General features: G+C 67.8%; 413 protein-coding genes, 4 tRNA genes, 6 pseudogenes and 2 riboswitches (2 of these 425 only partly in view). Of the genes and pseudogenes, 262 read left to right on the top strand and 161 right to left on the bottom strand.

Annotated features, from left to right (window positions below):
- On the top strand, positions 1-1,061 hold the 3' portion of the coding sequence (locus tag MRAB57_RS26520; protein WP_077089982.1) for a glycosyltransferase. Its footprint begins 157 nt before the window's first position; the window shows 1,061 of its 1,218 coding nt (coding positions 158-1,218); its start codon lies off the left edge, out of view; its stop codon occupies positions 1,059-1,061.
- On the opposite strand, the gene MRAB57_RS26515 is transcribed toward MRAB57_RS26520, so the two are convergent.
- On the bottom strand, positions 1,058-1,807 hold the full coding sequence (locus MRAB57_RS26515) for a dienelactone hydrolase family protein (protein ID WP_077089981.1): 750 nt from the start codon (positions 1,805-1,807) through the stop codon (positions 1,058-1,060). The two genes, MRAB57_RS26520 and MRAB57_RS26515, sit on opposite strands and share 4 nt — an antisense overlap.
- Before the next feature lie 48 nt (positions 1,808-1,855).
- Between MRAB57_RS26515 and MRAB57_RS26510 the strand changes: the two genes are divergently transcribed.
- The 9 genes from MRAB57_RS26510 (at position 1,856) to MRAB57_RS26470 (ending at position 11,130) form a co-directional block, all read left to right on the top strand.
- Entirely contained in the window at positions 1,856-2,662 is an 807-nt protein-coding gene (locus MRAB57_RS26510; protein ID WP_173814061.1) for a thymidylate synthase, read from the top strand.
- Positions 2,659-3,144 carry a dihydrofolate reductase gene (locus tag MRAB57_RS26505; protein WP_077089979.1) on the top strand — a complete coding sequence of 162 codons (486 nt, stop codon included), beginning with the start codon at positions 2,659-2,661 and terminating at the stop codon, positions 3,142-3,144. The genes MRAB57_RS26510 and MRAB57_RS26505 overlap by 4 nt, the downstream gene beginning before the upstream one ends.
- A 101-nt stretch (positions 3,145-3,245) precedes the next feature.
- The gene (locus tag MRAB57_RS26500; protein WP_077090891.1) at positions 3,246-3,944 is read left to right on the top strand and encodes a cell division protein DivIVA; all 699 of its coding nucleotides are present in this window, start codon (positions 3,246-3,248) and stop codon (positions 3,942-3,944) included.
- Positions 3,945-3,994: 50 nt separating this feature from the next.
- The gene (locus MRAB57_RS26495; protein ID WP_077089978.1) at positions 3,995-5,221 is read left to right on the top strand and encodes a winged helix-turn-helix domain-containing protein; all 1,227 of its coding nucleotides are present in this window, start codon (positions 3,995-3,997) and stop codon (positions 5,219-5,221) included.
- Positions 5,221-6,621: a type I restriction-modification system subunit M gene (locus tag MRAB57_RS26490; RefSeq protein ID WP_077089977.1), complete on the top strand. Its 1,401-nt coding sequence runs from the start codon at positions 5,221-5,223 to the stop codon at positions 6,619-6,621. The genes MRAB57_RS26495 and MRAB57_RS26490 overlap by 1 nt, the downstream gene beginning before the upstream one ends.
- On the top strand, positions 6,618-7,679 hold the full coding sequence (locus tag MRAB57_RS26485) for a restriction endonuclease subunit S (RefSeq protein ID WP_077089976.1): 1,062 nt from the start codon (positions 6,618-6,620) through the stop codon (positions 7,677-7,679). Before MRAB57_RS26490 ends, MRAB57_RS26485 begins: the two co-directional genes overlap by 4 nt.
- 5 nt (positions 7,680-7,684) lie before the next feature.
- Entirely contained in the window at positions 7,685-8,437 is a 753-nt protein-coding gene (gene thyX / locus MRAB57_RS26480; RefSeq protein ID WP_077090890.1) for an FAD-dependent thymidylate synthase, read from the top strand.
- Between the two features lie 95 nt (positions 8,438-8,532).
- A complete protein-coding gene (gene dapA / locus MRAB57_RS26475) occupies positions 8,533-9,435 on the top strand; it encodes a 4-hydroxy-tetrahydrodipicolinate synthase (protein ID WP_077090889.1) in 903 nt (300 codons plus the stop codon).
- A gap of 18 nt (positions 9,436-9,453) precedes the next feature.
- Positions 9,454-11,130, top strand: a complete 1,677-nt coding sequence (locus MRAB57_RS26470) for a ribonuclease J (RefSeq protein WP_077089975.1) — start codon at positions 9,454-9,456, stop codon at positions 11,128-11,130.
- Here the strand turns inward: MRAB57_RS26470 and MRAB57_RS26465 are convergent.
- The 3 genes from MRAB57_RS26465 to MRAB57_RS26455 are packed head-to-tail and all read right to left on the bottom strand — an operon-like array spanning position 11,127 to position 13,148.
- Entirely contained in the window at positions 11,127-11,999 is an 873-nt protein-coding gene (locus MRAB57_RS26465; protein WP_077089974.1) for an SAM-dependent methyltransferase, read from the bottom strand. The genes MRAB57_RS26470 and MRAB57_RS26465 overlap by 4 nt on opposite strands.
- A gap of 4 nt (positions 12,000-12,003) precedes the next feature.
- Positions 12,004-12,837: a mycofactocin-coupled SDR family oxidoreductase gene (locus MRAB57_RS26460; protein ID WP_077089973.1), complete on the bottom strand. Its 834-nt coding sequence runs from the start codon at positions 12,835-12,837 to the stop codon at positions 12,004-12,006.
- Positions 12,834-13,148, bottom strand: a complete 315-nt coding sequence (locus tag MRAB57_RS26455) for a putative quinol monooxygenase (RefSeq protein ID WP_077089972.1) — start codon at positions 13,146-13,148, stop codon at positions 12,834-12,836. The genes MRAB57_RS26460 and MRAB57_RS26455 overlap by 4 nt, the downstream gene beginning before the upstream one ends.
- 168 nt (positions 13,149-13,316) lie before the next feature.
- Between MRAB57_RS26455 and MRAB57_RS26450 the strand changes: the two genes are divergently transcribed.
- On the top strand, positions 13,317-15,815 hold the full coding sequence (locus MRAB57_RS26450) for an FtsK/SpoIIIE family DNA translocase (RefSeq protein WP_083743537.1): 2,499 nt from the start codon (positions 13,317-13,319) through the stop codon (positions 15,813-15,815).
- Between the two features lie 3 nt (positions 15,816-15,818).
- Here the strand turns inward: MRAB57_RS26450 and MRAB57_RS26445 are convergent, their stop codons facing one another.
- On the bottom strand, positions 15,819-16,346 hold the full coding sequence (locus MRAB57_RS26445; protein ID WP_173813972.1) for an amino-acid N-acetyltransferase: 528 nt from the start codon (positions 16,344-16,346) through the stop codon (positions 15,819-15,821).
- A gap of 56 nt (positions 16,347-16,402) precedes the next feature.
- Here MRAB57_RS26445 and pgsA (MRAB57_RS26440) point away from each other — a divergent pair, with 56 nt between their 5' ends.
- The 4 genes from pgsA (MRAB57_RS26440) to pspM all read left to right on the top strand — a co-directional run bounded on the left by pgsA (MRAB57_RS26440) (position 16,403) and on the right by pspM (position 19,254).
- Positions 16,403-16,993, top strand: coding sequence for a CDP-diacylglycerol--glycerol-3-phosphate 3-phosphatidyltransferase (pgsA, locus tag MRAB57_RS26440; RefSeq protein WP_083743657.1), 591 nt, complete (start codon positions 16,403-16,405; stop codon positions 16,991-16,993).
- Between the two features lie 120 nt (positions 16,994-17,113).
- Positions 17,114-17,452: a transcriptional regulator ClgR gene (clgR, locus tag MRAB57_RS26435; protein ID WP_077089969.1), complete on the top strand. Its 339-nt coding sequence runs from the start codon at positions 17,114-17,116 to the stop codon at positions 17,450-17,452.
- Positions 17,453-17,589: 137 nt separating this feature from the next.
- Entirely contained in the window at positions 17,590-18,414 is an 825-nt protein-coding gene (gene pspA / locus MRAB57_RS26430; RefSeq protein ID WP_077089968.1) for a phage shock protein PspA, read from the top strand.
- Between the two features lie 18 nt (positions 18,415-18,432).
- Complete coding sequence (gene pspM, locus MRAB57_RS26425) at positions 18,433-19,254, top strand: phage shock envelope stress response protein PspM (protein WP_077089967.1); 822 nt, start codon at positions 18,433-18,435, stop codon at positions 19,252-19,254.
- Positions 19,255-19,279: 25 nt separating this feature from the next.
- On the opposite strand, the gene MRAB57_RS26420 is transcribed toward pspM, so the two are convergent.
- Positions 19,280-19,714: a limonene-1,2-epoxide hydrolase family protein gene (locus MRAB57_RS26420; protein WP_077089966.1), complete on the bottom strand. Its 435-nt coding sequence runs from the start codon at positions 19,712-19,714 to the stop codon at positions 19,280-19,282.
- A 52-nt stretch (positions 19,715-19,766) separates the two neighbouring features.
- Here MRAB57_RS26420 and MRAB57_RS26415 point away from each other — a divergent pair, with 52 nt between their 5' ends.
- Together MRAB57_RS26415 and MRAB57_RS26410 are read left to right on the top strand one after the other, a co-directional pair.
- Positions 19,767-20,933 carry a glycosyltransferase gene (locus MRAB57_RS26415; protein WP_077090887.1) on the top strand — a complete coding sequence of 389 codons (1,167 nt, stop codon included), beginning with the start codon at positions 19,767-19,769 and terminating at the stop codon, positions 20,931-20,933.
- 22 nt (positions 20,934-20,955) lie between these two features.
- Positions 20,956-21,150 carry a DUF3046 domain-containing protein gene (locus MRAB57_RS26410; protein WP_077089965.1) on the top strand — a complete coding sequence of 65 codons (195 nt, stop codon included), beginning with the start codon at positions 20,956-20,958 and terminating at the stop codon, positions 21,148-21,150.
- A 16-nt stretch (positions 21,151-21,166) separates the two neighbouring features.
- Here the strand turns inward: MRAB57_RS26410 and MRAB57_RS26405 are convergent, their stop codons facing one another.
- Entirely contained in the window at positions 21,167-21,844 is a 678-nt protein-coding gene (locus MRAB57_RS26405) for a (2Fe-2S)-binding protein (RefSeq protein ID WP_077089964.1), read from the bottom strand.
- Between the two features lie 43 nt (positions 21,845-21,887).
- Positions 21,888-22,012: riboswitch (cobalamin riboswitch) on the bottom strand.
- Positions 22,013-22,176: 164 nt separating this feature from the next.
- Between MRAB57_RS26405 and recA the strand changes: the two genes are divergently transcribed.
- The 4 genes from recA to MRAB57_RS26385 are packed head-to-tail and all read left to right on the top strand — an operon-like array spanning position 22,177 to position 25,874.
- Complete coding sequence (gene recA / locus MRAB57_RS26400) at positions 22,177-23,229, top strand: recombinase RecA (protein WP_077089963.1); 1,053 nt, start codon at positions 22,177-22,179, stop codon at positions 23,227-23,229.
- Positions 23,201-23,716 (top strand): recombination regulator RecX, encoded by a 516-nt coding sequence (recX, locus tag MRAB57_RS26395; protein WP_077089962.1) that lies wholly within the window; start codon positions 23,201-23,203, stop codon positions 23,714-23,716. Before recA ends, recX begins: the two co-directional genes overlap by 29 nt.
- Before the next feature lie 44 nt (positions 23,717-23,760).
- On the top strand, positions 23,761-25,287 hold the full coding sequence (gene miaB / locus MRAB57_RS26390) for a tRNA (N6-isopentenyl adenosine(37)-C2)-methylthiotransferase MiaB (protein ID WP_077089961.1): 1,527 nt from the start codon (positions 23,761-23,763) through the stop codon (positions 25,285-25,287).
- Positions 25,275-25,874 (top strand): Rv2732c family membrane protein, encoded by a 600-nt coding sequence (locus tag MRAB57_RS26385; RefSeq protein ID WP_108638009.1) that lies wholly within the window; start codon positions 25,275-25,277, stop codon positions 25,872-25,874. The genes miaB and MRAB57_RS26385 overlap by 13 nt, the downstream gene beginning before the upstream one ends.
- Before the next feature lie 17 nt (positions 25,875-25,891).
- On the opposite strand, the gene MRAB57_RS26380 is transcribed toward MRAB57_RS26385, so the two are convergent.
- The gene (locus tag MRAB57_RS26380; protein ID WP_077089959.1) at positions 25,892-27,247 is read right to left on the bottom strand and encodes a DUF349 domain-containing protein; all 1,356 of its coding nucleotides are present in this window, start codon (positions 27,245-27,247) and stop codon (positions 25,892-25,894) included.
- A gap of 246 nt (positions 27,248-27,493) precedes the next feature.
- On the opposite strand from MRAB57_RS26380, the gene MRAB57_RS26375 reads away from it, so the two are divergent.
- The 8 genes from MRAB57_RS26375 to MRAB57_RS26335 all read left to right on the top strand — a co-directional run bounded on the left by MRAB57_RS26375 (position 27,494) and on the right by MRAB57_RS26335 (position 37,738).
- Positions 27,494-28,369: a DMT family transporter gene (locus MRAB57_RS26375; RefSeq protein WP_077090886.1), complete on the top strand. Its 876-nt coding sequence runs from the start codon at positions 27,494-27,496 to the stop codon at positions 28,367-28,369.
- A gap of 377 nt (positions 28,370-28,746) precedes the next feature.
- Entirely contained in the window at positions 28,747-29,709 is a 963-nt protein-coding gene (locus MRAB57_RS26370) for a DMT family transporter (protein ID WP_077089958.1), read from the top strand.
- Between the two features lie 30 nt (positions 29,710-29,739).
- Positions 29,740-30,429 (top strand): class III extradiol ring-cleavage dioxygenase family protein, encoded by a 690-nt coding sequence (locus MRAB57_RS26365; protein ID WP_077089957.1) that lies wholly within the window; start codon positions 29,740-29,742, stop codon positions 30,427-30,429.
- Entirely contained in the window at positions 30,426-31,370 is a 945-nt protein-coding gene (gene miaA / locus MRAB57_RS26360) for a tRNA (adenosine(37)-N6)-dimethylallyltransferase MiaA (protein ID WP_077089956.1), read from the top strand. Before MRAB57_RS26365 ends, miaA begins: the two co-directional genes overlap by 4 nt.
- A gap of 4 nt (positions 31,371-31,374) precedes the next feature.
- The gene (dapF, locus tag MRAB57_RS26355; RefSeq protein ID WP_077090885.1) at positions 31,375-32,244 is read left to right on the top strand and encodes a diaminopimelate epimerase; all 870 of its coding nucleotides are present in this window, start codon (positions 31,375-31,377) and stop codon (positions 32,242-32,244) included.
- Between the two features lie 48 nt (positions 32,245-32,292).
- Positions 32,293-33,729: a GTPase HflX gene (gene hflX, locus MRAB57_RS26350; protein WP_077089955.1), complete on the top strand. Its 1,437-nt coding sequence runs from the start codon at positions 32,293-32,295 to the stop codon at positions 33,727-33,729.
- Positions 33,730-33,830: 101 nt separating this feature from the next.
- Entirely contained in the window at positions 33,831-34,991 is a 1,161-nt protein-coding gene (locus MRAB57_RS26345) for an acyl-CoA dehydrogenase family protein (protein ID WP_077089954.1), read from the top strand.
- 536 nt (positions 34,992-35,527) lie between these two features.
- The gene (locus MRAB57_RS26335) at positions 35,528-37,738 is read left to right on the top strand and encodes a sunset domain-containing protein (protein ID WP_425436790.1); all 2,211 of its coding nucleotides are present in this window, start codon (positions 35,528-35,530) and stop codon (positions 37,736-37,738) included.
- A gap of 40 nt (positions 37,739-37,778) precedes the next feature.
- On the opposite strand, the gene lexA is transcribed toward MRAB57_RS26335, so the two are convergent.
- Positions 37,779-38,483 carry a transcriptional repressor LexA gene (lexA, locus tag MRAB57_RS26330; protein ID WP_077089952.1) on the bottom strand — a complete coding sequence of 235 codons (705 nt, stop codon included), beginning with the start codon at positions 38,481-38,483 and terminating at the stop codon, positions 37,779-37,781.
- A gap of 289 nt (positions 38,484-38,772) precedes the next feature.
- On the opposite strand from lexA, the gene MRAB57_RS26325 reads away from it, so the two are divergent.
- The 3 genes from MRAB57_RS26325 (at position 38,773) to MRAB57_RS26315 (ending at position 40,432) form a co-directional block, all read left to right on the top strand.
- Positions 38,773-39,273 (top strand): LysM peptidoglycan-binding domain-containing protein, encoded by a 501-nt coding sequence (locus MRAB57_RS26325; RefSeq protein WP_077089951.1) that lies wholly within the window; start codon positions 38,773-38,775, stop codon positions 39,271-39,273.
- A 157-nt stretch (positions 39,274-39,430) separates the two neighbouring features.
- Positions 39,431-39,895: a transcriptional regulator NrdR gene (gene nrdR, locus MRAB57_RS26320; protein WP_077089950.1), complete on the top strand. Its 465-nt coding sequence runs from the start codon at positions 39,431-39,433 to the stop codon at positions 39,893-39,895.
- A gap of 51 nt (positions 39,896-39,946) precedes the next feature.
- Positions 39,947-40,432 (top strand): peroxynitrite isomerase, encoded by a 486-nt coding sequence (locus MRAB57_RS26315; RefSeq protein WP_077089949.1) that lies wholly within the window; start codon positions 39,947-39,949, stop codon positions 40,430-40,432.
- Between the two features lie 111 nt (positions 40,433-40,543).
- Here MRAB57_RS26315 and MRAB57_RS26310 read toward each other — a convergent pair whose 3' ends face one another.
- On the bottom strand, positions 40,544-41,575 hold the full coding sequence (locus tag MRAB57_RS26310; RefSeq protein WP_077090883.1) for an alpha/beta fold hydrolase: 1,032 nt from the start codon (positions 41,573-41,575) through the stop codon (positions 40,544-40,546).
- Positions 41,576-41,610: 35 nt separating this feature from the next.
- Positions 41,611-42,585 (bottom strand): proteasome assembly chaperone family protein, encoded by a 975-nt coding sequence (locus tag MRAB57_RS26305; RefSeq protein WP_077089948.1) that lies wholly within the window; start codon positions 42,583-42,585, stop codon positions 41,611-41,613.
- A gap of 177 nt (positions 42,586-42,762) precedes the next feature.
- On the opposite strand from MRAB57_RS26305, the gene MRAB57_RS26300 reads away from it, so the two are divergent.
- Positions 42,763-43,581, top strand: coding sequence for a trypsin-like serine peptidase (locus tag MRAB57_RS26300; protein WP_077089947.1), 819 nt, complete (start codon positions 42,763-42,765; stop codon positions 43,579-43,581).
- 7 nt (positions 43,582-43,588) lie between these two features.
- Here the strand turns inward: MRAB57_RS26300 and sthA are convergent, their stop codons facing one another.
- Entirely contained in the window at positions 43,589-44,995 is a 1,407-nt protein-coding gene (gene sthA / locus MRAB57_RS26295) for a Si-specific NAD(P)(+) transhydrogenase (RefSeq protein ID WP_108638140.1), read from the bottom strand.
- A 114-nt stretch (positions 44,996-45,109) separates the two neighbouring features.
- Between sthA and MRAB57_RS26290 the strand changes: the two genes are divergently transcribed.
- Positions 45,110-46,168: a DUF4192 domain-containing protein gene (locus MRAB57_RS26290; protein ID WP_077089946.1), complete on the top strand. Its 1,059-nt coding sequence runs from the start codon at positions 45,110-45,112 to the stop codon at positions 46,166-46,168.
- A 5-nt stretch (positions 46,169-46,173) separates the two neighbouring features.
- On the opposite strand, the gene MRAB57_RS26285 is transcribed toward MRAB57_RS26290, so the two are convergent.
- The 3 genes from MRAB57_RS26285 to MRAB57_RS26275 all read right to left on the bottom strand — a co-directional run bounded on the left by MRAB57_RS26285 (position 46,174) and on the right by MRAB57_RS26275 (position 48,555).
- Positions 46,174-46,869: an iron-dependent transcriptional repressor DtxR gene (locus MRAB57_RS26285; RefSeq protein WP_077089945.1), complete on the bottom strand. Its 696-nt coding sequence runs from the start codon at positions 46,867-46,869 to the stop codon at positions 46,174-46,176.
- Between the two features lie 151 nt (positions 46,870-47,020).
- Positions 47,021-47,980, bottom strand: a complete 960-nt coding sequence (gene sigB / locus MRAB57_RS26280; protein ID WP_077089944.1) for a sigma-70 family RNA polymerase sigma factor SigB — start codon at positions 47,978-47,980, stop codon at positions 47,021-47,023.
- 149 nt (positions 47,981-48,129) lie between these two features.
- On the bottom strand, positions 48,130-48,555 hold the full coding sequence (locus MRAB57_RS26275) for a DUF3099 domain-containing protein (RefSeq protein WP_077089943.1): 426 nt from the start codon (positions 48,553-48,555) through the stop codon (positions 48,130-48,132).
- 58 nt (positions 48,556-48,613) lie between these two features.
- On the opposite strand from MRAB57_RS26275, the gene MRAB57_RS26270 reads away from it, so the two are divergent.
- Positions 48,614-48,853: a DUF3039 domain-containing protein gene (locus MRAB57_RS26270; protein WP_077089942.1), complete on the top strand. Its 240-nt coding sequence runs from the start codon at positions 48,614-48,616 to the stop codon at positions 48,851-48,853.
- Here MRAB57_RS26270 and MRAB57_RS26265 read toward each other — a convergent pair whose 3' ends face one another.
- Both MRAB57_RS26265 and MRAB57_RS26260 read right to left on the bottom strand, forming a co-directional pair.
- Positions 48,854-49,861 carry a YihY/virulence factor BrkB family protein gene (locus tag MRAB57_RS26265; protein ID WP_077089941.1) on the bottom strand — a complete coding sequence of 336 codons (1,008 nt, stop codon included), beginning with the start codon at positions 49,859-49,861 and terminating at the stop codon, positions 48,854-48,856.
- Between the two features lie 66 nt (positions 49,862-49,927).
- Positions 49,928-50,113: a DUF7455 domain-containing protein gene (locus MRAB57_RS26260; protein ID WP_077089940.1), complete on the bottom strand. Its 186-nt coding sequence runs from the start codon at positions 50,111-50,113 to the stop codon at positions 49,928-49,930.
- A gap of 158 nt (positions 50,114-50,271) precedes the next feature.
- Between MRAB57_RS26260 and MRAB57_RS26255 the strand changes: the two genes are divergently transcribed.
- Positions 50,272-50,640 (top strand): DUF952 domain-containing protein, encoded by a 369-nt coding sequence (locus MRAB57_RS26255; RefSeq protein ID WP_077090881.1) that lies wholly within the window; start codon positions 50,272-50,274, stop codon positions 50,638-50,640.
- Here MRAB57_RS26255 and MRAB57_RS26250 read toward each other — a convergent pair.
- The 4 genes from MRAB57_RS26250 to ppgK form a co-directional block, all read right to left on the bottom strand.
- On the bottom strand, positions 50,616-51,002 hold the full coding sequence (locus tag MRAB57_RS26250; RefSeq protein ID WP_077090880.1) for a RidA family protein: 387 nt from the start codon (positions 51,000-51,002) through the stop codon (positions 50,616-50,618). The two genes, MRAB57_RS26255 and MRAB57_RS26250, sit on opposite strands and share 25 nt — an antisense overlap.
- 68 nt (positions 51,003-51,070) lie before the next feature.
- On the bottom strand, positions 51,071-51,931 hold the full coding sequence (locus tag MRAB57_RS26245; protein WP_157900672.1) for a DUF4436 family protein: 861 nt from the start codon (positions 51,929-51,931) through the stop codon (positions 51,071-51,073).
- A gap of 69 nt (positions 51,932-52,000) precedes the next feature.
- Entirely contained in the window at positions 52,001-53,506 is a 1,506-nt protein-coding gene (locus MRAB57_RS26240) for an RNA polymerase sigma factor (protein ID WP_108638007.1), read from the bottom strand.
- A 176-nt stretch (positions 53,507-53,682) separates the two neighbouring features.
- Positions 53,683-54,486, bottom strand: coding sequence for a polyphosphate--glucose phosphotransferase (gene ppgK, locus MRAB57_RS26235; RefSeq protein ID WP_077089938.1), 804 nt, complete (start codon positions 54,484-54,486; stop codon positions 53,683-53,685).
- A 113-nt stretch (positions 54,487-54,599) separates the two neighbouring features.
- Between ppgK and MRAB57_RS26230 the strand changes: the two genes are divergently transcribed.
- A complete protein-coding gene (locus MRAB57_RS26230) occupies positions 54,600-55,478 on the top strand; it encodes an inositol monophosphatase family protein (protein ID WP_077089937.1) in 879 nt (292 codons plus the stop codon).
- A gap of 1 nt (position 55,479) precedes the next feature.
- Here the strand turns inward: MRAB57_RS26230 and cei are convergent, their stop codons facing one another.
- Complete coding sequence (gene cei / locus MRAB57_RS26225; RefSeq protein ID WP_077089936.1) at positions 55,480-56,130, bottom strand: envelope integrity protein Cei; 651 nt, start codon at positions 56,128-56,130, stop codon at positions 55,480-55,482.
- Positions 56,131-56,310: 180 nt separating this feature from the next.
- Between cei and MRAB57_RS26220 the strand changes: the two genes are divergently transcribed.
- Positions 56,311-56,613 carry a DUF4193 domain-containing protein gene (locus tag MRAB57_RS26220; protein ID WP_077089935.1) on the top strand — a complete coding sequence of 101 codons (303 nt, stop codon included), beginning with the start codon at positions 56,311-56,313 and terminating at the stop codon, positions 56,611-56,613.
- Between the two features lie 6 nt (positions 56,614-56,619).
- Here the strand turns inward: MRAB57_RS26220 and MRAB57_RS26215 are convergent, their stop codons facing one another.
- Entirely contained in the window at positions 56,620-57,096 is a 477-nt protein-coding gene (locus MRAB57_RS26215) for a DUF3093 domain-containing protein (protein ID WP_077089934.1), read from the bottom strand.
- 25 nt (positions 57,097-57,121) lie between these two features.
- Between MRAB57_RS26215 and dut the strand changes: the two genes are divergently transcribed.
- Complete coding sequence (gene dut, locus MRAB57_RS26210; protein ID WP_077089933.1) at positions 57,122-57,586, top strand: dUTP diphosphatase; 465 nt, start codon at positions 57,122-57,124, stop codon at positions 57,584-57,586.
- A complete protein-coding gene (locus MRAB57_RS26205) occupies positions 57,586-58,347 on the top strand; it encodes a DUF3710 domain-containing protein (RefSeq protein ID WP_173813971.1) in 762 nt (253 codons plus the stop codon). Before dut ends, MRAB57_RS26205 begins: the two co-directional genes overlap by 1 nt.
- Positions 58,348-58,374: 27 nt before the next feature.
- On the opposite strand, the gene MRAB57_RS26200 is transcribed toward MRAB57_RS26205, so the two are convergent.
- Complete coding sequence (locus MRAB57_RS26200) at positions 58,375-59,073, bottom strand: hypothetical protein (protein WP_077089931.1); 699 nt, start codon at positions 59,071-59,073, stop codon at positions 58,375-58,377.
- Positions 59,074-59,209: 136 nt separating this feature from the next.
- On the opposite strand from MRAB57_RS26200, the gene MRAB57_RS26195 reads away from it, so the two are divergent.
- Complete coding sequence (locus MRAB57_RS26195) at positions 59,210-59,578, top strand: OB-fold nucleic acid binding domain-containing protein (RefSeq protein ID WP_077089930.1); 369 nt, start codon at positions 59,210-59,212, stop codon at positions 59,576-59,578.
- 2 nt (positions 59,579-59,580) lie between these two features.
- Positions 59,581-60,255: a DUF3159 domain-containing protein gene (locus tag MRAB57_RS26190; RefSeq protein WP_077090878.1), complete on the top strand. Its 675-nt coding sequence runs from the start codon at positions 59,581-59,583 to the stop codon at positions 60,253-60,255.
- Here MRAB57_RS26190 and MRAB57_RS26185 read toward each other — a convergent pair.
- Together MRAB57_RS26185 and MRAB57_RS26180 are read right to left on the bottom strand one after the other, a co-directional pair.
- The gene (locus MRAB57_RS26185) at positions 60,252-60,926 is read right to left on the bottom strand and encodes a potassium channel family protein (protein WP_077089929.1); all 675 of its coding nucleotides are present in this window, start codon (positions 60,924-60,926) and stop codon (positions 60,252-60,254) included. The genes MRAB57_RS26190 and MRAB57_RS26185 overlap by 4 nt on opposite strands.
- Before the next feature lie 28 nt (positions 60,927-60,954).
- Complete coding sequence (locus MRAB57_RS26180; RefSeq protein ID WP_108638006.1) at positions 60,955-61,638, bottom strand: potassium channel family protein; 684 nt, start codon at positions 61,636-61,638, stop codon at positions 60,955-60,957.
- Between the two features lie 132 nt (positions 61,639-61,770).
- Between MRAB57_RS26180 and MRAB57_RS26175 the strand changes: the two genes are divergently transcribed.
- The 4 genes from MRAB57_RS26175 to dxs all read left to right on the top strand — a co-directional run bounded on the left by MRAB57_RS26175 (position 61,771) and on the right by dxs (position 68,610).
- A complete protein-coding gene (locus MRAB57_RS26175) occupies positions 61,771-63,765 on the top strand; it encodes an APC family permease (RefSeq protein WP_077089928.1) in 1,995 nt (664 codons plus the stop codon).
- Positions 63,766-63,803: 38 nt separating this feature from the next.
- Positions 63,804-65,039, top strand: coding sequence for a class I SAM-dependent RNA methyltransferase (locus tag MRAB57_RS26170; protein ID WP_108638005.1), 1,236 nt, complete (start codon positions 63,804-63,806; stop codon positions 65,037-65,039).
- A gap of 133 nt (positions 65,040-65,172) precedes the next feature.
- On the top strand, positions 65,173-66,636 hold the full coding sequence (locus MRAB57_RS26165) for a cation:proton antiporter domain-containing protein (protein WP_077089927.1): 1,464 nt from the start codon (positions 65,173-65,175) through the stop codon (positions 66,634-66,636).
- A gap of 60 nt (positions 66,637-66,696) precedes the next feature.
- On the top strand, positions 66,697-68,610 hold the full coding sequence (gene dxs, locus MRAB57_RS26160; protein ID WP_077089926.1) for a 1-deoxy-D-xylulose-5-phosphate synthase: 1,914 nt from the start codon (positions 66,697-66,699) through the stop codon (positions 68,608-68,610).
- Here the strand turns inward: dxs and MRAB57_RS26155 are convergent.
- The 3 genes from MRAB57_RS26155 to MRAB57_RS26145 all read right to left on the bottom strand — a co-directional run bounded on the left by MRAB57_RS26155 (position 68,607) and on the right by MRAB57_RS26145 (position 71,473).
- Positions 68,607-69,881: an HRDC domain-containing protein gene (locus tag MRAB57_RS26155; protein WP_077089925.1), complete on the bottom strand. Its 1,275-nt coding sequence runs from the start codon at positions 69,879-69,881 to the stop codon at positions 68,607-68,609. The genes dxs and MRAB57_RS26155 overlap by 4 nt on opposite strands.
- 1 nt (position 69,882) lies before the next feature.
- Positions 69,883-70,518 (bottom strand): DUF3000 domain-containing protein, encoded by a 636-nt coding sequence (locus MRAB57_RS26150; protein ID WP_077089924.1) that lies wholly within the window; start codon positions 70,516-70,518, stop codon positions 69,883-69,885.
- A 121-nt stretch (positions 70,519-70,639) separates the two neighbouring features.
- Positions 70,640-71,473 (bottom strand): enoyl-CoA hydratase/isomerase family protein, encoded by an 834-nt coding sequence (locus MRAB57_RS26145; RefSeq protein ID WP_077089923.1) that lies wholly within the window; start codon positions 71,471-71,473, stop codon positions 70,640-70,642.
- 70 nt (positions 71,474-71,543) lie between these two features.
- Between MRAB57_RS26145 and hemE the strand changes: the two genes are divergently transcribed.
- From hemE to MRAB57_RS26125, 4 genes are read left to right on the top strand one after another with little or no spacing between them, the layout of a single operon-like run.
- Entirely contained in the window at positions 71,544-72,605 is a 1,062-nt protein-coding gene (gene hemE / locus MRAB57_RS26140; protein ID WP_077089922.1) for a uroporphyrinogen decarboxylase, read from the top strand.
- Positions 72,602-73,987, top strand: a complete 1,386-nt coding sequence (locus tag MRAB57_RS26135; protein ID WP_077089921.1) for a protoporphyrinogen oxidase — start codon at positions 72,602-72,604, stop codon at positions 73,985-73,987. The genes hemE and MRAB57_RS26135 overlap by 4 nt, the downstream gene beginning before the upstream one ends.
- Positions 73,988-73,992: 5 nt before the next feature.
- The gene (hemQ, locus tag MRAB57_RS26130) at positions 73,993-74,688 is read left to right on the top strand and encodes a hydrogen peroxide-dependent heme synthase (RefSeq protein ID WP_077089920.1); all 696 of its coding nucleotides are present in this window, start codon (positions 73,993-73,995) and stop codon (positions 74,686-74,688) included.
- Positions 74,685-75,437, top strand: coding sequence for a class I SAM-dependent methyltransferase (locus MRAB57_RS26125; RefSeq protein WP_077089919.1), 753 nt, complete (start codon positions 74,685-74,687; stop codon positions 75,435-75,437). Before hemQ ends, MRAB57_RS26125 begins: the two co-directional genes overlap by 4 nt.
- A 129-nt stretch (positions 75,438-75,566) precedes the next feature.
- Here MRAB57_RS26125 and MRAB57_RS26120 read toward each other — a convergent pair whose 3' ends face one another.
- Positions 75,567-76,616: an NAD(P)H-dependent amine dehydrogenase family protein gene (locus MRAB57_RS26120; RefSeq protein WP_245836014.1), complete on the bottom strand. Its 1,050-nt coding sequence runs from the start codon at positions 76,614-76,616 to the stop codon at positions 75,567-75,569.
- A complete protein-coding gene (locus MRAB57_RS26115) occupies positions 76,613-77,482 on the bottom strand; it encodes a mycofactocin-coupled SDR family oxidoreductase (protein ID WP_077089918.1) in 870 nt (289 codons plus the stop codon). The genes MRAB57_RS26120 and MRAB57_RS26115 overlap by 4 nt, the downstream gene beginning before the upstream one ends.
- Before the next feature lie 82 nt (positions 77,483-77,564).
- On the opposite strand from MRAB57_RS26115, the gene MRAB57_RS26110 reads away from it, so the two are divergent.
- The 5 genes from MRAB57_RS26110 to MRAB57_RS26090 all read left to right on the top strand — a co-directional run bounded on the left by MRAB57_RS26110 (position 77,565) and on the right by MRAB57_RS26090 (position 82,500).
- The gene (locus tag MRAB57_RS26110) at positions 77,565-78,290 is read left to right on the top strand and encodes a FadR/GntR family transcriptional regulator (protein WP_216823761.1); all 726 of its coding nucleotides are present in this window, start codon (positions 77,565-77,567) and stop codon (positions 78,288-78,290) included.
- An 82-nt stretch (positions 78,291-78,372) separates the two neighbouring features.
- Positions 78,373-79,572 carry a cytochrome P450 gene (locus tag MRAB57_RS26105; RefSeq protein WP_077089916.1) on the top strand — a complete coding sequence of 400 codons (1,200 nt, stop codon included), beginning with the start codon at positions 78,373-78,375 and terminating at the stop codon, positions 79,570-79,572.
- The gene (locus MRAB57_RS26100) at positions 79,569-80,621 is read left to right on the top strand and encodes a dihydrodipicolinate reductase (protein WP_077089915.1); all 1,053 of its coding nucleotides are present in this window, start codon (positions 79,569-79,571) and stop codon (positions 80,619-80,621) included. Before MRAB57_RS26105 ends, MRAB57_RS26100 begins: the two co-directional genes overlap by 4 nt.
- The gene (locus MRAB57_RS26095; protein WP_077089914.1) at positions 80,606-81,718 is read left to right on the top strand and encodes an ABC transporter substrate-binding protein; all 1,113 of its coding nucleotides are present in this window, start codon (positions 80,606-80,608) and stop codon (positions 81,716-81,718) included. The genes MRAB57_RS26100 and MRAB57_RS26095 overlap by 16 nt, the downstream gene beginning before the upstream one ends.
- A complete protein-coding gene (locus MRAB57_RS26090) occupies positions 81,715-82,500 on the top strand; it encodes an SDR family NAD(P)-dependent oxidoreductase (protein ID WP_077089913.1) in 786 nt (261 codons plus the stop codon). Before MRAB57_RS26095 ends, MRAB57_RS26090 begins: the two co-directional genes overlap by 4 nt.
- A 6-nt stretch (positions 82,501-82,506) precedes the next feature.
- On the opposite strand, the gene MRAB57_RS26085 is transcribed toward MRAB57_RS26090, so the two are convergent.
- From MRAB57_RS26085 to MRAB57_RS26065, 5 genes and pseudogenes are all read right to left on the bottom strand, one after another.
- A complete protein-coding gene (locus tag MRAB57_RS26085; protein ID WP_077089912.1) occupies positions 82,507-83,787 on the bottom strand; it encodes an amidohydrolase family protein in 1,281 nt (426 codons plus the stop codon).
- Between the two features lie 80 nt (positions 83,788-83,867).
- Positions 83,868-84,293: a peptide-methionine (R)-S-oxide reductase MsrB gene (gene msrB, locus MRAB57_RS26080; protein ID WP_425436786.1), complete on the bottom strand. Its 426-nt coding sequence runs from the start codon at positions 84,291-84,293 to the stop codon at positions 83,868-83,870.
- A gap of 69 nt (positions 84,294-84,362) precedes the next feature.
- On the bottom strand, positions 84,363-85,706 hold the full coding sequence (aftC, locus tag MRAB57_RS26075) for an arabinofuranan 3-O-arabinosyltransferase (protein ID WP_077089911.1): 1,344 nt from the start codon (positions 85,704-85,706) through the stop codon (positions 84,363-84,365).
- Between the two features lie 19 nt (positions 85,707-85,725).
- A pseudogene (locus MRAB57_RS26070) lies at positions 85,726-87,293 on the bottom strand (alpha/beta fold hydrolase).
- Positions 87,294-87,298: 5 nt separating this feature from the next.
- On the bottom strand, positions 87,299-88,078 hold the full coding sequence (locus MRAB57_RS26065; RefSeq protein ID WP_077089909.1) for a pyrimidine reductase family protein: 780 nt from the start codon (positions 88,076-88,078) through the stop codon (positions 87,299-87,301).
- Between MRAB57_RS26065 and zapE the strand changes: the two genes are divergently transcribed.
- Complete coding sequence (zapE, locus tag MRAB57_RS26060) at positions 88,077-89,165, top strand: cell division protein ZapE (protein WP_077089908.1); 1,089 nt, start codon at positions 88,077-88,079, stop codon at positions 89,163-89,165. The genes MRAB57_RS26065 and zapE overlap by 2 nt on opposite strands.
- Here zapE and MRAB57_RS28875 read toward each other — a convergent pair.
- From MRAB57_RS28875 to MRAB57_RS26050, 3 genes are all read right to left on the bottom strand, one after another.
- Entirely contained in the window at positions 89,143-89,694 is a 552-nt protein-coding gene (locus MRAB57_RS28875; protein WP_077089907.1) for a GNAT family N-acetyltransferase, read from the bottom strand. The genes zapE and MRAB57_RS28875 overlap by 23 nt on opposite strands.
- Complete coding sequence (locus MRAB57_RS28870) at positions 89,682-90,215, bottom strand: hypothetical protein (protein WP_173813970.1); 534 nt, start codon at positions 90,213-90,215, stop codon at positions 89,682-89,684. The genes MRAB57_RS28875 and MRAB57_RS28870 overlap by 13 nt, the downstream gene beginning before the upstream one ends.
- A gap of 81 nt (positions 90,216-90,296) precedes the next feature.
- The gene (locus tag MRAB57_RS26050) at positions 90,297-91,040 is read right to left on the bottom strand and encodes a Clp protease N-terminal domain-containing protein (RefSeq protein WP_077089906.1); all 744 of its coding nucleotides are present in this window, start codon (positions 91,038-91,040) and stop codon (positions 90,297-90,299) included.
- A 117-nt stretch (positions 91,041-91,157) separates the two neighbouring features.
- Between MRAB57_RS26050 and MRAB57_RS26045 the strand changes: the two genes are divergently transcribed.
- Complete coding sequence (locus MRAB57_RS26045; protein ID WP_077089905.1) at positions 91,158-91,505, top strand: DUF732 domain-containing protein; 348 nt, start codon at positions 91,158-91,160, stop codon at positions 91,503-91,505.
- Positions 91,506-91,507: 2 nt separating this feature from the next.
- Here the strand turns inward: MRAB57_RS26045 and MRAB57_RS26040 are convergent, their stop codons facing one another.
- Positions 91,508-92,119 carry a hypothetical protein gene (locus MRAB57_RS26040; RefSeq protein ID WP_077089904.1) on the bottom strand — a complete coding sequence of 204 codons (612 nt, stop codon included), beginning with the start codon at positions 92,117-92,119 and terminating at the stop codon, positions 91,508-91,510.
- A gap of 87 nt (positions 92,120-92,206) precedes the next feature.
- Here MRAB57_RS26040 and MRAB57_RS26035 point away from each other — a divergent pair, with 87 nt between their 5' ends.
- From MRAB57_RS26035 to MRAB57_RS26025, 3 genes are all read left to right on the top strand, one after another.
- Positions 92,207-92,575 carry a DUF732 domain-containing protein gene (locus MRAB57_RS26035; protein ID WP_077090872.1) on the top strand — a complete coding sequence of 123 codons (369 nt, stop codon included), beginning with the start codon at positions 92,207-92,209 and terminating at the stop codon, positions 92,573-92,575.
- Between the two features lie 40 nt (positions 92,576-92,615).
- Positions 92,616-93,554 (top strand): cytochrome c oxidase assembly protein, encoded by a 939-nt coding sequence (locus tag MRAB57_RS26030; RefSeq protein WP_077089903.1) that lies wholly within the window; start codon positions 92,616-92,618, stop codon positions 93,552-93,554.
- A gap of 280 nt (positions 93,555-93,834) precedes the next feature.
- Complete coding sequence (locus MRAB57_RS26025) at positions 93,835-94,275, top strand: hypothetical protein (protein WP_157900671.1); 441 nt, start codon at positions 93,835-93,837, stop codon at positions 94,273-94,275.
- 12 nt (positions 94,276-94,287) lie between these two features.
- Here the strand turns inward: MRAB57_RS26025 and MRAB57_RS26020 are convergent, their stop codons facing one another.
- Both MRAB57_RS26020 and pstS read right to left on the bottom strand, forming a co-directional pair.
- The gene (locus MRAB57_RS26020; protein ID WP_077089901.1) at positions 94,288-95,424 is read right to left on the bottom strand and encodes a glycosyltransferase; all 1,137 of its coding nucleotides are present in this window, start codon (positions 95,422-95,424) and stop codon (positions 94,288-94,290) included.
- A 10-nt stretch (positions 95,425-95,434) separates the two neighbouring features.
- A complete protein-coding gene (gene pstS / locus MRAB57_RS26015; protein ID WP_077089900.1) occupies positions 95,435-96,547 on the bottom strand; it encodes a phosphate ABC transporter substrate-binding protein PstS in 1,113 nt (370 codons plus the stop codon).
- Positions 96,548-96,847: 300 nt separating this feature from the next.
- Between pstS and MRAB57_RS26010 the strand changes: the two genes are divergently transcribed.
- Positions 96,848-97,153, top strand: coding sequence for a DUF732 domain-containing protein (locus tag MRAB57_RS26010; protein WP_077089899.1), 306 nt, complete (start codon positions 96,848-96,850; stop codon positions 97,151-97,153).
- 147 nt (positions 97,154-97,300) lie between these two features.
- On the opposite strand, the gene MRAB57_RS26005 is transcribed toward MRAB57_RS26010, so the two are convergent.
- Positions 97,301-97,639, bottom strand: a complete 339-nt coding sequence (locus MRAB57_RS26005; RefSeq protein ID WP_077089898.1) for a hemophore-related protein — start codon at positions 97,637-97,639, stop codon at positions 97,301-97,303.
- A gap of 365 nt (positions 97,640-98,004) precedes the next feature.
- Here MRAB57_RS26005 and MRAB57_RS26000 point away from each other — a divergent pair, with 365 nt between their 5' ends.
- Positions 98,005-98,271, top strand: a complete 267-nt coding sequence (locus MRAB57_RS26000) for a hypothetical protein (protein WP_077089897.1) — start codon at positions 98,005-98,007, stop codon at positions 98,269-98,271.
- A gap of 118 nt (positions 98,272-98,389) precedes the next feature.
- On the top strand, positions 98,390-98,545 hold the full coding sequence (locus MRAB57_RS28710) for a hypothetical protein (RefSeq protein WP_157900670.1): 156 nt from the start codon (positions 98,390-98,392) through the stop codon (positions 98,543-98,545).
- A 982-nt stretch (positions 98,546-99,527) separates the two neighbouring features.
- Here MRAB57_RS28710 and MRAB57_RS25995 read toward each other — a convergent pair.
- Positions 99,528-99,884, bottom strand: a complete 357-nt coding sequence (locus MRAB57_RS25995; protein ID WP_077089896.1) for a DUF732 domain-containing protein — start codon at positions 99,882-99,884, stop codon at positions 99,528-99,530.
- Positions 99,885-100,027: 143 nt separating this feature from the next.
- Positions 100,028-100,951, bottom strand: coding sequence for a helix-turn-helix domain-containing protein (locus tag MRAB57_RS25990; protein WP_077089895.1), 924 nt, complete (start codon positions 100,949-100,951; stop codon positions 100,028-100,030).
- Between the two features lie 65 nt (positions 100,952-101,016).
- Here MRAB57_RS25990 and MRAB57_RS25985 point away from each other — a divergent pair, with 65 nt between their 5' ends.
- The 4 genes from MRAB57_RS25985 to MRAB57_RS25970 are packed head-to-tail and all read left to right on the top strand — an operon-like array spanning position 101,017 to position 105,255.
- Complete coding sequence (locus tag MRAB57_RS25985; protein ID WP_083743533.1) at positions 101,017-101,955, top strand: SDR family NAD(P)-dependent oxidoreductase; 939 nt, start codon at positions 101,017-101,019, stop codon at positions 101,953-101,955.
- Positions 101,952-102,755 carry an acetoacetate decarboxylase family protein gene (locus MRAB57_RS25980; RefSeq protein WP_077089893.1) on the top strand — a complete coding sequence of 268 codons (804 nt, stop codon included), beginning with the start codon at positions 101,952-101,954 and terminating at the stop codon, positions 102,753-102,755. Before MRAB57_RS25985 ends, MRAB57_RS25980 begins: the two co-directional genes overlap by 4 nt.
- Positions 102,756-102,758: 3 nt before the next feature.
- Positions 102,759-103,973: an amidohydrolase family protein gene (locus MRAB57_RS25975; protein ID WP_077089892.1), complete on the top strand. Its 1,215-nt coding sequence runs from the start codon at positions 102,759-102,761 to the stop codon at positions 103,971-103,973.
- Between the two features lie 13 nt (positions 103,974-103,986).
- The gene (locus MRAB57_RS25970) at positions 103,987-105,255 is read left to right on the top strand and encodes an amidohydrolase family protein (RefSeq protein ID WP_077089891.1); all 1,269 of its coding nucleotides are present in this window, start codon (positions 103,987-103,989) and stop codon (positions 105,253-105,255) included.
- A 76-nt stretch (positions 105,256-105,331) separates the two neighbouring features.
- Here the strand turns inward: MRAB57_RS25970 and MRAB57_RS25965 are convergent.
- The 3 genes from MRAB57_RS25965 to MRAB57_RS25955 form a co-directional block, all read right to left on the bottom strand.
- A tRNA-Val gene (locus MRAB57_RS25965) sits at positions 105,332-105,406 on the bottom strand.
- A 13-nt stretch (positions 105,407-105,419) separates the two neighbouring features.
- Positions 105,420-105,493, bottom strand: a tRNA-Cys gene (locus tag MRAB57_RS25960).
- Positions 105,494-105,520: 27 nt separating this feature from the next.
- Positions 105,521-105,593: transfer RNA gene (locus MRAB57_RS25955), tRNA-Gly, on the bottom strand.
- Positions 105,594-105,772: 179 nt separating this feature from the next.
- Here MRAB57_RS25955 and MRAB57_RS25950 point away from each other — a divergent pair.
- Positions 105,773-105,844: transfer RNA gene (locus MRAB57_RS25950), tRNA-Val, on the top strand.
- 79 nt (positions 105,845-105,923) lie between these two features.
- On the opposite strand, the gene MRAB57_RS25945 is transcribed toward MRAB57_RS25950, so the two are convergent.
- A complete protein-coding gene (locus MRAB57_RS25945) occupies positions 105,924-107,990 on the bottom strand; it encodes an APC family permease (protein ID WP_077089890.1) in 2,067 nt (688 codons plus the stop codon).
- On the bottom strand, positions 107,987-111,001 hold the full coding sequence (locus MRAB57_RS25940; RefSeq protein WP_157900669.1) for a GNAT family N-acetyltransferase: 3,015 nt from the start codon (positions 110,999-111,001) through the stop codon (positions 107,987-107,989). Before MRAB57_RS25940 ends, MRAB57_RS25945 begins: the two co-directional genes overlap by 4 nt.
- A 459-nt stretch (positions 111,002-111,460) precedes the next feature.
- Between MRAB57_RS25940 and MRAB57_RS25935 the strand changes: the two genes are divergently transcribed.
- The 4 genes from MRAB57_RS25935 to MRAB57_RS25920 all read left to right on the top strand — a co-directional run bounded on the left by MRAB57_RS25935 (position 111,461) and on the right by MRAB57_RS25920 (position 114,294).
- Positions 111,461-112,201: a GNAT family N-acetyltransferase gene (locus tag MRAB57_RS25935; RefSeq protein WP_157900668.1), complete on the top strand. Its 741-nt coding sequence runs from the start codon at positions 111,461-111,463 to the stop codon at positions 112,199-112,201.
- A 16-nt stretch (positions 112,202-112,217) separates the two neighbouring features.
- Positions 112,218-113,057 carry an MBL fold metallo-hydrolase gene (locus MRAB57_RS25930; protein ID WP_077089887.1) on the top strand — a complete coding sequence of 280 codons (840 nt, stop codon included), beginning with the start codon at positions 112,218-112,220 and terminating at the stop codon, positions 113,055-113,057.
- A 42-nt stretch (positions 113,058-113,099) separates the two neighbouring features.
- Positions 113,100-113,390 carry a hypothetical protein gene (locus MRAB57_RS25925; RefSeq protein WP_077089886.1) on the top strand — a complete coding sequence of 97 codons (291 nt, stop codon included), beginning with the start codon at positions 113,100-113,102 and terminating at the stop codon, positions 113,388-113,390.
- A 67-nt stretch (positions 113,391-113,457) separates the two neighbouring features.
- On the top strand, positions 113,458-114,294 hold the full coding sequence (locus MRAB57_RS25920) for an enoyl-CoA hydratase/isomerase family protein (RefSeq protein WP_077089885.1): 837 nt from the start codon (positions 113,458-113,460) through the stop codon (positions 114,292-114,294).
- A gap of 5 nt (positions 114,295-114,299) precedes the next feature.
- Here the strand turns inward: MRAB57_RS25920 and MRAB57_RS25915 are convergent, their stop codons facing one another.
- The 3 genes from MRAB57_RS25915 to MRAB57_RS25905 all read right to left on the bottom strand — a co-directional run bounded on the left by MRAB57_RS25915 (position 114,300) and on the right by MRAB57_RS25905 (position 117,386).
- Positions 114,300-115,103 carry an MBL fold metallo-hydrolase gene (locus tag MRAB57_RS25915; protein ID WP_077090871.1) on the bottom strand — a complete coding sequence of 268 codons (804 nt, stop codon included), beginning with the start codon at positions 115,101-115,103 and terminating at the stop codon, positions 114,300-114,302.
- Between the two features lie 147 nt (positions 115,104-115,250).
- Positions 115,251-116,819 carry a long-chain-fatty-acid--CoA ligase gene (locus MRAB57_RS25910; RefSeq protein WP_077089884.1) on the bottom strand — a complete coding sequence of 523 codons (1,569 nt, stop codon included), beginning with the start codon at positions 116,817-116,819 and terminating at the stop codon, positions 115,251-115,253.
- 93 nt (positions 116,820-116,912) lie between these two features.
- Complete coding sequence (locus tag MRAB57_RS25905; protein ID WP_077089883.1) at positions 116,913-117,386, bottom strand: hypothetical protein; 474 nt, start codon at positions 117,384-117,386, stop codon at positions 116,913-116,915.
- Between the two features lie 199 nt (positions 117,387-117,585).
- On the opposite strand from MRAB57_RS25905, the gene MRAB57_RS25900 reads away from it, so the two are divergent.
- The 3 genes from MRAB57_RS25900 (at position 117,586) to MRAB57_RS25890 (ending at position 120,034) form a co-directional block, all read left to right on the top strand.
- Entirely contained in the window at positions 117,586-118,374 is a 789-nt protein-coding gene (locus MRAB57_RS25900; protein WP_077090870.1) for an SDR family NAD(P)-dependent oxidoreductase, read from the top strand.
- Between the two features lie 62 nt (positions 118,375-118,436).
- On the top strand, positions 118,437-119,219 hold the full coding sequence (locus tag MRAB57_RS25895) for a sulfite exporter TauE/SafE family protein (RefSeq protein ID WP_077090869.1): 783 nt from the start codon (positions 118,437-118,439) through the stop codon (positions 119,217-119,219).
- A gap of 206 nt (positions 119,220-119,425) precedes the next feature.
- On the top strand, positions 119,426-120,034 hold the full coding sequence (locus tag MRAB57_RS25890; RefSeq protein WP_077090868.1) for a maleylpyruvate isomerase family mycothiol-dependent enzyme: 609 nt from the start codon (positions 119,426-119,428) through the stop codon (positions 120,032-120,034).
- 6 nt (positions 120,035-120,040) lie between these two features.
- On the opposite strand, the gene MRAB57_RS25885 is transcribed toward MRAB57_RS25890, so the two are convergent.
- On the bottom strand, positions 120,041-120,472 hold the full coding sequence (locus tag MRAB57_RS25885) for an anti-sigma factor antagonist (RefSeq protein ID WP_281254395.1): 432 nt from the start codon (positions 120,470-120,472) through the stop codon (positions 120,041-120,043).
- A 154-nt stretch (positions 120,473-120,626) separates the two neighbouring features.
- Here MRAB57_RS25885 and MRAB57_RS25880 point away from each other — a divergent pair, with 154 nt between their 5' ends.
- Entirely contained in the window at positions 120,627-121,247 is a 621-nt protein-coding gene (locus MRAB57_RS25880; RefSeq protein WP_077089881.1) for a TetR/AcrR family transcriptional regulator, read from the top strand.
- 6 nt (positions 121,248-121,253) lie between these two features.
- Here MRAB57_RS25880 and MRAB57_RS25875 read toward each other — a convergent pair whose 3' ends face one another.
- Both MRAB57_RS25875 and MRAB57_RS25870 read right to left on the bottom strand, forming a co-directional pair.
- The gene (locus MRAB57_RS25875) at positions 121,254-121,919 is read right to left on the bottom strand and encodes a DedA family protein (protein WP_077089880.1); all 666 of its coding nucleotides are present in this window, start codon (positions 121,917-121,919) and stop codon (positions 121,254-121,256) included.
- 15 nt (positions 121,920-121,934) lie between these two features.
- On the bottom strand, positions 121,935-122,798 hold the full coding sequence (locus tag MRAB57_RS25870) for an SGNH/GDSL hydrolase family protein (RefSeq protein ID WP_077089879.1): 864 nt from the start codon (positions 122,796-122,798) through the stop codon (positions 121,935-121,937).
- A 70-nt stretch (positions 122,799-122,868) separates the two neighbouring features.
- Here MRAB57_RS25870 and MRAB57_RS25865 point away from each other — a divergent pair, with 70 nt between their 5' ends.
- The gene (locus tag MRAB57_RS25865) at positions 122,869-124,500 is read left to right on the top strand and encodes an acyl-CoA synthetase (RefSeq protein WP_077089878.1); all 1,632 of its coding nucleotides are present in this window, start codon (positions 122,869-122,871) and stop codon (positions 124,498-124,500) included.
- 12 nt (positions 124,501-124,512) lie between these two features.
- Here MRAB57_RS25865 and MRAB57_RS25860 read toward each other — a convergent pair whose 3' ends face one another.
- Entirely contained in the window at positions 124,513-125,331 is an 819-nt protein-coding gene (locus tag MRAB57_RS25860; protein ID WP_077090867.1) for a polysaccharide deacetylase family protein, read from the bottom strand.
- A 382-nt stretch (positions 125,332-125,713) separates the two neighbouring features.
- Between MRAB57_RS25860 and MRAB57_RS25855 the strand changes: the two genes are divergently transcribed.
- Positions 125,714-126,694, top strand: coding sequence for a Rieske (2Fe-2S) protein (locus MRAB57_RS25855; protein WP_077089877.1), 981 nt, complete (start codon positions 125,714-125,716; stop codon positions 126,692-126,694).
- Complete coding sequence (locus tag MRAB57_RS25850) at positions 126,691-127,176, top strand: hemerythrin domain-containing protein (protein ID WP_077089876.1); 486 nt, start codon at positions 126,691-126,693, stop codon at positions 127,174-127,176. The genes MRAB57_RS25855 and MRAB57_RS25850 overlap by 4 nt, the downstream gene beginning before the upstream one ends.
- Positions 127,177-127,180: 4 nt before the next feature.
- Here MRAB57_RS25850 and MRAB57_RS25845 read toward each other — a convergent pair whose 3' ends face one another.
- The 4 genes from MRAB57_RS25845 to MRAB57_RS25830 form a co-directional block, all read right to left on the bottom strand.
- Complete coding sequence (locus tag MRAB57_RS25845) at positions 127,181-127,888, bottom strand: TetR/AcrR family transcriptional regulator (RefSeq protein WP_077089875.1); 708 nt, start codon at positions 127,886-127,888, stop codon at positions 127,181-127,183.
- A gap of 159 nt (positions 127,889-128,047) precedes the next feature.
- Positions 128,048-128,269, bottom strand: a complete 222-nt coding sequence (locus MRAB57_RS25840; RefSeq protein ID WP_077089874.1) for a hypothetical protein — start codon at positions 128,267-128,269, stop codon at positions 128,048-128,050.
- A 124-nt stretch (positions 128,270-128,393) separates the two neighbouring features.
- Complete coding sequence (locus MRAB57_RS25835; protein ID WP_077089873.1) at positions 128,394-129,212, bottom strand: class I SAM-dependent methyltransferase; 819 nt, start codon at positions 129,210-129,212, stop codon at positions 128,394-128,396.
- A complete protein-coding gene (locus tag MRAB57_RS25830; RefSeq protein ID WP_077090866.1) occupies positions 129,212-129,820 on the bottom strand; it encodes a DUF2249 domain-containing protein in 609 nt (202 codons plus the stop codon). Before MRAB57_RS25830 ends, MRAB57_RS25835 begins: the two co-directional genes overlap by 1 nt.
- 53 nt (positions 129,821-129,873) lie before the next feature.
- Between MRAB57_RS25830 and fdxA the strand changes: the two genes are divergently transcribed.
- Genes fdxA through MRAB57_RS25805 form a run of 5 tightly spaced genes read left to right on the top strand, consistent with a single transcriptional unit; the run spans position 129,874 to position 132,674 of the window.
- The gene (gene fdxA / locus MRAB57_RS25825; protein WP_077089872.1) at positions 129,874-130,230 is read left to right on the top strand and encodes a ferredoxin; all 357 of its coding nucleotides are present in this window, start codon (positions 129,874-129,876) and stop codon (positions 130,228-130,230) included.
- Positions 130,231-130,237: 7 nt separating this feature from the next.
- A complete protein-coding gene (locus tag MRAB57_RS25820) occupies positions 130,238-130,918 on the top strand; it encodes a helix-turn-helix transcriptional regulator (RefSeq protein ID WP_245836011.1) in 681 nt (226 codons plus the stop codon).
- The gene (locus tag MRAB57_RS25815; protein ID WP_077089871.1) at positions 130,915-131,340 is read left to right on the top strand and encodes a hypothetical protein; all 426 of its coding nucleotides are present in this window, start codon (positions 130,915-130,917) and stop codon (positions 131,338-131,340) included. Before MRAB57_RS25820 ends, MRAB57_RS25815 begins: the two co-directional genes overlap by 4 nt.
- Before the next feature lie 39 nt (positions 131,341-131,379).
- A complete protein-coding gene (locus tag MRAB57_RS25810; RefSeq protein ID WP_077089870.1) occupies positions 131,380-131,727 on the top strand; it encodes a cupin domain-containing protein in 348 nt (115 codons plus the stop codon).
- 5 nt (positions 131,728-131,732) lie between these two features.
- Complete coding sequence (locus MRAB57_RS25805) at positions 131,733-132,674, top strand: NAD(P)H-dependent flavin oxidoreductase (RefSeq protein ID WP_077089869.1); 942 nt, start codon at positions 131,733-131,735, stop codon at positions 132,672-132,674.
- On the opposite strand, the gene MRAB57_RS25800 is transcribed toward MRAB57_RS25805, so the two are convergent.
- Positions 132,671-133,387, bottom strand: a complete 717-nt coding sequence (locus MRAB57_RS25800) for a helix-turn-helix transcriptional regulator (protein ID WP_245836009.1) — start codon at positions 133,385-133,387, stop codon at positions 132,671-132,673. The genes MRAB57_RS25805 and MRAB57_RS25800 overlap by 4 nt on opposite strands.
- A gap of 92 nt (positions 133,388-133,479) precedes the next feature.
- Here MRAB57_RS25800 and MRAB57_RS25795 point away from each other — a divergent pair, with 92 nt between their 5' ends.
- A complete protein-coding gene (locus MRAB57_RS25795; RefSeq protein ID WP_077089867.1) occupies positions 133,480-133,947 on the top strand; it encodes a DoxX family membrane protein in 468 nt (155 codons plus the stop codon).
- Here MRAB57_RS25795 and MRAB57_RS25790 read toward each other — a convergent pair.
- Complete coding sequence (locus tag MRAB57_RS25790; RefSeq protein WP_077089866.1) at positions 133,929-134,432, bottom strand: DUF1990 domain-containing protein; 504 nt, start codon at positions 134,430-134,432, stop codon at positions 133,929-133,931. The genes MRAB57_RS25795 and MRAB57_RS25790 overlap by 19 nt on opposite strands.
- 56 nt (positions 134,433-134,488) lie before the next feature.
- Between MRAB57_RS25790 and MRAB57_RS25785 the strand changes: the two genes are divergently transcribed.
- The 8 genes from MRAB57_RS25785 to MRAB57_RS25750 all read left to right on the top strand — a co-directional run bounded on the left by MRAB57_RS25785 (position 134,489) and on the right by MRAB57_RS25750 (position 142,490).
- Complete coding sequence (locus tag MRAB57_RS25785; protein WP_077089865.1) at positions 134,489-135,355, top strand: aldo/keto reductase; 867 nt, start codon at positions 134,489-134,491, stop codon at positions 135,353-135,355.
- Positions 135,356-135,379: 24 nt separating this feature from the next.
- Entirely contained in the window at positions 135,380-136,003 is a 624-nt protein-coding gene (locus tag MRAB57_RS25780; protein ID WP_077089864.1) for a PaaI family thioesterase, read from the top strand.
- Positions 136,004-136,109: 106 nt separating this feature from the next.
- A complete protein-coding gene (gene thrS, locus MRAB57_RS25775) occupies positions 136,110-138,164 on the top strand; it encodes a threonine--tRNA ligase (RefSeq protein ID WP_077089863.1) in 2,055 nt (684 codons plus the stop codon).
- Positions 138,157-138,723, top strand: a complete 567-nt coding sequence (locus tag MRAB57_RS25770; protein WP_077089862.1) for an ATP adenylyltransferase — start codon at positions 138,157-138,159, stop codon at positions 138,721-138,723. Before thrS ends, MRAB57_RS25770 begins: the two co-directional genes overlap by 8 nt.
- A complete protein-coding gene (gene pgsA / locus MRAB57_RS25765; RefSeq protein ID WP_077089861.1) occupies positions 138,720-139,385 on the top strand; it encodes a phosphatidylinositol phosphate synthase in 666 nt (221 codons plus the stop codon). Before MRAB57_RS25770 ends, pgsA (MRAB57_RS25765) begins: the two co-directional genes overlap by 4 nt.
- On the top strand, positions 139,382-140,332 hold the full coding sequence (locus MRAB57_RS25760; protein ID WP_077089860.1) for a phosphatidylinositol mannoside acyltransferase: 951 nt from the start codon (positions 139,382-139,384) through the stop codon (positions 140,330-140,332). Before pgsA (MRAB57_RS25765) ends, MRAB57_RS25760 begins: the two co-directional genes overlap by 4 nt.
- The gene (locus MRAB57_RS25755) at positions 140,332-141,456 is read left to right on the top strand and encodes a glycosyltransferase family 4 protein (protein WP_077089859.1); all 1,125 of its coding nucleotides are present in this window, start codon (positions 140,332-140,334) and stop codon (positions 141,454-141,456) included. Before MRAB57_RS25760 ends, MRAB57_RS25755 begins: the two co-directional genes overlap by 1 nt.
- The gene (locus MRAB57_RS25750) at positions 141,456-142,490 is read left to right on the top strand and encodes an NUDIX hydrolase (protein WP_077089858.1); all 1,035 of its coding nucleotides are present in this window, start codon (positions 141,456-141,458) and stop codon (positions 142,488-142,490) included. The genes MRAB57_RS25755 and MRAB57_RS25750 overlap by 1 nt, the downstream gene beginning before the upstream one ends.
- A 1-nt stretch (position 142,491) precedes the next feature.
- Here MRAB57_RS25750 and MRAB57_RS28705 read toward each other — a convergent pair whose 3' ends face one another.
- Together MRAB57_RS28705 and MRAB57_RS25740 are read right to left on the bottom strand one after the other, a co-directional pair.
- The gene (locus MRAB57_RS28705; protein WP_077089857.1) at positions 142,492-143,703 is read right to left on the bottom strand and encodes a PE-PPE domain-containing protein; all 1,212 of its coding nucleotides are present in this window, start codon (positions 143,701-143,703) and stop codon (positions 142,492-142,494) included.
- Positions 143,704-143,717: 14 nt separating this feature from the next.
- Positions 143,718-144,782, bottom strand: a complete 1,065-nt coding sequence (locus MRAB57_RS25740; protein WP_077090864.1) for a PPE family protein — start codon at positions 144,780-144,782, stop codon at positions 143,718-143,720.
- A 181-nt stretch (positions 144,783-144,963) separates the two neighbouring features.
- Here MRAB57_RS25740 and pdxS point away from each other — a divergent pair, with 181 nt between their 5' ends.
- From pdxS to MRAB57_RS25720, 4 genes are all read left to right on the top strand, one after another.
- A complete protein-coding gene (gene pdxS, locus MRAB57_RS25735) occupies positions 144,964-145,875 on the top strand; it encodes a pyridoxal 5'-phosphate synthase lyase subunit PdxS (protein ID WP_077089856.1) in 912 nt (303 codons plus the stop codon).
- A 9-nt stretch (positions 145,876-145,884) separates the two neighbouring features.
- The gene (gene tesB / locus MRAB57_RS25730; protein ID WP_077089855.1) at positions 145,885-146,721 is read left to right on the top strand and encodes an acyl-CoA thioesterase II; all 837 of its coding nucleotides are present in this window, start codon (positions 145,885-145,887) and stop codon (positions 146,719-146,721) included.
- Between the two features lie 2 nt (positions 146,722-146,723).
- A complete protein-coding gene (gene pdxT / locus MRAB57_RS25725) occupies positions 146,724-147,320 on the top strand; it encodes a pyridoxal 5'-phosphate synthase glutaminase subunit PdxT (protein ID WP_077090863.1) in 597 nt (198 codons plus the stop codon).
- A gap of 166 nt (positions 147,321-147,486) precedes the next feature.
- On the top strand, positions 147,487-148,242 hold the full coding sequence (locus tag MRAB57_RS25720) for a YebC/PmpR family DNA-binding transcriptional regulator (protein ID WP_077089854.1): 756 nt from the start codon (positions 147,487-147,489) through the stop codon (positions 148,240-148,242).
- A gap of 6 nt (positions 148,243-148,248) precedes the next feature.
- On the opposite strand, the gene MRAB57_RS25715 is transcribed toward MRAB57_RS25720, so the two are convergent.
- From MRAB57_RS25715 to MRAB57_RS25695, 5 genes are read right to left on the bottom strand one after another with little or no spacing between them, the layout of a single operon-like run.
- Complete coding sequence (locus MRAB57_RS25715) at positions 148,249-149,841, bottom strand: polyamine aminopropyltransferase (RefSeq protein ID WP_077089853.1); 1,593 nt, start codon at positions 149,839-149,841, stop codon at positions 148,249-148,251.
- Complete coding sequence (locus MRAB57_RS25710; protein WP_077089852.1) at positions 149,838-150,293, bottom strand: DUF350 domain-containing protein; 456 nt, start codon at positions 150,291-150,293, stop codon at positions 149,838-149,840. Before MRAB57_RS25710 ends, MRAB57_RS25715 begins: the two co-directional genes overlap by 4 nt.
- A gap of 34 nt (positions 150,294-150,327) precedes the next feature.
- Positions 150,328-150,759, bottom strand: coding sequence for a DUF4247 domain-containing protein (locus MRAB57_RS25705; protein WP_077090862.1), 432 nt, complete (start codon positions 150,757-150,759; stop codon positions 150,328-150,330).
- 41 nt (positions 150,760-150,800) lie between these two features.
- Complete coding sequence (locus MRAB57_RS25700) at positions 150,801-151,307, bottom strand: DUF2617 family protein (protein ID WP_077089851.1); 507 nt, start codon at positions 151,305-151,307, stop codon at positions 150,801-150,803.
- A gap of 10 nt (positions 151,308-151,317) precedes the next feature.
- Positions 151,318-151,929 (bottom strand): DUF4178 domain-containing protein, encoded by a 612-nt coding sequence (locus MRAB57_RS25695; protein WP_077089850.1) that lies wholly within the window; start codon positions 151,927-151,929, stop codon positions 151,318-151,320.
- A gap of 202 nt (positions 151,930-152,131) precedes the next feature.
- Here MRAB57_RS25695 and ruvC point away from each other — a divergent pair, with 202 nt between their 5' ends.
- From ruvC to MRAB57_RS25670, 5 genes are all read left to right on the top strand, one after another.
- Positions 152,132-152,701, top strand: coding sequence for a crossover junction endodeoxyribonuclease RuvC (ruvC, locus tag MRAB57_RS25690; protein WP_077089849.1), 570 nt, complete (start codon positions 152,132-152,134; stop codon positions 152,699-152,701).
- Positions 152,698-153,312 (top strand): Holliday junction branch migration protein RuvA, encoded by a 615-nt coding sequence (gene ruvA / locus MRAB57_RS25685; protein ID WP_077089848.1) that lies wholly within the window; start codon positions 152,698-152,700, stop codon positions 153,310-153,312. Before ruvC ends, ruvA begins: the two co-directional genes overlap by 4 nt.
- Positions 153,309-154,364 (top strand): Holliday junction branch migration DNA helicase RuvB, encoded by a 1,056-nt coding sequence (gene ruvB / locus MRAB57_RS25680; RefSeq protein ID WP_077089847.1) that lies wholly within the window; start codon positions 153,309-153,311, stop codon positions 154,362-154,364. The genes ruvA and ruvB overlap by 4 nt, the downstream gene beginning before the upstream one ends.
- 8 nt (positions 154,365-154,372) lie before the next feature.
- Positions 154,373-154,759, top strand: a complete 387-nt coding sequence (locus MRAB57_RS25675; RefSeq protein WP_077089846.1) for a DUF1304 domain-containing protein — start codon at positions 154,373-154,375, stop codon at positions 154,757-154,759.
- Between the two features lie 116 nt (positions 154,760-154,875).
- A complete protein-coding gene (locus MRAB57_RS25670) occupies positions 154,876-155,568 on the top strand; it encodes a hypothetical protein (RefSeq protein ID WP_077089845.1) in 693 nt (230 codons plus the stop codon).
- Between the two features lie 58 nt (positions 155,569-155,626).
- On the opposite strand, the gene car is transcribed toward MRAB57_RS25670, so the two are convergent.
- A complete protein-coding gene (gene car, locus MRAB57_RS25665; RefSeq protein WP_077089844.1) occupies positions 155,627-159,118 on the bottom strand; it encodes a carboxylic acid reductase in 3,492 nt (1,163 codons plus the stop codon).
- Between the two features lie 158 nt (positions 159,119-159,276).
- Complete coding sequence (gene gabT / locus MRAB57_RS25660; RefSeq protein WP_077090861.1) at positions 159,277-160,617, bottom strand: 4-aminobutyrate--2-oxoglutarate transaminase; 1,341 nt, start codon at positions 160,615-160,617, stop codon at positions 159,277-159,279.
- A 242-nt stretch (positions 160,618-160,859) separates the two neighbouring features.
- On the opposite strand from gabT, the gene yajC reads away from it, so the two are divergent.
- The 6 genes from yajC to MRAB57_RS25630 all read left to right on the top strand — a co-directional run bounded on the left by yajC (position 160,860) and on the right by MRAB57_RS25630 (position 169,129).
- Complete coding sequence (yajC, locus tag MRAB57_RS25655) at positions 160,860-161,222, top strand: preprotein translocase subunit YajC (RefSeq protein WP_077089843.1); 363 nt, start codon at positions 160,860-160,862, stop codon at positions 161,220-161,222.
- 77 nt (positions 161,223-161,299) lie between these two features.
- Complete coding sequence (secD, locus tag MRAB57_RS25650; protein WP_077089842.1) at positions 161,300-163,129, top strand: protein translocase subunit SecD; 1,830 nt, start codon at positions 161,300-161,302, stop codon at positions 163,127-163,129.
- 4 nt (positions 163,130-163,133) lie between these two features.
- Complete coding sequence (gene secF, locus MRAB57_RS25645; protein ID WP_077089841.1) at positions 163,134-164,432, top strand: protein translocase subunit SecF; 1,299 nt, start codon at positions 163,134-163,136, stop codon at positions 164,430-164,432.
- Positions 164,433-164,437: 5 nt separating this feature from the next.
- The gene (locus MRAB57_RS25640; RefSeq protein ID WP_077089840.1) at positions 164,438-166,123 is read left to right on the top strand and encodes an ABC transporter substrate-binding protein; all 1,686 of its coding nucleotides are present in this window, start codon (positions 164,438-164,440) and stop codon (positions 166,121-166,123) included.
- A complete protein-coding gene (locus MRAB57_RS25635) occupies positions 166,105-166,662 on the top strand; it encodes an adenine phosphoribosyltransferase (protein ID WP_077090860.1) in 558 nt (185 codons plus the stop codon). Before MRAB57_RS25640 ends, MRAB57_RS25635 begins: the two co-directional genes overlap by 19 nt.
- Before the next feature lie 94 nt (positions 166,663-166,756).
- The gene (locus tag MRAB57_RS25630) at positions 166,757-169,129 is read left to right on the top strand and encodes a RelA/SpoT family protein (RefSeq protein WP_077090859.1); all 2,373 of its coding nucleotides are present in this window, start codon (positions 166,757-166,759) and stop codon (positions 169,127-169,129) included.
- Between the two features lie 21 nt (positions 169,130-169,150).
- Here MRAB57_RS25630 and MRAB57_RS25625 read toward each other — a convergent pair whose 3' ends face one another.
- From MRAB57_RS25625 to MRAB57_RS25615, 3 genes are all read right to left on the bottom strand, one after another.
- Positions 169,151-170,986 carry a protein kinase domain-containing protein gene (locus tag MRAB57_RS25625; protein ID WP_281254394.1) on the bottom strand — a complete coding sequence of 612 codons (1,836 nt, stop codon included), beginning with the start codon at positions 170,984-170,986 and terminating at the stop codon, positions 169,151-169,153.
- A gap of 173 nt (positions 170,987-171,159) precedes the next feature.
- Entirely contained in the window at positions 171,160-172,935 is a 1,776-nt protein-coding gene (locus MRAB57_RS25620; protein ID WP_077089838.1) for a protein kinase domain-containing protein, read from the bottom strand.
- Between the two features lie 79 nt (positions 172,936-173,014).
- Positions 173,015-173,908: a peptidylprolyl isomerase gene (locus MRAB57_RS25615; protein WP_077089837.1), complete on the bottom strand. Its 894-nt coding sequence runs from the start codon at positions 173,906-173,908 to the stop codon at positions 173,015-173,017.
- Between the two features lie 119 nt (positions 173,909-174,027).
- Between MRAB57_RS25615 and MRAB57_RS25610 the strand changes: the two genes are divergently transcribed.
- Together MRAB57_RS25610 and hisS are read left to right on the top strand one after the other, a co-directional pair.
- On the top strand, positions 174,028-174,702 hold the full coding sequence (locus tag MRAB57_RS25610) for an MBL fold metallo-hydrolase (RefSeq protein WP_077089836.1): 675 nt from the start codon (positions 174,028-174,030) through the stop codon (positions 174,700-174,702).
- Complete coding sequence (hisS, locus tag MRAB57_RS25605; protein ID WP_077089835.1) at positions 174,699-175,973, top strand: histidine--tRNA ligase; 1,275 nt, start codon at positions 174,699-174,701, stop codon at positions 175,971-175,973. The genes MRAB57_RS25610 and hisS overlap by 4 nt, the downstream gene beginning before the upstream one ends.
- 38 nt (positions 175,974-176,011) lie before the next feature.
- On the opposite strand, the gene MRAB57_RS25600 is transcribed toward hisS, so the two are convergent.
- The 3 genes from MRAB57_RS25600 to helR form a co-directional block, all read right to left on the bottom strand.
- The gene (locus MRAB57_RS25600; protein WP_077090858.1) at positions 176,012-176,236 is read right to left on the bottom strand and encodes a deoxyribodipyrimidine photolyase; all 225 of its coding nucleotides are present in this window, start codon (positions 176,234-176,236) and stop codon (positions 176,012-176,014) included.
- 135 nt (positions 176,237-176,371) lie between these two features.
- Positions 176,372-176,797 carry a hypothetical protein gene (locus tag MRAB57_RS25595; RefSeq protein WP_157900667.1) on the bottom strand — a complete coding sequence of 142 codons (426 nt, stop codon included), beginning with the start codon at positions 176,795-176,797 and terminating at the stop codon, positions 176,372-176,374.
- Between the two features lie 133 nt (positions 176,798-176,930).
- Positions 176,931-179,141, bottom strand: a complete 2,211-nt coding sequence (gene helR, locus MRAB57_RS25590; RefSeq protein ID WP_216823760.1) for an RNA polymerase recycling motor ATPase HelR — start codon at positions 179,139-179,141, stop codon at positions 176,931-176,933.
- A gap of 145 nt (positions 179,142-179,286) precedes the next feature.
- On the opposite strand from helR, the gene MRAB57_RS25585 reads away from it, so the two are divergent.
- Complete coding sequence (locus MRAB57_RS25585; protein WP_077089833.1) at positions 179,287-180,312, top strand: Rv2578c family radical SAM protein; 1,026 nt, start codon at positions 179,287-179,289, stop codon at positions 180,310-180,312.
- A 22-nt stretch (positions 180,313-180,334) separates the two neighbouring features.
- Here MRAB57_RS25585 and MRAB57_RS25580 read toward each other — a convergent pair whose 3' ends face one another.
- Both MRAB57_RS25580 and MRAB57_RS25575 read right to left on the bottom strand, forming a co-directional pair.
- Positions 180,335-181,942 carry a chloride channel protein gene (locus MRAB57_RS25580; RefSeq protein ID WP_083743532.1) on the bottom strand — a complete coding sequence of 536 codons (1,608 nt, stop codon included), beginning with the start codon at positions 181,940-181,942 and terminating at the stop codon, positions 180,335-180,337.
- A 78-nt stretch (positions 181,943-182,020) separates the two neighbouring features.
- Positions 182,021-183,619, bottom strand: a complete 1,599-nt coding sequence (locus tag MRAB57_RS25575) for a purple acid phosphatase family protein (protein WP_077089832.1) — start codon at positions 183,617-183,619, stop codon at positions 182,021-182,023.
- A gap of 89 nt (positions 183,620-183,708) precedes the next feature.
- Here MRAB57_RS25575 and MRAB57_RS25570 point away from each other — a divergent pair, with 89 nt between their 5' ends.
- The gene (locus tag MRAB57_RS25570) at positions 183,709-184,152 is read left to right on the top strand and encodes a hypothetical protein (protein ID WP_077089831.1); all 444 of its coding nucleotides are present in this window, start codon (positions 183,709-183,711) and stop codon (positions 184,150-184,152) included.
- Here the strand turns inward: MRAB57_RS25570 and MRAB57_RS25565 are convergent, their stop codons facing one another.
- Positions 184,153-184,491 carry a gamma-glutamylcyclotransferase family protein gene (locus MRAB57_RS25565; RefSeq protein WP_077089830.1) on the bottom strand — a complete coding sequence of 113 codons (339 nt, stop codon included), beginning with the start codon at positions 184,489-184,491 and terminating at the stop codon, positions 184,153-184,155.
- Positions 184,488-185,012, bottom strand: coding sequence for a helix-turn-helix domain-containing protein (locus MRAB57_RS25560; protein ID WP_077089829.1), 525 nt, complete (start codon positions 185,010-185,012; stop codon positions 184,488-184,490). Before MRAB57_RS25560 ends, MRAB57_RS25565 begins: the two co-directional genes overlap by 4 nt.
- 49 nt (positions 185,013-185,061) lie before the next feature.
- On the opposite strand from MRAB57_RS25560, the gene MRAB57_RS25555 reads away from it, so the two are divergent.
- Both MRAB57_RS25555 and MRAB57_RS25550 read left to right on the top strand, forming a co-directional pair.
- Positions 185,062-185,859 carry an aldolase gene (locus MRAB57_RS25555; protein WP_077089828.1) on the top strand — a complete coding sequence of 266 codons (798 nt, stop codon included), beginning with the start codon at positions 185,062-185,064 and terminating at the stop codon, positions 185,857-185,859.
- A 37-nt stretch (positions 185,860-185,896) separates the two neighbouring features.
- Positions 185,897-186,793, top strand: coding sequence for a dihydrodipicolinate synthase family protein (locus MRAB57_RS25550; protein WP_077089827.1), 897 nt, complete (start codon positions 185,897-185,899; stop codon positions 186,791-186,793).
- On the opposite strand, the gene ypfJ is transcribed toward MRAB57_RS25550, so the two are convergent.
- From ypfJ to MRAB57_RS25535, 3 genes and pseudogenes are all read right to left on the bottom strand, one after another.
- On the bottom strand, positions 186,790-187,704 hold the full coding sequence (gene ypfJ / locus MRAB57_RS25545) for a KPN_02809 family neutral zinc metallopeptidase (protein WP_077089826.1): 915 nt from the start codon (positions 187,702-187,704) through the stop codon (positions 186,790-186,792). The genes MRAB57_RS25550 and ypfJ overlap by 4 nt on opposite strands.
- Positions 187,705-187,748: 44 nt before the next feature.
- Positions 187,749-188,254, bottom strand: a pseudogene (locus MRAB57_RS25540) (SRPBCC family protein).
- A 9-nt stretch (positions 188,255-188,263) separates the two neighbouring features.
- Positions 188,264-189,151 (bottom strand): oxidoreductase, encoded by an 888-nt coding sequence (locus tag MRAB57_RS25535; protein ID WP_216823778.1) that lies wholly within the window; start codon positions 189,149-189,151, stop codon positions 188,264-188,266.
- Positions 189,152-189,286: 135 nt separating this feature from the next.
- Between MRAB57_RS25535 and MRAB57_RS25530 the strand changes: the two genes are divergently transcribed.
- The 5 genes from MRAB57_RS25530 (at position 189,287) to MRAB57_RS25510 (ending at position 193,148) form a co-directional block, all read left to right on the top strand.
- Positions 189,287-190,114, top strand: coding sequence for an LLM class F420-dependent oxidoreductase (locus MRAB57_RS25530; RefSeq protein ID WP_077089825.1), 828 nt, complete (start codon positions 189,287-189,289; stop codon positions 190,112-190,114).
- Between the two features lie 4 nt (positions 190,115-190,118).
- On the top strand, positions 190,119-190,997 hold the full coding sequence (locus MRAB57_RS25525) for a GNAT family N-acetyltransferase (protein WP_077089824.1): 879 nt from the start codon (positions 190,119-190,121) through the stop codon (positions 190,995-190,997).
- Between the two features lie 76 nt (positions 190,998-191,073).
- Positions 191,074-191,754, top strand: a complete 681-nt coding sequence (locus MRAB57_RS25520) for a hemerythrin domain-containing protein (RefSeq protein WP_083743531.1) — start codon at positions 191,074-191,076, stop codon at positions 191,752-191,754.
- Positions 191,751-192,659, top strand: coding sequence for an LLM class flavin-dependent oxidoreductase (locus MRAB57_RS25515; RefSeq protein WP_216823759.1), 909 nt, complete (start codon positions 191,751-191,753; stop codon positions 192,657-192,659). Before MRAB57_RS25520 ends, MRAB57_RS25515 begins: the two co-directional genes overlap by 4 nt.
- 21 nt (positions 192,660-192,680) lie before the next feature.
- The gene (locus tag MRAB57_RS25510; RefSeq protein ID WP_157900666.1) at positions 192,681-193,148 is read left to right on the top strand and encodes a PaaI family thioesterase; all 468 of its coding nucleotides are present in this window, start codon (positions 192,681-192,683) and stop codon (positions 193,146-193,148) included.
- Positions 193,149-193,166: 18 nt separating this feature from the next.
- Here the strand turns inward: MRAB57_RS25510 and MRAB57_RS28700 are convergent, their stop codons facing one another.
- The 3 genes and pseudogenes from MRAB57_RS28700 to MRAB57_RS28865 form a co-directional block, all read right to left on the bottom strand.
- Positions 193,167-193,328, bottom strand: coding sequence for a hypothetical protein (locus MRAB57_RS28700; protein WP_157900665.1), 162 nt, complete (start codon positions 193,326-193,328; stop codon positions 193,167-193,169).
- Between the two features lie 4 nt (positions 193,329-193,332).
- Positions 193,333-193,470: a hypothetical protein gene (locus MRAB57_RS25505; protein WP_281254414.1), complete on the bottom strand. Its 138-nt coding sequence runs from the start codon at positions 193,468-193,470 to the stop codon at positions 193,333-193,335.
- Positions 193,467-193,598: pseudogene (locus MRAB57_RS28865) on the bottom strand (SDR family mycofactocin-dependent oxidoreductase); the annotation flags it as partial. The pseudogene MRAB57_RS28865 and the gene MRAB57_RS25505, both read right to left, overlap by 4 nt.
- Before the next feature lie 304 nt (positions 193,599-193,902).
- On the opposite strand from MRAB57_RS28865, the gene MRAB57_RS25495 reads away from it, so the two are divergent.
- From MRAB57_RS25495 to MRAB57_RS25485, 3 genes are all read left to right on the top strand, one after another.
- Positions 193,903-194,568, top strand: a complete 666-nt coding sequence (locus tag MRAB57_RS25495) for a sigma-70 family RNA polymerase sigma factor (protein ID WP_157900664.1) — start codon at positions 193,903-193,905, stop codon at positions 194,566-194,568.
- Positions 194,569-194,684: 116 nt separating this feature from the next.
- Complete coding sequence (locus MRAB57_RS25490; protein WP_077089820.1) at positions 194,685-197,456, top strand: ATP-binding protein; 2,772 nt, start codon at positions 194,685-194,687, stop codon at positions 197,454-197,456.
- Between the two features lie 80 nt (positions 197,457-197,536).
- Positions 197,537-198,097 (top strand): ERG2 family protein, encoded by a 561-nt coding sequence (locus MRAB57_RS25485; RefSeq protein WP_077089819.1) that lies wholly within the window; start codon positions 197,537-197,539, stop codon positions 198,095-198,097.
- Positions 198,098-198,115: 18 nt separating this feature from the next.
- On the opposite strand, the gene MRAB57_RS25480 is transcribed toward MRAB57_RS25485, so the two are convergent.
- Entirely contained in the window at positions 198,116-199,057 is a 942-nt protein-coding gene (locus tag MRAB57_RS25480; RefSeq protein ID WP_077089818.1) for an alpha/beta hydrolase, read from the bottom strand.
- A 180-nt stretch (positions 199,058-199,237) separates the two neighbouring features.
- On the opposite strand from MRAB57_RS25480, the gene aspS reads away from it, so the two are divergent.
- The 3 genes from aspS to MRAB57_RS25465 are packed head-to-tail and all read left to right on the top strand — an operon-like array spanning position 199,238 to position 202,568.
- On the top strand, positions 199,238-201,013 hold the full coding sequence (gene aspS, locus MRAB57_RS25475) for an aspartate--tRNA ligase (RefSeq protein ID WP_077089817.1): 1,776 nt from the start codon (positions 199,238-199,240) through the stop codon (positions 201,011-201,013).
- A complete protein-coding gene (locus tag MRAB57_RS25470) occupies positions 201,010-201,444 on the top strand; it encodes a nitroreductase family deazaflavin-dependent oxidoreductase (RefSeq protein ID WP_077089816.1) in 435 nt (144 codons plus the stop codon). The genes aspS and MRAB57_RS25470 overlap by 4 nt, the downstream gene beginning before the upstream one ends.
- Positions 201,445-201,491: 47 nt before the next feature.
- A complete protein-coding gene (locus tag MRAB57_RS25465) occupies positions 201,492-202,568 on the top strand; it encodes an FUSC family protein (protein WP_077089815.1) in 1,077 nt (358 codons plus the stop codon).
- Positions 202,569-202,572: 4 nt separating this feature from the next.
- On the opposite strand, the gene MRAB57_RS25460 is transcribed toward MRAB57_RS25465, so the two are convergent.
- Positions 202,573-202,962: an MmcQ/YjbR family DNA-binding protein gene (locus tag MRAB57_RS25460; protein WP_077089814.1), complete on the bottom strand. Its 390-nt coding sequence runs from the start codon at positions 202,960-202,962 to the stop codon at positions 202,573-202,575.
- 138 nt (positions 202,963-203,100) lie between these two features.
- On the opposite strand from MRAB57_RS25460, the gene MRAB57_RS25455 reads away from it, so the two are divergent.
- Both MRAB57_RS25455 and MRAB57_RS25450 read left to right on the top strand, forming a co-directional pair.
- Positions 203,101-204,039 (top strand): transglutaminase family protein, encoded by a 939-nt coding sequence (locus MRAB57_RS25455; RefSeq protein WP_077089813.1) that lies wholly within the window; start codon positions 203,101-203,103, stop codon positions 204,037-204,039.
- Positions 204,032-205,078, top strand: a complete 1,047-nt coding sequence (locus MRAB57_RS25450) for a zinc-binding metallopeptidase family protein (protein WP_077090852.1) — start codon at positions 204,032-204,034, stop codon at positions 205,076-205,078. The genes MRAB57_RS25455 and MRAB57_RS25450 overlap by 8 nt, the downstream gene beginning before the upstream one ends.
- A gap of 18 nt (positions 205,079-205,096) precedes the next feature.
- Here MRAB57_RS25450 and MRAB57_RS25445 read toward each other — a convergent pair whose 3' ends face one another.
- The 3 genes from MRAB57_RS25445 to MRAB57_RS25435 form a co-directional block, all read right to left on the bottom strand.
- Entirely contained in the window at positions 205,097-207,763 is a 2,667-nt protein-coding gene (locus MRAB57_RS25445) for a circularly permuted type 2 ATP-grasp protein (RefSeq protein WP_077089812.1), read from the bottom strand.
- A gap of 26 nt (positions 207,764-207,789) precedes the next feature.
- On the bottom strand, positions 207,790-211,131 hold the full coding sequence (locus tag MRAB57_RS25440; RefSeq protein ID WP_077089811.1) for a transglutaminase family protein: 3,342 nt from the start codon (positions 211,129-211,131) through the stop codon (positions 207,790-207,792).
- Positions 211,132-211,256: 125 nt separating this feature from the next.
- A complete protein-coding gene (locus MRAB57_RS25435) occupies positions 211,257-212,150 on the bottom strand; it encodes a hypothetical protein (protein WP_245836007.1) in 894 nt (297 codons plus the stop codon).
- Positions 212,151-212,393: 243 nt separating this feature from the next.
- Between MRAB57_RS25435 and MRAB57_RS25430 the strand changes: the two genes are divergently transcribed.
- Positions 212,394-213,740 (top strand): replication-associated recombination protein A, encoded by a 1,347-nt coding sequence (locus tag MRAB57_RS25430; RefSeq protein ID WP_108638000.1) that lies wholly within the window; start codon positions 212,394-212,396, stop codon positions 213,738-213,740.
- A gap of 10 nt (positions 213,741-213,750) precedes the next feature.
- On the opposite strand, the gene MRAB57_RS25425 is transcribed toward MRAB57_RS25430, so the two are convergent.
- Positions 213,751-214,374, bottom strand: coding sequence for a hypothetical protein (locus MRAB57_RS25425; RefSeq protein WP_077089810.1), 624 nt, complete (start codon positions 214,372-214,374; stop codon positions 213,751-213,753).
- 204 nt (positions 214,375-214,578) lie between these two features.
- Here MRAB57_RS25425 and MRAB57_RS25420 point away from each other — a divergent pair, with 204 nt between their 5' ends.
- The 10 genes from MRAB57_RS25420 (at position 214,579) to aroQ (ending at position 224,151) form a co-directional block, all read left to right on the top strand.
- On the top strand, positions 214,579-214,968 hold the full coding sequence (locus MRAB57_RS25420; protein ID WP_173814057.1) for a secondary thiamine-phosphate synthase enzyme YjbQ: 390 nt from the start codon (positions 214,579-214,581) through the stop codon (positions 214,966-214,968).
- Between the two features lie 109 nt (positions 214,969-215,077).
- On the top strand, positions 215,078-217,774 hold the full coding sequence (gene alaS / locus MRAB57_RS25415; RefSeq protein ID WP_077089808.1) for an alanine--tRNA ligase: 2,697 nt from the start codon (positions 215,078-215,080) through the stop codon (positions 217,772-217,774).
- Positions 217,775-218,299, top strand: a complete 525-nt coding sequence (ruvX, locus tag MRAB57_RS25410; protein WP_077089807.1) for a Holliday junction resolvase RuvX — start codon at positions 217,775-217,777, stop codon at positions 218,297-218,299.
- Entirely contained in the window at positions 218,292-219,539 is a 1,248-nt protein-coding gene (mltG, locus tag MRAB57_RS25405; RefSeq protein ID WP_077089806.1) for an endolytic transglycosylase MltG, read from the top strand. The genes ruvX and mltG overlap by 8 nt, the downstream gene beginning before the upstream one ends.
- Complete coding sequence (locus tag MRAB57_RS25400) at positions 219,514-220,344, top strand: shikimate dehydrogenase (RefSeq protein WP_077089805.1); 831 nt, start codon at positions 219,514-219,516, stop codon at positions 220,342-220,344. Before mltG ends, MRAB57_RS25400 begins: the two co-directional genes overlap by 26 nt.
- A gap of 10 nt (positions 220,345-220,354) precedes the next feature.
- Positions 220,355-220,780 (top strand): prepilin peptidase, encoded by a 426-nt coding sequence (locus MRAB57_RS25395; RefSeq protein WP_077089804.1) that lies wholly within the window; start codon positions 220,355-220,357, stop codon positions 220,778-220,780.
- Positions 220,781-220,845: 65 nt separating this feature from the next.
- On the top strand, positions 220,846-222,063 hold the full coding sequence (gene aroC / locus MRAB57_RS25390; protein WP_077090849.1) for a chorismate synthase: 1,218 nt from the start codon (positions 220,846-220,848) through the stop codon (positions 222,061-222,063).
- Positions 222,060-222,626: a shikimate kinase gene (locus tag MRAB57_RS25385; protein ID WP_083743528.1), complete on the top strand. Its 567-nt coding sequence runs from the start codon at positions 222,060-222,062 to the stop codon at positions 222,624-222,626. Before aroC ends, MRAB57_RS25385 begins: the two co-directional genes overlap by 4 nt.
- A complete protein-coding gene (gene aroB, locus MRAB57_RS25380) occupies positions 222,623-223,708 on the top strand; it encodes a 3-dehydroquinate synthase (RefSeq protein WP_077089803.1) in 1,086 nt (361 codons plus the stop codon). The genes MRAB57_RS25385 and aroB overlap by 4 nt, the downstream gene beginning before the upstream one ends.
- Positions 223,708-224,151, top strand: a complete 444-nt coding sequence (gene aroQ / locus MRAB57_RS25375) for a type II 3-dehydroquinate dehydratase (protein WP_077089802.1) — start codon at positions 223,708-223,710, stop codon at positions 224,149-224,151. The genes aroB and aroQ overlap by 1 nt, the downstream gene beginning before the upstream one ends.
- Here aroQ and MRAB57_RS25370 read toward each other — a convergent pair.
- Positions 224,148-224,834, bottom strand: coding sequence for a B-4DMT family transporter (locus tag MRAB57_RS25370; RefSeq protein WP_173813968.1), 687 nt, complete (start codon positions 224,832-224,834; stop codon positions 224,148-224,150). The genes aroQ and MRAB57_RS25370 overlap by 4 nt on opposite strands.
- Before the next feature lie 32 nt (positions 224,835-224,866).
- Here MRAB57_RS25370 and MRAB57_RS25365 point away from each other — a divergent pair, with 32 nt between their 5' ends.
- The 6 genes from MRAB57_RS25365 (at position 224,867) to MRAB57_RS25340 (ending at position 230,937) form a co-directional block, all read left to right on the top strand.
- Positions 224,867-225,982, top strand: a complete 1,116-nt coding sequence (locus MRAB57_RS25365) for a M24 family metallopeptidase (protein ID WP_077089800.1) — start codon at positions 224,867-224,869, stop codon at positions 225,980-225,982.
- Positions 225,983-226,032: 50 nt separating this feature from the next.
- Positions 226,033-226,329: a hypothetical protein gene (locus MRAB57_RS25360; protein WP_077089799.1), complete on the top strand. Its 297-nt coding sequence runs from the start codon at positions 226,033-226,035 to the stop codon at positions 226,327-226,329.
- 137 nt (positions 226,330-226,466) lie between these two features.
- Complete coding sequence (gene efp, locus MRAB57_RS25355) at positions 226,467-227,030, top strand: elongation factor P (protein ID WP_077089798.1); 564 nt, start codon at positions 226,467-226,469, stop codon at positions 227,028-227,030.
- Positions 227,027-227,536, top strand: coding sequence for a transcription antitermination factor NusB (gene nusB, locus MRAB57_RS25350; protein WP_077089797.1), 510 nt, complete (start codon positions 227,027-227,029; stop codon positions 227,534-227,536). The genes efp and nusB overlap by 4 nt, the downstream gene beginning before the upstream one ends.
- Positions 227,533-227,931 carry an antitermination protein NusB gene (locus MRAB57_RS25345; protein WP_077089796.1) on the top strand — a complete coding sequence of 133 codons (399 nt, stop codon included), beginning with the start codon at positions 227,533-227,535 and terminating at the stop codon, positions 227,929-227,931. Before nusB ends, MRAB57_RS25345 begins: the two co-directional genes overlap by 4 nt.
- 159 nt (positions 227,932-228,090) lie before the next feature.
- Positions 228,091-230,937, top strand: coding sequence for an aminotransferase class I/II-fold pyridoxal phosphate-dependent enzyme (locus MRAB57_RS25340; RefSeq protein WP_077089795.1), 2,847 nt, complete (start codon positions 228,091-228,093; stop codon positions 230,935-230,937).
- 6 nt (positions 230,938-230,943) lie between these two features.
- Here the strand turns inward: MRAB57_RS25340 and MRAB57_RS25335 are convergent, their stop codons facing one another.
- Positions 230,944-231,312, bottom strand: a complete 369-nt coding sequence (locus tag MRAB57_RS25335) for a DoxX family protein (RefSeq protein WP_077089794.1) — start codon at positions 231,310-231,312, stop codon at positions 230,944-230,946.
- 105 nt (positions 231,313-231,417) lie between these two features.
- Here MRAB57_RS25335 and MRAB57_RS25330 point away from each other — a divergent pair, with 105 nt between their 5' ends.
- The 7 genes from MRAB57_RS25330 to MRAB57_RS25300 all read left to right on the top strand — a co-directional run bounded on the left by MRAB57_RS25330 (position 231,418) and on the right by MRAB57_RS25300 (position 238,671).
- Positions 231,418-231,774 (top strand): winged helix-turn-helix transcriptional regulator, encoded by a 357-nt coding sequence (locus MRAB57_RS25330; RefSeq protein WP_077089793.1) that lies wholly within the window; start codon positions 231,418-231,420, stop codon positions 231,772-231,774.
- A 198-nt stretch (positions 231,775-231,972) separates the two neighbouring features.
- Complete coding sequence (locus MRAB57_RS25325) at positions 231,973-232,737, top strand: GntR family transcriptional regulator (RefSeq protein ID WP_077089792.1); 765 nt, start codon at positions 231,973-231,975, stop codon at positions 232,735-232,737.
- Complete coding sequence (locus MRAB57_RS25320) at positions 232,734-232,964, top strand: 4Fe-4S dicluster domain-containing protein (RefSeq protein WP_077089791.1); 231 nt, start codon at positions 232,734-232,736, stop codon at positions 232,962-232,964. The genes MRAB57_RS25325 and MRAB57_RS25320 overlap by 4 nt, the downstream gene beginning before the upstream one ends.
- 25 nt (positions 232,965-232,989) lie before the next feature.
- On the top strand, positions 232,990-234,378 hold the full coding sequence (locus MRAB57_RS25315; protein WP_077089790.1) for an ABC transporter substrate-binding protein: 1,389 nt from the start codon (positions 232,990-232,992) through the stop codon (positions 234,376-234,378).
- Positions 234,375-235,253 carry an ABC transporter permease gene (locus MRAB57_RS25310; protein ID WP_077089789.1) on the top strand — a complete coding sequence of 293 codons (879 nt, stop codon included), beginning with the start codon at positions 234,375-234,377 and terminating at the stop codon, positions 235,251-235,253. The genes MRAB57_RS25315 and MRAB57_RS25310 overlap by 4 nt, the downstream gene beginning before the upstream one ends.
- Positions 235,250-235,990, top strand: coding sequence for an ABC transporter ATP-binding protein (locus MRAB57_RS25305; RefSeq protein WP_077089788.1), 741 nt, complete (start codon positions 235,250-235,252; stop codon positions 235,988-235,990). Before MRAB57_RS25310 ends, MRAB57_RS25305 begins: the two co-directional genes overlap by 4 nt.
- Positions 235,987-238,671: a fumarate reductase/succinate dehydrogenase flavoprotein subunit gene (locus MRAB57_RS25300; protein ID WP_077089787.1), complete on the top strand. Its 2,685-nt coding sequence runs from the start codon at positions 235,987-235,989 to the stop codon at positions 238,669-238,671. The genes MRAB57_RS25305 and MRAB57_RS25300 overlap by 4 nt, the downstream gene beginning before the upstream one ends.
- A gap of 155 nt (positions 238,672-238,826) precedes the next feature.
- Here MRAB57_RS25300 and MRAB57_RS25295 read toward each other — a convergent pair whose 3' ends face one another.
- The 3 genes from MRAB57_RS25295 to MRAB57_RS25285 are packed head-to-tail and all read right to left on the bottom strand — an operon-like array spanning position 238,827 to position 240,988.
- Positions 238,827-239,366, bottom strand: a complete 540-nt coding sequence (locus tag MRAB57_RS25295; protein WP_077089786.1) for a GNAT family N-acetyltransferase — start codon at positions 239,364-239,366, stop codon at positions 238,827-238,829.
- A gap of 6 nt (positions 239,367-239,372) precedes the next feature.
- The gene (locus MRAB57_RS25290; RefSeq protein ID WP_077089785.1) at positions 239,373-240,578 is read right to left on the bottom strand and encodes a serine hydrolase domain-containing protein; all 1,206 of its coding nucleotides are present in this window, start codon (positions 240,576-240,578) and stop codon (positions 239,373-239,375) included.
- 56 nt (positions 240,579-240,634) lie between these two features.
- The gene (locus MRAB57_RS25285; protein WP_245836006.1) at positions 240,635-240,988 is read right to left on the bottom strand and encodes an STAS domain-containing protein; all 354 of its coding nucleotides are present in this window, start codon (positions 240,986-240,988) and stop codon (positions 240,635-240,637) included.
- A gap of 217 nt (positions 240,989-241,205) precedes the next feature.
- On the opposite strand from MRAB57_RS25285, the gene MRAB57_RS25280 reads away from it, so the two are divergent.
- Positions 241,206-241,634 (top strand): cellulose-binding domain-containing protein, encoded by a 429-nt coding sequence (locus MRAB57_RS25280; RefSeq protein ID WP_077089784.1) that lies wholly within the window; start codon positions 241,206-241,208, stop codon positions 241,632-241,634.
- A 17-nt stretch (positions 241,635-241,651) separates the two neighbouring features.
- On the opposite strand, the gene MRAB57_RS25275 is transcribed toward MRAB57_RS25280, so the two are convergent.
- A complete protein-coding gene (locus MRAB57_RS25275; protein WP_108637999.1) occupies positions 241,652-242,284 on the bottom strand; it encodes a class I SAM-dependent methyltransferase in 633 nt (210 codons plus the stop codon).
- Positions 242,285-242,414: 130 nt separating this feature from the next.
- Between MRAB57_RS25275 and pyrR the strand changes: the two genes are divergently transcribed.
- From pyrR to metK, 12 genes are all read left to right on the top strand, one after another.
- A complete protein-coding gene (gene pyrR / locus MRAB57_RS25270) occupies positions 242,415-242,990 on the top strand; it encodes a bifunctional pyr operon transcriptional regulator/uracil phosphoribosyltransferase PyrR (protein ID WP_077089782.1) in 576 nt (191 codons plus the stop codon).
- A 10-nt stretch (positions 242,991-243,000) separates the two neighbouring features.
- A complete protein-coding gene (locus MRAB57_RS25265; RefSeq protein WP_077089781.1) occupies positions 243,001-243,975 on the top strand; it encodes an aspartate carbamoyltransferase catalytic subunit in 975 nt (324 codons plus the stop codon).
- The gene (locus MRAB57_RS25260) at positions 243,972-245,276 is read left to right on the top strand and encodes a dihydroorotase (protein ID WP_077089780.1); all 1,305 of its coding nucleotides are present in this window, start codon (positions 243,972-243,974) and stop codon (positions 245,274-245,276) included. Before MRAB57_RS25265 ends, MRAB57_RS25260 begins: the two co-directional genes overlap by 4 nt.
- Positions 245,273-245,770: a PH-like domain-containing protein gene (locus tag MRAB57_RS25255; protein ID WP_077089779.1), complete on the top strand. Its 498-nt coding sequence runs from the start codon at positions 245,273-245,275 to the stop codon at positions 245,768-245,770. The genes MRAB57_RS25260 and MRAB57_RS25255 overlap by 4 nt, the downstream gene beginning before the upstream one ends.
- The gene (carA, locus tag MRAB57_RS25250) at positions 245,767-246,885 is read left to right on the top strand and encodes a glutamine-hydrolyzing carbamoyl-phosphate synthase small subunit (RefSeq protein ID WP_108637998.1); all 1,119 of its coding nucleotides are present in this window, start codon (positions 245,767-245,769) and stop codon (positions 246,883-246,885) included. Before MRAB57_RS25255 ends, carA begins: the two co-directional genes overlap by 4 nt.
- The gene (carB, locus tag MRAB57_RS25245) at positions 246,885-250,238 is read left to right on the top strand and encodes a carbamoyl-phosphate synthase large subunit (RefSeq protein WP_077089778.1); all 3,354 of its coding nucleotides are present in this window, start codon (positions 246,885-246,887) and stop codon (positions 250,236-250,238) included. Before carA ends, carB begins: the two co-directional genes overlap by 1 nt.
- Entirely contained in the window at positions 250,235-251,062 is an 828-nt protein-coding gene (pyrF, locus tag MRAB57_RS25240; protein ID WP_077089777.1) for an orotidine-5'-phosphate decarboxylase, read from the top strand. Before carB ends, pyrF begins: the two co-directional genes overlap by 4 nt.
- Before the next feature lie 488 nt (positions 251,063-251,550).
- The gene (mihF, locus tag MRAB57_RS25235; protein ID WP_077090846.1) at positions 251,551-251,868 is read left to right on the top strand and encodes an integration host factor, actinobacterial type; all 318 of its coding nucleotides are present in this window, start codon (positions 251,551-251,553) and stop codon (positions 251,866-251,868) included.
- A 58-nt stretch (positions 251,869-251,926) separates the two neighbouring features.
- Positions 251,927-252,553 (top strand): guanylate kinase, encoded by a 627-nt coding sequence (gmk, locus tag MRAB57_RS25230; RefSeq protein ID WP_077089776.1) that lies wholly within the window; start codon positions 251,927-251,929, stop codon positions 252,551-252,553.
- 76 nt (positions 252,554-252,629) lie between these two features.
- The gene (gene rpoZ, locus MRAB57_RS25225; protein WP_077089775.1) at positions 252,630-252,962 is read left to right on the top strand and encodes a DNA-directed RNA polymerase subunit omega; all 333 of its coding nucleotides are present in this window, start codon (positions 252,630-252,632) and stop codon (positions 252,960-252,962) included.
- Between the two features lie 69 nt (positions 252,963-253,031).
- Entirely contained in the window at positions 253,032-254,282 is a 1,251-nt protein-coding gene (gene coaBC / locus MRAB57_RS25220; RefSeq protein ID WP_077089774.1) for a bifunctional phosphopantothenoylcysteine decarboxylase/phosphopantothenate--cysteine ligase CoaBC, read from the top strand.
- A 127-nt stretch (positions 254,283-254,409) separates the two neighbouring features.
- Positions 254,410-255,621: a methionine adenosyltransferase gene (gene metK / locus MRAB57_RS25215; RefSeq protein ID WP_077089773.1), complete on the top strand. Its 1,212-nt coding sequence runs from the start codon at positions 254,410-254,412 to the stop codon at positions 255,619-255,621.
- Here the strand turns inward: metK and MRAB57_RS25210 are convergent.
- Genes MRAB57_RS25210 through MRAB57_RS25200 form a run of 3 tightly spaced genes read right to left on the bottom strand, consistent with a single transcriptional unit; the run spans position 255,618 to position 258,162 of the window.
- On the bottom strand, positions 255,618-256,211 hold the full coding sequence (locus MRAB57_RS25210) for a pyridoxamine 5'-phosphate oxidase family protein (RefSeq protein WP_077089772.1): 594 nt from the start codon (positions 256,209-256,211) through the stop codon (positions 255,618-255,620). The two genes, metK and MRAB57_RS25210, sit on opposite strands and share 4 nt — an antisense overlap.
- A 9-nt stretch (positions 256,212-256,220) precedes the next feature.
- On the bottom strand, positions 256,221-257,183 hold the full coding sequence (locus MRAB57_RS25205; protein WP_077089771.1) for an alpha/beta hydrolase: 963 nt from the start codon (positions 257,181-257,183) through the stop codon (positions 256,221-256,223).
- Positions 257,184-257,205: 22 nt separating this feature from the next.
- Positions 257,206-258,162 (bottom strand): alpha/beta hydrolase, encoded by a 957-nt coding sequence (locus MRAB57_RS25200; protein ID WP_077089770.1) that lies wholly within the window; start codon positions 258,160-258,162, stop codon positions 257,206-257,208.
- Between MRAB57_RS25200 and MRAB57_RS25195 the strand changes: the two genes are divergently transcribed.
- From MRAB57_RS25195 to MRAB57_RS25185, 3 genes are all read left to right on the top strand, one after another.
- Complete coding sequence (locus MRAB57_RS25195; protein ID WP_077089769.1) at positions 258,161-258,904, top strand: lysoplasmalogenase; 744 nt, start codon at positions 258,161-258,163, stop codon at positions 258,902-258,904. The genes MRAB57_RS25200 and MRAB57_RS25195 overlap by 2 nt on opposite strands.
- A gap of 135 nt (positions 258,905-259,039) precedes the next feature.
- The gene (locus MRAB57_RS25190) at positions 259,040-260,992 is read left to right on the top strand and encodes a primosomal protein N' (RefSeq protein ID WP_077090845.1); all 1,953 of its coding nucleotides are present in this window, start codon (positions 259,040-259,042) and stop codon (positions 260,990-260,992) included.
- Between the two features lie 175 nt (positions 260,993-261,167).
- Positions 261,168-261,647 carry a MarR family winged helix-turn-helix transcriptional regulator gene (locus MRAB57_RS25185; RefSeq protein ID WP_077089768.1) on the top strand — a complete coding sequence of 160 codons (480 nt, stop codon included), beginning with the start codon at positions 261,168-261,170 and terminating at the stop codon, positions 261,645-261,647.
- A 10-nt stretch (positions 261,648-261,657) separates the two neighbouring features.
- Here the strand turns inward: MRAB57_RS25185 and MRAB57_RS25180 are convergent, their stop codons facing one another.
- Positions 261,658-262,482 carry a class I SAM-dependent methyltransferase gene (locus MRAB57_RS25180; protein ID WP_077089767.1) on the bottom strand — a complete coding sequence of 275 codons (825 nt, stop codon included), beginning with the start codon at positions 262,480-262,482 and terminating at the stop codon, positions 261,658-261,660.
- Between the two features lie 170 nt (positions 262,483-262,652).
- On the opposite strand from MRAB57_RS25180, the gene fmt reads away from it, so the two are divergent.
- Genes fmt through ribD form a run of 4 tightly spaced genes read left to right on the top strand, consistent with a single transcriptional unit; the run spans position 262,653 to position 266,738 of the window.
- A complete protein-coding gene (fmt, locus tag MRAB57_RS25175; protein WP_077089766.1) occupies positions 262,653-263,585 on the top strand; it encodes a methionyl-tRNA formyltransferase in 933 nt (310 codons plus the stop codon).
- Positions 263,582-264,988 carry an RsmB/NOP family class I SAM-dependent RNA methyltransferase gene (locus tag MRAB57_RS25170; protein ID WP_077089765.1) on the top strand — a complete coding sequence of 469 codons (1,407 nt, stop codon included), beginning with the start codon at positions 263,582-263,584 and terminating at the stop codon, positions 264,986-264,988. The genes fmt and MRAB57_RS25170 overlap by 4 nt, the downstream gene beginning before the upstream one ends.
- 32 nt (positions 264,989-265,020) lie before the next feature.
- Positions 265,021-265,719 carry a ribulose-phosphate 3-epimerase gene (gene rpe, locus MRAB57_RS25165; protein ID WP_077090844.1) on the top strand — a complete coding sequence of 233 codons (699 nt, stop codon included), beginning with the start codon at positions 265,021-265,023 and terminating at the stop codon, positions 265,717-265,719.
- A complete protein-coding gene (ribD, locus tag MRAB57_RS25160) occupies positions 265,716-266,738 on the top strand; it encodes a bifunctional diaminohydroxyphosphoribosylaminopyrimidine deaminase/5-amino-6-(5-phosphoribosylamino)uracil reductase RibD (protein WP_077089764.1) in 1,023 nt (340 codons plus the stop codon). Before rpe ends, ribD begins: the two co-directional genes overlap by 4 nt.
- An 8-nt stretch (positions 266,739-266,746) precedes the next feature.
- Here ribD and MRAB57_RS25155 read toward each other — a convergent pair whose 3' ends face one another.
- Entirely contained in the window at positions 266,747-268,303 is a 1,557-nt protein-coding gene (locus MRAB57_RS25155; protein WP_077089763.1) for an MFS transporter, read from the bottom strand.
- A complete protein-coding gene (locus tag MRAB57_RS25150; RefSeq protein WP_077089762.1) occupies positions 268,303-269,007 on the bottom strand; it encodes an LppX_LprAFG lipoprotein in 705 nt (234 codons plus the stop codon). The genes MRAB57_RS25155 and MRAB57_RS25150 overlap by 1 nt, the downstream gene beginning before the upstream one ends.
- Positions 269,008-269,138: 131 nt before the next feature.
- Between MRAB57_RS25150 and MRAB57_RS25145 the strand changes: the two genes are divergently transcribed.
- Positions 269,139-269,741: a riboflavin synthase gene (locus MRAB57_RS25145; protein WP_077089761.1), complete on the top strand. Its 603-nt coding sequence runs from the start codon at positions 269,139-269,141 to the stop codon at positions 269,739-269,741.
- A 153-nt stretch (positions 269,742-269,894) separates the two neighbouring features.
- Positions 269,895-270,179, top strand: a complete 285-nt coding sequence (locus tag MRAB57_RS25140) for a TM2 domain-containing protein (RefSeq protein WP_083743527.1) — start codon at positions 269,895-269,897, stop codon at positions 270,177-270,179.
- Between the two features lie 206 nt (positions 270,180-270,385).
- Here the strand turns inward: MRAB57_RS25140 and MRAB57_RS28695 are convergent, their stop codons facing one another.
- On the bottom strand, positions 270,386-270,535 hold the full coding sequence (locus MRAB57_RS28695; RefSeq protein ID WP_157900663.1) for a hypothetical protein: 150 nt from the start codon (positions 270,533-270,535) through the stop codon (positions 270,386-270,388).
- Between the two features lie 457 nt (positions 270,536-270,992).
- Between MRAB57_RS28695 and MRAB57_RS29460 the strand changes: the two genes are divergently transcribed.
- On the top strand, positions 270,993-272,972 hold the full coding sequence (locus tag MRAB57_RS29460; protein WP_108637996.1) for a serine/threonine-protein kinase: 1,980 nt from the start codon (positions 270,993-270,995) through the stop codon (positions 272,970-272,972).
- Between the two features lie 90 nt (positions 272,973-273,062).
- Here MRAB57_RS29460 and MRAB57_RS25130 read toward each other — a convergent pair whose 3' ends face one another.
- On the bottom strand, positions 273,063-273,434 hold the full coding sequence (locus tag MRAB57_RS25130; protein ID WP_083743526.1) for an Mtp family mycobacterial-type pilin: 372 nt from the start codon (positions 273,432-273,434) through the stop codon (positions 273,063-273,065).
- 207 nt (positions 273,435-273,641) lie between these two features.
- Between MRAB57_RS25130 and MRAB57_RS25125 the strand changes: the two genes are divergently transcribed.
- From MRAB57_RS25125 to MRAB57_RS25115, 3 genes are read left to right on the top strand one after another with little or no spacing between them, the layout of a single operon-like run.
- The gene (locus tag MRAB57_RS25125) at positions 273,642-274,919 is read left to right on the top strand and encodes a bifunctional 3,4-dihydroxy-2-butanone-4-phosphate synthase/GTP cyclohydrolase II (RefSeq protein WP_077089760.1); all 1,278 of its coding nucleotides are present in this window, start codon (positions 273,642-273,644) and stop codon (positions 274,917-274,919) included.
- A complete protein-coding gene (gene ribH, locus MRAB57_RS25120) occupies positions 274,916-275,395 on the top strand; it encodes a 6,7-dimethyl-8-ribityllumazine synthase (protein WP_077089759.1) in 480 nt (159 codons plus the stop codon). Before MRAB57_RS25125 ends, ribH begins: the two co-directional genes overlap by 4 nt.
- Entirely contained in the window at positions 275,392-275,859 is a 468-nt protein-coding gene (locus MRAB57_RS25115; RefSeq protein ID WP_077089758.1) for a PH domain-containing protein, read from the top strand. The genes ribH and MRAB57_RS25115 overlap by 4 nt, the downstream gene beginning before the upstream one ends.
- Before the next feature lie 32 nt (positions 275,860-275,891).
- On the opposite strand, the gene MRAB57_RS25110 is transcribed toward MRAB57_RS25115, so the two are convergent.
- Positions 275,892-276,818: an MBL fold metallo-hydrolase gene (locus MRAB57_RS25110; RefSeq protein ID WP_077089757.1), complete on the bottom strand. Its 927-nt coding sequence runs from the start codon at positions 276,816-276,818 to the stop codon at positions 275,892-275,894.
- 28 nt (positions 276,819-276,846) lie between these two features.
- Positions 276,847-277,278 (bottom strand): tautomerase family protein, encoded by a 432-nt coding sequence (locus MRAB57_RS25105; RefSeq protein ID WP_077089756.1) that lies wholly within the window; start codon positions 277,276-277,278, stop codon positions 276,847-276,849.
- A 381-nt stretch (positions 277,279-277,659) separates the two neighbouring features.
- Between MRAB57_RS25105 and MRAB57_RS25100 the strand changes: the two genes are divergently transcribed.
- The 9 genes from MRAB57_RS25100 (at position 277,660) to MRAB57_RS25060 (ending at position 288,733) form a co-directional block, all read left to right on the top strand.
- Positions 277,660-278,130, top strand: coding sequence for a winged helix-turn-helix transcriptional regulator (locus MRAB57_RS25100; protein ID WP_077089755.1), 471 nt, complete (start codon positions 277,660-277,662; stop codon positions 278,128-278,130).
- A 91-nt stretch (positions 278,131-278,221) separates the two neighbouring features.
- Positions 278,222-278,899, top strand: a complete 678-nt coding sequence (locus tag MRAB57_RS25095) for a hypothetical protein (protein ID WP_077089754.1) — start codon at positions 278,222-278,224, stop codon at positions 278,897-278,899.
- A gap of 125 nt (positions 278,900-279,024) precedes the next feature.
- On the top strand, positions 279,025-280,626 hold the full coding sequence (locus MRAB57_RS25090) for a cyclic nucleotide-binding domain-containing protein (protein WP_077089753.1): 1,602 nt from the start codon (positions 279,025-279,027) through the stop codon (positions 280,624-280,626).
- 133 nt (positions 280,627-280,759) lie between these two features.
- Positions 280,760-282,301 (top strand): cyclic nucleotide-binding domain-containing protein, encoded by a 1,542-nt coding sequence (locus MRAB57_RS25085; protein WP_157900662.1) that lies wholly within the window; start codon positions 280,760-280,762, stop codon positions 282,299-282,301.
- A gap of 40 nt (positions 282,302-282,341) precedes the next feature.
- On the top strand, positions 282,342-284,285 hold the full coding sequence (gene uvrC, locus MRAB57_RS25080; protein ID WP_077089752.1) for an excinuclease ABC subunit UvrC: 1,944 nt from the start codon (positions 282,342-282,344) through the stop codon (positions 284,283-284,285).
- On the top strand, positions 284,282-285,205 hold the full coding sequence (gene rapZ, locus MRAB57_RS25075; RefSeq protein WP_077089751.1) for an RNase adapter RapZ: 924 nt from the start codon (positions 284,282-284,284) through the stop codon (positions 285,203-285,205). Before uvrC ends, rapZ begins: the two co-directional genes overlap by 4 nt.
- Positions 285,202-286,278, top strand: a complete 1,077-nt coding sequence (locus MRAB57_RS25070; RefSeq protein WP_077089750.1) for a YvcK family protein — start codon at positions 285,202-285,204, stop codon at positions 286,276-286,278. Before rapZ ends, MRAB57_RS25070 begins: the two co-directional genes overlap by 4 nt.
- Positions 286,275-287,252: a DNA-binding protein WhiA gene (gene whiA, locus MRAB57_RS25065; RefSeq protein ID WP_077090839.1), complete on the top strand. Its 978-nt coding sequence runs from the start codon at positions 286,275-286,277 to the stop codon at positions 287,250-287,252. The genes MRAB57_RS25070 and whiA overlap by 4 nt, the downstream gene beginning before the upstream one ends.
- A 92-nt stretch (positions 287,253-287,344) precedes the next feature.
- Complete coding sequence (locus tag MRAB57_RS25060; protein WP_077089749.1) at positions 287,345-288,733, top strand: WS/DGAT/MGAT family O-acyltransferase; 1,389 nt, start codon at positions 287,345-287,347, stop codon at positions 288,731-288,733.
- Between the two features lie 4 nt (positions 288,734-288,737).
- Here MRAB57_RS25060 and MRAB57_RS25055 read toward each other — a convergent pair whose 3' ends face one another.
- The 3 genes from MRAB57_RS25055 to MRAB57_RS25045 are packed head-to-tail and all read right to left on the bottom strand — an operon-like array spanning position 288,738 to position 292,366.
- Entirely contained in the window at positions 288,738-289,994 is a 1,257-nt protein-coding gene (locus MRAB57_RS25055) for an alpha/beta hydrolase (protein ID WP_077089748.1), read from the bottom strand.
- Positions 289,994-291,622: an acyl-CoA ligase FadD12 gene (gene fadD12 / locus MRAB57_RS25050; protein ID WP_077089747.1), complete on the bottom strand. Its 1,629-nt coding sequence runs from the start codon at positions 291,620-291,622 to the stop codon at positions 289,994-289,996. The genes MRAB57_RS25055 and fadD12 overlap by 1 nt, the downstream gene beginning before the upstream one ends.
- Positions 291,623-291,625: 3 nt before the next feature.
- Positions 291,626-292,366 carry a 1-acyl-sn-glycerol-3-phosphate acyltransferase gene (locus MRAB57_RS25045; RefSeq protein WP_425436828.1) on the bottom strand — a complete coding sequence of 247 codons (741 nt, stop codon included), beginning with the start codon at positions 292,364-292,366 and terminating at the stop codon, positions 291,626-291,628.
- A 492-nt stretch (positions 292,367-292,858) separates the two neighbouring features.
- Between MRAB57_RS25045 and MRAB57_RS25040 the strand changes: the two genes are divergently transcribed.
- The 7 genes from MRAB57_RS25040 to ppc all read left to right on the top strand — a co-directional run bounded on the left by MRAB57_RS25040 (position 292,859) and on the right by ppc (position 301,610).
- Positions 292,859-293,341, top strand: coding sequence for a hypothetical protein (locus tag MRAB57_RS25040; RefSeq protein ID WP_157900661.1), 483 nt, complete (start codon positions 292,859-292,861; stop codon positions 293,339-293,341).
- 152 nt (positions 293,342-293,493) lie between these two features.
- The gene (locus MRAB57_RS25035; RefSeq protein ID WP_077089745.1) at positions 293,494-295,242 is read left to right on the top strand and encodes a DUF3556 domain-containing protein; all 1,749 of its coding nucleotides are present in this window, start codon (positions 293,494-293,496) and stop codon (positions 295,240-295,242) included.
- A 149-nt stretch (positions 295,243-295,391) separates the two neighbouring features.
- The gene (gene gap / locus MRAB57_RS25030) at positions 295,392-296,423 is read left to right on the top strand and encodes a type I glyceraldehyde-3-phosphate dehydrogenase (RefSeq protein ID WP_077089744.1); all 1,032 of its coding nucleotides are present in this window, start codon (positions 295,392-295,394) and stop codon (positions 296,421-296,423) included.
- 2 nt (positions 296,424-296,425) lie between these two features.
- Positions 296,426-297,673: a phosphoglycerate kinase gene (locus MRAB57_RS25025; RefSeq protein WP_077089743.1), complete on the top strand. Its 1,248-nt coding sequence runs from the start codon at positions 296,426-296,428 to the stop codon at positions 297,671-297,673.
- A gap of 28 nt (positions 297,674-297,701) precedes the next feature.
- Positions 297,702-298,487, top strand: coding sequence for a triose-phosphate isomerase (gene tpiA / locus MRAB57_RS25020; protein ID WP_077089742.1), 786 nt, complete (start codon positions 297,702-297,704; stop codon positions 298,485-298,487).
- Positions 298,488-298,529: 42 nt separating this feature from the next.
- Positions 298,530-298,763, top strand: coding sequence for a preprotein translocase subunit SecG (secG, locus tag MRAB57_RS25015; RefSeq protein ID WP_077089741.1), 234 nt, complete (start codon positions 298,530-298,532; stop codon positions 298,761-298,763).
- Positions 298,764-298,811: 48 nt separating this feature from the next.
- Positions 298,812-301,610, top strand: a complete 2,799-nt coding sequence (gene ppc / locus MRAB57_RS25010; protein ID WP_077089740.1) for a phosphoenolpyruvate carboxylase — start codon at positions 298,812-298,814, stop codon at positions 301,608-301,610.
- Here the strand turns inward: ppc and MRAB57_RS25005 are convergent.
- The 3 genes from MRAB57_RS25005 to MRAB57_RS24995 all read right to left on the bottom strand — a co-directional run bounded on the left by MRAB57_RS25005 (position 301,607) and on the right by MRAB57_RS24995 (position 304,634).
- Positions 301,607-302,875 carry an HNH endonuclease signature motif containing protein gene (locus MRAB57_RS25005; RefSeq protein ID WP_077089739.1) on the bottom strand — a complete coding sequence of 423 codons (1,269 nt, stop codon included), beginning with the start codon at positions 302,873-302,875 and terminating at the stop codon, positions 301,607-301,609. The genes ppc and MRAB57_RS25005 overlap by 4 nt on opposite strands.
- Positions 302,876-302,942: 67 nt before the next feature.
- Positions 302,943-304,220 (bottom strand): cytochrome P450, encoded by a 1,278-nt coding sequence (locus MRAB57_RS25000; protein ID WP_077089738.1) that lies wholly within the window; start codon positions 304,218-304,220, stop codon positions 302,943-302,945.
- Positions 304,221-304,223: 3 nt separating this feature from the next.
- Complete coding sequence (locus MRAB57_RS24995) at positions 304,224-304,634, bottom strand: ATPase (RefSeq protein ID WP_077090837.1); 411 nt, start codon at positions 304,632-304,634, stop codon at positions 304,224-304,226.
- A 334-nt stretch (positions 304,635-304,968) separates the two neighbouring features.
- Here MRAB57_RS24995 and MRAB57_RS24990 point away from each other — a divergent pair, with 334 nt between their 5' ends.
- Positions 304,969-310,119, top strand: a complete 5,151-nt coding sequence (locus MRAB57_RS24990; RefSeq protein ID WP_077089737.1) for a PPE domain-containing protein — start codon at positions 304,969-304,971, stop codon at positions 310,117-310,119.
- A gap of 23 nt (positions 310,120-310,142) precedes the next feature.
- Here the strand turns inward: MRAB57_RS24990 and pgl are convergent, their stop codons facing one another.
- Genes pgl through tkt form a run of 5 tightly spaced genes read right to left on the bottom strand, consistent with a single transcriptional unit; the run spans position 310,143 to position 316,562 of the window.
- On the bottom strand, positions 310,143-310,892 hold the full coding sequence (pgl, locus tag MRAB57_RS24985) for a 6-phosphogluconolactonase (RefSeq protein WP_077089736.1): 750 nt from the start codon (positions 310,890-310,892) through the stop codon (positions 310,143-310,145).
- Positions 310,889-311,800: a glucose-6-phosphate dehydrogenase assembly protein OpcA gene (gene opcA / locus MRAB57_RS24980; protein WP_077090836.1), complete on the bottom strand. Its 912-nt coding sequence runs from the start codon at positions 311,798-311,800 to the stop codon at positions 310,889-310,891. The genes pgl and opcA overlap by 4 nt, the downstream gene beginning before the upstream one ends.
- Positions 311,797-313,341, bottom strand: a complete 1,545-nt coding sequence (gene zwf / locus MRAB57_RS24975) for a glucose-6-phosphate dehydrogenase (RefSeq protein WP_077089735.1) — start codon at positions 313,339-313,341, stop codon at positions 311,797-311,799. The genes opcA and zwf overlap by 4 nt, the downstream gene beginning before the upstream one ends.
- A complete protein-coding gene (gene tal, locus MRAB57_RS24970) occupies positions 313,338-314,456 on the bottom strand; it encodes a transaldolase (protein ID WP_077089734.1) in 1,119 nt (372 codons plus the stop codon). Before tal ends, zwf begins: the two co-directional genes overlap by 4 nt.
- Positions 314,457-314,471: 15 nt before the next feature.
- Positions 314,472-316,562: a transketolase gene (gene tkt, locus MRAB57_RS24965; RefSeq protein WP_077089733.1), complete on the bottom strand. Its 2,091-nt coding sequence runs from the start codon at positions 316,560-316,562 to the stop codon at positions 314,472-314,474.
- A 255-nt stretch (positions 316,563-316,817) separates the two neighbouring features.
- On the opposite strand from tkt, the gene MRAB57_RS24960 reads away from it, so the two are divergent.
- Positions 316,818-317,732: a heme o synthase gene (locus MRAB57_RS24960; protein ID WP_077089732.1), complete on the top strand. Its 915-nt coding sequence runs from the start codon at positions 316,818-316,820 to the stop codon at positions 317,730-317,732.
- Positions 317,733-317,747: 15 nt separating this feature from the next.
- Here MRAB57_RS24960 and MRAB57_RS24955 read toward each other — a convergent pair whose 3' ends face one another.
- Positions 317,748-318,725, bottom strand: coding sequence for a quinone oxidoreductase family protein (locus MRAB57_RS24955; RefSeq protein WP_077089731.1), 978 nt, complete (start codon positions 318,723-318,725; stop codon positions 317,748-317,750).
- A 19-nt stretch (positions 318,726-318,744) separates the two neighbouring features.
- On the opposite strand from MRAB57_RS24955, the gene MRAB57_RS24950 reads away from it, so the two are divergent.
- Positions 318,745-319,425 carry a hypothetical protein gene (locus MRAB57_RS24950; protein ID WP_077089730.1) on the top strand — a complete coding sequence of 227 codons (681 nt, stop codon included), beginning with the start codon at positions 318,745-318,747 and terminating at the stop codon, positions 319,423-319,425.
- On the opposite strand, the gene MRAB57_RS24945 is transcribed toward MRAB57_RS24950, so the two are convergent.
- Genes MRAB57_RS24945 through mptB form a run of 4 tightly spaced genes read right to left on the bottom strand, consistent with a single transcriptional unit; the run spans position 319,375 to position 323,826 of the window.
- Complete coding sequence (locus MRAB57_RS24945; RefSeq protein ID WP_425436784.1) at positions 319,375-320,349, bottom strand: COX15/CtaA family protein; 975 nt, start codon at positions 320,347-320,349, stop codon at positions 319,375-319,377. The two genes, MRAB57_RS24950 and MRAB57_RS24945, sit on opposite strands and share 51 nt — an antisense overlap.
- A 35-nt stretch (positions 320,350-320,384) precedes the next feature.
- On the bottom strand, positions 320,385-321,170 hold the full coding sequence (locus MRAB57_RS24940) for an ABC transporter permease (protein ID WP_077089729.1): 786 nt from the start codon (positions 321,168-321,170) through the stop codon (positions 320,385-320,387).
- Positions 321,167-322,117: an ABC transporter ATP-binding protein gene (locus tag MRAB57_RS24935; RefSeq protein WP_077089728.1), complete on the bottom strand. Its 951-nt coding sequence runs from the start codon at positions 322,115-322,117 to the stop codon at positions 321,167-321,169. The genes MRAB57_RS24940 and MRAB57_RS24935 overlap by 4 nt, the downstream gene beginning before the upstream one ends.
- The gene (gene mptB / locus MRAB57_RS24930; RefSeq protein ID WP_077089727.1) at positions 322,114-323,826 is read right to left on the bottom strand and encodes a polyprenol phosphomannose-dependent alpha 1,6 mannosyltransferase MptB; all 1,713 of its coding nucleotides are present in this window, start codon (positions 323,824-323,826) and stop codon (positions 322,114-322,116) included. The genes MRAB57_RS24935 and mptB overlap by 4 nt, the downstream gene beginning before the upstream one ends.
- 81 nt (positions 323,827-323,907) lie before the next feature.
- Here mptB and MRAB57_RS24925 point away from each other — a divergent pair, with 81 nt between their 5' ends.
- From MRAB57_RS24925 to MRAB57_RS24895, 7 genes are read left to right on the top strand one after another with little or no spacing between them, the layout of a single operon-like run.
- A complete protein-coding gene (locus MRAB57_RS24925; RefSeq protein WP_077089726.1) occupies positions 323,908-324,669 on the top strand; it encodes a helix-turn-helix transcriptional regulator in 762 nt (253 codons plus the stop codon).
- Between the two features lie 56 nt (positions 324,670-324,725).
- On the top strand, positions 324,726-326,180 hold the full coding sequence (gene sufB, locus MRAB57_RS24920) for a Fe-S cluster assembly protein SufB (RefSeq protein ID WP_077089725.1): 1,455 nt from the start codon (positions 324,726-324,728) through the stop codon (positions 326,178-326,180).
- Positions 326,177-327,337: a Fe-S cluster assembly protein SufD gene (sufD, locus tag MRAB57_RS24915; RefSeq protein ID WP_077089724.1), complete on the top strand. Its 1,161-nt coding sequence runs from the start codon at positions 326,177-326,179 to the stop codon at positions 327,335-327,337. Before sufB ends, sufD begins: the two co-directional genes overlap by 4 nt.
- Positions 327,337-328,110, top strand: a complete 774-nt coding sequence (gene sufC / locus MRAB57_RS24910; protein WP_077089723.1) for a Fe-S cluster assembly ATPase SufC — start codon at positions 327,337-327,339, stop codon at positions 328,108-328,110. Before sufD ends, sufC begins: the two co-directional genes overlap by 1 nt.
- Positions 328,111-328,112: 2 nt before the next feature.
- Entirely contained in the window at positions 328,113-329,366 is a 1,254-nt protein-coding gene (locus MRAB57_RS24905) for a cysteine desulfurase (protein WP_077089722.1), read from the top strand.
- A 3-nt stretch (positions 329,367-329,369) separates the two neighbouring features.
- Positions 329,370-329,846, top strand: a complete 477-nt coding sequence (gene sufU / locus MRAB57_RS24900) for a Fe-S cluster assembly sulfur transfer protein SufU (protein WP_077089721.1) — start codon at positions 329,370-329,372, stop codon at positions 329,844-329,846.
- Positions 329,843-330,190 carry a metal-sulfur cluster assembly factor gene (locus MRAB57_RS24895; protein ID WP_077089720.1) on the top strand — a complete coding sequence of 116 codons (348 nt, stop codon included), beginning with the start codon at positions 329,843-329,845 and terminating at the stop codon, positions 330,188-330,190. The genes sufU and MRAB57_RS24895 overlap by 4 nt, the downstream gene beginning before the upstream one ends.
- A 34-nt stretch (positions 330,191-330,224) precedes the next feature.
- Here MRAB57_RS24895 and MRAB57_RS24890 read toward each other — a convergent pair whose 3' ends face one another.
- The 3 genes from MRAB57_RS24890 to MRAB57_RS24880 form a co-directional block, all read right to left on the bottom strand.
- The gene (locus MRAB57_RS24890) at positions 330,225-330,845 is read right to left on the bottom strand and encodes a hypothetical protein (protein WP_342743352.1); all 621 of its coding nucleotides are present in this window, start codon (positions 330,843-330,845) and stop codon (positions 330,225-330,227) included.
- Positions 330,846-331,074: 229 nt separating this feature from the next.
- Positions 331,075-331,821, bottom strand: coding sequence for a DUF5666 domain-containing protein (locus MRAB57_RS24885; RefSeq protein ID WP_077089718.1), 747 nt, complete (start codon positions 331,819-331,821; stop codon positions 331,075-331,077).
- Positions 331,822-331,899: 78 nt separating this feature from the next.
- Entirely contained in the window at positions 331,900-333,729 is a 1,830-nt protein-coding gene (locus MRAB57_RS24880) for an acyl-CoA dehydrogenase (RefSeq protein WP_077089717.1), read from the bottom strand.
- A gap of 387 nt (positions 333,730-334,116) precedes the next feature.
- Between MRAB57_RS24880 and trxA the strand changes: the two genes are divergently transcribed.
- The 4 genes from trxA (at position 334,117) to MRAB57_RS24860 (ending at position 337,270) form a co-directional block, all read left to right on the top strand.
- On the top strand, positions 334,117-334,467 hold the full coding sequence (trxA, locus tag MRAB57_RS24875) for a thioredoxin (RefSeq protein WP_077089716.1): 351 nt from the start codon (positions 334,117-334,119) through the stop codon (positions 334,465-334,467).
- A gap of 12 nt (positions 334,468-334,479) precedes the next feature.
- On the top strand, positions 334,480-335,325 hold the full coding sequence (locus tag MRAB57_RS24870) for an enoyl-CoA hydratase (RefSeq protein ID WP_173814055.1): 846 nt from the start codon (positions 334,480-334,482) through the stop codon (positions 335,323-335,325).
- A 37-nt stretch (positions 335,326-335,362) separates the two neighbouring features.
- The gene (locus tag MRAB57_RS24865) at positions 335,363-336,991 is read left to right on the top strand and encodes an ABC-F family ATP-binding cassette domain-containing protein (RefSeq protein ID WP_077089714.1); all 1,629 of its coding nucleotides are present in this window, start codon (positions 335,363-335,365) and stop codon (positions 336,989-336,991) included.
- An 87-nt stretch (positions 336,992-337,078) separates the two neighbouring features.
- Positions 337,079-337,270: a helix-turn-helix domain-containing protein gene (locus tag MRAB57_RS24860; protein WP_077090834.1), complete on the top strand. Its 192-nt coding sequence runs from the start codon at positions 337,079-337,081 to the stop codon at positions 337,268-337,270.
- Here MRAB57_RS24860 and MRAB57_RS24855 read toward each other — a convergent pair.
- Entirely contained in the window at positions 337,267-337,860 is a 594-nt protein-coding gene (locus MRAB57_RS24855) for a TetR/AcrR family transcriptional regulator (protein WP_077089713.1), read from the bottom strand. The genes MRAB57_RS24860 and MRAB57_RS24855 overlap by 4 nt on opposite strands.
- A 19-nt stretch (positions 337,861-337,879) precedes the next feature.
- The gene (gene acnA, locus MRAB57_RS24850; protein ID WP_173813967.1) at positions 337,880-340,696 is read right to left on the bottom strand and encodes an aconitate hydratase AcnA; all 2,817 of its coding nucleotides are present in this window, start codon (positions 340,694-340,696) and stop codon (positions 337,880-337,882) included.
- 197 nt (positions 340,697-340,893) lie between these two features.
- On the opposite strand from acnA, the gene MRAB57_RS24845 reads away from it, so the two are divergent.
- From MRAB57_RS24845 to MRAB57_RS24820, 6 genes are all read left to right on the top strand, one after another.
- Positions 340,894-341,445, top strand: a complete 552-nt coding sequence (locus tag MRAB57_RS24845) for an Rv1476 family membrane protein (RefSeq protein ID WP_077089711.1) — start codon at positions 340,894-340,896, stop codon at positions 341,443-341,445.
- Between the two features lie 232 nt (positions 341,446-341,677).
- Positions 341,678-343,105, top strand: coding sequence for an NlpC/P60 family peptidoglycan endopeptidase RipA (gene ripA / locus MRAB57_RS24840; RefSeq protein WP_077089710.1), 1,428 nt, complete (start codon positions 341,678-341,680; stop codon positions 343,103-343,105).
- A 27-nt stretch (positions 343,106-343,132) separates the two neighbouring features.
- Complete coding sequence (gene ripB, locus MRAB57_RS24835) at positions 343,133-343,867, top strand: NlpC/P60 family peptidoglycan endopeptidase RipB (RefSeq protein ID WP_077089709.1); 735 nt, start codon at positions 343,133-343,135, stop codon at positions 343,865-343,867.
- A gap of 158 nt (positions 343,868-344,025) precedes the next feature.
- Positions 344,026-345,159, top strand: coding sequence for a chaperone MoxR1 (gene moxR1, locus MRAB57_RS24830; RefSeq protein ID WP_077089708.1), 1,134 nt, complete (start codon positions 344,026-344,028; stop codon positions 345,157-345,159).
- A 44-nt stretch (positions 345,160-345,203) separates the two neighbouring features.
- The gene (locus MRAB57_RS24825) at positions 345,204-346,115 is read left to right on the top strand and encodes a DUF58 domain-containing protein (RefSeq protein WP_108638137.1); all 912 of its coding nucleotides are present in this window, start codon (positions 345,204-345,206) and stop codon (positions 346,113-346,115) included.
- Between the two features lie 46 nt (positions 346,116-346,161).
- Positions 346,162-347,169 (top strand): VWA domain-containing protein, encoded by a 1,008-nt coding sequence (locus MRAB57_RS24820; RefSeq protein WP_077089706.1) that lies wholly within the window; start codon positions 346,162-346,164, stop codon positions 347,167-347,169.
- Positions 347,170-347,230: 61 nt separating this feature from the next.
- Here MRAB57_RS24820 and MRAB57_RS24815 read toward each other — a convergent pair whose 3' ends face one another.
- Positions 347,231-348,070 (bottom strand): DUF559 domain-containing protein, encoded by an 840-nt coding sequence (locus MRAB57_RS24815; protein WP_077089705.1) that lies wholly within the window; start codon positions 348,068-348,070, stop codon positions 347,231-347,233.
- Between the two features lie 139 nt (positions 348,071-348,209).
- On the opposite strand from MRAB57_RS24815, the gene fabG1 reads away from it, so the two are divergent.
- The 3 genes from fabG1 to MRAB57_RS24800 are packed head-to-tail and all read left to right on the top strand — an operon-like array spanning position 348,210 to position 350,804.
- Positions 348,210-348,965, top strand: a complete 756-nt coding sequence (gene fabG1 / locus MRAB57_RS24810) for a 3-oxoacyl-ACP reductase FabG1 (protein WP_077090833.1) — start codon at positions 348,210-348,212, stop codon at positions 348,963-348,965.
- 13 nt (positions 348,966-348,978) lie between these two features.
- A complete protein-coding gene (gene inhA, locus MRAB57_RS24805) occupies positions 348,979-349,788 on the top strand; it encodes an NADH-dependent enoyl-ACP reductase InhA (RefSeq protein WP_077089704.1) in 810 nt (269 codons plus the stop codon).
- A 5-nt stretch (positions 349,789-349,793) separates the two neighbouring features.
- Positions 349,794-350,804, top strand: coding sequence for a ferrochelatase (locus MRAB57_RS24800; protein ID WP_077089703.1), 1,011 nt, complete (start codon positions 349,794-349,796; stop codon positions 350,802-350,804).
- Here the strand turns inward: MRAB57_RS24800 and MRAB57_RS24795 are convergent.
- A complete protein-coding gene (locus MRAB57_RS24795; RefSeq protein ID WP_077089702.1) occupies positions 350,801-351,733 on the bottom strand; it encodes a hypothetical protein in 933 nt (310 codons plus the stop codon). The two genes, MRAB57_RS24800 and MRAB57_RS24795, sit on opposite strands and share 4 nt — an antisense overlap.
- 57 nt (positions 351,734-351,790) lie before the next feature.
- On the opposite strand from MRAB57_RS24795, the gene MRAB57_RS24790 reads away from it, so the two are divergent.
- Genes MRAB57_RS24790 through MRAB57_RS24780 form a run of 3 tightly spaced genes read left to right on the top strand, consistent with a single transcriptional unit; the run spans position 351,791 to position 353,804 of the window.
- The gene (locus tag MRAB57_RS24790; RefSeq protein ID WP_077089701.1) at positions 351,791-352,225 is read left to right on the top strand and encodes an NfeD family protein; all 435 of its coding nucleotides are present in this window, start codon (positions 351,791-351,793) and stop codon (positions 352,223-352,225) included.
- Positions 352,226-352,273: 48 nt separating this feature from the next.
- Entirely contained in the window at positions 352,274-353,428 is a 1,155-nt protein-coding gene (locus MRAB57_RS24785) for an SPFH domain-containing protein (RefSeq protein ID WP_077089700.1), read from the top strand.
- Positions 353,429-353,447: 19 nt separating this feature from the next.
- Positions 353,448-353,804 (top strand): DoxX family protein, encoded by a 357-nt coding sequence (locus MRAB57_RS24780; protein WP_077089699.1) that lies wholly within the window; start codon positions 353,448-353,450, stop codon positions 353,802-353,804.
- Positions 353,805-353,807: 3 nt separating this feature from the next.
- On the opposite strand, the gene MRAB57_RS24775 is transcribed toward MRAB57_RS24780, so the two are convergent.
- From MRAB57_RS24775 to MRAB57_RS24760, 4 genes are all read right to left on the bottom strand, one after another.
- On the bottom strand, positions 353,808-354,098 hold the full coding sequence (locus MRAB57_RS24775) for a hypothetical protein (protein WP_077089698.1): 291 nt from the start codon (positions 354,096-354,098) through the stop codon (positions 353,808-353,810).
- A gap of 91 nt (positions 354,099-354,189) precedes the next feature.
- Positions 354,190-354,822 carry a sensor domain-containing protein gene (locus MRAB57_RS24770; RefSeq protein WP_077090832.1) on the bottom strand — a complete coding sequence of 211 codons (633 nt, stop codon included), beginning with the start codon at positions 354,820-354,822 and terminating at the stop codon, positions 354,190-354,192.
- Between the two features lie 137 nt (positions 354,823-354,959).
- A complete protein-coding gene (locus MRAB57_RS24765) occupies positions 354,960-355,961 on the bottom strand; it encodes a S1 family peptidase (RefSeq protein WP_077089697.1) in 1,002 nt (333 codons plus the stop codon).
- A gap of 49 nt (positions 355,962-356,010) precedes the next feature.
- A complete protein-coding gene (locus MRAB57_RS24760) occupies positions 356,011-356,772 on the bottom strand; it encodes a TVP38/TMEM64 family protein (RefSeq protein WP_077089696.1) in 762 nt (253 codons plus the stop codon).
- Between the two features lie 192 nt (positions 356,773-356,964).
- Between MRAB57_RS24760 and mutA the strand changes: the two genes are divergently transcribed.
- From mutA to MRAB57_RS24730, 7 genes are all read left to right on the top strand, one after another.
- Entirely contained in the window at positions 356,965-358,842 is a 1,878-nt protein-coding gene (mutA, locus tag MRAB57_RS24755; protein WP_077090831.1) for a methylmalonyl-CoA mutase small subunit, read from the top strand.
- A 6-nt stretch (positions 358,843-358,848) separates the two neighbouring features.
- Positions 358,849-361,110, top strand: coding sequence for a methylmalonyl-CoA mutase (gene scpA, locus MRAB57_RS24750; RefSeq protein WP_077089695.1), 2,262 nt, complete (start codon positions 358,849-358,851; stop codon positions 361,108-361,110).
- 42 nt (positions 361,111-361,152) lie between these two features.
- The gene (gene meaB / locus MRAB57_RS24745) at positions 361,153-362,124 is read left to right on the top strand and encodes a methylmalonyl Co-A mutase-associated GTPase MeaB (RefSeq protein ID WP_077089694.1); all 972 of its coding nucleotides are present in this window, start codon (positions 361,153-361,155) and stop codon (positions 362,122-362,124) included.
- 64 nt (positions 362,125-362,188) lie between these two features.
- Positions 362,189-363,475 carry an esterase/beta-lactamase LipL gene (gene lipL, locus MRAB57_RS24740; protein WP_077089693.1) on the top strand — a complete coding sequence of 429 codons (1,287 nt, stop codon included), beginning with the start codon at positions 362,189-362,191 and terminating at the stop codon, positions 363,473-363,475.
- A 105-nt stretch (positions 363,476-363,580) separates the two neighbouring features.
- Positions 363,581-363,751, top strand: a complete 171-nt coding sequence (locus MRAB57_RS28690; protein ID WP_157900660.1) for a hypothetical protein — start codon at positions 363,581-363,583, stop codon at positions 363,749-363,751.
- A gap of 16 nt (positions 363,752-363,767) precedes the next feature.
- Positions 363,768-365,045, top strand: a complete 1,278-nt coding sequence (locus MRAB57_RS24735) for a glycosyltransferase (protein WP_077089692.1) — start codon at positions 363,768-363,770, stop codon at positions 365,043-365,045.
- 251 nt (positions 365,046-365,296) lie between these two features.
- The gene (locus tag MRAB57_RS24730) at positions 365,297-366,556 is read left to right on the top strand and encodes a glycosyltransferase (RefSeq protein ID WP_077089691.1); all 1,260 of its coding nucleotides are present in this window, start codon (positions 365,297-365,299) and stop codon (positions 366,554-366,556) included.
- Positions 366,557-366,645: 89 nt separating this feature from the next.
- Here MRAB57_RS24730 and MRAB57_RS24725 read toward each other — a convergent pair whose 3' ends face one another.
- Positions 366,646-367,311: a class I SAM-dependent methyltransferase gene (locus MRAB57_RS24725; RefSeq protein WP_077089690.1), complete on the bottom strand. Its 666-nt coding sequence runs from the start codon at positions 367,309-367,311 to the stop codon at positions 366,646-366,648.
- Between the two features lie 371 nt (positions 367,312-367,682).
- Here MRAB57_RS24725 and MRAB57_RS24720 point away from each other — a divergent pair, with 371 nt between their 5' ends.
- On the top strand, positions 367,683-368,951 hold the full coding sequence (locus MRAB57_RS24720) for a glycosyltransferase (protein WP_077089689.1): 1,269 nt from the start codon (positions 367,683-367,685) through the stop codon (positions 368,949-368,951).
- A 16-nt stretch (positions 368,952-368,967) separates the two neighbouring features.
- Here the strand turns inward: MRAB57_RS24720 and MRAB57_RS24715 are convergent, their stop codons facing one another.
- From MRAB57_RS24715 to MRAB57_RS24705, 3 genes are all read right to left on the bottom strand, one after another.
- Positions 368,968-370,215 (bottom strand): glycosyltransferase, encoded by a 1,248-nt coding sequence (locus MRAB57_RS24715; RefSeq protein WP_077089688.1) that lies wholly within the window; start codon positions 370,213-370,215, stop codon positions 368,968-368,970.
- A complete protein-coding gene (locus MRAB57_RS24710) occupies positions 370,212-371,297 on the bottom strand; it encodes an NAD-dependent epimerase/dehydratase family protein (RefSeq protein ID WP_077089687.1) in 1,086 nt (361 codons plus the stop codon). The genes MRAB57_RS24715 and MRAB57_RS24710 overlap by 4 nt, the downstream gene beginning before the upstream one ends.
- Before the next feature lie 186 nt (positions 371,298-371,483).
- Positions 371,484-372,395, bottom strand: a complete 912-nt coding sequence (locus tag MRAB57_RS24705) for a sulfotransferase family protein (protein WP_077090830.1) — start codon at positions 372,393-372,395, stop codon at positions 371,484-371,486.
- A 533-nt stretch (positions 372,396-372,928) separates the two neighbouring features.
- Here MRAB57_RS24705 and MRAB57_RS24700 point away from each other — a divergent pair.
- The 3 genes from MRAB57_RS24700 to MRAB57_RS24690 all read left to right on the top strand — a co-directional run bounded on the left by MRAB57_RS24700 (position 372,929) and on the right by MRAB57_RS24690 (position 376,094).
- Positions 372,929-373,762 carry a TylF/MycF/NovP-related O-methyltransferase gene (locus tag MRAB57_RS24700; protein ID WP_077090829.1) on the top strand — a complete coding sequence of 278 codons (834 nt, stop codon included), beginning with the start codon at positions 372,929-372,931 and terminating at the stop codon, positions 373,760-373,762.
- Between the two features lie 233 nt (positions 373,763-373,995).
- The gene (locus MRAB57_RS24695; protein WP_077089686.1) at positions 373,996-374,811 is read left to right on the top strand and encodes a TylF/MycF/NovP-related O-methyltransferase; all 816 of its coding nucleotides are present in this window, start codon (positions 373,996-373,998) and stop codon (positions 374,809-374,811) included.
- Positions 374,812-374,996: 185 nt separating this feature from the next.
- Positions 374,997-376,094, top strand: coding sequence for an acyltransferase family protein (locus MRAB57_RS24690; protein WP_077089685.1), 1,098 nt, complete (start codon positions 374,997-374,999; stop codon positions 376,092-376,094).
- 7 nt (positions 376,095-376,101) lie between these two features.
- Here the strand turns inward: MRAB57_RS24690 and MRAB57_RS24685 are convergent, their stop codons facing one another.
- The gene (locus MRAB57_RS24685) at positions 376,102-377,388 is read right to left on the bottom strand and encodes a glycosyltransferase (RefSeq protein WP_077089684.1); all 1,287 of its coding nucleotides are present in this window, start codon (positions 377,386-377,388) and stop codon (positions 376,102-376,104) included.
- A 525-nt stretch (positions 377,389-377,913) separates the two neighbouring features.
- Between MRAB57_RS24685 and MRAB57_RS24680 the strand changes: the two are divergent.
- Positions 377,914-378,705: pseudogene (locus MRAB57_RS24680) on the top strand (FkbM family methyltransferase); the annotation flags it as partial.
- Between the two features lie 7 nt (positions 378,706-378,712).
- On the opposite strand, the pseudogene MRAB57_RS29315 reads toward MRAB57_RS24680, so the two are convergent.
- Together MRAB57_RS29315 and MRAB57_RS29310 are read right to left on the bottom strand one after the other, a co-directional pair.
- Positions 378,713-379,342 (bottom strand): annotated as a pseudogene (locus tag MRAB57_RS29315) (class I SAM-dependent methyltransferase); the annotation flags it as partial.
- 366 nt (positions 379,343-379,708) lie between these two features.
- Positions 379,709-380,938, bottom strand: a pseudogene (locus MRAB57_RS29310) (glycosyltransferase); the annotation flags it as partial.
- 349 nt (positions 380,939-381,287) lie between these two features.
- Between MRAB57_RS29310 and MRAB57_RS24670 the strand changes: the two are divergent.
- From MRAB57_RS24670 to MRAB57_RS24605, 14 genes are all read left to right on the top strand, one after another.
- Complete coding sequence (locus tag MRAB57_RS24670; protein ID WP_077089682.1) at positions 381,288-381,944, top strand: class I SAM-dependent methyltransferase; 657 nt, start codon at positions 381,288-381,290, stop codon at positions 381,942-381,944.
- A gap of 155 nt (positions 381,945-382,099) precedes the next feature.
- Positions 382,100-382,546 carry a sugar 3,4-ketoisomerase gene (locus MRAB57_RS24665; protein ID WP_083743522.1) on the top strand — a complete coding sequence of 149 codons (447 nt, stop codon included), beginning with the start codon at positions 382,100-382,102 and terminating at the stop codon, positions 382,544-382,546.
- The gene (locus MRAB57_RS24660; RefSeq protein ID WP_077089681.1) at positions 382,543-382,980 is read left to right on the top strand and encodes a sugar 3,4-ketoisomerase; all 438 of its coding nucleotides are present in this window, start codon (positions 382,543-382,545) and stop codon (positions 382,978-382,980) included. Before MRAB57_RS24665 ends, MRAB57_RS24660 begins: the two co-directional genes overlap by 4 nt.
- Before the next feature lie 115 nt (positions 382,981-383,095).
- The gene (locus tag MRAB57_RS24655; protein ID WP_077089680.1) at positions 383,096-384,208 is read left to right on the top strand and encodes a DegT/DnrJ/EryC1/StrS family aminotransferase; all 1,113 of its coding nucleotides are present in this window, start codon (positions 383,096-383,098) and stop codon (positions 384,206-384,208) included.
- Positions 384,209-384,320: 112 nt separating this feature from the next.
- A complete protein-coding gene (locus tag MRAB57_RS24650) occupies positions 384,321-385,226 on the top strand; it encodes a class I SAM-dependent methyltransferase (protein WP_077089679.1) in 906 nt (301 codons plus the stop codon).
- Between the two features lie 5 nt (positions 385,227-385,231).
- Positions 385,232-385,810 carry a GNAT family N-acetyltransferase gene (locus MRAB57_RS24645; protein WP_077089678.1) on the top strand — a complete coding sequence of 193 codons (579 nt, stop codon included), beginning with the start codon at positions 385,232-385,234 and terminating at the stop codon, positions 385,808-385,810.
- Between the two features lie 46 nt (positions 385,811-385,856).
- Positions 385,857-386,153, top strand: coding sequence for a hypothetical protein (locus MRAB57_RS24640; RefSeq protein WP_077089677.1), 297 nt, complete (start codon positions 385,857-385,859; stop codon positions 386,151-386,153).
- A gap of 9 nt (positions 386,154-386,162) precedes the next feature.
- Positions 386,163-386,879, top strand: coding sequence for an SDR family NAD(P)-dependent oxidoreductase (locus tag MRAB57_RS24635; RefSeq protein WP_077089676.1), 717 nt, complete (start codon positions 386,163-386,165; stop codon positions 386,877-386,879).
- Positions 386,880-386,947: 68 nt separating this feature from the next.
- A complete protein-coding gene (locus MRAB57_RS24630) occupies positions 386,948-387,613 on the top strand; it encodes an MBL fold metallo-hydrolase (RefSeq protein ID WP_077089675.1) in 666 nt (221 codons plus the stop codon).
- 61 nt (positions 387,614-387,674) lie between these two features.
- Positions 387,675-388,715: a 3-oxoacyl-ACP synthase III family protein gene (locus MRAB57_RS24625; protein WP_077089674.1), complete on the top strand. Its 1,041-nt coding sequence runs from the start codon at positions 387,675-387,677 to the stop codon at positions 388,713-388,715.
- An 84-nt stretch (positions 388,716-388,799) separates the two neighbouring features.
- On the top strand, positions 388,800-390,002 hold the full coding sequence (locus MRAB57_RS24620) for an SDR family oxidoreductase (protein WP_077089673.1): 1,203 nt from the start codon (positions 388,800-388,802) through the stop codon (positions 390,000-390,002).
- The gene (locus tag MRAB57_RS24615; protein WP_077089672.1) at positions 389,999-391,774 is read left to right on the top strand and encodes an HAD-IIIC family phosphatase; all 1,776 of its coding nucleotides are present in this window, start codon (positions 389,999-390,001) and stop codon (positions 391,772-391,774) included. The genes MRAB57_RS24620 and MRAB57_RS24615 overlap by 4 nt, the downstream gene beginning before the upstream one ends.
- On the top strand, positions 391,767-392,000 hold the full coding sequence (locus MRAB57_RS24610; RefSeq protein WP_077089671.1) for an acyl carrier protein: 234 nt from the start codon (positions 391,767-391,769) through the stop codon (positions 391,998-392,000). The genes MRAB57_RS24615 and MRAB57_RS24610 overlap by 8 nt, the downstream gene beginning before the upstream one ends.
- Positions 392,001-392,041: 41 nt before the next feature.
- Positions 392,042-393,379: a class I adenylate-forming enzyme family protein gene (locus tag MRAB57_RS24605; protein WP_077089670.1), complete on the top strand. Its 1,338-nt coding sequence runs from the start codon at positions 392,042-392,044 to the stop codon at positions 393,377-393,379.
- Positions 393,380-393,452: 73 nt separating this feature from the next.
- Here the strand turns inward: MRAB57_RS24605 and MRAB57_RS24600 are convergent, their stop codons facing one another.
- The 9 genes from MRAB57_RS24600 to MRAB57_RS24560 form a co-directional block, all read right to left on the bottom strand.
- Positions 393,453-394,370: a sulfotransferase family protein gene (locus MRAB57_RS24600; protein ID WP_083743652.1), complete on the bottom strand. Its 918-nt coding sequence runs from the start codon at positions 394,368-394,370 to the stop codon at positions 393,453-393,455.
- A gap of 512 nt (positions 394,371-394,882) precedes the next feature.
- A complete protein-coding gene (locus MRAB57_RS24595; protein WP_281254391.1) occupies positions 394,883-395,857 on the bottom strand; it encodes a glycosyltransferase family 2 protein in 975 nt (324 codons plus the stop codon).
- A 197-nt stretch (positions 395,858-396,054) separates the two neighbouring features.
- A complete protein-coding gene (locus MRAB57_RS24590) occupies positions 396,055-397,035 on the bottom strand; it encodes a glycosyltransferase (RefSeq protein ID WP_077089668.1) in 981 nt (326 codons plus the stop codon).
- 140 nt (positions 397,036-397,175) lie between these two features.
- On the bottom strand, positions 397,176-397,967 hold the full coding sequence (locus tag MRAB57_RS24585; protein WP_077089667.1) for an ABC transporter permease: 792 nt from the start codon (positions 397,965-397,967) through the stop codon (positions 397,176-397,178).
- On the bottom strand, positions 397,967-398,707 hold the full coding sequence (locus tag MRAB57_RS24580; RefSeq protein ID WP_077089666.1) for an ABC transporter permease: 741 nt from the start codon (positions 398,705-398,707) through the stop codon (positions 397,967-397,969). The genes MRAB57_RS24585 and MRAB57_RS24580 overlap by 1 nt, the downstream gene beginning before the upstream one ends.
- Complete coding sequence (locus MRAB57_RS24575; RefSeq protein ID WP_077089665.1) at positions 398,704-399,654, bottom strand: ATP-binding cassette domain-containing protein; 951 nt, start codon at positions 399,652-399,654, stop codon at positions 398,704-398,706. Before MRAB57_RS24575 ends, MRAB57_RS24580 begins: the two co-directional genes overlap by 4 nt.
- Before the next feature lie 56 nt (positions 399,655-399,710).
- Positions 399,711-402,635, bottom strand: a complete 2,925-nt coding sequence (locus MRAB57_RS24570) for an MMPL/RND family transporter (RefSeq protein WP_077089664.1) — start codon at positions 402,633-402,635, stop codon at positions 399,711-399,713.
- Between the two features lie 101 nt (positions 402,636-402,736).
- Complete coding sequence (locus MRAB57_RS24565) at positions 402,737-405,667, bottom strand: MMPL/RND family transporter (protein ID WP_077089663.1); 2,931 nt, start codon at positions 405,665-405,667, stop codon at positions 402,737-402,739.
- Positions 405,664-406,122, bottom strand: a complete 459-nt coding sequence (locus MRAB57_RS24560) for an MmpS family transport accessory protein (RefSeq protein WP_077089662.1) — start codon at positions 406,120-406,122, stop codon at positions 405,664-405,666. The genes MRAB57_RS24565 and MRAB57_RS24560 overlap by 4 nt, the downstream gene beginning before the upstream one ends.
- Before the next feature lie 870 nt (positions 406,123-406,992).
- Here MRAB57_RS24560 and MRAB57_RS24555 point away from each other — a divergent pair.
- The 5 genes from MRAB57_RS24555 to MRAB57_RS24540 all read left to right on the top strand — a co-directional run bounded on the left by MRAB57_RS24555 (position 406,993) and on the right by MRAB57_RS24540 (position 436,061).
- Entirely contained in the window at positions 406,993-407,223 is a 231-nt protein-coding gene (locus tag MRAB57_RS24555) for an MbtH family protein (RefSeq protein ID WP_077089661.1), read from the top strand.
- Between the two features lie 89 nt (positions 407,224-407,312).
- A complete protein-coding gene (locus tag MRAB57_RS28680; RefSeq protein WP_077089660.1) occupies positions 407,313-417,545 on the top strand; it encodes a non-ribosomal peptide synthetase in 10,233 nt (3,410 codons plus the stop codon).
- Complete coding sequence (locus MRAB57_RS28675; protein WP_077089659.1) at positions 417,542-425,176, top strand: non-ribosomal peptide synthetase; 7,635 nt, start codon at positions 417,542-417,544, stop codon at positions 425,174-425,176. Before MRAB57_RS28680 ends, MRAB57_RS28675 begins: the two co-directional genes overlap by 4 nt.
- Positions 425,177-425,514: 338 nt before the next feature.
- Positions 425,515-425,745, top strand: coding sequence for an MbtH family protein (locus MRAB57_RS24545; protein ID WP_077089658.1), 231 nt, complete (start codon positions 425,515-425,517; stop codon positions 425,743-425,745).
- Positions 425,746-425,789: 44 nt separating this feature from the next.
- The gene (locus MRAB57_RS24540) at positions 425,790-436,061 is read left to right on the top strand and encodes a non-ribosomal peptide synthetase (RefSeq protein ID WP_077089657.1); all 10,272 of its coding nucleotides are present in this window, start codon (positions 425,790-425,792) and stop codon (positions 436,059-436,061) included.
- Between the two features lie 130 nt (positions 436,062-436,191).
- On the opposite strand, the gene pks2 is transcribed toward MRAB57_RS24540, so the two are convergent.
- Positions 436,192-442,485 carry a sulfolipid-1 biosynthesis phthioceranic/hydroxyphthioceranic acid synthase gene (pks2, locus tag MRAB57_RS24535; RefSeq protein WP_245836001.1) on the bottom strand — a complete coding sequence of 2,098 codons (6,294 nt, stop codon included), beginning with the start codon at positions 442,483-442,485 and terminating at the stop codon, positions 436,192-436,194.
- A 349-nt stretch (positions 442,486-442,834) separates the two neighbouring features.
- Between pks2 and MRAB57_RS24530 the strand changes: the two genes are divergently transcribed.
- The 5 genes from MRAB57_RS24530 to ileS all read left to right on the top strand — a co-directional run bounded on the left by MRAB57_RS24530 (position 442,835) and on the right by ileS (position 450,622).
- Positions 442,835-444,574 carry an AMP-binding protein gene (locus tag MRAB57_RS24530; RefSeq protein ID WP_077089655.1) on the top strand — a complete coding sequence of 580 codons (1,740 nt, stop codon included), beginning with the start codon at positions 442,835-442,837 and terminating at the stop codon, positions 444,572-444,574.
- Between the two features lie 64 nt (positions 444,575-444,638).
- Complete coding sequence (locus MRAB57_RS24525) at positions 444,639-445,205, top strand: carboxymuconolactone decarboxylase family protein (protein WP_077089654.1); 567 nt, start codon at positions 444,639-444,641, stop codon at positions 445,203-445,205.
- Between the two features lie 78 nt (positions 445,206-445,283).
- A complete protein-coding gene (locus MRAB57_RS24520; RefSeq protein ID WP_077089653.1) occupies positions 445,284-446,402 on the top strand; it encodes an NAD(P)H-dependent flavin oxidoreductase in 1,119 nt (372 codons plus the stop codon).
- Positions 446,403-446,530: 128 nt separating this feature from the next.
- Positions 446,531-446,700, top strand: a riboswitch (M-box (ykoK) riboswitch).
- A gap of 276 nt (positions 446,701-446,976) precedes the next feature.
- A complete protein-coding gene (locus tag MRAB57_RS24515; protein WP_077089652.1) occupies positions 446,977-447,219 on the top strand; it encodes an Rv1535 family protein in 243 nt (80 codons plus the stop codon).
- 265 nt (positions 447,220-447,484) lie between these two features.
- On the top strand, positions 447,485-450,622 hold the full coding sequence (gene ileS, locus MRAB57_RS24510) for an isoleucine--tRNA ligase (RefSeq protein ID WP_077090825.1): 3,138 nt from the start codon (positions 447,485-447,487) through the stop codon (positions 450,620-450,622).
- Between the two features lie 17 nt (positions 450,623-450,639).
- On the opposite strand, the gene MRAB57_RS24505 is transcribed toward ileS, so the two are convergent.
- From MRAB57_RS24505 to MRAB57_RS24495, 3 genes are read right to left on the bottom strand one after another with little or no spacing between them, the layout of a single operon-like run.
- Positions 450,640-451,125 carry a hypothetical protein gene (locus MRAB57_RS24505; protein WP_077089651.1) on the bottom strand — a complete coding sequence of 162 codons (486 nt, stop codon included), beginning with the start codon at positions 451,123-451,125 and terminating at the stop codon, positions 450,640-450,642.
- A gap of 28 nt (positions 451,126-451,153) precedes the next feature.
- Positions 451,154-451,936 carry a class I SAM-dependent methyltransferase gene (locus tag MRAB57_RS24500; protein ID WP_245836000.1) on the bottom strand — a complete coding sequence of 261 codons (783 nt, stop codon included), beginning with the start codon at positions 451,934-451,936 and terminating at the stop codon, positions 451,154-451,156.
- 12 nt (positions 451,937-451,948) lie between these two features.
- The gene (locus MRAB57_RS24495) at positions 451,949-452,515 is read right to left on the bottom strand and encodes a class I SAM-dependent methyltransferase (RefSeq protein WP_077089649.1); all 567 of its coding nucleotides are present in this window, start codon (positions 452,513-452,515) and stop codon (positions 451,949-451,951) included.
- Positions 452,516-452,554: 39 nt separating this feature from the next.
- On the opposite strand from MRAB57_RS24495, the gene MRAB57_RS24490 reads away from it, so the two are divergent.
- Entirely contained in the window at positions 452,555-453,964 is a 1,410-nt protein-coding gene (locus MRAB57_RS24490; RefSeq protein WP_077089648.1) for a DNA polymerase IV, read from the top strand.
- Here MRAB57_RS24490 and MRAB57_RS24485 read toward each other — a convergent pair.
- Positions 453,929-454,855, bottom strand: coding sequence for an asparaginase (locus tag MRAB57_RS24485; protein ID WP_077089647.1), 927 nt, complete (start codon positions 454,853-454,855; stop codon positions 453,929-453,931). The two genes, MRAB57_RS24490 and MRAB57_RS24485, sit on opposite strands and share 36 nt — an antisense overlap.
- Positions 454,856-454,926: 71 nt before the next feature.
- On the opposite strand from MRAB57_RS24485, the gene lspA reads away from it, so the two are divergent.
- Together lspA and MRAB57_RS24475 are read left to right on the top strand one after the other, a co-directional pair.
- Entirely contained in the window at positions 454,927-455,514 is a 588-nt protein-coding gene (gene lspA, locus MRAB57_RS24480) for a signal peptidase II (RefSeq protein WP_077089646.1), read from the top strand.
- The gene (locus MRAB57_RS24475) at positions 455,514-456,440 is read left to right on the top strand and encodes an RluA family pseudouridine synthase (RefSeq protein ID WP_077089645.1); all 927 of its coding nucleotides are present in this window, start codon (positions 455,514-455,516) and stop codon (positions 456,438-456,440) included. The genes lspA and MRAB57_RS24475 overlap by 1 nt, the downstream gene beginning before the upstream one ends.
- Here MRAB57_RS24475 and MRAB57_RS24470 read toward each other — a convergent pair whose 3' ends face one another.
- Genes MRAB57_RS24470 through MRAB57_RS24460 form a run of 3 tightly spaced genes read right to left on the bottom strand, consistent with a single transcriptional unit; the run spans position 456,441 to position 458,318 of the window.
- The gene (locus MRAB57_RS24470) at positions 456,441-457,199 is read right to left on the bottom strand and encodes a class I SAM-dependent methyltransferase (protein ID WP_077089644.1); all 759 of its coding nucleotides are present in this window, start codon (positions 457,197-457,199) and stop codon (positions 456,441-456,443) included.
- A gap of 3 nt (positions 457,200-457,202) precedes the next feature.
- Positions 457,203-457,856 carry an MliC family protein gene (locus MRAB57_RS24465; protein ID WP_077089643.1) on the bottom strand — a complete coding sequence of 218 codons (654 nt, stop codon included), beginning with the start codon at positions 457,854-457,856 and terminating at the stop codon, positions 457,203-457,205.
- A gap of 54 nt (positions 457,857-457,910) precedes the next feature.
- Entirely contained in the window at positions 457,911-458,318 is a 408-nt protein-coding gene (locus MRAB57_RS24460) for a group I truncated hemoglobin (protein WP_077089642.1), read from the bottom strand.
- A 258-nt stretch (positions 458,319-458,576) separates the two neighbouring features.
- Here MRAB57_RS24460 and MRAB57_RS24455 point away from each other — a divergent pair, with 258 nt between their 5' ends.
- From MRAB57_RS24455 to dnaE, 4 genes are all read left to right on the top strand, one after another.
- A complete protein-coding gene (locus tag MRAB57_RS24455; protein WP_077089641.1) occupies positions 458,577-459,593 on the top strand; it encodes an SDR family NAD(P)-dependent oxidoreductase in 1,017 nt (338 codons plus the stop codon).
- 4 nt (positions 459,594-459,597) lie between these two features.
- A complete protein-coding gene (locus MRAB57_RS24450; protein ID WP_077089640.1) occupies positions 459,598-460,401 on the top strand; it encodes an SDR family NAD(P)-dependent oxidoreductase in 804 nt (267 codons plus the stop codon).
- Positions 460,402-460,555: 154 nt separating this feature from the next.
- Entirely contained in the window at positions 460,556-460,987 is a 432-nt protein-coding gene (locus MRAB57_RS24445; protein ID WP_077089639.1) for a type II toxin-antitoxin system Rv0910 family toxin, read from the top strand.
- A 65-nt stretch (positions 460,988-461,052) separates the two neighbouring features.
- Positions 461,053-461,373: the 5' portion of a DNA polymerase III subunit alpha gene (dnaE, locus tag MRAB57_RS24440; RefSeq protein ID WP_077089638.1), read on the top strand. 3,213 nt of this gene lie beyond the right edge of the window; only the first 321 of its 3,534 coding nucleotides appear in the window; it begins with the start codon at positions 461,053-461,055; its stop codon lies off the right edge, out of view.

The following is a 461,373-nucleotide window of genomic DNA, read 5'->3' as shown; positions in this document are numbered from 1 at the left end:
TGCCGTTCGGCGAATCGGTGCACACGATGTCGGGTGGTGCCGCGCAGGCCTCCGAATCCGACGTGCGCCGGCAGGTGCTCGGGCTGATCGACGCGCAGTTCGACACCGTCGCCGCCGCGGCGCAGGGCTGCGACGCGCTGGTGTCGGCCGGCCTCATCTGGACCTCGGCCGGCGCCCGGTCCGTCTGCGACCACCTGGGCATCCACTACGTGTACGCGACCTATCACCCGACCCATCTGCCGTCGCCGCACCACCCGCCGCCGGAAGCCGCGGGCCGCGGGCTGCCGTCCCACGCGGCCGGCAATCGCTTGATGTGGGAGAACAACGCCCGGGAAGCCAACGTGCTGTTCGGCCCGACGCTCAACGGCCGCCGGGCGTCGCTGGGCATGCCACTGGTGGGCGACCTACGTGCGTACGCCTACACCGAGCGGCCGTGGCTGGCGTCCGACCCCACCCTGGGCCCCTGGCCGCAGCCGGCCGAGATCGACGTCGTGCAGACCGGTGCCTGGCTGCTGCGCGACGAGCGCCCGCTGCCCGACGACCTGGAGGAGTTCCTGGGCGCCGGCAGCCCGCCGGTGTACGTCGGGTTCGGCAGCATGCCGCTGTGGGGGGCGAAGGACATCGGCCGCACGGCCGTCGAGGCGATCCGTGCGCAGGGCCGGCGCGCGCTGCTGGCCCGCGGCTGGGCCGGCCTGGACCTGCTCGATGGCGCCGACGACTGCTTCGTGGTCGGCGAGGTCAACCAGCAGGCGCTGTTTCCCCGGGTGGCCGCCGCGATCCACCACGGCGGGGCGGGCACCACGACGACAGCCGCCCGGGCCGGCGTCCCGCAGCTGGTGATACCGCAGGGCGCCGACCAGGTGTACTGGGCGCAACGGGTGATCGAGCTGGGCATCGGCACCGCCTGCGACGGCCCGGCCCCACCGCCGCGGTCGCTGGCGTTCGCGCTAGAGGCGATCGTGACCCCGGCGACCGAGGCATGCGCCCGAGACGTGGCCCGCGCGATGCGCACCGACGGCGCGGCGGTGGCCGCGAAGATGTTGTTCGACGCCGTCGGCTAGCGCGGCAGCGCCATCTCGAACAGCTTTGACATTGCCGCCCAATGCTTTTCGGCGGCGGCCTCGTCATACGGCGCGTTGTCCGGGACGGCGAACCCATGCGCGGCCTGGTACCACTCGATGACGTGCTGCACACCGGCCTTGGTCAGCGCCTTGTCGAGCTGTTCGGCGTGCTCGACGGTGAAGGACGCGTCATCCTCGGCGCCGCCGATGTACACCGTGGCCTTCATCTGGGGGGCCAGCAGGTGTGGGCTGTCGTCACCGTCGGTCACCAGGCCGCCGCCGTGGAACGACGCCGCGGCCGCGACCCGCTCCGGAAGACGGCCGGCCACGGTCACCGAGATGCGCCCACCCATGCAGTAGCCGCAGACGCCGAAGCGCTTGCCGGCCACCTCCGGGCGCGCGCTCAGGTAGTCGAAGAACGCGGTGGCGTCGCTGGTGACCTTGTCCTGTGTCAGGCCGCCGATCATGGCGAACAGGCGGTTGCGTTCGTTCTTGTCGCCGAACACGCTCTCCATGTCGAACGGGGCCCAGTCGCCGCTGCGGTAGTAGACGTCGGGCAGCAGCACGGCGTAGCCGTAGCTGGCCAGCCTGGTCGCCATCTGGTCGAAGGTGTGGCGCAGGCCGCCGGCGTCGGGAAACATGACCACGCCGGGCCAGGGCTGGGTGGCTCCCGGACCGTCGGGAGTGACGAAGTGGACCTTGCAGGTGCCATCCGGGGTGGTGACGGTGTCGGTGATGTTCGGCATGGCACCCGTTCTACTCCTCGCGATCGCGGTTAAGCTGGCCGCGTGCCGATCGCTGTCCCGGTTCCCACGCCCTACGAGGATTTGCTTCGCCTGGTGCTCGAGACGGGTACCGCCAAATCCGATCGCACCGGCACCGGTACCCACAGCCTGTTCGGCCGGCAGCTGCGCTACGACCTGGCGGCCGGTTTCCCGCTGCTCACCACCAAGAAGGTGCACCTCAAATCGGTGGTCTACGAGTTGCTGTGGTTCCTGCGCGGCGACTCCAACGTCGCCTGGCTGCAGCAGCACGGAGTCACGATCTGGGACGAATGGGCAAGCGACACAGGCGATCTCGGGCCGATCTATGGTGTGCAGTGGCGGTCCTGGCCCACACCGAGCGGCGAGCACGTCGACCAGATCAGCGCCGCGCTCGAGCTGCTGCGCACCGACCCGAACTCGCGGCGCAACATCGTCTCGGCCTGGAACGTCGGCGAGATCCCGCAGATGGCCCTGCCGCCGTGCCACGCGTTCTTCCAGTTCTATGTGGCCGACGGGCGGCTGAGCTGCCAGCTCTACCAGCGCAGCGCCGATCTGTTCCTGGGCGTGCCGTTCAACATCGCCAGCTACGCGCTGCTCACCCACATGATGGCCGCCCAGGCCGGCCTCGGGGTCGGTGAGTTCGTCTGGACGGGCGGCGACTGCCACATCTACGACAACCACGTCGAACAGGTGCGTACCCAGCTCGGCCGCGAACCGCGACCTTATCCAGAATTGGTTCTCGCGCATCGGGATTCGATCTTCGACTACACCTATGAAGACGTCGCCGTCAAGAACTACGATCCGCACCCCGCGATCAAAGCCCCCGTCGCTGTATGACGGGCGTGGGACTGGTCTGGGCGCAGTCGACGTCCGGCGTGATCGGGCGCGGCGGTGATATTCCGTGGCGGGTGCCCGAAGACCTGGCCCACTTCAAGAAGGTGACCCTGGGCCACACCGCGGTGATGGGCCGGCGAACGTGGGATTCGTTGCCGGCACCGGTGCGGCCGCTGCCCGGCCGCAGGAACGTGGTCCTGAGCCGCCAGCCCGACTTCGTCGCCCCGGGAGCCGAGGTGGTGCGCGACCTCGAGGCGGCCCTGACCGACCCCGTCACCTGGGTGATCGGCGGCGCGGAGATCTACGTGCTGGCGCTGCCGCACGCCAACCGTTGTGAGGTCACCGAGGTCGACATCGACCTGCCCCGCGACGACGAGGACGCGCTGGCCCCGGTGCTCGACGAGACTTGGCTGGGCGAAACGGGGGACTGGCTCGTCAGCCGCTCGGGCCTGCGTTACCGCTTCCACAGCTACCGCCGGGCCTGACCGCTGGCGTCCACCGCGGTGGCGCAACCTGGAATACTCGGTACTCGGGGGTCGGTCTTACTGGGTCTACCAGGTGTTTTCAGGAGGGGGAAAAGATGGCTGTGCTCACCGAACCCGCAAAGGCGTTCTCACGAAAGTTCATGGGCTACGACGCGACGGCGGTCGAAGCCCACATCGAGATGTTGACCACCAAGCAGAATCTGCTGCTCAACGACGTCGAGAGCCTGAGGGGCCGGCTGAAGGATGCCGGCGACGAAGCCGCCGGGCTGCGCAAGGAGGTGGCGGTCCTCGCCGACACCTCACCGTCGCCGCACGCGGTGCAGCAGCGGATGGCGAAGATGCTGCGGCGCGCGGTCGACGAAATTTCCGAGATGCAGGCCGAGGCGAAGGCGGAGGCCGAGGCGCTGATCGCGGACGCCGAGGCCGAGGCCGCCGAGGCGCGCCGCAAGCGCGACGAGGTGCAGGCCGACATGGCCAAGCAGCAGAAAGCCATGGAAGCCGAGTACCAGGACACCAAGCAGGCGCTGGAGGCCGAGCTGACCAGCCTGCGCTCGGACGCCCAGCAGGCGCGCGAGCAGCTGCTCGCCGAGGCCAAGCAGCGGGCCGACCGGGACCGTGACGAGGCCCGCCGCGCGGTGGACGAGGCCAGCCAGCAGCGGATCAAGATCCTCGAGCAGCTGATGGGCGTGTACCGCGACCTCGAGGCGGTGCCCCACGCCCTGGAGTCGGCCTACCAGGAGCACAAGAATCCGGCGGAGACCGACGGCCAGGCCGTGGATCGGAAGGTCAGCGCGGGCTGACCTCGCGTCGTCGCGCGGTGCTGTCGTAGCCAGCCGGTATTCTCGGCGCCGTGTCGACCGGCAACCGCAGGCTGACCGCCGCGCAGGCCCGGCGGATAGCCGTTGCGGCTCAAGGATTCAGCGAGTCGAAACCGGGTGGTGCGATCACGCGCGCGCATCTGAGGCGGCTGATCGCAAGAATCCAAGTGCTGCAACTAGATTCGGTGTCGGTCGCGGTGCGCGCGCACTATGCGCCGGTGTTCAGCAGGCTGGGTCCCTACGACCGCGATGTGCTGGACCGCGCGGCGTGGGGCCCGCGCTCGGCGCGCCTGCTCGCCGAATACTGGGCGCACGAGGCCGCGCTGATGGCCGTCGACGACTGGCCGCTGATGCGCTGGCGGATGCGCGAGTACCGGCACGGCCGGTGGGGCAAGCACATCGTGAAGGCCAATCCGCGCCTCGCCGACGACATCGTGGGCGCGGTCACCGAACTCGGGCCCAGCACCGCCGGCCAGATCGAGGCGCACCTGGCCGCCGAGCCGCGCCGGAAAAAGGGAACCTGGTGGACCCGCAGCGACACCAAGTGGGTCGCCGAGGCGCTGTTCGCCTCGGGGGCGCTGACCACCGCCACCCGGGTGGGCTTCGCCCGCCACTACGACCTGGCCGAGCGGGTGCTGCCGGCCGGCGTGCTGGCCCGCGAGATCGACGACGACGAGGCGATCCGGGAGCTCACGCTGCGTGCCGCCACCGCGTTGGGGGTGGCCACCGAGGCCGACATCCGCGACTACTTCCGACTGTCGGCCCAGCAGGCCAAGCCCGCCGTCGCCGCGCTGGTGGCCGCCGGTGAAATCGAGCCGGTCAGCGTCGACGGCTGGTCCGCGCCGGCGTACCTGCGGGCCGGCCAGACCGTGCCGCGCCGCGACGGCGGCACCGCGCTGCTGTGCCCGTTCGACCCGCTGATCTTCTTCCGGCCCCGGGTGGAGCGGCTGTTCGACTTCCATTACCGCATCGAGATCTACACGCCGGCGCCCAAGCGCCAGTACGGCTACTACGTGTGGCCGCTGCTGATGGACGGCCGGCTGGTCGCGCGCGTCGACCTCAAGGCCGACCGGACCGCCGACACGCTCCGCGTGGTGGGGGCCTTCGCGGAGTCGGAATCGCCGCTCGCGCCCACGGCCGCGGCGCTGGCCGGCGAGCTGGCGTCGATGGCGTCCTGGCTTGGGCTGGGCGGCTTTTCGGTGTCCGGCCGCGGTGACCTGGCCGGGCCGCTGCGCGCGGCCGCCAAACGGGTCGGCTGATGGCCGCCTCGACAGACAAGGAACTCAAGGCCACCCTGTGGAAGGCGGCCAACAAGCTGCGCGGCTCGCTGTCGGCGGGCCAGTACAAAGACGTCGTGCTCGGGCTGGTATTCCTCAAATACGTCGCCGAGGAGCAATGGAAAGCGTTGGTGGACAAGGCTTCCACCGCGCACATCGGCCGGCTCGTCAACGAGGCGATGGGCGACGTGATGGCGGCCCGGCCCGCGCTGGCCGGGCTGCTGCCGCACTTCTACGACGACCTCGACCCGCGCCGGCTCGGGGAGCTGATCCTGCTGCTCGACGACGTGCGGTTCGGCGGCGAGCGCCGGGCGCGAGACCTGATGGGGGAGGTGTACGAGTACTTTCTCGGCAATTTCGCCCGCTCGGAGGGGCGGCGCGGCGGCGAGTTCTTCACGCCGCCCAGCGTGGTCCGGGTGCTCGTCGAGGTCCTCGAACCGTCCCGGGGGCGGGTGTACGACCCGTGCTGCGGCTCGGGCGGGATGTTCGTGCAGACAGAGCATTTCATCGCCGAACACGACGGCGACCCCAGCGCCGTCACGATCTACGGCCAGGAGAGCGTCGAGCAGACGTGGCGGATGGCCAAGATGAACCTGGCCATCCACGGGATCGGCAACGCCGGCCTGCACCGGGGCGACACGTTCGTCGACGACGCGCATCCCGGTGTGCAGATGGACTACGTGCTGGCCAATCCGCCGTTCAACATCAAGGACTGGGCGCGCGACGAGGCTGACCCGCGCTGGCGGTTCGGCGTTCCGCCCGCGGGCAACGCCAACTACGCGTGGATCCAGCACATCCTGTCCAAGCTGGCGCCCGGCGGGCAGGCCGGTGTGGTGATGGCCAACGGCTCGATGTCGTCGAACACGGGCGGGGAGCGCGAGATTCGCGAGCGCATCGTCGACGGCGACCTGGTGTCGTGCATGCTGGCGCTGCCCGCCCAGCTGTTCCGCAGTACCGCAATCCCGGTGTGCCTGTGGTTTTTTGCCACCGTCAAGCCCCCCGAACGCGTCGGCCGGGTGCTGTTCGTCGACGCTCGCGAGCTGGGCCACCTGGTCGACCGGGCCGAGCGCGCCCTGACCGACGAGGAGATCGCGCGGATCGGTGTCACCTACCATGCGTGGTGCGGTTCGCCTTCTGCCGTCGCGAAAGGCATTGATTACCAAGATATTCCGGGGTTCTGCAAATCGGTGCCGCTCGACGACATCCGGGCGGCCGGCTACTCGCTGACGCCCGGGCGGTATGTCGACGCGGCCGAACCCGCGGACGATGCGGAGCCGCCCGATGCGAAGGTCGCGCGGCTGACCAAGAACCTGCTGGCCGCGCTCGACGAATCCGCCCGGCTGGACGCGGTGGTGCGCGAGCAGGTGGAGCGGCTGCGGTGAGGGTCCGGCTGGGCGATCACCTGGACTTCGGCAACGGCAGCGGGCCGCCGGAGCGGGGATCGGGGCATGTTCCGGTGTACGGGGCCAATGGCCCGATCGGCTTTGCGGCCCGCGCCAATGCGAGCGGCCCGCTGATCGTGATCGGCCGCGTCGGATCCTATTGCGGCACCGTGCGTTACTGCGATTCCGACGTGTGGGTCACCGACAACGCATTCGTGTGCCGGGCCAAGGACCCCGATGAGACGCGGTACTGGTACTACGCCCTGCGGTCGTGCCGGCTGAACGAGCACCGGTCCGGCTCGGGGCAGCCCCTGCTCAATCAGCGCGTCCTGCGCGACGTCGTCGCCCGGGTCGCCGCCGCGGACCAGCGGCGCCAAATCGGCGGCCTGCTAGGCGCTTTCGACGACAAGATCGCCGCCAACCGGCGCGTCATCGACGCGGCCGAGGCGCTGATGGTCGCCATGGTCGAGCCGCTGGACGGCGACGTGCCGCTGGGCGAGGTGGCCAGCCGAGCGGGCGTGGCCCTGCGGCCCGGCGAATTCGACGACGGGGTAGCCCATTTCAGCTTCGCGGCGTTCGACGACGGAGCCTGGCCGCAGCGCGTCGACTCTGCGTCGATCCGCAGCGCCAAGGTTCACCTGTCGGCGCCATGCGTACTGGTCTCGAAACTCAATCCGCGGACCCCGCGGATCTGGGACGTCGCAGGCCTGCCCGCCGAGATGGCCGTGGCGAGTGCGGAGTTCGTCGTGCTGCGGCCCCTGGGCGTCGGCACTTCGGCGCTGTGGTCTGCGCTGCGCCAGCGCGGGGTCTCGCAAGCGCTGCAACAGAAGGTCGCCGGAACGTCGCAGAGCCGCCAGCGCATCCGGCAGGACGAGCTGATGGAGGTTGCGGTGCGTGACGTGCGCCGGCTGTCGGACGACAACGCCCGAACGACCGCGGATCTCGGCGCGCTGTGCCACGCGCGGCGCGGCGAATCCGCGACGCTGGCCCGGGTGCGTGACGACGTGCTGGCGCTGTTGACGGCGGGCAAGATCCGGGTGGGCGACCCGATAGGGTGAGCGCCGTGGCCGAGACCGCGCCGCTGCGCGTGCAACTGATCGCCAAGACCGAGTTCTTGGCGCCCCCGGACGTGCCGTGGGACACCGACGCCGACGGCGGCCCGGCGCTGGTCGAGTTCGCCGGCCGGGCCTGCTATCAGAGCTGGTCCAAGCCCAACCCCCGCACCGCCACCAACGACGGCTACATCAAGCACATCATCGACGTCGGGCACTTTTCGGTGCTCGAACACGCGAGCGTGTCGTTCTACATCAGCGGCATCTCGCGCTCGTGCACGCACGAGCTGATCCGGCACCGCCACTTCTCCTACTCGCAACTCTCACAGCGCTACGTTCCGGAGGGCGCCTCCCGCGTCGTCGTCCCGCCCGGGATGGACGACGACCCCGAGCTGCAGGAGATCCTGGCCGCCGCCGCCGACGCCAGCCGGGCCACCTACACCGAGCTGCTGGCCAAACTCGAGGCCAAATTCGCAGATCAGCCGAATGCGGTGCTGCGCCGCAAGCAGGCACGGCAGGCCGCCCGCGCCGTGCTGCCGAATGCCACCGAAACCCGCATCGTCGTGACCGGGAACTACCGGGCGTGGCGGCACTTCATCGCGATGCGGGCCAGCGAGCACGCCGACGTGGAAATCCGGCGCCTGGCCATCAAATGCCTGCGCCAACTGGTCGCCGTCGCGCCCGCGGTGTTCGCCGATTTCGAGATCGCCACCCTGGCCGACGGCACCGAGGTCGCGACCAGCCCGCTGGCCACCGAGGCCTGAGCGGCACACGCGGAGCCGTCATTGCCCACTCGAAGCCCGTTGACCGGGGGTAGCGGGTGGGAAAAAGCTTGCTGCCGCCAGGTAGCCTGAACACCGTGAGTTCGGTCGGATTCGACGCCCCCGCGCGCCTGGGAACCCTGCTGACCGCGATGGTGACCCCATTTGCCGCCGATGGTTCGCTGGACACCGTCGCGGCGGCCCAATTGGCGCAGCACCTGGTGGATGCCGGCTGTGACGGCCTGGTGCTCTCCGGCACCACCGGCGAGTCCCCGACGACCACCGACGACGAAAAGCTCGAACTGCTGCGGGTCGTGCTCGAAGCGGTGGGCGACCGCGCGCGGGTCATCGCCGGCGCGGGCACCTACGACACCGCACACAGCATCAAGCTCGCCAAGGCCAGCGCCGCCGAGGGCGCGCACGGCCTGCTGGTGGTCACGCCGTACTACTCGCGGCCCCCGCAGAGCGGGCTGCTCGCGCATTTCACCGCCGTCGCCGACGCGACCGACCTGCCCGTGCTGCTCTATGACATTCCGCCGCGGTCGGTGGTGCCGATCGAGCCCGACACCATCCGCGCGCTGGCGTCGCACCCGAACATCGTCGGCATCAAGGACGCCAAGGCCGACCTGCACAGCGGCGGCCAGATCATCGCCGAAACCGGCTTGGTCTACTACTCCGGCGACGACGCGCTGAATCTGCCCTGGCTGGCGATGGGCGGCATCGGCTTCATCAGCGTGATCTCGCACGTGGCCGCAGGCCAGCTGCGAGAGTTGTTGGCCGCCTTCAACTCCGGGGACATCGCGACCGCCCGCAAGATCAACGTGTCGCTGGCTCCGCTGTGCAACGCAATGGGTCGCCTCGGCGGCGTGACCATGTCCAAGGCGGGGCTGCGCCTGCAGGGCATCGACGTCGGGGACCCCCGGCTGCCCCAGATGCCGGCGGCCCCGGACCAGATCGAGGCGTTGGCCGCCGACATGCGGGCCGCCTCGGTACTCAGATAGTCAAAGGGTGAGCCACCGGTGAACGAAGAACTCAGTCCACCAGGTCCCCTGGCCGCAGGTGGGTTGCGAGTCACCGCCCTGGGCGGTATCAACGAAATCGGCCGCAACATGACCGTTTTCGAGCACCTCGGCCGGCTGCTGATCATCGACTGCGGGGTGATGTTTCCCACCCACGACGAGCCCGGCGTCGACCTGATCCTGCCCGACCTGCGCCACATCGAAGACCGGCTCGACGACATCGAGGCGCTGGTGTTGACCCACGCGCACGAAGACCACATCGGCGCGATCCCGTTCCTGCTCAAGCTGCGCCCCGACATTCCCGTCGTCGGATCCAAGTTCACCCTGGCGATGGTCGCCGCCAAATGCCGCGAACACCGCATCAAGCCGGTGTTCATGGAAGTCAAAGAGGGACAGAGCAGCCGGCATGGGGTGTTCGAATGCGAATACTTCGCCGTCAACCACTCCATCCCCGACGCGCTGGCCATCGCGGTGTACACCGGCGCGGGAACGGTGCTGCACACCGGCGACATCAAGCTCGACCAGCTGCCGCTCGACGGCCGGCCCACCGACCTGCCCGGCATGTCGCGGCTCGGCGACGCCGGCGTCGACCTGTTCCTGTGCGACTCCACCAACGCCGAGCACCCCGGCGTCAGCCCGTCGGAAAGCGAAGTGGGCCCGACGCTGCACCGGCTGATCCGCGGCGCCGAGGGTCGCGTCATCGTGGCATGCTTCGCCTCCAACGTGGACCGGGTGCAGCAGATCGTCGACGCCGCAGTGGCATTGGGCCGCCGGGTGTCGTTCGTCGGACGTTCCATGGTGCGCAACATGGGCATTGCCCGGGAGCTGGGCTTCCTGAGCGTCAACGACTCCGACGTCATCGACATCTCGGCGGCCGAGGAGATGCCGCCCGACCGCGTGGTGCTGGTCACCACCGGCACGCAGGGCGAGCCGATGGCGGCGCTGTCGCGGATGTCGCGCGGCGAGCATCGCAGCATCACCCTGACCGCAGGCGATCTCGTGGTGTTGTCGTCGTCGCTGATCCCCGGCAACGAAGAAGCGGTCTACGGCGTCATCGACGAGCTGTCCAAGATCGGCGCCCGCGTCGTCACCAACGCCCAAGCGCGGGTGCATGTTTCGGGTCACGCGTATGCGGGGGAGTTGCTATTCCTGTACAACGGGGTGCGGCCGCGCCAGGTCATGCCGGTCCACGGGACGTGGCGCATGCTGCGCGCCAACGCGAAGCTGGCCGCGGGCACCGGCATTCCCGAGGAGTCGATCCTGCTGGCCGAGAGCGGGGTCAGCGTCGACCTGGTTGCCGGCAAGGCGTCGATCGCCGGCGCGGTCCCGGTGGGCAAGATGTTCGTCGACGGCCTGATCACCGGCGACGTCGGCGATATCACGTTGGGGGAGCGGCTCATTCTGTCCGAGGGCTTCATCGCGGTGACCGTGGTGGTAGCGCGCGGGACCGGGCGGCCGGTGGCGACGCCGCACCTGCATTCGCGCGGCTTCTCCGAGGACCCCAAAGCGCTCGAGCCCGCCGTGCGCAAGGTCTCCGAAGAGATGGAATCGCTGGTCGCCAACAACGTGACCGACCCGATCCGCATCGCGCAGGGCGTGCGCCGCACCGTCGGCAAGTGGGTGGGCGAAGTCTATCGCCGCCAGCCCATGATCGTGCCGACCGTCATCGAGGTCTAGACCTTTTCGGCGTAGGCAGACCACTCCAGCTGCGAGGCCGGCAGCTTGCGACCGGCGGGCTCGACGTAACGCCGCACCAGCTCGTCGGGCCCGGCCTGCTCGATCAGCCGCCAGCCATAGTCGGCGATGAAGCCGGCGACCTCCTCGGGCTCTAAGCCGAAGTGCCACAGTTGCTTTCGCTCACGCACGCTGCGATACAACGTCCGGGTGCCGTAGAGATCCCTACCTTCGATGAAGTCCTGGCGGACATAGGTGAACACCAGCCGGCTGCCCGGCGCGGCCGCCCGCAGGCCTTCCAGGGTGCGTCGCACCCCGGCCTCGGTCAGGTATTGGGTGACGCCCTCGCAGATGAAGAAGCCCCGGTAGTCGGTGCGGTAGCCGTGCTCGGCCAGCGCCGTCAACAGGTCGTCGCGCTCAAAGTCCAATGCCACCAACCGAACCGACAGCGGCGGGCCGCCGAGCACCCGCCGGACGGTCTTCGCCTTCCTGGCGATGTTCACCGGCAGGTCGACCTCGAACACCGGGATGTGCGCGCGTCGATTCAGCGCGTAGCCGCGGGTGTCCAGGCCGGCGCCCAGGATGACGACGGCGTTGATGTCGCCGAGTGTCTCGCCGATCTTGTCGGCGATAAACCGCTTGCGGCAGGCCAGATTCGCCCACAGGCCGGGGCCGGTCCATTCCGATCCGCGGATCATCAGGCGCCGAACCGGCGCTACCCGGGTCGCGGCGACCAGCCACCGCAGCGGCGCGGGCAGGAACAGGTTGGCGAGGTCGTCGTCGACCAGCCGGCGCCCCGGCGGCTCGTTCTGCTCGACGGCGGCCAGCACCATCGGTCCAAAAGCGGTCAGAGCGGCGGGGTTTCGTGCCATGTGCCTACTTGTTCAGGTATCCGGCGTCGACCGGAAGGGTTACGCCGGTGATGTAGCGCGCCTGGTCGGACACCAGCCACGCGACCGCGTTGGCGATGTCCTCGGCGTCCAGCGTCTCCACCGGCATGGCGTTGCCCATGCTGCCGGGGCTGCTGGTCGCGGCGGCCATCTTGGCCAGCCACTCGCGGGTGAACTCGTTGTTGATCATCGGCGTCTCTACCCCGGACGGATGAATCGAGTTGACCCGAATCATGTCCTTGGCAAGCAGATTCGCGTAGACCCGCATCAGCCCGACCACACCGTGCTTGGCCGCCGCGTAGCCTACCGAGCCGGCGTCGGCGCTACCGACGCCGGCCAGCCCGGCGCTCGAGCTGATCAGTACGATCGACCCGCCGCTGCCCTGGGCGACCATGGTCGGGATCGCGACCTTGATGGTGTGGTAGACGCCGGTGAGGTTGACGTCGACGACGTCACGCCAGCCGTCGTCCCCGGATTGCATCGGCGCGATACCGGCGTTGGCGACCACGATGTCGAGGCGGCCCAACTCGTCGATGCCCGCCCGCACGGCGGCCGACAGCGAGTCCCGGTCGCGGACGTCGGCCTGTTTGGCCACGATGCGCGCGCCGGTGTCCTCGACGAGCTTGACGGTCGCCGCGAGGTCCTCCGGTGTGGCCAGGGCGTAGGGCACGCTGGCGATCTGGTCGCACAGGTCGACGGCGATGATGTGCGCCCCGTCGGTCGCCAACCGGACGGCGTGCGCGCGGCCCTGACCGCGCGCCGCGCCGGTGATGAGGGCGACCTTCCCTTTCAGCGGCCCGTCCGGGCCCTGCTTGCTCACCGGCGCAGTTGGCCCTTGTCCGGGTCGCCCGCGGGAACCGGCTGCAGCATCTTGATGTCCGGGGCCCCGGCCAGGTGCTCGCCGGCCGCGGTGAACATCTTGCCCACCGCGGGGGCGGTGCTGTGCGCCTTCAGCGCCTCCTCGTCGGCCCACTGCTCGACGAAGATGAAGGTCTCGCCCGATTCGTGCACGGCGTACAGCTGGCAGCCGGGCTCGGTGTGCACTTCCTCGGCCGCGGTTTTGAGGATGTCGCGGACCGTGTCGACCGATTCGGGTTTGACGGTCAAGGTGGCGACGACGACAACGGGCATGCTGGTGCCTCCTGGCAGCTCAAGGGGTAGTTGGCGGAGTGACTCTCATCACCCTTCGAATCACACCAGCCACCCTACTGCGGCGCCGGAAAGAAGAGTCCGGCACGTCCGGCGGTTACCAGTGTGGCGGGTGGTGCAGATGATGTATTTGCGACTACCCTTGCCCTCATGCCCAGTAAGACCGCTGCCCGCTCCGGAAACCGAACGAGCAGGTCAAAGGCCACTTCGCGGTCCAGCAAGCCGCGAAACACCAGGCCGGCACCCCCGCGCAAGCGGGCCAGCAAGCCCGCCAAGCGGCGCAACCAGTCGCTGCTGGTCGCCACCGGGGTGACGTGTGGGCGCGCCCTGCGCGCCACCTGGCTGATGGCGGCCCGCGGCACCGGGGGCGCGGCGCGCTCGATCGGGCGGGCCCGGGACATCGACCCCGGCCACCGCCGGGATGGCATCGCGCTGGTGTTGCTCGCGTTCGCGGTGGTGATCGCCGCGAGTTCCTGGTTCAACGCGGCTCGGCCGATCGGGGCGTGGGTCGACACGGTGCTGCGGACGTTCGTCGGCGCGGGCGTGTTGGCGCTTCCCCTGGTGCTCGCGGCCATCGCGGTGCTGCTGATGCGGACCGAGCCCAACCCGGAGGCGCGGCCCCGGCTGATCCTGGGCGCCACCATGATCGGCCTCTCCGCCCTGGGCCTGCGCCACCTGTGGTCCGGTTCGCCGGAAGACCCCGAATTGCGCCGTCGCGCAGCGGGATTCATCGGCTTTGCCATCGGTGGTCCGCTGTCGGACGGGCTGACCGCCTGGATCGCCGCGCCGCTGTTGTTCATCGGCTTCATGTTCGGCCTGCTGCTGCTGACCGGCACCACGATCCGCGAGCTGCCCGAGACGATGCGGGCCTTGTTCAACACCCGGTTCGTCGACGAGGTCTACGACGACGAGGACGCCTACGACTACGCCGACGAGTTCGACGACGATCCGCCCACCGAAGAGGTCGCCGACAAGCCCGCCGGCAAAGCGCCGCCGGCGTGGCCGCCGGTCGACGAGGTGCCCGCGTCGCCCGACGACCCGTTCGACGAGGCACCCACCATCCCGGAGCCCACCGCGCGCAGCCGTCGTCGCGCGGCCAAGAAGCAGGACGCCCCGGTGGTCGACCGGGTGGTCGAGGGGCCCTACCACCTGCCGTCGCTGGATCTGCTGGTCATGGGCGACCCGCCCAAGAAGCGCAGCGCCGCCAACAACGTCATGGCCGACGCCATCACCGAGGTGCTGACCCAGTTCAAGGTCGACGCCGCCGTCACCGGCTGCACCCGGGGACCCACAGTCACCCGCTACGAGGTCGAGCTGGGGCCCGGCGTCAAGGTGGAGAAGATTACCGCCCTGCAGAAGAACATCGCCTACGCGGTGGCCACCGAGAGCGTGCGCATGCTGGCCCCGATTCCCGGCAAGTCGGCCGTCGGCATCGAGGTGCCCAACACCGACCGCGAGATGGTGCGGCTGGCCGACGTCCTCACCGACCCGTCGACCCGTCGCGATCACCACCCGCTGGTGATCGGGCTCGGCAAGGACATCGAGGGCGACTTCATCTCGGCCAACCTCGCCAAGATGCCGCACCTGCTGGTCGCCGGCTCCACCGGATCCGGTAAGTCCAGCTTCGTCAACTCGATGCTGATTTCGCTGCTGACGCGGGCCACCCCCGAAGAGGTCAGGCTGATCCTGATCGACCCGAAGATGGTGGAACTGACGCCGTACGAAGGCATTCCGCATCTCATCACGCCGATCATCACGCAGCCGAAGAAGGCGGCGGCCGCGCTGGCCTGGCTGGTCGAGGAGATGGAGCAGCGCTACCAGGACATGCAGGCCTCCCGGGTGCGTCACATCGACGACTTCAACGCCAAGGTCCGATCCGGCGAGATCACCGCACCGCTGGGCAGCCAGCGTGTCTACCGGCCGTATCCCTACGTGCTCGCGATCGTCGACGAGCTGGCCGACCTGATGATGACCGCCCCGCGCGACGTCGAGGACGCCATCGTGCGGATCACCCAGAAGGCGCGCGCCGCCGGCATCCACCTGGTGCTGGCCACCCAGCGGCCGTCGGTGGACGTCGTCACCGGGCTGATCAAGACGAACGTGCCGTCGCGGCTGGCGTTCGCCACGTCGTCGCTGATCGACAGCCGGGTGATCCTGGACCAGGCGGGCGCCGAGAAGCTCATCGGGATGGGTGACGGCCTGTTCCTGCCGATGGGCACGAACAAGCCGGTGCGGCTGCAGGGCGCCTACATCACCGACGAGGAGATCCACGCCGTCGTCACCGCCTGCAAGGACCAGGCCGAACCCGAATACACCGAGGGCGTCACCGCGGCCAAGCCCACCACCGAGCGCACCGACGTCGACCCCGACATCGGCGACGACATGGACGTGTTCCTGCAGGCCGTCGAGCTGGTGGTGTCCAGCCAGTTCGGCTCGACCTCGATGCTGCAGCGCAAGCTGCGCGTCGGCTTCGCCAAGGCGGGCCGCCTGATGGACCTGATGGAGACCCGCGGCATCGTCGGCCCGTCGGAGGGTTCCAAGGCGCGCGAGGTGCTGGTCAAGCCCGATGAACTGGCAGGGACGCTGGCGCTGATCCGCGGCGGGGCCAACGCCGACGGATCCGACGACGACGACGAGGGCGTCGAATAGCCGCTAGAGCAGCAGCAGCATCCGGGTGTTGCCCAGGATGTTCGGCTTGACGTAGCTCAGGTCCAGGAATTCGGCGACGCCGATGTCGTAGGAGCGGCACATCTCCTCGAACACCTCGGCGGTCACCGGCGTGCCCTCGATCTCGGTGAACCCGTGCTTGCCGAAGAACTCGGTTTCGAAGGTCAGCACGAAGATCCGTTCCAACTGCAGCTCGCGGGCGACCTCGAGCAGGCGCTTGACGATCGCGTGGCCGATGCCGTGGCCGGTCACCACCGGGTCGACCGCGACCGTGCGGATTTCGCCGAGGTCCGACCAGAACACGTGCAACGCCCCGCAGCCGACGAGCTGGTCCGGGTTCTCGGGGTGCTCGGCCACCCAGAACTCCTGGACGGCCTCGTACAGCGTCACCAGGTTCTTTTCCAGCAGAATCTTGCCCGCGTAGGTGTCGACGAGGTGCTTGATCGCGGGGACATCGGACGTTCGCGCGCGCCGGACAACCACCGGTCGCTTCTCCCGTGCACTTTCGGTCACGGATAACAGTATTGACATCGGCGACGGCAGTGCTGGTCAACCGTTATTCTGTTGCCGTGTTGGGGCAGCCGCCGACGGGTCCTGTGGCAGGGCGTGCTCGCATCGCCAACCTTGCAAACATCCTGACTTTATTGCGGCTGGTCCTGGTCCCGATTTTCCTGCTGGCGCTGTTCGCCGGGGGTGGTCACGAAACCCCGGCCCGGATAACGGCATTCGTCATCTTCGCGGTCGCGTGCATCACCGATCGGCTGGACGGCCTGCTGGCCCGCAACTACGGGATGGCGACCGAATTCGGCGCGTTCGCCGACCCGATCGCGGACAAGATGCTGATCGGATCGGCGCTGGTGGGCCTGTCGATGCTCGGCGACCTGCCGTGGTGGGTGACGGTGTTGATCCTGATCCGCGAGATCGGGGTGACGCTGTTGCGGCTGGCCGTCATTCGGCGCGGCGTCATCCCGGCCAGCTGGGGCGGGAAACTCAAGACGTTCGTCCAGGCGGTGGCGATCGGGTTGTTCGTGTTGCCGATATCCGGACCGTTTCTGATCGCCGCGTCGGTGGTGATGGCCGCCGCGATCGTGCTGACGGTGGTCACCGGGCTGGACTACGTGGTCTCCACGATCCGGGAAGTCCGCCAGTCGCCGAGCTGATCGGCGGGCGTGGGCGATTTTGTCGTGGCCCCACGGGAACCCAGACGGTCGCCGCCGGCGTTCACCTAGTGGCGGCGCCGATTCGGCGCCGAAAGCATGGCCTGATTGAAGGAGACCAGGATGTCGCCATTGGTGCGTGAGGTCATCGGCGATGTGCTGCGCCGGGCCCGGACGTCGCAGGGCCGGACGCTGCGCGAGGTGTCGGACGCGGCGCGGGTGAGCCTGGGTTACCTCTCGGAAGTCGAGCGCGGCCGCAAGGAGCCCTCCAGCGAGTTGCTCAACGCGATCTGCGATGCGCTCGACGTGGCGCTGTCGGCCGTCCTCATCGACGCCGGCCAGCAGATGGCGGCCGAGGAACGCGCTGCTCACGCCGCGGTCCCGAGCGAGGTCAGCGCTGCCAGCATCGATGCGAGCATCAAGGTCGTCATCCCACCGGTGGCGTCGCTGGCGGTGGCCTGAGCCGAGGCGACACGGGCCGGCCGGATCCGGCCTCAGGGGTGGGGCGATCGGCACCGACCCGATAAATTGAGCGACAAGATGAGCACCGGGGCCTAGCCGGGCCCCGGGTCGTCCAGAAACGAAGGTGGAGTCACGTCATGGCCAATCCGTTCGTCAAAGCGTGGAAATACGTCATGGCGCTGTTCAACGCGAAGATTGACGAGCACGCCGACCCGAAGATTCAGATCCAGCAGGCCATCGAGGAAGCTCAGCGCACCCACCAGGCGCTGACCCAGCAGGCCGCGCAGGTGATCGGCAACCAGCGCCAGCTGGAGATGCGGCTCAACCGGCAGCTGGCCGACATCGAGAAGCTTCAGGTCAACGTGCGCCAGGCCCTGACGCTGGCCGACCAGGCCACCGCCGCCGGCGACGCAGCCAAGGCCACCGAGTACAACAACGCCGCCGAGGCGTTCGCGGCCCAGCTGGTGACCGCCGAGCAGAGCGTGGAAGACCTCAAGACCCTGCACGATCAGGCTCTGGCCGCGGCGGGCCAGGCGAAGAAGGCCGTCGAACAGAACTCGATGGTGCTGCAGCAGAAGATCGCCGAGCGCACCAAGCTGCTCAGCCAGCTCGAGCAGGCCAAGATGCAGGAGCAGGTCAGCGCCTCGCTGCGGTCGATGAGTGAGATCGCCGCCCCGGGCAACACCCCGAGCCTCGACGAGGTGCGCGACAAAATCGAGCGGCGCTACGCCAACGCGATCGGCTCCGCCGAACTCGCGCAGGGTTCGGTGCAGGGCCGCATGCTCGAGGTGCAGCACGCCAGCGTGGAGATGGCCGGTCATTCGCGGCTCGAGCAGATCCGCGCGTCGATGCGGGGCGAGGCCCTGCCGGCGGGCGGGGCGGCGGCCGCCCCCGGAGCTCCCGCGACACCGACGCCCACCGAGACCGGTGGGCCCGTCGCCGAGAAGCCGATTGGTCAGTAACCCGGCGGTCGGGGCGGCATGGCGGTGAACGTGAGTCAGCGCGGGCTACTGCGTGCGCTGCTGCAGCGGGGGCTGGAAACGGCCGCCGACGTCTCCGACGTGGTCGCCCGGCGGATCAGCGCCGCCGTGGATCCGCGGGCGCGGCAGCTGCGCCGTCGCCGCCGCGCGCTGCGCTGGGGCCTGCTGTCGGCCGCCGGGTGCGTGTTCTGGGCGGCGGTGACCGCGCTGCTGGCGGCCTGGGGTTGGTTCACCTTGCTGCTGCAGATCACCGGTGCGATCGCGGTGGTGCTGTCGATTCCGGCGACGCTGCTGTTGTTTCGCTATCGCTGGCTGCGCTCCGAGCCGCTGCCCACGCAGCGGCCAAGCACCGTCCGCCGGCTGCCGCCACCGGGTTCGGCCGCGCGACCGGCGATGTACGCGCTGGGCGCCTCCGAACGCGGTTTCTTCTCCCTGCTGGGCGTCATCGAGCGCGGCGCCATGCTGCCCGCCGACGAAGTCGCCGGCCTGACCACCGCGGCGAACAAGACCTCGTCGGCCATGGCGGCCACCGCCGCCGAGGTGGTGTCGATGGAGCGCGCGGCGCATACGTCGGAATCCTCGCGGGCGTATCTGGTGCCCACCATCAACGCGTTCACCGCGCAGTTGAGCGCCGGTGTCCGCCAGTACAACGAAATGGTCACCGCCGCAGCGCAATTGGTGTCGTCGGCGAACGGCAACGGCGACGCCGGGTTAGTGGCGGCACACCAGCGCTACCGGGCCGAACTGGTGGAGACCACCGATCGGCTGATCGGTTGGGCGCAGGCGTTCGACGAACTCGGCGGACTGCCGCGCGGTCAGTGAGTCGCGCGCGGGCCCAGCCGCCGCGTCAGAACGACGGTTTCAGCGACGGCACCGCCAGCGCCACCAGGCCGCGGGCGGTGGCCTTGAGCATGTCGTAGAAGTCAAAGTAGTCCCGCCACAGCGTGATTCGCCCGTTGTGGACCTCGAACACGCCGCAGACCCAGAACTGAAGCCGCACCGGGCCGATCACGATCGCATCGGTGCGCTCGGTCAGCACCGCGTTGCCGTCGGTGGCGATGCGGTGAATCTTCACCTCGAACGCCACGCGGCCTCCGTCCATGCGTCGGAAGAGCTTCATCGCGCGGGCCCGGCCGCGAATCGTCGGCAACCCGACGTTCTCGTACACGAGGTTGTCGTCCAGGGTGGCGTCGGCGGCGTCGTAGTCCGCGTCCTGCAAGGCGTACAGAAAATTCTCGACCGTGCGAGTGTTCGCGACGGTTGTCCCAGTCAGCTCGGTCATGTTCGCCAGCGTAGGCGAGTCCGGCCGGTTGGCGCTGTGGCAGGGTATGCGGATGCGCGTCGCGGTGATAGCCGGGCCGGATCCCGGCCATTCGTTCCCCGCGATCGCGCTGTGCCAACGCTTTAGCGCCGCGGGCGACGCGCCCACCCTGTTCACGGGCGTGGAATGGCTTGAGACCGCGCGGAATGCCGGCGTCCATGCCGTGGAGCTGGACGGGCTGGCCGCCACCGACGAAGACGTCGACGCCGGGGCCAGGATCCACCGCCGCGCCGCGCGGATGGCCGAGCTCAACGTGCCCGCGCTGCGCGAGCTCGCGCCCGACTTGGTGGTCTCCGACGTCATCACCGCCGGCGGCGGCATGGCGGCCGAGCTGCTGGGGATCCCGTGGGTGGAACTCACCCCGTCTCCGCTGTACCTGCCGTCCAAGGGGCTGCCGCCGATCGGCAGCGGCCTGGCGCCGGGCACCGGCATCGGCGGGCGGCTGCGCGACGTCGCGATGCGGGCGATGACCGCGCGTTCCCTGCGGGCCGGTGCGCGTCAGCGATCCGAGGCCCGCGTGGCGATCGGGCTGCCGGCCCGCGATCCCGGGCCGCTGCGGCGGCTGATCGCCACCCTGCCCGCCCTGGAGGTGCTGCGGCCGGACTGGCCGGCCGAGGCCGTCGTGGTGGGCCCGCTGCATTTCGAGCCGACCGATCGGGTGCTGGACATCCCCGCCGGGTCCGGGCCGGTCGTCGTGGTCGCGCCGTCGACCGCGCTGATCGGGACCGAGGACCTCGCCGAGGTCGCGCTGGGGTGCCTGATTCCGGGGGAGACGCTGCCGGCGGGTTCGCGGCTGGTGGTGTCGCGCCTCGGCGGGGCGCAGCTGAGCGTGCCGCCGTGGGCGGTGGTCGGGCTGGGACGCCAATCCGACCTGTTGGCGCACGCCGACCTGGCGATCTGCGGCGGCGGCCACGGCATGGTGGCCAAGGCGCTGCTGGCCGGGGTGCCGGTGGTCGTCGTCCCCGGCGGCGGGGACCAATGGGAGATCGCTAATCGGGTGGCGCGCCAGGGCAGCGGGAGGTTGATCCGTCCCCTCACGGCCGAGGCGTTGGTGGCCGCGGTCAGCGAGGTGCTGTCGACGCCCGGCTGCAGGCAGGCCGCACTGGCGGCGGCCGACGGCGCCGCCGACGTCGCCGACCCGGTGCGGGTCTGCCACGAAGCTCTGGCTTTGACGCGCTAGCCGCGTGGGTATCTTGGCTGGCGTGCGGCTGATGGAGTTCAACGATCGGGTGGTTTTGCGGTTCGGCGCTGCCTACGGCGCATCGGTGCTGGTCGATCACGTGCTGAGCGGCTTCGGCGGCCGGACCGCGGCGCAGGCCATCGAGGCCGGCGTCGAGCCGCGCGACGTCTGGCGCGCGCTGTGCGTCGACTTCGACGTGCCCCGCGAGCAATGGTGAGCCGCCGCTGGCCGCCTCAGCGCCGGCCTGCCCGCGGCGCCTGGCGAAACACGCAGTCGCCGCAGACGGACCGCCCGGGGACGCGATAGAACAGGCAGCAGCTGTCGCGCCGGAAGCCCAGGTGTGAGCCGGTGAGCGAGCCGGATCCGGCCAGCACGCCGGTGTTCAGCAGCGATTCGGTGATCTCGACGATGCGGGCGCGCAGGTCGGGCCGCGCCACCAGCAGCGCCCGCGACGCGCCGACCAGTGCCGAGGCGATGTTGCCCGCCAGCAGGTTGGGCGCCAGCTTGACCCGCAGCCCGTCGGCGAACGGCTGCAGGTGTTGCTGCACCACGATCCGGTACAGCAGCTCCGCGGAGAGCTGCGCGACGGGCTCGCCGATGGGCTCGGGGACGCGCAGCTGCGCGCCGTCGTCGGCGCGCTCGAGGTCTTTGAGCTCCGGGACGACGCCGTGGGCCAGGGCGCAGGCCAGCACCGGCGACCACAGCCGGGTGGCGTGGCCGAGGTGCACCAGCGAGGCGCCGATCCGCAAGTCCGTCGTGTGATAGCGCCGGGCGGTGGTGTCGATCAGGTCGGTGAAACCGCCGACGTAATCGTCGTGAACGGGATGCCATCCGGTCCCGCCGCCGCCCACGGTCAACGCGAAAAACCCTTTGTAGGAAGATATTTCGGCTAGCTCGGCGGAGATATCCATGCTGGCGCGACCACCCTCTCTGGGGAGATCCGCCCCAGCGTCTAGTGAGGAGGCGCCGACGGTGAGTATCTGGCTCTCGGGTCAGAATGTGACCGATCACAGTGGCGGGACCGCACCGGATTCGCACCGGTTTCCTCAGGTTGCAGGCCCGTCGACGCCCTTCCGATAGCCGATATTGCCACACGCCGACCGTACGGCGTGTCGAATGCGAATCGAACAGGTGTTCGTCTACTGTGGGGATTGTTCGACGATGACTTGTCGGTGGCTCTCTCTAGTGTCACGGCCAACCGACCGAAACCGGTCAGCAGAACAACGACTACAGGAGAGACATCATGCCGCAAGCGCCCGACCGCGAAAAGGCCCTCGAGCTGGCAATGGCCCAGATCGAGAAGAGCTACGGCAAAGGTTCGGTGATGCGTCTCGGCGACGAGACGCGCCAGCCGATCTCGATCATCCCGACCGGGTCCATCGCATTGGACGTGGCCCTGGGCATCGGCGGCCTGCCGCGCGGCCGGGTCGTGGAGATCTATGGCCCGGAGTCCTCGGGTAAAACCACCGTCGCCCTGCACGCGGTGGCCAATGCCCAGGCCGCCGGCGGCGTCGCGGCGTTCATCGACGCCGAGCACGCGCTGGACCCGGACTACGCCAAAAAGCTCGGCGTCGACACCGATTCCCTGCTGGTCAGCCAACCGGACACCGGTGAGCAGGCCCTGGAGATCGCCGACATGCTGATCCGCTCCGGCGCCCTGGACATCCTGGTCATCGACTCGGTCGCGGCGCTGGTGCCGCGCGCGGAGCTCGAAGGCGAGATGGGGGACAGCCACGTCGGGCTGCAGGCCCGGCTGATGAGCCAGGCGCTGCGGAAAATGACTGGCGCGCTGAGCAATTCGGGAACCACGGCGATCTTCATCAATCAGCTCCGCGAGAAGATCGGCGTGATGTTCGGCAGCCCCGAAACCACCACGGGTGGAAAGGCTTTGAAGTTCTACGCGTCGGTGCGCTTGGATGTGCGCCGGATCGAGACGCTCAAGGACGGCACCGATGCGGTCGGTAACCGCACCCGGGTCAAGGTCGTCAAGAACAAGGTGGCGCCGCCGTTCAAGCAGGCCGAGTTCGACATCCTCTACGGCCGGGGTATCAGCAGGGAGGGCTCGCTGATCGACATGGGGGTGGACCAGGGCTTCATCCGCAAGTCCGGTTCCTGGTTCACCTACGAGGGCGAACAGCTCGGCCAGGGCAAGGAAAACGTCCGCAACTTCTTGGTGGAGAACGGCGATATCGCCAATGAGATCGAGAAGAAGATCAAGGAAAAGCTCGGCATCGGCGCGGTCGTGACCGCCGATGATCCCTCTGGCGATGTCCTCCCCGCTCCCGTCGACTTCTGAGCCCTCCCGCGAAGAGCAGGCGCGGGCGTTGTGCCTGCGCCTGCTCACCGCGAGGTCGCGCACCCGGGCCGAGTTGTCCGGTCAGCTCGCCAAACGCGGCTACCCCGACGACGTCAGCGCCCAGGTGCTCGACCGGCTGGCGGCCGTAGGGCTGATCGACGACGCGGATTTCGCCCAGCAGTGGGTGCAGTCCCGGCACGCCAGGGCCGGAAAGAGCAGGCGCGCCTTGGCCGCCGAGCTGCGCACCAAGGGTGTCGACAAAGAAGTCATCAGCACGGCGCTGGCCGGGATCGACGCCGATGCCGAGCGGGACCGGGCCGAAGAGCTGGTCCGGGTCAAGCTGCGACGCGACACGCTGAGCGGCGACGACGCGCGGCTGACCCGCCGGCTGGTGGGGATGCTGGCGCGCCGCGGCTACAGCCAGAACCTGGCCTGCGAGGTTGTCCTCGCCGAGGTGGCCGCCGAACGGGAACGCCGCCGAGTCTAGCTGCGGGTTAATGCCGTCGGCCCGGGTCGCCGTACCATGGCCCCGTGACTTCGACGGTGGCGCCAGACGCCGGGCCTGCGGCTGTGCCGGGCCCGGGACCGGCGCGTACCTATCAAGTCCGCACCTACGGCTGCCAGATGAACGTCCACGATTCGGAGCGGCTCGCGGGCCTGCTGGAGACAGCTGGCTACATGCGCGCGCCCGAGGGCGTCGACGCCGATGTCGTCGTCTTCAACACCTGCGCCGTCCGAGAAAACGCCGACAACAAGCTGTACGGCAACATCAGCCACCTGGCTCCGCGCAAGCGGGAGAATCCCGACTTCCAAATCGCCGTCGGCGGCTGCCTGGCCCAGAAGGACCGAGAGGCGTTGCTGGACAAGGCCCCGTGGGTCGACGTCGTCTTCGGCACGCACAACATCGGCTCGCTGCCCACCCTGCTCGACCGCGCCCGGCACAACAAGGTCGCCCAGGTCGAAATCGCCGAGGCGCTGCAGCAGTTCCCGTCCTCGCTGCCGAGTGCCCGCGAATCCGCTTACGCCGCATGGGTTTCCGTATCCGTCGGCTGCAACAACAGCTGCACGTTCTGCATCGTCCCGTCACTGCGCGGCAAGGAGGTCGACCGGAGCCCGTCCGACATCCTGGCCGAGGTGCGGTCCTTGGTGGCCGACGGCGTGCTCGAGGTGACGCTGCTGGGCCAGAACGTCAACGCCTACGGCGTCTCGTTCGCCGACCCGGCGCAGCCCCGGGATCGCGGCGCTTTTGCCAAGCTGCTGCGTGCGTGTGGAGAAATCGACGGGCTCGAGCGCGTCCGGTTCACCTCGCCGCACCCGGCGGAGTTCACCGACGACGTCATCGACGCGATGGCGCAGACGCCTAACGTCTGCCCGGCCCTGCACATGCCGCTGCAGTCGGGATCCGACCGCGTGCTGCGGGCGATGCGGCGCTCCTACCGCGCCGAGCGGTATCTGGGCATCATCGACCGCGTCCGTGCGGCGATGCCGCACGCGGCGATCACCACCGACCTCATCGTCGGGTTCCCCGGCGAAACCGAAGCGGACTTCGCGCAAACCCTCGACGTGGTGCGCCAGGCCCGGTTCGCGGCCGCGTTCACCTTCCAGTACTCCAAGCGACCCGGCACCCCGGCCGCCGAGCTCGACGGGCAGCTGCCGAAAGACGTTGTGCAGGAACGTTATATGCGGTTGCTCGAGCTGCAGGAGCAGATCTCGCTGGACGGCAATCGCGCGCTGGTCGGGCAGCCGGTCGAGTTGCTGGTCGCCGCCGGTGAAGGCCGCAAGGACACGGCCACCGCGCGCATGACCGGCCGCGCCCGCGACGGCCGGCTGGTGCACTTCGCCGCGGACCAGCCGGTGCGGCCCGGCGACATCGTCACCACGGTCGTCACCGGGGCCGCGCCGCACCACCTGATCGCCGACGCCGGCGTCGCCACCCACCGCCGCACCCGCGCCGGTGACGCGCAGGCCGCCGGGCAACGCCCGGGCGGCATCGGCCTGGGCATGCCCGGCATCGGACCCGCCCCCGAACCGATCGAACCCCTTGGATGTGCCCGATGAAGAAAGAACACACCGACATCGACCCCCTGCGTGCCGAGATCGACGCCGCAGAACGTCGCGTCGCACGCGAAATCGACCCCGGCGTAAGGGGATTCGTTGTCGCGATCCTGGTCTTCGTGCTGCTCGGATCGTTCATCCTGCCGCACACCGGCAGCGTGCGCGGGTGGGACGTGCTGTTCAGCAGCCACGGCGCCGGCGCCGCCGCGCTGGCCCTGCCGCAGCGCGTCTTCACGTGGCTGGCGTTGGTGTTCGGCGTCGGTTTCTCGATGCTGGCCTTGACGACGCGGCGCTGGACGCTCGCCTGGATCGCGTTGGCGGGTTCGGCGATCGCGAGTGTGACCGGGCTGCTGGCCATTTGGTCGCGCCAGACCGTGGCCGTCGGCCATCCCGGTCCCGGTGTGGGCCTGTTCGTCGCATGGATCGCCGTGATCATGCTGACGTTTCACTGGGCCCGCGTCGTGTGGTCGCGCACCATCGTGCAGCTGGCCGCCGAGGAGGAGCGGCGCCGCGTCGCCGCCGAGCGGGAATCCCGCACGTTGTTGGACACCCTGGACGGCCCGGGCGGTAGCGACGGCACGGGCGCCTAGCCCCTAGCCCCTAGCCCCTAGCGCTTCAGCGCCTCGACGGCGGCCTGCGCCCACTGGCGCCACTGCGCGGCATTGGCCTGCGCCTCTTCGGCTTCCTTCGTCCGGCCCGCCGCCGCGGCCTTGGCGGCCTGTTGCTCGAAATGCTCGGCACGGGTGGCGAACTGCTCGGCCCGCGCCTGCGCCTCCGGGTCGGTCCGATTCGCCTCGCCGGCGTCGCGCACCTTCTTCTCGATGGCCCGCAGCCGCCGCTCCAGGTCGGCCGACCGCTCCCGAGGCACCTTGCCGATCGCGTCCCATTTGTCGGCGATCGTGCGCAGCGCCGCCCGGGCGGCGTCGTGGTTACTGGTGTCGATCTTCTCGGCATCGGCCAGCAGCGCCTCCTTGGCGGTGGCGTTGGCCGCGAACTCCGCATCCTTTTCGGCCGTCACCGCGTTGCGGGCGGTGAAGAACGTGTCCTGCGCGGCCTTGAACCGCCGCCACAGGGCGTCGTCGAGCTCGCGGGACGCGCGTCCCGCCCCCTTCCATTCGGTCAACAGCTTGCGGAATTCCGAGCTGGTGCCGGCCCAGTCGGTCGAGTCGGACAGCTCCTCGGCGCGCTCGCACAGCCGCTCCTTGGACTGCTTGACCGTGGAACGCTCGCGGTCCAGCTCGGCGAAGTGCGCCCCGCGCCGCCGGTTGAACGATTCGCGGGCCGCCGAATAGCGCTTCCACAGCGCGTCGTCGACCTTGCGGTCCAGGCCGGAAATCGTCTTCCACTCGTCGAGAATCTCGCGCATCCGGTCGCCTGCGGTCTTCCACTGGGTGGAGTTCGCGGCCAGCTCCTCGGCCTCGGCCGCGAGCGCCTCCTTGCGGGCGGTCTGGGCGGCCCGATGCTCGTCGCGCCGCGAGCGGTCGGCGGTCACGGTGGCGCCGGCCTGGTCGATGAGGCTGGTCAGCCGGGCCGCCACCGCGTCGATGTCGCCGAGCACCGACGCGGTCGGCAACGTTTCGGCCAGCGCCGACGCATTGGCCTTGATCTTGCGCGCGTCACCGCTGCCCGCGGCCAGCCGCTCTTCCATCAGCGTGACCTCGGTGCTCAGGTCGTCGAATCGCCTGCCGAAGTGCGCGAAGGCGGCCTCGTGTTCGCCGGCCTGCCACGAGCCGACCACGCGTTCGCCCGCCGAGCTGATCAGCCACACGGTGCCGTCGTCGTCGACGCGGCCGAACTGATGGGGATTGCTGCGCGGGGCCACCGGTACGGGGTGGGGGCTGGGGCGCGACCCCGGGCTCTGCGGCCGGGGACCGGGACGCGGTCCCGGGCGTGGCACCGGCTTCGAGATCGGCTCCTGGACCGAGCCGGCGAGGTCGTTGCTGCCGGGTTCTTCGGCTGTCATCGCTCGTCACCTACCCTTCGCGCGGCCATGTATCCCGCGCACCTGCCGCGCGTAGCGGCACCCGTACGGCCGGAAGTGGGCGGCTGCTCGCCGTTATCGCCCACTGCTCCGTCACCAGTATTCAAGCAGCTTGGCGAGCTGGATGCGGCAACCTTGTCGTTGCCGCGCGGACAGCCGGCCGTGAAACATTGGATACCCCCAGCTTGCCTCACGTTGATCGCCCTCGACAGCGGGGAGAATCCGCTCATGGACCAGTTGGACATCGCCGCGCTGCTGGCATTGGGTTCCGCGCTGTGTGTCGCGATCGGCGACGTGCTGCAGCAGCGGGCGACGCACCGGATCGCCGACCCGTCGCTGCGCCTGCCGCAGCTGTTCGCCAAGCTGGCGCGCATCCGGCGGTGGCGGCTGGGGGTGCTGATCCTGGTGCTGAGCATCGCGCTGCAGGCGGCCGCGCTGAACCGGGGCTCGGTGCTGCTGGTGCAGGCGCTGCCGGTGCTGTCGCTGCTGTTCGCGCTGCCGATCAGCGCGCGCCTGGCCGGCCGTCGGGTGACGCCGCGCGAATGGATCTGGGGCGTGGTGCTGACCGCGGCGGTGACCGTGATCGTGACGGTCGGCAACCCGCAGTCCGGTCGTGCGTACGCGTCGTTGCAGACCTGGGCCGTCGTGGTAGCGGTGCTGGGGCCGTTGCTGATCGCGTCGGTCGTGGCCGCGCGGATCTGGGGTGGCGCCCTGGCCGCGGTGCTGTTCGCCTTCGTCTCGGGTGCGCTGTGGGGCGTCTTCGCCGTGCTGACCAAGGGCGCGGTCCACCGGCTGAGCGACGGCGGCTGGGCGGTGTTCGGCAGCGCCGAGCTCTACGCCTGGATCCTCGTCGCGGTGGGCGGTTTCATCTGGGAGCAGTCGGCGTTCCGGGCCGGGTCGCTGACGGCGTCGATGCCGACGCTGGAGGTATCGCAGCCGGTGGTCGCGGCGCTGCTGGGGGTTGTCGTTCTCGGCGAGACGCTGAGCACCAGTCACACCGGGATGGTCGCGCTGGTGGCCGCGGTCGTGGTGGTGACGGCGGCGACGGTCGAGCTGGCGCGCGTCGACGCCGCCGTGACGACCGAGCGGGCCGCGCCGGCGTAGCGCCTGCGCGCGCGGGCCGCGGCATCAGGACACGCCCACTGGCGAATAACAGTTCGGTTCCACCGTCGCCCGGGCCATATGGCGACTTCGCCCGGACCGGTACCGTGGCGATTACCGATGTTGCAGGTGTTGTTTATGGGGTTAAGGGGCGGAGGCGGCCGTCCGCAACCTATGACACCATTGGAGGTTGGTTCCCGGTCCCGACGGTCGTCGCCGGCATCCCATAGGCGTGTCTCAGCTTCGGCATAGGTTCGTGGACTAGGTGTTGTGGATCGCGCGAAATTCTTGGCGCGGACCGTGCAAGCGGTCGGTAGACGGGTAGTGAATACCGGTGCAGGTGACGGCCCCCGGGTCGGACGTAGGGGAGGAGCTCGCAGGTGACAAAAGCGGACGTTGCCGTTGTCCTCGCGCTACTCGCCGCGTTCGCATCGGCGATGGGCAACGTCGTGCGTCAGCGTTCGGCGCAGGAGATCACCGACAAAGAGGTCGGGCACCTCGAACTCTTCAAAATGTCGGTGCGCGACGCGAAGTGGTGGCTGGGCGCCCTCGGGGCGATCGCCAACTACGGGCTGCAGGCCGCGGCGCTCGCGCTGGGGTCGGTGATGATGGTGACGGCGCTGCAGGTGACGGCGCTGCTGTTCGCGCTCCCGATCTACGCGCGCATGACACACCACCGGGTGACCCGCTGGGAGTGGACCTGGGCGGTGCTGCTGGCTGCGGCCCTGGCGGTGGTGGTCAGCGTCGGCGACCCGGACGCCGGCGCTTCGCGCGGCTCGCTGGGCACCTGGCTGGTGGTGGCCCTGGTGATGGGACCGACGCTGTTGTTCTGCGTGCTGGGCGCACGGTTCTGGTCGGGCTCGGTGGCCGCGGTGCTGCTGGCGGTCGTGGCGGGTTCGTCGCTGGCGCTGTTCGCGGTGCTGACGAAGGCCGTTGTCGAGGTGGTCGGCGGCGGCATCGGCGCCCTGCTGACCGCGCCGGAGTTCTACGTCTGGATCGCCGCGGCGCTGGCCGGGATGATCTTCCAGCAGTCGTCGTTCCGCGCCGGTTCGCTGACCGCGTCACTGCCGACCTCGGTGGTGGCCAAGCCGTTGGTCGGTTCGGTCCTGGGCGTGGCCGTGCTGGGCGAGACGCTGGACTGCCACGGACCGGCGCGGTTCGTGCTCGTTGCAGGCGTCGTGGTGGTGGTCGTCGCGACCGTGGCGCTGGCCCGCGGCGAGGCCGAGACCATGTCGAAGTCCAGCGACCACGCCACCCGCCCGCTGGAGCTGCACCCCGACGATGCGTCGGATGACCTGCGCGACCCCGCCGACTGCGTGCAGGCGCGCGGCCGGACCGCCTGACACCGCTGACCCGTCGGTTAGTTTGGTGCCGTGCTGAGCGCCATCGCGATCGTCCCCTCGGCGCCGGTGCTTGTCCCCGAACTCGCCGGCGCGGCCGCCGCCGAAATCGCCGACCTCACCGCGGCGGTGTCCGAATCCGCCGCGCTGCTGCCGTCGCACTGGATCGCCCTCGGTACCGGCGTGGCCGACGCCGACCTGGGCCCCGACAGCGTCGGCACGTTCGCGGGTTTCGGTGTCGACGTGCGGGTCGGCCTCTCGCCACACGCCCGCGACGGGCAGCCACGCCCGCTGCCCCTGTGCGCGCTGATCGCCGGCTGGGTGCGCGGCCAGGCCCGCCCCGACGCCAGCGCGCACGCCCGTGTCTACGCCTGCCACCACTCCGCCGCCACGGCCCTGGCCCTGGGGCGGCAATTGCGCGCCGACATCGACCGGCGTCCCGAGCCGGTGGGCGTGCTGGTGGTCGCCGACGGCGCGAACACCCTGACCCCGCCCGCGCCCGGCGGCTACGACCCAGCCAATGCCGAGGCCCAACGGGCCCTCGGCGACGCGCTGGCCAACGGTGACGTCGCCGCATTGACGACGCTGCCCGAGTCGATCCTGGGTCGGGTCGCCTTCCAGGTGCTGGCCGGCCTGACCGAGCCGGGCCCGCGATCGGCCAAGGAGCTCTACCGAGGGGCGCCCTACGGCGTGGGGTACTTCGCCGGCGCCTGGCAGCTATGAGGCCGCTCGCGATCATCGGCCCCACCGGCACCGGCAAGTCGCAGCTGGCGCTCGACGTCGCCGAACGGCTCAGCGACGACGGCGGCGCCGAGATCGTCAACGCCGACGCCATGCAGCTCTATCGCGGCATGGACATCGGGACCGCCAAGCTGCCGGTCGCCGAGCGGCGCGGCGTGCCGCATCACCAGCTCGACGTCCTGCATGTCAGCCAGACCGCCACCGTCGCCCGCTATCAGCAGGCCGCGGCCGCCGACATCGAAGCGATCGCCGCGCGCGGTGCGGTCCCGGTCGTGGTGGGCGGGTCGATGCTCTACGTCCAGTCGCTGCTGGACGACTGGACCTTTCCCGCGACCGACCCCGAGGTCCGTGCGCGCTGGGAGCAGCGGCTCGCCGAGGTCGGGGTGGGGGTGCTGCACGCCGAGCTGGCCCGCCGCGACCCGATCGCCGCCGCCACGATCCTGCCCACCGACGGGCGCCGCACGGTGCGCGCGCTGGAGGTCGTCGAGCTCACCGGGCAGCCGTTCGCCGCGTCCGCGCCGCGCATCGGCGCCCCGCGATGGGGCACCGCTATCGTCGGATTGGATTGCGAGACAACCATTCTCGACGAATGGCTGGCCCGGCGCACCGACGCGATGTTCGATCAGGGACTGGTCGGCGAGGTTCAGGGTCTGGTGCGGGCGGGCCTGCGTGAGGGCGTCACCGCAGCCCGCGCGCTGGGCTACGCGCAGGTGCTCGCGGCGCTGGACGCCGGCGGCGGCGGCGACGCGATGCGTGAGGCGCGCGAACTGACGTTCGTGGGCACCCGGCGCTATGTGCGGCGACAGCGGTCGTGGTTTCGCCGCGACCATCGGGTGCGCTGGCTCGACGTCGGCGCCGGAACCGCCGCCGACCGCGAGCGCCTGGTCGCCGAAGCCCTGGATGCGTGGCGCCAAGTACCCTGAACAGGTGATCTTCGCCAAGGGGCACGGCACCCAGAACGATTTCGTGCTGCTGCCCGACCTAGAGGCTCGGGTCGCCGTGTCCGCTTCTCGGGTGGCCGCGCTGTGCGACCGGCGCCGCGGCCTGGGCGCCGACGGGGTGCTGCGCGTGACCACCGCGGGCGCCGCGGCGGCGGCCGGCGTGCTCGACCGGCTGCCCGACGGCGTCGACGCCGGCGATTGGTTCATGGACTACCGCAACGCCGACGGGTCGACCGCACAGATGTGCGGCAACGGCGTGCGGGTGTTCGCGCACTACCTGCGGGCCAGCGGCATGGAGGCCCGCGACGAGTTCGTCGTCGGCTCGGTGGCCGGCCCGCGGATGGTGACCCTGCACCACGCGGACGCGACCAACGCCGACGTCACCGTCGACATGGGCAAGGCCAACCGGCTGGGCAGCGGCGAGGCCGTCGTCGGCGGCCGGCGCTTCACCGGGCTGGCGGTCGACGTAGGCAATCCGCACCTGGCGTGCGTGGACGCGCAGCTGCGCGTCGACGAGCTCGCGGCCCTGGACGTCGGGTCGCCGGTGCAGTTCGACCGGGCCCAATTCCCGGACGGGGCCAACGTCGAGGTCCTCACCGCGGCGGCCGGGGGATTGGTGTACATGCGGGTGCACGAGCGCGGCGTGGGCGAAACCCGTTCCTGCGGAACCGGAACCGTCGCGGCGGCCGTCGCGGCGCTGGCCGATGCCGGGGCCGACACCGGGACGCTGACCGTGCGGGTGCCGGGCGGCGACGTCGTCGTCACCGTGACCGACGCCACCAGCTACTTGCGCGGGCCGTCGGTGCTGCTGGCCCGAGGCGACATCGCCGACGACTGGTGGAATGGGCTGGCGTGAATATTCAGGTGCGCGGCGCCGCGTGACGTGCCACCATCGAAACTGGCTATGACATATCCAGATTCGCCCGGACCGGGCTTTCCCAACACCCCCGACAATGCACCGAGCCTCGGTGAACTCGCCCTCGAAGATCGATCGGCGCTGCGCCGCGTCGCCGGGCTGTCGACCGAACTCGCCGACATCTCCGAGGTCGAGTACCGCCAGCTGCGGCTGGAGCGAGTGGTGCTGGTCGGCGTCTGGACCGAGGGCAGCGCCGCCGACAACCAGGCGAGCATGGCCGAGCTGGCGCTGCTCGCCGAGACCGCCGGCTCGCAGGTGCTCGAGGGGCTGATCCAGCGCCGCGACAAGCCCGACTCGTCGACCTACATCGGCTCGGGCAAGGCACAGGAGTTGCGCGAGGTGGTGCTGGCCACCGGCGCCGACACCGTCATCTGCGACGGCGAGCTGTCGCCCGCGCAGCTGACCGCGCTGGAAAAGGCCGTCAAGGTCAAGGTCATCGATCGCACCGCGCTGATCCTCGACATCTTCGCCCAGCACGCGACCAGCCGGGAGGGCAAGGCGCAGGTGTCGCTGGCGCAGATGGAATACATGCTGCCGCGGCTGCGCGGCTGGGGTGAGTCGATGTCCCGGCAGGCCGGTGGCCGCGCCGGCGGCGCCGGCGGCGGGGTCGGCACGCGTGGTCCCGGTGAGACGAAGATCGAGACCGATCGCCGCCGCATCCGCGAGCGGATGTCCAAGCTGCGGCGCGAGATCAAGGACATGAAGCAGGCCCGCGACACGCAGCGCAGTCGCCGGCTGCACAGCGACATGCCGTCGATCGCCATCGTCGGCTACACCAACGCCGGCAAGTCGAGCCTGCTCAACGCGCTGACCGGGGCCGGGGTGCTGGTGCAGGACGCGTTGTTCGCCACGCTGGAGCCGACCACGCGGCGGGCGGAGTTCGGCGACGGTCGGCCATTCGTGCTGACCGACACTGTCGGCTTCGTGCGCCACCTGCCCACCCAGCTCGTCGAGGCGTTCCGCTCCACGCTGGAGGAGGTCGTCGACGCCGACCTGCTGGTGCATGTCGTCGACGGCTCCGACGTCAACCCGCTGGCCCAGATCAACGCGGTCCGGCAGGTGGTCTCCGAAGTGGTCACCGACTACCACTCCGACCCGCCGCCCGAGCTGCTGGTCGTCAACAAGATCGACGCGGCGGGCGACCTGGCGCTGGCCAAGCTGCGCCACGCGCTGCCCGGGGCGATCTTCGTCTCTGCCCACACCGGTGAGGGCGTCGACGCGTTGCGGCGGCGGATGGACGAACTCGCCGTCTCCGCCGACGCGGCCGTCGATGTGCTGATCCCGTACGACCGGGGCGACCTGGTCGCCCGCGTGCACGCGGACGGGCGGGTGCAGTCCGAGGAGCACGACGCGGCGGGGACCCGGCTGCGGGCCCGGGTTCCGGTGGCGCTGGCCGCCAGCCTGCGGGACTTCGCCACGCATTAGGCGACCGGCCCCACTCCGCGTGCTCACCAGCCCAGCTGCCGACCAACCGCCTGGTTGGTATATCTTGGGCGGCAGAGTCCACACCCGTCGGAGGTCCGTCCATGAGCAGTGCCGTCAAGTTCCAGCGCACCCTGTTTGAACCCGAGCACGAGCTGTTCCGGGAGTCCTACCGGGCGTTCCTGGATCGCCACGTCGAGCCCCATCAAGAGGAATGGGACAAGGCGAAGATCGTCGACCGGGGCGTGTGGCTGGAAGCCGGCAAACAAGGGTTTCTCGGCATGGCGGTGCCCGAGGAATACGGCGGCGGCGGCAATCCCGACTTCCGGTACAACACCATCGTCAGCGAAGAGACCGCCAGGGGCCGTTACAACGGCATCGGATTCGGCCTGCACAACGACATCGTGGCGCCGTACCTGCTGTCCCTGGCGACCGAGGAGCAGAAGCAGCGCTGGCTGCCCAAATTCTGCAGCGGGGAACTGATCACCGCGATCGCGATGACCGAGCCGGGCACCGGCAGCGACCTGCAGGGCATCAAGACCCGCGCGGTCAAACACGATGACCACTACGTGCTCAACGGCGCAAAGACGTTCATCACCAACGGGATCAACTCCGATCTGGTGATCGTGGTCGCCCAGACCGATCCGGACAAAGGCGCGCAAGGGTTTTCGCTGCTCGTCGTCGAGCGTGGCATGCCGGGATTCGAACGCGGCCGCCATCTGGAGAAGATCGGGCTGGACGCGCAGGACACCGCCGAACTGTCCTTCACCGACGTGCACGTGCCGGCCGAAAACCTGCTCGGCGAGGAGGGGCAGGGCTTCATCTACCTGATGCGCAACCTGCCGCAGGAGCGGATCAACATCGCCATCATGGCGGCCGCGTCCATGGAGAGCGTGCTGGAGTTGACGCTGCAGTACACCAAGGAGCGCAAGGCCTTTGGCAAGCCGATCGGCAGCTTCCAGAACAGCCGGTTCGTGCTGGCCGAGCTCGCCACCGAGGCCACCCTGGTCCGCATCATGGTCGACAATTTCATCGCCCTGCACCTGGAGGGCAAACTCACCGCCGAGCAGGCCGCGATGGCGAAGTGGTATTCGACCGAAAAGCAGGTTCATCTGATCGACCGCTGCCTGCAGTTGCACGGCGGCTACGGCTACATGCGCGAATACCCGGTTGCCCGTGCCTATCTCGACGCCCGCGTGCAGACGATTTACGGCGGGACCACCGAAATCATGAAAGAGATCATCGGCCGCAGCCTCGGCGTCTAGCCAATTTTGCTGTCGCGCAACGACCGAGGGTCGCGCCGGCGCTGACCGCGCGCGAAAACGCGCCGGTCGCCGCGCGGATGCGTCGCACGGGTCGCGGCGAAAGTGTCAATCCCGCTGATTGGCTGGTTGTTCGGGTAGATTCCCGGACAAATGATCGCCTCGGGTACCGGTCTGCACATGCGCTTTGCGCACGTGGATTACGCGATTACACGTCGCAAACCCGCGGATTTCGTCGTCGACGGGTTCGATGACCGCGGTCGGGCTATGGCCAGCCGCACGGTAATCCGGGCACGCAGCGCTTGGTCGCGAGATGGGCGTGGTTTTGCATCATTTCGACATCAGAGCGGTATCCGTTTTCGTAATATTTCCTATTTGACTTCGTATTCTTTGTTCGCTGGAGCAAAGTTATGCGAGCCCGCGACTACACGGAGCCGAGTGAGGTTGATAATCCGGGGTGGGGGTAGGTACCGCTCGCAGGGCCTGCACGGTATGAGCATGGCCACAGATAGAGGCATATCCGTCGGCTGGGAGGCTGGGTGAACGGCCAGATAGGTCCACTGCGCAAGGTCATTGGGCGCGCGCTGGTCAGCTTGGCTGCGACGGCTGTGGCCGCCGCATTGCTGGCACCTGCCGCTTTGGCGTCTCCGATCGGCGACGCCGAGGCCGCCATGATGGCCGAGTGGACCAAGGCCGGTGGCGATACCTCACCGCTGGGCCCGCGAAAAGGTGACGTTTATCCCGCCGGGGAAGGCTTCGCGCTGGACTTCGACGGCGGCAAGATGTTCTACACCACGGCCACCGGAGCGAGATGGATTTACGGGCCGATTCTGGACAAATACGAGATGCTCGGCGGCCCCGCGGGCAGCGATCTGGGATTCCCGACCATCACTGAAGTTCCCGGACTGGCCGGACCCGACAGCCGGGTGGCGACTTTCTCGGCCAGCGATAAGCCGGTGATTTTCTGGACGCCTGACCACGGCGCGTTCGTGGTGCGCGGCGCGCTGAACGCGGCCTGGGACAAGCTCGGCAGCTCGGGCGGCGTGCTCGGCGCCCCGGTCAGCGACGTGACCTATGACGGCGAGGTTTCCTCGCAGAAGTTCACCGGCGGCCAGATCTCCTGGAACCGTAAGTCCAAGGACTTCACCACCGAACCGCCGACCCTGGCCGACCAGCTGAAGGGCCTGCAGGTCGCGATCGATCCGGCCGCGGCCATCAACATGGCGTGGCGCGCGGCGGGCGGCACCGGCGGTCCGCTGGGCGCTAAGCAGGGCAGTCAGTATCCGATCGGCGACGGGATCGCCCAGAACTTCGCCGGCGGCAAGGTGTTCTTCACCCCGGCCACCGGGGCCAACGCCCTCGAGACCAACATCCTGGCCAAGTACGAGGCGCTGGGCGGGCCCGTTAGCAGCGACCTCGGTTTCCCCACCGCCAACGAGTCCGACGGCGGTCTGGGGCCCTCGAGCCGGATCGCGACGTTCGCCGCGGCCGACAAGCCGGTGATCTTCTGGACCTCCGACCACGGCGCATTCGTCGTGCGCGGCGCGATGCGGACCGCCTGGGACAAACTGCGCGGCGCCAGCGGCAAGCTCGGGGCGCCGGTGGGCGACCAGGCCGTCGACGGCGACGTGATCTCGCAGAAGTTCACCGGCGGCAAGATCTCCTGGAACCGCGCGAAGAACACGTTCTCCACGGACCCGGCGAACCTGGCGCCGTTGTTGTCGGGCCTGCAGGTGTCGGGCCAGAACCAGCCGAGCGGGACGGCGCTGCCGGCCCACGCCAAGAACTGGCTGTCCTGGCACTGGTGGTACCTGCTGGCCATCATCCCGCTGCTGGTCCTGATCGTGTTGTCGGTGTTCCTGGCGTTGCGCTGGAGCCGGCGGCGGTCGAGCCGTGAGCCCGAGCCCTACCTGCTCGACGGCGAAGTGAACGGCGCCGGCTACGACGACACCGGGGAACCCGGCTGGGGCCCCGACTACGCCGAAGCCGCCACGGAAAACTATCGGTTCGGCGATTCGGCCGAGGAGCAGCCGCCGGACGCGGCGTCCGCAGCGGCCGGTCACTGGCCGCACGCCGCCTACCAGGCGGGCGACGACGAACATAGTTGGACCGCAGGCGAATTCATCGACGAAGAACCCGCCGAGCAGGACGATCCCGACGCGGTGGACACCGATTCCATCCCCGTCGCGACCGAGGAGGAGCTCGCCGAGGCCGGCTATCCCGACGCGGGCCCCGACGACGCGTCGGAGGCCGCGTACGCCGAGGGGGATTACCCCGAGGCCGCGGGAACGGACGACGCGTACGCCGAGGTCGTCGGCCCGGACGACGCCTATGCGGATGCCGCGGAAGTCGATTCCCCGGAGACGGCCCAGCCCGATGCTGTCGCGACCGATGCCGACTTCCCGGACGTGGCCGTGCCGCGTACGTCTCCGGATTTCGCGGCCGCGGGTGCCGCCGCGGCGGCCGCCGCTTCGCGATCGGGGCGGCATGCGGCCGCCGACGCCGATGACGACGACGAGGCGGATTTCGCGGCGGCGGGCCTGGTGGCGCTGGCACCGGCTGGGCGCCCGACGATTCACCTGCCCCTGGACGACCCGTACCAGATACCCGACGGGTATCCCATCAAGGCCAGTCCGCGCTTCGGGCTCTACTACACCCCCGACAGCGACCTGTACCACGACACGCTGCCCGAGATCTGGCTGTCCAGCGAGGAAGCCGCGGTAGCGAACGGCTTCATCAGGGCCGACTGAGCCCGCACCCGTGCGCGATTGCGCCGGGGGGCGTCCGGCGTCAGACCTTGCGGATCACCGTGACGACCTTGCCGAGCACGGTCGCTTCGTTTCCGGGAATGGGATCGTACGCGGGGTTGTGCGGCATCAACCACACCTGACCGTTCGCGCGCTTGAAGGTCTTGACCGTGGCCTCGCCATCGAGCATGGCCGCGACGATCTCGCCGTTGTCGGCGACGTTCTGCTGCCGCACGACCACCCAGTCGCCGTCGCAGATCGCGGCCTCGACCATCGAGTCGCCGACGACCTTGAGCAGGAACAGCGTGCCCTCGCCGACCAATTGGCGGGGGAGCGGGAAGACGTCTTCGACGGCTTCCTCGGCGAGGATCGGCCCACCGGCCGCGATGCGCCCGAGCACGGGAACGAAGGTGGGTTCGGGCAGGGCGTCCGAGCCCGCGACGTCGGTGACCGGCGCTGCCGGCGCGGCGTGGTCGTCGGCGCCGCGAACGTCGACGGCGCGCGGTCGGTTCGGGTCGCGGCGCAGATAGCCCTTGCGCTCGAGGGTGCGCAGCTGGTGGGCCACCGACGAGGTCGACGTCAGGCCGACGGCGTCGCCGATCTCCCGGATGCTCGGCGGGTAGCCGCGGGTCGTCACCGACTCCCGGATGACGTTGAGGATGGTGCGTTGCCGCTCGGTAAGCGATGTATCCACGGAATGCAGCCGGGCGCCTGCGCCGGCGGCTGAGGTGTCGTTGCTGTCGCTCATGGCACTGAATGTAGCGGCCCAGCGCCCGAGAATCAAACATGTGTTCGACTCGCGTGTCGCCCCGGCGCGCCGCTCGGTTTCGGCGCAAGAGCTGCGGAATAACAAAGGTGTAACTCTTGTCAAGATCGGGTACTTGTGCTTCATGCGAACGAAAGCGACTGGCGAGTTCTGTCGGTGGCGAGGTCTAGCGTTTGGCGTGCGACACGCTTCGCTTAAATGTTCGAATGTCGAACACACGAGCGATACAGTCGAACACACGAGCGAGTTTTACCCGACCGGAGGAACGCACATGACACTCATCCACACCGTCTCACCGCGTACCAGCGACGCCCGGCGGCCGATCAACACCCTCACCGAGGGCACGTACTACGACCGCGAGCGCGTCGTGCGCGCCCGTAGGCCCGTCTCGTCGCGGCCCGCTGACCTGCGCATGCGCTATCAGGGCACCGGCGTCGCGATGTCGAAAGCCCCACACCGGCGCGGGCGTCCGGCCTCGCTGATGACCACGCTGGGGCTGGCCTTGCTGGCCGGGGTCATCACCGTGTGGCTGGGCCTGATCGCCAACCTGGGCGAGATGGCCAACGGCGTCTCCGGCAACTCGGCCACCGCCGCGGTGCCGGACAAGCTCGCCGTCGTCCGGGTCGAACCGGGTGAGTCCCTGCAGGACGTGGCGCACCGCGTCGCGCCCGATGCGCCCGCCCGTCAGGTGGCCCAACGTATCCGCGAACTCAACGACCTGAACTCGCCGGCACTGGCGGCCGGACAGACGCTGATCGCCCCGGTCGGCTGACGCCGCCTGCGCGTGGCGCGAAAACCGCTCTACGCCAAGGCGCTTCGGATCCTGCGACGGCGAGCGCGCCCGTGTCATGGCCATATTGGCCCGGCGAGGGAGCGCACGGGTACGCTCGGAGTGTTCCGCGAGGTGTCGGCACGGCGAAGGAGCAGTCATGCACTGTCCGTTCTGCCGTCATCCCGATTCCCGGGTGATCGACTCGCGGGAAACCGATGAAGGCCAAGCGATTCGGCGCCGCCGGTCCTGCCCCGAGTGCGGGCGACGTTTCACCACGGTCGAGACCGCCGTCCTCGCGGTCGTCAAGCGCAGCGGCGTCACCGAGCCGTTCAGCCGCGAAAAGGTAATGAAGGGCGTCCGCCGTGCCTGCCAGGGCCGGCAGGTCGACGAGGACGCCCTGAACCTGCTCGCCCAGCAGGTGGAAGACACCGTGCGCGCGGCCGGCTCACCCGAAATCCCCAGCCACGAGGTGGGCCTGGCGATCCTGGGCCCGTTGCGCGACCTCGACGAGGTCGCGTACCTGCGGTTCGCCTCGGTATACCGGTCCTTCACCTCGGCCGACGATTTCGAACGCGAGATCGAGGCGCTGCGCAAACATCGTGAGGTATCGGCCCCGAGCTGACGGCCGCGGCGCCCGCCCGGGATGACCGGTGCGCGGGACTAGGCTGGTCGCATGGCCCCGGAGTTGCATCCCAACCTCGACGCGCTATCGCCGCTGCTGGGTACCTGGGCGGGCCAGGGCGCGGGCAAATACCCGACGATCGAGCCCTTCGAGTACTACGAGGAAGTCGCGTTTTCCCATGTGGGCAAGCCATTTTTGGTCTACGCGCAAAAGACCAAGGCCGTCGCCGACGGCAGGCCGCTGCACGCCGAGACGGGATACCTGCGGGTGCCGGGCCCAGGGCAGGTCGAGCTGGTTCTCGCCCACCCCAACGGCATCAGCGAAATCGGCGTGGGCAGCTATTCGGTGACCGGTGATCTGATCGAAATCGAGCTGGCCGCAGCGACGATCGGGCTGACGCCGACCGCCAAAGAGGTGAGCGCCCTGGGTCGTTCCTTTCGCATCGCCGGCGACGAGCTGTCCTACCTGCTGCGGATGGGCGCGGTCGGGCAGCCGCTGCAGGATCACCTCACCGCGGTGTTACACCGAAAGGTTTGACCTCTCGGCTCAATTCGGGTGTCGCACACCGTCATTGACGACGCGGCCGGCCACCCGAACCCAGCCCCCGGGGCTCCAGGTGGTCTGTACGGCCGGGGTCAAGCCAATTGTCTAAGTCGCGCTGCGCTCGTCGGACCCCATGGCGTTGAGCACCGCGACACGCGTGTCGACCGGGCCGGTCACATTCTGTTCGCCGCTTCCGGAGCGCAGCAGTCCGCGCAGCGCGGTCTGGTCGTACTGAGCGGGCTGGGTGGTGTCGATAAAGCGCTGCACGACGTCGATGAAGCGGGCCGGGTCTTCGTGGAAGGGGAAGTGGCCCGCGCCCTCGAAGATCTCCAGCCGCGAGCCGGGCATCGCCGCGTGTGCCATCCACGCGTGCCGGACGGGGACGACGACATCCTTTGTGCCCCAAACGATCTGTGTCGGAATGGCCTCGGCCAGGTAACAGCGGTCCAGGAAGGTGACGATCTGCCCGCGCCAGTCCACCACCGCGCGCAGGGTGCGGCTGAACGCCGACGAGGCCGTCGGCTCCGGCAGGTCGTCCAGGATTCGCAGCACGTTGGGCAGGTCGCGGCCCAGGCCGGTCGAGCCGATCGCGACGCCCGCCAGCCGCCCGGCCAGCTGCACCGCGGGCAGCACCAGCGGCAGCCGCAGTAGTGCCAGCGCCTCGGCGCCGATCGGCAGCGAGGCCAACCGGAAGGCGACGTTGACGTCCTTGGTGACGCCACCGGCGGCGACCAGGATGATCCGATCGACCAAATGCGGGAACTGGTAAGCGAATTGCATCGCCACCCCGCCGCCGAGCGAATGGCCGACGATGGTCACCCGCTCGATGTTGAGCACGGACAACAGGTCGCGCATCCCGTTGGCGTAGCCGGCGACGGAGTAGTCGGCGCGCGGCTTGTCGGAGCGGCCGTGGCCCAACAGATCCGGGGCGATCACCGTGAATCGCTGGGCAAGCTTGGCCTGCACGGCATTCCACGTCGTGGAGTTGTCGCCGATGCCGTGAATCAGCAGGATCGCCGGCCCAGAACCGGCGATGCGGTACGCCCGCTTGTACCCGTGGATGGTGCGGAATTCGAGCCTGGGAGTGGTCACTTCGCGCACCGGGCGAAGATTGCTCTTGCGCTTGCGCTCGGTCATCTCGCCAACTTCGCTATCGGGCCGGCCCATCATGCTCAAGCCGGGTCGTCGTCGTCGCGCCTCTTCTCCGCCTGCTGGGCGAGGAATCGCTCGAATTCGGCGCCAAGTTCGTCGCCGCTAGGCAGGTCCTCGTCGCGTGCTAGTAACGACCTGTTCTCCTGAGCGTCGATGAACGCATCGTACTGGCGCTCCAGTGCGGCCACCACTTGAGCGACCTCGGCGCTCGCCTCCACCTGCTCGTCGATCTTGGCCCGAATATCGGTGGCCGCCTCGGTCAACGCCATCAGCGGCAGGTCCAGCGACGCGGTCTTGGCAACCTGCTCGAGCAGCGCCTGGGCGGCAGCGGGGTAGTCGGTCTGCGTCAGGTAATGCGGGACGTGCACGGTGAACCCGACGACCTCGTGGCCGTGCTGGCCCATTCGGTATTCCAGCAGGTTCGACGCGCTGCCGGGGACCTGGATCTCCGAGATCCAGGGCTGGAAATCGGCGATCAGCTCCTTGTTGTTGGAATGCGCGGTCAGCGTGGTGGGGCGGGTGTGTGGGACGGCCATCGGGACGGTGCCCAGGCCGATGGTCTGCCGCACGCCCAGCCGCTCGGCCAGCAGGCGCACCGCGGTGATGAAGCGCTCCCACTTCAGGTCGGGCTCCAGGCCCGCCAGCAACAGGAACGGCGTGCCGACGCTGTCGCGCAGCGCGTACAGGCTGAGCTCCGGGTCGTCGTAGCTGGTGAAGTGGTCGGTTTTAAAGGTCATCAGCGGCCGCCGCGAGCGGTAGTCCAGCAACTCGTCGATGGCGAAAGACGCGACCAGTTCGGTGTCCAGGGCCCCCTTCAGGTGGCCGGCGGCCAGCCGTATCGCGTGACCGGCGTCGGAAAACCCCTGCAAAGCGTGTACCAGCACAGGGCCGCGGCCGTCGGACGTCACCAGATGGGGCGCGGGAAACTCGAGTTCGTACATGCCGACCTGCTCCGGCTGGTAGTAACCGTCGTCGGGGTCTTGGTGGTGGGACATCGCGGCCGCCTCCTCTCGGGGGTTCCTCCAGGGTGCCCTAAGCAGTGTCTCGCAAAATCAACGGGCACCAGTAATCGAAACGCGATGCGGTCCAGCGCTAATCCCAGCAAACCAGTCGCAGGGCGCGACGCGTTGAATTCCGCTTGCCAGCATGCGGTCGGGCATGATGGGAGCACGATGCGGATCCCGATGTTGGTGCTATGCCCGGTGGTTGGCCTGCTGACGTTGATGGCGTCGTGCAGCCGGCCGCCGATCCACGCACACCCGATAACGGCGCCGCAACCTCACAGCGGCGGGGAGGTGCAGCACCTCGGTCAGTGGGACCCCGGCGACGTCGCGGGCCCGGTCGACCCGGATCGCCGGGTCGGGGCGATCTACCTGGACGGCGGCACGCAGCACGTGTGCACCGGCTCGGTGCTGCATTCGCCGGCCGGCAACCTGGTGCTGACGGCCGCGCACTGCCTGGCCGGAGCCGCCCAGATCACCTTCGTGCCCGGTTTGTCCGGTACCACCCCGCCCGCCGATCTGTGGACGGCCGACATGGTCTATCTGGATCCGCGCTGGTTGGCCAGCAAAGACCCGCACGCCGACTACGCCATCGCGCGGGTCAACAGCGAGCACAGCGGTTCGGTGGAGTCGCATGCGGGGCTGGCGCTGACTCTGGGCCCGGCGCCCCCGCCCGGCAGTCACGTCACGGTGGTGGGTTATCCCACCGGGGTGGGTGGCTCGCCGATCGGCTGTCAGGGCAGGACCGCGATCACTGACGGCGACTTTCCGTCGCTGGTCTGCCAAGGGCTCGTCGGGGGCACCAGCGGCGCCCCGTGGGTCAGCGGGACCACGGTCATCGGGGTGGTCGGTGGCTACGAGCGGGGTGGGTGCGCCGAAAACGTCTCGTACTCCGCGCCATTCGACGGACACATCACCGACCTGCTGACCCGCGCCGAAGCGGGTGGCCCGGGCGATCCCATCCCCGTCGATCTAGACGACCCCTGCTAGCAGTCGCTCAGCGGCGGAACTGCTGCAGCGCCCGCACCTTGTTCATCACGTCGAGCGCGGCCACCTTGTAGGCCTCGGAGAATGTCGGGTAGTTGAACACCGCGTCGACCAGATACTCGACCGTGCCGCCGCAGCCCATCACGGCCTGCCCGATGTGCACCATCTCGGTCGCGCTGGTGCCGAAGATGTGCACGCCGAGCAGCCTGAGGTCCTCGGTGGACACCAGCAGCTTGAGCATGCCGTAGGAATCGCCGGCGATCTGGCCGCGGGCCAGCTCCCGGTAGCGCGCGACACCCACCTCGTAGGGCACCGATTCTTTGGTCAGCTCGACCTCGGTGGCGCCCACGTAGGAGATCTCGGGGATGGAGTAGATGCCGATCGGCTGCACATCGGTGATGCCCTCCACGGGCTCACCGAATGCGTGGTAGGCCGCCAGCCGGCCCTGCTCCATCGACGTCGCGGCCAGCGCGGGGAAGCCGATCACGTCGCCGACGGCGTAGATGTGCTCGACCTTGGTCCTGAACTTGTCGTCGACCCAGATCCGTCCGCGGCCCTCGGTCTCGAGGCCCGCGTTCTGCAGGTCGAGGTGGTCGGTCTGACCCTGGCGCCCGGCCGAATACATGACGGTCTCGGCGGGGATCTGCTTGCCGCTGGCCAGGGTGGTGATGGTGCCGGCCGCGCCGACGTCGACGGCGGTCACCTCCTCGCCGAACCGGAACGTCACCGCCAGGTCGCGCAGGTGGAACTTCAGCGCCTCCACGACTTCTGGGTCGCAGAAGTCCAGCATGTCGCCGCGTTTTTCCACGACGGTGACCTTGGTGCCCAGCGCGGCGAACATCGAGGCGTACTCGATGCCGATCACCCCGGCACCCACCACGACCATCGAGGCCGGCAGCGTCTTGAGGTCGAGGATGCCGTCGGAGTCGAGCACGCGGTCCTCGTCGAACTCGACCCCGGACGGACGGGCGGGCCGGGTGCCGGTGGCGATGACGACGTATGTGGCGCTGACGGTTAGCTTTTCGCGACGGCTGGGGTCTTCGATCTCGATGGTGTGCGGGTCGACGAACCGGCCGTGCCCGACCAGCAGGTCGACGCGGTTGCGCATCAGCTGGTTTCGCACCACGTCGATTTCCTTGCCGATCACGTGCTGCGTGCGGGCCAGCAGATCGGCCGGGGTGATCTTTTCCTTCACGCGGTAGCTCGCGCCGTACAGTTCGCGCTGGCTCATCCCGGTGAGGTATAGAACCGCCTCGCGCAACGTCTTTGACGGGATCGTGCCGGTGTTGACGCAGACGCCGCCGAGCATCTGGCCGCGTTCGACGATCGCCACGGACTTGCCGAGCTTCGCCGAGGCGATGGCGGCCTTCTGCCCGCCCGGCCCCGAACCGATGACGACGATGTCGTACTCCTGCATCGAACCCATGGTGTAGACGATAAAGCCCACAGTCGAGACTTTCTCCACAGACGGCCGGCTCAATTGCGTTGCGCGAACGCGGTCTGACGGTGGCGGCCGTCAGCGTTGGGCCTCATGACGACGCATTCGCCTGATTTCGAACTGGATCGCCCGGCCGCGCTGATCGCCGCGCTACCGGCCGTTCTCGGCTTCGTTCCGGAAAATTCATTGGTCCTGGTGTCGTTGGGCGACGGCGAGCTGGGGGCGGTGCTGCGCGTCGACCTCACCGACGACATCGTCGACCGCGTCGAACACCTCGTCGAGGTCACCGCCGCCGCGACGCCCGAGGCCGTCATCGCCGTGATCGTCGACGCCGAGGGCGCGGACTGCCCGCAATGCGCCGAGGACTATCGGCAGCTGTGCGGCGTGCTCGCAGAGGCGTTGGCGCAGCAGGACATTGAGCTGTGGGCGGCGCACGTGGTGGATCGCGTCGCGGTCGGCGGGCGCTGGCGTTGCGTGGATGGCTGCGGGTCGGGCGGCGCGGTCGACGACCCGTCGGCGTCGCCGTTGGCCGCCGCGGCGGTGCTGGAAGGGCGGCGGCTCTATCCGCGCCGCGCCGACCTGCAGGCCGTGATCGCCGCCGACCCGTCGCGCGGGGCGGCGCTGTCCGCCGCGCTCACCCGGCAGGCGGCCGCGCGGGCCGTCGCGCATCGGGCCGATCCCGCCGCGTGCGGCCGCCGCGACGTGGAGCACGCGATCGCCGCCGCGGCCGATGTGGCCGAAGGGCGGGTGCTGCCCGACGCGGAGCTGGCCGAGCTGGGCTGCGCGCTGGACGACGTGGCTGTGCGCGACACGCTGTATGCCCTCGCCGTCAGCGAGACGGCCGGCCAGGCGGAGGCGTTGTGGTCGCTGCTGGCGCGAATCCTGCCCGCGCCGTGGCGGGTCGAGGCGCTGGTGCTGCTCGCGTTCAGCGCCTACGTCCGCGGCGACGGGCCGCTGGCGGGCGTGTCGCTGGAGGCCGCGCTGCGCTGCGAACCGGATCACCGGATGGCGGGCATGCTGGACACCGCGTTGCAGTCCGGCCTGCGGCCCGAGCAGATTCGCGAACTCGCGATCACGGGATACCGCATCGCCAAGCGGCTGGGGGTGCGGCTACCGGCGCGGCGGCCGTTCGGCCGACGGGCGGCGGGGTAGGGGTGTCAGACCTTCTCGACCTTGACCGCGTGCGCCATTTCGTGCGGCAGCGTGACGTTCTCGTGGCCGGGGATCAGGATGGTCACGCCGGTGCCTGCGGGGCTGGTCTCGACGGTCACCCTGGCGTTGGGGACGACGCCGGCGTCCTTGAGCCGGGCGATCAGGTCGATGTCGCCCTGCACGTGCTCGGTGAGCTGACGGACCACCACCGCGACGGGGGAACCCGCCGGCAGCTCCGTCAGGCGGACCAGGTTGGCCTCGTCGGCGCCGGAGTCCGGGCCCACACCCAGGTCCAGCAGGCCCGGGATCGGGTTCCCGAACGGGGACGTGGTGGGGTGGTTGAGCACCTTCACCAGCCGCCGTTCGACGTCCTCGCTCATCACGTGTTCCCAGCGACACGCCTCGGCGTGCACCTCTTCCCACGGCACCCCGATGACGTCGACGAGCAGACGCTCGGCGAGGCGGTGCTTGCGCATCACGGCGATCGCGAGGGTGCGGCCCTTCTCGGTGAGTTCGAGGTGGCGGTCGCCGGCGACGTGGAGCAGCCCGTCGCGCTCCATCCGGGACACGGTTTGGCTGACGGTCGGCCCACTTTGTTCGAGCCGCTCGGCGATGCGGGCCCGCAACGGCGTTACGCCCTCTTCTTCGAGGTCGTAGATGGTCCGCAGATACATCTCGGTGGTATCAACCAGGTCGTTCATCCAGCACCCTCCATTGACGCTGAGTCTACTTGGCCGTACACCGAAATGCCCTGAAGGCTGCCTACACAAGCAGTATGCCCGCCGCGTTTCGCGGCGGGCATACTGCTACCCGACTTTGCCAGGGCCGAACCCCTACGGGCGGCCCGGGATGTCAACTCGCGTACGACCGCAACCGATCGGCGCGCTCGCCGTTGCGCAGCTTGCACATCACGTCGCGCTCGATCTGACGCACCCGCTCGCGGGACAGGCCGAACAGCTTGCCGATCTGGTCCAGCGTGCGCGGCTGACCGTCGTCCAGGCCGAACCGCAACCGGATCACTTGGTGCTCGCGCTCGTCGAGCGTGGCCAGCACGCTGCGGATGTCGGTGTGCAGCAGCTCGGAGATCACCGCGTTCTCCGCGGACATCGCCTCGGAGTCCTCGATGAAGTCGCCCAGCGGGGCCTCTTCCTCGGAGCCGACCGGCATGTCCAGGCTCACCGGGTCGCGGCTGTGCTCGAGCAAGTCGTTGATCTTCTCGACCGGGATGCCGGACTCGTTGGCCAGTTCCTCGTCGGTGGCCTCGCGTCCGAGGTTCTGGTGCATCTCACGCTTGATCCGGGCCAGCTTGTTGACCTGCTCGACCAGATGGACGGGCAAGCGGATGGTGCGGCTCTGGTCGGCCATGCCGCGGGTGATGGCCTGGCGGATCCACCACGTGGCATATGTCGAGAACTTGAATCCCTTTGTGTAGTCGAACTTTTCCATCGCGCGGATCAGCCCGAGGTTGCCCTCTTGGATCAGGTCCAGCAGCGGCATGCCGCGACCGGTGTAGCGCTTGGCCAGCGACACCACCAGGCGCAGGTTGGCTTCCAGCAGGTGGCGGCGCGCCGCCTGACCGTCGCGCACGACGGCCTCCAGATCGCGTTTCCGGTTCTCCCCGAGGCGCTTCCGCGTTTCCAGGAGGTGAGCGGCATAGAGCCCCGCCTCGATGCGCTTGGCGAGTTCCACCTCGCCGGCGGCGTTGAGCAATGCGGTCTTACCGATCCCGTTCAGGTAGACGCGAACCAGGTCCGCTGCGGGGCTTTGGGCATCCAGATCGCCGTCAAATCTGCTTGTGCTGGCGTTCGCCATAGCGACCTCCCGGTTGGCTTGTTGCTGTCATGTTGTTCAACGATGAATCAGCCCAGAGAGTTCCCACGCTTTCGTCATCTCACACGCCTTGACGTGCAGAAATGTGCCGAGGACCTGAGAATGTCCTGAGAAGTGCGGGGAGCCGACGGTTAGTCGGAACCGCCGTCGTACTTGAAGGCCCGCGGGCCGGGTTGCGGCGCCGGTTCTTCAGCGGCCTCGATCGCGCGCCGCTCGGCCCGCGGGAACAGCTGGGTGCGGTGGCGGTCGTCGTCGAACCGCCGGGGTTCGTCGCGCCGCCGCGGCGGGCGGTCGTTGGCGATCAGCACGGCCATCCACGGCAGCGGCAGCGACAGGGCGATGATCGCCAGGGAGATCAGGCCGTTGTGCCACGCGCCGTAGGCGAGCGCGGCCAAAATCAGCGCAGGCACCCGGAAGGACATCAACGTCATGTACTTGCGCACCCTCGCGCGATGTTGTTCTTCATACGAGGGCTCGGCGGCCGTGATGAGTACCGGGCGGCCATTGTCGTCGAACCCCAGATCGGAGTCCCGCTTCATCCCTCCACTGTCCCACACGTGATCGATTCCGGCTCAGCCGGTTTTGCGGCGCGACCGGCGGTGCACAATGTCAGGTATGGACACCCAGACGATCGAGCGCACCGATACCGACGAACGCGTCGACGACGGGACCGACAGCGACACGCCGAAGTACTTCCACTACGTCAAGAAAGACAAGATCGCCGAGAGCGCGGTGATGGGCAACCACGTAGTCGCGTTGTGCGGGGAGGTTTTTCCGGTGACGAAGGCGGCGAAGCCGGGTTCACCGGTGTGCCCGGAGTGCAAGCAGATCTACGAACGGCTCAAGAAGGGCTGATCAGGGCGGCGGTTCCGCCGGCGCGACTTCTCGATTCTGCGTCGCCGGATTGGTCGTCACGGGATTCGACAGCGACGCCACGGTGCGTTTCAGCGCGGGCGAACGCGAGAACAACCAGTTGCGCAGCCGGTGGGCGTGCGTGCGGGGGGCGGGGAATTCCTCCTGGATCGCGGCGTTGAGTTCCGCGCCCAGCATGATCGCGAAACCGCCGAAGAAGGCGAACAGCAAGAAGGCGATCGGCGTGGACAGCGCGCCGTAGGTGTAGCCGGTGCTGGTGATCCAGCCAAGGTAGATCCGCAGGCCCAGGGTGGCGATGATGAAGACCGCGGTCGCCAGCATTGCGCCGAATACGAGCCGGTGTGTCGGCAGCGGCTCGGGCAGCGACACCCGATACAGCAGCATGATCCCGAACATCAGGCCCAGGACCAACACGGGGTAGTAGCCGTAGTGCAGGAAGTTGGCCAGGCCGACCGGGATGTGCTCGCTCAACTCCCGCGGGCCGATCACCGCGATCGGGGCGGTCACCACCACGCCCATCAGCATCACGACGTAGAGGAACAGCGCGAAGAAGCGCTGCCGCACCGGGTGGCGCAGCGGCGTCTGGTCGTGGGCCTCGACGACGGAGTCGACGAACGCCGACATCGCCGACGAGCCCGCCCACAACGACACCAGGAAACCCAGCGAAATCACGTCGCCGCGCGCGTGCGCGGTGATGTCCCGGATGGTCGGTTCGATGATCTCGTTGACGACGCTGGGGGAGAAGAAGCTGTGCGCCGCCGAGATCGCGCTGTGCACGACGCTCGCCAGCGCGTCGGCTCCGAACAGGGGCGCCACGTAGGCGAGGCTGCCCAGCATTCCCAGCAGTAGCGGCGGGGTGGACAACGCCGACCAGAAACCGGCTTGCGCCGATTCCGAGAAGATCGAGTCGTCCCAACTTTTCGAAAGGGTCCTCAGCGAAATTCGCCGGATGTGATGGCGCGACGGCTTTGCGGCGACCTGCTCACTCATAGGAGTCCAGCATTACCGATAACTACTCGCACGCCTCACATTGTCGCCCGGGCGAGTTCGGCACACTCAGCTTCCGCTGACCTCCAGCACGGCGGCCAGTTCGGTCAGCCTCGCCTCGTGCTCGTTGGCGTGATGCTGGCAAAAGAGAAGCTCAGCTCCAGAAGGCAGCTTGGCGCGGACACGAGCGGCAGCACCGCAGCGGTCGCAACGGTCTGCTCTGGTCAGCTCGGGACTGGTCAAAGTTGCATTCATTGGCTTCTCCCGTTCTCGTTCATTCACTCTCTCAGACGTATGGGGTTTTGGCGTTGTTCCCCGATCGTTATCGGGTGTGTCGTTTCTCACGAGTTTTTCGTTGCCCTCGCGACGGCGCCCTAACGTAGCCATACGTGGCTTCCAATCCCGAAGTACTCATGCACATGTGTGGAATACACGACTGGTCACGAGCTCAAACCAGCGGTTTCATCACAGCCGACGCGCCCGGGGCCGGCGGTGCGAACGAGTTCATCCACCTGTCGACACCCGAGCAGGTGCATTTGCCGGCCAACCGACTCTTCCGCGGCCGCGACGACCTCGTGCTGCTGCATATCGACCCCGCCCTACTGGACTCGCCGGTTCGTTGGGAACCGGGAGTGCCAACGGATCCGGAGTCGATGCTGTTCCCGCATCTGTACGGCCCGCTGCCGGTGACCGCCGTCCTTCGCGTCACCGCGTACCGGCCGGGCCCGGACGGCGGCTTCGCGCCCGCCGCGGGGGCTCAGGACGCCGGGGACTCCACGTAGGCGTCGACTTCGATCTCCACCATCAGCTCGGGCGCGATCAGCGCCGAGACCTCCACCATGGAGGCCGCCGGGCGTATCTCGCCGAAGACCTCGGCGTGCACGGCGCCGACCTCGCGCCACCGCGAGATGTCGGTCACGAACATGCGGGTGCGGACCACGTCGGTCAGTGTTGCTCCGGCCTGGTGTAGCGCAATTTCGATGCGGCGCAATGCATCCCGCGTCTGCTCGGCGATGTCGCCGGCCGGCCCGGCGCCCGTCGTCCCGGCCACCGCCACGTACGGACCGACCCGCACGGCGCGCGAATAGCCGACGGTCGACTCGAATTCGGACCCGGAGGAGACCAGCTTGCGGTTGGCTGTCATGCGGTCACGGTAGCGGTCCTCGGCGGTCGCGACGATGTGATCGCGAAACATCCTGCAGGACAATCGGTTCAGTTGCGGCGGATGCGGAAAACCAGCATCGCGACCAGGCACAGTCCGAGCACCAGCTCGCACCAGAAGAAGGACAGGTAATCGGTGAGCGCCCCGACGGCCGGCGCGTTGGGCATCGAGTTGCGCACCGCCGAAAAGGAAAACAGGAGGACACCGAGGAACGAGATGAACGTGCCGTCGACGGGCTTGTCGCTGCGAATCTGGTTCGCGGTGAGCAGCACCGCCAGGATCGTCAACGCCCACATCAGCAACACGATGAAGACCGCGAAGATCCATGTCGAAGGCGCGCGTCCCACGCTGATCGTCAGGTCGTTGCCCTCGTTCGGTTCGCGCGGCGGGTTGCCGATGTCGATGCTGTAGCCGTGCACCGACCCCCCGGCGAGCAGCACCGTCGGGACGGGGGCGCCGTCGGGGGTCAGGATGCGCACGCTGAAGAGCGCTGAGTAGCTGTCGAAGGGGTATTGGCTGACGTCGCCGGATGACAGCGCGACGGGCAGCGTCTGCGAGGTCATCAGTCCGCCCGCGGCAAACGATTCATCCACCAGACCAGCGCCGCCGACGGCGACGACTCGGACGTTCTTGGCCAGGAAGACGCCGTCCTGCGCGAAGCGTCCCTTCGGCTCGAATTCCAGGTCCACCACCAACTGGTCATCGGTGGGACTGATCTTTTGGATGTCGGCATGGATGCGGATGCCGTCGCGCAGGTTGCTGTCGCCATTGATTCCCGATGCGTGGCCCGCCTGCTCGAACGAGACGGCGGTGACGGTCAAGACCGCCAGGAACGCGGTTGCGGCGAGCAGTACGAGCGAACGTCGGCGATGCGCTACCGGAACAGTTTTGACGCCGGTGTCGACAGCCACGCCCACACCGTAAACGAGTCAACCGCAACGGGTGCGCCGACGATTGAACGGCGGCTGAACAGCTCCGAACTAATCGAGGTAGTCGCGCAACACCTGAGAACGGCTGGGGTGGCGCAACTTTGACATCGTCTTGGACTCGATCTGGCGGATGCGCTCACGGGTCACGCCGTAGACCTGACCGATCTCGTCCAGGGTGCGCGGCTGGCCGTCGGTGAGACCGAACCGCAGCCGTACTACTCCCGCTTCGCGCTCCGAGAGCGTCTCGAGCACCGACTGCAGCTGGTCCTGCAGCAGCGTGAAGGACACCGCGTCGACGGCGACCACCGCTTCGCTGTCTTCGATGAAGTCACCGAGCTGGCTGTCGCCCTCGTCGCCGATGGTCTGGTCCAGCGAGATGGGCTCGCGGGCGTACTGCTGGATCTCCAGCACCTTCTCCGGCGTGATGTCCATTTCCTTGGCCAGCTCTTCGGGCGTGGGCTCGCGGCCCAGGTCCTGCAGCAGCTCGCGCTGGATGCGGCCAAGCTTGTTGATCACCTCGACCATGTGCACCGGGATGCGGATGGTGCGGGCCTGATCGGCCATGGCGCGGGTGATCGCCTGGCGGATCCACCATGTCGCGTAGGTGGAGAACTTGTAGCCCTTGGTGTAGTCGAACTTCTCGACCGCGCGGATCAGGCCCAGGTTGCCTTCCTGGATCAGGTCCAGGAACGCCATGCCGCGGCCCGTGTAGCGCTTGGCCAGCGACACCACCAGTCGCAGGTTGGCTTCCAGCAGATGGTTTTTCGCGCGGTCGCCGTCGCGGCAGATCCACATCATGTCGCGGCGCTGGGCGGCGGGCAGCTTGTCGCCGCGCTCGACGAGCTCGGACATCAGCTGGGTGGCGTACAGACCGGCCTCGATCCGCTTCGCCAGCTCAACCTCTTCCTCGGCGTTGAGCAGCGCGACCTTACCGATCTGCTTGAGGTAGGCGCGCACGGAGTCCGCGGATGCGGTGAGTTCGGCGTCCTTGCGGGCCTGCCGCAGCGCCTCGGATTCGTCCTCGTCCCAGACGAAATCGCCGGAGGCCTTGTCCTTTTCGGAGGGCTCGGCGATCTCCTCGTCCTCCTCGGCCGGTGCTTTAACGGCGGCCTTGGCGGCGGGGGCGGCCTCGGCGTCATCGCTGTCGTCGCCGTCGGAGGCTTCGGCCGCGGAAGCCTCGCCCTCGGCGTCCTCCTCGAGGTCGTCGAGGGCCAAGTCGCCGTCGATGTCGATGTCTTCGCCGGGCTCCGCTTCGAGGTCGGGCTCGCCGTCGAGGTCTTCGGCGGCGCCGTCGGCGTCCAGGGGTTCGGCGTCGGGATCGTCCTTGGCGCCCTTGGCGGCCTTGGTGCGGGCCGACGGCGCCTTGACGGCGCGGGCCTTCTTCTCGGTGCCTTCGGCTTCGGCTTCGGTCTTGGCGGCACCTGGTGCCGCCTTGGTGGCGCGCTTTGCGGGTGCGGAGCCGTTGGCGGCCTTGGTCGCCGGCCGCTTGGCGGGGGACTTCGTGGCAGTACCCTTCACCGGCTCATCGGTTGCCGGACTGGTCTTGGTCGCTGCCACTTACACCCCTTCGGTCGGACTCACTTTCGGTGGGTTTGGGCATGGATAACCGAAAGTGTCTGCTATGTCGAATGTCGGCGTGGATATCAGCGTGAACCTTCACACACTGTCAGTCGGGCCGTCGCCGTGAACCATTGTAACGACAGTGCGGGGTAGTGCCGCCCCACCGGCAAAAATCAGTGCGTCACGTCGGCCGTGGACGCCATCGCCGCGCCCACGATCCCGGCGCTGTTGAGCAGGGCCGCGGGCACCACCGGAGTGCGATTTTTCAGCAGCGGCACCCACTTGTCGGACCTGCGGCTGATGCCGCCGCCCGCGATGAACAGATCGGGCGACAGGGCGTTCTCCACGGCGATCAATACCCTGGTCACCTCCTTTGCCCACCGTTTGTAGCTCCACTTTTTCTTCTCTTTGACCGACGACGCCGCGCGCTTCTCGGCCTCTTTGCCGCCCACCTCGAGATGCCCGAATTCGGTGTTGGGTATCAGCTTGCCGTTGTGAATGACCGCGGATCCGATTCCGGTCCCGAACGTCAGCAGCACGACGAGTCCGGAATTGTCTTTGCCCGCGCCGTAGCGTTCTTCGGCGAGGCCTGCGGCGTCGGCGTCGTTGAGCACCGTCACCGGCTGGCCGTCCAGCTTGGCGGCGATGATTTCGCGGGCGTCGGTGCCGAGCCATTTCTTGTCGACGTTGGCCGCCGTCCGGACGATGCCGTGGGTGACCACGCCGGGGTAGGTCACTCCCAGCGGGCCGGTCCAGCCGAACTCCTTGACGACGGCCGCGATGGTCTCGGCGACGGCGGTCGGGGTGGCGGGTTGCGGCGTCAGCAGCTTGTACCGGTCACCGATCAGCGTCCCGGTGTCCAAGTCGACGATGCCGCCCTTGATTCCGCTGCCGCCGACGTCGATGCCGAAGCCGCGACGTTGCGCGGAGGCGGTGACAATCCCGGGCGTATCCGTGCTCGAGTCGGTGCTGGTCATGAATCTCCTCGGCGGGATTTTGGCTGTCCCTCACCTTAGCTGGCGGCCCGGCGGACGGGCGCGAGGCGATCGGCCGGTCTCCGCGGCGGCGGCCGCTGTGATGCGATGGACCGGTGACGCGACCTGAGGACCGACCGGCGCTGCTGCGCTCGGTGGCCGAGACGCTGGCCACCGAGGCGGCCGAGTTCGTGCGGCGGCGCCGCGCCGAGGTGTTCGGCGTGCACGCGGGTGACGCCGGCAGCGACGCCGTGCGGTCCAAGAGCACTCCGACCGACCCGGTTACCGTCGTCGACACCGAAACCGAACGGCTGCTGCGCGACCGACTGGCCCAATTACGGCCCGGGGATCCGATTCTCGGCGAGGAGGGTGGCGGACCCGCGGCGGCCGCGTCCGAAGGGGCGGTCACCTGGGTGCTCGATCCCATCGACGGCACCGTGAATTTCGTCTACGGCATCCCTGCCTACGCGGTTTCGGTTGGGGCACAGCGCAATGGCGAATCGGTGGCGGGTGCGGTCGCCGATGTCGTCGGTGGCCGGGTGTACTCGGCGGCGAGCGGCCTCGGCGCCCACGTCACCGACGCCCAGGGGCGGCACGCGCTGCGCTGCGCGGAGGTCGACGACTTGTCAATGGCGTTGTTGGGCACCGGTTTTGGCTATGCGCCCGGGCGGCGCGCCAGGCAGGCGGAGCTGCTCGCGCGGGTGTTGCCGGTGGTTCGCGACGTGCGCCGCATCGGTTCGGCGGCGCTGGACCTGTGCATGGTCGCGGCCGGACGCCTCGACGCCTACTACGAGCATGGGCTGCAGGCGTGGGACAGCGCGGCGGGCGCGCTGATCGCGGCCGAGGCGGGCGCCCGCGTGGTGCTGCCTGTGCCGAATGGGCCGGACGGGGTGGCGGGCGCCGCCGGGCTGGTGCTGGCCGCCGCGCCGGGAATCGCCGACCAGTTGCTGGCGGCGCTGCGGGAATTCGGCGGCCTGGAGCCGATCCCGGACTGAGTCAGCAGGCGCTGGAGTGAATCTTCGACAGCAGCGCGGGATCCGACGGCTCGGTGGCGCCCGGCTTCAGGGTGGCCAGCACGGCGTCGATGTCGTCGTTGTGGGCCAGCGAGGTGAACTCGGTGCCCAGGGCCAGGTCGACGGAGTCGTCGGCGCGGTTGTCGTTGAACAGCTCGGTGCACGGCGCCACCAGCCACACCGCGGCCGCGGTGGCCTGCCCGGCGGTGCCGAACCGGATCTGGCCCTGGCAGGTCAGCCGCGTGCCGGCGTAGATGGGGTCGTTCGTCGCGGCGGGCTGGGCAAAGCCCAGATCCTTCATCGCCCCGGCGACGTCGCCGGCCTGCCCGCCGCGGCCGCTGGCGTTGAGGACGCGGACCTTGGTGTCGGCGAGTTTGGCCGGTGACACGTCGGCCATCGCGGAGCGCGACATCTGCTCACCGAGCTGGGCCGGTGCCCCTGAAGCCTGTTGCGGCGGCGGGTTGCACGCCTGCACCTCGTGGACCTTCGCCGGCCGCGTCAACGCGACGACCCACACCACGCCCGTCACCAACACGAGGAAGACCAGCACGAAAATGGCCGGCCGGGGGTTGCGGCGCCGGAAGGGACGACCGTGTTTGTCGAATGCTGTGCCCTCTGTGATTTGCGCGACCACATGGGCACTCTAGCTGCATGCAAATCCGCTGTTTGAAGCCGAACGTAGGGGTCAAATCGGGTGTGTGACGCAAATCACAACTTTCTGGACCTCGATCTGGGCACGAATCATTTGGTGGATGCGTTCGACGCTGGTACAAAGCGTTGCTTGAGGTAACGCAGGCATGTGAGGGGATTTGGAATGCCTACCGACTATGACGCCCCGCGGCGCACCGAGACGGACGACGTCTCGGAAGACTCGCTGGAGGAGCTCAAAGCACGACGTAACGAGGCGGCGTCGGCCGTCGTCGACGTCGACGAAACCGAGACCGCCGAGTCTTTTGAACTGCCTGGCGCCGACCTCTCAGGTGAGGAACTGTCGGTCCGAGTGATTCCGAAGCAGGCCGACGAGTTCACCTGCTCGAGCTGCTTCCTGGTGCAACACCGCAGCCGCCTCGCCAGCGAGAAGAACGGCGTGCAGATCTGTACGGACTGCGCGGCCTGAGATCGGTCAGCTGCGCAATGCCGACAGCACCCGCTCGGGGCGACGGCAACTCACCAGCCAGTACGGCGTCGGGTCGTCTGGGTCATCGAGGACGACGAGAATCATCGTCGAGACCCATGCGCGATGCAGCACATAGGCCGCCGGATCGAGTTGCCGTCCCAGCGCCGCTGACTTTGCGGAGCGCGCGATCTCGGCGGATCGGGCGATCGCAGTGACCGGCAAATGCGCTGGGCCAGCCCATAATTCGACACCGCCCTCGCCGGCGGTCACCCGGATCTCGACGCGGCCGAGCCACAGCAGCGCACCGGCCGCCACCGTGAACAACGTTGCATACGGCAACCACTCGGGGAGCGTCTTGACACCCAGATTGACTTCGACAGCGATCAACGTCGCCAGCGCGAAGGCCGGTGGCCACCACCACCACGGGACCCACAACCGCTCGCGATATCGCACGCTGTGCGGCGCGACGCGCGTATCTGACACGCGGTCAAGGGTAGTCTGTGGCCCCGTGCCGACCAGTCTCGCCGTTGTCCGCCTTGATCCCGAACTGCCGCTGCCCAGTCGCGCCCACGAGGGCGACGCCGGGGTGGATCTCTACAGCGCAGAAGACGTCCGGTTGGACCCCGGACACCGTGCTCTGGTGCGAACCGGTGTCGCGGTCGCCATCCCGTTCGGGATGGTCGGATTGGTCCACCCGCGTTCGGGATTGGCGTCGCGGGTGGGGCTTTCGATCGTCAACAGCCCGGGCACAATCGATGCGGGCTACCGCGGCGAGATCAAGGTGGCCCTGATCAACCTCGATCCCACTGAGCCGATCCAGGTGCATCGCGGCGACCGCATCGCCCAGCTGCTGGTGCAGCGGGTCGAATTGGTCGAGCTGGTCGAGGTCTCGTCGTTCGACGAGGCCGGGCTGGCCGAAACATCCCGTGGCGACGGTGGCCACGGTTCCTCCGGCGGACATGCGAGTTTGTGATGGCACTTGGAAGACGTTCAGGCAATGACGACGCGGCCGCCGACGAGCCGGTAGTGGCGCCGGACGACGTGGCGGCGGCCGCCGACCCCGTCGATGACGAGTTCGACGAGGACCTCGAGGGCCCGTTCGACATCGAGGACTTCGACGATCCCGCGGTCGCGGAGCTGGCCAGGCTGGACCTGGGTTCGGTGCTGATCCCGATGCCCGAGGCCGGTCAGCTGCAGGTCGAGCTGACCGAGACCGGGGTGCCCAGCGCGGTCTGGGTCGTCACCCCCAACGGCCGTTTCACCATCGCCGCCTACGCCGCACCCAAGACCGGCGGTCTGTGGCGCGAGGTGGCCGGCGAGCTCGCCGAGTCGCTGCGCAACGACTCGGCACAGGTCAGCATCAAGGACGGTCCGTGGGGCCGCGAAGTGGTCGGCACCGCCTCCGGCGTGGTGCGCTTCATCGGCGTCGACGGCTACCGCTGGATGATCCGCTGCGTCATCAACGGCCCGCAGGAGACGATGGAGGAGCTGGACGCCGAGGCGCGAACGGCGTTGGCCGACACCGTCGTTCGCCGCGGCGACACGCCGCTTCCGGTGCGGACGCCGCTGGCGGTGCAGCTGCCCGAGCCGATGGCCGAGCAGCTGCGGGAGGCCGCCGCGGCGCAGCAGGCCCAGCAGCAGGGGGAGGCCGAGGAGCCGCCCGCCGAGCCGGCCGCCCGGCGCAGCGTCGACGGATCGGCGATGCAGCAGCTGCGCACCACCACCGGCGGCTAGGGCGGAAGGCCCGCATCGCCCCGGGGCCTAGATGTCGCCCAGCGCGGCCAGGCACGCGGCGCCCAGCGCCGCGGTGTTGGCACCGATCTCGTCCAGCGTCACCGTTCGCAGCGCCGCGCGCGGCGCGGCCTCGACCCAGTCGAGGCCGGCCCGCAGCGGGTGAATCGTGTCGTCGACCGCCGAGACGACCGCCAGGGGCGCGGCCAGCCGGCCGAGCTCGACGGTAGTGGGCGCGACGTAGCCCGCCGCCTCTTCCATGGCGTCGGGCAGGTGCGGCCACTGCGCGCGCCACGACCGGGCCAGCTCGCCGGCCAGCCAAGGCGGGCTGGACGCACGCATCTGCGCGGTCGTCGCCTCGAGGCCGTCGGCGCGAAGTTGCGACGCCGAGTACCGGGCCGCCAGGGCGGCCGGCGCCGAGCCGGGCGCGCCGGCCCACGCCGGCAGGGCCGCGAGGACCGCGACGGTGTGATCGGGATGCGCCAGCGCCCACGCGAGGGCGACCGCGGCGCCGATCGACACGCCGCCGACACAGATCGGGCCGTCGCGCGCCGCGTCGTCGAGCGCCGCGCGGTAGCCGTCGACCAGCCGCCGCGGGTCCGGCGGCGGTGCCACCAGCAACGCCCCGACGGCGCGCAGCGGGGCAGAAAATGCGCGGCAAACGTAGTCGTCGTCGGATCCGGTCCCGGGCAGCAACACCGTTGTGACACCGCGCAGATCGACAACCACTCCCTGATCCTGCCCGCCGAAACCGGGAGTCCAAAATCACGTTTCATTGGATTGGCGCCGGGGAACCAACGGGTTTACCGTGTCCGTTGGCATGGATGAGAGCGCCGGAGCTTTACCAGCATTGTCAGGAGTCGCCATGGGGGCCCAGAGTTATCTGCGCCGGCTCACCCGTCGGTTAACCGAGGACCCGGAAGAGCTCGACTCCGAGGAATTGTCCGACGAGGTCGCCAGCACCGGCGCGCAGCGCGCAATCGATTGCGAGCGCGGCCAAGAGGTCACGATGGTGGGCACGCTGCGCAGCGTCGAATGTAACGGCAAGAACTGCGCGGGCGGTGTCCGCGCCGAATTGTTCGACGGCAGCGACACCGTCACCCTGGTGTGGTTGGGACAGCGCCGCATCCCCGGCATCGACTCGGGCCGCACGCTTCGGGTGCGGGGCCGGATGGGCAAGCTGGAGAACGGAACCAAGGCGATCTACAACCCGCACTACGAAATTCAGCGTTGACGCTGCCCGATAGCGCACGAAGCCGCGTGAGCCCCGACCGCCTGCTGGAGCAGCTGGGCGGAATCAGTGGGCTGATCTATTCGTCGCTGCCCGTCCTGGTTTTCGTGGCGGTGTCCAGCCTGTCGGGCTTGCTGCCCGCGATCGGCTGCGCGCTCGGCGTCGCCGCGCTGGTGTTGGTGTGGCGACTGATCCGGCGGGAATCGACGCAGCCGGCGTTTTCGGGGTTCGTGGGGGTCGCCATCTGCGCGCTGGTCGCCTACGTGGTCGGGGCGTCCAAGGGCTACTTCCTGCTGGGCATCTGGATGTCGCTGCTGTGGGCCGTGGTGTTCGCGGCGTCGATCCTGATCCGGCGGCCGGTGGTGGGCTACCTCTGGAGCTGGGCCGGCAGCCGCGACCGGAGCTGGCGCGGCGTGCCGCGCGCCGTCTACGCCTTCGACGTCGCCACGCTGTGCTGGACGCTGGTCTTCGGCGCCCGGTTCGTGGTGCAACGGCTCCTCTACGACGCCGACCAGACGGGTTGGCTGGGCGTGGCCCGCATCGCGATGGGCTGGCCGCTGACCGCGCTGGCCGCGCTGCTGACCTATGTGGCGATCAAGGCAGCCCAGCGCGCCCTTGACGTCGTCGTCGCCGTCGACGGCGCCGCGGCCCCGCTCGACAAGGACATCGCCCGCGACTAGTCGGGCGGCGCGACCGCGGGCAGCAGCAGCTTGCTCAGGTCCTCTTCGGCCTCGGTGACCGCGACGAACAGCAGCTCGTCGCCGCCCTCCAGCGGCTCGTCGCCCTCGGGCACGATCACGCGCGGCCCGCGCAGGATCGTCACCAGCGCGACGTCCCGGGGCAGCTGCAGCCGGCGCACCGGCTTGCCGCCCCACGGGGTGTCGTCGGGCAGCGTGATCTCGACCAGGTTGGCCTGACCCTTGCGGAATTCCATGAGCCGCACCAGATCGCCGACGGCGACGGCCTCCTCGATCAGCGAGGCCAGCATGCGCGGGGTGGACACCGCGACGTCCACGCCCCAGGCGTCGGTGAACAGCCACTCGTTGCGTGGGTCGTTGACCCGGGCCACGACTCGGGGCACCGCGAACTCGGTCTTGGCCAGCAGACTGAGCACCACGTTGACCTTGTCATCGCCGGTCGCTGCGACGACCACGTCGAAATCCTCCAGGTGCACCGACTGCAGCAGGCTCAGCTCGCAGGCGTCGCCGAGCCGCCAGTGCGCGGCCGGGATCGCGTCGACGTCGATGTGGTCGGGGTTGCGCTCGATCAGGGTGATGTCGTGGTTGTTTTCCACCAGCTCACGGGTGACCGAGCGCCCGACGGCGCCCGCCCCGGCGACAGCTACCTTCATGCGCGCCGCTCCTGTGTTCCGCTGGAGGTCATCGCCCTGCTTCCGAATCGAGGTCTTCGCTGGGTGGCAGCGCGGCGATCGCTACCGCCTCGGCGGCGCGGCCCGATATGGCGGCGATGTAGACCTGGTCTCCAGCCTGGATGACGGTCTTCGGTTCCGGCAGGATGCCCGTGCCGAACCGGATCAAAAACGCCACCCGCGCGCCGGTGGCCTGCTCGAGGTCGGTGGCGCGGTGCCCGGCCCAGTCCTCATGCAGTTCGACCTCGGCGACGGCGACGGTGCCGGTGGGGTCGCGCCACTTAGCGGTTTCGCTCTCCTTCGTCAAGACGCCGAGCAGGCGGTCGGTGGTCCAGGGCACCGTGGCGATCGTCGGGATACCGAGCCGCTCGTAGACCTCGGCGCGCTTGGCGTCGTAGATCCGGGCGACGACGCGGTTGACGCCGAATGTCTCGCGGGCCAGGCGGGCCGAGATGATGTTGGAGTTGTCCCCCGAGGACACCGCCGCGAACGCGTCGGCCTCCTCGATACCGGCCTTCAGCAGCACATCCCGGTCGAAGCCCTGGCCCAGCACCCGCTCGCCGGCGAAATCGGGGCCGAGCCGGTTGAAGGCGGTGCTGTCGCGGTCGATCACCGCGACGTCGTGCCCGATTCGCGACAGGCCGTCCGCCAACGAAGAGCCGACGCGGCCGCAGCCCATCACCACCACCCGCACTTCAGGTCCTCCCGCTGGGTCCTGTCGGTGTCACTCCATCGGCAAACTTGTGTGGCCAGCCGATTTCCGTCGGGAACATTCTCGCCCACGGAACGCTACCGGCATGGCCTGTTGCGCTTACTCTTGGCTCTCGTGTCCAAACTTTCAACCGCAGCGCGCAGGTTGCTCATCGGGCGGCCGCAACGTAGCGACCGGCTGAGCCACACCCTGCTGCCCAAGCGCATCGCCTTGCCGGTGTTCGCCTCCGATGCGCTGTCGTCGGTGGCGTATGCGCCAGAGGAAATCTTCCTCATGCTCTCGGTGGCCGGGGCGACCGCGTACGCGTTGACGCCGTGGATCGGGCTTGCGGTGGCCGCCGTCATGTTGGTGGTGGTGGCCAGCTACCGGCAGAACGTGCATGCCTACCCCTCCGGCGGAGGCGACTACGAGGTGGTGACCACGAACCTCGGTGAGACCGCAGGCCTCGTCGTGGCCGCCGCCCTGATGGTGGATTACGTTCTCACCGTTGCGGTTTCGACGGCTTCTGCGATGGCCAACATCGGTTCCGCCGTCCCGATCGTGGCCCAGAACAAGGTCTGGTTCTGCGTGGCCGCCATCGTGATCGTGATGGCGCTGAACCTGCGCGGCATTCGCGAGTCCGGGGCGGCCTTCGCGATTCCGACCTATGCGTTCATCGTCGGGGTCGTCGTGATGATCGGCTGGGGGCTGTTCCGGATTTATGTGCTGGGCAACCCGCTGAAGGCCGAATCCGCCGGGTTCACGATGCACGCAGAGCACGGCCCGATCCTGGGGTTCGCGTTCGCGTTCCTGGTAGCGCGCTCGTTCTCGTCGGGCTGCGCCGCGCTGACCGGTGTCGAGGCGATCAGCAATGGGGTGCCCGCGTTCCAGAAACCCAAGTCGCGCAACGCCGCAACGACGCTGGCGATGCTGGGCGGCATCGCGGTGGCGCTGCTGATGGGCATCATCGTGCTGGCCGAGCAGATCGGGGTGAAGCTCGTCGAGGACCCCGCCACGCAGCTGAGCGGCGTCCCGCCCGGCTACATGCAGAAGACGCTCGTCACGCAGCTGGCCGAAACCGTGTTCGGCAGCTTCCACATAGGCTTCCTGCTCATCGCCACCGTCACCGCCCTGATCCTGGTGCTGGCCGCCAACACCGCGTTCAACGGGTTCCCGGTGCTCGGCTCGGTGCTGGCGCAGCACAGTTACCTGCCGCGCCAGCTGCACACGCGCGGCGACCGCCTGGCGTTCTCCAACGGGATCCTGTTCCTGTCGGTGGCGGCCCTGACATTCGTCATCGCGTTCCGCGGCGAGGTGACCGCACTGATCCAGCTCTACATCGTCGGGGTGTTCATTTCGTTCACCCTGAGCCAGATCGGCATGGTCCGGCACTGGACTCGGTTGCTGCGCAGCGAAACTGACCCGAAGGCGCGCGCCAAGATGAAGCGCTCGCGGGTAATCAACACCGTCGGTCTGGTGTCCACCGGCGCGGTTCTGCTGGTGGTGCTGGTCACCAAATTCTTTGCCGGGGCGTGGATCGCGATCGTGGCGATGAGCGCGCTGTTCGTCATCATGAAGCTGATCCGCAAGCACTACACCACCGTCAACCGCGAACTGGAGGAGCAAGCCGCCGCGCAGCACGACGTCGTGTTGCCCAGCCGTAACCACGCTTTGGTGCTGGTGTCGAAGTTGCATCTGCCGACGCTGCGCGCCCTGGCCTACGCGCGCGCGACGCGTCCCGATGCGCTCGAGGCCCTGACGGTCAGCGTGGACGACGTGGAGACCCGTGCGCTGGTGCAGGCCTGGGAGCAGAGCAACATCAGCGTGCCGCTCAAGGTCATCGCGTCGCCCTACCGCGAAATCACCCGTCCGATACTCGATTACGTGAAGCGCGTGAGCAAGGATTCACCGCGGACCGTCGTCACGGTGTTCATCCCGGAGTACGTCGTGGGCCACTGGTGGGAGCAGGTGCTGCACAACCAGAGCGCGCTGCGGCTCAAGGGCCGGCTGTTGTTCATGCCCAATGTCATGGTGACTTCGGTTCCGTGGCAACTGAGTTCATCGGAGCGACTGCAGACGCTGCAGCCGCACGCCGCACCCGGCGACGCCCGTCGCGGCATCTTCGATTGAGTCCGGCACTCACCCCCGAGCTGGACGAGGATCACCCCATGCGGCCCGAGTTGCCGGTGACACCGACGAGTCCCGAACTGACGCTTCTCACCGGCGCCCCCGCCAACGGCGGCAGTTGCGTGGCGCACCACGAAGGCCGGGTCGTGTTCGTGCGCTACGCCCTGCCCGGCGAGCGGGTGCGGGTGCGGGTCACCGCGGACCGCGGATCTTATTGGCATGCAGAGACTGTCGAGGTGCTCGACGCGTCGGAGCACCGGGTCGCGTCGCTGTGCCCGATCGCCGGGCCGGACGGCGCCGGGTGTTGCGATCTGGCGTTCGCGGTTCCGGAGGCAATTCGCTCGTTCAAGGCCAGCGTCGTGGCCAATCAGCTGGAACGCCTTGGCGGGCACCACTGGAGCGGCGAGGCCGAGCCGCTCGGGGATTCTGGGCCAACCGGCTGGCGCACCCGGGTGCGGCTGGATGTGGGTGCCGACCGTCGCCCCGGCTTTCACCGCTACCACAGCGACGAGCTGGTGACCGACCTGCGTTGCGCCCAGTTGCCGTCCGGCATGCTCGACGACCTGACTGCGCCCGGCGGCAGGGCCGACTGGCCGGTTGGCGCGCAGCTGCACGTGGCCATCGACGACGACGGCGGGCGCCACGTGGTGCGAACCCTGCGGCAGGGTCGGGGCACCGCAACCAAAGTGGTTGAGGGCGCCTACGAAGCGACGCAGCGGGTGGGACAGCGGGTCTGGCGGGTGCCGGTGACGGCGTTCTGGCAGGCGCACCGGCAGGCGGCGCGCGTGTACTCGCGTCTAGTCGCCGACTGGGCGCAGCCGGACGCCGGCGCGCGGGTCTGGGATCTCTACGGCGGCGCAGGCGTTTTCGCCGCGGCGCTGGCCGACGCGGTGGGGCCCGCCGGGCGGGTGCTGACCGTCGACACCTCGCGGGCGTCCTCGCGGGCGGCTCGCGCCGCACTGGCGGACCTGCCGCAGGTGGACGTCGTCACCGAATCGGTGCGCCGGGCGCTGGCCGCGCAACGGACCGGCGCCGACGTGGCGGTGCTGGACCCGCCCCGCGCGGGGGCCGGGCGCGAGGTGATCGACCTGCTGGCCGCGGCCTCGGTGCCACGCGTGATCCATATCGGTTGTGAGGCAGCATCTTTCGCGCGCGACATCGGCCTGTACCTGGCCCGGGGCTACGCCGTCGAGAAGATCAAGGTGTTCGACGCGTTCCCGCTGACCCATCACACCGAATGCGTCGCGTTGCTGACTCGAACGCCCGCGACAGGCTAGACTGCGTCGCGGTGTGCCGGGAAGTCTGGTCGGCGGTGTCGTTGTCGTACGATCGAAAGGCTCGCGTGGCTGCCATCGAACAACGGTCCGCACTCATCGCGCCTTTCGGGCGCCCGCTGTTGGGCGGGGCCCCGTGAACCAGTCTTCTCATTATGCGTTGATCGTCTTGCTTTGCAGCGCTGTGGGTTTGGTTGCCGTTCTGGCGAATCGACTCACCGAGCGGGTGAAAATTCCGGTGCCGCTCCTCGTGCTGGTCGGAGCGGCCGTCGCGGTGCATGCGCTGCCCGCCGTGCCGACACCGTCGGAGCCGACCGTCGAGCGGGTCATCACGATCGCGCTGGTGCTGGTGCTGTTCGACGGCGGAATGCACATCGGGCCGTCGCGCTTTCGCGCGGCGGTTGCTCCGATCCTGTCGGTCGGCGTGGCGGGGACCGCCCTCACCGCCGCCGGCGCGGCACTGGTCTTGCACTGCCTGTTTGGCATCGGCTGGTTTCCCGCGGTCCTCGTCGCCACCGCCGTCGCCCCCACCGATCCGGCCGTCGTGTTCTCCGTCCTGGGCAAGCGCGAGATCAGGGGTCGCAGTAGCACCATCCTGGAGGGCGAGTCGGGTGCCAACGATCCGGTCGGCATCTCGTTGATGTCCAGCCTGATCGCCGCCGGTGGTCTCAGCGCGGCTGGATTCGCCAGCGTGGGAACCCAATTCGTGTTGCAGATGGCGATCGGGTTCGCCGTCGGGGTGGTCGGCGGCCGTGCCCTACTCGTCTTCATGCGCCGCGTGACATTGCCGAGCGAGGCCTTGTACTCGCTGCGAACGCTGGCCACGTGTCTGATGTTGTACGGCATCGCCACGCTGGCGCACGGTTCGGGATTTCTGGCGGTGTTCGTGGCCGGCATCGTGATCGGCGATGCGCGTGCGCCCTACAAGCCGGAGATCAAGCGGTTCCACGCCGGGTTGGCGGGCCTGGCCGAAATCGTCGCGTTCGCCATCCTGGGTTTGACCGTCGACCTCGACGTGCTCGCCCATCCCGATGTTTGGATTCCCGGGGTCATCCTCGGTGTGACCCTGACCCTGGTGATTCGCCCGTTGGCCGTGAGCGCCTGCCTGGCTCCGGTACGGCTACGGCGAAACGAACGCATCTTCATTCTCGTCGCCGGGCTGAAGGGTGCGGTGCCGATCCTGCTCGGCGAGTTCCTGCGTGCTGCACACGTCGCTGACGCCGAACGTCTGTACGGCATCGTCGTGGTCGTCGTCATCTTCTCGGTTTTGGTGCAGGGCAGCTCGGTGACCGGTGTCGCCAGGCTGTTGCACCTGCCCATGCGCACCGTCGAGACACAGCCGTGGGAGATAGGGGTCCGGCTCGCGGACGAGCCGGAGGGGGTCCATCGCTTCAGCGTCGCCGCCGGGTCTGCCGCCGAGGGATGCACGGTCGAGGGTCTCGGTGACCGGGTCGGTGACATCTGGGTGAGCATCGTGGTCCGCACCACCGGCCTGGTGCCGGTGCGGGGCGACACCGCGCTCGAGGCCGGCGACGAGGTCGTCGTGCTGGCGGATCCCGAACTTCACGACCTGCTCGCCGCGCAGTTCGGCCGTCCGTAAGTCGCCCACCGCCAGAACTCGATCCTGCTGATCCTGCGCACCGCTGCGTAGACTGGCCCAATGCTGGAACAGATCCGTGGGCCCGCTGATCTGCAGCACCTTTCCCAACAGCAACTACGCGATCTGGCGGCAGAGATTCGCGAGTTCCTGATTCACAAGGTGGCTGCCACGGGCGGGCATCTGGGGCCGAATCTCGGGGTCGTCGAGCTGACGCTGGCGCTGCACCGGGTGTTCGATTCTCCACACGATCCGATCATCTTCGACACCGGCCACCAGGCCTACGTGCACAAGATGCTGACGGGCCGCTCCCACGACTTCGAAAACCTGCGTAAGAAGGGCGGGCTGTCGGGATACCCGTCGCGCGCCGAGAGCGAGCACGACTGGGTCGAGTCCAGCCACGCCAGCGCGTCCCTGTCCTACGCCGACGGGCTGGCGAAGGCGTTCGAGCTGACCGGCCACCGCAACCGGCACGTCGTCGCCGTCGTGGGTGACGGCGCCCTGACCGGCGGCATGTGCTGGGAGGCGCTGAACAACATCGCCGCCTCCCGCCGCCGGGTGATCGTCGTCGTCAACGACAACGGCCGCAGCTACGCGCCCACGATCGGCGGCGTCGCCGACCACCTGGCGACGCTGCGGTTGCAGCCGGCCTACGAACAGGTGCTGGAGAAGGGCCGCGACGTGGTCCGGTCCATGCCGCTGTTCGGCAAGATCGCCTACCGCTTCATGCACAGCGTCAAGGCCGGCATCAAGGACTCGCTGTCGCCACAACTGTTGTTCACCGACCTGGGGCTGAAATACGTGGGCCCGGTCGACGGCCACGACGAGCGCGCGGTGGAGGCCGCGCTGCGCCACGCGCGCGGCTTCGGCGGCCCGGTGATCGTGCATGTCGCCACCCGCAAGGGCATGGGCTATGCGCCCGCCGAGGCCGACGAGGCCGAGCAGATGCATTCGACGGTCCCGATCGACCCGATCACCGGGCAGGCCACCAAGATCGCGGGCCCGGGCTGGACGACGACCTTCTCCGACGCGCTGATCGGCCACGCCCGCACCCGCCGCGACATCGTGGCCATCACGGCGGCGATGCCGGGGCCCACCGGGTTGACGGCGTTCGGGCAGCAGTTCCCGGACCGGCTGTTCGACGTCGGCATCGCCGAGCAGCACGCGATGACGTCGGCGGCGGGGCTCGCGATGGGCGGGATGCACCCGGTGGTGGCCATCTACTCGACCTTCCTCAACCGGGCGTTCGACCAGATCATGATGGACGTCGCGCTGCACAAGCTGCCCGTCACCATGGTGCTCGACCGGGCCGGCGTCACCGGCTCCGACGGCCCCAGCCACAACGGCATGTGGGACCTGTCGCTGCTGGGCATCGTGCCCGGCATCCGGGTGGCCGCACCCCGGGACGGTACCCGGCTGCGCGAGGAACTCGGCGAGGCGCTCGACGTCGACGACGGCCCCACCGCGATACGGTTCCCCAAAGGCGATGTGGGAGAAGACATTCCCGCGTTGGAGCGGCGGGTCGGGGTCGACGTGCTCTCGGTACCGGCCAGCGGGTCCAACCACGACGTGCTGTTGGTCGGGGTCGGCGATTTCGCGCGGATGGCACTGGCGGTGGCCAAGCGCCTGCACACCCAGGGCATCGGCGTGACCGTGATCGACCCGCGCTGGGTGCTGCCGGTGCCCGACGGCGTCCTCGAGCTGGCCGAGCAGCACAAGCTGGTCGTCACGCTCGAGGACAACGGCGTCAACGGCGGGGTGGGATCGGCGGTGTCGGCCGTGCTGCGGCGCGCGGACATCGACGTGCACTGCCGCGACGTCGGCCTGCCCCAGGAGTTCTTCGAACACGCCTCGCGCGGCGAGGTGCTGGCCGAGCTCGGCCTCACCGACCAGGACGTGGCCCGCCGGATCACCGGTTGGGTTGCGGCGCTGAGCAGTTCGGAGTCCGAAGCGGAGATCCGCGAGCACCTCGACTAGTCGGCGGCCTCGGCCGGCGGCTGGACCGCCCTGGCAAGGGCTTCCACCACGAGTTCGCGCTGCCACGGCCGCGCCTGCCCGGCGCGCAGGAAGTCCTCGACGGCCGTGACCGGGTCCGCGACGGCTTCCCAGTCCCAGCACAATCGCCGCACCAGGTCGGGGGAGATCAGGTTTTCGGCCGGCACGCCCACCCGCTGCGACACCTCCGCCAGCCCGGCCCGGGCCGCCTCCAGCCGCGCAGCGGCCTCGGGTTTGCGCCGGCTCCAGCGCGCCGCCGGCGGCGGCCCGTTGGGCGGCTCGGCATCCTCGGGCTGATTGCGGCTATCCCGGGCCGCCTGCAGCGCCCCCAGCCACACCGAGGCGCTACGGCGTTGGTTGCGCCCGCCGAACACCGGCAACGCCACCAGCTCCTCGACCGATTTCGGGTTGGCGATGGCCGCGTCGATGATCGCCGAGTCCGGCAGAATGCGGCGCGGGGCGACGTCGCGGCGCTGGGCGATGACGTCGCGGGTCAGCCATAGCTCGCGGACCGCGGCCAGGCCGCGCCGGTCGCGCACCTTGTGGATTCCCGACGTCCGCCGCCAGCGGTCCCGGCGCACCGCCGGCGCGGCCTCCCGGGCGCCCGCGCTCCTTAAGTATTCGAATTCCTGTGCAGCCCAATCAGTTTCACCCTGGTCGGCCAGCACCTGCGCGATCGCATTGCGCAGCTCGATCAGCAGCTCGACGTCCAGGGCGGCGTAGTTCAGCCATTCGCTGGGCAGCGGTCGCTTGGACCAGTCGGCCGCGCCGTGGCCCTTGACCAACCCGAATCCCAGCAGCCGCTCGACCATGGTGGCCAGGTTCACGCGGTCGAAGCCGGCCAGCCGCCCGGCGAGCTCGGTGTCGTAGAGCGCGGGCGGGTGCAGGCCGACCTCGGCCAGGCACGGCAGATCCTGATCGGCGGAGTGCAGGATCCATTCGTCCTTGGCCAGCACTTCGGCAAGCGGCTGCAGCGCGGTCAGCGGGTCGGCGTCGTGGCTGACCGGGTCGATGAGCACGGTGCCGGCGCCGGCCCGGCGGATCTGAATGAGGTACGCGCGGTTGGAGTAGCGGAAGCCCGACGCCCGCTCGGCGTCCACCGCGAACGGGCCGTGTCCGCCGTCCAGGAATTCCGCGGCCGCCGCGATCTGGCGGACGGTGACCGAAAGCTCGGGAACCCCCTCGGCGGGATGAAGTAGCGGGGTGGGTTCGGGTTCAGTGCTGCCGGACGCATCGGCCGCCGGTTCGCACATATCAGGCGCGTGACCGCGAGCCCAGGTCAGTGACCCCGACCGGCGGCAGGCCGGAGGCGTGCTCCAGCACTTCGCAGAACGCCTCGACGTGGACGCCGACCTCGGGGGTCGTCGCGGTCCAGGAGGCCCGTAGCTCGAGCTGGTGTGCGCGCGGCGGTCCGGAGATGTCGCCGTAGCGCACCGACGTGGTGGCCGTGACGGTGCCGCCCAGCGCGGTGAGCTGGTCGGTGCGCGACTCGAGCGCGTCGACCAGCCAGCTCCACGCCACTTCCGGTAGCAGCGGGTCGACGGCCTCGCTGGAGTCCAGGTCGGCCTGGATGTAGGCGACCAGGCGGATGGTGCCGTCCCAGGCGTCGGCGCCCTCGGGGTCGTACAACAGGATCAGCCGGCCGAAGGCGTCGCCCTCGGAGCGCTCGGGAACGATCTCGAGGTCGGGATGCTTGACCTCGGCGCCCAGCGCGTAGCTGAAGGGCGCCAGGCGCTGCGGCGGGCGGATGGGGCCCAGCTCGATCTCGGGCCGGGCGCTGACGGCGTTCATGGCCGCGACCGCCTCGCGGAATGGGGCCGGTTCAGCTGAAGTCACTGCGGCCACTCCTATTCGTCGCTCCCGCTCCTCATCGTCGTAGGCGCGGGTCACAGCGTCCGACGCTAGACCCATCGGCCAACACCCCGCGACAGGCGCGCCGGTTTCCAAACCCGTCGCGACCAAGCCGTTACCAAGGCTCTTCACGATCTCCACAATCGCGCGTTTGCGCTGGTCAGGTCCCTGTTCCGCCGGTGAATCGCGCCGGGCGCTTCTCGCGGTGGGCGGCCAGTCCTTCCTGGACGTCGGGGCCGCTGAAACTGAGGAATTCCAGGCCAAGCGAGGTTTCGAAGGTGGGGGCGAACATGCGGTACCAGGAGTTCAGGCTGCGCTTGGTCCAGCGGATCGCGTTCTGGGCGCCCTGCGCCAAATCGCCGGCGATGCGGGTCGCGGTCGGCAGCACCTCGTCGTCGTCGACGCAGGCCGAGACCAGGCCGATGCGCTCGGCCTCCTCGCCGACCAGCGTCTCGCAGGTGAGCAGGTAGTACTTGGCCTTGGCCATGCCGACCAGCAGCGGCCAGCAGATCGCGGCGTGGTCACCGGCGGCGACCCCGAGCTTGGTGTGCCCGTCGATGAGTTTCGCGGTCCGGCCCGCGACCGAGATGTCGGCCAGCAGCGCCACCACCAGCCCCGCCCCGACGGCCGGGCCGCGGATTGCCGAGACCACCGGCTTGTCGAAGTTGACCATGTTGAGCACCAGGTCGCGGGCCTCGCGCATGATGCGGATCCGGCCCTCGTAATCGTTGATGGTCTCGTCGATCAGGTCGAAGCTGCCGCCGGAGGAGAACGCCCTGCCCTCGCCGCGGACCAGGACGGCGCGCACGGCTGGGTCGCGATCGATCGCAGGCCAGACGTCGGCGAGATCGCGGTGCATCTGCGGCCCGACGGAATTCAGCCCGGGGGAGTCCAGCACCAGCGTCAGGACGCCTTCGGAACCAGGTTTGTCGCCGAGTTCGAAGCGGAGGCTGGGGAATTCGTCGTAGTTGACCGACGCTGGCGCTACTGGCACGTGGTCGATGTTACGCAGCGGCTTCGGGCACGGCGCCCGGCCTGCGCGCTCCGTGGCAGCATTGAGGCTGATGAACACCCCTGCGCACACGCACCGCGAACTTCCGGAGTCGCCGTACCTGGCCGCACTCACCGGCCGCAAACCCGGCCGGGTGCCGGTGTGGTTCATGCGGCAGGCCGGCCGCTCGCTGCCCGAATACCGGGCGCTGCGTCAAAACCACGCCATGCTGGCGGCGTGCTTCGAGCCCGAGATGGTCTGCGAGATCACCCTGCAACCGATCCGCCGCCACGACGTCGACGCCGCGATTCTGTTCTCCGACATCGTGGTGCCGCTGCGCGCGGCCGGGATCGATTTGGACATCGTCCCGGACGTCGGACCGGTGATCGCGCACCCGATACGCACCGACGCCGACATTGACGCGATGAAACCCCTTGAAGCGCAAGCCATTCAGCCGGTCTGCGAGGCGGTCAAGCTCCTGGTCGACGCGCTGGGCGAGGTGCCGCTGATCGGTTTCGCGGGTGCTCCTTTCACCCTGGCCTCGTATCTCGTCGAGGGCGGCCCCAGCCGTAATCACGCCCGCACCAAGGCGATGATGCTGGCTGAACCGGCGAGCTGGCACGCGCTGATGTCCAAGCTGGCCGACCTGACCGTGGCGTTCCTGCGCGGCCAGATCGACGCCGGGGTCGACGCGATCCAGGTATTCGACTCGTGGGCCGGGACGCTGTCGCTGGCCGATTACCGCCAATACGTATTGCCGCACAGCGCGCGGGTGTTCGCCAGCCTGGCCGAATACGGCATCCCCATGACGCACTTCGGGGTTGGGACGGCCGAGCTGCTGGGCGCGATGGGCGAGGCGGGCGCGACGGTCGTCGGGGTGGATTGGCGAACCTCGCTGACCGACGCGGCAGCCCGGGTGGGGTCCGGCAGGGCGCTGCAGGGCAACCTCGACCCGGTGGTGCTGCTGGCGGGCTGGCCGGCGGTGGAACGCGCCGCACGCGCGGTCGTCGACGACGGGCGCCGCGCGGTGGACGCCGGCGCGTCCGGCCACGTCTTCAACCTGGGCCATGGGGTGCTGCCCGAGACCGACCCCGGCGTGCTGACCGACCTGGTGTCGCTGGTCCACTCACTATGAGTCCGCGCTCGTATTGTGTTGTGGGCGGCGGCATTTCGGGACTGACGGCGGCCTACCGGCTGCGCCAGGCGGTCGGCGACGACGCGAGCATCACGCTGTTCGAGCCGGGCGAGAAGCTCGGCGGGATCCTGCGCACCGAGCCGGTGGCCGGCCGGCCGATGGACCTGGGTGCCGAGGCGTTCGTGCGGCGGCGCCCCGAGATGCCGGCGCTGCTGGCCGAATTGGGCCTGGCGGAGCGCCAACTGAGTACCACCGGTGCCCGCCCGTTGATCTACAGCGGGCAGGAGCTGCACCCGCTGCCGTCGAACACCGTCGTCGGGATCCCGTCGTCGGCGGCGTCGCTGGCCGGCCTGGTCGACGAGGCGACGATCGCGCGGATCGACGCCGAACCCACCCGCGCGCTGAGCTGGTCGCCGGGCAGCGACCCCGCGGTGGCCGAGCTGGTCGGTGACCGGTTCGGGGAGCAGGCGGTGGCCCGGTCGGTGGACCCGCTGCTCAGCGGGGTGTACGCGGGCTCGGCGGCGACGATCGGGCTGCGCGCGGCGGCCCCCAGCGTGGCGGCGGCCCTCGATCGCGGCGCGGCCAGCCTGACCGAGGCGGTCCGCGTGGGCTTGCCGCCGGCCATCGGCGCGCCGGTGTTCGGTGCGCTCGACGGCGGCTACCAGGTGCTGATCGACGCGCTCGTCGAGCGCGGCCGGCCGAAGTGGGTGCGCGCCGCGGTGCAATCGCTCGAGCCGGCCGGGCGCGGCTGGACGCTGCGCGACGACGCCGGGACGCAGTGGAGCGCCGACGCGGTGATCCTGGCGATTCCGGCCCCGCGGCTGGCCCCGTTGATTTCCGCGGTGGCCCCGGACAGCGGCGCGGCGGCGGCCCGGGTCACCAGCGCATCGGCGGTCGTGTTGGCGCTCGCGGTCCCGGGCGACACCGCCTTCCCGGAGTGCTCGGGTGTGCTGGTGGCCACCGGCGAGCCGTTGCACGCCAAGGCGATCACCCTGTCGTCGCGCAAATGGGGTGTGCCCGGCCCGGAATCGGGGGTGCAGTACCTGCGGCTGTCGTTCGGGCGGTTCGGCGACGACCTGGCCGCCACCGCCACCGACGAGCAGCTGCTGGCGTGGGCGGCCGAAGACCTGAGGGCCGTGTTCGGGCTGGGCATCGACCCCGTCGACGCCCGCGTGCGGCGCTGGATCGACGCGATGCCGCAGTACGGGCCGGGCCACGCCGCCCTGGTGGCCGAGATCCGCGACGGCCTGCCGCCGACGCTGGCCGTGGCCGGCAGTTACCTGGACGGGATCGGCGTCCCGGCGTGCATCGGGGCGGCCGGCCGCGCCGCCGAGCGTGTGATCAGGGCCACCGAGGACTCAGACGCGGAAGTGGCACGATAGGTCCCATGGCCAAGATCGACTTTGACGCCCTGAACTCGACGATCCGCTACCTGATGTTTTCGGTGTTTTCGGTGGAGCCCGGCGAATTGGGTGAACAGCGTGACGCCGTCATCGACGAAACGGCCCGGTTTTTCAAGCAGCAGGAAGAAGGCGGCGTCGTGTTGCGCGGCCTGTACGACGTCGCGGGCCTGCGGGCCGACGCCGACTTCATGATCTGGACGCACGCCGAGCGCGTCGAGGCGTTGCAGGCCACCTACGCCGACTTCCGCCGCACCACCACCCTGGGCCAGGTGAGCGCGCCGGTGTGGAGCAGCGTCGCGCTGCACCGCCCGGCGGAGTTCAACAAGAGCCACATCCCGGCGTTCCTGGCCGGCGAGGAAGCCGGCAACTACATCTGCGTGTATCCGTTCGTGCGGTCCTACGAGTGGTACCTGCTGCCCGACGAGGAACGCCGCCGCATGCTCGCCGAGCACGGCATGGCGGCCCGCGAGTTCAAGGACGTGCGCGCCAACACGGTGCCGGCGTTCGCACTCGGCGACTACGAGTGGATCCTGGCCTTCGAGGCGCCCGAGCTGCACCGCATCGTCGACCTGATGCGCGAGCTGCGCGCCACCGATGCCCGCAGGCACACCCGCGAGGAGACGCCGTTCTTCACCGGGCCGCGGGTGGCAGTCGAGCAGCTGGTCAATTCCCTGCCGTGACAACCGAATTCGATCCCAACGATCCCACCCGCTTCGATCAGATGTACCGCGACGAGCGGACCTCGCACGGCCTGCCCGCCGCCACGCCCTGGGACATCGGCGGCCCGCAGCCGGTGGTCCAGCAGCTGGTCGCGCTCGGCGCGATCAAGGGCGAGGTGCTCGACCCGGGCACCGGCCCCGGTCACCACGCGATCTACTACGCGTCGGCAGGCTACGCGGCGACCGGCATCGACGGGTCGGCAACCGCGTTGGACCGGGCCCGCGAGAATGCCGAAAAGGCCGGCGTATCAGTCAATTTCGAGTTAGCCGACGCCATCAAGCTGGAGGGTCTGGAGAACCGGTTCGACACCGTCGTCGACTGCGCTTTCTACCACACCTTCAGCAGCGAGCCCGAGCTTGCGCAGGCGTACGCGCGGGCCCTGCACCGCGCCACCAAGCCCGGGGCACGGCTGTACATGTTCGAGTTCGGCGCCCACGACGTCAACGGCTTCACGATGATGCGGTCGTTGTCCGAGAAGGACTTTCGTGATGTGCTCCCGGCCGGCGGCTGGGAGATCACCTACCTGGGCACGACCACCTACCAGGTCAACATCAGCGCCGAGCAGATCGAGATGATGGCGGCGCGCAATCCCGACATGGCTGACCGGGTGAAGGACATGCTGAAGCGATTCCGCTCGATGGAACCCTGGCTGGTCGACGGCCGGGTGCATGCCCCGTTCTGGGAAGTGCACGCCACCCGGGTCGACTAGCGGCTTTCGTGGTGCGGCTGTGGCTTCCGCCGTGCGGCTTTGGCTTTCGCAGTGCGCTCAGGGCGACGACACGCCGATAAACCCCGCCGCCAGCGCACACTCAAAACCCGCAGCGCACACTCAAAGGTGCTAGCGCCAGCGGTAGGCGCCGAACACCGGCGCGGTGACGACGCCCGGGGGCGCCTGCAGCACATAGGGAATGGCCCGCACCGCGCTCATGGCGACCGCGAGTATGCCGCCGGGCGTGCCGCCCTCGGCCGGGGTGTTGTCGATGTTGAGGTCCAGCCGCATCGGCGGTGCCCCGTCGACCCGGACGCGCACCAGGAACAGCTCGTCGGGGAGGTCTGGCCAGTCGACGACGTCGCGGGTGACGGTCCAGTATTCCTCGGCGATTAGCACCGGGGCGCCGCGGCGGTAGGCCGTCCACGAAAGCTTCTGGGCGACAACGGTACCGGCAGCCAGGACGCCGAACGCGACCGGCACGTCGTGGTCGGCGGTGGCGGTTTCGATGCTCGGGTGGACCTCGTCGATCTCCAGGTGCAGGATGTCGGCGGTCGACGTCAGGGCCTGCTCGTACTGTATCGAGACCGCGCGGAACATCGGCGCGTCCACGGTGATCTCCGCGGGGTCCTTGCCCATACCCATCAGGTCGACGAGCATGCCCTTTTCCGTCACCGCCGAGCAGTCGACGAACTCCGAGATGGTGATCCGGTCCACCCGCTGCGAGAGCCCGGTGAGGGTGGCGGCCAGCCGCTCGAACATGAACCCGGGATGCTCGCCGGCGGCGTGAAACCGCGCTCCCGATTGCTTGCACGCGTCCAGGATTCGCCGCTGTACGTCGGGGCCGTAGGTGGGCAGGTGGCTGTAGCTGGTGGTGGTGATCACGCTTTTGCCGCTGGCCAGCAGGTCGACGATGTCGTCGGTGTTGGTGTTGTCGCGCACGGCCTTCGAGGCGGCGTGCAGGACCACGTCGGCGTCGAGCGCCAGGATCTGCGACCTGTCGCCGGTGACGGTGACGCCGGTCGGCGGCCGGTCGACCAGCGTGCCGGCATCGGCCCCGACTTTGGCTGGGCCGTAGGCGAACACGCCGGCCAGTTCGAGGTCGGGGTTGTCGATGATTTCGCGCAGCTGCGCCGAGCCCACCGGGCCGGTCGCCCACTGGATCACGCGGGCCGTCACGCCGGGCCGTCCGGAAACTTCAGCAGAGCGCCCGCGTCCACCCGGATCTGTTGCCCGGTGACGTAGCGCGACTCGTCGCTGGCGAGGAAGACGGCGAGGTTGGCGATGTCCTCGGGCTCGATGTAGGGGATCGGCATCGCCTGGAAGTGGGTAAAGGCGGGCTCCACATCGGCGCGGGTCGGCTTTTGCGTCCGCATGTCGGGGCGAAACACCGCGTAGAGCGCATCGTTGTGCAGCAGATGCGTGTTGCAGTTCGTGGGATGAATGGCGTTCACCCGAATCATCTTGGGCGCCAGGTGCAATGCCATCTGCTCGACGTATCCGATCAGGGTGTTCTTGGCCCACGCATAGCCGGCGCCGCCGGGTCCCATCAGCGGATTGGTCGTAGTAGCCGGCATCATGCCTGCCGTCGATCCGGTCACGATGATGGACCCGCCGTCGGCCAGGTGGGGCAGCGACACCGCGACGGTGTTCAGCACGCCGAGCAGGTCGACGTCGGTCGCGTCGACGAAATCCGACGGCAGCGGGTCGCCCATCGCCATCGGCAGGATGCCGGCGTTGGCGACGACGATGTCCAGCCGGGAGAGCTCGGAGACACCTTCCTCCAATGCCTTTCGCAGCTGATCGCGCTCCCGCACATCCGCCTTGACCGCGATGCAACGCCGGCCGAGGTTCTCGACGAGTTTGGAGGTAGTCTCCAGATCTTCGATCGTCGAGAGGGGGTAGTTGTTGGACTCGATCTGCTCGCAGATGTCGATGCAGACGATGTCGGCACCCTCGGTTGCCATCTGGACCGCGTGCGCGCGGCCCTGGCCTCGCCCCGCGCCGGTGATGAAGGCGACCTTGCCGCTCAGACGATTGCTCATGTTCTCCGTCGGGTTGTTTCGCGCAATCTAAACCTCTAGATGTATCTTTTGTAAAGCAGTGGACGGCGGACAGAGGAGTGATGTGGCCAAGCCCAAACAGATCGCCGACGAGCTGCGCGCGCTGATCATCACCGGGGACCTCGACGAAGGCGACCTGCTGGGGACCGAGGCCGACCTGATCGAGCGGTTCGACGTCTCGCGCCCGTCATTGCGCGAAGCGCTGCGCATACTCGAGGCCGAGGGCCTGATCTCGGTGGTGCGCGGCGCACTCGGCGGGGTCATCGTCCACCGCCCCGACCAGCGCACGACCGCGCGCGCGGCGGCGCTGGTGCTGCAGTCCCGCAGCGTCGCGCTGGCCGACGTGTTCGAGGCCAGCGCGGTGATCGAGCCGGCCGCAGCGAGGATGATCGCCACCTCGCGCCAGCGCCAGCGCGCCGTGGCGCAGCTGCGCCAGGTGATCGTCGAGCAGAAGCGCACCGTGCACGACCCGCTGGCGTGCACCAACGCCATGGTCAAATTTCACAGCGACATCGTCCATTTGGCGGGCAATCAGACGCTGATCATCATCAGCGAGATGCTCAACGAAGTCATCACCCGGGCCGTTGCCGATGTGCGGATGCGCACGGGGCAGGAGCCGCAGACCGCGTGGCGCCGCAACATTCGCGCGAACGAGCAGCTGATCGAGCTCATCGACGCCGGCGACGGGGAAGGGGCGCAGGCGCATTGGAACGCCCACATGGGGCGGTTGCGCCGAGCCCTGCTGGGTGGGCGCGCGGATGCCCTGATCGATCTCAATCATCACCGTTAAACCTCTAGAGGTATATCTGGACGTTTCCGCGCGGGGTGGGGTACCTTGAGCCGGAGCCTGCACCCTTTTCGGAGGAAAGCGATTGAGCACCAACACCAAAAGGGCCGACGCCCCGGTCTCCAGGTTTGACTTCGTCAACGGTGCCGGCGGCGCGACGCTGTCCGCGGCCGACCCGCACCCCACCAACCATGCGCTGGCCACCCAGCTCGTGGTCGGCCTGAACGGCAGCGTCATGGTCGCCTCCCGGGAACTGACCACCGAAACGCTCGGCAAGCCCGAGGTGTTTTCCTCGGCCGACCTCGTCGAGCAGGGCAATACCCGGCCCCTGATCCCGCTCGGCGTCGACCCGCCCGACCACGGGCGCTACCGCAGGCTGCTCGACCCCATGTTCTCGCCGCGCCGGATGGAAGCCCAGGAGGCCGACATCGCCGAGCGGGCCAACCGCTTCATCGACGCGTTCGCCGACCGCGGATCATGCGATTTCACAACCGAATTCGCCGAACTCTTCCCGTCGGCGGTGTTCCTCGGCCTGATGGGCCTGCCCTGGGGGGAGCTCGACACGCTGGTGGGCATGCGCGACGGGCTGCTGCATCCGGGAACGCCGGAGTCGACGCCGCAGGAGCGCACCGCGATCCAGCGCGAGACCGCGCAGCGGGTCTACGCCTATTTCGATCGGATCCTCGACGACCGCGAGGCCAGCCCGCGCGACGACGTCCTGTCGGAACTCGTGGGCCCCGACAAAGACGAGCCGTTGTCCCGGGACGAGGCGCTCGGCACCTGCTTCGTCCTGTTGACGGCCGGGCTCGACACCGTCACCGACTCGCTGACCTGTTTCTGGGCCTACCTGGCCCAGCACCCGGACCGCCGCCGCGAAATCGTCGCCGACGAGGCTGTGATCCCGCACGCGGTCGAGGAGCTGCTGCGCTGGGAAACCCCGGTCCCGATGGTGGTGCGATGGGCCCGCGAGGAGAGCGACCTGGGCGGCGAGGTCGTCGCCGCGGGGCATCACGTGCTGGTCAACCTCAGCGCGGCCAACCTCGATCCCGCCGAGTTCGACGACCCGCTCACGGTTCGCTTCGACCGCGCCGGCAACCGGCATTTGGCGTTCGGCGGCGGCGCGCACCGCTGCCTGGGCTCGCACCTGGCGCGCCGCGAGCTGCGGATCGCGCTGCGCGAATGGCACCGGCGTATACCGGAATACACGCTGGCCCCCGGCTACGAGGTGCGCTACCGGCCCCCACTGCGCTTCGTCCCCGACCTGCAGCTGACGTGGCCGGTATGACCCGGGTCGCGCAGTGGGCCACCGGCACCACCGGACGGCTCGCCCTGCGCGCCCTCATCGACGCGCCCACCCTGGAACTGGTCGGTGTGCGGGTCTACGACCCGGGCAAGGTCAGGGTCGACGCCGGGGCGCTGGCGGGACGCCCCGCGACCGGCGTGCTGGCCACCGACGACAACGCGCGGCTGGTACGCAGCCGTCCGGACGTCGTGCTCTACATGGGCGCGGTCGAAAAGCATCCCGACGACTGCTTCGCCGACGTCGCCAACCTGCTGATGGCGGGCATCGACGTGATCGCCACCGGCAGTTCGTTCATCGACGTGAACGCATTCGATCCGGCGCGCGCCGCGGACCTCGACGCGGCGTGCCGGCGCGGCCGGAGCACGTTTCTGGGGGTGGGGATCTTTCCCGGTTTCTGGGGCGAGGCCGTCGCACCGCTGCTGGCCCGCCTGTCGGCCGGCTGCGGCACGATCACGGTGCGCGAATCCCTTTCCTATGCCGGCTATCCCAGCCGGGAGATCCTCGTCGACGTGATGGGCTACGGGCAGTCGCCGCACTCCACGGCGCCGCTGCTGAGCGACCCCGCACGTGCGGGCAGCGCGTTCCTCGCTACCGCCAGCGTGCTGGCCCGGGCGCTGGGCGTGGAAATCGTTGCGGTGCAACCATTCCGGGAGACCGCGGTGACCCCGTCGGCTCTACGCGTCGCCGCGGGCGACATCGCGGCGGGCACCGTGGCCGCCATGAAGCTGGGCGTGCGCGCGGACTGCGGTCCGGTGACCATCGTCGTCGAGCATGTCACCTGGCTCGACGGCGGCGTCGCACCCGAGTGGTCGAGCGCCGAGGGCTACGAGATCGAATTCGACGGCGCCCCGACGCTGCGCTGCCACCTGGTGCTCGGCACGGCCGGCGAGGATCGCACCGAGATGGGTTGTCTGGCAACGGCGATGCACGCGGTGCACGCGATCGACTACGTGACCGCGGCACCCCCGGGCATCGTGGATCTGGCCAAGACCGGGTCGATCACAGGAGGACACGCATGGCCGCAGAGGTAACCCCGGCGCGGGTCGGACTGCTCATCGACTACCTCGGAAAGGGCGGCGCCTTCGACGACACCATCCTGCCCTCGCTGCAGCTGGTCGCCGACGACTACCTGCAGCGGGGCATCCTCGAGCGGCCCGTCGAATTCGTCGTGCGCGCCGTGCAGGGCCTGCCCAACGGAACGTTTCGCGCGGTGCGGGACGCGTTTCACGAGCTGCTGGACGAAGACGTCCTGGTGATCTTCGGCCCGTGGGTCTCCGAGAACGGTGTCGCGCTGCGGCCCCACGTCGAGAAGGCCGCCGAGGTACCGATCATCACGATGGGCGCCTCCGAAAGCATGTTGGGGGAGTGGGTGTTCGGGCTGCCCGCCGGCTCGATGGAGGAAGAGCCCATCATCATGGCGACCGTGGCGGTGCTGGACGGCTGCCGCACCGTGGGGCTGGCGTTCGAGGATTCCCTCATCGGCCGCGAATACCTGCGGACGGCCCGGTTTGCCTGCGAGCAGGCCGATTTGACGATCACCGCGGAAGTGGCCATCCCGCAAGTGGAGGCGGACAAGCGACAGGCGATGGCCACCCTGGCGGCTGACAAGCCCGACGCGCTCATGCACGTCGGATTCGGGCTGGGCCTCATCGGCATGAACGAGGCGCTCGAGGCGGTCGGCTGGGCGCCCCGCCGGTACACCACCACGGCCTTCGAGTTCGCCGCCACCTCCGACTGGTGGTGCCACGAGCTGGCCGGCTGGATCGGGCTGGATCAGTACGACGAGCGCAACCTGATCGCGCGAGAGTTCTTGGACCGATTCGAAAGCCGGCATGGCCGGCGGCCCGAGTACTTCTTCCCGATCTACTGCTACGACGTCGGCCGGCTGATGATGACGGCGCTGGCGACCGCGCGCCCGTTGAGCGGGCCCGCGGTCAAGGAGGCGCTGGAGCGCATCAAGATGCTGCCCGCCGCCAGCGGGGCGCCGGGCACGCGCCTGCGCTTCGGCAAGTTCATCCGGCACGGGTGGATGGGCAGCGAGTTTTTGGTGGCCCGCCGGGTACTGCCCGACGGCAGCAGGTCCGTCCTGCACGCCACCATCGAGGGCCTCATCGAGGCGCCGCAGTGACGGGTTCGCCTGTCCCGCAACAGCTGTTCGATCTGGCGGGCCGCGTCGCAGTGGTCACCGGCTCCACCCGCGGCATCGGGCGCGCCATCGTGGATGGCCTGTCGGGGGCGGGCGCGTCGGTGGTGGTGTCCAGCCGCAAGCAGGACCGTTGCGACGAGGTCGCGGCGCAGATCCAAGCGGCGGGCGGCACAGCCGTCGGGATCGCCTGTCACGTCGGCGAATGGGACGCCGTACCGCGTTTCGTCGACGCGGTCGTCCGCCACTACGGGCGCATCGACGTGCTGTTCAACAACGCCGGCATCAATCCGCCGGTGCAAGACGTCAACGCCGTCTCTATCGAGTTGTGGCGCAAGGTATTCAACGTCAATGTCGAGGGCGCGCTGCGGATGAGCCAGTGCATCGCGCCGGTGATGCGCGACGGCGGCGGCGGCAGCATCGTGAACGTCGGCTCCATGGAGGGCTACTGTCCGTCACACGAACGCTCGGTCGTGTACGGCGCGTCCAAGGCCGCGCTGCGCAACCTCACCGTGTCAATGGCCAACACGTGGTCGCCGTGGGCGGTGCGAGTCAACCTGCTGTGCCCCGGCCCGTTCGCGACCGAGATGCTGCTCGAGGCCGAGCAGGCCTTCCCGGGAGCACTGGACCTGCTGGCCGGGATGAACCCGCAGCACCGGGTGGCCGATCTGCGCGAAATCGTGGGGCCCGCACTGTATCTGGCGAGCGACGCGTCGTCGTTCGTGACCGGGGACGACATCGCCGTCAGCGGCGGGATGCGTAAATAGCCGCCGCTAGGTGTTGCCGCGGGTCGCGTCGGCCAGGGCGTTGGTGACCCGCTCGCCCTGCTGATGGTGGCTGAGCGCGCGGATGGACACGTCATGCCCTACCGCTTCCTGCCGTAGCGCGCCCACCGTGGCCTGCTCGCGCGGATGGTTGGCGAACGGGTCGAACGAGTACCAGCGCATGGCGTTTTCGTGGGTCATCTTGTTGGTGTCGGATTCCGAGACGCCGTGCTGGCGAAGGACATCCCACAGTTGTTCGGGCGCCTCGGGCCACATCGAGTCGCTGTGCGGGTAGTCGGCCTCCCACGAGATGTTGTCGATGCCGATCTGGTGGCGCAGCTGGACCCCGACGTGATCGCTGATGAAGCACGTCAGGAAGTGGTCGCGAAACACCTCACTGGGCAGCTTGCCGCCGAAGTCCTGGTGGGTCCACGTCGAGTGCATCTCGTAGGTGCGGTCGGCCCGCTCCAGGAAATACGGGATCCAGCCGGTGCCGCCCTCGCTCAGGGCGATCTTGAGGTCGGGGTACTTCTTGATCGGCGCCGACCACAGCAGGTCCGCGGCGGCCTGCACGATGTTCATCGGCTGCAGCGTGATCATCACATCCATCGGCGCGTCGGCCGCGGTGACCGCCAGCTTGCCCGAGGAGCCGATGTGCACATTCATCACGGTCTCGGTGTCGCACAACGCTTTCCACAGCGGATCCCAGTGGTCGTCGTGAAAACTGGGGTAGCCCAACACCGCCGGGTTCTCGCTGAAGGTCAGAGCGTGCACGCCGCGCTCGGCGTTGCGTCGCACCTCAGCCGCGCACGCCTCGGCGTCCCAGATCACCGGCAGGCACATCGGGATGAACCGCGCCGGATACGCCCCGCACCACTCCTCGACATGCCAGTCGTTGTAGGCCCGCAACAGGGCCAGGCCGAAGTCACGGTCCTCGATGGCGAACAGCCGGCCGGCGAACCCGGGGAACGTCGGAAAACAGATCGAGGCGAAAATCCCGCCCGCGTTCATGTCCTTGATCCGCTCGTCGACGTTGTAGCAGCCCGGCCGGATCTCGTCGAGGCCCTGCGGTTCGAGCCCGTACTCCTCCTTCGGGCGGCCCGCCACCGAGTTGAGCGCGACGTTGGGAATCACCACATCGCGAAATTGCCAGCTATCGCTGCCATCTGGGTTGTGCACCAGCCGCGGCGCCTCTTCGGCGTATTTCTCGGGCAGGTGATTGGCGAACATGTCCGGCGGTTCGACGATGTGGTCGTCCACGCTGATCAGGATCAGGTCGTCTTTGGTCATGTTCGTCTACTTCCCGATGCGTGGCTGTAGGCCTTACCGTTGGGCCAACGGTACAGCAGCCGACGCGACGGCGGAAGTGACTACGCGTCGGTCGGCACCAGGCGCAGCGAGATTGAGTTGATGCAGTAGCGCTGGTCCGTCGGCGTGGGATAACCCTCGCCGGTGAACACGTGACCGAGGTGACTGTGGCAGTTCGCGCACAGCACCTCGGTGCGCGTCGTGCCGAGCGAGTGGTCGGTCCGCAGGATCACCGCGTCGGAGTTCGTCGGGTCGAAGAACGACGGCCAGCCGCAGTGCGACTCGAACTTCTCGGTGCTGCGAAACAGTTCCGCCCCGCAGGCCCGGCACTCGTAGACGCCCTGGGTCTTGGTGTCGGTGTATTCACCGACGAAGGGCCGCTCGGTGCCGGCGCGACGCAGCACCGCAAATTCCTCGGGAGAGAGTTTCTTGCGCCACTCGTCGTCAGACAGTTGCACCTTGGGCTGCGACAGATCGGGAGAGCTCATGCATCCACGCTAGCGCCAATGGCGGTGACCCGCTGCGCCCGGCTACGCCGCGCTGGCGATCACCGCAACCTAATGAAGATGTCCCGCCGCGCCCGGCTCCGCGGCGGTGGCAATCGCCTCACGCTCCCGCTCGGCCGTCAGCCACGCCGGATCGATCCCGCCGTCCAGCCGGTTGGCGGCCTTGGCGTCGAGGTAGCGGAAATACAGCACCGTGAACACCACGATCAGCAGCAACGACCAGCCGTAGGTGATCTTCAGGTATTCCAGCGCCCGGCCGTATCTCATCCAGTTGAACAGCAGCCAGCGATCCAGCGTCATGAAGCCGTAGATGCCCAACCACGCCGGCCAGTTCCGGATCACCGAGTTCGGCAGCACGACCGTCATCAGGAACGGGAACAACATCATCGAGTAGTAGCCCTGGGACAGCGACAGCGCGAGCCACGACCACAGCAGTAGCACACCCGCCGAGGTGGTGAACCAGAACAGCGGGTCGCGGGTGCGGTAGTAGCGGTACAGCAGCCAGATGGCGCCGATCGCCAGCACCGTGAACAGCAGCCGCAGGAACACGATCAGCCAGGTGGGCAGGCCGAAGTACACGCCGTTGCCCTCGATGGAGCTGTTGAAGTAGTCGCGGGTGCCCAGGAAGTACGGCACCGTCTTCGTGATGAAGTCCTTCGGATCGCTGACCAACGGCCAGGCGGCGACGTTGACGACGATCGGGACCACGAACGCGGGCACCAGCGCCCGCCACTGACGGTTAAGCACCGGCAGCAGCAGCAGCGGTAAGAGCACCGGTTTCAAAGTGAGCGTCAACCCGATGACCAGGCCCGCCCACCACTGATGGCTTTTCTTCCCGTCCAGCAGCCACCACAGGAACAGCATCTCGGCCAGCAGCACGCAGCCGTTGATGTTGGTGAACACCAGCGTGTTGGTCACGGTCTCGGTGCAGAACATGGCCAGCAGCAGGGCCGGAGCCGCCACCGACGACAGGGTGAACTTGAACAGCCGCAGCAGCAGGTACCAGGCGATCAGGATCGCGATCGTATTGATCAGGATGAACAGGTAGCGCGACGGCGCGAACGGCAGATAGCCGAACGGCGCCATCAGCAGCGTGCCGCCGGGCGGATAGAGGTAGTGCGGGTCGACGTAGTCGAAGTGCTCGTTGTAGATGGCCCAGCCGTGGCGGAAGTTCAGCACCGCCCGGTACACCGGCTTGAAGTCGTCGGTGATGTTGCCGTTGGTGGTGATCACGATGCTGCGGTGCAGCACCGAAAGTATCGCCGCGGGCCACAGGGCCGACCGCACGATCGTCGCCGTACTCGGTGGCCCGGACAGGGGACGGAATGCGGCCAGCAGCCTGTCGCGCAAGCCGGATCGAGTCGAGTCAGCTGCCGTCACCAGCGCACCGTACACCGCAGCCGGGACTCAACTGTCAGGCGGGACAGTACGTGTCGGTGGTCGGTAGCTTGCCGCTGTCGAGATAGCCGAGCAGCGGCGGGACCGCGCACGGCGAGTAGATGCTGGCGCCGTGGCCGATGCCCTGCCACATCACCCGCTTGCTGGCCGCGTTGGCGTTGATGACGGTCGCGGCGGTGGCGGCGACGCCTTCGGAGCCGACGATCGGATCGCTCTGCACGCCCAGCAACACGACGTCGATCTTGAGGTCCTTGGGCGGCGCGGGCGGCGAACTCGTCGGCCAGTGCACGCATTTGACCAGGTTGAGCGCGGCCACCGCGCCGAACTGGGGGTAGAGCTTCCCCCACGCGACGACGAGCTCGCGAACCCGGTCGGGGGTCGGGCGGTTGATCGCGTCGCTGCAGCCATTGACGAACTGGCCATCGGTGTCCTGCGTGCCGTCGGCGCGGTTGATCAGTCCGGTGAGCTGGCCCGCGTCGCCGGAGCGCGCCGCTGCCAACGCGCCGGCCAGGCTCGTGGTGGCGCCGACGCGGTCACCGGTGGGAAAGCCCAACGCGACGGTGATCGTGTTGGCCACCTCGGACACCGACGCGCCGCCGGGCCCCTTGCCGGCGCGGGCATCGGCCAGCAGCGCGCTCACCGCGCCCTTCGGGTCGGGTCCCAGCGCGCAGTTGACCGCGAGGCACTGCGCGGCGAACGCGTCGAGCGCGGCCTGCTGGCCCTTGACCTGTTGCTCGGCGACGGCTTCGGCGTTGGTGCCCAACGCAACTGGCGAATCGAGGATCAGCCGGGCGACCTTGGTGGGGCGCGAGGACGCGTAGGCCAGCGCCACCTGGGCGCCGTTGCCGATGCCGACCAGCGCGACCGCGGGCACGTCCCACAGGCTGCGCAGCCGCTCGATGTCGGAGGCCGCGTGCGCGTTGTCGTAGGCGCCGCTGCCCGGCGCGATCGCGTCGGTGCAGTTGGTCGTGGCGTTGTTGGCGACGTCGGAAAGGTTCGCGACCGGGTCGTCGCCGGTCTGGAATTGCGCCTGATCCCGCATCGTCTGGCGGTCGGTGCGATCGCGGCAGTCGATCGGGCTCGACGCGCCGATGCCGCGGCGGTCGACGGCGACGATCGGGTGGGTCTGCAGTACGTCGGTGCCCGCCCGCGACAGCCACACCGGCAGCTGCGTCGAGGACGGCAGATCGGAGCCGGTGGTGAAGACCAGGGGCCCGGCGTCCTTGGGTGTCCGGCTCGACTTGGCGCGGACCACCCCGATGGTCACCGTCCCGCCGCCGCCGTTGACCGGGTCGAGGTCGGCGTCGTAGTTCGCGCAGTCCAGCTGGACGTCGGGTGCCGGGCGAATCCCCGCGTCGGTGAACGTCTTCGACGTGCAGTCGTGCCACGACAGGTCGTTTTTGGGCGCGGCGATCGGCGGCGGGCCCTTGGGTGCGGGCTTGCTCGGGGCCACGCCCTGGGGCCGGGCGCCGGAGTTGGTGGCGAACCGCGGGTCGGCGGCCAGACCCGGGACGCAGCCGGACACGAGCGCGGTCACCGCAACGAGGATTGTGGCGAACGTGGCGTGCCGGCTCATGCGACCACAGTAGCTAGGCCTTCACATACCGGGTGTAAAGGTAGCCGGCGTCGTCGGTCAGCACGTGGCAGCAGCGCATCGGTGCCAGCAGTTGCCCCGGACCGGTGGCGATGCGCCGGGCCAGCCCGCCGACGAGGTAGGGCGCGGTGGTCAAACACAGCTCGTCGAGCAGGTCGCGCTGCATGAACGAGCCGAGCAGCGTCGGCCCGCCCTCGGTGAGGACGCGGCGCAGGCCGCGCGCCGCGAGGATCGCCAGCAGCGCGGCCTCGTCGACCTCGGCGGGATCCGCGCCGGAGCAGTCGATTACGTCGGCGAGGTCGCTGAGCTGGCGGCGCGTCGCGTCGACGGCCGCCGTGCAGGTGAGCACGAGGGGCGGCACCTCGGTGCGGGTGAACACCGGCATGTCTCGGTCCAGGCGGCCCGATCTGGTGACGATCGCCAGCGGGGGGACTTCGGCTTGCCCCCGGGCCTGCCGCTGCTGTCGCTGACCGACGCCGAGCTGCGCGCCCGAATAGCCCTCGATGCGGACGGTGCCCGCGCCGACGACGATCACGTCGGCCAGTGCCCGCAACAGGTTGAAGATGAGGCGGTCCCCGGACCCGCCCATCGAGCCGGACTTACCGTCCGCCGTGGCGCCGCCGTCGATGCTGGTGATGAAGTTCGCCCGCACCCACGTCCCGTCCTGATCGGGGTACGCGTAGAGCCGGGGGAGGTCGCCGTCGTCGAGTTGGCGCACCGACCCGAGCAGTGTCAGTGGGGTTTCGGCGCCGCCGCCGTCCTCGGAGTCGGGCATGAGGTTGATTGCAGCACGCCGTTACAGTTTTTGCATGCACGGGGGCCGCGTGGGGCATCTGGTGGACCGGCATCCGACCGTCTCACCGGAACGGCTGATCGCCCAGTTGAAGCCGCCGCCGACGTTCGCCGACGTGAGCTTTGCGACCTATCGTCCCGATCCGGCCGAGCCGTCGCAGGCCGCCGCCGTCGCCGCGTGCCAGGACTTCTGCGCGCAGGCCGTGCAGCGCAGGGCGGGCCGGCGAAAGCTGTTCGGCAAGCGGGCGGCGCTGCCGGGAGTCGGGATTTACCTGGACGGCGGATTCGGGGTGGGCAAGACGCATCTGCTGGCCTCGGCGTACTACCAGTTGCCCGGTGACGGGCCGCAGCCGCCAACTCCCAAGGCGTTCGCGACGTTTGGCGAGCTGACCCAGCTGGCCGGGGTGTTCGGCTTCGTCGAATGCATCGACCTGCTGGCCGATTACACCGTGGTGTGCATCGACGAATTCGAACTCGACGATCCGGGCAACACCACCCTGGTTTCGCGGATGCTCTCGGCGCTGGTCGAGCAAGGTGTGTCGGTGGCCGCCACGTCCAACACGCTGCCCGAGCAACTCGGTGCGGGCCGCTTTGCGGCTCAGGATTTTCTGCGCGAAATCAACACGCTGGCAAGCATTTTCACCACCGTGCGGATCGACGGCCCGGACTATCGGCACCGCGGCCTGCCGCCGGCGCCCCAGCCGCTGTCCGACGAGGAGGTCACCGCGCGTGCCGCGGACGTGCCGGGTGCGACGGTCGACGACTTCGACGCGCTGTGCGCGCACCTGGCGACCATGCACCCGTCGCGCTATCTCACCCTGATCGAGGGGGTGACCGCGGTGTTCTTGACCGGGGTGCACGGCATCGACGACCAGAACGTCGCGCTGCGACTGGTGTCGCTGACCGATCGGCTCTACGACGCCGGCATCCCGGTAATCGCGTCGGGGGCGAAGCTGGACACCGTCTTCAGCGACGAGATGCTGGCCGGCGGCTACCGAAAGAAATACCTGCGGGCCACGTCTCGGCTGCTGGCGCTGACCGCCGCGGCTAGTCCAGCTCGCGAACCATGACGAAGTCGTGCTCGCGCAGGTCGGCGCCGACCAGGAACGTCCGGGTGCCGCTGATCCTGAACCCGTTCTTCGAGTAAAAGCGTTGCGCGCGAACGTTTTCCTGGTTGACGCCCAGCCACACGCAGCGCACGCCCCAGCCGCCGACGGCGGCCAGGGCCCGTTCCATCAGCGCGGCCGACAGCTCTCCGCCGTGAAACTCGGGCAGCACGTACATCTTCGACAGCTCGGCGGCCGGGCGAACCTCGACCGCGCGGGCCACGTCGGGGTCGTCGCCCACTCCATTGACGACCATCGCGTATCCGACGATCCGGTCGTCGTCGCGGGCGGTGAGGATCACCCGCTGCGGGTCGGCCAGATACTCGGCGAAACGCGCGGCCGACAGGTTGGTGTCGATGAAGGACGCGACGTTCTCTGGCGCTATCGACGGCGGGCACGCCAGCGGAAACGTGCGCGCGGCAACGGCGGCTAGCTCGTGGGTGTCAACAGAATCCGTCGAGGCGAGGTGGACGGCCCGCGTCACAGGTTCCACTGCGCGAGGTGCTGGCCCGTCTTGCGGTCCAGCAGAACGACATTGGAGACCGGGTCGCGGTAGGCGTCCCAATACACCCCGCCGCGCACGATCGCGCCCTGCGGCGCATTGCCCAGGACGTTGTCCAGCGCGTCGGGCGCATCGGTCGCCCGCGGCTTGTAGGCATCGGCATACGGGGTGACGCCGTCGAAGCTGAAGTTCGTCGCCATGATGTACGGGTTGGGCACCCGGACGGCGCGGACCATGACGTCGGCGCGGTTGGGGGTGCTGCCGGGGAAGCTCTTGATCGGCACGCCGCTGCGGGTGTAGCCGAATCCGGGCGGCGGATCGCACGGGTTGACGCTGCTGACCGTCACGTCCGCGACGTACGTCCCGGTGTCTACCCGCAACGTGTCGCCGATGTGGCCGATGGGCGCGTCCTGCGCCCGCGCGAGTGGTGCGGCGACGCCGGTCGCGGTGATGCTCGCGGCGGCAACCAGGAAGGTGGACAGGACGATCGCCCAGCGGTGCCTGTTCGTCACGTCTTTGCCTCCTATGCGCCCGTGCAGGGGACCTTCGCATGATTGCACACGCGGCATTGCCAACGGGAGGGGTCGGCCGGCTCAGGTAGCGCCGGGGTTCTCGGCGTTCTTTGCGCTGGTGAGCGATTCGAGCGCGGCGACCAGGTCGGCAGCGACCCGGTCTTTGTCGACGCCACAGCGGTGCAGCGGACCGGCATCGTCTTCGAGTTCGAGCAACGCCAGCAGCAGGTGCTCGGTACCAATGTAGTTGTGGCCCAACCGAAGCGCTTCGCGGAAGGTCAGTTCGAGCACCTTGCGGGCCGGCCCGCTGAATGGGATGAGGTCGGGGGTGTCGCCGGCCGCCGCGGGCAGTTCCACGCCGCCGCGCAGGGCCTCGGTGTCCACCTGCTGCAGCTGCAGCAACACCGTGGCCAGCGCGGCCGGATCGCTCAGCAGGCCGAGCAGCAGGTGATCGGGGGTGATTTCGCTGTTGCCGGCGTCGTGCGCGGCGTTCTGGGCCGCTACCACCGCGCCGCGCGCTCGCGGCGTGAAGCGCCCGAAGCCCTGTTCGGGATCCAGCGGTGCGGCCTCGGCCCGCGGCACGAAGCGCTTCTGGGCGGCCTGTTTGGTGACGCCCATGCTCTTGCCGATGTCGGTCCACGACGCCCCCGAGCGGCGCGCCTGATCCACGAAGTGCCCGATCAGGTGGTCGGCGATCTCGCCGAGGTGCTCGGCGGCCAGCACGGCGTCGGCCAGTTGGTCCAGCGCGTCGGGGTGCACGCGCTTGATCGCGCCGATGAGTTCGTCGAGGCGGACGGGGTAGCTGATGGGCGTGTTCTCGGGCATGCGTCAACGCTAGGTTGACGCTAGTGGTCGTGTCAACCGCGGGTTGACGAAATTTCAGCGCCCGGAGTTGCTCGAGGAGATGCGGGCGGCGCGCCGCTCTGCGACTATTTGTGGACTATGAAGCGCCTTCTGCTGCTGCTGAGCCTCGCCGCGGTGATCGGCACGGCCGCCCCGGCGTCCGCCGATGCCAGCGACGACCAATTCCTCGCCGCGCTGCAGGCGTCGGGAGTGACCTACAAAGACCCGGGCAAGGTCATCGCGGCGGCGAAGTGGGTGTGCCAGTCGGTCAACCAGGGCTCGCCGATGGCGGACGTGGTCAAGACGGTCCAAGCCGAAAACCCCGGCCTGGTCCAGGAAAACGCCGCCAAGTTCACCGCGCTGGCGGCCAGTGCCTATTGCCCCAACAAGCTGCCGCCCGCGCCCGCTGCGCCTCCCGCGCCGGCAACCCCGGCGAACAACGGCTAGCGCTACTCCTCGGCGGCCGCGGCGGTCTCGACGGCGATCTGGGCTAGCGGCCCGCGCCCGGGCGGGCGCCCCAGCTCCAGCGGCCCCATTCCGGGCAGCGTCCGTGGGGGCGTGGTCGTCGCCCGCAGCCTGCGCCAGTGGCCCGCCGCCGAGAGGCGCCAGTCGGCCGCCCACTTCCACTCGTAGGTCTGCAGCGTGCCCAGATTCGTTGCGAGGGCAGCCATTCGCAGCCGGGTTCGGCGCGCGTCGATCCACGACGCGATCACCCACACGCCGTCGAGTTCGTCCTCGGGGATCTCGATGCCCCACGACATTTCCTCGTCGTCGCATCCCATCGACGGACGCGTGTCGGGCTTGGGCGTCGAGAGCTCGTACCGGTTGCCTTCGGCTTCCAAGTCGAGCGCGACCTCGTAGCGCACGGCCGGTCCCACCATTCGCAGGCCGACCTGAAGCCGCGCGACGTTTCTGCGCCGCGGTGTGAGCCGCTCGACCGCTACCACCACGCCCCTGGCGGTCGGGTTGTTGGTCCGTGCACGCGCCTGATTCCAGGTGGCAATCAGCGCGACCACGGCGATGATGCCGACGAAGACGTCGAGAACGATGATGGCGGCCACGTCGATCTACCCAACACCATCGGGATCGGCGCCGCGCACCGGCTGGCGGGATGCGGGCCCGTGGCAACTCTGGGACAATCCGAATTCATGAGGCGCTTTTTGATGCTGCTCAGCGTCGCCACCGCGATTGCCCTGGCCGGGCCGGCGCACGCCGACCCCACCACCAGCGCGACACCCACCCCGGACCCCGCCGTCGATGCCGATTTCCTGGCCCAGCTCCGCCAGGCCGGGCTCAATTTCCAGGATCCGGCGGCGGCGATCTCGGCCGCCAAGACGGTCTGCGAGTTGGTCGACAGCGGCGAGCAGGACACCAACATCGTCAACAACCTGCAGCTGCGCAATCCGGGTTTCAGCGGCAACGGCGCTGCCCGGTTCACCATGATCGCGGCCAACTCGTATTGCCCCAAGTACCTGACCGGCGAGGGCCGGGGCCCCCAGCCGGCGAGCACGCCCTAAGCGCGGTCGCCGTCTGGTCGGGCGCAATACGCTAGCGGCCATGCACGTCGATCCCGGACCGCTGACGGTCGACACATTGGTTCAGGCCTGGCGGCTGGACCTGACCTCCGCGACGGTGATCGTGCTGGTGGTCGGCGCGTACGCGTGGTGCTACCGGCGCGGCCGGGACAGCGACCAGCCCGCGACCCCGGTGCAGGCCGCGTGCTTCGGCCTTGGCGTCGTACTGTGGGCGTTGGCCACCGTCAGCGCGATCGGCACCTACGCCTACGTGCTGTTCTGGGTGCGCGCGCTGCAGGTATTGCTGCTCCTGTACGTGGTGCCGTTCTTTGTGGCGCAGGGCAGGCCGCTCACTGTTGTCGGTAATGCGCTGGGCCCGGCCGGCCGGCAGCGGTTCGATCGGCTGCTGAGCACCCGCGTCGCCGGCGTGCTCGCGCATCCCGCCACGACGTCGCTGGCGATGCTCGCCACGCCGTGGCTGCTCTACCTCACGCCCTGGTACACCGCGGCCCTCGACAACGAATGGATCGGCGCACCGACACGAATTATGTTGGTGCTCATCGGGTTCGGCTACTTCTATGCGCGCCTGCAAACAGACCCCGTTCCGCATAGGTATTCCCAGCTCATTTCGCTGCTGATCAGTGTCGGCGAAACCCTGGGCGACGGGCTGCTGGGTTTGGTCATCTGGCAGGGCTCGCTGATTGGCGTGGCGTATTACGCTGCGTTGCAACGTAGTTGGGGCCCGGACCAACGGCTCGACCAGACCATCGGCGCCGGAGTGCTATGGATCCTCGGAGACGTCGTCGGGTTGCCGTTCATCCTGCTGTTGATGCGTGCGCTGTCGCACGACGAGCGGGCGCACGCCACCCAGGTCGACGCCGAGCTCGACACGGCCGAGGCGGCCGCCGGCGACGACGCGGCGCCGACGGGGCTGTGGTGGGAGAACGACCCGGAGTTGCGCGAGCGATTTCGCCGCGGCTGATTTAACGCCGTCATTCCAACGGAATGGCAAATCCGCTATGTTGCCGAAAGATGTCAGCAAATTCCCTTAGGAGCTAATAGTGAAGCAGATATCGGTGATAGCAACCGGCTGGACGGTTGCCTCCCTGGCCGTTAGCGTCGCGATTGCGGGATGTGGAAGCGACAAGTCGACAACCCCGTCGTCGTCAGCTAAATCCTCGAGTTCATCGTCGGCGCCGGCTTCATCGGCGGCGCCGAACTCGACCAGCGGGACCGCCCAGCCTTCCGACTACAGCAATTTGTTGATCAAGCCCACCGACATCGTCGTGCCGGGCGACAGCTTCAAACTGATGCAAACGGTGCCGGTTCCCAACGGCATCAGTGGACTGTTCATGAACCAGGCCGGCGCCCGGTCGATCGACGACACCATCTACGTCTATCCCGACGCCAACGCCGCGGCGCAGGCGCGCGATCAGGCCATCAAGGCGATCACTGATCCCGACCTGGGCGTGCGGGGCGGGGCGGCGACGCCGGTCGACGTGGGTGTCGGCGGCACGATGGCCATCGGGACGACGATCAAGGCCGAGGGTACGCAGGCGAAGGGCAGCATCATGTTCAGCGAGGGCAGGACCTTCGTCGACATCGAATTCCAAAGCCCGTCGGGTGATCCGGTGCCAGCGGACTTCGTTGTCGACGTCGCGCGCAAGCAGGACGCGGCGATCAAGGCGGGTCTGCCCGGCTGAGCGCTTCGGCGATCAGCCAACTCGTCCGGCGGCGGTGGCTTCCAGCAGGTCGGCCGCGCGGGCCGCGCTTTCGGTGGGCATGGCCATCTGGCCGGCCACCTCGCGCGCGCGAGTGGCGCAGTCTTGGGTGAGGACCGACCGCAAGTCGGCGACGAGTAAATCCAGTGTGCTGGTCCAGAATTCGCGCCCCGATCCGACGCCCAGCCGGGTGATGGCCTCGGCCCACACCGGTTGATCGTCGACCGAAAGCCACAGCACCAGCGTGGGAACCCCGGCCCGCAGGCCCGCGGCCGTCGTTCCGGCGCCGCCGTGGTGGGCGACCGCTCGGCAGGCCGGGAACACCGCTGCGTGGTTGACCGCGCGCACGACCTTGACGTGGTCGGGATAGCCCAGCTGGGACAGGTCGTCCGGGCCGCTGCAGATCAGCGCCCGCTCGCCCAATTGTGCGGTGGCCGCCGCGATCACGGCGACCGTCTCGGCGGGGGAGGGCAGTTTGAGACCGCTGCCGAAACCGAAATAGATGGGCGGCGGCCCGGAGGCGATCCACGACAGGACCTCGGCGTCGTCGGCCGCGGGCAACTCCAGCGTCAGCGCGCCCACGAAGGGCCTGCGCCGGCCCTGTTGCGTCCACTCGGCGGCCAGGCCGGGAAAGCAAAACTCCTCGTAGGCTTGAATTTCCAGCGATTGCGGCAGGGATCCGGTCGCGTCCGGCAGCCCGAGTTCGCGGCGCTGAGTATCCTCGGCCTGCTTGGCGAGGCGCCCCAGCACACCGCCGATGCTGGCATGGTCGCCCGGGAAGAAGTGCAGCGCGGCATGCGGAATCCCGTAGTACTCAGCGACATTGGCCGCCAACGCCTGCTCGCTCTTGCCCGTCAGGAGCAGGTGGGCGCCGTCCGACAGCGCCTTCAATGCGGCGCCCCACTGGACCCATGCCTCCCTGATATTGCGCACCACGTCGCCCATGACCGCCGCGGACGAGGCGTCGGACCCGAAGGGCACCGCGGCGATGCCCGCCGACTCGACGAAGCTCGTCATCATCGGCGGGACTGCCAGGCATACGTCGTGTCCCCGGTCGAGCAGCTCGCGAGCCGCGGCGGCGAACGGCTCGACATCGCCACGACTGCCGTAACTGGCAAGGACGAATTTCACCAGCGGTGCCTCACGTGATGGCGTTCACCGCGGCCGACAACTTCGACTTGAATTCATCGGGCAACGGGACATTTCCGTTGTCCGCCAAGCCTTTCTGGCCGGCCCCGATCGCGGTCTGCAGGAACATCCGCACCGAGGCGCCGACATCGGCATCGGGATATTTCGAGCACACGATTTCGTATGCCGGCAGCAATATGGGGTAGGAACCGGGCATGCTCGGCTTCTCGAAAGACCGCGTATCGAGCACCAAATCGTTGCCCTGCCCGCTGAACGCGGCCCCGGCAACCGTCTTGGCCGCCGAGTCGGCGGTGATCCCCACCGCATCCGGACCGGCCGAGGTGACGAGCTTGGCCATGTCCAACGTCTGCGACTTCGAGGACGACCATGAGGTGTAGCCGATCGAGGAGTCGGTGCCCTTGACGGCGGCCGCGGTGCCGTCGTTGCCCTTGGCGCTGTCGCCCTTGCCGCCGTTGAATTTCCTGCCGGCACCCTTGCCCCACGCGCCGCCGGATGCGACGTCGAGGTATTGCTGGAAGCTGTTCGTCGTCCACGAATCGTCCTTGCGGAAGATGAGATGGATCGGTTCGGTCGGCAAGGTCGCGCCCGGGTTCAGCGCCTGGATCGCGGGGTCGTTCCAGGCGGTGATCGTCGCGTTGAAGATTTTCGCCGCCGTCGGTGCGTCCAAGGTCAGCGAATCGAGGCCCTTGACGTTGTAGACGATGGCGATCGGCGCGAACACCAGCGGCAGGTTCCATGCCGGCGAACCACAGCGTTGCCGCGCCGCGTCGCCCTGGGCCTGGTCCAGTGGCTCGTCGGAACCGCCGAAATCTGTTTTTTTACTGGTGAATTCGGTAATCCCGGTGGCCGAGCTCTTGGCCGAGTAGTTCAGTGTGTGGCCCGGGCAGGCCTCTTCGAACGCATCGACAAAGCGCGTCATCGCCTTGGCCTGAGCCGTCGATCCGCTGGCCGTCAGCGTCTTCTTGCCCCCGCAGTTGGACTGCACGGGTGATGCGCTCGTCGAGCTCCGCGGGGCGCTCTTCGGTGCGGTCTCGCCGCATCCCGACACCATCGCCCCGCTCAGGGCCAGGACACTCAGCGCCACACCAAGCCGGCTGAACCTCAATCCAGATCCTCACAGTAGGGCGGAAACGCGATCATCATCGGGCGGCCAGTCATCGACCCGCAGCCATCCCAGCATGCATCACGGCCCCGGTTCACGCGTGTGGGAGAGCCCGCGACGGCCCGTTCGGTACGCGCTGGAGCAACCGCATGCGAGTGCATTTCTCTCCGTATGGTCAAAACTGCCGGGTGGACCGAAAAAGGCCTGTAACCAGCTATAAGAGCTCGAGGAGTTGGCCAGCTGCGGTCCGTTCGTTCAGCCTTCGTTCATCGAAAAGTAACGCTAGCGATTTAAGCTCCGCGCATGAAATCGGTTCTGGCCTCGCTTGCTGCCTTGTCCGGATTGATGTGTGCCGTTCCCGGGGTTGCCCACGCAGACTCCACGTCGGATTATCTGACCACGCTCAGCTCGCATCACATCAGCTATGGCAATCAGGACAAGATCGTCCACATCGGCACGACGCTGTGCCAGGAACTGCGCAATAGCCTCCCGGGGCCAGAAGCCGTGCAGAGGATTCAAGGCCTCGGCTACACGAGCAGCCAGGCGAATGTGATCGCCGCTGCCGCCGTCCTGGCGTTCTGCCCGGACATGAACAACGACCCGCTCTGAGAATCCCCAAACGCCGGAAGCCCGACTGCGAATAGCAATCGGGCTTTCGACATTTGTGATGGTCGCACGGGCCGCGCCTAATCGTACCGGCTAGCCCCGGAAAACCGTTGCGGCGCAACGCGTTCGCCGCAACGGTTCAGCCGTGGATCAGAAGTTGTTGCAGGTGGTGAACATCTGCTGGAAGATCGGAAACGCCTGCTGCGCGCCCTGGTTGTGCTCAACCTTGTGCAGCAGAGCTACTCGCTGATCCGGCGTCGAATTCACGTACTGATGCAGGAACGCCACGTTCGGCGGTGACTGCTCGAGGTACGACGCGAACATCGGGTTCTGCGCGCGTAACGCAGCGACCGCTTGATCGTACGTGCAGGTCGTGTTGATCATCGGACCGTAGTCGGGGTCCGCGGATGCGATCCCGGCACCGGCGGTCAACGTCAGTGCTAGACCGCCGACTGCGACACCCAGTCTCGTCAACGACTGTTTGACCATGTGTGTGCTCCTCCTAGATTCTGCACTCCACTTTAGTGCCCTGTTTGGATTCGACTCTAACGTTCGCTGACGGCGAACTCGGGTGGAACGGCCGCGTAACCACCCCCGGGGAGAGCAGCTGAAACGCTGTCTGAGCTGTGGAATTGCGCGCTTCTGACGGTTGCCGAAGTCATCACGCTCCGCGGCCTCCAATCCCGTGAAAACGGCGTGCGGTGCCACGCTGACTCGGATGTCGCCGGCTCGCCCGATAAGTTGCAGCAGGAGGCAGACCGGCACTGGCAGGCCGCGCACGATAGCCATTTGCGGTCGGTCGAAGACGAGGTGCAGGCCCGGAAAGCAGCAGCCGAGAGCGAAGGAAGAGCGCCGTGACCGATTCCCGCCCGAACACATTTCTGCGCGACGTCAAGATTCCGTCCACGCCATCAATGCGCACGACCAACAGCCTGAGGGATTACCTCGTCAGCACCGCCGCGAAGGATCACAGCACGCTGAGCCCGGCCGAGATAGAAGAGCACAACAAGCGGGTGTTGGATTGGCTGCTCACCTCGCACTTCGAGGTCGTCGACTATTTGGGCAAGCTGGAAGAGTCCCTTCAGCAGCAGCAAGAGGACCAGCACCGCGGTCTTCTTTGACCGCCGGCTAACCCCGCGAGAATCGCTGAGCCCTTGAGCTCTCGGTACCTGCGCCGCATGCCGTCACGCTGGCAAAGGGTGAAGTGCGGCGAGTGCGGCGCGGATTTACGCTCCGGGCATGCGCGACCTCGATGCCATCGATGCAGAGCTTCGGTTGCTGTCCCGCGCCTGGCGGGTGGCGCGGGTGGTATGCGAACGCATGCCCAGCACCGAGCTGATCGACCAATTGCTGGATGAGCGTGCGGCGGTGGCTGCGGCGCCATTGCGGCGGTAGGGGCGCCTTCGGGGCGCTGTCACCGACCTCGTTCGGTGTCGATGGGGGCGACTGACGCCGTCCACTTTTAGTTAGACGGCTTAAAAAGTTACCTATTGACGAATCTTTCGGTATGTGTCGACGGCGTGTTTGAAGCCATCGGTATTGACAGTCGCGTCAATTAGTCCTGCGGTTGAGGCCTCGCGGGCCGATACGAAGCCAGAAGTACTGGTATGGCGTCAATTTCGGCGTGGAATCCCTGAAATTTTTAGAGCAAAGTCATCAGGCAGGAGGTGGGGCAATGGAAACGATTACGGCACTGTTTGTGGCGGCGGTGGGAGCGTTTCTACTTACCATCGGTATCGGTAAGGCCGACTGCATCAGCGAGTGCATCACCAGCGGTGGCGGAATACAGTGCACTTCCTGCGACTCTCCCCACGACGGCGACAGCAAGGCGTCCTCCTCTTTATACGAATAGAGTCGGCGTACCTCGCAGTGGTACCGCGCCGTATCGGCGCGACTCATTGACAACCGGCCCAGTCCAGGCGGGTGGTCGAGAACAAAGACAGCCCAACGAAATGCGGCGTTCGACCGCTTGGGAAAGCCTCGTTACCCCGGTGCCTTAAGGCTTGGCCGCGCGTCAGGGCAACGGCGGATAACGCGCAGTCTTGACGGGGCCAAGGGTCTGTGATTTCGCCGTCGTTAAACCCGCCAGTATTGACCGGATGGCCTTTCGCCGGGCATTTGCGGTTTCCATTTGTGGTGCCCGTTGGCAGTCCCGACACATTTCGATAACCGTTCGGCGTCGGCAGGCAACGGAAATAACACGATTGCGGGTCGTTTATGGCCGCGGGGCGGGGCTCTTCCGTGGCCGGCCGGCGGGCCTGCGGCAGCGGGGATGCAGGGCTCTTAACCCCCAGTTTGCTGGGCGCGCGAAGGCCATATGGCGTGTTATTTGACTAACGCCGGTTCGCTATCGTGCGAATCCGCTACCTAGTGGCCGTCAGGTGCACAGGGAAGGCGCGTCGCACACGTTGCCCGGGCAGTAGGTCGAATGCGCGGCGTTGACCATGGTGCCGACGTCCAGCAATGTCACGCCCCGCTTGTCCAGGTGCTGGTGCACCTCGTCGGCGATTTGTTGTGGCGTCCAACCCCACGTCAGGTCGTAGCAGATGAGGTGCGCCTCCCCGATCAGTGCCTCTTCTGTCTGGGGTGGCCAGGTGAGGCCGACGGCGCGCAATTGGTTGAGGTACGCCTCGTCCTGCGGAGTGGTGGCAGCCGCTATTGCGGGGTTGGCCACCAGGGCGGCGCCGACGAGCGTGGGGATGGCCAGGCGAGCGAGCCAGCGAGGTGAGGGCATTTGGGGCGTTTCCATTCTTTTGGCGTTGACAATGCCGTGAGTGTGCGCTCTTAAAGCGGCGCAAAGATGAAGGAATCGTAGCCAGCGCGCCGTGCCAGCGCCGGGTATCCGGGAAATTTTGGTGCCGCGGACGCCGAGCGGCTTTAGCCGTTGCCTAGCAACCTATTTGGCTCGCCGGGGGGCGGGGACTCTTCGGCCAACGCGTCGCTGAGTCGGCGGGTCGCGGCCGCGAGCTGCGCGCCCATCCGGGTGACCGCCGCGCCGCTTATTGGCTCGGCGCTGGGCACCAGGCTCAGCATCAGGGCGATGCGGGAGCTGGGCTCCAGAATCGGAGAGTCGATATGGCTCACCTCGTAGGTGCGGTCCGGGGCCAAGCTGATCGGGAACCACTCCTCCTGGTGGATCAGTTCGTCGGTCAATGCCTGCGCCAACTGGCTCAGCCGGGTGGAACGCACCTCGGCGCTGCGGACGATCAGCGCCAGTTCCTGCAGGCGCAGGTCGGGCAGGAGGTGAAGGCCAACCGCGTAGCCGCGTTGCTGCGCGTTGGTGATGGCCTGGCGATAGCGATCACGCACGTCTTCGGGTAGCGCCGCGAGCCAGCGCTCGCGAGCCTCCGGCAACGTCCATGCGACGGTCGACGCCCCATACGGCGGGCGGTGGGGGAACTGGGTGCCGATCGGCATCGGGTGACCGCCGCCGCGATGGCTGCGCACCTGATCGACGACCGTCGAGTAGTCGTCGCTCACCGAGAAGGCGACGCAGTGGGCGCCCGTCGCGGCCGACAGCTCGGCCATCGCGGAGCGTGCCAACACCAGCGCCGGATAGCGATCCGCTGCCTCTCGGCCGAGGCGGACCAGCGCGGGACCCAGGTGATAGGTCTTGCGAACCGGGTCGCGCAGCAGCCAGCCGGCTTTGAGTAACTCGGACAGCATCGAGTGGCAGCTGGCTTTGTGGACGCTCAATCGGCGCGACACCTCGGCCAATGTCATCCCCTGAGTCGCGGCCTGTGCCAGCTGCTCGAACAGGTTCACCACCCGCTCGGTCTGTGGCGAGGGCCGCGGAGCCATGCGCGCAATAGTCGCATAGTGCGACTCGTTGCGGTGGCATAAGCGACCGTGTGACGATGGCCACAATGAAGGACCTTCGGGGCAAGGTGGCGGTCGTGACCGGCGGAGCCGGGGGTATCGGCCGCGCCATGGGCAGGCGTTTCGGCCAAGAAGGCATGAAGGTGGTGCTGGCCGATGTGCTCGTCGAGTCGCTGGAGCAGGCGACCCGGGCGCTCGCGGACGAGGGCGTCGAGGCGGTCGGCGTGGTCACCGACGTCACCGACTACTCCTCGGTTGAGTCGCTGGCCAAGGAAGCCGTTTCTCGCTTTGGCGCGGTGGACGTGGTGTGCAACAACGCCGGCACCGGCGCCGTCTCCGAGGGCTACATGTGGGAGCACGACCTCGCCGACTGGCGCTGGGGGATCGACGTCAACGTGCTCGGCGTCATCCATGGCATCAAGGCCTTCGTGCCCGTCCTCCTGGAGCAGGGCGAGGGGCACGTGGTCAACACCTGCTCGGGCAACGGCGGATTCGCGCCGATCGCCCGGGGGGCCATGGGCGGACCCGCGACGGCGGTGTATCCGATGACCAAGGCCGCGGTGCTGTGCCTGACCGAAAGCCTGTACACGCATCTGGAGATGACGGGGACACGGGTGCGCGCGCATGTGCTCTTCCCCGGCGGCTTCTTGAACACCGGGATCTGGGAATCGTGGCGGCACCGGCCGCAGCAGTACGCCGCGACCCAGGAACGCCACACGCCCGACCAGACCCTGGAGCGGGTGGTGGCCCGGTTCGAATCTGCCGGTGCGCACGTCGAATTCACGCCGTTGGAGACCGTCGCCGATCAGGTCGTCGAGGGAATCCGGGCGGACAGCTTCTGGATGATGGGCCCGCCCGCAGCATCCGATCAGGTCGTGAGCAAGAAAGCGGCGTCCATCCTGGCTCGCGGCGAGCCCGACTATTTGGTCGACGTCCTCGGCACGCACGCCGGGACCGCGTCGGAAACCGAAGGAGGAAAGCGTTGATTACCAACGTCATTCGCTACGGACCTCGGCCGCCGGAGGCGCGGGTCGACCACGAGATCGACGCCACCAAGGCGCCGATTGCCACCGAGGCGGTGACCATTACCTACCTCACGGACCCCGACATCGTCGCGGCGGTGCTACCCAAGCCGCTGGAGCCGTCCGCCGAACCGCTGGTGCGCATCCAGCTACAGCGGGTCCGAATCGAGGGCAGGCCACCATTCGGGTCGGCGGTGTTCTCGGTGACCGCCCGGCACGGCGAACTCGAGGGCGACTATCCCCTCTTCATGCCCCAGTCCACCGAGCAGTCGGTCACCGGCGGGCGCGAAACATTCGGTGAGCCAAAGAAACTCGCCCACATCGAGGTGGAGCGTGACGGCGACCGTATTACCGCCGCCGTCAACCGGCTGGGCTACCAGCTCGTCACACTCAACGGTCGGGTCACCGGCCCCGCGGAGTTGCCGCCCGACCAGGTGAACACCGAGTTCTACTTCAAGTTCCTGCGCGCGCCCGACGGCAACGGCATCACCGACCCGCACCTGGTCTACGGCGAGTACCACCGGCACTACGAGCTGCTGGAGAACATCGACGGCACGCTCGAGTTGGGGGAGTCGCCGCTGGACCCGTTGGCCGACATCGTGATCCGCGAGATCAAGTCGGTTACCTGGTGTCGCCGGCGCACGGTCCAGGTCGGGCGGATCGCGGAGCGGGTGCCGCAGGAGTGGCTGCTGCCGTACGTGCACCAGCGCTACGACGACGTCGCCCTGCTCGCGGCGCCCAGGCCCGAGCCGGCGCGGGCGTAACGCATGGATCGGTACACGGTTATCTCGGCCGACTGCCACGCGGGCGCCGACCTGCTCGACTATCGCGACTATCTCGATCCGCACTACCGCGACGAATTCGACAGCTGGGCAAAGACTTACGTCAACCCGTTCGCCGACCTCGCCGATACCGACGCCGAACGCAGTTGGGACAGCGACCGACGCAACGCGGATCTGGACAAAGAGGGCGTCGCGGGGGAGGTCATCTACCCCAACACCATTCCGCCGTTCTTTCCTTCGTCGAGCCTGGCCGCGACGCCGCCGGAGACCGCCCGTGAGCTGGAGCTGCGCTGGGCCGGCCTGCGTGCGCACAATCGCTGGCTGGCCGACTTCTGTTCGTTGTCGCCCGAGCGGCGTGCCGGGGTGGGACAGGTCATGCTCCAGGACCTCGACGAGGCTATCGCCGAGGTGGCTCAGATCGCCAAGCTCGGCCTGCGCGGCGGCGTTCTGCTGCCCGGGATTCCGCCCGGGGCGGCCATCCCGCAGCTCTACGCCGAACACTGGGAGCCGCTGTGGGCGGCCTGCGCCGAGGCCGGCCTCGTCGTTAATCACCACGGCGGCAACGCCGGACCGAGCCCGTTGGACGGATGGGGCAGCTCGTTCGCGGTGTGGGTGTACGAGACGCACTGGTTTGCGCACCGCGCGCTGTGGCACTTGATGTTCAGCGGCGTCATGGATCGCTATCCGGATCTGACCGTGGCCTTCACCGAGCAGGGTGCCGGATGGATCCCTGCCACTCTCGACTCGCTCGACGTCGCGGCGGCCCGCTACGCGCGCGAGGGCTCGGCGATCGCCCGCTTCGCCGGCCCGACCGCCGGCTCGTTGAGCCTCAAGCCCAGCGAGTTCTGGGCCCGTCAGTGCTACGTCGGCGCCAGCTTCATGCGACCCGTCGAGTGCGCCGAGCGCCACGACATCGGTGTCGACCGAATCATGTGGGGCAGCGACTACCCGCACCTGGAGGGAACGGGGACCTTCACCCGAGAAGCGTTGCGCTACACGTTTAGTGGCGTTCCGTCCGAGGAGGTGGCGGCCATGCTCGGCGGAAACGCGGCAGCCGTGTACGGCTTCGACCTGGACGCCCTTGCGCCCCTGGTCAGCCGCATCGGCCCGACCGTGACCGAGGTCGCCGAGCCGCTGGCGTCCGTGCCCGCGGGCGCGAGCAGCACCGTATTCGAGCCCGACCCGATTCGTACCTGGTAGCGAAAGGACCATCGTGGACCCGTACGTCATCATCTCCGCAGACACCCATGCCGAGCTCCCGACCGAGATGTATCGCGAGTACGTCGACCCCGAATACCGCGAGGACTTCGAGGCCTACCTCGCCGAGAAGATCGCCGCGTCGCAGGCCGGCGGGTTCATCGACGAGGAGTTCGCGCAAGAGTGGTTCTCCGAAAACGGCGAGGGCATCGCCGGCGGATGGGATGTCGCGCAGCGGGACAAAGAGCTCGACGGCGACGGCGTGGCCGGCGAGGTCATCTTCCCCGACGCCGATGCCGTGACGGGGGTCGCCGGGGCTCCCTTCGGCGCGGGTCTGGGGCAGTCGGGCAACCTCGACCCGGGTCGTGCGATGGCCGGGGCGCGGGCCCACAACCGGTGGTTGGCGGAGCTGTGCAGTCACAGCCCCGAGCGGCGCGCCGGCGTTGCGGTGATACCGATCCTGGCGGACGTCGATGCCGCGGTCGCCGAGATCGCGCGAGCCGCCGAAGCCGGTCTGCGGGGCGGGATCCTGATCCCGGTGTTGTGGGGCGACTACCCGCCGTACCACGACCGGCGCTACGACAAGGTCTGGGCCGCTTGCCAAGACCTGCGGATGCCGGTGCACACCCACGTGGGTCCGGCCCCGAGCGAGGAGTACGGACCGCACCTGGGCATCTACACCACCGAGGTGCGGTGGTGGGGAGCCCGGCCGCTGTGGTTCGCCCTGTGGGCCGGCGTATTCGAGCGCTTCCCGACACTGCGCTGGGGTGCGACCGAGTGCGGCGCGTTCTGGGCCAACGACCTGCTCTGGCTGATGGACACCCGCTTCCTGCGTGAGCACTCGGCGAAGAAGATGAGCAAGCTGCTCGAGGGCGACCTGACGATGCCTCCCTCGGCGTACTTCGACCGGAACTGCTTCATCGGTGCCACCACGACCGAGCGGCGGGAGCTGGCGCGGCGCTACGAGATCGGCGTCCCGAACATGTTGTGGGGCAACGACTATCCCCACCCGGAAGGAACCTGGCCTAACACCCGCAAATGGCTTCGGCACGCGTTCTGGGACATCCCCATCGAAGAGACTCGGCAGATGCTGGGGCTGGCCGCGGCCGAGATCTACAACTTCGATCTGGCGGCACTCGCGCCGCTCGTCCAACGCATCGGCCCGACGCCCGATGATCTCGGCCAGGACGACGCGGTGAGCATCCCGAAGTGGGAGGCGGCCCGCGAGGCTGGCCGGCACTGGCTGACGGAAGCCGAGCCGATCCCGGATCTCGTCGAGAACTGAGGAATGGGGGTCAGGGGTTCGGATCCCCTGAGCTCCAAGCTGGGCACTTAAATGCGCCGCTGAGCTGGTGAAACTGTGGTGCGCGATACTGGGATTGAACCAGTGACCTCTTCCGTGTCAGGGAAGCGCTCTCCCGCTGAGCTAATCGCGCTGGGAGCAAAAATTGGAGGTGGAGACGGGAATCGAACCCGTGTGCACGGCTTTGCAGGCCGTTGCCTCACCACTCGGCCACTCCACCGCTGGATTGATGCCTCTTGCACCTTCGAGCGGATGACGGGATTCGAACCCGCGACCCTCACCTTGGCAAGGTGATGCGCTACCAACTGCGCTACATCCGCGCGCTACGGACGAGATCGTCGCCCGTTGCGAAGGACGACGATAGTCCACAAAAGCGGGCCCACACAAATCTCTCGATGCGGGCCGTGTCTAGGCTAGCGCGTGACCCTGGGGACGCATGGGGCGGCATCCTCGATGCCCGGTTCGTGCTAGTCTTCGACGTCGTTCGCCTCTCGGCGCAGGTCCCGTGGCTCAGTGGGAGAGCGTCCGCTTCACACGCGGAAGGTCGCTGGTTCGATCCCAGCCGGGACCACACATTCCTCGACGTCAAGCCGTGATCGGCGTGGTAGCCGCGATTGCGGTGGCGGAGAGCCCCCCGCGGACAATACGAATCACCCGCTGTAAGCCGGGGTGCTGGCCGTCGGCTCGTTGAGTTGCCCCTCTTCGGCAACATCGGTGTCAGTGCTCGGTCCTGGCACAGACTCTGGCGGCGGGGACACGGTGATGATGGTCTTGCGGTCGAGCGTCTCGCCCCGAAAGAAGGCATCGACGGTATCGCCGGTGAAGAACGTTTTGACGCCCTTGGACAGTGCCTTGAGGGTCTTGCGGGTGAAAAAGACTTTGAGGCGCGCACCGAGGGCCTTGAGTGTCTTGCGGACGGAGAAGGCCTTGACGCCGGCGAGGACGGCCTTGAGGGTTTTGCGTGTGAAGAGGCGCTCGACGGAAAGGACGAAGGTTTCGACTGTCTCGCGCGTGAAGAAGTTCTTGATGGGCCCGACAAAGGCGTCGAGAGTTTCGCGCGTGAAGATCTTCTCAACGAACGCCTTGAGATGCTCGCCCTTCGCGCACAGCAACGCGATCGGGATGCCCAGCGCCAAAAGGCCAATGCCCATGATGAACACGCCGCCAACGGGCCCAAAGTGGGTCTTGCCGTAATGGGGAGAGTAACTTTCGAAGGCGGTGATGGCGAAGGCTGCCGTCATCGCGAGCGCTCCGAGCAACGGAAACACAACCTGCACAGCGAATCTCCGCATGGATTTGCGCGCTCTGCGCCAATACGTCCGCACACAGGCAAAAGCGGTCAGGGCGTAGTAGAAGGTGGTGACCAGTGCGAGTGCGGACACCATGTCTGACAATGAATTTCGGCTGATCAGCGTCATCGCGGCATAGATCGCGAATCCAAGCGCACCGATCACGACGCTCGCAAACCAGGGTGTCTGGTAACGGCGGTGAACCAGTGCGAACCGCCGAGGCAGGGCCCGGTAGACGGCCATCGCCAGCATGGTGCGTGCCGTTGGCGCTACGTAGGTCAGCACCGCACCCAACGCCGACGAGCTGATCGCCAGCAACAGGAGCGCCGCTAGGGCGGTGCCCAGCACCGGACCGCCGAGAACGCTGAGCGCGTTGTTCTCATGGGCTGGATTTCTCAGACCCATTCCGGTGGTGCCGATGCCTGCGAAGGCCTGTAGCGCACCGCTGACCAGCAGGTATGTCAGGAGAAGAAGGACCGTGGCCAAGACGGCGGCCTTACCCGGATTTTTCGTCGGCTCCTTCGCCTCTTCCGACACCGACAGCGGGGTGTCCCAGCCCCAGAACGCGAACACACACAACACGGTGCCTCGGGCAAGGTCTGTGATCGACAAGCCGATCGGCGATATCCAGTCCCATCGCGGCATGAGCGCCTGCGGCCCCGCGTGACCCGTGAACACCTTCGCGAACGCGACAACGCTGAGGATCACGAGCATTAACAGCTCCACGGCCAGCAGCGCGCGCTGGTAGCGCTCCGTGCCGTCAATACCTCGCAGACACAAGACGACAAACACGGCGATGATCACGCCGCCGAGCGCGATCTGGGTCGCCGTCGACTTCACGTGCGGGCTGAGGGTCACCAACGCGGCGACGCCGATAACCACCAGCACCACAACCTGCGCCACCAGGAGCCAGGTAGCGGCCCGGGACCGCTCGGTGGACTCCAGGCTCGGCTGTCGCAAGATCATCAGCGCGACAACGACCGCGACCGTCGCGCCGCCCACCACGATCCGCGTCCACGTCGAATGTTCAAGCGTCTTGAGGTCGTACGCCTTTAGCAGATAAATCGCTGCGATCTGCGCGGCGTTGCCCAGAGCTGCGGTGGACGCAACGACCAGAGCCCAGCCGCCTATCCAGCCGACCCAGGGGCCGAAGGCGCGCGTGACCCAGGTAAAGGTCGACCCGCAGTCCGGGGTCTCCTTCGCAAGTTCGCGAAATGCGAACGCGGTCAGGACAGCTGGGATGAAACCGACGATGAATAGGGCGGGCGTCTTGACACCCGCAACCGTCACCAGGGCGACCAGTGTCGCGGCCAGACTGTATGCGGGCGCGACCGAGGTAAGTGCGATGACCAGATTTTCGCCGAAACCGAGGGTGCCCACGCGCAAACCCTTGAAGGTCACCCAGCCGCCCGTCTGTCGCGCCGTCACGGCCGGCCTCCTTTGGCCGCGGGCGCCGCTTCGGGCTGGGGGATCGCGAGGAGTTTGTAGATCTCCGCCACGGTTTGACGATGGACGTCGTCGGAAATGTCCCGCCCGCCGCGCGACGGCCCGAACTGCTTGTACATCAGGTAGACGCGTCGGCCGGGCAGTCCCGGCCGCAGGCACTCGTCGCCGACCTGCCGGAATCCCGCATTCTGAAAGTGCTCGCGGTTGGCCGCGTCGCATTCGAGATACCAGCCGCGGGCCCCCGCGCCATCGCGTCCCTCTGCTTGGTCGCGATCCCTCTTCTTCCTGCCTTCGGCGATCATCTTCTGGCCGGCGCGGATCATTGGCTTGCCGGTGCTGCTCTGCTGCCTGCCGTAACGCTCCAATTTCTTGCCGGCGAGCATCATTTGCTCGCCCGACCGAACGTCGTCGCGAACCATGCGCTCCTCGATCCGCGCGATGAGCTCCGGAAGCGGGTTGGGTTTGCGCGACCAATCGAGGAACTCCACGTAACGGGCCAAGCCCGCGGTCGGCGTGGTCCAGAAATGGGCTATCCCTTCGCGTTTTGCGTCCGCGGCGCTTCGGGGGGTCTCTTCGCCCTCCGCCTTCTCTGCGATTCGGATGGTCCATAAATGGCAGCGGCAGTCGGCTCGGTCCGCCGACCCATTCGACGACGTGAGCGCGAATGGGTTTACCAATTTTCCGCCCGCCCCGATTCCGAACACCGCTTTGTAGACCTCGAGCGCGTGCCCTAGCTCGGGGTCCTTGTCGCCGACCACTTCGTTGATGCGGAGGTCTGCTTCCTTTGGGCCCAGATACTCGTCGAGCCGGATCAGGCGGACGGCGCCGGCGTGCATGGAATTGCTCATGGCCTGGAAGTCCTTGTGGCCAACGGGATTATCAATGCGCATCGCCCAACGCAGGTACTCCTGGACGAGGATTTCCACGTCCCTCTTCGGTACGTCGGGGGCCCTCGGTGTCTCGCCGTTCCCGCCCGGCCCGCCATCAGTCAACGCCCCGTCGCCGTCCGCCATCGGGCAGATCTTCTCGAACTTGCCCTCCGGACAGGTCTTGGCGGTCAGGAACAACGTGTGGACGGCCTTCTTGTCTTTGGCGAGGGCCGGCTGTACGTAGCGGAAGTCGAGCACTCGGTAGTTCCATTTCTGCCAAATCCTCGCCACCACAAAGGGATCGATGGCATGCAAGGGGCGCTTCGTGACAAACGGGTCGTCAACCTCGGCCGCGATCCAGTCGAGCGGGCGCTTCTCGCTCCGGTCCGCGTCGTCGTGCAGGGTGCGCTCGGTCTGCTCGAGCAGACGACGGCCGCATCCCTTCTGGCGATATTCGGGTTTGATGACGAGGTACTCGATCACGCCCGCGTTCGGTTGGTTCAGATAGTCCGATATCGAGCCTCCGATGGGATTGTCATTCTCGTCGAGCATGACAATGACGTGGTAGTTGTTCTTGTCGTACCAACCGAACTCTTTGAGGCGGAGATAAGCTTCGATCTGTTCGTAGGATTCGCGTTCGTCCTCGTCGGGAAACTCCGGCTCAAAGCATTCGTCGTAGAACGTCCGGAGCAGATCGAGGTCGGACTTCCGGGTGATGCGCAACTCCCGAAACGTCAGCTCCTTTTCCTCTACCTTTTCCTGGATATCCTCCAAGTAATCGTTGACCATTTCGGGCAACGCGCATGCGGAGTACTCGCCCAGCTCGAACAGCTCTGCCGAACCAAAGTGCAACCGCTGCAGCGCTTCTCCGTCTTCCTGTCTTGCTGCCTCGCGTGCGAAGACCCTCATCCGATCGGAGATCTTTGGCGTCTCCAAGACGTACAACGTGTCGGACCCGCAGCCGGTCTCGTCGATCGCGCAGCCGAAGCGCAGGATGAGGTCCGGCTCGGCAACGAGCAACTGCCGGGCCGCTTCGACGGCACCCCGGGCAAGTTGATTCACGTGGAATTCGTAAGCCTCGGGATCCGCGATGTTGGCGTGGATGAAAAACGGAATGAGGTCGCGCCACTTGTGCTTGGGGTTGTGCGGCTCAACCCTCCCGGTCTCGGCGTCCAGTTTGCACATGACAAATGCGATCCAGAGGTAGGCCGAGTAGTACTGGGCGTGCACTTGCTCCGAAGTCCCCCCGGCTGGGCGGATGCCGTCCGATTCGCTGGTCGTGTCGAGGACGAGGCGCTTGTCCGTCGAGATGGCGACCTGTGCGTGACAAAAGCCGGCAGTGCCGAGGTCCGGGCCCCACTTCAGGACGCCAGAAACACGGGCCCGCAACGCGAGTCGGTCATGGGGGCCGCCGTATTTCTCACCCAGCGTACGAAGCATCTGCGGCGACGAACAGCGCAACGTCAGCGAATTGTTCTCGTCGCCATAGCCGTACTGCAGTGCCACCTCCCCGTGCCACTCCTCGCAGGTGCAGATGGGAATGCTGGGGCCCCACAGCAGCCAGCAGTCGAAGATGAACGACTGCATCTTGCGCGCCTTGCTGTACACGAATGGGTCCTCCAGGCGGATGAGCGATCGCCCATAGGCGTCGACCACCGGCTCCCATTCCTCGTCGTAGTAGGCCAGCAGGCCAGTCAAGAGATGCAACGGTGCGACGAAGCCGGAATTGATCGTCACCTTGGACAAGAAACTCTTCGCGTCGCAGGCATCGAGATATCGCTCGATATCGTCGTTGCCGAGAAGCGCTGAGCAGTTCTCGACAACGATGGTCCGTTCATTTTCGTCCTTCTTCGCCGCAATGGCCGCCAGCCGCCTTCCGACGTCATCCGACCATTTATTCATCGCGGCGTTCCAGTCGGCGACGGCTTCTTTGTATTCCTTGTCGGTGTCGTAACGCAGCTTGAGTGGTTTCTTTTCGGGCCGGTTCAACAATTCGAGTTCGATGCGCAATCGCACTGCGGTATGGAGCGAGTGCGCCTCCAGGCCGCGCGCGAGCAAGCCGGCCAAGGTAACCAACGCCTGCCACGGCATATTGAGCCGGTCGTGCCGGGGCAAGGTGCGCATCAGTAGTCGCCAGCTCGGGAACAGCTGGGTGTACAGAACGAGGCCGAACCCGAATAGCGCTATGGCGAGGGTGTATTCCCCCCAGAAATGTTGGACGTCACCTATCCAAGACATTGGGTGACCCCCGTTTCGCCGGTCAGAACGACATCAGCGTTGACGGGCCCGACGAGTCCTCTGGGCGGCTTCAGATTCATTGTCACGATCTGCTCCGATCGGTGTCCCTAAAGGGCCCGGTCGATGTTCGTCGCGAAGTTCGGCCACGAAAAACCTTGATCCGGAGGCACACCAACGTCCGGCCTAAAGCAACGCGCGCGCATCGAGGGGGGGCTTAAATATCTCACAGGGCGTACCGAAAAATCTCACAAAATGTGCCAAAGAAGGTTGACCTGCCTACGTCATTTTCTCGAATAGCCGGTGAAGCAGCGTCCCCGTCACGGCGGGAAGTGGCAGCATCAAGAGGTGGCTACCGGGATCCAGGTCCGCGACATGCGGTCTGAAGTGAGCGAGGACCTGATCGAGGAGATCTATCGCGAGATTCTCGAACCGTCGTTCGGGCCAAACGAACTCGACACGCTAGGCACATTCCTTGCTGGACTCGCCGACGACGAGGCATGGGGGTTGTGCGCGCTGGACGGCGACAGGCCGGTGGGCTGCATCATGGGGTATCCCTTTCCCCACGCACGTGTGCTCCTGATCGGCTACGTCTCGGTGCGGCCCGGGCTTCGGGGCGGTGGTATCGGTGACGCGCTGATGGATGCGGCCCAGCAGCGGTGGTATGCGAAACCCGGTGTCGCGCTTGTGCTTGCGGAGATCGAGGATCCGCGCCGACACCCAGCGGTGGACGGCATCGATCCCGCACGACGTGCAATGTTCTATGCGCGGCGGGGCGCACAAGTAGTGGTCGGCCCGTACTTCCAGCCGAGGCTCGAGGGAGCCGGGAAGACGCGCGTATACGACTTGTTTCTGACCGTCATCGCCGGCACGAACGACGCGATCGATGCGCAGAATTCGGTGCCGGCTCAGATGATTGTCGACTTCATGCTCGACTACTTCCAGGACTCGGGGGAGGGCGACGACTGGCCTGCAGCTGACGACGAGGAGGGGACGCGGCTGCTGTCCTGGTACCGCGGCCGCGAGTCGGTCCCGTTGCAGCCGATCGGGAATTACGCGCAGATCGAGATTCCGCGGATAAGCGACTAGTCCAGGGAGAACACAAATGGCTTCGTTAGAGCTGACCGGCAGCGACACCGCCGATTTCGACAAGGGCGAGGTCTACTTCATCGGCAACGCCACCACGCTGATCCGCTTCGGCGGGCTGACGATCCTGACCGATCCCGCCTTCCTGCATAAAGGCGAGCACGTCTTTCTGGGCCACGGCATCTGGGCGCGGCGCGAGGTCGAGCCCGCCTGCCAGATCGCGGACCTGCCCCCGATCGACCTCGTCGTGCTGTCGCACTACCACGGCGACCACTTCGACGACGTCGCCGCGCAAGAGCTCGACAAGAACCTGCCGATCGTCTCGACGGGCGACGCGGTTGAGAAGCTCGGCGCGCTCGGCTTTCGGCGGGGCTACCCGCTGGACACCTGGGAATCGCTCGAGGTGCGCAAGGGCGACGCCACCGTCATGATCACCGCGATGCCGGGCAAGCACTCCACCGATGAGGAGGTCCTCGAACTCCTCATGCCCGTCAACGGCCACCTGCTCGACTTCAGCCGCAACGGCGAGCAGCTCTACCGGCTCTACATCACCGGCGACACGATGCTCGTCGACGAGCTGGCGGACATCCCGCGCCGCTACCCCGACATCGACCTCGGCCTGATCCACACCGGCGGCACGACCTTCCTCGTCTCCGTCGTGACGATGACGGGCGAGATGGGAGTGAAGGCCGTCGAGATCACCAAGCCGCGCACCGCCATCCCGATCCACTACAACGACTTCTCTGTGTTCCTATCTGGCCTCGACGATTTCAAGAAGGCGGCTGAGGCCTCAACGGCGAGTACAAAGTTCGTCTACCTCGCGCATGGAGAGACCTATACATTCACGCCCAGCGGGTAAGGGGAACAATGAGACGACCACGGCGAGGAGGGTGGACGACCAATGGCTAACCAAGAAGGCATCGGCACGCTGAAACTCGAATGCCCGCAGATGCATCCGGTGGGCAGGATCCTCAAAGAGGCCCCGCACCAGCAGGTCGTCTATGACCCGGGCGCCCAGGCCGGGCCGCGCCGGTTCTGGCCCGACGAAGAAGACCAGCCGCAGTTCAAGACGACCTGCAGCCAGTGCGGCAGGCCGGTCGCCGAAACGACGACCGCGCTGCAGGACAGGCATCGCAACCTGATCCTCAACGCCTCGGAGACCATCGAAACGGCCACGCTGCCGTTCGTCTAGGCCTGCGATAACGGGGCACGGGCGTCGCCTACTGTAAGAGCTTCGGTAGCCGACCGAGAGGAACCCCGTGGCGCAGACGCCGTCGACACCGGATAGCCCGCGCCCGCCCGAGGGGGACTGGCTGGGGACGCCGTATCTGACCTTCGAACGCCAGGGACCGATCGCCGTGTGCACGATCGACCGACCCGAAGCGCGCAACGCCCTGACGCCCGCGATGTACTTCGGAATCCGTTATGCCGTAGGCAGGGTCAGCCAGGACACCGAGCTGGCCGGCCTGCTGATCACCGGAGTCGGCGACGTGTTCGCGCCCGGCGGCGACATGACAGGCGGGGGAGGCGTCGACGATTGGATCACCTTCGGCGCCGCGCTGGGCATGGACGTGACGCCGTTCGACTCGGTGCGGACCTCGGCCAAGCCCATCGTCTCCGCGGTCAACGGGCTCTGCCAGGGCGGCGGCATGCAGATCGCCCTGTGCAGCGACCTGTCGGTGGTCAGCGAGCGGGCGACGTTCCGGGTGCCGGAGCTGTTCCGCGGCTACGCCGACACCTACTACAGCCAGATGCTGGTGCGGCTGATCGGCCCGGTGCGCACTCGCGACCTGATGTTCACCGGCCGCGTGCTGTCGGCGCAGGAGGCGCTGCACTGGGGTCTGGTGACCCGCGTCGTGCCGCACGAGGACCTGTTCGGGGTGGCGTGCGACCTGCTGGCGCAAAGCTGCCGGACCGCCCCACGCGCGCGCAACGTGATCAAGTCCAGCATCGACAACTACCTCGGCCTGTACGACCGCATCGGGATGACCAGCAGCCTGATGGACGCCGAAGCCCGCGAGGGTGTCCGGGCGTTCAAGGAGCGGCGCTCACCCGACTGGGTGCACCCGGAGCTGCGGACCGAAGGCCGCCTCTAAGTCGCCTACTCCTGGTCGAGCGAGGTCAGGTCGATCCACTCGCCGCGTGCGGCCGTGCGCAGCACCCGTTTGATGCCCGCCTGGTCGAACGCCGCGGCGAATTCGGCGGGGCCCTCGGTGAAGTGGGCCCAGCCCTCGACGTGGGCCGGTATCACGACCTTGGCGCCGAGCACCTCGGCGGCGGCGGCCGCGCGGGCCGAGGTCAGCGTCAGCGGGCGCCCGCGCTCTTTGGTCGGCACGCTGGCCGCCCCCGCGAAGAGCACCGCGATGTCGATCTCGCCGACGCGGTCCGCGATCTCGCCGACTGCACTCATCGAGGCGTTGTCACCGCTGAGGTAGATGGTGGGCAGGCCGGGCCCGTACAACACGAACCCGGTGACCTCGCAGTTGACGTGGCCATCGATGTCGCGCATCCCGTCGGCCGGACCGTGCACCGCCGGAACAGCTTGTGCCGCAACGCGTCCCGGGCCACCCGGCAGGTAATACGACTGCCACGGCTGCAGCCCCACCGCAGGAGGCCCGAAGCGCCGCGCGGCGCCGGGGTTGGTGACGATCAGCGGCGCGCCCTCGGCCAGCCGGCGGCCGGCGTTGTCCAGGTTGTCGGGATGCTGGTCGTGACTGATCAGTACCGCATCGATCGGCCCGAGGGCTTCGGGGCCCACCGCGGGAACGGTCAGCTTCTCCAGGTAGTCGTGCGGGCCGGGCGGGTCGAACGTCGGATCCATCACGATCCGGCGGCCCGCGATGTCGATGACGGTCGTCGGGCCGCCGAGCACACTGATCGCGCATTTTTGCCGCTGCGCGTCTATTAGCTCACTCATGTCCTCGTTTGCCCCTGACTGTCCCGGCAGGAAATGGATACAGCGCACGCGCAGGCTACAACACCGGCGGCCCGTCGGCGCGCTGAGTTTGCCCTCACCTCAGGTGCCGTCGCGCTTCCCGATGGTTGGCAGGCCTCATACCCGGCGGCCGCGGTCCTTCCAATACGGTTCGCGGAGCTGGTTTTTCAGGATCTTTCCGCTGGCGTTGCGGGGGAGTTCGGCGGCGAAGTCGACGGTCCGCGGGCATTTGTAGCTGGCGAGGTGCTCGCGGCAGAAGTCGATGATGTCGCGGGCCTCGATCTGGCCGGTGGCGACGACGATCGCCTTGACCGATTCGCCCCAGTGGTCGTCGGGGATCCCGATGATCGCGGCGTCGGTGACGGCGGGGTGTTCGATCAGCACGCTTTCCACCTCGGGGCCGTACACGTTCTCGCCGCCGGTGATGATCATGTCCTTGAGCCGGTCCTCGATGTAGAGGTAGCCCTCGGCGTCAACGCGCCCGATGTCGCCGGTGCGCACCCAGTCCTCGGCGGTGATCGTCTCGGCCGTCGCCTCGGGACGGTTGAGGTAGCCGATCATCCGCTGGTCGCTGCGCACCCAGATCTCGCCGGCCTCGTCGGCGGGCAGCTTGTCGCCGGATTCGGGATCGACAATGCGAACTTCGTTGCCCGGCGCGGCTTTTCCGGCCGACACCAACAGCTGGGGCCGGCGGCTGTCACGATGGTCCTCGGCGCTCAATGTCGCGATGCCGCCGCACAATTCGGTCTGCCCGTACACCTGCACGAAGTTCATCTCGGGCCACGCCGCGAGCGCCTGCTGCAGCAACGGCAGCGGCATGGGGGCCGCCCCGTACACCAGGTAGCGCAACCCGGCCAGGGCGCTCGTGCCGGCCTCCCCGGCGTCCAGGAACCGGGCGATGATCGGCGGTACGAAAAAGGCATGTGTCGCACCGGCTTTCACCGCGCTGATCAGAGTCGCCGCGTCGGGCTCGCGGGTCAGGAACGTCGGGGCGCCGGCCCGGATTCCGAAGAACGCGTAGGCGATCCCACCCACGTGGAACAACGGCATGGCGACCAAGTTCGCGTCCCCGTCGGCGAACGGCATGGGCGAGGCCAGATTCACGATGTGGTTGACCAGCGCGCGCTGGGTCAACTGCACGCCCTTGGGGCGCCCGGTGGTACCCGAGCTGTAGATCGTCAGGGCGGCCTCGTTGTCGCTGACGTCCGGGTCGGTGCCGACGGGCGCGGCCGCCTCGAGCAGGGATTCCCACTCGTCCTGGTCGCCGCCCACCACGACGACGCGTTGTAGGCCCGGCAGCCTGCTCCGGATGCCCTCGACGGCCGGTTGCAGCTCCGGCCCGACGAGAAGCAGGCGTGCGCCGCTGTCGTTGAGCACGTGGGCGAGTTCGTCGCCGAGGATTCGCCAGTTGACGATGGTCGCCACCGCGCCGATCGACGACGCGGCAACGAAGGTCTCCAAACACGCCGGATGGTTCTTGTCCAGGAACGCCACACAGTCGCCGCGGCCGACGCCCGCGGCCTGCAGCGCGCCTGCGGTCCGCTGGATCCGTTGCGCCCACTGCGACCAGGACCACTGCTGCTCACCGAAGCGAATCGCTACGTCATCGGGCCGGTTCTGCACATGGCGTTCGACCATCCCGACGAGTGTCTCGGTGGTGCCGGTCGCGGCCTCGGCTGAAGGCATTGCCCCTCCGCTGGTTGGTGACGGTTCCCCTGTCGTTGATACGCGGTCGGGTTTGGTCGGGCGACGGCGGCCCGCGGTTTAGTCCGGGGAGGGTCAGAGCATGGAAGTGACCATCATTCCGCCCTCGTTGTCGGCGCGGGTGGTCGCGTTGCCGTCCTGCCTGAAGTCGACGAACGCCGACCGGCCGTTCGAGGTGTTCAGCAGCTCAGTGAAGGTGCCGATCACCGGGATGGTGCCCTGCGGGGTTACCACGTCGGCCGTGTAGTCGATGGACGCCTGCTGCTGAAAATTGTTGCCCTGCACCGGATGTGCGTCGGGTCCGGTGAGGTTGCGCACGTTGCCCAAGATGGCCGACGCGCCGTTGGTGTACTGGTTTATGTCGGCCTGCAGGACGGCGACCGGGTCGGTCCCGCCCGCTGGTTTGACGGTCACTCGCATCTGCGCGCTGGTGTCGGCGTTGTTGAGGGCCACCCAGTCGCCGCCCCGGTTTCCGAGCGTCCAGCCGGGCGCGGGCGTGATCGAGACGCCCTGCGCGATGCCGATGGAATCCTTCAGCGGGAATGCCATCGCCGCTGGTTGGCTCAGAGCGGCGCCGGTGAGGGCGATCGCCGCCGCGACGGCGACCGGCCGCCAGCGGCGGGGCGTGCTGGTGTTTTCGGGCGGGTTCGTCATCCATCCATTTCACTGGTCCGCGGCCACGCTGTCCATGACCCGTGACCATGCCGTGTGTCAACATGGCTGCGGCAAACCGACAAAGGAGTCAGACATGGTGGATGCCGATCGCGCTCGTTCCCGCACCTTCGTCGTGACGGGCGCGGCATCGGGCATTGGCCTGGCCGCCGCGCAGCGCCTGCTGGCCGAAGGCGGCACCGTCATCGGCGCCGACCTGGCATCCCCGCCCGACCTGGGCCCCGACTTCCACTTCGTCACCGCCGATGTCACCGACGAGGACGCCATCGCCGCCGTCATGGCCGCGGTGCCCGGCCGCCTCGACGGCGTCTTCCACGCGGCCGGTGTCGCCGGCGGCGGGCCGGTCCACCTGCTCGATCGCGCCGAATGGGAGCGCGTGATCGGGACCAACCTCACCGGCACGTTCCTGGTGGCCAAGGCGGCGCTGGCCAAGATGATCGAGCAGGACCGCGTCGACGGCGAGCGGGGCTCGATCGTGACCGTCGCCAGCATCGAGGGCCTGGAAGGCACCGCGGGCGGCAGCTCCTACAACGCCGCCAAGGGCGGGGTGGTCCTGCTCACCAAGAACATTGCGCTCGACTACGGACCGAGCGGCATCCGCGCGAACGTCATCTGTCCCGGCTTCATCGACACCCCGATGGCCCAAAACGTCTTCGGCCTGCCCGGGATGGAGGGGCCGCTGGCCTCCATCACCAAGGAGCACGCCCTGCAACGGCTCGGCCGGCCCGAGGAAGTCGGTGCCATGGCGGCGTTTCTGTTGTCGCTCGACGCGTCGTTCGTCAGCGGCCAGGCCATCGCCGTCGACGGCGGCTACACTGCCGGCCGCGATCACGGCGTGGTCGCGCTGTTCGGATTCCCCGAGTAACACCCCGCGCCGTGGCCGAAATCACCCGGCGTGCTTGGGATCCGGCGGACTAGTGTCGGGTGGTGTCGCCTTCCCATATTTTCCTGATCGGCCTGGCCGGGTTGGTTGCCGGTGCGATCAACGCGCTCGTCGGATCCGGCACTCTGATCACATTTCCGACCCTGGTTGCCCTCGGCTATCCGCCGGTGACCGCGACGATGTCGAACGCGGTCGGTCTGGTGGCCGGCGGTGTGACGGCCACCTGGGGTTACCGCGCCGAGCTGCACGGCCAGTGGGATCGGTTGCGCTGGCAGATTCCGGCCTCTCTGCTGGGCGCCGTGCTGGGGGCGTATCTGCTGCTGCATCTGCCGGAGAAGGTGTTCGCCGACGTCGTGCCGGCGCTGCTGGTGCTGGCCCTGGTGCTGGTGGTGATCGGGCCGCGGATTCAGTCGTGGGCGCGCCGGAAAGCCGAGGAGGCCGGCCGTCACCCCGAACACGTGACGCCGGGGCGCAAGGTGTTGCTGGTCGTCGGCACCTTCGCCGTCGGCGTCTACGGCGGCTACTTCACCGCGGCGCAGGGCATCTTGCTGGTCGGGGTGATGGGCGCCCTGCTGCCCGAGTCGCTGCAGCGCATGAACGCCGCCAAGAATCTGCTGGCGTTGGTGGTGAATATGGTTGCGGCGCTGGGCTATACGTTGGTCGCCTTCGATCGGATCAGCTGGTCGGTCGCGGGGATCATCGCGGTGAGCTCGCTGATCGGGGGATGGGTCGGGGCGCGATACGGTCGCGCGCTGTCGCCGAACGTCTTGCGCTACGCGATCGTCGTCGTCGGCCTGATCGGGCTCTATCGGCTGCTGTCGGTGTGACGCCGGGCGTGCGTTCCTGGCGTTGAGCGTGCGCTGACGGCGGGGTTTCTCGGCGTGTCGTCGCCCTGGGTGCACACTCAACGCCGCCGATACACACTCGTCGCCTTGGACGCACTTCGCCGTCCAGTGCTGGTGTCGCCGAGGCAATTGGAGTCGAATGGATGGGCGTACACGGCAAATCCCAGGGGAGGGCTGCGGTGACCACGATGGAGATGGCGTGTGAAGAGCGTCAAGACTTCGCCGATCTGCTCAGCCAGCTAGCACCGGGACAGTGGGAACAGGCCAGCCTCTGCGAGCGTTGGCGGGTGCGCGACGTCGCTGCCCACGTGGTCAGCTACGACGAGCTCACACCGTGGGCGGTGGCGCGACGGATGGCGCGGGCCGGCTTTATGCCTAGTCGTGCCAACGAGATTGGCGTCACGGAGTACGCCGGCCGAACGCCCGGTCAACTGACCGAGCTGATGCGGGCCTGCATCCCGCCGCGTGGCCTGACCGCCGGCTTCGGCGGCATGATCGCCTTAGTGGACGGCATGATCCACCAGCAGGACATCCGGCGGCCGCTGGGCATCCCGCGAGCCATCCCGCCGCAGCGGCTGCGGGCCGTGCTGGACTACGCGCTGACCGTGCCCGCGGTGCGGGGCGCCCGGCGCACCCGCGGCGTGCGGCTGATCGCGACTGATCTGGAGTGGACCCACGGGCAGGGCACGGAGGTAACCGGCCCCGCCGAGGCGTTGCTGATGGTGATGGCCGCACGCCCCGATGCGCTCAGTCAATTGAGCGGTCCAGGGAAAACGACTCTGGCCCAACGCTTCTGAGGACGCCTAGCGCGCGAGCGCGGAGTCCACGGTGGGATAGATGGGCAGCACCCGACCGAGCCCGCAGGCGTCGACGATTCGGGTCACGATCGGCTGGTAGGTGACCAGGCGCACCTCGACGCCGCGGTCGCGACACCGTCGCGCCTCGTCGGCCAACACGGAAAACGCGCAGCAGGCCATGAAGTCGATACCGGTCACGTCGACCACCAGCGGCCCGGGGGCGGATGCGATGCCGGCCGCCTCGGCGACCAGGTTGCGCCAGGTGCGCTCGTTGCAGGCGTCGATCTCGCCGCCGGCGCTGATGACCACGGCACCGTCGCGGCGGTCGGTGGTGGCCCGCAGCGTGCTGTTCGGGTCGCCGAGTTCGTAGAGCAGTCGCGTGCTCAGCATCAGGGGCGGGCTATGCATGTAGGGGGTGGGTTCAGCTACCAGGCTCATGAGTGGACTCCTAATCCGGCGTCTTGGGACACCGCGATCACTGGCCCGTCCTGTGTGCTGAAGACAGACAATTCGCAAAGTGCGAATCTCATTTGTATAACGAGACAGGGCGGTCTGTCTACATAGGCCGCCTAAGAGTACGGTAAGTCTTGCTATGACAACTTCGGATGTCGCACAGCCGGTACCTGCTGCGCGCGAACGCATCTTGAATGCCGCATATGAGCTGTTCAGCAGGCGTGGGATACGCGCCGTCGGCACCGACGAGGTGATCTTGCGCGCCGGGGTCGCCAAGGCCACGCTGTACCGCCATTTCGCAACGAAGAACGACCTCGTACTGGCCGTTCTCGAGCGGCGCGAAGAGCTGTGGACCCACGGCTTGATCGAGGCGCAGTCCGAACAGCGGGGCGATACACCCGAGGAGCGCCTGCTGGCGATCTTCGACGTGCTGCACGACTGGTTTCAGCTCCGCGACGGGTACGAGGGCTGCTCGTTCATCAACGTCCTGCTCGAGTTGGGCGCCGACCATCCGGCCGGGCAGGCCTGCGTCACGCACATCGGCCACGTCCGCGACATTGTGCGCACCCGGGCCCTCGCCGCGGGGCTGACCGACGTCGAGGACTTCGCCTCGTCCTGGCACATCCTGATGAAGGGCGCCATCGTCCTGGCGGCGGTGGGGGACCTCGATTCCGCGCTGCGCGCCAAGAAGATGGCCCTCGGTCTCATCGAGGAGCATCGGCCCGAGACGCTGGCCGACTCGGGTGAGGCCGTCAGCTAGGCCGCGTCACACGGCGTCGGCCGCGGCGTCCCCGGTTTTGCGGGCATGCTCGGCTTCGAGTTCGGCGATCGCGCGCGAGGTGCGTTCGCGCAGCACGAATGTGGCGATGCCACCGACTATCACCGCGATGACGAGCGCAATCCAGCTGAAGTCCTGCAGCCAGCGTTCGGCGGCCATCCCCGCGTAATAGATCAGCGCGGTGGTGCCGCCCGCCCAGCAGATGGCGCCCGAGACATTGGCGGCCAGGAACCGTCGGTAATGCATCTTCAGCGCGCCGGCCAGCGGGCCGGCGAAGATCCGCAGCAGCGCGATGAAGCGGCCGAAGAACACGGCCCGAATTCCCCAGCGGTTGAACAACTTTTCGGCGAGCATCACGTGTCCCGGACCGAAGTGCTTCGGAAATTTCTGGCCCAGCTTGTCGAAGAGCGGCAGGCCGAAACGGCGCCCGATGGAGTAACCGATCGAATCGCCGACCACCGCGCCGATGATGGCGGCGACGCCGACGCCCACGGGGTTGACGGCCAGCTCGTGGTGGGAGGACATCAGCGCCGCGCTGACTAACATGATCTCCCCGGGCAACGGAACGCCCAGGCTTTCGACGCCGATCACACCGCCGACCACAAGGTAGACCGCGAGTGGCGGGATCGACTGCAGCAAAGCCTGCACATTCATGGGGTTAAGAATGCCTCACGGCTGCGCGCCCCGCGCCACAACGTCGTCGGTTCGCGCGCAGACGGGTTCCAACTGCGGGCGCTTGGCGTACCGGCCGTCGGCCGACGACATGCCGCGCATCCGCCGCCACACCCACGGGAAGAAGTTGTCCTGCGTCCAGCGCAGCTTTCCGTAGGCGCCCGCCGTCATCGACAACTGCGTGGGATCGGGATGCGGCTGGGCCCAATCATGGTTGCTGTCAGGCAGATTCAGGGCTTCGGCGGCCGCGGCGGCGAACAAGATGTGTCCCTTGGGTGACGCATGAACGCGGTCGTAGCTCCACGTGTCCCAGTCGCGCATCGACGCCGCGTTGTACAGGTCGACGAGCGGAAAGCCATAGCGCGCGGCGGCCGCGCGGATCGCGATGTTGATGCGGGCCAGCCGCTTGGACACGATCCAGCCCAAGGGCAGGAATTGTGCGACGTTCGGAAAGGTCGTCGTCACCACCGTCGCGCCCGTATCGGCGAGCGTCGCATAGAGGAAATCGAGCTCGGCCAGGGCGCGGCCGAAGTTTCGCCCGGGCTGGATGACGTCGTTCATCCCGGCGCACACCGTGATCAGATCCGGCTCCATCGCGAGCGCCTCGGGGATCTGCTCTCTGAGCACGTCGCCCAGCAGCTTGCCCCGGACCGCGAGGTTGGCGTATTGCAATCCGGGATGCAGCGAATCGAGCAGCACGGCGAGGCGGTCGGCGAACCCGAGGAGACCGGTGGTCTCGTCGCCGTCCCATAGGCCCTCGGTCTGGCTGTCGCCCAGGGCGACGTATCGGCGGTATCCGGGCTGACTGGCTCCGTACACGACCCCGAGACTAACCGCGATCCGAATTCGAATGCGTGACATCTGCCGCGAAACGCTGTTGTAGCGTAAATCTCGCCGAGCCTTTCCCGGGCAGGTTTTTCTGAGGAGTGCAGTGGAATTCAATCTCGCCCAAGTGTTCTCGGCGGTTGCGTCGGCAAACCCGGAACGCGATTGCATTGTCTTTGGACACCAACGGTTCACCTACGCGCAAACTGAGGAACGCGCCCGCCGATTCGCACGCGCGTTGAACGCGTGGGGTTTCGGCGCGCATCGCGAACGTTCGGAGTTGGCGCCCCACGAATCCGGCCAAAGCCACCTCGGGCTGTACATGGCCAATTGCAACGAATACATCGAGGGCATGCTCGGTGCCTACCTGGCGCGGGTCGCCCCGTTCAACGTGAACTACCGCTACGTCGCCGACGAACTGGTGTACCTGCTCGACAACGCCGGCGCGGACGCGGTGATGTATCAGGCGCGGTTCGCCCCGACGCTGGCCGAGGCGCTGCAGAAGGGCCAGCTGCAGGCGGTGCGGCTGATCCACGTCGACGACGGCTCCGGCAACGAACCGCTGCCCGGGGCGGTGCGCTACGAGGAACTGCTGGCCTCGGTGTCCGACGAGCCGCTGGACCTGACGCCGTCGCCGGACGACCTGTACGTGCTCTACACCGGCGGCACCACCGGGATGCCGAAGGCGGTGCTGTGGCGCCAGCACGACATCTTCGTCAACGCCATGGGCGGGCGGACCTACGGCACCGGCGAGGTGGTGGCCAGCCTGGACGAGGTGGCCGAGCGATCGCGTGCCGACGGCCCGGGGTCGATGACGTGTGCGCCGATGATGCACGGTGCGGCGCAATGGGCGGCATTCATCAACCTGTGTGGCGGGCGGCCGTTCGTGATGGCGCCGACGACAACCCACTTCGACCCGGCCGAGGCGTGGGCGCTGGCCAGCCGCGAGCGGGTGGTGTCGATGTCCATCGTCGGCGACGCCTTCGGGCGGCCGCTGGTCGACGAGCTCGAGTCCGGCGACTACGACCTGTCCGGACTGCTGATCCTGGTCACCGGCGGGGCCGCGCTGAGCGCGCCGCTCAAGCAGCGGTTCGTCGAGCTGCTGCCGCAGCTGACGATCCTGGACGCCGGCGGTTCGTCGGAGTCGGGCTCCCAGATGGGGCAGGTCTCCAGCCGCGGGCAGAGCGCGAGCGGCCGGTTCGCGCCGAATCCCGGGGCCGTGGTGGTCAGCGAGGACCTGACCCGCATCCTGGCGCCGGGCGACGACGAGATCGGCTGGCTGGCCCAACAGGGCCTGATACCGCTGGGGTACCTGGGCGATCCGGAGAAAACCGCGCGGACGTTCCCGGTGATCGAGGGGATCCGGCATTCGGTGCCGGGGGACCGTGCCCGCTGGGCCGCCGACGGCGAGATCGAGCTGCTGGGCCGCGACGCGGTCACCATCAACTCCGGCGGCGAGAAGATCTTCGCCGAGGAGGTCGAGGCCGCGATCGCCGAACACGCGGCCGTCTACGACGTCGTGGTGACCGGCCGTCCCAGCGAGCGGTGGGGCAACGAAGTGGTCGCGGTCGTGCAGTTGCGGCAGGGGCAGCAGGCGGATGCCGACAGCATCATCGCCGAGGCCGCGCGTCATCTCGCGCGATACAAACTGCCGAAAGAGGTGGTCTTTCGCGACCGGCTGCAACGGTCACCGTCCGGCAAGGCCGACTACCGCTGGGCCAAAGCCCAAGTCACATAAGATAACTGGCGATCATCCGGCGGATCTTGAAGCGGGGTGCGAACTTTCGGGTCGCAGGAAGACGTCGTTGAGCGTGACGGTGCGCAGCCGCCGTGCCCGGATGATGTCCACCAGCTGCCCGTACACGCGGGTGACGGGCGTGTGGTTGAGGTGCCCGATCACCACGTTCTGCGGGGTGAAGGACGCAGACGCCATGCTGACGATCTCGGCTTCGGAAATCAGGGCGGAGTCGCGTAAGTCGCCGTGCCACAGTGTCGGTACCCGGTAGCCGAGATCGGCGGCGACCCCGTCGACGGTGGCGTTGTGGTGGCCGTAGGGCGGCCGGAAATACGGTGTGGCGTCCACGCCGTAGGTATTCCGCAGAAACGCGTCGGTGCTCTTGAGTTCCTGGGCGACCTGGCCCGACGACAGCCTGGTCAGGTCGGCGTGCGTCCAGGTGTGGTTGGCCAGCTGAATCTGCCCCGAATCCACCAGCGGCCGGATCGCGGCGGCGTTTTCGGTCCAGGAGCGATAGGCCGCGGTGACGAAATACGTGAGCCGTACGCCGGTGTCCTTGGCGAACTTGGTGTACAGCCGCACGACTTCGGTGTCGACACCGTCGTCGACCGTCCACGCCAGCAGATCACCGTCGCCGGGCAGCGTCTTGAGCACCGTGCCGCCGGGGAGCGCGACCCGCGAGCCGGGGCCCGGCGGCGGCAACAGCTTCGGCGGCGTCGGAACGATCGGACCGGGCGCGGACCCTTGCACGTCCGCATGCGCAGTGGAGTGCGACGCGAGCCCGCCGGCCGCCACCGTTGCGGCCAATGCGACCAGGAACCGCCGCCGATCCAATTCGGTCACGCGGGTGCTCCTGAATCTGCGGCCAATTAAGGCGGCCCAGAACGACATTGGGCCAAGTACCTGTTGAGGTTAAGTTCGCCGCATCACGATCCCGTTACACATGCGTCGAGTGTCGCCGACGGATACCAACATGTGACCGTTCCGCGACGGTTAGTCGGCCCGAAGGCGGGGAATCCTGATCGAGGCCGGGTGGACAGCGTCCTGGGAGGATTCTACGAGCGAATTCACAGGCGGCGCTCAGTTACGGCTACAGGGGGCGCGGTTACGTTGTTCACAGAGCCCTCTCAGCCCATGTGAGTGCGATCTGACGCGCGGTGAATGAACCCAAGGTGCGCCTGCGCCCGTCATCTCTTTAGGGGAAGGACTGTTGTCCATGGTTGACCGGTCTGCCGGCAGTCGATTCCAGAAAGTAGGACGACAAGTGGTATCCGCGATCGGGCGGCAGGAATGGCTGGACCGGCCCAGCTATCGGCTCGAGCACCTGCTGAGTTTCGGCTACAACAGCCTGGGCCGGGCCCGCAACACGGTCACCAACGCGCTCAACGGCGTCTGGCTCGGACACCCGGTGCACCCTCCGCTGGCCTCCCTGACGAGCGGGGCGCTCGGCACGACGGTCGCGCTGGATGCGCTGAGCCTGCTGCCCGGCCAACCCAAATCAGAGGTCGTCGACGCGTCCCGGTTCGCCGCGCGGTCCCTCGGGGTGGGGATCCTGGCCAGCATCGGCTCGGCCATCACCGGCGCCACCGACTGGCAGCACACCCACGAGGAAGACCGGCGAGTGGGCCTGGTGCACGGCGTGGTCAACCTGGCCGCGACCGCGCTGTACGCGCAGTCCTGGTGGGACCGTCACAAGGGACGTCACGGCCGCGGGATTGCGCTGACCGCGCTTGGCTATGCGATCACGGTCGGTGGCAGCTACCTGGGCGGGGCGCTGGTCTTCGAGTCCGGGATCGGCATCGACCAGTCGGGCCAGCGGCTGCGCACCACCGAGTGGACTCCCGTCTTGCCGGCCAGCTCGCTGAACGGCAAGCCGGTGCGGGTCGAGGTCGACGGAGTGGGGCTGGTGGTGTGTCAGACCAAACCCGGCGAGGTCTCCGCTTTCGGCGAGTTCTGCCCGCATCTGGCGGCCCCGATGGCCGACGGCTGGGTCGATCGCGGCCGGCTCGTATGTCCTTGGCACGGTTCGTGGTTCGCGACCGATTCGGGTCAGGTGGTGCGTGGGCCCGCGGCAGCTCCGCTGCCGTATTACGAGGCGCGGGTCATCGACGGTGTCGTCGAGGTCCGCGGCGACGAGCATCCCACTCCCGGCCGGGGGACCGCGATCGGAAACGTTGGAAACGGAGCAGGCAAATGAACGCGTACGACGTGTTGAAAGACCACCATGTGGTGATCAAGGGCCTCGGTCGCAAGATCAGCGACGCGCCGGTCAACAGCGAGGAGCGCCATGCGCTGTTCGACGACCTGCTGATCGAGCTCGACATCCACTTCCGCATCGAGGACGACCTGTACTACCCGGCGCTCGGTGCCGCGACCAAGCTGATCGCCGTGGCCCACGCGGAACACCGCCAGGTGATCGACCAGCTTTCGGTGCTGCTCAAGACCCCGCAGACGGCGCGGGGCTACGAAGACGAGTGGAACTCCTTCAAGACCGTGCTGGAGGCGCACGCCGACGAGGAGGAGCGCGACATGATTCCCGCGCCCCCGCCGGTGAAGATCACCGACGCGGAGCTCGAGGACCTTGGCAACAAGATGAACGACAAGATCGAGCAGTACCGCGGCTCGGCGCTGCACAAGCTGCGCACCAAGGGGCGCGCGGCGCTGGTCCGCGGGTTCTGAGCGATCAACCCGGCGCGACGAACCGGGCTTGCCGCAACAGGTTTCGAGTGTCGGCCGCGACCTGACCGTCCTCGTAGATGCTGGCCAACCAGATGTGGACCAGCGCATCGATCACGCGGTCCTCGGCGATCGACCCTTCCTCGGAGGTGAACGTCGCGGCCATCAGCCGCTCGCTCAGCATGTTCAATGCGACCGAAAGATCCTCGGCCGGAACGGTATTGGGCGCGACGCCGCGCTCGCGCTCGGTCTTGATGGCCAACGTGGTGAACGAGATCCACCGCTGCATCAGCGTCGACCACGACTGCCGGACCTCGGGGTTGGTGGCTTTGGCCGCGGCGCCCGCGACGGCGACCGCCCGGTGCGAACCCGATACCTCGAAGAACGCCTCGATGCGGCTGCGCCACAGCACCGCGGGATCGCCGGATAGCTTGCCGCGCAGCAGCTTGAGCGTGGTGTGCGCCTTGGTGTTCATCTGGTCCAGCAGCGACAGCAGCACCGCGTTCTTGGACTGGAAGTAGAAGTAAAAAGTGGGGCGGGAGATACCCGCCCCTTTGGCCAAGTCGTCCACCGAGAAGTCGGCCAGCGGCCGCTCCTGCAGCAGCCGCTCGGCGGTGGCCAGGATCGCTTGCTCGCGGTGGTCACCGGAATGATGCGACGAACGGCGGCCGCGAGAGGCCTGCACGTAGCCGCGTGGCACCGGGCGGTCGGACACGCCAGATACTGTATGGGCCCGTCGACATATGCCAGGCAAATTGTTGATTAAGTCCAACGATAATGTCGATTAAGTTCGACGGTTTGTCGAGAATTATCGACGAGTTTGTTGACGCAGTCGACCGTCCTGTCGACTCTCGCGGGTGCCGCGGCTTCGGTGTCAGCGAGCGATGGGGGAACCCGCCGCCAGGCCCCGGCACGCCATTATGCGATTCAGCACGTCATTGCAGAGGTCACCGTCGTCGGACCCCAGCCGCCGCAGGAAGGCGTGCAGCCGCCGGTCCAGCGGCCAGTCGGCATAAATAGGGCCGGCATACGGCGAATCCAGGAAATCCCGCGCGAAAGTATCTATGTCAGCCTCGATGAACAACGTCCGCGCCATCCCGCATAAGCCGCATGCTCCTTTTGTTCGGCCACGATTCGCCGCAGTCAACCTACGTCAGAACCGGCCGTTGTTTTATCACGCCAGCATTGCGGAAAGGAGCCAAGTCTGCGTCGCGAAAATGTCAGCCGGGTTTGCGGGCGACGATCGCGACCGCGGCCAGCCGGTCGCGATGCTTGCGGAACGTCTGGCGCATCGCCAACACCCGCTTGCGCGCATCACGATGCAGCGCAACGTTTTTGGCGAACCGCAGGGCGCCGAACAGCCCCTCGTCGGCGATCATTCGCCGCGGCTGCAGCAGCGCCATCGGCGCGGTCGCGACCTGGTCGACCTCCAGTCCGTGCTCGGTCAACAGCTGCGACCATTCGGCGATGGTCAGCGGGCGGGCGTTCACCTTGATCGACCGGGCCAGCGACTGGCGGATCTCGCTGCCTATCTCCTCGGGGACGTCGTCGGGCGTCAGCGCGAGCTCGTGGATCGCGTAGCGACCCCCCGGCCGCAGCACCCGCGCCGCCTCGGCGACGATGGCGTGCTTGGCCGCGTCGCCCTGCATCGTCAGCATCGCCTCTCCGACCACCACGTCGCGGCTGCCGTCGGGCAATCCGGTATCGGCGGCGTCGGTGACCCGCACGGTTCCGTCCTTGGCCCCGCGGTCGGCGAGGACACCGCGCACCGTGTTCGCCGCGTCGGGATCGGCCTCGGCCCCGACGTAGGACCGCGGCCCGCGGGCCAGGATCTCGCCGGCGGTGCGGCCCAGGCCGGGCGCCAGCTCGAGCACGTCGGCGTCGGCCAGTTCGGCGCGGGCAAGCAGGGTGCGGGTGAGTTCGACGCCGCCGGGGCGCAGCACCCGCTTGCCGAGCCGCGCGAGCAGCCAATGGCCCGCGACGGACTCGTCGGAGCGATTCGACATGGGGCCCGGTGCGCCGGCTCGCTGTGCGCCCATCAGACTGCCTGCCGCGCAACGGGTTTGGCGGCCTCCAGGACGAGCGCTTGCCGACGTTGATGCACGGTTAAATACCTTAGCCCATCCGGACCCGCGGTGAACTGGCGTTTTGACCGCCTGGGCAGCCACAGCAGGGCACCGGGGGACAGGTGCACGGTGCCGGTTTCGGTGGTCAGGCCGCCGCTGCCGGACAGCACATGGATCAAGACGTCCAGATCGGGTCCGGCGTGCGAGTCGATGCGGCCGCCGGCCGGCAGCGCGATGACGTTCGAATCCAGGTCGCGCTCGCGGGCTTCGAGCCTCCAGACGGCCCCGGTCGCGTCCGGCCCGGATGTCGCGGTCAGGTCCACGGTGTTGGCCAGCACGCGGGGCAGGGGGGTGGAGGTGAGCTTGCTGATCCGAATCCGCCAGACGGGGCCCTTTTCCAGGTACTCCCAGCCGTAGCTGGCGGGGTGGTCGGCGTCGAACTCCGCGCGCAGGTGCTTGGGATCGTGGTTGTTCACCAAGACGAACGATTCGCCCACCGCCAGCGCGGCATACGTCGTGAAAATCGTCGGGTGTTTGTCCGGCTTAGGCAGCTGCCGGACGTCAAGTTCGTTGTCGGCCACGGGTTTCCCGCCCTTCATAGTTTTCACAAACTCTATTGTGTAAACTGTAGCGCATGACGTACGTGATCGGGAAGCCATGCATCGACGTGATGGACCGGGCCTGCGTGGACGAGTGTCCGGTGGACTGCATCTACGAGGGTGGCCGGGCGCTCTACATCCACCCCGACGAATGCGTCGATTGCGGCGCGTGCGAACCGGTTTGTCCCGTCGATGCGATTTACTACGAAGACGACCTGCCCGAGGAGCTCCAGCCGTATCTGGACGACAACGCGGCCTTCTTCACCGAAACGCTGCCGGGGCGCGATGGCCCCCTGGGTTCTCCGGGCGGGGCAGGCAAGCTCGGTGCGCTGGGCGTCGACACGCCACTGGTGGCGGCCGAGCCCAGGGCCGAAGGCGCTGAGGGAGGGTGAGGGGTACGTGACGTCCGAGGTCTCGTCCAGCGGGGAAACCGCCGGTCGCCGCCGCGAGGTACTGCGCGTGCTGCGCGCGTCGGTCGACCCCATGACCATCGCCGCGATCGCCGACGTGCTGGGCGTGCACCCGAACACCGTGCGCTTTCACCTCGACAGCCTGGTCGGCGACGGCCAGGTGGAACAGGTCGAGTCGGGCCGCAAGGGTCCGGGGCGGCCGCCGCTGTTGTTCGGGGCGGTCCGCCAGATGGATCGCGGCGGGGCGCGGCGCTATCGCCTGCTGGCCGAGATTCTGGTGCAGGCGTTCGCCGCCGAGAAGGATCCGCGCGCCAAGGCGCTGGCCGCCGGGCGGGCCTGGGGCCGGACGCTGGACCCGCGGCCGAAGCCGTCGCCGCGCGACGCCGCGAACCCCGACAAAGTCATCGGCCGCCTCGTCGATGTGCTCGACGAGCTCGGCTTCGCCCCCGAGCGCAGGCGATTCGACGGGCAGCAGCAGATCGGCTTGCGGCACTGCCCGTTTCTGGAACTGGCCGAAAACCGCACCAGCGTCGTGTGCCCCATCCATCTCGGGCTGATGCAGGGGGCGCTGGAGACGTGGGACGCCCCGGTCGCGGTGGACCGCCTCGACGCCTTTGCCGAGCCCGATCTGTGTTTGACGCACCTCAAGCTGGAAGCAGTGGGCAAGTGAGCACCGCATCGGCGATCGCCGTCGCTGTCACCTTCGTCTGGCTCGGCATGGTGTTGGCCATCTCGTTCCTGGAGGCGCCGCTGAAGTTTCGCGCGCCCAACGTGACGCTGCAGATCGGGCTCGGCATCGGGCGACTGGTGTTCCGCGCGCTGAACACGGTGGAGGTCGTTTTCGCTCTGGTGCTGCTGGCGATCCTGCTGTCCGGGCCGACGCCGGCGCGGATCGCCGTGGCGTTTGCCGTCGCCTTCGTCATGCTGGCCATCCAGCTGATCGCGGTGCGCCCACGGCTGACCCGCCGTTCGGACCAGGTGCTAGCCGGCAACGACGGGCCCCGCTCCCGGGTGCACTACGTCTACGTTGGTCTAGAGGTGGTCAAGGTGGCGGCGCTGATCGCGGCGGGGATACTGCTATTGACCGTCTGAGACTCCCAACGGCCCACCTACACACCAAGGAGACTCACTATGGACTCGATATCCCTGAGCGGCCTGGCCGACGAAAAGCTCGCCGAGGCGGCGAAGTCCCACAGCGGTCGCGCCGCGCACACGATCCACGGCGGTCACGCCCACGAACTGCGGCAGACCGTGCTGGCACTGCTGGCCGGCCACGACCTGTCCGAACACGACAGCCCGGGTGAGGCGACGCTGCAGGTGCTGCGCGGTCACGTGCGCCTGACGACCAACGGCGATTCCTGGGACGGCAAGACCGGCGACTACGTCGCGATCCCGCCCGAGCGGCATGCCCTTGCGGCAGTTGAGGATTCGGTGGTCATGCTGACCGTGTTGAAGAGCATTCCGTCCCAATCCCATTAGCTGCGATGCTAGCCACGCCCTGGTCGAGAAGTTTCGGCCTGCCAGTACCCATCCTCAACGCCCCGATGGGCGGGGTTGCCGGCGGCCGGTTGGCGGCCGCGGTCACCGCCGCGGGCGGCTTGGGCATGGTCGGTATGGGCAGTGTGGCCACGCGCGAGCTGCTGCGGGCCCAGCTGCGGCACGTGCGCGGGAAATTCGGAATCGGCTTGGTGGACTGGGTGATGCGCAACGAGGAGGGCCTGCTGGAGGACGCCCTGGCCGCGGGTCCCGGTCTGCTGTCGGTGAGTTTCGGCACCGACTTCTCCTGGGTCGACAAGGCACATGAGGCCGGAATCGCCACTGCCACACAGGTATACGACGGGCTGGGGGCGCGGCAGGCCGCGGATGCGGGCGTCGACATCCTGGTCGCGCGCGGGTCCGAGGGTGGCGGTCACGGGGACGCCGCCCTGGGCACGCTGCCGGTGCTGGACGCCGTGCTCGACGTCGTGTCGGTGCCGGTGCTCGCCGGTGGCGGCGTCGCGTCGGCACGCACCCTGGCCGCCGTGCTGGCCGCCGGTGCCAGCGGGGCGTGGGTGGGCACCAGGCTGGCGGCGTGCCCGGAAGCGCTGACCGGCGAAGGCAGCCGCCAGGCGCTGATCGCGGCGCAGTCCACCGACACCGCCGTCACGCGCGCTTTCGACGTCGCCGAGGGTCTGCCCTGGCCGGCTCGGTTCCCCTCGCGCGTGTTGGCCAATGACTTCGTCACGCGCTGGTCGGGCAACGAAGAGGCGCTCGACCCGTCGGCCTGCGACGAGCTCGCCGCGTCGATCGCCGCCGACGACCGCAGCATCGCCCCCGTCGATGCCGGGCAGGGCGTCGGCATGATCCGCGACGATGCGTCGGTGGGCGAGGTCATCGAGCAGATGTGCGCGGGCGCCGAAAAGCTGCTCAGCGGCTGGGGTTCCTAGCCGTTTCGCCGGTGCGTGCGACCACCGGCGGTCAGCACGACACAACACCTGTCCGGCCCCGGGCAGAGCCGAACCTCGGGACCGTGCGGTGCCTGGGCCTTGGACACCCCGGAGATCAGCGCGTGGTTCATGTGGCACGCCAGCTCCGTCTGTTCGGCGGCCAGCGCGTGGAACGGGCAATTGGCCAACTCGACCTCGCCGTCGGCGGCGCGTGGCTCGTAGCCGTGCCTGCTCAGCAGCTCGACCGTCCGCTCCAGCGCAGCCCCCGGGTCGGCGGGCCGCCGGTCGCCGCTGCCAATCGCGTAGCCGTAGTCGTGGGCCAGCCGGTTGAGCACCTCGACGGCCGGCTCGTCGGTGCCGGCCGACTGCGCGATGGCCTGGGCCATCAGCCGCCCGGCCAGTTCGTATTCCCGTTGCGGCAGGCTGACCGCGATGTCGCGGCCGGCCCTGCGGTAGAGCTTGGACGTCCGTCCGGCCCCGGGCCCGGATCGGCCCGCCAGGCGCGCGTAATCGGCTTCCAACAGGCCATCGGCGGTGAGCCGGTCGAGGTGAAACTTGGCTTGGTGGTGGGGGATGTCGAGGGCGTCGGCGGCCTTGTCGCGGCTCACCGGATCCCGTTGGGCGCACACGAATTGATAGAGCTGGCGGCGCACCGGGTCGGCGAGGGCGCCGATCCCGGCGGCATCACGTTCCAAAGGTGGGGTGCTGTCCACGTCCGCGCCCATTTCTAACGGAAGAAAGTCTTGACGCTACAGTCTACAAAATCTAACGTAAAGAATACTATCCGTTAGAATTGGAGGCAGTCATGAGTACACGGCAGGCCGGTTCGGCACCAGCCCTGGCAGACCAGCTGAAGGATCCGGCGTTCTCGGCGTACTTCGCCCTTCGCACCGTTTTCACCATCGCGCCCATCGTGTTCGGGCTGGACAAGTTCTTCAATCTGCTCACCTACCCGCGCCACTGGAGCGTGTACCTGGCCGGCTGGATCCACGGCCTCATTCCGCTGAGCGCGGACCAGTGCATGTACCTCGTCGGGGCCATCGAGATCGTCGCCGGCGTGCTGGTCGCGGTCGCGCCGCGAATCGGCGCCTGGGTGGTCGCGGCGTGGCTGGCCGGGATCATCATCGACCTGGTCACCGGTCCGGGCTACTACGACGTCGCGCTGCGCGACTTCGGCTTGCTGGTAGGCGCTTTGGCGCTGGCCCGGTTGGCCCAGGGTGTGCACAGTGGCAGTGTCGGGGGCAGCATCGGCGGCTACACCGCGCGCAGGTAGCGCTGGGCGATCAGGCGCTGCATCACCCGCACCGCAGGCGTGCCGGCCTTGCTCCACCAGGCCGCGGGCTTCGAGAACGAGGACACCTCGGCGAACACCGCCGAGGTGTCCGGGTCGCGGCGGACGATGAAGCGTTCCTCGCCGGACTCCGGATGGCCGGGCAGCGTGCCGTAGCCGAACCCCCGGATGTCGGGCTCGTCGACGACGTACACCACCCGGCAGGGGGCCCGCAGGAAGCCCATCATCGTCACCACCACGATCGCGTCGACCGTGACGACCGGGGAGCTGGTCTGCACCCGCAAGCCGGCGCCGGTCTGCATGCCCCAGTGCAGGACCGCGTCGGCCGCCCGCTCGAAACGCGGCTGGCCCGTACCGATCTGGCGGGACACGGCGAGGTGGCCATAGCCCGCGGGTCGCTGGCCGCCCGCGGTCGCACCCACTTCCGAGTACGTCAGCGGAAGCTCCTCGAGCGCTTCTAGATCCACCAGCTCAGCTTGCCACGTCGGGAATGGCCGACGTATTCGCGGCGTAGTTTCGTGATGTGACCGAACAATCTGTTGCCCAAGCATCCGGAACCTTCACCCTCGGCGGCGATCTGACCGTCAACCGACTCGGCTTCGGCGCCATGCGCCTGACCGGAAAGGGCGTCTGGGGCCCGCCCACCGACCGCGACGAATGCGTCCGGGTGTTGCGCCGTGCCGTCGAGTTGGGCGTGAACTTCATCGACACCGCGGACTCCTACGGGCCCTACATCTCCGAGGACATCATCCGCGAGGCGCTGTATCCCTACGACGGGCTGGTGATCGCGACCAAGGCCGGCCTGCTGCGGACCGGGCCCGACGTCTGGATCGACCTGGGTAATCCGAGCTATCTGCGCCAGGAAGTCGAGATGAGCCTGCGCCGCCTGGCCGTCGAGACCATCGACCTGTTCCAGCTGCACCGCATCGACAAGAACTTCCCGCTGGCCGACCAGGTCGGCGAGCTGGTGAAGCTGAAGGACGAGGGCAAGATCCGGCAAATCGGCCTGTCGGAGGTCAACGTCGATCAGCTCAAGGCGGCCCAGCAGATCACGCAGATCGTGTCGGTGCAGAACATGTACAACCTGTCGGCGCGCGGGGCCGAGCCGCTGTTGGACGAGGCGACCAAGCAGGGCGTCGGGTTCATTCCCTGGTTCCCGCTGGCGGCCGGGCCGCTGGCGGCGGCCGATGGCCCGCTGCAGCGCATCGCGGCCGACCACCACGCGACGCCGTCACAGCTGGCGCTGGCCTGGCTGCTGAAGCGCTCGCCGGTGATGCTGCCGATCCCCGGCACCTCGAAGGTCGCGCACCTCGAAGAGAACGTCGCCGCCGCCGAGATCACCCTTACCGACGACGAGTTCGAGACCCTGGCGGCTGCGGGCGCGCAGTAAACCGCCGCTGGATACGGTGTCGGGGTGACGAGCGAACACGCCAAGCACCCCGGCGGCGGATTCAACCCACCCGTACCGACGACCAAGGGCGGGCCTGACTACGGCCGGTTCATCGACGCGGTGCGCAAGCTGCAGGATCACGCCCGCGCCGTCGACGCGCCCAACGGCATCATCACCGAGGCCGCGAACATGCTGGAGAAGGTGTCGGCGCTGCTGAGCCCCTTCGACGCCGACGAGTGGGAGTCACCGTCGGGGCGCCGGATGGACCTGCCGGTCCGCGGCAACATCCTGACGATCCCGTTGGAGTCCCGCAAGACGGAGGACGGGCGGATGGCGGGCACTGCCCGCTTCGGCCGATTCCACCTGGGGCGCAACGGCGCCGTGCACGGCGGGTCGCTGGGCATGCTGTTCGACACCGTGCTCGGCCTCACCGCGTCGGTGCTCACCGGAAGCCGGCGGCAGCGCACCGCTTACCTGAAGATCGATTACCGCAATATCGTGCCGATCGAAAAAGAGCTGCAGTTCGATGCGGGGATCGACCGGATCGACGGCCGCAAAATCTTCGTGTCCGGCAGGTTGACCGACGGCGACACGTTGCTGACCGAAGCGGATGCGCTGTTCGTGCAACTCAAGCCGGGCCAACCCTAGGACCGCGCGCCAGCCGTCATGCCTTGGGTTCTTCGAGGTAGGCCCCGATAGCATGGCATCGACGTCTTAGGACCAAACCAGAACTCGCACGCTTGGAGACCACTCGATGAGCGCCCCCGCCCAGTCCGTTCCCGCAGCCCCGATCCGGGTTCCTGCCGGGACCACCGCGGCCGCCGCGGTCGGTGAGGCGGGGCTGCCGCGCCGGGGCACGCCCGACGCGATCGTGGTGGTGCGCGACGCCGACGGCAAGCTGCGCGACCTGAGTTGGGCGCCCGAGGCCGACGCGGAGGTTGTCCCGGTCGCGGCCAACACCGACGACGGACGCAGCGTCATCCGGCACTCGGCCGCACACGTGCTGGCCCAAGCCGTCCAAGACATGTTCCCGCAGGCCAAATTGGGCATCGGGCCGCCGATCACCGACGGGTTCTACTACGACTTCGACGTGGCGGAACCGTTCACGCCCGAGGACCTGGCGAAGCTGGAAAAGCGGATGCGCCAGATCGTCAAGGACGGGCAGCTGTTCGACCGCCGGGTCTACGAGTCCAAGGACCAGGCCCGCGCCGAGCTGGCCAACGAGCCGTTCAAGCTGGAGCTCGTCGACGACAAGTCCGGCGACCCCGAAATCATGGAAATCGGCGGCGACGAGCTGACCGCCTATGACAACCTCAATCCCCGTACGCGGGAACGGGTTTGGGGCGACCTGTGCCGGGGTCCGCACATCCCGACCACCAAGCACATTCCGGCGTTCAAGCTGACCAGGAGCTCGGCCGCGTATTGGCGGGGCGACCAGAACAACGCCAGCCTGCAACGCATCTACGGCACCGCCTGGGAGTCGCAGGAGGCGCTCGACAAGCACCTGGAGCTGATCGAGGAGGCGCAGCGCCGCGACCACCGCAAGCTGGGCGCGGAGCTGGACCTGTTCAGCTTCCCCGACGAAATCGGTTCCGGCCTCGCGGTTTTCCACCCCAAGGGCGGCATCATCCGCCGCGAGCTGGAGGAGTACTCGCGGCGCAAGCACGAGCAGGCGGGCTACGAGTTCGTCAACACCCCGCACATCACCAAGGAGCAGCTCTACGTCACGTCGGGGCACCTGGAGTGGTACGCCGACGGCATGTATCCGCCGATGCACCTCGACGCCGAATTCAATGAAGACGGCACGGTGCGCAAACCCGGCCAGGACTACTACCTCAAGCCGATGAACTGCCCGATGCACCACCTGATCTACCGGTCGCGGGGCCGGTCGTATCGCGAACTTCCGTTGCGGCTCTTCGAGTTCGGCAGCGTCTACCGCTACGAGAAGTCCGGTGTGGTCCACGGGCTGACCCGGGTGCGCGGCATGACCCAGGACGACGCCCATATCTACTGCACGCGTGAGCAGATGCGCGACGAGCTGACGTCACTGTTGCGTTTCGTGCTCGAGTTGCTGGCCGACTACGGCCTCAACGACTTCTATCTGGAGCTGTCCACCAAGGACCCGGACAAGTACTCCGGCTCCGACGAGATGTGGGACGAGGCCACCGCGGTGCTGCGCGAGGTCGGCGAGGCATCCGGCCTGCAACTGGTGCCCGACCCGGGTGGCGCGGCCTTCTACGGCCCGAAGATCTCGGTGCAGGTCAAAGACGCGCTGGGCCGCAGCTGGCAGATGTCGACCATCCAGCTCGACTTCAACATGCCGGACCGCTTCGAGCTGGAATACACCGCCGCCGACAATTCGCGGCAGCGGCCGGTGCTGATCCACCGGGCGCTGTTCGGGTCGATCGAGCGGTTCTTCGGCATCCTCACCGAGCACTACGCCGGTGTGTTCCCGGCCTGGTTGGCGCCGGTTCAGGCGGTCGGCATCCCGGTCGCCGACGAGCACATCCCCTACCTGGAAGACGTTGCCGCGCAACTTAAATCGCACGGGGTTCGCGTCGAGGTGGACACCAGCGACGACCGGATGGCCAAGAAGATCGTGCTGCAAACCAACCAGCACGTGCCGTTCATGCTGCTGGCCGGCGACCGCGACGTGGAGGCGGGTGCGATCAGCTTCCGCTTCGGCGACCGAAGCCAGATCAACGGCGTGCCCGTCGCGGCCGCGATCGATACCATCGTGAAGTGGATCGCCGACCGCGAGAATGCCGCTCCCACAAAAGAACTGGTGAAGGTGGCCGGCGGTGAGTGAGCACGTCGAGCGCTCGGACGACAGCATCGTCGACAGGGGAGTCGGGGACAGCGATCACCTGCAGCGGCTGTGGACGCCGTACCGGATGACATACCTGGCCGAGTCGCCGATGAAGCGCGACAACGGCAAACCCGACGAGCCGTTCACCGACATCCCGCGGATGCCCGACGAGGAGGGTCTGGTGGTGGCCCGTGGCGAACTCGTCTATGCCGTGCTCAACCTCTACCCGTACAACCCCGGGCATCTGATGGTGGTGCCGTATCGGCGGCTGTCCGAAATCGAGGACCTGACCGAGGCCGAGAGCGCGGAGCTAATGGCGTTCATTCAGAAGGCGATTCGCGTCATCAAGAACGTGTCGCGTCCGCATGGCTTCAACGTCGGGCTCAACCTGGGGACCTCGGCCGGCGGCTCGCTGGCCGACCACCTGCACGTGCACGTGGTGCCGCGGTGGGGCGGCGACGCGAACTTCATCACCATCGTCGGCGGCGCCAAGGTGATTCCGCAGTTGCTGCGCGAGACCCGGCAGCTGCTGGCGACCGAGTGGGCGAAACAGCCATGAGTAAAGCGCCCTTCCTGTCCCGGGCCGCATTCGCGCGGCTCACCACTCCGACAGCCAGGGCACTGCTTCGGGTGGGCCTGACGCCCGACGCCGTCACCATCCTGGGCACGATCGCCTCGGTGGCCGGGGCGCTGACGCTGTTCCCGATCGGCAAGCTGTTCGCCGGAGCGTGTGTGGTCTGGTTCTTCGTGATCTTCGACATGCTCGACGGCGCGATGGCGCGGGAACGCGGGGGCGGCACCCGCTTCGGCGCGGTGCTGGACGCCACGTGCGACCGGGTCAGCGACGGCGCGGTGTTCTGTGGCCTGCTGTGGTGGATTGTCTTCGGCCTGCACGACAGGCTGCTGGCGGTGGCGACGCTGATCTGCCTGGTCACCTCCCAGGTGATCTCCTACATCAAGGCCCGTGCCGAGGCCAGCGGGCTGTGCGGCGACGGCGGCATCATCGAACGCCCGGAACGGCTGATCATCGTCCTGACCGGCGCCGGGGTGTCGGACTTCCCGTTCGTCGCGTGGCCGCCGGCGCTGCCGGTGGCGATGTGGGTGCTGGCGGCGGCCAGCCTCCTCACCTGCGCGCAGCGGCTACACCGGGTGCGGACCTCGCCGGCGGCGACCGAGCCGTTGCCGCCCGGCCCGCAAAGCCAGGAAACGAGCGAGCCATGATCTCGACTCCGGCAAGCCTGAAGGCCCTCGCGGATCCGCGCCGCCTGCTGACGGACACGGCGACCGACTGGGCGTATGCGACCGGCTGGCTGGCCGTGCGCGCCGCGCCAGAGTTCTTCGCGCGCAATGTGTTCGACGCCGGCGCGCGTTACGCGGCCCGCGGGGGCGGCCCGGAACAGCTACGCAAGAACCTGGCGCGCGTCATCGGGGTGCCGCCGGCCGAGGTTCCCGACGAGTTGATGAAGGCCTCGCTTGCGTCCTACGGCCGCTACTGGCGTGAGGCCTTTCGCCTCCCCACGATGGACCACCGCGCGCTGGCCCGGCGGGTCGACGAGACGTTCCGGGGGGCCGACAACATCGACGCGGGCTTGGCCCGGGGCCGAGGGGTCGTGCTCGCGCTGCCGCATAGCGGCAACTGGGACATGGCCGGGATGTGGCTGGCGCAGACCCGCGGCACCTTCACCACCGTCGCGGAAAGGCTCAAACCCGAGTCGCTGTACCGGCGTTTCATCGAATACCGCGAAAGCCTGGGTTTCGAGGTGCTGCCGACGGCGGGCGGTGATCGGCCGCCCTTCGACGTGCTGTGCGAGCGGCTCCGCGATAACCGTGTGGTCTGCCTGATGGCCGACCGGGATCTGACCCGCACCGGGGTCGAGGTCGATCTCTTCGGCGAACCCACCCGCCTGCCGGCCGGGCCGGCGAAGCTGGCGATCGAGACCGGCGCCGCCCTGATGGCCGCGCACTGCTGGAACGAGCCCGACGGTTGGCCCGTCCAGATATTCGATCCGCTGGACTGCTCGAGCGGTGACGTGAAAGCCATCACGCAGTCGCTGGCCGACCAGTTCACCATCAACATCGCCGCCCACCCCGCCGACTGGCACATGCTGCAGCCGCAATGGCTGGCCGATCTGTCCGACGCCCGACGGGCCAGGTTGGACGGCGCCTGATGCGGATCGGCATGGTCTGTCCGTACTCGTTCGACGTGCCGGGCGGGGTGCAATCCCATGTCTTGCAGCTCGCTGCGGTGATGCGCGCCCGCGGGCACGAGGTCAGCGTCCTGGCCCCGGCGTCCCCGCACGTTGCCCTGCCCGAGTACGTCGTCTCGGCCGGCAAGGCCATCCCGATCCCGTACAACGGGTCGGTGGCGCGGCTGCAGTTCAGCCCGGCCGTGCACGGCCGGGTGCGGCGGTGGCTGACCGAGGGCGATTTCGACGTCCTGCATCTGCATGAGCCGAATGCGCCCAGTTTGTCGATGTGGGCGCTGCGGGTCGCCGAGGGGCCGATCGTGGCGACGTTTCACACGTCGACCACCAAATCGCTGACGCTGTCGGTCTTTCAGAGCCTGCTGAAGCCGTGGCACGAGAAGATCATCGGCCGGATCGCGGTGTCGGACGTGGCGCGGCGCTGGCAGATGGAGGCCCTCGGGACCGACGCGGTGGAGATACCCAATGGCGTCGACGTCGACGCGCTGTCGTCGGCGCCCCGGCTGGACGGGTATCCGCGGCCGGGCAAGACGGTGCTGTTCCTGGGCCGCTACGACGAGCCGCGCAAGGGGATGGAGGTGCTGCTCGAGGCGCTGCCCAAGGTGGTGGATCGCTTTCCGGATCTGCACGTGCTGGTCGTCGGCCATGGCGACGAGGCCGAGTTGCGCAGGCAGGCGGGCGAGTTGGCGAATCGGATGAGCTTTCTCGGATTGGTCGACGACGCGGGAAAGGCGTCGGCGATGCGCAGTGCCGACGTCTACTGCGCGCCCAACATCGGCGGGGAGAGTTTCGGCATCGTCTTGGTCGAGGCGATGGCCGCCGGAACCCCGGTGGTGGCAAGCGATTTGGACGCCTTCCGCCGGGTGCTGCGCGACGGCGAGGTCGGGCGGCTGGTGCCGGTCGGCGATGCCGGCGCGCTGGGCGACGCGCTGATCGAGATGGTGGCCGACGACGGGCTGCGCGAGCGCTACGTGGCGGCGGCCTCGACGGCGGTCGCCCGCTACGACTGGTCGGTGGTGGCCAGCCAGATCATGCGGGTATACGAGACGGTTGCCGGGTCGGGCGCCAAAGTCCAGGTGGCCAGCTGATGACCTGGCTGATGATCGCCGTCGGCGTGCTGCTCGCGGTGTTGGCCTTCGTCGGCGCGTGGGCCATTCGCACGGCCAACCGGCTGGACCGCCTGAACGTGCGCTACGACCTGTCCTGGCAGGCGCTGGACAGCGCGCTGGCCCGGCGCGCGGTGGTGGCGCGCGCGGCCGCGATCGACGCCTATCACGGTTCGGCGCAGGGCCGACGGCTTTCGGAGCTGGCCGCCGCCGCCGAGCGCGCCCCGCGACACGCGCGCGAGAACGCCGAGAACGCGCTGTCGAGCGCGCTGGCGATGGTCGATCCGGCGTCGTTGCCGGCCGGACTGATCGCCGAGTTGGCCGACTCCGAGGCGCGGCTGCTGCTGGCCCGCCGGTTCCACAACGACGCGGTCCGCGACACCCTCGCGCTGGCCGAGCGGCGTCCGGTGCGCGCGTTACGCCTCGGCGGAACTGCCGCGCTGCCAAGCTATTTCGAGATCGTCGAGCACCCGCACGCGTTGACCCACGGCGACCTGGGCGGGCTCAACCACCGGACGTCGGCCCGGGTGGTGTTGCTCGACGAGAGCGGCGCGGTGCTGCTGCTGTGCGGTTCTGATCCGGCGGTCACCGACGGCAGCGCACCGAAGTGGTGGTTCACCGTGGGCGGGGAGGTGCAGCCGGGGGAGCGGCTGGCCGAGGCCGCCGCGCGGGAGCTGGGCGAAGAAACCGGTCTGCGGGTCGAGGCGTCCGACATGGTCGGCCCGATCTGGCGGCGCGACGAGGTGTTCGAGTTCAACGGGTCGCTGATCGACAGCGAGGAATTCTTCTTCATCCACCGCGCGCGGCGCTTCGAGCCCGCCATCGCGGGGCGAACGGCCTTGGAGCGCAGCTACATTCATTGCCACCGCTGGTGTGGCGCCGACGACATCGCCGAACTGGAAGCGGCGGGCCAGACCGTCTACCCGCGCCAGTTGACCGAACTGCTCGCGGACGCGATCGCGTTGGCCGACAACCATGCCCCGGGCCAACTACCGCAGCTGCAATCGATCCGGTGAGCTAGACGGCGTCCACCAGACCGTTGGCGGCCAGCGGGGGCAATCCCGCGACCAGCGGGCTAATGATTCCGGCCGTCGCGCCCTGCCCCACGGCGGCGCCGATTGAGTGCAGCGCGGGCATCGCGAACGGATTGGTGTAGCCCAGGTCGACGATCGGCCGGAGGAACGGTTGCAGCAAGTCGGCCAGCGGGTTGCCCAGGATCGGAATCGCACGCAACGGATTGAGCAGCGGCAGGTTCGCGCTGCCGATCATGTAGTAGGTCGTGTTGCCGATGTGCTGCACGGTGGCCGCCGCGACCTGCGCGGCGCTGAGATAGGGCACGGTGGTGTGCAGGTCCGCGACGCCGAACAGGGCGTTGAGAACCGACGGAATATTGAACAGGGTCGACGGGAAGTTGCCGACGCCGTCGTATTGCAGCGTGTAAATGGACGTCGCGTACAGCGGGTTGACCGGCGTCACGACCTGGAACGCGCCGATGCCGGGGGCGAAGTGCGTCAGGATCCCGCCGGTCACGGGGTTGTTCGGGTCGGCGAGCAACACGAAGTTCAGCAGGTTGGGATTGGGCCGCAGGGCGGACGGCAGCGCGTCCAGATAACGCATTTCCATCGTCGCGATCGTCGCGCTCTGCGAATAGCCGACCACGACGACGCGGTTGCCCGCCGCGGTCTGCGTCATGATCGCGTTGTTCAGTATCGCCATGCCCTGCTGCACGGACTTGCCGAAGCTTTCGCTGCCGGTGAGGGGGAAGAACTGCTCGGGCGTCTTCAGGCCCACCAGGGTGTAGCCGGGGTAGTGCTGGGCGAGGTAGGCGTTGTCGATGGCGGTCAGGTAGGCGTTGCTGGGTGTCGAATCGCCGGTGCCGCCCATGATCAGCGCGACGTCGTTCGGCGAGGTGGCCGGCGAATTGGTCGTCAATTGCATGGTGGCGGCGTTGGATACCTCGGTTTCGGCGTAGGCGTTCTTCGCCGTGAGCAACGTCTGGACGAACTGGTTATGAAACATTTCCGCCTGCGCGCTGAGCGCCTGATATTGCTGCGCATGCGCGTCGAGCAGGGCGGCCGCTCGCACCGAGACCGAGTCCGTGCCCGGCGGCAGCACCCCCGTCGTCGGCGGCGCCACGGCGGTGTTCGTCGAGGTCAGCTCCGAACCGATGGTCTGCAGTTCATCGGCGGCTGTCCCGATCGCGTCGGGGTCGGTGATCACGAAGGACATGAGTGCCCCGCCCGCTAGCCGGGGACCTGGCGCGACAGCGCGCCCTTGCGGGCTGCGGCCACCGCCGGGGTGACCGCGCCGATGCCGCGTGCGGGCATGCCCATGGACGGCAGGGACGGCATCCGGGGCCCGGCGGGGGCGACCTGGCCGACGCCGGTGCCCGAGGCCGCGGCAGCCGTCGGCGCCGGAGGGGCCGCCGTCGCGGCGGGCCAGCTGGGCGGCACCGACAAGGGCCCGACGGACGCCGCGTGGCCGACGCCGGCCGAGACCACGCGGCTGGCGAGCTGCACCGTGCTTGCCCCGCCCGCGACGGGTCCGACCTGGGCGACCAGGCCCGGGGCCAGCGCCGGCATGCTGCCCGCGGCACCGCTGGTCAGCGGGTTGGCGCCCGTCATGACCTGGCCCATGACCATGTTCAGCGGTTCCATCGCCAGCTGGGCGGGCGCCGAGAGCATCTGCAGCTTGGACGCAGAGTTCGACAGCGTCTGGCCCAGCGACGAGAACAGCTGCTGTCCCGCCGAGGTGAAACTCGGGGCGGCGACGCTGGTCAGGGTCAGCGGCGGGTTGCCGAACGGCGTCCATTGGGCCGCCGCGGCCGTGGCGCCGGCGTCGTAGCCGGTCATCGCGGCGACGTCCTGGGCCCACATCTCGGCGTATTCGGCCTCGGTGGCCGCGATGGCCGCTGTGTTCTGCCCCAGGATGTTGGTCGCGATCAGCGTCGCCAGCAGGGTTCGGTTGGCCGCTACCACCGCCGGTGGCACCGTCGCGGTGAACGCCGCCTCGAACGCGCCCGCCGTCAGCCGGGCCTGGTTGGCCACCACCTCGGCGTTTGCCGAAGACGCGGTCAACCACGCGACGTAGGGCGCGGCCGCCGCGGCCATCGTCATCGAGGCCGGCCCCAGCCACGCGCCACTGGTGAGCGTCGAGACCGTCGATTGGAAAGAGCTTGCGGCCAAAGCCAACTCGGTGGCCAACACGTCCCATGCGGAGGCGGCGGCCCACATCGATCCCGATCGGGGCCCAGCGTAGATGCGCGCCGAATTGATTTCCGGCGCCATCAGCAGGTAATCCGGCAACATCCGGACCTCTTCTCGCACGAGCAAGAACGGCTGCGCAAACAGCCGATGAAATATCTAACACAATTTCGTCGTTTGCTCCACGGGCCGCGCAAGACGCATAGCTCCCGCTTAACGGCCGGAAAACCGATTTGTGCCCCACCACTAGAGTGGAAGCGCAACGGTTGAAGGAGAGAACAAGCCAGTGAACAGCGGCCCACAGTCGAGCCAGGCCGGCCAGATCGGAACGGCGCGCGTCAAGCGCGGCATGGCGGAGATGCTCAAGGGCGGCGTCATCATGGACGTCGTCACCCCGGAGCAGGCCCGGATCGCCGAAGGCGCCGGGGCCGTCGCGGTCATGGCGCTGGAACGCGTACCCGCCGACATCCGCGCCCAGGGCGGGGTGTCGCGGATGAGCGATCCGGACATGATCGAGGGCATCATCGCCGCGGTCACCATCCCGGTCATGGCCAAGGCCCGTATCGGGCATTTCGTCGAGGCGCAGATTCTGCAGAGCCTCGGGGTGGATTACGTCGACGAGTCCGAGGTGCTGACGCCCGCCGATTACACCCACCACATCGACAAGTGGAAATTCACCGTGCCGTTCGTGTGCGGTGCGACCAACCTCGGTGAGGCGCTGCGGCGGATCAACGAGGGCGCCGCGATGATCCGGTCGAAGGGCGAGGCCGGCACCGGCGACGTCTCCAACGCGACCACGCACATGCGCGCGATCGGCGGCGAGCTGCGCCGGCTGACGTCGCTGTCACAAGACGAATTGTTCGTTGCCGCCAAGGAATTGCAGGCGCCCTACGACCTCGTCGTCGAGGTGGCGCGGGCGGGCAAGCTGCCCGTCACGCTGTTCACCGCGGGTGGAATCGCGACCCCCGCCGATGCGGCGATGATGATGCAGCTGGGCGCCGAGGGCGTCTTCGTCGGGTCGGGCATCTTCAAATCCGGGGATCCGGCGCAGCGCGCCGCGGCGATCGTCAAGGCCACCACCTTCTACGACGACCCCGACGTGCTGGCCAAGGTGTCGCGCGGGCTGGGTGAGCCGATGGTGGGCATCAACGTCGAGCAGATCGCCCAGCCGCATCGCCTGGCCGAGCGCGGCTGGTAAAACAAGTTCGTGTCGATCGAAGAAATCCTTGATCTCGAGCAACTCGAGATCAACATCTATCGCGGCAGCATCTTCAGCCCGGAGTCCGGATTCCTGCAGCGCACCTTCGGCGGCCACGTGGCCGGCCAGTCGCTGGTGTCGGCGGTGCGCACCGTGGACCCGCAGTATCAGGTGCACTCGCTGCACGGGTACTTCGTGCGGCCCGGGGACGCCAAGGAACGCACGGTGTTCATCGTCGAGCGCGCCCGCGACGGCGGCTCGTTTGCGACGCGGCGGGTCAACGCCATCCAGCACGGCGAGATCATTTTCAGCATGGGCGCGTCCTTCCACGCCGACCAGGAGGGCATCCACCACCAGGACGTGATGCCGGCCGCCCCGCCGCCCGACGGGCTGCCCGGGCTCGACTCGATAAAGGTCTTCGACGACGCCGGCTTCAAGCAGTTCGAGGAGTGGGACGTCTGCATCGTGCCTCGCGAGCTCCTGACGCTGTCGCCCGACAAGGCCGCCCAGCAGCAGGTGTGGTTCCGCCACCGCGATCCGCTGCCCGACGACCCGGTGCTGCACATCTGCGCGCTGGCCTACATGAGCGACCTCACGCTGCTGGGATCGGCGCAGGTCACCCACCTGGACGTCCGTGAGCACCTGCAGGTTGCCTCGCTGGACCACGCCATGTGGTTCATGCGGCCGTTCCGCGCCGACGAGTGGCTGCTCTACGACCAGTCCTCGCCGTCGGCCAGCGGGGGCCGCTCGCTGTGCCAGGGCAAGATCTTCACCCAGACCGGCGAGATGGTTGCGGCCGTGATGCAGGAGGGGCTGACCCGCTACAAGCGCGGGTACCAACCGTGAGCCTGGGGCGTCCGACGATCGGGGTGCTGGCGCTGCAGGGCGATACCCGCGAGCACCTGGCGGCGCTGCGCGAGGCCGGGGCCGAGTCGATGCCGGTGCGCCGCCGCAGCGAGATCGAGGCGGTCGACGGGCTGGTCATTCCCGGGGGCGAATCGACCACGATGAGCCACCTGCTGGCAGACCTCGACCTGCTGGAACCGCTGCGGGCGCGGCTGGCCGATGGGCTGCCCGCCTACGGAGCGTGTGCGGGCATGATCCTGTTGGCCAGCGAGATCCTGGATGCCGGCGCCGACGGCCGGCAGGCCGTGCCGCTGTGCGGAATCGATATGACCGTGCGGCGCAACGCCTTTGGGCGACAGGTCGATTCGTTCGAGGGTGACATCGCGTTCTCGGGCCTCGATTCGCCGGTGCGTGCGGTCTTCATTCGGGCGCCGTGGGTGGAGCGCGTCGGCGAGGGGGTGCGGGTGCTGGCCAGCGCCGCGGGCCACGTCGTGGCGGTGCGCCAGGGCGCCAAGCTGGCGACGGCCTTTCACCCGGAGATGACCGGCGACCGCCGCATCCACCAGCTGTTCGTCGACATCGTCAAGGGCGAGGGCTAACGCCTCAGGGTGTCCCTGGCGTCCGGTGTGCGTCCACGGCGGCGATTTCCGGCGTGTCGCCACCCCCAGCGCACGCGCGACGCCCCCAACGCCCGGCGGCCGGGCGCGGACGTCCACGTAGACTCGTCTCGCGACTTTCCAGTAACAGAAGAGGTAGCAGACACCGATGAGCGGCCATTCCAAGTGGGCCACCACTAAGCACCAGAAGGCCGTCAAGGACGCGCGCCGTGGCAAGGAGTTCGCGCGGCTGATCAAGAACATCGAGGTCGCCGCGCGCACCGGCGGGGGTGACCCCACCGGCAACCCGACGCTCTACGACGCCATCCAGAAGGCGAAGAAGACCTCGGTGCCCAACGACAACATCGAGCGTGCCCGCAAGCGCGGCGCAGGCGAGGAAGCCGGTGGCGCCGAATACCAGACGATCATGTACGAGGGCTACGGGCCCAACGGCGTGGCGGTGCTGATCGAGTGCCTGACCGACAACCGCAACCGCGCGGCCGGCGAGGTCCGGGTGGCGATGACCCGCAACGGCGGCAACATGGCCGATCCCGGTTCGGTGTCCTACCTGTTCACCCGCAAGGGCGTGGTGACCCTGGAAAAGAACGGCCTCTCCGAGGACGACGTGCTGACCGCCGTGCTCGACGCCGGCGCCGAGGACGTCAACGACCTCGGTGAGAGCTTCGAGGTCATCTCCGAGCCGACCGACCTGGTCGCGGTGCGCACCGCGCTGCAGGACGCCGGCATCGACTACGACTCGGCCGAGGCCAGCTTCCAGCCGTCCGTCAGCGTCCCGGTCGACGTCGAGGGTGCCCGCAAGGTGTTCAAGTTGGTCGACGCGCTGGAGGACAGCGACGACGTGCAGAACGTCTGGACCAACGTCGACCTGTCCGACGAGGTGCTCGCCGCGCTCGACGACGAGTAGGCCCCGCTAGTCGTACCCGTGCCGCATGTCGTCGACGATGCGCGGATTGTCCAGCGTCGACGGGTCCAGCCGCCGCGGCCCGACGTCGTCGGAGAACACCGTCGCGGCCTGCAGCACCCGCTGGTTAAGGAAGCGCAGCGGCGGCGTGTTGGCCGGCATGGTCGGCGTCGGCGGGTCCGCGCCGCGGCGCGCCAGTGCAAAACCCCAGTCGCCGAAGGTGGGCACGTGCACGTGGTACGGCGTGACGGCGTAGCCGGCGGAACGGATCGTCGACACCGTCCGCCAGAACGCCGTCAGAGTGGAGAACGGGCTACCCGCCTGCACCAGCATCAGCCCGCTCGGCGAAAGAGCATGCGCGACAAGGGTATAGAACTCGGTGGAATACAGCCGGCCCAGTACGGGGGTGTCCGGGTCGGGCAGGTCGACGATGACGGCGTCGAATCCTTCGGGCGGGCGCAGCTCCGGATGCGGGGCGCGCAGCCAGCTCATCGCGTCGTCGATCACGACGGCGACCCGCGAGTTGTCCAGGGCACCGGCGTTGGCGTCGTGCAACGTGGTGCGGGCGATGTCGATCACCGCGGCGTCGAGCTCGACCTGCACGATCTTGTCAATGCCGGGCTGGCGCAACAACTCTCGCGCGGCCAAGCCGTCGCCGCCGCCGAGCACCAGCACCGAGTGCGCGCCTTGGCCGAGCGCGGGGTAGACGACACTTTCGGTGTAGCGGTATTCGTCCCGGGTGGAGAATTGCAGGCCGCCGTCGAGGTACAGCCGCGTGTCGTCGTTGCGGCGGGTGACCACGATTTCCTGGTAGGCGGTGTGCCGGTAGGCGATGATCGGATCGGCGTAAAGCCTTTGGCGGCTTGTAGTTTCGACGTCGTGCGAGCGCACCAGCAGCGTGACGAGCAGCGCGAGCGCGGCAGCCAGCGCGGTCAGCGCCGTCACCAGCTGCCGGGTCGACACCACGCGCCGCAACAAGAACATCGCCACGACCGCCGCGGCGACCAGGTTAATGATGCCGGTGGCCGCGGCGCCGCGGATCATCCCGAGCTGCGGCAGCAGCAGGAACGGCCACACCAGCCCGCCGATCAGCGCGCCCAGGTAGTCGGCCGCGTTGAGGTTGGCCAGCGTCCGGCCGGCATCGGTGGCTGGGTTTTTTGCGGCCGTCCGGCCGCTTTGCAGCAGCGTCATCAGCAGCGGCACCTCGGCGCCGACCAGGCCGCCGATCAGGGCGGTGCTGATCGCCAGCACCCACGTCGACCCGTCGACGAAGGCGAACACCACATACAGCGCCGCCGCGGACAGCCCGCCGATGATGCCCAGCAGCGCCTCGACGGCGATGAACGAGATGGCCGCGTGTCGCAGCAGCGGCTTGACCAGCAGCGCGCCCGCGCCCAGCGCGGCGATGTAGCCCGCCACGATCAGCGAGGTGGCGACGATGCCGCCGCCGTTGAGGCTCGCCGACAGCGTCAGTAGGGCCAGCTCGTAGACGATGCCGCATGCCGCGCACGCCGCGACTGCGGCCAGCAGCACCGCCCGCCAGCGCGCCGACGTTTCTCCTGCCCGGACCGCTTCGGGTGCCGGTGAATCGACCGACGTCATGACACCGCGGCGGCCGTCACACCTCCCACGGCCAGCAGCATCATCGCCACCGCGAACGACCCGGGGTGCAGCGCCGGGTCGTCGACGTGCTCGTGGAAGTTGCCCGGTATCAGCACATGCACCGTCAGCAGCGCGATGGCCAGCAGGATCACTCCCATCAGGCCGTAGACCGCCACGCCCAGCAGCCCCTGGCCCAGCTGGCTGTAGGAGTTGGCGATCGCGCTCACGATGACGACGGTGAGCGCGATGTACATCGCGCAGGCGACGACCACCGCGTTCGGCCGGCGATCGACGAACACCAATTGGCGCAGCTTCCCGGGCGTCAGCAGGTCGACCATGTAGAACCCGATCAGCAGGACGCCCATGCCGACCAGGAAGTACAGGATCGTCGCGACGACGCCTTTCAGGATTGGGTTGACGTCGATGTTTCCGATCTCGAGGGCAAGGTACATAGCTATCTCCTTTGCGGTTGCCGCCCGATAGGCATTACTTCGTCCCGCCGGGACCGCCTGGGGTCCCGCCGGCGCCACTCGACGGGGATCCGGGGCCGAACCCGGGGCCGAGGAAGATGAACGAGCCGTGGCTGTATCCGGCGCTCAGTGGTTCGACACGAATGCTGCACGGGTACTTGCCATCCGGGCCGACGATCACGATGTTGTTGCTGTAGCGCAGGTACTCGTTGTTGCCGTTGTCGGCGCGCGCGTCGGGCTCCTGATAGTCCGCGAGGGCGTCGGCCACCTCGTCGGGCTTGCCGGTGCACTGGTAGCGCGTCCCGTTCGCGTCGCGGGAGTACTCGTGATAGTGGCCTGCGATGTAGGACCCAATGTCCTTGTTCAGCAAGATGATTCCGAACACCAGCGACGCGATCGCGGCGAACGCCAGCCCGCCGGAAACCAGCAACAGGCCGTTGCGGCTCAGGCCCTTTTTCGGGGGCTTCGGCTTCGCGCGCTTCCTGGGGCTCATGGCTGCCACCGGCTCGCGGTGTGCACCACGACGCCGCCCGACGCGCGCTGCGGGTACAGGTGCCAGGTCTGCCAGCGCCAACCGGCGTCGTCGGGTTCGGCAGCCAGCACGGTCAGCGCGGCGTCGTCGCCGGGAAATGTGCCGCCCAGCCATCCGTCTTCGGTCGTGCAGTTGTCCCGAAGTCGTTGTGCGAGTTGACGAAACGCTGCCTCGTCGTGCGTGACGATGCTCGACTCGATGTGGTAGCCGGGCGCGTCGGCATGCTCGGGCAGCGCGCCGCCGTGCGCGCGGGCGGTGCACGAAACCTGTTCGGAGAACTGGCCGGTCGCGTGTTCGGCCGTGATCACGTGCGAGGCGCCCAGCACCCCGAGCCGCAACACCCCGCCGCCGGGATGCTCGAGCGCGCAGCTGGCCAGCGGCGGCGGCGCCGGGGCGTTGAGCGCCAACCCGAGTCGGGTCCCGGATACGTCCGCCGGCGTTACGGCTAGTTCGTAGAACGGCACCGGGATGGTCCTAGGGAGCCGACGGCGGAGGGGCGGGGTAGACGGTGAGCTCGCCGGGCAGCACCGGCTTGCCCGTCGATACCTCCCAGGGCATGTCGGGGGCATAGCGCTCGAACGACAGCAGCACGGACTCGTCGGCGTTGGCGCAGTCGATGAATTCCATCTCGCCGCCGGCGGGCAGGCCGGTCGTGCCCTCGCTGGTGTAGGAGGCCCGGCCGCGCTCGGCCTCGTGGAACGGCACGCCGTCGACCACGTACTGCTCGCCGGGCTGCAGTGTGACGTCCTTGCGGGTCACCCACATCACCAGCTCGAGCCGCCCGTCGTCGTCCTCGACGCTGAACCAGATCGGCTGATCGCCGCCCTCGAGCAGGTGCTCCCACCACACGAACGGGCCCTCCCGGAACGTCACCGATCCGCGGACCACGTAGTCGATGCCGCCGTGGCTGACGATCGCGCCGGGGCCCAGCTGCCGGGGCCCGAACTGGGGCATGGAGTTGAAGGACAGCGGATCGGATCGGCCGCCGGGCTGGGCCGATTTCTTGGGTCGCCGCAAAGCGATAACCAGCACCACGATGGACGCGACGAACAGCACCGCGGCAAGTACGACCAGCAGTGTTCCCACGCCGTCCCCTTCATTGCTCTGTGACTAGAGCGAATTTGTGGAATTCAAGTTAACAGCTTTTGTGTGGCACGGAACAGATGCGCGCGCGGGCTGGAAACGGGGGACCGCCGCGTGTCCTGCCCGGCTCGGTCGGACCCGACCGCTACGCTATCGAACAGCTGTTCGGTGGCTCGAGGTGTGTGGGAAGAAGCGGGAGCGGGCAATGCGCGTGATGGGCGTCGATCCCGGGCTGACCCGGTGCGGGCTGTCGCTCGTCGAGGCCGGGCGCGGCCGCAGCGTGGTCGCGCTGGACGTCGACGTGGTGCGCACGCCGTCGGATGCGCCGCTGCCGATGCGGCTGCTGGCCATCAGCGATGTCGTCGAGCACTGGCTGGACACGCACCGGCCGGACGTCGTGGCAATCGAGCGGGTGTTCGCCCAGCACAACGTGTCGACGGTGATGGGCACCGCGCAGGCCGGCGGCGTGATCGCGGTGGCCGCGGCCCGGCGCTCGATCGACGTGCACTTCCACACGCCCAGCGAGGTCAAGGCCGCGGTCACCGGCAACGGCGCGGCCGACAAGGCTCAGGTCACCGAGATGATCACCAGAATCCTTGCGCTGCAATCGAAACCGACACCGGCCGACGCGGCCGACGCGCTGGCGTTGGCCATCTGTCATTGCTGGCGCGCGCCGATGCTGTCCCGGATGGCCGCCGCCGAGGCGATGGCCGCCAAGCAGCGCGAGGCCTACGCCGCGAAGCTGAAGCGCGCAAAGGTCAAGGCGGGCCGATGATTTCGTCGGTGCGCGGTGAGGTGCTCGAGGTGGCGCTCGATCACGCGGTGATCGAGGCCGGCGGCGTCGGCTACCACGTCAACGCCACGCCATCGACGCTGGCCACGCTGCGCCACGGCAGCGAGGCCCGGCTGATCACCGCGATGATCGTGCGCGAGGATTCGCAGACGCTGTACGGCTTTCCGGATCGCGACAGCCGCGATCTGTTCCTGACGCTGCTGTCGGTGTCCGGGGTCGGGCCGCGGCTGGCGATGGCGACCCTGGCGGTGCACGACGCCGACTCGCTGCGCCAGGCGCTGGCCGACGGCGACGTCGCCGCGCTGACCCGGGTGCCGGGCATCGGCAAGCGCAGCGCCGAACGCATGGTGCTGGAGTTGCGCGACAAGATCTATGCCACGGGCACGACCGCTGTGGCCCCGGCGGGCGCGGGCGTGAACGGCCACGCGGTGCGCGGCCCGGTGGTCGAGGCTCTGGTGGGGCTGGGCTTTGCGGCCAAGCAGGCCGAGGAAGCCACCGACAGCGTGCTGGCCGCCGACCGCGAAAAGGGTGAGCAGCCAACGACTTCCAGCGCGCTGCGGGCCGCGTTGACGTTGCTGGGTAAGTCCAAATGAGCGACAATCCCGAAGATTATTCCGATCGCGACCTGTCGGCGGCGCTCACCGTCGGCGAGGGCGACATCGACGTCAGCCTGCGGCCCCGCACGTTGGGGGAGTTCATCGGCCAGGCGCGGGTGCGCGAGCAGCTGCAGCTGGTCATCGAGGGCGCAAAAAACCGCGGCGGCACACCGGATCACATCCTGCTGTCCGGCCCGCCGGGGCTGGGCAAGACGTCGCTGGCGATGATCATCGCCGCCGAGTTGGGGTCGTCGTTGCGCGTGACGTCGGGGCCCGCGCTGGAACGTGCCGGGGACCTGGCCGCGATGCTGTCCAACCTGGTCGAGCACGACGTGTTGTTCATCGACGAGATCCACCGCATCGCCCGGCCCGCCGAGGAGATGCTGTATCTGGCGATGGAGGACTTCCGGGTCGACGTGGTGGTGGGCAAAGGCCCTGGGGCGACGTCGATTCCGCTGGAGGTCGCGCCGTTCACCCTGGTCGGCGCGACCACCCGGTCGGGCTCGCTCACCGGGCCGCTGCGCGACCGATTCGGCTTCACCGCGCACATGGATTTCTACGAGCCCCCCGAGCTGGAGCGGGTGCTCGTCCGGTCGGCCGGAATCCTGGGCATCGAGCTGGATCCTGCGGCCGGCGTGGAGATCTCGCGGCGCTCGCGCGGCACGCCGCGAATCGCCAACCGGCTGCTGCGCCGGGTTCGCGACTTCGCCGAGGTACGGGCCGACGGTGTGATCACCTGCGACGTGGCCAAGTCGGCGCTGGAGGTCTACGACGTCGACGAGCTAGGCCTGGACCGGCTGGACCGGGCGGTGCTCTCGGCGCTGACCCGCAGCTTCGGCGGCGGACCGGTCGGCGTTTCGACGCTGGCGGTCGCGGTCGGGGAGGAGGCCACCACGGTCGAGGAGGTATGCGAGCCATTCCTGGTCCGCGCCGGTATGGTCGCCCGTACCCCACGAGGCCGGGTAGCCACCGCGCTGGCCTGGACTCACCTGGGCATGACGCCGCCGGCCGGGGTCACCGGGCTGGGTCAGCCGGGACTATTCGAATAGGAGACGCAATGATCATCGCCGCGTTGGTATTCGCCGCCTTGGCAGCGCTGCTGCACGTCTACATCTTCGTGATGGAATCGTTGACCTGGACGTCGCCGCGCACCCGCGCCACGTTCGGCACCACGCCCGAGGAGGCCGAGACCACCCGGCTGCTGGCGTTCAACCAGGGCTTCTACAACCTGTTTCTGGCGATCGTCACCGGAATCGGCGTCGCCGCGGTCGCCACTCGGCACGGGCTCGTCGGGGTCACGCTCATCTTCGTCGGCGTGGGATCGATGGCCGCCGCCGCCGTCGTGCTGCTGCTCTCGGCACCCGACAAGGCCCGGGCGGCGATCACTCAGGGCACCTTCCCGTTGATCGCCGTCGTACTGCTGATTCTCGGCCTCTGCATGTAACACCAGACACATCAGTCTCACTGGTAACAGGGCTCGTTGGCTCACAGGTTATTTCGCGATGGGGCAGGGTACCCACGCGATGCTGAAGTAGCCCGGCATCAACCAAGGAGAATGTGATGAAACGTGAAGAGGACTACCGCGCGGGCGGACTGCGAATGCCGCGGTCGCGGGGCGCGATCAGCGGATTGCTCCTGATCATCCTGGGTGCGTGGGGTGCGCTGATCCCGTTCGTCGGGCCTCGCTTCAACTTTGCCTACACACCCGACCAGGACTGGGCGTGGAGCACGGCCCGGGGTTGGCTCGAGGTTGCGCCGGGCGCGGCGGCCGCACTGGGCGGCCTGCTGTTGATCCTGTCGGGTAACCGCGTCAGCGCGGTGCTGGGCGGCTGGCTGGGGGTTCTCGCCGGTGCCTGGTTCGTGGTCGGCACCGAGGTCGCCCCCCTGCTGGGCATCGGTTCGGTCGGCGACCCGATCGCGGCCACCGACCGCAAGCGCGCGGCGCTGGAGGTTTCGTACTTCTCCGGCCTGGGCGCGCTGATCGTCTTCGTTGCCGGCGTCGCCCTGGCGCGCACCGCGGTGCGGCTCGCGCGCGACGTGCCCCCGGTGGAACCGGTGGCAGCAGCCGATCCGGCGGTGCCGCAGTACTACTCGGGGCTCGAGGAGCCGTCGCGCGACGAGGTGTCGTCGGAGGCGCTCACCAAGCCGCGGGTGGACGACGACCAGCCGAAGGCCCGGGGCTGGCGCCGCCAGCACGCCGCGCCGTCCGGCCCCGGCGCCGCGTACCTGCGCTGGCCGCATCCGCAGGGCTAAGAGGTCAAGTGAAAAAGTCCGCCGGCCCAACACGGGTCGGCGGACTTTTTTTTGACTCTTACAGCAGTCCGAGCAGTTTCAGATTGCTGATGTACTGATTGATGATCGGCGCGCCGATGTGCGGAATGTCTTTGTCCGGACCGACTTTCGCGTCCTGCACTGCCGCACGGAACAGATCGGTCGGTGCCATCGATCCGCGGATCGGGCGCTCCGGCTTCTGGTAGTTGTGCAGCAGCGGCAAAAGCGATGCGTTGCGCTGCTTTTCGGGCAGTCCGCGTAGCGCTCCCTCGAACCGCCGCAGCCACTCGGTGTAGTCATCGATGCGCTGGATGGCGTTGCCGTCCTCGACCAGCCAGTCGACGAACTCGTCCATGCCGATGCCGTCGTCGTAGGGGTTCATCACGTGGAAGGTGCGGAACCCGTCTTCGCTTTGGGCACCCAGCGTCGAGATCGCCTCGGCGATGAACTCGACGGGCAGGCCGTCGTAGTGGGCGCGCTGCCGGTTGCCGTCGGCGTCCCGCTCGTAGAACGAGGCGGGCGCGATGCCGGTGGCCACCAGGCTCAGCATCATCCGGGTGAACATGTCCGGCACGTTGAGCTGACCGGCGTAGGTGGTGTCGGCCAGGATCATGTCGCAGCGGAACACCGCCACCGGCAACCCGCACAGGTCGTTGGCCTCGCGCAGCAGGACCTCACCGGCCCACTTGCTGTTGCCGTAGCCGTTGGCGTAGCTGTCGTTGATCTGCCGGGTCGCGCTGATCTGCCGAATGTCGGCGTCCTCGGTGAACTGGCCGGGCTTGATCTGGTCGCCCACCCCGATCGTCGACACGTAGGTGTACGGCTTCTTCTTCGTGGTCAGCGCGATGCGGATCAGCTCGGCGGTGCCCAAGGCGTTGGGGCCGAACAGCTCGCTGTACGGCAGCACGTGGTTGACCAGGGCCGCCGGGTCGACGATCAGGTCGACGGTGTCGGCCAGCCGCTGCCAGGTCGCGGCGTCCAGGCCGAGGTTGGCCTCGCCCTTGTCGCCGGCGATGACCTCGAGGTGGTCGGCCGCCAGCTGCTGGTAGTGCGCCAGCAGCTTGGGGTCGCCTTCAGAACCCGGGGGGTCGAACGTCTTGTCCAGCCGCGCGCGGGCGTCCGCGTCGGACTTGGCCCGCACCAGGGCGATCACCTTGCCGTCGACCAGGTCCATCCGCTCCAGCCAATCCAGCGCCAGGTAGCGGCCCAGGAAGCCGGTCGCGCCGGTCAACAGGACCGTGCGCACCTCGGATGCCGGTGCGGCCAGCGCCGGCGCGGCGGCCAGGGTCTCCGCGTCGAGGAACTTGTCCAGCGTGAGGTCCCCGGCGTGCACCTCGTCGGCGTCGCGACCGTGCACCGTGGCGAAGCTGGGCCGCTTGGTGCCGTGGCGCTCGGCCTCGATGTAGCCGGCGATGGCAGCCAGGTCGTTGGCCGGGCTGACGATGACGCCCACCGGCACGTCGATGTCGAAGATCTCGCGCAGCAGGTTGCCGAATGTCAACGCCGACAACGAGTCTCCGCCGAGGTCGGTGAAGTGGGCGTCGGGTGTCAGCTCGGTGGCGCCGGTGCCCAGCAGGGCGGCCGCGGCCCGGCTCACCGTCTGCAGCACGGGCGCCTGCGGGCCACTGCGGCGCAGCTCGCTCAGCTCGTTGGCCTGGCCCGCGGCCAAGTCGGTGTAGAGCTGTTCCAGCCGCTCGCCGTAGTGCTGCTTCAGCTTCGGCCACGCCAGCTTGCGGATGCCGGTCAGCAGACCGTTCTCCAGGGTGAACGGCGTGGTCTCGACGATGAAGTCGCGCGGCACCTCGTAGGACTGCAGGTCGGCTTCCTTGGCGACGGCCTGCAGCGAATCGCCGATCCGCGGCTTGAGCTCGTCGGCGCCGTAGCGGGTCAGGGCCTCTTCGCTGGGCACGATCACAGCCAGCAGGTAGGGGTGCGCGCTGTTGCCGTAGACGTAGATCTGGCGGACCAGCGGGCTGTTGCCGAACACCGCCTCCAGCTTGGCGACGGTGACGAACTCGCCCTGCGCCAGCTTCAGCACGTTGTTGCGGCGGTCGACGTACACGACCTTGTTGGGCGCAACCTCGGCGACGACGTCGCCGGTGCGGTAGTAGCCCTCGTCGTCGAACACGTCGGCCGTGATCTCCGGGCGCTTGTAGTACCCGGGGAACATGTTCTCGGTCTTGAGCAGCAATTCGCCCCGCGGGTACGGCCGGTCGGTGGCGAAGTAGCCCAAGTCCGGGACGTCGGCCAGCTTGTAGTCGATGACCGGCGGGCGCTGCACCTCGCCGTCGAACAGGACCATGCCGGCCTCGGTGGAGCCGTAGCCGTCGAGCAGATGCATGTCGAGCAGGGTCTCGACCCAGGTCTTGAGCTCGGGCGACGTGGGCGCCGAGCCGGTCATCGCGAAGATGAACCGGCCGCCCAGCTGGTACTGCCGCATGTCGTCCATCGCTTGCGCCTCGTCGACACCGCTGTCGACCTGGCGCAGGTATTCGCTGTAGAGGGTCTCCCAGATGCGCGGCACGAAGTTCATCTCGGTGGGCCGTACCAGCTCCAGGTCCTCGAGCAGCGTCGACAGGTCGCTGCGGGCCGCGAAGTACGCGGTGCCGCCGTTGCCGAGCGTGCCGAACAGGATGCCGCGCCCCATCACGTGGCTCATCGGCATGAAGTTGAGGGTGATCGACGCGGGGGTCTCCCCGAACCAGTTGCGCTTGGACCGGGACCACATCTTGCCGACGTTGGCCTGCGGGTACATCGCGCCCTTGGGCGCCCCGGTGCTGCCGGAGGTGTAGATCAGCAGGGCCAGCGCGTCCTCGTCGGTCACCACGGCCGGCGCCGCGGGCAGCGCCTTGCCGCGCTCGAGCAGGTCGGCCAGGGTCTCGACGGTGATCGCGGCGTCGGCCAGCCGCGTGCGGGCGGCTGCCACTGCCTCGCGCTCGTCGTCGACCTCGGGGTGGTAGTCGAACACGACCAGCTTGGCCGGGCGGTGGCCGCTGCTCAGGATCAGTTCGACGGCGTCGGCCACCTGGTTCGCGCTGGCCGCGAAGGCGACGGGTTCGGTCTCGAGGACGATCGGCTTCAGCCCCGTGATCGAGGCGCTGGTTTGCAGCGGGACCGATACGGCGCCGATCCGTCCGAGTGCGATGTCGATGGTGGTGAAGTCGACGCTGTTGAAGCCGAGTGCGGCGACGCGATCTCCGACCCGCACGGAGTCGTGGGTCAGGGCGCGCGCCACGGCCTCGACGCGGTCGTCGAGTTCGCGGTAGGTGATGGTCTCGAAGCGGGGGAGCAGACCGGCAACGGTGCGGCCGGTCTTGGGGTCTTTGACGAACTCGACGGCGCGCTGCCCCAGGGCGGGGCGGTCGGCGTAGGTGTCGAGCACGATCTGAACGATCTGCGGCAGTCGCAGTCCGGGCTGCTCGAGGGCGGTGGCGACCGCCGGGTCGGGCCGGGCTGCGGCGAACTGTGGGTCGTTAGCGGTCAGGTCCTCGATGCGGCGTTCCAGCCGCTCTTCGCGAGTAATAGTCGACATAACAGTTCCTTGCATTTACTGAGACTGAGTGGTTTGCGGCGCCACGTTGCGCTACCCAAATAGAACGTTAGCTAAAGTAACGATATTCCTCAACGAGTTTACCCCCGCTCGGGGTGTGAGATCCCCCACCGGCGGCTGTGAAAATCCGGGTTGTCCGGTTAGAGGTTGCCGAGGATCTCGGCGATGATGTCGAGCCCCTCGACCAGCAGTTCGTCGCTGATCGTCAGCGGGGGCAGCAACCGGATGACGTTGCCGAACATGCCACACGTCAGGATCAGGACTCCGGCTGCGTGGGCCGCGGTGGAGAGCTTCTGCGTCAGCTCCGGATCGGGATCTGCGGTTCCCGACTTCACCAACTCGACGGCGATCATGGCGCCGCGGCCACGGACGTCGCCGATGCGGTCGTCGGCGGCCTGCAGCCGCAGCAGCCGCTCGGTGATCAGCCGCTCGATCTCCTTGGCCCGCGCGAGCAGGCCGTCGCTCTCGATGGTCTCGATAGTGGCCAGGGCCGCCGCGCAGGCGACCGGGTTGCCGCCGAAAGTGCCGCCCAGGCCGCTGCCGTGCGGGGCGTCCATGATCTCGGCCCGGCCCGTCACGGCCGACAGCGGCAGCCCGTCGGCGATGCCCTTCGCGGTGCAGATCAGGTCCGGCTCGATGCCCTCGTGCTCGCAGGCGAACATCGCGCCGGTGCGCGCGAATCCGCTCTGCACCTCGTCGGCGATGAACACCACGTCGTTGCGGCGGCACCAGTCCAGCAGGGCGGGCAGGAAGCCCTCGGCGGGGACGATGAAACCGCCCTCGCCCTGGATCGGCTCGATGATGACGGCGGCCAGGTTCGCCGCGCCGACCTGCTTCTCGAAAACGCTGATGGCGCGGGCGGCCGCCAATTCGCCGTCGGTGGCCAGCTCCTTGTCCAGCAGCCCGTCCCGATACGGGTAGGACATCGGCGCGCGGTAGATCTCCGGCGCGAACGGCCCGAATCCGCTCTTGTAGGGCATCGACTTGGCGGTCAGCGCCATCGCCATGTTGGTGCGGCCGTGGTAGGCGTGGTCGAAGGCGACGACCGCGGGCTTGCGGGTGTAGGACCGGGCGGCCTTGATGGCGTTCTCGACGGCCTCCGCGCCGGAGTTGAACAGCACCGAGCGCTTTTCGCCGGAGCCAGGGGTGATCCGGTTCAGTTCCTCGGCGACGGCCACATACGACTCGTACGGCGTCACCATGAAACAGGTGTGGGTGAAGTCGGCCACCTGCGCGCGCACCGCCTCGACGACGCGCGGGGAGGAGTTCCCGATCGTGGTCACCGCGATGCCGGACCCCAGGTCGATCAGCCGGTTGCCGTCGACGTCCTCGATGATGCCGCCGCCGGCGCGTGCGACGAAGACGGGCAGGGTGATGCCGACGCCGTGTGACACGGCCGCGGCCCGGCGCTTGTTCAGCTCCAGCGAGCCCGGACCTGGGATTTCAGTGACCAGTTGACGAGTCTGTTCCAGACTGGCCACCACATCCTCCTTCTCTCGGCGCGCGTGCCGCGCCCGGATGAAAGCCTATCCGCTGGTGCGGTTCTCGGCAGTCCCGCGCTGCGGCCGGGGTGGTCCGCGCAGGTGCCGGTCGGTCGCGAGCTGGGGCCTGCCAGACTTAACGGGCACACTGGACCCGTCACGAGGTGCGTGGCTTCCCGGTCGGCACGGACACCGGCGGAGCAGGATCACCAGCAATACGGAAACGAAAGACAGGCACGTCGATGGAAAGTTTGGTCTTATTCCTGCCGTTCCTGCTCATCATGGGCGGGTTCATGTACATGGCGTCGCGCCGCCAGAAGCGCGCGATGCAAACCACGATCGACCTGCACGACTCGCTGCAGCCCGGTGACCGCGTGCACACCACGTCCGGCATGCAGGCCACCGTCGTCGCGTTCACCGACGACACCGTCGACCTCGAGATCGCGCCCGGCATCGTGACCACCTGGATGAAGCTGGCGATCCGCGACCGGATCCTGCCCGAGGATGCCGACGACTACGACGACTACGACGACGTCGACGACCTGGACGACGCCGACGGGCCCGCCGACTCCGCCAGCGAGAGCCGGGTAGCCAAAGATTCCTGACCGGCGAGGCGCGCGTGAAGAGGACACGTAGGCTCTGTCGGGGGTAAAAGACCGATTCTCAAGGAGATAAAAGGAACGTGGCATCGTCTTCGGCGCCGGTGCACCCTGCCCGCTACCTGTCGTTTTTCTTGTTCATGCTCGTGGCCGTCTACCTGTCGGTGTTCCTAACCGGCGATAAGCACGCGGCCCCGAAGCTGGGCATTGATCTGCGGGGCGGCACCCGGGTCACCCTGACCGCGCGCACGCCCGACGGGTCGCGGCCGAGCCGCGAGGCGCTGGCCCAGGCCCAGCAGATCATCAGCGCACGCGTCAACGGACTCGGCGTCTCCGGTTCGGAGGTCGTCGTCGACGGCGACAACCTGGTGATCACAGTGCCCGGAAACGAAGGCAACGAGGCCCGCAACCTGGGTCAAACCGCGCGCCTCTACATCCGTCCGGTGCTCAACTCTTCGCCGGCCCAGGGCGCCGCGCCCAAGCAGCCGGGCCGCCAGCCCGCCAGCGCGCCGCCGGGCGCTCCCGGTGCTCCAGGCGCTCCCGGGGCGCCGGGCGGGCTGCCGCCGGGCCTCGAGCCACCCGCCGGCCAGCAAGCGCCGCCTCCCGCCGGCCAGCAAGCGCCGCCTCCCGCCGGCCAGCAAGCGCCGCCTCCCGCCGGCCCCGGTCCCGCATCTCCGGCCCCCGGCCCCGCGGCCCCGGCGAGCAATGCGCCTGCGAGCCCCGCACCCGCGCCGGGGACGCCGCCCGGGCAGACTCCCGCTGACGTCCCCGAGCCGGCCGACTCGCGCAAGGATCTCGCCGAACGCATCCAGGGGATGAAAGAACTTCGGCAGAGCGACAACCCATACCTGCAGATGGGCGTCATGCAGTACATGGCGGCCCACTGCGGCCAGGACGACATCCTGGCCGGCAACGACGATCCGAAGCTGCCCCTGGTCACCTGCTCCACCGACAAAAAGATGGCCTACCTGCTGGGCCCGTCGATCATCAGTGGCGATCAGATCCAGGACGCCAGCTCGACGATGAACCAGCACGGCATCGGCTACGTCGTCGACCTGCAGTTCAAGTCGGCGGCGGCGAACACCTGGGCCGACTTCACCGCCGCCCACATCGGGACCCAGACCGCGTTCACCCTCGACTCGCGGGTCGTCAGCGCCCCGATGATCCAGGAGGCGATCCCCGGCGGCCGGACCCAGATCACCGGTGGCGACCCGCCGTTCACCGCCTCGACGGCGGGCCAGCTGGCCAACGTCCTGAAGTACGGCTCGCTGCCGCTGTCCTTCGAGTCCTCGGAGGCCCAAACCGTCTCGGCCACACTGGGATTGACCTCGCTGCGCGCGGGGCTGATCGCGGGCGGGATCGGCTTGATCCTGGTGCTGCTGTATTCGCTGCTGTACTACCGGGTGCTGGGCCTGCTCACGGCGCTGTCCCTGACCGCTTCCGGCGCAATGATTTTCGCGATCCTGGTGATCCTGGGCCGCCAGATCAACTACACCCTGGACCTGGCGGGTATCGCGGGTCTGATCATCGGTATCGGCACCACCGCCGACTCCTTTGTGGTGTTCTTCGAACGCATCAAAGACGAGATCCGCGAAGGCCGTTCGTTCCGCTCTGCGGTGCCGCGCGGTTGGGTGCGGGCCCGCAGGACGATCGTTTCGGGCAACGCCGTCACCTTCCTGGCCGCCGCGGTGCTCTATGCCCTGGCGATCGGCCAGGTGCGCGGATTCGCCTTCACGCTGGGCCTGACCACCGTCCTGGACATCGTGGTCGTGTTCCTGGTGACCTGGCCGCTGGTGTACCTGGCGTCCAAGTCGCCGAGGTTGGCGAAACCCGCATACAACGGCCTGGGCGCGGTACAGCAGGTCGCCCGCGAGCGCCGGGCTTCGTCACATGTGAAGACGGGACGGGGATAGCGCGATGGCTGCCAAAGAAAAGCCCGACGCCGAAGCGACCGAGATCACCGAGGCCGGCGACGGCGCTGTGGAGCCAAGCTCGTCGGACGCGGCCGGGCTGCCGCACCACAGCTTCCTGTCCCGGCTCTACACCGGCACGGGTGCGTTCGAGGTGGTCGGCCGCCGCCGGCTCTGGTACGGCATCAGCGGAGCGATCGTCGCGGTGGCGATCCTGTCGATCCTGTTGCGCGGCTTCACGTTTGGGATCGACTTCAGCGGCGGCACCACGGTGTCGATGCCCGCGGCGGGCTCCTCGGGGACGGTCCAGACGTCGCAGGTGTCCGAGGTCTTCAAGAAGGCCATCGGCGGCGACCCGGAATCGGTGGTCATCGTCGGCAGCGGCGGCTCGGCGACCGTGCAGATCCGCTCTGAGACGCTGAACAACGACCAGTCGACGAAGCTGCGCAACGCCCTGTTCGATGCGTTTCAGCCGAAGGGAACCGACGGCAAACCGAACAAGGCGGCCATCAGCGACTCGGCGGTGTCGGAGACCTGGGGCGACCAGATCACCGACAAGGCGCTGATCGCGCTCGGCGTCTTCCTGGTGCTGGTCGGCGTCTACATCATGATCCGCTACGAGCGCTACATGGCGATCTCGGCGCTGTTGACGATGGTCTTCGACCTGACGGTCACCGCGGGGGTGTATTCGCTGGTCGGTTTCGAGGTCAGCCCTGCCACGGTCATCGGCCTGCTGACGATCCTCGGGTTCTCGCTCTATGACACGGTCATCGTCTTCGACAAGGTCGAGGAGAACACGCACGGCTTCCAGCACACCACCCGGCGGACCTTCGCCGAGCAGGCCAACCTGGCGATCAACCAGACGTTCATGCGCTCGATCAACACCAGCCTGATCTCAGTGTTGCCGGTGCTGGCGCTGATGGTGGTGGCGGTGTGGCTGCTGGGCGTGGGCACCCTGAAGGACCTGGCGCTGGTGCAGCTGGTCGGCATCCTGGTCGGCACCTACTCGTCGATCTTCTTCGCAACCCCGCTGCTGGTCACGCTGCGCGAGCGCACCGAGCTGGTGCGCAACCACACCCGCCGGGTCGTCAAACGGCGCGCCCCCGACGCGCGATCGCGTGGGGAGGCCGCGCCCGACGACGCCGACGAGCAGACCGATCCCAGCGACGCCGCGCCCGCGGGCGAGGACGCCAGCACCGAAGCCGTCACCAAGCCGGCGCCGAACAAGCCGGCGCCAGGTGCGCGGCCGGTGCGGCCGACCGGCACCCGGCGTCCGACCGGCAAGCGGAATGCCGGCCGGCGGTAGTCCGGATGGCCACCTGGTGTCTGCCGCGTCCCGGCCGGCCGGGCCTGAAAAGGTTGGTCGCCGTCGCCCTGGCGCTGCCGCTCGCGGTGGCCTTCACGGTCACCGGGTGCTCGGGTAGCGCCGCCTCGCAGGTCACCTACGTCGTCGACGGCACGCTGAGCAGCTACAACACCAACACCGTCGTCGGCGCCGCCTCGGCTGGGGCCCAGGCCTTCGCCCGCACGCTGACCGGCTTCGGCTATCACGGCCCCGACGGGCAGGTCGTCGCCGACCACGACTTCGGCAGCGTCTCGGTGGTGGCGGGATCGCCGCTGGTGCTCGACTATCAGATCGCCGACAACGCCGTCTACTCCGATGGCAAGCCGGTGACCTGCGACGATCTGGTGCTGGCCTGGGCGGCCCAGTCGGGACGGTTCCCCGGCTTCGACGCCGCCACCCAGGCCGGATATCTCGACATCGCCAACGTCGCGTGCACGCCGGGGCAGAAGAAGGCCCGGGTGTCGTTCGTCCCGGACCGCGGCGTCGCGGACTACATGCAGCTGTTCAGCGCGACCACGCTGATGCCGTCGCACGTGATCGCCGACCAGCTCAACATCGATGTGACCGCGGCCGTGCTGGGCAACAACGGGCCGTTGATCGCCCAGATCGCGAAGCTGTGGAACACCATCTGGGACCTCAAACCCGGCCTGAAATCCGACGAGATCGCCAAGCGCTTCCCGGCGTCGGGGCCGTACAAGATCGAATCCGTCCTCGACGGTGGCGCGGTGGTGCTGGTGGCCAACGACCGGTGGTGGGGCCCGCACGCGGTCACCAAGCGGATCACGGTATCGCCGCAGGCGCCGGACATCCAGGACCGGGTCAACAACCGCAGCGTCGACGTCGTCGACGTGGCGGCCGGCTCGTCGGGGACGTTGACCACCCCGGACAACTACGAGCGCAGCGATGCGCCGTCGGCCGGCATCCAGCAGCTGATCTTCGCGCCGCAGGGCCCGTTGTCGCAGGCCAAGACGCGCCGGGCGTTCGCGTTGTGCGTCCCGCGCGACGCGATCGCGCGCGACGCGGGCGCGGCGATCGCCAACTCGCGCCTGTCGCCGGCGACCGAGGACGCCGTGGCGCAGGGCGACGGCGCCGCCGAGGCCGGCAAGTTCGCCAAGGCGGACCCGGCGGCCGCCCGCGACGAGCTGGGCAACACGCCGCTGACGGTGCGAATCGGCTACCACGGTCCTAACGCGCGGTTGGCGGTCACCGTCGGGACCATCACCAAGTCCTGCGCGGGAGCCGGCATCACCGTCAACAACGTCAGCCTGGACTCCTCCGGCCCGCAGGCGCTCAAGGACGGAAAGATCGACGTCCTGGTGGCCAGCACCGGCGGCGCCACTGGCAGTGGCTCCACCGGATCGTCGGCGATGGACGCCTACGACCTGCACACCGGCAACGGCAACAACCTGTCGGGCTACTCCAACGCCCAGGTCGACGGCATCATCGGGGCGCTCGCGGTCTCGGCCGACCCCGCCGAGCGCGTTCGGCTGCTCACCGACGCCGCGCCGGTACTCTGGGCCGAGATGCCAACGTTGCCCCTGTACCGGCAGCAGCGCACGTTGCTGATGTCGAAAAAGATGTACGCGGTGAGCAGGAATCCAACCCGGTGGGGCGCGGGCTGGAACATGGATCGATGGGCTTTGGTGCAGTGACGACCATCAAGGATGCGCCGGATCTCGGCGACATCATCGAGCCGCTGACCCGCAAGGTCGCCGATTTCCCCGAGCCCGGCGTGCAATTCAAGGACCTCACCCCGTTGTTTGCCGATCGCGACGCGATGTGCGCGATCACCGACGCCCTCGCCGGCGTCGCGGCCGGCGTGGACCTGGTGGCCGGCGTCGACTCCCGCGGCTTCCTGGTGGCCGCCGCCGTGGCGGCTCGGCTGGGCGTCGGCGTGCTCGCCATCCGCAAGGGCGGCAAGCTGCCGCCGCCGGTGCTCTCCGAGAGCTACGACCTGGAGTACGGCAGCGCCACGCTGGAAATCCCGGCCGACGGCATCGAGCTGCGGCGACGCAACGTCATGGTCATCGACGACGTGCTCGCCACCGGCGGCACCTTGGGCGCGTCGGCCCGGCTGCTGCAGCGCGCTGAGGCCAACGTGGTCGGCGTCGCCGTGGTCATGGAACTCGTCGAGCTCGGTGGCCGCGCGGCGCTCGCTCCGCTGCCGGTGCACACCCTGAGCCGCGTCTGAGCGCGCAACCCCGCTTGTTCCAGGGCGGCAACGGCGAAAGAACGGGCGGGGCAATCAGTTTTAGGAGATATTCTCGAGGTCGGAGGTGACCAACGTGGCGGACGAGCAGAGCACGGCGCAAACTGTTGTGCCGCCCCCGGAGGTTCCCCTGGTCGCTGCGCCCGCCGTCGACGCGCCGGAGCCACCCGTCGAAAGCCTGAAGACGTCGAGCAGCGCGTCGCGCCGCGTCCGCGCCCGGCTGGCCCGTCGGATGACCGCCCAGCGCAGCGCGCTCAATCCCGTGCTCGAGCCGCTGGTGGCGGTGCACCGCGAGATCTATCCCAAAGCCAACCTGTCGATGCTCAACCGGGCCTTCGAGGTTGCCGATCAGCGCCACGCCACCCAGCTGCGGCACTCCGGTGATCCCTACATCACCCACCCGCTGGCGGTGGCCAACATCCTGGCCGAGTTGGGCATGGACACCACCACTTTGGTGGCCGCGCTGCTGCACGACACCGTCGAGGACACCGGCTACACGCTCGAGGCGTTGAGCGAGGAATTCGGCGAAGAGGTCGGCCATCTCGTCGACGGCGTGACCAAGCTGGACCGCGTGGTGCTGGGCAGCGCCGCCGAGGGGGAGACCATCCGCAAGATGATCACCGCGATGGCCCGCGACCCGCGGGTGCTGGTGATCAAGGTCGCCGACCGGCTGCACAACATGCGCACGATGCGCTTCCTGCCCCCCGAGAAGCAGGCGCGCAAGGCCCGCGAAACGTTGGAAGTCATTGCGCCCCTTGCGCATCGGCTGGGTATGGCCAGCGTCAAGTGGGAGCTGGAAGACCTGTCGTTCGCGATCCTGCATCCGAAGAAGTACGAGGAGATCGTGCGGCTGGTCGCCGGTCGCGCGCCGTCGCGGGACACCTACCTGGCCAAGGTTCGCACCGAGATCGTCAACACCCTGGGCGCGTCGAAAATCAAAGCGACCGTGGAGGGCCGGCCCAAGCACTACTGGTCGATCTATCAGAAGATGATCGTCAAGGGCCGCGACTTCGACGACATCCACGACCTGGTCGGTATTCGCATCCTGTGCGACGAGATCCGCGACTGCTATGCCGCTGTGGGCGTGGTGCACTCGCTGTGGCAGCCGATGGCGGGACGGTTCAAGGACTACATCGCCCAGCCCAGATACAGCGTCTACCAATCGCTGCACACCACGGTCGTCGGGCCGGAGGGCAAGCCGCTGGAGGTGCAGATTCGCACCCGCGACATGCACCGCACGGCCGAATACGGCATCGCCGCACACTGGCGCTACAAGGAGGCCAAGGGCCGCAACGGCCTTCCGCATGCGCACGCCGCCGCCGAGATCGACGACATGGCCTGGATGCGCCAGCTGCTCGACTGGCAGCGGGAGGCCGCCGACCCCGGCGAGTTCCTGGAGTCGCTGCGTTACGACCTTGCGGTGCAAGAGATTTTCGTGTTCACCCCCAAGGGTGACGTGATCACGTTGTCGAACGGGTCGACGCCGGTGGACTTCGCCTACGCGGTGCACACCGAGGTCGGCCACCGCTGCATCGGGGCCCGGGTCAACGGGCGTCTGGTGGCGCTGGAACGCAAGCTGGAAAACGGCGAAGTCGTCGAGGTGTTCACCTCCAAGGCACCCAACGCCGGGCCGTCGCGCGACTGGCAGCAATTCGTGGTGTCGCCGCGGGCCAAGGCCAAGATCCGGCAGTGGTTCGCCAAGGAGCGGCGCGAGGAGGCGCTGGAGGCGGGCAAGGAGGCGATGGCGCGCGAGGTCCGTCGCGGTGGACTTCCGTTGCAGCGCTTGGTCAATGGCGAATCCATGGGGGCCGTCGCCCGGGAGCTGCACTACACCGATGTGTCGACGCTCTACACCGCCATCGGTGAGGGCCACGTGTCGGCACGTCACGTCATGCAGCGGCTGCTGGCCGAGCTCGGCGGCATCGACCAGGCCGAGGAGGAGCTGGCCGAGCGCTCCACACCGACCACCATGCTGCGGCGCCCGCGCAGCACCGACGACGTGGGGGTGTCGGTGCCCGGCGCCCCCGGCGTGCTGACCAAGCTGGCGAAGTGCTGCACGCCGGTGCCCGGCGACCAGATCATGGGGTTCGTCACCCGCGGCGGCGGGGTCAGCGTGCACCGCACCGACTGCACCAACGCCGCATCGCTGGAACAGCAGGCCGAGCGGATCATCGAAGTCCTTTGGGCCCCATCGCCTTCCTCGGTGTTCCTGGTGGCGATTCAGGTCGAGGCGCTCGACCGGCACCGGCTGTTGTCGGATGTGACGCGGGTGCTGGCCGACGAGAAGGTGAACATCCTGTCGGCCTCGGTGACCACCTCGGGCGACCGGGTGGCGATCAGCCGGTTCACGTTCGAGATGGGCGACCCCAAGCACCTTGGGCACCTACTCAACGTGGTGCGCAATGTCGAGGGTGTCTACGACGTCTACCGCGTGACGTCCGCGGCGTAAACATACGTAATCGGTTGGGGCTCAGCCGATTCGCACGGAGTTGATCGTGACCGCGCTGGCGGGCATGCCCTCTTCGGCGTTGCCGACGACGCCCGCGGCCACGATCTTGTCGATGGTCGCCAGGCCCGCCTGGTCGATCGTGCCGAACACGGTGCAGTTCGGTTCGCTGACGCTGTCCTTGTACATCATGTTGAACTGGCTGCCATTTGGATTGGGCCCGTTGAATGGCGCCATGGTCAGGGTGCCGCGGGGGAACAGGACCGACTGCCTGCGCATGGGGTCGTTCGGGCCGTACTGATTCATGGGGTATTCGTCGGCGTATTCATAGCCCGGGCCCCCGCCGCCCTCGCCATCCGGGCCCCCGCACTGCAACAGGCCGAAGTCCGACTGGATGATCAGCTTGCCGCACTGGGTGCCGTTGAAGAACTGTTGCTGCGCAAGGCTGATGAAGCTATTGACCGTGCACGGGGCCTTGGCGTTGTCCAGCTCGAGACCGATGTCGCCGACGTTTGTCGAGAGGGTGGCTTTGATCACCGCCGGGCTGGTGGACACCTTGCCGGCGGGCGGCGGGTTGACCTGTTTGACGGACGGGTCCGCCGACGCGGGGTACTGGCAGTTGGCGCCCAGGTCCGGCGGTGGCGCAAACGCGGGAAGCGCCGGGACGGGACCATTGCTCGGACCCACCCCCGGCCGGGGCGCCTTGGTGCGAGTCGGGTGCACCGGATTCTGCGCCGTCGTGCTGTTGGCGCTGTTCGAGGCGCCGTGGCTGTTGCTGATGAGCGCGATGACGAGTGCGGTCACCGCTCCCAGGGCGAGGACCGAGCCGCCAACGACGCTCACGATGAGGCGCCTGTTCGAGGCCTTCGGCGCGACCGGCTGCGGCTGGGCGCCCGCCGGAGGTGCCGGCGCGAGATACGGCTGCGCCTGGCCGCCCGTCGGGGGCCCGGCCACGGCTGGCTGCGCGGCGGTCGGGGGTCCTGGCATGGCTTCTGGCTGCGCGGCGGTGGGCGGCGCCGGGCTGGGCGTACTCGCGTAGCCGGCGCCGGTCAGCGCCGCCCGCGCAGCTTCGGCGAACTCTATTGCGGTCTGGTAGCGCTCGTCGACGTCCTTCGCCATCCCGCGCGCGACGACCTCGTCGAGGGCCGCGGGCACACCGGACGCGGTTAACGACGCCCGTGGCGGCGGCGTGTTCAAGTGCCCGTTGAGCTGTTCTTCCAGGCTCTCGCCGGGATACGGGCGGTGGCCGGTCAGGCACTCGTGCAGGACGCACGCGAGCGAGTACACGTCAGCGCGGTGATCCGTTGAGCCCCTGAACCGCTCGGGCGCCATGTAGGCCACCGTCCCCATCGTGTGGCCGGCCCGGGTCAGCGCGGTGTCGGCGGCCGTGCGCGCGATGCCGAAGTCGATCAGGTAGACGAAGTCCCGCGCGCTGGCGATCAGGATGTTCGACGGCTTGACGTCGCGGTGGATCAATCCCACGTCGCGGGCGCTATCCAGTGCTGCCGCAACCTGTTCGATCACCGTGACGGCGCGATCGGCGCTCAGGCGCCCGCCGTTCTCGGTGATGTACTCCTCCAAATCGCGGCCTTCCACGAGCCGCATGTCGACATACAGCCGGCCGTCGATCTCGCCGTAGCTGTGGATCGGCACGATGTGCGGGTCGTTGAGGCTGGCCGCGATGCGGGCCTCGCGGCGGAACCGGGTTTGGAATTCGTCGTCCTCGGCCATGTGCGGGGGCAGGACTTTGAGCGCCACGATCCGGTCGGTGGCGACGTCATAGGCGCGAAAGACCTGCCCCATGCCGCCGCGGCCCAGCATGCCGCGCAATTCGTAATGACCGAAAGTGTCTGTCCCCACGCAAAGACCATAAACGCTAGGGCACGTCGCGTCGTGTGGTCACGTACAAATTCGCCGATGCGAGTCCCGCGGCCACGCGTGGCCGAAATACGGCGATCGCCGGGGGTGTCACGAAAGATCCAGGCCCGCAACGGTATAGCGGCGCAGGACGCGAATATCCAACGCGGCCCGGCTCAGCCGATCCGGACCGAGTTGATGTTGACGGGCTGGGCGGGCAGGCCACTCTCGCGGTGACCGGCAACGCCTACGGCGGAGATCTTGTCCAAGACCGGGAAGCTCAATGGGTCGACGGCGCCCAGCACCGTATTGGTCGGTGTCGCCTCGATATCGATGAACATTATGGAGAACTGGCTGTCGTTCGTGTTGGGTCCATTGTTGGCCTGGATCACGGTGCCCCGCGGATAGTCCACGCCGACCCGCAGCGCGGGATCGTTGGGCGCATATTGATTGACTGGATACTCGTCGGCGAACTCATAGCCCGGCCCGCCGGTGCCATCGGGCGCGGGGCCGCCACACAGGATAGACGCGGAAACTTCTTGCGCGCGAACCATTCGGGCGCAGGTGGTGCTGTTGAAGAACTGCTGCTGGGCCAGGCTGACGAAGCTGTTCACCGCGCAGGGCGACTTCGCGTTGAACAGGTGAATGACCAGGTCGCCGAAGTTGGTCGAGACGGTGGCGTTGATGACCGGTGGAGTGGTCGATACCCGGCCGGACGGCGGCAGATTGGCCTGCTTGGCGGCACCCTCCGGCGACAACGAGTACTGGCAGTCAGCCCCGAGGCCGGGAGGAGGCGCGAACGCCGGCAGCGGCCCCACGGCAGCGGCCGGGGTGGATTCCCCGGGCGAGGGCGGTGGTGGCGGCGCGCCGAATTTCGGCGTCCGGGCGCGCGTCGCTGTGCTCGACGTCGTGTTGCTCGCGGGGCTGTCGTCCTTCGTCGTGATCGCGACGACCAAGACGATTACGGCCACCAGCGCGAAGACCGCCCCGCCGATGACCGCAATGGCCTGTCGCCGGTTCGACGACGGCTGCGGCGGCGTCTGCCGCGCGGGGGCCGGGGTGCTGGGCGGTGTGGGTGTGGCCGCGGGTGTGACCGCCGCATAGGGCGCGGTGCCGGGCGCGCTGGCGTAGCCGGCGCCCGGCAGTGCGGCTCGGGCGGCGTCGGCGAACTCGATGGCGGTCTGGTAGCGCTGGTCGGGGTCCTTGGCCATGCCGCGGGCGACGACGTCGTCGAATGCCGGCGGGATGCCGGGCGCGACCAGTGACGGCCGCGGTACCGGGGTGTTGAGGTGGCCGTTGAGTTGCTCTTCGAAGCTGTCGCCCGGATAGGGGCGGGTCCCGGCCAGGCATTCGTACAGCACGCACGCGAGCGAGTACACGTCGGCGCGATGATCCGTTGCGCCCCTGAACCGCTCGGGTGCCATGTAGGCCACCGTGCCCATGGTGTGCCCGGTGTGGGTCAGCGCGGTGTCGGCCGCGGCGCGCGCGATGCCGAAGTCGATCAGGTAAACGAAATCGCGTGCCTTGGTCACCAGGATGTTCGACGGCTTGACGTCGCGGTGAATCAGGCCTTCCTCGCGGGCGGTGTCCAGTGCGGCGGCGACCTGTTCGATCACGGCCACGGCGCGCTCGGCGCTCAGGCGCCCGCCGTTTTCGGCGATGTAGTGGTCGAGGTCGCGGCCCTCGATCAACCGCATGTCGACATAGAGCCGCCCGTCGATCTCGCCGTAGCTGTGAATCGGTACCACGTGCGGGTCGTTCAGGCTGGCCGCGATGCGCGCCTCGCGCCGGAACCGCTGCTGGAACTCGTCGTCCTCGGCCATGTGCGGGGGGAGTACTTTGAGCGCCACGATCCGGTCGGTGGCTGAGTCGTAGGCGCGGAAGACTTGCCCCATCCCGCCGCGGCCCAGCAGCTCCCGCAGTTCGTAGTGCCCGAATGAATCCGTCGCCACGCACTGACCATAAGGTCTCGACCGCCTGACGGGTCACGAGCCCGCCTTTCGGCGTGGCTCGTGTTGCGCCGCTACGGGTTTAGTCGAGCAGGATCGACTTGACCAGAACTTCGCTGGCGGGTGGGCCGTCCTCGCCGCCGCCGGCGACGCCAGCCTTGGCGATCTTGTCCAGGACGGCCAAGCCGTCGGCCTGAATCGTGCCGAAGACGGTGTACTGGGGCGGTAGCTGGGAGTCCTTGTAGACCATGAAGAACTGGCTGCCGTTGGTGCCCGGACCGGCGTTGGCCATGGCCAGAGTGCCGCGCGGATAGACGACCGGTTCCTGCGCCTTGGGATCGTTGGGCGCGAACTGGTCGGTCGGGTACTCGTTGCCGAATTGGTAGCCGGGCCCGCCGGTGCCTTCACCCTTCGGGTCGCCGCACTGCAGGACGCCCAGCGTCGCCGAGGTGGTCAGCCTGTGGCATTTGGTGTTGTCGAAGTACTTCTGCCCGATCAGGCTCGCGAAGCTGTTGACCGTGCAAGGCGATTCGTTGTTTGCCAGCATCAGGCCCAGGTTGCCCTGGCTGGTCGACATGCTGGCGCTGACCGTCGCCGGGTCGGTCGGGATCTTGCCGGTGTGCGTCGGCGGCTTGACCGGCTTGGCGGCCGGCTCCTGCGGCGTCGCCGGGTACTGGCAGTTGGCACCGACGTTGCCCGAAGGCTTGAACGGCGGCAGCGCCGGAGCGGGCGGGACGGGTCCGCCCGTCTGCGAGGTGGAGGTCGCCTGCGTCGTCGTCGATGCGGCGTTGCCGCTCTTGTTCTTGTTGCTGGTGTTCATCACGGTGATCACCACCGCGGCGACCACGGCGATGGCCGCGATCGCGCCACCGGCGATGAGCAGGATTCGGCGGGTTCGCGCCTGCTTGGCGCGGCGCTCGATCTGCCGTTCGAGTTTGCGCTTGGCGGCGGCACGTCGCTGTTCGTTAGTCGGCACGAAAACCCACGCTAATGGGGGCGCCGCCGGCCGTGTCAAGGGGCCCCGTCACAAAGTCGTTTCGCGCGCCGCCGTGGGCCGCATCGGCGCCGGGCGCCCGGGATGGGAAACTGTTAACCGTGTTGATCACCGGATTTCCCGCCGGCGTGTTGCAGTGCAACTGCTACGTGCTGGCCGAGCGACCCGGAACCGACGCCGTCATCGTGGATCCGGGTCAGCGCGCGATGGGGCCGTTGCGGCGGATTCTGGACGAGAACCGCCTGACGCCGGCCGCGGTGTTGCTCACCCACGGACACATCGACCACATGTGGTCGGCGCAAAAGGTTTCGGACACCTACGGCTGCCCCACCTACATCCACCCCGAGGATCGGTTCATGCTGAAAGACCCGATCTACGGGATGGGGCCACGGGTGGCACAGCTGATGGCGGGCGCCTTCTTCCGGGAACCCAAGCAGGTGGTCGAGCTGGACCGCGACGGCGACAAGATCGACCTGGGCAGCGTGACGGTCAACGTCGATCACACCCCGGGCCACACCCGCGGGTCGGTGGTCTTCCGGGTCGCCGGGGCGACCAAGACCGACGCCGACGTCGTGTTCAGCGGTGACACGCTGTTCGAGCGCTCGGTGGGCCGCACCGATCTGTTCGGCGGCAGCGGCCGCGACCTGCTGACCTCGATCCTGGGCAAGCTCTGGGTGCTCGACGACGACACCGTGGTGCTGCCCGGACACGGCAACGCCACCACCATCGGCGCCGAACGGCGCGGCAACCCCTTCCTCGAGGGTCTGAGCCTGTGACCGAGGAATTCACCGCCTTCGCGGCGCCTAAGGGTGTGCCGGACTACGTCCCGGCGGACTCGGCGCAATTCGTCGCCGTGCGCGACGGGCTGCTCGGCGCCGCCCGCCGGGCCGGGTACGGCGACATCGAGCTACCCATCTTCGAGGACACCGCGCTATTCGCCCGCGGCGTAGGCGAATCCACCGACGTGGTGTCCAAGGAGATGTACACCTTCGCCGATCGCGGCGACCGCTCGGTGACGCTGCGACCGGAAGGCACCGCCGGGGTGGTGCGCGCGGTGATCGAGCACGGCCTGGATCGCGGCGCGCTGCCCGTCAAATTGTGTTACGCGGGACCGTTTTTCCGCTACGAGCGCCCGCAGGCCGGCCGCTATCGCCAGCTGCAGCAGGTCGGCGTGGAGGCGATCGGCGTCGACGACCCGGCACTGGACGCCGAAGTGATCGCGGTCGCCGACGGGGGATTTCGCTCGCTGGGCCTGGACGGGTTCCGGTTGGAGATCACCTCACTAGGGGACGACACCTGCCGCCCGCAATACCGGGAACTGTTGCAGGACTTCCTTTTCCAGCTCGACCTCGACGAGGACACCCGCAGGCGCGCGCAGATCAACCCGCTGCGGGTCCTCGACGACAAACGGCCAGAGGTGCGCGCGATGACGGCCGACGCCCCGGTGTTGCTCGACCACCTGTCCGATGAGGCCAAGCAGCACTTCGACACGGTGCTGGCGCATCTGGACGCACTAGGCGTGCCGTACGTCATCAATCCGCGGATGGTGCGCGGGCTGGACTACTACACGAAGACCACCTTCGAATTCGTGCATGACGGCCTGGGCGCGCAGTCCGGCATCGGCGGCGGCGGCCGATACGACGGCCTGATGCGGCGGCTGGGCGGACGAGACCTGTCGGGCATCGGGTTTGGCCTCGGCGTCGACCGCACGCTGCTGGCGCTGCGGGCCGAGGGCAAGACCGTGGGGGAGACCACGCGGTGCGACGTGTTCGGGGTGCCGCTGAGCGAGCTCGCCAAGCTCAAACTCGCGGTGCTGGCCGGGCAGCTACGCGCGTCGGGGGTCCGCGCCGACCTGGCCTACGGCGACCGCGGGCTCAAGGGCGCGATGCGCGCCGCGGACCGTTCCGGCGCCCGCGTCGCGCTGGTTGCGGGCGATCGCGACATCGAGGCGGGCACCGTCGGGGTCAAGGATCTCTCGACCGGCGAGCAGGTGTCGATCCCGTTCGATTCGGTTGTCGCCGAGGTGCTTTCGAAGCTCGGCCGCTGAGCCGGATTCAGCCGCGCCACTTTACGACGCGGCCCGCGTCATTTCTTGCTGGGAATGACGATGACGACGATCAGCGTGAGGATCGAGAAGAACAGACCGAGAATGCCCCAACCTATGGCGCTGCGGCCCTTCGTCGCGGCGATCACGGCGCAGACAATTGCGGCGATAATGCTGCCGATAAAAACGAAGATTCCCTTGATGCTGCGTAGGATAAAGCCCGCAGCGACGGGGTCCGAACTCGCCAGAATGACGGAGTGCAACATATCGCGTCCTTTCGTGAGGGGCTCTGAGGTGATACCCACACGAAAATGAAATAAAACGCACTCTCAATACGACCGTGTGTGCGAAAAGGCGTCGAGCGCTTTACGTTCGGTGTTATCCGATGATAGGGCCGAAAGTCAGGACGCCTGTTTGATGCTCAACTGGTCGACCTGGGTGAATCCCGGCGGATTGCCGCAGGCCCCCGTGACGTAGGTGTGGGCTGCGGTTCCCGTCAGCGTGGTGGGGTCCCAGGTCGTGTGGGTGGATGTGCCGTACAGGGTGTAACCGCCGTCGGTGCAACTGACGTTGCTCATCGTGTCCATCACCCATTGGCCGTCGACCAGACGCGCCTGGCTGGCCCCCAGCCCGGCCTTGACCCACAGGCACCCGTTGCCGCAGGAGTTGACCGCCCAACTGCTGTCGATGGTGTGGCCGCTGGGAGTCGTTGCGGTCGCGGTGTAGTTGCCGCTCATCGTCGGCGTATCGGCCCACGCCGGGCCGGCCGAACCGGCGGCCAGACAGGCGAGCACAGCGGTTGCGGCCAGGCCCCGTCCAATAGCCATGTTCTCGTTCCTTCCATGGAGCTACTCAAGTGGCAATGTTGATGATCTACCACCGCCCATGGTTTGTCGCGGCTAAGCAAAGTTTGCTTACGTCGTCTTAACATGACGCCTTTCCCGGGGGCGCCGCGTTGTCTTACTCGGAACGCGAATGGGTTGTGCTGCAATGGCCCTCAACGCCCAATTCCGTCAGGCCGGCGAGGGCCGGTGGCAGCGGGTCGTGATGCACGACGCCGAGGCGTTGGGTGGCGCGGGTGAGGGCTACGTAGAGTTCGGCCGCGCCGCGCGGGCCGCCGTCGACGATGCGTTGGGGCTCGACCACCAGAACCGCGTCGAATTCCAGGCCTTTGGTCTCCGACGCCAACACCGTGCCGGGCACATCCGGCGGGCCGATCACGACGCTGGTGCCCACGCGGCCAGCCTCGTCGCGGACGAATTCCTCGATGGCAGAGGCAAATTCGCCGTCGGCGGCAGTGCGGGCCCAGGGCCGAACCCCGCAGGCGCGGACGGACTCCGGCGGCACGACGTCGGGCGCGAACTCGGCGAGCAGCGCGGCGGCGACGCTCATGATCTCGGCCGGGGTGCGGTAGTTCACCGACAGCGACCGGTACACCCAGCGGTCGGGCACGTAGGGCTCCAGCATCGCCGCCCACGACCGCGCGCCTGCCGCCGACCGGCGCTGCGCCAGGTCACCGACGACGGTGAAGGATCGACCCGGGCAGCGCCGCATCAGCACCCGCCAGTCCATCTCCGACAGCTCCTGGGCCTCGTCGACGACGACGTGCCGGTACGTCCAGTCCCGATCCGTGGCGGCGCGTTCGGCGAGTTCCCGGGTGTCGCGCTCGACGAACCGGTCGGCCAGGGCCTCGGCGTGGATCACGTCGCGGGCGATCAGGTGGTCTTCGTCGTCCATCAGGTCTTCGCGGGCGGTCATCATGTCCAGCACGCCGGCGGCGTACTCGGCCTCGTAATTGCGCTCCTGCTTGGCGGCCCGGTCGGCGGCCACGGCCGCCTGGTCGCGGCCCAGCAGGTCGACCAGCTCGTCGAGCAGCGGCACGTCCGACACCGTCCAGGCGTCGCCGTCGACCCGCAGCAACGCCTGAGGAGCGCCCACGGCGTGCAGCCGCTCGGGGGAGAGGTACAGCGAAGACAGCAGCTCCTGGGGCGTCAGGGTCGGCCAGAGCCGGTCGAGCGCGGCGGAAAACTGGTCGTTGTCGGCGAGCTCGGTGAGCAGGTTCTGGCGGAGCTGTTCCCACGCGGTGCGGTCTTCGCGGGTCAACCAGCCGCGGCCGATGCGGGCGATCGCCCGTTCGGTCAGGGCCCAGCTGAGGATGTCGACGAACACCGCGCGGGCCTGGTTGTGTGGCTGACCGCTGCCGCGCGCCTCGTCGCGCGCCCACCCGGCGATCTCCGCGTCGATGCGCATCGTGACGTCGGCCAGTTCGATCTCCAGCGGGCGCTCGGGCAGTCGCTGCCGGTCGGCGATCGCCGCGGCCAGCACGTCGAGGATCTTCAGCGAGCCCTTGAACGCCGCGGCGTCCGCGGTGTCCTCGGCGGTGACGTGCAGCCCGGGCACCAGATCGCCGGGTGTGCAGAACACCACGCTGGACTCGCCGAGCGACGGCAGCACGCGGTCGACGTGGTTCAGGAACGCCGAATTGGGCCCCACCACCAGCACGCCGTGGCGCTCGATCCGTTCGCGCTGGGTGTACAGCAGGTAGGCGACACGATGCAGCGCCACGACCGTCTTGCCGGTTCCGGGGCCGCCCTCGATCACCAGCACCCCCGAGTGATCGAGCCGGATGATCTCGTCCTGCTCGGCCTGGATGGTCGCCACGATGTCGCGCATGCCGTCCCCGCGGGGCGCGTTGACCGCCGCGAGCAGAGCCGCGTCGCCCTGCGCGTCACCGCCGGGGCGGCCGAACGTCTCGTCGGTGTACTCGACCACCCGGCGCCCGCGGGTGTGGAACTGGCGGCGCCTGCGCATGTTCTCCGGGCTCGCGGCGGTGGCGGTGTAGAACGGGCGCGCCGCGGGCGCGCGCCAGTCCAGCAGCAGCGGCTCGTAGTCGTTGTGCGCCTCGAACAGGCCGATGCGGCCGATGTACGAACGCTCGCCGGAGAGGGCGTCGAGCCGCCCGAAGCACAGGCCGTAGTCGGCCACGTCGAGGCGCTTGACCTCCCTGGCCAGCGCCCGCACCTCGGCGTCGCGGTCCGCGAGGGACTCGCCGTCGCCCAGCAGCGCCTCCCGATAGTTGGCTTTCGCCCTGGCGCGCTCGGCGTCGAGCCGCTCGTAGAGCCCCGTCACGTAGTCCTGCTCGGACCGCAGTTCGTCGTCGTCTTCTGCCACGTACCCTCCGCCAGTTTCCCGTCTAGACCAGCGATTTTGCGCCAGACCCCCGGCCTTGCCGCAAGCCCCCGGGTGGACGATACATTGGAAGTACAAGCATTCCGCGGGCCTTGACACGCTATCGAACGCCTGTTCGAATAGAGGGATGCGGTGGGCCAACCAGGCTGTGGCGGTCAACGGTAAGCCCGTCGACGACGGGGCGCTACCGGGGCTGCAGCGGATCGGACTGGTGCGCAGCGTGCGGGCGCCGCAATTCGACGGAATCACCTTTCACGAGGTGCTGTGCAAATCGGCGCTCAACAAGATTCCCGAAGCGGCCGCCTTACCGTTCCGCTACACCGTCAACGGCTACCGCGGCTGCTCGCACGCCTGCCGCTACTGTTTCGCGCGGCCCACGCATGAATACCTGGACTTCAACTGCGGCAACGACTTTGACAGCCAGGTCGTGGTCAAAACCAACGTCGCCGAGGTGCTGCGCCGCGAGCTGCGCCGGTCGTCGTGGCGGCGCGAGACCGTCGCGCTGGGCACCAACACCGACCCGTATCAACGCGCCGAGGGCCGCTACGCGCTGATGCCCGGCATCGTCGGGGCGCTGGCCGACTCCGGCACGCCGCTGTCGATCCTGACCAAGGGCACCCTGCTGCGCCGCGACCTTCCGCTGATCGCCGCGGCGGCACAACGGGTTCCGGTGTCGGTCGCCGTGTCGCTGGCGGTGGGCGACGCGGAGCTGCACCGCGACGTCGAGCCCGGCACCCCGACGCCGCAGGCGCGGCTGGGGCTCATCGCCGCGATCCGCGATGCCGGCCTGGACTGCCACGTGATGGTCGCGCCGGTGCTGCCACACCTCACCGATTCCGTCGAGCACCTCGACGCGCTGCTGGCCGACATCGCGGCCGCGGGCGCCACCGGCGTCACGGTGTTCGGCCTGCATCTGCGCCGTTCCACCCGCGGCTGGTTCATGTCGTGGCTGGCGCGGTCGCATCCCGATCTGGTCGGCAGCTACCGCGAGCTGTACCGGCGCGGCGCCTACCTGCCGCCGAGCTATCGCGAGATGCTGCGCGAGCGGGCCGCGCCGCTGATCGCGAAGCATCGGCTGGCCGGCGACCACCGCCCGTTCGCGCAGGCGCCCAGGGCCGTCGAACCGGAACCCGTTCAGGCGACGCTGTTTTGAGCTGCGCGCGGGTGTCGCCGCATCACACCCGCCACCGGGAGAACGCAGCGAAGACCCGCGTGCGCTGGGTGTCTTCGTTGATGTCGTGCAGGCGGGCGGTGAGCAGATCCTGCAGCAGCAGATGACCCCGTTCGGTGCCGTCCGGCGACACGACCTGCAGTGCCCGGCCGCCCGATTCGGCGAGGACGTGCGCGGCGTGCCGCAGGGTGTCGCGGGTGCTCACCGTGCCGCCGGTCGGCAGGGGTGACGGCTCGGGATGCATGACTTCGGCCACGAAGAACGCTTCCAGCGGATCGGTGGTGTAGTCGCGGGTCAGGTGCAGTCCGCGCCGGGCGATCTTCTCGGTCAGCACGGACCGGTCGAGGATCAACACCGACGCGGCGTAGGCCGTGGTCGAGGACACGATGAGTGGCAGCAGCGCGGGCCAGGCGTGGGTGAGTTCGAGGGTGAAGACGATCCCGGTCAGCGGTGAGCGCATGACGCCGCCCACCACCGCGGCCAGACCGAGGATCGCCCAGAAGCCGGGGAACACCTCGGGCAGCCATTGGCCCACCAGCGCTCCCAGCGCACCGCCGATCATGAACACCGGCGCGAGTACACCGCCCGATGTGCCCGAACCCAACGACAGCGACCAGATGATGGTCTTCACCACGAGAATGCCCACGATCAGGGACAGGGTGGCGCGTCCGGTGAGCAGCGTGTCGATCACGTCGTAGCCGACACCGAGGGCCCGCGGCTCGATCAGCCCGCCCGCGCCGATCACCAGGCCGCCGATCGCCGGCCACCACATCCAGTGGATCGGCAGGCGCGAGAAGGCGTCCTCGGCCAGATACACCAACCGGGTAGCGGCGATGGCGACCGCCGCGCCACATGCCCCGATGGCGAGCGCCCAGAGGTCGATGCTCCAGCCGACGTGGGTGACCTGCGTGACAACCGGGAAGACGGGGTCGGCGCCGAGAATGAACTGGCGCACCACGGTGGCGACGACGACCGCCGCCGTCACAGGAACCAGGCTGCGGGGCCGCCACTCGAACAGCAGAAGCTCGACCGCGAGCAGGATGGACGCCAGCGGTGAATTGAAGGTGGCCGCCATTCCGCCGGCGGCGCCGGAAACGAGCAGGATCTTGCGCTCATCGGCGGTCAGGTGCAGGTGTTGGGCAAGGATCGACCCGAGCGCCCCGCCGGTCATGATGATCGGTCCCTCCGCGCCGAACGGGCCGCCGGTCCCGATGCTGATGGCGGCCGAAATAGGCTTGAGGATCGCGACTTTCGGTTCGACACGGCTGCCGTTGGTGAGGATCGCTTCGATCGCCTCGGGCATGCCGTGACCACGAATCTTCTCCGAGCCGAGCCGCGCCATGATGCCGACCACCAGACCACCGGCGACGGGGGCGCCCAAGACCAGCCACCACGGATGGGGTTGCGCTCCCGGCGCGACGAGGCCGACGGCCCATCGATGGTAGAACACGAGGTTGGTGACCAGCCCGATCAATCGGAGCAGGCACCACGCCGCGCCCGCGGCAAGCGCCCCGATGGGCATCGCGAGGGCCGCGATCAGCAGCATCCGCCGGTCGACCACGAAGTCCGCCAGGCGTCCGCTCGCAATTGGACCAGGCGCTGAGGGTTGCATTGCGGAAGTATTTCATGGCGGGTCGAATTCGCCTGCGGCCATTGTGTTGAGCCGCCGCCGTGGGCGATCCGGCCGGCCTTAGCCGCGCGGCTTGGTCAGGGTGAACTGGTCCACCGCGGTCACCGCGCCGAACGGTCCGCTCAACGCATAATGCGTCGCCTTGATCGAGGTGCTGCCCCCGGGCTGCCCCGGATCGACGTCGAAAGCCACGAAGCCGTAAGGGTTTTCGCGGTCACGAAACGCCGACCACGGGGCGTCCTCGAGGACGTAGATCGGCGCCTTTCGCCCGAGCGCGGGGTCGAAAGCGCCGACGCCGGTGATCACCCGGCACTGCGGTTGGCCGAACAGCATCCCGTTGCTCGGCGCCGAGGTGCCACCCCCGCCGATGACCAGGTGCACCGTTCCGCGGGTGGCGTCGACGAGATCGCCGCGGGTGTCGACCGGTATCGGTGTGCGGGTGTCGGTGGCCAGGGCGCCGCGCAACGGATGCGAGCGTTCGTAGTGATGTTCGTGGCCGCAGAGCACCAGGTCGACCTGGTACTGGTCGAACAGCGGCAACCACTCCTCGCGGATGCCGAGGTCGGCACCGTTGGCCCGGGCCGCGGTGGACACGGCGGTCTGGTGCATGCAGATCACCACCCAGTCGATCTCCGGGTCGCGCTGGGCGGCCGCGAGTTCGGTTGCAAGCCAGCGCTTTTGCTCCCCACCCGAGTAGCCGTGGACGTAGAAGTTACCGCCGTCCTGGAGGGCCACGTCGTCGTTGTTGAGGCTGATCACCCGGACCGAGCCGGCCGTGAACGAGTACCACAGCCCGTGCAGCTCCTGGCTGGCCCCGGAATCGGGCACCGTGAAATACGTCTGGTAGGCGCCGTAACCGACTGGCCCGTTGCCCAATTCGTTTTCGTGATTGCCCGCCGCGGGCATCCACGGCCGGTAGCGCGCCGAGCGGGTGTTGTTCTCGAACCAAGCCGACCAGGTCCGGATGCGGTCTTGCGCGAGGTTGGCGTAGCACAGATCGCCGTTGATCAAGTTGAACAGCGGGCCGAGGCGCTCGATCGCCAGCGTGGTGTCGGCCGCCGCCGGTGATCCGATGTTGTCGGTGCCGTAGCTGCCGTCGGGCAACCGTTCCAGCGTCGGGGTGGACTGGTCGCCGAAGCTGGTGAAGCGCAGCGCCTTTCGCCCCGAGGGCGCGGTGCGCACCGTGCCCTGCTCGGGCTCGGCTCCGTCGTGTACCGCGGCATAGACGTAGTCGGTGTCCGGGGTCAGGTTCGTCAGGCGAGCGTGATTCACCCGAACTTCGGTGTTGGACTTGGCGTCGCGGTAGGTACGGGTCTCGGCCGCGACTGTGCGCCCGAAGCCCGACGTCGGGGTGCCCAGCAGGACGCGTGGATTGCGGACCGCGTCGGTGGTGTGCCATGACACCACCACCTCGTTGCTCGCGTTCTTGCCGAATTGCAGGTGCACGCCGACCACCGGCGGCGCCCCGTGGCGATCCGGCTGAAACCAGCCGGCCGGCCCACCGGTGTGCGACCACAGCAGCGCGGCGCCGCCGCCGATCCCGGCGCCGAGGAGCGCCGAGGTGGCGCTGGTCGTCAGCAGCCTGCGCCGGCTGAGGGCGGGTGTGCGGTCCGAACCGGCCGGGGCAGCGCCGTCGGCCCGTTCCGGATCGTCGCTCATGCTTGCTTCATACCCGAGCCGGGCGACCGCAGGCATATCGCGCGGTGAACGCCCGGACCGTCGGTAACGAATCCGGTAGCGTTTTCGATATGACGAACGTGCGAAAAGTGACCAGCGGGGTGCTATCGGCTGGGTGTGTGGCGACGCTGGTGGCCGCCGCGGGAGCGACGGTCGGGCCGGTGGCAGCGCATGCGGATCCGGCCGGCCACCAGGTGACCTACACCGTGACCAGCCCCAACAACCTGACCGCCACCGTCAACTACGTGAGTTCCGATCCGCCCAGCCAGGCGGCCTATAGTGCGGACCCGTCGAAGTTCATGACCAGCGTGCAGGCCCCACTCAGCGGGGCGCCGGTCACCTACACCGCCACCCTGGCGAACCCGACCCAGTTTGCGAGCATCAGCGCGAGCGGCATGCTGCACTGGCCGGATTCGGGCAACGGCCCGGCCCAGTTCCACTGCGAGATCGCCGTGGACGGCCAGGTGGTCGCGCACGCCGACGCCACCACCACCGTCACCTGCAAACCCAGCTAGTCAGCCCGCGAAGACGTACACCCACGCCGTCGGGCCCGACCGCAGCGGCACGGCGATGCGCCGGTAGTCGTCCACCTCGTACTCGTCGGCGGCGGCCAGCTCGATAGCGCTGATGGCGAACACCATGCCGTCGACATGCGCGCCGGGCCGGTCGGTGGGCCGCAGGATGGGATGGCGGTCGCTGCCGCTGGTGGCGATCACGTGCGGATCGCTGATGGTGACGTGGTCCAGGTCGTAGCCGACGATCGCGTCATCGCGGCCCGGTACCTCGCGGCCGAACGTGGCCCGTTGCACCTCCGGCTGGCGCAGCGTGCCGTAGGAGAACAGCAGCTCGGTCATCGCGGCTCGGTCTGCGCGACCACGACGACCTCGGCCGCCTTGGCGCCGACCGCCCGGATCTTGTGGCTGACCGACGCGTCGAAGTAGGCGCTGTCGCCGGGGCCCAACGTGATGGTCTGGTCGCCGTAGTCGAGCTCGACGCGTCCGGCGTGCACGAAGACGAACTCCTGGCCCGCGTGCTCGGGGTGCGGATCGTCGGACACCCGGTCGGTCGGCCGAACGATGAAGGGCGACATGGACTTTCCCAGCAGTGACGGCGCCAACATCCGATAGCGGGCGCCCTCGCCCTTGCGGGTCGCCGCCCGGTCCACGGTGATCTTCTCCTGTGCCGCCTCGGTGGAGAACAGCCGCCCGACTTCGACGTCGAGCGCGCGCGCGACCTTCAGGGCCACCGCGATCGACGGAGTGCTTTGGCCGCGTTCGATTTTGGACAGATAGCTCTTGGTCAGGCCGGTCTGCTGGGCTAGCTGCTCGAGGGTCAGGCCGCGTTGCCTGCGGACGGGGCGCAGCAGTGCTGTCACTCGATGGCCTCCTATGACACAAGGTTTCTTAGCTGCTACATTGTGTCACATGGCCAGCACGTTCACCGATTCGAAATCCGAGTTGATGCGCCGGTCCGCCGAACAGCTGACGGCCTTGCAAACCAACGTCGTCGCCGATTCGCAGTTGAGCACCCGGCAGAAGCTGGCGCTGACGTGTCGCGCCCTGTTCGACGCCGGGCACGACTCCGGCCTGGCCGGACAGATCACCGCCCGCGCCGAAGAGCCCGGGACCTACTACACCCAGCGGTTGGGCCTCGGTTTCGACGAGATCACCGACGCCAACCTGCTGCTGGTCGACGAGGATCTCAACGTGCTGGACGGGGACGGAATGGCCAACCCCGCCAACCGTTTTCACAGCTGGATCTATCGCGCGCGACCCGACGTCGGTTGCATCGTGCACACGCACGCCTTCCACGTGGCGGCGCTGTCGATGCTGGAGGTCCCGCTGATCGTCTCGCACATGGACACCACGCCGCTCTACGACGACTGCGCCTTCCTGGCCAAGTGGCCGGGCGTGCCGGTCGGCAACGAGGAGGGCGAGATCATCACCGCCGCCCTCGGCGACAAGAAGGCGGTCCTGCTAGCGCACCACGGTCACGTGATCGCGGGCGCCAGCATCGAGGAGGCCTGCTCGTTGGGCGTCCTGATCGAGCGCGCGGCCAAGCTGCAACTGGCTGCGATGGCCGCCGGCACCATCAAGGAACTGCCCGCGGAGTTGGCCCGCGAGGCGCACGAGTGGACGCTGACGCCCAAGCGCAGCCAGGCCAACTTCGCGTACTACGCGCGCCGCGCGCTCGCGCGCCATCCCGACGCCCTGTCCGGCTAAACCCGCTGTCCGTCAACTACATTCGAGGAGACCGTCTGTGTCGCAGGCCCAAGCGCCCACGTTCCACGGCATCATCGCCTACCCGGTGACTCCGTTCACCGGCGATGCGGCCGGCGCAATCGACACGACGCGGCTGGCCGCTCTGGTCGAGCGGCTGGTGTCCTCCGGCGTCCACGCGATCGCCCCGCTGGGCAGCACGGGCGAACTGGCCTACCTCGACGAACCCGAGTTCGACAGCGTCGTCGACACCACGATCGCCGCCGTCGCGGGCCGGGTGCCGGTGGTGGTCGGTGTCTCGGATGTGACCACCGCCAAGACGATTCGCCGCGCGCAGTATGCCCAATGGGCCGGCGCCGACGCGGTGATGGTGCTGCCGGTGTCGTACTGGAAGCTGGCCGAACGCGAGATCGTCCAGCACTACCGCAGCGTCAGCGACGCGATCGGGATCCCGATCATCGCCTACAACAACCCGGCCACCAGCGGCGTGGACATGCGCCCCGAGCTTCTGGTCGGCATGTTCGAGACGATCGACAACGTCGCCATGGTCAAGGAATCCACCGGTGACCTGACCCGGATGCAGCGCATCACCGAGCTGTCCAACGGATTGCTGCCGTTCTACAACGGCAGCAATCCGTTGGTGCTGGACGCCCTGAAGGCCGGCGCGTCCGGTTGGTGCACGGCGGCACCCTGTTTGCGTCCGCAGCCGTGCATCGACCTGTACGAGGCGGTGCGCGCGGGCGACCTCGACAAGGCTCAGCAGATCTACGACGACCTCAAGCCGCTACTGCAGTTCATCGTGGCGGGCGGCCTGGCCACCACCGTGAAGGCGGGTCTGGAATTACTCGATTTCCCCGTGGGCAATCCGCGCGCGCCGCTGCTCCCGCTAGAGGAGCAGGGTCGAGCCGAACTGCGGGGCCTGCTGGCCGTCGGTTAGCCGAGGCTCGTCGCGGAGAACGTGTCGCACTGCTTCGGGTCGCCGGTCTGATAGCCGACGGTGAACCAATGCTGGCGCTGGGCGGCCGAACCATGCGTCCACGACTCGGGATTCACCCGACCCGTCGATTCCTTCTGGATACGGTCGTCGCCCACCGACGCCGCGGCGGACAGGGCGTCCTGAATGTCTTGATCGCTCAACGGTTGTAGGTAGGGCACCCCGGTGCTCTCCTGCTTGACCGTCGACGCGTAGTGCGCCCAGATGCCCGCGTAGCAGTCGGCCTGCAGCTCGGTGCGCACGCCGTTACCGCCGGCGCCCTGCGCGCCCTGTTGCGAGCGGCCCAGGAGGCCCTGCAGCTGTTGCACGTGGTGGCCGTATTCGTGGGCCACCACGTACTCCTGCGCGAAAGGCCCACCGCTGGAACCGAATTTATCGACCAGCTCCTGGAAGAAGTCGGTGTCGAAGTAGGCGGTCTGATCCACCGGGCAGTAGAACGGCCCCACCGCGGTGGTGGCCTGCCCGCAGCCGGTGTTCACCGAGCCGCTGAACAAGCGCACGTGCGGGCGCGTGTACTTCGGCATCAGCTGATGCCAGACCGCGTCCACCGAGTTGCCGGTGGCTACCACGCGGCACTGCACGTATTTGTTCGCGTCGGCCCCGGTCTTGCACTGATTCAGGTCGAACCCGGGCGCCGAGTAGCCGCTGTTCGGCTGCTGCTGCTGGGGCATCACGCGGCCGGGGTCGACGCCGAAGAACAGCGCCGCGATCAGGATCAGCAGCCCGACGCCGCCGCCCCCGAAGGCCATCCCCATGCCGCCCCCGCCGCCCCCGAAGGCCATCCCCATGCCGCCCCCGCCGCCGGACGACGACGCGGTGCTGGTGTCGATCTGCATACCCTCGTTGAAGGTCATCGCACGCTCCCCAAATCTGACACTCGTACCCGGGTGAAATCAGCCTAACGCTGCTGCGCAGCGCGAGAGTCGGTGTAGCTGCGCAGGTTGCGCAGGAACCGGCGCAGCCCCAGGTTCAGCAGCGGCCCGACGACGTACATCGCCAGCCGGGCCGGGCCCGCGGGCTTTTGCGCCATGGTCCAGGTGAGCCGGCAGCCGCCAGGGACGACCTCGACCCGATAGTCCTCGGCGAACGCCGCCACCGACTGCGTCGAGCACTCGTTGAACCGGAATGCCATGTGCGTGAATGGTTCCCAGGCCAGGAACTCTTCATTGCCGACCAGAGGTTTCAAGCCGCCGCGCATCTCGACGACGCGGGTGGTGCCGACGCCCCGCGGCTCGGGGCTGGTCCAGGTCACCTTGGTGATCACCGAGGCCCAGCGCGGCCAGGACTCGGCGTCGGCCAGCACGTCGAACAGCTGCTCGGGGTGATGGCGAGGTCGACACTGTTGCGGAATACGAAGGGCGCGTTGTCGACGAAGTCGAGGTCGACACGCTCGCACGGGAACATGGCTACAACTTAGCCGGGGCCGTCGCTGGCCGCGGCCAACAGTGGCACTAGCACGTCGCTGATCGGCGTCGCCAGGCCGTGGGCGCGGCCCTTGCGGACGATCACCCCGTTGCGGATGTCCCATTCCATCGGCCGCTTGCTTTCCCGGTCGGCCAGGATCGACGTGCCCATGTCCTCGGGTACGTGGCGGAACATCTCGGCGAGCTCGTCGACCAGCTCGTCCGGCAGCCGGGCGCCCTCGGCGCGCGCCACGGCCAGGCATTCGGCGACGTAGTCGCGCGACAACTCGACGACGTCGTCGCGGCGGAACATGCCGGAGCGCCGCCCCGACAGGGCCATGAACCCGGCCAGCGCGTTGGTCAGCAGCTTGCGCCAGGCCGCGGTGATGAAGTCGGGGTCGCACTCGACGCGGCAGCCGGCGCCGCGCAGCAGCTCGGCGACCGCTTCGGCCGCGGGCCCGCTGGGCAGCACCAGGTGCGCCTCGGTGCGCAGCCGCACCCAGCCCTGCGGCTGCGTCTCGGCCGAATACCAGACGATGCCGGGGAGCACCGGCGACGACGGGCAGTGCGGCTTGACCTGCTCGACCTGCTCGACGCCGTTCTGCAGCACGACGACGACGGTGTGCTCGGCGCACAGGCGGGACAGCCAGGCCGCCGCATCGTCGTTCTGGGTGGCTTTGACCGCCAACAAAAGGATGTCGACCGGAGCGGACACCTGCGCCGGATCGGTGTGGACGGGTCCGGGTACCACGATCGGATCCTGGCCGTCGGGGCGCAGTTCGATGCTGTCCCGGGGACTGCGACCGCACACCACCACCGCGTTGCCTGCGCGATGGAGCAGCGCGGCGGCCGTCGTGCCGACGGCGCCCGGGCCGACGAGCGCAATGTTGGTGGCGATAAGAGCGAAGTTACGCGGTCCGCGGCGCTGCGGTGCCGACGGGGCTGCGCCGGGCGAGTGAGACAACGCCGGGCCGCCGGGCGTTTGTGGATGTGGTGACAGAACCCGTCACACGACGACCGAGGGAGCAAGGCAATGCGATTTGGTGTAGCAGGTTTTGTCACCGACGAAGGTATCGGCCCGGGGGAGCTGGGCGCGCAACTCGAGCAACGGGGATTTGCGTCGTTGTTCCTCGCGGAACATTCGCATATCCCGGTCAACACCAAGACCCCGTTTCTCGGCGGCGGCCCTATCCCGCGCCAGTACCACCGCTCGCTTGATCCGTTCGTCGCGTTGACCGCGGCCGCCGGTGTGACCACGACCTTGGCGCTGGGCACCAGCGTCGCCCTGATCCCGAATCGGGACCCGATCATGACGGCCAAAGAAGTGGCGTCACTCGATCTGGTGTCGCAGGGCCGGTTTCGTTTCGGTGTTGGCGTCGGCTGGCTGCGCGAAGAGATCGCCGATCACGGCATCGACCCCGCCGTGCGTGGACGCGTCGCCGATGAACGGCTGGCCGCGATGATCACGATCTGGACTCAGGAAAAGGCGGAATTCCATGGGGAATTCGTGGACTTCGACCCGATCTTCTGTTGGCCCAAGCCGGTACAGCAGCCGCATCCTCCGCTGTATGTCGGTGGCGGCCCGGCCAACTTCGAGCGCATCACCCGGCTGAAGGCCGGCTGGATCCCGATGAGCACATCGGCTGACGTGATGTCGGAACAACTCACCGAACTACATACCGTCGCCGGCCACGACGTGCCGGTCATCGGGGTCCACATGGGTGACCACACGCCGGCAGACATCGCGAAATACCGCCAACTCGACATGGAGGAGCTATTGATTGAGCTGCCGACCGAGCCTCGCGATCAGACCCTTCGTCACCTGGACGCGTTGCAGCCGCTGATCGCGGAATTGGCGTAGAACCGTGACGAGTCGGTTTGTAGCCGAATCCACCGCGATCAGGGCCGCCGCACCGGCCGACACCGACGTCTGTGGCCGCATCAACTACGAGGCGTTCTCGGCGATCGCCGATCGCCATAATTTTCCCCACGACTTCACCTCTGTCGATGAAGCAACGGCGTTGTGCTCCCACATGATCGGCCACCCGGGGTTCTTCGGCGTGGTGGCCTGCCAAGACGGTCGCATCGTCGGAAGCAACTTCATGGACGAGCGGTCGCCGATCTTCGGCGTGGGCCCGGTCAGCGTCGAACCGGGCAGCCAGAACCACAGCGTGGGGCGAGAGCTGATGCAGGCGGTGCTGGACAGGGCCAAACAGCAACGGGCGCAGGGTGTCCGGCTGGTGCAGCTCGCCTACCACAACCGGTCGCTGAGTCTTTACGCCAAGCTGGGATTCGACGTGCGCGAACCGCTGGCCACGCTGCAGGGGGAACCGCTCGGCGTCGAAGTCGACGGTTGCCGCGTCCGGCCCGCGTCCGATGCCGACATCGACGCGTGCAACGCGGTGTGCGTGCGGGTGCACGGACACGACCGCGGCGGCGAATTGCAAGATTCGGTTGCCCGGCAGGCCGCCAGCGTGGTGGAGCGGGCCGGCCGGATCACGGGATACACCACGGGGATCGGCTTCTACGACCATTCCGTCGCGCTGGGCAACGACGATCTGAAGGCGTTGATCGGTGCGGCCCGGCGTATCGACGGGCCTGGCTTCATCCTGCCGACGCGCAACACCGCCCTGTTGCGCTGGTGCCTGGACCGGGGTCTGCGGGTGCGGCACATGCTCAACCTGATGACCGTCGGTTTCTATCACGAGCCGCGCGGCGCCTACCTGACGTCCATCGGTTACTAGCAAACAGTGAATCATCTTGGCCTGTAAGTCGTTTGATACACGGAGTTCATGGACGACGACGACGCGAGAGGCTTCGGTGGCCGAAGACACGCAGTACTTTGACCGCGGCGAAATGGAAGTGGTGCACACCATGTTCCGCCGCGAATTCGGGCACCTGCCGAGGCTGATCCGCGAGGCGGTCGACGCCGAGCGGATCCGAATCGTCGCCGACCACTTCACGTTGATCGCCGATGCGCTGCATCACCATCACCGCGCCGAGGACGAACTTGTCTGGCCGCTGCTCAAGAAACGGGCGGGGGATTGCGTCGAGAAGCGGGTCCAGATGATGCAGGCCCAACACCACGAGCTGGAATTCGACCTCGAGTGGCTGTGCACGGGCATTCGCAACTGGGCCACCAACGATCCGACGCTGGCCAGCCTCGAACCCGCGAGCGAGGCCAGCCGATTCGTCGAGCTGCTGAACGAGCATATGGCCGCCGAAGAGCAACTCGTCGTTCCGCTCATGGAGCAGCACATCACCGCGGCCGAGTGGGACGCGATGGTCGAACGGGGCGCGGCCGCAAGCGATCCCGCCGCGCTCCCGCTGAACCTCGGAATGCTGTTGTACGAGGGTGACGCCGAGGTGGTCCAACGGGTCCTGGACCGCCTCCCCGCGGACCTGCGGGACACGGTGTGCGGCGATGCCGCCGACTCCTATGCCCAGTACGCACAGCGCGTCCACGGCACGACGACACCGGCGCGCAGTGCCGAACTATGAGCGACAGGAGATCCGACGTGCCGCCCTACACCCACCCGCTGCACTTCGGCGCGTTGCTCGAGGCGCCGCCCGGCCGCCCACTGGATGTTCTCCGGCTCGCTGAACGGGCCGAGGTTTCCGGGCTTGACGTCGTCAGCCTGCCCGACCACCCGTATTGGGCGCAACGCCTGGACACCTTCACCCTGATGTCGGCGATCGCCCAGCGCACCCGGCGAATCCGGTTGCTGTGCAACGTCGCCAACCTGCCGCTGCGCCCACCCGCCCAGCTCGCGCGGGTCAGTGCCACGCTCGATTGGATCAGCAAGGGCAGGTTCGATTTGGGCATCGGCGCGGGCGCGCAACCATTGTGGGACCGAATAGTCGCAGAAGGCGGCCCGCGGCTCAGTGCCGGTGAGTCCGTCGATGCGCTCGAGGAAGCGATTCACGTCATCCGCCGACTCTGGAATCCCAACACCAAAGCGAACTTTCGTGGCAACCACTACCGGCTTCGCGACGCCGAGCCGAGCCCGCTCGCTTCGGGCAGAATCGACATCTGGCTCGGCGCTTACCGGCCGCGCATGCTCGGGCTCGTCGGCCGCCTGGCGGATGGCTGGATTCCCAGTTCCTTCGCGTGCAGCCCCGCCGACCTGGCGGCGGCCAACGATCTCATCGACGCGGCCGCGGAGGAGGCCGGCCGGGCGCCGCACTCGATCCGCCGCGGCTACAACATCGCGGTGGACTTCGACGCCTCGGAAAGGGGCTTCCTGCAGGGGCCGCCGCACAAGATCGCCAAAGAACTGGCGGAGCTGTCCCTGGCTCGCGGCATCAGCATGCACCTCCTGTATCGGGTCGAGTCGGTCGACGTCCTGTCCCGATTCGCCGAGGAGGTCGTTCCCGCCGCTCGCGAAATGGTTTACGTCGGTTAGTGATTCGAGGAAGGGACAGCCGTGGATGTAAGTGGATACCTCGGGTTATTCGGAGAACCCGGCGCCACGCTGGGGGAGGCGCAGTGGATGGAACGGGCGAATCGAAATCTGACACCCAACCTCGCCGCACTCAACGCGCGCTTCCTGGGCGGCTCTCGCGCCGAGGGGTGGTTGCGCATGTCCTACGAGCCTGGCCCCGCGGCCTACAACTTCAGCCAGCTCAGCGGCGGGTCGATCGCCGAGATGCTAGATCAGGCGGCGACCCATTGCGGCTCGCTGGCCACCGGCTGCCCTTGTCCGACGCTGAGCATGACGGTGACGATTCTGCGGGCCGGTGCCGCGAAGTCCTATGTGGCAACGGGGCGGATCCTGAAACTGACGAGGACCAACGCTGTGCTCGGTGCGGACCTCGACGACGACGAGGGGCGTCGCATCGCCACCCTGACGTTGGTGTCCCAGCTCATCACGGATCTGAGCAGGCTGGCCTGACGTTCAACACCGCTGTGCCTACGCCGTCACCACCAGCAGCAGGAACGCGGCCAGCAGCAGCAGGGTCGCGCACAGCGCGCAGATCGTCAGCAGCACATAACCGTCCGACTCGTTGACCGGCCCGGGCATCGGCAACTTTCCGCCGCCGGCGGCGATACGCAGGGCATCTCGCAGGTTCACCCCGCTAGGACTTCAATTGGCCGCGGTCGACGGGGATCTGGCAACCCGACAGCGTGCCCGATGCGCTGCCGGCCAGCCAGGCGACAACGTCGGAGACCTCCTCGGGCAGCATGGTGACGAGCCGCTCCGGGTCGTCCGACACGACCTGCTGCAGATGATGTCGGCGCCCTCGGTCGCCAGCCGGATCGCGTGGGCGCGTCCCTGCCCCGGCGCCGCACCGGTGACGAACGCGACCCGCCTTTCCAGATTTCCGGCAACTCGTCCGTTCATGCCTATCAAGAACGTATTTGGCGCACGAAATATTCGGCGACAATGAGCATGAACTGAATCCTGTTGCCGACAAATGTGTACAGGCCAAGATCGGTTGAAAATCTTGAGCTGCCCCTACGCTTATAGCAGAATACCGGCGGTGCCTAGCGTATTCGACTACGCCATCACCTATCACGTCCAGCGATGCTTCCCATCACCCATTCTGATTTGCACTGTGCCGGAGAAAAACCCACCATGTCTAGGTGTTAATCCCCTCGTCCCTCGGTGGGCCGTCGCCCGCGCAACGCGGCTACATTTCGATAGTGTGACAACACAAATGGAGTCCATGGTTCAGGAATTTGCAGAAGAAACGTCGTCCGTTAAGCCGCCAGGCGAATCGGCGATTCTCGATTCCGAATTGCGAGCGAGATTCGAGGAAGAAATCGCCCCTTTGCTATCGACTCTGAATCGCGTTGCCAGACAGTTGACCAGGAATGCGGCCGATGCCGATGATTTGGTTCAGGAAACGATGGTTCGGGCATACAGCGGATTTATCGCCAGGCAATCCCAAACACGAACCAAGGCATGGTTCATCCGCATCATGCGGAACATCTGGATCGACGACCACCGTCGTCTGCAACGCAGGCCCAACGAGTGGCTGACTGGTGACGTGGGTGACTGGGAATGGAACACGCGATACCGGCAGGCCACCGAGACGCGAGATGCCGTCGAGGCGCAGCTCATTGGATCTTCGGTGGACATCGATGTCCGAATCGCGTTTCGATCGCTCTCCGACGAGCTGCGCCGAGCGCTGTACTACGCGTACGTCGAAGGCCTGCCGTACAAGGACATCGCGGAGCTCGAATCCATCCCGCTGGGCACCGTGATGTCGCGGCTCTATCGCGCCCGGCGCCAATTGCGGCAACTGCTCGCCCAGCATGGGTCGGCCGCCTGCGTCGGTCAGTCCGATGACGACGCCGATGTCGCCTGAGGCCCCGCGGGGCTTTCGGGCTGCTCGCAGTCGACTCACGACTTGGGCCGGGTAGCCGCAGTGCTTGTTTGCCAGCAGTCCCGCGCGGCCCGCCCCGCGCACTACGATGGCAAACAGTGACCGTGGCCGACGACCCATTGGAACGCGCGACCGAATTGGGACAGTTGGCCGCGCTGTTGAACGACGTGCCGTCGGGCCGTGGGCAGGTATGTGTCATCGAGGGGCCGAGCGGCATCGGCAAGTCCCGGCTACTTGCCGGGTGCATGGATCTGGCCGCCGAGCGGGAGATGCAGGTCCTGCGGGTGCGCTGCAGTGAACTGACTCGCGATCACTCATTCGGCGTTGCCCACAACCTGTTTGGCCCCGCGTTGCTGCGGTCCGACCCCGCGATGCGCGCTCGCCTCATGCAAGGACCGGCGGCGCTGGCGGAGCCGGTCTTTGGGGAGATCGCCGCGGCCGACGAGTTCGCTGTGGTGCACGGCCTGTACTGGTTGACCGTCAACCTCGTCGAGCAACGACCGCTGGCGGTACTCGTCGACGATCTGCCGTGGGCGGACCAGTCGTCGCAGCGCTTCTTCGCCTACCTGGCGGAGCGCTTGGACGATCTGCCCGTCGCCCTCGTCGTCACGATCAGAACGGGCGATCCCGGTTCGGAGTCGGCGCTGATCGGCTCGGTATGGGATGCGGCGACCACCGCCGCGATCCGGCCCTCGACGCTGAGTTCGGAGGCGGTGGCGACGCTGCTGCAACGAGCGCTTCCCGAACAACCGGTCGACGGCGATCTCGTCGCCTCGGTCGTGGATCTCACGGGCGGCAACCCTTTCTTCGTGGGCGCGGTCACCGATGCGATGCGCGCGGGCGAGGACCCGACGTCCACGACTCCCGGATCGGTGCGCCGCCAGATCACCCGCCGGCTCGCCCGATCGGGTCCATCGGCGACCGCCTTGGCCAAAGCGGGGTCGGTCATCGGTGATGACGTGAGCCTCGCCGACGTGTCGCGCCTTTCCGGCCTGACTATCGATCGGGGGGCGGTGCTGGCCGAACAACTGGTCGCAGCCAATATCCTGCTGCGGGCCGACCCGATGATGTTCGCGCACAGCATCATCCGCGACGCAACCTACAGCCTGCTTCCGGCCGAAGAGCGCCTGACATTGCACGCCGACGCGGCGAGGATTCTGGCCGAGGGCGGGGCCGAGTCCGAGGTCGTGGCCGAACACCTGCTGCTGGCGGCGGCCGGCGAAGACAAATGGGTCATGCAGGCACTGCGCGACGCGGGCCGCGCGGCGGCGCGAAAAGGCGTGCACTCGGCGGCGCTTCGCTATCTGCGCCACGCGCTGCGGGTTGCACCCGTCGACCGGATCCCGCCGCGGCTCCTCGTCGATCTCGGGCTGAGCGAGGCCGCCGCCGGTGAGGTGATCTCGTTGCACCGCTTCGAACAAGCGCTGGGCCTGATGGACGATCCCGCGGAGCGAGCGGATGCCCTGTACTCGCTGGGGGAGACGCTCTACCGATTCGGTCGATTCGCCGAGGCCGGTGCCACGTTCCGGCATGGTGCCGAGTTCTTCGACGACGGGCAGGGTGACATCCGGATGCGCTTCGAGGGTGCGGCGTGGAGCGCCGAAGCCCACCTCGGGCCGACGCAGAGTGTGCCGGCCGAGGCGATCGGCGGCGACGGCCCGCATCACCGAATGGTGCTTGCGGTGCAGGCCCTTCGGGACTCGCTGAGCACGCCACCGGCCGATCGAACGGTTCTGCTGGCGCTGCGCGCGTTGAGCAGCGGGGCGCTGCTCGCCGACCAGGGCGCCCAAGGCCCCAGCGTCGACATGGCGACACTCGCCCTCCTGCATTGCGAGCGGCTCGTCCAGGCCAACGAGGTCGCCGACGCCACCGTCCAGGACGCCCTGGACCGGGGCGCGGAGCTGGCCTACGCCGAGGCGTCGCTGATCCGGGGCCACATCCTCTACGCCCGCGGGCGTATAGCCGAGGCCGCGGCCGACGCGCAGGCCGCTCTGGAGCGACTTGAGCTCAGGGAGCATGTCTATGCGCACAGCGCGCGGGCCATCGTCGTTCAGTGCATGATCGAACGCGGCGAGTTGGACGAGGCGGAGGAATTGCTCGACTACTCGACGACTCAGCTGACGGAAACGCCCGCGATCAAGGCGCACCTCCTGGTGGCGCGGGCGCGTCTTCGCCTCGTTCGCGGCGAAATAGATGCTGCGGTAACCGATCTGAACGAATTACGGGGATCCCTGCACAGCGAACTGGACCAGAACCCGTCGATACTGCGCTGGCGCTCGCTTGCCGGCATCGTGGCGCACCGGCTCGGCGATGACCAAGCCTGTCAGCGGTTGTTCGACGAGGAAATCGGCCTGGCCCGCGCCTTCGGTCTGCCGATCAGCATCGGCGTGGCGGTGCGCCGCAGGGCGAGCACGGAGTCGGGCGAGCGGGCGCTGGGCAGCCTGCGAGAGGCGGTGGAGATCCTGCGATCCACCGAAGCTCCGTTGCAGCTGGCCCGCGCCCATGCCGCCCTCGGGCGCCGGCTGCGCCGACAGGGCCAGCAAGTCGAGGCGCGTAAACACCTCAAGGTCGCGTTGGATCTGGCATACCGTTGTGGAGCAACGCTATTGGAGAGGTACACCCGCGAGGAGCTGGCGGCCTCGGGGGCCCGGCCGCGCCGGCCCGTGATGACCGGGGTCGAATCGCTGACGCCCACCGAGGCTCGGATCGCAGGCCTCACCGCCGAGGGGCTGTCGAACCGCGATGTCGCCGAACAACTCTTCGTGTCGAGCAACACGATCGCGTGGCACCTGCGAAACATCTTTCGCAAGCTCGACATTGATTCGCGGGACCAGCTCGACGGGCACCTCGGTTCGATTCATCGGCTCTGAATAATCCCGACGCCGTCCTCGTTGTAGATGATCAGCCTTCTTCATCCTGGAAGGCGGGTCATTCGAAGGAGCGAAGCACGATGGCGGCCATCTTTGATCCCGACGACCTGCGCGCGATGGCGAAGTCCGCGGTCGGCCTGAGTAATAGGCAGGCGGCATGTGCGCACATCATCGACGAGTTGAAACGCAAGCATCCGGGGCACATTCGCGACGACATCCCGTGGCTGTTCAACAACTCGGGCGGCGCGATGGGCGAGATGAAGATCCTGCACTTCTCGCTCTCCGAATACCTCCTGCTGTACGGCACGCCGATCGGCACCGGGGGACACTCGGGGCGTTACCGGACCCAGCTATGGGACTTCGTGTTCGACGGCGAGATGTGGTCCTACGAAGAGGGTGAACTCGAGCGCACGGTCTTCGAGCCGGGGGGAGTGTCGTACCTGGGCAAGGGGCGGGTCAAGGGCTGGGGCGTGCCGCACGCCGCGTTCATGCTGGAGTACGCGCGCGGACCCGTCGTGACCATGTTGCCGTTTGGCCTCGCCGACTCGGCTTTCAGCACCGTCGACATGCCTACCCTGGCAAAGCAACTGTGGTACGCGAGCAGACTCACGATCGGTGAGCTGCTCAAAGGCAAGGTCTGACGGGGCGCCAAGCAAGCGCTACAGCGCCAGCGCCTGGCGCAGCACCGCGAGCTTCTCGGCCCCCTCACGCTTCGAGATCGCCGCGTCTTGGATCAACATCGATCCGTGGAAAGTGCCAGGGAACAAATGCAATTCGACGCTCACGCCCGCGGCGAGCATGGCCAACGCGTAGGCGACGCCTTCGTCGCGTAGCGGGTCGAAATGCATGACCGAGACGTAGGCAGGCGGCAGACCCGCCAGGTCGGTGGCACGGGCCGGCGCGGCATAGATCGATACGTCGTCGCTGCCGGGGCGGCCGGGCCCCAGGTAACAGTCCCAGCTGACGATCGCTCGCGGGCGGCTCCACATTGGGGTATCGGTGAAGTCGGTCATGCTCGCGGTGCTGAGCCGGTCGTCGAGCTCGGGCACCGAAAGAAACTGGAATGCGATGTGCGGGCCGCCGCGGTCACGGGCCAGCAGCGCCAGCGCCGCACACAGACCACCGCCGGCGCTGGTGCCCTGAATGGCGATGCGTTGCGGTTCGATGCCTAATTCACCGGCGTGCTCCGCCGTCCAGACCAGCCCGGTGTAGACGTCTTCCAGCCCGCCGGGGAACGGCGCTTCCGGCGCGAGCCGGTAGTCAACGGACACCACGACGATGCCGAGTTCGCGCGCCATCTCGACGTTGAAGGCGTGCTCAGTGTCGAGATCCCCGGCGATGAACCCGCCTCCGTGGACGTTGTAGACCGCGGCGGGCGCGCTGCGCCGCTCGGGCCGGTAAATGCGGATGGGTACCGCGGGATCGCCGTCACGGCCAGGGATTTGACGGTCCTCGATCTGAACCCCGGTGGTATCCGGCGGCGGAAACTGGGCGATCATCTCGGCCAGCGCCGCGCGGATTGCCAGCGGGTCGCCGCCGGGGAGATCGGGTAGGTGTGGAACCACCGCGCCGATTTCCGGGTCGAACGCATACGTCGTCATTTGACACTCCTGGGTCCATCAGCATCGATGTTGGTGAGTAATCCTGCCCCGGGCGCCCGGCAACTGGCTAGATCGGCTCGTTATTCGTGCACGTCGAGGCCACGACGCCGGGACCGATGCCACAGAAATCACCTCCTTTAGACTGGTCACTCGTTCTAGCCGGGTGAAAAGGAGTTCTTTGTGCTGCGCAGCCACGCCGCGGGTTCGCTGAGGAGTAGCGACGCCGGGCAGCAGGTGACGCTAGCGGGATGGGTGGCTCGCCGCCGCGACCACGGCGGTGTCATCTTCATCGACCTGCGGGATGCCTCCGGCGTCTCGCAGGTGGTGTTCCGCGCGCCCGACGTGCTGGCCCAGGCGCACCGGCTGCGCGCCGAATTCTGCGTCGCGGTCACCGGCGTCGTCGAGATCCGCCCCGAAGGCAACGCCAACCCCGAGATCGCCACCGGCGACATCGAGGTCAACGCGGCGTCGCTGACCGTGCTCGGCGAGGCTGCGCCGTTGCCGTTCCAGCTCGACGAGCCCGCCGGCGAGGAACTGCGGCTGAAATATCGCTACCTCGATCTGCGCCGCGACGAACCGGCCGCGGCAATTCGCTTGCGCTCCAAGGTGAATGCGGCCGCACGTGCGGTGCTTGCCGGCCACGACTTCGTCGAGATCGAAACACCGACGATCACCCGCTCCACACCGGAGGGAGCGCGCGACTTCCTGGTGCCGGCCCGGTTGCACCCGGGCTCGTTCTACGCCCTGCCGCAGAGCCCGCAGCTGTTCAAGCAGTTGCTGATGGTGGCCGGCATGGAGCGCTACTACCAAATTGCGCGGTGCTACCGCGACGAGGACTTCCGCGCCGACCGTCAGCCGGAGTTCACCCAGCTCGACATAGAGATGAGCTTCATCGACACTGAGGACATCATCGCGGTCGCCGAGGAGATCCTGGGCGCGCTGTGGGGGCTGATCGGCTACCAGATCCCGACACCGATTCCGCGGATGACCTACGCCGACGCGATGAGCCGGTTCGGCTCCGACAAGCCCGATCTTCGCTTCGGCCTCGAACTCGTCGAGTGCACAGAGTTCTTCAAAGACACCACATTTCGGGTATTCCAGGCGCCATACGTCGGCGCCGTGGTGATGCCCCGCGGCGCCTCGCAGCCGCGGCGCACGCTGGACGGTTGGCAGGAGTGGGCCAAGCAGCGCGGGCATCGGGGGCTGGCCTACGTGCTGGTCGGCGACGACGGCACGCTGGCCGGCCCGGTCGCCAAGAACCTCACCGACGCCGAGCGCGACGGGCTGGCCGCGCACGTCGGCGCCAGCCCGGGGGATTGCATCTTCTTCTCGGCCGGCCCGGTCAAGTCGTCCCGGGCGCTGCTGGGTGCGGCGCGCGGCGAGATCGCCGACCGGCTGGGCATGATCGACCCGGCGGCGTGGGCGTTCGTCTGGATCGTCGACCCGCCGCTGTTCGAACCCGCCGAGGAGGCGACCGCCGCCGGGGACGTGGCCGTCGGCGCTGGGGCGTGGACCGCGGTGCACCACGCGTTCACCTCGCCCAAAGCGGGTCAGGAGGACGCCATCGACACCGACACGGGCAACGTCCTGGCCGACGCCTACGACATCGTCTGCAACGGCAACGAAATCGGGGGCGGCTCGATCCGTATCCACCGCCGCGACGTCCAAGAAAGGGTATTCGCGGTCATGGGCCTGGACCAGGCCGAGGCGCAGGAGAAGTTCGGATTCCTGTTGGAGGCCTTCACCTTTGGCGCGCCTCCGCACGGCGGCATCGCGTTCGGCTGGGACCGCATCAACGCCCTGCTGTCCGGGGTCGACTCGATCCGCGAGGTCATCGCCTTCCCGAAGACCGGCGGCGGCATCGACCCGCTGACTGAGGCGCCGGCGCCGATCACCGCCCAGCAGCGCAAGGAATCCGGAATAGACGCCAAGCCGAAAAAGGTTGACGAAGCATGACCGAAGGCTTTCCTGACACCGCGACGATCAACGCGTTCAACCAGAACATCGCCGAAGAGTTCCGCGCCAACGGCGGCAAAGTCGGCGGGCAATTCGAAAACGGCGACCTGCTGTTGCTCACCACGACGGGCGCCAAGTCCGGCCAGCCCCGGCTTTCCCCGCTGGCCTATTTCCGCGTCGACGGCAAGCTGATCATCATCGGATCGTTCGCCGGCGCGCCCAAGGATCCGGCCTGGGTGCACAACCTGCGCGCCAACTCGCAGGCACACATCGAGGTCGGTACCGAGGCGTATGACGTGACGGCGCATGAACTGCCGTCCGCCGAACGCGACCGGCTCTTCGACGAAGTCGCCGCCGCGTCACCGGGCTTCGCCGACTATCAGGCCAAGACCAGCCGGGTGATACCGCTTTTCGAATTGCAGCGGAACTGACGAGTCTGGAATTGCCGCGCCCGCTCGCGCTGCGGTAAGCAAGCGGGGTGAGCAGTCTGTTGACGGTGCGGACGGCGGTCTACGGCGCCGGTATCGCGGCCTTCACGCGAATCCGCGGCTTGTGGTTCACCATCGCGCAGACATCGGTCGCCTCCGGTCTGGCTTGGTACATCGCCGCCGACCTGCTGAAGCACCCCCAGCCGTTCTTCGCCCCGATCGCCTCGGCGGTATGCCTGTCGATCAGCAACGTCCTACGCGCGCAGCGGGCCGTGCAGATGATCATCGGTGTGTCCCTGGGGATCTGGATGGGCGCGGGCGTACACCGGTTGATCGGCACCGGGGTCGTCCAGATCGCCGTCGCGGTCTTGCTCGCGTTGTGTGTCGCGGCGATCGTCGGGCAGAACTTCATCGGGCAAGGGATGATGTTCGTCAATCAGACTGTCGTGTCGTCGATCCTGGTTCTCGCGCTGTATCACAGCGGTCCGGTGTCCGAACGCATCGACGACGCCCTGATCGGTGGTGGCCTGGCCATCGTGTTCGCCATCCTGCTGTTCCCGGCCGATCCGTTGCTGGTGCTGAGCAGGGCACGCATCGAGGTGCTGGAAGCAATCACGCAGGTGCTGTCTGGCACCGCCGACCTCGCCGCCGGCCGCACGGTGGCCGCCGACGACTGGCCGCTGCCGGCCGTCGACCGCGTGCACGAGATGCTGGGCAACCTGCTGCAGGCCCGCGCCACCGCCCGTCAGGTCGTACGGATGTCGCCGCGGCGCTGGCGGCTGCGCGGCGACATCCGTACCGCGGATCACCAGGCCGTGCACGTGGCCGTGCTGGCGAGCTCCGTGCTGCAGCTGGCGCGCGTCGTGGTTCCCGCCGCCCAATCCGGCGCTGACGGCTGCTGCGTGCGGCCGTCGCAAGCCGCCGAGGCCGTGCTGGGCGACCTCGCGAAGGCCACCGCACTTGCCGACACGAATCCGATCGAGGCCACCGCGCACGTCGAGGCCGCGCGCGTGCATGCGTCGACGCTGTTCTCCGACGCGCACGAACGGGCCCACGTGGTGATTGCCGACGTCGCCGCGGCGTGCGTCGACGACCTGCAGCGGGTCATCGACCTGCGCCCGCAATGAGCGGCTAGCGCGAATCGGCCAGGAACTCCTCGACCAGCTTGCGGGGCGCCTGCGCCAGCCAGGCCTCGGTGATCAGCTCCTCGAGGTCTCCGGCGTCGATCGCGTCGAGTTTGACCAGCACCGCGGCGTAGCCGTCGAAGTGCGGCGTGGTGAAGTACACCCCCGGATCGTCGGAGATCAACGCGAATTTGATGCCCTCATCGGAGACCCGCACGCCCAGGATGTCGCCTTGGGGCGGCTCCGATCCCTGCGCGGTCAGCGCCTCACGATCCGATGAGCGCAGCGGCCGCTCCCACGCCAGCATTTTCTTGCCGACCCGCCAGTCGCGCGGTGACTGCTCGGCAGTGAGCGGCAGCGCACCCACAATGTGGGCGACGTCATTCCACGTGGCCACACCCTGATTGTGCTCCCGTTATGGTGCATTTCGCGAGGCATTGGCAATCGATTGCCCAGCGGGCGGCCGACGGCCGGTATGTGATGTGATCACCATGCCGCTATCCGGCCCGCGGCACAGACGTCAGGAGGTCAGTCGTTGTCGCCTGAAGCCAGTGCCCCGGCCGCCATTCGCCACCGCATCACGCACCGCACCCAGTACCGCTATTCGGATACCGTGACCAGCTCCTATGGTCGCGGCTTCCTCACCCCGCGCGATGATCAGCGGCAACATTGCGTCGCGCACCGGCTGACGATCGACCCGGCGCCCGCCGACAGCTCCACCAGCCAGGACGGCTACGGCAACATCAGCTCCTACTTCCACGTCACCGAGCCACACAACGTCCTCACCGTCGTCAGCGACTCCATCGTCGACGCCTATCCGCCGCCGCCTGGCCGCTACTCCAGCGGACCCGCCGTGGAAGCGTGGGAGGAGGCCCGGCCCGCCGGGCGCATCGGGGCGTTCGCGCTGGCGACCGAGCTCACCCTCGACCTGGATCCACCGGAGATCACTGACGACGTACGCAATTACGCGGCGCCCAGCTTCGCACCCGGGCGCCCGTTGGTCGACGTGCTGCGTGATCTCGCATCCCGGATCTTCACCGACTTCACCTACCGATCGGGGTCGACGACGATTTCCACCGGGGTCGATGAGGTTCTGGCGGCGCGAGAAGGGGTATGCCAAGATTTCGCACGGCTGGCGATCGCCTGCCTGCGCGCCAACGGTTTGGCGGCCAGCTACGTATCCGGCTATCTGGCCACCACCCCGCCACCTGGAAAGGAACGCATGATCGGCATCGACGCCACCCACGCCTGGGCAGCGGTGTGGACCCCGCAAGATCCAAGCCAATTCGAATGGCTGGGGCTCGATCCGACCAATGACCAGCTGGTCGACGAGCGCTACATCGTGGTGGGGCGCGGCCGCGACTACGCCGACGTGCCGCCGCTGCGCGGGATTATCTACACCGACTCGGAGCGCAGCGTGATCGACGTCGGCGTCGACGTCGTGCCCTTCGAAGGCGATGATCTCGATGCGTGACTTCCACTGCCCCAAGTGCGGCCAGCGCCTGGTCTTCGAGAACTCCACCTGCCTGAATTGCAAAAGCGCGCTGGGCTTTTCGCTCGAGCAGATGGCGCTGCTGGTGATCTCCGAGAAAGACGCTAGCGAGCACGCCGGGTTCGTAGACGCCGCCGAGTATCAACTGTGTGCCAATCTGCGAGTCGCCGAGTGCAATTGGCTGGTGCCCGTCAACAGCCCGCGGCTGCGCTGCGCCTCGTGTGTGCTGACGACCGAACGGCCCAACGATGCCGACACCGTCGGCCTGGCGGAGTTCGCCGCGGCCGAGGCGGCCAAGCGGCGGCTGATCGCTGAGCTGCACGAGCTGAAGCTGCCCATCATCGGCCGCGACGAGGATCCCGACTTCGGGCTGGCCTTCCGGCTGCTTTCCAGCGCCCACGAGAAGGTGTTGACGGGGCATGAGAACGGCGTTATCACAATAGATTTGGCCGAGGGCGACGACGTGCACCGCGAGCAGCTACGTGTCGAGATGGACGAGCCCTACCGCACCCTGCTCGGGCACTTCCGCCATGAGATCGGGCACTACTACTTCTACCGGTTGATCTCGCCGTCGAGCGAGCACCTGGGCCGGTTCAACGAACTGTTCGGTGATCCCGATGCCGACTACCAGGAGGCGCTGGACCGGCACTACAGCGAGGGCGCGCCGAAGGGGTGGCAGAAAAAGTTCGTCTCGTCGTACGCGACCATGCATCCCGCCGAGGATTGGGCCGAGACGTTCGCCCATTACCTGCACATCCGCGACACCCTGGACACCTCGGCGTGGTGTGGCTTCGCGTCGGCGTCGGCGACATTCGACCGGCCGGCCTTGGGCCCCAGCGCTTTTCCCAACATCATCGAGATGTGGCTGCCGTTGTCGTGGTCGCTGAACATGGTGAACCGGTCGATGGGCCACAACGACCTCTATCCGTTCGTGCTGCCCGCCGCGGTGTTGGAGAAGATGAAGTTCATCCACACCGTCATCGACGACGTGACGAACTCGCAGACCGCCGTCGCAAGCTAGGGGCGATCGCGAGCGCGGCTAGGCCGGCATCACGCGGCGTTCGTCGGGGCCCCACAGCGGCTGCATGCCGCCGGGCAACGTCAGCTGCGTTTCGGTGATGACTTCGGCCAGGTCGCGCAGCTCGGCGTGGATCGCGGCGAGCAACTCCGCCAGCTTGGCGCGGTGCCCATCGGCGTCGACCCGTCCCAGCTCGGCGGGGAGCGACCGGCGCAGCCGCGTGCCGATCTCGTCGACGATGCGTTCCGGGCGCGACGATCCCGACGAGCTCGGCAACTCCTTGAGGTCGGCCCGCAACCGCGCCACTTGATAGAGGAGCGACCGCGGATTGTTCGCGTCGAACAACATCAGCTCCGCCACCGCGGCCACGCTGACCTGGCCGACCGTGCGGCGCCGGTAGATCACCGACGATTCGCAGGCCACCACGGTCGACTCGATGATAGTTTGCTCAGCGGCCGCGCTGCGGGCCGCGATCAGCGTCGATTCCAGCAGTGCGGTTAGCCAGAGGCCGCGTTCGATGCGTTTGCCGATGTCCATCATCGCCCAGCCCACGTCGCGGACCATCGACTCGCTGGCGACGCCGGCCAGCGTCAGCATCCCCGCCAGGGTGCGGGCATGGGCCGACGCGAGCAGGGTGTCGGCCTCGGCCAGCGACTGCGGCGGCTCGGGCGGGTGCATCAGCGCCCGTTCCACGCCCACCAGCACCGTCCAGGTGTCGTTGGACAGCTGGTCGCGCACCGACCGGGCGGCCAGCCCCAGCCCGTCCACCGAATGAACCAGCGAGCCGGGACGTTTCGCGTCGACCGTCAACGACCACAGCGTGGAGGGGACGATCGCGATGATCTCGGCATGGTCGTGGTTCGCCCCGGTGTCGATCCCGGTGATGTGGCCCAGCGCGGCCATCAGCACCGGCACGCATTCGCTTTCTTCGCTGGCCTGCTGGTGGCGGTACACGTGGAAACGGTCGCGGGCAACGATCAGCAGCCGGGCCGTGTTTTCGGCGCGCTCGCCGTAGCGTCCCATCCAGAACAGGTCCGACAACACACGAGGCGAGCTGATGCCAAAGGTACCCGCTGCCGTCTTCACGGGTGCCGGAGCCGACGGCAACGTGACGATCTCGGCGCGGACCCGCTCGGTGGGACGAACCCAAACATCCTTTGCCGCAACGGTTTGCATCGCATACGCGGCGGGCCCGGGGGCCAGCACGTAGCCGATGCCGCCGATCATCGGCGCAAAGCCACCGCGTTGCGCGACGGTGAACAGCCGCATGCCGACGCCGGCCGACGAGAGTACGCCAGTGTGGTCGGTCGGTGCCGACGAGAACTGCGGCAGCTCCTGGCCGACCCATTGCCACGGCGCCTTCCCGATCCGCGCCGACAACTCGGTCCGCTGGGAAGCCGAAAGGGCTGGCCCGACAAGGGTTTCGCAGCCCACCGTGGACTTGATCAACAGCGACGACAGGTTCGCCAGCAGGTGCGAGAGTTCGTTGCCGATGCCGCCCCAGTACACCGGCGCGGTCTGCAGCAGCGGTGCTTCGCCGAGGAGGCGCTCGGACAGCCCGGGCAGGAAGCGCAGCAGCCCAGGGCTTTCCAGGATGCCGCTGCCCAGCGTGTTGACGACGGTGACGGTCCCGCGGTGTTGCGCCTCCACCAAACCGACCACGCCGAGCCGGGAGTCGGCCCGCAGATCCAGCGGATCGGTGTACAACGCGTCGACGCGGCGCAGCACCACGTCGACGCGCTTCAGCGTGCCCAGCGAACGCATCCACAGCTTGCCGTCGCGCACCACCAGATCCGCGCTTTCCACCAGCGGAAAGCCAAGCAGCGTCGCAAGATACGCCTGGTCGAAGGCGGTCTCGGAGTAAATGCCCGGGCTGAGCACCACGACCACCGGGTCTTGGGCGACATCGGGTGCGGCGTCGATCAGGGCCAGCCGCAGCGCCTGGGCGAACGGAGTCGTCGGCCGCGGCGCGATTCTTTCGTAGAGGTCGGGAATCGCATGCGCGACCACGCGTCGGTCGGCCAGCGCATAGCCGGCGCCCGAAGGCGCCTGCGTCCAGTCGGCGTTGACCTGAAAGCTGTTGTCCGGCAGCCGACTGACGTCGCAGCCGTGCATGAAAAGCTGGTGGCGCCCGGGCACCTCGACGCCCGCGGCTGCCCGCACGTAACCGGGATGGGCGAACACCAGTTCCGGTGGCAGCGCGCCGTCGGTGAGCAGGCTGCGCGGCCCGTACAGGTCCGCCAGCACGGCGTCGAGCAGCCGCGACCGCTGGACCAGTCCGGCCTCCAGCACCTCCCAATCCGCCGCGGACAAAACGATCGGCAGCGCGTCCAGGCTCCATGGGATGGGTTCCAGGCCGTGCGGGTGCCCGTCGCGCTCGCGATCGACCTCGGTGTAGGTGATGCCGTCGTTGTCGATCAGGCTGCGCATCACCGAGCGCAGCTGATCCAGGCCGGCCCTGCCCCGTTCGGCGAGCGCGTCGGCCAGCTCGGCCCACGCCGGCCGCACGTGGCCGTTGTTGTCGAGGAACTCGTCATAGCCGATCCCGGGGCCCGGCGAGCCGGCGGGCCGCAGTTCGAATAGGGCTTCCTGGGCGCGCGCGGCACGGTAGCCGGCCAGCAGCCGGTCGGCGTCGTAACGGTCGCCAGCACCGGTGACTGCCGAGGATCCAACCGGGTCGAGTGCCATTGCGCTACCAGTTCTCACGGACGCCATTACTGCTGCACGGTACGCACGCGCCGCAAGTCGAGAATGCCCGGCGCGCCGATGTCGGTGAATATCCGGGCCTGCTTCTCCCGGATGTCGGAGAGGTCGAGCTTGCCCGGTGTGAAGCCGGTGGCCTCGAATCGCCGTGCACGGCGCGATTCGGCCGCAACGGCGTTGACCGGCGGCTCGTCGTAGGCCATGCCGCCCGGATGCGCGACGTAGTACGTGCACCCGCCGCGCGAGGTTCCGCTGGTGAGGTCGATCAGCTCGATCCGCAGGGGCACGTCGGTGGTGATGCTCGGGTGCAGCGCGCTGGGCGGCTGCCAGGCCTTGTAGCGCACGCCACCCACGTGGATGTCGGGATTGTCGGTGGCCAGCAACGGCACCGGGTAGCCATTGACCGTCACCACGTAGCGGTGCCGGTCGGCGCCGATCAGCCGGATCTGGATGCGCTCCACCGACGAATCGACGTAGCGGGCGGTACCGGTCGCGGTGGATTCCTCGCCCAGGGTGCTCCACGGCTCGATGGCCCCGCGCAGCTCGATCTCCACACCGTCGAACACGGCGGTGCCGATGCGCGGGAAGCGGAATTCGGTGAACGGGTCCAGCCAGCTGGTCTCGAAGGCGATGCCGTGCCCGCGCAGGTCCGCGGCGACGTCCGCAATGTCGTGAATCAGGAAGTGCGGCAACAGGTATCGCCCGTGAAGATTGGCACCGTGCCGAATCAGCGGGGCGCGCAACGGAGCATCGCTGAACCACGCCACCAGGGAGCGCACCAGCAGTGACTGCACCATCGCCATCCGCAGGTGTGGCGGCATCTCGAAACCGCGCAGCTCCAGCAGTCCCAGCCGGCCCCGTGGGCTGTCGGGGCTGTAGAGCTTGTCGATGCAGAACTCGGCGCGATGGGTGTTGCCGGTGATGTCGGTGAGCAGATGCCGCAGCGCGCGGTCGGTCACCCAGGGTTTGGCATCCCCGGAAGACGAAGTCAGACGGGCGATTTCGGCGAAGGCGATCTCGAGCTCGTACAGCGCCTCGGCCCGGCCCTCGTCGACCCGCGGCGCCTGCGACGTGGTGCCGACGAATCGCCCGGCGAACAGGTAGGACAGCGACGGATGCCGTTGCCAGTAGGTCAGCAGCGAGACCAGCAGATCCGGCCGGCGCAGCAGCGGCGAGTCGGCCGGCGTCGCGCCGCCCAGCGTGATGTGGTTGCCGCCGCCGGTGCCACCGTGGGTGCCGTCGACATCGAACGACTCCGTCGCCAGGCGCGCCAGCCGGGCCTGTTCGTAGAGGGTTTCCAGCAGCTCGCGCTGCTCGGCGAAACTGGCAGTGGGCGCGATGTTGACCTCGATGACGCCGGGGTCGGGGGTGATCGTTGTCGAGCTCAGCCGCGGGTCCGGCGGCGGGCCGTAGCCCTCGATCACCACGGCACAGGCGGTTTTTGCCGCGGCGGCCTCCGTGCGGCCGATGAGATCGACGAAGTGCTCGAGCGCCTCGGTGGGCGGCAGGAAAACGTACAGCAGCCCGTTGCGCACCTCGGCGACCATCGCGGTGGGCGGGGCCGTCTCGTCGTCGTCGAGCACCGAGTCCGTGTCATCGGGCCGGGCGGGCAGGGCGCCGGTCACCGTCGTCGGGTCAACGTCGAATGACGGGCGCGGCGGTCGCCAGCTGACCGCTTTCAGTGGCAGCCGCAGGCCCGCCGGTGAATCGCCCTGGACCAACACGATGCGGCCGCGGCGCAGCCGCCAATTCGCGCTGGCCCAGCCCAGGTCGTCGTCGCGGCGGTGCAGCGGCAGCACGAATGCCGCCGGGGTGCTGGTGGATTCGTCGAGGCGGGCCAGCAGCGCGTCGCGACCGGCCGGGGTGTCGTGGCCGCTTTCGGGGCCCAGGTCGTCGCCTGGGTCCACAGGATTGCCTTGGGGAAGAAGGGCTTTGGCGGCCAGCCGCGACAGCGGGTCCTCGTAGGCCGGCCGCACTTGCGACGGCGGCAGGCCCAGGCTCTCGGCGATCCCGGCCAGCAATCTGTACGCGGCCTCGCCGTCGGTGGCCGGGCTCGCCGGTTCGCCGGACCATGGGTCGGCCAGCAGCGCGTCGTCGCTCCACAACGCCAGCCCGTCGGCGCGCCAGTAGAGCGCAATCTGCCAGCGCGGCAACGGCTCTCCGGGATACCACCTGCCTTGGCCGCGATGGACCAGGCCCCGCGGCGCCCACGCCGACTTCAGCCGGGCGGCCAGATCGGATGCCCGCTCGCGCTTGTGTGGCCCGTCGGCCGCGGTGGTCCATTCCTCGTCGACCTGGTTGTCCACCGATACGAATGTCGGCTCGCCGCCGACGGTGAGCCGGACGTCGCCGCCGCGCAACCGCTCGTCGACGCGGTCGCCGACCGCGCAGATCGTCCGCCACGCCTCGTCGGTGTAGGGGAGCGTGACCCGCGGGTCCTCGTGGATCCGCGTCACGGTGTTGGAGAACTCCAGGGTCGTGACGCAGACCCCGGTGCTGCCGCTGATGGGTGCCGCGCCCGCCGGGTGCGCGGTGGCGGCCAGGGGGATGTGTCCCTCGCCGGCGAACAGCCCCGACGTCGGATCCATCCCGATCCAGCCCGCGCCCGGGATGTACACCTCGGTCCACGCGTGCAGGTCGGTGAAGTCCGCCGCCGGCCCCGACGGCCCGTCGAGCGCTGTCACGTCGGAGGCCAGCTGCACCAGGTAGCCGGAGACGAACCGGGCGGCCAGACCGAACTGACGCAGGATCGACACCAGCAGCCACGCCGAATCGCGACACGAGCCGACGCCGGTGCGCAGCGTGAAATCCGGTGTTTGCACACCGGGTTCCATCCGGAGGCTGTAGGCGACGTCGGCGTTGACCGCGTGATTGAGCGTGACGAGGAAGTCGATGGTGCGCGTGCCGTCGGGTATCGAGAAATCGCGGACCCAGTCCAGGACGAGTTCCCCCGGTCCCGACCCCTCGATGGTCTCGTCGACCGGCCGCAGGTATCCCTTGAGGTCGTCGAAGAGCCCTTTCGGGTAGCTCCACCCCAACGTGCCGGGCCATCTCTCGGCCCAATCCTCGATGAAGAAGTCGAACGGGTTGATCACCTTGAGGTCGGCGATGAGTCCGACGGTGATCGTCAGTTCGCGCGTGGGGTTCGGAAACACAAGGCGGGCAAGGAAGTTGCCCAGCGCGTCCTGTTGCCAGTTGATGAAGTGCTCGGCCGGCTCGATGCGCAGGGAATAGGCGTCGATGGGCGTGCGCGAATGGGGCGCCGGGCGAAGCCGCACGACGTGCGGATGGACCTGCACCAGCCGGTCAAAGGTGTAGCTGGTGCGGTGCTCCAGCGCGACTTTGATGCTCATACAAGTTGATCTCATCACAAGCCGCAGCAGGTCGCAGCCCGCCGCCGTGCGACGGCGCCGGCGCAAGCCTCGCCGAACGCAAGACCGCGGGGCCCCGCCGTCAGGCGAAGCCCCGCGAGGCGACGTTATGCGAACTGCGGTCCCGGTGGTGGACCGGCCGGGGCGCCGGGCTGCTCGACGGGGACGACGTCGCCGCCCGAGAGCTTCCGGTAGGTGTAGGTCTGCAGCAGGATGGCCACCGGGAAGCCGACGAAAAGCCCTATCAGACAGGCGAGTTCGCCGACCAACATCGCCGCGTACTGCACCAGCCAGGACAGCAGGCTGCCGCCGACGTCCGACCGCGTCGTCGCGATGCTGCTCTTGATGGCGTCGATGGGCGACTGCGAGCGGTCGACCACGAAGTGGATGGCGAACATGGCAAGGAAGCCGAACATGATTCCCGGGATGATGCAGATCGCCGTCAGGACCACGGTGGCAACCGCCGTCAGCAGCGCGGTGAGGATGACCCCGACCAGATTGCGTGGCCGGAAGAACGTCGCGATGGTCACCGGCTTGCCGTCGGCGATGTCCAGCGTGCCGCTGACGATCGCGGCATGCAGGTAGATCAGGATCGCGAACACCACGATGTAGCCGATCACGATCGCGATGACGCCACCGGCGCCGATCGACACGTCGGTCTGCTCGCTACTGATGCCATAGCTGTCGACGACCGTGGTGGTCGAGGTGCTCGACAGGCTGCTGGCCAGGCCGATGATGACGCCGACGAGCACGCCGACCGCCACCAGGTAGCCGATGACCGGCACGACGAGGGCCGTGCTGTTCTGCATGAACTTGGCCCACGACCAGCTCACCGCCTCGCCGACGTTGAACTTGGACCTGGTGGGCTGCAGGCCGTATCCGGGCTGCGAGTGGATAGTTGGGCGGCGGCGGGCTTCCGGGCTGGCCGGGTGGCGGGCCGTATCCCGGCGGCGGCGCGGCGTGCCGGCCCGGCGCCTCGTAACCGGGCGGCGGCGGGTCATAGCTCGGCGGTGGCGGGTAGCCCGGAGGGTTCTGGTTCTCGCCCTGGGGATCGACGGGATTGCCGGGATGCTCTGGGGGCTGGCTCATGTCCGTCCTAATTTGCTGTCGGATTGACTCGATCGGCACGCGCTCGGAACTTGGCAAACCGGAACTTAGCAAATCCCGGGCCTGGGCGCGCGGATTGGTGGCTGCCGCCGGCGGATCGCGCAGCTGGGTGCGCCCTCGCTCGACGCGGGCGTGGTATGCCTGAAGTCGTGTCCGACGGCCTGTTCGACGTGCCCGGTGCACCGCAAACCGCCGGCGGCGATCTGGGCGTGTCGGCGGGTGCCCCGCTGGCGGTCCGGATGCGTCCGGCTTCGCTGGACGAGGTCGTCGGGCAGGACCACCTGCTGGGTCCCGGGTCGCCGCTGCGCCGGCTGGTCGAGGGGTCGGGTGCGGCGTCGGTCATCCTGTACGGGCCGCCCGGCACCGGGAAGACGACGCTGGCGTCCTTGATCTCGCAGGCCACCGGGCGTCGCTTCGAGGCGCTCTCGGCGCTGTCGGCGGGCGTCAAAGAGGTCCGCGCCGTCATCGATGTCGCGCGCCGGGCCGCCGCGCACGGCGAACAGACCGTGTTGTTCATCGACGAGGTGCACCGGTTCTCCAAGACCCAGCAGGACGCGCTGCTGTCGGCCGTCGAGAACCGGGTGGTGCTGCTCGTCGCCGCCACCACCGAGAACCCGTCGTTCTCGGTGGTGGCGCCGCTGCTGTCCCGGTCGTTGATCCTGCAGCTGCAGCCGCTGACCGCCGACGCCATTCGCACCGTCGTGAGCCGAGCGGTCGACGACCCGCGCGGCCTGGGCGGGCGGGTGGAGGTCACCGCCGAGGCGATCGAACTGATCGTTGCGCTCGCCGCGGGCGACGCCCGTCGCGCGCTGACCGCGCTCGAGGTGGCCGCCGAGGCGGGCGAGACCGTCACCGTCGAGACCATCGAGCAGTCCCTCGACAAGGCGGCGGTGCGCTACGACCGCGACGGCGACCAGCACTACGACGTCATCAGCGCCTTCATCAAGTCGGTGCGCGGCTCCGACGTCGACGCCGCGCTGCACTACCTGGCCCGCATGCTGGTCGCCGGGGAGGACCCGCGCTTCCTCGCGCGCCGGCTGATGATCCTCGCCAGCGAGGACATCGGGATGGCCGACCCGGTGGCGCTACAGGTCGCCGTCGCCGCGGCGCAGACGGTCGCACTCATCGGCATGCCCGAGGCGCAGCTCACGTTGGCGCACTGCACGATCTATCTGGCCACCGCGCCGAAGTCGAACGCCGTCACCACCGCGCTGGGCGCGGCGATGAACGACATCAAGGCGGGCAAGGCCGGCCTGGTGCCGGCCCATCTGCGCGACGGGCACTACTCCGGCGCCGCCGCCCTGGGCAATGCGCAGGGCTACAAGTATTCGCACGACCAGCCGGATGGTGTTGCGGCGCAACAATATCCGCCGGACGAGCTGGTCGGCGTCGACTACTATCAGCCCACCGGCCGCGGCTTCGAGCGCGACATCGTGGGCCGGCTGGACCGGCTGCGGGCCATCATCCGCCGCAATCGCGGCTAGCCGGCGAAAGTCAGACCAGCTCGGGCACCCTCAGCTGGGCGATCGACAGCTCGAACTCGGCCACGTCGACGATCTCGGCGCCCAGCTCGCGCGCCCGCCTGCTGCGCAGTTCGGTGGCGCGGTCGCGGTTCAGCGCCATCGCGTCCATGCTGTCGAACGTCGAGCACGACACCGCGCGGCGGCTTGCCGGGTGGTCGACCAGCAGGCTGGCGCTGCAGAACCCGTCGAGCTGCTCCATCTCCGCGAGCACCGACGCCCGATAGAACTCCAGCGACCGGTCGAGCAGATCCGGCACCACCTTGAGCCAGGTCGCCCGCACACAGGCTCCCTCGTGCGCCCGGTGGCGGCGGTGCAGCAGGGCGATGTTCCATTCCTCGACGCTCGCGCTGCCGTCGAACATCAACGCGACGTGGTCACGGATGATCGCCACTCTCTCGGCGCTCGAGCGCATCGACTTGATGGACTCCCAGGAGCTGGTGACGATGGCCCGGCCGGTTGGCCGGTCGACCATCAGCGACAGCCCGACATAGCCGTCGATCTCCTGCATGGCGGGTATGACGACATCGCGAACGTGGGCGATTCCGATGTCGACCGATAAGGGTTGACCCGCGACGGTGAAAGAACGTGCATACACGATGGACCCCTAACTTCAGCGGGGCAGCGCCCCCGGCGGCGCCACCGGTCCCACCGGTTACCTTCCTCCTAGCGACTACCGCTGGCAATGGCCTCTTCGGTGTCTGTCGGCGTGTCTTCCGCCTCGCCCCGGCTGTGGCTGCGCTCACAAACAATTGGTTGGTCGGCCGGGCTCGCCCGTAGGCTTGAGCGGATGCAGACCGATGTGCTGGAAGTCGACACCGCGAGTCGCCGCATCGTCGATCTCACCGATGCGGTGCGCAGGTTTTGCTTCTCCTTCGGCGACGGCCTGTGCAACGTCTTCGTCCCGCACGCGACGGCCGGGGTGGCCATCATCGAGACCGGTGCCGGCTCCGACGACGACCTGGTGGACACGCTGGAGCGGCTGTTGCCGCGCGACGAGCGGTATCGCCATTCGCACGGCTCCGAGGGCCACGGCGCCGACCACGTGCTGCCGGCGATCGTGGCGCCGTCGGTGACGGTGCCGGTGGCGTCCGGCGAGCCCCAGCTGGGCACCTGGCAAAGCATCGTGCTGGTCGATCTCAACCGGGACAACCCACGGCGTTCGGTGCGATTGAGCTTTCTGGGAGGCTAGCGGCCAGGCAACCGACCGCTGCCGGGCCGGTACTGTGTGCGGTCGGGATAAGTCGTTAGACGACCTCCCAAAAGCCCAGCGAATCAGGGAACAGGAAGAAGCGGAAAGAGTGCAGACACACGAGATCAGGAAGAGGTTCCTTGATCACTTCGTGAAGGCGGGACACACCGAGGTGCCGAGCGCATCGGTGATCCTCGACGACCCCAACCTCCTGTTCGTCAATGCCGGCATGGTGCAGTTCGTCCCGTTCTTTCTCGGCCAGCGCACCCCGCCGTATGCCACGGCCACCAGCATCCAGAAGTGCATCCGCACGCCGGATATCGACGAGGTGGGCATCACCACCCGGCACAACACCTTCTTCCAGATGGCGGGCAACTTCTCGTTCGGCGACTACTTCAAGCGCGAGGCCATCGCGCTGGCGTGGGACTTGCTGACCAACAGCGTCTCTGAGGGCGGATACGGCCTGAATCCCGAAAAGCTTTGGGCCACCGTCTATCTCGACGACGACGAGGCCGCGCAGCTGTGGCAGGAGATCGCCGGCCTGCCGGTCGAGCGAATCCAGCGCCGCGGCATGGCCGACAACTACTGGTCGATGGGCATCCCCGGCCCGTGCGGTCCGTCGTCGGAGATCTACTACGACCGCGGGCCGGAGTTCGGCGTCGAGGGCGGCCCCGTGGTCAACGAGGACCGCTACATCGAGATCTGGAACCTCGTGTTCATGCAGAACGAGCGCGGCGAGGGAACCGGCAAGGAAGACTTCGAAATACTGGGGCCGTTGCCGCGCAAGAACATCGACACCGGCATGGGCGTGGAACGGGTCGCATTCATCCTGCAGGGCGTGCACAACGTGTACGAGACCGACCTGCTGCGACCGGTCATCGACGTGGTGGCAGCCCGCGCGCCGCGCGGCTACGACACCGGCAATCACGCCGACGACGTGCGCTACCGCGTCATCGCCGACCACAGCCGCACCGCGGCGATCCTGATCGGCGACGGCGTCAGCCCGGGCAACGATGGCCGCGGCTACGTGCTGCGCCGGCTGCTGCGCCGGGTGATCCGCTCGGCCAAGCTGCTGGGCATCGAGGAGCCCATCGTCGGCGACCTGATGACCACCGTGCGCGACGCGATGGGGCCGTCGTATCCCGAGCTGGTCAACGACTTCGACCGGATCCGGCGCATCGCGGTCGCCGAGGAGACCGCGTTCAACCGCACGCTGGCGTCCGGCTCGAAGCTGTTCGACGAGGTGGCCGATGCGACGAAGGCGTCCGGCGCCAAGGCGGTGTCCGGGCCGGACGCGTTCACGCTGCACGACACCTACGGGTTCCCGATCGAGCTCACACTGGAAATGGCCGGCGAGGCCGGCCTGACGGTCGACGAGGCGGGCTTCCGCGAATTGATGGCCGAACAGCGCAGCCGCGCCAAGGCCGACGCCGCCGCGCGCAAGCACGCGCACGCCGACCTGACCGCCTACCGCGAGCTGGTCGACGCGGGCCCGACCGAATTCACCGGCTTCGACGAGTTGACCTCCGAGGCAAGGATTCTGGGCATCTTCGTGGACGGCAGGCGGGTCCCGGTGGTCTCGCACGCCGAGGGCGTCGGCGCCGATCGCGTGGAACTGGTGCTGGACCGTACGCCGCTGTACGCCGAGTCGGGCGGGCAGATCGCCGACGTCGGGACCATCAGCGGGACCGGCGCCGGCGAAAGCGCGCGGGCCGCGGTCACCGATGTGCAGAAGATCGCCAAAACCCTTTGGGTGCACCGGGTTAGCGTCGAGTCCGGCGAATTCGTGGAGGGCGACTCCGTGGTCGCGGCGGTGGACGCGGGCTGGCGCAAGGGCGCCACGCAGGGGCACTCCGGCACGCACATGGTGCACGCGGCGCTGCGACAAGTGCTGGGGCCCAACGCCGTACAGGCCGGCTCGCTGAACCGCCCGGGTTACCTGCGCTTCGACTTCAACTGGCAGGGGCCGCTGAGCGAAGATCAGCGCACCCAGATCGAAGAGGTGACCAACGAGGCGGTGCAGGCCGACTTCGAGGTGCACACCTTCAACGAGAAGCTGGAAAAGGCCAAGGCGATGGGGGCGATGGCGCTGTTCGGCGAGGCCTACCCCGACGAGGTCCGGGTGGTGGAGATCGGTGGGCCGTTCTCGTTGGAGCTCTGCGGCGGAACCCACGTGCACAACTCCGCGCAGATCGGCCCGGTGACCGTCCTGGGCGAATCCTCGATCGGCTCCGGCGTGCGCCGGGTCGAGGCCTACGTCGGCCTGGACTCGTTCCGGCACCTGGCCAAGGAGCGGGCGCTGATGGCCGGGCTCGCGTCGTCGCTGAAGGTGCCGTCCGACGAGGTGCCGGCCCGGGTGGCCAATCTCGTCGAGCGGCTGAAGGCGGCGGAGAAGGAACTGGAACGTTCGCGGCAGGCCGGCGCGCGGGCCGCGGCGGCCAATGCGGCCACCGGCGCCGAGCGCATCGGTAACGTCCGAGTGGTGGCGCAGCGGATGTCGGGCGGAACGACGGCGGCCGACCTGCGCTCGCTGGTCGGCGACATTCGCGGCAAGTTGGGCAGCGACCCGGCGGTGGTCGCGCTGATCGCCGAGGGGGAGGGCGACACCGTCCCCTATGCGGTCGCCGCCAACCCGGCCGCCCAAGATCTCGGTCTGCGCGCCAATGACCTGGTCAAACAGCTCGCGCAGGCGGTCGACGGCCGCGGCGGCGGCAAGCCCGACCTGGCGCAAGGCTCAGGAAAGAATCCGACCGGCATCGACGCGGCGCTTGAGGCGGTACGCGCGGAGATAGCGCGGGTCGGTTGAGTGGTCCCCGCCCAGCACCGCGTGCCCGACCGGCCCGGCGATCCTGACCAGGACCCCGGGCGGGGCCGGCGGCTCGGCGTCGATGTGGGCAGCGTGCGCATCGGCGTCGCCGTCAGCGACCCCGACGGCATCCTGGCCACTCCCGTGGAAACGGTGCGCCGCGAGCGCTCCGGCAAGCACGTGCGGCGGCTGGCGCAGCTCACCGCCGAGCTGGAGGCCGTCGAGGTGATCGTCGGGTTGCCCCGGACCCTGGCCGACCGCACCGGACCGTCCGCGCTCGACGCGATCGAACTGGCCGAGTCGCTGGGGCAGCGGATCGCGCCCACACCGGTTCGGCTCGCCGACGAGCGGCTGACTACTGTTAGCGCGCAACGTTCGCTGCGCGCGGCCGGGGTGCGGGCCAAGGAGCAGCGAGCGGTGATCGATCAGGCGGCAGCGGTGGCAATCCTGCAGAGCTGGCTTGATCAACGCCGGGCCAACGGGCCCGAATCAGCTTGGGCGGCAGGGGATATCACCGATGGTTGACAGCGTACGGCCGGAACGGGCCGAGCCCGCTGCCGTCGGGCCGCCGCGGGAGCGGATGAGCCGGATACAGCGGATCAGGGCCGAACGCGGACGCAAGCGGCGCCGGTTCACCGGGCGCATCATCCTTGCCGTGCTGGTCGTGGTCCTGGTCGTGGGCGCGTTCGTCGGCACCAAGCTGTGGCACTCGGTGTTCAGCTCCGGCGACGACTACAGCGGTGATGGCAAGCAAGACATCGTCATCCAGATCCAGGCCGGCGACTCGACCACCAATATCGGTGAGACGTTGCACAACCAGGGCGTGGTCGCCACCGTCCGGGCGTTCGTCAACGCCGCGCACGGCAACTCCAAGATCACCTCGATCCAGCCGGGCTACTACCGGATGCGCACCGAGATTCCGGCGGCCAACGCGGTGGAGCGGTTGGCCGATCCGAACAGCCGGGTCGGGCGGCTGGTCATCCCCGAGGGGCGCCAGCTGGACGACACCACCGACATGAAGACCAACGTGGTGACGCCGGGCATCCTGACCCTGATCTCCCGCTCGACCTGTGTGGACCTGGACGGCACCAAGCACTGCGTCTCGGTCGATGACCTCAAGGCAGCGGCGGGCAACAGCAGCCCGTTGTCGTTGTCGGTGCCGCCCTGGGCGACACAGCCCGTTGCCGAGCTGGGCACCGACCACCGCCGGATCGAGGGCCTGATCGCGCCGGGAACGTTCAACGTCAGTCCGTCGAGCACGCCGCAGGACATCTTGTCGGGCCTGATCGGCGCCGGGGCAGAGGTGTACACGCACTCCGGGCTGATGGATACCGCGCAGTCCATGAAGCTGTCGCCGTACGACATCCTCGTGGTGGCCTCGCTGGTGCAGCAGGAATCGAACTCGCAGGACTTCGCGAAGGTGGCACAGGTCATCTACAACCGGCTCAACGCGCACCACACACTCGAGTTCGACTCGACCGTGAACTACCCGCTGGACCGCCGCGAGGTGGCCACCAGCGACGCCGACCGGGCCCAGAAGACGCCGTGGAACACCTACGTCTCCCAGGGCCTGCCCGCGACGGCGATCTGCTCGCCCGGCGTCGACGCGCTACGCGCGGCCGAGCATCCCGAACCCGGTGACTGGCTGTACTTCGTCACCATCGACGCCCAGGGCACCACGCTGTTCACCAAGGACTACAAGCAGCACCTCGCCAATATCGAGCTGGCTAAGCACAACGGTGTCCTCGACAGCACGCCCCGCTAGCGCGGGCGGGAGGAAGGCGGCCGTCCTCGGCTCGCCGATCGCGCACTCGAAGTCGCCGCAGCTGCATCTGGCGGCCTACCGGGCGCTGGGCCTGGACGACTGGACCTACGATCGCATCGAATGCGGCGCCGACGAATTGCCCGGCCTGGTCGGCGGATTCGGCCCCGAGTGGGTGGGCGTGTCGGTGACCGCGCCGGGCAAATTCGCCGCCCTGCGGTTCGCCGACGAGCGCACCGAGCGCGCCGAGCGGGTGGGATCGGCCAACACGCTGGTGCGCACGCCACGCGGCTGGCGGGCCGACAACACCGACATCGACGGCGTCGCCGGCGCCATCGGGTCGGCCTCGGGACAGGCGCTGGTCTGTGGATCGGGCGGCACCGCGCCGGCGGCCGTCGTCGGCCTGGCCCAACTGGGCGTCGCCGGCATCACGGTCGTGGCCCGCAACCGGGACAAGGCGGCCCGGCTGGTCGACCTGGGCGGTCGCGTCGGGGTGCCGACCCGGTTCTGCGCGCTGGACAGCGACGAGCTGGCCGGCGCGGTGGCGGCCGCGGAAGTGCTGGTCAGCACCATTCCCGCCGACGTGGCCGGCGGCTACGCCGCGACGTTCGCCCCGATCCCGGTGCTGCTGGACGCCGTCTACGACCCCTGGCCGACGCCGCTGGCCGGCGCGGTGGCTGCCGCGGGCGGCCGGGTGATCAACGGTGTGCAGATGCTGCTGCACCAGGCGTTCGCGCAGGTGGAGCAGTTCACCGGGCTGTCCGCCCCGCGCGAGGCGATGACTTGCGCCTTGGAGGCCGCGGGCTAGCGTCCCGCGCATGCGGATCGCGGCGGCCGGCGTGGTGCTGGCCTGGCTGATCGCCCTGAGCTGCTACGACGTCGCCGAGCGCCGGCTGCCGAACCTGCTGACACTGCCCGGGGCGGCCGTGATCCTGCTGACCGCCTGGTGTGCCGGGCGCGGGTGGCCCGCGGTGGCCGGGGCGGCCGCGCTGGCCGGGCTGTATCTGCTGGTGCACCTGGCGGCGCCGGCCGGCATGGGGGCCGGCGACGTCAAGCTGGCGATCGGCCTGGGCGCGCTGGCCGGCTGCTTCGGCGTCGCGGTGTGGTTTGCCGCGGCGCTGGCCGCGCCGCTGCTGACCGCGTTGCTGGGTCTGTCGCGGGGCGCCGCCTCGCTGCCGCACGGTCCGTCGATGTGCCTGGCGACCGCGGGCGCTCTGGCGTTGGCCTGGCTGCCCCTGCTGTAACCGCGCTTCGACGCGGAGCCGCGCGGATTTAAGTCCATGCATGTCGTCATGGGAGAATGGGACCCGTGTTGCGCTGGACTACTGCCGGGGAATCGCACGGGCGTGCGCTGGTGGCCATGGTTGAAGGCATGGTCGCCGGCGTCGAAGTCACGTCCACCGAAATAGGCGATCAGCTTGCCCGACGCCGGCTCGGCTACGGCCGCGGCGCCCGGATGTCGTTCGAACGCGACGCCGTGACGGTGCTGGCCGGCGTACGCCACGGCAGCACCCTGGGCGGGCCGATCGCCATCGAGATCGGCAACACCGAGTGGCCGAAATGGGAAACCGTGATGGCCGCCGACCCCGTCGACCCCGCCGAACTGGCCGAGACCGCGCGCAACGCGCCGCTCACCCGGCCGCGGCCCGGCCACGCCGACTACGCGGGCATGCTCAAGTACGGCTTCGACGACGCCCGGCCGGTGCTGGAGCGGGCGAGCGCCCGCGAGACCGCAGCCCGCGTCGCCGCCGGGACCGTCGCCCGGTCATTCCTGCGTCAGGCGCTCGGCGTCGAGGTGCTGTCCCACGTCATCTCGATCGGCCCGTCGGCGCCGTACGACGGCCCGCCGCCGCGGCCCGAGGACCTGGCCGCCATCGACGCCAGCCCGGTGCGGGCCTTCGACAAGGCGGCCGAAGAGGCGATGATCACCGAGATCGAAGCCGCCAAGAAGGACGGCGACACCCTGGGCGGCGTGGTCGAGGTCGTCGCGCTGGGCTTGCCCATCGGGCTGGGGTCATTCACCAGCGGCGACAACCGCCTCGACAGCCAGCTCGCCGCCGCCGTCATGGGCATCCAGGCGATCAAGGGCGTCGAGATCGGCGACGGCTTCGAGACCGCGCGCCGCCGCGGCAGCCAGGCGCACGACGAGATGTACCCAGGGCCGGACGGCGTGGTGCGCTCGACCAACCGCGCGGGCGGCCTCGAGGGCGGCATGACCAACGGGCAGGCGCTGCGGGTGCGCGCCGCGATGAAGCCGATCTCCACCGTGCCGCGCTCTCTGGCCACCGTCGACATGGCAACCGGCGACGAGGCCGTCGCGATTCACCAGCGCTCGGACGTGTGCGCGGTGCCCGCGGCGGGGGTCGTGGTCGAGACCATGGTGGCGCTGGTGCTGGCGCGCGCGGTGCTGCAGAAGTTCGGCGGCGATTCGCTGGCCGAGACCCGCCGCAACATCGAGTCGTACCAGCGCGCCGTCGCCGACCGGGAATCGCCGGCCGCGCGGGCTCGAGTGGGCCAGGGATCATGACGCCCCGCGCCGTGCTGGTCGGATTGCCCGGCTCGGGCAAGTCCACGATCGGGCGGCGGCTGGCCAAGGCCCTCGGTGTCGACATGCTCGACACCGACGCGGCGATCGAGGAGCAGACCGGCCGCACCATCGCCGACATCTTCGCGACCGACGGCGAGCAGGAATTCCGCCGCATCGAGGAACAGGTCGTGCGTGCCGCGCTGACCGATCACGACGGCGTGCTGTCGCTCGGCGGCGGCGCGATCACCAGCCCGGGGGTGTGCGACGCGCTGGCCGGGCACCACGTCGTCTACCTGGAGATCGGCGCCCGGGAGGGCGTGCGGCGCACCGGCGGAAACTCGTTGCGGCCCTTGCTCGCCGGGCCCGACCGCGCCGACAAATACCGGGCCCTGATGAACGCGCGGGTCCCGTTGTACCGCAGCGTGTCGACGCTGCGGGTCGACACCAACCGCCGCAACCCCGGGGCGGTGGTCCGCTACATCGTGTCGCGGCTGCAGGGCCTCGAGAAAAAACACCGGCCGGTGACACCCGGCGCCGCCAACGCCAGCAAGGCCACCACATGACCGAAACGACCGAACCCGTCACCGTGCAGGTGGCCGTCGATCCGCCGTACCCGGTGGTGATCGGCACCGGATTGCTGGGCGAGCTCGACCAATTGCTGGCCGGCCGGCATCGGGTCGCGATTCTGCATCAACCGGTGCTGACCCAGACGGCCGAGGCGATCCGCAGCCACCTGGCCCACCAGGACATCGACGCGCACCGCATCGAGATCCCCGACGCCGAGGCAGGCAAGGACCTGCCGGTCGTGGGCTTCATCTGGGAAGTGTTGGGCCGCATAGGAATTGACCGCAAGGACGCTCTGGTCAGCCTCGGCGGTGGGGCGGCCACCGACGTCGCCGGTTTCGCGGCGGCCACCTGGCTGCGCGGCGTCTCGATCGTGCACGTGCCGACCACGCTGCTGGGCATGGTCGACGCGGCCGTCGGCGGCAAGACCGGGATCAACACCGACGCGGGCAAGAATCTGGTCGGCGCGTTTCACCAGCCGCTGGCCGTGCTGGTCGACCTGGCGACACTGGAGACGTTGCCGCGCAACGAACTTGTCGCCGGAATGGCCGAAATCGTCAAGGCCGGTTTCATCGCCGACCCGGTGATCCTCGACCTCATCGAGGCCGACCCGCAGGCCGCGACCGACCCGGCCGGCGACGTGCTGCCGGAGCTGATCCGCCGGGCCATCGCGGTCAAAGCGGAGGTCGTCGCCGCCGACGAGAAGGAATCCGAGCTGCGCGAAATCCTGAACTACGGCCACACTTTGGCGCACGCGATCGAGCGTCGGGAGCGCTATCAATGGCGGCACGGCGCCGCGGTGTCGGTGGGCCTGGTGTTCGCCGCCGAGCTGGCCCGGCTCACCGGCCGGCTGGACGACGCCACCGCCGAGCGGCACCGCACCATCCTGGCTTCGCTGGGGCTGCCGGTGAGCTACGACGCCGACGCGCTGCCGCAATTGCTCGAATACATGGCCTCGGACAAGAAAACCCGGTCCGGTGTGCTCCGGTTCGTGGTGCTCGACGGCCTGGCCAAGCCGGGTCGCCTGGTGGGGCCGGACCCCGGGCTGCTGGTGACCGCCTACGCGGGACTGAGCGCCTGATGAGAATCGTCAACGTCCTCAACGGCCCGAACCTGGGCCGACTGGGCCGCCGCGAACCCGAGGTCTACGGGGATACCACCCACGACCAGCTGACCGCGATCATCGAGGGTGAGGCCGCCGAGCTCGGGCTCAAAGCCGTTGTCCGGCAAAGCGATAGCGAGGCCGAATTGCTGGACTGGATTCACCTGGCCGCCGACGCGGGCGAGCCGGTGATCCTGAACGCCGGCGGCCTGACCCACACATCGGTGCCGTTGCGCGATGCCTGCGCCGAGCTGCGCGCACCGCTGATCGAGGTGCACATCTCCAATGTGCATGCGCGCGAAGAGTTTCGGCGCCACTCCTACCTCAGCCCCGTCGCGACCGGCGTGATCGTCGGACTGGGCGTCCAGGGTTACCTGCTGGCGCTGCGCTACCTGGCAGCGCAGCCCGCGGCGGAGGGCTAGTCCTTCTTCTCCGACTCCGGCTTGACCGTCGGGATCACCTCGGTCTTCGGATCTTCGGCCGTGGGAATCGTCTCGGTGGGGGCGTCGCGTTCGGCCGTCTTGATCGTCTCGGTGGGCGCGTCGCGTTCCGCCGTGGCCACCGCCGACGTCTGCGCCTCCGGCTGGGCGGCCTCGGCCCCGGTTGCGGCCTCGTCGGCACGCACCGCGGAGAACACGTCGGTGTCCGCCCGGTCCGCGTCGGCCCCGCCCTCGGTGACCGGCGGGGGATTGCGGTCGACTCGCCAGCGGCCCACGGCCACCCCGATGATCCCGGGCAGGAACACACACAGCGCGGTGAACGCCGCGAACGTCGTCACCTCGTTGATCAGGCCACCCGTGTACAGGCCGGTGTAGAACAGCGAAATCAGCCACGACACGAGGCCGCTGAGGATTCCCGCCGCCAGCCCGGCCAGCAGCCACGTCATCGCCAGATCCGCGCGACGATCCGGATCCCGGTTCGCCCGGGCATCGGCCCGACCGTCCAGCACCCCCCATACGACGACGCCGGCGATGAAGAGCAGAAGCAGCACAATGCTGATCAACCCCGCCTGCGTCTGCCATGCGTTAATCAACGCGCCTTGAAACAACCGGACGACCACCATGGCTGCCGCGAACACCAGTCCGCGCAGCATCCAGCTACTCATGACCGTTCAGCGTAGCTGTACCGTCGTGACTCGTGACACATTCCCAGCGTCGAAACAATTTGAAAGCGCAGATCGCCGCGAGCGGGTTGGACGCGATGCTGGTCACGGACCTGATCAACGTCCGGTACCTGTCGGGTTTCACCGGCTCGAACGGCGCGTTGCTGGTCTTCGCAGACGATCGCGGGCCCGTTTTGGCCACCGACGGCCGGTACCGAACGCAGGCCGCCGAACAAGCACCCGACCTCGAGGTCGCGATCGAGCGCGCGCTCGGACGCCATCTGATCGGCCGGGCCGCCGACGCCGGGGTGGGGAAGCTGGGCTTCGAAAGCAACGTCGTCACGGTGGACGGCTTCGACGCGCTGACCAACGAGCTGACCGACCGTAACTCGGCCACCGAGCTGGTGCGGGCCGCCGGAACGGTCGAGGCGCTGCGCGAGATCAAGGACGACGGCGAGCTCGCGTTGCTGCGGCTGGCCTGCGAAAAGGCCGACGCCGCGCTGGCCGATCTGGTGGAGCGGGGCGGGCTGCGGCCCGGCCGGACCGAGCGTGAGGTCAGCCGCGAGCTGGAGGCCCTGATGCTCGACCACGGCGCCGATGCGATCTCGTTCGAGACCATCGTGGCCGCCGGGCCCCACTCCGCGATCCCACACCACCGCCCGACCGACGCCGTCCTGGCGCACGGCGACTTCGTCAAGATCGACTTCGGCGCGCTGGTCGCCGGCTATCACTCCGACATGACCCGCACCTTCGTGCTGGGCCAGGCCGCCGACTGGCAGCTGGAGATCTACCAGCTGGTCGCCGACGCGCAGCGCGCCGGCCGGGAGGCGCTGCACCCCGGCGCCGACCTGCGCGGGGTCGACGGCGCGGCGCGCCAGCTGATCGTCGACGCGGGCTACGGCGAGCAGTTCAGCCACGGCCTGGGGCACGGCGTCGGCCTGCAGATCCACGAGGCGCCGGGCATCGGCGCCACCTCGTCCGGGACGCTGCTGGAGCGCTCCGTGGTGACCGTGGAGCCCGGCGTCTACCTGCCCGGCCGCGGCGGCGTCCGCATCGAGGACACGCTGGTCGTGGGCTCCGGTACAGGGCAAGCGACGGCGGCCCCCGAATTGCTGACCCGGTTCCCCAAGGAATTGGCCGTCCTGACCTAGCCGCCGATCTCGCACTGCCGGAACCGTTGCGCCTGCGTAGGATTCGGCGCGTGGTGGCCTACCTAGCCCTCATCGTTGTGTATGTCGTGGCCGCATTCTCGGCGCTGGCCGGGCTCGGGTTCACAGTCCAGCTGTTCATCAGGGACGAACATCAAGCGACCGGCACCGCGCGGGGGCCGATTCTGATCGCGGTCGGCGTTGGGTTAGGCCTGATGGCCAACATCGTCACGGTGCACTTACCGCCGTCGTCAGCTTCCGACTTGGTGGCGCCGCCCAGCATGACCGACCAGTGCGATAACAACGACGGGCTTTTCGGCCTGTGCGGCGCCGGGCAGCTGCACCGCTAGTTGCGGGTGCGCCCCGACAACATCGCTTTCGGGCATCCGTAAGATGGCAATGACCACAATCAGCATCATCGTTTGACCCATGGCGCCAACCTCGTGCCGATTTGGGTTGTCTGACCATCCCGTAGGAGATAGACCGCGTGCCATCGACCGCCGACTTCAAGAATGGGCTTGTCCTGGTGATCGACGGCCAGCTCTGGCAGATCATCGAGTTTCAGCACGTCAAGCCCGGCAAGGGCCCGGCCTTTGTGCGCACCAAGCTCAAGAACGTGCTCTCGGGCAAGGTCGTCGACAAGACGTACAACGCCGGCGTGAAGGTGGACACCGCCACCGTCGACCGCCGCGACGCCACCTACCTGTACCGCGATGGGTCCGACTTCGTGTTCATGGATAGCCAGGACTACGAACAGCACCCGCTGTCCGAGTCGCTGGTCGGCGACGCCGCGCGGTTCCTGCTGGAAGGCCTGCCGGTGCAGGTGGCGTTCCACAACGGGGCTCCGCTGTACCTGGAGCTCCCGGTGACCGTCGAGCTCGTGGTCACCCACACCGACCCCGGCCTGCAGGGCGACCGGTCCAGCGCCGGCACCAAGCCGGCGACCGTGGAGACCGGTGCCGAGCTTCAGGTGCCGCTGTTCATCAACACCGGCGACAAGCTCAAGGTCGACTCCCGCGATGGCAGCTACCTGGGACGCGTCAACGCGTGAGCAGGCCCGTTAAGGGACGCCATCAGGCCCGCAAGCGCGCGGTCGATCTGCTCTTCGAGGCCGAGGCCAGGGACCTGAGCCCGACCGACGTGGTCGAGGTCAGGACCACGCTGGCCGAAACCAATCCCGACGTGGCGGCGCTGCACGCCTACACCGTCACGGTCGCCAACGGGGTGTCCGAGCACCTCGCCCACATCGACGACCTGATCAGCTCGCACCTGCAGGGCTGGACGCTGGACCGGCTGCCCGCGGTGGACCGCGCCGTCCTGCGGGTCGCGGTGTGGGAGCTGCTGTATGCCGACGACGTGCCGGAGCCGGTCGCGGTGGACGAGGCCGTCCAGCTGGCCAAGGAGCTGTCCACCGACGACTCGCCGGGCTTCATCAACGGGGTACTCGGCCACGTCATGCTGGTGACGCCGCAGATCAGGGCGGCCGCCCAGGCCGTCCGCGACTCGGTGTCCTCCGGTGCCGCGGCCACACCGGAGAACCCCGAACCGCAGTCATGACCCGGCTGCAGCTGCGCGCCCTGGTGGCTGCCGTGCTGGCTGCAGCGGTGGTGATCGGAGCGGTCGTCTGCGCGGCCTACCGGCTGAGCATCGTCGCGGCGGTGCTGGCGATCTTCGCGCTCGGTGTGGGCGCCTGGCTGTACCACGCCGTCGAGCGCCTCCTGTTGGCCCGCCGCATCGACACCGTTCGGTCGGCGGCCAAACCGCTGCAGCCGCTGCTGCCGGTGATGGCGGCCCTGATGAGCCTGACGCAGGCCCTGGTCCGGTCGCTCAGCGACGTCACCGACGCGCCGCTGCGGCGCTGGGACCTGCCGATGCTGCGGCGGATGGACAGCAGCCGCGTTAACCGCGGGGTGCTGGACGGCGACGGCAGGGACAACAGGCCGGAGCGCTGATTGACCTCGGCGAATCCTGAGTGAAACGATCGCGTGGGAAGCGCGAGCGGGTCACAATAATCGCTGGGTTTGCCAGCGATGGCACCATCGACGGGGACTGTCGCTAACGCCGATTCGCACCGGACGGCCGCTGCCCGCGCCAACAGAACAGGTGACGAGATGAATCCGTACAGCGCCTACTCGCGACGACTGCGCGTCTCCGCGCTGGCGGCGGTGGCCAATCCGTCGTACACGCGCATCGACACGTGGAACCTGCTCGACGACGCGTGCCGTTACCTCGCCGAGGTCGACCTGGCCGGGCTGGACAAGTCGCACGAGGTGGCTAAGGTCAAGCGCCTGATGGACCGCCTCGGCGCCTACGAGCGGTACTGGCTGTACCCGGGGGCGGAGAACCTGGCCACCTACCGCGCCCACCTCGACAGCCTGTCCACGGTGCGGCTCGCCGAGGAGGTCTCGCTGGCGGTGCGGTTGCTCTCCGAATATGGCGACCGCACAGCGCTTTTCGACACCTCCGCCCCGCTGGCCGATCAGGAGCTGGTGGCCCAGGCCAAGCGCCAGCAGTTCTACACCGTGCTGCTGGCCGACGACTCGCCCACGATGGGGCCCGACAGCCTGGCCGAAAGCCTGCGCGAGCTGCGCGGCGCGGCCGACGACGTGCGGTTCGAGCTGCTGGTGGTAGCCAGCGTCGAGGACGCCATCACCGCGGTCGCCTTGAACGGGGAGATTCAGGCCGCGATCATTCGCCACGACGTGCCGCTGCGCTCGCGCGACCGCGTCCCACTGATGAACACCCTGCTGGGCGCCAACGACGACCCGAGCGGCCGCGACTGCGGCACCGACTGCATCGAATGCGGCGAGTGGATCCACGAATTGCGGCCGCACATCGACCTTTACCTGCTCACCGACGAGTCGATCGCGGCGGGCAGCGACGAGGACAACGGCGTCTACAACCGGACGTTCTACCGGCTCAACGACGTCACCGATCTGCACAGCACGGTGCTGGCCGGCCTGCGAAACCGTTTTGCCACACCGTTTTTCGATGCCCTGCGGGCCTACGCCGACTCGCCCGTCGGCCAGTTCCACGCGCTGCCCGTCGCGCGCGGTGCCAGCATCTTCAACTCGCGTTCGCTGCAGGACATGGGGGAGTTCTACGGCCGCAACATCTTCATGGCCGAGACGTCGACCACCTCGGGCGGCCTGGACTCGCTGCTGGACCCGCACGGCAACATCAAGAAGGCGATGGACAAGGCCGCGCACACCTGGAATTCGAACCAGACCTACTTCGTCACCAACGGCACGTCGACGGCCAACAAGATCGTCGTGCAGTCGCTGACCCGGCCCGGCGACATCGTGCTGATCGACCGCAACTGCCACAAGTCGCACCACTACGGCCTGGTGCTGGCCGGCGCCTACCCGCTGTACCTGGACGCCTATCCGCTGCCGCAGTTCGCGATCTACGGGGCGGTGCCGCTGGAGACGATCAAGAAGGCGCTGCTGGACCTCGAGGAAGCCGGCCAGCTGGACAAGGTGCGCATGGTGCTGCTCACCAACTGCATCTTCGACGGGGTCGTGTACAACCCGCAGCGCGTGATGGAGGAGGTGCTGGCCATCAAGCCGGACATCTGCTTCCTCTGGGACGAGGCGTGGTACGCGTTCGCCACCGCGGTGCCCTGGGCCCGGCAGCGGACCGCGATGGTGGCGGCCGAACGCCTCGAGCAGATGCTCGCATCGCCGGAATACGCTGCGGAGTACCGTACTTGGGCCGAGTCGATGCAGGGCGTCCCGCGCTCGGAGTGGGTCAACCACCGGCTGATGCCCGACCCGAGCAAGGCACGGGTCCGCGTCTACGCCACGCACTCGACCCACAAGTCGCTGTCGGCGTTCCGGCAGTCGTCGATGATCCACGTGCGCGACCGCGACTTCAATTCCCGGGCCCGCGACGCCTTCGGCGAGGCGTTTTTGACCCACACCTCGACGTCGCCGAACCAGCAGCTGCTGGCCTCGCTGGACCTGGCGCGCCGGCAGGTCGACATCGAGGGCTTCCAGTTGGTCCGGCAGGTCTACGACATGGCGCTGGTGTTCCGCGGCCGCGTGCGCAAGGACCGGTTGATCAGCAAGTGGTTCCGCATCCTCGACGAATCCGATTTGGTGCCAGAGGAATTCCGGGCCTCCGCGGTCAGCTCCTACCGCCAGGTCGTGCAGGGCGCGCTGGCGGAGTGGAACGAGGCGTGGCGGTCCGACCAGTTCGTGCTCGACCCGACGCGGGTCACCCTGTTCCTCGGCAACACCGGCATGAACGGGTATGACTTCCGCGAAAAAGTTCTGATGGAGCGCTTCGGCATCCAGATCAACAAGACGTCGATCAACAGCGTGCTGCTGATCTTCACGATCGGCGTCACCTGGTCGAGCGTGCATCACCTGCTTGACGTGCTGCGCCGGGTGGCCACCGACCTCGACCGGGAGCAGGAGCTGGCCAGCGTGGCCGACTGGACGCTGCACCAGCGCCGCGTCGAGGAGATCACCCAGGACCTGCCGCACCTTCCCGACTTCAGCGAATTCGACGAGGCGTTCCGTCCCGTGGACGCCTGCATGTTCGGGGACATGCGCTCGGCGTTCTACGCCGGATACGAAGAGTCCGACCGCGAGTACGTGCAGATCGGCAGCGCGGGGCGGCGCATCGCCGAGGGCAGGAAGCTGGTGTCCACCACGTTCGTGGTGCCCTACCCGCCCGGATTCCCCGTGTTGGTCCCCGGCCAGGTCGTCTCGAAGGAGATCCTGTACTTCCTGGCGCAACTCGACGTCAAAGAGATCCACGGCTACAACCCGGAACTCGGGCTGTCGGTGTTCACCGCCGAGGCGCTGGCCCGCCTCGAGGCCCAGCGCGCCGCGGCGACCGCCGCCGTCGGTACCGCGTTCCCGGCGTTCGAGCTGCCGCCGGACGCATCGGGATTGAACGGGACACGCAATGGTGAACACGCCAACCAGGCCGTGACCGAGGACGTCTGACGGGCCTCAGCCCACGATTCGGCCGATCGCGACGAAGGCCGCGAGCAGCAGCAGAATCACGTTGACGGGCAACGGTTGTCGTTCGTTACGGCTCAGGTGCACGCGCAGCGCACCGATCTGAACGATGACCAGCCCGACTGCGGCGATCGGGATAAGGATGCGGGCGATGCCGGTCGCCTCGGGCAGGATCACGCCGAGCGCCCCGAGGATCTCGACCGCGCCGACGGCTTTCACGGCCGCGTCCGAGCGGTCCTTCATCCAGTCGAGTCGGCCCGTCGCCACGAGTTGCTCACGCGGCCGAATGACCTTGAGCCCGCCCGCAATCAGATACACGAAGGCGAGCAGGCCCTGCGCCGTCCACAATGCGATGTTCATGGCAGTCCCCAATCCTTACTATTCGTGCGTAGCCACATCGTGTGTCAGCGCTGCGGCGGCGACAAAAGGCACATCGATGTATGCATCCAGGAAAAGGACTTCGGTATGACGCACATCACAAACACGAAGTGCATTCCGCCGGGCGGCGCAGTACGAGAGGTGCTCGATCGCATCGGCGACAAGTGGAGTCTGCTGGTGATCGGTGCGCTGCGGGACGGCCCGATGCGGTTCGGTGCGCTGGCGGAAACCGTGGAGGGCATATCGCAGCGGATGCTGACCCTGACCCTCAAGCACTTGGTCGAGGATGGTCTCGTCGATCGCACGGCCTACGCCGAAGTGCCACCGCGCGTGGAGTACGAGCTGACCGAACTCGGGCGGACACTGCTACCGCTGGTGATGTCCCTCGCCAAGTGGGCCATGGCCCACCGCGACGAGATCAACGCCAACCGCACGTCCCGGTAAGCCCCGCCCGGCCGCAGCGATGGTTCTGCTCAGCGGGATCGCAAAGCCGCGGGCGTCGCCCAGGTGGCGCAATAGTCGTCGGGGCCGGAGTTTGCGCTGGTGGACGGCGAATCCGACCCGGCGCAATAGGTTGACCTACCGTCACGGGCGCTCACCGCTCACCCGAAAAACGGCCCTGAGCTGCGTTAGCGTGACGGCGTGGCTGAGGCGATACCCATACGCGGACCCAGGGCCGACCGTGCCCGCCTGGTCGCGGATGTCCTGCGCCAGCAGATCCACGCGGCCGCCTATTCGGACGGGCTGCCCGCCGAAAGCGACTTGGCCGCCGAGTTCTCGGTGTCGCGCAACACCATTCGCGAGGCGCTGGGCATCCTGAAGCAGGAGGGCCTGATCGACCGCGGGCCCAAGGTCGGCACCCACGTCGCGCAGCGCAAGTACGACCACCGCATCGACTCGCTGCTGGGGCTCAAGGAAACGTTCAAGCACATCGGCGAGGTCCGCAACGAGGTGCGCGCCGCCATGTCCGTGGTCGCCCCGCCCGCGGTGGCAAGCCGGCTGCGGTTGGAACCCGGTGAGCAGGCGGTATTTATCGAGCGGCTGCGCTACCTGGGCGATCTGCCGCTCAGCCTCGACCTGACCTACCTGGCCCCCGATATCGGCGCGCAGATTCTCGACCACCCGCTGGAGAACCCCTTAGAAAAGCAAGACCTGTTCGCGCTCATCGAGCAGGTGAGCGGCCACCGGCTGGGCTCGGCGGCACTGGCGCTGGAGGCGATCCCGGCCGACGCGCACTCGGCGGCCACGCTGCAGGTGCCGGACGGGTCGGCACTGCTCATGCTCGAGCGACTCACCAGCCTCGACGACGGACGACCCGTCGACCTCGAATACATCCGGATGCGTGGCGATCGAATCACCATGCGCGGCAACCTTTTAAGAGCCGAACCGATAAGGAGCATCCTATGACGCTGGTCAACAACAACCGTGCCGACGTGCCGGTGACCATCGACGAGTCGCTCTGTATCGACGGCTGTACGCTCTGCGTCGAGGTCTGTCCGCTCGACGCGCTGGCGATCAACCCGGATACCGGGAAAGCCTTCATGCACGTCGACGAGTGCTGGTATTGCGGTCCGTGCGCAGCTCGCTGCCCAACGGGCGCCGTCACGATCAACATGCCGTATCTCATACGCTGAAATAACCTAACCCCCAAGGCTTTTCATGAAACAGCCCACAGCCCGGCTGGCGTCGATTGTGTTCGCCATTGCCGCAACAGTTTCCGGCTGCTCGCTGGAATCGCTTTCGCAGTCCTCCGGTGTGGTCAACGTCGTCGTCGGCTACCAGTCCAAGACCATCAACACCGTCACGGCGGGCACGCTATTAAGGGCCCAGGGCTACCTGGAGCACCGGCTCGCCGACATCACCACCCGCACCGGCACCAAGTACGCCGTCCGCTGGCAGGACTACGACACGGGCGCCCCGATCACCGCGCAGATGCTCGCCGAGAAGATCGACATCGGCTCGATGGGCGACTACCCGATGCTGATCAACGGCTCCAAGACGCAGGCCAACCCGCTGGCGAAAACTGAGATCGTCTCGATCACCGGCTATAACCCCAAGGGCGCGCTGAACATGGTTGTGGTGAAGCCGGATTCGTCGGCCACCACACTGGCCGACCTGGCCGGCACCAAGGTCTCGGCCAGCGTCGGTTCGGCCGGCCACGGCACGCTGATGCGCGCACTGGACCGGGCCGGGATCACCGGAGTCGAGGTGCTCAACCAGCAGCCGCAGATCGGCGCGTCGGCCCTGGAATCCGGCCAGGTGCAGGGTCTTTCGCAGTTCGTCGCGTGGCCCGGGCTGCTGGTCTTCCAGGGCAAGGCGAAGCTGCTCTACGACGGGGCCGAGTTGAACCTGCCCACCCTGCACGGCGTGGTGGTGCGGCGCTCCTACGCGTCGGCCCACCCGGAGGTGCTGGGCGCGTTCCTGCAGGCCCAACTCGACGCGACCGATTTCCTCAACGACAAGCCGCTGGAAGCCGCGCGCATCGTCGCCCAGGGCAGTGGCCTGCCCCAGGAAGTGGTGTACCTCTACAACGGCCCTGGCGGGACGTCGTTTGACACCACGCTCAAGCCATCGCTCGTCGAGGCACTGAAAAGCGATGTGCCGTATCTGAAGTCGATCGGCGACTTCGCCGATCTCGACGTCCCGGCATTCGTCCAGGATGCCCCGCTGCGCGCGGTGTTCGCCGCCCGCGGTCGCGACTACAACGCGGCGCGGGCCTCAGGTACCAACCCGTCGCTGCTCAGCGGCGACCCCCAGCTGGCGAGCGAACTGTGGCTGGACGGGGCGGATTCCACGCAGACGGTCGCCAACCCCACCAGCCTGCTGCGCGCGATCAGGGATGCGACCGCGCACGGCAGCAAGGTCCGGGCGGCCTTCGTTCCCGACACCGAGTTCGGCACCCGGTGGTTCGCCGACAAGGCGGTCTGGGTGCAAGACGGACAGACGTATCTACCCTTCGGCACCCCGGCCGGGGCACATCGCTACCTCGCCGCACATCCGGGCAGCGCTGCCATCAATTATCAAGAGGCACTGGGAGGTTCGGCATGACTGCCTACGTCACCGGAGGGCCGACGGCCGCGGTGGCCGACGATGCCGTCGGCGCGGTTCCACTGACCGGGATCGACACCCCGCGGCGGTCCGCCTCGCCCTGGCGGTGGCGGCTGCTGCGGCTGGTGTCGGTGGCCGCGGCGATCGGGCTGTGGCAACTGCTCACCGAAGGCAAGGTGCGGCTGCTGCTGCGCTTCGACACGCTGCCGACCGTCACCCAGATCGTCAGTGCGCTGCACCGCCGGCTGGGGACCTACGAGTACTGGCTTGACCTGGCGCAGTCGTTGATTCGGATCCTCACCGGCTTCGGGCTGGCCGCGGCGGTCGGCGTGGCCACGGGCGTGCTGCTGGGCCGGTCGCGGTTGTTCGCCAACACCTTCGGTCCGCTGACCGAGCTGGTTCGGCCCGTTCCGGCCATCGCGATGGTGCCGGTGGCGATCCTGCTTTTCCCCACCGACGAGGCCGGCATCGTGTTCATCACCTTCCTGGCTGCCTACTTCCCGATCCTGGTCAGCACCCGGCACGCGGTGGCTGCGCTGCCGACGTTGTGGGAGGACTCGGTGCGCACCCTGGGCGGCGGCCGGTGGGACGTGCTGGCCCGGGTGGTGTTGCCGGGGATCCTGCCCGGCGTGTTCGGTGGCCTGTCGGTCGGCATGGGCGTGGCGTGGATCTGCGTGATCTCCGCCGAGATGATCTCGGGCCGTCTCGGCATCGGTTACCGCACCTGGCAGGACTACACCGTGCTGTCCTACCCGCAGGTGTTCGTGGGCATCATCACCATCGGGGTGCTGGGGTTCCTGACGGCGGCCGCCGTCGAATTGTTGGGCCGCCGCGTCACGCGCTGGCTGCCGCGCGCACAGGAGGGTCTGCGATGACCGTGGGAATGAGCCTCGAACTGGATCGAGTCCGGTTGTCCTACACGGGAACTCCGGTCATTGACGGGCTGAGCTTGACGGTGCGCCCGGGGGAGATCCTGGTGCTGACCGGGCCGTCGGGCTGCGGCAAGTCGACGGTGCTGCGCGCGCTGGCGGGCCTGCTGACGCCCGACGGCGGCCGGGTGCTGGCCGACAACGCCGAAGTCACCACTACGTCGGGCGACCGCGGCATGGTGTTCCAGGACAACGCGCTGCTGCCGTGGCGCACGGTGCGCTCCAACATCGAACTGGCGCTGCGGCTGCGCGGTGAACCGCGGGCCACCCGGCGTGGCCAGGCCGAGCACTGGATCGACGAACTCGGCCTCGCCGGTTTCGGCAACTACCTGCCCAAGAGCCTGTCCGGCGGGATGCGCCAGCGCGTGCAGCTCGCCCGCGGCCTGGCCGGGGCGCCCCGCGCGGTGATGATGGACGAGCCGTTCGGCGCGCTGGACACCCAAACCCGGGGCGCCATGCAACGCTTGCTGATCGACGCCTGGCGCACCCACCCCACCACGATCGTGTTCGTCACCCACGATGTCGACGAGGCGCTGGCGCTGGGCGACCGGATCGTGGTGCTGGGCAGGGCGGGCCAGCCGTTGCGGGCGGTGCTGGAGGTATCCGAACCCCGGACCGGGCAACCACGCGAGGAGCTGCGCGCGGAAATCATTGCGGCACTGAATCATACGGTGGCGGCATGATGGAAATCCCAGATCTGACACCGGTCCGCCTCGACTGCGACGTGCTGGTCATCGGCGGCGGCACGGCGGGAACCATGGCGGCCCTGTCGGCCGCCGAGCACGGCGCCCAGGTGCTGCTGCTGGAGAAGGCGCACGTGCGGCACTCCGGTGCGCTGGCGATGGGGATGGACGGCGTGAACAACGCCGTCATTCCGGGCAAGGCCGAACCGGAGGACTATGTCGCCGAGATCACCCGCGCCAACGACGGAATCGTCAACCAGCGCACCGTGTATCAGACGGCCTCCCGCGGTTTCGCCATGGTGCAGCGCCTCGAACGCTACGGCGTGAAGTTCGAGAAGGACGAGCACGGCGAGTACGCGGTGCGCCGCGTGCACCGCTCGGGCTCCTACGTGCTGCCGATGCCGGAGGGCAAGGACGTCAAGAAGGCGCTCTACCGGGTGCTGCGGCAGCGGTCGATGCGGGAGAAGATCCAGATCGAGAACCGCCTGATGCCGGTGCGGGTGCTCACCGACAACGGTCGTGCCGTCGGCGCCGCCGCATTGAACACGCGCACCGGCGAATTCGTCGCCGTCGGCGCCAAGGCCGTGATCCTGGCGACGGGGGCGTGCGGCCGGCTGGGCCTGCCCGCGTCGGGCTATCTGTACGGCACCTACGAGAACCCGACCAACGCCGGCGACGGCTACGCGATGGCCTACCACGCGGGCGCCGAACTCTCCGGTATCGAATGCTTCCAGGTCAATCCGCTGATCAAGGACTACAACGGCCCGGCGTGCGCGTACGTGGCGAACCCGTTCGGCGGGTATCAGGTCAACTCGCACGGCGAGCGGTTCGTCGACTCCGACTACTGGTCGGGGCAGATGATGGCCGAGGTGAAAAGCGAGATCGACTCCGCGCGCGGCCCCATCTACCTCAAGGTGTCGCACCTGCCCGACGAGACGCTGACCGCGCTGGAAAACATCCTGCACACCACCGAACGCCCCACCCGGGGCACGTTCCACGCCAACCGCGGACACGACTATCGCACCCACGACATCGAGATGCACATCTCCGAGATTGGCTTGTGCAGCGGCCACTCCGCATCGGGGGTGTGGGTCGACGAGCACGCCCGAACCACGGTGCCCGGGCTGTACGCCGCCGGTGACATGGCCTGCGTCCCGCACAACTACATGATCGGGGCCTTCGTGTTCGGCGACCTGGCCGGCACGCATGCCGCCGGGATTCGCGCGGAAGTCAGTGCGCCACAACAGCTCCCGGAGGACCAGCTGCGCGAGGCGCACGAGCTCATCTATCGGCCGCTGCGCCACCCGGACGGACCGCCGCAGCCGCAGGTCGAATACAAGCTGCGCCGGTTCGTCAACGACTATGTGGCACCGCCGAAGTCGGCGGCCAAGCTGTCGATCGCGGTGCGCACCTTCGACCGCATGCAGGACGAGATCGCGGAGATGGGGGCCCACAACCCGCACGAGCTGATGCGGGCGGTCGAGGTGTCATTCATCCGGGACTGCGCCGAGATGGCCGCGCGTTCGTCGCTGACCCGCACCGAATCGCGGTGGGGCCTCTACCACGACCGCGCCGACCTGCCCGGCCGCGACGACAGCCAGTGGGGTTATCACCTCAACCTGCGCAAGGGGCCCCAGGACCAGATGGTGTTCCTCAAGCGCCCCGTCGCCCCGTACTTCGTGCCGGTCCCGGAGCTGGACGGGCTGCCGCCGACCGACCGCACGGTGTACGAGGTGGAGCAGCCGGAACTGGTCGGCGGCAAGGCGCCGGCCAGCGCGGCATCCCGAATCGCCGCGCCGTCAACCGCTTTCGAGCCGCCGTCGCCGCGCATCGCCGAGGTGCTCGCCCTCGAGGAGCCGACGATCGCCGACCTGCAGCCGTATCTGGCCGACGCTGATCCGGGGGTGCGCCGGACCGCGGTGGCGACGCTGACCGAGCACATCCCCGACGGGTACGCGGTGGCGCTGCTGGCCGCGCTGGCCGACGCCGACTCCGGTGTGCGCCGGACGAGTGCCGAGGGCATCCGCGAGCTGGTCGAGGTGCTGCCCGACCCGGCGGGCGCCGAGCCGTATCTGCTGTCCGACGACACCGTGGTGCGGGCGGCCGCCGTCTACCTGCTGGCCGCGCGCCGGGCCGGTGCGGCGGACCAGTACCGCCGCGCGCTGAACGACCCGGACCACCGGGTCCGGATCGAGGCCGTGCGGGCGCTGGTCTCGGTCGACGACGTCGATGGCGTCGTCGCCGCCACCGGCGACGAGAGCCGGGAGGTGCGTATCACCGCCGCCGCCGGTCTGGCCACCCTGCGGGGTGGCGCCGAGGCCGTCAGCGCGCTGATCGCCGATCCCGATCCGTTGGTGCGGGCGGCCGCGCTCGCCGCGCTCAGCGAATTAGGCTGCGGCCCAGACGATTTCAAGGTGGTCGAGAAGGCCCTGCGGGCACCCGCCTGGCAGGTCCGCCAGGGTGCGGCCCGGGCCCTGTCCGGGGCCGCGGCCGACCTCGCGGTGCCGCGGTTGTCCGAGGCGCTGTCCGACGCGCACCTGGACGTGCGCAAGGCGGCGGTGCTGAGCTTGACCCGGTGGGCCGGTGAGCCCGCCGCGCGCGACGCGCTGGGGCTCGCCCTCAAGGACACCGACGCCGACGTGCGGGCCTACGCGCGGCGCGCACTGCAGGAAGTCGGCTAGTCGCCCGGGCGCACAAGGCGGAGAGTGTGCGTTCAGGGCGTTGAGGGTGCACCCAGGGCGGCATTCCCCGGCGTGTCGTTGCCGCCACCGCACCCTCGACGCCACCGGGGCACACCCGAAGCCGCCACCGCACCCTCGACGCCACCGGGGCACACTCACCGCAGGGCCCTGGCGTAGAGGAGGCTGTCCTGCGGGATGGGTCCCATCGTCGGGTAGACGGCGTGGCGCACCAGGCGGCCCTCCCGCACGAACCCGGCCCGCTCCAACAGGTGGGCGGACCGCACGTTGGCGACGCTGCAGGTGGCCCACACTCGGTACACCCCGCGATCGGCATCCAATGCGGACAGCAACATCTCGAGGACCTCGGTCATCAATCCCTTGCCCCACCAACGCCTGCCGAGGCAGTACCCGATCTCCACCGAGTGGGTGACCGGGCGCCGGCAGCTGGTCAGCCCGACGACCTGGCCGCTGCTCGCGAGCTCGATGGCCCAGGTGCGCTCCTCGTCGCCCACGTTGATCTTCTCGTTGATCACCCGCCGCGTCGTCGCCACATCGGGATGCGGCGCCCACAGCAGGTATCTGGTGACCTCCGGGTCGCGGGCCACGCGTTGGAAGAGCGCACCGGCGTCGTCGAGGACGGGCGGGCGCAGCCGCACCCGCGGTCCAACGATGCGTGCGGGTGGGTAGTCGACCACGGGCGCCTACAGGTCGAGCGCTTGATAGGTGCGCCGGACGAATTTCGGTTGTACCGCTTGAAGTTTCGCCAGCGTCGTGTTGCCGGCCACGGCCGCCGCCACGTCGGCGGACATATCGGGCATGTTCTGGATCAGATACAGCAGAACCAGATCGGCGGCCGGGTCGGCCTGCCACCACGTCCCGTACGCGCCGGGCCAGCTGAACGTCCCGAGCCCGCCGGGCCCGAACAGCGGGGCGGACTTCGCCGGGTTGGTCACCACCGACAGGTTCAGCCCGAATCCCCGGCCCACCCAATATGGCGCCCCCAGGAAGTTGTGCCGCTTGTGCTCGTCGGTGAGCCGGTCGGTGCGCATCAGGCGCACCGATTCGGGGGACACGACGCGCACGCCGTCGATCGTCCCGTCGCCGAGCAGCATCCGCACGAAGCGCAGGTAGTCGTCGGCCGTCGACAGCAGCCCACCGCCGGCGTTGGGGAAGCTGGGCGGCCTGATGTGCGGCGGCCCCATCACGTCGTGTTGCAGCCGGCTGTGCTCGTCGAGGCGGTACATGGTCGCCGCGCGGCGGCGCCCTTCGGGGGACACGCAGAAGCCGGTGTCGGGCATGCCGACCGGGCCGAGCACGCGCTCGTCGAGAACCTGGTCGAACGGCTTGCCCTCGATGCGCGACGCGATGACGCCCAGCAGGTCGATGGAGTGGCTGTAGGTCATCCGGTCGCCGGGCTGATGCACCAGCGGCAGCTTCGCCAGTTCGGAAAGCCACACGTCGGGGCCCTGGTTGAAGGGCAGCCGCAGATAGGCCCGCGAGATCGGCCCGGACACCGAAAACCCGTAGGCCAGGCCGCTGGTGTGGGTCAGCAGGTCCTCGATGAGGATTGCCCGATTCGCCGGATGCGTCCGGTCCAGCGGGCCTCGCGGGTCGTCCAGTACCTGCGGGGCGGCCAGCTCCGGGACCCAATTGGTGATCGGGTCCTTCAGTGTCAGCTTGCCCTCGTCGACCATGCTCATGATCGCCGCCACGGTGACCGGCTTGGTCATCGACGCGATGCGAAAAAGTGTGTTGTGTTGCATCGGCAGGCCCGCGTCGACGTCACGGTAGCCGATCTCGTTGACCTGCAGCAGTTTTCCGTGCTGCCACACCACCGTGACCGCCCCGGCGAGCAGCCCGGCGTCGCAGGCCTCGCGAACGGAAGCCTGATTACCGTCGAGATTCACGCGTTCACGTTAGCGGGTGGCCCGCGACGGCCTCGCGAAAGCTCCGCGAGGGAGCGCTACGCCCGCTGCCCGCGCACCGCATCGTCGACCGTGGGATAGAGGCCGACGATCTTGTCGACGCCCACGATCTGCAGCGGCCGGCTGGTTGCCGCGCCCTCGGCGGCCACCCGCAGCGACGTCGCGCTGTTCTGGGTCAGCCGGTGGGCCTCGACGAGCACGGTGATGCCGGCGGAGGACAGGAAGTCCACCTTGGTGAGGTCGACGACCAGCACGGCCGGCGTTCCGGTCAGCGCTACGTCGAGATGGGTCGCGAGCGAGGGCGCGGTGATGATGTCGATCACGCCACTGACCTGCAACACCACCGCCTCATCGGTGTCGCTGCGGGTAACCAGGAAGTCGTCGCTCGTCACGATCCGAACCGTACTGTCTTGTGCACAATGACGTACTACCCGGGCCGCGGGATTTGACACAGACAGGCCGCTCACCTGCGCTAACGCCGCTGGCCCGGCCGATCCCGGCGGTGTATCGAGGCCAAAAATTGCGCGACGGTTTCGGTTGCGCAAAGGTACTGCAGCTACCCGCGATCCAGAGGCCGATTTCGGCAGTTCGGCTCTAGTGTTGGGTGCTATGGCGGGGGTAAAGAATTGCGTGAAACGCTGGCGCGCAGCGCTTCACGTGGGCGTGTCGGCAGTGCTGGTCGCGGTCCCCGGACTCGCGGTCAGTCCGGTAGCCCATGCGGCCGCGGCCGCGGGGACGTTGTCGGTGGAACACACGTGGCAGACCGGCTTCATCGCCCACTTCACCGTCACCAACCCGACCATGGCGCCGCTGAGCGATTGGCGGCTGGACTTCGACATGCCGGCGGGACAATCCGTCCTGCACGCGTGGAACAGCACCGTGACCCAATCCGGCACGCACTTCGTCCTCACCCCGTCGAATTGGAATCGCGAGATCGCACCCGGTGGTTCGGCCACCGGCGGTTTCCGGGGGGCGCTGAGCGGGACCTACTCGCCACCGTCGAACTGCGTGGTCAACGGGCAATACCCCTGCAGCTAGAGGCCGGCTGATCGGCGCTAGCGCCGCTGGGCCCGGACGTACCAGAACGCCATTTCGACGTCGTTGCCGTCCACCTCGCGACGCATCGTGGCGGGCTCCAGCGCGACGATGTCCCAGCCCGCGCCGCCCAGCACCTCGCGCAGCGTCTGCTCGGAGACCGCGGGGCGCGGCCAGTCGTCGTCGGACGGGTTGGCGTCGGAGAAGCAACTGATCAGCAGGGTGGCGCCCGGCCTGGTGGCCCGGTGCGCGGCGGTCGCGTAGCCGCGCTTGCCGTCGTCGTCGAGGCAATGGAACATGCCGCTGTCGACGACGGTGTCGAACTCCGCGGTGTAGCCCTCGAGCTTGGTGGAGTCGCTCACCGCGAACGTCACGTCGACGCCGGCGTCCTTGGCGCGGCGCTCGGCGGTGATCAGCGCCGTCGGCGAGAGGTCCAGCCCGGTGACGCGGAAACCGTTCCCGGCCAGGTAGACGGCGTTGTCGCCGAGGCCGCAGCCGATGTCCAGCACGTCACCGTGCACCCAGCCGTGGGTGTGCCACGAGACCACACTTTCCTTGGGGGCCTTGGTATCCCACGGGGGCGTGGGCATCGGGGGGATGCCTTCACCGGGGCTCTCACCGCGATACAGCGCGTCGAAATCCATGTGTTGCAACCTTGACGGAAAGGCGGGGGAATCGGGGCCTGTCATTTCGCCGAATGTAGTCGCAAATGCTACGCTGCCCGGCAGTCGACATCCTTTAACGATCCGTCCGGAGAGGCGGAGAAGGAGGTCAAGATCTCTGATGAGTGCTGCGGGGGATGCCGCCACCGGCAGGGAATTGATGTCTACGGCCGACGTCGGCCGGACCATTTCTCGTATCGCGCACCAAATCATCGAAAAGACGGCGCTCGACAGCGCCGAGGCGCCCCGCGTGGTGTTGCTGGGAATCCCGACCCGCGGCGTGATCCTGGCCCAGCGGTTGGCGGCCCACATCAGCGAATTCAGCGGTGTCGACCTGGCGCACGGCGCCCTGGACATCACCCTGTACCGCGACGACCTGATGCAGAAGCCGCCGCGGCCGTTGGAGGTGACGTCGATCCCGCCGGGCGGCATCGACGACGCGCTGGTGATCCTCGTCGACGACGTGCTGTATTCCGGGCGCTCGGTGCGCTCCGCCCTCGACGCGCTGCGCGACGTCGGGCGGCCGCGGGCCGTCCAGCTCGCGGTGCTGGTCGATCGCGGCCACCGCGAGCTGCCCGTGCGCGCCGACTACGTGGGCAAGAACGTGCCGACCTCGCGCGCCGAGAGCGTGCACGTGCAGCTGCACGAGAGCGACGGTCGCGACGGCGTGGTTATCTCGCGGGACGGCCACGAATGAGGCGGGCCGAATGACCAGACACCTGTTGGCCGCAGGCGATCTGAGCCGCGACGACGCCACCGCCATCCTCGACGACGCCGACCGGTTCGCGCAGGCGCTGGTGGGCCGCGAGGTCAAGAAGCTGCCGACGCTGCGCGGCCGCACCATCGTCACGATGTTCTACGAGAACTCGACGCGCACCCGGGTCTCGTTCGAGGTCGCCGGCAAGTGGATGAGCGCCGACGTGATCAACGTCAGCGCGTCGGGATCGTCGGTGGGCAAGGGGGAGTCGCTGCGCGACACCGCGTTCACCCTGCGGGCCGCCGGCGCCGACGCCCTGATCATCCGCCACCCGGCGTCGGGGGCCGCGCACCTGCTGGCCGACTGGACCGGCACCAACGACGACGGGCCGTCGGTGATCAACGCCGGCGACGGCACGCACGAGCACCCGACCCAGGCCCTGCTGGACGCCCTGACCATTCGGCAGCGGCTCGGCGGGATCGAGGGCCGGCGCATCGTGATCGTGGGCGACATCCTGCACAGCCGGGTGGCCCGGTCCAACGTCATGCTGCTGAGCACCCTGGGCGCCGAGGTGGTGCTGGTGGCGCCGCCGACGCTGCTGCCGGTCGGGGTGCAGGACTGGCCGGTGACGGTATCCAACGACTTCGATGCCGAGCTGCCCGCCGCCGACGGCGTGCTGATGCTGCGCGTGCAGGCGGAGCGGATGAACGGCGGCTTCTTCCCGTCGGTGCGCGAATATTCGTCGCTGTACGGGCTGTCGGATCGCCGCCAGGCGATGCTGCCCGGCCACGCCGTGGTGCTGCACCCCGGCCCGATGCTGCGCGGCATGGAGATCTCGTCCTCGGTGGCCGACTCGTCGCAATCGGCGGTGCTGCAACAGGTTTCCAATGGTGTCCACGTGCGGATGGCGGTGCTGTTCCACGTGCTGGTCGGCGCGGAATCACCTACCAAAACGGAATCGCCCGGAGAAGAGGGTGCGGCATGAGTGTCCTGCTCCGCGGGGTGCGGTTGTACGGCGAGGGTGATCGCGTCGACGTGCTGATCGATGACGGCCAGATCGCGCAGATCGGCGCCGGGCTGGACCAGGCCGGCGGCCTCGAAAAAGACGTAGACGTGATCGACGCGACGGGCCAGGTGTTGCTGCCCGGATTCGTCGACCTGCATACCCACCTGCGCGAGCCCGGCCGTGAATACGCCGAGGACATCGAAACAGGTTCGGCCGCAGCGGCTTTGGGTGGCTATACCGCCGTGTTCGCGATGGCCAACACCACCCCGGTCGCCGACAGCCCGGTGGTCACCGACCACGTGTGGCACCGCGGCCAGCAGGTCGGACTGGTCGACGTGCACCCCGTCGGCGCGGTCACCGTCGGGCTGGCCGGCACCGAGCTCACCGAGATGGGCATGATGGCTCGCGGCGCCGCGCAGGTGCGAATGTTCTCCGACGACGGCATCTGCGTGCACGACCCGCTGGTGATGCGCCGCGCGCTGGAGTACGCCACCGGGCTGGGCGTGCTCATCGCCCAGCACGCCGAGGAGCCAAGGCTGACCGTCGGGGCGGTCGCCCACGAAGGGCCCGCGGCCGCCAGGCTGGGGCTCGCGGGATGGCCGCGAGCGGCCGAGGAGTCGATCGTGGCCCGCGACGCGCTGCTGGCCCGCGACGCCGGCGCCCGCGTGCACATCTGCCACGCGTCCACGGCGGGCACGGTGGAGCTGGTGAAATGGGCTAAGGAGCAAGGAATTTCGATCACGGCCGAGGTCACCCCGCATCACCTGCTGCTCGACGACGCCCGGCTGACCAGCTACGACGGGGTCAACCGGGTCAACCCGCCGCTGCGGGAGGCCACCGACGCCATCGCGTTGCGCCAGGCGCTGGCCGATGGGGTGATCGACTGCGTGGCCACCGACCATGCCCCGCACGCCGAGCACGAGAAATGTGTCGAGTTCTCCGCGGCCCGTCCCGGCATGCTGGGCTTGCAGACCGCGCTGTCGGTGGTGGTGCAGACCATGGTCGAGCCGGGGCTGTTGACCTGGCGCGACGTCGCCCGCGTGATGAGTGAAAACCCCGCGCGCATCGTGGGATTGCCCGACCAGGGCCGCCCGCTGGAGGTGGGGGAGCCGGCCAACCTGACCGTGGTCGACCCCGACGCCACCTGGACCGTGGAGGGGCCCGGGCTGGCCAGCCGGTCGGCCAACACGCCGTATGAGTCGATGACGTTGCCCGCCACCGTGACCGCGACGCTGCTGCGCGGAAAGATCACCGCGCGCGACGGGAAGAGCCCCGCATGAATTCGGGCACACTGGTCGGGTCGTTGATCTTCGCGGCCGTACTGGTGGTGGTGGTGACCATCGTGATCCAGTTGATGATGGTCGGCTGGCGCCGGCGCGCGGCGCGGCAGGAGGAGCTGATCGGCACCCTGCCCGACGTGCCGGTCGAGGTGGGCGCGGTCATCACCACCCTGCGCGGGGTATACGTGGGCTGCACGCTTGGCACGGAGTGGACCGAGCGGATCACCGCGGGCGACCTCGGCTACCGGAGCAAGGCAGTGTTGAGCCGCTATCCGGAAGGCATTCTGCTGCAACGCATCCGGGCAAAACCGATTTGGATCCCGCAGGACTCGATCGCCGAAGTGCGCACTGAGCGGCATATGGCCGGAAAGGTCGCCGCCCGCAATGGAATACTGGCCATCCGATGGCGGCTGCCGTCCGGCGTCGAGATCGACACGGGCTTCCGGGCGAGCAGTCGAGACGAATACGACGGCTGGGTCGAGGAGGCCGCGTGAAAGCGCAACTGGTACTTGAGGACGGCCGCGTCTTCACCGGCACGCCGTTCGGCAAGATCGGCCAGACGCTCGGGGAAGCGGTGTTCTCCACCGCCATGTCGGGCTACCAGGAGACGCTGACCGATCCCAGCTATCACCGCCAGATCGTGGTGGCCACCGCCCCGCAGATCGGCAACACCGGTTGGAACTCCGAGGACTCCGAGAGCCGGGGCGACAAGATCTGGGTCGCCGGCTACGCGGTGCGCGATCCGTCGCCGCGGCCCTCGAACTGGCGCGCGACCGGGACGCTGGAGGACGAGCTGGTCCGCCAGGACATCGTCGGCATCGCCGGCATCGACACCCGCGCGCTGGTGCGGCACCTGCGCAGCCGCGGGTCGATGAAGGCCGGGGTGTTCTCCGGTGCTGCCCTGGCCGAGCCGAGCGAGCTGATCGAGCGGGTGCGCGACCAGCGGTCGATGTTGGGCGCCGACCTGGCCGGCGAGGTCAGCACCCCCCGCGCCTACACCGTGGAACCTGAAGGCACACAACGGTTTACCGTTGCCGCCCTGGACCTGGGCATCAAGACCAACACGCCGCGCAACTTCGCGCGCCGCGGGATTCGCAGCCACGTGCTGCCGGCGGGGGCGACTTTCTCCCAGATCGCCGACCTCAAGCCGGACGGCGTGTTCTTGTCCAACGGTCCCGGCGACCCCGCTACCGCCGACCACGTCGTCGCGCTCACCCGCGAGGTGCTGGGCGCCGGAATCCCGTTGTTCGGGATCTGTTTCGGCAATCAGATCCTGGGCCGCGCGCTGGGGCTGTCCACCTACAAGATGGTCTTCGGCCACCGCGGCATCAACATCCCGGTCATCGACCACGCCACCGGCCGCGTCGCGGTCACCGCGCAGAACCACGGCTTCGCGCTGGAAGGGGAGGCGGGCCAGTCCTTCGACACACCGTTCGGTCCGGCGATCGTCAGCCACACCTGCGCCAACGACGGGGTGGTCGAGGGCGTCAAACTCGCTGACGGGCGGGCGTTTTCGGTGCAGTACCACCCGGAGGCCGCCGCGGGTCCACACGACGCGGAGTACCTGTTCGACCAGTTCGTCGACCTGATGGCAGGGGAGAGCCGCTAGTGCCACGCCGCACCGACCTGAACCACGTGCTGGTGATCGGCTCAGGGCCGATCGTGATCGGACAAGCCTGCGAGTTCGACTACTCCGGCACCCAGGCCTGCCGGGTGCTGCGGGCCGAGGGCCTGCAAGTGAGCCTGGTCAACTCCAACCCGGCCACCATCATGACCGACCCCGAGTACGCCGACCACACCTACATCGAACCCATCACCGCCTCCTTCGTCGAGAAGGTGATCGCCCAGCAGGCCGAGCGCGGCAACAAGATCGACGCGCTGCTGGCCACCCTGGGCGGGCAGACCGCGCTCAACACCGCGGTCGCGCTGTACGAGAACGGGGCGCTGGAACGCCACGGCGTCGAGCTGATCGGCGCCGACTTCGACGCCATCCAGCGCGGCGAGGACCGGCAGATGTTCAAGGACATCGTCGCCAAGGTCGGCGGTGAATCCGCGCGCAGCCGAGTGTGTTTCACGATGGACGAGGTTCGCGAGACGGTCGAGGAGGTCGGCCTGCCGGTGGTCGTGCGGCCCAGCTTCACGATGGGCGGGCTGGGCTCGGGCATGGCGCGCTCGGTCGAGGAGGTCGACCGGATGGCCGGCGCCGGGCTGGCCGCCAGCCCCAGCGCCAACGTGCTGGTCGAGGAATCGATCTACGGCTGGAAGGAATTCGAGCTCGAGCTGATGCGCGACGGCAACGACAACGTCGTGGTGGTGTGCTCGATCGAGAACGTCGACCCGATGGGCGTGCACACCGGTGACTCGGTCACGGTCGCGCCGGCGATGACGCTGACCGACCGGGAATACCAGCGGATGCGCGACCTGGGCATCGCGATCCTGCGCGAGGTCGGCGTCGACACCGGGGGCTGCAACATTCAGTTCGCGATCAACCCGACCGACGGCCGGCTGATCGTCATCGAGATGAACCCGCGCGTATCCCGTTCCAGCGCATTGGCCTCCAAGGCCACCGGCTTCCCGATCGCCAAGATCGCGGCCAAGCTGGCGATCGGCTACACGCTGGACGAGATCGTCAACGACATCACCAAGGTAACCCCGGCCTGCTTCGAGCCCACCCTGGACTACGTCGTGGTCAAGGCGCCGCGGTTCGCGTTCGAGAAATTCCCCGGCGCCGACCCGACCCTGACCACCACGATGAAGTCCGTCGGCGAGGCGATGTCGCTGGGCCGCAACTTCATCGAGGCGCTCGGCAAGGTGATGCGGTCGCTGGAGACCAGCCGCGCCGGCTTCTGGACGAAGCCGGACCCGCACGGTGACGTCGACGAGGTGCTGACCCGGCTGCAGACCCCGACCGAGGGCCGGCTCTACGACATCGAACTGGCGCTGCGGCAAGGCGCCTCGGTCGAACGGGTCGCCGAGGCCAGCGGTGTCGACCCCTGGTTCGTCGCGCAGATCGCTGAGCTGATCAACTTGCGGGCGGAATTGTCCGGTGCACCCGTCCTTGATGCCGACCTGCTGCGCCACGCCAAGCACAGCGGCCTGTCCGACCGCCAGATCGCGGCACTGCGACCGGAATTGGCCGGCGAAGACGGGGTGCGCTCGCTGCGCGATCGGCTCGACATCCACCCGGTCTACAAGACGGTGGACACCTGCGCGGCGGAGTTCGAGGCCAAGACGCCGTATCACTACAGCAGCTACGAGCTCGACCCCGCCGCAGAGAGCGAGGTCGCCCCGCAGACCGAGCGGCCCAAGGTGCTGATCCTGGGGTCGGGGCCGAACCGCATCGGTCAGGGCATCGAATTCGACTACAGCTGCGTGCACGCCGCAACCACGCTGAGCCAGGCCGGCTTTGAGACCGTGATGGTCAATTGCAACCCCGAGACCGTCTCGACCGACTACGACACCGCCGACCGGCTGTACTTCGAGCCGCTGACGTTCGAGGACGTCGTCGAGGTCTACCGCGCCGAGGCGCAGTCGGCGCTCGGCGGCCCCGGGGTCGTCGGCGTCATCGTGCAACTCGGCGGGCAGACACCGCTGGGGCTGGCGCAGCGTCTCGCCGACGCCGGCGTGCCGATCGTGGGTACCCCGCCGGAGGCCATCGACCTGGCCGAGGACCGGGGCGCCTTCGGCGACCTGCTCGGCACCGCCGGACTGCCGGCGCCAAAGTACGGCACCGCAACGACTTTCGCGCAGGCCCGCCGGATCGCCGACGACATCGGGTATCCGGTGCTGGTGCGCCCGTCGTATGTGCTGGGCGGGCGTGGCATGGAGATCGTCTATGACGAAGAGACGCTCAAGGACTACATCTCCCGGGCCACCGAGCTGTCCCCGGAGCACCCGGTGCTGGTGGACCGCTTCCTCGAGGACGCGGTCGAGATCGACGTCGACGCGCTGTGCGACGGCGCGGAGGTCTACATCGGCGGCATCATGGAGCACATCGAGGAGGCCGGCATCCACTCCGGCGACTCGGCCTGCGCGCTGCCTCCGGTCACGCTGGGGCGCAGCGACATCGAGAAGGTGCGCCGTGCGACCGAGGCCATCGCGCACGGCATCGGCGTGATCGGCCTGCTCAACGTGCAGTACGCCCTCAAGGACGACGTCCTCTACGTCTTGGAGGCCAACCCGCGCGCCAGCCGCACCGTGCCGTTCGTCTCCAAGGCCACCGCTATTCCGCTCGCGAAAGCCTGCGCCCGGGTCATGTTGGGCGCCACCATTTCCCAGCTTCGCGACGAGGGACTGCTGGCGCCGACCGGCGACGGTGCCAACGCCGCCCAGAACGCCCCGATCGCGGTCAAAGAAGCGGTGCTGCCGTTCCACCGGTTCCGCCGTGCTGACGGTGCGGCCATCGATTCGCTGCTCGGCCCGGAGATGAAGTCGACCGGCGAAGTCATGGGCATCGACCGCGACTTCGGCAGCGCGTTCGCCAAGAGCCAGACCGCGGCCTACGGCTCGTTGCCGGCCGAGGGCACCGTGTTCGTCTCGGTTGCCAACCGCGACAAGCGATCCCTGGTGTTCCCGGTCAAACGGCTGTACGACTTGGGATTCCGCGTCCTTGCTACCGAAGGCACGGCGGAGATGTTGCGCCGCAACGGGATTCCCTGCGACGAGGTGCGCAAGCACTTCGAGCCGCCGCAGCCCGGGCGCCCGGCGGTTTCCGCGGTCGAGGCGATCAAGGCGGGCGAGGTCGACATGGTGATCAACACGCCCTACGGAAACTCCGGGCCGCGCATCGACGGCTACGAGATCCGCTCGGTCGCGGTGTCCGCCAACATTCCCTGCGTGACGACGGTGCAGGGCGCGTCGGCCGCGGTGCAGGGCATCGAGGCCGGGATCCGCGGCGGGATCGGGGTGCGATCGCTGCAGGAACTGCACAGCCAGATCGGGCACGGGAGCAACGGAAAATGACTGGGTTCGGCGCGCGGCTGGCCGCGGCGAAGCTGGAGCGCGGCCCGCTGTGCCTGGGCATCGACCCGCATCCCGAGCTGCTGCGGGCTTGGGACCTGCCGGTGACCCCGGACGGCCTGGCCGCGTTCTGCGACACCTGCATCGAGGCGTTCTCGGGTTTCGCCGTCGTCAAACCCCAGGTGGCGTTCTTCGAGGCGTACGGCTCGGCGGGGTACGCGGTCCTGGAGCGCACCATCGCCGCGCTGCGCTCCGTCGGGGTGCTGGTGCTAGCCGACGCCAAGCGGGGCGACATCGGCTCGACGATGGCGGCCTACGCCACCGCATGGGCCGGCGATTCGCCACTGGCCGCCGACGCCGTGACCGCCTCGCCGTACCTGGGCTTCGGCTCGCTGCGCCCGCTGCTGGAGGCAGCCGCCGCGCACGACCGGGGCGTGTTCGTGGTGGCGGCCAGCTCCAACCCGGAGGGCTCGACCGTGCAGCGCGCCACCTTCGACGGCCGCACGGTGTCCCAGCTGGTCATCGACCAGGCCGCGGTGGTCAACCGCTCCGCCACCCCGAATGGGCCAGGATATGTCGGCGTGGTGCTGGGCGCGACGGTGTTCGAGCCGCCCGACGTCAGCGCGCTGGGCGGCCCGGTGCTGGTCCCCGGTGTCGGCGTCCAAGGCGGCCGTCCTGAGGCGCTGGCGGGCCTGGGAGGGGCCGCGCCGGGGCAGCTGCTGCCCGCCGTGGGGCGCGAAGTGCTGCGCGCCGGACCGGACGTGACCGATCTGCGGGCCGGGGCCCAGCGGATGCTGGACGCCGTTTCGTACCTCTCAGTGATCTAGCCGCGCCGATTTCGGGGCTGTTTTTCGGGCTCCCGCCGGTGCAAACGCGGGCGCGGACGCCTTCGAACGACTTCGAAAGAATCGCCGCGCGCCGAGCGACATGCGCTGACCTTCGGCGCGACACGCGCGACACGCCACGAGAAATCCGTGATCCGAGGCACGGGCCTCGCGGCTACCCGTGACGGTCGTCGGCGGCCGTTGGAGGTGCTCCCGGCCGCGTCGCCCTCGCCCCGGTAAAAGGCCAGGTAGATGGCGCATTCGTGGCTGGTGCCAGGAACGTTTCGCCGACCGCCGAGCGCCGTTCGCGACGGCTTTCAGCGATGGCGCGTGCGGTGTCAGTCGCCGCTAATCGGCGCGTCCAAGCTGCGCATTTATGCCGTTAACCAGGGGGTCGGGTTAGATTTCGTCAGGAACCGTGAGTACGGTCGTCTCCGCTGGGACTCCAGGTCCCGGCAGAGACAAAATGAGTGATCAGATACGGAGGAATCGTGGCCCTTCCCCAGTTGACCGACGAGCAGCGCGCGGCCGCGTTGGAGAAGGCGGCTGCCGCACGTCGAGCGCGAGCAGAGCTCAAGGACCGGCTGAAGCGCGGTGGCACCAACCTCACGCAGGTGCTCAAGGACGCCGAAAGCGATGAAGTCCTCGGCAAGATGAAGGTTTCCGCGTTGCTCGAGGCCCTGCCCAAGGTGGGCAAGGTCAAGGCACAGGAAATCATGACCGAACTGGAAATCGCGCCGACCCGCCGTTTGCGCGGTCTCGGCGACCGGCAGCGCAAGGCGCTGCTGGAAAAGTTCGGCACCGCCTAACCCAACCCCGCGACGATGCAGGCCGGATGGCCTGTGGGGTACCGACCCAGGAGCGACAATGAGCTCCGGTGAGGGACCGGACGTCGAGTACGGGGCACGCCCCGGGCCAACCGGCCCAGGGCGTGTGGTCGTGCTGTCCGGTCCCTCCGCGGTCGGCAAGTCAACGGTGGTTCGGTGCCTGCGGGATCGGATCCCGAACCTCCACTTCAGCGTCTCGGCCACGACGCGGGCGCCGCGGCCGGGCGAAGTCGACGGTGTCGACTATCACTTCGTGAGTCCCGCCCGCTTCCAGCAGCTCATCGACGACGGTGACCTGCTGGAGTGGGCAGAAATCCACGGTGGGCTGCAACGATCGGGCACGCTGGCCGAGCCGGTCCGGGCCGCCACCGCTTCCGGGTTACCGGTGCTCATCGAGGTAGACCTGGCCGGAGCCAGGGCCGTCAAGACCGCGATGCCCGAGGCCATCACGGTGTTCCTGGCCCCGCCCAGCTGGGAAGACCTGGAGGCCAGGCTCGTCGGGCGCGGCACCGAAACCGAGGAAGCCATCCGCCGGCGGCTGGACACCGCCCGCATCGAATTGGCGGCTCAAAATGACTTCGACCAAGTCGTCGTCAACAGTCAATTGGAGTCTGCGTGCGCAGAATTGGTATCCTTGCTGGTGGAAAACGCGCCTGACCCGGGCTGAGCCGCCTCGCCAGACGCCAATCAAGCACCACGTTCATGCCGTTTGCACCGCTCTAAGCGCCAGGAGAAATTCTTCAGTGAGTAATTCGCAGTCCGACGCGTCGGTCGCCGCCCTGCCCGCCATGGATCAGTTCGATCCCTCCGCGGGCGGACAACGCACCTACGACACCCCACTGGGTATCACCAACCCGCCCATCGACGAGCTGCTGGACCGCGTCTCGAGTAAATACGCCCTCGTCATCTACGCGGCGAAGCGGGCCAGGCAGATCAACGACTACTACAACCAGCTGGGCGAGGGCATCCTCGAATACGTTGGTCCGCTGGTCGAACCGGGGCTGCAGGAAAAGCCGCTGTCCATCGCGATGCGCGAGATCCACACCGACCTGCTCGAACACACCGAGGGCGAGTAACAGGACAGGCCGGGCGCTGTGACCAGCTCTGAGAGCCGCTACGGGGCCTCCCGCGAAGGCGCGGCGTAGATGGATCGCAAGCGCATCGTCGTCGGCGTCTCGGGCGGTATCGCCGCCTACAAGGCGTGCACCGTGGTGCGCCAGCTCGCCGAGGCCGGCCATGAAGTCCGCGTCATCCCCACCGATACGGCGCTGCGCTTCGTCGGCGCCGCCACGTTCGAGGCCTTGTCCGGCCAACCCGTCCACACCGGCGTCTTCACCGACGTCCCCGAGGTGCCGCACGTGCGCCTCGGCCAACAGGCCGACCTGGTCGTCGTGGCGCCGGCCACCGCGGATCTGCTGGCGCGTGCGGTGCACGGTCGCGCCGACGATCTGCTGACCGCGACGCTGCTCACGGCCCGGTGCCCGGTGCTGTTCGCGCCGGCGATGCACACCGAGATGTGGTTACACCCCGCCACCGTCGACAACGTGGCGACTTTGCGGCGCCGGGGCGCTGTGGTGCTGGAACCGGCATTCGGACGGCTCACCGGCACGGACAGCGGCAAAGGACGGCTGCCCGAGGCCGAAGAGATCACCACGCTGGCGCACCTGCTGCTGGAGCGCCACGACGCGCTGCCGTACGACCTGGCCGGCCGCAAGGTGCTGGTCACCGCGGGCGGCACCCGCGAGCCCATCGATCCCGTCCGCTTCATCGGCAACCGCAGCTCCGGCAAGCAGGGCTACGCCGTCGCCCGCGTCGCCGCCCAGCGCGGCGCCGAGGTCACCTTGATCGCGGGGCACACCGTCGGGCTCATCGACCCCGCCGGCGTCGAGGTGGTGCACATCAGCTCGGCGCAGCAACTCGGCGACGCCGTCTCCAAGCACGCCCCGGCGGCCGATGTGCTGGTGATGGCCGCGGCGGTCGCCGACTTCCGGCCCGCGCAGGTTGCCGCCGCCAAGATAAAAAAGGGCGCAGGCGACGCCGATGTCCCGCCGACGATCGAGTTGGTGCGCAACGACGACGTGCTGGCCGGCGCCGTCCGCGCCCGTACCCACGGCGAGCTGCCCAACATGCGGGCCATCGTGGGCTTCGCGGCCGAGACCGGCGACGCCAACGGCGACGTGCTCTTCCACGCGCGAGCGAAGTTGCGGCGCAAGGGATGTGACCTGCTGGTCGTCAACGCGGTGGGCGACGGCCGGGCGTTCGAGGTGGACAACAACGACGGCTGGCTGCTGGCCGCCGACGGCACCGAGTCGGCGCTGCAGCACGGCTCCAAGACGCTGATGGCCAGCCGCATCGTGGACTCGATCGTCACGTTCCTCAACAGCGACGGCGAATAGCGGCCCGCCGGTGTGCCGCTCGGAAGGCTGTTAGAAACTCTTGGGAACGCCCGGCTGAGTCCGGCGATCGAGATGCGCTTAAAATAATTTGTCTAACTAACATTCGGACGAATGGAAGGATCGAAGAGTGAGCGAGACGGGTCGGCTGTTTACCAGTGAGTCGGTGACCGAGGGACATCCCGACAAGATCTGTGATGCCATCAGCGACTCGGTGCTCGACGCGCTTCTGGCGGACGACCCCCGCTCCCGTGTCGCGGTCGAGACGCTGGTGACGACCGGCCAGGTGCACGTGGTGGGCGAGGTGACGACGACCGCCAAGGAGGCGTTCGCCGACATCACCAACACCGTGCGCGCCCGCATCCTCGACATCGGCTACGACCACTCCGACAAGGGCTTCGACGGTGCCACCTGCGGGGTCAACATCGGCATCGGGGCGCAGTCGCCCGACATTGCGCAGGGTGTGGACACCGCCCATGAAAGCCGCGTCGAGGGCGCCGCCGACCCGCTGGACTCCCAGGGTGCCGGCGACCAGGGCCTGATGTTCGGCTACGCGATCAACGACACCCCCGAGCGGATGCCGCTGCCCATCGCGCTGGCCCACCGGCTGTCGCGGAAGCTGACCGAGGTCCGCAAGAACGGGACGCTGGACTACCTGCGCCCGGACGGCAAGACCCAGGTCACCATCGAATACGAGGACAACGTCCCGGTGCGGCTGGACACCGTGGTCGTGTCCACGCAGCACGCCGACGGGATCGACCTGGAAAAGACGCTGGATCCCGACATCCGGCGCCACGTGCTCAAGACCGTGCTCGAAGAGCTGGCCCACGACACCCTGGACTCCTCGTCGACGCGGGTGCTGGTCAACCCGACCGGCAAGTTCGTCCTCGGCGGCCCGATGGGCGACGCCGGCCTGACCGGACGCAAGATCATCGTCGACACCTACGGCGGCTGGGCCCGCCATGGCGGCGGCGCCTTCTCGGGCAAGGATCCGTCCAAGGTGGACCGGTCGGCGGCCTACGCGATGCGCTGGGTGGCCAAGAACATCGTCGCCGCCGGACTGGCGGAGCGGGTCGAGGTGCAGGTCGCCTACGCGATTGGCAAGGCCGCCCCGGTCGGGCTGTTCATCGAGACGTTCGGCACCGCGACGGTCGACCCGGTCAAGATCGAGAAGATCGTGCCCGAGGTGTTCGACCTGCGGCCCGGCGCGATCATCCGCGATCTGGACCTGCTGCGCCCGATCTACGCGCAGACCGCCGCGTACGGCCACTTCGGCCGCACCGACGTCGAACTGCCGTGGGAGCAGCTCAACAAGGTCGACGACCTCAAGCGGGCCATCTAGCCGCTCGGCGTCCCGGAGCGTTTCACCGCGGACGGCACCGGGTGATCGGGTGCGAGCGCGGGCAGCCCGTCGATGCTGCGCCGGTTGCGCTCGGCCAGGCCCGCGAACTTCTCTTCGGTGGCCCTGGCATGCGCGTTGTCGAGCACCGGGCGTTCGTCGACGAGTTCGAGATACGGGACCGCATATCCGCACGCGTCGGCGATCCGCTCGACGTCGATGACGATGGCCGCCCGGGTGCCGGGATGGCCATCACCGAAATGTGCTGTCACGCATGCGAATTCGACGTCGTCGGGTCGCACGACGCGGCCGGTGCCGAACAGTCGCAGGATCCGGGAATTGCGGCTGAACGAGCAGAACATCACCGTGATCCGGCCGTTGTCACGCAGGTGCGCGATGGTCTCGACGCCGCTGCCGAACAAGTCGAGATAGGCCACGGTGTGGTCGTCGAGCACCGCGAAAGTGTCGCGATATCCCTTGGGGGAGAGGTTGATTCGCCCACCCTCGGTGGGCGCGGTGGCCACGAAGAACATGGCCTGCTGCCCGATGAACTCGCGCAGCGACTCGTCGATGCGGGAAAACTCCTTGGCCATGCGGCCAGCCTAGGGGTGCAACGCTTTGCGCAATGCCCGCAGGCCGCGCTCGGTGGCCTCGGCGGCCGCGGGAATCACCAGCGCGAAGCTGGCGTACCCGTGCACCATCGTGGATTCGTTGCTGAGTTCGGCGGGCACTCCTGCGGCGGTGAGCAGCTCGGCGTAGCGCGCCCCGTCGTCGCGCAGCGGATCGTGTTCTGCGGTACCGATGTACGCGGGCGGCAGCCCGGAGAAGTCGGCGGCGTTGGCCGGGGCGAGGGTGGCCGGCAGCGACGTGGGGTCGCTGATGTCCATGTCCGGCAGGTACCAGGCCAGGAAAGCGTCGATCACCTCGCGGTCCAGGACCGGCGCGTCGGCGTTCTCGATGATCGACGGCAGCGACAGGTCGGCGGTCGTCACTGGGTACCACAGCAGCTGGAACGTCAGGGCGGGGCCGCCAGTCTCGCTGGCCAGATGCGCCGTCACGGCCGCCAGGTTGCCGCCCGCGGAGTCGCCGGCGACGGCGAGGCGGTTCGGATCGCCGCCCAGCTCGGCGGCGTGCTCGGCCACCCACTGCAGCGCGGCCCAGGCGTCGTTGATGCCCGCGGGAAAGGGATGTTCGGGCGCCAGCCGGTAGCCGACGGACACGACGATGGCCTCGGCGCCCATCGCGTGCGAGCGGGCAACGGGCTCATGGGTATCCAGGTCGCCCAGGGCGAAACCGCCGCCGTGGTAGAAGACGACGACCGGCGCGGGCTCATCGGCGTTGGGAGGCCAGTAGATTCGGATCGGGATGTCGGTGAGGTCGCCGTAGCCGATCGTGCGATCCTCGACGCGCATCGCGGGCAGCATCTCCGCGGGCACCTCGAGTTGCCGCAGCCGCGCGCGTGCGACCTCCACACCCTCGCCGGCGTTGAAGGTGACGGTGACCGCATCCAGCAACGCCTTGAACGTCGGATCGATGTCTGGTCGCGCGGGGGGCGGCTCAATCATCCGTCCACCGTACGCTTCACGCTCAGCCGTACAGCGCATTTCGCAGCGCCGCGAGCCCGCGTTCCATGCCCGCGGTGGCGGCCGGGACCACCCCGGCGTAGCCGAGGTAGCCGTGCACCATCGTCGTCGCGTTGTGCACCTCGGCCGGCGTGCCGGCCGCAGCCAGCAGCTCGCCGTAGCGCGCGCCGTCGTCGCGCAGCGGGTCGTGACCGGCGACCCCGACATACGCCGGCGGCAGGTCGGCCAGGTTCGCCGCCCGGCCGGGCGCCATTCCGGGTGGGGGATTGGACAGGTCGACTTCGCCTGCGTACCAACGTGAGAACTCGCCCACGGCTTTCAGGTCCAGGATCGGCGCATCTGCGTTCTCGGTGAAGGACGGCAGCGACGAGTCCCACAGGGTGGACGGGTACCACAGCAGCTGGAACACCAGCCGCGGGCCGGCGTCATCCCGCGCCCGCTGGGCGATCACCGCGGCGATGTTGCCGCCCGCCGAGTCCCCGGCGACGGCGATCCGGGCGGGGTCGGCGCCGATCTCGGCGGCGTGCTCGGCAACCCACAGCGTTGCGGCCCAAGCGTCTTCGACGGCGGCGGGGTAGGGATGCTCGGGCGCCAACCGATAATCCACCGACACCACGATCGCGTCGGCCCCCACGCAGTGCTGGCGGCAGGTGCCGTCGTGGGTGTCCAGGTCGCCGACGACGAAGCCGCCGCCGTGGAAGAACACGACGACGGGCGCCTTGTCCGTGGAAGCCGTTGGCGGCCAATAGATCCTGATGCCCAGCGGGCCCGCTGGGCCCGGGATGTCGCGGTCCTCGACGCGCAGCTCGGGGTGCAGGGTTTTGCGCGGCAGGTCGCGAAACCGCTGGCGCGCAGCGTCGATGCCGTCGTTGGTGGATAGCCGGAACGGAACCGCATCGAGTACCTTCAGCAGGATGGGGTCGATCGAACGTTCGTCGTCGGCTGAGTCAGAGCTGGGCATGGAAGTACCGTACGCACCCCGCCTGGTGAGCGGCGGCTGGGTGGCGGCCGCCTGGGCCGGCCTCGCCTACGGCATCTTCCTGACGGTGGTCGCGCTGCGCTCGCCGCCGGGGGCGGAGCTGACCGGACACTGGTTCCTACAGCCCGGGTTCAAGGCCCTGATGGCATTCCTGCTGACGGTGGCCGCGGTGGCACACCCCATCGTCCGCGAGCGGCGCTGGCTGATGCCCGCGCTGCTGCTGTCGGCCGCTGGGGACTTCCTGCTGGCCGTCCCGTGGTGGCCGCCGTCGTTCGTGGCGGGGCTCGGCGCATTCCTGTTGGCGCACGTGTGTTTCGTCGGAGCGCTGCTGCCGCTGGCGGCCAAAGGCAAGCTGTCGCGCCTGCGCATCGGCGCGGTGGTGTTGATGTGCGCGGCGGCTTTCGGTCTGCTGGTGTGGTTTTGGCCGCACCTGGGCTCCGACAAGCTTCCGGTCACGGCCTACCTCCTGGTGCTGACCATCATGGTGTGCACGGCGTTCATGGCGAAGTTGCCGACGGCCTGGGCGGCCGCCGGAGCGGCATGTTTCGCGTTGTCGGACTCGATGATCGCCATCGGCCGGTTCATCCTGGTCAACGAGGCGCTGGCGGTACCGATCTGGTGGCTCTACGCCGCCGCCCAAATCCTGATCACGGCCGGGTTCTTCTTCGGCAGAACCGACGGTGCCGAGGCCGTGCACGACGGCACCGAGCCCGCAGCGTCCTGAATGTCGGTGGTCGCCGCTACGGTGTGCCCGGGCGGTAAACGTGTTGATTAGCAAGGTCGTTCGTCGTTCGGTGGCGCGGTGACCCCGGCCGTGCGGACGCCCGCCGAGGTCGAGCCGATCGCCCGGGTGTTGCCGATGCTGTCGGTGCCGCACCTGGATCGCGAGTTCGACTACCTGGTGTCGGCCGAGCAGTCCGACGACGCGCAGCCGGGCGTGCGGGTGCGGGTCCGGTTCCACGGCAGGCTGGTCGACGCGTTCGTGCTGGAACGACGCCACGACACCGATCACGTCGGCAAGCTGGGCTGGCTCGACCGCGTGGTCTCCGCCGAACCGGTGCTGAGCCCGGAGATCGGGCGGCTCGTCGACGCGGTGGCCGCGCGCTACGCCGGGACGCGGCCCGACGTGTTGCGGCTGGCGGTGCCGGCCCGGCACGCCAGGGTGGAGCGGGAGCCCGCGGCGCCGCCGTCGGTCGCGCCGCCGCCCGAGCCGGTCGACCCGGCGGGTTGGGAGCTCTACGACCGCGGCGGGCAGTTCCTGGCCGCCCTGGCCGAGTCGCGCGCCGCGCGGGCGGTGTGGCAGGCGCTGCCGGGTGAGCTGTGGGCCGACCGGTTCGCCGAGGCCGCCGCGCAGACCATCCGCGCGGGGCGTGCGGTGTTGGCGATCGTCCCGGATCAGCGCGACCTGGACGCGCTGCACCACGCCGCGATCGCCCGGATCGACGAGGGCTGCGTGGTGGCGCTGTCGGCGGGACTGGGCCCGGCCGCGCGCTACCGGCGGTGGCTGGGCGCGTTGCGGGGGCAGGCGCGGCTGGTGATCGGCACGCGCAGTTCGGTGTTCGCGCCGCTGAGCGACCTGGGGTTGGTCATGGTGTGGGCCGACGCCGACGACAGCCTGGCCGAACCGCGGGCGCCCTACCCGCACGCCAGGGAGGTGGCGATGCTGCGGGCGCATCAGGCCCGGTGCGCGGCGCTGATCGGCGGCTACGCCCGGACCGCCGAAGCCCAGGCGCTGGTGCGCAGCGGCTGGGCCCACGACATCGTCGCCACCCGCGAGGTGGTGCGCGCCCGCACGCCGCGGGTGGTGGCCCTGGACGACACGGGCTACGCCGACGAACGCGACCCGGCGGCGCGCACCGCACGGCTGCCCTCCATCGCGCTGCGCGCCGCCCGCGTGTCGCTGGAGGCCGGTGCGCCGGTGCTCGTGCAGGTGCCGCGGCGCGGGTATGTCCCGTCGCTGGCGTGCGGGCGCTGCCGCACCATCGCCCGCTGCCGGCACTGCACCGGGCCGCTGTCGCTACCGGACGCCGGCCCCGCCCAGGGCGCGGTCTGCCGGTGGTGTGGCCGCGCCGAACCGACGCTGCGCTGCACGCGCTGCGGATCGGATACGGTGCGCGCGGTGGTCGTCGGGGCCCGGCGCACCGCCGAAGAGCTCGGCCGCGCGTTCGCCGGCACGCCGGTCGTCACCTCGGCAGGCGACGCCATCGTCGCCGAGGTCGCCGCCCGCCCGGCCCTGGTGGTCGCCACCCCGGGCGCCGAGCCCTGCGCCGAGGGCGGTTACGGGGCCGCGCTGCTGCTGGACACCTGGGCGCTGCTGGGCCGCCAAGACCTGCGCGCCGCCGAGGACGCGCTGTGGCGCTGGATGAGCGCCGCCGCCTTGGTTCGCGCCCGCGGCGACGGCGGTGTGGTGACGGTGATCGCCGAATCCTCAATTCCCACAGTGCAATCCCTGATCCGCTGGGACCCCGTCGGTCACGCGGACGCGGAGTTGACGGCCCGCGCCGAGGTCGGGCTGCCGCCCAGCGTGCACATGGCGGCCATCGACGGCGGCACCGAAGCGGTGGCCACCCTGCTCGAGGAGGCCCGCCTGCCCGACGGCGCCGAGCTGCTCGGCCCGGTGGACCTGCCGCCGGGCGCCCGGCGGCCCGCCGCCACCCCGCCGGGCGTTCCGGTGACCAGGATGCTGGTGCGGGTCCCGCGGGAACAGGGTTTGGCGCTGGCCTCGAGCCTGCGGGACGGCGTCGCGGTGCTCAGCGCGCGGCAAACCCACGATCCGGTGCGAGTGCAGATGGACCCGCTGCACATCGGCTAGCCGCAACCTCGGGCGTGGCGCGCGGAATCTTGGGCTCGCCGCGCGGGACACGGCCCGGCAGCGATAGTATGCATAAGAAATAATCTCTGCCTACGTCCATTGGCGGGCCGCTGTACACTTCTGAGTTTTCAGCCCGCAACGGGCCAGCAGAAGGCTCCAGGAAAGGGGTCCCTTGATGGCGGAGAACGCGACGGAAGCCAACGAGTCATTGGACGTCATCACCGATGCCTTGCTGACGGCTTCCCGGCTGCTGGTGGGAATCTCGGCGCGGTCCATCGCGCAGGTCGACGAGACCATCACGATCGCGCAGTTCCGCACCCTGGTGATCCTGTCCAACCGCGGGCCGATCAATCTGGCCACGCTGGCCGGCCTGCTGGGCGTGCAGCCGTCCGCAACCGGGCGCATGGTCGACCGGCTCGTCGCCTCCGGCCTGATCGACCGCCTCCCGCATCCCACGTCGCGGCGCGAGCTGCTGGCCGCGCTCACCAAGCGCGGACGCGAGGTCGTTCGCCGGGTCACCGCCTGCCGGCGCGCCGAAATCGCCAACATCGTCGAAAAGATGCCCGCGGCCGAACGCCACGGGCTGGTGCGGGCGTTGACGTCGTTCACCGCCGCCGGGGGCGAACCCGACGCGGTGCTCGAAATCGACTTGTAGCCGGCCGCGCTCAGCGCTTCTCGGCGGTGAGCAGCAGGTACTCCCACCCCATGACGCCGTCGGCCCAGTACTCCTGCGCGAGCTCGAGCAGCTGGGCGTCGAGCTCGGCGGTCAACACCCGGTTGTGGCCGATGTTCGTGTAGGCCTCGATCGTCGGACCGTAGTGATTCTTGAAGTAGTCGCGCACGGTCTCGGCGCTGTCGAACCGCCGCACCTCGAGCAGGCGCCGCTCTGTGGTGACGTGGTCGACCTGATTGCCCAGCAGCCCGGTGACGTAGCCCTCGCGTCCCCACAGTGCGGCCGGGGGGACCGACGGCGACAGGCTGGGCCGGTAGGGGCGGATGGCGGCCAGCGTCCGGCCGAAGAATCCCTCCCGGGTCCAGCTGATCAGCCCGATCCTGCCGCCCGGCCGGCAGACCCGGACCAGCTCGCTGGCCGCGCGCTGATGATCCGGCGCGAACTGCACGCCGATCGCCGAGACCACTGCGTCGAACTCCCCGTCGCCGAACGGCAGCGCGTGCGCGTTGGCCTCGCGGTAGTGAAGTTTCAGACCCTCGGCGACCGCTCGCTCGTGGGACCGCTGCAGCAGTTGCGGTGTCAGGTCGGAAGAAACGACGGTCGCACCAGCCCTGGCGGCCGGAAGCGAGATGTTGCCCGAGCCGGCGGCCACGTCGAGCACCATATCGTCGGGCCCAATGCCCGTGGCGGAGACCAGGATTGGGCCAAGCGGGGCCATCACCTCCTCGGCCATCAGCGCGTAGTCGCCCAGCGCCCACATGGCCCGGTGGGCGGCAGCGACCTTGTGGTCGTCACGAACGGTGCTATCGAGAGTCATCGATCCTCCTGGAAGTAGGGAATGCGTACCCGACCTCGTTGTCGCTGGCACCGCGGCGCGCAGTGGCCCGCAATGCCCTCAAGAAATAGTATGCATTAGCAATAGTAGATGTCGATAATATCTTGGTGTGGGATGTCGGGAGCGGGCGCGGCGGTTCTTAGACTGGGCCGGTGCGTCTTGTCTTCGCCGGCACCCCAGAACCGGCGCTGCCCTCTTTGCGGCGGCTCATCGACTCGCCCCGCCACGAGGTGGTGGCGGTGCTGACCAGGCCCGATGCCGCCTCCGGGCGGCGCGGTAAGCCCGAACCGTCACCGGTCGCCCGCGAGGCGCTCGACCGCGGCATCCCGGTGTTGCGGCCGTCGAAGCCGAACTCGCCGGAATTCGTCGCCGAGCTCGCGGAGCTCGCGCCGGAGTGCTGCGCGGTAGTGGCCTACGGCGCGTTGCTGCGCGACGGCCTGCTCGCGGTGCCCGCGCGCGGCTGGATCAACCTGCACTTCTCGCTGCTGCCCGCCTGGCGCGGCGCCGCGCCGGTGCAGGCCGCCATCGCGGCGGGCGACGCGATCACCGGGGCCACGACGTTCCAGATCGAGCCCAGCCTGGATTCGGGACCGGTTTACGGCATCGTCACCGAGACGATCCGTCCGACCGACACCGCGGGGGATCTGCTTGAGCGGCTTGCGGATTCGGGTGCCGCGCTGTTGTCGACGACGCTGGACGGCGTGGCCGACCAGACGCTGACACCCCGGCCGCAGCCGGCCGACGGCGTCAGCATCGCCCCCAAGATCACCGTCGAGGAGGCGCGGGTGCGTTGGGACCTTCCGGCGCAGGTGGTGGAGCGCCGGATTCGGGCCGTCACGCCGAATCCGGGCGCCTGGACCCAGATCGGCGACCTGCGCGTCAAACTCGGCCCGGTCCAGGTCGGCGCCGACGCGCCAGAATCCTTGTCGCCCGGCGCCATTCACGTGGACCGCAAGAACGCGTGGATCGGCACCGGCTCGGACCCGGTGCGGCTGGGCCAGCTGCAGCCGCCCGGCAAGAAACTCATGAACGCCGTCGACTGGGCGCGCGGCGCCCGGCTGGACAGCGCGGTGCGGGCCTCATGAGCCCGGCCCCCAATCAGCGCAGGCCCGCCGCGCCGCGGCGGCGCAAGCCGCTGGACCCGGCGCGTGCGGCGGCGTTCCAGGTGCTGCGCGCGGTAAGCGAGCGCGATGCGTACGCCAACCTGGCCTTGCCCGCGGCGTTGCGCGACCGCGGCCTCAGCGGCCGCGACGCCGCGTTCGCCACCGAGCTGACCTACGGCACGTGCCGCAGCCGCGGGCTGCTCGACGCGGTCATCGGCGCCGCCGCCGGGCGCCCCCCAGAAGCGATCGACCCGGTGCTGCTCGATCTGCTTCGGCTGGGCACCTACCAACTGCTGCGCACCCGCGTCGACGCGCACGCCGCGGTCTCCACCACCGTCGAACAGGCCGGCGTCGAATTCGATTCGGCGCGAGCGGGTTTCGTCAACGGCGTGCTGCGCACGATCTCCGGGCGCGACGAGAAGTCGTGGGTCGACGAGCTGGCACCCGACCGGGCCAAGGATCCGATCGGGCATGCCGCGTCCGTGCATGCGCACCCGCGCTGGATCGCGCAGGCCTTCGCCGACGCGCTGGGCGCCGACGCCGGGGAACTCGAGGCCGTGCTGGCCAGCGACGACGAGCGGCCCTTGGTGCACCTGGCCGCCCGGCCCGGGGTGTTGACGGCCGCCGAGCTGGCCTCGCAATTGGACCCGGCCTCCGGCGGCACGGTGGGCAAGTACTCGCCGTACGCGGTGTACCTGGGCGGCGGCGACCCCGGGCGGCTGACCGCGGTGCGCGACGGCCAGGCCCTGGTCCAGGACGAGGGCAGCCAGCTGGTGGCCCGCGCGCTCACGCTGGCACCGGTCGACGGCGACGGCGGACGCTGGCTGGACCTGTGCGCCGGCCCCGGCGGCAAGACGGCGCTGCTGGCCGCGCTGGGCGCCGAGACCGGCGCGCGGGTCACCGCGATCGAGCCGTCGTCGTCGCGCGCGGACCTGGTGGCCGAGAACACTCGCGGGCTCGGGGTGGAGGTGCTGCGCGTCGACGGCCGCGAGAGTGGACTCGAGCCGGGCTTCGACCGGGTGCTCGTCGACGCGCCGTGCACCGGGCTGGGCGCCCTGCGGCGGCGCCCGGAAGCCCGCTGGCGGCGCCAGCCCACCGACGTGCCGACGCTGAGCAAGCTGCAGCGCGAACTGCTGGCCGCCGCGATCGCGCTGACCCGGCCCGGCGGCGTGGTGCTCTACGCGACGTGCTCGCCACACCTGGCCGAGACCGTCGGAGTCGTCGCCGACGCGCTGCGCCGGCATCCGGTGTCGGCGCTGGATGCCCGGCCGCTGTTCGAGCCGGCGGATCTGGGCCCGTCGGCGCAGGGCCCCTACGCACAGCTCTGGCCGCACCGGCACGGCACCGACGCGATGTTCGCCGCCGCGCTGCGCCGCCTGCCGTGAGCCGGGCGGCCCGGCTCAGTAGTGTGGCGCACATGCCTGGCAGGACCGAACCCGTGACGGAAGCCCTGATCGCGCCATCGATCCTGGCGGCCGACTTCGCCCGGCTGGCCGACGAGGCCGCCGCCGTCGCCGGTGCCGACTGGCTGCATGTCGACGTGATGGACGGCCATTTCGTGCCCAACCTGACGATCGGCCTCCCGGTCGTGGAGAGCCTGCTGGCCGCCACCCGAATCCCGGTGGACTGCCATCTGATGATCGACAACCCGGACCGATGGGCACCGCCCTACGCCGAGGCGGGCGCCTACAACGTCACGTTCCACGCCGAGGCCACCGAGAACCCGATCGCGGTGGCCCGCGACATCCGTGCGGCGGGCTCCAAGGCCGGCATCAGCGTGAAGCCGAAGACGCCGCTGGAGCCCTACCTGGAAATCCTGCCGCACTTCGACACCCTGCTCATCATGTCGGTGGAGCCCGGCTTCGGCGGCCAGAGCTTCATCCCCGACGTGCTGAGCAAGGTGCGTACCGTGCGCAAACTGGTCGACGCGGGGGAGTTGACCATCCTCGTCGAGATCGACGGCGGCATCAATGCGGACACCATCGAGCAGGCCGCCGAGGCGGGCGTCGACTGCTTTGTCGCCGGCTCCGCCGTCTACGGCGCCGACGACCCCGAGGCCGCGGTGGAGGCGTTGCGACGTCAGGCCGTTGCCGCGTCGCCGCACCTACGCGGATGAGCGTCGCGGCGCCCGGCATCGAAGCGGCGATGCGCCTGGCCATCGAACACTCCTACCGGGTCAAGGGCAGCACGTACCCGAACCCACCCGTCGGGGCCGTCATCCTGGACACCGGCGGCGAGGTCGTGGGCGTCGGCGGCACCGCGCCCACAGGTGGCGACCACGCCGAGGTGATGGCGCTGCGCCGGGCCGGGCGGCTGGCCGAAGGCGGCGTCGCGGTGATCACGCTGGAACCGTGCAACCACCACGGCAAGACCCCGCCGTGTGTGGACGCCCTGCTGCATGCCGGTGTGACGACCGTGGTGTACGCGGTCGCCGACCCCAACGAGGTCGCGGCCGGCGGCGCGGCCCGGCTGGCCGAGGCCGGGGTGGACGTGCAGCCCGGGGTGCTGGCCGACGAGGTGGCGGCCGGGCCGCTGCGCGAATGGCTGCACAAGCAGCGGACCGGGCTGCCGCATGTGACGTGGAAGTACGCCGGCAGCGTCGACGGGCGCAGCGCGGCCGCCGACGGCTCGAGTCAGTGGATCTCCAGCGAGGCCGCCCGCCTGGACGTGCACCGGCGACGGGCCGCCGCGGACGCGATCGTGGTCGGCACCGGCACCGTGCTGGCCGACGACCCGGCGTTGACCGCTCGGCTGCCCGACGGCTCACTGGCGGCGAAGCAACCGCTGCGCGTCGTGGTAGGCAAGCGCGAAATCCATTCGGAGGCAAGGGTTCTCAACGACGACTCGCGCACGATGGTGATCCGGACCCACGACCCGATGGAGGTGCTGCAGGCGCTCGGCGGTTGCACCGATGTCCTGCTGGAGGGCGGACCGACGCTCGCCGGCGCCTTCCTGCGGGCCGGCGTGGTCGACAGGATCCTGGCCTACGTCGCGCCGATGCTGTTAGGGGGGCCCGTCACCGTCGTCGACGACGTGGGGGTGCCGACCATCGCCAAGGCGCTGCGCTGGCAGTTCGACGGCGTCGACCGGATGGGTCCGGATCTGGTGCTCAGCCTGGTGCCGCACCGCGCCTAGCAGTGCTCCTAGCGCTCACCGAGGGCGAGCGCTTGCTCCTCGACGGCGACTTCCGGTTCCTCGGCGTGGTCCTTGCGGCTGCCCAGCAGCAGGCCAAGCAGCGCTCCCACCACACAGATGACGACGGTGGCCGCGAAGATGTCGCCGTACATGCCCGCGAACGCCTTCAGGTACAAAGTCCCTTGGATCGCAATGCGTTCCAGCAGGGTGGCATCCGGCGGGATCGCCGCCGACAACCCCTGCACGATCTGGTTGAAGCGGTACAGGCCCCAGGCGCTGAGCGCGGCGATGCCGATCAGCATGCCGGTGTTGCGGGCCACCACCACCGCCGCGGAGGCGATGCCGTGTTGGGCCGAGGGGACGACACGCAGGGCGGCCGATGTCAGCGGCCCGATCACCAGGCCAAGCCCGACGCCGGCCACCAGCAGGTCGGTGTGCAGCGCGGGGAGGGTGATGCCAAAGATGTTGTGGTGCTGGCTCAATACGTCGAGCCGCCAGAAGTGGATCAGCCAATAGCCGTAGGCCGCGATCAGCAGGCCGACGAAGGTCGTCAGGCGGTCACCGACCCGGGTCGCGAGCAGCCCGCCCACCACCGCGCCGATCGGCAGCGCGATCAGGAACCAGGTCAGCAACCCGGCGGCCTGGGTCTGGCTCATCTGCAGCACGCCCTGGCCGAACAGCTCCACGTTGACCAGCGTCACCATCAACGCGGCACCCGCGCACAGCGATGCGCCCAGCGCGGCCAGGAACGGCCGGAACTTCACCCCGGTCGGTTCGATCAACCGGGTGCGCGCGAAGCGCTCCCAGATCACAAACGCCACCGCGACGACGATCGCGCCGATCACCAGCGGGGCCCCGTTGGGCGGCAGAATCTGTTTGCCGTCGGGCGCCGGGTTGTAGAGGCCAACGACCGTCAGGCCCAGCGTCACGGCCAGGAGCAGGCCACCCACCACGTCGATCTTCTCCGGCGCTTCGGTGCGTTGCCGAGATGGCAGGCTGAACTGGATCATCAACATGGCGATCAAGGTCAGCGGGACGTTGATCCAGAAGACGTAGCGCCAGTCGTGGAACAGCCAGACGATGAAGATCCCGTAGAGCGGGCCCAATACGCTGCCGAGTTCCTGAGCGGCACCGATACCGCCCAGCACGCCCGCGCGGTTGCGCTGTGCCCACAGGTCGGCGCCCAGCGCCAGCGTGACCGGCAGCAATGCGCCGCTGGCCACGCCCTGGATGGTCCGGCCGGCGATCAGCATGTGGAAGTCGCCCCAGTGCCCGGCCAGAGCGGTGACCACCGAGCCGACGATGAACAACGCCAGGCTGGCCTGCAGCAGCAGCTTGCGGCCGAAGCGGTCGGAGGCCCGGCCCAGCAGCGGCATGGCGGCGATGTAGCCCAGCAGGTACATCGTGACGATCCAGGTGATGCGCTGCAGCTGGTTAACCGGGATCCCGACGTCGCGCATGATGTCGCGGATGATCGTGACCACGACATACATGTCCAGCGCGCCCAGCAGGACGGCCAGGCTGCCGGCGCCGATCGCGACGCCGCGCCCCGCTCGTGAAGTCATCAGCTCACCGGGGGCTTGGTGACCGTGACCGGCTGGCCCCAATTCGACAGGGTCATCTGGACGGCATTGCCCGAGCTCTTCTGCAGGTTGGCCTGGACCAGCTGGTGGTCGCCGGACTCCTGGATCCAGACGGTGCTCGGCATCGGCTGGGTCGCGTTGAACTGCGGCGCGATCTTGTTGACCGCGTCGGCGGTGACGTTTCCGCTGATCTTGATGGTGCTCTGCCCGTTGATCGTTTCGCGGCCTTCGGCCTTGGCGTTGGTGAAGTTCGCCAGCACGTTGGCCAGGCCGGTGTCGGGATTCAGGATCGCCGAGACGTCGTAGACGTCGGAGGCCTTGCCGAAGTCACTCCACTTGTTCGGGGTGAGCGTGGCGTACAGCACCGAGTCGTAGACCACGAACTGGGCGTCGATGTCCGAGCCCGCCAGGCTCAGCAGCGCATTGCCCGACGCGGCGGTGGCCGGGGTGAGGGTGAGGTCGCCGTTCAGCGTCTTGATCGGCAGCCCCTGGATCTTGCCCTGGACCGACAACACCAGGTGCACGCTCTTGACGTTCTTGGTGGTGTCGGCGGATTGCTTGACCAGCGTGGTGGCGTCAGGCAACGGTGCGCCGCTCTGCTTCGGACCGGACGAGCAGCCGGCGATCAAGGCGGTGGCGAGGCTTAGGGAGACGAGGACGGCCGATAGACGGCGGCGAGTCTGCATACTCTGCATCGTAGAGGGTGCGGGTGACCGGGCCCCGGAACGTGGTGCCCTCGCGCCGGCCCGACGGGCGTGTTGCTGGCGGCGGCACCGGCCGCTCACCTGGCAAAGTGCGGGCCAATTAGCCTGGTGCCATGTTCACCGGAATTGTCGAGGAACTGGGACACGTGACCGGCCGCGACGTCCTCGCCGACGCCGCGCGGCTGACGATCCGCGGACCGGTCGTGACCGCCGACGCCGGCCATGGCGATTCGATCGCCGTCAACGGCGTGTGCCTGACGGTCGCCGAGCTGTTGGCCGACGGCCAGTTCACCGCCGACGTGATGGCCGAGACGCTGAACCGCTCGAACCTGGGCGCGCTAGAGCCGGGCAGCCGGGTGAACCTGGAGCGCGCCGCGGCCATCAACAGCCGGCTGGGCGGACACATCGTGCAGGGGCATGTCGACGGCACCGGGCAGGTGGTGGCCCGCGCGCCCTCGGAGAATTGGGAAGTGGTGCGCATCGAGGTCCCCGCGGACGTCGCCCGCTACATCGTCGAGAAGGGATCGATCACCGTCGACGGGATTTCGCTGACTGTCTCGGGGCTGGGCGCCGAGCCGCAGGACTGGTTCGAGGTGTCGCTGATCCCGACAACCCGGGAGCTGACGACGCTGGGCGGGGCCCCGGTCGGCACGCAGGTGAATCTCGAAGTCGACATCATCGCGAAATACGTTGAGCGCCTTATGGAAACGCGGTAGCGAGCTAGCAGCCACCGGGCTGATTCGCAGCGCCTTGTCCCGTCGCATGGTTCCAAGGATCCTCCAAGAATCCTTCGAGGCCTCTCACTGAGTCTTGCCGTGACCGACCGAACGGCCGGTATCCGCAGACCTTCAGATGAGAGGGAACAAACAATGACGAGTCAACCCCCCGCGCCCGGGCGTTACCCCGGCCCGACCGGCGGGCCTGGCGATGTGGCGCTGTCGGACAAGAGCAAGCTGGTGGCGGGTTTACTACAGATCTTCCTCGGTGGTCTTGGTATCGGCCGCTTCTACCTCGGCTACACCACCCTGGGCATCGTGCAAATCGTGGTCACCGTCTTCACCTTCGGAATCGGCGCGTTGTGGCCGTTCGTCGACGGAATCATGATCCTGATGGGCAAGGTCCCCGACGCGGAGGGACGCGCGCTGCGGGACTGAGACATTCGGCTAGGGAATAACGACAGACGGATAGCAGGCCGCGACGGTCCCCTTGCCGCTCGCGGCCTGCTATCCAGCCGTTCTCAAGAGCTCAGCGCCCGCCGTCTTCGCTGGCGAATATTTCATTGGGAAATGGTTGCCGATTTCACCAGTTAGTTTTCGTTGCGTCATTTATCGCCGATCCACTCGGCGCCCGAAATTCACCCTTAGTTAAGGACGCCGGACGTAATGCCGGTGGGGACCGCGGTGCCAGGGTCGCTCGCACCGGCCGCTTCAAGTGTGAAGGTGATCGGGCCGCATCCGGCCGTGGCGAGCACTGCGAACGCGAGGACGATGGCGACGACAAGTTTGCGCATGGGGGTTAAGGTACGGCCCCGCGTTTCCCGAATCGGAGGCGGGCAACTTTCCGGCCGCTAAATGAATGCGCGCGATAGCGAATCTCGTTGTGCCCTGGCCAAAAAAATGCAGGCGTACCAGTTTTCGCTCGTCCGACCTATGTCGCGAATTCCGCATTTCGTGGCGCGAAATCGGGCCCCGTGGCGGTGAACTTGAATTTATCTTCCAACGCGAAAGACGTTGCAGTGCAGTAGGTTTTGCTCCCAGAGAACTTGCCGATAAATAATTGGATTACATTTCCGAGGAGCGTATGCGCTCCCGGCGACGGTACAAGGCGGAGTGGGTCGGGCGGCCGCGGCAGCAACCCCTCACGTGTAGCCGTCGTTTCGTGATCGAATGGGCCCACGGTCCGGCGTGGGCCCATAGCGCTGCCGCAGCCGGGTCGGGCAGTGTCGGTACCAAAGGGGAAGGGGCACCGTGGCGGACGAGCCAGCGGAATTCGACGGACTGCATGGCTTACGTCCGGGTTCCCGGGTGGGGCACTACCGGCTCAGGCGGTTGCTGGGCAAAGGTGGGTTCGGCCACGTGTGGGAGGCGGAGGACACCGTGATGGAGCGCTTGGTGGCGCTCAAGCTGCTCAAGTCCGAGTTCTCGGGAAACGAGAAATTCCGGCAGCGGCTGTTTCGGGAGGCGCGTGCGGCCGGGCGCTTGCATGAGCCTCACGTGGTGCCCATCCATCAGTGCGGAGAAGTCGATGGACATCTCTACATCGACATGCGGCTGATCGACGGGACCGACCTCGACGGCGTGTTGTCCGGGCAGGGGCCGCTCGGCCCGGCGCGAGCGGTGGCCATGGTGCGCCAGATCGCCGCGGCGCTGGACGCCGCCCACCACGCCGGGTTGATTCACCGCGACGTCAAGCCGGCCAACATCTTGCTGGGCCGTGACGAATTCGCCTGCCTGCTCGATTTCGGACTGGCCAACGCCGCCTCCGACGCCAAGCTGACGAGCACCGGATTCACCGTCGGGACGTTCGCCTATCTGGCGCCGGAGCGCCTGGGCGCGCCCGGCGTGGTGGACCATCGCGCGGACATCTACGCGCTGACCTGTGTGCTCTACGAATGCCTGACCGGCAACCCGCCGTATCCGACCGGGGACCTGCCCGCGGTGATCGGCGCGCATCTCACCGCCCCCATCCCGCGCCCGAGCCAAGGCAGGCCACACATTCCCGCCGCCTTCGACCACGTCATCGCCCGCGGCATGGCCAAAACCCCCGCCGATCGCTACGCGAGCGCGGGGGAGCTGGCCGCCGCCGCGGAACGCGCGCTGAGCACTCCGAACCAGAACCACGCGGAAACGGTGGCCGCCGGAACCCAGCCCGCCTGGTTGGCCGGCGGCCCACCTCCCCCCGCCGGGGCGCCGCCGCACGCCTGGCAGCCCATCCCGCCGCCGCCGTGGGGCGGCCCGGTCATCCCGCCCGCCCGGCGCACCAACCGTGCGCTCATCGCGGGAGGCATCGCGATGGTGGTGACGCTCGTCATCGTGGGCGTGGTGCTCGTGCTGAACGTCACCCACGAGGACCAGCCGCCGGTGGCCGCGCCGACCACCTCCACCAGCCCCAGCCCCTCGCCTGACTCGGGCCCGTTCACCGGCTCCTACACCGCGCAGTTCGGTGCCTTCGCCGACATCGACGGCAAACCGCGCGATGGTTCCCAGCCGACGAAGGAGTCGTGGCGAACGCGTTCGGTGTGCCGTTCCAACACCTGCGTGGCGACCGCGTCGCGCACGAGCGGCAAGACCAGCCTTCCGGCGTTCGTCTTCGACCAGGTCGGCGGTTCGTGGGTAGGGGTGGGCACCGACTCCGCATTTTGCGACGGCGCAACCACCGAGCGGTTCATCATCCTCACCCTGCGCCCGCAGCCGGACGGCGGCATGGCCGGCGATCTGTACCTGGAGACGCCGTGGGGCTGCTTCGACAAGGCGACGGCCAAGTTCGCCCGCACGGGTGGCGTCGACGTGACGGGCCTTCCCGACCCGGCCGGCCAGGCGCCCCGGGTGGTATCGCCGGCCGAGGCGCTGTACGGGCGCTACCACGGGCAAATCGTCCACTCGCGCAACGGAACTCCCGGAACGTGGCCCGGCGCCAAGCAGGACGCCGACTTCGGCGTCAAGACGTACTGCCTGCGCTCCGGAGACCGATGCATGAGCTACTTGTGGGGGTCCGACGGATCGCAGCCGCTGGTCTTCGCAAACGGGGAGTGGACGCGCAACAGCGAGTACGCCAGTTCGTGCCCGACGGGCGGCAAGGGCCGCGTCAAGATCAGCGGGCAGTATCCGCTTCCGCAGCCGCCGCAGGATCCGGTCACGCACCTCGTCGGTCATGGCGTCCAGAAAGAAATCGGGACCACGTGCACCGACAGTGACTTCGACGAAACCTTCGACCGCACCGGCGATTGACGCCATGCGCGCCCCCAAATAGAAAGCAGGCCGCGAGGGTCCCCTTGCCACTCGCGGCCTGCTCTCCCCCCAGTCAGAAGGGTCAGCGGATTAGACCGGGACCCAGATCGGGCCGTTCCAGTAGCCCCAATGGTTCGCGCCCGGGTTCCAGACGATCTCAGCCCACGGCGCCCATGGCGGCGGGGGCGGCGGCGGGCCTGCCCACTGGGGCGCCCCATAGCCGGCCTGGCCGCCGTAGTTGTTCGGGTTGCCCTCCCAGTCGTGGCAATTGTTCCAGTTCTGGTACGGGCCCCACTCTTGATTCCACTGGTCGCCGGGGCACCAGTGATACGTCGGCGCAGGTGTCGGTGCCGCTTGCGCCACCCCTGTGGCCAGCCCAACGCCGGACATGGCCACACAGCCGGCCGTGAGCACGCCGGTACACAGGCGCAGCCAGGGCCGATTTCGCACAGCAGTATTCATGGCGCTAGCAATTCCCCCTGAGAATCGCAGGTAAACGCTTTGAGATCGCCCCGCGGCCAAAGCGAGACCCTCCCGTTGCGCAGCGGCGCCACCCAGGCCCCGTGGCCCGCGAAAAAGCCGCGGCAATAACTGTGCGCCCGTCGTGGTTCATACTGGTTGTCATACGCGGGTTCGCGTGCGTGCCGGGGCGACAGCAAGGTAGCGGTGATGACGAGGTTGGACTCCGTCGAACGGGCGGTCGCCGACATTGCGGCCGGTAAAGCCGTCGTCGTCATCGACGACGAGGACCGGGAGAACGAAGGCGACCTGATCTTCGCCGCCGAGAAGGCCACCCCGGAGATGGTGGCGTTCATGGTGCGCTACACCTCGGGCTACTTATGCGTGCCGCTGGACGGCGCGATCTGCGACCGGCTCGGACTGCTGCCGATGTACGCGGTGAACCAGGACAAGCACGGCACGGCCTACACCGTGACCGTCGACGCACGCAACGGAGTCGGCACCGGGATCTCGGCCTCCGACCGCGCCACCACGATGAGGCTGTTGGCCGATCCCACCAGTGCCGCAGACGATTTCACCCGTCCCGGCCACGTCGTGCCGTTGCGCGCCAAGGACGGCGGCGTGTTGCGTCGGCCCGGTCACACCGAGGCCGCGGTCGATCTGGCCCGGATGGCGGGGCTGCAGCCCGCGGGGGCGATCTGCGAGATCGTCAGCCAGAAGGACGAAGGCTCGATGGCGCAGACCGACGAGCTGCGCGTCTTCGCCGACGAACACGACCTGGCGCTGATCACGATCGCCGACATCATCGAGTGGCGGCGCAAGCACGAGAAGCACATCGCCCGCATCGCCGAGGCCCGAATCCCCACCCGGCACGGCGAATTCAAGGCCATCGGCTACGCCAGCATCTACGAAGAGGTCGAGCACGTCGCCCTGGTGCGTGGCGACATCGGCGGCCCCAACGGCGAGGGCGACGACGTGCTGGTGCGCGTGCACTCCGAGTGCCTGACCGGCGACGTGTTCGGCTCGCGGCGCTGCGACTGCGGGCCCCAGCTCGACGCCGCCATGGCGATGGTTGCCCGCGAGGGGCGCGGCGTGGTGCTGTACATGCGCGGCCACGAGGGCCGCGGCATCGGCCTGATGCACAAACTGCAGGCCTACCAGCTACAGGACGCCGGCGAGGACACCGTCGACGCCAACCTCAAGCTCGGGTTACCCGCCGACGCGCGCGATTACGGCATCGGCGCGCAGATCCTGGTCGACCTCGGGGTCCGCTCGATGCGGCTGTTGACGAACAATCCGGCCAAGCGCGTCGGGCTGGACGGCTACGGACTGCACATCATCGAGCGAGTCTCGCTTCCGGTGCGGGCCAACGCCGAGAACATCCGCTACCTGATGACCAAACGCGACAAGATGGGGCACGATTTGGCCGGGCTGGATGAGTTCCACGAATCCGTCCATCTGCCAGGCGAATTCGGCGGTGCTCTGTGAGTGGTGCCGGTGTGCCGGATGTCTCGGCGCTCGACGCGTCCGGCGTGCGCCTCGGCATCGTCGCCAGCACCTGGCACGGCACCATCTGCGACGCGCTGCTGGCCGGGGCCCGCAAGGTGGCCGCCGAGTCCGGCATCGACAACCCCACCGTGGTCCGCGTGCACGGTGCGATCGAGATCCCGGTGGTGGCCCAGGAACTGGCCCGCACCCACGATGCCGTGATCGCGCTCGGTGTCGTCATCCGCGGCGGAACACCGCATTTCGAGTATGTCTGCGATGCGGTGACCCAGGGGCTGACCCGGGTCTCCCTGGACGCTGCCACCCCGGTCGCCAATGGCGTGCTGACCACCAACACCGAAGAACAGGCGTTGGACCGGGCCGGGCTTCCGACGTCCGCGGAGGACAAGGGGGCGCAGGCGGCCGGAGCCGCGCTGACCGCCGCCTTGACCTTGCGCGACCTTCGTACTCAGTCGTGACTCCGGCGTCCTGCGAGGCCTGGGACGCGGAACTGCGTCCACACCTGACCCCGCTATTCGTCTACGCGGCAGCGTTTCTGGTCGCCGCGGCGCACATCGTGGTCGGCTTCCTGCTGAAGATGGGCTCCAGCGGGGTGATCTTCCAGACCGCCGATCAAGTGGCGATGGCCATCCTCGGCGTGGTCCTCGCCGGCGGGATTCTGCTGTTCGCCCGGCCCACCCTGCGGATCGGCGCTGCCGGACTCTCGGTGCGAAACCTGTTGGGCTACAGGACTATTCCGTGGTCGGAGGTGGTCGATGTGTCGTTTCCTGTCGGTGCTCGCTGGGCGCGGATCGACCTGCCCGACGACGAGTACGTCCCGGTGATGGCGATCCAGGCCGTCGACAAGGACCGGGCCGTCGACGCGATGGACACCGTGCGGTCGCTGCTGGCCAAATACCGGCCGGACTTGCCCGCGCAATGAATGCTCACCGCGGCCGGACGCTGGCCGCACCGCTAGTTGGCGTCTGTCAACGCGGTGCTGCGATTTCGGCGCTCGATGGCATCCGACGCCGAGAACTGCAGGGTCCACAGGTTGCCGTGATGCGGATACTTCGCCGTCATCGCCGCCACCAGATCTGCGGCGGTCTCGGCAATCTCGAACGCAGCCGCAAAATCCGTGATGTAGGAACGTGTTTGAGCGATCATCGCGGCGACCGCGTAGTCGTCGCCGTCGGGACGACGGTGGCCGGCAACAATCATCCGAGGGTGCAGATTTTCGACGAATCGGACTGTTGCGAGCCAGCTCTGCCACTCGTCCGGCGTGGAAAGGCCCAGCATCGGGTGGATCTCGTTGTAGATAGCGTCGCCGGCGACAACCACGTCGATTTCTGGGATATGAACGATGGTGGTCGGATTGATGTCTGCCTGTTCGACCGCGATGATGTTCACAGGTGAGCCGTCGACGTAGAGCGGGGTGTTCTCGATCGGCTCGGGCAACGGCCCGCCCTTGACCGTGGCAGCACCGAACAACCTCTCCCACTGCAGGTTCTGCATCTCCATCGTTTCTCGCATCGATTCGACCACATGGGGTAGCGCGACGCATCGGGAGCTCGGGAACCGCTCCAGCAGAGCGGCTAGCCCGAGGTAGTGGTCGGCGTGGGGATGGGTGATATAGATCGTCGTCAGCCTCTTGCCCGTGCGTTCGATCAGGTCCCCGAGGTCATGAATGTCTTGCTTGAGGTACTGCGTATCGATCAGGATCGCCTCGCTCGCGCCACTGATGATCGTGGAGGTGGTAGGCGAGAACGTGCCCTTCGGGATACCCATCAGCGGGAGCGCGGGAATATCGGGCCAGCGGCCCACGTAAACGGTCGCGCGGATCGGCGGAGATGCCGTCGGGTCGACCTGAGCGGCGTCGGCCGAGTGGATATCAATGCTCATGGGTTGCCTCCAAATTAGATGCCCGGCGTTAGACCGTCGCGTAGGGGATGGGCCGGTTCTCTTTGACCCAGAGCTTCTCGCCTTCTGAGTCGGCGAGCGGGGGTACCAATCCTTGCACCTGCCACCAGTCAAACGGGGTTTCATCCATGTGCATTTCCCAGTCGTACCCGCGGTCCCGCACATAGGGCGCGATCTTTGCCTCGAACAGCTCCAACGCCTTTCGGCGCAGCTCGGTGGTCTCCAGGTGCCGGGCAATGTGTTCGGCGACCAGACGCACGAAGTTAGTTCTCGGCTCGCCGCCGATCAGAAAGTTTTCCTCCGCGATCTCATGGAAGAGCACGTTGACGTAGAACTTCGGCAAGCCGGCGTCGACGTAGACGCTCATCAGGTCGGCCGCCAAGGCCCGCTTGTCCTCGGCCGAGTACGCGCCGACCGGGGTGTAGATGTGCCACAGGGGCATGCGATAGCTCCTTTGTTTCGCGTTGACGGGCAGTCATGCAGGGCGGTCCGTCTTGTCACCATTCGACGTTGTCAACCTAACCGATCTAGTTGCAAAGCACAACCAGTTGTAGTTTGATAGTGGTATGCGAGCGCCACGGTTCGCCGCTCGCCGCATCGGACTAGGAGAACGCCCTTGCGAGATATCGAGTTCGGAACCGAGAACTGTTATGGCACATGGATTTAGCGGTGTGAACGAAAACCCGCCGGCTAAACAGGCCGCGGGCATGCTGGAAATCCTTGCTCGCCAGCGTTCTTCGGCGGGCCCGGTCCTCGATACTGGTTGTACTATGCAATCAGTATTTCAATGTTCGAGAGTCTGTAAAGAAGGTGTCGGGTGTCTATGACGGGTCGCTCAGACTGCCCGATCAATCTGACCACCGAACTCCTTGGTGATCGGTGGAGTCTTATTGTGTTGCGGGACATCATGTTCGCCGATCGGCGCTACTTTCGCGTACTCCTGCAGAACTCCGAAGAGAAAATTGCGTCTAACACCCTGGCCGCGCGGCTACGAAGCCTGATCGATGGAGGTCTGCTGAGTACGGCCGAGGATGCCACCCACAAACAGAAGGTCGTCTACAGCCTCACGGACGCGGCCATCGAACTCCTTCCGACGATGATCTCGATCGGCAACTGGGGCAATAAACATCTGCCCGCCAGCCCGATTACCGGACCCTTTTTTCCGTACGTGTACGAGCAAGGTCCGCGGGTTTGGCAAGAGCTTGCCGATGACCTTCGCCACCGGCACCTCGGAGGCCCGGCGCCCAAACCGTCCGCCGCGACCATCAAGTCAATGATCAAGGCATACCGCTGACACCCGACAGTGCCGGCCCGCACCTGACCATCGACTCGGACTGCCCGCGCACTGAATACTCACCGCGGCCGCCGCGTCGTACCATCGGCCGATGGCAACTCGTCACTGGGCGCCGCTCGCAGCACTCGTCCTCGCATTGACGCTGGGCGCCTGCAGCACATCGGTGCCCGGTCAGCCGACTCGAGCCTCCGGCCCGTCCCCGTCCGGCACCTCCGTCAAGCCGACGCCGAAGCCGATCGCGGCGCGCGACCTGCTGCTGCAGGACGGGAACACCACCCCGCTGGGCCGGGCGGTCGCTACCCCGGTGGGGGACAGCTACTTCACCAGCGTCGAACCACCGGAATGCGCGGCGGCGCTGCTGTTCAAGGGCTCGCCGTTGCTGCCCGCCGGCTCGTCCGACCATGCCGACTCGGCGTACGCGGTCGGCAGCCAGGCCCTGTACGCGGAATCGGTCGACGTCTACGGCGACGCCGTGAATACCGACGACGTGGTCCGGAAGGGCTTCAGCGCCGTCGCGGATTGCCGCGGTGACGCCGTTGGTGTGGCGCCCCTGGGGAAATTCAAGCCGATGCGGCTCAGCTACTTCGCGACGCTGTCCGATGGTGTGCTGGTGTGGACGATGACCCGGGCGGATTGGACGTGTGATTACGGCCTGGCCGCGGTCCCGCGGGTGGTGCTGATGCTGTCGGCGTGCGACAGCAAACCCGGATTCCCGATGGCGGATTGGGCGGCGAAAAGACGGGCGCAATTGAATTCCGGAGCCGCCTGATCGAATCGGGCTGAAGGCCGGAATCTTTTGTCGGGCGGGGCTAGGCTGCGCCGGTGGGTCAATCCGGCGCCCCAACACGACCAGGTGGCTGGGCCGTATTTCGCAACGCGATCTCCAACCGGAACATGGTCAAGGTCGAAGTGGCGATCGCGACCGGCGTGCTTGGGCACGCGGCTTACAGCGCGACGATGTTGGTCATCGTCGCCGAGGAGTTCGGACCGATCGGCCCCGGCTGGTATTTGTTGGTGCGGCAGCTCGGCGGAGCGGCGGGCGTGCCCTTTTATTCGGCACTGGCGGGCCGCTTTCGGCGCGAGCGCGTGCTGGCGGGCGGGTTTCTCGCCAATGCCGTCTCGGTGGCGCTGATGATACCGGTGTTGCAACTGCACACGGCGAGCGTGCTGCTGTTCGTTCCCATTGCGATAGAGGGGTTTACGCACACTGCGCCGAGGGCAATCCACGACGCGCTGCTGCCGTGGTTGGCCGACTCGCCGGCCCAGCTGGTCGCGTCGAATTCGTTTTCCGCCACCCTCGACACCGCCGCGGCATTGGTCGGTGCGACCCTGGCCGCCACCGGTTTGTGGTTGTCCGGGCCGTCGGCCGTCCTGGTGATCGTTGCGGCGCTCGCCGTCCTCGCGGCGTTGCCGCTCTACGCCATTCGCGGCGTCGATACCCGCGGTGGCGTCGAACGCGCACCGATCCTCGTCCAACTCGCCGGCGGAATCGGTGTGCTGCGCAAGTTGCCCAACGCTCGTGCGGTGATCGTCGTCATGATGCTCACCGCGGTGATTGGCGGTTTCGAGCACAGCAACATTCCCAGCATCGCGACGCAGATCATGCACATCCAGGTGTCGGAGAGCCCGGTGCTGATCGCCTTCGGCACCGCCGGCGGATTCATCGGGGGCGTCGCAAGCCTCTCGGCCGGTCGCCGGTCGCTGGCCCGTTCGCTGACCATCGGCCTGCTCATCTGCGCGCTGGCATTGGTCGTCCTGACGCTGACATCGTCGAAGGCCGTTGCTCTTCCGCTGCTCAGCCTGTTCAGTGTCGGCATGGTCTACCAAGGCGTCAGCAGTCGCACCCTGTTCCAAAGCACCGCGTCGGGTCGAGCGCTGGACCTGCTCGTCGGCATCAACATGCTGATCGGCGTCACGGTCTCCGCCGTATCGGCGCTGTGCGCCGCGGAGCTCAACGCCGCGGTCGGCGTGCGCTCGACGCTACGGATAGCCGCGGGCCTGGCGATCCTGGGCGCGATCTACAGCGCGTGGCGACTGACCAGGGTCGAAAAGCAGACCCCGGCGAACCGGCGGGAGGTCGACGCCATCAAGAACGTGGAGGCGTTTCGGCCGCTGTCCGTCGCAGCCGCAAACCAGCTCGCCGACGCGCTGATCGTGGTGCCGGCCGCCGAGGGCGATGTCGTTGTCCGGCAAGGTGATTCCGCCGAGGACATGTTCCTGATCAGCTCGGGTGTCTTCGAGACCATCGTCGACGGACAGCAGGTGCGCACGCTGCGGCACGACGACCACTTCGGCGAAATCGCCCTGCTGTACATCGCGCCGCGCACCGCGAGCGTCCGGTGCGTGCAGGCGGGCGAGCTGTGGCGGTTGCGCCGCGAGGACTTCCTGAGAGCGGTCACCGGCAACTCGACCACCGAGGCGGCGATGACGGCGATCGCCGACCAGCGGCTCACCCACGCCGGCGAGGTCGACCGCGGCCACCATGATGGCTGCTGACCCGATGACCGACGCTCCGGTGCGAACAAGCCGCTGGGCCGCGTGCCGCAATGCCTTGTCGAATCCGAACATTGCCCGGACCGAAGCATCGATTGCGGCGGGGGTGATCGCTCACCTCGCTTGGGTTGCGACGATGTTGGTCGTCACATTCGATCGTCTCGGCCCGATCGGCCCCGGGTGGTTCATCATCGTTCGGCAACTCACCGGGGCGATCAGCGCGCCCGTTTACGCCGCGCTGGCGGGTCGGTTCCGGCGTGAGCGATTGCTGGCGTGCACGATCGTCGCCCGGGGATGCGCAGTGGCGCTTGTGATTCCGTCATTGGAATTTCACGCGCCGAACGCCCTGCTCTTTGCGCTGATCGCGGTCGAAGGGTTCATCCAGTCCGCCCCGAAGGCGCTGCAGGATGCGTTGCTGCCGTGGTTGGCGGACTCGCCGGCCCAGCTGGTCGCGGCGAATGCGCTCACGTCGTTGATCGAGACCGCGGGGATATTGCTCGGCGCAGGCGTGGCCGCGGTCGCTTTGGGTGTCTCAGGGCCCTCGGCCGCGTTGGCGACCGTCGTCGTCTTGTGCGCGCTTGGCGCGTGGCCGCTGTTCGCCATCCGCGGAATCGACACCCGGGTGGGCAACGAGGATTCCCGGGTCGTGGGCGACCTCGCCGGCGGAGTCGGGGTACTTCGCCGGCTGCTGCCTGCCCGGATAGTGGTGGTCGTGATGGCCCTCATCGCCGCACTGACCGGTATCGCGCAGAGCGTCGCCACCAGCATCGCGACCGACCTGCTGCACATCGGCGCCGGCGGCACACCGGTGTTGATCGGGTCCGTCGGGGTGGGCGGGCTGCTCGGCGGTATCGCCAGCCTCTCGCTGGGCGGGCGCTCGATGTCCATTCCGCTGGCCCTGGGCCTACTCGGTTGTGCGGCAGCACTATTCGCCCTCGCCGTGACGCGGGCCGAGGCCGTTGCCCTGCCGCTGATGGGCATGTTGGGTGTCGGGGTCACCTATGCGATCGTCAGCGGTCGTACGCTGCTGCAGCGGAGCGCGTCCGGGCGGTCACTGGACCTACTCGTCGGCATCAACGCGTTAATCGCGGTCGCGATCACCGGCGTGGCCGGTCTGGCCGCCGCGGAGCTCAATGGGGTCATCGGCGTCCGCGGCACGCTGCAGGTGTCCGGCGCCGTGGCGATCCTCGGCGCGAGCTACGGCCTGTTGCGCGTGTTGCGGGTCGAACGACGTTCCCCGGTGCGGCGCGACGAACTCGAGGCCGTCAAGAAGGTGGACGCGTTCGGGCCCCTGTCGGTTGCGGCCGCAAGCCAGCTGGCCGCTGCGCTGGTCGCAGTGCAGCCCGCCGAGGGCGATGTGGTCGTCCGGCAAGGCGAGCCCGGTGAGGACATGTTCCTCATCGGCTCGGGCGTCTACGAGGCCGTCGTCGACGGCCAACCCGTGCGGACCCTGCACGCCGGTGAGCACTTCGGCGAGATCGCCCTGCTGTTCGAAGTGCCGCGCACGGCCACCGTGCGCTGCGTGCAGGCCGGCACGCTCTGGCGCCTGAGCCGCGAAGACTTCCTGAGGGCCGTCACCGGAAACTCCGCGACTCAGGCGGCGATCAGGGCGATCGCCGACCAGCGGCTCGCCCATGCCGGCACCCTCGACCTTTCGCCGGAGACCGACCAGCGCTAGCTGTCGGCGGCTTGACGGCACCGGCTACTAGCCTGGATGCGTGCCAGATCCCGCGACATATCGCCCCCCGGCCGGGTCCATCCCGGTGGAGCCGGGCGTTTACCGCTTCTCGGATCCGCACGGGCGAGTCGTCTACGTCGGCAAGGCCAAGAGCCTGCGGAGCCGGCTGACGTCGTACTTCCAGGACATCTCCGCTCTGCATCCGCGCACCCGGCAGATGGTGACCACCGCGGCCAAGGTCGAGTGGACGGTGGTCAACACCGAAGTCGAGGCCCTGCAGCTCGAATACAACTGGATCAAGGAGTTCGATCCGCGCTTCAACGTGCGTTACCGCGACGACAAGTCGTATCCGGTGCTGGCCGTCACCCTCAACGAGGAATATCCCCGGCTGATGGTCTACCGGGGGCCGCGGCGCAAGGGCGTGCGCTATTTCGGCCCGTACTCGCACGCGTGGGCGATCCGGGAGACGCTGGACCTGCTGACCCGGGTCTTCCCGGCCCGCACCTGTTCGGCCGGAGTGTTCAAGCGGCACAAGCAGATTGACCGCCCGTGCCTGCTCGGCTACATCGACAAGTGTTCGGCGCCCTGCATCGGCAGGGTCAGCGCCGACCAGCACCGCCAGATCGTGATCGACTTCTGCGACTTCCTGTCCGGCAAGACCGACCGCTTCGCCCGCGAGCTGGAACAGCAGATGAACTCCGCGGCAGCGGAACTCGACTTCGAACGGGCCGCCCGGCTGCGCGACGACCTCGGTGCGCTCAAGCGGGCCATGGAGAAGCAGGCGGTGGTGCTCGGCGACGGGACCGACGCCGATGTGGTCGCCTTCGCCGACGACGACCTCGAGGCGGCGGTGCAGGTGTTCCACGTGCGCGGCGGCCGGGTTCGGGGCCAGCGCGGCTGGATCGTCGAAAAGTCCGGCGACCCAGGCGAATCAGGCGAGGAGCGGTTGGTCGAGCAGTTCCTCACCCAGTTCTACGGCGAGCAGGCCGAGCTGGGCGGCGCGGCCGACGAGGCGACCAACCCGGTGCCGCGTGAGGTGCTGGTGCCCTGCCTGCCGTCCAACGCCGACGAGCTGACCAGCTGGCTGTCCGGCCTGCGCGGCTCGCGGGTCGCGCTGCGGGTGCCGCAGCGCGGCGACAAGCGGGCGCTCGCCGAGACCGTGCAGCGCAACGCCAAGGACGCGCTGCAGCAGCACAAGCTGAAGCGGGCCGGCGACTTCAATGCCAGATCGGCTGCGCTGCAGAACATTCAGGATGCCCTGGGCCTGGCGGACGCCCCGCTGCGCATCGAGTGTGTCGACATCAGCCACGTGCAGGGCACCGACGTGGTCGGCTCGCTGGTGGTCTTCGAGGACGGGCTGCCGCGCAAATCCGACTATCGCCATTTCGGCATCCGGGAAGCCGCGGGGCAGGGACGCTCCGACGACGTCGCGTCGATCGCCGAGGTGACTCGCCGCCGGTTCGTGCGGCACCTGAGCGACCAAAGCGACGCGAATACCCTTTCGGCGGAAGGGAAGTCGCGCCGGTTCGCCTACCCGCCCAACCTGTTTGTCGTCGACGGCGGCGCGCCGCAGGTCAACGCGGCCAGCGCCGTGCTCGAGGAGCTGGGCATCACCGACGTCGCGGTGATCGGCCTGGCCAAGCGGCTGGAAGAAATCTGGGTGCCGTCGGAGCCGGATCCCATCATCATGCCGCGCAACAGCGAGGGGCTGTATTTGCTGCAGCGCGTCCGTGACGAGGCGCACCGGTTCGCCATCGCCTACCATCGGAGCAAACGATCCAAGCGAATGACCGCGTCGGCGCTCGATTCGGTGCCAGGATTAGGAGAACACCGCCGCAAGGCGCTGGTAACCCATTTCGGCTCGATAGCCCGCCTCAAGGAGGCCACCGTCGACCAGATCACAGCCGTTCCGGGCATTGGCGTGGCGACCGCCACCGCCGTCCTCGAGGCCCTGCGACCCGAGCAGCCCGGAGCCGTGGAATGACGAGCCAAGTGGGCGGTAGCGAGCCGCCCCCCGGTGACGCCGGCTCGGCGGGCATCGACGTCGTGCTGGTGACCGGGCTGTCGGGGGCCGGGCGGGGCACGGCGGCCAAAGTGCTCGAGGACCTGGGCTGGTATGTCGCCGACAACCTGCCGCCCCAGCTGATCACCCGGATGGTCGATTTCGGCCTGGCCGCCGGATCGCGGATCACCCAGCTTGCCGTGGTGATGGACGTGCGCTCGCGCGGGTTCACCGGCGACCTCGACGAGGTGCGCAACGAGCTGGCCACCCGCGACATCTACCCGCGGGTGGTGTTCCTGGAGGCGTCCGACGACATGCTGGTGCGCCGGTACGAGCAGAATCGCCGCAGCCACCCGCTGCAGGGCCAGCAGACGCTGGCCGAGGGCATCACCGCCGAGCGGCAGATGCTGGCCACGGTGCGCGCCACCGCCGACCTGATCATCGACACGTCGACGCTGTCGGTCAGCGGTTTGCGGGAAAGCATCGAGCGGGCATTCAGCGGCGATGCCACCGCGTCCATCAACGTCACCTTCGAGTCGTTCGGGTTCAAATACGGCCTGCCGATGGACGCCGACATGGTGATGGACGTGCGCTTCCTGCCGAATCCGCACTGGGTCGACGAGCTGCGCCCGCACACCGGCCAGCACCCGGCGGTGCGCGATTACGTGTTGAGCCAGTCCGGCGCGGCAGAGTTCCTCGACGCTTACCATCGACTGCTATCTCTGGTTGTCGACGGCTACCGCCGGGAGGGCAAGCGCTACATGACGGTCGCGATCGGCTGCACCGGCGGCAAGCATCGCAGCGTCGCGATCGCCGAGGCACTGGCGCAGCTGCTGGGGGACCGGAAAGTTGAAGACCAACTGTCGGTGCGGGTACTGCACCGGGATCTGGGCCGGGAATGAGCCCAGCACGCAGCGAGGGCATCGTCGCGCTGGGCGGTGGGCACGGCCTGTACGCCACGCTGTCGGCGGCGCGCCGGCTGACTCCCTACGTGACCGCGGTGGTGACCGTCGCCGACGACGGCGGTTCGTCGGGCCGGCTGCGCAACGAACTGGACGTCGTCCCGCCGGGTGATCTGCGAATGGCCTTGGCGGCCTTGGCATCTGACAGTCCCTACGGGCGACTGTGGGCGACCATCATGCAGCATCGATTCGGCGGCAGCGGCGCCCTGGCCGGGCACCCGATCGGCAACCTGCTGCTGGCCGGCCTCAACGAGGTGCTGGCCGACCCGGTCGCCGCGCTCGACGAGCTCGGCCGCATCCTGGGCGTCAAGGGCCGGGTGCTGCCGATGTGCCCGATCGCGCTGCAAATCGAGGCCGACGTCTCCGGGCTGGAGTCCGACCCCCGCATGTTCCGCCTGATCCGCGGGCAGGTGGCGATCGCGACCACCCCGGGCAAGGTGCGCCGGGTGCGATTGCTGCCCGACGACCCGCCGGCGACCCGGCAGGCCGTCGACGCCATCATGGCCGCCGACCTGGTGGTGCTGGGCCCGGGATCGTGGTTCACCAGCGTGATCCCGCACGTGTTGGTGCCCGGTCTGGCCAAGGCGCTGCAGGCCACCACGGCACGGCGGGCGCTGGTGCTCAACCTGGTGGCCGAGCCGGGCGAGACCGCCGGGTTCTCGGTCGAGCGTCATCTGCACGTATTGGCCCAGCACGCGCCCGGATTCACCGTGCACGACATCATCATCGACGCCGACCGGGTGCCGGGGGAACGGGAACGCGAGCAAGTCCGCCGCACCGCGACTGTGCTGCAGGCCGAGGTCCACTTCGCCGACGTAGCCCGACCTGGTACACCTTTACATGACCCGGGCAAGCTCGCGGCGGTCCTCGACGGGGTCCGAGCGGGCCATAGGGGTCCAGCAGCGCCTTCGGCGACGGCCACCGCGGACATTCGGGTCGACGGTGAAAGTCCTCAGACCGGCGTGAACGGACCGAGTGGCAGTGGACCAAGGGGTGACGACGCGTGGCGATGACGACCGAAGTCAAAGACGAGCTGAGCCGCCTGGTGGTGAAGTCGGTCAGCGCGCGTCGGGCGGAAGTCACGTCCCTGCTGAGGTTCGCGGGCGGCCTACACATCGTGGGCGGCCGGGTCGTGGTCGAGGCCGAGGTCGACCTGGGCAACATCGCGCGCCGGCTGCGCAAGGACATCTTCGACCTCTACGGCTACAACGCCGTCGTGCACGTGCTCTCGGCCAGCGGCATCCGCAAGAGCACCCGATACGTGCTGCGGGTGGCCAACGACGGCGAGGCGCTGGCACGTCAGACCGGCCTGCTGGACATGCGCGGGCGTCCGGTGCGCGGCCTGCCCGCCCAGGTCGTCGGCGGCAACATCGGTGACGCCGAAGCCGCCTGGCGCGGAGCGTTTTTGGCGCACGGGTCGCTGACCGAGCCGGGGCGCTCGTCGGCGTTGGAAGTCAGCTGCCCGGGGCCCGAGGCGGCGCTGGCGCTGGTCGGTGCGGCGCGGCGGCTCGGGGTCAGCGCCAAGGCCCGCGAGGTGCGCGGCGCCGACCGCGTGGTGGTGCGCGACGGCGAGGCCATCGGCGCTTTGCTGACCCGGATGGGTGCCCAAGACACGCGGCTGATCTGGGAGGAACGCCGGATGCGCCGCGAGGTGCGCGCGACGGCCAACCGGCTGGCCAACTTCGACGACGCCAACCTGCGCCGCTCGGCACGCGCCGCGGTCGCGGCGGCCGCCCGGGTGGAGCGGGCGCTGGAGATCCTCGGCGACACCGTCCCCGACCATCTCGCCTCGGCCGGCAAGCTGCGCGTCGAGCACCGGCAGGCCTCGCTGGAGGAACTGGGCCGGCTCGCCGAACCTCCAATGACGAAAGATGCTGTGGCAGGCCGTATCCGGCGCCTGCTATCAATGGCCGATCGCAAGGCGAAGGTCGACGGCATCCCCGACACCGAGTCGGCGGTCACGCCGGACCTGTTGGAAGACGCCTGACGACAAGGGGCCTGCCGCGTCGGCAGGGGGGCGAGTTGGGCAAAGCTAGCCACGGCTAGCAAAGGCTAGCAAAGGGGGGCTACGGTCATCGCATGAAGCGGCTTTCGAGTGTGGATGCGGCGTTTTGGTCTGCGGAAACTGCGGGCTGGCACATGCACGTGGGCGCCTTGGCGATCTGTGATCCCACTGATGCACCCGATTACAGCTTTCAGCGACTCCGAGAGCTGATCATCGAGCGGCTGCCGGAGCTGCCGCAGTTGCGTTGGCGGGTCAGCGGTGCGCCGCTGGGCCTGGACCGACCGTGGTTCGTCGAGGACGAAGACCTCGACATCGACTTCCACATCCGGCGCATCGGCGTCCCGGCCCCCGGCACCCGCCGCGAGCTCGAGGAGCTGGTCGGCCGGCTGATGTCGTACAAGCTGGACCGCTCGCGCCCGCTGTGGGAGATGTGGGTGATCGAGGGCGTCGAGGGCGGCCGGATCGCGTCACTGACCAAGATGCACCACGCGATCGTCGACGGGGTTTCCGGCGCCGGGCTGGGTGAGATCCTGTTGGACGTCACGCCGGAACCCCGCCCGCCGCAGCAGGAGCCGGTCGGATCGCTGCAGGGCAAACAGATGCCCGGCCTGGAACGGCGCGCGGTCGGGGCGCTGATCAACGTCGGGGTCAAGACACCCTTCCGGATCGCGCGACTGCTGGAACAGACAGTGCGTCAGCAGATCGCCACGTTGGGCATCAGCAGTAAGCCGCCGGGGTACTTCGAAGCGCCGAAAACCCGCTTCAACGCGCCGGTTTCGCCGCACCGCCGGATCACCGGCTCGCGGGTCGAGCTGGCCCGGGTCAAGGCCGTCAAGGCCGCCTACGGTGTCAAGCTCAACGACGTGGTGCTGGCTTTGGTTGCCGGCGCTGCCCGCGAATATCTGCAGAAGCGCGGCGAGCTGCCGGCCAAACCGCTGATCGCGCAGATTCCGGTGTCCACCCGCACCGAGGACGACAAGAGCGACGTCGGCAACAAGGTGAGCTCGATGACCGTATCCCTGGCCACCGATATCGAGGACCCCGTGGACCGGCTCCTGGCCATCTACGACAGCTCGCAGAGCGCCAAGATCATGGCCAAGGCGCTGTCGGCGCACCAGATCATGGGGCTCACCGAAACGACGCCGCCGGGGCTGCTGCAGCTGGCGGCCCGCGCGTACACGGCCAGCGGGTTGTCGCGAAACCTGGCCCCTATCAACCTGGTTGTCTCCAATGTGCCCGGTCCGCAGTTCCCGCTGTACATGGCGGGCGCGAAGCTGGACATGCTGGCCCCGCTCGGGCCGCCCGTCATGGACGTCGCCCTGAACATCACCTGTTTCTCGTACCAGGATCACCTGGACTTCGGTTTTGTGACCACCCCCGAGGTCGCCAACGACATCGACGAGATGGCCGACGCCATCGAGCCGGCGCTGAACGAACTCGAGAAAGCCGTGGCCGCGGACTAAGCGGTCAGTCGCGGTTCAGGTATTTGGTCGCGTACACCCATGACAAGAAGCGTGCGACGGCCTCGGCCGACCGGTGCCCCCGCGGCGAGCTGAAGATGTCGAAAGCGTGTTGGGCGTTGGGCAATTCGGCGTAGGCGACGGGCGACTTCGACACCGCGCGCAGTTCCTCGACGAACTCCGCTGCCTCGCCGACCGGGATGAGGGAGTCGTCGTGGCCGTGCAGGACGAAAAACGGTGGCGCGTCGGCCCGTAGCCGCCGGATCGGCGACGCGTCCACGTAGATGTCGCGGTGGGCGTCGAATTTCCGCTTGACGACCAGCTTTTCGAGCAGCTCGACGAATTCGCGGCGGCCTTCGCCCTCGGTGGAGAACCAGTCGTAGCGCCCGTACACCGGGACCGCGGCGGTCACCGACGTGTCGGCGTCCTCGAACCCCGGCTGGTATTTCGGATCGTTGGGTGTCAGCGCGGCCAGCGAGCACAGGTGCCCGCCCGCGGAGCCGCCGGTGATCGCGACGAAGTCGGGGTCGCCGCCGTACTGGGCGATGTTCTCCTTGACCCAGCCCAGCGCCCGTTTGACGTCGACGATGTGGTCCGGCCAGGTGTGCCGCGGCGAGACGCGGTAGCCGATGGACACGCACACCCAGCCGCGGGCGGCCAGGTGGCTCATCAGGGGATAGGCCTGCGGTCGGCGCATTCCGATCATCCACGCCCCGCCGGGCACCTGCAGCAATACCGGCGCCTTGCCGTCGCGCGGCAGGTCGCGGCGGCGCCAGATGTCGGCCTTGTTGGCGCGGTGCGGGCCGTAGGACACCACGTTGGTCTTCTCGACATAGCGGCGCCGGGCCACGGTGTTGCCCAGTGGCAGGTTGCGCCGCCCCCGGCGCTTGGGCTCGCTGCTCGGCAGCGCGGTCAGCGCCTCGGCGTAGTCGGGCCCCAGCTCGTCGCGCAGGCCCGCCTCCAGCACCGGACCCGGTGTGGTGACGCCGCGATAGCGGATCACGCCGAGGATCGCCCAGGAGGCCGCTGTCAGGGCCAGCGCCGCCTTGCCGCGCCGTCCCGCGAAGTCACCGCGCCAGCCGCGCCGCAGCACGTCCAGCAGCGAGGCGGTGAAGTAGACGCCGGGCACCTCCGACGTCGGCCAGCCGAACGAGAACACCAGCACCGTGCTGTAGCCCTTGCGGGCCAGCGGTCGTAATCCGTTGGCGGCATTGATGAATTCCACCGCCGCGCGCGCCAGCGGCCGCGGTTTCGGGCGCCGCATCAGCCGGTGACCCGTGCTTGCAGGTCGGCGCGCACGATCTTGCCCGTGCTGCTTCGGGGCAGCTCGTCGAGCACCGAGATTTCGCGTGGCACTTTGTAGTTGGCCAGGTTGTCGCGCACGTGCTGCTTGAGGCCGTCGCCAGTCGCCGACGAACCGGGCTCCAGGACGACGAACGCGGCCAGCCGCTGGCCGTACTGCTCGTCGGCCACACCGATCACCGCGGCCTCGGCCACCTCGGGGTGGGACGCCAAAATCTTCTCCACTTCGATCGGGTAGACGTTCTCGCCACCGGAGACGATCATCTCGTCGTCGCGGCCGACCACGAACAGCCGTCCGGCGTCGTCGAGGTAGCCGACGTCCCCCGACGACATGAACCCGGCGTGGAAGTCCTTGGTCTTGCCGGAGGTGTAGCCGTCGAACTGGGTGTCGTTGCGGACGTAGATGGTGCCGACTTCGCCGGCGGGCAGCTCGTTGAATTCCGGGTCCATGATTCGGATTTCGGTTCCGCCCGCCGGCTTGCCCGCCGTGTCGGGCGCCGCACGCAGGTCCGCCGGGGTGGCGGTCGCGATCATGCCGGCCTCGGTCGCGTTGTAGTTGTTGTAGATCACGTCGCCGAACTGATCCATGAACGCGGTCACGACGTCGGGCCGCATCCGCGATCCCGACGCGGCCGCAAAGCGCAATGACTTTCCGCTGTAACGCTTCCGGACGTCGTCGGGCAGGTCCATGATGCGGTCGAACATCACCGGGACGACGGCCAGGCCGGTGGCCCGGTGACGGTCGACCAGTTCCAGCGTGGCCTCGGGATCGAACTTGCGCCGGGTGACGATCGTGCAGGACATCGAGGCGGCGAAGATCAATTGCGAAAAGCCCCACGCGTGAAACATCGGCGCCACGATCACGATCGTCTCCTCGGCGCGCCACGGCGTGCGGTCCAGGATCGCCTTCAGCGTGCCGATGCCGGCGCCCCCGCCAGATTGCTTGGCGCCCTTGGGACTTCCGGTGGTGCCGGAGGTCAGCAGGATCATCCTGCCCTTGTCGCCGGTGCGCTGTGGCTGCTGCCCGGTGTGGGTGGCGATGAGTTTCTCGACGGTCAATTCGTGCGGGCCGTCGCTCCACGCCACGATGCGGGTGGCATCCGGCTTGTCGGCCAGCGCGCGGTCCACCGTCTCGGTGAACTCCTCGTCGTAGATGGCGGCGTCGACGCCTTCGCGGTTCACCACGTCGGCCATCGCGGGTCCGGCGAACGACGTGTTGAGCAGCACGACGTCGGAGCCGATCCGGTTGGCGGCCACCAACGCCTCGACGAAGCCGCGATGATTGCGGCACATGATGCCGATCACCTTCGGCTGGCCCGAGGGCAACTGCTGCAGCGCGGCGGCCAACGCGTTGATCCGCTCGTCGAGCTGGCGCCAGGTCAGGGTGCCGAGTTCGTCGATCAGGGCGGGACGGTCGGGGCAGCGCTGCGCGGCGCCGGCGAAGCCCACCGTCATGCCCATGCCTTCGCGGCGCATGGCGGCGGCCATCCGCAGGTAGCGGTCGGGTCGCATCGGCGCGATCATCCGGGCGCGTGCCAGCGTGTCCACGATGCCCAGGACGCCTCGCACCTGATCGAGGGGAGAAGCCATGGCTCAGCCCAGGATCGGGAAGCGGCGACTGGCGGCGAGGTCTTTGAGGGCCTCCTGCATCACCGACCGCACGTGCGCGTCGACTTCGTCGATGTCGGGATCCTCGCCGAACTGCTCGGTGATGTGGATCGGCTTGAGCACCTGCGTCACGATCTTGGTGGGCAGCGGCAGGTTCGGCGGAATGGCGGCGCTGAACCCGAACGGGAACCCGAACGACACCGGCAGGATCGCGCTGCGCAGCAGCCGCTTGATGCCCAGGCGTTCGGCCAGCCAGGTGCCGCGGGTCAGGTAGAGCTGCGTCTCCTGGCCGCCGATGGACACCGCGGGAACGATGGGCACGCCGGCCTCGATCGCGGTGCTGACGTATCCCTTGCGGCCGTTGAAGTCGATGACGTTCTCCGACAGCGTCGGCCGGTAGGCGTCGTAGTCGCCGCCGGGGAAGACCACCACCACGCCGCCGGTCCGCAAAGCCGTGGCCGCGTTCTCGCGGTTGGCCCGGATGTAGCCGGTCCGGCGGAACAGGCCGCTGGTCGGGCCCATGAACAGGATGTCGTGGCTCAGCGTGTACACCGGCCGGTCGTAGCCGAACTTGTCGTAGAAGTCGACGCTGAAGATCGGGACGTCCATCGGGAACATGCCGCCGGAATGGTTGCCGACCACCAGCGCGCCGCCGGGTGGGAAGCCGTCCAGGCCATGCACCTCGGAGCGGAAGTACGTCTTCAGGATCGGCCGCATCACGCCCATCAGGCGCTGGGTCAGGCCGGGGTCGAATTTGCCGAGCTCGGGGTCCCCGTCTTCGGGGCCGCCGCTATCACTCACGTCGTTCACTTGAGGCCCCCTTGTGGCTCCGTCGAAACGTCATTGCCGCGTTGAGTCCCTCGATGGTAGCTAGGCGGTTCCCCCGATCGGCAATAGGCAAACACTCCCCGGGCGGTGCTCTCGGGGCCAGAACAGTGATCGACATCGCATTCGAGGTTGCCGAGGCGCGCGCCGCAGCGGGACCGTCGCACCAATGCCGTTGCCGCACAGCATGATTGAGTACCGTCGGGGCGTGGGCGCCGCAGCGGACCCGGGTCGCACGGAGCCCGTCCCGCCCGCCGAATCGTCGCGATTCACCGCCTCGACCAGGCATTTATTTACGCCCGCGAAAGTGGCCGCGCTAGATATGGCGCCGCGCCGGTCGGGGGGTTATCGTTACGCACGCCCAGCGCCCCTCCGCCCTCGAGAGAAGACCCGATGGACCCTGCCGGTGTGTCCGACGAGCCTGCTACCCGCTCGCTAGCCGAGCGCAGCGCTCGTGACTTTCGGCACCGGCCCCACGGCGCAAACCGGCCCGCTGCGGTGCATTCCCGGCAGACGGCGGTCGCCGCCACGCTGCCGGCCGCGAGCCGGCCCACCGGCGAGGCCGACCGCGCCGCCGCCGTGGCCGAGCAGGCCGATCAGCGACAGGCCGACTACTTCCTGCGGCTGCTCCATCAGAACCGGCGAATGGTCGAGCACCGGATCGAGGGACTCCGGAAGAGCATTACCGGCGCCGAGGCCAGCGGCAATGCGGAAGGAGCGTCCGGTCTTCGGCGCCAGGCGCGCATGGAGGAGCAGGAGCGCGAGGCCCTGACCGCGATGATCGAGAAGCTGCAACGCCGATTCGCCGCCCCGGGCTCCGCCCAGGTCTCCCGCGCCGGCCACGGCTCATGGTCCGCGAGGACCGCCGGGCGCTGAGCGATTCAGGTGGATGAAACACCCCCTGTGACACCGATTTTCGACCACCGCAGTATCGGCTCGACGGCCCTCGCGTGGGAAATCGCCGCGGGCGTTCGCGATGCCGCTAGATTGTATTGGCCAGCTGGTCTTGCAAAAGGAACGAGGCGGCCATGGGTTTCATCACGCCAGAGCTTCCCGACGTCGATCCCGACACCTGGCAGACCCGGCCCAGGGCGGCGCGGCTGCAGATCGTGACCCGGCACTGGGTGGAGCACGGATTCGGAACGCCGTCCGGGGTGTATCTGCTCTACCTGATCAAGATCGGGCTGTACGTCGCCGCTCCCGCCGCCATCATCTCGCTGACCCCCGGCTTCGGCGGATTGGGCCACATCGGTGACTGGTGGACGCAGCCGATCGTCTACCAGAAGGCCGTCGTCTTCACCCTGCTGTTCGAGGTGCTCGGCCTCGGCTGCGGATCGGGACCGCTGACCGGGCGGTTCATGCCGCCGATCGGCGGGTTCCTTTTCTGGTTGCGGCCCAACACGATTCGGCTGCCCGCCTGGCCCGGCAAGGTTCCGTTCACCGCGGGCGACATCCGTACCACGGTCGACGTCGCGCTGTATGCCACCGTGCTGATCGACGCGCTGTGGGCGTTGTTGGCCCCCGGCAGCGGGGGACCGGTCACCGCCGACGGCGATGTCGGATTGCTCGACCCCGTCCTGGTGATCCCGATGGTCGTCGCGCTGGCGCTGTTGGGGCTGCGCGACAAGACGATCTTCCTGGCCGCCCGCGGCGAGCACTACTGGCTGAAACTGATCGTGTTCTTCTTTCCGTTCATCGATCAGATCGCCGCGTTCAAGATCGTCATCCTGGGCCTGTGGTGGGGCGCGGCGACCTCCAAGCTCAACCACCACTTCCCGTACGTCGTGTCGGTGATGACGAGCAACAATGCGCTGCTGCGCAGCAAGCTGTTCAACCCGCTCAAGCACCGGCTCTATCTCGACCCCGTCAACGACCTGCGCCCGTCCTGGGTGCCGAAGGTGATGGCGCACGTCGGGGGTACCACCGCGGAGTTCCTGGTCCCGGCGATTCTGGTGTTCGTCGCCGACGGTCAACCGTGGCGCTGGTACCTGATCGGGTTCATGGTGCTCTTCCACCTCAACATCCTGTCCAACCTCCCGATGGGGGTTCCGTTGGAGTGGAACGTCTTCATCATCTTCTCGCTGTTCTATCTGTTCGGGCACTACGGCGCGATCCGCGCGGTCGATCTCGACTCGCCGCTGCTGCTGGCGATTCTCGTTGTGGCGCTTGCCTTCGTGCCGCTCGGAAACCTTTTCCCGGAGAAGGTTTCGTTCCTTCCGGCGATGCGCTATTACGCCGGAAACTGGGCGACCAGCGTGTGGTGCTTCCGGGTGGGCGCCGAGGCGACGATCGAGGCCAACGTCGTGAAAAGCTCCCCGCTGGTGGTCAATCAGCTCGCCAAGCTCTACGACCCGGCGACCGCGGAGATCGTCAGCGACAAGACGGCGGCGTTCCGGGCGATGCACACGCACGGGCGGGCGCTCAACGGGCTGTTGCCCCGGGCCATCGACGACGAGGCCTCCTACAGCATTCGGGAGGGCGAGATCGTCGCCGGACCGCTGGTCGGCTGGAACTTCGGCGAGGGCCACCTGCACAACGAGCAACTGCTGGCCGCCGTGCAGAGGCGCTGCAACTTCGCCGAGGGTGACGTCCGGGTGATCGTCCTGGAAGGCCAACCGATCCACACCCGCAAGCAGTGGTATCGCATCGTGGACGCCAAGGCGGGGGTGATCGAGGCCGGCTACGTCAACGTCGACGACATGCTGAGCCGCCAGCCGTGGCCCGAGCCCGGCGACGAGTTCCCGGTGCACGTGACCGGCCAGCGCGCCGCCAGGTAGCCGGTTTTCCCAGCGAACCGGGCGCCGCGCTGTGACGTGCGTCATTGCCCGCGGTCGGAGGACTCTGACCGGCCCCGCAACCGTTGTACCTACTGATCTAGGCTGACGACGAGTGGTTCATCAGCGGACAAGCGAAGAGGGAGAGACACGTGACTGTCCGAGTAGGCATCAACGGCTTCGGTCGTATCGGACGCAACTTCTACCGGGCATTGCTGGCCCAGCAGGAGCAGGGCTCGGGCAGCTCGGGGGCCGACATCGAGGTGGTGGCGGTCAACGACATCACCGACAACAGCACGCTGGCGCACCTGCTGAAGTTCGACTCGATCCTGGGCCGGCTGCCGCACGACGTCACCCTCGAGGGCGAGGACACCATCGTCGTGGGCCCCGCCAAGATCAAGGCGCTCGCCGTCCGGGAGGGGCCGGCCGCGCTGCCTTGGGGTGACCTCGGCGTCGACGTCGTCATCGAATCCACCGGTCTGTTCACCAAGCGCGACAAGGCCCAGGGCCACCTGGACGCCGGCGCGAAGAAGGTCATCATCTCCGCGCCCGCCAGCGACGAGGACATCACCATCGTGCTCGGCGTCAACGACGACAAGTACGACGGCAGCCAGAACATCATTTCCAACGCGTCGTGCACCACGAACTGCCTTGGGCCGCTGGCCAAGGTCCTCAACGACGAGTTCGGCATCGTCAAGGGCCTGATGACGACCATCCACGCCTACACCCAGGACCAGAACCTGCAGGACGGCCCGCACAGCGACCTGCGCCGCGCCCGCGCCGCGGGCCTCAACATCGTGCCGACGTCGACCGGTGCCGCCAAGGCCATCGGGCTGGTGCTGCCCGAGCTGAAGGGCAAGCTCGACGGGTACGCGTTGCGGGTGCCGATTCCCACCGGCTCGGTCACCGACCTGACCGCGGAGCTGAAGAAGTCCGCGACCGCCGACGAGATCAACGCCGCGATGAAGGCCGCCGCGGAGGGCAAGCTCAAGGGCATCCTGAAGTACTACGACGCGCCGATCGTCTCGAGCGACATCGTCACCGACCCGCACAGCTCGATCTTCGACTCCGGCCTGACCAAGGTGATCGACAACCAGGCCAAGGTGGTGTCGTGGTACGACAACGAGTGGGGTTACTCCAACCGCCTCGTTGACCTGGTCGCGCTGGTCGGCAAGTCGCTCTAGCCGTGCCGGAGTCCACGCTCCCTACCCTCGAAGACCTTCTCGCCGAAGGCGTTTCAGGTCGCAGCGTGCTGGTGCGCTCCGACCTGAACGTCCCGCTCGACGACGAGGGTGCCATCACCGATGCCGGCCGGATCACCGCGTCGGTCCCGACGCTGCAGGCGCTGCTCGACGCGGGCGCCAGGCTGGTGGTGACCGCGCACCTGGGCCGTCCGAAGGGCGGCCCGGATCCCAAGCTGTCGCTGGCCCCGGTCGCCGCGGCACTCGGCGAGCAGCTGGGCCGGCACGTTCAGCTGGCCGGCGGCCCCGATCGTTCCCCTGTCGGGGGTGACGCTTTGGCCCGCGCCGAGGGGCTGACCGACGGCGACGTGCTGCTGCTTGAGAACATCCGCTTCGACGCCCGGGAGACCAGCAAGGACGACGGCGAGCGGCTGGCCCTGGCCCGTCAGCTCGCCGAATTGGTCGGGCCCACAGGCGCTTTCGTCTCCGACGGCTTCGGGGTGGTGCATCGCAAGCAGGCCTCGGTGTACGACGTCGCCACGCTGCTGCCGCACTACGCCGGCAAGCTGGTCGCCGGGGAGATCCAGGTGCTCGAGCAGCTGACCGCCTCGACCAGGCGCCCATACGCCGTGGTGCTCGGTGGGTCGAAGGTGTCCGACAAGCTCGGGGTCATCGAATCGCTGGCGACCAAGGCCGACAGCATCGTGATCGGCGGCGGAATGTGCTTCACATTCCTTGCTGCACAAGGCTTTTCGGTCGGCAAGTCGCTGCTGGAAGAAGAGATGGTGGACACCTGCCGCCGGCTGCTCGACACTTACGTCGACGTGCTGCGGCTACCGGTGGACATCGTGGTGGCCGACAAGTTCGCGGCCGACGCGTCGCCGCAGACCGTGCCGGCCGAGGCGATCCCGGGCGACCAGATGGGCCTGGACATCGGCCCGGGCTCGGTCAAACGCTTCACCACGCTGCTGTCCAACGCCGAGACCATCTTCTGGAACGGCCCGATGGGCGTCTTCGAGTTCCCGGCGTTCGCCGCGGGCACCAAGGGCGTGGCCGAGGCGATCGTCGGCGCGACCGGCAAGGGCGCCTTCAGCGTGGTCGGCGGCGGCGACTCCGCGGCCGCGGTGCGTGCGCTGGGCATCGCCGAAGGTGACTTCTCGCACATCTCCACCGGCGGCGGGGCGTCGCTGGAATACCTCGAAGGCAAGACGCTCCCCGGCGTCGAGGTGTTGACTCGGGCTCAACCTTCTTAAGCCACGTCAAGCCAAGCGAAGGAGACTCGTGAGCCGCACGCCACTGATCGCCGGCAACTGGAAGATGAACCTCAACCACTTTGAGGCCATCGCGCTGGTGCAAAAGATCGCATTCGCCTTGCCGGACAAGTACTACGACAAGGTCGACGTCACGGTGCTGCCGCCGTTCACCAACCTGCGCAGCGTGCAGACCCTGGTCGACGGCGACAAGCTGCGGCTGACCTACGGCGCGCAGGACCTGTCGCAGCACGAGTCGGGCGCCTACACCGGCGACATCAGCGGGGCGTTCCTGGCCAAGCTGGGCTGCACCTTCGTCGTCGTCGGGCACTCCGAGCGGCGCACCTACCACAACGAGGACGACGCCCTGGTGGCCGCCAAGGCGGCCGCCGCGCTCAAGAACGAGCTGACGCCGATCGTCTGCATCGGCGAGCACCTGGAGGTTCGCGAGGCGGGCGAGCACGTCAGCCACTGCGAGTCGCAGCTGCGCGGCTCGCTGGCCGGCCTGACGGCCGAGCAGATCGCCAAGGTGGTCATCGCCTACGAGCCGGTGTGGGCGATCGGCACGGGACGGGTGGCCAGCGCCGCCGACGCCCAGGAGGTGTGTGCGGCGATCCGCAAGGAGCTGGGCGCGCTGGCGTCGCCCCAGATCGCCGAGACCGTGCGGGTGCTCTACGGCGGCTCGGTGAACGCCAAGAACGTCGGCGAGATCGTCGCGCAGGAGGACGTCGACGGCGGTCTGATCGGGGGAGCTTCGCTGGACGGGGAGCAGTTCGCCACCTTGGCCGCCATCGCCGCCGGTGGGCCGCTGCCCTAGGCCTGGCCTAAGGCGACCGGGGCATTCGGTAGGGTGTCTTTCATGGAATTGGGCCTGCAGATCACCCTGGTGGTCACCAGCATCCTCGTGGTGCTGCTGGTGCTGCTGCACCGCGCCAAGGGTGGCGGCCTGTCGACGCTGTTCGGCGGAGGCGTGCAGTCGAGCCTGTCCGGGTCGACGGTCGTGGAGAAGAACCTGGACCGGCTGACGTACTTCGTCGTCGCCATCTGGTTGGTCTGCATCGTCGGCATGGCCCTGCAGATCAAGTACCGCTGACCTTCCTTCGGCGGGCGGCCCACGCGATTCGCCCGGATACTGGAATTCATGACTGAGGTTTCCGACGCGCTGGCGCCGATCGGTGCCGTGCAGCGAACCAAGGTCGGTCGCGAGGCCACCGAGCCGATGCGGGCCGACATCCGGTTGCTCGGCGCCATCCTGGGCGACACCGTCCGCGAACAGAACGGTGACGAGGTTTTCGACCTCGTGGAGCGGGCCCGCGTGGAGTCCTTCCGGGTGCGGCGCTCCGAGATCGACCGAACCGAGATCTCCCACATGTTCGACGGCATCGACATCCACCTGGCGGTGCCGATCATCCGGGCGTTCAGCCACTTCGCGCTGCTGGCCAACGTCGCCGAGGACATCCACCGCGAGCGCAGGCGCCGCGTTCACGTCGGCGCCGGTGATCCACCGCAGGACAGCAGCCTGGCCGCCACCTACGCGAAACTCGACGTGGCCGAGCTGGATTCGGGAACCATCGCCGACGCGCTGAAGGGCGCGGTGATTTCCCCGGTGATCACCGCCCATCCGACCGAGACGCGGCGCCGCACCGTCTTCGTCACCCAACACCGGATCACCAGACTGATGCGGCTGCACGCCGAGGGCCACACCGAGACCGACGACGGCCGCGACATCGAACGCGAGCTGCGCCGCCAGGTCCTGACGCTGTGGCAGACCGCACTGATCCGGCTTTCGCGGCTGCAGATCACCGACGAGATCGACGTCGGTCTGCGGTATTACGCGGCCGCGCTGTTCGAGGTGATCCCGCAGGTGAACGCGGATGTGCGCGAGGCGCTACGCAGCCGCTGGCCCGACGCCGAGTTGCTGTCGGGGCCGTTCCTGCAGCCGGGCTCGTGGATCGGTGGCGACCGCGACGGCAACCCGAATGTGACTGCGGCAGTGGTCCGGCGGGCCACCGGCAGCGCCGCGTTCACCGCCCTGGCCCACTACCTGGTCGAGCTCACCGATCTCGAGCAGGAGCTGTCGATTTCGGCGCGCCTGGTCGCCGTCACGCCGCAGTTGGCCGCCCTGGCCGAGGCGTGCCCGGAGGAGGCCCGAACCGACGAGCCGTACCGGCGGGCGGTGCGGCTGATCCGCGGCCGGCTCAGCGCGACCGCCGCCGAAATCCTGGACAGGCAACCGCAGCACGTGCTCGACCTGGGGCTGTCGCGGTATGCCACGCCGGACGAGCTGCGCGCCGACCTCGACACGATCGACGAATCGCTGCGCGGCCACGGCAGCGCGCTGTTGGCCGGCGACCGGCTGGCGCTGTTGCGAGAAGGCGTGCACGCCTTCGGTTTTCACCTGTCCGGCCTGGACATGCGGCAGAACTCCGACGTGCACGAGGAGGTGGTTGCCGAGCTGCTGGCCTGGGCCGGTGTGCACCCCGACTACGCCTCGCTGCCCGAGGACGAGCGGGTCGAGCTGCTCACCACCGAGCTGAGCACCCGGCGACCGCTACTCAGCGACCGCGCCCGGCTGTCCGAGCTGGCCCACAAAGAGCTGGCCGTGATCGAGGCCGCGGCCTACGCCGTGGTGCGCTACGGCCCGGCCGCGGTACCCAACTACGTCATCTCGATGTGCCAGTCGGTGTCCGACGTCTTGGAAGCCGCGATCCTGCTGAAGGAGGCCGGCCTGCTGGATGCGTCGGGCTCCGAACCCTTTTGCCCCGTGGGCATCTCGCCGTTGTTCGAGACGATCGACGATCTGCACAACGGCGCGACGATCCTGCAGGCGATGCTGGACCTTCCGTTCTACCGGACGTTGGTGGCGGCCCGGGATGACTGGCAGGAAGTGATGCTGGGCTACTCCGACTCCAACAAGGATGGCGGCTACCTGGCGGCCAACTGGGCGGTGTACCGCGCCGAGCTGGACCTGGTCGAGGTGGCCCGCAAGACAGGAATTCGGTTGCGGCTCTTCCACGGTCGCGGCGGCACCGTGGGGCGTGGCGGGGGCCCCAGCTACCAGGCCATCCTGGCGCAGCCCCCGGGAGCGGTGAACGGCTCGCTGCGCCTGACCGAGCAGGGCGAGATCATCGCCGCCAAATACGCCGAGCCGCAGCTGGCCCGGCGCAATTTGGAGAGCCTGGTGGCGGCCACGCTGGAGTCGACGTTGCTGGATGTGGAAGGGCTCGGCGACACCGCGGAACCCGCATACGCGGTGCTCGACGAGATCGCCGGCCTGGCCCAGCGGTCGTATGCCGAATTGGTGCACGACACACCGGGTTTCGTCGACTACTTCAAACAGTCAACACCGGTCAGCGAGATCGGCTCGTTGAACATCGGCAGCCGGCCGACCTCGCGTAAGCCCACCGAGTCGATCGCCGACCTGCGCGCCATCCCGTGGGTTCTGGCGTGGAGCCAGTCGCGGGTCATGCTGCCCGGCTGGTACGGCACCGGAGCGGCGTTCGAGCAGTGGATCGCCGCCGGCCCGGAGGACGAGCGCGTGCAGGCCCTGCGCGACCTCTACGAACGCTGGCCGTTCTTCCGGGGCGTGCTGTCCAACATGGCGCAGGTGCTGGCGAAAAGCGATCTGGGCCTGGCGGCCCGCTACGCGGAGCTGGTGGACGATGAGTCGTTGCGGCACAGGGTGTTCGACAAGATCGTCGAAGAACATCAGCGTACGATCGCCATGCACAAGCTGATCACCGGGCACGACGACCTGCTTGCCGACAACCCGGCGCTGGCGCGTTCGGTGTTCAACCGCTTCCCCTACCTGGAGCCGCTGAACCACCTGCAGGTGGAATTGCTGCGCCGCTACCGTTCCGGCGACGACGACGAGCTGGTGCAGCGCGGAATCCTGTTGACCATGAACGGTTTGGCGAGCGCGCTGCGCAACAGCGGCTAAGCCTGCCCCGCGTGGATTGGTGGTGGCTGCGGTTGGAAGGGCTGATACCACCACCATTGGGCGCGCTCGCCGGTAGGTCCTAGGCAGGGCGGCACCGCGGGTGGAGGTTGGGTTGGCGGCCGGGCTAGCGATCCCGGGCTGAGTAATCGCCCGTGGCTGTCGGCGACACGCAGATCGTCTGCGGGGCCGGTGATGGTGATGCCGCCACGGTGGTGCAATCGGTGGTGATAAGGGCAGAGCAGCACGAGGTTTGCCATTTCGGTGGGGCCGCCGTCTTCCCAGTGCACGATGTGGTGTGCGTGCAGACCGCGGGTGGCGCCACAGCCGGGAACCGCGCACGTCCGGTGCCGGTGTTCGAGCGCGCGGCGTAGCCGCCGGTTGATCTGGCGGGTGGTTCGGCCGGCGCCGATGGGCTCGCCGTCACGTTCGAACCAGACTTCACAGGTGGCGTCACAGGTCAGGTATTGGCGTTCGGCCTCGGTGAGCGCCGGGCCCAGATGCAGTGCCGCGGCACGCTGCTCGACGTCGACGTGCACCACCACCGTGGTGTGCTGCCCGTGTGGGCGGCGGGCCGCCTCGACGTCCCACCCGGCCTCGACCAGGCGCATGAACGCTTCACCCGTGGTCGGCAACGGAGGCCTGATTTCCAAGGCGTCCTCGTCATCGCCGTGATCGCTTTTCCACTCGGCGAACAACGCATCCCGGTGCGAGTCCAATGCCGCGTCGAATTTCGCCGCATCGTGGTGCGGCAGTTTGATCCGCCAACAGCTGCCCTCGTCGTCGGAGGTCCTGGTGATCGAGGGTCGCAGGTCGGGCTCGGCCTCGCGCTCGGGTTCCGGTTCGGGTCGCGGTTCGAGCTTGACCGCGGTACGCAGCTGGTTGACTGTCGCGACCGCGGCGAGCTCTGCGTAGTGCTCATCGGATCCCTCGCCTCCCCGCGCCGCGATCACGCCGACCTGATCCAGCGACAGCCGACCCTCCCGCATGCCCTGAGCACAGCGGGGAAACTCCTTGAGCCGGCGCGCGACGGTGGTGATCGTGTGTGCGTTCGCCGAGGACGCGGCGAGCTTCCATGCCACCAACGCGGTGACCGACCGCGCACCCGTGGCGCCACACAACTCGTCGCGCTCCATCTCCGCGGCGATCTCCACAACCCGGCCATCAATCGCATTGCGTTGACCGCCCAACTCCGCCAACTCCTCAAGCAACACGTCCAGCCGCCGCGGAACGTTTTCGGCCAGAGGAGACGGTGCGGGGAACGGCATGACGTCATCAAAGCAGAGGGGTCCGACAAATCCTGGCTACCCGCAAGCGACGGGTCAACTCGCTGCGTTACCTCAGGTAGTCCACCGGGCACGGCCCCGCCGCCCGCGCCACGCCGCCGATCTGCGCGGGCACGGGCAGCGGATGTGACGTCCAGCGCGGTGTCATCCGGTACTCGCGGAGCAGCCGCGACGTGGCCGCCGTCATAGCCGCGAGCGAAAACGGTTGGGCCGGACACGAATGGCGCCCGTGCCCGAACGCCGTGACCAGCATCGGCGACGGGAGAGCGTTCGGTTCGGTCAGGCGGTGACGTGTCCACCGATCGGGATCCCACTGTTCCAGGCCCGGGGCGGCCGACGTGTTGAGTAGCGGCAGCAGGGTCGCAATGTTCCAGCCGGGTGGCACCTGATAGCTGACCGCACCGTCGTCGAAGTCGACCGTAGCCAGCACCGTGCGAGTCATGATCGAGCGCTGCGCCAGCCGCGTTGACTCAAGCGCGCAGCGCTGCGTAAAATCGTTGTCGCCCAAGCAGACTCGTTCTAGTGCCGCCGGATGCTCAAGCAGATCCACGAACGCCCAGCCAACAGCGGCGGCCAGATTCGACATGGACGCGATGTGGATCAGCGCGACATCAAACGCGATGCCTTGCAGTCGATCTGGTGCATCGTCCCACGCCGCCACAATCCGGCCGAACAGCCCCTGAGAGTCGTCGTCGCCGTCGTCGAATCGGCGCACCGCGGTCGAGACGATCTCGCTGACCTCGTCCAGCGCGGCCCGCTCGGCGCGCTTCTCCGTCGCCGCCACCGCCGCCATCCGATCCGGGTGGACGAATGCGTCGGAGCCGTCCAGCGCGTCGAAGGCACGCGCCAGGCGCTCGAAGGCGGCGCCGTCGGCCGACCCGGGTCCCGCCCACGAGGCCAGGCCCATCCGATGGCCGAGCCGTCGCGCGAGATCGAAGACGTCGACCGAGCCGGCCGGCCCCAGCTCCGTGATGCTTTGTTCGAGCGCGTGGTCCAGGTTCGCGAGATACCCGGCCACGTCGTCGCGGCGGAACAGCGTGTTCGGCAGCGTACGACGTCCGGCGAAGATGTCGTCGGGCAGCTTGCGCCGCAACATCAGGTAGTCCGCGACGCCCTTGCTGGCCGCCTCCTCGGTGAGCGCATAGAACGATTCGACACCCGCGGGCGAGAACGTGAACAGGTAGTGGTCGGGCCCGCTGTGCACGGCGAAGGTGTCGCCGTGGCGGGCGCGCGCGGCGGCGATTGCGGCGACGCCGTCATCGACCGGGACATCCCACGGCAGACCGGTGCCCTCCGCGCACGGGGGCGTGGGCACCACGCCGGTCACGACCTACTCCTTGGGACCCGTCGAGGGCCGACTCCGTAGCCGGTCGATCACGCCGCGCACGGCATGCTCGGTCACCGATAGCGGGGACATCATCGTCTCGCCCACGCTCACGATGTAGTCGATGCGCGCGACGATGGCCTCCACCGGTTCGACGAGAGTGATCAGCCGCTTCGCGAGTGCGTCGAGGCTTTCCATGGTGCTCTCGAGATGATCAAGGCCGCCGTCGAGGCGGGCAACCGTGTTGTTGAGGTTCGATAGCGAGCTGGTCAGGTCGTTCATGGTCTTGCCCAGACCGTCGAGCACGTCTTCGACCTGCTCCACCGTCTTGTCGGCATTCAGCGCCGCCTGGGTGAGGGTCTTGATCCGGTTGCGCTCAGGACCGCTGCGTTCGGTTCGGTCTGCCATGACGGTAATTATGGACGGATTTGCATCCGCGGAAACCCCCGCGTACTGCTCCCGCGAAAAGCGTGGTCGCGGCGCCGGCGTCGAGCAGCCACCGCGCGGGTTCGAGCCCGAGCGGCACGGCCCACGAAGCGACACACGGCCCAACGCTTTTCTTTCGAATCGATTCTTGGCCGGCCGCTGCGGCTTCATCCAAATTTCAGCTTGAAATGCGTCGCTTGCGGCATCGTCTTCAGGTACATTTTCGCCACCTCCACAGACCCGAATACCTGACGGCATCCAGCCGACGAATCACCACGCCTAACTGAGAGCAATCGAAAAAAGAAAAAAAGAAAGAGACATAGGCATGGACTTCGCGTTGCTGCCGCCGGAAGTCAACAGCGGGCTGATGTATGCCGGGCCCGGGTCGGCGCCGATGCTCTCGAACGCGGCGAGCTGGGACGCACTGGCCGCTGAGCTGGAGTCCACCGCGGCCGGTTACTCCTCGACGGTCGCGGAGCTGACGGGGCAGGCGTGGTCGGGGCCGTCCGCCGAGCTGATGACGGCCGCGGCGAACCCCTACGTGGAGTGGCTGCAGGCCAGTGCGGCGGCGGCCGGGCAGACCGCCGCCCAGGCATACGGGGCGGCGGCGGCCTACGAGGCGGCGTACGCGATGACGGTGCCGCCGCCGCTGATCGCGGCGAACCGCGCGCGGTTGATGGCATTGGTCGCCACCAATTTCATTGGGCAAAACACCCCGGCGATCGCGGCCACCGAAGCCGAATACGCGGAGATGTGGGTCCAGGACGCCACCGCGATGTACGGCTATGCCGGCGCTTCGCAGTCCGCGAGCACCCTCACCTCGTTCAGCGAACCGCCGCAGACCACCAACCAGAACGGGCAGCTCGACCAGGCGCGCGCGGTGGCCCAATCCGTCGGCAACGTGACCAGCAGCCGCAGCGCGGGCCCCATCCAGAGCTCGGGCCTCATGCAGAGCTCGGGCCCCGTGCAGAGCTCGGGTCCCATGCAGAGCTCGGGCCTCATGCAGAGCTCGGGCCCCTTACAGCCATCTCCGGGCTCCACCGGGAGCACGACCGGTACGACCGGGAGCACGACCGGTACCACCGGTACCACCGCCGGAGCCACCAATGCCCCCACCATGACCATCAGCAGCAACTACACAGTCAGCGGCACTTACACCGTCGCATCCGGCCAAAGCGTCCTCGTCGACAACGGCGCCACCTTCGACGTCCCATCCGGTGCCACCCTCAACATCCAATCCGGCGGCAGCTTCGAAGTCGCCTCCGGCAGCACGTTGGAGGTTGACACCGGCGGCACGCTCACCAACGCCGGCAATCTCACCGTCGACGCCGCCACCAGCCCGCTCAACGCCGGCTCGCTGACCAACGCCGGCATGCTCACCAACACCGGCACCATCACCGTGAACGGCACCCTCACCAATACCGGCACCATCACTATTCAATCCGGCGCGCTTACCGACGCCGGCACTCTCACCAATGCAGGGACCATCAATGTCCAATCCGGTGCCACCCTCGAAGTCGAAGTCACCGGCACCCTGAACAACTCCGGTCCCATCAACGACTACGGCGCCGTCACCATCGACAACAGCGCGTTCGGTTCCATCGACTCCGGCGGTACTCTCAACCTCAACTCCGGTACGATCATCGTCGAACCTCACGCCACGCTCACCGACACGGGCACCCTCATCCAATCCGGCGGCACCCTGACCGTCGACCCAAACGGCACTCTTGAGGTCGCTCCCAGCGGCTACCTGTCCCTCGACGGTGGCACCCTCAACAACGGTGGTACTTTGACCGTCGACTCCGGCGGCTATCTGGCCATCAGACCCGACGGCACCTTGATCGACACTGGTCAGATCACCATTCAGGCCTACGGTGGCAACATCACCGACGCCGGCACCCTGACCGTCAACCCCACCGGTACCCTCACCGTCCAGCCCGGCGCCTATCTGACCACCGAGTCCGACGCCTTCCTCACCAACTACGGCGCCATCACCGTCCAGGACAGCGCCACGTTCAACTACTACGGCACCGTCGCCGACTACGGCACCATCACCGTCCAGTCCGGCGGCAATATCTTCGGACTCGACGGTGGGTCCACCATCGTCCAGTCCGGTGGCACCCTCACCGACCAGGCTGGCGGCAGCATCCTCCTCTATGACAACAGCGCCCTCGAGGTCGCACACGGCGGCACCCTGACTGATTCCGGCACCCTCACCGACTGGGGCACCCTGACGGTCGACACCGGTGGCACCTTCACCGAAAACGGTGCCCTCTACGTCAATACCACTTTCACCAATTCCGGCACGGTCACCCTCAACTCCGGTGGCGGCCTTGAAGTCTCGTCGGGGGGCACCCTGACTGACTCCGGTACCTTCGTCAATTCGGGTACCGTCACCGTGGACTCGGGTGGCACTTTGCAGGTCGCCTCCGGCGGCGTCCTGACCGATGCCCATGCCCTCGTCGATTCAGGCACTGTCACCATCGACTCCGGCGGTACCATCAACCTCAACTCCGGCAGCAGCTTCGTCGTCGGTGGCACTCTGAGTGATTCAGGGACGATCACCGATTCGGGCGCCTTCACCGTGAATTCCGGTGGCTCCGTTGTGGTTAACTCCGGTGGTGTGCTGACCGACTCCGGTGCCTTCACCGATTCGGGCCTGGTCACCGTCAACTCCGGTGGTGCGCTCAGCGTGCATTCCGGTAACACCCTGGTGGTCAGCTCCGGTGCTGGCTTGACCGATTCCGGTGCCTTCACCGATTCGGGTACGGTCACCGTCAATTCCGGTGGCAGCCTGGTGGTCGGTTCCGGTGGCACCTTCACCGACTCTGGCGCCCTGACCAATTCGGGTGCGGTGACGGTCAATTCCGGTGGTGCCCTTGAGGTTAGCTCCGGCGGTGTGTTGACCAATGCAAATCTGGTCACCGATTCGGGAACTGTCACCATCGACACCGGCGGTGTCGTCACCGTTAAAACCGGTAGCGCCGTGGTGGTGAGCTCCGGTGGCACCTTGACCGACTCCGCTACTCTCACCAATTCGGGTGCGGTCACGGTCAATTCCGGCGGCACCTTGGTGGTTAACGCCGGCGGGGTTTTGACTGATGCTCATGTCCTGACCGATTCGGGCACCGTCACCGTGCACTCGGGTGGTGCTGTCACGGTCAACTCCGGGAGCTCGTTGGTGGTTAACGCCGGTGGCACCTTCACCGATTCCGGCGCCGTCACCGTCAACTCGGGCGGTGCCGCCACGGTCAACTCGGGTGGCACCTTGGTGGTTAACGCCGGTGGCACTCTGACCGACTCCGGTGCCCTGGCCGATTCGGGTACCGTCACCGTCAACTCGGGTGGCGTGGCCACCGTCAATTCCAGTGGCACCGTGACGGTCGGCGCGGGTGGCGTTTTGACCGATTCCGGCACGCTGACCGATTCGGGTACGGTGACGGTCAATTCCGGTGGCAGCCTGGTGGTTAACGCCGGCGGCATTCTGACGGATGCTCACGCCCTCACCGATTCCGGTACGGTCACCGTCAACGCCGGTGGCACCCTCGAGGTTGGGTCCGGCGGAGTGTTGACCGATGCGCATACCCTCGCCGACTCGGGCGTGGTCACCATCGATTCCGGCGGTGCTGTCACCGTGAAATCCGGGAGCACCTTGGTGGTCGGCTCCGGTGGTGTCCTGACCGACTCCGGCACCTTGGGCGATTCGGGTGCGGTCACCGTGAACTCCGGTGGTGCGGTCACCGTCAATTCCAGTGGCAGCCTGGTGGTCGGCTCCGGTGCCACCTTGACCGACTCGGGGACTCTCACCGATTCGGGTGCTGTCACGGTCAATTCCGGTGGCAGCCTGGTAGTTAACTCCGGGGGCATCCTGACGGATGCTCACGCCCTGACTAATTCGGGCGCGGTGACGATTAATTCGGGTGGGACGCTGGAGGTGGGGTCTGGCGGGGTGTTGACGAATGCGAATCTGGTGACGGATTCGGGTACGTTGACGGTGGATTCCGGTGGTGTGGTCACGGTTGGTGCTAAGAGCGCGGTGGTGGTGGGCTCGGGTGGCACGTTGACTGATTCGGGTGCGCTGACGGTGAATTCGAGTGGTGCGGTCACGATCAATTCCGGTGGGGCCGTGACTGTCCCGTCTGGTGGTGTGTTGACTAACGGTTATCTGGTGACCGATTCGGGGACGTTGACGATCGATTCCGGTGGTGTGGTCACCATTAAGTCCGGCAGCGCGGTGGTGGTCGGCTCCGGTGGCACGTTGACTGATTCGGGTGCGTTGACGGTCAACTCGGGTGGTGCGGTGACGGTCAATTCCGGTGGGGCCGTTGAGGTTAGCTCCGGTGGTGTGTTGACCAATGGTTATCTGGTCACTGATTCGGGCGCTGTCACGATCGATTCGGGCGGTACGGTCACTCTCAATTCCGGTGTCGTCACGGTCAAGGCCGGTGGCGTGTTGATGGTTGACGGCACGTTGAATGGTTCGGGTGCTATCAATGATTCGGGGACGGTGACCATCCCGTCGGGCGCGAGCATGACGGTCAATTCCGGTAGCACGTTGACGGTCGGTTCCGGTGGCACGCTGGTCGATTCGGGTACTCTTACCGATTCGGGGACGGTCACGGTCAATTCTGGTGGCAGCCTGGTGGTGAATTCCGGGGGCATCTTCACCGATGCTCATGCTCTGACCAACTCCGGCACGGTCACCGTCAATTCCGGTGGCACCCTGGAGGTTGGGTCCGGCGCGGTGTTGACCGATGCTCATGCCCTGACTGATTCGGGCACGTTGACGATCGATTCCGGCGGTGCTGTCACGGTCGGATCCAAGAGCACCCTGGTGGTGGGTTCTGGTGGCACGTTGACTGATTCGGGTGCGTTGACCAATTCCTATGCCGTGACCATTAATTCGGGTGGGACGCTGGAGGTGGGGTCTGGCGGGGTGTTGACGAATGCGAATCTGGTGACGGATTCGGGTACGTTGACGGTGGATTCCGGTGGTGTGGTCACGGTTGGTGCTAAGAGCGCGGTGGTGGTGGGCTCGGGTGGCACGTTGACTGATTCGGGTGCGCTGACGGTGAATTCGAGTGGTGCGGTCACGATCAATTCCGGTGGGGCGGTGACTGTCCCGTCTGGTGGTGTGTTGACTAACGGTTATCTGGTGACCGATTCGGGGACGTTGACGATCGATTCCGGTGGTGTGGTCACCATTAAGTCCGGCAGCGCGGTGGTGGTCGGCTCCGGTGGCACCTTCACCGATTCCGGCGCCGTCACCGTCAACTCGGGTGGCGCCGTCACGGTCAACTCCGGCGGTACCTTCACCATCGACACCGGCAGCACCCTCACGGTCAACGCCGGGGCCAGCGTGCCCGTCAAAGCGGGAGGCGTCCTCACCATCGAGCCCGGCGAAATCGTCACCGTCTACCCCGGTGGCTCTTACGGGGCTAGCGGCATCACCGGTCACGTCCTCGTGGCGCCCTGAGTCGCGCGACGCGACGACGAGACCTACTGTCCGTCAGGCAGCTTGCTGGCGGCCTCGGCGTCGAGTAACCATCGCGTGGTCTCGAGCCCGATCGCCCCGGCCGCCGGGATGTCGACGGGCTGGGCGCCGCCGAGGGCGCCGGCAGCAGCGTCGGCCTTACCCGCGCCCGCGACCAACAGCCAGACCTCGCGGGAGCGTCGAATAGCGGGCAATGTCAGCGTGATTCGTTGCGGCGGGGGCTTGGGGGAGTCGTTGACCGCGACGACAGCGCGGGTGGTCTCGAGCACGGCCGGGGTGTCCGGGAACAACGAATTGATATGGCCCTCGGGGCCCATGCCCAGCAGGTGGACGTCGAAATTCGGGACCTGCTCGTCGGCCTCGGCGTTCGCCGCCAGCAGCTGCTCGTAAGCCAGCGCGGCGGCGGCTAGGTCACTGCCGAATTCACCGTCGCTGGCGGCCATCGGATGCACTTGGGCCGCCGGGATGTCGATGTGATCGAGCAGGGCCTCGCGGGCCTGCTTCTCGTTGCGCTCGTCGTCGTCTTCCGGGACGTAGCGTTCGTCGCCCCAGAACAGATGTACCTTCGACCAGTCGACCTCTCCGGCGTGGCCGGCAAGGTATTTCAGCAGACCGATGCCGTTGCCGCCGCCGGTCAGCACGATCAGCGCCCGACCTCGTGCCGATATCGCGGCGCTGATGGTCTTGACCAGCTGGCTGCCCGCGGCCTCGACCAGGGCGTCGCTGTCCGGGAAAACTTCCACTTCATTGCTCATACGTATTGCACCTTGTCGATACCTCCCAGTGCGCTGTAATAGACCTCGTCCGGGTCCAGCCGTCGCATGTCCTCGGCCAGGCATTCCCGAGTTTCCCTGCGCGCCAGCGGAACCAGCGCATCGGGCCGGCCGCTGCGGCTCAGCGTGGCCGTCGTGCCCTCCTGTGGGCGGCTCAGGGTGATGGTCTCGGACTTGCGCTCCAGCTCGATCTTGAGATCGCCGACCGCCCGGCGTACCGGCCCGTCGATCCGGCTGGCCAACCAGCCCGCCAAGATGTCGAGCGCGGGCTCGGTGCGCAGACCGGAAACCAGCGCCGACTGGATGTCCTCGTGGGGCTTCTGGTCGACCGCCGTCGTGAGCAGCGCCCGCCAGTAGGTGATCCGGGCCCAGGACAGGTCGGTATCGCCGGGCGTGTAGCCGGGCAGCCGGCTCTTGATCGCCGACAGTGGGTCAGAGCTGTTCGTCGCGTCGGTGATGCGCCGAATCGCCAGCTTGCCCAACGGGTCCTGCGCCGGTACGGCTGGGGCGACGTCGGGCCACCACACCACCACCGGGATGTCGGGAAGCAGGAAGGGGATGACGACGCTTTCGGCATGGCCGGACAGCGGCCCGGTCAGCCGCAGCACCACGACCTCGCCGCCGCCGGCGTCGCCGCCGACCCGGATCTGGGCGTCCAGGCGAGACTCGCTGGCATCCGCGTCGCCGGGTGCCACGACGAGCACGCGGCTCGGGTGTTCGTGCGTGGCGGCGTTGGCCGCCTCGATCGACTCCTCCAGCAGCGCGTCGCTGGTGGACTTGATGATCAGCGTCCCGACCCGGCCCAGGGTGACGACGCCGGCCTCTTCGCGCAGGCCGTCGAGCTTCTTGTTGACCCCGGTGGTGCTGGCGTCGAGCATGTCAACTATCACGGCCGCCGCCATTCGCGGCCGGTGCGATGCAGCATCTCGAACGCTGAAGCGGGGCCCCAGGTGCCCGACTCGTAGGGGTCGGGCTTACCGTGCGTCGCCCAATAGTCGAGGACGGGATCGAGTATCTGCCAAGCCAATTCGACCTCCGCGTTCACCGGGAACAGGGACGGTTCGCCCAGCAGCACGTCGAGGATCAACCGCTCGTAGGCCTCGGGGGAGTCCTCGGCGAACGCCGACCCGTAGGAGAAGTCCATGTTGACGTCGCGGACTTCCATCGTGCTGCCCGGCACCTTGGATCCGAATCGCAGGGTGATCCCTTCGTCGGGCTGCACCCGGATGACCAGGGCGTTGGTGCCGAGCTCGTCGGTCATGGTCGCGTCGAACGGCAGATGGGGCGCGCGCTTGAAGACCAGCGCGATCTCGGTAACCCTGCGGCCCAAGCGCTTTCCGGTCCGCAGGTAGAACGGCACGCCAGCCCAGCGGCGGGTGTCCACCTCGAGGGTGATCGCGGCGAACGTCTCGGTGCCGGAGTCTTTGGAGAACCCCTCCTCGTCGAGCAGGCCGACCACCTTCTCGCCGCCCTGCCAGCCCGCCGCGTACTGGCCGCGGCTGGTGGTCTGGTCCAGCGGCTGCGCCAGCTGGGTGGCCGAGAGCACCTTGACCTTCTCGGCCTGAAGCGCGGCGGGTTTGAAGCTGACCGGCTCTTCCATCGCGGTCAGCGCCAACAGCTGCATCAGGTGGTTCTGGATCACGTCACGCGCGGCGCCGATGCCGTCGTAATAGCCTGCGCGCCCGCCTAATCCGATGTCCTCGGCCATGGTGATCTGCACGTGGTCGACGTAGTGCGCGTTCCAGATCGGGTCCCACAGCTGGTTGGCGAAGCGCAACGCCAGGATGTTCTGGACCGTTTCCTTGCCCAGATAGTGGTCGATGCGGAACACCGACTCCTCCGGGAACACCGAGTTGACCACGTGGTTGAGGTCGCACGCGCTCTTCAGGTCGTGGCCGAACGGCTTCTCGATGACGACGCGGCTCCACCTGTCCTCTTGCGGACGCGCGAGCCCCGATTTGTGCAGCTGCTCGCACACCACCGGGAACGACTTGGGCGGGATCGCCAGGTAAAAGACGTGATTTCCGCCGACGCTGCGCTCGGCGTCCAGCTTCTCGAGCGTCTCGGCCAGCCGGCCGAACGCGGCGTCGTCGTCGAATTCGCCTCGCACGAAACGCAATCCCTCGGCCAACCGCTCCCAGATGGCCTGCCGGAACGGCGTGCGGCAAAACTGCTTGACGTCGTCGAGGATCACCTGTGCGAACGCATCGTGGTCCCAGTCGCGGCGGCCGAATCCCACCAGAGAGAAGGTGGGCGGCAGCAGGCCCCGGTTAGCCAGGTCGTAGATGGCCGGCACCACCTTTTTGTGCGCCAGGTCGCCGGTGACGCCGAAAAGCACCAGCGCGCAAGGCCCGGCGATCCGGGGCAGCCGCTTGTCGTCCTTGTCCCGCAGTGGATTAGTCCACTGCCCGGCCTCAGCGCCCGGGCTCATTTGTCGGTGGAACCCAGTTGCTTCTGTGTCTCGTCGAGCAGCTCGGTCCAGGACTCCACGAACTTCTGCACGCCCTCGTTCTCCAGCACCAGGAAGACGTCGGTCAGGTCGATACCGACGGCCGAAAGCTTGTCGAACAGCTCCTGCGCCGCGCCGGCCGTGCCGGTGACCGTGTCACCCGTGACGACGCCGTGGTCGGCGACCGCGTCGATCGTCTTCTCGGGCATCGTGTTCACCGTGTGCGGGGCGACCAGCTCGGTGACGTAGAGGGTGTCGGAGTAGTCGGGGTTCTTCACACCGGTGGACGCCCACAGTGGCCGCTGCACGCGGGCCCCGTCGCGTGTGAGGTTCTGGTAGCGCTCGCCGCCCTCGAAGACCTCCTGGTAGGCGGCGTAGGCCAGCCGCGCGTTGGCGACACCGGCCTGGCCCCGCAGCGCAAGCGCCTCTTCCGAGCCGATCTTCTCCAGCCGCTTGTCGATCTCGGTGTCCACGCGGGAGACGAAAAACGATGCGACGGAGTGGATCTTGGACAGATCGTGTCCCGCCTCGCGTGCCTTCTCCAGGCCCGCCAGGTAGGCGTCCATCACCGCGCGGTGCCGTTCGACCGAGAAGATCAGGGTGACGTTGACCGAAATCCCTTCGGCCAGAACGGCGGTGATGGCCGGCAGGCCGGCCTCGGTGGCCGGGATCTTGATGAACAGGTTCGGCCGGTCGACGATCTTCCACAGCTCGACGGCCTGCGCGATCGTCTTCTCGGTCTCCTTGGCCATCCGCGGGTCGACCTCGATGGATACCCGGCCGTCGACCCCGTCGGAGGCCTCCCACGCCGGCGCCAGCACGTCGCACCCGTTGCGCACGTCGTCGGTGGTGACGGTGCGGATGGTGGCGTCGACGTCGGCGCCCCGCTCGGCGAGCTCGGCGATCTGGCCGTCGTAGGCGTCGCCTTCGGCCAGCGCCTTCTGGAAGATTGACGGGTTGGTGGTCACGCCGACGACGCTCTTGGTGTCGATCAGCTCTTGCAGGTTGCCCGACTGCAGCCGCTGACGCGACAGGTCATCGAGCCACACGGATACCCCGGCGGCGGACAGCGCGGCAAGGTTGGCGTTCTGGGTCATCGAAATCAGCCTTTCTCAGTTATCGACTACTTGTTCGGCGGCGGCGGCGACGGCTTCCGCGGTGAAGCCGAATTCGCGGAACAACGTCTCGGCATCGGCGGATTCGCCGTAGTGCTCAATCGACACGATCTTTCCGGTGTCGCCGACCAGCTTGTGCCACGGCTGCGCGATGCCGGCCTCGACGGCCACCCGGGCCGACACCGACGGCGGCAGCACGCTGTCGCGGTAATCCGATGGTTGGGACTCGAACCATTCGACGCAGGGCATCGACACCACTCGCGCGATGATGTCCTTGTCCGCCAACAGCTTTGCGGCATCCACCGCGAGCTGAACCTCGGAACCGGTGGCGATCAGAACCACGTCGGGTTCGTCCTCGCCTTCCTCGCCCAGCACATACCCGCCCCGGGCCACGCCTTCGAAGTTGGTGCCCTCGAGCACCGGCACGCCCTGGCGGGTCAGGATCAACCCGACCGGTCCGCTGCCGTTGCCGCGGGCCAGCACCGTGCGCCAGGCGTAGGCGGTCTCGTTGGCATCGGCGGGGCGCACCACCGACAGCTTCGGGATGGCCCGCAGCGCGGCGAGGTGTTCGATGGGCTGGTGGGTGGGACCGTCTTCGCCCAGCCCGATCGAGTCATGCGTCCACACGTAGATGGTGTCGATGTCCATCAGCGAGGCCAGCCGCACCGCTCCGCGCATGTAATCGGAGAACTGCAGGAAGGTTCCGCCGTAGGCGCGGGTGGGCCCGTGCAGCACGATGCCGGACAGGATGGATCCCATCGCGTGCTCGCGAACACCGAAGTGCAGGGTGCGCCCGTACCAGTCCGCCGTGTAGTCCTTGGTTGAAATGGACGGTGGGCCAAAGGATTTGACGCCATCCATGGTGGTGTTGTTGCTGCCGGCCAGGTCGGCCGAGCCGCCCCACAATTCGGGTAGCTTGGTCGACACCGCGGAGAGCACCTTGCCGGACGCGGCCCGAGTGGCCAGCGGCTTGGATCCCGGTTCCCAGTAGGGGATATCGGCGTCCCAGCCGTCGGGCAGCTCCTCGGCGGTCAGCCGGTCCAGCAGCGCCTTGCGCTCGGGCTCGCGCTGCGCCCAGGCGTCGAACTCGGCCTGCCACTTCTCGTGGGCTTCCTTGCCGCGGTCGACCAGCTTGCGGGTGTGGGCAATGACGTCGTCGCGCACCTCGAAGTTCTTGTCGGGATCGAAGCCCAGGATCTTCTTGACGGCCGCGACCTCTTCGTCGCCCAGCGCCGCACCGTGCGCCTTGCCGGTGTTCATCAGCTTCGGTGCGGGGAAGCCGATGATCGTGCGCAGCGAGATGAACGACGGCCGATCGGTGACGGCCTTGGCGGCCGCGATCGCCTCCTCGATGCCGACGACGTTCTCGCCGCCCTCGACCTCTTGGACGTGCCAGCCGTAGGCGCGGTAGCGCGCGGCGGTGTCCTCACACAACGCGATGTCGGTGTCGTCCTCGATCGAGATCTCGTTGTGGTCGTAGAACACGATGAGGTTGCCCAGCTGCTGCACGGCCGCCAGCGACGACGCTTCCGAGGTCACGCCCTCTTCGATGTCGCCGTCGGAGGCGATCACGTAGATGTGGTGATCGAACGGGCTCTCCCCGGGCGCGGCGTCCGGGTCGAACAGGCCGCGCTCGTAGCGCGACGCCATCGCCATCCCGACCGAGGAGGCCAGGCCCTGGCCCAGCGGTCCGGTGGTGATCTCAACGCCCTTGGTGTGCCGGAACTCCGGGTGCCCCGGGGTCTTGGATCCCCAGGTGCGCAGCGACTCGATGTCGGACAGCTCCAGGCCGAACCCGCCGAGGTACAGCTGCAGGTACAGCGTCAGGCTGCTGTGGCCGGCCGAGAGGATGAACCGGTCGCGACCCAGCCAGTGCACGTCGCTGGGATCGTGGACCATGGTGCGCTGAAAAAGCGTGTAGGCCAACGGCGCCAGGCTCATCGCCGTCCCGGGGTGGCCGTTGCCGACCTTTTGGACCGCGTCGGCGGCAAGCACCCGGACGGTGTCGACCGCGGCCGAATCGAGCTCGGTCCAGTCGTCGGGGTGGTGGGGCCGGGTGAGTGTGGAGATGTCTTCGAGTGTGGTCACAGACTCATTCCTTGAGTGATGAAGCCGTCAATCCTCAACCCTAGTGCGCGAGTGGTGGCGTTTGCAGTGCAGGTTTCCGGGTAGTCACGCGCGGCCCCCCCGCAGGTGGCGCGCAGGCGACCCGCAATTTGCCATTCGTGCCGCAATCGGGAAATTCTGTGCGAATCGACCCTGGGGGCCCGCTGCCGTGGACTCCCGGTCTACCATCGTGCGTAGTAGATGCTGCGCGCTGCTGCGACCCCGAGGAGTTATTGCGTGAGCGTTCGCGGGCGCGTCGCGCCGAGCCGAGTACGTCGCACCGTGCTCGCGTATTTGGCGTTGACGAAGCCCCGGGTGATTGAGCTGCTGCTGGTCACAGCCATACCTGCGATGCTGCTCGCGCACCGGGGTGAGGTGCACCCGCTGCTGATCCTCAACACGCTGATCGGCGGGATGCTCGCCGCAGGCGGTGCCAACACGCTGAACTGCGTGGCCGACGCCGACATCGACAAGCTGATGAAGCGCACCGCGCGCCGGCCGCTGGCGCGTGCCGCAGTGCCGACGCGAAACGCCCTGATCCTCGGGCTGGTGCTGACGGTGGCCTCCTTCTTCTGGCTCTGGCGGACCAGCAACCTGCTGTCGGGATTGCTGGCCATCGCCACCATCGCGTTCTACGTTTTCGTCTACACGCTGCTCCTCAAGCGCCGCACGTCGCAGAACGTCGTGTGGGGCGGCGCGGCGGGGTGCATGCCGGTGATGATCGGGTGGTCGGCGGTCACCGGCACCATCGGCTGGCCGGCCCTGGCGATGTTCGCGATCATCTTCTTCTGGACGCCGCCGCACACCTGGGCGCTGGCAATGCGATACAAGGACGACTACAAGGCGGCCGGGGTGCCGATGTTGCCCGCGGTGGCAACCGAGCGTCAGGTCACCAAGCAGATCCTGATCTACACGTGGCTCACGGTGTTCGCGACGCTGGCCCTGGGGCTGGCCGCGGGCTGGCTGTACGCGTCGGTCGCGGTGCTGGCCGGCGTGTGGTTCCTGGCGATGGCCCATCAGCTCTACGCCGGCGTGCGCGCCGGCGAGCCGGTCAAGCCGCTGCGGCTGTTCCTGCAGTCGAACAACTACCTGGCGGTGGTGTTCTGCGCGTTGGCCGTCGATTCGGTGCTGGGGCTACCGACGCTCTTCTGAGCGATCGTCGCCGCCCTACGGCAGCAGCACGACAGAGCCGGCCGTCTTGCGGCCCTGCAGATCCGTGTGCGCGCGGGCGGCCTCGGCCAGCGGATAGCGCCCGCCGACCTCGATGGTGAGGGCGCCACTCGAAATCGCCTCGAACAGTTCGTCGGCCCGCCAGCTGAACTCCTGGCCGGTGCGCATGAAGTGCACCAGCGCGGGCCGGGTCAGGAAGACCGAGCCGGCGGCGTTGAGGCGCTGCGGGTCTACCGGGGGAACGGGGCCACTGGCGGCGCCGAACAGCGCCAGCGTCCCGCGGACGGCGAGGCTGGCCAGGCTGGCGTCGAACGTCGTGGCGCCGACGCCGTCGTACACCGCCTCGACGCCGTTGCCGTCGGTGAGCGACCGGATCCGCTGGCCGAACGCGGCGGCGTCGTCGGGGTAGGGCAGCACCTCGTCGGCGCCGGCTCGCCGGGACAGCCGCTCCTTGTCGGGCGTCGAGACGGTGGTGATGACGCGGGCGCCCAGCAGATGCGCCCACTGCGTCAGGATCAGTCCCACCCCGCCGGCCCCGGCGTGCACCAGCACCGTGTCGCCGGTCTGCACCCGGTACACCGACTTGAGCAGATAGTGCGCGGTGAGGCCCTTCAGCAGGACCGACGCCGCCACCTCCGACGTGACGTTGTCCGGCACCTTAGCCGTCAAAGCCGCTGGGGCGACCGCGAATTCGGCGTAGGCACCGGCCGCCGCGGCTGACACCACGCGGTCGCCGACGCGGAAATCCGCGGGGGCGTTCTCGCCCAGGGCCGCGACGGTGCCGCACAGCTCGGAGCCGACGACGAACGGCACCTGGCGCGGGTACTGGCCGCTGCGGAAATACGTGTCGATGAAGTTGACGCCGATGGCTTCGGCCTTGATCAGCAGCTGGCCCTCGCCGGGCGTGGGTTCGGGCGTTTCGACGTAACGCAGGACCTCGGGGCCGCCGGTTTCACCGACTTCGATTGCGTGCATGTGGCTATCATGCCCGGGCATGAAGCTTGCCCGGCCGGATGTCTTCCATCCCCGCATCGTGCTGGCCGGATCGCCGCAGCACCCGGGCGGTGCCGCGGACGACGCCGGCCTGGTGACCGCGCTGCGACGCCGCGGCCTGCACGCCCGCTGGTCGTCCTGGGACGATCCGGAGACCGCCCGGGCGGATCTGGTGATCCTGCGGGTGGGGCGCGAATACGCGCGGCGGGCCGACGAATTCCTCGCCTGGACAACGCGTATGGGCAACCTGCTGAACCCGCGCCCCGCGGTGGCCTGGAATCTGGCTGCGCGATACCTGGATGACCTGGCGGCCGCGGGGGTGCCGACGCTGCCCGCAGGGACGTCGGCAGATCCCGTCGCGTTGACGTTTTTCGGCGGCGAGCAGTCGCACGCCTTCACCGGGGCGCACGCGGTCGAGCCGGAGTTCGAGGTGTGGGACGTCGGTCACGCCGCCCTCGCGGCGGCCGCAGAACGCGCCGGAATCGTCACGAGCGAGCTGCTGTACGCACGCGTCGATGTCGACGGCGACCGGGTTGCCCGGCTGGATGTGGTTGCGCCACCGCTGGGTTGGCGGCGACTGGACCCCGCGGCGCGCGAGTCGGCCCAGCGCCGGTTCGCCGTGGCCGTGGAGTCAGCCTGCGAGCGGCTCGGGCTCGGTCCGTTCTCGCATCGAGGCCCATAGCGCCGCCGTCGCCGCGGTGCAGGCCGCGGCCCCGGCGACGTGGACCGCGACCAGCGCGGCGGGGACCCCGGTGAAGTACTGCACGGTGCCCACGGCGGCCTGGGCGCAGACCAGGGCCAGCAGCACGCCCAGCCGCAGCAGCACGGGCCGGGCCGCGCCGACCGCGAGCAGCCCGAAGCCCAGGCCCACCAGCAGCGCCAGGTACGCGACCAGCAGCGACGAATGCATGTGCACCAGCGTGGTGATCTCCACCTTCAGCCGCGGCACCGTCCGGCTGGGGCTGCGGTCTCCCGCGTGCGGACCCGCGGCGGTCACCAGCGTGCCGGTGACCAGCAGCACCGCCAGGTTCACCGCGCTCAGCGCCGTCAGCGCCCGCAGCGGCCTGGCCACCCGCTGGTGCACCACGCCGTCGTCGGGCTCGCCGACCTTCACGTAGAGCAGCACCGACAGCCACACCATCGTCATCGACGTCAGCAGGTGGATGGCGACCGTCCACCACAGCAGCCCGGTGCGCACGGTGATGCCACCGATCACGGCCTGCACCACCGTCGACACTGGCATCAGCCACGCGTAGAGGAGCACCTCGGAGCGTCGCCGCGCCCGCGTCACGGCCAGCACGGCCAGCGCCGCGGCCACCACGACCGCGAAGGTGATCATTCGGTTGCCGAATTCGACGGCCTGGTGGATGCGCGGCACCTCGGCGTGGGCCACCGGAACGAAGCTGCCCGGGAAGCACTGCGGCCAGGTCGGACAACCCAGCCCCGACGCGGTGACGCGCACGATCGCGCCGGTGACCGCGATGCCGCCCTGGGTCAGGATCACCAGCGCGGCGACGAGGCGCTGGACGCGCAGGCTCGGGTTGGGGAGTAGGTCCACCAACCGCATCAGCACCCGTCCGACGGCCATCGCCCGATCGTAGGGCACCGTAAACTACAGCTTGTAGTACGGCCCGGGGCCGATCAGGTGAAGCGGAACCAGCGGCGCGCGGCCAGGGCCGCCCCGGCGCCCCACGCCACCAGGACGGCGATACCGAACCAGTCCACCGACAACGTCATCGCCTGCGACAGCGCCTCGGTCAGCGCGCCCGACGGCGTGAGCCGGGACAGCCATTTGGCCCACGACGGGATCATCCCGGTTTCCACGGTCAAGGCGCCGAGACCGGCGAAGACGAACCACAGCAGGTTGGCGACCGCGAGCACGATCTCGGCCCGCAGCGTGCCGCCGAGCAGCAGCCCCAGGGCCGCGAAACCCGCGGTGCCCAGCGCGATGACCGCCGCGCCCAACCCCAGCGCCAACGGGTCGGGTCGCCAGCCGAGCGCAAAACCGATGCCGCCTAACAGGATTGCCTGCAAGAACACCACTGTGACGACCGCCAGCGACTTTCCGGCGATGATGCCCCAGACCGGAAGTGGCGTGGCGCCAAGCCTTTTCAACGCCCCATACCGGCGATCGAACGCGACCGCGATCGCCTGCCCGGTGAACGCGGTCGAGATCACCGCCAGCGCCATGATCACCGGCGTGAAGATCGCGGCGCGATGCTGCCCGAACGAGCCGAGCGGCAGCAGCGTGAGCCCGACCAGCAGTGTGATCGGGATGAACATCGTCAGCAAAAGCTGCTCGCCGTTGCGCAGCAGCAGCTTGAGCTCCAGATTGAACTGTGCGGCAAGCATTTTCGAAATCGCGCTGGGACGCGGGTCGGGCGTGAAGGTGCCCGCGGGAAACAGCGGGCCGTTGGTCTGTGTCACTGCCGCAACTTCCTACCGGTGAGGTCGAGGAACACGTCCTCGAGGCTGCGTTGCTCGACGCGCATGTCGGTGGCCAGCACGTCGATGCGCGCGCACCATGCCGTGACGGTCGCCAGCACCTGCGGGTCGACCGGGCCCTCGACCAGGTATTCGCCCGGCGTGACCTCGGTGGCCAGGTAGTCCTCCGGCAGCGCCGACGACAGCAGGGACAGGTCGAGTCGCGGTGGCGCGCTGAACCGCAGCTGGTCTTTGGCGCCGCTGCGCATCAGCTCCGCCGGCGTGCCCGCGGCCACCGTCTGCCCGTGGTCGATGATCACCAGCCGATCGGCGAGCTCCTCGGCCTCCTTGAGCTGGTGGGTCGTCAGCACCACCGCCACGCCGTCGCGGCGCAGCGCGTCGATCAGCTCCCAGACCAGCAGCCGGGCGTGGGCGTCCATGCCGGCGGTGGGCTCGTCGAGGAACACCAGCTCGGGGCGCCCGGCCAGCGCGCATGCCAGCGCGAGCCGTTGCTGTTGTCCCCCCGAGAGGCGTCGGTAGGTGGTGCGGGCGGCGTCGGTGAGGCCCAGCGTGTCCAGCAGCCACGCGGGGTCCAGCGGGTTGGCGGCATAGGAGGCCACCAGGTTGAGCATTTCTTCCGCGCGCGCCGCCGGGTAGCCGCCGCCGCCTTGCAGCATCACCCCGATGCGGGCGCGCAGCCGGGCGTTGTCGGCGATCGGGTCCAGGCCCAGCACCTCGATCGTGCCGCCGTCCGGGCGGGTGAAGCCCTCGCACATTTCGACCGTCGTGGTCTTGCCGGCGCCGTTGGGCCCCAACAGCGCGAACACCTCGGCGGCGTGCACGTCCAGGTCGAGGTTGGAGACGGCCGTCGTCGACCCGTATTGCTTGGTTACCCCGCGCAGCCGCACCACAGTGTCGGGTGCGTGCGGGACGTGGGGGGCCGAGCTCACGTCGAGTCAGCGTAAGCGTCCGGCGCCGCCGTCGGCCGTTGGGTCTCGCCGGCCTCGGCGGACTGCGGGACGGCAGTGCCTGCCGCGCCGTTGGATTCGCCGTCCTGGGCCGGCTTCACCTGCAGCGGACGCCACGGCAACCGGGTGTATGTCAGCGCGACCAGCAACACCACGACGGCGGCACTGGCCAGGGTGGCATCCAGGATCTGGAACAACGCGAAGCGGTCGCCGTTTGCCGTCGGGCCGAAGATGCCCACCACGAGCGTGATGATGATGACCGCCACCCGGAAACCTTGGTGGGTCGCCCAGGCGGCAAGCGGGATGATGGCCCACAGCAGATACCAGGGCTGCACGACGGGGAACAGCAGGACGCAGATGCCCAGCGCGACGCCGAGGCCGCCGATCGGGTGCAACCGCCCGCGGAAGACGGCGAGCAACAGCCAGGCCACCAACACCGTGATGATCAGCACGCCGATGGAACGGGTCAGTGCCAGGACGGCGGTGGTGTGATCGCCCAGGCCCAGCAGAATGCCGACCTGCCCGGTGCCCAGCGCCAGCAGCGTCGGCGGCGACATCCAGCTGCGCACCACATTCGCGGTGCCCAGCGTGAAGATCCAGCCGAACCCCAGGCCGCTGGCCCACCCGACGACGGCCATCACCGCCACCGACAATGCCGTCATCCCGCCGCCTGCCAGCAGCAGCGCTCGCAGATTGCCACCCAACCGGTAGGCCAGCGCCATCGTGACGAAGCCCAGCGCCAGCAGCGACGGCAGTTTCACCTGCGACGACAGCGTGATCAGCACGGCGCCGGCCAGCAGCATGCCCAGCGGTTCCCAATCCGAGCCGATGCGCCACGACCGGGGCCGCAGTCGCGCCGAGTCGATGCCGCGCAGCGCGAACTCGGCGCCGGCCAGCATCAGTCCGAGCATCAGCGCCTCGTTGTGGATGCCGGCGACCAGATGCATGATCAGCAGCGGATTGGCCGCCCCCAGCCACAGCGCGCTCACCTCAGCCACGCCGCAGCGCCGGGCCAGCCGGGGCGTTGCCCACACGATCAGGGCCACCCCGATCAGCACCACGATCCGGTGGCAGAGCACGGCGGCGACGATGTTTTCGCCGGTCACCGCCGAGATTCCGCGCCCAATCCACAAAAACAACGGGCCGTAGGGCGCGGGCGTCTCCCGCCACAGGCTGGGGACCGACAGCGTGAATACGTGGCCAAGCCCCAGCCCGGACGCCGGACCCACCTTGTAGGGGTCGAGCCCTTCCAGCGAGATCTGGCTCTGCGCCAGGTAGGAGTAGACGTCCTTGCTGTACATCGGGGGCGCGGGCAGCAGCGGCAGCATCCACAGCAGCAGCGTGCGGTCCAGTTCGCCGCGCGACATCCGCCTGCGGCCCAGCGCGAACCGTCCGAGCATCAACCAGGCCAGCGCCATCATGACCGCCCCGGTCGTCGTCATCGTCAACGACACCGTTTGGATGCGGGAGGGCAGGTTGAGCAACCGCACCCCGAACGTCGGGTCCTGAACGACGGGCCGGGCCCCCGCGCCCAGCGCGCCGATCGCCATCAGCACGGTCCCGGTGGCGCCTAACAGGCGCGTGCGCCGCATGGCGGTGAGCTCGGTAGCGTTCAGCGGCGAGCCGACGGCTTGTTCATCGCCGTGCAAGCTGGCGATTGACGAGCTCAGCGTGTGGTGGCGCGCTGCCATCAGTGCAGCGTAGCTGCACCTCACGAGACGGCCGGGCAGTGCTCACGGTGTGAGCACTGCAACCCTCTACAGAGGGCACCCTTGCTAGACCGATCCCCGGAATTGCGTCACACTGGTGTTGTGGAAATCCAAACCGGCGACCAGGTCGACGTGGCTCCCGCGCCGGCCGTGGCCAGTGCGGTACCGGATGGTCACACCCGCCGCGCCATCGTGCGCCTGCTGCTGGAGTCCGGATCGATCACCGTCAGCGAGATCGGCGACCGGTTGGGCCTCGCGGCCGCCGGGGTGCGCCGTCATCTCGACGCGCTGATCGAGGCGGGCGACGCCGAGTCGGCGGCCGCCGCATCCTGGCAGCAGGCCGGTCGTGGTCGGCCCGCACGACGCTACCGGTTGACCTCTGTCGGGCGGGCCAAGCTTGACCACGCCTACGACGACCTGGCGGCGGCGGCGATGCGCCAACTGCGTGAAATCGGCGGACAGGGCGCGGTGCAGACCTTCGCCCGGCGCCGCATCGACGCGATCCTGGCCGATGTCGAGCCGGCCGACAGTGCCGACGACGCCGATGTCGAGGCGGCGGCCGAGCGGGTGGCCGGCGCGCTGACCAAGGCCGGCTACGTCGCCACCACCACGCGGGTGGGCCTGCCGCTGCACGGCGTGCAGATCTGCCAGCACCACTGCCCGGTATCGCATGTCGCCGAGGAATTCCCGGAACTGTGCGAGGCGGAGCGGGAGGCGATGGCCGAGGTTATCGGCACCCACGTGCAGCGGTTGGCGACCATCGTCAACGGCGACTGCGCCTGTACCACCCATGTGCCGCTGACCCCGGCGGCAGCCAAGACCTAGCATCAAGCGGCGCCCAGCCCGCGCCAGCACCGTACGAGCACCAAAGGAGCGTCCGAATGACACTCACGCCAGAGGCCACCAAGCCGCCGCTTACCGGAACGCCGTTGACCCAGGAGCAGGCGATTGCATCCCTGGGCAACTACGGCTACGGCTGGGCGGACTCCGACGTCGCGGGCGCCAGCGCGCAGCGTGGCCTGTCCGAGGCGGTGGTCCGCGACATCTCGGCGAAGAAGAACGAGCCGGAGTGGATGCTCAACGTCCGGCTCAAGGCGCTGCGTACGTTCGAGAAGAAGCCGATGCCGAACTGGGGCTCCAACCTGGAAGGCATCCACTTCGACAACATCAAGTACTTCGTGCGCTCCAGCGAGAAGCAGGCCGCGACCTGGGACGACCTGCCCGCGGACATCAAGAACACCTACGACAGGCTGGGCATCCCGGAAGCGGAGAAGCAGCGGCTGGTCTCCGGTGTCGCCGCGCAGTATGAGTCCGAGGTCGTCTATCACTCCATCCGTGAGGATCTGGAGAAGCTGGGCGTCCTCTTCCTGGACACCGACACGGCGCTGCGCGAGCACCCGGAGATGTTCAAGCAATACTTCGGCACCGTGATCCCGGCCGGTGACAACAAGTTCTCCGCGCTGAATACCGCTGTGTGGTCGGGCGGTTCGTTCATCTACGTGCCGCCGGGCGTGCACGTAGATATTCCGCTGCAGGCCTACTTCCGGATCAACACCGAGAACATGGGCCAGTTCGAGCGGACGCTGATCATTGTCGACGAGGGCGCCTACGTGCACTACGTCGAGGGTTGTACGGCGCCGATCTACAAGAGCGACTCGCTGCACTCCGCGGTGGTCGAGATCATCGTGAAGCCCGGTGGCCGTTGCCGTTACACGACCATCCAGAACTGGTCGAACAACGTCTACAACCTGGTCACCAAGCGCACCCGTGCCGAGGCCGGCGCCACCATGGAGTGGGTCGACGGCAACATCGGGTCGAAGGTGACCATGAAGTACCCGGCAGTCTGGATGACCGGCGAGTACGCCAAGGGCGAGGTGCTCTCGGTGGCGTTCGCCGGCGAGGGCCAGCACCAGGACACCGGCGCCAAGATGCTGCACCTGGCGCCCAACACGTCGAGCAACATCGTCTCCAAATCGGTGGCGCGCGGCGGCGGCCGCGCCTCCTACCGCGGTCTGGTCCAGATCAACAAGGGTGCGCACGGATCGCGATCCAGCGTGAAATGCGATGCGCTGCTGGTCGATACGATCAGCCGCAGCGACACCTACCCCTATGTCGACATCCGCGAGGACGACGTCACGATGGGTCACGAGGCCACCGTGTCCAAGGTCAGCGCGGACCAGCTCTTCTACCTGATGAGTCGCGGGATGACCGAGGACGAGGCGATGGCGATGGTGGTGCGCGGCTTCGTCGAGCCGATTGCCAAGGAACTGCCGATGGAGTACGCGCTGGAGCTCAACCGGCTGATCGAGCTGCAGATGGAGGGCGCGGTCGGATGACCGCTGCCGCACTAAATCTGAATAAGGGCGAGCTGTTCGCGTCCTTCGATGTTGATGCTTTCGAGGTTCCGCACGGCCGCGACGAGATGTGGCGGTTTACCCCGCTGCGACGGTTGCGCGGCCTGCACGACGGCTCGGCCGTCGCCAACGGCAAGGCTGCGATCAGTGTCAGCGAACAGCCCGGCGTGCAGACCGAAACCGTGCGCCGCGGCGACGAGCGGCTGGGCCAGGGTGGCGTCCCCACTGATCGTGTTGCGGCCCAGGCATTCTCGTCGTTCAACTCCGCGACGGTGGTGACCGTGGCGCGCGACACCGAGGTCGCCAAGCCGATCGAGATCGTCGTCACCGGGCCCGGCGAGGGCGCGGTCGCGTACGGGCACCTGCAGATCCGCGTCGAAGAACTCGCCCGCGCCATCGTGGTCGTCGACCTGCGCGGCAGCGGGACCTACGCCGACAACGTCGAAATCATCGTCGGTGACTCGGCAGCCCTCGGGGTGATCTGGATCGCCGACTGGGCCGACGACATGGTGCACGTCAGCGCGCATCACGCACGGCTGGGCAGGGATTCGGTGCTCGGCCATGTCAACGTGACGCTCGGGGGCGACCTGGTTCGTACGTCGACGACGGTGCGGTTCACCGCTGCGGGCGGCGACGCTCAACTGCTCGGCACCTATTTCGCCGACGACGGCCAGCACTTCGAATCCCGGTTACTCGTCGACCACGCCTACCCCAACTGCCGCTCCGACGTGTTGTACAAGGGTGCGCTGCAAGGCGATCCGGACTCCAAGCGGCCCGACGCCCACACGGTGTGGATCGGCGATGTGCTGATCAGGGCCGAGGCCACCGGCACCGACACGTATGAGGCGAACCGCAACCTGGTGCTCACCGACGGCGCCCGCGCCGATTCGGTGCCCAACCTCGAAATCGAGACGGGCGAGATCGTCGGCGCCGGACACGCAAGTGCCACGGGAAGATTCGACGACGAGCAGGTGTTTTATCTACGAGCTCGCGGTATCCCGGAAGACCAGGCTCGCAGGCTGATCGTGCGCGGCTTCTTCGCGGAGATCATCCAGAAGATCGCCGTGGCGTCCGTCCGTGACCGGCTGACCGAGGCCATCGAACACGAACTTGAGTTAACCGAAGGAATCAAGAACTGATGACCACGCTCGAAATCAAAGATCTGCACGTCAGCGTCTCGCCCGCCAATGACGCCGAGGCCATCCCGATCCTCAAGGGTGTCGATCTCACGGTGAAGTCGGGGGAGACGCACGCGCTGATGGGCCCGAACGGGTCCGGCAAGTCGACCCTGTCCTACGCGATCGCCGGGCATCCGAGGTACGAGGTGACGTCCGGTTCGATCACGTTGGACGGCGAGGACGTGCTGGCGATGAGCGTCGACGAACGCGCGCGGGCCGGTTTGTTCCTGGCGATGCAGTACCCGATTGAGGTGCCGGGGGTGTCGATGTCGAACTTCCTGCGCACCGCCGCCGCGGCCGTGCGCGGTGAGGCGCCGAAGCTGCGGCACTGGGTCAAGGAAGTCAAGGGCGCGATGGGCGATCTCGGCATCGATCCGGCGTTCTCCGAACGCAGTGTGAACGAAGGCTTTTCGGGCGGTGAGAAGAAGCGTCACGAGATCCTGCAGCTGTCGCTGCTCAAGCCCAAGATCGCGATCCTGGACGAGACCGACTCCGGGCTGGACGTCGACGCGCTGCGGGTGGTGAGCGAGGGAGTGAACCGTTACGCCGAAGCCGAGCACGGGGGCGTCCTGCTGATCACGCACTACACCCGGATCCTGCGCTACATCCGGCCGCAGTTCGTGCACGTGTTCGTCGGCGGCCGCATCGTCGAGGCCGGCGGCCCCGAACTGGCCGACGCACTCGAAGAGCACGGCTACGAGCGCTTCGCACAGTCGGCTGCCACGGGGGCGTAACCATGTCGGCCTCCGTGACTCCACTGGACCTCGCGGCGATCCGTGCTGACTTCCCGATACTGAAGCGCATCATGCGCGGGGGAAATCAGTTGGCGTATCTGGATTCCGGCGCGACGTCGCAACGGCCGTTGCAGGTGCTCGACGCCGAGCGGGAGTTTTTGTTGACGTCCAACGGCGCGGTGCACCGCGGCGCGCACCAGCTGATGGAAGAGGCCACCGACGCCTACGAGCAGGGCCGTGCCGGTATCGCGGCGTTCGTCGGCGCCGACGCGCAAGAGCTGGTCTTCACCAAGAACGCCACCGAGTCGCTCAACCTGGTGTCGTACGTGCTGGGCGACAAGCGCTTTGATCGGGCCGTCGGCGAGGGTGACGTCATCGCCATCACCGAGCTCGAGCACCACGCCAACATCGTCCCGTGGCAGGAGCTGGCCCGGCGGACCGGGGCGACCGTGCGCTGGTACGGCGTGACCGACGACGGGCGCATCGACCTGGACTCGCTGCAGCTCGACGAGCGGGTGAAAGTCGTTGCGTTCAGCCATCACTCGAACGTCACCGGTGCGATCGCGCCGGTGGACGAGCTGGTGGCCCGGGCCAAGGCCGTGGGCGCGCTGACGGTGCTGGACGCCTGCCAGTCGGTCCCGCACCAGCCCGTCGACTTCCACGCCCTCGACGTCGACTTCGGCGCGTTCTCCGGGCATAAGATGCTGGGCCCCAACGGCATTGGCGTGCTCTACGGCCGCAGCGAGTTGCTCGAGGCGCTGCCGCCGTTCCTCACCGGTGGTTCGATGATCGAGACGGTCGCGATGGACGCCACCACGTATGCCGCGCCCCCGCAGCGGTTCGAGGCCGGCACCCCGATGACCTCGCAGGTCGTCGGGTTGGGGGCGGCCGCCCGCTACCTCGGTGCCGTCGGCATGGACGCCGTGCAAGCCCACGAACACGAGCTGGTTGCCCGCGCCCTCGACGGCCTGGCCGGCATCGACGCGGTGCGCATCATCGGGCCGACGTCGATGGACGACCGTGGCTCGCCGGTCGCCTTCGTCGTCGACGGCGTGCACGCGCACGACGTCGGTCAGGTGCTCGACGACGAGGGCGTGGCGGTGCGGGTCGGACACCACTGTGCGATGCCGCTGCACCGCCGCTTCGGCGTGGCCGCCACCGCGCGGGCGTCGTTCGCGCTGTACAACACCGCCGACGAGGTCGACCGCTTGGTGGCCGGGATCCGGCGATCCCTCGACTTCTTCGCCAGGGGTTGAGTCATGCGCCTAGAGCAGATGTATCAGGACGTGATCCTCGATCACTACAAACACCCGCAGCACCGCGGGCTGCGAGAACCGTTCGGGGCCCAGGTTTTTCACGTCAACCCGGTCTGCGGTGACGAGGTCACGCTGCGGGTGGCGCTGTCCGGCGACGGCGAGACCGTGGTCGACGTCTCCTACGACGGGCAGGGCTGCTCGATCAGCCAGGCGGCGACGTCGGTGCTCACCCAGCAGGTGATCGGTCAGAGCGTGGGCGACGCGCTGAAGACCGTCACCGCGTTCAACGAGATGATCTCGTCGCGCGGCACGATCGAGGGCGACGAGGACGTCCTGGGCGACGGCATCGCGTTCGCCGGCGTGGCGAAGTACCCGGCCCGCGTCAAGTGCGCGCTGCTGGGCTGGATGGCGTTCAAGGATGCGGTGGCGCAGGCCAGCGCCGGTGCCGAGATACCTACGAATGGAAGCGACGGAGCATGAGCGAAACCAGCGCACCCAATGACGAAATCATCTTCGACCTCGAAGAGGCGATGCGCGATGTCGTCGACCCCGAATTGGGGATCAATGTCGTCGATCTGGGACTGGTCTACGGCTTGAATATCGAGAAGGGCGAAGACGGCACCGTCGCGCTGCTCGACATGACGCTGACGTCGGCGGCCTGCCCGCTGACCGATGTCATCGAGGATCAGTCGCGCACGGCGCTGATCGGCAGCGGCCTGGTCAACGACCTGCGGATCAACTGGGTCTGGAACCCGCCGTGGGGCCCGGACAAGATCACCGAAGACGGCCGCGAGCAGCTGCGCGCGCTCGGCTTCACCGTCTGAATCAGCCCCGCCGCAAGCGGATTCGACCTGTTCCTTATATGTGGAACGGGAGATGGATCGGCAGGTGGGGCAGGTGATGGTGATGTCCGCCCATGGGGGGACAGGGCTGCAGGCTGACCGCGGTCGCCTTTAGCCCGCCGTCGCCCTCGGTGCCCTGAGCCGCCATGCACTTACCATCCGTGATCGCCTGGCCGTTGGTGACCGCGTCATTGCTGTAAGTAGTGGAGTCGCCGACCGGCACGTTGACGGGCGTCACCTTGCCGCCGGGCGCCAGGGTGTTCATCGCGATGGTGTTGGGCGACACCGATGTCACCTGGCCGAAGACGCCGGTGGGGGCGCCGCTCTGCGCGGGCGCAGGTGTGCCGCCGGAAGTGGCCTCCGGGGGTGGCAGGCAGCTGCCGTTGACGGCGGGGCTGATCTTCACCGTCTGCGCGGGCTGCCCGGGCTGCGCGGCGCGCGCGCTGACGCAGCTACCCGGCTTGACGTCGGCGAGCTTTGCCGGTGCGGCCTCGGTGACCATCGTCGCCGGTGCGAAATCGACCGTGGCCGAGCCGCTTCGGGTCCGCAGCTGGATGACGCCGCCCGATACCGAGCGCACCATGCCTTCGACGTGGTCCTTGCCGGCCGACGGTGGCGTCGCCGGGGGCAGCGGCACGGGTGCCGAGGTCGGTGCTGATGTTTTCGGGCTCAGCGATTCCGGGGGCGCTCCGGTGTTGTTTCGGTTCGGCGCGCCGCATGCAGCAACGCACAGCGCCGTCGCCGCAAAAACCGCAAGCCGAGCCGCTCTTTGACTCCGCATTCGGGCCGGGTACCCGGCCTGGGGCAGATATCACTAACGCGGTCGTATTAAGTGCCTCACACCCGCGCCGGATCGGGCAGCACGATCAGCCGCCGTGGCCGTGCGCCGGCTTTCCACCCTCGCCTGGGCAGTTACCGTTGCGGGCCGGCCGCAGGTTGATGGTGGTGGCCTGCAGAGCGCCGCCGGTGTCGAGGCTGCCCTGCGCCGTGAGGCACTGGCCCTGCGCGATCGACTGCGTGCTGCCGGGGGTCTGCTTGCTGTATCGGGTCTGGTCGTTGACCGTCACCGCCGTTTGGCCGTTGTTGCCGCCGGCACCGGGGGTGCTGACGTTGATCGTGTTGCCGGACACCGCGGCGACCGGGCCCTGGATGCCTGGATGCTTCGTGCCCGGTGCCGCGCCCTGAGGGCATTTGCCGTCGGCGGTTTGGGTCACGCGCACCGCTGCGGCGGTGACGGGCTGCGCGCCTTGGGGTTCGCCGTGCGTCGGCCGCACGCTGACGCAGCTGCCCGTGGTGACGTCGGTCAGCGAGCCGGCGGTCACTTCGGTGACCTTCGTCGACGGCGTGAAATCGACAGTGGCGTTGCCCTTTTGGCGCGTCACCTGGGCGGCGTTGCCCGACACCGACGCGATCAGGCCGCTGACCCGCGCGTGGCCATTGGCCGGAGGCGAGGCCGACGTCGACGGCGCGCCGGAGCCGTTCGGTGCCGGTGCGGCGGACTGGGGGCTTGCGGTGTTCGACGAACCGCAGGCCGCAACGGACAGCGCCGTGGCGGCGCTGACCGCGACGAGCGCGAACCGGGCGCGCCGGGATGTCTGAGAAATGGCAGGCATCAACGTTTCTCCAATCAGTGGTCCCGCGAACGGGTCTACCTGACGGAGCTGTGTCTGGCCTATGTGAATCGAGCGGTCTTAGAAGGCGTCTTCGGAAAGGCGCATGATCTCGTCGTCGAGTGACTCGATGATCGCGCGCTGTGCGGTCAATTTCGGAAGCATGTTCCGGCCGAAGAAGGCGGAGGTCGCGATCTTGCCTTGGTAGAACGCCTCGTCGTCCTTCGAGGAACCGTCCGCGATTGCGGCGCGGGCGATTTCGGCCTGCACCAGCAGGCGCCAGCCGATGAGCAGGTCGCCGACGGCCAGCAGGTATCGCACCGATCCCAGCCCGACCTTGTAGATGTCCGCCGGATGCTGCGCGGCGGACATCAGGTAGCCGGTCAGGGCGCCGGTCATCGCTGTGACGTCGTCGAGGGCGGTCTGCAACAGCTCGGCGTGCGGCTTCAGCTCCTCGGAGCAGGTGTCGATGGTGTGACCGATCTGAGCCGTGACGAACTGCAGGGCCTCGCCGCGGTCGCGAACGATCTTGCGGAAGAACAGGTCCAGGGACTGGATGGCCGTGGTGCCCTCGTACAGCGAATCGATCTTCGAGTCGCGGATGTATTGCTCCAGCGGGTAGTCCTGCAGGAATCCCGAGCCGCCCAGCGTCTGCAGCGACTCGGTGAGAATCTCGTAGGCCCGTTCGGAGCTCACGCCCTTGACGACCGGCAGCAACAGGTCGTCGATGCGGTGCGCCATCTTGGGGTCGGCACCCGAAACATGTTGGGCTACAGCATGATCCTGATGCGCGGCGGCGTACATGTACAACGCCCGCAGCCCCTCGGCGTAGGACTTCTGCGTCATTAGGCTGCGGCGGACGTCCGGGTGGTGGATGATCGTGACGCGCGGCGCGGTCTTGTCCGCCATCTGCGTGAGATCGGCGCCCTGCACCCGCTCCTTGGCGAAGGCCAGCGCGTTGAGGTAGCCGGTGGACAGTGTGCCCGCGGCCTTGACGCCGATGGTCATCCGCGCGTGCTCGATCACGGTGAACATCTGCGCGATCCCGTTGTGCACATCGCCGACGAGGTAGCCGACGGCGGGCACATCGGTGGCGCCAAAAGTCAGCTCGCAGGTCGGGGAGGACTTGATGCCCATCTTGTGTTCCAGCCCGGTGGCGAAAACCCCGTTGCGGGTGCCCAGTTCGAACGTCTCGGGATCGAAAAGGTACTCGGGCACATAGAACAGGCTCAGCCCCTTGGTGCCCGGGCCCGCGCCCTCGGGCCGGGCCAACACCAGGTGGAAGATGTTGTCGGCGGTGTCGCCGACGTCTCCGCCGGAGATGAATCGCTTCACGCCCTCGATGTGCCAGGTGCCGTCGGGCTGCCCGATGGCCTTGGCGCGCCCAGCGCCGACGTCGGAACCCGCGTCGGGCTCGGTGAGCACCATGGTGGCCGCCCAGCCGCGCTCCACACCCTCGGCCGCCCACCGCTGTTGTTCCTCGTTGCCCTCGGCGTACAGCGCCTGGGCCATCAGCGGGCCGAGGCTGAAGAAGTTCGCGGAGGGGTTGGCGCAGAAGATCATCTCGTTGACCGCCCACGCCAGTGGCGCCGGCGCGGCCATGCCACCGATCGCCTCGTCGATGCTCAGGCGCCACCAGCCGGCCTCGCGGATCGCCTGCACGGTCTTCACCAGCTCTGGCGCCACGCTGATGGTGTGGGTCGCCGGGTCGAATACCGGTGGATTGCGGTCGGCGAACGCGAACGATTCGGCGACCGGGCCTTCCGCCAGCCGGGCCGCCTCGGACAGGATCGTCCGGACCGTGTCCGCGTCGAGCTCGCTGTACTCCCCGGAGCCGAGCACGGCGCCGACATCGAGCACCTCGAAGAGGTTGAATTCCAGATCGCGCACATTAGCGATGTAGTGGCCCAAGGCTTCTCCCGTTGTGGTCGCCTGAGTGGTCCCGCCGCCGACGGAGCAACAGCCCTCAGTCTGGGGCAGGAGTGAAAACGTACGCAACCGTAACCTCGGATCGGCGAGTCGCGGCGGCGGCGCGCGGCCACGACTCGTGCACCGGGAATCCGGCTAAGCCGGCGGCTCTGGAAATCCCAATACCATTCGGCTGCAACGTAATTCACCTCCGCAAACCATCGCGGCCCGGCGCGAGAACGGGGGTTCGGGGGATCGGTCGGGGCCAACCGCCGAATGACGTCAGCCGGCCGCCGCGGAAATGCCCTCAGCTGTGACGTATTCCACACCAGCGCGACGGACGTGCCGCGGGGCAGGGAACATCGCGGCACCCCCGACCGTTGACCGAATGTGACAACACGTGATCTCACCGCAGAACAGTTCAACGAAACCATCGAGGGCAACGACATCGTCCTGGTCGACTTCTGGGCTTCCTGGTGCGGACCATGTCGCCAGTTCGCGCCCACTTTCGCCGCGTCGTCGGAGAAACACCCCGACATCGTGTACGCCAAGGTCGACACCGAGGCCGAACAGCAGCTCGCTGCGGCCGCCCAGATCCAGTCGATCCCGACGCTGATGGCGTTCAAGAAGGGCAAGCTGGTCTTCAACCAGCCCGGGGCGCTGCCCGCGCCGGCCCTCGAGGACCTGGTGCAGCAAATCAAGGACTTCGACGTCGACGCGGCGGTCGTAGAGCAAGCCTGACGCGTCGCTCGAATAGGCGCACGCCGAGGTCCGCGCTACCGTTCACGGGTGAGTTTGGTACTCGTTGAACAGCCGCGACCCGGCGTCGCGCTGATAACCCTGAACCGGCCAGAGCGAATGAACTCCATGGCGTTCGACGTCATGGTGCCGCTGAAAGAGGCCCTCGACAAGGTCAATTACGACAACTCGGTGCGGGTGGTGGTGCTGACCGGCGCGGGCCGCGGTTTCTCTTCGGGCGCCGATCACAAGTCCGCGGGCTCGGTCCCGCACGTCGACGGGCTGACACGGCCCACCTATGCGCTGCGCTCCATGCAGATCCTCGACGACGTCATCCTGGCGCTGCGGCGGCTGCACCAGCCGGTGATCGCGGCGGTCAACGGCGCCGCCATCGGCGGTGGGCTGTGCCTGGCGCTGGCCGCCGACATCCGCGTCGCCTCCACCGGCGCCTACTTCCGGGCCGCCGGCATCAACAACGGGTTGACCGCGAGCGAGCTCGGCCTGTCCTACCTGTTGCCCAGGGCCATCGGTTCGTCGCGCGCCTTCGAGATCATGCTGACCGGCCGCGACATCAGCGCCGAGGAGGCCGAACGCATCGGGCTGGTGTCCTGCCAGGTGCCCGAGGAGCAGCTGCTGGACACGTGCTACGCGATCGCCGCGCGCATCGCGGCTTTCTCCCGGCCGGGAATCGAGTTGACCAAGCGCACACTCTGGAGCGGGCTGGACGCCGGTAGCCTGGAAGCACACATGCAAGCCGAAGGCTTGGGACAGCTTTTCGTCCGATTGCTCACCGCCAACTTCGAAGAAGCGGTTGCCGCGCGCGCCGAGCGCCGGCCCCCGGTGTTCACCGACGACAAGTGACGACGGCCGAACAGAAACCTGAACGAGGAGAGCGATCGTGATCACCGCCACGGGCCTTGAGGTCCGCGCCGGCGCGCGCATCCTGCTCTCACCCGACGGTCCCGATCTGCGGATCCAGCCCGGTGACCGCATCGGGCTGGTCGGACGCAACGGCGCGGGCAAGACCACGACGCTGCGCATCCTCGCGGGCGAGAGCCAGCCATACGCCGGGACGGTCACCAGCACGGGCGAAATCGGTTACCTGCCGCAGGATCCCAAAGAGGGCGATCTCGACGTGCTGGGGCGCGACCGGGTGCTGTCGGCCCGCGGGCTCGACGTGCTGCTCACCGACCTGGAGAAGCAACAGGCGTTGATGGCCGAGGTCGCCGACGACGCCGCGCGCGACCGCGCGATCCGCCGCTACGGTCAGCTCGAGGAGCAGTTTGTCGCGCTGGGCGGCTACACGGCCGAAAGCGAGGCGGGCCGCATCTGCGCCAGCCTCGGCCTGCCCGAGCGGATCCTCACCCAGCCGCTGCGCACGCTGTCCGGCGGACAGCGCCGCCGGGTGGAACTGGCGCGAATCCTGTTCGCCGCGTCCGAATCCGGGGCCGGATCGTCGACGACGCTGCTGCTGGACGAGCCGACCAACCACCTCGACGCGGACTCGATCGGCTGGCTGCGGACATTTTTGCAATCGCATACCGGCGGGGTGGTGGTGATCAGCCACAACGTCGAGCTGATCGAGGATGTCGTCAACCGCGTGTGGTTCCTGGACGCCGTCCGCGGCGAGGTCGACGTCTACAACATGGGCTGGCAGAAGTATCTCGATGCCCGGGCCACCGACGAACAGCGCCGCCGCCGCGAACGCGCCAACGCCGAACGCAAGGCCGCTGCGCTGCGCACCCAGGCGGCCAAGCTGGGCGCCAAAGCCACCAAAGCCGTTGCGGCCCAGAACATGCTGCGTCGTGCCGACCGCATGATGGCCGCGCTGGACGACGAGCGGGTCGCCGACAAGGTGGCCCGGATCAAGTTCCCGACGCCCGCCGCCTGCGGCCGAACGCCGTTGGTGGCCAAGGGGCTGAGCAAGTCCTACGGGTCGCTGGAGGTGTTCACCGGTGTCGACCTGGCCATCGACCGCGGCTCGCGGGTGGTGGTGCTGGGGCTCAACGGTGCCGGCAAGACGACGCTGCTGCGCCTGCTGGCCGGCACCGAGACGCCCGATACCGGAGGCCTCGAGCCCGGACACGGTTTGCGCATGGGCTATTTCGCGCAGGAGCACGACACCATCGACAACGACGCGACGGTGTGGGAGAACATCCGGCACGCCGCGCCCGAGTCGGGCGAGCAGGAACTGCGCGGTCTGCTGGGGGCATTCATGTTCAGCGGCCCGCAGCTCGAGCAGCCGGCGGGCACGCTGTCCGGCGGCGAGAAGACCCGGCTGGCGCTGGCCGGCTTGGTGGCGTCGACCGCCAATGTGCTGCTGCTCGACGAGCCGACCAACAACCTCGATCCCGCGTCGCGCGAACAGGTTCTCGACGCGCTGCGCAGTTACCAGGGCGCGGTGGTGCTGGTGACGCACGACCCCGGGGCGGCCGAAGCCCTCGACCCGCAACGGGTGGTGCTGCTGCCGGACGGCACCGAGGACTACTGGTCCGACGAATACCGCGACCTCATCGAACTGGCCTGACGCCGATTTCCCGAAAAGCCGCCACGGCGTCGGCGGTTTGTTCTTACTCTGGGTGCTTGCCCTCGTGTTTCAAGCGTGGAGGTCCCCGTGCGAAAGTCGAAAAAGACCCGCGATGAGTTGATACTTGAACTACGCAGCGCCTACGAGCGCGGAGCCAGCATTCGCACGCTGGTGGCCTCCACCGGCAGATCGTACGGCTCGATTCACAGCATGCTGCTCGAATCGGGCACCACCCTGCGGGGCCGCGGCGGCCCCAACCACATCACGCGTCCGCGCTAGCCGGTTTCGTCGCTCTGCTTCCCAGATTCCTTGCGGCGCACCGAATTCTCCACCAGATCCAGGACCGCTGCCAGTCGCTGCGGATCCTCGCCGGAAGCCAGCCGGGCGACCAATCCGTCCAGCACCAGTTCCAGGTAGCACTGCAGCACCTCGCCGGGAACGTCGTCGCGCACCCGGTGCGCTTCCTTCTGCCGGCGCAGTCGCTCGGTGGTCGCCGCCGCCAATTCGGCGGAGCGCTCCGCCCAGCCGCGGTTGAACGCCGGGTCGTTGCGCAGCTTGCGCGCGATCTCCAACCTGGTGGCCAGCCAATCGAACTGGTCGGGTGCGGCCAGCATGTCGCGCATCACCTGGATCAGGCCCTCGCGGGAGGCCACGTCGGCCATCCGCTCGGCATCCTCGTGGGCGAGCGCGAAAAACAGCGCGTCCTTGTCCCGGAAGTGATGGAAGATCGCGCCGCGCGACATTCCGATCGCCTGTTCCAGCCGCCGCACGGTCGCTCGGTCGTAACCGTGTTCGGCAAAGCAACGGCGGGCACCGTCGAGGATCATCTGGCGGCGGGCCGCAAGATGATCCTCGCTGACTTTTGGCACGGGAACGCTTGGTCTGCCGCTAGCCCGACTTGAGCATGTTGCGCAGCACGTACTGCAAGATGCCGCCGTTGCGGTAGTAGTCGGCCTCGCCGGGGGTGTCGATGCGCACCACCGCGTCGAATTCGATGGCGTCCGAACCATCCTTGGTGGCCTTGACGCGCACCGTCTTTGGCGTCTTGCCCTTGTTGAGCTCTTCGATTCCGGTGATCTCGAAGACCTCGGTGCCGTCCAGCCCCACGTCCTTGGCGGACTTGCCGTCGGGGAACTGCAACGGAATCACGCCCATGCCGATCAGGTTGGACCGGTGGATGCGCTCGAACGACTCGGCGATCACCGCGCGCACGCCCAGCAGCCTGGTGCCCTTGGCGGCCCAGTCGCGCGACGAGCCCGATCCGTACTCCTTGCCGCCCAGCACCACCAACGGAATATCTTGTGCCGCATAGTTTTGCGCCGCGTCGTAGATGAAGGCCTGTGGGCCGTCATCCTGCGTGAAGTCGCGGGTGTAGCCGCCCGAAACGTCGTCCAGCAGCAGGTTGCGCAACCGGATGTTGGCGAACGTGCCGCGAATCATCACCTCGTGGTTGCCGCGCCGTGAACCAAAGGAGTTGTAGTCCTTGCGGTCCACGCCGTGCTCGTCGAGGTACTGCGCGGCCGGGGTGCCCGGCTTGATGCTGCTGGCTGGGGAGATGTGGTCGGTGGTCACCGAATCACCCAGCAGCGCCAGCACCCGCGCGCCGGTGATGTCGGCGACCGGCTCGGGCTTGGCGGGCATGCCCTCGAAGTACGGGGGCTTGCGCACGTACGTCGAATCGTCGCTCCACTCAAAGGTATTGCCGCTCGGCGTGGGCAGGTTGCGCCACCGCTCGTCACCCTTGAACACGTCGCCGTAGTTCTTGGTGAACATCTCGGAGTTGATCGCCGAGGCGATGGTGTCGGAGACGTCCTGCTGCGACGGCCAGATGTCCTTGAGGAAGACGTCCTTGCCGTCCTTGTCCTTGCCCAGCGGCTGCTTCTCGAAGTCGAAGTCCATGGTCCCGGCCAGCGCGTAGGCGACCACCAGCGGCGGTGAAGCCAGGTAGTTCATCTTCACGTCCGGGTTGATGCGGCCCTCGAAGTTCCGGTTACCCGACAGCACCGCGGTCACCGAAAGGTCGTTGTCGTTGATGGCCTTCGAGATTTCGTCGGGCAGCGGACCGGAGTTACCGATGCACGTGGTGCAGCCGTAACCGACGAGATAGAAGCCGAGCTTCTCCAGGTACGGCCACAGGCCGGACTTGTCGTAGTAGTCGTTGACCACCTGGGAGCCGGGCGCCATCGTCGTCTTCACCCACGGCTTGGACGTCAGCCCCTTTTCGACGGCGTTGCGGGCCAACAGCGCGGCGCCCAGCATCACCTCGGGGTTGGAGGTGTTGGTGCACGACGTCACCGCGGCGATCACCACCGCGCCGTGGTCGAGCACGAACTCGCCGCGCTCGTCGGACTTCACTTCCACCGGGTTGCTGGGGCGGCCCTTGGAATGCGCTGCCGCCGAGTGCACCTCGGGCATGTCGTCGGCGTGTCCGTTCGACACGGAGGCCGGGTCGCTGGCGGGGAACGTCTCCTCGACCGACTCGTCGAGCTTGGAGTAGCCCTGATCGCCGTCACCGTCGACGTAGCTGTGGATGTGCTCACGGAACGTGGACTTGGCCGCCGACAACGCGATTCGGTCCTGGGGGCGCTTAGGTCCTGCGATCGACGGCACCACCGTGGAGAGGTCGAGCTCGAGGTACTCCGAGAACGCCGGCTCGTGCTCGGGGTCGTGCCACATGCCCTGTTCTTTGGCGTAGGCCTCGACGAGCGCCAGCTGCTCCTCGCTGCGGCCGGTGAACTTCAGGTAGGAGATGGTCTCCTCGTCGATCGGGAAAATGGCTGCGGTGGAACCGAATTCGGGGCTCATGTTGCCCAGCGTCGCGCGGTTGGCCAGCGGCACTTCCGAAACGCCCTCGCCGTAGAACTCGACGAACTTGCCGACCACGCCGTGCTTGCGCAGCATCTCGGTGACGGTCAGCACCACGTCAGTGGCCGTTACGGCCGGCTGAATCTCGCCGGTCAGCCTGAAGCCGACCACCCGCGGAATCAGCATCGACACCGGCTGGCCCAGCATCGCGGCCTCGGCCTCGATGCCGCCCACGCCCCAACCGAGCACGCCCAGGCCGTTGACCATGGTGGTGTGCGAGTCGGTGCCCACACAGGTGTCGGGGTAGGCCACGCCGTCGCGGTCCATCACCACGCTGGCCAGGTATTCGATGTTGACCTGGTGCACGATGCCGGTGCCCGGCGGCACCACCTTGAAGTCGTCGAAAGCGCCCTGGCCCCAGCGCAGGAACTGATAGCGCTCGCCGTTGCGCTCGTACTCGATCTCGACATTGCGCTCGAAGGCGTCGGCCGTGCCGAACAGGTCGGCGATCACGGAGTGGTCGATCACCAGGTCGGCGGGCGCCAGCGGGTTGACCTTCTCGGGCTTGCCGCCGAGGTCGCCGATGGCCTCGCGCATGGTGGCCAGGTCGACGATGCACGGCACGCCGGTGAAGTCCTGCATGACCACGCGGGCCGGCGTGTACTGGATCTCGATGCTGGGGTCCGCCTCGGGATCCCAGTTCGCAATAGCCTCGATGTGGTCCTTGGTGATGTTGGCGCCATCCTCGTTGCGCAGCAGGTTCTCGGCGAGGACTTTGAGGCTGTAGGGGAGTTTCTCGGTGTTGGGGACGGCGTCGAGACGGTATATCTCGTAAGACTTTTCGCCGACCTTCAGGGTGTTGCGGGCTCCGAATGAGTTCACAGATTCTGTACTAGTCACATCAACTCCCTGGGATGAAGTTTTTCCGCCGACGGGCCGTGTGGGCGGTGCGGTGCTACCTTAACAGTACGCTTGTCCTGTATAAAAGTGGCACCCTATTTCAGTCTTGTCGCACGGGGTGCCCGCGTAAACCTCGGGGATCGCGCTTCGGACAAGTCGCGTACCGTGCCTGTAGCACAGCGGCAGGGAGGTAAACCGTGACCGGGCCAGATTCTTTCGCCCCAGCACCGCTCTACATTCCGCAAGACGTCGACATGACCGCGGTCAAAGCTCAGGTCGCGGCGTCCGGGGTCAGTGCGTCCCCCGATGCCAAGCCGGCCTTGCTCGACATCGTCAACCAGGCCCACGCCGAGGGCATCGACCTCAAGATCGTGCTGCTCGACCACAACCCGCCCAACGACACGCCGCTGCGCGATATCTCCACGGTCGTCGGCGCGGACTACCCGGACGCCACCGTCCTGACGCTGAGCCCGAGCTACGTCGGCACCTACAGCACGCACTATCCCCGGGTGACGCTCGAGGCGGGCGAAGACATCGCCAAGACGGGCAACCCGGTGGTGTCGGCGCAGCATTTTCTGCACGAGCTCAATTCGCCCGAATTCCCCTGGACGGGGCTGACGATCGTCTTGTTGATCGGCGTGCTCGCGGCGGCCGTGGGTGCCCGGTTCCTGCAATTGCGCAGTGGGCGCGCAGCAACCTCGGCGCCGGGGTCCGGCGCTGCCCCCGCGGAGCCCGAAGACACCGTCTAACACCCTCATCCGGCCTCGGCCGGTTTCATCTGGCGGCGTGTCACCGCTTATCGGCAAATGCCGCAGGTCACCGTTCGGTCACATTAAACGCACGTAGAAGGTTCTTTTTGTGACGAGCATTTCCCCGCCGTCGCATGTGACGTACGGTGCAAATGATGCTCGTGTTGTCTCTGGCGCTTATAGATAAAACTGTGGTTGGCGCCGCCGTCCGCGTACAGCCGTAGGGGAGCTAATGGGACGCAAACTCTGGGGCTCGTCCGCGCGACCGGCCGCCCGCCTGGTCCGCCCGGTCGTGCCGTCGGTGGTGAGCGTGGCCATGCTCGTGTGCACACCCGGTCTTGCGCAAGCTGGTCCGAGCGCCGACAGCATGGCCGCGCTGATCGCCAACGTCGCCAAGGCCAATCAACGACTGGAGAACCTGGGCGCCGAAATTCAGGCCGAGCAGGAGGGCGTCAACAAGTCCTTGGTCGACGTGGAGACCGCGCGCGACGCCGTCACCACCGCCCAGCACGACCTGGAGACCAGCCAGCAGTCGGTCAGCGACGCCAACTCCGCGATCGCCGCGGCCCAGCAGCGGTTCAACACCTTCGCGGCGGCCACCTATATGAACGGTCCCTCCGGCAGCTACCTGACCGCGCGCAGCCCCGAGGACATCATCGCCACCGAGAGCGCCGCCCGGACGCTGTCGACGAGTTCGCAGAACGTGATGGACAACCTGCAGCGCGCCCGCACCGAGCAGGTGAACAAGGCGTCGGGGGCGCGGCTGGCCAAGCTGAAGGCCGACAAGGCCGCCACCGACGCGAAGACGAGCCAGGACGCGGCGGTCGCCGCGCTGACCAACTCGAAGCAGAAGTTCGACGAACAGCGTGAGCAGGTCACGCGCCTGGCCGCCGAGCGCGACGCGGCCCAGGAGAAACTGCAGCAGGCCCAGCTCGCCTCGGCCACCTGGTCGACGGGCGGCGGCCCCACCTCGGGTGACCGCTGGGATCCGGGCGCGCCGGCCTCGTCGCAGCCGGTCGGCGGCCGCAAGTGGGACGGCTGGGATCCCACGCTGCCGATGGTGCCGAGCGCCAACATTCCGGGTGACCCGATCGCGGTGATCAACCAGGTGCTGGGCATCTCGTCCACCTCGACGCAGGTCACCGCGGGCCTGGGGAAGAACTTCCTGCAGCAGCTCGGCATCCTCAAGCCCGACGACACCGGGATCACCAACGCCGCCCCGGGTGGGGTGGGGGGCCGCATTCCGCGCGTCTACGGGCGGCAGGCCAGCGAATACGTGATCCGCCGAGGGATGTCGCAGATCGGTGTTCCCTACTCGTGGGGTGGCGGCAACGCGGCCGGCCCAAGCCACGGCATCGACTCCGGCGCCGGCATCACCGGCTTCGACTGTTCGGGTCTGGTCCTGTACTCGTTCGCCGGGGTCGGCATCAAGCTGCCGCACTACTCGGGCTCGCAGTACAACCTGGGCCGCAAGATCCCGACGTCTCAGATGCGCCGCGGCGACGTCATCTTCTACGGCCCGGGCGGTAGCCAGCACGTGACGATCTACCTCGGTCAGGGCCAAATGCTCGAGGCCCCCGACATCGGGTTGAAGGTGCGGGTGGCGCCCGTGCGTACCAGCGGCATGACGCCCTACGTGATCCGCTACATCGACTATTAAACGAGGATGACTACTAATCGGGGAGCTATGCGGCACAAGCGCTTTCGCCTGACCAACTTGGCCTGGATCACCGCTGCGGTGACCGGGCTGTTGTTGTCTGTCGCGGCCCCGACCCCGCTGGCTGGCGCCGACCCCGGCGGGTGGGACCCCACACTGCCGGCACAGGTCAGCGCCGGCGCGCCGGGCGATCCGCTGGCCGTCGCCAACGCGTCGCTGCAGGCCACCGCGCAGGCCACCCAGACGACGATGGACCTGGGCAGGCAGTTCCTCGGCGGCCTCGGGATCAACATCCTTGGCGATCCGCCGCCGGCGGCCGCGGCGCCCACCAACCCGGGCGGCAAGATCCCGCGGGTCTACGGTCGGCAGGCCATCGAGTACGTGATCAAGCGGATGGGCTCGCAGATGGGCGTGCCGTATTCGTGGGGCGGTGGCTCGCTGGACGGTCCCAGCAAGGGCGTGGGCGACGGCGCGAACATCAACGGCTTCGACTGCTCGGGCCTGATGCGCTACGGCTTCGCCGGTGTCGGCGTGCTGATCCCGCGGTTCTCCGGCGACCAGTACAACGCCGGGCGGCACATCCCGCTCGACCAGGCCAGGCGCGGCGACCTCATCTTCTACGGCCCCGGCGGCGGCCAGCACGTCACCATGTACCTCGGCAACGGCCAGATGCTGGAGGCCTCCGGAAGCGCCGCCAAGGTGACCGTGAGCCCGGTTCGCAAGCCCGGCATGACGCCGTACCTGACTAGGATCATCGAGTACTGACCCGCGCGTGCTGGCGAATGTGAGGTGTCCGCCGGCGAACCGCAACGTCGACGGAATCCGACGGGCCTGGAATAGTTGGACGCGGGCACGTCGCTGCCCCACGACATCGGTCGTGAGAAGCAGTCGTGTCCTGTCGGTTGAGCCGAGAGAGAGATGTGATGACAGCAGCAGGTGGGCCGCCCCCGGGCGCCAGCGGTTACCCGGGCCAGGGCGGGCAGTCTGGCCCCGGAGCCCACGAGGCCCCCTCGGGAGGCGCCGACGGATTGGCTGCCGAGGTACACACCCTGGAACGCGCCATATTCGAGGTCAAGCGCATCATCGTTGGCCAGGACCAACTGGTCGAGCGGATGCTGGTCGGCCTGCTGGCGAAGGGCCACGTGCTGCTCGAAGGTGTCCCCGGGGTGGCCAAGACCCTGGCCGTGGAGACCTTCGCGAAGGTGGTCGGCGGGACGTTCGCCCGCATCCAGTTCACCCCCGACCTGGTGCCCACCGACATCATCGGTACCCGCATCTACCGGCAGGGCAAGGAAGAGTTCGACACCGAGCTCGGCCCGGTCCACGTCAACTTCCTGCTGGCCGACGAGATCAACCGTGCACCGGCCAAGGTGCAGTCGGCGCTGCTCGAGGTGATGGCCGAGCGTCAGGTGTCGATCGGCGGCAAGCGATTCCCGCTGCCCAGCCCGTTCCTGGTAATGGCCACGCAGAACCCGATCGAGCACGAGGGCGTTTACCAGCTGCCCGAGGCGCAGCGCGACCGCTTCCTGTTCAAGATCAACGTCGGCTACCCCACGCCCGAAGAAGAGCGCGAGATCATCTACCGGATGGGCGTCAAACCGCCGCAGCCCAAGCAGATCCTGGACACCGGCGACCTGCTGCGGCTGCAGGACATCGCGGCCAACGTCTTCGTCCACCACGCGCTGGTCGACTACGTGGTGCGCGTCGTCACTGCGACCCGCCATCCCGAGCAGCTCGGTATGAACGACGTGAAGACCTGGATCTCGTTCGGGGCGTCGCCGCGTGCGTCGCTGGGCATCATCGCTGCCTCGCGCGCCCTGGCCCTGGTTCGGGGCCGCGACTACGTGATCCCGCAGGACGTCGTCGAGGTCATCCCCGACGTGCTGCGCCACCGGCTGGTGCTGACCTACGACGCGCTCGCCGACGAGATCGGGCCCGAGATCGTCATCAACCGTGTCCTGCAGACTGTTGCCCTGCCACAGGTGAATGCCGTTCCCCAGCAAGGGCATTCGGTTCCGCCGGTGATGCAGGCCGCGTCGGCGGCTAGCGGTCGGTGACCGATCCCAACCCCGCTGCGAAGCGTGCGGTGCATCCGCCGTCGATGCAGCGCGGGCAGATCGACGATCCCAAGCTGACGGCGGCGCTGCGCACCCTCGAGCTGACGGTGCGGCGCAAGCTCGACGGTGTGCTGCACGGTGACCACCTCGGCCTGATTCCCGGGCCGGGTTCGGAGCCGGGGGAGTCGCGCGAGTACCAGCCGGGCGACGACGTCCGCCGGATGGACTGGGCGGTCACCGCCCGCACCACGCACCCCCATGTGCGGCAGATGATCGCCGACCGCGAGCTGGAGACCTGGCTGGTGGTCGACGTCTCGGCCAGCCTGGACTTCGGCACCACGAGCTGTGAGAAGCGCGACCTGGCCGTGGCCGCCGCGGCCGCGATCACCTTCCTCAACAGCGGCGGCGGCAACCGGCTCGGCGCGCTGGTCACCAACGGGGCCGACATGGTCCGGGTGCCGGCGCGGTCCGGGCGCCAGCACGAGCAGACGCTGCTGCGCACCATCGCGACCATGCCCAAGGCCCCGGTGGGCGTGCGCGGCGACCTCTCCATCGCCATCGACGCGTTGCGCCGCCCGGAGCGGCGGCGCGGTATGGCGGTGATCATCAGCGACTTCTTGGGACCGATCAACTGGATGCGGCCGCTGCGCGCGATCGCGGCCCGGCACGAGGTGCTGGCCATCGAGGTGATCGATCCCCGCGACGTCGAGCTGCCCGACGTGGGCGACGTCGTCCTGCAGGACGCCGAGACCGGGGTGACCCGCGAATTCACCATCGACACGCACCTGCGCGACGACTTCGCCAAAGCGGCGGCGGCCCACCGCGCCGAGGTGTCCCGCACGATACGTGGTTGCGGCGCACCGGTTTTGACGCTGCGCACCGACCGCGACTGGATCGCCGACATCGTCCGCTTCGTCGAGTCTCGCCGCCGCGGGGCGATGGCAGGACGCCAGTGACTTCAGCTTCTCCGAAGGCTGGCATCGCTACTGAGACCGGTCTTCTATGACGCTGCCGTTCCTCGGGCCGACGTCGCTGTCCGGCTTCGACCACGCCTGGTTCTTCCTTTTCTTCCTGGTCGTCGCCGGGCTGGTCGCGCTGTACGTGCTGATGCAGTTGGCGCGCCAGCGGCGCATGCTGCGGTTCGCCAACATGGAGCTGCTGGAAAGCGTCGCGCCCAAGCGGCCCACCAAGTGGCGGCACGTGCCGGCGCTCCTGCTGGTGGCGTCGCTGGCGCTGTTCACCATCGCGATGGCGGGGCCCACCAACGACGTTCGGGTGCCGCGCAACCGCGCGGTGGTGATGCTGGTGATCGACGTGTCGCAGTCGATGCGCGCCACCGACGTCGCGCCCAACCGCATGGCGGCCGCGCAGGAGGCGGCCAAGGAGTTCGCCGGTGAGCTGACCCCGGGGATCAACCTCGGGCTGATCGCCTACGCGGGGACCGCGACGGTGTTGGTGTCGCCGACGACCAACCGCGAGGCGACCAAGAACGCGCTGGACAAGCTGCAGTTCGCCGACCGCACCGCCACCGGGGAGGGCATCTTCACCGCGCTGCAGGCGATCGCGACGGTCGGGGCGGTGATCGGTGGCGGGGACTCTCCGCCGCCGGCGCGCATCGTGCTGTTCTCCGACGGCAAGGAGACGATGCCGACCAACCCGGACAACCCCAAGGGGGCGTTCACCGCCGCGCGCACCGCCAAGGACCAGGGCGTGCCGATCTCGACGATCTCGTTCGGTACGCCGTACGGCTTCGTCGAGATCAACGGCCAACGCCAGCCCGTGCCGGTCGACGACGAGACGCTGAGAAAGGTCGCCACGCTCTCGGGCGGAAATGCATACAGCGCCTCGAGCCTGCAGGAGCTCAAGGCCGTCTACGCCTCGCTGCAGCAGCAGATCGGCTACGAGACCATCAAGGGCGACGCGAGCGTCGGCTGGCTGCGACTGGGCGCGGTGGTGCTGGCCCTGGCCGCGCTGGCGGCGCTGCTGATCAACCGGCGACTGCCGGGCTAGGTCCGCCTTCCCCGCGAGCGTAACGCCACGCTGGTATTCGGCCCAGTTCCTCAGCGTGCCGTTACGCTCGGCGTGCGCGCGCTGCACGGACCCGGCGGACGATGTCCTCGCGATGGTCCTCGGCGATGACACGAACCACGATCCACCCGTAACGCTCGAGCATTTCGAGACGCCGGATGTCTTTGACGTATTGGGTCCGGCTGGACCGGTGCTGGTCGCCGTCGTACTCGACGGCGACCTTGACGTCCTCCCAGCCCATGTCCAAATACGCTTCGGCCCAACCCCATTCGTTGCGGACGGCGATCTGCGTGTGGGGGCGGGGAAATCCTGCATTCATCAGCAGTAGGCGCAGCCAGGTTTCCTTCGGTGATTGGGCCCCGCCATCGACCAGCGCGAGGCAGGCTCTGGCGGACCTCAAGCCCCGGCGCCCGCGATAGCGATCGATAAGCAACTCGACATCGGCCAACTTGAGGTCAGTCGCCTGGACGAGTGCGTCGACTGCAGGCACGGCGACCCCCAGCGGATACCGCCTCGCTAGGTCGAGCGCCGTGCGGGCCGGGGTCGTGACCTGCATGCCATTGAGCACAGCGATCTCGTCAGACTCGATGCTCTCTTCCCATGCCTGCACTCCAGGAGTCGGGCGACGGTTGCTGTCGATGACCGCGGCGGGTAAGACCGGATCGATCCACCTCGCGCCATGCAAGGCGGATGCGGAGAACCCGGCAAGGACGCCGCGCCGCCTCGATCGCAACCAACAGGCCTTGGCACGTAACACCGGCGTCAGCTCGGCGCCGCGGGGAATGTACACATCCTTGTGCAGTGCGGTGTAGCGGTTCTCGAGCTCATGACGAGTCAACAGTCGCGCGGTCAGGGCTTCGCTGCCGAGGAACGGGTCTTCCATGTCGGAAGTGTGCTGAGCGACACCGACAAGTGCCGCGAGCGTAACGCCAGGTGGCTATTCGGTGCGGTTTCTCTACGTGCCGTTACGCTCGCGGTGAGGCGATTTCAGCCGGCCGACGCCCAGGCGATAAGTTGGCGTGGTGACTGAACCAGCCACCGAGCCAGCCGCTAACGGCAGCAAACCCGCATTCGTCTCCCGTTCCGTCCTGGTGACCGGGGGAAACCGGGGCATCGGTCTGGCGATCGCGCAGCGGCTGGCCGCTGACGGCCACAAGGTGGCCGTCACACACCGCGGATCCGGGGCGCCCGAGGGACTGTTCGGCGTCGTGTGCGATGTCACCGACAACGACGCCGTCGACCGCGCCTTCAAGGAGGTCGAGGAGCACCAGGGTCCGGTCGAGGTGGTGGTGTCCAACGCCGGCATATCGAAGGACGCGTTCCTCATCCGGATGACCGAGGAGCGCTTCGAGGAGGTCATCAACGCCAACCTCACCGGGGCGTTCCGGGTGGCCCAGCGCGCCTCCCGCAGCATGCAGAAGAAGCGGTTCGGCCGGATCATCTTCATCGGCTCGGTGTCCGGCAGCTGGGGCATCGGCAACCAGTCCAACTATGCGGCCGCCAAGGCCGGGCTGATCGGGATGGCGCGCTCGATCTCCCGGGAGCTGTCGAAGGCCGGCGTCACCGCGAACGTGGTGGCCCCGGGCTACATCGACACCGAGATGACCCGCTCACTCGACGAGCGGATCCAAGAGGGCGCCCTGGAATTCATCCCCGCCAAGCGGGTCGGCACCGCCGAGGAGGTTGCCGGCGCGGTCAGCTTCCTGGCCTCCGAGGACGCGAGCTACATCGCCGGCGCCGTCATCCCGGTCGACGGCGGCATGGGCATGGGCCACTGAGCAAAGGACTGATATGACAAAACTTCTCGAAGGCAAACGGATCCTGGTCACCGGGATCATCACCGACTCGTCGATCGCGTTCCACATCGCCAAGGTGGCGCAGGAAGCCGGGGCGCAGTTGGTGTTGACCGGATTCGACCGGTTGCGGCTCATTCAGCGCATCGCCGACCGGCTGCCGGAAAAGGCCCCGCTGATCGAGCTCGACGTACAGGACGAGAAGCACCTGGACTCGCTCGCCGAGCGGATCAGCGCCGAGATCGGCGAGGGCAACAAGCTCGACGGGGTGGTGCACTCCATCGGCTTCATGCCGCAGACCGGAATGGGCATCAACCCGTTCTTCGACGCGCCGTACGAAGACGTGGCCAAGGGCATCCACATCTCGGCCTACTCGTACGCCTCGCTGGCCAAAGCCGTGCTGCCGATTATGAATTCCGGTGGCTCCATCGTCGGCATGGACTTCGACCCGACCCGGGCGATGCCGGCCTACAACTGGATGACGGTCGCCAAGAGCGCGCTGGAGTCGGTCAACCGGTTTGTTGCGCGCGAGGCGGGTAAGTCGGGAGTCCGGTCGAATCTCGTTGCTGCCGGCCCGATCCGGACGCTCGCGATGAGCGCGATCGTCGGCGGTGCGCTCGGCGAGGAGGCCGGCGCCCAGATGCAGCTGCTCGAGGAGGGCTGGGACCAGCGCGCCCCCGTCGGGTGGAACATGAAGGACCCCACACCGGTCGCCAAGACGGTGTGCGCGCTGCTGTCCGACTGGCTGCCGGCGACCACCGGCAGCATCATCTACGCCGACGGCGGCGCCAGCACCCAATTGCTTTAGCCGCAATGGATTTTGACGCTGTCCTGCTGCTGTCCTTCGGTGGACCGGAGGGCCCCGAGCAGGTACGGCCGTTCCTGGAGAACGTCACCCGCGGCCGCAACGTGCCGCCGGAACGCCTCGACGATGTCGCCGAGCATTACCTGCACTTCGGCGGGGTCTCGCCGATCAACGGCATCAACCGCGCGCTGATCACCGAGCTCCGCGCGGAGCTGGACATGCCGGTGTACTTCGGCAACCGCAACTGGGAGCCGTATGTCGAGGACACCGTTACCGCCATGCGCGACAACGGTATTCGCCGGGCCGCGGTGTTCACCACGTCGGCGTGGAGCGGTTACTCCAGCTGCACGCAATACATCGAGGACATCGCCCGCGCCCGCCGGGCCGCCGGAGCGGAAGCCCCCGAGTTGGTCAAGCTGCGCACCTACTTCGACCATCCGCTTTTCGTCGAGATGTTCGTCGGCAACATTGCGGCGGCCGCCCAGACCGTGCCCGGCGACGCGCGGTTGGTGTTCACCGCGCATTCGATCCCCGTCGCCGCCGACGAGCGCTGCGGCCCGAATCTGTACAGCAGCCAAGTCGCTTATGCCGCACGGCTGGTCGCGGCGGCCGCGGGATACGACGATTACGACCTGGCCTGGCAGTCGCGGTCGGGTCCGCCGCAGGTGCCGTGGTTGCAGCCCGACGTCGCCGACTATCTGACGGGCCTCGCCGCCGCCGGCACCAAAGCCGTGATCGTCTGTCCCATCGGGTTTGTCGCCGATCACATCGAGGTGGTCTGGGACCTCGACAACGAGTTGCGGGCACAGGCCGAGGCGGCCGGAATGGCCTTCGCCCGCGTCGCCACGCCCAACGCCGATCGGCGGTTCGCCCGGCTGGCGGCCGACTTGATCGGCGAACTCCGCGACGGGCGGTCGCCCGCGCGGGTGAGTGGTCCCGAGGCGGTGCCGGGGTGCCTTGCCAGCGTCGACGGTGCGCCGTGCCGTCCGCCGCATTGCGCGGCGGCCCCGCAGGGCTAGTCGTTCCAGGCCGAGTGCAGGATGGCGCTCACGGCGGCCATTCTCGCCGAACGCACGACCCCGTTGAGGGGACGCAGGGCGTCGCTGGCGATCTGCGCCTGGGACGACGATTGCGTTCCGGCCACGTCGACCCCCGCCACGACGCGGGCGCCCAGGGGATCGGCGTCGGACAGCCGGCTCAGTCCGGCGCTGACCGCGATGATGGCGTCGACGTGCGCGGCGTTCTCCAGCACCCGCAGCGCGCGCGACGGTGCGTGGTCGGGAATCCGGTGGTGCCGTGTGGATTCCAGCACCTGCTCGACGAGTCCGCGCGGATCCTCGACGCCGGCAGCGCCTTCCAGGCCGATGGTGCCGAGCGCGTCGGCGGCCGAGCGTACCGCGGAACGCAACGCGTACTCGGCGTCCCCGAGGTCATGGTGATCGAGCACCGGCGCGCCCGGCAGCGAGTACACGATCCACGACAGCGCGCACAGCTCGGGGTCTTCGTCGTCGGTCTCGTCGCCCTCGTAGGAGAACTCCGGCACCAACCCGACGGCGGCGTTCGGATCGTCGGGGTTGGTGATGATCACCGCCTCGCCGGCGGCCAGGGCATCGCGCCCGAACTGGGTGCCGGGTGGCAGACCCCGCACGTCGCCCGGGACCGGCGACAACACGTTGATGGTGCCGCGCAGCCGCCCGGGCACATTCGGGCCGTTGGGCACCACGGGGCGGCCCACCGCGGCGCGCAGCGTCTGCAACAACGAGACCGTCCCCGCGTCGTCCATGTCGGGCCACGGCAGTCCGGTGTGGCCGGCGGCGACGGCATCATACGCGGTGACCGATTGCTTTGGTGCCCAAAGAGATAACGCATCCAAAACGTCGTCGGGCGCTGCCTTACCCGCGAGCCAGGCGTTGGCCCACAGCGACAGCGAAACACTAGGACACCACATGAGATCGCAGTGTAGTTGTTTGATCCGGCAAAGGCCGATCACGCGTATTCTGACCGCATGCCCGCCGGTGTGATTTGGCTGATATTCGCGCTGGCGCTCGTCGGCGCGGAGGCCCTCAGCGGCCATATGTTCTTGCTGATGCTTGGCGGCGGCGCCCTGGCCGCGTCGGCAACCAGCTGGTTGATCGATGGGCCGGTGTGGATCGACGGGGCGGTGTTCCTGATCGTCTCGGTGCTGCTGCTGGCGCTGGTGCGGCCCGCCGTGCGCCGGCGGCTGACCCCCGCGGGCGGCCTGCAGCTCGGCATCCAGGCGCTGGAGGGCAAAAGCGCCGTGGTGCTCGATCGGGTCGCCCGAGACGCCGGCCAGGTAAAGCTCGACGGCCAGGTGTGGACGGCGCGCCCGTTCAACGACGCGGACGTCTACGAGCCGGGGGAGTCGGTCACCGTCCTGCACATCGACGGCGCCACCGCGGTGGTGTTCAGGCACGGATAGCAGATCGGCACAGACGCTGCGAAGACGCTGCGACAGAAAGGAACTCCGATGCAGGGTGCGGTTGCGGGATTGTTATTGCTCGCTGTTCTGGTGGTGGTCGCCATCATCGTCGTGGCCAAGTCGGTCGCGTTGATCCCGCAGGCCGAGGCGGCGGTGATCGAGCGGCTGGGTCGGTACAGCCGCACGGTCAGCGGGCAGCTGACGCTGCTGGTGCCGTTCGTCGACCGGGTACGGGCCCGGATCGATCTGCGCGAGCGGGTGGTGTCGTTCCCGCCGCAGCCGGTGATCACCGAGGACAACCTGACCCTCAACATCGACACGGTCGTCTACTTTCAGGTCACCGTGCCGCAGGCGGCGGTCTACGAGATCAGCAACTACATCGTCGGCGTCGAGCAGCTCACCACGACCACGCTGCGCAACGTGGTCGGCGGCATGACGCTGGAGCAGACGCTGACCTCGCGCGACCAGATCAACGGCCAGCTGCGCGGCGTGCTCGACGAGGCCACCGGCCGCTGGGGGCTGCGGGTCGCCCGGGTCGAATTGCGCAGCATCGACCCGCCGCCGTCGATCCAGGCCTCGATGGAAAAGCAGATGAAGGCCGACCGGGAGAAGCGGGCGATGATCCTGACGGCCGAGGGCACCCGCGAGGCCGCGATCAAGCAGGCCGAGGGCGCCAAGCAGGCGCAGATCCTGGCCGCCGAGGGCGCCAAGCAGGCCGCGATTTTGGCTGCCGAGGGCGACCGGCAGTCCCGCATGCTGCGGGCCCAGGGTGAGCGCGCGGCGGCCTATCTACAGGCCCAGGGCCAGGCCAAGGCCATCGAGAAGACGTTCGCCGCGATCAAGGCCGGCCGGCCCACCCCGGAGATGCTGGCCTACCAGTACCTGCAGACGCTGCCGGAAATGGCGCGCGGTGACGCGAACAAGGTGTGGGTGGTGCCCAGCGACTTCAGCGCGGCGTTGCAGGGGTTCACCAAATTGCTGGGCACCCCGGGCGAAGACGGGGTTTTCCGGTTCGAGCCGTCGCCGGTCGACCCGGCCGATCTGGCGCCGGGGCGCCAAACCGACAACGACGACGCCGAGGTCGCCGACTGGTTCTCCACCGAGACCGACCCCGCGATCGCCCAGGCTGTAGCGAAGGCCGAGGCCATCGCGCGCGCGCCGGTGGACGGGCCGCCGGGGGCACCGCCGGAGCTGACTCGCTAGCGCTCAATAGGATTGCCGGATGAGTGTTTTGACGTCACCGAAGACATACGTGGGGCTTGCCGCTTTTCACGCCGTCGATGCGGTCGGGTGCGCGGTCCAGATAGCTCCGATCAAGAAGATCCTGGACGATCTGGGCATACCGGAGGAGATTCGGCCCGTCTTCCCGGTGGTCAAGGCGGCCGCCGCGGTCGGGTTGGCGTCGGTCACCCGGTTTCCCGCGCTGGCAAGGCTGACGACGGCGATGCTGACGCTGTATTTCATCCTTGCCGTCGGCGCGCACATCCGGGTGCGGGACAAGGTCGTCAACACCCTTCCGGCCGCCTTGTTCCTGGCCACTGTCGCCGTGATGACGGCGAAGGGCCCGGACCGAGCGTAGCCCTTAAGCCCCCGGCGCGTGTGGTACCGGCGGCGGGGGCGGTACGAAGCCTCCGGGTGTGGAGGCCGGCGCACCACCGGGCCCCGGGGGCGGCGTGTAGATGCAGCCGCCGCCCTGTGCCACCGACGACAGTGGCGGCGGGTACGGCGGCGGCGGAAGTTCGACGCGGACGGTGAAGACCAGACCCGTCACCACGAAGGCGGCGATCGCGCCGATTACCAGGCCCACCACTGCGGCGCCGATCACCAGGGCAGTGGAATGGCGCCGCGCGGAGGTTGTCGCTTCGGTAGTCATGTCGCTCCCCACGTCGGTGGTGGTTGTACCGAGGACGGTAACGCCCCGACGTGTAGTGGACCTGAAGAACGCGCGATTTTTCGTCGACGCGCTATTTGATGCGATCGGTGATGTTCTGAAGCACGGTTTCGGCTGTCTGTTCGGCCTGCGAAAAGCCAAGTGCCGCAACGTTAACCAGCACCGAGGACTTCACCCGATACGCGGTTTTCCACGGGGAACGTCCGGGAAACTCGAGCACGACGGTAGACGCATCGGGCTGCTGCACGGTGAAATCGTAGTTCCTGGCGTGTAATCCGGGGCAGGCCTTCAGGTCCGGGACGAGGCGATCGAAGGTGGCGCGCGCGGCATCGTTGGTCGGGTATACGCCGACCGACTGCACGACGTCGGCGACGGCGCGAATTTTCACGTCACCCACACCGCTATAGCTGTCGCCGCTGTAGGCCACCGAACGAAACTGCGTCCAGTGATCGTCGAAGATGGCTTGCTGATCGGACACCGACGCGCAGGGCCCCGGGGCGTCGGAAGTGAAATGCTTTGGTTGCACCGCGGGTCGCGATGCATCGGTGAGGGCGGCGACACCGGCGATGCGACGCACGTCGTCGAGGCTGACGATCAACGAGTCGGCGTTCATGTTCGTCGTCGTCGCCGTGCTGCTGGTCTGCGCCGGCGTGGCGGAGTGGCCGCATCCCGTCAGCGAAACCGCGCAGCAGCCGAGCACCGCCACCGCCGACAAAGCCCATCGTGATCGCGTTGTCCTGCAATAGGACTCACCGGCGTCGGTACCGCCGATCCGCGAGCTGTCCATACCCGCAGTCTATGGCGATCGCGACAGATGGCTATTCACCCGCGGCGTGACGGTCGTCAGCGCGGTCCGGGCGGCTGGTTGGTGACGACGGTCAGCTTCCACTTCTGCAGCCAGGGCTGCAGAAGCTCGGCGACCGAGAACTTCGCCGGTGCGCTGCAGCCGGCCTTGGGGTTGAGCGGGTTGCCGCCGCGGATGTCGATGCCGACCGCGGCCGCCGTGCCGTCGCTTTGGACGGCGTAGACCGGGCCCCCGGAATCGCCGCACCGGCCCGCCGCGGTGAACACGACCTTGCTCGCGGTGATATCGAGGACTTGGCCGCATTCCTCCTGACCGGTGCTCATGCCGTACTTGCAGAGCTGCTCGCCGACCCAGAGGTCGGTCGTGACACCGGAGACCGGCAGCGAGGCGGCGATCGCCGAAGTCTGCGGGACATCCTCGCCGTCGAGCACGATCAGGCCGATGTCGTGCTGCTCGGTGCGGTCGCCCTCGTTGACCGTCCGGCTGAAGGTGCCCAGCCTTGCGTAGGGCAGGATGTCGCCGAGGTTCATCGTCACCTTGCTCGCCTTGTGCGGGCGATTGCAATGACCGGCGGTGAGGAACCCGGCCTGACCCGTGCTCGAATGCACTAAAAACCCTGCAGTGCAACCCATTCCGCCGGAACCATCGGGGTATTCTACGAAGATCCCGACGCCGGGTCCGATGGCGCGCGCCGGCGGCAGGGCGATGGGCGCGAACGCGGGCTGCGGCGTGAGTTCCTGCGCCGGGTGGGCGTCCCTGGGCGGCAGCCAGATGGCCACCAGGAATGCCACGGAGCTCAACAGCGCGGCGATCGTGATGCCCGCGCGACGCATCCTGGGGAGTTGTCGCGGCGCGTACTGCGGCACCGAGCCGGGGACCGGACCCTGCACTGGAGGGCGATACAACTTGATGCGGCTGCGCAGCATCGACAGCACGGCGATCGCCAGCGACGCCATGGCGCCGATGAGAAGGACGATGGTGCGGGCCATTGGATAGGCCGAGGTCCAGCCCGTCAGCACCAGAGCGCAGACCCTCACCATCTAGTAGATCTTTCAGGCAAGGGCGGGTGCGCTCAACAGCGCGGGCCGATCAGCCGACGATCGCTGGTTCGGAGGCTGGTTCGTCGGGCTGCGCGGGTCGGTCGGGAAGGCGCCGGTAGTGCCGGATCTCGAACAGCAAGCCCGTTACACCCAAGGCGCTCGTCAGTAGCGATACCAGCAACAACAGCGGGTCGGGATGCCCGGCCAACGCGTCGCCGAGGAAGACGACCGCCGCGGTGCCGGGCAGCAGACCGGCCAGGGTGGCCAGGGTGTAGGGCACCATCCGCACGGCGGACGCGCCTGCGGCGTAGTTGAGCGCCGAGAACGGGACGACGGGGATCAGCCGCAACGACAGCACGGCCACCCAGCCGCGCTCCCGCAGCTGCCGGTCCACCCGGTGGATCGCCCGGTGCCGATTCAGGCGGTGGAGTTGCCATCCCGCCGCGCGCACCAGCGCCGCCGCCAGCACCGCGCTTACGGCGCTGGCGACCACCGCGATCACCACGCCCAGAACCGGGCCGAACAGCAGCCCGGCCGCCAGCGTGAACGCGGTGCGCGGAATGGGCACCACCGTCACGACGATGTGGGCGACCAGGAATGCCACGGGAAACCACGGTCCCACCGATTGCGCCCAGTCACGCAGCTGCAGCGCGCTGGGCAGCGGAACGCATAGCGCCACCGCGACCAGAGCTGTGATACCGACCACTGCGGCAATGGCTCGCGGCCGCGACAGTTGGCGCGCGGCCGTGCCCAACGCGCGCGCGATACTGCGCAGCGTGTTAGTGGTTTTCGAGGTGGCGGGACCCGTCACGGTTGTCAAGGTTACGGGGCCCGCGTGAATAAACCATTTTTGGCGAGTGGCGTTTCGGGCCAAGCGGGCCGCCAGCGCTGGGCCTCGCCGTTTTTTAGCGGCGGGGGCGATCAATTAGCCTCATTAGTAAGTTCCATTCCCAAAGCAACCGGATAACAATGTCGCCAGTTGCTGCGAAAACAGGAGCAGTCGGTGTCCATTGACGTACCCGAGCGCGCGGGCCTAGAACAGGTTCGCGAGCGTTGGCGCGGCGCGGTCGCGGGTGTGCTTTCCAAGAGCACCCGGAAAGAACCCGCCGAGCTGGGCGACCAGCCCGAGCAGCTGCTGGATGCCGCGACCTATGACGGGTTTGCGATCCGGCCGCTCTACACGGTGTTCGACGAGCTGCCGGAGCCGCCGTTGCCGGGCGAGTGGCCCTACGTGCGCGGCGGTGACGCCCTGCGCGACGTCAAGTCGGGCTGGAAGGTCGCCGAGGCGTTCCCGGCCGCCCCGGTGCCCGGTGTGGCGGCAAAGGACGTCAATTCCGCGGTGCTCGATGCGCTCAGCAACGGGGCCAGCGCCCTGGTGTTGCGGGTCGGGCAGTCCGGCCTGGCGCCCGACCAGTTGGCGGAGACGCTCGACGGCGTCCACCTGAGCATGGCGCCTTTGATTCTCGAGGCGGGCGTCGACTATTCGGCGACCAGCGATGTCGTGCTGGAGCTGGCGGCCGGGGTCGAACCCGATCAGCGCGCCACCCTGTCGATCGACCTGGGCGGTGACCCGTTGACCGCATCGCTGAGTGAGCGGCCCGCTCCCTGTATCGACGATGTGGTCGCCGTTGCCAAGCGGGCCGCCGAGCACACCGGCGTGCGCGCGATCACGGTCGACGGGCCCGCGTTCCACAATCTGGGGGCCAACGCGACGTGGGAGCTCGCCGCCAGCGTCGCCGCCGCGGTGAGCTACCTGCGGGTCCTCATCGAATCGGGGCTGTCGATCGGTGCGGCGTTGCGGCAGATCAGTTTCCGGTTCGCCGCCGACGACGACCAGTTCATGACCATCGCCAAGTTCCGCGCGGTGCGCAACCTGTGGGCGCGGGTGGCCGAGGTCGTCGGCGCTCCGGACTCGGGAGCGGCCGTCATCCACGCCGAGACGTCGCTGCCGATGATGACGCAGCGTGATCCGTGGGTGAACATGCTGCGCTGCACCCTGGCCGCGTTCGGCGCGGGTGTCGGTGGCGCCGACTCGCTGCTGGTGTTCCCGTTCGACGTGGCCATCGACGGCGGATTCCCCGACATCGCAACGAGTTTCACCCGCCGCATCGCGCGCAACACCCAGCTGCTGCTGCTGGAGGAGTCGCACGTGGGCCGCGTGCTGGACCCGGCCGGCGGCTCGTGGTTCGTCGAGGACCTCACCGCGCGGCTGGCCGAGCTGGCCTGGCAGCACTTCCAGGCCATCGAGGCGCACGGCGGATTCATCGATGCGCGTGAGTTCATCGCCGGTCAGATCGGCGAGATCGCCGCCCGCCGCGGCGACGACATCGCGCACCGCCGGACCGCGATCACCGGAGTCAACGAATTCCCGAACATCACCGAAGCGCCCCTGCCGCACAGTGACTCGTCGTATTCGCCGCTGGCCGCAGGGAACCTGGTGCGCTACGCGACGGAGTTCGAAGCGCTGCGCGACCGGGCCGACGGTTATCTGGCCCGCACCGGCTCGCGTCCCAGTGTCCTGCTGCTACCGGTGGGTCCGTTGGCCGAAAACAACATCCGCGCGACGTTCGCGTCGAACCTGTTGGCCTCCGGTGGTATCGAGGCGATCAACCCGGGGACGGTCGACGCCGCAGGCGTCGCGGCGGCGGTGGCCGAGGCCGGTTCGCCTGCGGCGGTGGTCATCTGCGGCACCGACAAGCGATACCAGGACGAGGCCTCGGGAGTCGTACAGGCGGCGCACAGCGCCGGCGTCTCGCGCGTCTATCTGGCCGGGCCCGAGAAGGCCGTGGCCGGTGCGGAGCATCAGCCGGACCAATTCCTGACCGCGAAAATCAATGCGGTCGAAGCACTGTCGGATCTGCTCACGAAGCTGGGGGCGTAGTAAACGATGACGACCACTGCACCTGCTGTCGGCAGCTTCGCCGACGTTCCGCTGCACAGCGAGCGCGCCGTCGCGCCGGCGACCGAGGCCGCCGTCGACGACCACGTGGCCAAGGCCGCTGCCGCGCACTGGTACACGCCCGACCAATTGCAATGGCACACGCCGGAAGACATCGCCGTCAAGCCGGTGTACATAGCCGCCGACCGGGCGGCCGCCGAGTCGGCGGGCTATCCGCTGAACAGCTTTCCCGGCGAGCCGCCCTTCGTGCGCGGGCCCTATCCGACGATGTACGTCAACCAGCCGTGGACCATCCGCCAGTACGCCGGGTTCTCCACAGCCGCCGAATCCAACGCGTTCTACCGGCGCAACCTGGCCGCCGGGCAGAAGGGCCTGTCGGTCGCCTTCGACCTGGCCACCCACCGCGGCTACGATTCCGACCACCCGCGCGTTCAGGGTGACGTCGGAATGGCCGGTGTGGCAATCGATTCCATTCTCGACATGCGCCAGCTGTTCGACGGCATCGACCTGTCGTCGGTGTCGGTGTCGATGACGATGAACGGCGCCGTGCTGCCCATCCTGGCGCTGTACGTGGTGGCCGCCGAGGAGCAGGGGGTGCCGCCGGAGAAGCTGGCCGGCACCATCCAGAACGACATCCTCAAAGAGTTCATGGTGCGCAACACCTACATCTATCCGCCCAAGCCGTCGATGCGCATCATCTCCGACATCTTCGGCTACACCAGCGCCAAGATGCCGAAGTTCAACTCCATTTCGATCTCCGGCTATCACATCCAAGAAGCCGGTGCCACAGCCGATCTGGAATTGGCGTACACGCTGGCCGACGGCGTCGACTACATCAGGGCCGGCCTGGACGCCGACCTGGAAATCGACAAGTTCGCGCCGCGCTTGTCCTTCTTCTGGGGCATCGGGATGAACTTCTTCATGGAGGTCGCCAAGCTGCGGGCGGGCCGGCTGCTGTGGAGCGAACTGGTCGCACAGTTCAATCCGAAGAGCGCCAAATCCTTGTCGCTGCGCACACATTCGCAGACCTCGGGTTGGTCGCTGACGGCCCAGGACGCTTTCAACAACGTCGCTCGCACCTGCATCGAGGCCATGGCCGCGACCCAGGGGCACACCCAGTCGTTGCACACCAACGCGCTGGACGAGGCGCTGGCGCTGCCCACCGACTTCTCCGCCCGCATCGCCCGCAACACCCAGCTGCTGCTGCAGCAGGAGTCCGGCACCGTCCGGCCGATCGACCCCTGGGGCGGCTCGTACTACGTGGAGTGGCTCACGCATCAGCTCGCGCAGCGGGCCCGCGCCCACATCGCCGAGGTCGCCGAGCACGGCGGTATGGCGCAGGCCATCGACGACGGCATCCCCAAGCTGCGCATCGAGGAAGCCGCCGCACGCACCCAGGCGCGGATCGACTCCGGAATCCAGCCGGTGGTCGGGATCAACAAGTACCAGGTTGAAGAGGACCAGGAGGTCGAGGTCCTCAAGGTCGAGAACAGCCGGGTGCGCGCCGAGCAGCTGGCCAAACTGAAGGACCTGCGGGCCAGCCGCGACCAGAATGCGGTCGACGCCGCCTTGGCCGAGCTCAGCCGCGCCGCGGGGGCCCAGGGCCGGGCCGGCAAAGGGGATCGAGATGGGCTGGGCAACAACCTGATGGCACTGGCGATCAACGCCGCCCGGCACAAGGCCACCGTCGGCGAGATTTCCGACGCGCTGGAGAAGGTGTACGGGCGCCACCAGGCCGAGATCCGTACCATCTCCGGGGTCTACCGCGACGAAGCTGGAAAGGCCACCAACATGGCAACCGCCAGCGAACTGGTCGAGAAGTTCGCCGAGGCCGACGGCCGCCGGCCGCGGATCCTGGTCGCCAAGATGGGCCAGGACGGCCACGACCGCGGCCAGAAGGTGATCGCCACCGCGTTCGCCGATATCGGCTTCGACGTCGACGTGGGATCGCTGTTCTCCACGCCCGAGGAGGTGGCCAGGCAGGCCGCCGACAACGACGTGCACGTCGTGGGCGTGTCCTCGCTGGCCGCCGGGCACCTGACGCTGGTGCCGGCGCTGCGTGACGCGATGGCCGAGGTGGGCAGGCCCGACATCATGATCGTGGTCGGTGGCGTGATCCCGCCCGGTGACTTCGACGAGCTCTACGAGGGCGGGGCCGCCGCGATCTTCCCGCCGGGCACCGTGATCGCCGACGCCGCAATCGGCTTGCTGCACAAGCTTGCCGAGCGACTCGGTTACGACCTGGGCTAGTGCCGGCCATCGACTTTTCCCGCGAGCGATGAGGGGCAGCAGATGACGTCCCGAAGCCTGGCGGACTCGATCCGCAACGGCGACCGTGCGGCGCTGCCGCGGGCGATCACGCTGCTGGAATCCACCCGCGCCGACCATCGCGAGAAGGCGCAGCAGATGCTGCTGGAATTGCTCCCCGACGCGGGCAACGCGCACCGGGTCGGCATCACCGGGGTTCCGGGGGTGGGCAAGTCCACCACCATCGAGTCGCTCGGCATGCATCTGATCGAGCAGGGGCATCGGGTGGCGGTCCTGGCGGTCGACCCGTCGTCGACCCGTACCGGTGGGTCGATCCTCGGCGACAAGACCAGGATGTCGCGCCTGGCGGTTCACCCGGATGCCTACATCCGCCCGTCGCCCACATCGGGGACTTTGGGCGGTGTAGCAAAGGCGACGCGGGAGACCGTCGTCCTGCTGGAGGCAGCCGGATTCGATGTGATCCTGATCGAAACCGTCGGCGTCGGGCAGTCCGAGGTGGCGGTCGCCAATATGGTCGACACCTTCATCCTGCTAACCCTGGCGCGCACCGGCGATCAGCTGCAGGGCATCAAAAAGGGTGTGCTGGAACTGGCCGACATCGTGGTGGTGAACAAGGCCGACGGCAAGCATCTGCCGGATGCACGCGCCGCCGCGCGCGAGCTCTCCTCTGCGATCAGGCTGATCTATCCGCGCGAAACCCTATGGCGGCCACCGGTTCTCACGATGAGCGCCGCCGAGGGCACGGGCCTGGACGAGATGTGGGAAACCGTCGAGCGTCATCGCGAGGTGCTGACCGAGGCGGGCGAGTTCGAAGCGCGTCGCCGGGCCCAGCAGGTCGACTGGACGTGGCAGATGGTCCGCGACACCGTGTTGGACCGGGTGCTGTCCAACCCCGCCGTCCGCAAGATTCGCGCCGACGTGGAGAGTCAGGTCAAAGCGGGGGAGTTGACCCCGGCGCTGGCGGCCCAGCAAATACTAGACGCCGCGTCGCGCTAACGGAATGGTTAATTATTCAAAGTTCTGCACTTGGGCACCGTGAATCCGAAGTAAATTCAAAAATGTGACGGCAGAATCCCGGGTCGATCTCCGCGCGGTCCCCTCCCACGATGCCCCTGACGCAGGTCATCGTGTGTCCGGCGCGGCGGACCCAAACTTTTCCTGCGTCGTTCGTGGGTTCTCGAGCCTGTTTCCCGGCCGGCGCTTCGGCGGCGGCGCACTGGCGGTCTACCTCGACGGTCAACCCGTCGTGGACGTGTGGACGGGTTGGTCGGACCGAGCGGGCCAGGTGCCCTGGACGGCCGACCGTGCGCCGATGGTCTTCTCGGCCACCAAGGGCTTGGCCGCCACGGTCATCCACCGACTGGCCGATCGCGGGCTGATCGACTACGAGGCTCCGGTCGCCGAGTACTGGCCGGAGTTCGGCGCCAACGGGAAGTCCGCCCTGACCGTGCGTGAGGTGATGAGGCACCGGGCCGGGCTGTCGGGCCTACGCGGGGCGACCCGCGAGGACTTGCTGGACCATGTCCTGATGGAGCAGCGCTTGGCGGCGGCCCCGCCGGGACGCCTGCTTGGCAAACCCGCATATCACGCGCTCACCTTCGGCTGGCTGATGTCCGGGCTGGCCCGGGCCGTGACCGGAAAGGGCATGCGCGACCTGATTCGCGAGGAGCTCGCCGAGCCGCTGGGCACGGACGGCCTGCACTTGGGCCGGCCGCCCGCCGGGGGCCCCACGCGGGTCGCCGAGATCATCGCGCCCCAGAACATCATCGGCAACCCGCTGCTCAGCTCGCTGACGTGCAAGCTCGCCGCGGAGCTGTCCGGCGGATTCCGGGCCATCTATTTCCAGGGCGTCATGGCCGCCGTCAAGGGCGACATTCCGCTGCTCGACGCCGAGATGCCGGCGGCGAACGGGGTGGCGACGGCCCGGGGCCTGGTGCGCATGTACGGCGCCATCGCCAACGGCGGTGAGATCGACGGCACCCGGTTCCTGTCCCGCGAGATCGTCGCCGGGCTGACCGGGCGGCGCAGCCTCAAGAGGGACCGCAATGTGCTGGTGCCGTTGTCGTTCCACCTCGGCTACCACAGCATCCCGTTCGGCAACGTCGTGCCGGGCTTCGGGCATGTGGGGATGGGCGGCTCGTTCGGCTGGGCCGACCCGGCCAGCGGGCTGGCGTTCGCCTTCGTGCACAACCGGCTGCTGTCGCCCTTCCTGGCGCTGGACCACTCGGGCGTCGCGACGCTGGGCAACCTGTTGAAATCGGGCGTCGCGAAGGCGCGCAAACGCGGCTTCCAGCCGATCACCGAATTCGGGTCGCCGTTCTCGGAACCGGGGGCCGCAACGGGCTGAGTTCGTTTTGGCCTGCGATCCAGGGGAATGCCACGACTTGTGACGTTCATCACCGGGGCCTGAAAACGGCGATGAGCGCGCCAAACTGGTAAGGACGATGTTCTGATGACCGACTTCCACAGCGGTGTTCGGTCCATCCAGCGCATTACCGATATTGACGTCGACGAATTCCGTGGTATCGGCGCGTGCGCAGATGAGTTCAAAGTCGCCCGCAAGGTCTCCGAACTAGGGATAATCACTGCGGCCCTTGACGCCCCCTCAGCGCATGACAATTGAAAGGCCAGGACCGGCGATGAGATTTGCCTTGACGTGCTATGGAACGCGTGGCGATATCGAGCCGTCCGTGGCCGTCGGGCGAGAGCTGCTCCGCCGTGGGCACGAGGTGCGCATGGGTGTTCCGCCCGACCTGGTCGAGTTCAGCCAGGCGGCGGGGCTCACGACGGTTACCTATGGCCTGGACACTCAGGCCTGGCTGGAGCGGTACCGCAACTTCTGGACGTCGTTCTTCGGCAACTTCTGGAAGGTGCAGGAGCTGGTCGGCCTGTGGCGCGAATATTGGGAGCCCGTAGCGCAGTGCTGGGCGGAGATGAGCATGACGGCCACCGAGTTGGCGGACGGCGCCGACCTCCTGCTCACCAGCCAGAGCTTCCAGGAGCCGGCCGCCAACGTCGCGGAGTTCTACGACATCCCGTTGGCGACGCTGCACAACTTCCCGGTGCGGCCCAACGGTCAACTCGTTCCCAGCCTGCCCGCGCCCGTGGGCCGCTCCGGCATGGCGGCGCTGGATTGGGTCTTCTGGCACATGAACAAAAAGGCGGAGGATAAACAGCGCCGCGAACTGGGGTTGCCGAAGGCGACCAGTCCTTCGCCCACCCGCATCGCCGAACGCGGCTCGTTGGAGATCCAGGCCTACGACGAGGTCTGCTTCCCCGGGCTGGCGTCCGAATGGGCGAAGTGGGACGGTCAGCGGCCCTTCATCGGCGCGCTGACGATGGAACTGACGACGGACAACGATGACCGCGTCGCGTCGTGGATCGCCGCGGGGACGCCCCCGATCTGCTTCGGCTTCGGCAGCATCGCGGTGGAATCGGCGGCCGAGACGGTCGCGATGATCGGCGACGCGTGCGCGCGGCTGGGAGAGCGGGCGCTGATCTGCGCCGGCGGCACCGACTTCAGCGATGTCCGGATTCCCGATCACGTCATGGTCGTGGGACCGGTCAACTACGCGGCCATCTTCCCGGCCTGCCGGGCCGTCGTGCATCACGGCGGCGCGGGTACCACGGCGGCGAGCATGCGCGCCGGGGTGCCGACGCTCATCCTGTCGACGGGGCCCGATCAGACGTATTGGGGCGTGCGAGTCAAAAGGCTGAAGGTGGGCACCGCGCGTCGCTTCTCGGGCACCACTCGCGAATCGCTCGTCACCGACCTGCGCCGGGTTCTCGCCCCCGAATATGTCGCTCGAGCCCGCGAGATCGCCACCCAGATGACCAAGCCCTCCGAAAGCGTGGCCACCGCCGCCGACCTGGTGGAGAAGTTTGCCATCTGCCCAGATAAGGCTTGGCTAAAGTAACTCCGGATATCGCTGCCCGCCGGATTCGGCGGGTGCAATGCATCCCCAGAGGCTTTGCGTTAACCAGAGTTCACCAGGTGTTTTACCGGTAAATCCGTTTGCTGAGTGGCTGTGTGCAGTTAGCTGTGTGGCAAAATCAGTAACACGCGACGAATTTCTGTCGAAGTCAAATTGCGAATGCCCCAACGCCACGCTCCGATCCATGAATAATTTTGCTCGGGGTCGACGATGACTGAAGGGTGGGAGACGCAATGAAATTTGTGATCGCGAGCTACGGCACTCGCGGCGACATTGAGCCTTCCATCGCGGTGGGCCGTGAACTGATGCGCCGAGGACACGACGTATGCATGGCCGTTCCGCCGGATCTGGTCTGGTTTGTCGAGTCCGCCGGCCTGACGGGGGCGGCCTACGGCGAGGACACGCAGGCGTGGCTGGACGCGCATCGCAACTTCTGGACGTCGTTCCTGCGCAACTTCTGGCGGGTCGGCCGCGCCGCCGGACTGCTGCACGAGGTCTGGGAATTGGCCACCATGTGCTGGGAGAGCGCGAGCTCTGCGCTGGTGTCGCTGGCCGAGGGGGCGGACGTGCTGGTGACCGGCCTGGGTTACCAGGAGCCCGCCGCGAACGTCGCGGAGTTCTACGACATTCCGCTGGCCACGCTGCATTACTTTCCCGCGCGGGCCAATGGCCAGCTGGTTCGGCCGCTGCCGCCGTTCATGGGTCGCGCCGCAATGAAGGTGCTCGACTGGACGCAATGGCGGTTGCTCAAAAGGGTCGAGGATGCGCAGCGCCGGGAATTGGGCCTGCCGAAGGCGAAATCCGCAGCGTCGCGACGAATCGCGCAACGGGGTTCGCTGGAAATTCAGGCCTATCAAGAACTTTGCTTTCCCGGGCTGGCGGACGAATGGGCGAAATGGGAGGACCGCCGTCCGTTTGTCGGCGGTCTGACGATGGAGTTCGCCACGGACGCCGATGACGAGGTCGCGTCGTGGATCGCCGCGGGTACTTCGCCGATCTACTTCGGCTTTGGCAGCATGCCGGTGCAGTCTCCGGCCGACACCGTCGGGATGATCAGCGCGGCGTGCGCGCGACTGGGCGAACGGGCGTTGATCTGCGCCGGCTGGAGCGACTTCAGCGATATCCCGGTGTCCGACCACGTCAAAGTAGTGGGCTCGGTAAACCACGCGGCGATTTTCCCGACTTGCCGCGCCGTCGTCCATCACGGCGGCGCCGGCACCACCGCCGCGAGCCTGCGCGCCGGGGTTCCGACGCTGGTCCTGTCCATGCTGGGCGATCAGCCCATTTGGGGAGCTCAGGTCAAGCGATTGAAGGTCGGCACGTCCCGGCGTTTCTCGACCACCACCGAGGACACATTGGTCGCGGACCTGCGCCAGATCCTCGCGCCCGAGGTCGCGATCCGGGCCCGCGAGATCGCCACCGAGATGACCAAACCCGCGGAAAGCGTGGCCGACACGGCCGATCTGCTGGAAAAGTTTGCCAGGGAGCGCTAAGCCGGCTGATCGGTGCGCCTCGGCCGCCGGTCCCCCGGCAAACGGCAACGCGAATACGCCAGCCGCACGCGATTTATTTCGGGCGATTATCAGAAAAGGTATCGGCCTAAAGCCCAGATTCTTTTTCCTGGGGGCTCCATTTCCTGAACGGGCTCGCCGTCCTTGTACATTTCATCCTGACGGATTAGCCCTTCATTAATGGCCTCGGTCCACGCCTGAGCGGGTCCCTTACCCCAACCGAGCCAGGGAGTGAGATCGTCCATGACCACAACCGTTTTCTCTGTGCAAAGGGGCTTTACATTCAGAACGTCGGTTTTGGCAATCTCGTATTCGTGGCCGCCGTCGATGAAGAATAGGTCGAAACGCAAATCCGGGTTCTCGGCGGCGAATTCCGGCACGATCTTGGTCGAGTCCCCGTAGATCAGTGTGTGCCTGCCCGGAAACCTCTTGTCGATAAGCCTTTTCGCGAACCGCGTGCCGCGGTGGCCGCCCAGGTCGAAGGAGATGACCTTGGTGTCGGGATGCGCGGCTAGAAACGCGTAGCTCGAGAATCCGACGTTAAATCCTATTTCCCCGATCAGGCGGGCATTTGTGCGCTGCACGGTGGAGGCAAGGCACAGCAGCTCTTCCCGAGAACTCGATCCCTCAGTCAATAAATTGCCGCGCGGCAAGAGGTATCGAATGATATCGAATTCGATCTTTCTCATGTCCTTGAGAGAAAGGGGCGCGGGGGAAGATGACTGGCCGACCGCCATATGCCTATGTCCTAACCTGGATACTCAGCGACGCTGTACGTGCCAACGTACTCGGTTGCGCCAGTCCCAGCGGGTATTTTGTCAATCCCGCCGCGCATTCGCGCCTGACCGCTAGCATCGGACCCTGGATAGGGTGTGTCGAGGCCGACGAACCAAAATCTCGCCGGTAGCCTCCCCGAAGTGGGAGTGCCGTCGGTTCGGGGGTGACCTTAGTCACTGGTCGCGACACGGGGTGGGGTGTAGCTCGCGCGATTCAACGCGACGCGCCGCGACCCTATAAAGGGGAGCGAATGTCGGCCGATAGCCGGCGAACCGGAGATAATGTTGCTGAGGTTGCCTACGTACATGACAGCTGAAAGGCTAGGACCGCGATGAAGATTGTCCTGGCGAGCTACGGAACACGTGGCGATATCGAGCCTTCCGTCGCGCTTGGCCGCGAGCTGCAAGGCCGAGGACACGACGTGCACATGGCCGTCCCGCCGGACCTGGTGGGATTTGTGGAAACGGCCGGACTCCCGGCCGTTTCCTATGGGTTGGACACGCAGGCGTGGTTGGACACCTACCGCACCTTTTGGACTTCCTTTTTTGGCAACTTCTGGAAAGTCCACGACCTGATCAGGTTGTGGGGCGAAATCTGGGAGACCGTCATTCGGTGTTGGGTCGAGATGACGACGACCCTGCGATCGTTGGGGCAGGGTGCCGACCTGCTTTTCACCGGTGAGAGCTTCATGGAGACGGCCGCCAACGTTGCGGAGTATTACGACATTCCGTTGGCGACGCTGTGTTACGTCCCGATCCGGGCGAACGGTCATCTGTTGCCGCTCCTGCCGTCGCCCGTGGGCCGTTCGGTCATGACGGTGATGGAGTGGGTGGCCTGGCGAATGAACAAGAAGGCCGAGGACGCGCAGCGGCTCGAACTGGGCCTGCCGAAGGCGACAAGCCCATCGCTGCGGCGGATCACCGACCGCGGAACCTTGGAGATTCAGGGCTACGACGAACTGTGCTTCCCCGGGCTGGCGGACGAGTGGGCGAAATGGGACGGCCGCCGGCCTTTCGTCGGCGCCCTCACCATGGAGCTGCCGACGGACGCCGATGACGAGGTCGCGTCCTGGATCGCCGCGGGAACACCCCCGATTTGCTTTGGCTTTGGCAGCATGCCGGTCGAATCTCCCCAGGAGACACTGGAAATGATCGGGGGCGCCTGCGCGGAGCTAGGGGAGCGGGCGCTGATTTGCGCCGGCTGGAGCGACTTCAGTGATGCCTCGCTGCCCGACCACGTCAAGGTGGTGCGCGCGGTCAACTACGCGGCGACCTTCCCCGCCTGCCGCGCGGTCGTGCACCACGGCGGTGCCGGCACCACGGCCGCGAGCCTGCGTGCCGGAGTGCCCACACTGATCCTGTCGATGGACCTGGTTCAGACGATTTGGGGTGCGCGAATCAAACAGCTGAAAGTGGGCACCGCTCGCCGCTTCTCCAGCACCACGCAGGAATCCCTTGTCACCGATCTACGGCGGATCCTGTCGCCGGAATACGTCAGCCACGCTCGCGGGATCGCCGCTCAGATGACCAAGCCCGCCGAGAGCGTCGCGACCACGGCCGACCTCATCGAGAACTTCGCCCGGGTGCGACGCACGGCCTGAGCTACCGGCTCGATCGTCAGCAACACGCTGTGCGACGAGCGGTGTCTTCCAACAGATCGGCCGCCTTGGTCACGCTGACGGCGGGTTCGGTCATGTGGAGCGAGATTTCCCGGGCCCGCGTGACGCAGTCCGGAGACAGGATCGTGCGCAGGTCCGAGACCAGGTTTTCCTTGGTCGCGGTCGAAAAGCGCCGAGCGGTGCCCACTTTCAGCCGTTTGACCTGTGCGCCCCAGATGGGTTGATCACCCATTGTCCAGAGGATCAACGTGGGAACCCCGGCGCGCAGACCCGCGGCCGTGGTGCCCGATCCGCCATGGTGCACGACCGCCCGGCACTGCGGAAACGTCGCCGCGTAGCTCACCGCGTCGACGATCTTGACATGGTCGAAGTGCGGCACATCGCTGAGATCGCTTCCGCCGGCGCGGATCAACGCCCGCTCGCCCAGCTCCGCACAGGCCCCGGCGATCATGTCGACCATGCTGGCGAACGATTCGAACGGCACACTGCCAAAGCCGAAGTAAATCGGCGGTTTTCCCGCGGCGACCCACGACGCGACCTCGTCGTCGGCATCCGTGGTGAACTCGATCGTCAGGGTGCCGACAAACGGCCTTCGCCCCTCCGATTGCGCCCATTCGGAAGACAACCCGGGGAAGCAAACCTGGTCATAGGCCTGAATTTCCAGCGATCCGAGTTCGGTGATGCGGCGCGGCGAAGGGCCGGTGGCCTTGCGCAGACCCAACTCGAGACGCTGCGCGTCGTCGAGCTTCTTGTGGAGGCGCCAGAAGAACCAGTCGAACACTCTCATCGCGGAGCGGCCGAGTGCGGGCGGCAGCATCGGAACCATCTGGCCGTTGGGTCGCATCGGGTAGTAGTGCAGCGTGGCCAATGGGATCTTGTAGTACTCAGCAACATTGGCGGCCGGCTGCTCGAAGTTCAGACCCGTGTAGAGCAGGTCGGCTCCGTCCGCCAGGGACATCAGCACCGTGCCCATCTGGTCCCAGTGTTCGGCCTTGGGCGCCAGCAACTCGACCAGGTCTTGGGGCTTGCGCAAAACGGACTTGAAGAAGTCGCGGTACTTGTCCACCCATTCCCGCGTGTCCGGTCCGTAAGCGACGGCCGCAAGCCCCGACGCTTCCACGAAGTCGACGAGGTCGGGCGACACGGCCATGTCCACTTTGTGTCCGCGGCGCACCAATTCGCGGCCGAGGGCAATCGTCGGCTCGATGTCGCCGCGGGTTCCGTAACTTGCCAAGGCAAATTTCATCGCGGTCCGTGATCGGTTGCGCCGGAAGGCAATTCGTGTTGTTCGCCGATCCAGTCAAGCAGAGCTAGCAGGCCTTTTTCGAGCGCCCAGGTTGGCCGCCACTCCAGCTCGGCCTTCGCAGCCTCGATGTCACACTTGGCCGCACGCACGTCGCCGTCGCGGAATTTCGCTACGACGGTCGGCTCGGGAGCCTCGCACAGTGTGGCGATGTTGTGCGCCAGCTCATGGATGGTCGTCGGGACGCCCGAGCCGATGTCGAGGAGGCGTGGTTCGACGGCGGGCCGGTCGATCGTCGCGAACAACGCTTCCACAACGTCGTCGATGTAGACGAAATCGCGCACGATCTGGCCGTCTTCGTAGACCTCCAACGGCCGCTGCTCGCGCGCCAGGCGTGCGAAGAGGGTGACGATCCCGGTGTACGAATTGGTCAGCGACTGCCCGGGCCCGTAGACGTTCTGCAGCCGCAGCACGCTGAGGCTGGTGTCGTGCGCGGCGGCCCACGCGGCCAACAGGTGCTCTTGGGCGAGTTTGGTTGCGGCGTAAATGTTGGTGGGCCGCGGTTCGGTGCGACCCGCGCAGCTCGGCAGGGGCACCGCGGCATCGCCGGTGGGGCCGACGGGATCCCAGGCGCCGGCCTGCAGCTGGGCATGGCTGCGCGGCCGCGGGTAGAAGATCTGCGCGCCCGATTGCCACGCGCCCTCGCCGTAGACGGCCCTCGACGACGCCAGCACGAGTTGGTCGGGCACGTGCGTCGCGCGGCTCAGGGCATCGAGAAGTTGAGTCGTTCCGACGACGTTCACCGAGCCGTGGCGCGTTGCGTGCGAAAGCGATTGCGCGGTCCCGGTCTCCGCCGCCAGATGGACGATCTGCGAGGGGCGGAACAGGCGAAGGACCGCATCGCAGTCGGGCGCGTGGGTGACGTCGCCAGTGAACAACCGCGCCGACGACGGCAGGTCGATCGCCTGGTGTCCGGTATGCACCTGTGGGTGCAGGACATCCATCACGGCGACGTCGTAGCCGGCTGTCACCAGACGGTGTGCGAGTGCGGAGCCGATGAATCCTGCCCCGCCAGTGACAAGCACCGATCCTGACAAAGAGCCGAAGCCTCCTGTTCGTCTCGCCGAGCGAGTAGCCGAACGTGATCATATCCGCGACTCCCGAGCCCGGCTCGCGAATCGTTTTTCAACAGAAATTGACGGCTGTCGGAAGTGGTACTCCAAGAAGCGAATCGGCGAGTGCGCGTCGCCGCGGGGAGGTCAGACGCGGATCTAGGCCCAACTCCCGCGCCGCCGCTTGGTAATCGCGATGATCTCCATCAGATTCCAGATGAACGGCCGGGAGATCCGGACGAACATGTTGTTGGAGTGATGGCGGAAATCTTCGAACGCTGTTCGAAAATCCCGCTCCGCAGCCCGATACGCGTAAAAGATGCGGTCCATCGCGGACTCGTCCAACGGCTCGTCCCGCGCCGCCGCGTGCAAGGCCAGATAGGTTGCGGGAATCCAGTCGGCGCCGCAAAGTTCGGGTACCGGGCCGCAGTCCCGCTGGCGTCGCAGGTCCGCTTTCAGGAATTCCCCGATGGCGCCTTCATCCTGGGCGCTCAGGTCGATACCGAGCGTCGCGGAAATCCGCTTCAACTGCAGCTGCCAGTCGTCGAGAAGGTTGGTGTACTCGACGAAGACGCGAGGGATCCCGCGCGTATGGCGTTCGGCGAGCAGGTTGTATTTCAGCCAAAGGGCACTAGAGAGCTCGGGCCGGGCGCGCATGAGTTTTGCCAGCGAGGCGCCGACTTCCTGGGGGTGTCGCACGGCGATCACGACGGCGATGTCGAAGCCGGCCTGGCGCGTCGCCTCGAACCACACCTCCGACAGCGCAGTGATCTGCAGGTCCTTGATGATGACGACCGGTGCCGCGGGCAGCGTGGTGAGGTAGGCCCGAATATTGGCGATGTAGGCGGCCTTCTCGCCGTCGTTGAGCGCGTCCTCCTCTTGCAGGCGCAATGACGGGTCGAATGCGCTGCTGCCGTGGCGAAGCAGGATCGTGTTGTTGAGGCGAAGTACCTTGCGCGGTTCCCAGTAACCGCCGGGGTTGCCCGAGTCGGCGCCCAGCATCCCGGCCGGCAGCGTCGCACCGGACAACGAGAGAACCCGGGTGAGAGCCGAGGTTCCGGATCGGGGCATGCCGAGCACGAACAGCGCGACCGGACGGCCGTTGGTCCCAGGACATCGAGGCGCGGGAATGGTCATGACGACACACCGAATGTGGCGAGAGTTGCGGACGCGCTTAGGTCAGCCATTACTGCCCCCTTTGGCATACTTCCCCCTTGCGAAACGTCAGCACACATAGCTGCTAATCATTTCGCCCGTTTGGCGTCGGCCGGTCGGGAACGCCGCCGGATGAAGAAGTGAAAACCGGGGCTGACCGAGCAACAGTGCCATAACGCTTACTCATGCTAAGCGCTTGCCCAGTGCGCGGAGGCAAAACGGGCCAATGTGTCGCCCACCTTTGATGCGAGCCGGATTGACGTGGTGTTTTGTCAAAGGCAACACCTGTGGCCATCCGCAAGGTGGTCGGGCACTGCGGGCGGGCCGTCGTGGAATACGCCGAAATGCATGGACGCTGTCGACAAATGTCTAGACTCGTCGCGGGGAGGGTAATCCCGTAGGCCTATGTAAGGGGCAGTTTTGTGAGCGTGACCGACCATGAGACGACCGTGACTGATCGCGACGCCAAAACGTTGTACCTCGATCAGATCCGGCGCGATCTCACCCGATACGGCGTGGACCAACTGGTGCCTGTGGGGTGGTCACAGGAGCAGCGTCTGACCCTTGGGTGGTTGCTGGGGCTTCCTTTCTTCAAGGCCGGCAACCTGATGCTGGTACGCAAGAAGCCGTTCGACAAGCGCAGGCGCGACCTGGGGCTCGACTGGCCCGTCGACGCCGAGACGATGATCGGCATGCAGCGGCTCACCAGTCTGCAGGAGTGCGTGGAAACGGTGCTGGCCGAGGACATCCCCGGCGATTTGGTCGAATGCGGCGTCTGGCGCGGCGGGGCCGCGATCCTGATGCGCGCGACGCTGGCCGCCCACGGGGACAAGACGCGGTCGGTGTGGCTGTGCGATTCGTTCGAGGGTGTGCCACCCCCGGACGTCGAGAACTACAAGGCGGACAAACTGCCTTGGTACAACATGGGACTGCACCGCTTTGCGCCCGTCCTCGCGGTGTCGCAGGAGCAGGTCAAAGCCAATTTCGAACGTTATGGGCTGTTGGACGATCAGGTGCGCTTCGTGCCCGGCTGGTTCAAGGACACCCTGGGTGACGCCCCGATTGAGCGCATCTCGGTGCTGCGCCTCGACGGCGATCTGTACGAATCGACCATTCAGGCGCTCGACGGGCTGTACCCGCGACTGTCACCCGGTGGCTTCTGCATCATCGACGACTACCACCTTCCTTACTGCCGCCAGGCCGTCGCGGACTACCGCGAGAAGCATGGGATCACCGCGGAGATCGTCGACATCGACGGCAGCGGCGTGCTCTGGCGCAAGTAGTCGTTCGTAATCGTCAACTGAGCCTTGCTTTTTCGTTGCGGCCGGGCTGAACGACGCGTTCGCGCCAGACGGGTGCGGCCGGGCGATCGACGAATCGTTGCCGGCTCGGCCGCAAATACGGTCGTTGGCATTTATTTGAATCTGAATTGAAATAAATTCAAAACGGATTTGCTGGCAGCGATAGCTGTCTAGACTCGGCCCGAGCGGAACGGGGGAGCGAGTTAGGAGCAGGCATGTCTGCATCCCCCGATCACGACATTCACGCTGGGTACCTCGACGAGATCCGGCATCAACTCACCCGATACGACGTCGATGACGTAGTGCCCGCCGACTGGTCGCTGCGGCGACGCGCCGTGGTGCGAGTCATGAACGTCCTGACCCCGTTATCCATGGGGAAGATGCCGTTCGGCAAGCGCATTCGCGAGTTGGGCCTCGACTGGCCCACCGACGCCGAGACGATGATCGGGATGCAGCGGCTGACCAGCCTGCAGCAATGCGTCGAGACGGTCATCGCCGAGCGCGTGCCCGGTGACCTAGTCGAATGCGGGGTTTGGCGCGGTGGAGCCTGCATCCTGATGCGCGCCGTCCTGGAGGCCTACGGCGACAAGACGCGACGCGTATGGCTGGCGGATTCCTTTGCGGGTGTGCCACCCCCGGATCCCGAGCATTACGAGATCGACAAACGGAGTCTGCTGTACCGATTCGCCCCCGTGCTGGCGGTTTCGGAAACCGAGGTCAGGGCGAATTTCCAGCGTTATGGGCTGTTGGACGATCAGGTGCGCTTCCTGCCCGGGTGGTTCAAGGACACGCTGGGTGACGCCCCGATTGAGCGCATCGCGGTCTTGCGCCTCGACGGTGATCTGTACGAATCGACGATCCAGGCGCTCGACGGGCTGTACCCGCGGCTGTCATCCGGCGGCTTCTGCATCATCGACGACTACAACCTGGGTGCGTGCCGGCAAGCCGTCACCGACTACCGCGCAGCGCACGGGATCACGGCGGAAATCGTCGAGATCGACGGCAGCGGTGTGTTCTGGCGCAACCAATGACGACCGTTGTGGCGAGGACGAGGGGAGTGCCGCAATCTTTGCTGGTCGGCTGCCCAACTTCGCCGATTGGCTGCTGACTGGGTGGCGATAGGCAAGAATCGCGGGGCAAGTAGATGCTCAGCGATCGCATTCTTCGAGGGCGACCCTAAACTCGCTGTGCGGCGACAGCAAGGGTAGGGAGAACGATGACGCTCGGTCAGGAGCTGGATCCGAGACGAAACGCGCTGAACGCGTGGCGGTTGCTGCTGGCCACCGGGGTCATCGTCTGGCACTCGTTTTTGACCACGGGCCACCACATAGCGTTCGCGCCGGCTCGGCAGCTCCTCAGCGAGGTCTTCGTCGACGGATTCTTCGCGATCTCGGGATACCTCATCACGTCGAGCTGGCTGCGAGACCCGCGGCTTCGTGACTACTTCGTCGCCCGGGGACTTCGCGTCCTGCCCGGGGTGTGGGTCTGCCTCGTCGTCGTCGCGTTTGTGGTCGCACCGCTCGGTGTGGCGATGCAAGGCGGTTCGGCCAAAGACCTGATCTCCTCCGGTGCGCCCCTGCGGTACGTCCTGATCAACATGCCCGCGGTCGGCGGGCTCCTGTTTGATATCGGCGGGACGCCCCGCGGCGTGCCGTATCCGGGCTTCTGGGACAGTTCCCTGTGGACACTCATCTGGGAAGTGTTCTGCTACATAGCCGTTGCCCTGCTCGGCGTTGCCGGGCTGCTCCGGCGTCGGTGGCCGATTCCCTTGGTGTTCGCGCTGGCGCTGGTTGCCTCGACGATGACGCCGTTATCCACCGACGCAACGCCTCAGCAGATGATCACCTACGCGGCGGCACGGTTCGCGCTGATGTTCGCGGCGGGGGCGCTGGTGCATCAGTTCCAGGACGTGATCCCCGCCCGTTGGTCACTGGTCGCGGTGAGCGCGGTGATCGTGCTCGCGTCCAGCTGGTTGCCGTATTACCGCCTGGTGGCCGCCATTCCACTCGCTTACATGATCATTGCGTCGGGCGCCCTGCTGCACAACGAGCGGCTGAGGCTCCGGACGGACCTGTCCTACGGCGTCTACATCTACGCGTTCCCGATCCAGCAGTTGCTGGTGATCGCCGGGCTGGTCACCTTGAATCCGTTGGTGTTCGCGCTCATCGCCGCCGTGGCGGTGCTGCCGGTTGCCGCAACGAGTTGGTTCCTCGTGGAGAAGCCGGCGATGTCTCTGAAGGCGCGGTTCAAGCGCAAAAGTCTTGCAGCGCAAGAGGACTCGAACTTGCCGGTTTCGGCCGAGGCAACCGACTGAGCCAAGCCTACCGCGCGTCGGTCAACGCCGATTTGCGGCGGACGGCATCCTCGAGAAGATCGGCGGCGGCGGCGACGCTGTCGGCGGGCTTGGTCATCCGGGCGGCGACCTCGCGGGCGCGGGTCGCGTAGTCGGGAGCCAGGATCTGGCGCAGGTCGGCGACCAGCGACTTCTCAGTGGTGCTGGCGAGGCGGCGCGCCGCGCCCACCTTCAACTGTTTGATGCGCGCGCCCCACAGCGGCTGGTCGCCGGTGGTCCACAGGATCAACGTCGGAACACCCGCGCGCAGGCTTGCGGCGGTGGTGCCCGCGCCGCCGTGGTGCACCGCCGCCCGGCAGGCGGGGAAGGTGTCGGCGTAGTTCACCGTCCCAACGACCTTGACGTGATCGGGGATTCGAATGTCGCTGAAGTCGGTGCCGCCGGCACAGATCAACGCTCGCTCGCCCAACTGCGCGCAGGCGCCGCCCACCAATTCGACGATCTCGCCGGCGGATTCGACGGCGATGCTGCCGTAGGCGAAGCAGATCGGCGGCTTGCCCGCGGCGATCCACGAGGCGACCTCGTCATCGGTGTCCGTCTGCAGTTCCAACGTCAGGGTGCCGATGAAAGGCCGCTGCCCGTCGTACTTCGCCCACTCGGCTTCCAGGCCGGGGAAGCAAAACCCTTCGTACGCTTGGATTTCGAGTGATCGGCGTTCGACAATCCGGTGCGGCGCGGGATGTTTCGCCTTCGGCAGGCCCAGCTCGCGGCGCTGCTCTTCTTCGGCCTTGGTCGTCATGCGCCAGAACACCCACTCGGCCACCGTCATCGAGGAGCGCACCAACGGATTCGGCACCATTTTGACGAGTTGGCCATTGGCCCGGATCGGGAAGTAATGCAGTGTCGCCAGCGGAATGTCGTAATACTGAGCGACATTCGAGGCGGGCTCCTGAAAAATCTGGCCGGTGAAGAGCAGGTCGGTCCCGTCGGCCAGCGACTTCAGCGTCGCGCTCATCTGCTCCCAGTACCGGGTGACGGGCGCCCAAGCCTCGCGCAGCAGCTCGATTGGACCCCGGATCGTCCAGAAGGTGCGGAGGAACCTCCCCCAGAGCTCGCGAACGAATTCCTCGTCCAGGTAGTCCTTGAACTCCGGCCCGTAGGGGACCGCCGACAACCCCACCGACTCGACGAATTCCACCAGCTCCGGCGGGACGGCCATGCGGACATCGTGCCCACGGCTCTGCAGCTCACGGCCGACAGCGGCGGACGGCTCGATATCGCCACGCGTTCCGTAGCACGCCAGGGCAAATTTCATCGCGGACCGTAGCCTTTCGCCGATTGTGTGCGCAGTGGGCGGCACCAGTGGCCATTATCGCCGGTTCTTCGGTCGCGGACCCGGGGTTCGGCGCGATTTCACCGGACCGTCGGTCGACGGTCCGAGCTGGCGCGACGCCAACTCATGTTTGCTGTGGGCGCGCTATGACGCGTCGCTCAGCGCAAACTTGACCGTCGTTAATTGCCCCAAAGGACGTCGCGCGGGGCTACGCTCATACGAAGGTTGTGCTGGTACTGTCGGCGCAATCTAAGGGCGGCGCAGCCTACGTAGGGTCACGATTGCGCGAGTGCCGCCCGAGTCGGATAGGGGGTCGTTGGCGATGCCAATACGTGAACTTCGCTGCGTTGGCGATATATCTGCAGGTCGCGGCGTCGCGCCACGAGTCATTTAGGGGCTGCTCCGATGTCGCTCCTCGATCACGAAGAAGTCATTCCGGCCGTCAATCCGGCCCCGCCGCAGCGCCTGGCTGACGGCATCCGGCGCTGGATGACCGTGCCGCGAAATGTTTCCCGTAGCCTCCGTCGCTTCCTTCCCGGCGGCCTGACGCCCTGGCATTGGCGCGGTTTTCAGGTGACGCTCGAGCCCGGTTCGATGATCGCGCGCGTCGCGCGGGTGACCGGTGGTTTCGAGGACTCCGAGATCGACATCGCGTCGGCGCTGTGCGGTGCGCTTTACCCAGGTCGTTGCGTCGTCGACGTCGGTGCCAACGTCGGCCTGCACAGCCTGGCCTGGTCCCGGGTGGCGCAGGTAGTGGCCTTGGAGCCGGCGCCGGAGACGTTTTCCCGGCTGGTTGCCAACGTGGAAGCCAACGGCCTGCAAGATCGCATTCGCACCCTGCGCATCGCGGCCGGTGACAGCGCTGGCGACGTCGACTTCTTCGTGGCCAGAGACAGCGGCTTCAGCTCGTTGAAGGACACCCACCACGCCCCGATCCGGGAGCGGATCACGGTGCCCTGCACCACGCTCGACGCGCTCGCGGCCGAGCTGCCCGGCCCGGTAGGCCTGCTGAAGATCGACGTCGAGGGGCTCGAGCGCACGGTCATCGCCGGGGCCGACCAACTCCTGCGCCGCGACCGTCCCGTGCTGATGGTCGAAATCTTCGGATGCTATGACTCCAATCCCGATCCGGAGGGAACGGTCGAGGACATCCTCGCCTACGGGTATGACGCGTTCGTCTACGCTTCGGGATCCCCGATGATCAACCGAAACGCGCTCGAGGACTCGGGGCTGATCCCCTACGAGAAGCACCTCGACTACCGGTACAACTACTTCTTCGTGCCGCGGCCGATCGGCTGAAACGCCCCTACTTCGCCACCCCCAACACGAACGCGGTCTGGTCGCCCAGGCCCTGCCGATTGAGCTGTTCGGTGCGCTTGCGCCAGCGCCGGATCCGCAGGGGGCCGAAGAAGCGAACGATCTTCGGGTCGTTCAGCGCGATGTCGTGTCGGTAGGCCTCGCTGACGAGAAACTGAAAAAACGTCGAATCGTCGTGGGTCTTTTCCACTTGGAGACCGACGGTCTCCGCGGCGATTGCCATTCCCTGTCGCGAGGGGATGACGATGTGCCGAGGCGCATCGATTTGGACCCAGTCTTGTTTGTAGAGTTTCCACACCTCTGAGGAACTCGTCGGCAGGCGGACCAAGCACTTGCCGCCGGGGGCCAGCTTTTCGCGGGCGGCCCGCAGCGTGGCTACCGGGTCGGGCATGTGCTCCAGCGAGTGGTTGAACATGATGAGGTCGAACTCGCCGGGCACTTCGCTGAGGTAGCGCTTCGCCAGCGGCACCCCTTGGGGGGTGTGGCCGTCGGCCTCGATGAAGGGATCGGCACCGGACAGGTTGCTGAATCCTATTGTGGCCAAACGGTCGAGCAGCATTCCGCCACCGCAGCCCACGTCGATGATCCGCGCGTCCAGCCGAACCCCCAGCTGCTGGAGCAATCTGATGATGTCGGTCATGACTACCCGGACGAAGCCGGTGGGCAGTGCCGCCAGCACGGTGCCGACGGCCCGGCCGCCGGTGTGGGTTTCGTAGCGGTCCTGCTGGGTGGTGAGCCACTGAATGAGCTTCGGAGAGGCGCTGTAGGAGTAGTAATTCGGGGGGTAGTGCTGGGCGAGCTCCTCACCCTCGAGCGTGTCGACGATTTGCAACGTCTCGCAGGCGGCGCAGACGAAGTATGCAAAGGGCTCCCGCGTGCCGAACATCATCTCGCGGATAGCGAATTTGTCGTGCGGACCAGTGGATCCGCACAGCCGGCACGGCTTGTCAACGCCGCTCACTTGGTCCTCCTTCTCGAAAACGTGACGAAGCGCTAATGCTTCCAGCAGATCCGCGGCCCGGGTCACGCTGTCGGCGGGTTTGGTCATTCGGGCGGCGAGCTCCTGGGCTCGTGTCAGGTACCCCGGCTCGAGGATCTGACGCAGGTCTGCAACCAGTGATTCCCGGGTGGTCGCCGAAAAGCGCCGAACGGTACCTACCCGTAGTCGTTTGACCTGGGCACCCCAAATCGACTGGTCTTCTGTACCCCAGAGGACCAGCGTGGGGACGCCAGCACGCATGCTGGCGGCCGTCGTTCCGGCACCCCCGTGGTGAACGACGGCGCGGCAGGCGGGAAAAACTTCCGCATAATTCACCGGGCCCACCACCTTGACGTGCTCGAAGCGCGGGACGTCGCTGAAATCCGTCCCGCCGGCGCAGACCAACGCCCGCTCGCCCAGCTGCGCGCAGGCTGCGCCGATCATTTCGACGGTGTCGGCCGGCGATCCGACCGGCAAGCTGCCAAAGCCGAAGCAAACCGGCGGCGTTCCCGTGGCAATCCACGACGTCACATCGTTGTCGGCGTCGGTGGCCAACTCCATCGTCAGCGTGCCGACGAAGGGCCTTCGGTCATTCTCTTTCGTCCATTCAGCCGCCAACTCGGGGAAACACACCTCGTCGTAGCCCTGGATATCCAGCGATCCACGTTCCGCGATCCGTCGGGGTGGGGGCACGGTTGCCTTCGGTAGCTTCAGTTCGCGGCGCTGAGCGTCCTCGGCCCTCTTGATCAGACGCCAAGCCAGCTGCTCCAGCGGGATCCGAACGAGCGGGCCGCTCGTCCGTATCGGGAAGTGATGCAGCGTGGCTAACGGAATGTCGTAATACTCGGCGACATTTGCAGCGGCGTCCCGGTACAGCAGCCCGGTGAACAGCAGGTCGGACCCGTCCGCCAGCGATATCAGCGTCGTATTCATTTCACCCCAGTGCCGGATGAGGGGCTCCACGGCTTGGCGAACGACTCTGATCGGATCCCGCACTCTCCAGAAGTTGCGAAAGAAGTCCGTCTTGGTGGATCCGCGCAGGAAATCCGCGTTCCAGAACGACTCGACTTCGGGGCCGTACGCGACCGCGGGAAGCCCGGCGGACTCGACGAAGCCCACCTGCTCCGGTGGGACGGCCATGCGCAGTTGGTGTCCGCGCCTTTGTAGTTCGCGGCCGATGGCGGCGCAGGGCTCGACGTCGCCGCGCGTTCCGTAGCACGCCAGAGCAAATATCATCGCGGACTGTGGCCTTTCAGGTGTCGTGCGCGTCAACGACGTCAGCGGTCATTATGTCTGCTCCGTCGACTCTCGGTTGGGCATTGAACGGTGCTGCGGGTAGACGGCAGGGCAGTTGCAGCTCGGCGGTGCCGGACGGCGCGGATGAGCCCACTCGGAAGACGCCAAACGCGACGGGTTGCACCCCCCGACCTGTAGGGTACCGAGAGGGCAAGGCGGTCCAATGCGGTTAATTGGGTAGTGCCGTTAGCCCAGCACAGCGGGAACGGGCGATTACGGGATTCTGAAAGGCGATTTGGTGTTTCAACTGTCTCTGTCTCGGAAGATTATCAACAAAGATAAAGTCGGCATGATAGACAAGGCGTTCCCGTCTCTCGGCATCGAGTCGTTCGCAGATCTAGGCGGTGTCTGGCGAGTGGAAGGCGCGTATACATTTCACGCGCTGGACAAGCACGGTGTGAAAAATGCGGCACTCGTCGACCTCCACCTGACCCCGACTGTTGTCGACCGGGCAAAGTCGCATCCGCAACTTCGGCTGATCAATGGAAACTTCGGCAGCCAAGCCATCGCCGATGAAGTAGGTGAAGTTGACGCCGTCTTCTTGTTCGACGTGTTGCTGCACCAAGTGGGGCCCGATTGGGGCACAATCCTCAAGATGTACGCCAAGAATGTTCGCCATTTGTTGATATATAATCAGCAATGGACAGGTTCAGACAAGACTGTCAGGCTGCTGGATTTGGGCGAAAAAGAATACTTCCGCAACGTCCCCCATAGTCGTCGTGTTGAGGAATACAAAAATCTTTTTGAAAAACTCGACCAGAAGCATCCGGAGTTTGACGGACCATGGCGGGATTTCCCGGGTATCTGGCAGTGGGGCATCACGGACGCCGACCTTGAGTCAAAGGTTGCTGAACTCGGGTTCAAGCTGGTGTCGAAAAAGGAATGCGGTAAGACCGGTATGCTACCGAATTTCAGGGATCGTGCCTTTATTTTTTCTCGACAATAGCTCACGTATACCGTTGGACTGGTGGTCGTTTCGCAGGAGGTCGGGGAGCGTATGGCCTCAGCCGATGAATCGGCCGTGCGGACTAGCGACAGGCTGGAGTTCAGATCAGCGCTCCCGCCGGATCGCACGACCCAATCCGCCTCCGCTCCGTTGACATGCAGGCTGAGACCGCACCAAGCAGGACGCCCGTGATTAGTATTAACGACTGCCGATTGATCGATCTGCCGAAGATTCACGACCCTCGTGGAAACTTGACGTTCATCGAATCGGGCAAGCATGTTCCGTTCGATATTGCCAGAGCCTTTTGGATCTATGATGTTCCCGGTGGTTCGGTGCGCGGGGGCCACGCTTACCGGACGGGTCAAGAGCTGATATTGGCCCTATCGGGCAGCTTCGAAGTCATGCTGGACGATGGTTCGCATCATGTCCACTATACGTTGAATCGCTCTTATCATGCTTTGCTGGTTCCCAATTTTATATGGCGGGAGATGATCAACTTTTCTACCAATTCAGTGGCTCTGGTTCTCGCCTCTAATCCGTTCGAGCGTGATGATTATATCCGCGACTATGCAGATTTCATACGTCTCCGGAGCGCGGTATGAGTAGCGTTGATGAATGTAAAATCGTGAATCTCGGAAGGGTGGGGAGCTCCGCCGGGAACCTGTCGCCGCTATACGGCGGAGTGCACGTTCCCTTTGACATCAAGAGGGTCTACTACCTCTACGACGTTCCCGGGGGGGCCGAGCGCGGTGGGCATGCGCATCTGAAGCTGGAGCAGTTGATTGTGGCGGTCTCGGGGTCTTTCACGATCACGGTCGATGATGGTGACAGTCAACGAGCTATTTCACTCGACCGGTCCTACTACGGCCTATATCTACCACGTTTGATCTGGAGGGAGATCATAGGCTTCTGCACGGGAGCCGTGTGCCTGGTCTTCGCGTCACTACCCTACGACGAATCGGACTACATTCGCGACCATCAGGATTTTCTGGCGGTGACCCGCCGCAGCCCTATTGGCGGAGGCGCCGCCGTCTAAGGGGACCGGCCATCGTTCGGCTGACAATCAATGCGAATAAACGAATTCTTCTCAAATACTAAAAGTGGGCAAAGGATACGCAGCGAATGAATGATTTCGAGCTTGGAATTTGACAATGACCGATCCTTCCGTCCCTTTTCTGGACGTTCGCGCCGCCACGCAGGAGCTCGAAGGACCGGTTCTCGAAGCTGTCGAGCGAGTCATGCGCAGCGGCTGGTATGTGCGGGGTGAAGAAACGGAAGCCTTCGAGCGCGATTTTGCCGCCTTCGTCGACGCGAAGCATGCGGTCGGAGTGGCCAATGGCCTGGACGCGATCACGCTCGCACTGCGCGCCCTTGGAATCGGTAGCGGTGACGAGGTCATCGTCCCGACCAACACGTTCATCGCCACCTGGATCGCGGTAGCGCACACCGGTGCTCGTCCGGTCGGCGTGGAACCGATCGTGGGTCAGTGGAACATAGACCCCGTCCGGGTCGAGGACGCAATCACGCCGCAAACGCGTGCCGTCGTACCGGTGCACCTCTACGGCCAGCCGGCGGACATGGCAGAGCTTCTGGCGGTGGCGAGACAGCGTGGGCTGGCGGTGGTGGAGGACGCCGCGCAGGCGCACGGTGCGCGCTACCACGGGCGGCGCCTCGGTGCACATGGCGACGCCGTCGCGTGGAGTTTCTATCCCGGGAAAAACCTTGGGGCGCTGGGCGACGGGGGCGCTGTGACCAGCGACGACCCCGACCTCGCCGCGCGCATTCGTTCGCTCGGCAACTATGGAAGCAGTCAGAAATACGTACATGATCTCCTCGGGGCGAACTCGCGACTGGACGAGATTCAATCGGCGGTACTGCGCATCAAATTGGGGCATCTCGACATGTGGAATGCTCGCCGGCAAACGATCGCACAGCGTTACTCGGAAGAACTCGCCGCTGTCCCGGGACTGCGCCTGCCCAGTGTCACGTCCGATCGCGAACATGTTTGGCACCTATATGTAGTTGACCACGCATCGCGCGACGAATTGCAGAATCATTTGGCTACCAAGGGGATTCAAACACTGGTGCACTACCCGATTCCGCCGCACCTGTCGGGCGCCTTTGCTCCGCTCGGACTCACCGCGGGAGCATTCCCGATCGCGGAGCAGGCTGCGCGGACTCACCTTAGCCTGCCCATCGGTCCTCATCTGTCCGACGAAGGCGTCGCCCGCGTGATTGATGCTTGTCGATCGTTTCGCTCATGAAGGGACAGTCGCGCGGGATCTGGACCGTTCGCAGCGGCCGACCATGTGAGGCGCATCGACCCTTTGACATGATGGAGGCCCGGCTGGAGTCGACGAGGACGGGATTCGATCGATGATCCGTGAGCACACTCGGGCCGCCCAGGCTGTCATCAGGGACCAGGCGCGTTTCGCTCAGAACAACATTGAGCGTGCCAGTGCCGAGTTCGGCCCCGAGTGGGACACCGCCTTCGAGGAACTGTTAGCTCACGTTTACGGCGACCCGGTGGCACTGGCGGACGCGGTCAAGGGCTACGCGGCGTTCGCGGTGGACTCGATGCGTCGTCAACGTCGCTTCGAGATCGAACGCGCCTACCCCGCCAAGACGTTCGCCGAGGCTGCGCAAGAGGTGTATTTGAACGAGGAGTACATGCACACGCAGTACCTACCCGGACTACTGCTATCGCACTACCTCTGGTCGCACCACTATCTGCAGTTGCAGTACTTCGAGCGGTTCTTTTTGTCTTCGCTGGCTCAGCAGAGCGATCCGCGCTTTGCCGAGGTCGGCATCGGCACCGGCGTGTACTCGCGCATTGCCTTGCAGACCGTGCCGGCTGCGGAGGGCTTTGGCTACGATCTGAGTCCGGTCTCGGTGCGCTTCACCCGCGCCCACCTCGAGGCGTTCGGGCTGTTGGACCGCTACGACACCGACCTACGCGACGTAATCGAGCACCCGCCGGAAGACCAGGTGAGCCACGTAATCTGCGTGGAGGTGCTCGAGCACCTCGAGGATCCGGTAGCGCTGCTGCGGGCGCTGAAGAATATGACCACTCCCGACGGCAAGCTATTCATCACCGCGGCGTTGAACGCGGCCAACGCCGACCACATCTACCTCTACCGAAACGCCGAGGAGGTGCTGGTGCAGGCCGAAGAAGCGAGTCTGCATGTCGAGCATTACTACTTCGCCAATGCCTACCCAGCCCCGAAGCGCGGCGTGCCCGTGCCCGGCGCGATGGCGATGGTCTGCACTCCGGTGCGTTGAGCAGCATGGCCGATATCACCCTCAGGGGCGAGTTCGTCACCCTGCGGCCGCTAGCCGTGGACGATGCGGCAGTCACCCTTGGGTGGCGCCAAAGCGCACGCGCGGCCAACCTGAATGCCGCTCCCCGGAGCGTGCAGCAACAAGCCAAATGGATCGCCACGCGGCCCGACTCGGAATACAACTTCGTGATTGAGCTAAAAGATGGCCGCCCGGTGGGTATGGTCTCGTTGACCGCCGTCGATACCATCCATCGTCGTGCTGAGCCCGGGCGCTTTTTGATCGGGGATGAAGAGGCCGTACGAGGCGTGCCTGCTGCGGTCGAGGCCATGAAGCTCATCTACGAGTTCGCTTTCGGCAAGCTGGGGCTGCAACGAGTGCATGGCGCGGTCGCGTCGGACAACTCGCTCATGATCAAGTGGCAGAAGTTCATGGGCCTGACCGAAGAGGGACGGTTGCGAAACCACTATTTCATCAACGGCAAGTTTCAAGACGCGGTAGTTTTCGGCATGCTGGCGGAGGAGTACCGGGCCAGAACGGAGCCCAAGATGGAGGTCTTTATCAAGGCTGCGAGGAAGGCGCAATGAGTTGCGCAAGTGATGGTTGCTGCAAGAGATTTAACGGAGTCCAAACATGAGCAACAAAGACGCAGTCGAACGCATCATCTTTGAGGCCCTCGAAACGCTGAACAACGAGCGCGGCTCCGACGAGCAGATCGACATCGGCCCCGACACGGCCCTCTTTGGCCCCGACGCATTGCTGAACTCGCTTGAGCTGGTGTCGGTGATGGTGGACATCGAGACCCTGTCCGCTGATGCGTTCGGCCAATCCGTCGCCCTGACCGATGACAAGGCAATGGAGCGGGATCCGGTTCCTTTTGTCAACGTTTCGACGCTGACCGCCTACATCCTCGAGCTGCTGGGGGACTGAGCGACGGCCATGTCAACGCTCTACGACGACAAGGTGGTGCTCGTCACCGGGGCACGCCGAGGCCTTGGCGCGGTAATTGCCGACCACTTCGAGCAACGGGGTGCACGGGTGGTGGGCTTTAGTCGCCACGCCAACGAGGCGTCTACGTCGGATCGCCGCTTCGACATGGCGGTCGACGTGGGTGATCCAGCTTCGGTCGGCGCTGGCTTCGAAGCCATTCGGAAACGCTTCGGCAAGCTGGACATCTGCATCAACAACGCGGCAGTACTGACCTCGCAGTACGCGATGATTTTGCCGGCCGCTTCAGCGAAAGCCATGGTGGACACCAACTTGGTGGGGACCTTCCTCGTCTCGCGGGAGGCCGCCAAGCTCATGCGCAAGGGCAAATGGGGCCGCATCGTCGGCGTCAGCTCGATGGCCGTCAGCCTGGAACCCATGGGCGACTCGGTCTACGCGGCGACGAAAGCTGCCGTCACCACTCTGGCCAACGTCATGGCAAAGGAACTGGCCGCAACCAACATCACCTGCAACACAATGGGCGTCACGGCATTCGCAACCGATATGTTGGGCCAACTGCCGCGCGATAAGGTCGATGCCGTGATAGCCAGCCTGCCGCTTGCTCGCATGGCCACCCGTGAGGACGTGGCACACGTACTCGACTTCTTCTGCGGGCCCGGCAGCGAATGCATCACCGCACAGACGGTGTACCTGGGCGGGGTGCACTGACATGGTGATGTTGCGGTCGATACGGTGCCCGCTGGACCTGTCGAATGGCAGCATCGAGGCGGCCTGAGATGGAAATGACCACCGGTGCCGACACTTTGCGCGTTGTTGCGAATCAGAGCTTTTCTTCCAACACATACCTGTTGGCTTCGGGCGCCCCGGGCCGTTGCGTAGTTGTCGACCCGGGCCTGGATCCAGGCTCCTTGCAGCAGGAGCTGGACGAGGCTGGCTGGATCCCTGAGGCGGTGCTCTGCACGCACGGTCATTTCGATCATGTGGGCGGGGCGGCTGAGCTGCAGTCGCGGCACCACATCCCTGTCTATCTGTGCGCAGCCGATGTAAAAGCCGCCAAGATGTCCAACTTCTTGATGGCCGCCTTCAAGATCGAAAAGCGGATCAAATTACCGGAATTCGAGCTGCTGGAGGGTGAGGACCCACATTTAGCCTGCGCTGGGCGGTCTTTCGTGTTCCACTCCGCGCCCGGCCACACGCCGGGCAGCGCGGTCATCGAGGTCGAAGGTTTCTTGTTCTCCGGAGACTCGCTCTATGCCAATCGAGTTGGCCTGTCGCAATTGCCTGGTGAAGACTCGCCAACGCTGCGCCGCTCGCTGCGCCGCCTGTTTACCCGAGTCGGCGGCGACGTGTTCGTTCTACCCGGGCACGGGGGCAGCGCGACGTTGAAAGGCATTCGCGAAAACAATCACAAGCTGCGTGAGTTCCTGGCGGAGCCCGATTGATCCGCATTTTATATCGCCGTATCGCACTCCTGTCACCGAGAGGGTTGCAAGTCTTTACACCATGAACGCCGCTCCGATTCCTACCGTGCCACTGCCCGCCATTTCCATCATCGGGGTGGGCCACCACCTGCCTGCGCGGGTGGTCGACAACGACGAGCTGTGCCAGACGTTGGACCCGACACCAGCCGTGACACCCGCCTGGATCGAGGAAAAAACTGGCATCCGCCAGCGCCGTATTGCGGCCCCAGACGACACAGCTTGGGGCTATTCCCTGGCCGCGGCACAACAGGCGATGGACATGGCCCAAATCACCGCCGAGCAGCTCGACGTGATTATCTGCTGCACCTTCTCCGGGGACTACATCTACCCGCCGGTCTCAGCCAAGGTGCAGCAGCAGCTCGGGGCCACTCACGCACAGATCTACGACGTGCAAGCCAACTGCTCGGGCTTCGTCACCGGGTTGACCGCGGCGTCCGACCGCATGAGGGTCGACGACACCGTCCGCTGCTCACTTGTCATCGGCGTCGAGATGCTGAGCCGGTATATCGACGGCAGCGATGTCAATACCGCCATCTATCTCAGCGACGGCGCCGGCGCTGCCGTGCTAGGCCGGGTGGCACAGGGCGGGATTCGCCACTCCGCCTTTCATACCGACAGCTCTAACTTCGACGCGGTGCGCCAGCGTGGCGGGGGCTCGATGTTCCCCAACAATGGCCGGCCCTTTGATCGTGCGGTGGACTTGATGGAGATGAACGGCATCGCCACCTGGAAGCAGGCGATCACCCACCTTCCGCCCACCATTCGCAAGGCGATCGCTAAGTCAAATTACGAGGTCAGCGACATCGATTTTGTAGTCTTTCACCAAGCCAACTTGCGATTGATCGAATACCTCGTGAAAAAGATGGGCTTCGGCTTGGATAAGACCTACGCCAACGTCGCCGAGGTGGGCAACACGGGCTCGGCGTCGCTCGCCATCGCCTTGAGCGAAGCAGTACACAAGGGCAGGATGAGACCCGGCCAGCGGGTGGTGTTGGCGGGCGTGGGCGCAGGGTTCAATTTCGCGGCGAGTGTCTGGGATTGGACTTTGGAGATACCGCAGTGAAGTCGGCCAATTGCTGGGCCGTTCCCAAGCTGGCCCGCGTCCGCTCCGCGGCTCGGGCGATGTGATCATCGACCGAGGACTGCTATGACCGTGTTCACTAATTTTGATGATGTCAAAGAAGGCGAAACTGCCTCTCTCGTCAAAACCATCACCGATGCCGACATCCGCAGATTTGTCGAGTTGACGGGCGACGATAACCCGCTGCATGTGGACGCCGAGTACGCGAATCACACGCCCTTTAAAGAGATTGTCGTGCACGGCATGCTGGGTGCGTCGTTCGTATCGACTGTCATTGGCACCAAACTTCCGGGGCCGGGGGCACTGTGGGTGTCGCAGTCGTTCGATTTCAGCCTGCCGGTGCGGCTAGGTGACACGCTCACGGTGAGCTGCACAGTGGTGCGCAAACATGTACGCGACCGGCTGCTAGAGCTGGAGATGCGGATCACCAACCAGCATGGCCAAGCGGTGCTAGTGGGCCAGGGCAAGGTCAAGTTGCTTGAAGCGCCCAAGGCCAGCGCCGTTGCGCCGAAGTCCGCCCTCAAGGCCGCGATCGTGACCGGCGGGGGCGGGGGCATTGGCAGCGCGATTTGCGAACATCTCGCCACCGACGGCTACTCGGTCGTCGTTAACTACCTCAATAGCCGCGACCGCGCAGATGCGTTGGTGCGTCAGCTGAACGCGATCGAGCCGGCGATGACACGCGCCGTGGCGGTGCAGGCCGACGTTTCCACCGCGGAGGGGTGTGCGCGCTTGAACGATGCCGCGCAAGGGCACTTCGGCGGTGTGAGTGCACTCATCAACGCGGCTTCGCCGCGCATCGTGGCCAAACCGCTTGCGCAGATGAGCTGGGCCGATATGCAGCAGCACCTCGATGTGCAAGTCAAAAGCGCCTTTCTAGCGATTCAGGCGGTCGCCCCGGCGATGGCTGCCAATCGGGGAGGGCGCATCGTTTGCATAACGTCGGAATCCGTCGACGGGACACCGGTGAGCGGCTGGACGGCCTACGCTACCGCCAAGGGCGCGCTCGCGACGATGTCGCGCTACCTGGCCGCCGAGCTTGGCCCGCACGGGGTCACCGTCAACTGCGTGTCACCGGGCATGACGGATACTCGGTTCATCAGCGGCGTGAGTGAAAAACAGCAATTGGTGACCGCGCGCCTAAAGCCGCTGCGTCGATTGGGCACGCCGGCCGACGTGGCGGGAACGGTTGCGTTTTTGCTGTCTGATCAGGCTGCCTACATCACCGGCCAAAGCCTGAAGGTGAATGGCGGGGGAACGATGTCGTGAGTGATGCGCGCTCCGACGCCTTAGCGATTCTGCGCAACCCCAACGCGGCCATGACCGACGTCCTCAAGGCGTTGTCCACACTCGACAAGGCTGAGCACACGGGTCGCACGCTGAAGCTCGGAATCGCCGCCAACATCTCAGTAGACCTGTTGGCTAACTACCTCCGCCGCTATGCGTATCTCGCCGATGTGCGGCTGGAGGTCATCAACGGCTCGTACGACGACATGTTGAATGACGTGACGGAGTTCGTGGCCCAGGGCGTCGACCACGTATTGCTAATGCCTTTCTTCGACAACCTCTACGCGGCGTGGGAATCTCAACTCGATGCGCTCGTCGCCGAAGACCAGCAGGCAAGGATGCTGACTTGGCTGTCGAAGCTCAAGCTTGCGGTAGGTCAAGCAGCATCGGTGGGCCGTTTGACGCTCGTGGGCGCCCACCTGTGGAACTCGACACCCTATGGCGCCGCGGGGGAGCTGCTGTTCGACTTCAACGGCGCGATGAAGGAGCTGGCCGCCGAGCATGCGAACGCGCAGTTCCTCGACACGGCTGCGATCGTGACTCATGTGGGCGAGAAGTCCGCATTAGATGCGCGCTTTTATTACGCGGGCAAGGCCCCGTATACACCCGTTTTCTTCGACGAGTTCGCTCGCCGCTTTGCGCTGGCCACACGTGGCTTCGCGTCGTACTTCTACAAAGTCGTGGCGTTGGATTGCGACAACACCCTATGGGGCGGAATCGTCGGCGAGGACGGTCTGAATGGCATCGCGCTCGATCCGTACAACTACCCGGGCAACGTCTATTGGGCTGTGCAGCAACAGCTTCGCCAGCTCGAGTCCCAAGGCATCTTGCTCTGCTTGTGCACCAAGAACAATCTTGCCGATGCCGATGAGGTGTTCGCTACGCACCCCAACGCCGTGCTGAAAGACGAGCACTTTGCCGCCAAGAAGGTGAACTGGGAGCCGAAGGTCGTTAACTTGCAAGCCCTGGCCACCGAGCTGAACCTCGGGCTGGAGAGCTTCATTTTCATCGACGACTCCGATTTCGAGTTGGAGGCCGTGCGCACACGATTGCCGCAGGTCAATGTGTTTCAGGTGCCCAAGAAGCTCAGCGAATACCCGGCGATGCTGCGGGACGTGGCCGCGCTGTGCGTGGCCGGCGGGTTGAGCACCGAGAGCAAGAGCAGAACCCAGCAGTACAAACAGCTCACACTGGCCGCGGTCGCGCGGCAGGCTTTTGCAACTCAAGAGGATTACCTGCGCTCGCTAGACCTGAAGGTGCATATCTACCGCGACGCGCGCCAGCAGATCGCACGTATTGCCGAGCTGACGCAGAAGTCCAACCAGTTCAATGTGACCACGCGCCGCTACACGCCGGGTGAAATAGGGGCGCTGATGGACGACGCGGCGAGCACCGTCTACTCGTTCGAAGTCAGCGACCGGTTCGGCGAATGTGGCATCACGGGCGTGATCATTGTGGACTTCGCTGCCCAGCAAGCCACGGTCGATGCCTTCTTGATGAGCTGCCGTGTGATTGGGCGGGGCGTTGAGTTTGCCGTATGGCCTACCGTGTTTGATGATTCGCGAAAGCATGGCAAGCGCTGCTTGACCGCGACTTACCTGCCCTCCGCTAAGAACGGTCAAGTGGCAGATTTCTTCGACCGGCTCGGCTTGTCGAGGGCGGAGGAAACTAATGACGGCGGCCGCCGTTACGAAGTCCAGGTAAACGATGTTCGACTGGCGGACAGCGATTGGGTGGAATTGATTAATGGTTGATCCGACGAAGATCAAAGAGGTGATGGCTGCCGTCTTGGAGGTGGATCCGGCGACGATCAGCGACGACGACAGCATGGACAGCATCGAGAGTTGGAACTCGCTGCGACAGATGAGCTTGGTGCTGGCGCTTGAGGAAGAGTTCGGGGTCTCTTTCCCCGACGAAGACGCTGCCAACGCGACCTCGTTCAAGCTCTTGTCACTGGTGCTGCAAGAGCAAGTGGCCTGAGCGCCAGTGCCGAACTAGAGAGCTCCGTCGTGGATGTCGGGATGGACTGGCTGCTCGAGCGTTTCCTCAGCGCGGGTGAGAATGCGGCCTTCATTCACCATGGAACGCCGTTCACCTACTGCCAGATGGCGGAGCGCATCTCCTCGCTGGAGCTCCAGCTGCAGCAGGCCGGTGTAGGTCACCACGACACCGTGGTCGTGCTCGCGGATTATGCCCCGGAGGTCGTGTGCATGCTGCTGGCCCTGGTTCGGCTCCGCGCAATCGTCGTCCCCATGACGCGCGGCTCGGTGATCGAAGAGGGTGAGGTGCTGGGCATCTCGGGCTGTACCCGCCGGATCGCTTTCGCGCCCGACGGGATCGCGTGGGAGATGGAGACACACTCGGTGTCGGTCACCAACCCCTTGATAGCCGAATTCCGTCAGACGAAAAGCCCGGGGCTAGTGCTGTTTTCCTCTGGATCGACCGGTAAGCCAAAAGGGATGTTGTACGACTTCTGGCGAGTGATGGACAGATTCAGAGTGCAACGGGCGCCGGTGGTGGCCGTTCCATTTCTCTTGTTGGACCACTTCGGCGGAATCAACACGATCCTTGCCATCACCAGCAGCCTGGGCACGGTGGTGACTACCGAAGATCGCCTCTTGCCAACCATTTGTGCGGCCATCGAGAAATATAAGGTCGACCTGCTGCCAACTACGCCTTCGTTTCTGACCATGCTGGCTGCGACCGACTTGCCAAAGCGCTACGACTTGAGTTCGTTGAAGCGCATCACGTATGGCACAGAGACGATGCCGCAGGCGACGCTTGATCGCATCCGCGAGCGTTTTCCCGAAGCGGAATTGCAGCAGACCTATGGGCTCTCCGAGGTAGGTGTGCTGCGCTCTCAATCGCGCGCCGACGGTTCACTGTGGGTACGAATTGGTGGGCAAGGCTTCGAGACGCAGGTGCGCGACGGTATTTTGTGGATTCGTTCGGAGTTTCGCATGCTGGGCTATCTGAACGCCCCCACCGGCTTCGACGACGCGGGCTGGTTCAACACCCAAGACCGGGTGGAGGTCGACGGCGAGTGGTTCAAGATCTTGGGGCGCGTTACCGACGTGATCAACGTGGCGGGGCAAAAGTTATACCCGGCTGAGGTCGAAGACGTCATCCTGCAACTCCCCAACGTGGTCGACGTGGTGGTGAAGGGAGAGAAGCACACCCTGCTCGGACAGATCGTGGTGGCGCATGTGGCGCTCAGCGAGTCTGAGCCGTTGCCGGCGCTGCGTGCACGAGTGCGTTCGGCGTGCCGGTCGAAGCTCACTGATTACAAGGTGCCGGCCAAGGTGGTGTTGATGGAGGCTGCGATGTACTCGGCACGGTTCAAGAAGATTCGGAAGTGAAAGCCGTACCAAGGTCCCCGTTGGGTGCCCGTTTTCGCCAGGCGGCGGTTGTCTTGGTGGTGAGCGCTGGCGGTCAGGGGCGACGGCGACGACGTCTTTCGATAACGAAGTCCCAGCGGAAGATACGGAGGAGGATGGCGTTTGCGGGCAGTTGGTCTCGCACACCGTCACGGAAATCCTCGAAGGCCGTCCGAAATGCGCGTTCACTCACCCGATAAGCCTCGAAGACACGGTCCAACAGTGATTGGTCCCAGGGCTCGTCTCGCGCAGCCGCACCCGCCGCTTCGTAAACTGTGGAGATCCAGTCGGTGCCGAACGGTTCTGTCACCAGACCGCAGTCGCGGTTGCGATGAAGATCCCGTGTGAGGAACTCGTCGATTACATCCTCGTCCTCGGTGCTCAGTTCGATCCCGAGGGTTGCAGAAATGCGCTTCGTTTCGCGCCTCCAGTCGTCAAGGAGGTTCGCGTACTCGACAAATACGCGCGGCAGGCCGCGCGTATTTCTTTCAGCAAGCAGTGTGTATTTCAGCCACATAGCGCTCGGAAGCGCACTCGGAAACTCTGGCGACACACGGCGGCTCGCCGCAACCGATGCGACAACCTCTTGCGGGTGGCGCAACGCAATCACGACCGCGATATCAAGTCCTGACTGACGAGCCGCCTCGAACCACATCTCGGACAGCGCCGTTATGTAAAGGTCCTTGATAATGACAATCGGTGCGGCCGGCAGGGTGGTCAGAAACGCCTTGACCTTCGAGATGAAGGCGGCCTTCTCTTCGTCGTCGAACGCGCCGTCCTCCTGTAAGCGAAGCGATGGGTCGGCGTCGGTGCTGTTGTGTCGGCGCAACATGTGGCCATTGAGGTGGTGGGTAGCGCGCGGCTCCCAATAGCCACGCGGATTGAACGAGTCGGCGTCCTCAAGCTCGGCCGGGAGCACCCCACCGCACAGCGAGAGAACTCGCGTGAGCGCCGATGTTCCAGACCGAGGCATTCCCAGCACGAACAGAAGGACCGGGCGGGCCGCGCTTTGCGCCTGGGCAGTCTTATCGGTTTCTGGATCGCCGCGACTGTCGCTTGTCGTGACATCGCACACTGTCTTCTCCCATCAACGCAGGTTCGACCGATCCAAACCCGAGCACCCATTCGAGTTGGGATACTACATATCGACTCACGTTTGCATTGCTGATTGCTGGCTTGGAGTGGTCCGCCAAGCTGGAAGGGATGGCCCTGCTCGGGGCACCCGGTGATGTCCCGAGCCCGACATCCTCATCGTCGCGACCCCCACGACTCGCACGGGCCTAGCGAAGGCCACAACGCCGGCCGGGAAGCCCTACGCCGCAAAGCCCTCGGATACTAAGACTTCATGGCCTGGGTCGTGGTTCAGCAACCTGCCTCGCCGTCGTACCTCCCGCAAAGTTCGAAGTCATCGTCCAATTTCCGAAAGAGACTGACCAATCCCTCGTCGGTATCAATAGCCCGAGTCTCCATGAGAACCGGTGCGTTTCACGAAGGGCCCTCATTCCGCCTCAGTTCGGCGCGCAAATGCAGAGCGGTGGAGAACTCCCGGACGGGCGCGAACATCAACGTTTTCAGGCGCCAACGTCGATCCGGCCCGTAGGCAACGACTTCCAGGGCTCTCAGCAGCCATACGGGTAACCACCACGCTCCCGCGATAATCCGAATTCTGGTGGTCGATGCGGGATCCACGATCATCCAAGTAAGCAGACGCAGTCGGTCGAGCCACCAGGGCCGCGCTTTGAAGGTTTCTGCTGTGAACGATGTGTGCTGCCGCACCGACAGTTCTTGGGGGATAAAACAAGCCGCTGACCTGAGCAACAGACGCAACCAGAGATCGAGGTCCGAAAGATGCGCGATATCGGAGCGAATGCCTCCCGCCGTCAGTGCCAGTTGGCGCCGAAACATTACGTTGGTCGGCTCTCCTATCCAATTGGTGCCGAGACCTTGCAGCGCCATCTGCATGACTAATGACTGTCCGTCATTGTGTTCTTTAAGCTTCCGGAACCGCGTATGCAGCGTGCCGCAGTGATGTAGCCACTGTGCGTCATCAGTCACTACACGTCGCGGCGCGAAAGCAAGGCCGACAGCGGCATCATCGAAACAGCGAGCGAGCATTCGCAGGGCTCCCGGAAGCAACCAATCATCGCCGTGTACATATTGAATGTACTTGCCGCGCGCTAGTTCCAGACATTTGATGTGGTTTTTGTGAGCGCCCAGGTTGGATTCGTTGCGAATCAGCCGATCTTGCGGTCTAAGTATCTTTGCGGCGATGGCCACACTGTCGTCCGGCGAATTGTCGTCAACAACGATGAGTTCGTACTCAGCGTCCTGGTCCAGGATGCTGCGCAAACAACGCTCGATCGTCGCTCCGTTCTTGTACATCGGTACGCACACCGAGATCAGTGGGGCCACGGGTGCACCATCAGCGTCGGAACTCACCGACACCGAGCCCTGCTGCACCTGGGTTGCCCTGAGTAATGGAAATGAATTGGGCGTGACACGCCGGCGAGCCTACACCAAGACCAGCACTGCTAGCTGGGCTACACGAGCAATCTTATCGCTTTCCCCCGAAGGTCGTCAGCAACCTTCAACGCCACCCTGTGACGCATCGAGACGAGCTCCCGCATGCCCAAGCACAACCCACTCTTGCGCGGCAGTTACATCGATGCGGGTAACAGTCCATCGCGAAACTGCCGCGCGCGGGCGAATTCGCGAACAGGCGCCATTAGCAAGGTCTTTAGACGCGACCGGCGCTCTCGTCTGGATACTGCGGCCCCAACCAGTAGCGTCAACCATGCAACCGGCCACCACACCCGCGCGACGGATCGAATTACGGTGGTCGACGACGGATCCACGATCATCCAGGTGAGAATGCGTAGTTGGTCGAGCCAGTGTTGCCGATTTTGGATGATCCGCGAGGTCTCCGTGCCCGCGGTGTGGTGTCGCACTGAAAGTTCCTGTGGCACAAAACAAACTGCACACCGGAGCATCAATCGCAACCAAAAATCCAGATCGACGGCCTGATAGACGTCATCGCGAAGGCCCCCCGCGTCCAGCGCCAGTTGGCGCCGAAACATCACCGATGTGGGCTCACCAATGAAATTGGCGCTCGCACCCAACAGGCCCACAACCTGCGCAACGAGAAACGGCCCGTGGTTGTACTCTTCGAGCTTCCAGAAATAGATATGGAGCTTCTCCGGTGTCCGCTTCCGGAATCCCGGCGGGACATTGTCATTCAGTACACGGCGGGGTGCAAAGGCCAGCCCGACAGCCGGATCGTCAAAACACCGGCCGAGCGTCTTCAAGGCTCCCGGAAGTAACCAGTCATCGCCGTGGACGAACTGAATATAGGCGCCGCGCGCGAGTTCTAGGCATTTGTTGTGGTTTTCGTTGAGGCCGAGTCGAGAGTCATTGCGTGCCAGTCGATCTCCCGCTCTAAGCATGGCTTCGACAATAGCGGCACCATTGTCGGTCGACTCGTCATCGACTACCACGATCTCGAACTCGACGCCGTCCTGATCCAAGACGCTACGCAGGCAACGCTCGATAGTCGTGCTGTTGTTGTACATCGGCACGCACACCGATATCAGAGGTTTGGCCGGCGCGTTCCCAACCTCCTCGGGGCTCACGGGTACCACGCTCGGCGCACCACAAGGGCGCGAGCAATTGCTATGAACCGCAACATCTCAGCCAGTGGATGGCCATGGCCCATGCTGCCGTCTACAGGATCTGTCACAGCGCGCAAAGCTATCCTTCTCGTCTGTCGGGCGAAACCTTCTTACGCGCTGGACTCGGCGGCGGCCCGATAGCCGCGCACGGCGATGGGCATGAACACCGCGAGCAGCACGATGGCCCACAGGAAAGTCATCGCCAGTGGCCACACGATCGGGCCGTTGTGGGCCAGCGCCCACATCGTCTGGATGGGCGGTGACATCGGCTGTATGCGTACCAATGGCTGTAGCCAACCGGGAAACATCCCGATGGGAGTGGTCCCGGGATTGATGAACGCCAGAGAGACTGTCACGCTCGCCAGCCAGGTCATGACGACGCGGCCATTGGTCCTGATGGCCAGCGACATGGCGACCGCCGTGAATCCGACCGCCAAGATCGAGGGGACGAAAATGTACACCAGCGCCGCAAGAAAGCCGTGTGCGAAGCGTAGGCCCAATATCATTCCGACGGCAGTGATCAACATGGTCCCGATTAGCGCTCGGACCGCCTCAGCGGTCAGCCGTCCGGTGAGGGCGCTTGCCCGGTATACCGGTAACACCCAAAACCGACTGAGTAGCCCTATCTCGCGCTCCACGGCGATGCCGACTGCGCTGCCTAACGAGCCGAACAGCGCGGACAGCACCGCACAGACCGGCACCAGGCCGTAGACGCTCTCGACGCCGGTGACCTTGTGCACTCGCTCGTCCAGCACCACCTGATAGGCGAGCAATAGGCAGACAGGGAAGACCAGCGATCCCATCAGCACCGCCCGGTCGCGCCGCCACCGGATGAGAAGGCGCCCGGCCTGCACCCAGCTTTGGGATAGCAGCGAGCCCTGACTGCTTGGATGCCTGGTCACTAGACTCGCCTCTGCAGCCGCAGAGTGATCGCGCCAAAGACCAGGATCATGCCCGCACACCACGTCAGGCTGGCGGTGACGTTGCCCAACCCGACGTGCCCGCAGGCCATGCCGCGCAGCGTCTCGGCGACCTGTGACACGGGCTGGTTGCGGACGTATGGACGCAACCACTCGGGGAAGGTTCTCTCGGGTGCGATTCCTGTCGACAGCATGAACAGCAGCAATTGGGGGACGACCAGCAGCTGACTGGCCCCCTGGATGCTATTCGTGCTCGATCCCAACGCGTCGGCGCCCAATCCAACGGCGAGGCACAGGAGCAATGCAATGACCACGAAAGCCATTGCGTAGCCCAGTCCGCCGGTCATCCGGAACCCGATCACGTAGCCGGCAACCATCGCGACCACGAGGGCGAGTATGGCCCGGATAAGGGTGGCTGCGAGGCGGGCGCTCACCGGGACTGCCGAGGAGATCGGCAGTGTGCCCAACCGCTCACCCAGCCCGGTCAGGTGATCGCGCGCGGAGCGGTCGGCGGTGATCAGCGCAACGAACACCACCGACTGGACGACCACTGCCGGCACCAGATATTGCGCATAAGTCATGCGGCCGGTGTCGACCAGGCCGCGCAGCGCCACGGTGAAACCGGCCAAATAGGCAACCGGTAGTAGTAACTCCATCATCAGCCCACCGTCGCGCGCCGCAGACTTCAGTGCACGTTCGGTGAGCGCTGCCAGCGCTGTCATGATGGGGCGACGACCCGCGTTTCCGTAAGGTGCAGGAATGCCTCGTCGAGTGAGGGCCGCCGCAGCGAGATATCGGTGAGTTCGACACCGAGTGCATCGACCCGGCGAAACACCTCGCCCAGCGTGGCCACCCCATCCGGAGCAAAGACCGACACCGAGCCCGCATCTGCGTCGATATCGAGCCCGTCGAGCCCGACCAGAACAGCTGCGACTTGCGGCAGGTCGGCCGGATTGGTCGGGGTGACCTGGCAGTAGCTGCCGCCCACCCGGCGCTTGAGATCCTCGGAGGTGCCACTGGCGATTACCTGTCCGTGGTCGATGACGACGATCGAATCGCTCAGGACGTCGGCTTCTTCCAGGTACTGGGTGGTCAGCAGCACGGTGATGCCTTGCAGGGCAAGAGATCCCACCAGCGCCCAAACGTCGCGCCGGCTGCGGGGGTCGAGGCCGACCGTCGGCTCGTCGAGAAAGAGCACCTTCGGCAGCACCACCAGGGCGCTGGCGAGGTCGACGCGACGCCTCATGCCTCCGGAATAGGTGATTATTTGCCGATCGGCGGCCTCCGTGAGGTCGAACTGTTTGATCAGTTCGTCGGCGCGAGCCTTTGCCTGCTGACGGCGCAGGCCTCGTAGCCTGCCGAACAGCACCAGATTCTCGCGGCCGGTGAGTAGCGGGTCCAATGCCGAGGCCTGCCCGGCCATTCCAATGCTGGCACGTACCCGGCCCGGTTGACGAACGATATCGTACCCGGCAACGAGGGCACTGCCTGAACTCGGGCGGATCAAGGTGGACAGGATATTGATGGTTGTGGTCTTGCCTGCGCCGTTGTGGCCAAGGAGGCCGCATATCGTTCCGGCCGGAACCGAAAAGCTCACTCCACGAAGCGCCGGCGTGGATCCTCCGAATGTCTTCTCAAGGCCGACAACCTCGATCGCAAGTGAGCTCACCGTACAAAGTATTCCATGGTGGGCGCTCTGAGGTGGCGTATCGGGAGTTCAGACCGCTAGACGGAGGCCCTCGGGATCTCGGCGGTCGCCGCGTCCTGCTCCGCGTGTTCATCTCCCAGCAGCAACGAACGCACCAGCGGACGGGGCCCGATGGGCCAGAGCAATTGACTCGCCGGGCGTGGTCGGACTTTCTGCGGCCACCAGAACCAGCGTCCGAGTAGCGCGGCGATAGTCGGCGTCATGAACGAGCGCACGACCAAAGTGTCGAACAACAGGCCTAGGCCGATCGTGGTACCGACCTGACCGATAATGCGCAGGTCGCTCACCACCATTGCCATCATCGTGAAAGCGAATACCAGGCCCGCATTCGTCACGACCTTACCGGTACCACCCATCGCGCGGATGATGCCCGTTTTTATGCCGGCACCTATTTCGTCTTTCATTCGGGACACCAGCAGCAGGTTGTAGTCGGATCCCACGGCCAACAAAATGATCACCGACATGGCGATCACCATCCAGTGCAATTGAACGCCCAAAATGTACTGCCAGACCAGCACCGACAACCCGAACGACGAGCCCAACGACAACGCCACTGTGCCCACGATGACCAGGGCCGCCACAAAACTTCGGGTGATCAGGATCATGATGATGAAGATCAGGCAGAGCGAACCGACTCCCGCGATCAATAGATCGAATTTGGAGCCGTCGCGGAAGTCCTTATAGGTCGACGCGTTGCCCGCGACGAAGATCTTGGCATCCTCGAGCGGCGTCGTCTTGAGCGCTTCCTCGGCCGCAGTCCTGATGCGATCTATGCGCGCTATGCCTTCGACGGATGCAGGATCGCCTCGGTGCGAAATGATGAATCGGACCGATTTGCCGTCGGGGGAGAAGAACGAGTTCATCGCGCGCTTGAAGTCGGGGTTCTGGAAGACCTCCGGCGGCAGCCAGAATGAATCGTCGTTCTTGGCCTGATCGAACGCCTGGCCTACTTCGCTGGCCTGCTTCTGCGAGTCGCTCATTTGATCCAGCATCCCGGTCATGGTGCTGTGGTTGGTCAGCATGAACTGCAGGGTGCCTTCCAGGTTCGCGATGATCATCGGGAACTGGGCGAGCATCTGCGGCAAGATCAAATCCAGCTTGTCCAGGTTCTTGACGAGGTCGTGCATTTTCTCGTCAAGTTCATCGACGCCGTCGAGAGTGTCGAATACCGACCGTATCGCAAAGCACACAGGGATGTCGTAGCAGTGTTTTTCCCAATAGAAGTAACTCTGAATCGGCCTGAAAAAGTCTTCAAAGTTCGCGAGGTTAGTTTCGACACCGTCGAGCATTTCGGTCAATTCGTGCGTTCTGGCGACCATGTCGTGAACCGTCGCTTGGACCTGCTTCGTAATGTCGTACATTTTATTCAGCAGGCGGAGACTTTCTCTCAGCATGTCGGCCTGCTGAAGCATGTCGTCGGCACGCATTCGCATGTACTTCATGTCCTGCGACTGGCCGGCGTTCTGCATGCTGAGCAAGAACGGTATCGACGTGTGTTCGATCGGCGTTCCCTCCGGCCGGGTAATACCCTGCACCCGGGAAATACCGTGGACCCGGAAAATATTTTTTGCCACTTTATGTAGCGTGAGGAAGTCCGTCGGATTGCGCATGTCGTGGTTCGCTTCGATCATCAACATCTCGGGCATCATCCGCGATTGCGAGAAGTGACGCTCCGCGGCCGCGTATCCCAAGTTGGCGGGGATATCCTTCGGCATGTATTGGCGGTCGTCGTAGCTCACCTTGTAGCCCGGCAACGTGGCGATACCGATGAGAGCGATCGCGCAACTGGTAGCCAGGATGGGGGCGGGCCAGCGGACGATCGCCGTGCCGATCCGGCGCCATCCCCGAACCGTCAGCTTGCGCTTGGGGTCGAACTGGCCGAGGCCGCTGCCGATAGTAAGGACGGCCGGGGTCAAGGTCAGCGCGATGACGACCGATGCCAGCATGCCCACGGCACACGGCACACCAATCGTCTGGAAGATGGGCATCCGGGTAAAGCTCAGGCACAGCATTGCGCCGGCGATCGTCAAGCCGGAACCCAGGACTACCGGGGCGACGCTGCGATAGGTGGTGTAGTAGGCCATCTCCCGGTCTTCGCCGAGTTGACGCGCCTCTTGATATCGCCCGAAGAAGAATATGGCGTAGTCGGTTCCGGCCGCCATTGCCAGAGCGACCAATAGATTGGTCGCGAACGTTGAAAGCGCGACCATATTATGGTCGCCCATAAACGCGATGATTCCCCGGGCCGCAAAGACTTCGGTTGCGACCGTCAGCAGCAAAACAATTACGGTGACGGGGGAGCGGTAGACGATAAGCAGCATCACGAAAATGATTGCGGCGCCGACCAGGGTGACTTGCAGGATGGAGCCGTCACCGGCGGTCTGCATATCCGAAAGCAGTGCTGCCGGGCCGGTGACGTAGGCCTGGATGCCGTGCGGCGGCGGTGTTCGCGCAATGACGCCCCGGACCGCGGCGATGGAGTCCTGGCCCAAGGTTGTTCCTTGGTTGCCGGCCAGGTTCAGCTGTACGTATACGGCCTTGCCGTCCGAACTTTGCACGCTGGCCGCCGTGAGTCGATCCGACCACAAATCCTGTACGTGCTGGATGTGCTTCGGGTCGCTTCGTAACTCACGAATCAATCGGTTGTAGTAGGTGTGGGCGTCGTCGCCGAGCGGCTGCTGCCCCTCCAGCACCAGCATCGCGAAACTGTCCGAGTCGGACTCCTTGAAGTCTTTCCCCATGCGCTGCATAGCCTGCACCGCGGGCGCGTCTCGGGGCGCCAACGGCACGGAATGCTGGCGACCGACCGTCTCAAGCCACGGCACGAAGAAAGACACGCACAGCGTGAAGACCAACCAACCCAAGATGACGAAGACCGCTGACCTGCGGATCACTCGGGGGACACGCGGGCGGTGCACTGGGCTGGGTGCTTCCATACTCATGCGGCACCGTCGGTCACGACGCGGCAGCAGGTGCCGTTGCCGCACTTTCTCACGATGCTCCCCACGGTTGCTGGCCCTGCCCTGAACTGGAAATCTGCCACTTACCGCTGCTGTCCCTGACCCAACAACAGGGCACGCACAACCGGACGTGGTCCTGTCGACCTGAGCAACGAACTGGCGGGGCGGGGACGCACCCGTTGTGGCCACCAGAACCACCGCCCAAGCAACGCGGCGATCGACGGAGTCATGAACGCGCGCACGATCAGGGTGTCGAACAGCAGCCCCATGCCGATCGTCGTTCCCACCTGCCCGATGACCCGCAGGTCGCTGACGATCATGGAGGCCATGGTGAAGGCGAAGACGAGCCCCGCGTTCGTCACGACGCGCCCGGTGCCGCCCATCGCCCTGATGATGCCCGTGTTCAATCCCGCGTGGATTTCTTCCTTCATTCGCGAAACCAGCAGCAGATTGTAGTCAGACCCGACGGCAAGCAGGACGATCACCGACATCGCGACCACCATCCAGTGGATTTGGGTGCCGAGAAGGTACTGCCAGACGAGTACGGAGAGCCCGAAGGACGCGCCCAAAGAGATCAGCACCGTCCCGACGATCACCAGTGATGCGATAAAACTTCGCGTGATGATCAGCATGATGATCAAAATCAGGCAGAGAGACGCGACTCCGGCGATCAAAAGATCGAACTTCGAACCGTCCACCAAGTCTTTGGTGATCGCGGCGGTGCCGGTCAGGTAAATCTTCGAGTCCTCCAGCGGCGTTCCCTTGAGGGCCTCTTCGGCCGCGGACTTTATTTCGTCGACGCGCGAGATACCCTCGGGCGTCGCCGGATCGCCTCGCTGCGAAATGAACATACGCACGGTTTTGCCGTTCGGCGAAATGAAGACATTCATGACCTCTTTGAAGCCGGGACTCTTGAAAACCGCCGGTGGGAGGTAGAAAGAATCATCGTTTTTCGACGCGTCGAATGCCTGCCCCATGGCCGATGAATTGTCGGTCTGGCTGTCCATCTGGCCGAAGATCCCGGACATGGTGCTGTGCATCGTCAGCAACATTGTCCGCATCGATTCCAAAATGGCAATCTGCGGCGGGAATTGGGCTATCAGCTGCGGCATCAGGATGTCGACCATGTCGAGGTCGCCGACCAGCAAGTGCAACTTCTCGCTGATCTGGTCGATGCCGTCAATGGTGTCGAATACGGACCGTATCGCAAAGCAGATGGGAATGTCGTAGCAGTGCTTTTCCCAGTAGAAATAGCTGCGGAGCGGCCGGAAGAAATCCTCGAAATCCGCGATGTGGTCCCGCAACTCGTTAGTTTTCTCTTCCACCTGATGCGTGATGCCGGTCATCTCGTGAGTGATCCTGTTGAGCTCCGACATCAGCTCATACATGTGCTTCATGATCGAAACCATTTTCGCCATGTCGTTGGCCTGCGTGAGCAGGTCGTTCATGCGGGCTTCTTGGAACTTGAAGGTCTGTTGCTGGAAACCCTGCTGCAAGCTCAGCAGGTAGGGGATCGTGGAGTGCTCGATCGGGGTGCCCTCGGGCCGAGTTATGGCCTGCACCCGTGAAATCCCCGGCACCGCAAGGACGCCCTTGGCGAGTTTGTTCAAGATCAAGAAGTCCGCCGGATCGCGCATATCGTGATCCGCCTCGACCAACAGGATCTCGGGCATCATCATGCGGGACTTGGGGAAGTGCCGCCCCGCGGCGTCAAGGCCCTGGACGGCCGCGATGTTCTTGGGTAGGTACGCCTGGTCGTTGTAGCTGGGTTTGAATCCCGGCAGCGCCAATAGGCCGATCAACGTAACGGCAATCGTCGCAACGAGAATGGGCGCGGGCCACCGCACGATGGCCGTACCGATACGCCGCCACCCGCTGACCCGGTATCGCCGCTTGGGTTCGAAGAGGCCGAAGCGGCCACCGAGGGCCAACATGGCCGGAACGAGTGTCAGCGCGACCGCCACCGCGATGCCGATACCGACCGCACAGGGAACGCCCAGGGGCTGGAAGTACGGCAGCCGGGTAAAGCTCAGGCAGAGAACGGCGCCGGCGATCGTCAAGCCGGACGCCAAGACGACCTTGGCGGTTCCGTGATAGGTGGTGAAAAACGCCGACAGTTTGTCCTCGCCGGCCTGTCGCGCTTCTTGGTACCGCCCGACGAAGAAGATGCCGTAGTCGGTTCCCGCCGCGAGTCCGATCGACACCAGCAGGTTCACCGCATAGGTGGTGAGGCCGACCCAACCCATGTCACCCATGAACGCGACGGTTCCCCGAGCGACCTGTAGCTCGATGAAAACCATCAAAAGCAACAGCACTACCGTCACGATCGACCGGTAGACGAGGAGCAACGTAATGAGAATGACCGCGATGCTGACCAGCGTCACGATCGCGATCGTCCGGTCACCACTGTTACCCATGTCGGCGATGACCGCCGCGGGGCCGGTGAGGTATGACTTGACGCCCGGCGGCGCGTGGGTCTTGCCGATAATGTCCCGGACAGCCTTGATCGACTGGTTTCCCAGCGTCTGGCCCGGGTTACCGGCCAGGGTCAATTCCACCGACGCCGCCTTGCCGTCCGCGCTGATCGCAGCCGCCTGTGTAAGCGGGTCACCCCAATAGTCTTGGATGTGCAGCACGTGCTTTGGGTCGGCGCGCAACTGACGAATCATGCTGCTGTAGTACTGACGGGCGTCGTCGCCGAGGGGCTTATCCCCTTCCAGGACGATCATCGCCGCGGCCCCCGTAGGGCCGGTACTGCCCGCCGTGCCGGGGTTGGTTGACTTGAAATCGTCGCCCAAGCGGAGCAGCGCCTTGATCGATGGCGCGTCGTTCGGGGTCAGCGATACCAAGTGCTCCGCTTCGACCTTCTCCAGCGGAGGAACGAAGACCGTCAATGCGATGGTGATGGCCAGCCAGCCCAAAATAATTAGGACCGAAAAACGGTGGATATTCCGCGGGATAAATGGCCGTTTTGGAGGCGCGGAGGGCGGGTTGTCTAAGTCAGTCGTGCTCATGCGGACTTCAGCATGCAGAAGGTGAAGGCACTGACCTCATTAACCACCTTTTCAGCCTTCACTTCGTCGCCAATGAGAATGCGGCAGCCGATGCTATCGGTATTGCCCTGGGCCACGAGGTTCCCCACAATCGTCGGCTTGGTGGTCGTCAGAACTATTTTCCACGGCAGCTGCGCGGCCTCGACACGCTGAGGCTCGGCATTGACGTCGAAATAACCGATGTCGGCCACGGTCCCGGGCGGGCCGAACACCTCGTAGGTAATGTGCTTGGGGTCAAAAGGCTTGTTGTCGTTGACTTTAGTGTCGCCGTACGCCGGCCGGTTCTCCGAACCGAAGATGCCGTGCAGCCGCCCGACTGTCAAACCACCGGCGACGACCACCACGACTATGACCAACGGTATCCAGACGCGCTTCAAGAGACGGGCCGACGCAAACCCCCATTTGCGGTGCCTCATTCGAGTTGCTGGCGCCTCCGGTCCCGAGGACCGGCGACCGCGACGGAAAAAGCCGACACCGCGCCCGGGTCCCTGGCTCGCGCCTTGGTCACCCTCGACCGTCACGTCGCTCGGGACTCGCTCGACGTCACGGACACTGCGTTCGACCACCGCACCTAACCTTCCACCCGTTCCCGCCCCTGAACGTTCCGGTCGTTCGACCATGCAACTAGACAATCGGCCGCGACACTGTGACGTTACATCGAATGTGGCGCACGTCGCAGGCCTGCTGTCGACGAGCACCTCAAACGCGCAGCGCTCGGCGAGCGCGGCTGGGATCGGAGAAGAGTAAACCACGCCCCACGCCGCCGTATCTGTGGTTTGCCGATGAGTTCCGGCATCTTTATGCACGGTGTGTGCGTAAAGATGCCGCGACTAGGCGAAACCCGCACGAACACGGCGGGGGCGTTGCGACCTCCGAGGTGCAGCTATGTCATTTTGCGTTGGCGCACACCGGTTTTCCCGCGCCGGGCAGCGGCGGGGGGCCCATGGACTGAGGCGCGACCTGGCCCGACGTGGACGGTGGGTAGCCGGGCCGTCGGGACCGGCTGCCTGACAACCGGTGTTTTCCCTGGTGGGGGTCGCGGGTACCCGACTTGGAACGCCGTCGGCAAAGCATGTGGGAAGCGCCACAATTGCGTCCCGTCGCTGCAGGTCGCTGGCAGGCGCCGGTACCATTGAACTACTGCGTTGCCGATGGATTTGCGGGCGGCGCCGGGGGTGCTAAATAGGTCACACCAGGAAGTTTGTTCAAACGCCGGACCAGCCTGTTGACCTCCAGTATCGTTTTGAGACGGTTCCACTCATCTCGACTAGACGTCCTGGAGAACTGTGAGCATCAATCCGTTCGACGACGACAATGGCAGCTTTTTCGTCTTGATCAACGACGAAGAGCAGCACAGTCTGTGGCCGGCGTTTGCCGATGTTCCGGCTGGCTGGAGTGTGGTTTTTGGGGAAGCGGACCGCGGCGGATGTCTCGATTACGTCGAACAGAACTGGAGCGATATCCGCCCGAAGAGTCTGCGCGAAAGGCTAGCTGCGGCCCGGGGTTTCGATAAGTGAGTCAGCTGGGTATGGGAGGACCAGTAGGTCTCTGGGGGAGTCGGGTCGACGTTGACGATCCGACAGCGGAGGGGCTGTGGGGGAACCCGATGGAAATCGACGACCTTGCGTTTCCGCTAACGCGCGGTCAGTTAGACATTTGGCTCGCGCAGGAAACCGGGCTGACTTCAACTGAGTGGCAGCTTGGGCTTTTCGTCCGGATTGATGGCGTGGTCCAGCGGGGTTCGCTGGAGTGGGCGATCCGGCGAGTGGTTCAAGAGGCCGAGCCCGCCCGCGCCGCCTTTTTTGAAGTCGATGGCCGCGTTTTTCAGCGGGCGGTCGACTACCCGGACGTTGAACTGGATTTCCACGATTTAACGGGCTCTGAAGACCCGGTGCGGGAAGCGCGCGAGACGGCGTTGTCGATTCAGCGCACCCCGATGCCGTTGACCGGTCCTTTGTTCAAGTTCGCGTTATTCAAGACGAAGCGCGATGAGTTTTATCTGCTGGCGTGCGCGCACCACATCGCCATTGACGGCACCGGTGTGGTGTTGGTGGGGCAGCGCATTGCGTCGGTGTATTCGGCGATTGTGTCTGGCGCGCCGTTGCCCAGCGGTTTGTTCGGGTCGTTGCAGGACTTGGTCGACGGCGAATTGGCCTACGAATCCTCGGAGGACTACCGCGAGGACGAGGCGTACTGGTCGCAGAATCTGCCCGCCGAGACCCCCACTGACTACGGCATTGAAGAGGACACCGAGCGTGACCCCTGGCCGTCGGCGCCGGTGCAGCTCGACCCCGCCCTGGTGAGCCGGGTCGAAGAGCTGGCCCGCAACTGGGACGTTCCCCGGACCGCGGTGATCACCGCGGCCAGCGCGTTGCTGGTTCGCGGCTGGTGTGGCGAAGGCTCCGAAGTGGTGTTCGACTTCCCGGTCAACCGCCGGGTCAGCCCCGAGGCCAAGACCCTGCCCGGCATGGTGGCCGGCGTGGTGCCGCTGGTCATCAGCGTCGCACCCGGCGCCACCGTCGCCGAGCTGTGCGCGCACGTCAACACCCGCATCAAGGATGCGGTAACCCATCAGCGCTTTCCGGTGCACGCGCTGGAGCGCAAGGCGCGCGGATCGGGCCGGCTGGCCGAGCGGACGAACCTGAACTTCATTCCCGCGGGCTTCAGCCTGCCCTTCGGCGGCGCGACCGCGACGGCGTCGTACACCAACTCCGGTCAGGTGGGCGGCTTCGGCCTGATCTTCTCCAGCGACGGCGACGAGCTGTTCCTGAGCACTGCCGGTGCCGGCGGTCCGCTGTCGAACTTCGAGGTCGCCGAACTCGTGCGGCGCCTGGAGCAGGTGTTGGCGGCGATGGTCGCCGACCCAACGCGGCGGTTGTCGTCCATCGACCTGCTCGACGCCGGTGAGCAGGCCGGCCTGGACGAAATCGGCAACCGCGTCGTTTTGACGCAGCCTGCCGAGTCGACGTCGATCCCGGCGCTGTGGGCCGAGCAGGTTGAGCGGGTCGCCGAGTCGGTGGCTCTCGGTTGCGGCGATCAGTCGCTGACCTACCGCGAGCTGGACGAGGCGTCGAACCGGTTGGCGCACATGCTGATCGGCCAGGGCGTGGGCCCCGGCGGCTGCGTGGCGCTGCTGTCGCCGCGTTCGGCCGACGCGATCGTGGCGATCCTGGCTGTGCTCAAGACCGGTGCGGCGTACCTGCCCATCGACCCGAGCCTGCCCGCCGCGCGGTTGCAGTTCATGGTCGCCGATGCCGCCCCGGCGGCCGCGTTGACCACCGCGGCGTTGGCCGACCGGTTCGAGGGCTGCGAGCTGGCCGTCATCGACATCAACGACCCCGCCGTCGCGGACCAGCCGGCGACGTCGCTGCCGTTCCCGGCCCCCGACGACATCGCGCACATCATCTACACCTCGGGCACCACCGGTGTTCCCAAGGGCGTCGCGGTCACCCACCACAACGTCACCCAGTTGGTGAAGTCGGTGGACGCGCTGCCACCCGAGCAGGTGTGGTCGCAGTGGCACTCGTACAGCTTCGACGTCTCGGTGTGGGAAATCTGGAGCGCGCTGCTGCACGGCGGACGCCTGGTCGTCGTGCCGGAGTCGGTGGCCAGCTCGCCGGACGACTTGCACGCTCTGCTGGTCAACGAACAGGTCAGTGTGCTGGGTCAGACCCCGTCCGCGGTCGGCGCGTTGTCGCCGCAGGGCCTGGAGTCGACGGCGCTGATGGTGGCCGGCGAGGCCTGCCCGACCGAAGTGGTGGACCGCTGGTCGCCGGGCCGGGTGATGATCAACGCCTACGGCCCGACCGAGACCACGGTGTACGCGGCCATGAGCACGCCGTTGGAGTCCGGATCCGGGGCGGTGCCCATCGGAGCGCCAGTGCCGGGTGCGGCGCTGTTCGTGCTGGACGCGTGGCTGCGCCCGGTGCCCGCCGGCGTGGTCGGCGAGCTCTACGTCGCGGGCCGCGGCGTCGGTACCGGATACATCCGGCGTTCGGGCCTGACGGCGTCACGGTTCATGGCTTGCCCGTTCTCCGAGTCCGGGGACCGGATGTATCGCACAGGTGACCTGGTGCGCTGGGGTACCGACGGCCAGCTGCGCTACCTGGGCCGCGCTGACGAGCAGGTCAAGATCCGCGGCTACCGCATCGAACTCGGCGAAGTGCAGGCCGCGTTGGCCGGGCTGGATGGCGTTGAGCAGGCGGCGGTGATCGCACGCGAGGACCGTCCCGGCGACAAGCGGCTGGTCGGCTACATCACCGGAACCGCCGACCCGGGCGCGGCGCGTGCCGCGCTGACCGATCGGCTGCCGGGCTACATGGTGCCGAGCGCGATCGTGGTCTTGGAGACGCTGCCGTTGACGGTCAACGGCAAGCTCGACCGTCGCGCGCTGCCGGCGCCGGAATACCAGGACGTGGATCGCTACCGGGCCCCGGCCACTCCGGTTGAGGAGATTCTCGCCGACATCTACGCCCAGGTGTTGGGGCTCGAGCGCGTCGGTGTCGACGAGCCGTTTTTCGATCTGGGTGGCGACAGCATCTTGTCGATGCAGGTCGCCGCGCGGGCGCGGGCCGCCGGTGTGCTGTGCCGGCCGCGCGACATCTTCGTCGAGCAGACGGTGGCACGGCTTGCGGAGGTGGCCACGGTTGCGACCGGCGCCGACGCACTGGTCGACGAGGGGTCGGGCCCGGTTGAGGCCACCCCGATCATGCGCTGGCTGCGCAGCGTCGAGGGTCCGGTCGAGCAGTTCAACCAGACGGTTGTCGTGGACGCCCCGGCCGCTGTCACGAAGGCCGACGTCGTTGCGGTGCTGCAAGGCCTGGTGGATCGCCACGCGATGCTGCGGCTGCGCGTCGAGGACGACGGGGCCGGCGGCTGGTCGCTGAACGTTCCCGAGCCCGGCTCGCTGGACGCCGCTTCCTGCGTGCAGACGGCGGACGACCTGTCCGACGAGGTGCTGGTCGCGGCCCGGAAGACGCTGAATCCGGCCGGCGGCGTGATGTTGAGCGCGGTGTGGGCCGAGTCGACGCATCAGCTGGCGCTGATCATTCATCACCTGGCCGTCGACGGAGTCTCGTGGCGGGTGCTGCTCGAAGACCTCAATATCGCCTGGGCTCAGCACCACAGCGGCCAGCCGGTGGCGCTGCCGACCGGCGGCACGTCGTTCGCCCGCTGGTCGTCGCTGTTGGGTGAGTACGCGCACCGCCCCGACGTCGTCGACGAGGCGGACACCTGGCGACAGGTGGCGGCCACGCCGGCGGCCCTGGCCGCGGTGGGTCCCGACGACACGTACGCCACCGCCCGCAACCTGTCGGTGTCGCTCGACGTCGAGACGACGCGGCTGCTCCTCGGCGAGGCGCCCGCGGCGTTCCACGCCGGGGTCAACGACATCCTGCTGATCGCCTTCGGCCTGGCCTGGGCGAAGCTGCTCGGCACCGACGGCCCGATCGGCATCGACGTGGAGGGTCACGGCCGCCACGAAGAGCTCTCCGGCGACGTGGACCTGTCGCGCACGGTGGGCTGGTTCACCACCAAATACCCGGTGGCGCTGACCGTCGGCGAGCTGGACTGGACGCAGGTCGCTTCGGGTGGAGCGGCGCTGGGCGGCCTGGTCAAGGCCGCCAAGGAGCAGCTGCGCGCCCTGCCCGACCCGCTGACCTACGGCCTGCTGCGCTACCTGAACCCCGAGGTCGACCTGTCCGCGGCCGACCCGGTGATCGGGTTCAACTACCTGGGCCGGATGGGTGGCGCCGCGGAGCTGTCCGACCAGTTCTGGCGCGTCGGTCCCGACGGACTGTTCAGCGGGGCGGCCACCGTCGTGGCCATGCCGCTGATGCACACCGTGGAAGTCAACGCCGCCACCCTGGACACCGATGCGGGCCCGCACCTGCAGGCCAACTGGACCTGGGCGCCGTCGGCGATCGACGACGCACAGATCGACCGGCTCAGCCGCTACTGGTTTGAGGCGCTGGCCGGCATCTGCACGCACGTGCGCAGCGGCGGCGGCGGCCTGACCCCGTCCGACCTTGCGCCGGCCCGGTTGAGCCAAGACCAGATCGACCAGCTGCGCCAGCAGTACCAGATCGCCGATGTGCTGCCGCTGACCCCGCTGCAGCAGGGCCTGTTCTTCCACACCAGCGCCAGCGACGACCGCAACGCCCTGGGCGAGCTCTACTCGATGCAGCTGGACATCGCGGTGGCCGGCGGGCTCGACCCGCAGCTGTTGCGTGAGTCGGTGCAGTCGGTGGTCCGCCGGCACCCGCACCTGGCGGCGCGCTTCTGCGACCAGTTCGACGAGCCGGTGCAGGTCATCCCGGCCGACCCGGTCATGGCATGGCAGTACACCGAGCTCGACGGCAGCGACATCGGCGAGCAGGCCGACCGGATCTGCGCGGCCGAGCGCGCGGCCGTCTGCGACGTCATCGGTCAGCCGGTGTTCCGGGGCGCCTTGCTGCGCACCGGCGAGGACGAGCACCGGTTTGTGCTGACCTTCCACCACATCGTGCTCGACGGTTGGTCGATGCCGATCCTGCTGCAGGAGATCTTCGCCGGCTACTACGGACACCACCTGGGCGCGCCGGTGCCGTATCGCCGCTTCGTGACCTGGCTGGCCGATCGCGATCACGCTGCCGCAGAAGCGGTTTGGGGTCAGGTCCTGGCCGGGTTCGACACCCCCACCCTGGTCGGCGACCCGGGCCGAATGGGTCTGGGACAGCGCGGTGTGAGCTCGTTTACGGTGCCCGCCGAGACGACGGCGGCCCTGGGCGAGCTGGCTCGTGCGCAGCGCACCACGATCAACACCGTGCTGCAGGCCGCGTGGGCCCAGCTGCTGTGCGGCCTGACCGGCCAGCGCGACGTGGCGTTCGGCGCCGCGGTTTCTGGTCGGCCGACCGACATGGTCGGTGCCGAGTCGATGGTCGGGTTGTTGATCAACACGGTTCCGGTGCGGGCCAACCTCGCCGCGGCCGCCACCACCGTCGAGCTGCTCGAGCAGCTGCAGACGGCGTACAACGAAACCGTCGAGCACCAGCACCTGGCGCTGCGCGACATCCACCGCATCACCGGCCTGGACCAGGTTTTCGACACCCTGTTCGTCTACGAGAACTACCCGGTGGACGCGTCGGCGCTGGGTGACATCAACGGGCTGTCGATCACCGAATTCAGCAGCCGCGAATACAACCACTACCCGCTGACGATGGTGGCGCACCCCGGCCAGGAGCTGGGTCTGCGCGTCGAGTTCGACACCGAGATCTTCGACGTGGCCGGTATCGAGGCCCTCATCGAGCGCCTGCAGCGCGTGCTGGCCGTGATGACCACGGACCCGCAGCGCCGGCTGTCGTCGATCGATCTGCTCGACGAGGGCGAGCACGCCCGGCTCGACGGCTGGGGTAACCGCTCGGTGCTGGCCCAGCCGGCGGGCAGGCCGGTGTCGATCCCCGTGCTGTTCGCGGGTCAGGTCGCCCGGATCCCCGGGGCGGGCGCGCTGACCTTCCAGGGTCGCTCGATGAGCTACCGCGAGCTGGACGAGGCCTCGAATCGGTTGGCGCACAAGCTGGCTGCCCAGGGCGCTGGCCCTGGTGAGCGGGTGGCGTTGCTGCTGCCGCGGTCGACCGAGGCGATCGTGTCGATCATGGCGGTGCTCAAGACGGGGGCGGCCTATCTGCCGATGGACCCCGCGCATCCGGTGTCGCGGACGCAGTTCGTGCTCGGCGATGCCGCGCCGATCGCCGCGGTGACCACCGCCGATCTGCGCTCGCGCTTCGACGGCTACGACCTGGCGATCATCGACGTCAATGACCACGGCCTCGCCGATCAGCCGGACACCCGCTTGCAGACCCCGACGGCCGACGACATCGCGTACATCATTTACACCTCGGGCACGACCGGTACTCCGAAAGGTGTTGCGGTCACTCACCGTAACGTGATCCGATTGCTCGAGGCGCTGGACGCCGAGTTGGAGCTGGGGCAGGTCTGGTCGCAGTGCCACTCGCTGGCCTTCGACTTCTCGGTGTGGGAGATCTTCGGCGCGCTGCTCGGTGGCGGCCGGGTGGTCGTCGTGCCCGACGCGGTGGTTCGCTCGCCCGAAGACCTGCACGCACTGTTGGCGGCCGAGCATGTCGGTGTGCTGAGCCAGACGCCTTCGGCGTTCTACGCGTTGCAGACCGCCGACGCGCTCTCCTCGGAGTTGGGTCACCAGCTCAAGCTGCAGACGGTGGTGTTCGGTGGAGAAGCCCTTGAGCCGCAACGGCTTTCGACGTGGCTGCGCAACCACCCGGGGCCGCCGCGACTGATCAACATGTACGGCATCACCGAGACCACGGTGCACGCGTCGTACCGCGAGATCGTCGACGCCGACGTCGACAGCACAGTCAGCCCCATCGGGGTGCCGCTGGATCACCTCGGCTTCTTTGTCCTCGACGGATGGCTGCGACCCGTGGCGTCCGGTGTCGTCGGCGAGCTGTACGTCGCCGGTGCGGGTCTGGCGGCCGGCTACATCGGCCGGCCCGACCTGTCGTCGACCCGATTCGTGGCCTGCCCGTTCGGCGAGCCCGGGGAGCGGATGTATCGCACCGGCGACCTGGTGCGCTGGGGCACCGACGGCCAGCTGCGCTACGTCGGCCGCGCCGACGAGCAGGTCAAGATCCGCGGTCACCGCATCGAGCTCGGCGAGGTTCGTGCCGCGTTGGCCGACCTCGATGGCGTCGAGCAGGCGGTGGTGATCGCCCGCGAAGATCGCCCCGGCGACAAGCGCCTGGTGGGTTACGTGACCGGTTCCGCGGACCCGGCTGCGGCGCGAAGCGCACTGGCCGAGCGACTGCCGGTCTACATGGTGCCCGCCGCGGTAGTCGCGGTGGAGGTCCTGCCGCTGACGGTCAACGGCAAGTTGGACATCCGCGCGCTGCCGGCCCCGGGATACCTCGATGGCAGCAGCGGCTACCGGGCTCCCGTCACCGCGGTGGAGGAGATCCTCGCCGGCATTTACGCGCAGGTGCTGGGCCTGGAGCGGGTAAGCGTCGACGATTCGTTCTTCGACCTGGGTGGCGACAGCATTTTGTCGATGCAGGTCGCGGCGCGGGCGCGGGCCGCGGGTGTGTTGTGCCGTCCGCGTGACATTTTCGTGGAGCAGACGGTGGCCCGGCTGGCCACGGTGGCCACGGTCGCCAGCGCCGAGGACCTGCTGGCCGACGAGGGCCTCGGCCCGGTGGTGACCACGCCGATCATGCACTGGCTGCGCAGCGTCGACGGACCCGTCGACCAGTTCAACCAAACGGTCGTGGTCGACGCCCCGGCCGGGGTGAGCGAGGCCGACGTGGTGGCGGTGCTGCAGGCGCTGCTGGATCGCCACGCGATGCTGCGGCTGCGCGTCGACGAGGATTGGTCGCTGTCCGTGCCGGAGCCCGGCTCGGTGGACGCCGGCATGTGCGTGCAGTCGGTGCACGAGCTGACCGACGAGGCGCTGGTGGCGGGCCGCGAGAAGCTGGACCCGTCGGCGGGGCTGATGCTGAGCGCGGTGTGGGCCGAGTCCACCAGCCAGTTGGCGCTGATCATTCATCACCTGGCCGTCGATGGCGTGTCCTGGCGGGTGCTGCTCGAGGACCTCAACATCGCCTGGGCCCAGCACCACAGCGAGCAGGCCATCGAATTGCCCACCGGGGGAACGTCATTCGCCCGCTGGTCGGCGATGCTCAACGAGCACGCACACCGTCCTGCGGTCATCGACCAGGCCGAGGCCTGGCGGAAGGTCGCCGCCACCCCCGCGGCCCTGCCCGCGGCGGGCGCCGAGGACACCTACGCCAACGCGCAGACCATGTCGGTGTCGCTGGACGCCGAGACGACGCGGTCGCTGCTCGGTGAGGTGCCCGCGGCGTTCCACGCCGGGGTCAACGACATCCTGCTGATCGCCTTCGGCATGGCCTGCTCGAAGCTGCTGGGGACGAAGGCCCCGATCGGCATCGACGTCGAGGGCCACGGCCGCCACGAAGAGCTCTCCGGCGACGTGGACCTGTCGCGCACGGTCGGCTGGTTCACCACCAAGTACCCGGTGGCCTTGAGCGTTGGCGGGCTGGACTGGTCCCAGATCGCTTCCGGCGCAACGCCGTTGGGTGCGCTGGTGAAGGACGCCAAGGAGCAGCTGCGGGCGCTGCCCAACCCGCTGTCCTACGGGCTGCTGCGCTACCTGAACGCCGACGTCGAGCTGTCCGGCGCCGACCCGGTGATCGGGTTCAACTACCTGGGCCGCATGGGCGGCACCGCGGAGCTGTCCGATCAGCTGTGGCGGCTGGGCACCGAAGGTCTGACCCGCGGCGCGGCCACCGTCGTTCCGCTGCCGCTCGCTCACAGCCTTGAGCTCAACGCGGTCACCCTCGACGCCGAGGCGGGCCCGCAGCTGCAGGCCAACTGGACCTGGGCCGCTTCCGCGGTCGGCGAGGGCCAGATCGGCGAATTGAACCGGCTGTGGTTCGAGGCGCTGGCCGGGATCTGCGCCTACGTGCGCGGCGGCGGCGGGGGATTGACCCCCTCGGATCTTGCTCCGGCGCGCTTGAGCCAGAACCAGATCGACGAGCTCGAGCGCGAGCACGAGCTGGCCGATGTGCTGCCGCTGACCGCGCTGCAGCAGGGTCTGTTCTTCCACACCAGCCTCACGCATGGCAGTGGCGACGACCTCGGTGACCTCTACGCCGTGCAGCTGGACATCACGCTGACCGGACCGCTGGACGCCGACAAGTTGCGCGAATCGGTGCAGGCGGTCGTGCAACGGCATCCGCACCTGGTGGCCCGCTTCAGCGACCACTACGACGAGCCCGTGCAGATCATCCCGGCCAACCCCGAAATCGCTTGGGAATACCTCGAACTCGATGGCGACAACGTCGAGGCGCAGGTCGACCGGGTGTGCGCGGCCGAGCGGGCGGCGATCTGCGACCTGGCGAACCAGCCGGCCTTCCGGGCGGCGCTGTTGCGCACCGGCGAGGACCGGTACCGGTTCGTGCTGACCAACCACCACATCGTGATGGACGGCTGGTCGAAACCGATTCTGCTGCAGGAGATCTTCGCCGGCTACTACGGCCAGCAGCTGCCTGCCGCCACGTCCTACCGCCGCTACGTCAGTTGGTTGTCCGAGCGGGACAAGGCCGCCGCCGAGGTCGCATGGACCGAGGTGTTCGCCGGCTTCGACAGCCCGGCGCTGGTGGCCGAGGCCGGTCGGGAACGGTTGGGGCGCCGCGACGTTGCCTCGTTCACCGTCCCCGCCGAGACCACCGCGGCGCTGGGCGAGCTGGCCCGGTCCTGCCACACCACGGTCAACACCGTGCTGCAGGCCGCATGGGCTCAGCTGCTGGTCTGGCTGACCGGTCGCAGTGACGTTGCGTTCGGCACGGCGGTGTCGGGCCGGCCCACCGAAGTCGCCGGGGCGGACTCGATGGTCGGGTTGTTGATCAACACCGTGCCGGTGCGCGCGAGCATCACCGCGTCGACCACCATTGGTGATCTGCTCGAGCAGCTGCAGGGCGCCTACAACGACACCCTCGAGCACCAGCACCTGGCGCTCAGCGACATTCACCGCGTCACCGGCCACGACCAGCTGTTCGACACGCTGTTCGTCTACGAGAACTACCCGATCGACACCAGCGCGCTGGTGGGCACCAACGGGCTGGCCGTGGCCGACTACACGAGCCGCGAATACAACCACTACCCGCTGACGGTGCAGGCCGTGCCGGGGCATGAGATCGGTCTGCGCGTCGAATACGACACCGAGCTGTTCAACACCGCCCGCATCGAGAAACTCATCCAACGGCTCCAGCGTGTACTGGTGGCCATGACCGCTTCAGGGCAGGGCTCATGAGTGCCGACCCAACACGTCGGCTCCTTTCTCTTGATCTGCTCGATGAGGATGAGCATGCTGGGCTCGATGACTGGGGCAACCGCGGCGTACTGACCCGTCGCACCACGCCGGTCTCCATTCCGGCCGCCTTCGCCGAGCAGGTAAACCGGGTGCCCGACGCGCTGGCGCTGAGTTGCGGCGAGCAGTCGTGGACCTACCGCGATCTCGACGAGGCCACCAACCGGCTGGCGCACTTGCTCGCTAGCCAAGGCGTGGGGCCCGGACAGTATGTGGCGCTGCTCTTTTCGCGTTCGGCCGAGGCGATCGTGGCGATCCTGGCGGTGCTCAAGGCCGGGGCGGCCTATCTGCCCATCGACCCGGTGGTGCCCGAGGCCAGGCTGAAGTTCATCATCGAAGACGCGGGCCCGATCGCCGTTGTCACCACCGCGGGCCTGCGGTCGCGGTTGGACGGCTTCGACCTCACCGTCCTCGAGGTCGACGATGCGCGCCTCGAAACGCAGCCCAGCACGGCGCTGTCGCTGCCCGCTCCGGAAAACCTTGCCCACATCATCTACACCTCGGGAACGACCGGCGTCCCCAAAGGTGTTGCTGTCACTCATCACAACGTGACCCGGCTGTTCGAGTCGTTGGACGACGGCCTGGACCGCACCGGTGTGTGGACGCAGTGCCACTCGCTGGCGTTCGACTACTCGGTGTGGGAGATGTGGGGCCCGCTGCTGGGTGGCGGTGAGCTGGTGGTGGTGCCCGAGTCGGTGACGGCCTCGCCGGACGACTTCCATGCGCTGCTGGTCGCCAAGCAGGTCAGCGTGTTGAGCCAAACACCCACTGCGGTAGCGGCTTTGGTACAGGAGGGGCTGGAATCCGCCGCGCTGATCGTGGCGGGCGAGGCCTGCCCCGCCGAGGTGGTGGACCAATGGGCGCCCGGCCGCGTGATGATCAACGGCTACGGGCCTACCGAGACCACCGTGTACGCCACGCTGAGTGCGCCGCTGGAGGCGGGCTCCGGGGCGGTGCCGATCGGGGCGCCGGTGTCCGGAGCGGCGTTGTTCGTGCTCGACGCGGGTCTGCGCCGAGTGTCGGCCGGTGTGGTCGGCGAGCTGTACGTGGCGGGCACCGGTGTGGGGGTCGGTTACCTCGGTCGGGCCGGGCTGACCGCAGCGCGCTTCGTCGCGTGCCCGTTCGGTGGATCCGGAACGCGGATGTATCGCACCGGAGACTTGGTGCGGTGGGCCGCCGACGGGCAGCTGGAATACCTCGGCCGCGCTGACGAGCAGGTCAAGATCCGCGGCTACCGCATCGAACTCGGCGAAATCCGTTCCGCGCTGGCCGGTTTGGCCGATGTGGAGTCCGCGGTCGTGGTCGCGCGCGAGGACCGTCCCGGGGACAAGCGGCTGGTCGGCTACATCACCGGCACCGCAGATCCCGCCGAGCTGCGCGCGCAGCTGACCGAGCGGTTGCCGGCGTACATGGTTCCGGTCGCGATCGTGGTGCTCGAGGCGCTCCCGTTGACGCCCAACGGCAAGCTCGACAAGCGCGCGCTACCCGCGCCGGAATACCAGGATGTGGACCGCTACCGCGCCCCTTCCACCGCGGTCGAAGAGATCCTCGCCGACATTTACGCCCAGGTGCTGGGCCTGGAGCGGGTCGGGGTGGACGAGTCGTTCTTCGACCTGGGTGGCGACAGCATTCTGTCGATGCAGGTCGCCGCGCGGGCGCGGGCCGCCGGTGTGTTGTGCCGCCCGCGCGACGTATTCGTCGAGCAGACCGTGGCCCGGCTGGCGCAGGTCGCGACCGTCGGCGGTGCCGGCGGTGTCGTCGACGTAGGCGTCGGCCCGCTCGAGGCCACGCCGATCATCCATTGGCTGCAAGGGGTTGACGGCCAAGTCGATCAGTTCAACCAGACGGTGGTGGTCGACGCCCCGGCCGGGGTGACCCAGGCCGACGTGGTGGCGGTGTTACAGGCCTTATTGGATCGCCACGACATGCTGCGGCTGCGGGTGGAGAACAACGAGGGGGCGGGGGGTTGGTCGCTGTCCGTGCCCGATCCCGGCTCCGTCGACGCGAGCGCGTGTGTTCAGACCGCGCATGCGTTGTCCGACGACGTGTTGGTCGCGGCGCGGGAGAAGCTGAACCCCGCGGCCGGGCTGATGCTCAGTGCGGTGTGGGCCGAGTCGACTGGCCAGTTGGCGTTGATCGTTCATCACCTGGCGGTCGACGGAGTCTCGTGGCGCGTGCTGATCGAGGACCTCAACATCGCGTGGGTCCAGCACCACAGTGGACAGCCGGTAGCGCTGCCGGAGGTCGGCACCTCCTTCCGGCGCTGGTCGTCGCTGCTCAGCGAGCACGCCCGCGACGCGGCGGTGCTGGCCTCCGCCGAAACGTGGCGGCAGGTGGCGGCGACGCCCGCGCCGTTGCCCGCGGTCGGCCCGGAGGACACCTACGACAACGCCCGGAACTTGACGGTGTCGCTGGATGTGGAGACGACGCGGCTGCTGCTTGGCGAGGTGCCCGCGGCATTCCATGCCGGGGTCAACGACATCCTGTTGATCGCCTTCGGCCTGGCGTGGGCGAAGCTGCTGGGCACCGATGCCCCGATCGGCATGGACGTGGAAGGCCACGGCCGCCACGAGGAGCTCTCCGCCGACGTGGACCTGTCGCGCACGGTGGGCTGGTTCACCACCAAGTACCCGGTGGCGCTGAGCCTCGGCGGCCTGGATTGGCACGAAATCACCTCTGGTGCAGCATCATTGGGCGTGCTCGTCAAGGACGCCAAGGAGCAGCTGCGCGCCCTGCCCGACCCGCTGACCTACGGGGTGTTGCGGTACCTGAACCCCGAGGTGGACCTGGGCGAGTCGGAGCCGGTCATCGGGTTCAACTACCTGGGCCGGATGGGCGGCAACGTCGAGCTGTCCGAGGACCTGTGGCGCGTCGGCGAGGACGGCCTGTCGAGCGGCGCGGCGACGGTCGTGCCGATGCCACTGATGCACACCGTCGGCCTCAACGCCGTCACTCTCGACACCGATGCCGGCCCGCACCTGGAAGCCAACTGGACGTGGGCGCCCAAGGCGGTCGACGACGACCGGGTCGGCGAGCTGAGCCGGGCGTGGTTCGAAGCGCTGGCCGGCATCTGCAGGTACGTGCGACACGGCGGCGGCGGGTTGACCCCGTCGGACGTCGTGCCCGCGCAGCTGACTCAGCACCAGATCGACGAACTTGAGCGCCAGCACCACATCGCGGACGTCTTGCCGCTGACCCCGCTGCAAGAGGGGCTGCTGTTCCACGCCAGCTTCGCGCAGGACCCCAGCGACCTCAGCGAGCTCTACGCGGTGCAGCTGGAACTCGGCCTGGCCGGAGAGCTGGACGAGCACCGGCTGCGCGAGGCGGTGCACACGGCGGTCACCCGGCACCCGAACCTCGTCGCCCACTTCTACGACCAGTTCGACAAGCCGGTCCAGGTCCTGCCTGCCGACCCCGAGATCGCCTGGCGGTACGTGCAGCTGGACACCGGCGACGCCGACCTCGAAGAGCAGGTCCAGCGGGTGTGTGCGGACGAGCGCGCCGCGGTTTGCGATCTGGCCAACCAGCCGGCGTTCCGGGCCGCGCTGATTCGCACCGCGCCCGACCAATTCCGGTTCGTGCTGACCAACCACCACATCGTGCTGGACGGCTGGTCGATGCCGATCCTGCTGCAGGAAATCTTCACCACCTACTACGGACAGCGGCTGGGCGCGCCCGCGTCGTATCGCCGGTTCGTGAACTGGCTGGCCGATCGGGACTACCCGGCCGCCGAAGCCGCGTGGGCCGAGGTGTTCGCCGGCTTCGACGCCCCCACGCTGGTGGCTCCGCCGCAGCGGTTGGCGCTGGGGCAACGCGGTGTCGCGTCGTTCCGGGTGCCCGAGGACATCACGCGCGCGCTCGGTGAGCTGGCGCGCTCACAGCACACCACGGTCAACACCGTGCTGCAGGCCGCGTGGGCGCAGCTCCTCTGCGGGCTGACCGGCCAGCGCGATGTCGCGTTCGGCATCGTCGTCTCGGGACGTCCCACCGACGTGCCCGGCGCCGACTCGATGGTCGGGCTGTTGCTGAACACCGTGCCGGTCCGCGCGAAGATCTCCGACGCGACCACCACGGCGGATCTGTTGGGCCAACTGCAGGGTGACCACAACGACACGCTCGAGCATGAACACTTGGCGCTCAGCGAGATTCACCGCGTCACCGGCCACGACCAGTTGTTCGACACGATCTTCATGTACGAGAACTATCCGGTCGACGCCGCCGCGCTGGTCGGACTCGGCGGGCTGTCGGTCACCGGCTTCAACAGCCGGGAGTACAACCACTACCCGCTGTCGGTGCAGGCCCTTCCGGGCAACGAGCTCGGCCTTCGGATCGAGTACGACACCGACGTGTTCGCCCAGGCCGACATCGACGGGCTGGTCGACCGGCTGCAGCGCGTCGTCATCGCCATGACGGCCGAGCCAACCCGCCGGCTGTCGTCGATCGAGCTGCTGGACGACGGCGAGCGGGCCCAGCTCGACGAGTGGAGCAATCGGGCGATCCTGGGCCAGCACGCGACGCGCACCTCGATCCCGGCGATGTTCGCCGAGCAGGCGGCGCGTAGCCCCGACGCGGTGGCGCTGAACGACGGCGACCGGTCGTGGACCTACCGCGAACTCGACGAGACCTCGAACCGGTTGGCGCACTTGCTGGTTGACCAGGGTGTGGGCCCGGGGGAGCGGGTGGCGCTGCTGTATTCCCGCTCCGCAGAAGCGATCCTGTCGATGCTGTCGGTCCTCAAGACCGGGGCGGCGTACCTGCCGATCGACCCCGCGGTGCCCGAGGCCCGGCTGGAGTTCCTGATCGGCGACGCCGCGCCGGTGGCCGCGATCACCACCGCGGCCCTGACGTCCCGGCTGAACGCCTTCGACGTGACGGTGATCGACATCGCCGATCCGCGCATCGGCACACAGGACGCCGCGGCGCTGCCCGCACCGGCTCCCGACGACATCGCGTACGTCATCTACACCTCGGGCACGACGGGTGTGCCCAAGGGTGTGGCGATCTACCACCACAACGTCACCCAGCTGTTCGACACGCTGGACGCCGGCCTGCCCCCGGCGCACGAGCAGGTGTGGTCGCAGTGGCACTCGTACAGCTTCGACATCTCCGGCTGGGAGATTTACGCCGCGCTGCTGCGCGGTGGCCGGCTGGTGGTGGTGCCCGAGGCGGTGGCCGCCTCGCCCGAGGATTTCCGCGAACTGCTGATCGCGCAAAAGGTCAATGTCTTGTGCCAAACCCCTTCTGCCGTAGGGGCTTTGGCGCCCGAGGGCCTGGACGGGGTGACGCTGCTCGTCGGCGGCGAGGCCTGCCCGCCCGAGATCGTCGAGCGGTGGGCGCCGGGCCGCGTGATGATCAACGAGTACGGCCCGACCGAAGCCACAATGTGGGTGACGCTGAGCGCGCCGCTGACGCCCGGTTCGGGTGCGCCTCCGATCGGTTCGCCGCTGCCGGGCACCGCGCTGTTCGTGCTGGACGGCTGGCTGCGTCCGGTGGCGCCCGGGGTGGTCGGTGAGCTGTATGCCGCCGGCCGGGCCGTGGGCTGCGGGTACGCACGGCGGTCGGCGTTGACGGCGTCGCGGTTCGTGGCCTGCCCATTCGGCGGCGCCGGCGAACGCATGTACCGCACCGGCGACTTGGTGCGGTGGCGTCCGGACGGCCAGCTGCAGTACCTCGGCCGCACCGACGAACAGGTCAAGATCCGCGGGCACCGCATCGAACTTGGCGAGATCCAAGCGGCCCTGGCCGAACTCGAGGGCGCGGGGCAGACGGCCGTGATCGCCCGCGAGGACCGTCCGGGCGACAAGCGCCTCGTCGGTTACATCACCGGCAGCGCGGACCCGGCCGAACTGCGCGGCCAGCTCGCGGATCGGTTGCCGAGCTACATGATCCCCGCCGCGATCGTGGCCGTGCCGGCTCTGCCTCTGACGGTCAACGGCAAGCTCGACAAGCGGGCCCTGCCGGCGCCGGAATACCAGGACGCCCAGAGCTACGTCGCTCCGGCCAGCCCGATCGAGGAGACCCTGGCGGGCATCTACGCCCAGGTGCTGGGGATGGAGCGGGTCGGGGTCGAGGACTCCTTCTTCAACCTGGGCGGAAACTCGCTGTCGGCCATGCGGGTGATCGCTTTCGTCAACACCGCACTTGGTGTCCAGCTCGGCGTGCGCAGCCTGTTCGACGCGCCGACCGTGCGCAGCCTGAGCCAGCTAGTCGGCACGCATGGCAGCGACCCGGCCGCGAGCAATGCGCACTTCGCCGCGGTGCACGGCGCGAACGCCACCGAGGTGCACGCCCGCGACCTGACGCTGGACAAGTTCATCGACGAGACGACGCTGTCGACCGCTCCCACGCTGGCGGCCCCGAGCGGCGAGATTCGCACGGTGCTGCTGACCGGGGCGACCGGCTTCATCGGGCGTTACCTGGTGCTGGAATGGCTCGAGCAGATGGAGCTGGGCGGCGGCAAGCTGATCTGCCTGGTGCGGGCGAAGTCAGACGAGGACGCCTGGGCACGTCTGGACAAGACCTTCGACAGTGGTGACGACGAACTGATCCGGCATTTCCGGGAGTTGGCCGCCGATCACCTGGAGGTGATCGCCGGTGACAAGGGCGACGCGAACCTGGGCCTCGACGAGCAGGTGTGGCAGCGGTTGGCCGACTCCGTCGACCTGATCGTGGATTCGGCGGCCCTGGTTAATGCTGTGCTGCCGTATAGCGAATTGTTTGAGCCCAATGTGGTGGGAACCGGCGAGCTAATCCGCTTGGCGCTGACCAGCAAGCTGAAACAGTATGCCTATGTTTCGACCGCTGACGTGGGACGACAGGTCGACCCCGCTGCGTTTACCGAGGATGCCGATATTCGGGTGGTCAGCCCGACGCGGGTAATCGACGCCACATTGGCCAACGGCTACGGCAACAGCAAATGGGCTGGTGAGGTCCTGCTGCGCGAGGCCCACGATTTGTGCGGGCTACCGGTCTCGGTGTTCCGGTGCGATGTGATTTTGGTCGATACCGCTTATGCCGGCCAATTCAACGTGGCGGATATGTTCACGCGCATGGTACTGAGTCTGGTGTCCACCGGTGTGGCACCCGCGTCGTTCTATCAATTGGATTCTCAGGGGCAGCGGCAGCGGTCGCACTTTGACGGATTGCCGGTCCGATTTGTCGCCGAGGCGATCGCCGCGCTGGGTGCCGCGGTGGTCGAGGGATTCGAGACGTATCACGTGATGAATCCGCATGACGACGGCATCGGGCTTGACGAATTTGTGGATTGGATAATTGACGCCGATTACCCGATTGAGCGAATCGACGACTTCAAAGAGTGGTTGTCGCGGTTTGAAGCGGGATTACGCGAGCTGCCGGAAAAGCAGCGGCAGAACTCGGTGCTGGAAGTGTTGTTATTGCTGCTGCATACGGATTTGCAGCCGATCGAGCCCGTGCACGGAGCTCTGGCGTCGGCCGACCGCTTCCGCGCCGCGGTGCAGGAGGCCAAAATCGGCCCGGACAACGACATCCCGCACGTCTCACCGCCGACGATCATCAAATACGCCACGGACTTACAATTGGTCGGACTGTTGTAACGCGCGAATGATGGCCCGCTCTGCAATGCGTTGAACCGGATCCGCCGCGGCGACGTCATCACTATGGAGGCGCGGGGTCGGTCAGGTTTGCCCGAATCGGGGTGATTGTTGTGACGGGTCTGTGCTGCGCCTCACCGAACGCTAAGAATTTCGTTACAGGCAGGGATTTCATATATCGGCGCTGACCTGCGGCGATGCCTCGCCCAGCTCGGGAAATCGGCCTGTTGCGGCTGTGACAGAAGACAACAGGAACTTTCTCGAAACCCCAAACCGAGCCTGCTCGACTCCAGTATCGTTTGGGCAGTTGGATCCATGTCAACTGAGGGTCTGGGGAGCTGGTGAGCGTCAACCCGTTCGACGACGACAATGGCAGCTTTCTCGTCTTAGTCAACGACGAGGAGCAGCACAGTTTGTGGCCGGTGTTCGCGGATGTTCCGGCCGGCTGGCGGGTGGCTTATGGGGAAGCCGACCGCGCTGCGTGCCTGGACTACATCGAACAGAACTGGACCGATATCCGCCCGAAGAGCCTGCGTGAAAGGCTGGCGGGGGGCGGGAGTTTTGATAAGTGAGCGATCTGGGTATGTAAATAGCCAGTCGAGCTTTGGGGGATCAGATGAAGCTTGATGATCGAGCTTCGATTGGGGTTTGGGGAAATCCCATCGACCAAGATGATGATCTTGCGTTTCCACTAACGCGAGGTCAGCTGGATATATGGCTTGCGCAAGAGACGGGATTGTCCACTACGGAGTGGCAACTCGGCCTTTTCGTACGTATTGACGGCGTCGTCCAGCGCGGTTCGCTCGAATGGGCGATCAGGCGTGTGGTGCAAGAGGCAGAGCCCGCCCGCGCCGCCTTTTTTGAAGTCGATGGCCGCGTTTTCCAGCGGGCCGTCGACTATTCCGATGTGAAGCTGGATTTCCACGACCTGACCGGTTCGGACAACGCGGTCGCGGACGCCCGCGATATCGCGCTATCGATTCAGCGCACACCTATGCCATTGACGGGTCCGTTATTTAAGTTTGCGTTATTCAAGACGGCGGCCGACGAATCTTATCTGCTGGCCTGTGCGCACCACATCGCCATTGATGGCACCGGTGTCGCATTGGTCGGACAACGTATTGCGTCGGTGTATTCGGCGATTGTTTCCGGCGCCCCGCTGCCGACCGGTTTGTTCGGCTCATTGCAAGACCTCGTGGACGGCGAATTGGCCTACGAGTCCTCGGATGACTACCGCGAGGACGAGGCTTACTGGACGCAGAATTTGCCGGCCGAAAGCACCGGGGATTTCGGGCTGGAAGCCGGTGAGCGCGACCCGTGGCCGTCGGCGCCCGTGCAGCTGGACCCCGCCTTGGTGGGCCGGGTCGAAGAGCTGGCCCGCGGCTGGGATGTGCCGCGGACCGCGGTGATCACCGCGGCCTGCGCGCTGCTGGTGCGGGGTTGGAGCGGCGAGGGCTCGGAGGTCGTCTTCGACTTCCCGGTCAACCGCCGGGTCAGCCCCGAGGCCAAGACCCTGCCCGGCATGGTCGCCGGGGCGGTCCCGTTGGTGATCAGCGTGTCGCCGGCGGAGACCGTGGCCGAGCTGTGTGCGCACGTGAACACCCGGATTCGGGAGGCGGTGGCGCACCAGCGGTACCCGGTGCATGCGCTGGAGCGCAAGGCGCGCGGGTCGGGCCGGCTGGCCGAGCGGATGAACCTGAACTTCATCCCGGCGGGCTTCAGCCTGCCGTTCGGCGGGGTGACGGCCTCGGCGTCGTACACCAACTCCGGTCAGGTCGGCGGCTTCGGCCTGATCTTCTCCGCCGACGGCGACAAGCTGTCGTTGAGCACCGCCGGTGCCGGTGGTGCGCTGTCGAACTTCGAGGTCGCCGAACTCGTGCGGCGCCTGGAGCAGGTGTTGGCGACCATGGTCGCCGACCCGTCGCGGCGGTTGTCGTCCATCGACCTGCTCGATGCCGACGAGCAGGCCGGCCTGGACGAACTCGGCAAGCGGGCGGTGCTGACCGAAGAGTCGACCCCGACGTCGGTCCCGGCGCTGTGGGCCGAGCAGGTCGAGCGCGTTGGCCAGTCGGTGGCGCTGCGTTGCGGTGATCGGTCGCTGACCTATCGCGAGCTGGAAGAGGCGTCGAACCGGTTGGCGCACATGCTGGTTGGCCGCGGTGTGGGTCCGGGTGAATGTGTGGCGCTGCTGTCGCCGCGCTCGGCCGACGCGATCGTGGCGATCCTCGCGGTGGTCAAGACCGGTGCGGCGTACCTGCCGATCGACCCGAGCGTGCCCGCCGCGCGGCTGCAGTTCATGGTCGCCGACGCCACGCCCGCGGTGGCGCTGACCACCGCGGAATTGGCCGAGCGGTTCGAGGGCTGCGAGCTGGCCGTCGTCGACATCAATGACCCGGCGGTTGCCGAGCAGCCGACCACATCGCTGCCGATTCCGAACCCGGACGACATCGTCCACATCATCTACACATCGGGCACCACCGGTGTTCCCAAGGGCGTCGCGGTCACCCACCACAACGTCACCCGGCTGTTCGAGTCGTTCCACCCGGGGCTTGATCCCGCCGGTGTGTGGACGCAGGGCCACTCGCTGGCCTTCGACTTCTCGGTGTGGGAGATCTGGGGCCCGCTGCTGCACGGCGGCCGTCTGGTCGTGGTGCCCGAGTCGGTCGCCGGCTCGCCGGACGACCTGCAGGCCCTGCTGGTCAGCGAGAACGTCAGCGTCCTGAGCCAAACCCCCACGGCGGTGGCGACGCTGACGACCGAGGGTCTGGAGTCGACCGCGCTGGTCGTCGCGGCCGAGGCCTGCCCCGCCGAGGTGGTGGACCGCTGGGCCCCGGGCCGCGTGATGGTCAACGGCTACGGGCCGACCGAGACCACGGTGTACGCGACGCTGAGCGCGCCGCTGGAGGCCGGGTCGGGTGTGGTGCCGATCGGCTCACCTGTTCCCGGTGCGGCGTTGTTCGTGCTCGACACCTGGCTGCGACCGGTCCCCGCCGGTGTGGTCGGTGAGCTCTATGTCGCCGGCCGCGGCGTGGGCGCCGGCTATGTGCGCCGCGCCGGGCTGACGGCATCGCGGTTCGTCGCGTGCCCGTTCGGCAAGGCCGGGGAGCGGATGTACCGCACCGGCGACCTGGTGCGCTGGGGCGACGACGGCCAGCTGCGCTACCTGGGCCGCGCTGACGAGCAGGTCAAGGTCCGCGGCTACCGCATCGAACTCGGCGAGGTGCGCTCGGCGTTGGCCGGGCTGGACGGCGTCGAGCAGGCGGCGGTGATCGCCCGCGAGGACCGTCCCGGTGACAAGCGGCTGGTCGGCTACATCACCGGAACCGCGGATGCCGCCGAGGTCCGCGCCCAGATGGCCGAGCGGCTGCCGGCATACATGGTGCCGACCGCGGTCGTCGCGATCGAGGCGATGCCGCTGACGGCCAACGGCAAGCTGGACCGCCGCGCGCTGCCGGCACCGGAGTACCGCGGTGGCGGCTACCGGGCGCCTTCGAGCGTGGTGGAGGAGATCCTGGCCGGGATCTACGCCCAGGTCCTCGGGCTCGACCGGGTCGGTGTCGACGACTCGTTCTTCGACCTGGGTGGCGACAGCATTTTGTCGATGCAGGTGACCGCGCGGGCGCGGGCCGCCGGTGTGCTGTGCCGGCCGCGCGACATCTTCGTCGAGCAGACGGTGGCCCGGTTGGCCACGGTGGCCACGGTGGCCACCGACGTCGACGGCGTCGTGGACGAGGGGTTGGGCCCGGTTGAGGCCACCCCGATCATGCGCTGGCTGCGCAGCGTCGAGGGCCCGATCGAGCAGTTCAACCAGACGGTTGTCGTCGATGCCCCTGCCGCGGTGACTCACGCCGACGTCGTTGCGGTGCTGCAGGGCCTGGCCGACCGCCACGCGATGCTGCGGCTGCGCGTCGAGGACGACGGGGCCGGCGGCTGGTCGCTGACCGTTCCCGAGCCCGGCTCGCTGGACGCGGCTTCCTGCGTGCACTCCGTCAACATCCTCTCGGACGAGGCGCTGGTCGCCGCGCGCGCGACGCTGAACCCGGCCGAGGGCGTGATGTTCAGCGCGGTGTGGGCCGAGTCGAACCGTCAGCTGGCGCTGATCATTCATCACCTGGCCGTCGACGGCGTGTCCTGGCGGGTGCTGCTCGAAGACCTCAACATCGCCTGGGCCCAGCACCACAGCGGGCAGCCGGTGGTGCTGCCGACCGGCGGCACGTCGTTCGCCCGCTGGTCCGCCCTGCTGAGCGAGCACGCCCGCGAGGCGGCGGTCGTGGAGTCCGCCGAGGTGTGGCGCCAGGTGGCGGCGACGCCGGCGGCGTTGCCCGCCGCGGCTGCCGAGGACACGTACGCCTCGGCGCAGAACTTGTCGGTGTCTCTGGACGTGGAGACCACGCGGCTACTCCTCGGTGAGGTGCCCGCGGCGTTCCACGCCGGCGTCAACGACATCCTGCTGATCGCCTTCGGCCTGGCCTGGGGCCAATTCCTGGGCACCTCCGCGCCGATCGGCATCGACGTCGAGGGCCACGGACGCCACGAAGAGCTGGGCCCCGACGTCGACCTCTCGCGCACCGTGGGCTGGTTCACCACCAAGTACCCGGTGGCGCTGACCGTCGGCGAGCTGGACTGGGCCGCAGTGGTTGCCGGTGACGCGCCGCTGGGCGCGCTGGTCAAGGCCGCCAAGGAGCAGCTGCGTGCCCTGCCCGACCCGTTGAGCTACGGGCTGCTGCGGTACGTGAACTCGGACGTCGAGCTGGCCGGGGCCGACCCGGTGATCGGGTTCAACTACCTGGGCCGGATGGGTGGCGCCGCGGAGCTGTCCGAGCAGTTCTGGCGCGTCGGCCCCGACGGCTTGTCGAGCAGCGCGGCCACCGTGGTGGCGATGCCGCTGGCCCACACCGTGGAGCTGAACGCCGTCACCCTGGACACCGACGCGGGCCCGCATCTGCAGGCCAACTGGACCTGGGCGGCCTCGGTGTTGGACGACGGCCAGATCAGCCAGCTGAGCCGGTTGTGGTTCGAGGCGCTGGCCGGCATCTGCACGCATGTCTGCGGCGGTGGCGGCGGGTTGACCCCGTCGGACCTCGCGCCGGCAAGGCTGAGCCAGCCCCAGATCGACGACCTCGAGGGTCAGCACAAGATCGCCGACGTGCTGCCGCTGACCCCGCTGCAGCAGGGCCTGTTCTTCCACTCGAGCGTCGCCGGCGACGGCGAGGACATGGGCGAGCTGTACGCCGTGCAGCTGGAGATCGGCCTCGCCGGTGCCCTGGACGCCGCGCGCCTGCGTGAGGCGGTGCACACCGTGGTGCGCCGGCACCCGCACCTGGTGGCGCGGTTCTACGACCAGTTCGACGAGCCGGTGCAGGTCATCCCGGCCGAGCCGGTCATGGCCTGGCGCTACGCCGAACTCGACGGCAGCGACATCGCCGAGCAGGTCGACGCGGCCTGCGCGGCCGAGCGCGCCGCGATCTGCGACATCGCCAACCAGCCGGCCTTCCGGGCCGGGTTGCTGCGCACCGGCGAAGACGAGCACCGCCTGGTGCTGACCTTCCACCACATCGTCGTCGACGGTTGGTCGATGCCGGTGCTGCTGCAGGAGATCTTCGCCGGTTACTACGGGCACACGCTGGGTGCGCCCGTGTCGTACCGCCGGTTCGTGACCTGGCTGGCCGAGCGCGACCACGCGGCCGCCGAAGCGGCCTGGGGTCAGGTGCTCGCCGGATTCGACACTCCCACCCTGGTCGGTCCTCCGGAGCGGTTGACGCACGGACAGCGCAGCGTCGCGTCGTTCCGGGTGTCTGCCGAGACGACGGCGGCGCTGGGCGAGCTGGCCCGCGCGCACCGCACCACGGTCAACACCGTGCTGCAGGCCGCCTGGGCCCAGCTGTTGTGCGGTCTGACCGGTCGCCAGGACGTGGCCTTCGGTGCCGCGGTTTCGGGGCGGCCGACCGACATGGCCGGCGCCGAGGCGATGGTCGGGTTGCTGATCAACACGGTTCCGGTGCGGGCCAACCTCACCACGGCCACCACTACCGCCGAACTGCTCGAGCAGCTGCAGAGCGCGCACAACGAGACGCTGGATCACGAGCACCTGGCGCTGCGGGACATCCACCGCATCACCGGTGTGGACCAGCTGTTCGACACCCTGTTCGTCTACGAGAACTACCCGGTCGACGCGTCGGCCCTGGGGGACATCGACGGGCTGTCGATCACCGAGTTCACCAACCGCGAATACAACCACTACCCGCTGACTGTGGCGGCGCTGCCGGGCGAAGAGCTGGGTCTGCGCGTCGAGTTCGACACCGACGTGTTCGATGCCCCGGGCGTCGAGGCCATCATCGAACGGCTGCGGCGGGTGCTGGCGGCGATGACCGCCGACCCGGAGCGGCGCCTGTCGTCGATCGATCTGCTCGACGAGGGCGAGCACGCCCGGCTCGACGGATGGGGCAACCGCGCGGTGGTTGGCCAGCCTTCTTCGGTGGCGACGTCGATCCCGGCGGTGTTCGCCGGCCAGGTCGCCCGGATCCCCGACGCGGCCGCGCTGACCTTCCAGGGTCGCTCGATGACCTATCGCGAGCTCGACGAGGCCTCCAGCCGGTTGGCCTCCGTCCTCGTCGGCGCCGGTGCCGGCCCCGGGGAGCGCGTCGCGCTGCTGTTGCCGCGGTCGACCGAGGCGATCGTGTCGATCATGGCGGTGCTCAAGACCGGGGCGGCCTACCTGCCGATGGACCCCGCGCATCCGGTTTCGCGGACGCAGTTCGTGCTCGGCGACGCCGCGCCGATCGCCGCGGTGACCACCACGGAACTGCGGCCCCGCTTCGACGGCTGCGACGTGACCGTCATCGATATCGCCGATTCGGCCGATGCCGCCGAAAGCAGCGTCGCCTTCACGGCGCCGACCGCCGACGACATCGCCTACATCATCTACACGTCGGGGACCACTGGCACCCCGAAAGGTGTTGCGGTCACTCACCGCAACGTGATCCGGTTGCTCGAGGCGCTGGACGCCGAGTTGGAGCTGGGCCAGGTCTGGTCGCAGTGCCACTCGCTGGCCTTCGACTTCTCGGTGTGGGAGATCTTCGGCGCGCTGCTGGGTGGCGGCCGGGTGGTCGTGGTGCCCGACGCGGTGGTTCGCTCGCCCGAGGACTTGCACGCGCTGTTGTCCACCGAGCATGTCGGTGTGCTGAGCCAGACGCCTTCGGCGTTCTACGCGCTGCAGACCGCCGACGCGCTGTCGCCGGAGCTGGGTCACCAGCTCAAGCTGCAGACGGTGGTGTTCGGTGGGGAAGCCCTTGAGCCGCAACGGCTTTCCCCCTGGATGAACAAGCACCCCGGGCCGCCGCGACTGATCAACATGTACGGCATCACTGAGACGACCGTGCACGCGTCGTTCCGCGAAATCGTCGATGCCGACGTCGAGAAGGCGGTCAGCCCCATCGGGGTGCCGCTGGATCACCTCGCCTTCTTCGTGCTCGACGGGTGGCTGCGCCCGGTGGCCGCCGGTGTCGTCGGCGAGCTGTACGTGGCCGGTGCCGGTCTGGCGGCCGGTTACATCGGCCGGCCCGACCTGTCGTCGACGCGATTCGTCGCTTGCCCCTTCGGTGGCAAGGGCGAGCGGATGTACCGCACCGGCGACCTGGTGCGCTGGGGCACCGACGGCCAGCTGCGCTACGTCGGTCGCGCCGACGAGCAGGTCAAGATCCGCGGGTACCGCATCGAACTCGGCGAAATCCGCACGGCTCTCGCCGATCTGGACGGTGTCGAGCAGGCGGTGGTGATCGCTCGCGAGGACCGTCCCGGCGACAAGCGCCTCGTCGGCTACGTCACCGGTGACGCCGACCCCGCGGAGCTGCGCGCTCAGCTGGGCGAGCGGTTGCCGGCCTACATGGTGCCCGCCGCGGTGGTCGTCGTGGAGGCCCTGCCGCTGACGGTCAACGGCAAGCTCGACGTCCGCGCGCTGCCGGCCCCCGAGTACCAAGAGTCCGGCGGTAGCTACCGGGCCCCGGTCACCGAGGTCGAGGAGGTCCTGGCCGGGATCTACGCGCAGGTGCTGGGCCTGGAGCGGGTCAGCGTCGACGATTCGTTCTTCGACCTGGGCGGCGACAGCATTTTGTCGATGCAGGTGGCCGCCCGCGCCCGCGCTGCGGGCGTGTTGTGCCGTCCGCGTGACATTTTCGTGGAGCAGACGGTGGCCCGGCTGGCCACGGTGGCCACGGTCGCCAGCGCCGAGGACCTGCTGGCCGACGAGGGCCTCGGCCCGGTGGTGACCACGCCGATCATGCACTGGCTGCGCAGCGTCAACGGACCCGTCGACCAGTTCAACCAAACGGTCGTGGTCGACGCCCCGGCCGGGGTGGGCGAGGCCGACGTGGTGGCGGTGCTGCAGGCGCTGCTGGATCGCCACGCGATGCTGCGGCTGCGCGTCGACGAGGATTGGTCGCTGTCCGTGCCGGAGCCCGGCTCGGTGGACGCCGGCATGTGCGTGCAGTCGGTGCACGAACTGACCGACGAGGCGCTGGTGGCGGGCCGCGAGAAGCTGAACCCGTCGGCGGGGCTGATGCTGAGCGCGGTGTGGGCCGAGTCGACCAGCCAGTTGGCGTTGATCATTCACCACCTGGCCGTCGATGGCGTGTCCTGGCGCGTGCTGCTCGAAGACCTCAACATCGCCTGGGCCCAGCACCACAGCGAGCAGGCCATCGAATTGCCCACCGGCGGAACGTCATTCGCCCGCTGGTCCATCCTGCTCGACCAGCACGCCCGCGACGAGGCGGTCGTGAAGTCCGCCGAAACATGGCGGCGGGTGGAGGCCACCAACGCGGTGCTGCCGGCGGTGCGGCCCGAGGACACGTACGCCACGGCGCAGACGTTGTCGGTGTCGCTGGATGCCGAGACGACGCGGTCGCTGCTCGGTGAGGTGCCCGCGGCGTTCCACGCCGGGGTCAACGACATCCTGCTGATCGCCTTCGGGATGGCGCTGAAGCAGCTTCGCGGCGTCGACGGGGCCATCGGCATCGATGTCGAGGGTCACGGCCGGCACGAGGAGCTGTCGGCCGAGGTCGACCTGTCGCGCACGGTCGGCTGGTTCACCACCAAGTACCCGGTGGCCTTGAGCGTTGGCGGGCTGGACTGGTCCCAGATCGCTTCCGGCGCAACGCCGTTGGGTACGCTGGTGAAGGACGCCAAGGAACAGCTTCGGGCGCTGCCCGACCCGCTGTCCTACGGGCTGCTGCGCTACCTGAACCCCGAGGTCGAGCTGGGGCAGTCGGACCCGGTGATCGGGTTCAACTACCTGGGCCGCATGGGCGGCACCACCGGGCTCTCCGATGAGCTGTGGCGGCTGGGCCCCGAGGGTCTGACCCGCGGCGCGGCCACCGTGGTGCCCCTGCCGCTGGCCCACAGCCTCGAGCTCAACGCGGTCACCCTCGACGCCGAGGCGGGCCCGCAGCTGCAGGCCAACTGGACCTGGGCGACGTCGGCCATCGACGCAGCGCAGATCGAGCGCCTCCACGAATTGTGGTCCGAGGCGCTGGCCGGGATCTGCGCCTACGTGCGCGGCGGTGGCGGCGGGTTGACCCCGTCGGATCTCGCCCCCGCGCGGTTGAGCCAGCCGCAGATCGACGAGCTCGAGCGCGAGCACGAGCTGGCCGACGTGCTGCCGCTGACCCCGCTGCAGCAGGGCTTGTTCTTCCACACCAGCCTCACCGAAGGCAGCGGCGACGACCTCGGCGAGCTGTACGCCGTGCAGCTGGCCGTGACGCTGACCGGCCCGCTGGACGCGCAGCGTTTGCACGACGCCGTGCAGGCAGTGGTGCGCAGGCATCCGCACCTGGTGGCCCGCTTCAGCGACTACTACGACGAGCCCGTGCAGATCGTTCCGGCCGAACCGATGGCGCCCTGGAGCTACATCGAGTTCGACGGCGGCGACATCGACACGCAAGTCGAGCGGGTGTGTGCGGCCGAGCGCGCGGCGATCTGCGACCTGGCGAACCAGCCGGCCTTCCGGGCGGCGCTGTTGCGCACCGGCGAGGACCGGTACCGGTTCGTGCTGACCAACCACCACATCGTGATGGACGGCTGGTCGAAACCGATTCTGCTGCAGGAGATCTTCGCCGGCTACTACGGCCAGCAGCTGGGTGCGGCGACCTCGTATCGCCGGTATGTCACCTGGTTGTCCGAGCGGGACAAGGTTGCCGCCGAGGCCGCCTGGGGCGACGTGTTCGCCGGCTTCGACAGCCCGGCGCTGGTGGCCGAGGCCGGTCGGGAACGGTTGGGGCGCCGCGACGTTGCCTCGTTCACCGTCCCCGCCGAGACCACCGCGGCGCTGGGCGAGCTGGCGCGGTCCTGCCACACCACGGTCAACACGGTGTTGCAGGCCGCATGGGCTCAGCTGCTGGTCTGGTTGACCGGTCGCAGTGATGTGGCGTTCGGCACGGCGGTGTCGGGCCGGCCCACCGAGATCGCCGGGGCGGACTCGATGGTCGGGTTGTTGATCAACACCGTGCCGGTGCGCGCGAGCATCAACGCGGCCAGCACCATTGGTGATCTGCTCGAGCAGCTGCAGGGTGCCTACAACGACACGCTCGAGCACCAGCACCTGGCGCTCAGCGACATTCACCGCGTCACCGGCCACGACCAGCTGTTCGACACCTTGTTCGTCTACGAGAACTACCCGATCGACGCCGCGGCGTTGTTGGGCATCGACGAACTGTCGTTCAGCGAGGTCACCAGCCAGGAGTACAACCACTACCCGCTGACGGTGCAGGCCGTGCCGGGACACGAGATCAGCCTTCGGGTCGAATACGACACCGAGCTGTTCAACACCACCCGCATCGAAAAGCTCATCCAACGGCTCCAGCGCGTGCTGGTAGCCATGACCGGAAGCTCGGCCTAGCGGGAACCGCCGGCCCACGCCGGCGGTCCCGGGCTTTCGCGTTACCCGGCGTTCGGACTCAGCCCGCGCAAGCGCCCGCCACCGCACAGCCGAAGCTACGCGGTGGCAGGCTCAATGGAACGTCTTGCGGTCAGGCCGCCTGAGCGGGAGCCAACTTCTCGTACAGCAAGTCGGACAGTCCGCGAACGGTGTTGACGTTGGCGAGGTCGGTCGGGCTGATCCGGATTCCCGTCTCGGTCTCGACGCGGGTGCGCAGTTCCAGCGCTCCCAGCGAGTCCATGCCGTACTCCGACAGCGGCCGGTCGGGGTCGACACTGCGCCGCAGAATCAGGCTGACTTGCTCGGAGACCAACTTCCGCAGCCGGGTCGGCCACTCTTCCAGGGGCAGCTCTTCGAGCTCGGCCCGGAACTTGCTTGTCCCGCCAGCGTTTTGGGCATTGGAGCGGAACGCCTCGGCGAACGGGCTGCGCTCGGCGAACAGTTCCAGCCACGGCGTGCCCGTGGTCGGCGCATAGCCCGTGTAGGCGCGGTTGTGCCGCAGCAGCGCATCGAACGCGTACGCGCCCTCGTCGGGAGCGATCGCGAGGGCGGTGTTCTCCGCCAGCGCGACGCCCCGCCCGATCTGAGCCCATGCACCCCACGCGATCGCGGTCGCCGGAAGTCCCTGAGCCTTGCGCCACAGCGTGAAGGCGTCCACCCAGCTGTTGGCCGCTGCGTAGGCACCCTGTCCCGGCGAGCCCACCAGCGCGGCCGCCGACGAGAACACGCAGAACCAGTCCAACGGCTGCTCGGCGGTGGCCGTGTGCAAGTTCCACGCGCCGTTGACCTTTGGCTTCCAGTCACGCTCGAGAAGCTCGTCGGTGATGTTGCCCAGGGTGGCGTCCTCGACCACCGCGGCCGCATGCAGCACGCCGCGCAGCGGCAGGCCGGTGGCGGTCGCCGCGGTCACCAACCGCTCCGCGGTGCCGGACTCCACGATGTCGCCGCTCTCGACGACAACGTCAGCGCCCGTCGCGCGAATGCGCTCGATCTCCTCCTGCGCCTCGGGCGTCGGCTGCGAGCGCGAGGTCAGCACGATCCGTCCCGCGCCGGCCGCCGCCATCTTTTCGGCCAGGAACAAGCCCAGGCCGCCGAGGCCACCGGTAACGATGTACGAGCCGTCGCCCCGGAAGGCCCGCACCTGTCCGGGCGGCAGGATCACGCTGTTGCGTCCCGCGTGCGGGATGTCGAGCACCAGCTTGCCGGTGTGCTGCGCACCGCTCATCACGCGGATGGCGGTGGCCGTGTCGGCCAGTGGGTAGTGCGTGGTCTCCGGCATCGGCAGCGTACCGTCCGCCGTGAGCTGGTACACCTTGGTCAGGATCTCCCGCAGCCGCTCCGGGTGGCTGTAACCCAGCAACCCGAGGTCGACGGCGAGGAACGACAGGTTGCGCCGGAACGGGAAGAGCCCCAGCCGGGTGTCGCCGTAGATGTCGCGCTTGCCGATCTCGATGAATCGTCCACTGAGAGCGAGCAATTCGAGCCCCGCGCGCTGTGCTGCGCCGGTGACCGAGTTGAGCACGATGTCGACGCCGTAGCCCTTGGTGTCGCGCCGGATCTCGTCGGCGAACTCGACGCTGCGGGAGTCGTAGACGTGCTCGACGCCCATGTCGCGCAACAGCTGCCGGCGCTCGTCGCTACCCGCGGTGGCGAAGATCTCGGCGCCCGCGGCGCGGGCGATGGCGATGGCCGCCTGTCCCACACCACCGGTTCCGGAGTGGATCAACACCTTGTCGCCCTTGCGGATCCGGGCCAGCTCTTCCAAGCCGTACCACGCGGTGGCGTGCGCGGTGGTGATCGCGGCGGCCTGCGCTTCGGTCAGGCCGTCCGGCAGCGTGACTGCCAGGTGGGCGTCGCAGGTGATGAAGGTGGCCCAGCAGCCGTCGGCGAAGATACCGCCGACGTGATCGCCCACCTTGTGGTCCGTGACGTCGGGTCCGACCGCGGTCACCACGCCGGCGAAGTCGGTGCCGGGTGCCGGCAGCCGGCCCTCGAAGGCCGGGTAGCGGCCGAACGCGTTGAGCACGTCGGCGAAGTTGATGCTGGACGCACTGACCGCAACCTCGATCTGTCCGGGTCCCGGCGGAATCCGTTCGGCAGCAACGAGTTCGATCGACTCCAGATCACCGGGCATCCGGATCTGCAGACGCATCCCGTCCGTCGCGGTGTCCACCACGGTGGTCCGCCGCTCCTCGGGGCGCAGCGGCGTCGGGGACAGCCGCGCGACATACCATTCGCCGCCGCGCCATGCCGTCTCGTCCTCGTCGGACCCGCTCAGCAGTTGCCGCGCCAGCTGTTCGACATCGGTCGCATCGTCGACATCGATCTGGCACGCCCGCAGGTGCGGGTGCTCGGTGCCGATGACGCGGATCAGCCCGCGCAGGCCGGCCTGCTCCATGTTGGGCACGTCGCCGTCGACCACGGTCTGGGCGTCGCGCGTCACTACGAAGAGGCGGGTGTGCTCGCCGGTGGTCTCGGTCAGCTCGCGGGTGATGCGAACCAGATGCTGCACGTAGTCGTGACCCAGCTGCGGCGACTTGTCGTCGGCGTCGCCGTTTTTCGGCCCGGTGAGGATCGCCACGCCGGTGAAGTCGCTCGAGCTGAGGTATGTCTTCAGCGCTTCGACGTTCGAGGCGTGGTCGGCCTGCTGTGGCCAGGACATCGTGGTGCATTGCGCGCCATGGGTTTTCAGGGCGTCGGTCAATGCGGCCAGGTCGGCGCTGTCCGTGGTGCTGACCAACAGCCAGTTCCCGGCCTCGGCCTGGTCCACCTCGGGCACCTCGCGGTGCCGCCATTCGACGGTCAGCAGCCGCTCGGCGAGCACCTTGTCGTCGCGGCCGGCCGGCGAGACGCCGGTGCCGAACCGCAGCCCCTGCACGCTGAGCAGGACGGTGCCGCGCTCGTCGAGGATCTCGAGGTCGGATTCGATGGCGGTGGCCTCGACGTGGGTGATCCGCGAGTAGCAGTACTGCGCGTTGCGGGCGGGGACGTAGGAGCGCAGCCGGCGCACGCTCAGTGGCAGCGCCAGCGCGTCCTCGCCCAGCGCCTGGACCTCCGGGTGCGCACCCACGGACTGGAACGCGGCGTCGAGGAGGGCCGGGTGCACGCCGTAAGCGCTTTGCTGCGTGCGGATCTGGCTGGGCAGCACGACGTCGGCCAGCACGGTGTGGCCGGTCTCGCCCTCGGCCTCGACGAGGTGCAGGGCGCCAAGCCCTTCGAACGCCGGGCCGTACTGGACACCACGGGCATCCAGGCCCTTACGCACCTCGGCGCCGTCCTCCTCGCGCGGATGCGCCGCGAGCAGCGCGGCGATGTCGTAGGCGGCGGGCTGCTCGTCGGTAGCGACGGTCAGGACGCCGGCCGCCTGGCGCGACTGTTCGCCGCCCTGGTTCGTCTCCACGAGGAAGTTGAGAACATCGGGCTGTGCCACCGATGCGGAGGCGCCGACCACGGTCTCCTCGTCGAGCAGCAGTGCCGACTCGAAACGGAGGTCGCGGACCTCGGAGCCCTCGCCCAGGACGGTATGCGCTGCGGCCAAAGCCATCTCGCAGTACGCGGCGCCCGGAAGCACCGACACGTTGCGGATCTGGTGGTCCTCCAGCCACGGCTGGGCGCCGGTGCCGACGTCGGACTGCCAGACGTGGCGCTCCGGTTCCTCCTGCAGGCGCACGTGCGGGCCCAGCAGCGGGTGGACCGAGATGGTCGAACCGCCGCGCGCGGAGTTCTTCTCCTGGTCGTCCGGCCTCAGCCGCAGGTCTTTGTGTGTCCAGGTGGGCAGTGGCGCATCGACCAGCTTGCCCGTCGGGTACAGCGTCGAGAAGTCGATCGCGGCGCCCGCGCTGTGCAGGGCAATCAGGAAGTCGCGCAAGCCGTTTGGCAGCTCCTGTTCGCGGCGCATGCCGGCGACACCGATCGCCGGGATGTCGAGGTTGCGCGCCGTCTGCTCCAGCGGGTGGATCAGCAGCGGGTGCGGCGACAGCTCGGCGAACACCCGGAAGCCGTCCTCCAGGGCGGCCTGCACCGCCGCGGAGAAGCGCACCATGTTGCGCAGGTTGTCCACCCAGTACTGGGCGTCACAGGTGACCGGCTCGCGCGGGTCGAACAGCGTCGAGGAGTAGTAGGGCACCTCGGGCTTCTGCGGCTTGATGTCGGCCAGCACGCCGCTCAGCTCGTCCAGGATCGGGTCGACCTGGGGGGAGTGCGAGGCGACGTCGACGGCGACCTCGCGGGCCATGATCTCGCGCTCTTCCCACGCCGCGACGAGCTCGCGCACCGTGTCGGTGGCACCACCGATCACGGTCGACTGCGGCGAGGCCACCACGGCCACCACGACATCGCTGACGCCGCGGGCCATCAACTCCGAAAGCACTTGCTGCGCAGGCAATTCCACCGACGCCATCGCGCCGGCGCCGGAAATGCGGGTCATCAGCCGGGACCGGCGGCAGATCACGCGCGCCCCGTCCTCCAGCGAAAGCGCGCCCGCGACAACGGCGGCCGCGGACTCACCGAGGGAGTGGCCGATCACCGCGCCGGGGCGCACGCCGTACGCCTTCATCGTCGCGGCCAGTGCCACCTGCATGGTGAAGATCGTCGGCTGGATGCGGTCGATGCCGGTGACGACCTGCGGGGCCGACAACGCGTTGGTGACCGAGAATCCGGACTCCCGGGCGATCAGCGGCTCGACCTGGGCGACCGTGGCGGCGAACACCGGCTCGCTGGCCAGCAGTTGCGCGCCCATCTCCGCCCACTGCGAACCCTGTCCGGAGAACAACCACACCGGTCCGCGGTCGTCGCGGCCGACGGCGGCCTCATACGGGGTGTCGCCGTCGGCGACCTCGCGCAGCGCCGTGGTGAGCTCCGAGAAGTTGTTGGCCACGACGGCGGTGCGCACCGGGCGGTGCACCCGGCGGCGCGCCAGGGTGTAGCCGAGATCTTCCGGCGCCACCTCGTCGTGCGACTGCACCCAGTCGGCGAGCCGGCCCGCGGTGCGGCGCAGTTCGTCAGCCGAGGTGGACGACAGCGGGAAAACGAATGGCGCGGAGGGCGTTTCGCCCGAGGCGTCGATCGTGGTGGGCGCCTCCGGGGCCTGCTCCATAACGATGTGGACGTTGGTGCCCGAAAGGCCGTACGACGAGACGGCCGCGCGGCGCAGGTGTTTGCCGTTAGTGGGCCAAGGCGTGTTCTCTTGTGGCACAAAGAGATTGGTCTTGATCTTGGCCATCTGGTCGGGCAGCTTGTTGAAGTGCAGGTTCTGCGGGACCACACCGTGCTGCAGGGCCAGCACCGTCTTCAGCACACCCAGCGCGCCTGAAGCGGACTGCGCGTGGCCGAAGTTGGTCTTCACGGTGGCCAGGGCGCAGGGCCCGTCGACGGCGTAGACGTTGGCCAGGCTGGCGTATTCGATCGGGTCACCGATCGGGGTGCCGGTGCCGTGCGCCTCGACCATTCCCACCGTGGCGGGGTCGATGCCGGCGGCGGCCAGCGCCGCGCGGTACACCTCGGTCTGCGCCTTTTCCGAGGGCGTGGCGATGTTGACCGTGTGGCCGTCCTGGTTGGCGGCGGTGCCGCGGATGACGGCCAGGATGCGGTCGCCGTCGCGCTGCGCGTCGGACAACCGCTTGAGCAGCAGCATCACCGAGCCTTCACCGGAGACGAAGCCGTCGGCGTCGACGTCGAAGGCGTGGCACTTCCCGGTGGGCGACAGCATGCCCTGGGCCGACCCGGCGGCCGATTTGCGGGGGTCCAGCGTGGCCGAGGCGCCACCGGCGATGGCCAGGTCGCTTTCGCCCTCGTGCAGGCTGCGGCAGGCCAGGTGGATCGCCGTCAGGCCGGACGAGCAGGCGGTGTCGACCGTCATCGCGGGGCCGTGCACGCCGAGGGCGTACGAGACGCGGCCCGACGCCAGGCTGAAGTTGTTGCCGGTGAAGCCGTAGGGCCCCTCGACGGCGTGCGCGTCGGCGGCCAGCAACTGGTAGTCGGCGTGCGTCAGGCCGAGGAACACACCGGTCAGCGTGTTGGCGATGGTCTCTTTGGTGAGGCCGGCGTGCTCCATGGCCTCCCAGGAGGTCTCCATGACGATCCGGTGCTGCGGGTCCATCTCGGTCGCCTCGCGCTCGCCGACCCCGAAGAACTCGAGGTCGAACCCGTAGACGTCATCGAGGAACGAGCCCCACTTGGACACGGACCGACCCGGCACGCCGGGCTCCGGGTCGTAGTAGTCGTCGACGTCCCAGCGGTCACCCGGAACCTCGGTGACCAGGTCGTCGCCGCGCAGCAGCGCGTCCCAGAGCTGCTCTGGTGACTCGATGCCACCGGGGAGCCGGCACCCGACGCCGATGACGGCAACGGGTGTGACGGGTGTGACGCTCGCGGCGGGCGTGTTCATGCCAGTCGAACCTCGATCATCGTTCGCCCCGAACGAATCCATTCCGCCTCCTATTGGAACGGCTGAGTAAGCCTTGTTTTCTGCTGCGTTGACGCACGTCGTGGCATCCTCTCGGCCCCCCGCGATGCCCACGTTCGGTCAAGCGCTGTCCTCCATCGAGTTCGTACTGTAGGCGATCTGTGCAGTTTGGGGGCCGGTTCCCGAGGAACTGTTGCACGCGCTGCTTACGCCTACCGAGTAAGGACAACCTTGGTGCCGATTGGATTTATTTCGTCAGCGGCGGTGCACTTCACCCCGCCACGCAACTGGTCCTTTTTGACCGTGCGGCGTCGTTACCCACGGTAACCTGATGCCCGTGATCCAGAGTTCCGTTACAGGTGTGCTGCGCGAACGCGCCAGTCTGCAGCCCAATGACAAGGCGTTCACGTTTGTCGACTACGACCAGGATTGGGACGGGGTCGAGGAAACCCTGACCTGGGGCCAGCTGTACCGGCGGACCGTGAACATGGCCAAGGCGCTGCAGCAGTCCGGGTCGCCCGGCGACCGTGCGGTGATCTTGGCCCCGCAGGGCCTCGACTACATCGTCGCGTTCCTCGGTGCGATGGAGGCGGGGCAGATCGCGGTCCCGCTCGCCGTGCCGCTGGGCGGTGTGAGCGACGAGCGCGTCAGCTCCGTCTTGCGCGACTCGGCACCGTCGGTCGTGCTGACCACGTCGCCCGTCGTCGACGTCGTCGCCGGCTACGTCAAGGGGGAGTCCAGCGGACCCGTTCCGTCGCTGATCGAGGTCGACCAGCTGGACCTGGACGGCGCGATGGGCTCGTTCCGGAGCGAAAGCCGTTCCGGCACCGCGTATTTGCAATACACGTCAGGGTCCACCCGGTCGCCGGCCGGCGTGATGATCTCGCACCGGAACTTGGTGGCCAACTTCGAGCAGATCATGGCCGACTACTTCGCGGAGATGGGCGGAGTTTCGCCTGCGGACATGACGATCACGTCGTGGCTGCCCTTCTACCACGACATGGGCCTGGTCCTCGGGGTGTGCGCGCCCGTGCTGGGCGGTTTCCGGACGGTGCTCACCAGCCCGGTGTCGTTCCTGGCGCGCCCGGCGCGCTGGATGCAGATGCTGGCCAAGAACACGCACCCGTTCTCGGCCGCCCCGAACTTCGCGTTCGAGTTGGCGGCGCGCAAGACGTCGAACGACGACCTGGCCGGGATGGACCTGGGCGAGGTCCTGGTCATCCTCAGCGGTAGCGAGCGGGTGCACCCCACGACGCTGAAGCGATTCAACGACCGGTTCGCGCGCTTCAATTTCCCGGACAAGGCGATCCGCCCGTCTTATGGCCTGGCCGAGGCGACGGTGTACGCGGCGACCCGCACTCCGGCCAACCCGCCCGAGGTCGTCGAGTTCGATTCCGAGAAGCTGTCGGCAGGCAACGCGCAGCGCTGCGCGACCGGATCGGGGACGCCGCTGGTCAGCTACGGCGTGACCCGGTCGCCGATCATCCGCATCGTCGATCCGGAGACTCGCATCGAGTGCCCGGAGGGCACCGCCGGGGAAATCTGGATGCACGGCGAGAACGTCGCGCTGGGCTACTGGCAGAAGCCCGACGAGACGGAGCACACGTTCCACGGCCGCGTGGAAAGTCCGGCCGACGGCCTGCCCGCCGAGGGCTGGCTGCGCACGGGGGACCGGGGCTTCTTCTCCGACGGCGAGATGTTCATCATCGGCCGCATCAAGGACCTGCTGATCGTCTACGGGCGCAACCACTCGCCCGACGACATCGAGGCGACGATCCAGGAGATCACCCGCGGACGATGCGCGGCGATCGCGGTGTCCGACGCGGGCACCGAGCAGCTCGTCGCCATCATCGAGGTCAGGGACCGCGGTAAGTCCGAGGAGGCGGCGGACCAGCTCGCCGACGTCAAGCGCGACGTCACCTCGGCGATATCCAACTCGCACGGGCTCGGCGTCGCCGATCTGGTGCTGGTGTCGCCCGGCTCGATCCCGATCACCACGAGCGGCAAGGTGCGCCGCGCGGCGTGTGTCGAGCAGTACCGGCACGGTCAGTTCGCGCGCCTGGACGCCTAGGGGCCAATCGCGGGTCGCGTCGCGGAACGCGGCCATCGGGTGCACCGCTGGCTACGCTCAAACGATGACGACAGCCCGTGTGCCCGGATTGCCGCTCGCGGAGGCCCGGGCCGCCGCCGACGAGGCGGCCGTGCCCGACTACATGGCCGAGCTCAGCATCTTCCAGGTGCTGCTGAACCACCCGCAGCTCGCGCGGGCCATCAACGACTTGCTGGCCACCATGCTGTGGCACGGCGAGCTGGACTCGCGGCTGCGCGAGCTGGTGATCATGCGGATCGGCTGGCTGACCGGGTGTGATTACGAGTGGACGCAGCATTGGCGCGTTGCTTCCCGGCTCGGGGTGACGGCCGATGACCTGCTCGGGGTGCGCGACTGGCAGCACTACGACGGATTCGGGCCCGCCGAACGCGCGGTGCTGGCCGCCACCGACGACGTGGTGCGCGACGGCGCGATGAGCGCCGAGAGCTGGGCGGCGTGCGAACGCGAATTGCACGGCGATGCAAAGGTTCTCGTCGAGCTCGTCACCGCGATCGGCGCGTGGCGGATGATCTCGTCCATCCTGCAGAGCCTGCAGGTCCCGCTGGAGGAGGGCGTGGCCAGCTGGCCGCCGGACGGCCGGACGCCGCGCTAGGCGACACCAAACACGTTGTCCGGCAATTCCTCTCGTGAACTCATTGACATATCAATCCCGGCTTCTTAGCGTCGTGAAATGCGAACCAGAGTCGCCGAGATGCTCGGTGTTGAGTTCCCGATCTGCGCCTTCAGCCACTGCCGCGACGTCGTCGCGGCGGTCACCAACGCCGGCGGGCTCGGCGTCCTCGGGGCCGTCGCGCACAGCCCCGAGCGGCTGCAAAGCGAGCTGGCCTGGATCGAGGAGCAGACCGGCGGCAAGCCCTTCGGTGTCGACCTGTTGCTGCCGCCCAAATACGTCGGCGCCGAGCGAGGCGGGATCGACGCGAAGCAGGCGCGCGAGCTGTTGCCCGAGGAGCACCGGGCATTCGTCGACGACCTGCTGGCCCGCTACGGCGTCGCGCCGTCGGCCGACCCGCCGCGAGCCCTGGGCGGCCTCAACATCTCGCCCAAGGGGTATGAACCGCTGCTGGAAGTGACCTTCGCGCACAACATTCGGCTGTTCGCCAGCGCGCTCGGTCCGCCCCCGGCCGACGTCGTAGAGCGCGCGCACGACAAGGGCGCGGTGGTGGCGGCGCTGGCCGGCACCACCGAACACGCGCGCCGGCACGCCGCCGCCGGCGTCGACCTGATCGTCGCGCAGGGCACCGAGGCGGGCGGTCACACCGGCGAGGTGGCCACGATGGTGCTGGTGCCCGAGGTCGTCGACGCGGTCGCGCCGGTGCCGGTGCTGGCGGCGGGCGGGATCGCGCGCGGCAGGCAGGTCGCGGCCGCGCTGGCGCTGGGCGCCGAGGGCGTGTGGTGCGGGTCGGTGTGGCTGACGACGGAGGAAGCCGAGACGGTGCCCGTGGTCAAGGAGAAATTCCTGGCCGCCTCGTCGTCGGACACCGTGCGGTCGCGGTCGATGACGGGCAAGCCGGCGCGAATGCTGCGCACGGCCTGGACCGACGAATGGGAACGGCCGGAGAACCCCGACCCGCTCGGGATGCCGCTGCAGACGGCCCTGATCACCGAACCGCAGGTGCGGATCAACCAGGCGGCCACGCACCCGGGCTCGGCGGCCCGGGAGTTGGCGACCTATTTCGTCGGGCAGGTGGTCGGTTCGCTCGACCGGGTTCGGCCGACGCGGGCGGTGGTGCTCGACATGGTCGAGGAGTTCATCGACACGGTCGGGCGGCTGCAGGGGCTGGTCGACTAGCGCAGTTTGCGCATGTCACCGCCCCTGAAGCTGGCCGAACGCTGTGGGTGCGCGTAATGGATGCAAAAAGATCGCGCAACACGCGCGGGCGAATTTGACCGCGTTGCGGCCGTCATGCATCCTTGGGCCGAGCACCTCGTTAGGCGAGGCGTCCACACGAATACAGGCCACTGACCCCGAACGTCGAAAGACGCCCCGGGTCAGGACAGCTCCTCCCGGCTTAAGGGTTGAGCCCAGGTGGCTTCCGAGCAATCGGACACGTCGTGTGGTGCCAAAACTCTGACGAGAGGGGTGCAGATCTCCGACGTTCGTCGGGTTCGGTACTCCTTCTGGTGCGCACAGAAAGTGCGGGCAACCGCACGCGTCGAGCCGTCGAGGAGGTGAGGGACGAATGAGTTCCAGTGGCAGTCCGGATGGATATCCGGGCGATCTTCCGTCCCAACCCGACCTCCGGCGCAATGTTTTTCGCTAAGTCGCCGCACGCGATCGGCCTGTCGGCCAAGCGTTTTCGGATCGGAGCGGGACACTTGAGTCCAGTTGATGCTCGTTTCGAATTCTCCTCGAGGAGGCGATCATGACCGCAGCTCTGCAGCACGAAGTAGTAACCCTGGTGCCCACCCGCGACCTGCGGCTGGTGCACGACACGTCTCCGGTTCCGGCTCCCGCGCCCAAGAAGGCGACCGGTCCGGCCGTCGCAGGCCACTTCGGTGCCGGCGACCCGCTGGTGGACGGCGCCGCTCGGCTGTTGAGCGTCCCGGTCCGGCACGTGTACGCCGCTCTGTGGCGGGTCGGGCTCATCGACGTCGTCAAGGCTTGACCAAACGGTCCAGCCGCTCGTGATTGATTTGCGGCCCTACGTAGAATCGACAGGGCGTCGATCCGGCTATCACCGGGGAGCTTTCGGAAGAACGGCCGTCCGGCCAAGTAGAACCGAACGGGTAGGCCCGTCACAGCCATAATCGAGCGGTCGCGCGGCAGCGCGGCAAGCGGGGTGGTACCGCGGCGCTCGCGCAGGTAGCGCGTCGTCGTCCCCAACGGGCATAGTGCCGAATGGCATTAAGGCACAGGAGACGACGCACATCGTGACCGATAACGCTGACGGCAAGGCGTATCCGAAGTTGGCGGCCGGGTCGCCTGACTTCCCGGCGCTCGAACTCGACGTCCTCGACTACTGGGCCCGTGACGACACCTTCCGGGCCAGCATCGCCCGCCGCTCCGACGCCGAGGAGTACGTCTTCTACGACGGCCCGCCGTTCGCCAACGGGCTGCCGCACTACGGGCACCTGCTCACCGGCTACGTGAAGGACATCGTGCCGCGGTACCGCACGATGCGCGGCTACAAGGTCGATCGCCGATTCGGCTGGGACACCCACGGGCTGCCCGCCGAACTCGAAGTCGAACGGCAGCTGGGCATCACCGACAAGTCGCAGATCGACGACATGGGGATCGCCGCGTTCAACGAGGCGTGCCGCGAATCGGTGTTGCGCTACACAGATGAATGGCAGGCCTACGTCACCCGCCAGGCGCGCTGGGTCGACTTCGACAACGACTACAAGACGCTCGATCTGCCCTACATGGAGTCGGTGATCTGGGCGTTCAAACAGCTGCACGACAAGGGCCTGGCCTATGAGGGCTACCGGGTATTGCCGTACTGCTGGCGCGACGAAACCCCGTTGTCCAACCACGAATTGCGGATGGACGACGACGTCTACCAAAGGCGGCAGGACCCGGCCGTCACGGTCGGCTTCCGGGTGGCGGGCGGCGAGCTGGACGGCGCCTACCTGCTGGTGTGGACGACCACGCCGTGGACGCTGCCGTCCAACCTCGCGGTTGCCGTCAACCCCGAGGTCACCTACGTCGCGGTGCGGGCCGGCGACCGTCGCCTGGTGTTGGCCGAGGCGCGGCTCGGTGTCTACGCGAAAGAGCTTGGGCTGCAAGAAGGGGAGTCGCCCGAGGTGGTCGGGAGCTACACCGGCGCCGAGCTGCTGGGCACGCGCTACCTGCCGCCGTTCCCGTATTTCATGGATACCGCAAAGGCCTTTCAGGTGCTGCCGGGTGACTTCGTCACCACCGAGGACGGCACGGGGATCGTGCACATGGCGCCGGCCTACGGTGAGGATGACATGGCGACCACCGACAGGGTGGGCATCGTGCCGGTCACCCCGGTCGACTCCAAGGGCCGGTTCGACGCCACCGTCCCGGATTACCAGGGGCAGCACGTCTTTGACGCCAACCCGCACATCATCCGCGACCTGAAGAACCAGAGCGGCCCGGCTGCCGTCAACCAGCCGGTGCTGATCCGCCACGAAACCTACGAGCACCCCTACCCGCACTGCTGGCGGTGCCGCAACCCGCTGATCTACCGGGCGGTGTCGTCGTGGTTCGTCACGGTCACCGAATTCCGCGACCGCATGGTGGAGCTCAACCAGCAGATCACCTGGTACCCCGAGCACGTCAAGGACGGCCAGTTCGGTAAGTGGCTGCAGGGCGCCCGCGACTGGTCGATCTCCCGAAATCGGTACTGGGGCACGCCAATTCCGGTGTGGAAGTCCGACGACCCGGCCTACCCGCGCATCGACGTGTACGGGAGCCTCGACGAGCTGGCGCGCGACTTCGGGGTGCGGCCCACCAACCTGCACCGGCCCTTCATCGACGAGCTCACCCGGCCCAACCCCGACGACGCGACCGGCAACAGCACGATGCGGCGCATTCCCGATGTGCTCGACGTGTGGTTCGACTCGGGGTCCATGCCGTATGCCCAGGTGCACTACCCGTTCGAGAACTCCGACTGGTTCGACACCCACTACCCGGGCGACTTCATCGTGGAGTACATCGGGCAGACCCGCGGCTGGTTCTACACGCTGCACGTGCTGGCCACCGCGCTATTCGACCGCCCGGCGTTCAAAACCTGTGTGGCGCACGGCATCGTGCTCGGCTCCGACGGCGCGAAGATGAGCAAGTCGCTGCGCAACTATCCCGATGTCTCCGAGGTGTTCGACCGCGACGGCTCCGACGCGATGCGCTGGTTCCTGATGGCGTCGCCGATCCTGCGCGGCGGCAATCTGATCGTCACCGAGCAGGGCATCCGGGAGGGCGTGCGGCAGGTGCTGCTGCCGCTGTGGAACGCCTACAGCTTCCTGGCCCTGTATGCGCCCAAAGTCGGTACCTGGCGCACCGATTCGAAGCATGTGCTGGATCGCTACATCCTGGCCAAGCTGGCCGTGCTGCGCGACGAGCTCACCGGATCGCTGGAGGTGTGCGACATCTCGGGGGCGTGCGAGCAGCTGCGGCAGTTCACCGAGGCGTTGACGAATTGGTATGTGCGACGGTCGCGTTCGCGGTTCTGGGAGGAAGACCGCGACGCCGTCGACACGCTGCACACCGTGCTGGAGGTGGTCGCACGCCTGGCCGCGCCGCTGCTGCCGCTGGTCACCGAGATCATCTGGCGCGGGCTCACCGGCGAGCGTTCGGTGCACCTCACCGACTGGCCGCAGGCCGGCTTAGTGCCGCCGGACCCCGACCTGGTCGCCGCGATGGATCAGGTCCGCGACGTGTGTTCGGCGGGGTCGTCGCTGCGCAAGGCCAAGAAGCTGCGGGTGCGCCTGCCGCTGCCGAAACTGACTGTGGCGGTGGAAGATCCGCAGCAGCTGGTGCCGTTCACTGACCTGATTGCCGACGAACTCAACGTCAAGAGCGTGGAGCTGACCGACGCGATCGACACCTACGGCCGCTTCGAGCTCACCGTCAACGCGCGGGTGGCCGGGCCGCGATTGGGCAAGGACGTGCAGGCCGCGATCAAGGCGGTCAAGGCGGGCGAGGGCGTCGCCAACCCGGACGGCACCCTGACCGCTGGTCCCGCGGTGCTGCAGCCCGAGGAGTACAGCTCGCGGCTGGTGGCCGCCGACCCGGAGTTCACCGCGGCGCTGCCCGGCGGAGCGGGGCTGGTGGTGCTGGACGGCACGGTCACCCCCGAGCTGGAGGCCGAGGGCTGGGCCAAGGACCGGATTCGTGAGCTGCAGGAGTTGCGCAAGTCGACCGGGCTCGACGTGTCCGACCGCATTCAGGTGGTGATGGCGGTGCCCGGCGAACGGGCCGACTGGGCGCGCACGCACCGCGACCTGATCGCCGGCGAAATCCTGGCCACCAGTTTCGAATTCGGTGAGCCGGTCGATGGTTCCGAGATCGGCGACGGCGTGCGGGTGAGCATCGCTAAGGCGTAGGCGCGCGGGCGAGAGGTTCAATCGCCCAATCGCAGCGCGCGGCGGGCATGGGGCCAGAACGGCATGCCCGCGACGACGGTCGCGCCCGTGGCGATGAGGCCGACCGCGACGTCGACGCTCTCGCGGCCGTCGGCTGCCCAGTAGACGTCCTTGAGGTCCAACAGCAGCGCCAGCTCGTCGACGATCATCGCGTTGGCGGCGCCGTAAGCCACGGCCGCCGCGGGGTGCTGCCGTTGCTTTTCGCTCCCGCGCAGCCCCACGCCGGCCACCGTCGCGAGCATCCCGATGCCGATGTTGTAGTGGTGGAAGTGCTTGCCGCTGAGCGACATACCTCCACCCGACGGTCCATGGCCGGCACGGATCCAGTGGGTGAGCGCTCGCAGCCCGGCGAAGGTGAGGGTGAACGATGTCCAGGCCAAGACGGTGGCTTGCTCACCCGGTTCGAGCCGCTCGTTCCACTCGTGGCGCAGCCTTAACCAGCCTTCGTGCAGCTTCGTTGCCATGGCGACGACGTTAGTACGTTGCGAACGCCTATTGCCGGCGAGCGGCCACGGCCAGGGTGACGTACTGCATGGTGAATCCGCCACCGAGCGCGTCGATGGCGGACCCGACCGCCGTCAGGGCGGTGTCGAGCTGGTCGGGCGGCAGTTGAGTGAGCACGCCGGTGGTGGGCAGGTGGTCCAGCCATTCGAGGCGCGTGTAGTCACGCTCCCACTCGAACCGCCACTGCTCGGGTTCGCCAAAGCCACCGGCGGTTCCGACGCCGTCGACGGCCCTCTTGACGTTCTGCAGTTGGAGTTGGAGGCCGGGGTTCTGCAGCGGCGCGTCGGGCGCCACCCGCCGCATCACCTCGTCGAAGGCGTGGGCGACGGCGTGTGGCGGATCGAAGACATGCCAGTACAGCGCCAGCAGGCCGCTCGGCCGCAAAACCCCTGCGGCCTTCTCGGCGCCGAGCACCGGGTCGACCCAGTGCCAGGCCTGCCCGGCGACGACCGCGTCGAAACGGCGCCCGCGCGCGTCCCAGTTTTCGAACGCGCCGATCTCGACCTCAACCCCTGTGGCCCTGGCGAATTCGGCCATGCGCGGGTCGGGGTCGACGCCGAGCACCGTGATGCCGGCCGCCTGGTACTGCCGGGCCCCGATGCCGGTGCCGCATCCGACATCCAAGAACTCGGCGCCGGGGCTGGCGGCGACGACGCGTTGTATCAGCGCGTCGGGGTAGCGGGGCCGGGCACGGTCGTACCGCGCGGCGTCGGTCCCAAAGGACTCCGCCACCTGCCGCATCCGGTGCGGCTCGCGTTCTGGAGTGGCCACGCGGCGCCCGTCCTACGCCTTGGCCGCGCGCCAGCGCAGCCTGCCGCCGCGAGCCTCGACCTCCACGTCGCCAAACCCGGCCGCGCGCAAGCGATCCGGCAGCGTGTCCGGTGGGACCGTGTTGCAGGTGTCCCGGAAGTGCAGGATCCGGAATCGCAGCGAGGTCGTGCTGTCGCTGCCGGCGAAGACGCCGCCGGGCCGCAGCACGCGGAACGCCTCGGCGAACAACTTGTCCTGCAGCTCGACGGTCGGCACGTGGTGCAGCATCGTGAAAGACACCACCGAGCTGAACTCGTCGTCGGGCAATCCGGTGTTGGTGCCGTCGCCGTTGATGATCCGCGCCCGGTCGCCGTACAGCCGCTGCAACCGCTGCGCCATCGGGGTGTCGATCTCGACCGAGGTGAGCTTCGGCGTCTTGTCGACCAGCACCCGCAGGATCGCGCCGTAGCCGGGCCCGATCTCCAGGGTGTTGTCGCCCAGGTCTACGTCGGCGAGCGCCCACGGCAGTAGCTCGTCTTCGACCGCCTTGGCCCAGCGGTCCGAACTGCAGATCCGGCGATGCGCGAGGTTCATGGCCATGTGGAAAACGGTAGCCCAGTAGCGCAATACATTTATCGGATGGAATCGCGCTGGGTCCTGCACCTGGACATGGACGCGTTCTTCGCCTCCGTCGAGCAGCTGACCCGGCCGACCCTGCGCGGCAGGCCGGTGCTGGTCGGCGGCCTGGGTGGGCGCGGCGTGGTGGCCGGCGCGAGCTATGAGTCCCGCGTGTTCGGGGCGCGGTCGGCGATGCCGATGCATCAGGCCCGTCGGATGGTCGGCATTGCGGCGGTGGTGTTGCCGCCGCGCGGCGTGGTCTACGGCGTCGCCAGCCGACGCGTGTTCGAGGTCGTGCGCGGCGTGGTGCCCGTCGTCGAGCAGTTGTCCTTCGACGAGGCGTTCGGCGAACCGCCGCAGCTCGCCGGGGCCTCGTCGGGCGAGGTCGAGGAGTTCTGCGAGCAGCTGCGCCGGCGGGTGCGCGACGTGACGGGCCTGGTCGCATCGGTCGGCGCGGGCTCGGGCAAGCAGATCGCCAAGATCGCCTCCGGGCTGGCCAAGCCCGACGGCATCCGGGTGGTCGGGCGCGCCGAGGAGCGGTCGCTGCTCGACGGGTTGCCGGTGCGGCGGCTGTGGGGGATCGGCCCGGTCGCCGAGGAGAAGCTGAACCGGCTCGGCATCGAGACGATCGGCCAGCTGGCCGCGCTGACCGACGCCGAGGTGGCCAACATCCTCGGCGCGACGATCGGGCCGGCGCTGCACCGGCTGGCCCGCGGCATCGACGATCGCCCGGTCGCCGAACGCGCCGAGGCCAAGCAGATCAGCGCCGAATCCACCTTCGCCGTCGACCTGAACAGCCTCGAGCAGCTGCACGACGCGATCGATCCGATCGCCGAGCATGCGCATCAACGCCTGCTTCGCGACGGGCGGGGCGCGCGCACGGTCACGGTGAAGCTGAAGAAGTCCGACATGAGCACGCTGACCCGCTCGGCGACGTTGCCCTATGCGACCGCCGAGGCCGGCGCGCTGGTCGCGCTGGCGCGGCGGCTGCTGCTCGACCCGCGCGAGATCGGCCCCATTCGCCTTCTCGGCGTTGGGTTTTCGGGGTTGAGTGACGTGCGCCAGGAGTCGCTGTTTCCCGACCTGGACCTGGCGGCACCGGAGTCGGAGGCACACCATTCCGTCGAGACCGCGGCCGAGGCCATGTTCGCGCCGGTGTCAGAACCGGAAGCCGCGCCGTGGCGGGTCGGCGACGACGTCGTGCACCGCGAGCTCGGCCACGGTTGGGTCCAGGGCGCGGGCCACGGCGTGGCGACCGTCCGGTTCGAAACCCGAAGCAGCGGACCGGGCCAGGCCCGGACGTTTCCCGCCGGCACCGAAGACCTGTCCCGCGCCAACCCGATCGACTCCCTGGACTGGGCGGATTACCTGGGCGCGCTGCGCGCCGACGACACGTCAGCCCCAGCGGGCGACGACGTCGCCGACCGGTAACCGCGCGGCCAGCGCGGCCATCAGCAGCACCCGGGCCTGCGGCGGGCGCAGCCGCGGCACCATCACGGCACCGGCCTGAACCAGGTCGTGGCCCGGGCCGTAGCCCGCGCTGACCCCGCCGCCGGGCACCCGGGTGGACACCGCGACGGCGATCCCGTTGGCGCAGTGCCGCCGGACGCCGTCGATGACCGCGGCCCCGGCGTTTCCCGAGCCCAACGCCTCGAGGACGACGGCGCGCGCCCCGGCGGCCACGCAGGCGTCCAGCGCCACCGCGTCACTGCCCAGGTAGGCCGCGACGATGTCGACCCGTGGCGCGTCGGCGGCCCGCACCTCGCCGACGGACGGCCGCGTCTTGGCGCCGGTCAGTGCCACACCGCCGAGCGTGGTGCCGATCAGCTCGCCGTCGAAGCCGCTCAGGTCCTGGGTGGCGACCTTGTGCATGCCCAGCGGCTGCAGCACCCGGCCGGCGAACGACACCAGCACGCCGAGGCCGCGGGCGGCCGGGCTGGCCGCCACGGCCAGCGCGTCGCGCAGGTTGGCGGGACCGTCCGCGTCGGGCGCGTCGGCGCTGCGCATGGCGCCGGTCAGCACCACCGGGGCGCCGCCCGCGTAGGTCAGGTCGAGCCAGAGTGCGCTCTCCTCCATGGTGTCCGTGCCGTGGGCGACGACCACGCCCTCGGCCCCGCCATCGGTCGCCGCGCGCACGGCGCCGCTGATCCGATCCCAATCGGCCGTCGTCAGCTCCGAGCTGTCCTTGGCCATCAGGTCGACGACGTCGACGTCGAGGCCGGAGGTGAGGTCGGATCCGCTGCGGGCGGGACGGCGCACGCCGTCGGGGCCGGTGCTGGTCGATATCGTGCCGCCGGTGGCGATGACGGTGAGGCGACCCATGGCCGAATCATTCCAAACCGGCGCGGCGAGGCCGCACCCAACCAAGGCGGCCGCTAGGGAATGATGGGGGGGTGCCTGAAGAACCAACAGGATCGGCCGAGCCGGTGACGTCAGCGGGGGAGGCGCAAGCGTCCGACGACACCGAAGCCCCCACGCCGCGACCCCGCCTGCGGCTGCGGCTGCTGTTGGCGGTCGCCGCGGTCGTGCTGGCGCTCGACGTCGTCACCAAGGTGCTTGCCGTCAAGCTGCTGCCGCCCGGCCAGCCGGTATCGATCATCGGCGACACGGTGACGTGGACGCTGGTGCGCAATTCGGGCGCCGCGTTCTCGATGGCGACCGGCTACACCTGGGTGCTGACGCTGATCGCGACGGTGGTGGTGGTCGGCATCTTCTGGATGGGGCGGCGGCTGGTGTCGCCGTGGTGGGCGGTCGGCCTGGGCATGATCCTCGGCGGCGCGATGGGCAACCTGGTCGATCGCTTCTTCCGGGCGCCCGGGCCGCTGCGCGGGCACGTCGTGGACTTCTTGTCGGTCGGCTGGTGGCCGGTGTTCAACGTCGCCGACCCGTCGGTGGTGGGCGGGGCCATCCTGCTCGTGGTGCTGTCGATCTTCGGCTTCGACTTCGACACCGTGGGCCGGCGAACCGCCGATCGGCGCTAATGAGCAATCGCTCGATGCCCGTCCCGGAGGGATTGGCGGGCATGCGTATTGACGCCGGGCTGGCCCGCCTGCTGGGCCTGTCGCGCAGCGCCGTGGCCGCCATCGCCGAAGACGGCGGCGTCGAGCTCGACGGCGTGGCGGTCGGGAAGTCGGACCGCCTGATCGCGGGCGCGTGGCTGGAGGTGCGCCTGCCCGAGGCGCCCGCGCCGCTGGAGAACACCCCCGTCGACATCGAAGGCATGGCGATCCTGTACTCCGACGACGACATCGTCGTGGTCGACAAGCCGGCCGCGGTGGCCGCCCACGCCTCGGTGGGCTGGTCCGGGCCCACGGTGCTCGGCGGCCTGGCCGCCGCGGGCTACCGGATCACCACCTCGGGCGTGCACGAACGCCAGGGCATCGTGCATCGCCTCGACGTCGGCACCTCCGGGGTGATGGTCGTCGCCCTCTCCGAGCGCGCCTACACCCTGCTGAAGCGGGCGTTCAAGCAGCGCACGGTCGACAAGCGCTATCACGCCCTGGTGCAAGGACATCCGGACCCGTCGAGCGGGACGATCGACGCCCCGATCGGGCGGCACCGCGGGGGGGAGTGGAAGTTCGCTGTCACCCAGAGCGGCCGGCACAGCGTGACCCACTACGACACCGTCGAGGCGTTCGTCGCGGCCAGCCTGCTCGACGTCAATCTGGAAACCGGTCGTACGCACCAGATTCGGGTGCATTTCGCCGCGCTGCACCATCCCTGCTGCGGGGACCTCGTCTACGGGGCCGACCCGAAACTCGCGAAATCGCTTGGGCTGGAACGTCAATGGCTGCACGCGCGGTCGCTGGGGTTCGCCCATCCGGCCGACGGTCGCTGGGTCGAGTTCGTCAGCCCGTATCCGGCCGACCTGCGGCACGCGTTGGACGTGCTGCGCGACGACGGCTGATCAGCCCGGCTTGCGGGCCTCGACCAGGACCCGCGTGGAGTGCGCGACGAAGGGCCCGTCGGCCTCGATGCGTTCGTGGAGTTCGCGTAGCCGGTCGCCGAACCGCGCGACCGTGAAGTCGGGCACCGTCCAGATCACCTTGCGCAGGAAGTACACCACCGCGCCGATGTCGAAGTACTCCTGCCGCAGCCGCTGCAGGCGCATGTCGACGATCCGCAGCCCGGCCGCGTGTGCGGCCGCGCGTTCGACCTCTGAGTCGCGCCGGGCCCACGCTTCGGGCTGCGGCCCGATGAAGTACTCGGTCAATTCGGCTACCGTCGCGGGCCCGACGTGCTGGGCCAGATAGGTGCCGCCGGGACGCAGCACGCGGGCGACCTCGGCCCAATCCACGGTGTTGGGATGGCGACTGGTCACCAGGTCGAACGCCGCGGCGGCGAACGGCAGCTGCCCCTCGGGGGCCCCGGTCACCACCACCACGCCCAGCGGATGCAGCCGTTGGGTCGCCAATGCCGCGTTCGGGGGCCAGGTTTCGAGGGCGGCCATCGTCGGCGGGAAGGGCGCCGCGCCGGCCAGCACCTCGCCGCCGCCGGTGTGCAGATCCAGCGCGGCCGACACCGCCGCATACCGCTGGCTCGTCAGCCGCTGATACCCCCACGACGGCCGCTGCTCGGTCGCCCGGCCGTCCAGCCACGAGAAATCCCAGCCGTCGACGGACACCGAATCAGCCTCTGCGACAAGGGCTTCGAATGTCCGGCTCATAGCTCAGGAAGTCGAGCAGACGAACTTGGTGCCGTTGAAATCGAGCGTGACCTCGCCCTGATGCTCCCAGTATTCGGACCCCTGTCGGCCATATCTCGCGCCGCTGCCGGACGGCAATTGGAACAGGATCTGTTGGCTGCCTTTCCAATTCAGCACCGCCGTCGGCGGGGCGAACTGGTTGTAGAACTGCGCGGTCAGCGGGCCGGAGTCGGCGGGGCAGTGATAGGTGATGACCGGCGGGGCCACGGTCGCCGGGTCGGCGATGGCGAGCTGCACGAGCCTGGTCTGGTAGGCCTGAAGCACGCAGGTGTGCACGTCGGGGTTCTGGGCGCAGCCGTCGCGGACCGCCGCCCAGCTGGTCTGCGCGGCCATCACCGCCGACTGATCCGCGCCCGGGCGGCCCAGCGCCTGCTTGAACGCGAGCTGCAGCTGGCGTTCCAGGTCGAGGAGGTGCGAGTCGGTGCAGATCAGCTGCTGCGCCGGGTTCGCCGGTTTGGTGCAGTCGACCGCGGCGGGCACGGGGACCGCGCTCGGGCTCACCGACGAACCGGCCGAACCGGGCGACGCGGTGGCCGACGAACTGGGCGCCGGTTGCTTGTCGGGGGAGCCGCAGGCGCTCAACAACAGCGCCGCGACGACGACCGCGATCAGCCTCATACGTGCTGACTACCGGCTGAACCGCGGCCGCCGCGCGCGACACGCCCGTAACTGTCAGACTTTCGCGGCGCGCGGCTCGCCCGAGGCGATCTCGGGAGCCAGCGGTGCGATGGCGCCGATGATCTCGGTCACCGTCGCCGGCGGCACGCCCGCCGCCGCGAGCGCATCGGACAAATGCCCGGCCACCAGGTTGAAGTGGTACATCGTGATGCCGCGGCCCTGGTGCACCTGCTTCATCGGCGCGCCGGTGTAGGGCTCGGGTCCCCCGAGGGCGGCCGCAAAGAACTCGGCCTGTTTGCCCTTGAGGCGGTTCATGTTCGTCCCGTTGAAAAAGCCCGACAGCTGGTCGTCAGCAAGTACTCGAACGTAGAAGTCCTCGACCACAACTTCGATCGCCTCGTGTCCGCCGATCCGGTCGTAAATGCTCGGCTCCGGCTTGCGGAAGCTTGCCAGTAATTTCATGCGACCATCCGAACACCGCGGCGTTGCCCGCCAGTTAGTCGGCGATCACGCCCGGATTACGTTAGGTAACAAGAGGATTGCTCGCGTATAGCCGTCGGCGTTCCCTAATTGTGAGGTGCATTCGCCGGCCCGTCCGCGGGCCGGCTGCCCCGAATCGCCGCCCGATGTCCTAGGTTGGCGTATGACCCACGTCACAGCGGGGGCTCCGTCGGGCCGGGGGACACTTGTCGAGAAGTCGAGAAGTCGGAAAGGAGACCGATGAATATCGGTGACTTGACGCACTTGGTGGAAAAGCCGTTCGCGGCCGTGTCGAACATCCTCAACACGCCCAACTCCGCCGGGCGATACCGGCCCTTCTATCTGCGCAACCTGCTCGACGCGGTGCAGGGCCGCACGCTCGAAGATGCCGTCGAGGGCAGGATCGCCCTGATCACCGGGGGATCCTCGGGCATCGGCGAGGCGGCCGCGAAGAATATCGCGGCGGCGGGCGGGGTGGTCGTGCTGGTCGCCCGCACGCTGGAGAACCTCGAGAAGGTCGCCGACGAGATCCGCGGCAACGGCGGCATCGCCCACGTGTACCCGTGCGATCTGGCCGACATGGATGCCATTGCCGAGATGGCCGACCGGGTGCTGGAGGACCTGGGCGGAGTCGACATCCTGATCAACAACGCGGGCCGGTCGATTCGCCGCTCATTGGAGCTGTCCTACGACCGGATTCACGACTACCAGCGGACCATGCAGCTGAACTACCTGGGCGCGGTCCAGCTCATCCTGAAGTTCATTCCGGGCATGCGGGAGCGGGGCTACGGGCAGATCATCAACGTGTCTTCGGTCGGCGTGCAGACCCGCGCCCCGCGCTTCGGCGCCTACATCGCCAGCAAGTCGGCGCTGGACAGCCTGTGCGACGCGCTGCAGGCCGAGACCGTGAACGACGACGTCAAGTTCACCACCGTCCACATGGCGCTGGTGCGCACCCCGATGATCAGCCCGACGACGATGTACGACAAGTTCCCGGCGCTGACGCCGGACCAGGCCGCCGGGGTGATCACCGACGCGATCGTGCATCGGCCCCGGCGCGCGAGCTCGCCGTTCGGCCAATTCGCCGCGGTCGCCGACGCCGTCAACCCGGCGGTGATGGACCTGGTTCGCAACCGCGCCTTCGCGATGTTCCGGGACTCGGACGCGGCCAAGGGCGGCGAATCACCCAGTGACACAGACAAATTCGATCGACGAAGTCAGACGTTCTTGCAAGCTACCCGAGGAATCCACTGGTGATGCTATGAGCCTTCCGAAACCCGATCAGCAGGCAACCGTCGTCATCACCGGCGCCTCGTCCGGCATCGGTGCCGAGCTGGCGCGCGGCCTGGCCCGGCGCGGCTTCCCGCTGCTGCTGGTGGCGCGGCGGCGCGAGCGCCTCGACGAACTGGCCGACGAGGTACGCACGGAATACGGCGTCGCCGTCGAGGTGCTGCCGCTGGACCTCAGCGACCCGCGGGCCCGCGGCAAGTTGGGCGACCGGCTGCGTGCCGAACCGATCGCCGGGCTGTGCAACAGCGCCGGATTTGGCACCAGCGGGGTGTTCCACGAGCTGCCGGTCGACCGCGAGAGCGAAGAGGTGACGCTCAACGCGCTGGTGCTGATGGAGCTCACCCACGCGGCGCTGCCGGGCATGGTCGAGCGCGGCGCGGGGGCGGTCATGAACATCGCCTCGATCGCCGGCTTCCAGCCGCTTCCCTACATGGCGGTGTATTCGGCGTCCAAGGCCTTCGTACAGACGTTTTCCGAGGCCGTCCACGAGGAGCTGCATGGCACCGGTGTATCGGTGACGGCCCTGTGCCCGGGCCCGGTGCCGACCGAGTGGGCCGAGATCGCCAACGCCGAGCGGTTCAGCATCCCGGTCGCCCAGGTCTCGCCGCACGAGGTGGCCGAGGCCGCGATCGGCGGGATGCTCGCCGGACGGCGCAGCGTCGTGCCCGGCGTGGTGCCCAAGGTGGTCAGCACCGGCGGGCGATTCGTGCCGCGCAGCGTGCTGCTGCCCGCGATCCGGATCGGCAACAAGTTGCGCGGCAGACCCGGCCGCTAGGCGTTCGGCCGCGGCGTCCAGTGTGCGTCCTGGGCGGCGACACGCCGAGCGGCGGCGCCCTCAGCACACTCGCAACGCCGTGAGGCACCCGTAAAAGCCGTGAGCGCACCCCCAAAGCCCTCAACGCACACCGTTGCACCGCTAGGTTTCCTTCATGGCCGCAGTGGAGATGGATCTCGCCGTCCCGATGAGCCCCCAGGACGCGTGGGGTCACGTCGCCGACCTGTCGCAGCTGGGGGACTGGCTGGTCATGCACGAGGGGTGGCGCAGCGAGCTGCCCGACGAGATCGCCGAGGGCACCCAGGTCATCGGGGTGGCGCGGGCCAAGGGCATGCGCAACCGGGTGACGTGGACCGTGACCACCTGGGATCCGCCCCTAAAGATCGCGATGTCGGGAGACGGGAAGGGCGGCGCGAAGTACGCCGTCACCCTCACGGTGCGGCCCAGCGAGGACGGATCCACCATCGGTTTGCGCCTTGAGCTGGGCGGGCGGGCGCTGTTCGGGCCGGTCGGATCGGCGGCGGCGCGGGTCGTCAAGGGCGACGTGCAGAAGTCGCTGAAGAACTTCGTCGAGTTGTACGGATAATTGCCTCGACACACTTCGCGACACGCCCATGAAGTGTCGGTCTGCGGTCATAGACTGGCGTGCCTATGAACCAGTCGTCCTTCGTGCACCTGCATAACCACACCGAATATTCGATGCTGGATGGTGCCGCGAAGATCACGCCGATGCTCACCGAGGTGGAGCGGCTGGGGATGCCCGCGGTCGGGATGACCGACCACGGAAACATGTTCGGCGCCAGCGAGTTCTACAACGTCGCGACCAAGGCCGGGATCAAGCCCATCATCGGCGTCGAGGCCTACATCGCGCCGGGCTCGCGCTTCGACACCAAGCGGATCCTGTGGGGCGACCCGGGCCAGAAGTCCGACGACGTCTCGGGCAGCGGCTCCTACACGCACATGACGATGATG

Origin of the sequence: Mycobacterium rhizamassiliense (assembly GCF_900157375.1) — a bacterium.
GTDB lineage: Bacteria > Actinomycetota > Actinomycetes > Mycobacteriales > Mycobacteriaceae > Mycobacterium > Mycobacterium rhizamassiliense.
The sequence above is the reverse complement of the archived record's forward strand: the minus strand, read 5'-3'. Positions and strand labels throughout refer to the sequence as shown.

What these genes read in the sequence shown, in the direction of transcription:
- MRAB57_RS25110 (WP_077089757.1), bottom strand. Translation starts at nt 276,818, where the DNA reads ATGAGCATTGATATCCACTCGGCCGACGCCGCTCAGGTCGACCCGACG.
- sufC (WP_077089723.1), top strand. Translation starts at nt 327,337, where the DNA reads ATGACCACGCTCGAAATCAAAGATCTGCACGTCAGCGTCTCGCCCGCC.
- MRAB57_RS24630 (WP_077089675.1), top strand. Translation starts at nt 386,948, where the DNA reads ATGGAAATGACCACCGGTGCCGACACTTTGCGCGTTGTTGCGAATCAG.
- pgl (WP_077089736.1), bottom strand. Translation starts at nt 310,892, where the DNA reads ATGAGCAATGAAGTGGAAGTTTTCCCGGACAGCGACGCCCTGGTCGAG.
- secF (WP_077089841.1), top strand. Translation starts at nt 163,134, where the DNA reads ATGGCTGCCAAAGAAAAGCCCGACGCCGAAGCGACCGAGATCACCGAG.
- MRAB57_RS25145 (WP_077089761.1), top strand. Translation starts at nt 269,139, where the DNA reads ATGTTCACCGGAATTGTCGAGGAACTGGGACACGTGACCGGCCGCGAC.
- secG (WP_077089741.1), top strand. Translation starts at nt 298,530, where the DNA reads ATGGAATTGGGCCTGCAGATCACCCTGGTGGTCACCAGCATCCTCGTG.
- MRAB57_RS24820 (WP_077089706.1), top strand. Translation starts at nt 346,162, where the DNA reads ATGACGCTGCCGTTCCTCGGGCCGACGTCGCTGTCCGGCTTCGACCAC.
- MRAB57_RS26415 (WP_077090887.1), top strand. Translation starts at nt 19,767, where the DNA reads ATGCGCGTCGCGGTGATAGCCGGGCCGGATCCCGGCCATTCGTTCCCC.
- MRAB57_RS26385 (WP_108638009.1), top strand. Translation starts at nt 25,275, where the DNA reads ATGTGCCCGATGAAGAAAGAACACACCGACATCGACCCCCTGCGTGCC.
- MRAB57_RS24520 (WP_077089653.1), top strand. Translation starts at nt 445,284, where the DNA reads ATGCGAACCAGAGTCGCCGAGATGCTCGGTGTTGAGTTCCCGATCTGC.
- ruvB (WP_077089847.1), top strand. Translation starts at nt 153,309, where the DNA reads ATGAGCGACAATCCCGAAGATTATTCCGATCGCGACCTGTCGGCGGCG.
- meaB (WP_077089694.1), top strand. Translation starts at nt 361,153, where the DNA reads ATGACGTCCCGAAGCCTGGCGGACTCGATCCGCAACGGCGACCGTGCG.
- dxs (WP_077089926.1), top strand. Translation starts at nt 66,697, where the DNA reads ATGCTGGAACAGATCCGTGGGCCCGCTGATCTGCAGCACCTTTCCCAA.
- whiA (WP_077090839.1), top strand. Translation starts at nt 286,275, where the DNA reads ATGACGACCGAAGTCAAAGACGAGCTGAGCCGCCTGGTGGTGAAGTCG.
- thrS (WP_077089863.1), top strand. Translation starts at nt 136,110, where the DNA reads ATGAGCGCCCCCGCCCAGTCCGTTCCCGCAGCCCCGATCCGGGTTCCT.
- MRAB57_RS24685 (WP_077089684.1), bottom strand. Translation starts at nt 377,388, where the DNA reads ATGAAATTTGCCCTGGCGTGCTACGGAACGCGTGGCGATATCGAGCCG.
- MRAB57_RS25370 (WP_173813968.1), bottom strand. Translation starts at nt 224,834, where the DNA reads ATGAGTAGCTGGATGCTGCGCGGACTGGTGTTCGCGGCAGCCATGGTG.
- MRAB57_RS26220 (WP_077089935.1), top strand. Translation starts at nt 56,311, where the DNA reads ATGCCTACCGACTATGACGCCCCGCGGCGCACCGAGACGGACGACGTC.
- MRAB57_RS25210 (WP_077089772.1), bottom strand. Translation starts at nt 256,211, where the DNA reads ATGGCCAAGGAGTTTTCCCGCATCGACGAGTCGCTGCGCGAGTTCATC.
- MRAB57_RS25565 (WP_077089830.1), bottom strand. Translation starts at nt 184,491, where the DNA reads ATGACCGAGCTGCTGTTCTCCTACGGCACGCTGCGCCAGCCGGAGGTG.
- MRAB57_RS25805 (WP_077089869.1), top strand. Translation starts at nt 131,733, where the DNA reads ATGCTAGCCACGCCCTGGTCGAGAAGTTTCGGCCTGCCAGTACCCATC.
- MRAB57_RS26300 (WP_077089947.1), top strand. Translation starts at nt 42,763, where the DNA reads ATGCGGATCCCGATGTTGGTGCTATGCCCGGTGGTTGGCCTGCTGACG.
- MRAB57_RS24475 (WP_077089645.1), top strand. Translation starts at nt 455,514, where the DNA reads ATGAGCAATCGCTCGATGCCCGTCCCGGAGGGATTGGCGGGCATGCGT.
- MRAB57_RS26185 (WP_077089929.1), bottom strand. Translation starts at nt 60,926, where the DNA reads ATGAAGGTAGCTGTCGCCGGGGCGGGCGCCGTCGGGCGCTCGGTCACC.
- MRAB57_RS24825 (WP_108638137.1), top strand. Translation starts at nt 345,204, where the DNA reads ATGCAGCGCGGGCAGATCGACGATCCCAAGCTGACGGCGGCGCTGCGC.
- MRAB57_RS25925 (WP_077089886.1), top strand. Translation starts at nt 113,100, where the DNA reads ATGGCTAACCAAGAAGGCATCGGCACGCTGAAACTCGAATGCCCGCAG.
- MRAB57_RS24635 (WP_077089676.1), top strand. Translation starts at nt 386,163, where the DNA reads ATGTCAACGCTCTACGACGACAAGGTGGTGCTCGTCACCGGGGCACGC.
- MRAB57_RS26095 (WP_077089914.1), top strand. Translation starts at nt 80,606, where the DNA reads ATGGCCGCAGAGGTAACCCCGGCGCGGGTCGGACTGCTCATCGACTAC.
- ruvA (WP_077089848.1), top strand. Translation starts at nt 152,698, where the DNA reads ATGATTTCGTCGGTGCGCGGTGAGGTGCTCGAGGTGGCGCTCGATCAC.
- MRAB57_RS25045 (WP_425436828.1), bottom strand. Translation starts at nt 292,366, where the DNA reads ATGGGCGTGATGCGGCCGATCCTGAAGACGTACTTCCGCTCCGAGGTG.
- MRAB57_RS25190 (WP_077090845.1), top strand. Translation starts at nt 259,040, where the DNA reads ATGCTGTCGGTGCCGCACCTGGATCGCGAGTTCGACTACCTGGTGTCG.
- MRAB57_RS24610 (WP_077089671.1), top strand. Translation starts at nt 391,767, where the DNA reads ATGGTTGATCCGACGAAGATCAAAGAGGTGATGGCTGCCGTCTTGGAG.
- MRAB57_RS25005 (WP_077089739.1), bottom strand. Translation starts at nt 302,875, where the DNA reads ATGCCGTTCCCCGCACCGTCTCCTCTGGCCGAAAACGTTCCGCGGCGG.
- MRAB57_RS25070 (WP_077089750.1), top strand. Translation starts at nt 285,202, where the DNA reads ATGAGCCCAGCACGCAGCGAGGGCATCGTCGCGCTGGGCGGTGGGCAC.
- MRAB57_RS24670 (WP_077089682.1), top strand. Translation starts at nt 381,288, where the DNA reads ATGATAGACAAGGCGTTCCCGTCTCTCGGCATCGAGTCGTTCGCAGAT.
- MRAB57_RS24620 (WP_077089673.1), top strand. Translation starts at nt 388,800, where the DNA reads ATGACCGTGTTCACTAATTTTGATGATGTCAAAGAAGGCGAAACTGCC.
- MRAB57_RS26285 (WP_077089945.1), bottom strand. Translation starts at nt 46,869, where the DNA reads ATGAACGACCTGGTTGATACCACCGAGATGTATCTGCGGACCATCTAC.
- MRAB57_RS25340 (WP_077089795.1), top strand. Translation starts at nt 228,091, where the DNA reads ATGAATCCGTACAGCGCCTACTCGCGACGACTGCGCGTCTCCGCGCTG.
- MRAB57_RS25670 (WP_077089845.1), top strand. Translation starts at nt 154,876, where the DNA reads ATGAAACGTGAAGAGGACTACCGCGCGGGCGGACTGCGAATGCCGCGG.
- MRAB57_RS24785 (WP_077089700.1), top strand. Translation starts at nt 352,274, where the DNA reads ATGCAGGGTGCGGTTGCGGGATTGTTATTGCTCGCTGTTCTGGTGGTG.
- MRAB57_RS25810 (WP_077089870.1), top strand. Translation starts at nt 131,380, where the DNA reads ATGGACTCGATATCCCTGAGCGGCCTGGCCGACGAAAAGCTCGCCGAG.
- MRAB57_RS26325 (WP_077089951.1), top strand. Translation starts at nt 38,773, where the DNA reads ATGACACTCATCCACACCGTCTCACCGCGTACCAGCGACGCCCGGCGG.
- MRAB57_RS26135 (WP_077089921.1), top strand. Translation starts at nt 72,602, where the DNA reads ATGAGTCCGCGCTCGTATTGTGTTGTGGGCGGCGGCATTTCGGGACTG.
- MRAB57_RS24735 (WP_077089692.1), top strand. Translation starts at nt 363,768, where the DNA reads ATGAGATTTGCCTTGACGTGCTATGGAACGCGTGGCGATATCGAGCCG.
- MRAB57_RS24990 (WP_077089737.1), top strand. Translation starts at nt 304,969, where the DNA reads ATGGACTTCGCGTTGCTGCCGCCGGAAGTCAACAGCGGGCTGATGTAT.
- MRAB57_RS25335 (WP_077089794.1), bottom strand. Translation starts at nt 231,312, where the DNA reads ATGAACATCGCATTGTGGACGGCGCAGGGCCTGCTCGCCTTCGTGTAT.
- MRAB57_RS25305 (WP_077089788.1), top strand. Translation starts at nt 235,250, where the DNA reads ATGACCGTGGGAATGAGCCTCGAACTGGATCGAGTCCGGTTGTCCTAC.
- MRAB57_RS25875 (WP_077089880.1), bottom strand. Translation starts at nt 121,919, where the DNA reads ATGAATGTGCAGGCTTTGCTGCAGTCGATCCCGCCACTCGCGGTCTAC.
- MRAB57_RS24950 (WP_077089730.1), top strand. Translation starts at nt 318,745, where the DNA reads ATGAAGCTTGCCCGGCCGGATGTCTTCCATCCCCGCATCGTGCTGGCC.
- MRAB57_RS24795 (WP_077089702.1), bottom strand. Translation starts at nt 351,733, where the DNA reads ATGTGGTGTCCTAGTGTTTCGCTGTCGCTGTGGGCCAACGCCTGGCTC.
- MRAB57_RS26255 (WP_077090881.1), top strand. Translation starts at nt 50,272, where the DNA reads ATGCACATGTGTGGAATACACGACTGGTCACGAGCTCAAACCAGCGGT.
- MRAB57_RS26505 (WP_077089979.1), top strand. Translation starts at nt 2,659, where the DNA reads ATGACGGGCGTGGGACTGGTCTGGGCGCAGTCGACGTCCGGCGTGATC.
- clgR (WP_077089969.1), top strand. Translation starts at nt 17,114, where the DNA reads ATGTCGCCATTGGTGCGTGAGGTCATCGGCGATGTGCTGCGCCGGGCC.
- recX (WP_077089962.1), top strand. Translation starts at nt 23,201, where the DNA reads ATGTCCTCCCCGCTCCCGTCGACTTCTGAGCCCTCCCGCGAAGAGCAG.
- aroB (WP_077089803.1), top strand. Translation starts at nt 222,623, where the DNA reads ATGACCGAAACGACCGAACCCGTCACCGTGCAGGTGGCCGTCGATCCG.
- MRAB57_RS26270 (WP_077089942.1), top strand. Translation starts at nt 48,614, where the DNA reads ATGGACACCCAGACGATCGAGCGCACCGATACCGACGAACGCGTCGAC.
- ripB (WP_077089709.1), top strand. Translation starts at nt 343,133, where the DNA reads ATGCGGCACAAGCGCTTTCGCCTGACCAACTTGGCCTGGATCACCGCT.
- MRAB57_RS25750 (WP_077089858.1), top strand. Translation starts at nt 141,456, where the DNA reads ATGACCTGGCTGATGATCGCCGTCGGCGTGCTGCTCGCGGTGTTGGCC.
- MRAB57_RS25450 (WP_077090852.1), top strand. Translation starts at nt 204,032, where the DNA reads ATGCGTGACTTCCACTGCCCCAAGTGCGGCCAGCGCCTGGTCTTCGAG.
- MRAB57_RS25555 (WP_077089828.1), top strand. Translation starts at nt 185,062, where the DNA reads ATGGCCAGCACGTTCACCGATTCGAAATCCGAGTTGATGCGCCGGTCC.
- MRAB57_RS25910 (WP_077089884.1), bottom strand. Translation starts at nt 116,819, where the DNA reads ATGCCTTCAGCCGAGGCCGCGACCGGCACCACCGAGACACTCGTCGGG.
- ypfJ (WP_077089826.1), bottom strand. Translation starts at nt 187,704, where the DNA reads ATGACCTTCAACGAGGGTATGCAGATCGACACCAGCACCGCGTCGTCG.
- MRAB57_RS26290 (WP_077089946.1), top strand. Translation starts at nt 45,110, where the DNA reads ATGACGACGCATTCGCCTGATTTCGAACTGGATCGCCCGGCCGCGCTG.
- MRAB57_RS25040 (WP_157900661.1), top strand. Translation starts at nt 292,859, where the DNA reads ATGGACCCTGCCGGTGTGTCCGACGAGCCTGCTACCCGCTCGCTAGCC.
- MRAB57_RS24600 (WP_083743652.1), bottom strand. Translation starts at nt 394,370, where the DNA reads ATGCCTCGGTCTGGAACATCGGCGCTCACGCGAGTTCTCTCGCTGTGC.
- MRAB57_RS24655 (WP_077089680.1), top strand. Translation starts at nt 383,096, where the DNA reads ATGACCGATCCTTCCGTCCCTTTTCTGGACGTTCGCGCCGCCACGCAG.
- MRAB57_RS25930 (WP_077089887.1), top strand. Translation starts at nt 112,218, where the DNA reads ATGGCTTCGTTAGAGCTGACCGGCAGCGACACCGCCGATTTCGACAAG.
- MRAB57_RS24640 (WP_077089677.1), top strand. Translation starts at nt 385,857, where the DNA reads ATGAGCAACAAAGACGCAGTCGAACGCATCATCTTTGAGGCCCTCGAA.
- MRAB57_RS25085 (WP_157900662.1), top strand. Translation starts at nt 280,760, where the DNA reads ATGTTGGTCGTCACATTCGATCGTCTCGGCCCGATCGGCCCCGGGTGG.
- aroQ (WP_077089802.1), top strand. Translation starts at nt 223,708, where the DNA reads ATGAGAATCGTCAACGTCCTCAACGGCCCGAACCTGGGCCGACTGGGC.
- zwf (WP_077089735.1), bottom strand. Translation starts at nt 313,341, where the DNA reads ATGAGCCCGGGCGCTGAGGCCGGGCAGTGGACTAATCCACTGCGGGAC.
- MRAB57_RS25575 (WP_077089832.1), bottom strand. Translation starts at nt 183,619, where the DNA reads ATGAGCGACGATCCGGAACGGGCCGACGGCGCTGCCCCGGCCGGTTCG.
- MRAB57_RS26380 (WP_077089959.1), bottom strand. Translation starts at nt 27,247, where the DNA reads ATGACAGCCGAAGAACCCGGCAGCAACGACCTCGCCGGCTCGGTCCAG.
- MRAB57_RS26450 (WP_083743537.1), top strand. Translation starts at nt 13,317, where the DNA reads ATGCCCAGTAAGACCGCTGCCCGCTCCGGAAACCGAACGAGCAGGTCA.
- lexA (WP_077089952.1), bottom strand. Translation starts at nt 38,483, where the DNA reads ATGAGCGACAGCAACGACACCTCAGCCGCCGGCGCAGGCGCCCGGCTG.
- MRAB57_RS24815 (WP_077089705.1), bottom strand. Translation starts at nt 348,070, where the DNA reads ATGGAAGACCCGTTCCTCGGCAGCGAAGCCCTGACCGCGCGACTGTTG.
- MRAB57_RS25635 (WP_077090860.1), top strand. Translation starts at nt 166,105, where the DNA reads ATGGGCTTTGGTGCAGTGACGACCATCAAGGATGCGCCGGATCTCGGC.
- sufB (WP_077089725.1), top strand. Translation starts at nt 324,726, where the DNA reads ATGACACTCACGCCAGAGGCCACCAAGCCGCCGCTTACCGGAACGCCG.
- MRAB57_RS25515 (WP_216823759.1), top strand. Translation starts at nt 191,751, where the DNA reads ATGAGCGACAGGAGATCCGACGTGCCGCCCTACACCCACCCGCTGCAC.
- MRAB57_RS24895 (WP_077089720.1), top strand. Translation starts at nt 329,843, where the DNA reads ATGAGCGAAACCAGCGCACCCAATGACGAAATCATCTTCGACCTCGAA.
- MRAB57_RS24625 (WP_077089674.1), top strand. Translation starts at nt 387,675, where the DNA reads ATGAACGCCGCTCCGATTCCTACCGTGCCACTGCCCGCCATTTCCATC.
- MRAB57_RS24560 (WP_077089662.1), bottom strand. Translation starts at nt 406,122, where the DNA reads ATGAGGCACCGCAAATGGGGGTTTGCGTCGGCCCGTCTCTTGAAGCGC.
- MRAB57_RS24580 (WP_077089666.1), bottom strand. Translation starts at nt 398,707, where the DNA reads ATGACAGCGCTGGCAGCGCTCACCGAACGTGCACTGAAGTCTGCGGCG.
- MRAB57_RS26420 (WP_077089966.1), bottom strand. Translation starts at nt 19,714, where the DNA reads ATGACCGAGCTGACTGGGACAACCGTCGCGAACACTCGCACGGTCGAG.
- MRAB57_RS28695 (WP_157900663.1), bottom strand. Translation starts at nt 270,535, where the DNA reads ATGCGCAAACTTGTCGTCGCCATCGTCCTCGCGTTCGCAGTGCTCGCC.
- MRAB57_RS26490 (WP_077089977.1), top strand. Translation starts at nt 5,221, where the DNA reads ATGGCCGCCTCGACAGACAAGGAACTCAAGGCCACCCTGTGGAAGGCG.
- ppgK (WP_077089938.1), bottom strand. Translation starts at nt 54,486, where the DNA reads ATGACCAGCACCGACTCGAGCACGGATACGCCCGGGATTGTCACCGCC.
- MRAB57_RS24650 (WP_077089679.1), top strand. Translation starts at nt 384,321, where the DNA reads ATGATCCGTGAGCACACTCGGGCCGCCCAGGCTGTCATCAGGGACCAG.
- MRAB57_RS26515 (WP_077089981.1), bottom strand. Translation starts at nt 1,807, where the DNA reads ATGCCGAACATCACCGACACCGTCACCACCCCGGATGGCACCTGCAAG.
- sufU (WP_077089721.1), top strand. Translation starts at nt 329,370, where the DNA reads ATGCGCCTAGAGCAGATGTATCAGGACGTGATCCTCGATCACTACAAA.
- MRAB57_RS24505 (WP_077089651.1), bottom strand. Translation starts at nt 451,125, where the DNA reads ATGGCAACGAAGCTGCACGAAGGCTGGTTAAGGCTGCGCCACGAGTGG.
- rpe (WP_077090844.1), top strand. Translation starts at nt 265,021, where the DNA reads ATGCCTGGCAGGACCGAACCCGTGACGGAAGCCCTGATCGCGCCATCG.
- MRAB57_RS24460 (WP_077089642.1), bottom strand. Translation starts at nt 458,318, where the DNA reads ATGAAATTACTGGCAAGCTTCCGCAAGCCGGAGCCGAGCATTTACGAC.
- MRAB57_RS25580 (WP_083743532.1), bottom strand. Translation starts at nt 181,942, where the DNA reads ATGCAACCCTCAGCGCCTGGTCCAATTGCGAGCGGACGCCTGGCGGAC.
- msrB (WP_425436786.1), bottom strand. Translation starts at nt 84,293, where the DNA reads ATGAGCTCTCCCGATCTGTCGCAGCCCAAGGTGCAACTGTCTGACGAC.
- MRAB57_RS24525 (WP_077089654.1), top strand. Translation starts at nt 444,639, where the DNA reads ATGACGACAGCCCGTGTGCCCGGATTGCCGCTCGCGGAGGCCCGGGCC.
- ppc (WP_077089740.1), top strand. Translation starts at nt 298,812, where the DNA reads ATGACTGAGGTTTCCGACGCGCTGGCGCCGATCGGTGCCGTGCAGCGA.
- MRAB57_RS26170 (WP_108638005.1), top strand. Translation starts at nt 63,804, where the DNA reads ATGCGGCCCGAGTTGCCGGTGACACCGACGAGTCCCGAACTGACGCTT.
- MRAB57_RS28675 (WP_077089659.1), top strand. Translation starts at nt 417,542, where the DNA reads ATGAGTGCCGACCCAACACGTCGGCTCCTTTCTCTTGATCTGCTCGAT.
- MRAB57_RS24725 (WP_077089690.1), bottom strand. Translation starts at nt 367,311, where the DNA reads ATGGCGGTCGGCCAGTCATCTTCCCCCGCGCCCCTTTCTCTCAAGGAC.
- MRAB57_RS25200 (WP_077089770.1), bottom strand. Translation starts at nt 258,162, where the DNA reads ATGCCCAGCTCTGACTCAGCCGACGACGAACGTTCGATCGACCCCATC.
- MRAB57_RS24800 (WP_077089703.1), top strand. Translation starts at nt 349,794, where the DNA reads ATGGATTTTGACGCTGTCCTGCTGCTGTCCTTCGGTGGACCGGAGGGC.
- MRAB57_RS25180 (WP_077089767.1), bottom strand. Translation starts at nt 262,482, where the DNA reads ATGACTCTCGATAGCACCGTTCGTGACGACCACAAGGTCGCTGCCGCC.
- MRAB57_RS24715 (WP_077089688.1), bottom strand. Translation starts at nt 370,215, where the DNA reads ATGAAATTTGCCTTGGCAAGTTACGGAACCCGCGGCGACATCGAGCCG.
- MRAB57_RS26465 (WP_077089974.1), bottom strand. Translation starts at nt 11,999, where the DNA reads ATGGCACGAAACCCCGCCGCTCTGACCGCTTTTGGACCGATGGTGCTG.
- pyrF (WP_077089777.1), top strand. Translation starts at nt 250,235, where the DNA reads ATGACTGGGTTCGGCGCGCGGCTGGCCGCGGCGAAGCTGGAGCGCGGC.
- MRAB57_RS25395 (WP_077089804.1), top strand. Translation starts at nt 220,355, where the DNA reads ATGCGGATCGCGGCGGCCGGCGTGGTGCTGGCCTGGCTGATCGCCCTG.
- MRAB57_RS25905 (WP_077089883.1), bottom strand. Translation starts at nt 117,386, where the DNA reads ATGGCATTCCCGCTGAAGGATTCCATCGGCATCGCGCAGGGCGTCTCG.
- MRAB57_RS24485 (WP_077089647.1), bottom strand. Translation starts at nt 454,855, where the DNA reads ATGGGTCGCCTCACCGTCATCGCCACCGGCGGCACGATATCGACCAGC.
- MRAB57_RS25300 (WP_077089787.1), top strand. Translation starts at nt 235,987, where the DNA reads ATGATGGAAATCCCAGATCTGACACCGGTCCGCCTCGACTGCGACGTG.
- recA (WP_077089963.1), top strand. Translation starts at nt 22,177, where the DNA reads ATGCCGCAAGCGCCCGACCGCGAAAAGGCCCTCGAGCTGGCAATGGCC.
- MRAB57_RS24465 (WP_077089643.1), bottom strand. Translation starts at nt 457,856, where the DNA reads ATGAGGCTGATCGCGGTCGTCGTCGCGGCGCTGTTGTTGAGCGCCTGC.
- MRAB57_RS25125 (WP_077089760.1), top strand. Translation starts at nt 273,642, where the DNA reads ATGACGAGGTTGGACTCCGTCGAACGGGCGGTCGCCGACATTGCGGCC.
- MRAB57_RS24695 (WP_077089686.1), top strand. Translation starts at nt 373,996, where the DNA reads ATGTCTGCATCCCCCGATCACGACATTCACGCTGGGTACCTCGACGAG.
- MRAB57_RS25740 (WP_077090864.1), bottom strand. Translation starts at nt 144,782, where the DNA reads ATGTTGCCGGATTACCTGCTGATGGCGCCGGAAATCAATTCGGCGCGC.
- MRAB57_RS25315 (WP_077089790.1), top strand. Translation starts at nt 232,990, where the DNA reads ATGAAACAGCCCACAGCCCGGCTGGCGTCGATTGTGTTCGCCATTGCC.
- ripA (WP_077089710.1), top strand. Translation starts at nt 341,678, where the DNA reads ATGGGACGCAAACTCTGGGGCTCGTCCGCGCGACCGGCCGCCCGCCTG.
- MRAB57_RS25675 (WP_077089846.1), top strand. Translation starts at nt 154,373, where the DNA reads ATGATCATCGCCGCGTTGGTATTCGCCGCCTTGGCAGCGCTGCTGCAC.
- MRAB57_RS26250 (WP_077090880.1), bottom strand. Translation starts at nt 51,002, where the DNA reads ATGACAGCCAACCGCAAGCTGGTCTCCTCCGGGTCCGAATTCGAGTCG.
- MRAB57_RS24690 (WP_077089685.1), top strand. Translation starts at nt 374,997, where the DNA reads ATGACGCTCGGTCAGGAGCTGGATCCGAGACGAAACGCGCTGAACGCG.
- MRAB57_RS25870 (WP_077089879.1), bottom strand. Translation starts at nt 122,798, where the DNA reads ATGTCACGCATTCGAATTCGGATCGCGGTTAGTCTCGGGGTCGTGTAC.
- MRAB57_RS25530 (WP_077089825.1), top strand. Translation starts at nt 189,287, where the DNA reads ATGCGATTTGGTGTAGCAGGTTTTGTCACCGACGAAGGTATCGGCCCG.
- MRAB57_RS25320 (WP_077089791.1), top strand. Translation starts at nt 232,734, where the DNA reads ATGACGCTGGTCAACAACAACCGTGCCGACGTGCCGGTGACCATCGAC.
- MRAB57_RS25900 (WP_077090870.1), top strand. Translation starts at nt 117,586, where the DNA reads ATGGTGGATGCCGATCGCGCTCGTTCCCGCACCTTCGTCGTGACGGGC.
- MRAB57_RS24775 (WP_077089698.1), bottom strand. Translation starts at nt 354,098, where the DNA reads ATGACTACCGAAGCGACAACCTCCGCGCGGCGCCATTCCACTGCCCTG.
- MRAB57_RS26045 (WP_077089905.1), top strand. Translation starts at nt 91,158, where the DNA reads ATGAAGCGCCTTCTGCTGCTGCTGAGCCTCGCCGCGGTGATCGGCACG.
- MRAB57_RS25795 (WP_077089867.1), top strand. Translation starts at nt 133,480, where the DNA reads ATGAGTACACGGCAGGCCGGTTCGGCACCAGCCCTGGCAGACCAGCTG.
- MRAB57_RS25205 (WP_077089771.1), bottom strand. Translation starts at nt 257,183, where the DNA reads ATGATTGAGCCGCCCCCCGCGCGACCAGACATCGATCCGACGTTCAAG.
- nrdR (WP_077089950.1), top strand. Translation starts at nt 39,431, where the DNA reads ATGCACTGTCCGTTCTGCCGTCATCCCGATTCCCGGGTGATCGACTCG.
- MRAB57_RS26305 (WP_077089948.1), bottom strand. Translation starts at nt 42,585, where the DNA reads ATGTCCCACCACCAAGACCCCGACGACGGTTACTACCAGCCGGAGCAG.
- MRAB57_RS25385 (WP_083743528.1), top strand. Translation starts at nt 222,060, where the DNA reads ATGACGCCCCGCGCCGTGCTGGTCGGATTGCCCGGCTCGGGCAAGTCC.
- MRAB57_RS26205 (WP_173813971.1), top strand. Translation starts at nt 57,586, where the DNA reads ATGGCACTTGGAAGACGTTCAGGCAATGACGACGCGGCCGCCGACGAG.
- moxR1 (WP_077089708.1), top strand. Translation starts at nt 344,026, where the DNA reads ATGACAGCAGCAGGTGGGCCGCCCCCGGGCGCCAGCGGTTACCCGGGC.
- MRAB57_RS26345 (WP_077089954.1), top strand. Translation starts at nt 33,831, where the DNA reads ATGAGCAGTGCCGTCAAGTTCCAGCGCACCCTGTTTGAACCCGAGCAC.
- MRAB57_RS24490 (WP_077089648.1), top strand. Translation starts at nt 452,555, where the DNA reads ATGGAATCGCGCTGGGTCCTGCACCTGGACATGGACGCGTTCTTCGCC.
- MRAB57_RS25640 (WP_077089840.1), top strand. Translation starts at nt 164,438, where the DNA reads ATGGCCACCTGGTGTCTGCCGCGTCCCGGCCGGCCGGGCCTGAAAAGG.
- MRAB57_RS26005 (WP_077089898.1), bottom strand. Translation starts at nt 97,639, where the DNA reads ATGGTCAAACAGTCGTTGACGAGACTGGGTGTCGCAGTCGGCGGTCTA.
- MRAB57_RS26455 (WP_077089972.1), bottom strand. Translation starts at nt 13,148, where the DNA reads ATGCCCGTTGTCGTCGTCGCCACCTTGACCGTCAAACCCGAATCGGTC.
- MRAB57_RS25330 (WP_077089793.1), top strand. Translation starts at nt 231,418, where the DNA reads ATGACGCACATCACAAACACGAAGTGCATTCCGCCGGGCGGCGCAGTA.
- MRAB57_RS25170 (WP_077089765.1), top strand. Translation starts at nt 263,582, where the DNA reads ATGAGCCCGGCCCCCAATCAGCGCAGGCCCGCCGCGCCGCGGCGGCGC.
- rapZ (WP_077089751.1), top strand. Translation starts at nt 284,282, where the DNA reads ATGACGAGCCAAGTGGGCGGTAGCGAGCCGCCCCCCGGTGACGCCGGC.
- MRAB57_RS25760 (WP_077089860.1), top strand. Translation starts at nt 139,382, where the DNA reads ATGATCTCGACTCCGGCAAGCCTGAAGGCCCTCGCGGATCCGCGCCGC.
- MRAB57_RS26155 (WP_077089925.1), bottom strand. Translation starts at nt 69,881, where the DNA reads ATGTGCGAACCGGCGGCCGATGCGTCCGGCAGCACTGAACCCGAACCC.
- MRAB57_RS26115 (WP_077089918.1), bottom strand. Translation starts at nt 77,482, where the DNA reads ATGAGCAATCGTCTGAGCGGCAAGGTCGCCTTCATCACCGGCGCGGGG.
- MRAB57_RS24885 (WP_077089718.1), bottom strand. Translation starts at nt 331,821, where the DNA reads ATGCCTGCCATTTCTCAGACATCCCGGCGCGCCCGGTTCGCGCTCGTC.
- MRAB57_RS26260 (WP_077089940.1), bottom strand. Translation starts at nt 50,113, where the DNA reads ATGAATGCAACTTTGACCAGTCCCGAGCTGACCAGAGCAGACCGTTGC.
- MRAB57_RS25485 (WP_077089819.1), top strand. Translation starts at nt 197,537, where the DNA reads ATGGCGGCCATCTTTGATCCCGACGACCTGCGCGCGATGGCGAAGTCC.
- fadD12 (WP_077089747.1), bottom strand. Translation starts at nt 291,622, where the DNA reads ATGGCTTCTCCCCTCGATCAGGTGCGAGGCGTCCTGGGCATCGTGGAC.
- MRAB57_RS25755 (WP_077089859.1), top strand. Translation starts at nt 140,332, where the DNA reads ATGCGGATCGGCATGGTCTGTCCGTACTCGTTCGACGTGCCGGGCGGG.
- hemE (WP_077089922.1), top strand. Translation starts at nt 71,544, where the DNA reads ATGAACACCCCTGCGCACACGCACCGCGAACTTCCGGAGTCGCCGTAC.
- MRAB57_RS25710 (WP_077089852.1), bottom strand. Translation starts at nt 150,293, where the DNA reads ATGTACCTTGCCCTCGAGATCGGAAACATCGACGTCAACCCAATCCTG.
- ribD (WP_077089764.1), top strand. Translation starts at nt 265,716, where the DNA reads ATGAGCGTCGCGGCGCCCGGCATCGAAGCGGCGATGCGCCTGGCCATC.
- MRAB57_RS25885 (WP_281254395.1), bottom strand. Translation starts at nt 120,472, where the DNA reads ATGAGCCTGGTAGCTGAACCCACCCCCTACATGCATAGCCCGCCCCTG.
- MRAB57_RS25850 (WP_077089876.1), top strand. Translation starts at nt 126,691, where the DNA reads ATGAACGCGTACGACGTGTTGAAAGACCACCATGTGGTGATCAAGGGC.
- MRAB57_RS25595 (WP_157900667.1), bottom strand. Translation starts at nt 176,797, where the DNA reads ATGGCTATTGGACGGGGCCTGGCCGCAACCGCTGTGCTCGCCTGTCTG.
- MRAB57_RS25155 (WP_077089763.1), bottom strand. Translation starts at nt 268,303, where the DNA reads ATGACTTCACGAGCGGGGCGCGGCGTCGCGATCGGCGCCGGCAGCCTG.
- MRAB57_RS26085 (WP_077089912.1), bottom strand. Translation starts at nt 83,787, where the DNA reads ATGACCAAAGACGACCTGATCCTGATCAGCGTGGACGACCACATCGTC.
- MRAB57_RS25430 (WP_108638000.1), top strand. Translation starts at nt 212,394, where the DNA reads ATGCCTGAAGTCGTGTCCGACGGCCTGTTCGACGTGCCCGGTGCACCG.
- MRAB57_RS25715 (WP_077089853.1), bottom strand. Translation starts at nt 149,841, where the DNA reads ATGACGTCGGTCGATTCACCGGCACCCGAAGCGGTCCGGGCAGGAGAA.
- MRAB57_RS25100 (WP_077089755.1), top strand. Translation starts at nt 277,660, where the DNA reads ATGACGGGTCGCTCAGACTGCCCGATCAATCTGACCACCGAACTCCTT.
- miaA (WP_077089956.1), top strand. Translation starts at nt 30,426, where the DNA reads ATGAGGCCGCTCGCGATCATCGGCCCCACCGGCACCGGCAAGTCGCAG.
- MRAB57_RS26310 (WP_077090883.1), bottom strand. Translation starts at nt 41,575, where the DNA reads ATGACCGAGCGCAAGCGCAAGAGCAATCTTCGCCCGGTGCGCGAAGTG.
- MRAB57_RS25195 (WP_077089769.1), top strand. Translation starts at nt 258,161, where the DNA reads ATGGAAGTACCGTACGCACCCCGCCTGGTGAGCGGCGGCTGGGTGGCG.
- MRAB57_RS25310 (WP_077089789.1), top strand. Translation starts at nt 234,375, where the DNA reads ATGACTGCCTACGTCACCGGAGGGCCGACGGCCGCGGTGGCCGACGAT.
- MRAB57_RS25995 (WP_077089896.1), bottom strand. Translation starts at nt 99,884, where the DNA reads ATGCCCTCACCTCGCTGGCTCGCTCGCCTGGCCATCCCCACGCTCGTC.
- MRAB57_RS24730 (WP_077089691.1), top strand. Translation starts at nt 365,297, where the DNA reads ATGAAATTTGTGATCGCGAGCTACGGCACTCGCGGCGACATTGAGCCT.
- MRAB57_RS24570 (WP_077089664.1), bottom strand. Translation starts at nt 402,635, where the DNA reads ATGAGTATGGAAGCACCCAGCCCAGTGCACCGCCCGCGTGTCCCCCGA.
- pks2 (WP_245836001.1), bottom strand. Translation starts at nt 442,485, where the DNA reads ATGAACACGCCCGCCGCGAGCGTCACACCCGTCACACCCGTTGCCGTC.
- MRAB57_RS24720 (WP_077089689.1), top strand. Translation starts at nt 367,683, where the DNA reads ATGAAGATTGTCCTGGCGAGCTACGGAACACGTGGCGATATCGAGCCT.
- coaBC (WP_077089774.1), top strand. Translation starts at nt 253,032, where the DNA reads ATGGATCGCAAGCGCATCGTCGTCGGCGTCTCGGGCGGTATCGCCGCC.
- pyrR (WP_077089782.1), top strand. Translation starts at nt 242,415, where the DNA reads ATGAGTGCTGCGGGGGATGCCGCCACCGGCAGGGAATTGATGTCTACG.
- MRAB57_RS26010 (WP_077089899.1), top strand. Translation starts at nt 96,848, where the DNA reads ATGAAATCGGTTCTGGCCTCGCTTGCTGCCTTGTCCGGATTGATGTGT.
- MRAB57_RS24955 (WP_077089731.1), bottom strand. Translation starts at nt 318,725, where the DNA reads ATGCACGCAATCGAAGTCGGTGAAACCGGCGGCCCCGAGGTCCTGCGT.
- mptB (WP_077089727.1), bottom strand. Translation starts at nt 323,826, where the DNA reads ATGGCAGCGCGCCACCACACGCTGAGCTCGTCAATCGCCAGCTTGCAC.
- scpA (WP_077089695.1), top strand. Translation starts at nt 358,849, where the DNA reads ATGACGACCACTGCACCTGCTGTCGGCAGCTTCGCCGACGTTCCGCTG.
- MRAB57_RS25260 (WP_077089780.1), top strand. Translation starts at nt 243,972, where the DNA reads ATGAGTGTCCTGCTCCGCGGGGTGCGGTTGTACGGCGAGGGTGATCGC.
- MRAB57_RS24780 (WP_077089699.1), top strand. Translation starts at nt 353,448, where the DNA reads ATGAGTGTTTTGACGTCACCGAAGACATACGTGGGGCTTGCCGCTTTT.
- MRAB57_RS26065 (WP_077089909.1), bottom strand. Translation starts at nt 88,078, where the DNA reads ATGCCCGACTCCGAGGACGGCGGCGGCGCCGAAACCCCACTGACACTG.
- ruvC (WP_077089849.1), top strand. Translation starts at nt 152,132, where the DNA reads ATGCGCGTGATGGGCGTCGATCCCGGGCTGACCCGGTGCGGGCTGTCG.
- MRAB57_RS25255 (WP_077089779.1), top strand. Translation starts at nt 245,273, where the DNA reads ATGAATTCGGGCACACTGGTCGGGTCGTTGATCTTCGCGGCCGTACTG.
- MRAB57_RS25840 (WP_077089874.1), bottom strand. Translation starts at nt 128,269, where the DNA reads ATGGCGCGGACGTTGTTCATCGAGGCTGACATAGATACTTTCGCGCGG.
- MRAB57_RS24445 (WP_077089639.1), top strand. Translation starts at nt 460,556, where the DNA reads ATGGCCGCAGTGGAGATGGATCTCGCCGTCCCGATGAGCCCCCAGGAC.
- mltG (WP_077089806.1), top strand. Translation starts at nt 218,292, where the DNA reads ATGGTTGACAGCGTACGGCCGGAACGGGCCGAGCCCGCTGCCGTCGGG.
- MRAB57_RS26375 (WP_077090886.1), top strand. Translation starts at nt 27,494, where the DNA reads ATGGACCAGTTGGACATCGCCGCGCTGCTGGCATTGGGTTCCGCGCTG.
- MRAB57_RS25140 (WP_083743527.1), top strand. Translation starts at nt 269,895, where the DNA reads ATGACGAGTCAACCCCCCGCGCCCGGGCGTTACCCCGGCCCGACCGGC.
- MRAB57_RS24790 (WP_077089701.1), top strand. Translation starts at nt 351,791, where the DNA reads ATGCCCGCCGGTGTGATTTGGCTGATATTCGCGCTGGCGCTCGTCGGC.
- MRAB57_RS24530 (WP_077089655.1), top strand. Translation starts at nt 442,835, where the DNA reads ATGCCCGTGATCCAGAGTTCCGTTACAGGTGTGCTGCGCGAACGCGCC.
- MRAB57_RS25975 (WP_077089892.1), top strand. Translation starts at nt 102,759, where the DNA reads ATGGATCGGTACACGGTTATCTCGGCCGACTGCCACGCGGGCGCCGAC.
- MRAB57_RS28710 (WP_157900670.1), top strand. Translation starts at nt 98,390, where the DNA reads ATGCGCGACCTCGATGCCATCGATGCAGAGCTTCGGTTGCTGTCCCGC.
- MRAB57_RS25470 (WP_077089816.1), top strand. Translation starts at nt 201,010, where the DNA reads ATGACCGAAGGCTTTCCTGACACCGCGACGATCAACGCGTTCAACCAG.
- MRAB57_RS24645 (WP_077089678.1), top strand. Translation starts at nt 385,232, where the DNA reads ATGGCCGATATCACCCTCAGGGGCGAGTTCGTCACCCTGCGGCCGCTA.
- MRAB57_RS25445 (WP_077089812.1), bottom strand. Translation starts at nt 207,763, where the DNA reads ATGGCACTCGACCCGGTTGGATCCTCGGCAGTCACCGGTGCTGGCGAC.
- MRAB57_RS25600 (WP_077090858.1), bottom strand. Translation starts at nt 176,236, where the DNA reads ATGTTGCACTCCGTCATTCTGGCGAGTTCGGACCCCGTCGCTGCGGGC.
- MRAB57_RS25130 (WP_083743526.1), bottom strand. Translation starts at nt 273,434, where the DNA reads ATGAATACTGCTGTGCGAAATCGGCCCTGGCTGCGCCTGTGTACCGGC.
- fdxA (WP_077089872.1), top strand. Translation starts at nt 129,874, where the DNA reads ATGACGTACGTGATCGGGAAGCCATGCATCGACGTGATGGACCGGGCC.
- MRAB57_RS24515 (WP_077089652.1), top strand. Translation starts at nt 446,977, where the DNA reads ATGACCGCAGCTCTGCAGCACGAAGTAGTAACCCTGGTGCCCACCCGC.
- MRAB57_RS25095 (WP_077089754.1), top strand. Translation starts at nt 278,222, where the DNA reads ATGGCAACTCGTCACTGGGCGCCGCTCGCAGCACTCGTCCTCGCATTG.
- MRAB57_RS26035 (WP_077090872.1), top strand. Translation starts at nt 92,207, where the DNA reads ATGAGGCGCTTTTTGATGCTGCTCAGCGTCGCCACCGCGATTGCCCTG.
- MRAB57_RS25280 (WP_077089784.1), top strand. Translation starts at nt 241,206, where the DNA reads ATGGCGGGGGTAAAGAATTGCGTGAAACGCTGGCGCGCAGCGCTTCAC.
- MRAB57_RS24565 (WP_077089663.1), bottom strand. Translation starts at nt 405,667, where the DNA reads ATGAGCACGACTGACTTAGACAACCCGCCCTCCGCGCCTCCAAAACGG.
- MRAB57_RS26315 (WP_077089949.1), top strand. Translation starts at nt 39,947, where the DNA reads ATGGCCCCGGAGTTGCATCCCAACCTCGACGCGCTATCGCCGCTGCTG.
- MRAB57_RS25890 (WP_077090868.1), top strand. Translation starts at nt 119,426, where the DNA reads ATGGAGATGGCGTGTGAAGAGCGTCAAGACTTCGCCGATCTGCTCAGC.
- MRAB57_RS24705 (WP_077090830.1), bottom strand. Translation starts at nt 372,395, where the DNA reads ATGCCCCGATCCGGAACCTCGGCTCTCACCCGGGTTCTCTCGTTGTCC.
- hemQ (WP_077089920.1), top strand. Translation starts at nt 73,993, where the DNA reads ATGGCCAAGATCGACTTTGACGCCCTGAACTCGACGATCCGCTACCTG.
- MRAB57_RS24905 (WP_077089722.1), top strand. Translation starts at nt 328,113, where the DNA reads ATGTCGGCCTCCGTGACTCCACTGGACCTCGCGGCGATCCGTGCTGAC.
- hflX (WP_077089955.1), top strand. Translation starts at nt 32,293, where the DNA reads ATGACATATCCAGATTCGCCCGGACCGGGCTTTCCCAACACCCCCGAC.
- MRAB57_RS25940 (WP_157900669.1), bottom strand. Translation starts at nt 111,001, where the DNA reads ATGCGCACCTTGCCCCGGCACGACCGGCTCAATATGCCGTGGCAGGCG.
- MRAB57_RS25570 (WP_077089831.1), top strand. Translation starts at nt 183,709, where the DNA reads ATGACGAACGTGCGAAAAGTGACCAGCGGGGTGCTATCGGCTGGGTGT.
- MRAB57_RS25035 (WP_077089745.1), top strand. Translation starts at nt 293,494, where the DNA reads ATGGGTTTCATCACGCCAGAGCTTCCCGACGTCGATCCCGACACCTGG.
- MRAB57_RS25440 (WP_077089811.1), bottom strand. Translation starts at nt 211,131, where the DNA reads ATGAGCATCAAAGTCGCGCTGGAGCACCGCACCAGCTACACCTTTGAC.
- tal (WP_077089734.1), bottom strand. Translation starts at nt 314,456, where the DNA reads ATGACCCAGAACGCCAACCTTGCCGCGCTGTCCGCCGCCGGGGTATCC.
- MRAB57_RS28680 (WP_077089660.1), top strand. Translation starts at nt 407,313, where the DNA reads ATGGAAATCGACGACCTTGCGTTTCCGCTAACGCGCGGTCAGTTAGAC.
- MRAB57_RS25345 (WP_077089796.1), top strand. Translation starts at nt 227,533, where the DNA reads ATGACCCGGCTGCAGCTGCGCGCCCTGGTGGCTGCCGTGCTGGCTGCA.
- MRAB57_RS26265 (WP_077089941.1), bottom strand. Translation starts at nt 49,861, where the DNA reads ATGAGTGAGCAGGTCGCCGCAAAGCCGTCGCGCCATCACATCCGGCGA.
- MRAB57_RS26100 (WP_077089915.1), top strand. Translation starts at nt 79,569, where the DNA reads ATGACCCGGGTCGCGCAGTGGGCCACCGGCACCACCGGACGGCTCGCC.
- pspA (WP_077089968.1), top strand. Translation starts at nt 17,590, where the DNA reads ATGGCCAATCCGTTCGTCAAAGCGTGGAAATACGTCATGGCGCTGTTC.
- MRAB57_RS25435 (WP_245836007.1), bottom strand. Translation starts at nt 212,150, where the DNA reads ATGACCCGCCGCCGCCCGGTTACGAGGCGCCGGGCCGGCACGCCGCGC.
- inhA (WP_077089704.1), top strand. Translation starts at nt 348,979, where the DNA reads ATGACAAAACTTCTCGAAGGCAAACGGATCCTGGTCACCGGGATCATC.
- MRAB57_RS25105 (WP_077089756.1), bottom strand. Translation starts at nt 277,278, where the DNA reads ATGCCCCTGTGGCACATCTACACCCCGGTCGGCGCGTACTCGGCCGAG.
- MRAB57_RS24660 (WP_077089681.1), top strand. Translation starts at nt 382,543, where the DNA reads ATGAGTAGCGTTGATGAATGTAAAATCGTGAATCTCGGAAGGGTGGGG.
- MRAB57_RS24665 (WP_083743522.1), top strand. Translation starts at nt 382,100, where the DNA reads ATGCAGGCTGAGACCGCACCAAGCAGGACGCCCGTGATTAGTATTAAC.
- MRAB57_RS24470 (WP_077089644.1), bottom strand. Translation starts at nt 457,199, where the DNA reads ATGAGCCGGACATTCGAAGCCCTTGTCGCAGAGGCTGATTCGGTGTCC.
- MRAB57_RS25585 (WP_077089833.1), top strand. Translation starts at nt 179,287, where the DNA reads ATGCGGTGGGCCAACCAGGCTGTGGCGGTCAACGGTAAGCCCGTCGAC.
- pgsA (WP_077089861.1), top strand. Translation starts at nt 138,720, where the DNA reads ATGAGTAAAGCGCCCTTCCTGTCCCGGGCCGCATTCGCGCGGCTCACC.
- sufD (WP_077089724.1), top strand. Translation starts at nt 326,177, where the DNA reads ATGACCGCTGCCGCACTAAATCTGAATAAGGGCGAGCTGTTCGCGTCC.
- MRAB57_RS24540 (WP_077089657.1), top strand. Translation starts at nt 425,790, where the DNA reads ATGAAGCTTGATGATCGAGCTTCGATTGGGGTTTGGGGAAATCCCATC.
- MRAB57_RS25855 (WP_077089877.1), top strand. Translation starts at nt 125,714, where the DNA reads ATGGTTGACCGGTCTGCCGGCAGTCGATTCCAGAAAGTAGGACGACAA.
- MRAB57_RS26050 (WP_077089906.1), bottom strand. Translation starts at nt 91,040, where the DNA reads ATGCCCGAGAACACGCCCATCAGCTACCCCGTCCGCCTCGACGAACTC.
- MRAB57_RS26405 (WP_077089964.1), bottom strand. Translation starts at nt 21,844, where the DNA reads ATGGATATCTCCGCCGAGCTAGCCGAAATATCTTCCTACAAAGGGTTT.
- MRAB57_RS25880 (WP_077089881.1), top strand. Translation starts at nt 120,627, where the DNA reads ATGACAACTTCGGATGTCGCACAGCCGGTACCTGCTGCGCGCGAACGC.
- gmk (WP_077089776.1), top strand. Translation starts at nt 251,927, where the DNA reads ATGAGCTCCGGTGAGGGACCGGACGTCGAGTACGGGGCACGCCCCGGG.
- MRAB57_RS25990 (WP_077089895.1), bottom strand. Translation starts at nt 100,951, where the DNA reads ATGGCTCCGCGGCCCTCGCCACAGACCGAGCGGGTGGTGAACCTGTTC.
- MRAB57_RS25150 (WP_077089762.1), bottom strand. Translation starts at nt 269,007, where the DNA reads ATGCAGACTCGCCGCCGTCTATCGGCCGTCCTCGTCTCCCTAAGCCTC.
- MRAB57_RS25985 (WP_083743533.1), top strand. Translation starts at nt 101,017, where the DNA reads ATGAAGGACCTTCGGGGCAAGGTGGCGGTCGTGACCGGCGGAGCCGGG.
- MRAB57_RS28690 (WP_157900660.1), top strand. Translation starts at nt 363,581, where the DNA reads ATGACCGACTTCCACAGCGGTGTTCGGTCCATCCAGCGCATTACCGAT.
- MRAB57_RS24765 (WP_077089697.1), bottom strand. Translation starts at nt 355,961, where the DNA reads ATGGTGAGGGTCTGCGCTCTGGTGCTGACGGGCTGGACCTCGGCCTAT.
- MRAB57_RS25090 (WP_077089753.1), top strand. Translation starts at nt 279,025, where the DNA reads ATGGTCAAGGTCGAAGTGGCGATCGCGACCGGCGTGCTTGGGCACGCG.
- MRAB57_RS24495 (WP_077089649.1), bottom strand. Translation starts at nt 452,515, where the DNA reads ATGGCCATGAACCTCGCGCATCGCCGGATCTGCAGTTCGGACCGCTGG.
- MRAB57_RS24605 (WP_077089670.1), top strand. Translation starts at nt 392,042, where the DNA reads ATGGACTGGCTGCTCGAGCGTTTCCTCAGCGCGGGTGAGAATGCGGCC.
- zapE (WP_077089908.1), top strand. Translation starts at nt 88,077, where the DNA reads ATGAGGTTGATTGCAGCACGCCGTTACAGTTTTTGCATGCACGGGGGC.
- MRAB57_RS24455 (WP_077089641.1), top strand. Translation starts at nt 458,577, where the DNA reads ATGAATATCGGTGACTTGACGCACTTGGTGGAAAAGCCGTTCGCGGCC.
- MRAB57_RS25055 (WP_077089748.1), bottom strand. Translation starts at nt 289,994, where the DNA reads ATGCGGCGCCCGAAACCGCGGCCGCTGGCGCGCGCGGCGGTGGAATTC.
- sthA (WP_108638140.1), bottom strand. Translation starts at nt 44,995, where the DNA reads ATGCAGGAGTACGACATCGTCGTCATCGGTTCGGGGCCGGGCGGGCAG.
- MRAB57_RS25185 (WP_077089768.1), top strand. Translation starts at nt 261,168, where the DNA reads ATGGCGGAGAACGCGACGGAAGCCAACGAGTCATTGGACGTCATCACC.
- MRAB57_RS25265 (WP_077089781.1), top strand. Translation starts at nt 243,001, where the DNA reads ATGACCAGACACCTGTTGGCCGCAGGCGATCTGAGCCGCGACGACGCC.
- MRAB57_RS26195 (WP_077089930.1), top strand. Translation starts at nt 59,210, where the DNA reads ATGGGGGCCCAGAGTTATCTGCGCCGGCTCACCCGTCGGTTAACCGAG.
- sigB (WP_077089944.1), bottom strand. Translation starts at nt 47,980, where the DNA reads ATGGCGAACGCCAGCACAAGCAGATTTGACGGCGATCTGGATGCCCAA.
- car (WP_077089844.1), bottom strand. Translation starts at nt 159,118, where the DNA reads ATGTCGACTATTACTCGCGAAGAGCGGCTGGAACGCCGCATCGAGGAC.
- MRAB57_RS25060 (WP_077089749.1), top strand. Translation starts at nt 287,345, where the DNA reads ATGAAGCGGCTTTCGAGTGTGGATGCGGCGTTTTGGTCTGCGGAAACT.
- MRAB57_RS24450 (WP_077089640.1), top strand. Translation starts at nt 459,598, where the DNA reads ATGAGCCTTCCGAAACCCGATCAGCAGGCAACCGTCGTCATCACCGGC.
- MRAB57_RS28705 (WP_077089857.1), bottom strand. Translation starts at nt 143,703, where the DNA reads ATGTCCTTCGTGATCACCGACCCCGACGCGATCGGGACAGCCGCCGAT.
- pspM (WP_077089967.1), top strand. Translation starts at nt 18,433, where the DNA reads ATGGCGGTGAACGTGAGTCAGCGCGGGCTACTGCGTGCGCTGCTGCAG.
- MRAB57_RS25720 (WP_077089854.1), top strand. Translation starts at nt 147,487, where the DNA reads ATGAGCGGCCATTCCAAGTGGGCCACCACTAAGCACCAGAAGGCCGTC.
- yajC (WP_077089843.1), top strand. Translation starts at nt 160,860, where the DNA reads ATGGAAAGTTTGGTCTTATTCCTGCCGTTCCTGCTCATCATGGGCGGG.
- MRAB57_RS26030 (WP_077089903.1), top strand. Translation starts at nt 92,616, where the DNA reads ATGCACGTCGATCCCGGACCGCTGACGGTCGACACATTGGTTCAGGCC.
- MRAB57_RS25835 (WP_077089873.1), bottom strand. Translation starts at nt 129,212, where the DNA reads ATGGGCGCACAGCGAGCCGGCGCACCGGGCCCCATGTCGAATCGCTCC.
- MRAB57_RS25480 (WP_077089818.1), bottom strand. Translation starts at nt 199,057, where the DNA reads ATGACGACGTATGCGTTCGACCCGGAAATCGGCGCGGTGGTTCCACAC.